Source organism: Streptomyces iakyrus, from assembly GCF_000717055.1.
GTDB classification, from domain to species: Bacteria; Actinomycetota; Actinomycetes; order Streptomycetales; family Streptomycetaceae; genus Streptomyces; species Streptomyces iakyrus.
This window is the reverse complement of record NZ_JNXI01000004.1, coordinates 1-461,373: the sequence shown is the minus strand read 5'-3', so window position 1 is coordinate 461,373 and position 461,373 is coordinate 1. Positions and strand designations below refer to the sequence as shown.

At 71.7% G+C, this 461,373-nt stretch carries 389 protein-coding genes, 4 tRNA genes, 14 pseudogenes and 1 riboswitch (1 of these 408 only partly in view); of the genes and pseudogenes, 165 read left to right on the top strand and 242 right to left on the bottom strand.

The features are described from left to right. Nucleotides 1-254: the end of a lipase maturation factor family protein gene (locus OO68_RS10175; protein ID WP_033307880.1), read on the top strand. It extends 1,168 nt beyond the left edge of the window; 254 of the gene's 1,422 nt are visible here — the last part of the coding sequence; its start codon lies off the left edge, out of view; the stop codon is at nt 252-254. Here the strand turns inward: OO68_RS10175 and OO68_RS10170 are convergent. Genes OO68_RS10170 through OO68_RS10135 form a run of 8 tightly spaced genes read right to left on the bottom strand, consistent with a single transcriptional unit; the run spans nt 242 to nt 8,082 of the window. Then, complete coding sequence (locus tag OO68_RS10170) at nt 242-1,075, bottom strand: amidohydrolase family protein (RefSeq protein WP_033307879.1); 834 nt, start codon at nt 1,073-1,075, stop codon at nt 242-244. The genes OO68_RS10175 and OO68_RS10170 overlap by 13 nt on opposite strands. Next, entirely contained in the window at nt 1,072-1,389 is a 318-nt protein-coding gene (locus OO68_RS10165) for an L-rhamnose mutarotase (protein WP_033307878.1), read from the bottom strand. The genes OO68_RS10170 and OO68_RS10165 overlap by 4 nt, the downstream gene beginning before the upstream one ends. Beyond that, a complete protein-coding gene (locus OO68_RS10160; protein ID WP_033307877.1) occupies nt 1,386-2,372 on the bottom strand; it encodes an aldo/keto reductase in 987 nt (328 codons plus the stop codon). Before OO68_RS10160 ends, OO68_RS10165 begins: the two co-directional genes overlap by 4 nt. After that, nucleotides 2,369-3,127 carry an SDR family NAD(P)-dependent oxidoreductase gene (locus OO68_RS10155; protein WP_033307876.1) on the bottom strand — a complete coding sequence of 253 codons (759 nt, stop codon included), beginning with the start codon at nt 3,125-3,127 and terminating at the stop codon, nt 2,369-2,371. The genes OO68_RS10160 and OO68_RS10155 overlap by 4 nt, the downstream gene beginning before the upstream one ends. Then, nucleotides 3,124-4,467: an L-fuconate dehydratase gene (locus OO68_RS10150; protein ID WP_033307875.1), complete on the bottom strand. Its 1,344-nt coding sequence runs from the start codon at nt 4,465-4,467 to the stop codon at nt 3,124-3,126. Before OO68_RS10150 ends, OO68_RS10155 begins: the two co-directional genes overlap by 4 nt. Before the next feature lie 36 nt (nt 4,468-4,503). Further along, nucleotides 4,504-5,529, bottom strand: coding sequence for an ABC transporter permease (locus OO68_RS10145; protein WP_033307874.1), 1,026 nt, complete (start codon nt 5,527-5,529; stop codon nt 4,504-4,506). Next, on the bottom strand, nt 5,522-7,012 hold the full coding sequence (locus OO68_RS10140; protein WP_033307873.1) for a sugar ABC transporter ATP-binding protein: 1,491 nt from the start codon (nt 7,010-7,012) through the stop codon (nt 5,522-5,524). Before OO68_RS10140 ends, OO68_RS10145 begins: the two co-directional genes overlap by 8 nt. Next, a complete protein-coding gene (locus OO68_RS10135) occupies nt 7,009-8,082 on the bottom strand; it encodes a sugar ABC transporter substrate-binding protein (protein WP_033307872.1) in 1,074 nt (357 codons plus the stop codon). Before OO68_RS10135 ends, OO68_RS10140 begins: the two co-directional genes overlap by 4 nt. A gap of 167 nt (nt 8,083-8,249) precedes the next feature. Between OO68_RS10135 and OO68_RS10130 the strand changes: the two genes are divergently transcribed. Then, a complete protein-coding gene (locus OO68_RS10130; protein WP_033307871.1) occupies nt 8,250-8,954 on the top strand; it encodes a FadR/GntR family transcriptional regulator in 705 nt (234 codons plus the stop codon). Nucleotides 8,955-8,982: 28 nt separating this feature from the next. Here the strand turns inward: OO68_RS10130 and OO68_RS10125 are convergent, their stop codons facing one another. After that, nucleotides 8,983-9,456, bottom strand: a complete 474-nt coding sequence (locus tag OO68_RS10125) for a carboxymuconolactone decarboxylase family protein (RefSeq protein WP_033307870.1) — start codon at nt 9,454-9,456, stop codon at nt 8,983-8,985. A gap of 186 nt (nt 9,457-9,642) precedes the next feature. Here OO68_RS10125 and OO68_RS46740 point away from each other — a divergent pair. The 4 genes and pseudogenes from OO68_RS46740 to OO68_RS10110 form a co-directional block, all read left to right on the top strand. Next, nucleotides 9,643-9,744, top strand: a pseudogene (locus tag OO68_RS46740) (LacI family transcriptional regulator); the annotation flags it as partial. A 54-nt stretch (nt 9,745-9,798) separates the two neighbouring features. Continuing rightward, entirely contained in the window at nt 9,799-10,824 is a 1,026-nt protein-coding gene (locus OO68_RS48445) for an alpha/beta hydrolase family protein (protein WP_033308023.1), read from the top strand. A 139-nt stretch (nt 10,825-10,963) separates the two neighbouring features. Continuing rightward, entirely contained in the window at nt 10,964-12,304 is a 1,341-nt protein-coding gene (locus tag OO68_RS10115) for an amidase (RefSeq protein WP_033307869.1), read from the top strand. A 208-nt stretch (nt 12,305-12,512) separates the two neighbouring features. Further along, nucleotides 12,513-12,926 carry a VOC family protein gene (locus OO68_RS10110; protein WP_051814569.1) on the top strand — a complete coding sequence of 138 codons (414 nt, stop codon included), beginning with the start codon at nt 12,513-12,515 and terminating at the stop codon, nt 12,924-12,926. A 20-nt stretch (nt 12,927-12,946) separates the two neighbouring features. Here OO68_RS10110 and OO68_RS10105 read toward each other — a convergent pair whose 3' ends face one another. The 8 genes from OO68_RS10105 to OO68_RS10075 all read right to left on the bottom strand — a co-directional run bounded on the left by OO68_RS10105 (nt 12,947) and on the right by OO68_RS10075 (nt 23,106). Next, a complete protein-coding gene (locus OO68_RS10105) occupies nt 12,947-13,429 on the bottom strand; it encodes a GNAT family N-acetyltransferase (RefSeq protein ID WP_033307867.1) in 483 nt (160 codons plus the stop codon). A 56-nt stretch (nt 13,430-13,485) separates the two neighbouring features. After that, nucleotides 13,486-13,659 (bottom strand): hypothetical protein, encoded by a 174-nt coding sequence (locus tag OO68_RS45350; protein ID WP_106974304.1) that lies wholly within the window; start codon nt 13,657-13,659, stop codon nt 13,486-13,488. A 400-nt stretch (nt 13,660-14,059) separates the two neighbouring features. Beyond that, nucleotides 14,060-15,562: an SDR family NAD(P)-dependent oxidoreductase gene (locus OO68_RS10100; protein WP_033307866.1), complete on the bottom strand. Its 1,503-nt coding sequence runs from the start codon at nt 15,560-15,562 to the stop codon at nt 14,060-14,062. A 104-nt stretch (nt 15,563-15,666) separates the two neighbouring features. Further along, nucleotides 15,667-17,010, bottom strand: coding sequence for a wax ester/triacylglycerol synthase family O-acyltransferase (locus OO68_RS10095; RefSeq protein ID WP_033307865.1), 1,344 nt, complete (start codon nt 17,008-17,010; stop codon nt 15,667-15,669). A gap of 144 nt (nt 17,011-17,154) precedes the next feature. After that, nucleotides 17,155-19,773 carry a glycoside hydrolase family 2 gene (locus tag OO68_RS10090; RefSeq protein ID WP_033307864.1) on the bottom strand — a complete coding sequence of 873 codons (2,619 nt, stop codon included), beginning with the start codon at nt 19,771-19,773 and terminating at the stop codon, nt 17,155-17,157. A gap of 114 nt (nt 19,774-19,887) precedes the next feature. After that, nucleotides 19,888-21,108, bottom strand: coding sequence for a glucose-1-phosphate adenylyltransferase (gene glgC, locus OO68_RS10085; protein WP_033307863.1), 1,221 nt, complete (start codon nt 21,106-21,108; stop codon nt 19,888-19,890). A gap of 51 nt (nt 21,109-21,159) precedes the next feature. Then, nucleotides 21,160-22,311 (bottom strand): glycogen synthase, encoded by a 1,152-nt coding sequence (gene glgA / locus OO68_RS10080; protein ID WP_033307862.1) that lies wholly within the window; start codon nt 22,309-22,311, stop codon nt 21,160-21,162. Between the two features lie 39 nt (nt 22,312-22,350). Next, nucleotides 22,351-23,106: a (2Fe-2S)-binding protein gene (locus tag OO68_RS10075; protein ID WP_063739306.1), complete on the bottom strand. Its 756-nt coding sequence runs from the start codon at nt 23,104-23,106 to the stop codon at nt 22,351-22,353. A 210-nt stretch (nt 23,107-23,316) separates the two neighbouring features. Here OO68_RS10075 and OO68_RS47540 point away from each other — a divergent pair. Further along, nucleotides 23,317-24,219 (top strand): annotated as a pseudogene (locus tag OO68_RS47540) (DMT family transporter); the annotation flags it as partial. Between the two features lie 916 nt (nt 24,220-25,135). On the opposite strand, the gene OO68_RS10065 reads toward OO68_RS47540, so the two are convergent. Continuing rightward, the gene (locus tag OO68_RS10065) at nt 25,136-26,359 is read right to left on the bottom strand and encodes a transglycosylase family protein (RefSeq protein ID WP_033307860.1); all 1,224 of its coding nucleotides are present in this window, start codon (nt 26,357-26,359) and stop codon (nt 25,136-25,138) included. A 350-nt stretch (nt 26,360-26,709) separates the two neighbouring features. Between OO68_RS10065 and gnd (OO68_RS10060) the strand changes: the two genes are divergently transcribed. Then, nucleotides 26,710-28,149 (top strand): NADP-dependent phosphogluconate dehydrogenase, encoded by a 1,440-nt coding sequence (gene gnd / locus OO68_RS10060; protein ID WP_033307859.1) that lies wholly within the window; start codon nt 26,710-26,712, stop codon nt 28,147-28,149. A 484-nt stretch (nt 28,150-28,633) separates the two neighbouring features. Here gnd (OO68_RS10060) and OO68_RS10055 read toward each other — a convergent pair whose 3' ends face one another. The 5 genes and pseudogenes from OO68_RS10055 to OO68_RS47530 form a co-directional block, all read right to left on the bottom strand. Continuing rightward, complete coding sequence (locus OO68_RS10055; RefSeq protein WP_033307858.1) at nt 28,634-28,978, bottom strand: GNAT family N-acetyltransferase; 345 nt, start codon at nt 28,976-28,978, stop codon at nt 28,634-28,636. Nucleotides 28,979-29,011: 33 nt separating this feature from the next. After that, nucleotides 29,012-29,431 (bottom strand): aspartate 1-decarboxylase, encoded by a 420-nt coding sequence (gene panD / locus OO68_RS10050; RefSeq protein ID WP_033307857.1) that lies wholly within the window; start codon nt 29,429-29,431, stop codon nt 29,012-29,014. A gap of 127 nt (nt 29,432-29,558) precedes the next feature. Then, nucleotides 29,559-30,128: pseudogene (locus tag OO68_RS43865) on the bottom strand (IS5 family transposase); the annotation flags it as partial. 201 nt (nt 30,129-30,329) lie between these two features. Next, nucleotides 30,330-31,457 (bottom strand): DUF3427 domain-containing protein, encoded by a 1,128-nt coding sequence (locus OO68_RS47535; protein WP_051814568.1) that lies wholly within the window; start codon nt 31,455-31,457, stop codon nt 30,330-30,332. Then, on the bottom strand, nt 31,394-32,482 hold the full coding sequence (locus OO68_RS47530) for a DEAD/DEAH box helicase (protein WP_051814567.1): 1,089 nt from the start codon (nt 32,480-32,482) through the stop codon (nt 31,394-31,396). The genes OO68_RS47535 and OO68_RS47530 overlap by 64 nt, the downstream gene beginning before the upstream one ends. Before the next feature lie 64 nt (nt 32,483-32,546). On the opposite strand from OO68_RS47530, the gene OO68_RS10040 reads away from it, so the two are divergent. Further along, a complete protein-coding gene (locus OO68_RS10040) occupies nt 32,547-32,861 on the top strand; it encodes a hypothetical protein (RefSeq protein ID WP_051814566.1) in 315 nt (104 codons plus the stop codon). Between the two features lie 194 nt (nt 32,862-33,055). Here OO68_RS10040 and OO68_RS10035 read toward each other — a convergent pair whose 3' ends face one another. The 16 genes from OO68_RS10035 to OO68_RS09955 form a co-directional block, all read right to left on the bottom strand. Continuing rightward, nucleotides 33,056-33,715: a nucleotidyl transferase AbiEii/AbiGii toxin family protein gene (locus OO68_RS10035; protein ID WP_033307856.1), complete on the bottom strand. Its 660-nt coding sequence runs from the start codon at nt 33,713-33,715 to the stop codon at nt 33,056-33,058. Further along, a complete protein-coding gene (locus OO68_RS10030; protein WP_033307855.1) occupies nt 33,712-34,074 on the bottom strand; it encodes a hypothetical protein in 363 nt (120 codons plus the stop codon). The genes OO68_RS10035 and OO68_RS10030 overlap by 4 nt, the downstream gene beginning before the upstream one ends. A gap of 1,052 nt (nt 34,075-35,126) precedes the next feature. After that, nucleotides 35,127-35,942 (bottom strand): dimethylargininase, encoded by an 816-nt coding sequence (gene ddaH, locus OO68_RS10020; RefSeq protein WP_033307853.1) that lies wholly within the window; start codon nt 35,940-35,942, stop codon nt 35,127-35,129. A 32-nt stretch (nt 35,943-35,974) separates the two neighbouring features. Then, a complete protein-coding gene (locus OO68_RS10015) occupies nt 35,975-37,237 on the bottom strand; it encodes an ATP-grasp domain-containing protein (RefSeq protein WP_033307852.1) in 1,263 nt (420 codons plus the stop codon). An 11-nt stretch (nt 37,238-37,248) separates the two neighbouring features. Then, the gene (locus OO68_RS10010; protein ID WP_051814565.1) at nt 37,249-38,538 is read right to left on the bottom strand and encodes an MFS transporter; all 1,290 of its coding nucleotides are present in this window, start codon (nt 38,536-38,538) and stop codon (nt 37,249-37,251) included. Next, a complete protein-coding gene (locus tag OO68_RS10005) occupies nt 38,535-39,848 on the bottom strand; it encodes an ATP-grasp domain-containing protein (protein WP_063739305.1) in 1,314 nt (437 codons plus the stop codon). Before OO68_RS10005 ends, OO68_RS10010 begins: the two co-directional genes overlap by 4 nt. Nucleotides 39,849-39,909: 61 nt before the next feature. Next, nucleotides 39,910-41,166, bottom strand: a complete 1,257-nt coding sequence (locus OO68_RS10000; protein WP_033307851.1) for an ATP-grasp domain-containing protein — start codon at nt 41,164-41,166, stop codon at nt 39,910-39,912. Nucleotides 41,167-41,180: 14 nt separating this feature from the next. Further along, complete coding sequence (locus OO68_RS09995) at nt 41,181-42,116, bottom strand: hypothetical protein (protein WP_033307850.1); 936 nt, start codon at nt 42,114-42,116, stop codon at nt 41,181-41,183. Between the two features lie 3 nt (nt 42,117-42,119). Continuing rightward, a complete protein-coding gene (locus tag OO68_RS09990) occupies nt 42,120-42,854 on the bottom strand; it encodes an SDR family oxidoreductase (RefSeq protein WP_033307849.1) in 735 nt (244 codons plus the stop codon). A gap of 29 nt (nt 42,855-42,883) precedes the next feature. Next, the gene (locus OO68_RS09985; protein ID WP_051814564.1) at nt 42,884-43,591 is read right to left on the bottom strand and encodes an SDR family oxidoreductase; all 708 of its coding nucleotides are present in this window, start codon (nt 43,589-43,591) and stop codon (nt 42,884-42,886) included. After that, nucleotides 43,588-44,334: an HAD family hydrolase gene (locus OO68_RS09980; RefSeq protein WP_033307848.1), complete on the bottom strand. Its 747-nt coding sequence runs from the start codon at nt 44,332-44,334 to the stop codon at nt 43,588-43,590. The genes OO68_RS09985 and OO68_RS09980 overlap by 4 nt, the downstream gene beginning before the upstream one ends. Continuing rightward, nucleotides 44,327-45,358: a hydroxymethylglutaryl-CoA lyase-like TIM-barrel protein gene (locus OO68_RS09975; protein ID WP_033307847.1), complete on the bottom strand. Its 1,032-nt coding sequence runs from the start codon at nt 45,356-45,358 to the stop codon at nt 44,327-44,329. The genes OO68_RS09980 and OO68_RS09975 overlap by 8 nt, the downstream gene beginning before the upstream one ends. Next, the gene (locus tag OO68_RS09970) at nt 45,355-45,741 is read right to left on the bottom strand and encodes an L-rhamnose mutarotase (protein ID WP_033307846.1); all 387 of its coding nucleotides are present in this window, start codon (nt 45,739-45,741) and stop codon (nt 45,355-45,357) included. The genes OO68_RS09975 and OO68_RS09970 overlap by 4 nt, the downstream gene beginning before the upstream one ends. Next, the gene (locus tag OO68_RS09965; RefSeq protein ID WP_033307845.1) at nt 45,738-46,673 is read right to left on the bottom strand and encodes a dihydrodipicolinate synthase family protein; all 936 of its coding nucleotides are present in this window, start codon (nt 46,671-46,673) and stop codon (nt 45,738-45,740) included. Before OO68_RS09965 ends, OO68_RS09970 begins: the two co-directional genes overlap by 4 nt. A gap of 32 nt (nt 46,674-46,705) precedes the next feature. After that, nucleotides 46,706-47,785, bottom strand: coding sequence for an NAD(P)/FAD-dependent oxidoreductase (locus OO68_RS09960; protein WP_033307844.1), 1,080 nt, complete (start codon nt 47,783-47,785; stop codon nt 46,706-46,708). Further along, entirely contained in the window at nt 47,778-49,136 is a 1,359-nt protein-coding gene (locus OO68_RS09955) for a lysine N(6)-hydroxylase/L-ornithine N(5)-oxygenase family protein (protein ID WP_033307843.1), read from the bottom strand. Before OO68_RS09955 ends, OO68_RS09960 begins: the two co-directional genes overlap by 8 nt. Nucleotides 49,137-50,041: 905 nt before the next feature. Between OO68_RS09955 and OO68_RS09950 the strand changes: the two genes are divergently transcribed. From OO68_RS09950 to OO68_RS09925, 6 genes are all read left to right on the top strand, one after another. Then, nucleotides 50,042-50,356: a cupin domain-containing protein gene (locus tag OO68_RS09950; protein WP_078625236.1), complete on the top strand. Its 315-nt coding sequence runs from the start codon at nt 50,042-50,044 to the stop codon at nt 50,354-50,356. After that, entirely contained in the window at nt 50,353-51,957 is a 1,605-nt protein-coding gene (locus OO68_RS09945) for a methionine--tRNA ligase (protein WP_033307842.1), read from the top strand. The genes OO68_RS09950 and OO68_RS09945 overlap by 4 nt, the downstream gene beginning before the upstream one ends. After that, nucleotides 51,950-53,917: an FAD-dependent oxidoreductase gene (locus tag OO68_RS09940; protein WP_033307841.1), complete on the top strand. Its 1,968-nt coding sequence runs from the start codon at nt 51,950-51,952 to the stop codon at nt 53,915-53,917. The genes OO68_RS09945 and OO68_RS09940 overlap by 8 nt, the downstream gene beginning before the upstream one ends. Then, on the top strand, nt 53,914-54,597 hold the full coding sequence (locus OO68_RS09935) for a pyridoxamine 5'-phosphate oxidase family protein (protein WP_245236939.1): 684 nt from the start codon (nt 53,914-53,916) through the stop codon (nt 54,595-54,597). The genes OO68_RS09940 and OO68_RS09935 overlap by 4 nt, the downstream gene beginning before the upstream one ends. Nucleotides 54,598-55,245: 648 nt before the next feature. Next, a complete protein-coding gene (locus OO68_RS09930) occupies nt 55,246-56,346 on the top strand; it encodes an MFS transporter (RefSeq protein WP_033307840.1) in 1,101 nt (366 codons plus the stop codon). Nucleotides 56,347-56,416: 70 nt separating this feature from the next. Then, complete coding sequence (locus tag OO68_RS09925; protein ID WP_033307839.1) at nt 56,417-57,616, top strand: threonine aldolase family protein; 1,200 nt, start codon at nt 56,417-56,419, stop codon at nt 57,614-57,616. A 65-nt stretch (nt 57,617-57,681) separates the two neighbouring features. Here OO68_RS09925 and OO68_RS09920 read toward each other — a convergent pair whose 3' ends face one another. The 6 genes from OO68_RS09920 to OO68_RS09895 are packed head-to-tail and all read right to left on the bottom strand — an operon-like array spanning nt 57,682 to nt 63,229. Further along, nucleotides 57,682-58,371: a hypothetical protein gene (locus OO68_RS09920; protein ID WP_033307838.1), complete on the bottom strand. Its 690-nt coding sequence runs from the start codon at nt 58,369-58,371 to the stop codon at nt 57,682-57,684. Next, a complete protein-coding gene (locus OO68_RS09915; RefSeq protein ID WP_033307837.1) occupies nt 58,368-58,793 on the bottom strand; it encodes a hypothetical protein in 426 nt (141 codons plus the stop codon). Before OO68_RS09915 ends, OO68_RS09920 begins: the two co-directional genes overlap by 4 nt. A gap of 5 nt (nt 58,794-58,798) precedes the next feature. After that, complete coding sequence (locus tag OO68_RS09910) at nt 58,799-61,177, bottom strand: glycoside hydrolase domain-containing protein (protein WP_033307836.1); 2,379 nt, start codon at nt 61,175-61,177, stop codon at nt 58,799-58,801. 24 nt (nt 61,178-61,201) lie between these two features. Continuing rightward, nucleotides 61,202-61,678, bottom strand: a complete 477-nt coding sequence (locus OO68_RS09905; protein ID WP_033307835.1) for a hypothetical protein — start codon at nt 61,676-61,678, stop codon at nt 61,202-61,204. Nucleotides 61,679-61,692: 14 nt separating this feature from the next. Further along, on the bottom strand, nt 61,693-62,700 hold the full coding sequence (locus OO68_RS09900; protein WP_033307834.1) for a hypothetical protein: 1,008 nt from the start codon (nt 62,698-62,700) through the stop codon (nt 61,693-61,695). A gap of 22 nt (nt 62,701-62,722) precedes the next feature. Further along, nucleotides 62,723-63,229, bottom strand: coding sequence for a hypothetical protein (locus OO68_RS09895; RefSeq protein ID WP_051814562.1), 507 nt, complete (start codon nt 63,227-63,229; stop codon nt 62,723-62,725). Nucleotides 63,230-63,398: 169 nt separating this feature from the next. Between OO68_RS09895 and argB the strand changes: the two genes are divergently transcribed. Then, a complete protein-coding gene (argB, locus tag OO68_RS09890; RefSeq protein ID WP_403551887.1) occupies nt 63,399-64,280 on the top strand; it encodes an acetylglutamate kinase in 882 nt (293 codons plus the stop codon). Here the strand turns inward: argB and OO68_RS09885 are convergent. From OO68_RS09885 to OO68_RS09875, 3 genes are read right to left on the bottom strand one after another with little or no spacing between them, the layout of a single operon-like run. Beyond that, on the bottom strand, nt 64,267-64,788 hold the full coding sequence (locus OO68_RS09885) for a GNAT family N-acetyltransferase (protein ID WP_033307833.1): 522 nt from the start codon (nt 64,786-64,788) through the stop codon (nt 64,267-64,269). The genes argB and OO68_RS09885 overlap by 14 nt on opposite strands. A 30-nt stretch (nt 64,789-64,818) precedes the next feature. Continuing rightward, a complete protein-coding gene (locus OO68_RS09880) occupies nt 64,819-66,393 on the bottom strand; it encodes an amidohydrolase (protein WP_033307832.1) in 1,575 nt (524 codons plus the stop codon). 8 nt (nt 66,394-66,401) lie between these two features. Then, nucleotides 66,402-66,614 (bottom strand): MbtH family protein, encoded by a 213-nt coding sequence (locus tag OO68_RS09875; RefSeq protein WP_033307831.1) that lies wholly within the window; start codon nt 66,612-66,614, stop codon nt 66,402-66,404. Between the two features lie 93 nt (nt 66,615-66,707). Between OO68_RS09875 and OO68_RS09870 the strand changes: the two genes are divergently transcribed. Continuing rightward, the gene (locus OO68_RS09870; protein WP_033307830.1) at nt 66,708-67,814 is read left to right on the top strand and encodes an alpha/beta hydrolase-fold protein; all 1,107 of its coding nucleotides are present in this window, start codon (nt 66,708-66,710) and stop codon (nt 67,812-67,814) included. Between the two features lie 425 nt (nt 67,815-68,239). On the opposite strand, the gene OO68_RS09865 is transcribed toward OO68_RS09870, so the two are convergent. The 8 genes from OO68_RS09865 to OO68_RS09830 all read right to left on the bottom strand — a co-directional run bounded on the left by OO68_RS09865 (nt 68,240) and on the right by OO68_RS09830 (nt 88,294). Beyond that, nucleotides 68,240-69,940, bottom strand: coding sequence for an ABC transporter ATP-binding protein (locus tag OO68_RS09865; RefSeq protein WP_033307829.1), 1,701 nt, complete (start codon nt 69,938-69,940; stop codon nt 68,240-68,242). Further along, entirely contained in the window at nt 69,930-80,861 is a 10,932-nt protein-coding gene (locus OO68_RS09860; RefSeq protein ID WP_033307828.1) for a non-ribosomal peptide synthetase, read from the bottom strand. Before OO68_RS09860 ends, OO68_RS09865 begins: the two co-directional genes overlap by 11 nt. Before the next feature lie 57 nt (nt 80,862-80,918). Further along, the gene (locus OO68_RS09855) at nt 80,919-82,706 is read right to left on the bottom strand and encodes an ABC transporter ATP-binding protein (RefSeq protein ID WP_033307827.1); all 1,788 of its coding nucleotides are present in this window, start codon (nt 82,704-82,706) and stop codon (nt 80,919-80,921) included. A gap of 4 nt (nt 82,707-82,710) precedes the next feature. Beyond that, nucleotides 82,711-83,769: an iron-siderophore ABC transporter substrate-binding protein gene (locus OO68_RS09850; RefSeq protein WP_033307826.1), complete on the bottom strand. Its 1,059-nt coding sequence runs from the start codon at nt 83,767-83,769 to the stop codon at nt 82,711-82,713. 89 nt (nt 83,770-83,858) lie between these two features. After that, entirely contained in the window at nt 83,859-84,716 is an 858-nt protein-coding gene (locus tag OO68_RS09845; RefSeq protein WP_033307825.1) for an ABC transporter ATP-binding protein, read from the bottom strand. A gap of 39 nt (nt 84,717-84,755) precedes the next feature. Next, on the bottom strand, nt 84,756-85,826 hold the full coding sequence (locus tag OO68_RS09840) for a FecCD family ABC transporter permease (RefSeq protein ID WP_033307824.1): 1,071 nt from the start codon (nt 85,824-85,826) through the stop codon (nt 84,756-84,758). Beyond that, entirely contained in the window at nt 85,823-86,884 is a 1,062-nt protein-coding gene (locus tag OO68_RS09835; RefSeq protein WP_051814559.1) for a FecCD family ABC transporter permease, read from the bottom strand. The genes OO68_RS09840 and OO68_RS09835 overlap by 4 nt, the downstream gene beginning before the upstream one ends. A 51-nt stretch (nt 86,885-86,935) precedes the next feature. Next, nucleotides 86,936-88,294, bottom strand: a complete 1,359-nt coding sequence (locus tag OO68_RS09830) for a lysine N(6)-hydroxylase/L-ornithine N(5)-oxygenase family protein (RefSeq protein WP_033307822.1) — start codon at nt 88,292-88,294, stop codon at nt 86,936-86,938. A 248-nt stretch (nt 88,295-88,542) separates the two neighbouring features. Here OO68_RS09830 and OO68_RS09825 point away from each other — a divergent pair, with 248 nt between their 5' ends. Next, complete coding sequence (locus tag OO68_RS09825) at nt 88,543-89,490, top strand: methionyl-tRNA formyltransferase (protein WP_033307821.1); 948 nt, start codon at nt 88,543-88,545, stop codon at nt 89,488-89,490. Between the two features lie 157 nt (nt 89,491-89,647). Continuing rightward, on the top strand, nt 89,648-90,127 hold the full coding sequence (locus OO68_RS09820) for a MarR family winged helix-turn-helix transcriptional regulator (RefSeq protein WP_033307820.1): 480 nt from the start codon (nt 89,648-89,650) through the stop codon (nt 90,125-90,127). Here OO68_RS09820 and OO68_RS09815 read toward each other — a convergent pair. The 4 genes from OO68_RS09815 to OO68_RS09800 all read right to left on the bottom strand — a co-directional run bounded on the left by OO68_RS09815 (nt 90,109) and on the right by OO68_RS09800 (nt 95,000). Then, nucleotides 90,109-90,810: a response regulator gene (locus tag OO68_RS09815; protein ID WP_033307819.1), complete on the bottom strand. Its 702-nt coding sequence runs from the start codon at nt 90,808-90,810 to the stop codon at nt 90,109-90,111. The genes OO68_RS09820 and OO68_RS09815 overlap by 19 nt on opposite strands. After that, entirely contained in the window at nt 90,807-92,435 is a 1,629-nt protein-coding gene (locus OO68_RS09810; RefSeq protein ID WP_033308013.1) for a sensor histidine kinase, read from the bottom strand. The genes OO68_RS09815 and OO68_RS09810 overlap by 4 nt, the downstream gene beginning before the upstream one ends. 98 nt (nt 92,436-92,533) lie before the next feature. Beyond that, entirely contained in the window at nt 92,534-93,028 is a 495-nt protein-coding gene (locus tag OO68_RS09805; RefSeq protein WP_033307818.1) for a hypothetical protein, read from the bottom strand. 76 nt (nt 93,029-93,104) lie between these two features. After that, the gene (locus tag OO68_RS09800) at nt 93,105-95,000 is read right to left on the bottom strand and encodes an ABC transporter ATP-binding protein (RefSeq protein WP_106974301.1); all 1,896 of its coding nucleotides are present in this window, start codon (nt 94,998-95,000) and stop codon (nt 93,105-93,107) included. Nucleotides 95,001-95,300: 300 nt separating this feature from the next. Between OO68_RS09800 and OO68_RS09795 the strand changes: the two genes are divergently transcribed. Together OO68_RS09795 and OO68_RS09790 are read left to right on the top strand one after the other, a co-directional pair. Next, on the top strand, nt 95,301-96,200 hold the full coding sequence (locus OO68_RS09795; protein ID WP_078625248.1) for a lysylphosphatidylglycerol synthase transmembrane domain-containing protein: 900 nt from the start codon (nt 95,301-95,303) through the stop codon (nt 96,198-96,200). A 300-nt stretch (nt 96,201-96,500) separates the two neighbouring features. Beyond that, complete coding sequence (locus tag OO68_RS09790; protein ID WP_033307815.1) at nt 96,501-97,598, top strand: mechanosensitive ion channel family protein; 1,098 nt, start codon at nt 96,501-96,503, stop codon at nt 97,596-97,598. A 12-nt stretch (nt 97,599-97,610) separates the two neighbouring features. On the opposite strand, the gene OO68_RS09785 is transcribed toward OO68_RS09790, so the two are convergent. Beyond that, nucleotides 97,611-99,155, bottom strand: coding sequence for a M1 family metallopeptidase (locus OO68_RS09785; protein ID WP_033307814.1), 1,545 nt, complete (start codon nt 99,153-99,155; stop codon nt 97,611-97,613). A gap of 187 nt (nt 99,156-99,342) precedes the next feature. Here OO68_RS09785 and OO68_RS09780 point away from each other — a divergent pair, with 187 nt between their 5' ends. Next, nucleotides 99,343-101,562, top strand: a complete 2,220-nt coding sequence (locus tag OO68_RS09780; RefSeq protein WP_033307813.1) for an NADP-dependent isocitrate dehydrogenase — start codon at nt 99,343-99,345, stop codon at nt 101,560-101,562. A gap of 162 nt (nt 101,563-101,724) precedes the next feature. On the opposite strand, the gene OO68_RS09775 is transcribed toward OO68_RS09780, so the two are convergent. Continuing rightward, nucleotides 101,725-103,380, bottom strand: coding sequence for an ABC transporter substrate-binding protein (locus OO68_RS09775; protein WP_033307812.1), 1,656 nt, complete (start codon nt 103,378-103,380; stop codon nt 101,725-101,727). Between the two features lie 5 nt (nt 103,381-103,385). Beyond that, complete coding sequence (locus OO68_RS09770) at nt 103,386-105,551, bottom strand: hypothetical protein (RefSeq protein WP_033308012.1); 2,166 nt, start codon at nt 105,549-105,551, stop codon at nt 103,386-103,388. A gap of 317 nt (nt 105,552-105,868) precedes the next feature. Between OO68_RS09770 and OO68_RS09765 the strand changes: the two genes are divergently transcribed. Beyond that, complete coding sequence (locus OO68_RS09765) at nt 105,869-106,657, top strand: N-formylglutamate amidohydrolase (protein ID WP_033307811.1); 789 nt, start codon at nt 105,869-105,871, stop codon at nt 106,655-106,657. 19 nt (nt 106,658-106,676) lie between these two features. On the opposite strand, the gene OO68_RS09760 is transcribed toward OO68_RS09765, so the two are convergent. From OO68_RS09760 to OO68_RS09750, 3 genes are all read right to left on the bottom strand, one after another. Beyond that, the gene (locus OO68_RS09760; RefSeq protein ID WP_245236938.1) at nt 106,677-107,207 is read right to left on the bottom strand and encodes a hypothetical protein; all 531 of its coding nucleotides are present in this window, start codon (nt 107,205-107,207) and stop codon (nt 106,677-106,679) included. After that, nucleotides 107,204-107,779 carry an RNA polymerase sigma factor gene (locus OO68_RS09755; protein ID WP_033307810.1) on the bottom strand — a complete coding sequence of 192 codons (576 nt, stop codon included), beginning with the start codon at nt 107,777-107,779 and terminating at the stop codon, nt 107,204-107,206. Before OO68_RS09755 ends, OO68_RS09760 begins: the two co-directional genes overlap by 4 nt. 62 nt (nt 107,780-107,841) lie before the next feature. Beyond that, complete coding sequence (locus tag OO68_RS09750) at nt 107,842-109,272, bottom strand: S8/S53 family peptidase (protein ID WP_033307809.1); 1,431 nt, start codon at nt 109,270-109,272, stop codon at nt 107,842-107,844. 169 nt (nt 109,273-109,441) lie between these two features. On the opposite strand from OO68_RS09750, the gene OO68_RS09745 reads away from it, so the two are divergent. Then, nucleotides 109,442-112,009, top strand: a complete 2,568-nt coding sequence (locus tag OO68_RS09745; protein WP_033307808.1) for a CHAT domain-containing protein — start codon at nt 109,442-109,444, stop codon at nt 112,007-112,009. A 44-nt stretch (nt 112,010-112,053) separates the two neighbouring features. On the opposite strand, the gene OO68_RS09740 is transcribed toward OO68_RS09745, so the two are convergent. After that, nucleotides 112,054-113,778 carry a LuxR family transcriptional regulator AbsR2 gene (locus tag OO68_RS09740; protein ID WP_033307807.1) on the bottom strand — a complete coding sequence of 575 codons (1,725 nt, stop codon included), beginning with the start codon at nt 113,776-113,778 and terminating at the stop codon, nt 112,054-112,056. 96 nt (nt 113,779-113,874) lie between these two features. Here OO68_RS09740 and absR1 point away from each other — a divergent pair, with 96 nt between their 5' ends. Continuing rightward, on the top strand, nt 113,875-114,957 hold the full coding sequence (gene absR1, locus OO68_RS09735; RefSeq protein WP_033307806.1) for a beta-glucuronidase AbsR1: 1,083 nt from the start codon (nt 113,875-113,877) through the stop codon (nt 114,955-114,957). Nucleotides 114,958-115,145: 188 nt separating this feature from the next. Here absR1 and OO68_RS48690 read toward each other — a convergent pair whose 3' ends face one another. After that, entirely contained in the window at nt 115,146-115,223 is a 78-nt protein-coding gene (locus OO68_RS48690) for a 50S ribosomal protein bL37 (protein ID WP_370443954.1), read from the bottom strand. 405 nt (nt 115,224-115,628) lie between these two features. On the opposite strand from OO68_RS48690, the gene OO68_RS09730 reads away from it, so the two are divergent. Continuing rightward, nucleotides 115,629-118,175 carry a glycoside hydrolase family 32 protein gene (locus OO68_RS09730; protein ID WP_051814558.1) on the top strand — a complete coding sequence of 849 codons (2,547 nt, stop codon included), beginning with the start codon at nt 115,629-115,631 and terminating at the stop codon, nt 118,173-118,175. A 148-nt stretch (nt 118,176-118,323) separates the two neighbouring features. Here OO68_RS09730 and OO68_RS09725 read toward each other — a convergent pair whose 3' ends face one another. The 3 genes from OO68_RS09725 to OO68_RS09715 all read right to left on the bottom strand — a co-directional run bounded on the left by OO68_RS09725 (nt 118,324) and on the right by OO68_RS09715 (nt 121,906). Next, nucleotides 118,324-120,495 (bottom strand): TerD family protein, encoded by a 2,172-nt coding sequence (locus tag OO68_RS09725; RefSeq protein ID WP_033307805.1) that lies wholly within the window; start codon nt 120,493-120,495, stop codon nt 118,324-118,326. Between the two features lie 100 nt (nt 120,496-120,595). Continuing rightward, nucleotides 120,596-120,898 (bottom strand): putative quinol monooxygenase, encoded by a 303-nt coding sequence (locus OO68_RS09720; RefSeq protein ID WP_033307804.1) that lies wholly within the window; start codon nt 120,896-120,898, stop codon nt 120,596-120,598. Nucleotides 120,899-120,925: 27 nt separating this feature from the next. Continuing rightward, nucleotides 120,926-121,906 carry a carbohydrate kinase family protein gene (locus OO68_RS09715; protein WP_033307803.1) on the bottom strand — a complete coding sequence of 327 codons (981 nt, stop codon included), beginning with the start codon at nt 121,904-121,906 and terminating at the stop codon, nt 120,926-120,928. Nucleotides 121,907-122,156: 250 nt separating this feature from the next. Between OO68_RS09715 and OO68_RS09710 the strand changes: the two genes are divergently transcribed. From OO68_RS09710 to OO68_RS09685, 6 genes are all read left to right on the top strand, one after another. Then, the gene (locus tag OO68_RS09710; RefSeq protein ID WP_033307802.1) at nt 122,157-123,173 is read left to right on the top strand and encodes a sugar ABC transporter substrate-binding protein; all 1,017 of its coding nucleotides are present in this window, start codon (nt 122,157-122,159) and stop codon (nt 123,171-123,173) included. 144 nt (nt 123,174-123,317) lie between these two features. Beyond that, nucleotides 123,318-124,331 (top strand): ABC transporter permease, encoded by a 1,014-nt coding sequence (locus OO68_RS09705; protein ID WP_033307801.1) that lies wholly within the window; start codon nt 123,318-123,320, stop codon nt 124,329-124,331. Continuing rightward, nucleotides 124,328-125,164: an ATP-binding cassette domain-containing protein gene (locus OO68_RS09700; RefSeq protein WP_033307800.1), complete on the top strand. Its 837-nt coding sequence runs from the start codon at nt 124,328-124,330 to the stop codon at nt 125,162-125,164. Before OO68_RS09705 ends, OO68_RS09700 begins: the two co-directional genes overlap by 4 nt. Nucleotides 125,165-125,241: 77 nt before the next feature. Then, the gene (locus tag OO68_RS09695) at nt 125,242-126,270 is read left to right on the top strand and encodes a LacI family DNA-binding transcriptional regulator (protein WP_033307799.1); all 1,029 of its coding nucleotides are present in this window, start codon (nt 125,242-125,244) and stop codon (nt 126,268-126,270) included. A 79-nt stretch (nt 126,271-126,349) separates the two neighbouring features. Beyond that, nucleotides 126,350-127,363, top strand: a complete 1,014-nt coding sequence (locus OO68_RS09690) for a LacI family DNA-binding transcriptional regulator (protein ID WP_245236937.1) — start codon at nt 126,350-126,352, stop codon at nt 127,361-127,363. A 180-nt stretch (nt 127,364-127,543) separates the two neighbouring features. Beyond that, nucleotides 127,544-128,878, top strand: a complete 1,335-nt coding sequence (locus OO68_RS09685; RefSeq protein ID WP_051814557.1) for a glycoside hydrolase family 68 protein — start codon at nt 127,544-127,546, stop codon at nt 128,876-128,878. Nucleotides 128,879-128,949: 71 nt separating this feature from the next. Here OO68_RS09685 and OO68_RS09680 read toward each other — a convergent pair. Both OO68_RS09680 and OO68_RS46225 read right to left on the bottom strand, forming a co-directional pair. Beyond that, nucleotides 128,950-129,023, bottom strand: a tRNA-Pro gene (locus OO68_RS09680). Between the two features lie 43 nt (nt 129,024-129,066). Further along, a complete protein-coding gene (locus tag OO68_RS46225) occupies nt 129,067-129,288 on the bottom strand; it encodes a hypothetical protein (RefSeq protein WP_157852698.1) in 222 nt (73 codons plus the stop codon). Nucleotides 129,289-129,552: 264 nt separating this feature from the next. Here OO68_RS46225 and OO68_RS09675 point away from each other — a divergent pair, with 264 nt between their 5' ends. Then, a complete protein-coding gene (locus OO68_RS09675; RefSeq protein WP_033307796.1) occupies nt 129,553-129,897 on the top strand; it encodes a cupin domain-containing protein in 345 nt (114 codons plus the stop codon). A gap of 13 nt (nt 129,898-129,910) precedes the next feature. Here OO68_RS09675 and OO68_RS09670 read toward each other — a convergent pair whose 3' ends face one another. Beyond that, the gene (locus OO68_RS09670; protein ID WP_033307795.1) at nt 129,911-130,948 is read right to left on the bottom strand and encodes a LacI family DNA-binding transcriptional regulator; all 1,038 of its coding nucleotides are present in this window, start codon (nt 130,946-130,948) and stop codon (nt 129,911-129,913) included. A gap of 111 nt (nt 130,949-131,059) precedes the next feature. Here OO68_RS09670 and OO68_RS09665 point away from each other — a divergent pair, with 111 nt between their 5' ends. Next, nucleotides 131,060-132,223 carry a Gfo/Idh/MocA family protein gene (locus tag OO68_RS09665; RefSeq protein ID WP_033307794.1) on the top strand — a complete coding sequence of 388 codons (1,164 nt, stop codon included), beginning with the start codon at nt 131,060-131,062 and terminating at the stop codon, nt 132,221-132,223. Between the two features lie 10 nt (nt 132,224-132,233). Here the strand turns inward: OO68_RS09665 and OO68_RS09660 are convergent, their stop codons facing one another. Both OO68_RS09660 and OO68_RS09655 read right to left on the bottom strand, forming a co-directional pair. After that, nucleotides 132,234-132,845, bottom strand: coding sequence for a TMEM175 family protein (locus tag OO68_RS09660; protein ID WP_209442562.1), 612 nt, complete (start codon nt 132,843-132,845; stop codon nt 132,234-132,236). A gap of 64 nt (nt 132,846-132,909) precedes the next feature. Further along, the gene (locus tag OO68_RS09655) at nt 132,910-133,941 is read right to left on the bottom strand and encodes a LacI family DNA-binding transcriptional regulator (RefSeq protein ID WP_033307793.1); all 1,032 of its coding nucleotides are present in this window, start codon (nt 133,939-133,941) and stop codon (nt 132,910-132,912) included. Between the two features lie 108 nt (nt 133,942-134,049). On the opposite strand from OO68_RS09655, the gene OO68_RS09650 reads away from it, so the two are divergent. The 4 genes from OO68_RS09650 (at nt 134,050) to OO68_RS09635 (ending at nt 138,112) form a co-directional block, all read left to right on the top strand. Then, a complete protein-coding gene (locus tag OO68_RS09650) occupies nt 134,050-135,207 on the top strand; it encodes a phytanoyl-CoA dioxygenase family protein (protein WP_033307792.1) in 1,158 nt (385 codons plus the stop codon). Nucleotides 135,208-135,215: 8 nt separating this feature from the next. Further along, complete coding sequence (locus OO68_RS09645) at nt 135,216-135,992, top strand: SDR family oxidoreductase (RefSeq protein WP_033307791.1); 777 nt, start codon at nt 135,216-135,218, stop codon at nt 135,990-135,992. Between the two features lie 102 nt (nt 135,993-136,094). After that, complete coding sequence (locus OO68_RS09640) at nt 136,095-137,099, top strand: Gfo/Idh/MocA family protein (protein WP_033307790.1); 1,005 nt, start codon at nt 136,095-136,097, stop codon at nt 137,097-137,099. Next, nucleotides 137,096-138,112, top strand: coding sequence for a Gfo/Idh/MocA family protein (locus OO68_RS09635; RefSeq protein ID WP_033307789.1), 1,017 nt, complete (start codon nt 137,096-137,098; stop codon nt 138,110-138,112). The genes OO68_RS09640 and OO68_RS09635 overlap by 4 nt, the downstream gene beginning before the upstream one ends. A 41-nt stretch (nt 138,113-138,153) precedes the next feature. On the opposite strand, the gene OO68_RS09630 is transcribed toward OO68_RS09635, so the two are convergent. The 5 genes from OO68_RS09630 to OO68_RS09610 are packed head-to-tail and all read right to left on the bottom strand — an operon-like array spanning nt 138,154 to nt 143,108. Then, on the bottom strand, nt 138,154-139,173 hold the full coding sequence (locus tag OO68_RS09630; protein WP_033307788.1) for a Gfo/Idh/MocA family protein: 1,020 nt from the start codon (nt 139,171-139,173) through the stop codon (nt 138,154-138,156). Between the two features lie 18 nt (nt 139,174-139,191). Then, on the bottom strand, nt 139,192-140,094 hold the full coding sequence (locus OO68_RS09625; protein ID WP_033307787.1) for a sugar phosphate isomerase/epimerase family protein: 903 nt from the start codon (nt 140,092-140,094) through the stop codon (nt 139,192-139,194). A 1-nt stretch (nt 140,095) separates the two neighbouring features. Continuing rightward, on the bottom strand, nt 140,096-141,007 hold the full coding sequence (locus OO68_RS09620; RefSeq protein ID WP_033307786.1) for an ATP-binding cassette domain-containing protein: 912 nt from the start codon (nt 141,005-141,007) through the stop codon (nt 140,096-140,098). A gap of 5 nt (nt 141,008-141,012) precedes the next feature. Beyond that, on the bottom strand, nt 141,013-142,089 hold the full coding sequence (locus tag OO68_RS09615) for an ABC transporter permease (protein ID WP_033307785.1): 1,077 nt from the start codon (nt 142,087-142,089) through the stop codon (nt 141,013-141,015). Next, nucleotides 142,089-143,108, bottom strand: coding sequence for a sugar ABC transporter substrate-binding protein (locus tag OO68_RS09610; protein WP_033307784.1), 1,020 nt, complete (start codon nt 143,106-143,108; stop codon nt 142,089-142,091). Before OO68_RS09610 ends, OO68_RS09615 begins: the two co-directional genes overlap by 1 nt. Nucleotides 143,109-143,430: 322 nt before the next feature. On the opposite strand from OO68_RS09610, the gene iolC reads away from it, so the two are divergent. From iolC to OO68_RS09580, 6 genes are read left to right on the top strand one after another with little or no spacing between them, the layout of a single operon-like run. After that, nucleotides 143,431-144,408: a 5-dehydro-2-deoxygluconokinase gene (gene iolC / locus OO68_RS09605; protein WP_033307783.1), complete on the top strand. Its 978-nt coding sequence runs from the start codon at nt 143,431-143,433 to the stop codon at nt 144,406-144,408. Nucleotides 144,409-144,421: 13 nt separating this feature from the next. Beyond that, nucleotides 144,422-145,300 carry a Cgl0159 family (beta/alpha)8-fold protein gene (locus OO68_RS09600; RefSeq protein WP_033307782.1) on the top strand — a complete coding sequence of 293 codons (879 nt, stop codon included), beginning with the start codon at nt 144,422-144,424 and terminating at the stop codon, nt 145,298-145,300. A 13-nt stretch (nt 145,301-145,313) separates the two neighbouring features. Continuing rightward, nucleotides 145,314-146,207 (top strand): 5-deoxy-glucuronate isomerase, encoded by an 894-nt coding sequence (iolB, locus tag OO68_RS09595; protein WP_033307781.1) that lies wholly within the window; start codon nt 145,314-145,316, stop codon nt 146,205-146,207. Continuing rightward, a complete protein-coding gene (gene iolD / locus OO68_RS09590) occupies nt 146,204-148,078 on the top strand; it encodes a 3D-(3,5/4)-trihydroxycyclohexane-1,2-dione acylhydrolase (decyclizing) (RefSeq protein WP_033307780.1) in 1,875 nt (624 codons plus the stop codon). The genes iolB and iolD overlap by 4 nt, the downstream gene beginning before the upstream one ends. A gap of 42 nt (nt 148,079-148,120) precedes the next feature. Next, complete coding sequence (locus OO68_RS09585) at nt 148,121-149,614, top strand: CoA-acylating methylmalonate-semialdehyde dehydrogenase (RefSeq protein WP_033307779.1); 1,494 nt, start codon at nt 148,121-148,123, stop codon at nt 149,612-149,614. Between the two features lie 22 nt (nt 149,615-149,636). Continuing rightward, nucleotides 149,637-150,422: a GntR family transcriptional regulator gene (locus OO68_RS09580; protein WP_033307778.1), complete on the top strand. Its 786-nt coding sequence runs from the start codon at nt 149,637-149,639 to the stop codon at nt 150,420-150,422. Between the two features lie 25 nt (nt 150,423-150,447). Here OO68_RS09580 and OO68_RS09575 read toward each other — a convergent pair whose 3' ends face one another. The 3 genes from OO68_RS09575 to OO68_RS09565 form a co-directional block, all read right to left on the bottom strand. Next, nucleotides 150,448-151,272, bottom strand: a complete 825-nt coding sequence (locus tag OO68_RS09575; protein WP_033307777.1) for a DUF427 domain-containing protein — start codon at nt 151,270-151,272, stop codon at nt 150,448-150,450. Between the two features lie 56 nt (nt 151,273-151,328). Next, nucleotides 151,329-152,312, bottom strand: a complete 984-nt coding sequence (locus tag OO68_RS09570) for an aldo/keto reductase (protein ID WP_033307776.1) — start codon at nt 152,310-152,312, stop codon at nt 151,329-151,331. A gap of 152 nt (nt 152,313-152,464) precedes the next feature. Further along, a tRNA-Pro gene (locus OO68_RS09565) sits at nt 152,465-152,538 on the bottom strand. 98 nt (nt 152,539-152,636) lie between these two features. Between OO68_RS09565 and OO68_RS09560 the strand changes: the two genes are divergently transcribed. Beyond that, nucleotides 152,637-153,176: a DUF309 domain-containing protein gene (locus tag OO68_RS09560; protein WP_033307775.1), complete on the top strand. Its 540-nt coding sequence runs from the start codon at nt 152,637-152,639 to the stop codon at nt 153,174-153,176. A gap of 94 nt (nt 153,177-153,270) precedes the next feature. After that, nucleotides 153,271-154,041, top strand: coding sequence for a precorrin-6A synthase (deacetylating) (cobF, locus tag OO68_RS09555; protein WP_033307774.1), 771 nt, complete (start codon nt 153,271-153,273; stop codon nt 154,039-154,041). A 71-nt stretch (nt 154,042-154,112) separates the two neighbouring features. Here the strand turns inward: cobF and OO68_RS09550 are convergent, their stop codons facing one another. After that, nucleotides 154,113-154,853 (bottom strand): cobalt-precorrin-6A reductase, encoded by a 741-nt coding sequence (locus OO68_RS09550; RefSeq protein ID WP_033307773.1) that lies wholly within the window; start codon nt 154,851-154,853, stop codon nt 154,113-154,115. Nucleotides 154,854-154,961: 108 nt separating this feature from the next. Here OO68_RS09550 and OO68_RS09545 point away from each other — a divergent pair, with 108 nt between their 5' ends. Next, nucleotides 154,962-155,762 carry an HAD-IIA family hydrolase gene (locus tag OO68_RS09545; RefSeq protein WP_033307772.1) on the top strand — a complete coding sequence of 267 codons (801 nt, stop codon included), beginning with the start codon at nt 154,962-154,964 and terminating at the stop codon, nt 155,760-155,762. Here OO68_RS09545 and OO68_RS09540 read toward each other — a convergent pair. Continuing rightward, nucleotides 155,748-156,521 (bottom strand): sulfite exporter TauE/SafE family protein, encoded by a 774-nt coding sequence (locus OO68_RS09540; protein ID WP_033307771.1) that lies wholly within the window; start codon nt 156,519-156,521, stop codon nt 155,748-155,750. The genes OO68_RS09545 and OO68_RS09540 overlap by 15 nt on opposite strands. 77 nt (nt 156,522-156,598) lie before the next feature. Further along, nucleotides 156,599-157,300 (bottom strand): annotated as a pseudogene (locus OO68_RS09535) (thiolase family protein); the annotation flags it as partial. 161 nt (nt 157,301-157,461) lie between these two features. Between OO68_RS09535 and OO68_RS09530 the strand changes: the two are divergent. The 4 genes from OO68_RS09530 to OO68_RS09515 are packed head-to-tail and all read left to right on the top strand — an operon-like array spanning nt 157,462 to nt 159,240. Continuing rightward, nucleotides 157,462-157,719 carry a WhiB family transcriptional regulator gene (locus OO68_RS09530; RefSeq protein WP_033308008.1) on the top strand — a complete coding sequence of 86 codons (258 nt, stop codon included), beginning with the start codon at nt 157,462-157,464 and terminating at the stop codon, nt 157,717-157,719. Then, nucleotides 157,716-158,192 carry a Dps family protein gene (locus OO68_RS09525; RefSeq protein ID WP_033307769.1) on the top strand — a complete coding sequence of 159 codons (477 nt, stop codon included), beginning with the start codon at nt 157,716-157,718 and terminating at the stop codon, nt 158,190-158,192. The genes OO68_RS09530 and OO68_RS09525 overlap by 4 nt, the downstream gene beginning before the upstream one ends. 52 nt (nt 158,193-158,244) lie before the next feature. Further along, entirely contained in the window at nt 158,245-158,589 is a 345-nt protein-coding gene (locus tag OO68_RS09520) for a DUF3140 domain-containing protein (protein ID WP_033307768.1), read from the top strand. 3 nt (nt 158,590-158,592) lie between these two features. Next, complete coding sequence (locus OO68_RS09515) at nt 158,593-159,240, top strand: HhH-GDP family DNA glycosylase (RefSeq protein ID WP_033307767.1); 648 nt, start codon at nt 158,593-158,595, stop codon at nt 159,238-159,240. A gap of 31 nt (nt 159,241-159,271) precedes the next feature. On the opposite strand, the gene OO68_RS09510 is transcribed toward OO68_RS09515, so the two are convergent. From OO68_RS09510 to OO68_RS42195, 8 genes and pseudogenes are all read right to left on the bottom strand, one after another. Continuing rightward, on the bottom strand, nt 159,272-159,961 hold the full coding sequence (locus tag OO68_RS09510; protein WP_033307766.1) for an SDR family oxidoreductase: 690 nt from the start codon (nt 159,959-159,961) through the stop codon (nt 159,272-159,274). Next, nucleotides 159,958-160,839 carry a cupin domain-containing protein gene (locus tag OO68_RS09505; protein WP_033307765.1) on the bottom strand — a complete coding sequence of 294 codons (882 nt, stop codon included), beginning with the start codon at nt 160,837-160,839 and terminating at the stop codon, nt 159,958-159,960. The genes OO68_RS09510 and OO68_RS09505 overlap by 4 nt, the downstream gene beginning before the upstream one ends. Next, nucleotides 160,836-162,197 carry an amidohydrolase family protein gene (locus tag OO68_RS09500; protein ID WP_033307764.1) on the bottom strand — a complete coding sequence of 454 codons (1,362 nt, stop codon included), beginning with the start codon at nt 162,195-162,197 and terminating at the stop codon, nt 160,836-160,838. The genes OO68_RS09505 and OO68_RS09500 overlap by 4 nt, the downstream gene beginning before the upstream one ends. A 40-nt stretch (nt 162,198-162,237) precedes the next feature. After that, a complete protein-coding gene (locus tag OO68_RS09495) occupies nt 162,238-163,218 on the bottom strand; it encodes an alpha-ketoacid dehydrogenase subunit beta (protein WP_033307763.1) in 981 nt (326 codons plus the stop codon). Beyond that, on the bottom strand, nt 163,206-164,183 hold the full coding sequence (locus OO68_RS09490; RefSeq protein ID WP_033307762.1) for a thiamine pyrophosphate-dependent dehydrogenase E1 component subunit alpha: 978 nt from the start codon (nt 164,181-164,183) through the stop codon (nt 163,206-163,208). Before OO68_RS09490 ends, OO68_RS09495 begins: the two co-directional genes overlap by 13 nt. Further along, nucleotides 164,183-165,508: a M24 family metallopeptidase gene (locus OO68_RS09485; protein ID WP_033308007.1), complete on the bottom strand. Its 1,326-nt coding sequence runs from the start codon at nt 165,506-165,508 to the stop codon at nt 164,183-164,185. The genes OO68_RS09490 and OO68_RS09485 overlap by 1 nt, the downstream gene beginning before the upstream one ends. A 52-nt stretch (nt 165,509-165,560) precedes the next feature. Beyond that, nucleotides 165,561-166,202 (bottom strand): helix-turn-helix domain-containing protein, encoded by a 642-nt coding sequence (locus tag OO68_RS09480; protein ID WP_033307761.1) that lies wholly within the window; start codon nt 166,200-166,202, stop codon nt 165,561-165,563. 42 nt (nt 166,203-166,244) lie between these two features. Beyond that, nucleotides 166,245-166,679: pseudogene (locus tag OO68_RS42195) on the bottom strand (ATP-binding protein); the annotation flags it as partial. Between the two features lie 69 nt (nt 166,680-166,748). Here OO68_RS42195 and OO68_RS48685 point away from each other — a divergent pair. From OO68_RS48685 to OO68_RS43025, 9 genes and pseudogenes are all read left to right on the top strand, one after another. Further along, entirely contained in the window at nt 166,749-166,892 is a 144-nt protein-coding gene (locus OO68_RS48685) for a hypothetical protein (RefSeq protein ID WP_403551288.1), read from the top strand. A 37-nt stretch (nt 166,893-166,929) separates the two neighbouring features. Continuing rightward, nucleotides 166,930-167,668, top strand: a pseudogene (locus OO68_RS42190) (response regulator). Between the two features lie 110 nt (nt 167,669-167,778). Further along, the gene (locus OO68_RS09465) at nt 167,779-168,594 is read left to right on the top strand and encodes a hypothetical protein (protein ID WP_033307760.1); all 816 of its coding nucleotides are present in this window, start codon (nt 167,779-167,781) and stop codon (nt 168,592-168,594) included. A gap of 148 nt (nt 168,595-168,742) precedes the next feature. Continuing rightward, entirely contained in the window at nt 168,743-169,555 is an 813-nt protein-coding gene (locus OO68_RS09460) for an SAM-dependent methyltransferase (protein WP_033307759.1), read from the top strand. Nucleotides 169,556-169,601: 46 nt separating this feature from the next. Further along, a complete protein-coding gene (locus OO68_RS09455; protein WP_033307758.1) occupies nt 169,602-171,005 on the top strand; it encodes a type I glutamate--ammonia ligase in 1,404 nt (467 codons plus the stop codon). 1 nt (nt 171,006) lies between these two features. Next, nucleotides 171,007-172,146, top strand: a complete 1,140-nt coding sequence (locus OO68_RS09450) for an amidohydrolase family protein (protein WP_033307757.1) — start codon at nt 171,007-171,009, stop codon at nt 172,144-172,146. An 85-nt stretch (nt 172,147-172,231) separates the two neighbouring features. Next, complete coding sequence (locus tag OO68_RS09445) at nt 172,232-172,759, top strand: NUDIX hydrolase family protein (RefSeq protein ID WP_033308005.1); 528 nt, start codon at nt 172,232-172,234, stop codon at nt 172,757-172,759. A gap of 48 nt (nt 172,760-172,807) precedes the next feature. Beyond that, nucleotides 172,808-174,139: a PP2C family protein-serine/threonine phosphatase gene (locus tag OO68_RS09440; RefSeq protein WP_051814555.1), complete on the top strand. Its 1,332-nt coding sequence runs from the start codon at nt 172,808-172,810 to the stop codon at nt 174,137-174,139. 105 nt (nt 174,140-174,244) lie between these two features. Next, the gene (locus OO68_RS43025) at nt 174,245-175,294 is read left to right on the top strand and encodes an MASE1 domain-containing protein (protein ID WP_245236936.1); all 1,050 of its coding nucleotides are present in this window, start codon (nt 174,245-174,247) and stop codon (nt 175,292-175,294) included. On the opposite strand, the gene OO68_RS09430 is transcribed toward OO68_RS43025, so the two are convergent. Further along, nucleotides 175,276-175,349 (bottom strand) — tRNA-Pro (locus tag OO68_RS09430). The genes OO68_RS43025 and OO68_RS09430 overlap by 19 nt on opposite strands. Nucleotides 175,350-175,485: 136 nt before the next feature. Here OO68_RS09430 and OO68_RS09425 point away from each other — a divergent pair. Continuing rightward, nucleotides 175,486-176,190 carry a thiamine pyrophosphate-binding protein gene (locus OO68_RS09425; protein ID WP_033307755.1) on the top strand — a complete coding sequence of 235 codons (705 nt, stop codon included), beginning with the start codon at nt 175,486-175,488 and terminating at the stop codon, nt 176,188-176,190. A 27-nt stretch (nt 176,191-176,217) separates the two neighbouring features. Further along, a complete protein-coding gene (locus OO68_RS09420) occupies nt 176,218-177,132 on the top strand; it encodes a transketolase family protein (RefSeq protein ID WP_033307754.1) in 915 nt (304 codons plus the stop codon). Nucleotides 177,133-177,145: 13 nt separating this feature from the next. Here the strand turns inward: OO68_RS09420 and OO68_RS09415 are convergent, their stop codons facing one another. From OO68_RS09415 to OO68_RS09360, 12 genes are all read right to left on the bottom strand, one after another. After that, the gene (locus tag OO68_RS09415; RefSeq protein ID WP_033307753.1) at nt 177,146-177,502 is read right to left on the bottom strand and encodes an MmcQ/YjbR family DNA-binding protein; all 357 of its coding nucleotides are present in this window, start codon (nt 177,500-177,502) and stop codon (nt 177,146-177,148) included. A 30-nt stretch (nt 177,503-177,532) separates the two neighbouring features. Further along, the gene (locus OO68_RS09410) at nt 177,533-178,060 is read right to left on the bottom strand and encodes a GNAT family N-acetyltransferase (RefSeq protein WP_033307752.1); all 528 of its coding nucleotides are present in this window, start codon (nt 178,058-178,060) and stop codon (nt 177,533-177,535) included. Beyond that, on the bottom strand, nt 178,057-178,629 hold the full coding sequence (locus tag OO68_RS09405) for a helix-turn-helix domain-containing protein (RefSeq protein ID WP_033307751.1): 573 nt from the start codon (nt 178,627-178,629) through the stop codon (nt 178,057-178,059). The genes OO68_RS09410 and OO68_RS09405 overlap by 4 nt, the downstream gene beginning before the upstream one ends. Nucleotides 178,630-178,675: 46 nt before the next feature. After that, nucleotides 178,676-179,578 carry a LysR family transcriptional regulator gene (locus tag OO68_RS09400; protein WP_033307750.1) on the bottom strand — a complete coding sequence of 301 codons (903 nt, stop codon included), beginning with the start codon at nt 179,576-179,578 and terminating at the stop codon, nt 178,676-178,678. Between the two features lie 36 nt (nt 179,579-179,614). Further along, complete coding sequence (locus OO68_RS09395; RefSeq protein ID WP_033307749.1) at nt 179,615-180,808, bottom strand: glycine C-acetyltransferase; 1,194 nt, start codon at nt 180,806-180,808, stop codon at nt 179,615-179,617. 36 nt (nt 180,809-180,844) lie between these two features. After that, nucleotides 180,845-181,873 carry an L-threonine 3-dehydrogenase gene (tdh, locus tag OO68_RS09390; RefSeq protein WP_033307748.1) on the bottom strand — a complete coding sequence of 343 codons (1,029 nt, stop codon included), beginning with the start codon at nt 181,871-181,873 and terminating at the stop codon, nt 180,845-180,847. 172 nt (nt 181,874-182,045) lie between these two features. Beyond that, a complete protein-coding gene (locus OO68_RS09385; RefSeq protein ID WP_033307747.1) occupies nt 182,046-182,618 on the bottom strand; it encodes a GAF domain-containing protein in 573 nt (190 codons plus the stop codon). 61 nt (nt 182,619-182,679) lie between these two features. Then, on the bottom strand, nt 182,680-183,309 hold the full coding sequence (locus OO68_RS09380; protein ID WP_033307746.1) for a GTP-binding protein: 630 nt from the start codon (nt 183,307-183,309) through the stop codon (nt 182,680-182,682). Beyond that, nucleotides 183,287-183,658 (bottom strand): DUF742 domain-containing protein, encoded by a 372-nt coding sequence (locus OO68_RS09375; protein WP_033307745.1) that lies wholly within the window; start codon nt 183,656-183,658, stop codon nt 183,287-183,289. The genes OO68_RS09380 and OO68_RS09375 overlap by 23 nt, the downstream gene beginning before the upstream one ends. Nucleotides 183,659-183,660: 2 nt before the next feature. Next, complete coding sequence (locus OO68_RS09370; protein WP_031135180.1) at nt 183,661-184,092, bottom strand: roadblock/LC7 domain-containing protein; 432 nt, start codon at nt 184,090-184,092, stop codon at nt 183,661-183,663. Between the two features lie 68 nt (nt 184,093-184,160). Beyond that, nucleotides 184,161-186,371: an ATP-binding protein gene (locus tag OO68_RS09365; RefSeq protein WP_033307744.1), complete on the bottom strand. Its 2,211-nt coding sequence runs from the start codon at nt 186,369-186,371 to the stop codon at nt 184,161-184,163. Nucleotides 186,372-187,026: 655 nt separating this feature from the next. Continuing rightward, on the bottom strand, nt 187,027-188,292 hold the full coding sequence (locus tag OO68_RS09360; protein WP_033307743.1) for an MBL fold metallo-hydrolase: 1,266 nt from the start codon (nt 188,290-188,292) through the stop codon (nt 187,027-187,029). A 127-nt stretch (nt 188,293-188,419) separates the two neighbouring features. On the opposite strand from OO68_RS09360, the gene OO68_RS09355 reads away from it, so the two are divergent. Together OO68_RS09355 and OO68_RS09350 are read left to right on the top strand one after the other, a co-directional pair. Further along, a complete protein-coding gene (locus OO68_RS09355; protein ID WP_033307742.1) occupies nt 188,420-189,598 on the top strand; it encodes a Glu/Leu/Phe/Val dehydrogenase dimerization domain-containing protein in 1,179 nt (392 codons plus the stop codon). A 96-nt stretch (nt 189,599-189,694) separates the two neighbouring features. After that, nucleotides 189,695-190,354, top strand: a complete 660-nt coding sequence (locus OO68_RS09350; RefSeq protein WP_078625234.1) for a TetR/AcrR family transcriptional regulator — start codon at nt 189,695-189,697, stop codon at nt 190,352-190,354. 453 nt (nt 190,355-190,807) lie between these two features. Here OO68_RS09350 and OO68_RS09345 read toward each other — a convergent pair whose 3' ends face one another. The 4 genes from OO68_RS09345 to OO68_RS09330 form a co-directional block, all read right to left on the bottom strand. Then, a complete protein-coding gene (locus tag OO68_RS09345; RefSeq protein WP_209442561.1) occupies nt 190,808-191,626 on the bottom strand; it encodes an SGNH/GDSL hydrolase family protein in 819 nt (272 codons plus the stop codon). A gap of 112 nt (nt 191,627-191,738) precedes the next feature. After that, nucleotides 191,739-192,455, bottom strand: a complete 717-nt coding sequence (locus OO68_RS09340) for a DUF6250 domain-containing protein (protein WP_033307741.1) — start codon at nt 192,453-192,455, stop codon at nt 191,739-191,741. A 194-nt stretch (nt 192,456-192,649) separates the two neighbouring features. Further along, a complete protein-coding gene (locus OO68_RS09335; protein WP_033307740.1) occupies nt 192,650-193,576 on the bottom strand; it encodes a LysM peptidoglycan-binding domain-containing M23 family metallopeptidase in 927 nt (308 codons plus the stop codon). A 4-nt stretch (nt 193,577-193,580) separates the two neighbouring features. Further along, nucleotides 193,581-193,735: riboswitch (cyclic di-AMP (ydaO/yuaA leader) on the bottom strand. Between the two features lie 316 nt (nt 193,736-194,051). Further along, nucleotides 194,052-196,127 (bottom strand): alpha-galactosidase, encoded by a 2,076-nt coding sequence (locus OO68_RS09330; protein ID WP_033308001.1) that lies wholly within the window; start codon nt 196,125-196,127, stop codon nt 194,052-194,054. Between the two features lie 179 nt (nt 196,128-196,306). On the opposite strand from OO68_RS09330, the gene OO68_RS09325 reads away from it, so the two are divergent. Further along, the gene (locus OO68_RS09325; RefSeq protein WP_033307739.1) at nt 196,307-197,104 is read left to right on the top strand and encodes a tyrosine-protein phosphatase; all 798 of its coding nucleotides are present in this window, start codon (nt 196,307-196,309) and stop codon (nt 197,102-197,104) included. Nucleotides 197,105-197,120: 16 nt separating this feature from the next. Here the strand turns inward: OO68_RS09325 and OO68_RS09320 are convergent, their stop codons facing one another. From OO68_RS09320 to OO68_RS09225, 20 genes and pseudogenes are all read right to left on the bottom strand, one after another. Then, the gene (locus tag OO68_RS09320; RefSeq protein WP_033307738.1) at nt 197,121-197,240 is read right to left on the bottom strand and encodes a DUF6126 family protein; all 120 of its coding nucleotides are present in this window, start codon (nt 197,238-197,240) and stop codon (nt 197,121-197,123) included. Beyond that, a complete protein-coding gene (locus tag OO68_RS09315) occupies nt 197,237-197,881 on the bottom strand; it encodes a helix-turn-helix domain-containing protein (RefSeq protein ID WP_033307737.1) in 645 nt (214 codons plus the stop codon). Before OO68_RS09315 ends, OO68_RS09320 begins: the two co-directional genes overlap by 4 nt. Before the next feature lie 154 nt (nt 197,882-198,035). Then, nucleotides 198,036-199,451, bottom strand: coding sequence for an aspartate aminotransferase family protein (locus OO68_RS09310; protein WP_033307736.1), 1,416 nt, complete (start codon nt 199,449-199,451; stop codon nt 198,036-198,038). Then, nucleotides 199,448-201,343, bottom strand: coding sequence for a 1-deoxy-D-xylulose-5-phosphate synthase (gene dxs / locus OO68_RS09305; RefSeq protein ID WP_033307735.1), 1,896 nt, complete (start codon nt 201,341-201,343; stop codon nt 199,448-199,450). The genes OO68_RS09310 and dxs overlap by 4 nt, the downstream gene beginning before the upstream one ends. A 28-nt stretch (nt 201,344-201,371) precedes the next feature. Further along, nucleotides 201,372-202,338 (bottom strand): annotated as a pseudogene (locus OO68_RS42185) (flavodoxin/ferredoxin-dependent (E)-4-hydroxy-3-methylbut-2-enyl-diphosphate synthase). Between the two features lie 4 nt (nt 202,339-202,342). Next, nucleotides 202,343-203,365: an adenosyl-hopene transferase HpnH gene (gene hpnH, locus OO68_RS09295; protein WP_033307734.1), complete on the bottom strand. Its 1,023-nt coding sequence runs from the start codon at nt 203,363-203,365 to the stop codon at nt 202,343-202,345. A gap of 5 nt (nt 203,366-203,370) precedes the next feature. Beyond that, nucleotides 203,371-204,012, bottom strand: a complete 642-nt coding sequence (locus OO68_RS09290; protein WP_033307733.1) for a phosphorylase family protein — start codon at nt 204,010-204,012, stop codon at nt 203,371-203,373. Further along, the gene (shc, locus tag OO68_RS09285; protein WP_033307732.1) at nt 204,012-206,006 is read right to left on the bottom strand and encodes a squalene--hopene cyclase; all 1,995 of its coding nucleotides are present in this window, start codon (nt 206,004-206,006) and stop codon (nt 204,012-204,014) included. The genes OO68_RS09290 and shc overlap by 1 nt, the downstream gene beginning before the upstream one ends. Before the next feature lie 122 nt (nt 206,007-206,128). Next, nucleotides 206,129-207,262, bottom strand: coding sequence for a polyprenyl synthetase family protein (locus OO68_RS09280; protein WP_106974297.1), 1,134 nt, complete (start codon nt 207,260-207,262; stop codon nt 206,129-206,131). Further along, nucleotides 207,262-208,674: a hydroxysqualene dehydroxylase HpnE gene (gene hpnE, locus OO68_RS09275; RefSeq protein WP_033307730.1), complete on the bottom strand. Its 1,413-nt coding sequence runs from the start codon at nt 208,672-208,674 to the stop codon at nt 207,262-207,264. The genes OO68_RS09280 and hpnE overlap by 1 nt, the downstream gene beginning before the upstream one ends. Next, entirely contained in the window at nt 208,671-208,862 is a 192-nt protein-coding gene (locus OO68_RS09270) for a DUF6380 family protein (RefSeq protein WP_033307729.1), read from the bottom strand. Before OO68_RS09270 ends, hpnE begins: the two co-directional genes overlap by 4 nt. Then, nucleotides 208,859-209,809, bottom strand: coding sequence for a presqualene diphosphate synthase HpnD (hpnD, locus tag OO68_RS09265; protein ID WP_033307728.1), 951 nt, complete (start codon nt 209,807-209,809; stop codon nt 208,859-208,861). The genes OO68_RS09270 and hpnD overlap by 4 nt, the downstream gene beginning before the upstream one ends. Beyond that, the gene (gene hpnC, locus OO68_RS09260; protein WP_033307727.1) at nt 209,806-210,708 is read right to left on the bottom strand and encodes a squalene synthase HpnC; all 903 of its coding nucleotides are present in this window, start codon (nt 210,706-210,708) and stop codon (nt 209,806-209,808) included. Before hpnC ends, hpnD begins: the two co-directional genes overlap by 4 nt. Before the next feature lie 359 nt (nt 210,709-211,067). Next, on the bottom strand, nt 211,068-211,847 hold the full coding sequence (locus tag OO68_RS09255; protein WP_033307726.1) for an ABC transporter ATP-binding protein: 780 nt from the start codon (nt 211,845-211,847) through the stop codon (nt 211,068-211,070). After that, on the bottom strand, nt 211,840-212,769 hold the full coding sequence (locus tag OO68_RS09250; RefSeq protein ID WP_033307725.1) for an ABC transporter permease: 930 nt from the start codon (nt 212,767-212,769) through the stop codon (nt 211,840-211,842). Before OO68_RS09250 ends, OO68_RS09255 begins: the two co-directional genes overlap by 8 nt. Before the next feature lie 106 nt (nt 212,770-212,875). Beyond that, the gene (locus OO68_RS09245) at nt 212,876-213,748 is read right to left on the bottom strand and encodes a glycosyltransferase family 2 protein (protein WP_033307724.1); all 873 of its coding nucleotides are present in this window, start codon (nt 213,746-213,748) and stop codon (nt 212,876-212,878) included. Nucleotides 213,749-213,753: 5 nt separating this feature from the next. After that, the gene (locus OO68_RS09240; protein WP_078625246.1) at nt 213,754-214,533 is read right to left on the bottom strand and encodes a CDP-alcohol phosphatidyltransferase family protein; all 780 of its coding nucleotides are present in this window, start codon (nt 214,531-214,533) and stop codon (nt 213,754-213,756) included. Next, on the bottom strand, nt 214,511-215,572 hold the full coding sequence (locus tag OO68_RS09235; RefSeq protein ID WP_033307722.1) for an iron-containing alcohol dehydrogenase family protein: 1,062 nt from the start codon (nt 215,570-215,572) through the stop codon (nt 214,511-214,513). Before OO68_RS09235 ends, OO68_RS09240 begins: the two co-directional genes overlap by 23 nt. After that, entirely contained in the window at nt 215,560-216,312 is a 753-nt protein-coding gene (locus OO68_RS09230) for a phosphocholine cytidylyltransferase family protein (RefSeq protein WP_033307721.1), read from the bottom strand. The genes OO68_RS09235 and OO68_RS09230 overlap by 13 nt, the downstream gene beginning before the upstream one ends. Then, on the bottom strand, nt 216,309-218,117 hold the full coding sequence (locus OO68_RS09225; protein WP_033307720.1) for a DUF5941 domain-containing protein: 1,809 nt from the start codon (nt 218,115-218,117) through the stop codon (nt 216,309-216,311). Before OO68_RS09225 ends, OO68_RS09230 begins: the two co-directional genes overlap by 4 nt. A gap of 277 nt (nt 218,118-218,394) precedes the next feature. Here OO68_RS09225 and galE point away from each other — a divergent pair, with 277 nt between their 5' ends. The 3 genes from galE to idi all read left to right on the top strand — a co-directional run bounded on the left by galE (nt 218,395) and on the right by idi (nt 221,339). Next, nucleotides 218,395-219,366 (top strand): UDP-glucose 4-epimerase GalE, encoded by a 972-nt coding sequence (galE, locus tag OO68_RS09220; protein ID WP_033307719.1) that lies wholly within the window; start codon nt 218,395-218,397, stop codon nt 219,364-219,366. 147 nt (nt 219,367-219,513) lie between these two features. Next, nucleotides 219,514-220,452 carry a cation diffusion facilitator family transporter gene (locus OO68_RS09215; RefSeq protein WP_033307718.1) on the top strand — a complete coding sequence of 313 codons (939 nt, stop codon included), beginning with the start codon at nt 219,514-219,516 and terminating at the stop codon, nt 220,450-220,452. A 293-nt stretch (nt 220,453-220,745) separates the two neighbouring features. Next, a complete protein-coding gene (gene idi, locus OO68_RS09210; RefSeq protein WP_033307717.1) occupies nt 220,746-221,339 on the top strand; it encodes an isopentenyl-diphosphate Delta-isomerase in 594 nt (197 codons plus the stop codon). Between the two features lie 24 nt (nt 221,340-221,363). Here the strand turns inward: idi and OO68_RS09205 are convergent, their stop codons facing one another. After that, the gene (locus OO68_RS09205; RefSeq protein WP_033307716.1) at nt 221,364-221,870 is read right to left on the bottom strand and encodes an ATP-binding protein; all 507 of its coding nucleotides are present in this window, start codon (nt 221,868-221,870) and stop codon (nt 221,364-221,366) included. Nucleotides 221,871-222,088: 218 nt separating this feature from the next. Here OO68_RS09205 and OO68_RS09200 point away from each other — a divergent pair, with 218 nt between their 5' ends. Further along, nucleotides 222,089-222,844 carry an enoyl-CoA hydratase/isomerase family protein gene (locus tag OO68_RS09200; RefSeq protein WP_033307715.1) on the top strand — a complete coding sequence of 252 codons (756 nt, stop codon included), beginning with the start codon at nt 222,089-222,091 and terminating at the stop codon, nt 222,842-222,844. Here OO68_RS09200 and OO68_RS09195 read toward each other — a convergent pair. Beyond that, a complete protein-coding gene (locus OO68_RS09195) occupies nt 222,831-223,466 on the bottom strand; it encodes a DJ-1/PfpI family protein (RefSeq protein WP_033307714.1) in 636 nt (211 codons plus the stop codon). The two genes, OO68_RS09200 and OO68_RS09195, sit on opposite strands and share 14 nt — an antisense overlap. A 31-nt stretch (nt 223,467-223,497) precedes the next feature. Further along, on the bottom strand, nt 223,498-224,457 hold the full coding sequence (locus tag OO68_RS09190) for a GlxA family transcriptional regulator (RefSeq protein ID WP_033307713.1): 960 nt from the start codon (nt 224,455-224,457) through the stop codon (nt 223,498-223,500). 114 nt (nt 224,458-224,571) lie between these two features. Here OO68_RS09190 and OO68_RS09185 point away from each other — a divergent pair, with 114 nt between their 5' ends. The 4 genes and pseudogenes from OO68_RS09185 to OO68_RS42180 all read left to right on the top strand — a co-directional run bounded on the left by OO68_RS09185 (nt 224,572) and on the right by OO68_RS42180 (nt 228,781). Beyond that, complete coding sequence (locus tag OO68_RS09185; RefSeq protein ID WP_033307712.1) at nt 224,572-225,447, top strand: SCO6745 family protein; 876 nt, start codon at nt 224,572-224,574, stop codon at nt 225,445-225,447. Nucleotides 225,448-225,513: 66 nt separating this feature from the next. After that, nucleotides 225,514-225,645, top strand: coding sequence for an LPFR motif small protein (locus OO68_RS48265; RefSeq protein ID WP_252100478.1), 132 nt, complete (start codon nt 225,514-225,516; stop codon nt 225,643-225,645). Between the two features lie 99 nt (nt 225,646-225,744). Next, nucleotides 225,745-228,126 (top strand): Tex family protein, encoded by a 2,382-nt coding sequence (locus OO68_RS09180; RefSeq protein ID WP_033307711.1) that lies wholly within the window; start codon nt 225,745-225,747, stop codon nt 228,124-228,126. A gap of 107 nt (nt 228,127-228,233) precedes the next feature. Continuing rightward, nucleotides 228,234-228,781, top strand: a pseudogene (locus OO68_RS42180) (putative glycolipid-binding domain-containing protein). On the opposite strand, the gene OO68_RS09170 reads toward OO68_RS42180, so the two are convergent. Then, the gene (locus OO68_RS09170) at nt 228,778-230,418 is read right to left on the bottom strand and encodes an ABC-F family ATP-binding cassette domain-containing protein (RefSeq protein ID WP_033307710.1); all 1,641 of its coding nucleotides are present in this window, start codon (nt 230,416-230,418) and stop codon (nt 228,778-228,780) included. The pseudogene OO68_RS42180 and the gene OO68_RS09170 overlap by 4 nt on opposite strands. Nucleotides 230,419-230,446: 28 nt before the next feature. Next, a complete protein-coding gene (locus OO68_RS09165) occupies nt 230,447-231,469 on the bottom strand; it encodes a hypothetical protein (protein WP_033307709.1) in 1,023 nt (340 codons plus the stop codon). A 66-nt stretch (nt 231,470-231,535) separates the two neighbouring features. Here OO68_RS09165 and OO68_RS09160 point away from each other — a divergent pair, with 66 nt between their 5' ends. Continuing rightward, a complete protein-coding gene (locus OO68_RS09160; RefSeq protein ID WP_033307708.1) occupies nt 231,536-232,486 on the top strand; it encodes an NAD(P)/FAD-dependent oxidoreductase in 951 nt (316 codons plus the stop codon). Between the two features lie 68 nt (nt 232,487-232,554). On the opposite strand, the gene OO68_RS09155 is transcribed toward OO68_RS09160, so the two are convergent. The 3 genes from OO68_RS09155 to OO68_RS09145 form a co-directional block, all read right to left on the bottom strand. Beyond that, nucleotides 232,555-234,279 (bottom strand): BCCT family transporter, encoded by a 1,725-nt coding sequence (locus OO68_RS09155; RefSeq protein WP_033307707.1) that lies wholly within the window; start codon nt 234,277-234,279, stop codon nt 232,555-232,557. Between the two features lie 85 nt (nt 234,280-234,364). Then, a complete protein-coding gene (locus OO68_RS09150; RefSeq protein WP_033307706.1) occupies nt 234,365-235,642 on the bottom strand; it encodes a M14 family metallopeptidase in 1,278 nt (425 codons plus the stop codon). Further along, on the bottom strand, nt 235,639-237,603 hold the full coding sequence (locus OO68_RS09145; RefSeq protein ID WP_033307705.1) for a Xaa-Pro dipeptidyl-peptidase: 1,965 nt from the start codon (nt 237,601-237,603) through the stop codon (nt 235,639-235,641). Before OO68_RS09145 ends, OO68_RS09150 begins: the two co-directional genes overlap by 4 nt. Before the next feature lie 233 nt (nt 237,604-237,836). On the opposite strand from OO68_RS09145, the gene OO68_RS09140 reads away from it, so the two are divergent. Then, nucleotides 237,837-239,351, top strand: a complete 1,515-nt coding sequence (locus OO68_RS09140; protein ID WP_033307704.1) for a M1 family metallopeptidase — start codon at nt 237,837-237,839, stop codon at nt 239,349-239,351. 198 nt (nt 239,352-239,549) lie between these two features. Next, a complete protein-coding gene (locus OO68_RS09135) occupies nt 239,550-240,434 on the top strand; it encodes an arginase family protein (RefSeq protein WP_033308000.1) in 885 nt (294 codons plus the stop codon). A gap of 22 nt (nt 240,435-240,456) precedes the next feature. Here the strand turns inward: OO68_RS09135 and OO68_RS09130 are convergent, their stop codons facing one another. Together OO68_RS09130 and OO68_RS09125 are read right to left on the bottom strand one after the other, a co-directional pair. After that, nucleotides 240,457-240,936, bottom strand: coding sequence for a macro domain-containing protein (locus OO68_RS09130; protein ID WP_033307703.1), 480 nt, complete (start codon nt 240,934-240,936; stop codon nt 240,457-240,459). Between the two features lie 42 nt (nt 240,937-240,978). Beyond that, a complete protein-coding gene (locus OO68_RS09125) occupies nt 240,979-242,445 on the bottom strand; it encodes an amino acid permease (RefSeq protein ID WP_033307702.1) in 1,467 nt (488 codons plus the stop codon). Nucleotides 242,446-242,663: 218 nt separating this feature from the next. Here OO68_RS09125 and OO68_RS09120 point away from each other — a divergent pair, with 218 nt between their 5' ends. Next, complete coding sequence (locus tag OO68_RS09120; protein WP_051814553.1) at nt 242,664-243,389, top strand: MerR family transcriptional regulator; 726 nt, start codon at nt 242,664-242,666, stop codon at nt 243,387-243,389. Here OO68_RS09120 and OO68_RS09115 read toward each other — a convergent pair. The 4 genes from OO68_RS09115 to OO68_RS09100 all read right to left on the bottom strand — a co-directional run bounded on the left by OO68_RS09115 (nt 243,375) and on the right by OO68_RS09100 (nt 248,458). After that, nucleotides 243,375-245,561: a 3-hydroxyacyl-CoA dehydrogenase NAD-binding domain-containing protein gene (locus OO68_RS09115; protein ID WP_033307700.1), complete on the bottom strand. Its 2,187-nt coding sequence runs from the start codon at nt 245,559-245,561 to the stop codon at nt 243,375-243,377. The genes OO68_RS09120 and OO68_RS09115 overlap by 15 nt on opposite strands. Before the next feature lie 34 nt (nt 245,562-245,595). Next, nucleotides 245,596-246,810, bottom strand: a complete 1,215-nt coding sequence (locus OO68_RS09110) for an acetyl-CoA C-acetyltransferase (RefSeq protein ID WP_033307699.1) — start codon at nt 246,808-246,810, stop codon at nt 245,596-245,598. Between the two features lie 11 nt (nt 246,811-246,821). Then, the gene (locus OO68_RS09105) at nt 246,822-247,967 is read right to left on the bottom strand and encodes a CaiB/BaiF CoA transferase family protein (protein ID WP_051814552.1); all 1,146 of its coding nucleotides are present in this window, start codon (nt 247,965-247,967) and stop codon (nt 246,822-246,824) included. Between the two features lie 110 nt (nt 247,968-248,077). Beyond that, entirely contained in the window at nt 248,078-248,458 is a 381-nt protein-coding gene (locus tag OO68_RS09100) for an MmcQ/YjbR family DNA-binding protein (protein WP_033307697.1), read from the bottom strand. A gap of 91 nt (nt 248,459-248,549) precedes the next feature. Here OO68_RS09100 and OO68_RS09095 point away from each other — a divergent pair, with 91 nt between their 5' ends. Continuing rightward, complete coding sequence (locus OO68_RS09095; protein WP_033307696.1) at nt 248,550-249,728, top strand: saccharopine dehydrogenase family protein; 1,179 nt, start codon at nt 248,550-248,552, stop codon at nt 249,726-249,728. Nucleotides 249,729-249,743: 15 nt separating this feature from the next. Here OO68_RS09095 and mmpA read toward each other — a convergent pair whose 3' ends face one another. After that, nucleotides 249,744-249,890, bottom strand: coding sequence for a morphogenic membrane protein MmpA (gene mmpA / locus OO68_RS46735; protein WP_167345880.1), 147 nt, complete (start codon nt 249,888-249,890; stop codon nt 249,744-249,746). 180 nt (nt 249,891-250,070) lie between these two features. Here mmpA and OO68_RS09085 point away from each other — a divergent pair, with 180 nt between their 5' ends. Continuing rightward, complete coding sequence (locus OO68_RS09085) at nt 250,071-250,265, top strand: hypothetical protein (protein ID WP_033307695.1); 195 nt, start codon at nt 250,071-250,073, stop codon at nt 250,263-250,265. Here the strand turns inward: OO68_RS09085 and OO68_RS09080 are convergent. Next, nucleotides 250,253-250,945, bottom strand: a complete 693-nt coding sequence (locus OO68_RS09080; protein WP_033307694.1) for an endonuclease V — start codon at nt 250,943-250,945, stop codon at nt 250,253-250,255. The two genes, OO68_RS09085 and OO68_RS09080, sit on opposite strands and share 13 nt — an antisense overlap. A gap of 62 nt (nt 250,946-251,007) precedes the next feature. Here OO68_RS09080 and OO68_RS09075 point away from each other — a divergent pair, with 62 nt between their 5' ends. Beyond that, nucleotides 251,008-251,301 (top strand): YciI family protein, encoded by a 294-nt coding sequence (locus OO68_RS09075; RefSeq protein ID WP_033307693.1) that lies wholly within the window; start codon nt 251,008-251,010, stop codon nt 251,299-251,301. A 10-nt stretch (nt 251,302-251,311) separates the two neighbouring features. Here OO68_RS09075 and OO68_RS09070 read toward each other — a convergent pair whose 3' ends face one another. Both OO68_RS09070 and OO68_RS09065 read right to left on the bottom strand, forming a co-directional pair. Further along, a complete protein-coding gene (locus tag OO68_RS09070; protein ID WP_033307692.1) occupies nt 251,312-251,635 on the bottom strand; it encodes a hypothetical protein in 324 nt (107 codons plus the stop codon). 70 nt (nt 251,636-251,705) lie between these two features. Then, nucleotides 251,706-252,782, bottom strand: coding sequence for a WD40/YVTN/BNR-like repeat-containing protein (locus OO68_RS09065; RefSeq protein ID WP_033307691.1), 1,077 nt, complete (start codon nt 252,780-252,782; stop codon nt 251,706-251,708). A 275-nt stretch (nt 252,783-253,057) separates the two neighbouring features. Here OO68_RS09065 and ssgD point away from each other — a divergent pair, with 275 nt between their 5' ends. Continuing rightward, entirely contained in the window at nt 253,058-253,474 is a 417-nt protein-coding gene (gene ssgD / locus OO68_RS09060) for a spore wall synthesis regulator SsgD (RefSeq protein ID WP_033307690.1), read from the top strand. 1 nt (nt 253,475) lies between these two features. Here the strand turns inward: ssgD and OO68_RS42175 are convergent. Continuing rightward, nucleotides 253,476-254,370: pseudogene (locus OO68_RS42175) on the bottom strand (isocitrate lyase/PEP mutase family protein). Between the two features lie 54 nt (nt 254,371-254,424). Continuing rightward, nucleotides 254,425-255,069: a GOLPH3/VPS74 family protein gene (locus tag OO68_RS09050; RefSeq protein ID WP_033307689.1), complete on the bottom strand. Its 645-nt coding sequence runs from the start codon at nt 255,067-255,069 to the stop codon at nt 254,425-254,427. Between the two features lie 303 nt (nt 255,070-255,372). Here OO68_RS09050 and OO68_RS09045 point away from each other — a divergent pair, with 303 nt between their 5' ends. The 5 genes from OO68_RS09045 (at nt 255,373) to OO68_RS09025 (ending at nt 264,392) form a co-directional block, all read left to right on the top strand. After that, nucleotides 255,373-256,998, top strand: coding sequence for an ABC-F family ATP-binding cassette domain-containing protein (locus OO68_RS09045; RefSeq protein WP_033307688.1), 1,626 nt, complete (start codon nt 255,373-255,375; stop codon nt 256,996-256,998). Nucleotides 256,999-257,008: 10 nt separating this feature from the next. Beyond that, a complete protein-coding gene (locus OO68_RS09040) occupies nt 257,009-259,288 on the top strand; it encodes an ATP-binding cassette domain-containing protein (protein WP_033307687.1) in 2,280 nt (759 codons plus the stop codon). 136 nt (nt 259,289-259,424) lie between these two features. Then, the gene (locus OO68_RS09035) at nt 259,425-261,803 is read left to right on the top strand and encodes an Orn/Lys/Arg family decarboxylase (RefSeq protein WP_033307998.1); all 2,379 of its coding nucleotides are present in this window, start codon (nt 259,425-259,427) and stop codon (nt 261,801-261,803) included. Nucleotides 261,804-262,445: 642 nt separating this feature from the next. Continuing rightward, nucleotides 262,446-263,222: a dimethylargininase gene (ddaH, locus tag OO68_RS09030; RefSeq protein ID WP_033307686.1), complete on the top strand. Its 777-nt coding sequence runs from the start codon at nt 262,446-262,448 to the stop codon at nt 263,220-263,222. Between the two features lie 192 nt (nt 263,223-263,414). Beyond that, on the top strand, nt 263,415-264,392 hold the full coding sequence (locus tag OO68_RS09025) for an acyl-ACP desaturase (protein WP_033307685.1): 978 nt from the start codon (nt 263,415-263,417) through the stop codon (nt 264,390-264,392). Nucleotides 264,393-264,502: 110 nt separating this feature from the next. Here the strand turns inward: OO68_RS09025 and OO68_RS09020 are convergent, their stop codons facing one another. Beyond that, complete coding sequence (locus OO68_RS09020; protein WP_051814551.1) at nt 264,503-264,748, bottom strand: WhiB family transcriptional regulator; 246 nt, start codon at nt 264,746-264,748, stop codon at nt 264,503-264,505. Nucleotides 264,749-264,973: 225 nt separating this feature from the next. On the opposite strand from OO68_RS09020, the gene OO68_RS09015 reads away from it, so the two are divergent. Next, entirely contained in the window at nt 264,974-265,759 is a 786-nt protein-coding gene (locus OO68_RS09015; RefSeq protein ID WP_033307683.1) for a VOC family protein, read from the top strand. A 6-nt stretch (nt 265,760-265,765) separates the two neighbouring features. On the opposite strand, the gene OO68_RS09010 is transcribed toward OO68_RS09015, so the two are convergent. Further along, the gene (locus tag OO68_RS09010) at nt 265,766-266,803 is read right to left on the bottom strand and encodes a LacI family DNA-binding transcriptional regulator (RefSeq protein ID WP_033307682.1); all 1,038 of its coding nucleotides are present in this window, start codon (nt 266,801-266,803) and stop codon (nt 265,766-265,768) included. Nucleotides 266,804-266,897: 94 nt separating this feature from the next. Continuing rightward, nucleotides 266,898-267,908, bottom strand: coding sequence for a multicopper oxidase domain-containing protein (locus OO68_RS09005; protein WP_033307681.1), 1,011 nt, complete (start codon nt 267,906-267,908; stop codon nt 266,898-266,900). Between the two features lie 189 nt (nt 267,909-268,097). On the opposite strand from OO68_RS09005, the gene OO68_RS09000 reads away from it, so the two are divergent. Then, nucleotides 268,098-270,578, top strand: a complete 2,481-nt coding sequence (locus OO68_RS09000; RefSeq protein ID WP_033307680.1) for a ThuA domain-containing protein — start codon at nt 268,098-268,100, stop codon at nt 270,576-270,578. 44 nt (nt 270,579-270,622) lie between these two features. Further along, nucleotides 270,623-272,767 (top strand): OmpL47-type beta-barrel domain-containing protein, encoded by a 2,145-nt coding sequence (locus OO68_RS08995; protein ID WP_033307997.1) that lies wholly within the window; start codon nt 270,623-270,625, stop codon nt 272,765-272,767. Here OO68_RS08995 and ligD read toward each other — a convergent pair. Next, nucleotides 272,754-273,788, bottom strand: coding sequence for a non-homologous end-joining DNA ligase (gene ligD / locus OO68_RS08990; RefSeq protein WP_033307679.1), 1,035 nt, complete (start codon nt 273,786-273,788; stop codon nt 272,754-272,756). The two genes, OO68_RS08995 and ligD, sit on opposite strands and share 14 nt — an antisense overlap. A 759-nt stretch (nt 273,789-274,547) precedes the next feature. Between ligD and OO68_RS08985 the strand changes: the two genes are divergently transcribed. Then, nucleotides 274,548-275,612, top strand: a complete 1,065-nt coding sequence (locus OO68_RS08985) for an ATP-dependent DNA ligase (RefSeq protein ID WP_033307678.1) — start codon at nt 274,548-274,550, stop codon at nt 275,610-275,612. A 7-nt stretch (nt 275,613-275,619) separates the two neighbouring features. Here OO68_RS08985 and OO68_RS08980 read toward each other — a convergent pair whose 3' ends face one another. Then, nucleotides 275,620-276,810: a zinc-dependent alcohol dehydrogenase gene (locus OO68_RS08980; RefSeq protein WP_033307677.1), complete on the bottom strand. Its 1,191-nt coding sequence runs from the start codon at nt 276,808-276,810 to the stop codon at nt 275,620-275,622. Nucleotides 276,811-277,014: 204 nt separating this feature from the next. Here OO68_RS08980 and OO68_RS08975 point away from each other — a divergent pair, with 204 nt between their 5' ends. Then, nucleotides 277,015-277,995, top strand: a complete 981-nt coding sequence (locus tag OO68_RS08975) for a DUF3048 domain-containing protein (RefSeq protein ID WP_033307996.1) — start codon at nt 277,015-277,017, stop codon at nt 277,993-277,995. A gap of 22 nt (nt 277,996-278,017) precedes the next feature. On the opposite strand, the gene OO68_RS08970 is transcribed toward OO68_RS08975, so the two are convergent. Further along, on the bottom strand, nt 278,018-278,482 hold the full coding sequence (locus OO68_RS08970; protein WP_033307995.1) for a MarR family winged helix-turn-helix transcriptional regulator: 465 nt from the start codon (nt 278,480-278,482) through the stop codon (nt 278,018-278,020). A gap of 206 nt (nt 278,483-278,688) precedes the next feature. Here OO68_RS08970 and OO68_RS08965 point away from each other — a divergent pair, with 206 nt between their 5' ends. The 7 genes from OO68_RS08965 (at nt 278,689) to pcaDC (ending at nt 285,164) form a co-directional block, all read left to right on the top strand. Further along, nucleotides 278,689-279,444: a CoA transferase subunit A gene (locus tag OO68_RS08965; protein ID WP_033307676.1), complete on the top strand. Its 756-nt coding sequence runs from the start codon at nt 278,689-278,691 to the stop codon at nt 279,442-279,444. Beyond that, complete coding sequence (locus OO68_RS08960) at nt 279,444-280,088, top strand: CoA transferase subunit B (RefSeq protein ID WP_033307675.1); 645 nt, start codon at nt 279,444-279,446, stop codon at nt 280,086-280,088. The genes OO68_RS08965 and OO68_RS08960 overlap by 1 nt, the downstream gene beginning before the upstream one ends. Continuing rightward, nucleotides 280,085-281,287, top strand: a complete 1,203-nt coding sequence (locus OO68_RS08955) for a thiolase family protein (protein WP_033307674.1) — start codon at nt 280,085-280,087, stop codon at nt 281,285-281,287. The genes OO68_RS08960 and OO68_RS08955 overlap by 4 nt, the downstream gene beginning before the upstream one ends. Nucleotides 281,288-281,374: 87 nt before the next feature. Next, a complete protein-coding gene (gene pcaH / locus OO68_RS08950; protein ID WP_033307673.1) occupies nt 281,375-282,148 on the top strand; it encodes a protocatechuate 3,4-dioxygenase subunit beta in 774 nt (257 codons plus the stop codon). 6 nt (nt 282,149-282,154) lie between these two features. After that, nucleotides 282,155-282,760 carry a protocatechuate 3,4-dioxygenase subunit alpha gene (pcaG, locus tag OO68_RS08945; protein ID WP_033307672.1) on the top strand — a complete coding sequence of 202 codons (606 nt, stop codon included), beginning with the start codon at nt 282,155-282,157 and terminating at the stop codon, nt 282,758-282,760. Further along, nucleotides 282,757-284,049 (top strand): 3-carboxy-cis,cis-muconate cycloisomerase, encoded by a 1,293-nt coding sequence (gene pcaB, locus OO68_RS08940; RefSeq protein WP_033307671.1) that lies wholly within the window; start codon nt 282,757-282,759, stop codon nt 284,047-284,049. Before pcaG ends, pcaB begins: the two co-directional genes overlap by 4 nt. Beyond that, on the top strand, nt 284,046-285,164 hold the full coding sequence (gene pcaDC, locus OO68_RS08935) for a bifunctional 3-oxoadipate enol-lactonase/4-carboxymuconolactone decarboxylase PcaDC (RefSeq protein WP_033307670.1): 1,119 nt from the start codon (nt 284,046-284,048) through the stop codon (nt 285,162-285,164). The genes pcaB and pcaDC overlap by 4 nt, the downstream gene beginning before the upstream one ends. A gap of 137 nt (nt 285,165-285,301) precedes the next feature. On the opposite strand, the gene OO68_RS08930 is transcribed toward pcaDC, so the two are convergent. After that, a complete protein-coding gene (locus OO68_RS08930) occupies nt 285,302-287,986 on the bottom strand; it encodes an ATP-binding protein (protein WP_033307669.1) in 2,685 nt (894 codons plus the stop codon). Nucleotides 287,987-288,317: 331 nt separating this feature from the next. On the opposite strand from OO68_RS08930, the pseudogene OO68_RS45330 reads away from it, so the two are divergent. Together OO68_RS45330 and OO68_RS45325 are read left to right on the top strand one after the other, a co-directional pair. After that, nucleotides 288,318-288,437, top strand: a pseudogene (locus OO68_RS45330) (DUF2510 domain-containing protein); the annotation flags it as partial. 564 nt (nt 288,438-289,001) lie between these two features. Continuing rightward, nucleotides 289,002-289,793, top strand: a complete 792-nt coding sequence (locus tag OO68_RS45325) for a hypothetical protein (protein ID WP_033307994.1) — start codon at nt 289,002-289,004, stop codon at nt 289,791-289,793. Between the two features lie 156 nt (nt 289,794-289,949). Here the strand turns inward: OO68_RS45325 and OO68_RS08920 are convergent, their stop codons facing one another. Continuing rightward, nucleotides 289,950-290,558, bottom strand: coding sequence for a TetR/AcrR family transcriptional regulator (locus OO68_RS08920; RefSeq protein WP_033307668.1), 609 nt, complete (start codon nt 290,556-290,558; stop codon nt 289,950-289,952). A 167-nt stretch (nt 290,559-290,725) separates the two neighbouring features. On the opposite strand from OO68_RS08920, the gene OO68_RS08915 reads away from it, so the two are divergent. Together OO68_RS08915 and OO68_RS08910 are read left to right on the top strand one after the other, a co-directional pair. Then, nucleotides 290,726-291,526: a phosphatase PAP2 family protein gene (locus OO68_RS08915; RefSeq protein ID WP_033307667.1), complete on the top strand. Its 801-nt coding sequence runs from the start codon at nt 290,726-290,728 to the stop codon at nt 291,524-291,526. Further along, complete coding sequence (locus OO68_RS08910; RefSeq protein ID WP_033307666.1) at nt 291,523-292,464, top strand: DMT family protein; 942 nt, start codon at nt 291,523-291,525, stop codon at nt 292,462-292,464. The genes OO68_RS08915 and OO68_RS08910 overlap by 4 nt, the downstream gene beginning before the upstream one ends. Here the strand turns inward: OO68_RS08910 and OO68_RS08905 are convergent. Further along, complete coding sequence (locus OO68_RS08905) at nt 292,454-294,505, bottom strand: phosphocholine-specific phospholipase C (RefSeq protein WP_033307665.1); 2,052 nt, start codon at nt 294,503-294,505, stop codon at nt 292,454-292,456. The two genes, OO68_RS08910 and OO68_RS08905, sit on opposite strands and share 11 nt — an antisense overlap. A gap of 169 nt (nt 294,506-294,674) precedes the next feature. On the opposite strand from OO68_RS08905, the gene OO68_RS08900 reads away from it, so the two are divergent. Continuing rightward, entirely contained in the window at nt 294,675-295,958 is a 1,284-nt protein-coding gene (locus tag OO68_RS08900) for an MFS transporter (protein WP_033307664.1), read from the top strand. Here the strand turns inward: OO68_RS08900 and OO68_RS08895 are convergent. After that, the gene (locus tag OO68_RS08895) at nt 295,937-297,115 is read right to left on the bottom strand and encodes a hypothetical protein (protein ID WP_245236933.1); all 1,179 of its coding nucleotides are present in this window, start codon (nt 297,113-297,115) and stop codon (nt 295,937-295,939) included. The genes OO68_RS08900 and OO68_RS08895 overlap by 22 nt on opposite strands. Then, nucleotides 297,112-297,363: pseudogene (locus tag OO68_RS47125) on the bottom strand (peptidoglycan-binding protein); the annotation flags it as partial. The pseudogene OO68_RS47125 and the gene OO68_RS08895, both read right to left, overlap by 4 nt. Before the next feature lie 339 nt (nt 297,364-297,702). Here OO68_RS47125 and OO68_RS08885 point away from each other — a divergent pair. The 7 genes from OO68_RS08885 to OO68_RS08855 all read left to right on the top strand — a co-directional run bounded on the left by OO68_RS08885 (nt 297,703) and on the right by OO68_RS08855 (nt 303,371). Next, on the top strand, nt 297,703-298,773 hold the full coding sequence (locus tag OO68_RS08885) for a Rieske 2Fe-2S domain-containing protein (RefSeq protein WP_209442560.1): 1,071 nt from the start codon (nt 297,703-297,705) through the stop codon (nt 298,771-298,773). Next, nucleotides 298,770-298,952 (top strand): hypothetical protein, encoded by a 183-nt coding sequence (locus OO68_RS08880; RefSeq protein WP_033307662.1) that lies wholly within the window; start codon nt 298,770-298,772, stop codon nt 298,950-298,952. Before OO68_RS08885 ends, OO68_RS08880 begins: the two co-directional genes overlap by 4 nt. Further along, nucleotides 298,949-299,884, top strand: coding sequence for a PDR/VanB family oxidoreductase (locus OO68_RS08875; RefSeq protein WP_033307661.1), 936 nt, complete (start codon nt 298,949-298,951; stop codon nt 299,882-299,884). Before OO68_RS08880 ends, OO68_RS08875 begins: the two co-directional genes overlap by 4 nt. Before the next feature lie 142 nt (nt 299,885-300,026). Continuing rightward, on the top strand, nt 300,027-300,995 hold the full coding sequence (locus OO68_RS08870; RefSeq protein WP_033307660.1) for an ABC transporter substrate-binding protein: 969 nt from the start codon (nt 300,027-300,029) through the stop codon (nt 300,993-300,995). After that, nucleotides 300,992-301,765: an ABC transporter permease gene (locus tag OO68_RS08865; RefSeq protein WP_033307659.1), complete on the top strand. Its 774-nt coding sequence runs from the start codon at nt 300,992-300,994 to the stop codon at nt 301,763-301,765. Before OO68_RS08870 ends, OO68_RS08865 begins: the two co-directional genes overlap by 4 nt. A gap of 32 nt (nt 301,766-301,797) precedes the next feature. Further along, the gene (locus tag OO68_RS08860) at nt 301,798-302,580 is read left to right on the top strand and encodes an ABC transporter permease (RefSeq protein WP_033307658.1); all 783 of its coding nucleotides are present in this window, start codon (nt 301,798-301,800) and stop codon (nt 302,578-302,580) included. Between the two features lie 20 nt (nt 302,581-302,600). Next, nucleotides 302,601-303,371 (top strand): ABC transporter ATP-binding protein, encoded by a 771-nt coding sequence (locus OO68_RS08855; RefSeq protein WP_033307657.1) that lies wholly within the window; start codon nt 302,601-302,603, stop codon nt 303,369-303,371. A 19-nt stretch (nt 303,372-303,390) separates the two neighbouring features. On the opposite strand, the gene OO68_RS08850 is transcribed toward OO68_RS08855, so the two are convergent. From OO68_RS08850 to OO68_RS08820, 7 genes are all read right to left on the bottom strand, one after another. Further along, complete coding sequence (locus OO68_RS08850; RefSeq protein WP_033307656.1) at nt 303,391-304,062, bottom strand: GntR family transcriptional regulator; 672 nt, start codon at nt 304,060-304,062, stop codon at nt 303,391-303,393. Between the two features lie 38 nt (nt 304,063-304,100). Beyond that, complete coding sequence (locus OO68_RS08845) at nt 304,101-305,102, bottom strand: proline racemase family protein (protein WP_033307655.1); 1,002 nt, start codon at nt 305,100-305,102, stop codon at nt 304,101-304,103. A 5-nt stretch (nt 305,103-305,107) separates the two neighbouring features. Beyond that, the gene (locus OO68_RS08840) at nt 305,108-305,998 is read right to left on the bottom strand and encodes a dihydrodipicolinate synthase family protein (protein WP_033307654.1); all 891 of its coding nucleotides are present in this window, start codon (nt 305,996-305,998) and stop codon (nt 305,108-305,110) included. Continuing rightward, nucleotides 305,995-307,359, bottom strand: a complete 1,365-nt coding sequence (locus OO68_RS08835; RefSeq protein WP_033307653.1) for an FAD/NAD(P)-dependent oxidoreductase — start codon at nt 307,357-307,359, stop codon at nt 305,995-305,997. The genes OO68_RS08840 and OO68_RS08835 overlap by 4 nt, the downstream gene beginning before the upstream one ends. Next, nucleotides 307,349-307,705: a (2Fe-2S)-binding protein gene (locus OO68_RS08830; protein ID WP_078625230.1), complete on the bottom strand. Its 357-nt coding sequence runs from the start codon at nt 307,703-307,705 to the stop codon at nt 307,349-307,351. The genes OO68_RS08835 and OO68_RS08830 overlap by 11 nt, the downstream gene beginning before the upstream one ends. After that, on the bottom strand, nt 307,702-308,865 hold the full coding sequence (locus OO68_RS08825; protein WP_033307652.1) for an NAD(P)/FAD-dependent oxidoreductase: 1,164 nt from the start codon (nt 308,863-308,865) through the stop codon (nt 307,702-307,704). The genes OO68_RS08830 and OO68_RS08825 overlap by 4 nt, the downstream gene beginning before the upstream one ends. A 71-nt stretch (nt 308,866-308,936) precedes the next feature. After that, a complete protein-coding gene (locus OO68_RS08820; protein ID WP_033307651.1) occupies nt 308,937-309,596 on the bottom strand; it encodes an MmyB family transcriptional regulator in 660 nt (219 codons plus the stop codon). A 238-nt stretch (nt 309,597-309,834) separates the two neighbouring features. Between OO68_RS08820 and OO68_RS08815 the strand changes: the two genes are divergently transcribed. The 3 genes from OO68_RS08815 (at nt 309,835) to OO68_RS08805 (ending at nt 311,439) form a co-directional block, all read left to right on the top strand. Next, the gene (locus tag OO68_RS08815) at nt 309,835-310,494 is read left to right on the top strand and encodes a helix-turn-helix domain-containing protein (protein WP_033307650.1); all 660 of its coding nucleotides are present in this window, start codon (nt 309,835-309,837) and stop codon (nt 310,492-310,494) included. A 32-nt stretch (nt 310,495-310,526) separates the two neighbouring features. After that, nucleotides 310,527-311,057: a hypothetical protein gene (locus OO68_RS08810; protein ID WP_033307649.1), complete on the top strand. Its 531-nt coding sequence runs from the start codon at nt 310,527-310,529 to the stop codon at nt 311,055-311,057. A 157-nt stretch (nt 311,058-311,214) separates the two neighbouring features. Beyond that, nucleotides 311,215-311,439 (top strand): hypothetical protein, encoded by a 225-nt coding sequence (locus OO68_RS08805; RefSeq protein ID WP_033307648.1) that lies wholly within the window; start codon nt 311,215-311,217, stop codon nt 311,437-311,439. A gap of 84 nt (nt 311,440-311,523) precedes the next feature. Here the strand turns inward: OO68_RS08805 and OO68_RS08800 are convergent, their stop codons facing one another. Both OO68_RS08800 and OO68_RS08795 read right to left on the bottom strand, forming a co-directional pair. Then, entirely contained in the window at nt 311,524-312,183 is a 660-nt protein-coding gene (locus OO68_RS08800; protein ID WP_033307647.1) for a 4'-phosphopantetheinyl transferase family protein, read from the bottom strand. Then, entirely contained in the window at nt 312,180-313,040 is an 861-nt protein-coding gene (locus OO68_RS08795; protein WP_033307646.1) for a metallophosphoesterase family protein, read from the bottom strand. The genes OO68_RS08800 and OO68_RS08795 overlap by 4 nt, the downstream gene beginning before the upstream one ends. 257 nt (nt 313,041-313,297) lie before the next feature. On the opposite strand from OO68_RS08795, the gene OO68_RS08790 reads away from it, so the two are divergent. Continuing rightward, on the top strand, nt 313,298-314,434 hold the full coding sequence (locus OO68_RS08790) for an ATP-grasp domain-containing protein (RefSeq protein ID WP_033307645.1): 1,137 nt from the start codon (nt 313,298-313,300) through the stop codon (nt 314,432-314,434). A gap of 168 nt (nt 314,435-314,602) precedes the next feature. Here the strand turns inward: OO68_RS08790 and OO68_RS08785 are convergent, their stop codons facing one another. From OO68_RS08785 to OO68_RS08765, 5 genes are all read right to left on the bottom strand, one after another. Beyond that, nucleotides 314,603-315,148: a cupin domain-containing protein gene (locus OO68_RS08785; RefSeq protein WP_033307644.1), complete on the bottom strand. Its 546-nt coding sequence runs from the start codon at nt 315,146-315,148 to the stop codon at nt 314,603-314,605. Nucleotides 315,149-315,227: 79 nt separating this feature from the next. Continuing rightward, nucleotides 315,228-316,478, bottom strand: a complete 1,251-nt coding sequence (locus OO68_RS08780) for an alpha-L-fucosidase (protein ID WP_033307643.1) — start codon at nt 316,476-316,478, stop codon at nt 315,228-315,230. Nucleotides 316,479-316,482: 4 nt separating this feature from the next. Continuing rightward, nucleotides 316,483-319,524 (bottom strand): alpha-mannosidase, encoded by a 3,042-nt coding sequence (locus OO68_RS08775; protein ID WP_033307642.1) that lies wholly within the window; start codon nt 319,522-319,524, stop codon nt 316,483-316,485. A 71-nt stretch (nt 319,525-319,595) separates the two neighbouring features. Continuing rightward, nucleotides 319,596-320,936, bottom strand: coding sequence for a 6-phospho-beta-glucosidase (locus OO68_RS08770; protein ID WP_033307641.1), 1,341 nt, complete (start codon nt 320,934-320,936; stop codon nt 319,596-319,598). A 190-nt stretch (nt 320,937-321,126) separates the two neighbouring features. Further along, a complete protein-coding gene (locus tag OO68_RS08765; protein ID WP_033307990.1) occupies nt 321,127-321,891 on the bottom strand; it encodes a DeoR/GlpR family DNA-binding transcription regulator in 765 nt (254 codons plus the stop codon). A 150-nt stretch (nt 321,892-322,041) separates the two neighbouring features. On the opposite strand from OO68_RS08765, the gene OO68_RS08760 reads away from it, so the two are divergent. The 9 genes from OO68_RS08760 to OO68_RS08720 all read left to right on the top strand — a co-directional run bounded on the left by OO68_RS08760 (nt 322,042) and on the right by OO68_RS08720 (nt 334,724). Next, a complete protein-coding gene (locus OO68_RS08760) occupies nt 322,042-323,094 on the top strand; it encodes a carbohydrate kinase family protein (RefSeq protein WP_033307640.1) in 1,053 nt (350 codons plus the stop codon). Between the two features lie 47 nt (nt 323,095-323,141). Then, the gene (locus OO68_RS08755; protein ID WP_033307639.1) at nt 323,142-324,419 is read left to right on the top strand and encodes an ABC transporter substrate-binding protein; all 1,278 of its coding nucleotides are present in this window, start codon (nt 323,142-323,144) and stop codon (nt 324,417-324,419) included. Between the two features lie 124 nt (nt 324,420-324,543). Beyond that, complete coding sequence (locus OO68_RS08750) at nt 324,544-325,428, top strand: carbohydrate ABC transporter permease (protein ID WP_033307989.1); 885 nt, start codon at nt 324,544-324,546, stop codon at nt 325,426-325,428. Further along, the gene (locus OO68_RS08745) at nt 325,425-326,273 is read left to right on the top strand and encodes a carbohydrate ABC transporter permease (protein WP_033307638.1); all 849 of its coding nucleotides are present in this window, start codon (nt 325,425-325,427) and stop codon (nt 326,271-326,273) included. The genes OO68_RS08750 and OO68_RS08745 overlap by 4 nt, the downstream gene beginning before the upstream one ends. 139 nt (nt 326,274-326,412) lie before the next feature. Further along, nucleotides 326,413-327,327 carry an alkaline phosphatase family protein gene (locus OO68_RS08740; RefSeq protein WP_033307637.1) on the top strand — a complete coding sequence of 305 codons (915 nt, stop codon included), beginning with the start codon at nt 326,413-326,415 and terminating at the stop codon, nt 327,325-327,327. After that, on the top strand, nt 327,324-330,257 hold the full coding sequence (locus OO68_RS08735; protein WP_033307636.1) for a glycoside hydrolase family 2 TIM barrel-domain containing protein: 2,934 nt from the start codon (nt 327,324-327,326) through the stop codon (nt 330,255-330,257). The genes OO68_RS08740 and OO68_RS08735 overlap by 4 nt, the downstream gene beginning before the upstream one ends. 53 nt (nt 330,258-330,310) lie before the next feature. After that, complete coding sequence (locus tag OO68_RS08730) at nt 330,311-332,143, top strand: LamG-like jellyroll fold domain-containing protein (RefSeq protein ID WP_033307635.1); 1,833 nt, start codon at nt 330,311-330,313, stop codon at nt 332,141-332,143. Nucleotides 332,144-332,163: 20 nt separating this feature from the next. Beyond that, on the top strand, nt 332,164-333,843 hold the full coding sequence (locus tag OO68_RS08725; RefSeq protein ID WP_033307634.1) for a PHP domain-containing protein: 1,680 nt from the start codon (nt 332,164-332,166) through the stop codon (nt 333,841-333,843). Between the two features lie 53 nt (nt 333,844-333,896). Continuing rightward, a complete protein-coding gene (locus OO68_RS08720) occupies nt 333,897-334,724 on the top strand; it encodes a PaaX family transcriptional regulator (RefSeq protein ID WP_033307988.1) in 828 nt (275 codons plus the stop codon). A 25-nt stretch (nt 334,725-334,749) separates the two neighbouring features. Here OO68_RS08720 and OO68_RS08715 read toward each other — a convergent pair whose 3' ends face one another. Genes OO68_RS08715 through OO68_RS08700 form a run of 4 tightly spaced genes read right to left on the bottom strand, consistent with a single transcriptional unit; the run spans nt 334,750 to nt 338,531 of the window. Further along, complete coding sequence (locus OO68_RS08715) at nt 334,750-335,205, bottom strand: MaoC family dehydratase (RefSeq protein ID WP_033307633.1); 456 nt, start codon at nt 335,203-335,205, stop codon at nt 334,750-334,752. Further along, the gene (locus OO68_RS08710) at nt 335,202-336,716 is read right to left on the bottom strand and encodes an acyl-CoA synthetase (RefSeq protein WP_033307632.1); all 1,515 of its coding nucleotides are present in this window, start codon (nt 336,714-336,716) and stop codon (nt 335,202-335,204) included. The genes OO68_RS08715 and OO68_RS08710 overlap by 4 nt, the downstream gene beginning before the upstream one ends. Nucleotides 336,717-336,726: 10 nt before the next feature. Then, nucleotides 336,727-337,602 carry an amidohydrolase family protein gene (locus OO68_RS08705; protein ID WP_033307987.1) on the bottom strand — a complete coding sequence of 292 codons (876 nt, stop codon included), beginning with the start codon at nt 337,600-337,602 and terminating at the stop codon, nt 336,727-336,729. Nucleotides 337,603-337,613: 11 nt separating this feature from the next. Continuing rightward, nucleotides 337,614-338,531: an SDR family NAD(P)-dependent oxidoreductase gene (locus OO68_RS08700; protein WP_033307631.1), complete on the bottom strand. Its 918-nt coding sequence runs from the start codon at nt 338,529-338,531 to the stop codon at nt 337,614-337,616. Between the two features lie 200 nt (nt 338,532-338,731). Between OO68_RS08700 and OO68_RS08695 the strand changes: the two genes are divergently transcribed. The 4 genes from OO68_RS08695 (at nt 338,732) to OO68_RS08680 (ending at nt 342,695) form a co-directional block, all read left to right on the top strand. After that, nucleotides 338,732-339,157 (top strand): MarR family winged helix-turn-helix transcriptional regulator, encoded by a 426-nt coding sequence (locus OO68_RS08695; protein WP_033307986.1) that lies wholly within the window; start codon nt 338,732-338,734, stop codon nt 339,155-339,157. An 81-nt stretch (nt 339,158-339,238) separates the two neighbouring features. Continuing rightward, nucleotides 339,239-340,585, top strand: a complete 1,347-nt coding sequence (locus OO68_RS08690; RefSeq protein WP_033307630.1) for an MFS transporter — start codon at nt 339,239-339,241, stop codon at nt 340,583-340,585. Continuing rightward, nucleotides 340,582-341,955: an alpha/beta hydrolase family protein gene (locus tag OO68_RS08685; RefSeq protein WP_033307629.1), complete on the top strand. Its 1,374-nt coding sequence runs from the start codon at nt 340,582-340,584 to the stop codon at nt 341,953-341,955. Before OO68_RS08690 ends, OO68_RS08685 begins: the two co-directional genes overlap by 4 nt. Next, on the top strand, nt 341,952-342,695 hold the full coding sequence (locus OO68_RS08680) for an IclR family transcriptional regulator (protein WP_033307628.1): 744 nt from the start codon (nt 341,952-341,954) through the stop codon (nt 342,693-342,695). The genes OO68_RS08685 and OO68_RS08680 overlap by 4 nt, the downstream gene beginning before the upstream one ends. A 4-nt stretch (nt 342,696-342,699) precedes the next feature. On the opposite strand, the gene OO68_RS08675 is transcribed toward OO68_RS08680, so the two are convergent. Genes OO68_RS08675 through OO68_RS08660 form a run of 4 tightly spaced genes read right to left on the bottom strand, consistent with a single transcriptional unit; the run spans nt 342,700 to nt 346,659 of the window. Then, complete coding sequence (locus OO68_RS08675) at nt 342,700-343,551, bottom strand: oxygenase MpaB family protein (protein ID WP_033307627.1); 852 nt, start codon at nt 343,549-343,551, stop codon at nt 342,700-342,702. 58 nt (nt 343,552-343,609) lie between these two features. Further along, a complete protein-coding gene (locus tag OO68_RS08670; RefSeq protein ID WP_033307626.1) occupies nt 343,610-344,491 on the bottom strand; it encodes an SDR family oxidoreductase in 882 nt (293 codons plus the stop codon). A 46-nt stretch (nt 344,492-344,537) separates the two neighbouring features. Further along, nucleotides 344,538-346,157 carry a phytoene desaturase family protein gene (locus OO68_RS08665; protein ID WP_033307625.1) on the bottom strand — a complete coding sequence of 540 codons (1,620 nt, stop codon included), beginning with the start codon at nt 346,155-346,157 and terminating at the stop codon, nt 344,538-344,540. Next, nucleotides 346,150-346,659 (bottom strand): SRPBCC family protein, encoded by a 510-nt coding sequence (locus OO68_RS08660; RefSeq protein WP_033307624.1) that lies wholly within the window; start codon nt 346,657-346,659, stop codon nt 346,150-346,152. Before OO68_RS08660 ends, OO68_RS08665 begins: the two co-directional genes overlap by 8 nt. Nucleotides 346,660-346,828: 169 nt before the next feature. On the opposite strand from OO68_RS08660, the gene OO68_RS45310 reads away from it, so the two are divergent. Beyond that, nucleotides 346,829-347,032, top strand: a complete 204-nt coding sequence (locus tag OO68_RS45310) for a hypothetical protein (RefSeq protein ID WP_033307623.1) — start codon at nt 346,829-346,831, stop codon at nt 347,030-347,032. Between the two features lie 192 nt (nt 347,033-347,224). Then, nucleotides 347,225-348,619 (top strand): glycoside hydrolase family 16 protein, encoded by a 1,395-nt coding sequence (locus tag OO68_RS08650; protein ID WP_033307622.1) that lies wholly within the window; start codon nt 347,225-347,227, stop codon nt 348,617-348,619. Between the two features lie 51 nt (nt 348,620-348,670). Here OO68_RS08650 and OO68_RS08645 read toward each other — a convergent pair whose 3' ends face one another. Then, nucleotides 348,671-349,558 (bottom strand): helix-turn-helix domain-containing protein, encoded by an 888-nt coding sequence (locus OO68_RS08645; RefSeq protein ID WP_033307985.1) that lies wholly within the window; start codon nt 349,556-349,558, stop codon nt 348,671-348,673. Between the two features lie 166 nt (nt 349,559-349,724). Here OO68_RS08645 and tkt point away from each other — a divergent pair, with 166 nt between their 5' ends. From tkt to OO68_RS08605, 8 genes and pseudogenes are all read left to right on the top strand, one after another. Beyond that, the gene (gene tkt, locus OO68_RS08640) at nt 349,725-351,800 is read left to right on the top strand and encodes a transketolase (RefSeq protein WP_033307621.1); all 2,076 of its coding nucleotides are present in this window, start codon (nt 349,725-349,727) and stop codon (nt 351,798-351,800) included. A gap of 19 nt (nt 351,801-351,819) precedes the next feature. Continuing rightward, nucleotides 351,820-352,965, top strand: a complete 1,146-nt coding sequence (gene tal / locus OO68_RS08635; RefSeq protein ID WP_033307620.1) for a transaldolase — start codon at nt 351,820-351,822, stop codon at nt 352,963-352,965. After that, entirely contained in the window at nt 352,962-354,548 is a 1,587-nt protein-coding gene (locus OO68_RS08630; RefSeq protein ID WP_106974293.1) for a glucose-6-phosphate dehydrogenase, read from the top strand. The genes tal and OO68_RS08630 overlap by 4 nt, the downstream gene beginning before the upstream one ends. Beyond that, nucleotides 354,545-355,480, top strand: a complete 936-nt coding sequence (gene opcA / locus OO68_RS08625; protein WP_033307619.1) for a glucose-6-phosphate dehydrogenase assembly protein OpcA — start codon at nt 354,545-354,547, stop codon at nt 355,478-355,480. Before OO68_RS08630 ends, opcA begins: the two co-directional genes overlap by 4 nt. Before the next feature lie 56 nt (nt 355,481-355,536). Continuing rightward, nucleotides 355,537-356,635: pseudogene (locus OO68_RS43845) on the top strand (glucose-6-phosphate isomerase); the annotation flags it as partial. 1 nt (nt 356,636) lies between these two features. Next, complete coding sequence (gnd, locus tag OO68_RS08615) at nt 356,637-357,521, top strand: phosphogluconate dehydrogenase (NAD(+)-dependent, decarboxylating) (protein WP_033307617.1); 885 nt, start codon at nt 356,637-356,639, stop codon at nt 357,519-357,521. A gap of 2 nt (nt 357,522-357,523) precedes the next feature. After that, nucleotides 357,524-358,111 carry a histidine phosphatase family protein gene (locus OO68_RS08610; RefSeq protein ID WP_033307616.1) on the top strand — a complete coding sequence of 196 codons (588 nt, stop codon included), beginning with the start codon at nt 357,524-357,526 and terminating at the stop codon, nt 358,109-358,111. Between the two features lie 190 nt (nt 358,112-358,301). Beyond that, entirely contained in the window at nt 358,302-359,768 is a 1,467-nt protein-coding gene (locus OO68_RS08605) for a hypothetical protein (protein ID WP_033307615.1), read from the top strand. Here the strand turns inward: OO68_RS08605 and OO68_RS08600 are convergent. Together OO68_RS08600 and OO68_RS08595 are read right to left on the bottom strand one after the other, a co-directional pair. Then, nucleotides 359,755-361,551, bottom strand: coding sequence for a bifunctional sugar phosphate isomerase/epimerase/4-hydroxyphenylpyruvate dioxygenase family protein (locus OO68_RS08600; protein WP_033307614.1), 1,797 nt, complete (start codon nt 361,549-361,551; stop codon nt 359,755-359,757). The genes OO68_RS08605 and OO68_RS08600 overlap by 14 nt on opposite strands. A 15-nt stretch (nt 361,552-361,566) precedes the next feature. Continuing rightward, entirely contained in the window at nt 361,567-362,442 is an 876-nt protein-coding gene (locus OO68_RS08595) for a shikimate dehydrogenase (protein WP_033307613.1), read from the bottom strand. Nucleotides 362,443-362,585: 143 nt separating this feature from the next. Here OO68_RS08595 and OO68_RS08590 point away from each other — a divergent pair, with 143 nt between their 5' ends. From OO68_RS08590 to OO68_RS08580, 3 genes are all read left to right on the top strand, one after another. Then, a complete protein-coding gene (locus tag OO68_RS08590; RefSeq protein ID WP_033307612.1) occupies nt 362,586-363,251 on the top strand; it encodes a TetR/AcrR family transcriptional regulator in 666 nt (221 codons plus the stop codon). A gap of 163 nt (nt 363,252-363,414) precedes the next feature. Further along, complete coding sequence (locus OO68_RS08585; RefSeq protein ID WP_033307611.1) at nt 363,415-364,779, top strand: MFS transporter; 1,365 nt, start codon at nt 363,415-363,417, stop codon at nt 364,777-364,779. 239 nt (nt 364,780-365,018) lie between these two features. Beyond that, a complete protein-coding gene (locus OO68_RS08580; protein WP_033307610.1) occupies nt 365,019-366,251 on the top strand; it encodes a serine hydrolase domain-containing protein in 1,233 nt (410 codons plus the stop codon). Nucleotides 366,252-366,254: 3 nt separating this feature from the next. On the opposite strand, the gene OO68_RS08575 is transcribed toward OO68_RS08580, so the two are convergent. From OO68_RS08575 to ribA, 3 genes are all read right to left on the bottom strand, one after another. Further along, nucleotides 366,255-367,412, bottom strand: coding sequence for a saccharopine dehydrogenase family protein (locus OO68_RS08575; protein ID WP_033307609.1), 1,158 nt, complete (start codon nt 367,410-367,412; stop codon nt 366,255-366,257). Beyond that, nucleotides 367,402-368,463, bottom strand: coding sequence for a saccharopine dehydrogenase (locus OO68_RS08570; RefSeq protein WP_033307608.1), 1,062 nt, complete (start codon nt 368,461-368,463; stop codon nt 367,402-367,404). The genes OO68_RS08575 and OO68_RS08570 overlap by 11 nt, the downstream gene beginning before the upstream one ends. Nucleotides 368,464-368,607: 144 nt before the next feature. After that, nucleotides 368,608-369,267: a GTP cyclohydrolase II gene (ribA, locus tag OO68_RS08565; RefSeq protein ID WP_033307607.1), complete on the bottom strand. Its 660-nt coding sequence runs from the start codon at nt 369,265-369,267 to the stop codon at nt 368,608-368,610. Between the two features lie 41 nt (nt 369,268-369,308). Here ribA and OO68_RS43840 point away from each other — a divergent pair, with 41 nt between their 5' ends. After that, on the top strand, nt 369,309-370,037 hold the full coding sequence (locus OO68_RS43840) for a creatininase family protein (protein WP_078625228.1): 729 nt from the start codon (nt 369,309-369,311) through the stop codon (nt 370,035-370,037). A 158-nt stretch (nt 370,038-370,195) separates the two neighbouring features. On the opposite strand, the pseudogene OO68_RS47510 reads toward OO68_RS43840, so the two are convergent. The 5 genes and pseudogenes from OO68_RS47510 to OO68_RS08540 all read right to left on the bottom strand — a co-directional run. Continuing rightward, a pseudogene (locus OO68_RS47510) lies at nt 370,196-371,275 on the bottom strand (lysylphosphatidylglycerol synthase transmembrane domain-containing protein); the annotation flags it as partial. Then, on the bottom strand, nt 371,272-372,234 hold the full coding sequence (locus OO68_RS08555; protein ID WP_403551872.1) for a class I SAM-dependent methyltransferase: 963 nt from the start codon (nt 372,232-372,234) through the stop codon (nt 371,272-371,274). The pseudogene OO68_RS47510 and the gene OO68_RS08555, both read right to left, overlap by 4 nt. Nucleotides 372,235-372,317: 83 nt before the next feature. Continuing rightward, nucleotides 372,318-373,490, bottom strand: a complete 1,173-nt coding sequence (locus tag OO68_RS08550) for a glycosyltransferase family 4 protein (protein WP_033307982.1) — start codon at nt 373,488-373,490, stop codon at nt 372,318-372,320. Between the two features lie 29 nt (nt 373,491-373,519). Beyond that, a complete protein-coding gene (locus OO68_RS08545; protein WP_033307605.1) occupies nt 373,520-373,918 on the bottom strand; it encodes a 6-pyruvoyl trahydropterin synthase family protein in 399 nt (132 codons plus the stop codon). A gap of 170 nt (nt 373,919-374,088) precedes the next feature. Next, nucleotides 374,089-375,069, bottom strand: coding sequence for a zinc-dependent alcohol dehydrogenase (locus OO68_RS08540; RefSeq protein WP_033307604.1), 981 nt, complete (start codon nt 375,067-375,069; stop codon nt 374,089-374,091). Between the two features lie 108 nt (nt 375,070-375,177). Here OO68_RS08540 and OO68_RS08535 point away from each other — a divergent pair, with 108 nt between their 5' ends. Next, entirely contained in the window at nt 375,178-375,936 is a 759-nt protein-coding gene (locus OO68_RS08535) for a CDP-alcohol phosphatidyltransferase family protein (protein WP_033307603.1), read from the top strand. A gap of 20 nt (nt 375,937-375,956) precedes the next feature. Here OO68_RS08535 and OO68_RS08530 read toward each other — a convergent pair whose 3' ends face one another. Then, nucleotides 375,957-376,337 carry a winged helix-turn-helix transcriptional regulator gene (locus OO68_RS08530; protein WP_033307602.1) on the bottom strand — a complete coding sequence of 127 codons (381 nt, stop codon included), beginning with the start codon at nt 376,335-376,337 and terminating at the stop codon, nt 375,957-375,959. Nucleotides 376,338-376,449: 112 nt separating this feature from the next. Here OO68_RS08530 and OO68_RS08525 point away from each other — a divergent pair, with 112 nt between their 5' ends. Further along, nucleotides 376,450-376,851, top strand: a complete 402-nt coding sequence (locus OO68_RS08525; RefSeq protein ID WP_033307601.1) for a RidA family protein — start codon at nt 376,450-376,452, stop codon at nt 376,849-376,851. Nucleotides 376,852-376,860: 9 nt separating this feature from the next. On the opposite strand, the gene OO68_RS08520 is transcribed toward OO68_RS08525, so the two are convergent. Further along, the gene (locus OO68_RS08520) at nt 376,861-378,375 is read right to left on the bottom strand and encodes an ABC transporter substrate-binding protein (protein ID WP_051814549.1); all 1,515 of its coding nucleotides are present in this window, start codon (nt 378,373-378,375) and stop codon (nt 376,861-376,863) included. Between the two features lie 160 nt (nt 378,376-378,535). On the opposite strand from OO68_RS08520, the gene OO68_RS08515 reads away from it, so the two are divergent. After that, the gene (locus OO68_RS08515) at nt 378,536-379,483 is read left to right on the top strand and encodes an ATP-binding protein (RefSeq protein ID WP_033307980.1); all 948 of its coding nucleotides are present in this window, start codon (nt 378,536-378,538) and stop codon (nt 379,481-379,483) included. A 36-nt stretch (nt 379,484-379,519) separates the two neighbouring features. On the opposite strand, the gene OO68_RS08510 is transcribed toward OO68_RS08515, so the two are convergent. Next, on the bottom strand, nt 379,520-380,062 hold the full coding sequence (locus OO68_RS08510) for a hypothetical protein (protein ID WP_033307600.1): 543 nt from the start codon (nt 380,060-380,062) through the stop codon (nt 379,520-379,522). 170 nt (nt 380,063-380,232) lie between these two features. On the opposite strand from OO68_RS08510, the gene OO68_RS08505 reads away from it, so the two are divergent. Beyond that, nucleotides 380,233-380,850 (top strand): HD domain-containing protein, encoded by a 618-nt coding sequence (locus tag OO68_RS08505; protein ID WP_033307599.1) that lies wholly within the window; start codon nt 380,233-380,235, stop codon nt 380,848-380,850. 104 nt (nt 380,851-380,954) lie between these two features. Here the strand turns inward: OO68_RS08505 and OO68_RS43835 are convergent. The 5 genes and pseudogenes from OO68_RS43835 to OO68_RS08485 all read right to left on the bottom strand — a co-directional run. Further along, a pseudogene (locus OO68_RS43835) lies at nt 380,955-381,777 on the bottom strand (alpha/beta fold hydrolase); the annotation flags it as partial. A 172-nt stretch (nt 381,778-381,949) separates the two neighbouring features. Next, nucleotides 381,950-383,308: a GH1 family beta-glucosidase gene (locus OO68_RS08500; RefSeq protein ID WP_033307979.1), complete on the bottom strand. Its 1,359-nt coding sequence runs from the start codon at nt 383,306-383,308 to the stop codon at nt 381,950-381,952. 29 nt (nt 383,309-383,337) lie between these two features. Next, entirely contained in the window at nt 383,338-384,177 is an 840-nt protein-coding gene (locus OO68_RS08495) for a carbohydrate ABC transporter permease (RefSeq protein ID WP_033307978.1), read from the bottom strand. Between the two features lie 11 nt (nt 384,178-384,188). Next, on the bottom strand, nt 384,189-385,175 hold the full coding sequence (locus OO68_RS08490) for a carbohydrate ABC transporter permease (RefSeq protein WP_033307598.1): 987 nt from the start codon (nt 385,173-385,175) through the stop codon (nt 384,189-384,191). Between the two features lie 5 nt (nt 385,176-385,180). Next, a complete protein-coding gene (locus OO68_RS08485) occupies nt 385,181-386,497 on the bottom strand; it encodes an ABC transporter substrate-binding protein (protein ID WP_033307597.1) in 1,317 nt (438 codons plus the stop codon). Between the two features lie 242 nt (nt 386,498-386,739). Here OO68_RS08485 and OO68_RS08480 point away from each other — a divergent pair, with 242 nt between their 5' ends. After that, nucleotides 386,740-388,551, top strand: a complete 1,812-nt coding sequence (locus OO68_RS08480) for a pectate lyase-like domain-containing protein (protein WP_033307596.1) — start codon at nt 386,740-386,742, stop codon at nt 388,549-388,551. Between the two features lie 223 nt (nt 388,552-388,774). Here OO68_RS08480 and fusA read toward each other — a convergent pair whose 3' ends face one another. Further along, on the bottom strand, nt 388,775-390,829 hold the full coding sequence (fusA, locus tag OO68_RS08475) for an elongation factor G (RefSeq protein WP_033307595.1): 2,055 nt from the start codon (nt 390,827-390,829) through the stop codon (nt 388,775-388,777). 359 nt (nt 390,830-391,188) lie between these two features. Next, entirely contained in the window at nt 391,189-391,551 is a 363-nt protein-coding gene (locus OO68_RS43020; RefSeq protein ID WP_051814548.1) for a hypothetical protein, read from the bottom strand. Here OO68_RS43020 and OO68_RS48440 point away from each other — a divergent pair. After that, nucleotides 391,475-392,131, top strand: a complete 657-nt coding sequence (locus OO68_RS48440; RefSeq protein ID WP_329503722.1) for a DUF6083 domain-containing protein — start codon at nt 391,475-391,477, stop codon at nt 392,129-392,131. The genes OO68_RS43020 and OO68_RS48440 overlap by 77 nt on opposite strands. Nucleotides 392,132-392,194: 63 nt before the next feature. Here OO68_RS48440 and OO68_RS08460 read toward each other — a convergent pair whose 3' ends face one another. The 8 genes from OO68_RS08460 to OO68_RS08425 form a co-directional block, all read right to left on the bottom strand. Next, the gene (locus OO68_RS08460) at nt 392,195-393,109 is read right to left on the bottom strand and encodes a YceI family protein (protein ID WP_033307593.1); all 915 of its coding nucleotides are present in this window, start codon (nt 393,107-393,109) and stop codon (nt 392,195-392,197) included. Nucleotides 393,110-393,246: 137 nt separating this feature from the next. After that, nucleotides 393,247-394,089 (bottom strand): NmrA family NAD(P)-binding protein, encoded by an 843-nt coding sequence (locus OO68_RS08455; protein WP_033307592.1) that lies wholly within the window; start codon nt 394,087-394,089, stop codon nt 393,247-393,249. An 87-nt stretch (nt 394,090-394,176) separates the two neighbouring features. Further along, nucleotides 394,177-395,457 carry a patatin-like phospholipase family protein gene (locus tag OO68_RS08450; protein WP_033307591.1) on the bottom strand — a complete coding sequence of 427 codons (1,281 nt, stop codon included), beginning with the start codon at nt 395,455-395,457 and terminating at the stop codon, nt 394,177-394,179. Further along, nucleotides 395,454-396,533: a ComEC/Rec2 family competence protein gene (locus OO68_RS08445; protein WP_033307590.1), complete on the bottom strand. Its 1,080-nt coding sequence runs from the start codon at nt 396,531-396,533 to the stop codon at nt 395,454-395,456. Before OO68_RS08445 ends, OO68_RS08450 begins: the two co-directional genes overlap by 4 nt. Before the next feature lie 28 nt (nt 396,534-396,561). Continuing rightward, on the bottom strand, nt 396,562-398,355 hold the full coding sequence (locus OO68_RS08440) for a S8 family serine peptidase (protein ID WP_033307589.1): 1,794 nt from the start codon (nt 398,353-398,355) through the stop codon (nt 396,562-396,564). A 144-nt stretch (nt 398,356-398,499) separates the two neighbouring features. Further along, the gene (locus OO68_RS08435) at nt 398,500-399,579 is read right to left on the bottom strand and encodes a maleylacetate reductase (protein ID WP_033307588.1); all 1,080 of its coding nucleotides are present in this window, start codon (nt 399,577-399,579) and stop codon (nt 398,500-398,502) included. Then, a complete protein-coding gene (locus OO68_RS08430; RefSeq protein ID WP_033307587.1) occupies nt 399,576-400,445 on the bottom strand; it encodes an intradiol ring-cleavage dioxygenase in 870 nt (289 codons plus the stop codon). Before OO68_RS08430 ends, OO68_RS08435 begins: the two co-directional genes overlap by 4 nt. A 45-nt stretch (nt 400,446-400,490) precedes the next feature. Next, nucleotides 400,491-402,263 carry an FAD-dependent oxidoreductase gene (locus tag OO68_RS08425; protein ID WP_033307586.1) on the bottom strand — a complete coding sequence of 591 codons (1,773 nt, stop codon included), beginning with the start codon at nt 402,261-402,263 and terminating at the stop codon, nt 400,491-400,493. Nucleotides 402,264-402,485: 222 nt separating this feature from the next. On the opposite strand from OO68_RS08425, the gene OO68_RS08420 reads away from it, so the two are divergent. Beyond that, on the top strand, nt 402,486-404,201 hold the full coding sequence (locus tag OO68_RS08420; protein ID WP_051814579.1) for a sigma-54-dependent Fis family transcriptional regulator: 1,716 nt from the start codon (nt 402,486-402,488) through the stop codon (nt 404,199-404,201). 68 nt (nt 404,202-404,269) lie between these two features. On the opposite strand, the gene OO68_RS08415 is transcribed toward OO68_RS08420, so the two are convergent. Further along, nucleotides 404,270-404,354: transfer RNA gene (locus OO68_RS08415), tRNA-Leu, on the bottom strand. 142 nt (nt 404,355-404,496) lie between these two features. On the opposite strand from OO68_RS08415, the gene OO68_RS08410 reads away from it, so the two are divergent. Next, nucleotides 404,497-405,828, top strand: a complete 1,332-nt coding sequence (locus tag OO68_RS08410; RefSeq protein WP_051814547.1) for a DUF2254 domain-containing protein — start codon at nt 404,497-404,499, stop codon at nt 405,826-405,828. 170 nt (nt 405,829-405,998) lie between these two features. On the opposite strand, the gene OO68_RS08405 is transcribed toward OO68_RS08410, so the two are convergent. From OO68_RS08405 to sucC, 3 genes are all read right to left on the bottom strand, one after another. Continuing rightward, nucleotides 405,999-407,540: an aldehyde dehydrogenase family protein gene (locus tag OO68_RS08405; protein WP_033307584.1), complete on the bottom strand. Its 1,542-nt coding sequence runs from the start codon at nt 407,538-407,540 to the stop codon at nt 405,999-406,001. Between the two features lie 326 nt (nt 407,541-407,866). Further along, nucleotides 407,867-408,781 carry a succinate--CoA ligase subunit alpha gene (gene sucD / locus OO68_RS08400; protein WP_033307583.1) on the bottom strand — a complete coding sequence of 305 codons (915 nt, stop codon included), beginning with the start codon at nt 408,779-408,781 and terminating at the stop codon, nt 407,867-407,869. A gap of 14 nt (nt 408,782-408,795) precedes the next feature. Further along, on the bottom strand, nt 408,796-409,926 hold the full coding sequence (gene sucC / locus OO68_RS08395; protein WP_033307582.1) for an ADP-forming succinate--CoA ligase subunit beta: 1,131 nt from the start codon (nt 409,924-409,926) through the stop codon (nt 408,796-408,798). Nucleotides 409,927-410,069: 143 nt separating this feature from the next. Between sucC and OO68_RS08390 the strand changes: the two genes are divergently transcribed. The 4 genes from OO68_RS08390 (at nt 410,070) to OO68_RS08375 (ending at nt 416,663) form a co-directional block, all read left to right on the top strand. Next, nucleotides 410,070-411,752, top strand: a complete 1,683-nt coding sequence (locus tag OO68_RS08390) for a thiamine pyrophosphate-binding protein (protein ID WP_033307581.1) — start codon at nt 410,070-410,072, stop codon at nt 411,750-411,752. A 9-nt stretch (nt 411,753-411,761) separates the two neighbouring features. Then, nucleotides 411,762-413,003, top strand: a complete 1,242-nt coding sequence (gene frc / locus OO68_RS08385; protein WP_033307580.1) for a formyl-CoA transferase — start codon at nt 411,762-411,764, stop codon at nt 413,001-413,003. Nucleotides 413,004-413,007: 4 nt separating this feature from the next. Beyond that, complete coding sequence (locus OO68_RS08380; protein ID WP_033307975.1) at nt 413,008-415,152, top strand: acetate--CoA ligase family protein; 2,145 nt, start codon at nt 413,008-413,010, stop codon at nt 415,150-415,152. A gap of 122 nt (nt 415,153-415,274) precedes the next feature. Beyond that, nucleotides 415,275-416,663 carry an OFA family MFS transporter gene (locus tag OO68_RS08375; RefSeq protein ID WP_033307579.1) on the top strand — a complete coding sequence of 463 codons (1,389 nt, stop codon included), beginning with the start codon at nt 415,275-415,277 and terminating at the stop codon, nt 416,661-416,663. A 218-nt stretch (nt 416,664-416,881) separates the two neighbouring features. Here the strand turns inward: OO68_RS08375 and OO68_RS08370 are convergent, their stop codons facing one another. The 19 genes from OO68_RS08370 to OO68_RS08280 all read right to left on the bottom strand — a co-directional run bounded on the left by OO68_RS08370 (nt 416,882) and on the right by OO68_RS08280 (nt 440,590). Continuing rightward, nucleotides 416,882-417,934: a sugar phosphate isomerase/epimerase family protein gene (locus OO68_RS08370; RefSeq protein WP_033307578.1), complete on the bottom strand. Its 1,053-nt coding sequence runs from the start codon at nt 417,932-417,934 to the stop codon at nt 416,882-416,884. Nucleotides 417,935-418,015: 81 nt separating this feature from the next. After that, nucleotides 418,016-419,449 carry an alkaline phosphatase family protein gene (locus tag OO68_RS08365; RefSeq protein ID WP_245236931.1) on the bottom strand — a complete coding sequence of 478 codons (1,434 nt, stop codon included), beginning with the start codon at nt 419,447-419,449 and terminating at the stop codon, nt 418,016-418,018. Further along, the gene (eboE, locus tag OO68_RS08360) at nt 419,446-420,615 is read right to left on the bottom strand and encodes a metabolite traffic protein EboE (protein ID WP_033307577.1); all 1,170 of its coding nucleotides are present in this window, start codon (nt 420,613-420,615) and stop codon (nt 419,446-419,448) included. The genes OO68_RS08365 and eboE overlap by 4 nt, the downstream gene beginning before the upstream one ends. Before the next feature lie 3 nt (nt 420,616-420,618). After that, nucleotides 420,619-421,530, bottom strand: a complete 912-nt coding sequence (locus tag OO68_RS08355) for a TatD family hydrolase (RefSeq protein WP_033307576.1) — start codon at nt 421,528-421,530, stop codon at nt 420,619-420,621. Then, nucleotides 421,530-422,288 carry an EboA domain-containing protein gene (locus tag OO68_RS08350; RefSeq protein ID WP_033307575.1) on the bottom strand — a complete coding sequence of 253 codons (759 nt, stop codon included), beginning with the start codon at nt 422,286-422,288 and terminating at the stop codon, nt 421,530-421,532. Before OO68_RS08350 ends, OO68_RS08355 begins: the two co-directional genes overlap by 1 nt. Further along, nucleotides 422,285-423,286, bottom strand: coding sequence for a sugar phosphate isomerase/epimerase family protein (locus OO68_RS08345; RefSeq protein WP_033307973.1), 1,002 nt, complete (start codon nt 423,284-423,286; stop codon nt 422,285-422,287). The genes OO68_RS08350 and OO68_RS08345 overlap by 4 nt, the downstream gene beginning before the upstream one ends. Before the next feature lie 141 nt (nt 423,287-423,427). Beyond that, nucleotides 423,428-424,618, bottom strand: a complete 1,191-nt coding sequence (locus OO68_RS08340; protein WP_245236930.1) for an SCO3242 family prenyltransferase — start codon at nt 424,616-424,618, stop codon at nt 423,428-423,430. Then, nucleotides 424,594-425,814, bottom strand: coding sequence for an inositol-3-phosphate synthase (locus OO68_RS08330; RefSeq protein ID WP_245236929.1), 1,221 nt, complete (start codon nt 425,812-425,814; stop codon nt 424,594-424,596). Before OO68_RS08330 ends, OO68_RS08340 begins: the two co-directional genes overlap by 25 nt. Before the next feature lie 80 nt (nt 425,815-425,894). Further along, nucleotides 425,895-429,617: a ThuA domain-containing protein gene (locus tag OO68_RS08325; protein ID WP_033307574.1), complete on the bottom strand. Its 3,723-nt coding sequence runs from the start codon at nt 429,615-429,617 to the stop codon at nt 425,895-425,897. 263 nt (nt 429,618-429,880) lie between these two features. Continuing rightward, a complete protein-coding gene (locus OO68_RS08320; RefSeq protein ID WP_033307573.1) occupies nt 429,881-430,879 on the bottom strand; it encodes a sugar phosphate isomerase/epimerase family protein in 999 nt (332 codons plus the stop codon). Between the two features lie 14 nt (nt 430,880-430,893). After that, nucleotides 430,894-432,105, bottom strand: coding sequence for a Gfo/Idh/MocA family protein (locus OO68_RS08315; RefSeq protein ID WP_033307969.1), 1,212 nt, complete (start codon nt 432,103-432,105; stop codon nt 430,894-430,896). 55 nt (nt 432,106-432,160) lie between these two features. Further along, nucleotides 432,161-433,216, bottom strand: a complete 1,056-nt coding sequence (locus OO68_RS08310) for a substrate-binding domain-containing protein (protein WP_033307572.1) — start codon at nt 433,214-433,216, stop codon at nt 432,161-432,163. Nucleotides 433,217-433,233: 17 nt separating this feature from the next. Further along, nucleotides 433,234-434,253 carry an ABC transporter permease gene (locus tag OO68_RS08305; RefSeq protein WP_033307571.1) on the bottom strand — a complete coding sequence of 340 codons (1,020 nt, stop codon included), beginning with the start codon at nt 434,251-434,253 and terminating at the stop codon, nt 433,234-433,236. Next, nucleotides 434,250-435,767, bottom strand: a complete 1,518-nt coding sequence (locus OO68_RS08300; protein ID WP_033307570.1) for a sugar ABC transporter ATP-binding protein — start codon at nt 435,765-435,767, stop codon at nt 434,250-434,252. The genes OO68_RS08305 and OO68_RS08300 overlap by 4 nt, the downstream gene beginning before the upstream one ends. Nucleotides 435,768-435,850: 83 nt before the next feature. Beyond that, entirely contained in the window at nt 435,851-437,032 is a 1,182-nt protein-coding gene (locus tag OO68_RS08295; RefSeq protein ID WP_033307569.1) for an ROK family transcriptional regulator, read from the bottom strand. A gap of 200 nt (nt 437,033-437,232) precedes the next feature. Then, on the bottom strand, nt 437,233-437,910 hold the full coding sequence (locus OO68_RS08290) for a GntR family transcriptional regulator (protein ID WP_033307568.1): 678 nt from the start codon (nt 437,908-437,910) through the stop codon (nt 437,233-437,235). Nucleotides 437,911-438,059: 149 nt separating this feature from the next. Then, nucleotides 438,060-438,998 carry a beta-ketoacyl-ACP synthase III gene (locus OO68_RS08285; protein ID WP_033307567.1) on the bottom strand — a complete coding sequence of 313 codons (939 nt, stop codon included), beginning with the start codon at nt 438,996-438,998 and terminating at the stop codon, nt 438,060-438,062. Nucleotides 438,999-439,146: 148 nt separating this feature from the next. Further along, nucleotides 439,147-439,287: an MFS transporter small subunit gene (locus tag OO68_RS46730; RefSeq protein ID WP_167345879.1), complete on the bottom strand. Its 141-nt coding sequence runs from the start codon at nt 439,285-439,287 to the stop codon at nt 439,147-439,149. Continuing rightward, entirely contained in the window at nt 439,256-440,590 is a 1,335-nt protein-coding gene (locus tag OO68_RS08280; protein ID WP_033307566.1) for an OFA family MFS transporter, read from the bottom strand. Before OO68_RS08280 ends, OO68_RS46730 begins: the two co-directional genes overlap by 32 nt. Before the next feature lie 246 nt (nt 440,591-440,836). On the opposite strand from OO68_RS08280, the gene OO68_RS08275 reads away from it, so the two are divergent. The 5 genes from OO68_RS08275 to fdhD are packed head-to-tail and all read left to right on the top strand — an operon-like array spanning nt 440,837 to nt 447,267. Further along, nucleotides 440,837-441,808 carry a 2-dehydropantoate 2-reductase gene (locus OO68_RS08275; RefSeq protein ID WP_033307565.1) on the top strand — a complete coding sequence of 324 codons (972 nt, stop codon included), beginning with the start codon at nt 440,837-440,839 and terminating at the stop codon, nt 441,806-441,808. After that, a complete protein-coding gene (locus OO68_RS08270; protein ID WP_033307564.1) occupies nt 441,805-443,724 on the top strand; it encodes a molybdopterin oxidoreductase family protein in 1,920 nt (639 codons plus the stop codon). The genes OO68_RS08275 and OO68_RS08270 overlap by 4 nt, the downstream gene beginning before the upstream one ends. A 6-nt stretch (nt 443,725-443,730) precedes the next feature. Further along, nucleotides 443,731-445,554 (top strand): NAD(P)H-dependent oxidoreductase subunit E, encoded by a 1,824-nt coding sequence (locus tag OO68_RS08265; RefSeq protein WP_033307563.1) that lies wholly within the window; start codon nt 443,731-443,733, stop codon nt 445,552-445,554. Beyond that, nucleotides 445,551-446,411, top strand: a complete 861-nt coding sequence (locus OO68_RS08260; protein ID WP_033307562.1) for a 2Fe-2S iron-sulfur cluster-binding protein — start codon at nt 445,551-445,553, stop codon at nt 446,409-446,411. The genes OO68_RS08265 and OO68_RS08260 overlap by 4 nt, the downstream gene beginning before the upstream one ends. Nucleotides 446,412-446,418: 7 nt before the next feature. Continuing rightward, entirely contained in the window at nt 446,419-447,267 is an 849-nt protein-coding gene (fdhD, locus tag OO68_RS08255) for a formate dehydrogenase accessory sulfurtransferase FdhD (RefSeq protein ID WP_033307561.1), read from the top strand. An 88-nt stretch (nt 447,268-447,355) separates the two neighbouring features. Here the strand turns inward: fdhD and OO68_RS08250 are convergent, their stop codons facing one another. Then, the gene (locus OO68_RS08250) at nt 447,356-447,793 is read right to left on the bottom strand and encodes a MarR family winged helix-turn-helix transcriptional regulator (RefSeq protein WP_033307560.1); all 438 of its coding nucleotides are present in this window, start codon (nt 447,791-447,793) and stop codon (nt 447,356-447,358) included. Between the two features lie 103 nt (nt 447,794-447,896). On the opposite strand from OO68_RS08250, the gene OO68_RS08245 reads away from it, so the two are divergent. The 3 genes from OO68_RS08245 (at nt 447,897) to OO68_RS08235 (ending at nt 452,073) form a co-directional block, all read left to right on the top strand. Next, nucleotides 447,897-448,814, top strand: coding sequence for a quinone oxidoreductase family protein (locus tag OO68_RS08245; protein ID WP_033307559.1), 918 nt, complete (start codon nt 447,897-447,899; stop codon nt 448,812-448,814). A 140-nt stretch (nt 448,815-448,954) separates the two neighbouring features. Further along, nucleotides 448,955-450,826 carry a sialidase family protein gene (locus OO68_RS08240; RefSeq protein WP_033307558.1) on the top strand — a complete coding sequence of 624 codons (1,872 nt, stop codon included), beginning with the start codon at nt 448,955-448,957 and terminating at the stop codon, nt 450,824-450,826. Nucleotides 450,827-450,837: 11 nt separating this feature from the next. Then, nucleotides 450,838-452,073: a DUF5005 domain-containing protein gene (locus OO68_RS08235; RefSeq protein ID WP_033307557.1), complete on the top strand. Its 1,236-nt coding sequence runs from the start codon at nt 450,838-450,840 to the stop codon at nt 452,071-452,073. On the opposite strand, the gene OO68_RS08230 is transcribed toward OO68_RS08235, so the two are convergent. Further along, nucleotides 452,009-453,019 (bottom strand): bile acid:sodium symporter family protein, encoded by a 1,011-nt coding sequence (locus OO68_RS08230; protein WP_033307556.1) that lies wholly within the window; start codon nt 453,017-453,019, stop codon nt 452,009-452,011. The two genes, OO68_RS08235 and OO68_RS08230, sit on opposite strands and share 65 nt — an antisense overlap. Before the next feature lie 160 nt (nt 453,020-453,179). Between OO68_RS08230 and OO68_RS08225 the strand changes: the two genes are divergently transcribed. The 3 genes from OO68_RS08225 (at nt 453,180) to OO68_RS08215 (ending at nt 457,134) form a co-directional block, all read left to right on the top strand. After that, nucleotides 453,180-454,058, top strand: a complete 879-nt coding sequence (locus tag OO68_RS08225; protein ID WP_033307555.1) for a LysR substrate-binding domain-containing protein — start codon at nt 453,180-453,182, stop codon at nt 454,056-454,058. Between the two features lie 300 nt (nt 454,059-454,358). After that, on the top strand, nt 454,359-456,185 hold the full coding sequence (locus OO68_RS08220) for an AMP-dependent synthetase/ligase (protein WP_033307554.1): 1,827 nt from the start codon (nt 454,359-454,361) through the stop codon (nt 456,183-456,185). Nucleotides 456,186-456,342: 157 nt separating this feature from the next. Beyond that, a complete protein-coding gene (locus OO68_RS08215; protein ID WP_051814578.1) occupies nt 456,343-457,134 on the top strand; it encodes an aldo/keto reductase in 792 nt (263 codons plus the stop codon). A gap of 71 nt (nt 457,135-457,205) precedes the next feature. Here the strand turns inward: OO68_RS08215 and OO68_RS08210 are convergent, their stop codons facing one another. The 3 genes from OO68_RS08210 to OO68_RS08200 all read right to left on the bottom strand — a co-directional run bounded on the left by OO68_RS08210 (nt 457,206) and on the right by OO68_RS08200 (nt 460,754). Further along, nucleotides 457,206-457,907 carry an SDR family oxidoreductase gene (locus OO68_RS08210; RefSeq protein WP_033307552.1) on the bottom strand — a complete coding sequence of 234 codons (702 nt, stop codon included), beginning with the start codon at nt 457,905-457,907 and terminating at the stop codon, nt 457,206-457,208. A gap of 83 nt (nt 457,908-457,990) precedes the next feature. Beyond that, nucleotides 457,991-458,887 carry a class I SAM-dependent methyltransferase gene (locus OO68_RS08205; RefSeq protein WP_033307551.1) on the bottom strand — a complete coding sequence of 299 codons (897 nt, stop codon included), beginning with the start codon at nt 458,885-458,887 and terminating at the stop codon, nt 457,991-457,993. A 145-nt stretch (nt 458,888-459,032) separates the two neighbouring features. Further along, nucleotides 459,033-460,754, bottom strand: coding sequence for a glycoside hydrolase family 6 protein (locus OO68_RS08200; protein WP_033307550.1), 1,722 nt, complete (start codon nt 460,752-460,754; stop codon nt 459,033-459,035). Nucleotides 460,755-461,155: 401 nt separating this feature from the next. On the opposite strand from OO68_RS08200, the gene OO68_RS43830 reads away from it, so the two are divergent. Next, nucleotides 461,156-461,373, top strand: a 218-nt coding sequence (locus tag OO68_RS43830; protein WP_157852697.1) for a hypothetical protein, incomplete at its 3' end; no start/stop codon positions are given.

Here is a 461,373-nt window from a genome sequence, read left to right as displayed (position 1 = left end):
CCCCCGCCTACGCCGACGCCTGGTTCGGCACGCTGGTGGAGCGGCTCCTGGAGAACGACCGGGACACCCTGAAACTCCTGCGCCGCTCGCCTTTCCCGAAGGACGAGCCCCCGCGGTACGTGCGCGCCCGCCTGTTCCGGTACCGCTACACGACGTGGCGCGAGCTGCGGGAGACGGGCGCGTGCTGGGAACGGACGTTCGTACGGGAGTACCTGCCGCCGACCCGTCTGGCCGGACCGGTTCACAGGTCGTAGAGGCGGGTGGCGGTGGTCTCGAATATCTGCGGGTGGTCGTGCGGGTCGGTCAGCCGGCGCGTGGCGTCGAGGATGTCCCCGTAGGCCGCCGCAAGGGTGGACACCGGCCAGTCCGAGCCGTACATCAGCCTGCCGGGCCCGAAGGCCTCCAGGGCCACGTCGGCGTAGGGGCGCAGGTCCTCGACGGTCCACGAGGCGACGTCGGCCTCGGTGACCAGGCCGGACAGCTTGGCGGCCGTGTTCGGCAGGGCTGCGAGGGCGCGCAGGCCGGACGCCCAGGGTTCGAGGGCGCCGGAGGCGATGGGCGGTTTGCCCAGGTGGTCGAGGACGAAGGTGAGGCCGGCCAGGTCGGCTGCGGCCCGGACGCAGGCCGGGAGCTGGCGGGGCAGGACGACGAGGTCGTAGACCAGTCCGGCGTCGGCCACGGCGGCCAGTCCGCGCCGGACGTCCGGGCGCAGTAGCCACGCCGGGTCGGACTCGCCCTGGACCTGGTGGCGGATGCCCTTGAGGTACCGCCCGCCCGGCAGTTCGCGCAGCCGGGCGAGTTCGTCGGCGACGTCGGGGCGGGTGAGGTCGGTCCAGCCGACGACCCCCGCGATCAGGTCGTGCTCGGCGGCCAGGGCCAGGAACTCGGGGGTCTCCTCGGGCACGGTGACGGTCTGGACGAGGACCGTGCGGCCCACTCCGGCGGCCCTCGCCTCGGATGCCAGGTCGTTCATGGTGAAGTCGCGCCGGAGCGGGGCGAGTTCGGGGCCGGTGATCCAGTCCTGGTCCCGTACGGACAGGTCCCACACGTGGTGGTGGGCGTCGACGACGGTCATGACGGCAGCTCCCAGACGACGGGCAGGCCGGCGTCCGCGCCGTCGCCGGAGTAGTCGTGCACGACGTCCAGCAGTTCGGCCATGCGGGCCTGCCAGGCGACGTTGACCGGCAGCTTCGCCAGTTCGGCGAGGAGCAGGGCGTAGTCCTCGCAGTCCAGGACGTGGAAGAGGTCCGTCCCGCTGCGCCAGATCGTCCAGGAGGTGGCGCCGGCGGCGCGGATGGCGTCGGTGAGCTCCTCCGGCACCTCGCGGTGGGCCGCCTCGTACTCCGCGACGCGGTCGGCGCGGACCCTGGTGTGCAGGGCGACCCTCATGACGGCTCCTCAAGGGGTACCGGGGCCTCGTCGGGCAGGAGGCCCTCGGCACGCAGCTGCTGCCAGAACCCTGCGGGCACGCGGGCTGCGAACTGGTGCGCGCAGTCGCGCACTTCGTGAGCGGAGCGGGCACCGACGAGGACGCTGGCGACGGCCGGGTGGGCCGCGCAGAAGGCCAGGGCGGCGGCACGCAGCGTGGTGCCGTGCCGGTCGGCGACGGACTTCAGACGCAGGGCGCGCTCGACCAGTGCCGAGGGGGCGACGGTGTAGTTGTACCTCGCCCCGGGCTCGGGGTTGGCCAGCAGGCCGGAGTTGAAGGCGCCGCCGATGACGACGGACGTGCCGCGTTCCTGGGCCGCGGGCAGCAGGCCGGTGAGGGCGCTCTGGTCGAGCAGGGTGTAGCGGCCGGCGCACAGCACCACGTCGACGTCGGTGTCGCGGACGAAGCGGGTGAGCATCCCCGCCTGGTTCATCCCGGCACCGATCGCACCCACCACGCCCTCGGAGCGGAGTCTTTCCAGCGCCGGATAGCCCTCACGGAAGGCCTGTTCGGCGTGCTCGTCGGGGTCGTGGAGGTAGACGACGTCGACCCGGTCGAGGCCGAGGCGTGCCAGGCTGGCCTCCAGGGTGCGGCGTACGCCGTCGGCGCTGAAATCCCACACGCGGCGGTGCGTCGCGGGCACGGCGAAGCCGCCCGCCAGGTCGTCGCCGGTGCCGTCCGAGGGCTCCAGGCGGCGGCCCACCTTCGTGGAGACCGTGTACCGGTCGCGGGGGCGCTCGCGCAGGGCGGCGCCCAGGCGGCGTTCGGACAGGCCGAGGCCGTAGTGCGGGGCGGTGTCGAAGTAGCGGATGCCGCGCTGCCAGGCGGCGTCCACGGCCTCGTGCGCCTGCTCCTCGCCGACCTCCGTGTACAGGTTGCCGATGGCGGCGGCGCCGAAGGACAGGGCGCTGACCTCGACGCGGCTGCGGCCGAGCCGGTTCACCGGGCCCCCGGGCGCAGCCGCAGGCCCTGCATGCCGCCGTCGACGGCGAGGGCGGTGCCGGTGGTGGCGCCGGACAGGGGGCTCGCCAGGTAGGCGATGGCGCCCGCGACCTCGGCCGCACAGACCAGCCGGCCGGTGGGCTGGCGGGCCTCCAGGGCGGCCCGTTCGGCGGCCGGGTCGGGCGCGGCGTCGAGGAGTCGGCCGACCCACGGGGTGTCGACGGTGCCCGGGTTGACGCAGTTGACGCGGATGCCCTCGCGGACGTGGTCGGCGGCCATGGCGAGGGTGAGGGAGTACACCGCGCCCTTGGTGGCGCTGTACAGGGCGCGCTGCGGCAGGCCCGCGGTGGCGGCGATGGAGCAGGTGTTGACGATCGCCGCGTGTCCGGAGGCGCGCAGGTGGGGCAGGCAGGCGCGGGTGGTGCGCACCATGCCGAGCACGTTGACGTCGTAGACGCGGTGCCACTCGTCGTCGGGGTTGTCCTCGACGGTCCCCCGGGCGCCGATGCCCGCGTTGTTCACCAGGACGTCGAGGGCGCCGCCGAGGCCGGCGACCGCGGCCGTGACGGCCTCGCGCACGGACGCGTCGTCGGTGACGTCCGCGCGGTGGGCGAGCAGCGGCTTGTCGACGGACGACGGGTCCAGGTCGAGGACGGCGACCTGGGCGCCGCGCTCGGCCAGGAGCTCGGCGGTCGCCCGGCCGATGCCGGAGGCGCCGCCCGTCACCAGGGCCTTCAGACCCTCGAAGTCGCTCATTGGGCCTGCTCCCTCTTCGTGTCGTCGAGGTCGGCGGCCCAGTACGCGCCGCCCGGGTAGGTGTACCGCGCCAGTGACTCGGGCCGCATGGCCGCCGAGAAGCCGGGCGCGGTGGGTGCCGTGTAGTGACCTTCGCGGAGCACCACCGGATCGAGGAAGTGGTCGTGCAGGTGGTCGACGTATTCGATGACGCGGTCCTCGGTGGTGCCGGTGAGGGCCACGTAGTCGAACATCGACAGGTGCTGGACGAGTTCGCACAGGCCGACACCGCCCGCGTGCGGGCAGACCGGCACGCCGGACTTGGCCGCGAGCAGCAGGACGGCGAGGTTCTCGGGGACGCCGCCGACGCGGGCCGCGTCGATCTGGACGACGTCGAGCGCGCCGGCCTGGAGGAGCTGTTTGAAGACGATCCGGTTCTGCACGTGTTCGCCCGTGGCGACCTTCACGGGGGCGACGGCCCGGCGGATCGCCGCGTGGCCGAGGACGTCGTCGGGACTGGTGGGCTCCTCGATCCAGTACGGGTCGAACTCGGCGAGGGCCTTGGTCCAGCGGATCGCCTCGTCGACGTCCCAGCGCTGATTGGCGTCGACGGCCATCCGGACGTCCGGCCCGATGACCGAACGGGCCACGCGGCAGCGGCGGATGTCGTCGTCGAGGTCGGCGCCGACCTTGAGTTTGATCTGCCGGAAGCCGTCGGCGACGGCCTGGGACGCGAGTCGGGTGAGCTTCTCGTCGTCGTAGCCGAGCCAGCCGGGCGAGGTGGTGTAGGCGGGGTAGCCGCGCTCCAGCAGGCGGGCCGTGCGCTCCTTCGCGCCCTGCCGGCCCCGGCGCAGGAGGGCCAGGGCCTCCTCGGGGGTGAGGGCGTCGGTGAGGTAGCGGAAGTCGACCTGGCGGACGATCCATTCGGGTTCGGCCTCGGCGAGCAGCCGCCACAGTGGCAGGCCGGCGCGCTTGGCGGCCAGGTCCCACACGGCGTTGACGACGGCGCCGATCGCCATGTGCATCACGCCCTTCTCGGGTCCGAGCCAGCGCAGCTGGCTGTCGCCGATCAGGTCGCGGTTGAGGGTGGAGGGGTCGGTGCACAGCTCGTCGAGGTCCCGGCCGACCAGGTGCCCGCGCAGTGCCTCGATCGCGGCGACCTGCACCTCGTTGCCCCGCCCGATGGTGAAGGCGAATCCGTGCCCCTCGTGCCCGTCGGGCGCGTCCGTGCGCAGGACGACGTAGGCCGCCGAGTAGTCGGGGTCCGGGTTCATCGCGTCGGAGCCGTCGAGTTCGCGTGAGGTGGGGAAGCGGATGTCGTGGGTGTCGACCGCGGTGATGCGGGCGAGCGTCGGGGACACGGAGGTCCTTTCGGTCGGGTGCTGGGGGCGGGGAGGTCAGTCCTGGGCTCGGCCGGTGGTGACCCGGGCGATCATGAGGGCGACCAGGATGATCCCGCCGTAGATGGCCTGGATCCAGAACGACGGCACCTGCGCGAGGGTGAGCAGGTTCTGTACGACACCCAGAAGGAGTACGCCGGTGAGAGCGCCGAACATGGTGCCCTTGCCGCCGTCGAGGGCGATGCCGCCGATCACCGCGGCCGCGAACACCGTGAAGATCATGTTCTGGCCCTGGTTGGCGCTGATCGCTCCGACGTAGCCGGTCTGCATGATGCCGCCGACCGCCGCGAGGACGCCCGCGACGACGAACACGCCGAGCATGACGCGCTCCACGCGGATGCCCGCCGCCCGGGCCGCGTCCGCGTTGCCGCCGATGGCGTACAGGGCGCGTCCGACCCGGTGGTACTTCAGGACGAGACCGGCGACCGCGAAGGCGACCGCGGCGAGCCACACCGACAGCGGCACGGTGAGGAAGGTGGTGGTGGCCAGCGCGTAGAAGCTGTCGGGCATGCCGAACAGTGTCTTGCCCTTGGTCGCCCCGACCAGCAGGCCGCGCAGCACGATCAGCATCGCCAGCGTCACGATGAACGCGTTGAGCTTGAACTTCACGACCAGGATGCCGTTGAAGGCGCCGACGGCCGCGCCCGCGACCAGGACCGCGAACAGGGCGAGGGCGGCGGGGAGTTCGGTGCCCCAGCCGGACTGGGCGGCCGGCAGCACGAGCAGCGCGCCGACGGCGGGCGCGATACCGACGACCGACTCCAGGGACAGATCGAACTTGCCGGTGATGAGGACGAGCGACTCGGCGAGCACGACCATGGCGAGGGCGGCGGAGGCGCCGAGGATCGAGATCAGGTTCCGTTCGGTGAGGAACGAGTCGTTGACGATCGTGCCGAGCACCATGAGCAGCAACAGGGCCGGTACGAGGGCCAGTTCGCGCGCCCTGCGCAACAGCACGGTCCGCGCCTGGCCGGTGCCGGTCACGAGCACCGGCTTCACCGGCGGGGCCTTGGTGTCAGCCATGGTCCACTCCTTCGATGGAGGCGATGAGCTCGTGGTCGCGCCAGCCCGCCGGGTGTTCGGCGACGACACGGCCGTGGAAGAGGACGAGGACCCGGTCGCAGCGCCTGAGGTCGTCGAGTTCGTCGGAGACGACAAGGACGGCGGTGCCGTCCTCGCGGGCGCCGTCGACGCGGACGAGCAGGGCCTCCTTGGACTTCACGTCGACGCCCGCGGTGGGGTTGACGAGGACCAGAAGCCGGGGGTCGGAGGCGAGGGCCCGGGCCATGACGACCTTCTGCGCGTTGCCGCCGGACAGGTCCGAGACGGGCTGCTCGGGGCCCTCGGCGTGGATGTCGAGCCGTTCGATCAGCCCGGCGGCGACACCTCGTTTGCGTTCGGTGCCGACGAACCCGAAGCGGCCGAGCCGGTCCAGGACGCTGAGGGTGGCGTTGTCGCCGATGGACATGCCGAAGACCAGGCCCTGTTCGTGCCGGTCGCGGGGCACGAAGCCGACCCCCGCTTCGAGGGTTCCCCGGACGTCGCCGAACGGGAGCGGCGCTCCGTCCAGCCGGGCCGTCCCGCCGGTGGGGGTGTGCAGCCCGGTGAACGTCTCGGCCAGCTCGATCTTGCCGCTGGCGCTGGACCCGGCGAGTCCGACGACCTCCCCGCGACGGACGGTGAGGTCGATGTCCTCGTAGGCCGCCGAACGCAGGCCGCGGACGTCGAGGAGCACGGGGCCCGCGGCGTCGACGGCCCGCTGCCGCTCGGCCGTCTCGGCGATCGTCTCCCCGGCCATGGCTTCCACCAGCGCCTGGCGCGGGAGATCGGCGACCGGCGCGGTGGTGATCCAGCGGGCGTCACGCAGGACGGTGACGGTCTGGCAGACCTCGTACACCTCCTGGAGGTGGTGGGAGATGAACAGGAAGGTGACGCCCGAGTCCTGGAGGGCTCGCATGCGGGTGAAGAGGCGTTCTATCTCGCGGTTGTCGAGCTGGGCGGTGGGTTCGTCCAGGACGATGAAGCGGGCGCCGAAGCTCAGCGCCCGGGCGATCTCCACCATCTGCCGGTCCTCGACCTTGAGGCCGGCCGTGCGGGCCCCGGGGTCGACGCGCACGTCCCAGGTGTCGAGGAGGGCGGCCGCCTCGGACTTCAGGCGGCGCCAGCTGATGAAACCCCGGTGCAGCGGCTGCCGGTTGATGAACAGGTTCTCGGCGACGGTCAGTTCGGGGACGACCGTCGGATGCTGGTAGACGCAGGCGACCTTGCGGCGCCAGGCGTCCCGGTCGGCGAGCGGGGGCGCGGGCTCGCCGTCGAAGCGGACGGTGCCCTCGTCGGGTGCCTGGAGGCCGGTGAGGATGCGGACGAGGGTCGACTTGCCCGCACCGTTGCGGCCGACCAGGGCGTGGGACTCGCCGGGCAGGACGGTGAGCCGGCCATCGGCGAGGGCGGTGGTGGGGCCGTAGCGCTTGACGACGCCCCGTGCTTCGGCAAGTGAGGTGCTCATTCGACCGTGTTGCCCCACAGCTTCGGGTCGTCGACGTTGTCCTTGGTGACCAGCGGGGCGGGCAGCTGGTCCTCCAGGATGCCGCTGGGCAGCTTGACGATGGTCGAGTCGTGGTCCGTCGGACCCGGCTTGAACTGCTTCCCCTGCATCGCCGCCTTGATGTAGTACATGCCGTACTTGGCGTAGGCGTCGGCCGGCTGGGAGACGGTCGCGTCGATCTCGCCCTTGCGGATCGCGTCGAACTCCTGCGGGATGCCGTCGTTGGAGACGATGGCGATGTGGCCCTGCTGCCCGGCCTTCTTCAGCATGCCCTTGGACTTGAGGGTCTGGAGCGTCGGGGCGAGGTAGACACCGCCCGCCTGCAGGTAGATGCCCTTGATGTCGGGGTTGGCGTTGAGGAGCGTGTCGAGTTTGGAGGCCGCCGTGTCGGACTCCCACTTTGCGGGGATCTCCAGGACCTTCAGCTTCGGGAACTTCTTCTTCACGCAGGCGCGGAACGCCTCGGAGCGGTCCCGGCCGTTGACCGAGGCGAGGTCGCCCATGATCTGCACGACCTTGCCGGAGGTGATGTGCTCGCCGAGGTACTGGCAGGCCTTCTCGCCGTACGCGACGTTGTTCGCCCGGACCACCATGGCGACCTTGCCCTTGTCGGGCGCCACGTCGACGGCGACCACCGGCACGCCCTTGCGTTCGGCCTGGTCGAGTCCGGCTTCGATGGCGGCGCTGTCCAGCGGGGCGACGACCAGTCCCTTGACGCCCTGGTTCAGCTGGTTGTTGATGTCGGTGATCTGTTGCGAGGGATCGCTGTTGGAGTTGACGGTCTTCATCGCGTCCACGCCCTCGGACTTCGCCATCTTCGGCACGTAGTCGTTGTACGACTGCCAGAACGGCGAAGTCAGCAGGGGCAGTACCACCCCGACCTTGCCGGTGCCGTCACCGCCTCCGGCCCCGGAGGCTCCGGTGTCCTTGGTGCTGCCGCACGCGGCGAGCACCAGGGACGCTCCGGCGGCCAGGGCCACCGCGCCGAGCATCCGGGACGTGTTCCGCTTCCGCACTGTGCTTCCGGGCATCTCAGGGGGCTCCCATCGACCGGTGGTCCAGCAGTTGCCCGCATACTTATCAGACCAATCCCGCGCCAGAACACCCTCCGGTGGCGACTTTCCGCGCTCCTGACCCATAGTGGTCTGACCACCCTGCTGGTTAGACTGCGCCGGAACGCTGTGATCGGAGGAGTGGCGTGGACGACGAGTCAGCCCCGCAGAAGGGCACCGTGACGCAGCGCGCCATCGAGCGGATCAAGGCGATGATCGGCGAGGGCCGGCTGGAGCCGGGCCAGCGGCTGCCGACCGAGCGCGATCTGGCCGCCCGGCTCGGCATCTCCCGCAGCTCGATGCGGGAGGCGATCCGCGCGCTCACGGTGATGGGCGTGCTGGAGGCCCGGCACGGCTCGGGCATCTACGTCACCCGGCTGGAGGCCGGCGACCTGCTGGAGACCTTCGGCGTCGTGGCGGACCTGTCCCGCGGCCCGCAGCTGGTCGAGCTGCTGGAGATCCGGCGGGTCCTGGAGTCGACGGCGACGGCGCTGGCCGCCGCGCGGATCACCGCGGACCAGCTGGCCGAGGTCGAGAAACATCTGACGGCGATGAACGCCACGGACGACCCGGAGGAGATCCTCGCCCACGACCTCGCGTTCCACCGGGAGATCGCGGCGGCCGCGGGCAACGAGACGATGGCCGCCATCCTGGAGGGCCTGTCGTCCCGGACGTTCCGCGCCCGCGTCTGGCGCGGCTACCAGGAGGAGGGCGCCTTCGCCCGCACCCGCCGCGAGCACGCGGCGATCCACCGCGCCCTGGCGGCCCGTGACCCGGAGGCGGCCCGCGCGGCGGCGGCCGCGCACGTCGGCGAGGTGGAGGAATGGCTGCGAGCGCAGCTCGGGCCCTAGGCGACGCCCAGGGCCCGGTGCTCACTGCTTAATTGAACTGGCCGGGCTGGTAGTCGCCCGCCGGCTGCTCCAGCATGACGTTCAGCCGGTTCGCGGTGTTCATGAACGCGATGAGGGTGACCAGCGCCATGAGCTGCTCCTCGTCGTAGTGCTTGGCGGCCCGCTCCCACACCTCGTCCGGGACCCCGCCGGCGCCGTCCGCGATCCGGGTGCCCTGCTCGGCCAGTTCCAGCGCGGCGCGCTCGGCGTCGGTGAAGACCGTGGCCTCCCGCCACGCCGCGACCAGGTGGAGCCGTACGGCGCTCTCGCCCGCGGCGGTGGCCTCCTTGGTGTGCATGTCGATGCAGACCGCGCATCCGTTGATCTGGCTCGTGCGGAGCGAGACCAGCTCCCGGGTGGCGGCCGGCAGCGGTGACTCCACGACCAGCCGCCCCAGGGAGTAGAACTGCTTGATGAGCTTGCTCGCGCTGGGGAGGGCGAAGACGTCCAGTCGTGCGCTCATGGTGAGCTCCTCTGCCGTTGTCGGTGCGTACACCCCTATGAGGCAGCGGCTCCCCGCGATGTGACACGGACGCATGTGACCTGCGTCTCGCGCTGCCGCCAGGGGCGCCGCAGCCGGAGCGTCACCAGCTCGAACGGGCGCAGCCGCAGGGCGATCCGGCCGTCCTGCGCCCGTGGTGCCGCCGCGTCGGCGCGGGAACTGACCGCCCTGCTGGACGGCGGCCCGGCCCGGACGGTCCGGGTGCCGGTGCCGCGGCTGACCGAGCGGGGCAGCACGGGGGCGGCACGAGCCGCACCAGGCTGGACCTACCCTCCCGCACGCGTCGGGGTCACACTGGACCGTATGCGGCTCCGGGGCACCGCCTGCGCGGCCGCCGGACTGCTGCTGGCCCTAGCGACGGGCTGCACCGGCGGTGCGGAGGACGGCGCGCCCGCGCCCTCCCCGGCGCCGGCCCGGACCACCAGCGAGAGCCCCCGCGCCACGCCCACCCCCACCCCGGCCGACCCCGTCTCCCTCCCGGCGTTGATGCAGCGCGAGCACACCGGCTCGGGACTGCGTCTGGGCGACGTGCTCGACCGGAACTCCGCCTACACCCGCTACGCCGTCACCTACGAGGCGAACGGCCTGACCATCTCCGGGATCATGAACATCCCCGAGGGCAAGGGCCCCTTCCCTGCGCTGGTGCTGGCGCACGGATACATCGACCCGGACGTCTACTTCAGCGGCCAGGGCATGCCCCGCGAGCAGGACCGGCTGGCCCGCGCCGGGCATGTCGTCCTGCACACCGACTACCGCAACCACGCCCGCTCCGACAAGGATCCGGACAACGACGTGAATCTGCGGCTCGGCTACACCGAGGACGTCATCGGCGCGGCCCTGGCCCTGCGGAACTCCGGGCGCCCCGAGATCGACGGCGACCGGATCGGCCTGTTCGGCCGGTCGATGGGCGGCGGCGTCGTGTACAACACCCTGGTCGTGGCGCCCGGCCTGTTCGACGCGGCAGTCGCCTACGCGCCGGTGAGCGCCCGGCCGCAGGAGAACATCGACCACTTCCAGCGGCCCGACGGCGACCCCCTCGTGGCCAAGATCGAGGAGAAGCACGGCACGCCCGATCAGGACCCGGCGTTCTGGCGCGGCGTCTCCCCGCTGACCTACGCCGACCGCGTCAGCGAACCCCTGCTGATCCAGCACGGCACCGCGGACGACACCTGCCCGCTCACCTGGTCGCGGGAGGCCGCCGCCGCGTTCGGGGAAGCCGGCAAGGACGTCGAACTCCGTACGGTCCCGGGCGAGGGCCACACGTTCGGGCCGCGGTGGGCGGCCGAGATGGACGTCACCGAGGCCTTTCTCGCGCGCCATCTGCGCTGAGGGGCCCCGTCAGGACCGGGATCCACAGCACTGATCCGGCATCGAACCGGCCGGGGGCCTCGACGCACGCTCCGGACCGGGTGCAGAGTTCTCTGCGTACTCGTCAGTAAGTCCGCGCATTCCCCTTCGAGGAGCCGCTGTGACCACCTGGGCCGGCCGCACCGCCGCCGAGATATCCGCCGCCGTCCGCGAGAAGCGGGTCACGCCCCGCGAGGTGGTCGCCGAGCACCTCGCCCGGATCGAGCGGCTCGACGCCCGTGTGGGTGCCTTCCGCGCGGTGCGCGCCGAGGCGGCCCTGGCCGAGGCCGACGAGGTGGCCGCCCGCGGCGACTTCGCCGAACTGCCGCTGGCCGGGGTGCCCGTGGCCGTCAAGGACAACCTCGCGGTGCGCGGCGAGTCCACCCGCGTCGGCTCGGCGGCGACACCGGACACCCCGGCGGCACAGGACCATGTGACGGTGGCCCGGTTGCGGGCGGCGGGCGCGGTGGTCGTGGGGCTGACGCACGTGCCCGAACTGTGCGTCTTCGGCACGACGGACGGCGTGCTGGGCATCGCCCGCAACCCCTGGGACCCGGCGCGTTCTGCGGGCGGTTCGTCGGGGGGCAGCGCGGCCGCCGTCGCCGCCGGGATGGTGCCGCTCGCCCTCGGCAACGACGGCATGGGCTCCCTGCGCATCCCGGCCGCCAACTGCGGCCTGGTCACCATCAAGCCGGGCCGGGGAGTGGTCCCGACGGGCTCGGGCAGCAACTGGTTCGGCATGGCCGAGCACGGCCCGCTCGCGACGACCGTCGAGGACGCCCGCCTGATGCTCTCGGTCCTCGCCGGTACCGCGCCCGCACCCCGTTCCGAGCCCGGCACGCTCCGGGTCGCGGTGTCGCTGCGCAGCCCGCTGGCCGGCGTCACCGTCAGCCGCCCGTACGCGGCGGCCGCCCGGGACGCGGCCGGGCTGTTGATGCGGGCGGGGTACCAGGTCCGGCGCGCCGACCCGCCCTACCCGGTGTCCCTCGCCACGACCTCGCTGATCCACTGGACGGCGGGCACGGCCGCGGACGCCCAGCCCCTCGACCCCCGCCTGCTGACCCGGCGCACCCGCGTCCACGCGAGAATCGGCCGCCCCTTCATCACCGCCGTGCGCTCCGGGGCGAGCCGCGACAAGCTCCGGGAACGCCTGGAGCCGTTCTTCACCGAGTACGACGTGCTGCTCACTCCGGCGCTGGCCCGCCGCTCCCCCAAGGCCGGACCCTGGCACGAGCGGAGCTGGCTGAGCAACCTGCTGGCCAACACGAACTACTCGCCCTTGACGCCCCCGTGGAACCTGACCGGCTGGCCCGCCATGGCCGTCCCCTGCGGAACTCTGCCCTCCGGCGCCCCCTGCGCCGTGCAGCTGGTGGGGCGGCCCGGCTCGGAGTCCCAACTCCTCGATCTGGCAGGCCGGCTGGAGGAACGTAATCCGTGGCAGCGCACGGCGCCGATGGACTAAGGTCGGCCGGGTGACTGCCGGGTCGGCCGTAGGCCATGCACGAGTGAGGCGCCCGGCCTCGGCGTGAGCGCGGCGGGGGTGACCCCGCCCGGACCCGTCCGAGAGCCGGAGAGGGCACGCGCCCCGCCTCTCGTCTCCGTGTCTTCATCCCTGGCGCCTCAGCGGCGCTTCACCACGGACCTCACACGACCCGGAGACGAATCCACTCATGTCCCTTGCCCAGCCTGCCGTGCCCGCCACCGTCGCCCGCCTCGACCACACCGCCGTCTATGCCTCGGACCGCCGGTTGTCCGCCGAGTTCCTGGCGGCCGTCCTCGGTCTGGAGGTCGGCGCCCCCTTCGGCCCCTTCCTGCCCGTGGACCTGGGCAACGGTGTGACCCTCGACTACTACGAGATGCGCGACGAGCCCATCCAGCCGCAGCACTACGCGTTCCTGGTACCCGAGGAGCAGTTCGACGCCATGATCGCCCGGCTGGATGCGCTCGGCGTCACCTACTACGCCGACCCCAGCCACACCATGCCGGGCCGGGTCAACGACCTCTTCGGGGGGCGCGGCGCCTACTTCGACGACCCGGACGGCCACAACATGGAGATCATGACCCGTCCGTACGCCCGGCCCTGACGGCCACGCCCGCCGTGCTTCTACAGCGCCCGGTACATGATGTGCAGGCCCACCGGGCCGTGCCGGGGGTGGTCGAAGGCGTCGGGGACCGTGCCCAGGATCGTGAAGCCGAGGGACGTCCACAGTTTCACGGCGGGGTTGGTCTCGACGACGGCGTTGAACACCATGCCCCGGTAGCCGGCGGCCCGGGCCTCGGTCAGGAGGTGGCCGGCCAGGGCGCGTCCGTGGCCCCGGCCGCCCCGGTCCGGGTCGACCATGAAGCCGGCGTTGGCGATGCGGGCGGCCGGGCCACCGTAGTTGGGGGTGAGATAGGCGGAGGCGACGACGGCTCCGCTGTCGTCCTCGACGACGTAGACGCGTTTCGCCGGGTTCATCCACAGGACCCGGGCCTCCTCCTCGGAGGTGCCCGGGTCCCATGCGTAGGTCTCGCCCGCGGCGACGATGCGGTGCCAGAACGGCCAGATACAAGGCCAGTCGTCAGCCGTTGCTTCCCTGATCAGCATGGGTGCGAGTCTGGCACGCCCATGCTCTCGGCGAACGCGGTGGGGGCTGCCCGCCGTCAGTCGACGCTGGGCAGGATGTGGGGCTCCGCGAGGTCTTCCTCGTAGCCCGCGAGGCGGATCGGGGCCGAACGGGCCCACACGTCGAGGCTGCCGAGCTCGTCGGCCCGTCGGCCGGCGCGCTCGCCGCGTTCCTTGGGGCGCTGTTCTCGATTCGTCTTCTCCGGTGTCACCGCGCACTCCTTATGTGTCGGTCACCCTCGGGACGTACGCGCCGGTCCTGCTGCGCCTGACGCCCGCTCGGGCCTGAGATGTCACATGCAGTTCGGACGCGGTGGCGCCGGTCGACTCACGGGAGAGCAGGCCGTGGTGAACCGGCTGGTCCCATGACGGACCGTGGGTGTGGGTAGGACCCCGTGCTGCTGTCCGTCCGGATCAGACTAACCAAATGAGCGGGGCCCCGCTCGATGGGGCTGAAAACAACCGGTAACGATCGCGCGTCAGGCAACGTTCAACTCCGGTTTACGTACCGTTTTGTACGCCGACGGGCGTTTTACAGATCACCCGAACGGCGTATGCCGACGACGGCGCTTTCCGGACGGTCCTTGACAGCCCGTCACGGGACAGGGGCGACTACCACTTGCCGGGCGCGTAGTCCTTCAGGAAGACGCCGTAGAGGTCCTCTCCCGCCTCACCCCGCACGATGGGGTCGTAGACGCGGGCCGCTCCGTCGACAAGGTCCAGCGGCGCGTGGAACCCGGCCTCGGCGAGCCGCAGCTTGTCGTAGTGCGGCCGCTCGTCCGTGATCCAGCCCGTGTCGACCGAGGTCATCAGGATGCCGTCGGTCTGGAACATCTCCTGGGCGCTGGTGCGCGTGACCATGTTCATCGCGGCCTTCGCGGCGTTGGTGTTCGGATGCCCGGCGCCCTTGTACCCACGTCCGAAGACGCCCTCCATCGCGGACACGTTCACGACGTAGGCGCGCCCGCTCTCCGCCTTCTTCGCCGCCTCGGCCATGGCCGGCCGCAGCTTGCTGATCAGGATGAACGGCGCCGTGTAATTGCACAGCTGGGTTTCCAGCAGCTCGACGGGCGAGATCTGCTCGATCGTCTGCACCCAGGTGTTGGAGTCGACCACGTCGGGCACCAGCCCGCCCGCGTCGATCGCCGTGCCGTCCAGGTGCCGTTCGACGCTGGCGTTGCCCGCGACCAGGGCGAGGTCGGCGACCTGCTGGGCGTCGAGCCCGCTCGTGCCCAGCGGCAGCGCGGCGATGCCGTCGACCGCACCGGAGTTGAAGGCGCCGATGACGTGATGGGCGGGGAGCTCCCCGGCGGGCAGCGGGGCGCTCTCGCCCTCGACCAGCGCGGCGTAGGCGGAGGGCAGGCGGCGCACGGTCTGCGTCGCGTTGTTCACGAGGATGTCGAGCGGGCCCGCCTCGGCGACCTGGTCGGCGAGGGCCACGGCCTGGGCCGGATCGCGCAGGTCGATGCCGACGACCTCCAGGCGGTGCATCCAGTCCGCGGAGTCGTCCATCGCCTTGAAGCGGCGGATGGCGTCCTTGGGGAAGCGGGTGGTGACCGTGGTGTGCGCGCCGTCGCGCAGCAGCCGCAGCGCGATGTACATGCCGATCTTGGCCCGGCCGCCGGTGAGCAGCGCGCGCTTGCCGGTGAGCTCGGCGCGGACGTCGCGCTTCTCGCGGTTCACCCGGGCGCAGTCCGGACAGAGCTGGTGGTAGAAGTAGTCGACTTCCACGTACCGGGTCTTGCAGGTGTAGCAGGAGCGGGGGCGCTGGAGTATCCCCGCGATCCTGCCCTCCTCGGTGTTCGACGACGGCAGCAGACCCTCGGTCTCGTCGTCGATGCGCTGGGCGGAGCCGGTCGCCGTGGCCTCCGTGACCGCCTTGTCGTGGGCGGTCTTGGCGGCCCGGCGCTCCTGGCGGCGGCGCTGCTTGACCGTGCGGTAGATCCCGGCCGTGGCCCGGCGGACGGCGATGGCGTCCGGGTGGTCGACGTCCAGCTTGTCGAGCTCCTCCAGCACACCGAGGCAGACGGCCAGGCGTTCCGGGTCGATGCCGGGTCCGTACGAGAGCCCGCTCGCCTCGTCCATCGCCTGCGGGCCGTCCTCTGTCACCGTCATCGCCGCTGTCGTTCCCTGCTCTGCCGTCGCGGCGCGCCGGTCGCGCCCGCTTTCGAAGGGGGAATTCTACGGAGCGCGGGGCCGCACCGCCAAAGTCGCCTTGATCACGACCGGCAGGCCTTGATCAGCGTCGCCACCTCCTTGGAGACGGCCGCGGCGAACAGGTCCAGGTCCGGGACCGCCTCGGCGTCGGCGACGAGCCCGTAGTGGACGCTCCCCCGGTATGTCGAGACCGCGACGGCCAGGGAGTGGCCGGGGGCCAGCGGGGCGAAGGGGAAGACGGCGGTGAGCGGGTGGCCGCCGAGCTTCAGGCCCAGGCTGGGCAGGGGCACGCTGATCACCAGGAGGTCGAACCAGATCCGGGCCGCCTGGCCGACCAGGGGGCCGCCGAGCCGGTGGGCGAGGGCGGGCACGTGGTCGGCGAGCAGGGCGACGGCACCCGCGCCCCGGTTGGGGCCGGCGTCCTTGTTGCGGTCCATGGCGTCCCGGACCGAGGCGAGGCGGGCCAACGGGTCGGGGTCGTCCACCGGAAGCCGTATCAGGTACCCGGAGAGCCGGTTGCCCTGCGGGTAAGCGGTCCGGGGGCGGCGCTTGGAGACGGGGATCAGGGCGCGGGGCGCGACGCCCTCGCTGCCGTCGCCGCGCTCGTCGAGCCAGCGGCGCAGGGCGCCGGCGACGACGGCGATGAGGACGTCGTTGACGGTGCCGCCGACGGTCTTGCGGATACGGTGCACGTCGTCGAGGTCGAGCACGACTCCGGCGGTGCGGCGGGTGCCGCTCGGCTCGCAGGTGAGCGCGGGGGTGGACCGCACGTCGAGGGAGGAGCGGGCGACGGCGGCGCCGATGTCCAGGGCGCGGCTCATGTCCGACAGGGCGCCGCGCATCAGCCCGGGCAGGTCGCGCACGTCCGGCAGGACGCCGCGCGGAGCCTCGGCCGGGCGGGGCCGGGGGGCGGGCATGTCCATCGGGTCCATGACGCCCGCGGCGAGGGTCAGCGCCCGCAGCCCGTCGGCGAGGGCGTGGTGGAACTTGAACAGCACGGCGAAGCAGACGCCGTCCTCGCCCGGCAGCACATGGGCCTCCCAGGGCGGGCGGTCGCGCTCCAGGGGGCGCCCCATGAGCCGGCCCGCGACCGCCTGGAAGTCGGCGGTCGGGGCGTGCAGCCGCACGTGGTTCAGGGGGTCGAAGTCCGGGTCCGCCTCCCGGGCCGCGCCGCCGAAGGCGAACGGCCGGCGCAGGGCGGCGGGCAGCGGCTGCCACACGTCGCGGATGCGCATCCGCAGCCCGGGGACTCCGGCGGCCCGGGCCGCCAGCAGGTCCGCGGCGTGGGCGCCCGCGGCGGGCGAGTGGGCCGAGAAGATTCCCAGCGCGCCGAGGTGCATCGGGTGTTCCGCGGACTCGAGGTTCCAGAACGCCAGGTCGAGAGGAGCGAGCAGGTCAGCAGTCAAGGGCTTGCCTCGCGTCGACGACGGGTGGGTCAGCAGTCAACCGCCCCCGCCCGATTACGGTCAAGTACGATCAGGCTACGTACAGTTAACATCCGATTAAGTCCCGCCCCGGTGAGAGGGGCGGGACTTATGGTGCATGTGCGGTCAGTCCAGCACAGGTCGCGCCGCCGGGCACCCGGTGGGAGTCACCCGGGAGGCGTCACGGATCAGCGCCTCGTGCGCGGCCTTCAGCCGGGCCGTGTCGGGTTTCAGCACCGCGCGGTCGTAGGTGAGGAAGCCGTTCAGCTCACCCTCGACGTCGGCGATCTGGGTGTACACGGCCCCGTTGCTCCCCTTGCAGACCAGCGCCCGGACCTCGTCCAGCTTCTCCAGGTAGTCCTCGGTGTAGGTCGCCGGGTCGACGTCGACGTACGACTGCTGCACCGACCAGGCGTGGCCGGGCACGGCCAGGCCCAGGCCGCCGTACTCGCCGCTGACCAGGGCGCGCTCGCCGTCCGGGCGGGGCGGCAGGGCGGGGCTGGGGTAGCCGTGCTCGTCCATGACGTCGCCGGTGCCGCCGTCGGCGCCCAGGTTCAGCCCGGACTGGCCGTTGACGAGGCGGGTGGGGTCCCAGGCCTTGGCCTGCGCGGCGATGCGACCCACGTCGTACTGGCCCCAGCCCTCGTTGAAGGTCACCCACATGACGACCGACGGGCTGCTGATGTGCTCGTCGATCATCTCCTTCAGCTCACGCTCGTACCGGGCGCGGGAGGCGGCGGACGGGTTCACCCCGGCCGTCATCGCGGGCATGTCCTGCCACACCAGCAGCCCGAGCCGGTCGGCCCAGTAGAACCAGCGGTCCGGCTCGACCTTGATGTGCTTGCGGACCGAGTTGAACCCCAGCCGCTTGTGCGCCTTCAGGTCGTACGCCAGAGCCTCGTCGGTGGGTGCCGTGTGGAGGCCGTCGGGCCAGAAGCCCTGGTCGAGGGTGGCCATCATGAAGACGGGCTCGCCGTTGAGGACCGTACGGGGCACGCCGCCGGTCTTCTCGACGGCGATGGAGCGCATGCCGAAGTAGCTGCCGACCCGGTCGGCGCCCACCTTGACCTTGAGGTCATAGAGGAACGGGTCGTCGGGCGACCAGAGGCGGGGGTCGTGGACGGTCAGGGTCAAGGGGGTCCCGGTGCGGCCGCTCGCCGTGGCCACCTTGCGCCGGCCCTCGTACACCGTCGCCGTGACCGGTACGCCGTCCCGGACGCCCCGCGCCTCCACGGTCAGCGTCTCGCCTGCCACGTCCGGGGTGAGTTTGAGGGAGTCGACGTGGTCGCGGGCCACCGGCTCCATCCAGACCGACTGCCAGATGCCGGAGGACGGGGTGTACCAGATGCCGCTGGGGTCCAGGCGCTGCTTGCCCAGCGGCGGGTTCTCGCCGGAGGCCGCGTCGGTCGGGTCGTACACGCCGACGATCAGCTCCTGGGCGCGGCCCGGCCCGATCGCGTCGGTGACGTCCGCGCTGAACTTGTCGTAGCCGCCCTCGTGGGTGACGACCTTCGTGCCGTTGACGTAGACCTCGGAGCGCCAGTCGACGGCGCCGAAGTTGAGCTTGAGCCGCTTGCCGGAGCCGATGTCCCAGTCGGCGGGGACGGTGAAGGTGCGGCGGTACCACATACGGTCCTCGTGCCGTTCGATGCCGGAGAGCTGGGACTCCACCGGGTACGGGACGAGGATGCGCTCCTTCAGCGTCCGGCCGACGGGCGGCTGTTCGCCCGGCTCGGCGGCCGCGAACTGCCAGCGGCCGTTGAGGCTCCGCCAGGCGTCCCGGGTCAGCTGGGGGCGGGGGTACTCGGGGTGGGCGTTGCCGGGGCCCACCTCGTCGGCCCAGCGGGTGCGCAGCTGGTGGGTCGAGCGGTTGGGGCCGCTGGTCCAGAACGCCGTGACAACGTTGCCGTCGGTGCCGGAGAGGCCGCCCTCGCCGTCGTAGCGGAGGTCGGCGGTGCCGCGGGCGGTGCCGGTCCTGTTGCCGACGACCGGCTCGTCGAGGGTGACGAGGAGGGAGGTGGGCTCGGACGGGTCGAGCCGGGCCGGGCCCAGCGGCCACGCCGCGCCGCCGATCACCGCGTCGAGGTGGTCGGTGAAGCCCGCCGGGGGCGCCGTGAGGGGCTGGGCGAAGTCGAGCTTCAGGGTGCGGCCGTCGGTCTGGACGGTGGCCGCGAGGGCCCCGTCGTAGTCGAAGCCGTCCGGAAGGCGGAACGCCGACTGCGGTACGGGCTCCTTGGCGGCGCCGGGCCGGGTCCAGCGCAGGTGGAGGTTGGACCCGCCGTAGTGCTCGAAGTACTCGACCTTGATGTCGTACGCCCGGCCGGCAGTGAGGTCGACGGGCTCGGCGGTCTGCTCGCGGTCCCAGTCGTCGACCCAGTGGTCGATGGCGAGCCGGCCGTCGATCCAGAGGCGGAAGCCGTTGTCGGCGCTGACCGAGAAGGCGTGCGGCCCGGTCCGGTCCGGGACGATCTTCCCGGTCCAGCGGACGCTGACGTCGTCGGACCGTCCGGTGGTGAAGTTCAGGCGCGGCTCCAGGGTGTCGAAGTCGAGGTCCTGGTCGAAGGCCGTCGCCTTGAGGGTGTGGAAGTCGAAGGCGCCCGGGGCTGAGTGGGTGTAGTACTCGCCCTTGAGGCCGTGGATCTCGGCCGGGTCGTCCGCGAGGGCGGGGACCGCGCTCAGGCCCGTGAGGGCGAGGAGCGCGGCGAGCAGTAACGCGAGGCGGTTTCTGAGGCGTCGGGGACGCACGGAACCTCCATGAAAACGTTGTCATGCACACGGTGAGGAGAGACGAAGGCATGACAACACGGATCCCGGACTTCGTCCAGAGGCAGGACAAAGTCCCCGGGACCGCCGCGCGGCTCAGGTGACCAACTGTCCCTTCCCCAGGGCGATCACGCCGCCCTTGGACACCGTGTAGAGCTCCGCATCCCGCTCGGGGTTGACGCCGATGGTCGCGCCCGGCGGCACTTCGACGTTCTTGTCGAGGACGGCGCCGCGCACCACCGCGCCCCGGCCGATGTGCACGTTGTCGTGCAGCACCGAACCCTGCACCACGGCCCCCGGGTCGACCACCACACCCGGCGACAGCACGGACCGCGTGACCTGTCCGCGCACCAGGCAGCCCGCGCTGATGATGGACTCGCTGGCGATGCCGCCCGCGTTGAACCGGGCCGGCGAGAGCTGGTACGAGTGGGTGTAGATCGGCCAGCTGCGATTGTACAGGTTGAACGCGGGGCGCTCGGCGATGAGGTCCATATGGGCCTCGTAGTAGGCGTCCAGTGTCCCGACGTCCCGCCAGTAGCCCTGGTCGCGGGTGGTCTCGCCGGGCACGTGGTTGGCGCTGAAGTCGTAGAGCGCGGCCTCGCCCCGGTCGGTGAGCTGGGGCAGGATCGACCCGCCCATGTCGTGCACGGAGGCCCCGTCCTCCGCGTCCCGCTTGAGCGCCTCGATGAGGGCCTTGGTGGTGAAGATGTAGTTGCCCATCGAGGCGAAGACGCAGTCGGGGTCGTCCGCAAGGCCGGGCGGGGCCGACGGCTTCTCCAGGAAGCGCTCCACCGTCTGCCCGTCCGAGCCGGGGGTGATCACCCCGAAGGCCGAGGACTCGGTGCGCGGCACCCGGATCCCGGCGACGGTCACGCCCGCACCGCTCTCGATGTGCTGGGCGAGCATCTGGCGGGGGTCCATGCGGTAGACGTGGTCGGCGCCGAATACGGCGACGTACTCGGGCTGCTCGTCGTAGACGAGGTTCAGCGACTGCAGGATCGCGTCGGCGCTGCCCAGATACCAGCGCGGGCCGAGGCGCTGCTGGGCGGGCACGGGCGTGACGTAGTTGCCCAGCAGGTTGGACATCCGCCAGGTGGTCGTGATGTGCCGGTCGAGCGAGTGCGACTTGTACTGCGTCAGGACGCAGATGCGCAGGACATCGGCGTTGACGAGGTTGGACAGGACGAAGTCGACCAGGCGGTACGTGCCGCCGAAGGTCACCGCCGGTTTGGCACGGTCCGCGGTCAGGGGCATCAGCCGCTTGCCCTCGCCGCCCGCCAGCACGATCCCCAGGACCGAAGGACCACCACCACGCATGGCCGCTCCCCTCACGCCGATTTCCCGATGCCTGCCCCTGAGCAGTACCCACTAAGCCTGTTTGACGATCTCCTCGTAGAGCCGGACCGTGCGCCGGGCCACCGCGTCCCAGCCGAACTCGCCGACCGCGCGCTCCCGCCCGGCCTCGCCCATCCTCCCGGCGGCCGCCGGGTCGGCCAGGACGGTGTCCATGGCCCGGGCGAGCCCGGCCTCGAAGCCGTCGCCGGTCGGGACGAGCAGCCCGGTCGTGCCGTCGTCCACCACCTCGGGAATGCCGCCGACCGCCGAGGCCACCACGGGGGTGCCGCAGGCCATCGCCTCCAGGTTCACGATGCCGAGCGGCTCGTACACCGACGGGCAGACGAAGAGGGCGGCGTGCGTGAGGAGCTGGATCACCTCCGGGCGCGGCAGCATCTTCGGGATCCAGAACACCCCGTCGCGGACCGCGCTCAGCTCCCCGAACAGCTCGCGGAACTCCTGGTCGATCTCCGGCGTGTCCGGTGCGCCCGCGCACAGCACGACCTGTGCGGCCGGGTCGATGTCCCGCACCGCGCGCAGCAGGTGGGGCACGCCCTTCTGCCGGGTGATCCGGCCGACGAACAGCACGTACGGGCGGGAGCGGTCCAGGCCGATCCGGTCCAGGGCGTCCGTGCCGTGGTCGGGCCGGTACAGGCTCGTGTCGATGCCGTTGTGCACGACGTGAACCCGCTCCGGGTCCAGCGCCGGGTAGCAGCCGAGGATGTCCTCGCGCATGGCTCCGGAGACGGCGATCACCGCGTCGGCGGCCTCAATCGCGGTGCGTTCCGCCCAGCTGGACAGCTCGTAGCCGCCGCCGAGCTGTTCGGCCTTCCAGGGGCGCAGGGGCTCCAGGGAGTGCGCGGTCATCACGTGCGGGACGCCGTACAGGAGCTTGGCGAGGTGGCCGCCGAGGTTGGCGTACCAGGTGTGGGAGTGGACGAGCTCGCGGCCTTCGAGGGCGGCGGCCATCGCGAGGTCGACGGAGAAGGTGCGCAGCGCGTCGTTGGCGCCGTCGAGTGCGGACCAGGGCCGGTGGCGCAGCACGCCGTCGGCGCGGCCCTCCCCCCAGCAGTGCACGTCCAGGTCGACGAGCGGTCTGAGCTCGCGGGCGAGGAACTCCACATGGACGCCCGCACCGCCGTACACATCCGGCGGGTACTCCCGGGTCAGCAGTCCGACGCGCACCCGCAACTCCCTGCTCTCAGCGGCCGTTCCCTTTCATGGTCACCCAGAAGGGGCGCGTGGGGAAGAGCGGGGCGGCCGCGGGAAGCAGCAGTCGCCGCACACGCCCCCGCCGGGCACCCGGTAGTACAGGCAGCAGCTGCGGCGCCGGAACGCGGTCCCGGTGAGGGTCCCGGCGCCGGTGAGCAGGGGGTGCGCGAGGAGTTCGGCGGTCAGGGACCGGGCCCGGGCGGCGACGTCCGTACGGCCGTGCCGCGCGGCCCAGCGGTCAAGTTCCCGGGCGGCACCGGCCAGGGCGGAGGCGGCGTTGCCGCGCAGCAGGCCCGGGGCGAGGCCGTGGTGGGCGCGCAGGGCCGCCGCCAGTGGGACGAGGTGGCCGTGCAGGACGACGTCCGCGAGGGACGGCGCGTCCCCCGGCAACTGCCGTACGTCCGTCAGCCACAGGTCGTCGGGGGCGCTGCCGTCGGCGTCCCAGTGCAGCAGCCGGGCGTGGAGGTCGGGGACGGAGCCGTAGAGCGCGGCGCAGCCGAGGGCGATCGACCAGAGCCGGGCCGCGAGTCCCTGGTGGGTCACGGACGCGGCGACGCGCAACTCCGGGGCACGCAGGGCGGTCGCGACCTTCCGCACGCGAAAAATCAGGGGATTTGCCGACACATCCGGTGACGTCTCGGCGTAGGCCTGTGCGAGAGTGGGAAGGGACCCGGCCGATGCTCGTTCCGTGCGCAGCACGAAGAAGCCGGCGAGCGGGCGGAGCGCGGCGAGGTCGGGGTCGAGGTCCACGAAGAGCAGTAGTACCAAGGCCCCTAAGGGACGCGACCCGGTGGCCCCCGGCCGGTCTCCCCCACCCTGGGGATGAGGGGGTTCCTCGCGTACTCCACCGGCAGTAGGACCCAATGAGTGCTCAGGGACGACGACGGGAAGACCTGGACACGGCAGGGTGTTGGTCATGAAAGCCCACCTTTCGCCGCGCCGGGCCGAGCGCCCCCGCCTGACGCAGAGGAGCAGCCGATGAGCGCCCTCGCGTTGTCCGTCCTGCTGTCCCTCGTCTCCGCGTTCGCCTACGCGGGCGGGGCGATCGTGCAGGAGCGGGTGGCGGAGTCGTCGCCGGGCGAGCAGTACGCGCCGCTGCGGCGGCCGGGCTGGTGGGCGGCGGTCGGGCTGAACGGCCTCGGTGGACTGCTGCACGTGGTGGCACTGGCCTACGGGCCGCTGAGCCTGGTCCAGCCGCTCGGCGCGCTGACCATCGTGGTGGCCCTGCCGATGGCGGCGTTGTTCGTCGGCCGCAAGGCCGGTGCCACGGCCTGGCGGGGCGCGATCATGGCGACGGTGGGTCTCGCCGGTCTGCTGTCCCTGGTCGCCGCGTCCGACGCGCGGTCGCTGAACGCGCCGGAGCGGGTGGCCGTCGCCGTCGTCACCGCGGGTGTGGTGGTGGCGCTGATGATCGCCGCGCGGGCCGCGCACCGGCACCCGGCGGTCCGCAGCATGCTGCTGGCGACCGCCTCCGGCATCGCGTTCGGCATGTCCTCGGTGTTCACCAAGACCGTCGCGGTCGACTGGACCGGCGGTGTGTCGGCGGCCGACGTGCCGTCCCTCGCCGTGATCGGCGTCCTGGCCACGGCCGGCATGCTGCTGTCGCAGGCCGCCTACCGGGGCGCCGGCCTCGCGGCCCCGCTGGCCACGCTGACGGTCGTGAACCCGGTGGTGGCGGCCGCGGTGGGCATCACGATGTTCGGAGAAACCTTCCGTTACGGCACGACGGGCACGGTGCTCGCGCTGGGCTGCGGTGTGGTCGCGGCGGGCGGCCTGATCCTGCTCACGACGGAGCGGCTCACGCACGAGCACCCGGACGCGGTTCCCGCCGGGTCTGCGCAGGCGCCGAGCGGGGCGGGCACGCGGGCCCTGCCGGCCGAAGGCCCGAGCCGGGCGCCGGAGCGGGTGGGCCTGGGCGGCCTGCCCGAGCAGGTGGGAGAACCGGCGAGCCCGGACGGTATCCCGGGCGGTGTCCCTGCCAGGGTCCCTGCCGGGACGCGGGCCGGGCTGGGCGTGGAGGACGTGCTGGTAAGGAAGCCGGTGGCGACGGCGGCGGTACTCGTGCCGGGGCCGGGCACACGGGCCGCGGTGATCGTGCCGAGGGCGGGCGATACGGCGGGCGTGCGGGTGCCGGAGCCTGTGGCAGCGGCTGCGGCAGCGGTGCCGGTGTCTGGGGCGGACGCATCGGCCGCGGTGTTCGTGCCACGGCCGGACGCGCCCGACGCGGTGATCGTGCCGAGGGCGCAGGAAACGGCCGCAGCCCGCGTACCGGGACCGGACGCCCCGGCCGCCGTGCGCGAACCGGAGCCGGTGGCAGCGGCGGCGGTGCCGGTATCCGGGGCGGACGCACCGGCCGGGGCGATCGTGCCGGGCCTGGACGCGACGGCCGCCGTGCGCGAACCGGAGCCGGTGGCAGCGGCGGCGGTGCCGGTATCCGGGGCGGACGCACCGGCCGGGGTACTCGTGCCCGGGCCGCAGGCGACCGCCGCCGTACTCGTGCCCGGCCCGCAAGCGGCGGCCGCAGTCCTCGTGCCGGACACACCGGCCGCCGCGCTCGCGCCACGGCCGGAGGAAGCGGCGGCGGGTGTGCTCGCGGCGGAGCCGGTGGCATCAGCCGTCGTCCCGGACACACCGGCCGCCGTGTTCGTGCAGGGGGCTGGCGGGGCGGACGCCTCGTACGAGGGCGGGGAGTCGTCGGTGGCGGCGGCCTCCGACGACGATCGCCCGTTCTCCTACGTGCCCTTCTACGGCATCCCGTACGTCCCGTTGCCCGTGATCGACCGGCACCGCATGCGTGTCAGATCCTGACGCCGCCGGCCCGGAGGTACGCCACCGGGTCCACGTCCGAGCCGAAGCCGGGCCCCGTCCGCACCTCGAAGTGCAGATGCGGGCCCGAGCTGTTGCCGGTGGAGCCGGAGCGGCCGATCCGCTGACCGGCGCTCACCGACTGCCCGTCCCGCACGGAGATCGCGGAGAGATGGGCGTACTGGCTGTAGCGGCCGTCGGCGTGCCGGACCACGATCTGGTAGCCGTACGAGCCGCCCCACCCCGCGCTGACCACGCTGCCCGACGCGACCGACTTGACCGTCGTGCCGGTGGGCACGGGGAAGTCGATGCCGGTGTGGTAACCCTTCGACCAGGCGGACCCGGCCTTGCGGTAGGGCGTCCCGAGGGAGGCGTTGACGGGGGCGACGAATCCCTGCCGGGTGGCCGTGGACCGGTCGGCACGCTCCCTGCTCTCGTCCTTGGAACGCTCCGCGGACCGCTCCTTGGGCCGCTCCTTGGCGCGGTCCTGGGCCGGCTTCTTCGTCGCGGGCTCGGCCGACGGCGCCGGCCTGTGCTCGGGCCGTGTCTTCGTGGCGCCCTCGCCGCGCAGCGCCAGGCGCTGGCCGGGCACGATCAGATCGGGGTCCGACCCTATGGCCGCGCGGTTGGCCGCGTACAGCCCCTGCCAGCCGCCCCGGACGTCCTGGTCGTCCGCGATGCGGGAGAGGGTGTCGCCGCGGACCACGGTGTACATTTCGGCGTTGCCCGCCCGGGACTGCGGCGTGGACTGCGGCCGTACGTCCTCGATGGAGGTCTTCTTCTTGGCGTCCTTCTGCTGCGTGCGCTCGGTGGCCGGCCGGATGTCGGGCTCGCCGCCGCCCCGGGTCAGTCCGGCCCGCTTGGAGCAGACCGGCCAGGCGCCCGGCCCCTGTCCGTCGAGGACCTTCTCCGCGACGGCGATCTGCTGGTCCTTGCTCGCGAGGTCAGCGCGGGCCGCGTAGGCCCGGCCGCCGTAGGCCTCCCAGGTGGACTGGGTGAACTGCAGTCCGCCGTAGAAGCCGTTGCCGGAGTTGATGCTCCAGTTGTTGGTGGACTCGCAGGCGGCGACCTTGTTCCAGGTGTCCACGTCCGCCGCCTGGGCGGCGCCGGTGCCCATGAACGGCAGTGCCATGCCCGCGCCGCCCGCCGTGACGGTGAGCGAGGCGCGGTTGATCCTGTTCGGCTGATACCGGCGGTGCCGGCCGCGTACGGCCATCGAAAGCCCCCCTAGACATGCGTCAGGAGGGGCAAAAGTAAGCGCTGCGAACCGGCCAGAACAAGACGGCTTTTCGCCGCCCGGGAGTCCAAATGGCCGGTATGAGGCCCCTGTTGCGCGACGCGCGCCACGGCGGTGCACCGTGCACGGCACACCGTGCGCCGGTGCGACGCGCGCGGGGCGCACCCGTCGGCTGAGTGCGACGGGGCTCTCGTCCGTATCAGCCTGCGCCACGCCGTGCGACCCGGGCGTGCGTTGGAAGTAGCGGCACGTCAGGATGGTCGACGGGGGATGCCCGCGGGCACCTCCCACCGGCAGCACCGATACCGAGGTCTTTAGGAGCGAACCGAATGAGCAGTACAGCGCAGATCGGCGTCACGGGTCTCGCGGTCATGGGCCGCAACCTCGCCCGCAACTTCGCCCGCAACGGCTACACGGTCGCGGTGCACAACCGGACGCCCGCGCGCATGCACGCCCTGGTGGAGGAGTTCGGCGGCGAGGGGGAGTTCGTCGCGTGCGAGAGCGCCAAGGACTTCGTGGCGGCGCTGGAGCGGCCGCGGCGGCTGGTCGTGATGGTGAAGGCCGGTGAGCCGACGGACGCGGTGATCCAGGAGTTCGCGCCGCTGCTGGAGCCCGGCGACATGATCATCGACGGCGGCAACGCGCACTTCGCCGACACCCGGCGCCGCGAGCGCGACCTGCGTGAGCAGGGCATCCACTTCGTCGGCATGGGCGTCTCCGGCGGTGAGGAGGGCGCGCTGAACGGCCCGAGCATCATGCCGGGTGGCCCGAAGGAGTCCTACGACTCGCTCGGCCCGATGCTGGAGAAGATCTCGGCGAAGGCGGCGGACGGCTCGCCGTGCGTCTCCCACGTCGGTCCGGACGGTGCCGGGCACTTCGTGAAGATGGTGCACAACGGCATCGAGTACGCGGACATGCAGCTCATCGGCGAGGCGTACCAGCTGCTGCGGGACGTCGCCGGCTACTCCCCCGCCGAGATCGCGGAGATCTTCCGCACCTGGAACCGGGGCCGTCTCGACTCGTACCTGATCGAGATCACGGCCGAGGTGCTGTCGCACGTCGACGCCGAGACGGGCAAGCCGTTCGTGGACGTGGTGGTGGACCAGGCCGAGCAGAAGGGCACCGGCCGCTGGACCGTGCAGATCGCGCTGGACCTGGGTGTGCCGGTGTCCGGTATCGCCGAGGCGGTGTTCGCGCGGTCGCTGTCGGGCCACGCGGCCCTGCGGGAGGCCTCGCGCGAGCTGGCGGGCCCGAAGGCAAAGCCGCTGAGCGAGGCGGAGGCCCGGAGGTTCGCCGACCGGGTGGAGCAGGCGCTGTACGCGTCGAAGATCGTGTCGTACACGCAGGGCTTCCACGAGATCGACGCCGCCCGCGGCGAGTACGGCTGGGACATCGACCTCGGTGCGGTTTCCGCGCTGTGGCGGGGCGGCTGCATCATCCGCGCGGCGTTCCTCGACCGGATCCGTGCCGCGTACGACGCCCGTCCCGACCTGCCGAGCCTGCTGTCGGACGCGACGTTCGCGCAGGAGATCGCGGACGCCCAGGACGACTGGCGCGAGGTGCTGGTCGCCGCGACCCGCCAGGGTGTGCCGACACCCGGTTTCGCCGCGGCCCTCGCCTACTACGACGCGCTGCGCGCGGAGCGGCTGCCGGCGGCGCTGACGCAGGGGCAGCGGGACTACTTCGGTGCGCACACCTACCGCCGGGTGGACCGCGACGGCTCGTTCCACACGCTGTGGGGCGGGGACCGGTCGGAGACCTCCGCGTAGGCGCTGCCGCTCAGGAAGGTGAGCGGGGCGGTGGACGGCACGAGGCGCCGTCCACCGCCCCGCTCGCATACGGGGGTCAGGACAGTGGCGGGCCGGGCTCCGGGTTCGGCACGGGCTCCGGCCCCGGGGGAATCGGGGACGGGTCGGGACCCGGCACGGGGTCGGGGCCCGGGGGCGCCGGCGGGGTGGGCGCGGGTGGCGGAGGGGTCGGCTCCGGGCCCGGCGGGGGCTGTGGGTTCGGCACCGGGTCGGGATGAGGGTCCGGGCGCTGGGGATCGGGGCCCGGTGTCGGCGCCGGCGGCACGGGGTCGGGGATCGGGTTCGTCATCAGGTCCTCCAGCCAGTAGGACGGCTCCGGCTCTGGACTACCCCCGCCTACCCGGCACCCGCCTCCGCAGTCACTCCCCAGCGGGACGGGAGGGGACCAGGTGGGGTAGCGGGTGCCGGGGGAAGGACGGAGCGGCCCTCGAAAGCGGCCGGGATCTCAGAAGCGGCCGGGATGCGCCCTCAGCCAGTCCTTCGCCGCCGCGAGGAGCGCCTCGTCGGCCGGCTGGGCCTCGTCCGGGTGGCGTTCGGCCCACTTGGTGACGTACGGGCAGAGCGAGGCGACGGCGCTGCGCTCGCGGCCGGCGAGGGCGTAGAGCTCGCGTGCGAGCGAGCCGGCGATGCCTTTGCCCTCGTGGGCCGGCTCGACGATCGTGTGGACGGGCACGAGCGCGCGCTCGGGGCTTTCGAGCACGAAGTACTCGATGCGGCCGACGACTTCACCGCCGGACACGGCCTCCAGCCGGCCCGCCGCCCGGTCGTCGCGGATCTCAGGGTCGCTCATGGACACGCTCCTCCTCGGTTCCGGCCGCCCGGGTCAGGCCTTGACGGCCTGCGGGCTGCGCTGCTGGTCCGAGCCGGGCACCGGCTCGGACGGGTCGGCGCCGAGGGCCACGATCCGGTTGTCGTGGTCCACGTGCACGACCCGGGGGGTGAGTGCCCGCGCCTCGGCGTCCGTCACCTGGGCGTAACTGATGATGATCACGAGGTCGCCGGGGTGGACGAGATGGGCCGCGGCCCCGTTGATCCCGATCACACCGGATCCGCGCTCGCCCTCGATGACGTACGTCTCCAGCCGGGCCCCGTTGGTGATGTCCACGATGTGCACGAGCTCGCCGGGCAGCAGATCGGCGGCGTCGAGCAGATCGGCGTCGATGGTCACGGATCCCACGTAGTGCAGGTCGGCCTGGGTGACGGTGGCTCGGTGGATCTTGGACTTGAACAGAGTACGCAGCACTTTGGACTCCTGAAGGACGGCTCCCTGCCTGCTCTGTGCAGGTCAAGGGCGGTCTCGACTGTACACCGGGATACGCCGGCCGAGGATTGTGAGGAACATCGCTCCGCTCGGGCAAGACGGCTTCACACCTGGGCTTTCGCGCCGGCGCCTGCTCGGGCGACCCTCCGGGAAAAGCCCGGCGACTCATGCTGACCGGATGCTGACTTACCTGGTGAGCCATCAAAGATGTGGGAGACCACTCTGCACACGGACGACGCGGGGTGCCGTGCGCGTCGGTGAGGACGTGGTGCTTCGAGCCCGGCCGTGCACGGTCAACCGGACTCGGGCCGCCTTTTGGGCTGCTTCGACCTCGCTTGGCCTGCACGTGCGAGGCGTCAACGGTGACGCGGGAGAAGTCCAGGCGGTCCGCCGCCCGCAGCCGCTCCAGCAGCACCCGCTGGAGTTCCTCCCACACCCCGGCCTCCTGCCACTCGGCCAGCCGCCGCCAGCAGGGAGGCCCGGAACCGAACCCCAACTCCTGCGGCAGGTACTCCCACTGGATCCCGGTGTAGAGGACGAACAGCACACCCTGCAGCGTCTTGCGGTCATCGATCCGCTTGCGCACCGGATACCGGAACCGCCGCTCATGCTTCGGCAGCAGCGGCTCGACGACCGCCCACAGCTCGTCACTGATCTCCCACGGCTTCCGCCGCGCCACGGACCACCCCCACAAGGACGGAATCACTTCCACTTCCACCCTGCCCCAGGAAGATCATTCCGAAAGGACCCCTTAGCCTCGTGTCGATCGCTAGACGGTTACCGCGGCGCTCCCGCGAGGATGTCGGCCAGAACGAAAATGCATTGGCCCGAGGTCATGGACACGGCCGAGGCACGCCGTCAAGGTCCTCATACTGGCGGTTCAGGAGATCCGCGCGTACGACCAGACGGCCGCCGGGAGCTCGCGCCGCAGCCTCCAGGTGACGGCCATGGGGCTGCTGCCGGTGTGGCTGGCGTACTCGGCCGGGCCGAGGAACGTCCAGGGCTGTGGGCTACCGATGTCGCTGGTCCTGTCCGGCCGGAGGAACAGCAGGACATCCGTGCCCATCTCGACGTGGTTCCGGTACCGCAACCCCGTGCGGGACGTCTCGGAGGTGTGGCTCGGGGATTCCCAGTGGAACAGGGTGGGGCTCAGCGCGTAGTCCTTCGCCCGCGTGATGAACAGCGCGTCGGTCCTCGTGGACTCGCACCACTTCACGCCTTGACGGAAATCGGTCGGCAACGGGCCGCGGATTTCCACCTCATTCAATGCCGAGAGGATCTCTTCCCGGGTGTAGGAGGCGTGGACGGTCAGAGGGACGTCGCGCCTGCCGCCCACGGCGCGCAGGGGAATCGGGACACGCGTGGTGCATTCCAGGTTGTACGCCAGGACTTGGCGAAGTTCTGCCCGGAACGCGTGTTGTCGGCGCAGGGCCGCGAAACCCTCGTCGTAGCTGGTGAAACCGTCACGCGTGATGCCGCCAAGCGGCCAGAGCTGGAAGAAGAGCATGCGGGCGTACACCCGGTCCCGCTCATCCAGATCGCCGTAGTGCGGGGCGTCGTCCTCCAGCATGCGTGTGTAGGCCTGGACCCGCTCTGGGTCGTCCACGTGGAGGAAGGCACGGACCCGCGCCAGGAGTGCCTCCTCTCCGTCCGGAGGATCGCCCGGCAGCAGATGGGTGCGGCGCAACAGCCCGGTCCACGAGACGCTTCTGCCCTGGTAGAGCTCGGTGATTTCCCGTCCGCTCCTGCGCAGGTACCGCCCGAGTAACGGCTCCTCGTACTCGCCGACTTCGCGGGCCCGCTCGATGAAACTGGCCCCCAACTGCGCCCTGATGTGGTCGGCGAGACGCATCTTGGCCCCGTCGTCGAGAACGATGCTGCAGCCGGTCGGCAAGTGAGGGAAGTGTTCGATCTGATCCAGCAGTTGTCGGCGTGTCAGGCTCGTCATGGCGCGGAACTGGTTGTCGAGGCGAAACTCCTTGCGGTGGTACCCGATGAAGTCGAGCACAGTGAGCACCGCCTTGTCGGCGGCGGGCGGAGGCCGACTGAGAGTTGCTGAAGGAACCCCACCGTGCTCGACTTCGGGCGCAGCAGGAGCAGTGTGTCGACCTCGGGGATCGGGTGTTGCTCGTCGAGCGGGTCGACGCAGAAGACAGCCTGCAGTTCGCCGGCCCGGAGCGAGGAGGCCACCGCCTGGCGCCTTGTGTGCGAAAGCCGCGAGGACAGGGCCACGGCGTCGAGGCCGGCACCGCGGAAGCACTGCGCCATGAATTCGGCATGTACTACGGAGACGCAGAAGCCGACGGCCCGCATGGCCCTCGGGTCGGCAATCGTGTCCCGGACGGCTCGGAGGACCAGCCGTGCCCGTGCCCAGTCGGCGGAGAGCAGGCTGGACAGCGCGGCACCGTCGTACTCGCCCCGTCTCCAGTCCAGCGAGCGATAGTCGGTGCCGTCGCCGAAACCGAAGTAGTGGAGAGGGGTGAGCTGATCGCTTTCCAGCGCATCCCGCAACCGCATCTCCGCGGCGATACGGCCGTCGAAGACCACGTCCTGAATATTTACGCCGTTCACGCGTTCGGGAGTCGCCGTCAGGCCGAGCAGTTCCAACGGCCTGAAGTGGTCCAGGATTCTCCGGTACGTCGGCGTGGCCGCCCCGCGGAACTCGTCGATGACGATCACGTCGAAGTGATCAGGCGCCAGTTCGCCCACGTGCCTCCCGAGTGACTGCACAGTGGCGAACACGTGGTTCCAGCCCGCGGGGACAGCCCCGCCGTACAGCGACTCTCCGAAGCCCGGGTGCAGGAGGACGTCTTCGTAGACCTGGCTCGCCTGGTCCAGCAGCTCGATGCGGTCCGCGACGAAGAGCAGCCGCAGGTCTCGCTGGTGCTTCTCGCGCAGACGCCGGTAGTCGAAGGCCGACATGACCGTCTTGCCGGTGCCGGGGACCGCGACGAGGAGGTTGCGGTGCCGGTCGTGGATCTCACGCTCGGCGTCCAGCCGGTCGAGCATCTCGCGCTGCGCGCTGCTGGGCACGTACCGGGCAGGAGTCGGCTCGGCTGGCTCGGCCGGCTCGAGGCCGAGGCTGGAGGGGGCTCACATGAAGTATGGAGATGCGGACTACACGGCTGCCTGGTACGCCATGGTGGCGATTCTGAAGGGGTGGGCCCGAGAGGGTCGGACCGACACCTACAGGGCGCTGAGCGAGGCCGTGGCACCGGAGCACCGGGGGCATTACCACAGCCGGATGATGTCGCTTCCGCTGGCAGACGTCTGCCGCAGAGACAGCACCGGTCCCGAGCCGATGCTGTCAGCACTGGTGGTCAATGGATCCAGCCGGAAGCCTTCCGACCAATTCTTCGAGCTGGCCGTTACCGAGTTCCACCGTCGGGACCCGGACTGGACCTGGGAGTGAGCGGGATGCAGTGTTTGACCGCTGCCGCAGCCCGGTTTCGCCGTGAGTCGACTGCGGGGTATCGCTCGGCTGCCCTTCACATCCGCCGTGCAAGGCAACCACCCACCGTGAACGGCTCCAGGTTGGAACCTGCTGGCTACAGCGCATCCTCTCGTTGCAACGGCGGTAGAGGAGACGGACGCGATGACCGCCTTTCAGGCGTTCTCGTCATGGATCCGCGCACCCAGATCCTCCGCCCACTCCAGCGCCCACGCCTTGAGTTCTTCGATCTGCCGGGAGGTGAGCCCGTACGCGATGTAGTCCTCATCCTCGTACCAGTCCGCGCCGATCAGCCGGTCCCTGAGGTCTTCGAGACTGAACTCGTCGTGGGCGCGACGGCGGCCCAGGGATTCGAGGTCGGCGGTGGAGCGGTGGCGGGAGGCAGCCTGGACGTCGATGAGGTCGCGGACGGTGCCGCGGTCGGCGAGAGCACGGACCTTGGTGCCGATCACGTCGTCGAGGGAAAGAACGGGGCCGTAGGGTGTCTGGGCAGGGGGAGCCCAGAACGCCTCCTTGAGGACGTCGACCTCGCACTCCTCGCCGGTGTCCGGATCGGTGACGAGGAACCGGCCGCTGAGCGGATCGGTCTGGACGTGCGTGGTCCGCCATCCGCGCGCGCTGAGGCCTGTTGTGAGTGAGGCGACGATCTCCTGCATCGGAGCTGGGTTCTCGGTGGCGACGTCGAGGTCACGGCTGAAGCGTTCGACCAGGCCGTGGGCCTGCACGGCGTATCCGCCGGTGAGGACCAGAGGGTAGGGGGAGCCGAGGTCGAGGATGTCGGCGAGGAGACGCTCGTGGAGTGGAGTGAGCTTCACGCGGCGGTCGTGTCGGCCGGAGCGGTGCGGAGCAGCTCGGGGAAGGCGTCCTCCCAGACCTCGCGGATGTAGGGGCTGATCAAGCGCCGCAGCACGGGCCACTGCTCGGTGAGCAGCCGGTGGTGCAGGAAGGCCAGCAGGTCCTCACTCAGTCCTTCCGCGAGGACAGTGCGGTAGAGCGTCATGCGGGATTTCGGACGGTCCAGGCTGTAGCTCGTCCGCCCGGACCAGACGATGTGGAGCGGCAGGTCCACGGTGCCCTCGACGGGCCCGGCCAGTTCCTGCAAGCGCTCGGGCAGTCGGCTGCGGTAGCGGTCCCGCAGCACCTCGGCGCGGGGGGCGGTGGTCGTCGTGTCCATGCATCCAGTATCGCTGCTTGGAGGCGGCGGCATGGCGGATACGGGGCTTCCCTGTCGTACGTAGGGGTCGGGCCCCGCCCGCCCTTCCCTCGGTCATCCCACCCCATGGCCGCTTAGCGCATTTGGCCTGAACCCTGCAGCCCCTAGTGGCGCGGCAACGGGCCGACCCGAGAACCAGCCCACTCGCGGGCGCGGGTGATCATCACACAGCAGGTCACGTGGAAGGCCGAAGCGGTGGAGTCGGCTGCGGCTTCGGTCGCGGTATGGGAAGTGACGAGGGTGCCGAAGCCGAGGCCCATGGCGCCGGCGCAGTGGACGAGAAGGACACCGGGGAGTGCGAGGTCAGGGCCCATGCCGCGGTCGACCTGTCGAGTACGCAGCGAACGTCCCAAGAGGGAGCCAGAGGCCTGTCGAGGTCACCCGTCATGGCAGCCACCTGGTCAGCAAGACGCTCCCGCGCCCGATGCTGACCCGAGCGGTGCCATCACACCTCTGACCTGCAGAAACACCCAAACGCTAGATCTTGGACTTGAACATGGTACGCAGCATCGGGATACTCCCAAAAGTAGGCTCCCTGCCTGCGTTTTTGCAGGTCAAGGGCTCTCCATACCCTACAACGAGTCGCATGTCCGGGCATCTGTCCCCAGGTTTTTCAGGACTCATGCTGACCCGCTTGCCGACTTCTCAGACGCTCCGCCGGCCGGCCGGGAGGGCTTCGCCCGCTCGCGCGGACCCCACCGTGGCGACGGCCCAAGCCTACGCAGCACCCCCCGGAGGACGTCCGTGATGACCGTCACGCAGACGGTCTGGACGGTAGTCAGGAGCGAAGGCGCTCGACCGTCGTCGACACAGCGCTGCTGGAGATCCCGGTGCCCCGATTTCGGCTGCATGGACTTCTGAGACCGTGTGACGGCCGCGGGCCATAGCGTGGCCGTGGCCCACCCGGATCACGGTCCGACACGTCACTCCCCCGTAGAGACGCCTGGCGACGGTCAGCAGGACAAGCGAGCCAGGCTGAGATCGCGATAGCAGGATGGAGTATCAGCCAGGTGTCAGGCACGCAGCTCCAGCGTGCAGCACTTCACGCTGCCGCCCGCCTTGAGGAGCTCTGTGAGGTCGACACCGATCGGGTTGAACCCGCGGGCCAGCAACTGCTTCTGCAGCCCCTGCGCGGCTTGGGGAAGCAGGACGTTGAGCCCGTCCGAGAAAGCATTGAGGCCGAAGAGAGCAGCGTCTTCGTGCGAGGCGAGGATGGCGTCGGGGAACATCTCCCGTAGCACCGCCTGGCTGCCGGGGCTGAATGCGGCAGGGTAGTACATGATCTCCGTATCGGAAAGTACCGCCAACGCGGTGTCGAGGTGGTAGTGACGCGGATTCACCAGTGTCAGGCCGGTTACCGGGAGACCGAAGAACTCCTGGGCCTCGGCGTGGGAACGCGGGTCCGTGCGGAAGCCTGTGCCCGCGAGGATGCGCCGGCCGACCGTGAGGTAGTCCCCCTCACCTTCGTTGACGTACTCCGGCCACAGCACTTCGCGGTAGCCCTGCTGGATGAACCACTGGAGGTAGGCGGGGCCTTCGGCGGTCCGCTGCACATGGCGGAAGCGCGCACCGAGGACCTTGCCGTCCACAACGGTGGCCCCGTTGGCGGCGAACACCATGTCGGGCACGCCCGGGAGCGGATCGATGACCTCCACGGTGTGTCCCAGTTCCTGGAACAGGCCGCGCAGTTGTTCCCACTGCAGGAGGGCGAGAGCGGTGTCGGTCGGCTTCTCCGGCTCCATCCACGGGTTGATGGAGTACCTGACGTCGAAGTGGCGGGGTGGGCACATCAGCAGCCTGCGAGGGGTGGCGGCACGGAGAGTGGGCATGTCCTTGTATTCCTTCCATCGGTGTGAATGCGTCAGAGGACCGGGCGCACACGGATGTCGATCAGTGCCGCGGCATCCCGCGCCCGCTCCCGTGCGCCGGCCCCTGTGCGGTCGGCGGCGACGACGCAGCCGACCCGGTCCCGGCCGGAGCGCGGTGCCCGGACGCGGGATCCGACATCGACCATGAGATCGACTGAGACGACTCCTGGACTGTCCACGGCCTTCGGCAGGCCGTCGACCTGAACGACCTCACCCGGCTGCGCGGAGAGGAACCAGCTCGCGGCACCATCCGCCGGGTGTTCCGGCAAAGCTGCGGACGGCGCTGCTCCGCGCATCACCGCCAGGTACTCGCGGGTGATGTCGACCTTCCAGGCCAGCTCGATCAGTTTGACGATGTTCCCGCCGGGCATGCGGCCGGCGCACTCGACCAGGTGTGGCTCTCCCTCCACCACGATCCACTCGCAGTGCACGAAGCCGGTCTGGAAGCACACCTGTTTGAGCACCAGTTCAGTCGCCGCGCACAGACGTGCTTGCATCGCGGCGGTGATGTTCGCAGGTACGGTGTGGCCCAGCTCCACCGGACGGTCCCCCGGAAAGAGCGACTTGGCGGTCACGTTGCGAAAGAGCGTATGTCCGTCACGCACGAGTGCCTCCACGCTGAACTCCGGTCCGTGGAGGTGACTTTCAGCGAGCATGCGGACGGGTGTGACACTCTGTGCGGTCATGGCCGCGTACTCGTTGACGACGCACTCGGCCCAGGCGTCGTCCACGTCGTCGGGCCTGCGGACGATCCTCGTGCCGATGGCCCCCTGTCGGTTGGCCGGTTTGAGGACCACAGGACCGCCGACCTCGGCCATCAGGGCACGTACGTCCCCTGGTTTCGACACTTCACGGGAGACGGGGTTGCGCACGTCGCTACCCGCCGTTGCCCGGCGCAGCAGCCACTTGTCACGCAGCCGGTCCGCGGCCTGTGGCCCGGCCCCAGGCAGATCGAACAGGTGGGCAAGTCGAGCGGCGAAGGGCACGGCGTACTCGATTCCGGGAATGACGGCTGCCGGTGGCCGGTTCCTGTACTCCCGGTGGAACCGGGAGGCGGCGTCCTCCTCCTCGTACTCCATCACCACCAGTTCGCAGGGCGCGTCGGCGGCGGACAGCGCGGCCCTCAGGTTCTTCTCACGCACGGCGGCCGGTGTGTCGACGAAAACGGTCGTGGCCTGCGGATGATGTGTCTCGGCTACGTTTCTCCAGCCCGCCGTGTATCCCACGATGATCACGGGGCGGTCGTCGAAGCTCACTGTGGAATCTCCTAGCGGGGCGGTGGCGCGGGGGCGGCATGCTGCTGCGGAGGTGGCTCGGGAGGCGCCGGCTCGGGTGGCGTACGGTCGTCCCGCGGGCGCATCGCGAATGCCGCAGCCGCCACCGACAGCAGTCCGAAAGCGCCCCAGACCAGCCACACCCCGTCGCCGAGCGCGTTCCAGCCGAGAGTTCCCAGCGCCGGGCCGAGGGCGGTTCCCATACCGAAGGCGGCCTGCGTGAGCCCGAGATAGCGGCTCTTGGTCTCCGGCCGAGCCAGCTTGGCGGGGTAGGTCCACATGGTGGGTCCGCCCACCATCGAACCCAGCACCCCCACGAGCGTCGCCGCGACGAGGAGTGGCACCGGTTCGGGAATGGCGTACATTGCACGCCCGACACCGAGCAGCAGGAGTCCGCCGCAGACCGCAAGCCAGGCGGGCCAGTGCTGGGTGAACCGGGTGACCAGCAGCTCCAGGGCGATGATGGCGCCCGCCGACAGGCTGATCAGCCAGGTGTAGGACGTGGCGGAGTAGCCGGCCTGCGTCATGGAGAGCGGCAGGACCACGAACGACTGGATGAAAATGGCGGCACTGAGGAACATCGCCCCGAGAAACAGCACGAAGCGGACGTCGCGGGCGATGCCCAGATAGCCGACGCGTGCGGTCGGGGAGGTTTCCGGCTCAGCCGCCGAGGCACGCCCCGGGGTGTCCTTCGGCACCGCGCCGAGCGCGATCAGTGCGTACACCAGGGAGGTCAGCGCGCTCACCCAGAAGAGCAGATTCCAGGAGAGCATGATCAACCAGGCCGCGCACAGTCGCCCCACCGTCGCCCCCAGGTTGAGCGCGATGCGGTTCATCGAGAAGACCATCACCTGGCGGGCCTCGGGGACGAGGTCTGTCAGCAGCGTCATGGAAGCCGGGCGGTACGCCTGGGTCATGGCACCCGAGAGGGCGACGGCGCCGACAAGCAGGGGGAAGGAACCCAGCAGCGGCACGATGCCGGTGAGCAGGGCCGCACAGATCATCGACAGGACGATCGTCCTGCGCGGTCCCAGACGCCGAACAAGCTCGGCGCCGAACATGACACCGGCGATGGTCCCGGCCCCGTAGGCGGTCAGCGCCACTCCGGCCTGGTCTGTGGAGAAGCCCCTCCAGACCATGTAGAGCACGAGGAACGGCTGGACGAAGCCGCCGACTTGGTTGACGAAGATGCCGAGGAGGAGAAAACGCACTGCTGGCGGGCTGTGCCGCAACGTCTTGACGGCACCCCACTTCTCGTCGGACTTGCCCTTGGACTCGGTCATCGCGCCGCTCCCGGGGAAACCGGCGCCCAGGCCAGTTCCGGCTCCGCATCCGTCGTGAGGGCGGGTGCCGGACGGTGTTCGAGACGGAGGGCGGCGCCGGCGAGCTTCAGCCTCTCCTGACAGGCCGCGACGGTGTCAGCGACGCATATGGCGTAGGCGTAGCGGGAAATGTAGCCGCGGGGCGGGAGCCTGAGGACGTCACCGGGCGTGACCAGGGATATCGCCTGGTGCAGTCCCGGCAGTGCGTCCCGGTCCGGCACCCGCACCGACTCCACCGTGCAGTCTTCCGGCGGGTAGGCGAAGTGGATGCCTGCGACCTGCCGGCTTTCGGCGACGGGCAGTTCCACCGGTCTGCCCAGCGCTGCGCGGGCGCCGCAGCGCCCTGGGTCGATGCCCGTCGCGAGGCTGCCGAGGAAGGGGATGAGCCCGCCGCCCAGCCGGGCGTTGACCTCGATCAGCCGGGGCCCGGAAGCAGTCAGCCGCACCTCGGTGTGGGTGATGGTGCCCGTGGCACCAAGCGCCAGGTGTGCGTCGGTGAGCAGCGTGAGCAGCTCACCGGAGGACAGGAGCGGGTCCCAGGGATCAACGAGATGCCCTGTCTCCTCGAAGTAGGGCTCCATCGCGACCCTCTTGCGGGCGAGGACAAGAGGCCGGTAGACCCCGTCTACCAGCAATCCGTCCACGCTGATCTCGGGACCGTCGGCATACTCCTCGACAAGGACGGACGCCTCGAAGGTCGGTACGCCTGGGTAGTTCGGGGCCGCGGCCTCCCGGTAGGCGTCGACCAGCCCGGCAGGCTTGGACACCAGGACCACGCCGAGGCTCCCCGCCAGGCCACGGGGCTTGAGGACCAAGGGGAAGCCGAACTCGTCCGCCGCGCGCGCGGCCTCGTCGTACGAGGAGACCGCCACTGACCGCGGCTGGCCGACGTCGGAGGAGGCCAGCAGCGTGCGGGTGCGGCTCTTGTCTCGGCAGTTGCGCACCGCCTCGGAGCCCATGCCCGGAAGCCCGAACTCCTCCACCAGGGCCGCGGCGGGCTCGACGAGCGCCTCGGAGAAGCAGAAGACGCCGTCGATGCGGCGGACCGCCGACAGTTCCCGGGCAGATGCGACCAGTGCCTCGGGATCAGAAGTGTCCACGCGGGTGAAGCCCGCCAGGTAGGGCGACTGCCACGTCGGTTCGTCGGTGTCGAAGAGCCACAGTGGGTGTTCTCGGGCGGCGCCGGCGAGCAAGTACTCGCGGTAGAGCCGTATGCCGCTGCCGACGACTACGAGCACGCCGCCGCTCGCCCGTTCGTGAAATGAGTCCATCGTCCGGATTCCGTGTTTCGTGGTTGTGCCGCGAGGGCCCGGGGGTTCAGGTGGTGCTCGATCAGGCGATGGTGTAGAAGCCCTCACCGTCGAGCTGACGGATGGTGCCACGGTCGCGGTGAACGACCGCTTCCACCTCGTGAGCGAGCTCGACGAGGAGCGGGATCTTGAAGTCGTCGACGGTCCGGTGGATTGGATCGCCAGGCGCCACGCCCACTTTGAGCTGGTGGAAGCTTTCCAGCGCCCGCACTTCCGCCAGCCGCGGATAGTCCACGAGCGTGCCGGACCGCGGGGAGATCAGGCCGACGGAGGCAACATGCCGCTCTATCCGGTAATCCTCGCCGCACCGGGCGAGGAATCTGTCAGGCGCGAGGTAGGCGTCGGCGGTCCATTCGAGTTGGCCCTCTCCGAGCGCGGTGCGCACCAGCACCGGGAGGCCGCCGCCGCACAACCGGGCACCGGTTTCGATCAAAGCCGGGCCGTCGGGCGTCATCTTCAGCTCTGTGTGCGCAGGCCCGTTCGCCACCCCCAGGGCGTCCAGCGCGGCGAAGGTGTAGGCAACCAGTGCGTCCTGCACGCGGCCGCGACGGGACAGCAGGTGGGCACTGTCGAGGAGGTCCCGCACACCGTTGGCCGAGATGTGCGTGGTCTGCCAGATGTCACACACATGGTGCTGCCCGTCCAGGCTGACGGTGTTGACGTAGTACTCGGCTCCGAAGAGGTACTCCTGCAAGAGCACCGCCTCGTTCCGCGATGCCACGGCGTTGCCCTTGCCGAGGACGCCGCGGAATGCCGATCTCACCTCCTGGGCGGTGTCACAGAACCGCACGCCGTCACTTCCGGAGCTGCGCACCGGCTTGACGACGATCCGCCCGCCCGTCTTGTCGAACCACTCGACGGCCTGGTCCTCGTCGGTGGCTACGAACTGCTCGGTGCCGCGCAGTCCGGCGGCCTTGACCGTCTCGATCATGCGGAACTTGTCGCGGCGGTCCCGGCTGAGCGCGGTGCCATTGGTCCGCAGGCCGAGGGCTTCGCCGAGGGCATCGGCGAGTTCCACCCCCACCTCTCCGCCGGGCAGGACTGCCAGAGGTCGATGCTCGTCGGCGAGGACACGGGCCGTAACAGCCAGGTCGCCGCGGTGGACGATGTTCACCGCGAAGTCATCCGGCACGAACTGGGGTGCCGAGACCGCGGGGATGCGCTCGGTGCTCTGGATGTGAACGGTCCGGTAGCCGCGCTCCCGAAGGAGCGGGGCGAGGCGGTTCGCCGATGAGTAGGCGTCGACGATGGCGACGGTCGGCTGGTCGGACGGTGACACGGTTGTTCCTTCTGCTAGTGGTCCGGGGCACGGGAGGGGACTGTTCCGTCGCTGAGCACGAAGACTCCCTCCCGGTTGCGTTGTTGATAGTGGTCGATGTCCGCGAGGAGGGTCGCCTCGTCCTCATGGCGCAACCACAGCGTCATGACCGGGTCCTCGTTCACCGAGGGCGTCAGCCGCACTCCAGGTTCCGGGATGCGTTCCGGTGCCACGTACGAGGGGCGGTCCAACAGATCACTCAGTCCGGTGATCTCGACGAGCCGGCCGTGCGTGCGAACGATGAAGGAGTAGTCGGACACGAAGCCGATGTCCCCCGCGTCCGCGAGCGCGACGGGCCGGCCTGTCGTCAGTGCCCCCGCCTGACCGGGTACGCCGAGCAGGGAGCACAGCTCTGGCAGCGGTGAACCTCCCGGGCGGGCAGCCCACTTGACGACCTTCAAGGTGTCCTTGCCGACCACGAGCTCGAAGTGGACCGGCCCGTCGTCCATACCGGCGGCCTTGACGAGGGGCTCCAGGCCGGTGGTGAGCCGGGTGAGGAGTGGGTTGGCCGGGGAGAGATTGATGACGCTGGTGAGCAGGGTGCGCGGCCCCTCCTCCAGGGTGAAGCAGCGCCAGCAGTCGGTGAGCACGAGGCGTCCATGGTGCACCACGCCATTGGCGAAGTGTGGGGTGCCTGGGACAAAGGGATGCGCGACGACGCGGTCACCGGCGCGATTCCACAGATGGGCTGTCGCCTCTTCCCCGAGTGGTGCTCCTGGCCGGTGGTACAGCGCGGAGCCGGTCTCGGCAGAGATGTCCGGGCGTACGACGACGGTGGAGGTGGCGGCTTTGAGGTGGTCGTCGAGCGCGGCAGGGCTTTCCACAACGGTGAGATCCAGCGCAAGAGCCGAGTCGGCGTCGGCGACCGTCGCGTTCTGCAGTGCCTTGCTGCGAGATGCGGTCGTGAGCACTGGTCAGACCTGCTCGAAATGGAACGACTTGATGAAACAGTCGCGGGGCTGGCCCACCGCGAAGAGCACGCATTCGGAGAGCGACTGGGAGGTCAGCATGTCGTCGGACGTGCGAGGTGCGCTGCCCCAGGCGTCCGAGAGTGGATCGGTGTTCCGGAAATCCGGCGGGTACAGGGAGATGACCCGTACCCCCTTGTCACGCAACCGCTTGGAGAGGATGTCGGAGAATCCCGCTTGCGCGTGCTTGGCGGCGTAGAAGGCATCGTGGGCGCTGGAGCGGTCGAAGCCCACAACTCCGCAGGTGGACACCATGGTGACGATGTCGGGGTGATCGGAGGCGAGGAGCAGCGGCAGGAAGTTCTTGGTGGTGAGCACCGTGCCGATGGCACCGGAGGCGATGGTGTCGACGACGTCGTCGTCCGAGGCGGAGAGGAGGTCGGTCCCCTCCAGCCAGCGGGCCGCGTTGTTGATCAGGATGTCGATCCGGTCGGTGACACCGGTGACCTTTGCGGCGAAGTCCCTGATGGAGGCGGGATCGGTGAGGTCGCAGGCGAAGGCGTGCACCGATGCGTGGCCCAGGGCACGGATCTCGTCCTGAACCTTCTGCGCACCGGCGAGCGTACGGGCGGAGAGGAAGACCTCCGCACCCTCTTGGGCGAAGCGAATGGCGAGGGTGCGGCCGAAGTCGCGGGAAGCGCCGGTGACAACGACGCGGTGGTCGGCGAAACGGTTGCTCACAATGGTGTCCAAAGGGCGTAAGAGGGTGGTCAGATCTGGCGGGCGGGGGCGGGGAAGGAACGGCCGCCGCCCGATGGCTCGTGGGGCAGGTCCTGCAGAAGGTGGTCGACCGCCGTGCGGGCCCACTCCTCAGGGCCGGGGTAGGTGTGGTGCTCCTCGGGGAGGCAGGTGGCCAGCATGTCGGTGTCCACCGCGCTGTCCGGGGCGATGGCGAACACCTTGACGTGAGGAGGAACCTCCTGCGCGACGGCGCCGACGTACCCCTCGACGGCGAATTTCGCGGCAGTGTAGGCGGCGAGGTGGTGGCGGGGATTGCGCCCCCAGCCGGAGGAGACGGCGACGAACGTCCCCCCGGACGTGAGCAGCAGCGGCAGGAACGCGTGAGTCATGGTGTGGACACCATCGACATTGACCCTCATCACCTCTGTGAACAGGGCCGGTTCGACCTCCCACGCGGGTCGCTGGGCGTGAACGGCGCCGGCATTGGCGATCACCAAACCCGGCGCGCCCAGCTCGGAGACCGTGCTCCGGGCCCACCGCCGCACGGAGCCGGCGTCGGTGACATCCACCGTTTCGACCAGGTGTCCGGGGCCGAGCAGGTCGCGTACGTGCGCAACCCGATCGGCCGAGCGGCCGCATCCCGAGACGGGATGGCCCAGTTCGGCGAAGCGGAGGGCCATGGCCCGGCCCATTCCCTTGGTCACACCGGATATGACGACGGGGTATCGGGAGCTCATGGAGTTGCCTCCTTCGGTCGGCTGTCGTGGGATGGGCCGGACAGCACCGCTGTATCGGGGGCCAGGTCCCACACTCGATATGAGCCGTGTGCCTCCGGCCCGGTGAGGACCTGGGCGAACGGGAAGAAGGCGTACCGCTCGACGAACAGGAATGCCGTGCCGGCTTGCGCTGCGGCGAGCAGGTCTTGCCGGGAGTCTCCGACGAGTACGGTCCGCCGCGCCGCGGCGGTGGCTTTCGTCTCCCGGAGGATCTCGCCGAGGCGCTGTGCCTTGGCCCTCTCCCCGCCCCGTACGGAGGTGAAGGCGGAGGCCAGCCCGGCCGTGGCGAGCACCTTCTCGGCCTCCGCCGTGAGCGTGCCGGTTGCCACGTGCAAGGGCGTCCCCCGCCCCTGCAGAGCCCGGACCAGCTCGGCGGCCCCCGCGCACAGAGGAGCCTGCCGATAGCGTTCTGCGATGAGTTCGGCGTAGTGCCCGGAGTAGCGGGCCAGAAACTCCTCGAATCCGGGCCCCTCGTCACTGCCGCCGAGCCGGTCACGGTGAAACGCCGCGAAATGTTCTCGCCTCGACCGGCCGAAGGTCCGGCGGAACTCGTGGAGGAAGTCCTCCACGAGTGCGTCACCGAAGTCCGCCAGCGCGGACCGCATGCAGGCGACCTTCACCTCGTTGGAGTCCACCAGCACTCCGTCGAGGTCGAAGACGACCGTGTCATGACCGGAGAGCCAGTCGAGGAGACCGTCAGTCATGGGCCAGTACGCGACGCAGCTTCTCAGCCGAGAAGGCGTTCGCCCCCTCAGCGGCGAGCGACCACAGTGCCCGCAGCCTGGTGTCCGGGCTGTGGTCCGGCACCGCTTCCAGGTTCTGGACGTAGCTGGGGTGCACGCCGTACATGCCGGCGATGGCGTAGAGCGGACTGGCTCCCCACCGATGCTTGTCCAGCAAGGCCAGGAAGTGGCGGGCGGCAGTCTCCAGGAACGGCCGCAACCGGTCGGCCGGCTGGCCGAGCGCGGCCAGCAGTTGCTCCGTCCGGGCGTTGCCCGCTCCACGGCCCATACCGAGGACGGTGGAGTCCAGCCAGAGGGCACCGGCCTCCGCGGCGGCCAGCGTGTTGTGCAACGCGAAGCCCTGGTTGTCATGGGCGTGGATACCCACGGGGTTGTCCTGGCCGGTACGGAAGCGGTCGACCAGGTCCTTCACCCGGGCCGCGTGCATGGAGCCGAGCGAGTCGGCGACGTAGACCGCTTGCAGAGAGCCCATGGCGGCCACATGCGCGATGGTCTCGTCGACGCCTTGGTCATCGGCGAGGTCGATCTGCATCAGGTTGAGACAGACGCCGAAACCGGCCGCTCGCAGCGCATCCACCAGGGGGGTGCACGCGGCCACCCTGGCGTAGTGCACGGCGACGCGCACCAGGTCTACGGGCAGCGGCGCGGCCGACAGCCGCTCGGCGAGCCGCGCTCCCGCATCGGCGGCCTCCTGACCATGGAGCAGCGGACCGGCGTCCACCATGACCGCGACCCGCACAGCGCGGTTCGCGGTCAGTGCGGCTCGCACAGGAGACGTCAATCCAGCGGGAAGCTTTCCGTAGGGACCCCGGTCGTTGTCGGTGAGCGTGGCGTAGCCGAGTTCGACGACGTCGATGCCGACGGCGGCGCATGCGGCGAGGTACTCCTCCACCAGAACCCCGTCGAAGTCCCAGTTGGTGTAGTAGCCGCCGTCCCGCAGGGTGCAGTCGAGTACGGTGACTGCGCTCCGGTCGCCTGTGCTCACGCCTCCTCCAGGTCGGGCAGCGTATTGGTGAAGTCCACGTGGTGGATGCGCCGCATGGGCGCCCAGTTGAGCTTCCCGTCGTTGCCCGGGTGGCGCACGAGCAGACCGCCGTCGGTGTGCATCATGTCGTCCCATTCCTGGACCTTGGGGTGGAGGTCGTTGGCGCGCAGGAAGTCCCGCACAGGCTCGAAGTGGTCCTCGGCCTCGACGTACATGAACAGCGTCAGCGGGTCGATGTAGAAGATCTGCAGCTTGCGCACTCCGATGGTCTCGAGGGCGCCCCCAGGCCCCACGATCTCAGGCCAGACCTCGCGGTGCAGGGCGATGTACTTCTCGGCAGCCGCCTCGTCCTTGAGCCGGATGGTGAAGGCGTGGTTTTTCATCGTGAGAGCTCCTTGGTGAGGTGGAGAAGGTTCTCGTACGTGTGCCGGACCTCTGTCCAGGTCTCCTCGTCGAGCACATGGCGGCTCGGGCCTCGGATGATCGTGTTCTTGACGATCCCGCGCTCCTTCAAGAAGCGTTTGGCTATGGAGAGGTAGTAGTCGGTGCTGTTCATCATGTGGCACATGAGGTAGGAGAGGGGGTGTCCGATGCGTTCGGCCTCGGCTCGACGGCCCTCCTCGAGCAAGCGCCACAGCACTACGACGATCTCGGCGATCTCGGTGGCGGGGATCGTGCCGACCAGGCCCCTGCGATGACAGTCGAGCAGCATCATCCCGCCGTCGCCCTCGAAGATCCGGGCCCGTCCACCGGTGGCGTCGCGCAGCTGGCTGACCCGAGGCGGGGTGGGTTGGGCCTCGGGCTTGAACAGCACCCGGTCCTCGCCGAACTCCTCGAGCAGCCGGGCCTGAGCGGCGACGGACAGCGGTACCTTGGCCAGGCTCTTGGCGTGGTGAACGATGACGGGAATGTCTACGGAGGTGATGATCCGCCGGTAGTAATCCACCATCTCCTCGTCGCCGAGTCCGACGGTGGCGGGATGCATCACGAGCAGTGCGTCGACACCAGCGCTCTGTGCATGGCGCGAGTACCCGATCGCGGCCTCGGCCGTCTCGGCGCCCGTGCTCATCACGGAGACGCCGCGGCCGGTGGCAGCCTTGGCACAGAGCTCTGCGACACGCAGCCGTTCGGCATGGGTCAGGCGCAGCACCTCGGAGACCTGTCCGACAACGAACCCGTCGCACCCGACGTCGAACATGTGCTCCGTCTGTGCGAGGAAGTCCTCTTCGTCGATGGTGCCTTGTTCCGTGTAGGGCATGAGGATCACGGGCAGGACGCCGGTGATGTCGCCTGTGTCGCTGGTTCGGTGGGTCATCGCATGTTCCTGTGATCGCGTGGGGATGGAGGTCACGGTGCCGCTCCGGTGACGAGGCGGGCCACTTCGGCGGCGGCCCAGGGGGCCATCTTGAAACCGCCTCCGCTGAACCCGGTGGCGAGCACAAGTGCCGGGTCGCCGGCCATGGGGCCGACCCGTGCCCGGGCGTCGGGGGCGTAGCACTCGGCGGCACGCAGGCCGCCGCAGCTTCGGCTGTTGTCGGCCCAGCGCAGCCGCTGTGCCGCCGCTGCCTTGATCCGGTGTGAATGCGCCGGGTCGAGGGGCTGGGGTGCGTCTCCGGCGCAGCGGCGGCCCGTGGGGTGACCCACGTAGACACCGGTGGACTCCGGGTGGGGTCGGCCGTTGAGGTCGTACACGTCATCCGTGTAAGCGGGATGTTCGGTCACCGGGGCCGCGGGGAGTCGCAGGTCCACCTGGATCGCCTGCGCCCACAGGTCGTGCGGCACGCCCCAGGAGGTGAGCAGCGCAGGCGTCCAGGCACCGGTGGCGAGGACGACGGTGCGAGCGCGGACCATGCCGCTGTCGGTGTCGACCCCCACGATCCTGCCGGCTTGCCGGCTCAGGCCGCGGACCGCGACGCCCTCGACGAGCCGGCCGCCCTTACGCTGTCCGGCCGTCAGGAAGCCTCGCGTGGTTTCCTCCGCGTCGATGTAGCCGGCTTGCGGCTCCCAGACAGCGCCACATGCCTGGCCCTTGACGATGTCACCGAACCGCCGGGCCAGCTCCGCACCTGACAGCCACTCGATGGGGTACCCGGTGGCAGCGATTCGGGCGCACTCCGTTTCCGCGTACTGCCCTCTGTCGAGAGCCGGCAAGTAGAGGAAGCCGCACGCCTGGAATGGCACATCGACGCCCGTGTGCTCGGCGAACGCGTGGAAGTACCTCCAGCCGACGAGTGCGCGGTCACGCAGCGCGGGATCGTCGTGGTGGACGCGGACGACGCCTCCGCATCGCGCGGTGGTGCCACCACCGCCCCGATGGGCGTCGACGGCGGTGACCTTGACGCCGCCGTCGGCCAGTGCGTGAAATACGGCCGCCCCGATGATGCCGGCGCCGACCACGACCACGTCGGCGGGGGGCAGCTCACTCATGGGTTCCGCTGAGGGCGGTCGGCACGGATGCCCGGGCTTCGCGGTCCTCCTGGATGGAGGTGAGGATCTCACCGGCCCGGACCGCGACCATGGACAGCAGGGATGAAGTGATGCCGTGCGTGTGCTCGGTTCCGCCCTGGAGGTAGATCCCGGCGCGGATTGCAGGGCTGGTGCGCAGTCGGTAGTCACGTGCGACGCTCAGCCGCCCGTTCGCGTCACGCAGGCAGTGCCGACCGACCTCGCCGAGCAGTGCGGTGAGGTCGGAGGGCTGGTATCCGGTGGCGAACACCACGGCGTCGGCCCGGAGTTCCGCGTGGGTCGCGGTCGGCAGGTCCTTGACGCGCACCGTGACCCCTGAGTCGTCCTCGTGCACGTCGGTGACCCGGGAGGCGCGCAGCACACGCAGCCGATGCTCGCCACGGACCTTCTCCCGGTACTCCCTGCGGTAGAGGTCCTCGATGAGGTCGAGGTCGGCAACGGAGTAGTTGGTGTTGCGGTGATAAGCCATGAGCTGGTCTCTGACCGGCTCGGGGGCGTCGAACCAGAGCCCGACCGCTTCCGGGTCGAAGACGCGGTTGGCGTACGGGCTGTCGTCCGCCGGGCTGTAGCCGAACCGAGAGAGCACCGCGCACACTTCGGCGGAGGGGTAGGTGCGATGCAGGTACTCGGTGACCTCCGCGGCGCTCTGGCCCGCCCCGACCACGACGAAGCGTTCGGGGACGTCGTGCTTGAGCTCGAGCAGGGCGGTCAGAAGTTCACCGCTGTGCCAGATTCTCTCGGAGGCGGTGACTCCGTCGGGCAGGACGGGCTGCAGGCCGCAGGCCACCACGATGTTCCGGGCTCGGTGGACCGTCTCCTCGCCGAGCCTGGGACACCGGGAGACCACCTCGAACAGGCCGGCCCCACCGTCCGTGCCGCCCTCCGCGACGGTGCGGACGGATACCACCTCGCTGTCGTAACGCACCATGTGGTCGACACCGTCGGCGGCCCACTCGAGGTAGTCGTGAAACTCTTCCCGTGTCGGGAAGAACGTCTTCTGGTTGATGAAGTCGACGAGCCGGCCCTTGTCATGCAGGTATGACACGAAGCCGAACCGGCTGACAGGGTTGCGCAACGTGGCCAGGTCCTTCAGGAACGAGACCTGCATCGTGGCACCGTCGATCAGCATGCCGCGGTGCCAGCCGAAGCTCGGCTTGCGCTCCAAGAAGACCCCGGTGACCGCCCGCTCGCGCTCCGACGTCTCGTTGTGCTCCTCCAGCGCGATGGCCAGCGCGAGATTCGACGGGCCGAAGCCGATGCCGACCACGTCATAGACAGGTTCGCGCTCCGCGAGTGGTTCTGTTTCGGACATTCTCATCCTCTGCAAAAAGTCGTGTCCGTAAGTGGAGAAGTAACTTCGCAGCCGATGCGGCCGGTTCTGTGCAACGGCCGGTGTGCAGCCCGACCGGAAGCCATGAGGCGGTCAACGACAGGGCATCGGATGCTGGGCGAAATTACGGATCAACTAGCGACGCTGCCGCGGTGAAGACAACCGCGCCGGAAAACAACATCGCAAGGCAATAGCGAACGCACTACATGTCCCCCCGTTGTGACGTGTGGCGTGGCCAATCATGCACAGGATTCGGGAAGTGGATCAAGACGGTATCAGGCCATGAGCGATCACGATGAGCCCATCAATATCCACCAAACCGGACGAAAATCGCGTCGAGATCGAGACAACGCAGGGTGTGTCGATGGTCACCCCACGTACCTGAAGGGCCTGCGTACCGGCACCACCACCCCGGGCGCTACCAGGGGTAAGTCCGGTTCGCGTGCCGGTGTCCGGGCGCTTGTGCAAGACCACCGGCGCGGGAGGGGTGAGATTCCGGCGAGCAAGGGCTCGCACCCCTGACCGGGGGGGCAGCCGGCCACCACTGGTTCGTCGCGGCGCAACTCAAACTTGCGGAACGCTGTCGGCGAAGGCGATTGACCGCGCAAACACATGTGTTAAATTGTCGCCGACTCGGTGCCTGGGGGCGGAGAATCTCCGGTGCCTGGCGTTGCCTTCCAGGGCACACCACGGGCCTTCCCAATGCATACGCGGCCGAGGACCCACTGCGGTGCAGTGCAGAGGGTGATTCATCTCATTTCTTGCTCCCGAAGTAAGCCCCCAACGCTGACACGTTCCGCGCTGCCGGGGCGTTTCTGCAACGGTTGAGAGGCACCTTGATCACCAAAATTCATATCTCCGCGACGAGCGCCTCCGACGAATTCGGCATGGCTTGTCAACGGCTGATTCCCTGGCAGCCCACCCAAGCCGACGGTGAGCCGCCCGTCGGCGCGATGGCCTGCTTCCTGGCCGCCGGCTCCAGCTCCGAGCCCGACTGCCACGACCAGGACGAGGTCATGGTGATCCTCTCTGGGTCCGGCACGCTTCAGCTCGCCGGTGAGACCGCTGACTTCACCACCGGTGACCTGCTGGTACTGCCCCGCAACAACGAGCATGTCGTCAGCAACCCCACCGACGCGCCGCTGTCGTGGCTCTCCGTGTACTGGCCCCTGCACGAGCCCGAGAGGGAGGCCACCGCATGACCACCCGCACCTGGATCACCGCCACACCACCGACTCCCAATGGCGACCTTCATGTCGGTCACCTGGCCGGCCCCTATGTCGCGGCTGACGTACTCGGCCGCTTCCTGCGCGCCGACAGCCACGACGTCCGCCTGACCACCGGGCTCGACGACCACCAGGGCTACGTCGAGGTGCGCGCTTTGAAGGGCGGTGACCGGAAGCCGGAAGAGACAGCCGATCGCTACGGTGAATCGATCGTACGGGTCTGGCGGGACGCGGCCGTCGAGTTCGACGATGTCCTGCGTCCGCGCGCCGATCCGGGATACACGCTGTTCGTCCAGGACTTCTTCCAGCGTCTGTACGACGAGGGGCACATCGTAGAGCGCACCCGTCCCTTGCCCTACTGCACGCCCTGTGCCCGTTGGCTGTACGAGGGGCACGTCACCGGCGGTTGCCCGCACTGCGGAGCTTCTTCCAGCGGCAACTCCTGCGAGCCGTGCGGTCGCCCCAACGACTGCAGTGACCTCACCGACCCGCACTGCGCCACCTGCCGTGAAAAGGCCGAGCTGCGCGACGTCACCCGGCTGTACTTCCCTCTGGCGCCCTTCGCCGACCAGCTGGCAGCCTTCTGGCAGCGTGTCGACATGCCGCCCCACCTGCGGGCGCTGTGTGAACGCATGCTGACGGACGGACTGCCCGAGATCGCCGTCAGCCACCCCGCCGGCTGGGGAATCCCGGTACCCGTCGCCGGCTTCACGGACCAGCGGGTCTTCGTCTGGTTCGAGATGGCTCCCGGCTACTTGAGGGAGTACGACCCTGCGGGAGAAACGCTGCCTCAGTCCGGTCCGGTGCAATTCTTCGGTTTCGACAACGGCTACTTCCACGCGGTGCTCTTCCCGGCCCTGTTCCTCGCCTACGACGCCCGAACCCCGCTGCCCCGCGCCTTCATCGTCAACGAGTTCTATCAGCTCGAGGGGTTGAAGTTCTCCACGAGCCGGAGGCATGCCGTCTGGGCGCACGAGGCACTCGCGCTGGTCGGCTCCGACGTACTGCGCCACCATGTGCTCGCCGACCGGCCGAACGGCCGCGAGACCAGCTTCAGCCTCCCGGCGTTGGAGCGCACCCGGAACCACCTCGCCTCCTTGTGGGACGACTGGCTGGCGCATTTGTTCACCGCTGTCGAGGAGGACTGTGCGGGCCGTGTTCCTCGAGAGGAGCCCACCGGCCAGTCCTGGGAGCGGCTCACCCAGCGACTCGGGAGAATCGCCGGCGAACTGCGTGAGGCATACAGTGTGAGCGGATTCGACCCTCGTCGGGCAGTGGCCCTCCTCGACGAGGCCGTCGCCTGCGCTTCCGATTTCGGCCACGTGCACGCCCACGAGCGTGACCGGCCCGCGGGCGACTCCTCCTACCGGGCCGCGCTGCGCGGCCAGTTGGGAGTCGCTGCGGCCCTCACGGCCTGGTCGGCGCCAGTGATGCCGCGGGGGGCGGCACGGCTCGCGGCCGCGGTGGGCTTCCCTGCCCACCGCCCCGTGGACGCCAGTGCCCTCTGCCTCCCCGAGCCCGGTGCTTCCATCACCGCGCCGACGGCCCCGGTCTTCACCGGTGCGCTCCATGGGTGAGCCGACACGCGTGGCCGTGGTCGGCCCGTTCAGCGGGCCCCGCGCTTCCTGGGGGCGACTGCTGACGGACGCCATGACGTCACGCCTCGATTCCGGAATCTCCTGGGAGCCACACGATGACCGGGGTGATGCCGGCACCGCGGCGAAGGTGGGCGACGCGATCGTGGCCGACGGTGGCTTCACCGCAGTCGTCGGACACTTCAACAGCATGGGCGCAGCACGGGTGGTGGACCGCTACCGTGCCGCCGGCCTACCGCTCCTGCTGCCGCTGGCCACCGCTCCAGGCCTGCTCACCGAGCCCGGGGCGCTGCGGTGGTGCGCCCACGACACCGGCCAAGTGGAGGCGCTGGTCCAAGCGGCCCGGCGTCTCGGTCACCGAGCACCTCACATCGCTGATGACGGCAGCACCTACGGACGCCGGCTCGCGGATCGATTCAGAGATCTGCTGCCCTGCTCCGGCCCCGGAGGCCCGCTGGACGCCGTGATCGTGTGCGGTACCCACGCCGGAGCCGCCGCCACGGCTCGCCGACTCCGGGCGGAGGGGTTCGGTGGCCGGTTCCTGTTCACCGACGACTGCGCCGTTCACGACTTCCCTGACCTGCTCGGCGCTGGCGCGGGCGAGGCCCACGTGGTACGGCTGCGGGGAGGTGCCCGCCGCCATGTGGAGGCGGCGTTCGACTGCCTCGTCGATGCCCTCACCGCGAACCCGGGCTCCAGGGGCGACGAACTGCTCACCGCCCTCAGGAAACACGCCGGGATCGGCTTCGACGCCCGGGGGGACGCGGTCGACGCCGGCGCCCCGTCCGCATGGGAGGTCGTGCCCTTGACGAAGATGTCCTCACACACCCCGCCCCCGGCGAGGGGGAGGGTTCCGGGCGCGGATGTGATCGTCGTCGGAGACGGCGTTGTCGGCTGCGCCATCGCCGCCGAACTCGCTGCGTCCGGCCGATCGGTAGCACTGGCCTCCCTCGGGCCGGACGCTCCCGCGGCCACCGCTCAGTCAGGGGGGCTGGTGCGCGCATACGAGCCTCAGCCAGTGCTCCGGTCCCTGGCCATCCGCAGCCACCAGCTCCTGTGGGGTGCCGACCCCGAACTGGCCGCCTCCTGCGGCTTCCGTCGCACCGGTTCGCTCGTGCTGCTGGGCCCGGACGATCTGCCCGAGGCCGAGCGCGGGCTCACGCAGCTACGGGCCGCAGGTATCGTGGCGGACCTGCTGCCCGCTGAGGAAGTCTCATCCCGCTGGCCGGACCTGGCCGTCGAGGACATCGTCGCGGCGCTGTGGGAACCGGACGGTGGCTACGCGAGTCCACAGGCCACGGCGGCGGCGTTCCGCACCAGGGCCCTACGGTCCGGAGCCACGTCACTGCCGTACGGTCCCGTACACGCACTGCTCCCCCATCGGCGCGGGGCCGGCGTCGTCATGGACGGAGCCACCCTCACCGCCGGCTGCGTGGTCGTCGCCGCGGGCACCGGAAGCGCGGCCCTGCTCGGCGACCGTCTGAGGTTTCGCCCCGGTACCTCGGCTCCCCGTACACGGCACATCCGATACGCCTTCTTCGACCGGGGTGACAGGGAGCTGCCGGCTGTGAACGACCTGACGACCGGGGTCTGGGGCAGGCCTCAAGTGGACGGTGAGGCGGCCGGTGGCCACCTCACAGGGCGACCGGTCGAGGAATGGGACGTAAGCCCCACCGGCGGCGACGCACTCGCCGAGGAGCAGATCGCCTACATCCGCGAAGGCGCCGCCCACCGCTGGCCGTGGCTTGCCCACGCACCTGTCATGGGAGGCCGATTCGGCACCGACCTCTATCACCCGGACGGCCCGTTCATCGGGCTTCTTCCAGGCGAGCCCCGGACTGTCGTCGCTGCTTGTTGGTCGGGATCCGGGTTCAAGACCGCACCCGGCGCCGCTGCCGAGGCAGCCGCGGCGGTAAACCATCTGCTGGAGGCACGCCGGTGAGTGCTGGCTCCGACCGTGAAACCAATGACGCCGAGCTGCTGGTCACCGAGCGTACGCGGCTCCGTCGTGGTAAGGACAAAGGCAGAACGGCAAGGGCCGAGCTCCATGCGATGCTCGCCGACGGGTTCGTGTGCCACCTCGGTGTCGTCGTCGACGGCACACCCATGGTGGTGCCCACCGTGTACGGCGCCACTGACGACACGGTGTACTTCCACGGTTCGGTAGCCAGCCGCAGCCTGGTGGCGGCGTCGGAAGATGTCGTGTGCCTCACCGTCACGCACGTCGACGGAATCGTCCTGGCCCGGTCCGCCTTCGAGCATTCGGTCAACTACCGCAGTGCCATGATCTACGGGGTCCCCCGGCTGGTCGTCGAGGATGACGGGAAGCTGCTGGGGCTGCGGGTGCTGACGGAGCAGGCGATGCGCGGGCAGTGGGACTACGTCCGCCGGCCCACCCGGAAGGAAATGGCCGCGACCACCCTGCTCGCACTGCCGCTCGACGAGGCGTCGGTCAAGGTGCGCACGGGGCCTCCGGACGACGGCGACGGCCCCGACGCCGATCTCGGTCTGTGGGCGGGAGTCGTCCCTCTGATCAACGTGCGCGGCACTCCCCAGCCGGACCCGGCGCTGCCACCGGATGTACCGCTTCCCCCGCATCTGCGGCGGCTCAATGCGCCGTGACCCGGTCAAGGCCCCCTCCGGACGGCCCCACTGGGGAGTGGGGCCGAAGGGTGAGACTCACTGGTCGTCCTCCTTGTGCTCGGCCGGGGCGGGCGTCCGGGCTGAAGGCTCCGTCGGTCCGTCGGCCGCACGTTCTTGTGATGCACGGCCGCGGTGGCACCGGCGAGCCCGGCAACCAGGTCGTACGGGTAGAGCACGGGGACCGCGGCCAGTGGGGGCGGCTCCGGGAGTCGAACAGGCACTGATGAGGCTCTCGTTCCGGAAAATGTACGGCTCAGACTCCCTCTCGCAGAATATTTTGCGGTGATCCATTGACCAGGGCCAAGACGCCCGGATAGAAACATCGCGACCAGGATCGCGATCGTCAGTCCGGTCCTCACAGCTCTGCCCGGGGGATTTCGCTTTGCCGCACACAGATGCACTTCGTCCTGCCCGCGTCCTCGTGGTCGAACCCGCCTCCTCCGGAGGCGCCACCCTGATCGGCGTCGCGGCCGAGATGGGGCTGCGGGTCGTCGTCGCCACCGCCGACTCCGGCGACCGCCGGCTGTCCGACGCCGTGCGCGCGGCGGCCGACTCGGTGCTGACGGTGGAGACCAACGACCAGGCCGCCCTCGAAGGGGCCGTGCTCGCACTGCCCCCGCCCAGCGCGTGGGCCTCGCCCTGTCGGTCGCCGGGCTCTGCGGTCTGCTCTGCACCGTGCCCATCGGCCGGCTCGCGGACCGGCTCGGCGCGGGCCGGGTGCTCACCGCCAACTTCCTGCTCGCTGCCGTCGGCTTCACCGCGTACTGCCTGGTGGACGGCTTCGCCGCGTTCCTCGCGGTCGCCTGTGCCATCGCGGTCCTGGAGACCTCGGCGGGCGCGCTCCAGGCATCGCTCACCGACGCGCTGGTGGGCGAGGCCGAGCGGGTCAGGGTGAGCGCGCAGATGCGCAGCCTGTTCAACCTGGGCTTCCTCGGTGGCGCCGCACTGGCCGGAGCCGCCATCGCGGCCGGCACCCCGACCGCCCTGTACGCCACGGTCCTCGCCAACGCGGCCCTCCAGCTGGTCTCCGTCGCCGTGCTGCTCGGGATGCGGCTGCCCGCGGGCGCCGGGCCCCTGGCCACCGCCGTCGAGGCGCCGGGCGGGGTGCTGCGCAGCGCCGCGCTGCGGGACGTGCGCTACGTGGCGGTCGCGCTGGTGTGCGGCGCCTTGGAGCTGTACCACCCGCTGCTGACGGTCGGTCTGCCGCTGTGGATCGTCACCGCCACCGACGCGCCGGCGCTGCTGGTGTCGGGACTGCTGATCCTGGACACCGTGCTGGTGCTGTTGTTCCAGGTCGCGGTCAGCAAGGGCGCGCGTACCCCGGCGGGAGCGGCACGTATGCTGCGCTGGGCCGGATGGGCGCTGGGGGCGTCCTGCCTGGTCTTCGCGGTGAGCGGGGGGCACGGCGCGCTCCTGGACAGCGTGGCCCTGCTGGGCGGCGCGCTGGTGCTCGTCCTCGGCGAGCTGTACCAGGCGTCGGCGAGCTGGGGCCTGTCCTTCGGGCTCGCCCCGGCGGGTCGGCAGGGCGAGTACCAGGCGGTGTTCTCCCTGGGGCGCGGGTTCCAGCAGTTCGCCGGGCCGTGGCTGATGACCTCCCTGGTCGTCGGCGCGGCGGGGACCGGCTGGCTGGTCCTCGCCGCGCTCTTCGCCCTGCTCGGGCTCGCCGCGCCGCCGTTGGTGCGCGGCCTGGAGAAGGCCCGTGCGCGGACGGAGCCGGCTGCGGCCTGAGCGGCCGGCCGGCACCCGTCCGGACCACAACTGTCACACCCGTTCCGACCGAAACAAGTAGGCGAGCACCATGACCGTACAGCGACGACACGACCCGGACGAGCGCGGCTTCGCCAGCGACAACTACGCGGGTGTGCACCCCGAGATCCTTGCGGCGATCGCCGTGGCCAACGGCGGCCATCAGGTCAGCTACGGCGCCGACGTCTACACCGAGCGCCTCCAGGACGTGGTGCGCGGCCACTTCGGCCCCACCGCGCACACGTACCCGGTCTTCAACGGCACCGGCGCGAACGTGGTCGCGCTCCAGACCATGCTCGACCGCTGGGACGCCGTGGTCTGCGCCGAGTCGGCCCACGTCAACGTCGACGAGGGCGGGGCGCCCGAGAAGGTCGCCGGGATCAAGCTCCTGACGGTGCCCGCATGGGACGGCAAGCTCACCCCTGACCTGATCGACCGTCAGGCATGGGGCTTCGAGGACGAGCACCGGGCCAGGCCGAGGGTCGTCTCGATCGCCCAGTCCACCGAGCTCGGCACCTGCTACACGCCGGACGAGATCCGTGCCATCTGCGACCACGCGCACGGCCTCGGCATGCTCGTCTACCTGGACGGCGCCCGGCTCGCGAACGCGGCCGCCACCCTCGGCGTGTCCCTGCGCGAGATGACCACCGACGCGGGCGTGGACGTCCTCTCGCTCGGCGGCACCAAGAACGGGCTGCTCTTCGGCGAGGCAGTGATCGTGCTCAACGAGGACGCGGTGCGCGGCATGGCCCACCTGCGCAAGACGAGCATGCAGCTGGGCTCCAAGATGCGTTTCATGTCGGTGCAGTTCGAGGCGCTGCTCGGCGGCGACCTGTGGCTGCGCTCGGCGGCCCGCTCCAACGCGATGACCCAGCGGCTGTACGAGGCGGTGCGCGACCTGCCGGGCCTGGAGATCGCCCGCCCGGTGCAGGCCAACCAGATCTTCGCCGTCCTGCCTCCGGCCGTCACCGAGCGTCTCCAGAAGCGCTTCCGCTTCTACACCTGGGACGAACAGGCGGGCGAGGTCCGCTGGATGACCTCCTTCGACACCACCGAGGGCGACGTGGACGCGTTCGCGACGGCGATCGCGGAGGAGCTGGCGGCGGAGCGAGGGCAGGGGGCGGCGGGCGCGCTGTCCGTGGCGGAGCGCGAGGAACTGGTGCAACTGCGCCGCAAGGTCCGCGAGATGGAGGAGACGATCGACCTGCTGGGGAAAGAGCCTGCCCTCTCCGCGAAGCGCAGGACGAAGTAGCCGGCGGCGAAGGCGAAGGTGGCCGGGGAAGGAATCGCCCCGGCCACCCGAGCCTGCGCCTGCGATCAGGCCGCCTGCTCGCTCGCCAGTTTCTTCGCCGCTGTGATGCGCTTGGGCTCCTGGATGTTCTGGGTCCCGGCCCCCTTGCCGGGAGTGATTCTCCACTGCCTGAGGGTCTGCGCGACCTGGGCGAGCTTCGCCGACCCCGGGGGGACGTCGACGAAGAAGGTCGACTCCTTGGCCGGCTCCATGTCGCCGCCCCATCTGATGACACCCTGCAACTCTGCGAGGATGTCCCGGATCGCCGTGACCTGGTAGGGGAAGAGATTTCCCTTCACGCCGAGTGGACAGTTCTCCGGGTACAGTGCCAGCGCTGTACCCGACAGATGGTTGGATTCGAAGTCCGCCTTCACGTGCAGAGCATCGCTGTAGCCGATGATCTGGCCGCGGTCCGCTTCGAGTTCGGTGACGTCGTAGTGGAAGCGTTGTGCCACATAGGACAGGACTGTGCCCACGTCTCCCTCGCGCAGGGTGACTTGGAGATTCGTTCCCGGAATGTCGCAGGTGGCGGTGCCCGAGGAGCCTTGGGCGAGGACATCCCAGCCGTTGGCCGATCTCGACTTGCGCCACGAGTTGTCGGCAGCTTGGGCGGTGAGGGGGGTGAGAAGGCCTTCCCCGGTGGTGAGCAGTGCCGCTCCGGCCACGACCCCGGTGAATTGTTTCAGCACGCTGCGGCGCGAGAACTTGGCGTTCATGAAGTAACTCCAGGAGATTGTCCGACACGCTTGCGCAGGAATACGGAGGTGCCGGCCGAGACGAGGCCGGAGCCCGCCAGCAGGCACACGACCACGGTGATCGACATCGAGACGTACTCCACGGTGGACCCGTCGGAGTACAGGCAGGAACTGCGAAGGGGCCAGTACTGCTGCTTGATGGCCGCCAGTTCGGCTCCGGCGTCGTTCCGGCTCTTGCACAGTTCGGGAAAGGGACCTCCCAGGCTGACCGAGAACCAGCCGTAGCAGTACAGCGCCACCGCCAGGGAGAAAAGGATCAGGGCGATGAGCGCGTAGACCTTCGCCACAGGCAGCGGCGGGTGGTTCAGCAGGATGAGGATCACTACGACGCCCACCACCGCGGTGACCGCGCTGACGACGAGCAACGCGCCCATCAGGACCATGTGTGCTACCTCTTTTCCGCCTTCTGCGCGGCAAGGAACTCCGCTCGGCGGGCCACTTGCTGATCGATGAGATTCTGCAGTGTCTCGGTGAAACCGGCGTAGAACTCGCTCATGACGGAGTCGGACTCGTTCCACGGCTCCTTACCCAGGGGGCAGTTCCGCTGGATGAGGAGCGCACGGGTGGAAGACAGCAGGGTGTCGTCGATCTGGTCCTCCAGGAATGCCTTCGCCGTCGTTCCGATGTTGCTCGTGACACCCCCGAACCGGTACAGCTTGAAGTCGCTGAACCGTGTCAGATGTCCTGTGCCGATGAGGATTCTCTTCAGTTCGTCGACGATGGTCGTCCCGCTGTTGTCCTTCAGGCGCTGAGCGACCAGGAAGCCGTCGATGTCCTCGATGAGGTCGCCCAGCGCGAACGTCGATGCCACATCGGGGCGGCACAGCGTCTTGCGACAGAAGTCCAGCGGTGACGCGTTGTCCGAGCGGCTCCACTCGCCGTAGAAGGTGAGCAGGTCTCCGCCCCAGCTCGCCAGTTCGGCGCGGTTGGCCTTCCCCACTCCGGCATTTCCCTTGAGGAAGTACCCACTGGCGCTCGCCACCAGGTGGTCCGGATTGATGACGACACCCATGGACGGGTCCGCGTAGGCGAGGTCTCTCGACCGGCCGATCCCCCGGCCGGAGGCGTAGGTGATGAACGCGTCGTCCACCTCTCCGAACAGCGCTCTCCAGCGGGAGTCGGTGTACTTGTCCCAGCGCATGAACTGCAAGGAGAGTTCGTCCGGATCGCCCTTGCCGTAGGAGACCGCGGCGTCGTAGACCTGCTGGACGTAGGCGATGAACTCTTCGGCCGCCGAGGTGCCCGTGTCGTTGACCGACTTCTGACCGAAGTCGGATCCGGGGCGGTGCGCCACCCGGTCCAGTCCGAAGGTGTCCGACCCGCTGGCGAAGTCGAACTCCTTGATCTGGTTGAACGTCCAGTTCTGCGGCAGGGGGAAGCCGAGGTTGCCGGAGAATCCGTAGGACATACCGGAGACGTACGCGTACGGTACATAGGCGCCCCCGGAAACGCTGGCGCACACGTTTCGTGAGCCGTAGACGCCGGCTATGTACTTGCTGCCATTGCTCTTGAGGGCGTCGTTCACACCGGAGAAGTAGTCGATGATCCGGTCCATGTCGGCCGCGGTGGCGTCGTAGTCGACCGCGAAGTAGATGACCGTGCTCCTGTTGAAGCCGTACCCCTCGGCCCGGCCGTGCGCAAGGCTGCCATGCAGGTAGCCGTTGCTGTACTTGAAGTCAGCGAGACTGCTCGCGTCGTACTGCCAGATGGGTATGACGCTCAGCCCGGCGGAGAAGATGGCCTCCAGCTCGCCCGGCTGGATCTCCTTGTTGAGGGTGCTTCCGGCCGGCTCGTCGAGGTAGCGGCCCACGGCGCGGTATCCCGCGTCGTAGAGGGCCGCCGCCCGCTCGGCGGTGATGGTGAAGCGGGTGTCGCAGGCGTTGACCGGGCGATCGGGGTTGCCGTAGGAGACCAGCAGCTGTGCCCAGGTGTCGAAGTCGGCCTTGCCGGTCTCGCTGATCGCGGAGAAGCTCTGGAACTTCTTGACCCAGTCCGTGAGGTCCGCGTCGAAGGTGTTGCCGAACGTGGCGATGTCACCACTGGTGTTGGAGGGGCCGTTCGCCACGCACGCGCCGGTGAAGAGCTGCACCCACGTGCCGCTGTCGCCCTGCGCGAGGGTGTGGGCCTTCAGGCCGGCGACGGTGCCGGGACCGAACACACCGGTGGCCTGGTCCTCGGGGATGCCCGACTCGTACTGGATCCCCTTCATCAGCGCCTGCTGGGCGTCCCGGGAGAAGAATCCGTCGCACGGGCCGATGAAGAACGTGGACTTCTCGAAGTAGCGGCCGTTGAGCCACTGCTGCATGAAGCGGATCTGTTCCAGTCCGCCGGACAGGAATATGTAGGCGTCCATGGTCAGCAGGGCCTTGAACACCTTGGGGCGTACGGTGCCGTCGAGGTAGACCGCCGAAAGACCCATGTGCTGCATCATCGTGTTGATGCCGGTCTGGGTCGCCTGGGACATCTGCCCGTCGATGGCGCCGGCGCTGTAGCCCTTGCAGTACATCGCGCACTGGATGATCTTGACGATGTTCTCGTTGGACTCGCCGACCTTGATGGAGCCCTTGGCCTGAAGCGTCGACAGCGTCGTCGGCCCGAACGCGTTGGACAGTGCGGTGATGCCGAGTTCGTGTTGCAGCGCGCGCGTCAGGGAGTACATGGTGTTCCAGCCGGTCTTGCCGTCTTCCGTGACAAGGTTGTAGCCGGAAACGTTCTTGTAGGTGGCGTTGACCCATTTCTGAGCTTGGAGCACCATTTCGTCAGCCATGGCGACAAGCAGCCCTTCGTTCTGTTACCGGTCGGTGATGGGGGTGAACTCGTCGACGAATATCTTCGGTTCCTGCGGAATCGGGCCCATGTCCCTGGAGCCGATCACCGCTTCGTCCCGGCCGGTTTTTCCCGGGGGGACGTCCTGAAGCCAGAAGCGGTTGTAGGCGGTCCAGCCCTTGCCGTCGGCGATGCTGATCTGGACCGAGTACGTCGTATTGCGCTCGTAGGTGTTGGCCACCTCGATCTCGGTACGCACACCGTCGCTTTCCGGCGTGGCGCGTACGCGCAGGTCTCCGTACTCCAGGACTCGGGTACGGCCCTCGGGGTGGACCGAGGCCACCGGCGACGGGCGCGCCTGCGGACTGCTCTGCTCCGCGCTCGGAGTCGCCGGCCGCTGCGACGGGATAGGGGCCGGGCCGGCGGCCGCGTCCGTACACCCCGCGGCCAGCAGGCCTGCCGCGATCAGGCACAGGGCCCGCACCAGGCGCGATGCGGGCACTGCCGAGCCGCTCCTCATCGCGCGGAGGCCGCCATCTGCTTGCGCGCCGCGGCGACCTCCGTGCCGTACTGCTGCTTGATGGCGGTCAACTGGCTCCGGTCGTCGGCGATCTGCCGGTTCTGGATCGCCGACTCCACTGCGAACCAGATCTTCACCAGGCCGGTCTGCTCCTTGCAGTCGATGTCGTCGACCGCGAGGGCGATGGACTCCTTCGTCGGCTCGCCGTCCGCCGTGACGCCCTGGTCCATCGCCTTGTAAGGATCGGCGAGTCCCGCGTGCCCCTTGCCGGCCATGCAGGAGGACCACGCGGCGGTGGCCTTGACGACCTTCTCGTCCTTCATCGACTCCGTCAGGCTGTCCCCGGCGAGCTGCGCGACGACGACCGGGTCGGCGTCCTTCACACCGAGCCGGTCCTTGGACCACCCGATGCAGCCGCCCGGCTTCAGCGCCTTCCCGTTGTAGTCCGCCCGGGCGGGCTTCACGCCCTGGGCGGGGGCGGCGACCGGCTGACCCCCCTTGGCCGCCGCGGGAGCCTCGGGCTTGGTGTGACCGGTCAGGACCTCGACCTCGACCCCGGACAGATCACGCATGGCCTGCTCGGTGTGCTCCCGCAACGCCGGGGGCAGCTCGTAGCCGTACTTCTCGGCCTCGGCCCGGTCGGAAATGCCGTAACGGCGTTCGATGTTGGCATCGTTGTCGCTGGGCGGCGGGTTGGCGCCGGCCTTCGGCAGCGTCAGGTCGATGCCGTAGTCCTTCATGCAGGACTGCTGGAGATCACTTGCGGCCTGCTCGATGGTGACCTGGTCCTCGTAGGAGGCCATGTACGCCTCCAGCGGCAGAGTCAAGTTCTTGGTCAGGCCGGAAGTGGGAACCTTCTCGGGCCAGTTCTCCTTGTTCACGATCGGTTTGTCGTCGGCCGCGTTCTGGGTGGTGGCCGGGGCGGCGCCGGAGGAGCAGGCACCGACCAGGAGAGCCGAGGCGGTCAGGGCGACCGCGGTGGCCGTCCGCTTGATGCGCTTCACGCGGGTTCCTTCTTATGCAGTCTTATGCGAAGTGGGAGGAAGCGTTGTTGTTCTTCAAGGCGGTGATCAGGTTCGTGATGTTGCAGTCCCCGTACGGACCGTTCTTCGCGAAGTACTGAGAGGTGCCGCCGTAGCCGGAGCTGAAGTACACGCGGTAGTTGTCGTCCGGGGCGCAGTTCTGCACGGACGCCGCATTGTTCTTCATGTACTGGCCGTTGCCGTTGCCGCCATTGCCGAAGACGTACCGGTAGGTCGTCAGTGACGATCCCTGGTACTGGCTCGTGCCCCAGTGGTCGGACACGTTGCCGTAGAACGTCGTGTACGCCGACTTGATGTAGCCGCCCTGGACGGCGATGTCCTTGGAGTTGTAGAACAGCCAAAGATCGCCGTAGGAGCAGGTGATCCACGGGACGTCACAGTTGTCCGTAACGGTGTACTCGGCCGCGTTCGCCGGGTGGGCGGTCACCGTCACGGCCGCGAAGGACATGACGAAGGCGGCCGACTTGGCCCTGAAGCGGGCACTCCTCATCACAGCTCCATCAGTAGGTCACGGATGTGAAGAGGATCTTGGCCTTCCGGGCACTGTCATGACCATGAACTTTGCGTGATCTAGACCCGATGTACATCTTCAAGTTAGGTTAGGCTAAGTTAATAAAACTCCCGGGGCGTCCGGACCGGAACGGAGTGACCGCGTGAGCGTGACAGCAACCCGAGAAGAAGGTCCGTTCGCCTGGGCGCTGCCCTGGCCCGAGGACCTGCGCGGCAGCGTGGTCGTCGTCAAGTTCGGCGGGAACGCCATGGTGGACCCGGGGCTTCAACTGACCTTCGCGCAGGACGTGGTGGAGCTGTGGCACGCGGGCCTGCGGCCGGTCGTCGTGCACGGCGGTGGGCCGCAGATCAGCGCGATGCTCGACCGGCTCGGACTGGAGACCCGGTTCGAGGCCGGGCTGCGGGTGACCACGCCCGAGACCATGGACGTGGTACGCATGGTGCTGACGGGGCGCGTCCAGCGGGAGCTGGTCGGGCACATCAACGCCCACGGCCCCTTCGCGGTGGGGCTGACAGGGGAGGACGCGCACACGATGACGGCCGTGCGGCTGCCGGCCCGCGTGGGCGGTGAGACCGTGGACATCGGTCTCGTCGGCGACGTCGTGGACGTCAACCCGGCCATGGTGCGCGCCCTGTTGGAGCAGGACCACATCCCCGTCGTCTCCCCCGTGGCCCGGGGCGCGGACGGGCAGGTCTACAACGTGAACGCCGATCTCGCGGCCGCGGCCCTCGCCGTCGCTCTCGACGCGGAGCGGCTGGTGATGCTCACCGATGTCGAGGGGCTGTACGCGGACTGGCCGCGCAGTACCGAGGTCATCGGGCGTCTGACGGCCCGTGCGCTGGACGGACTGCTGCCCGGGCTGGCGAGCGGGATGCTGCCGAAGATGGAGGGCTGTCTGCGGGCCGTCCGCGGCGGGGTGCGCAAGGCGCACGTGGTGGACGGGCGCGTGCCGCACGCGGTGCTGCGCAGCGTCCTCGCCGAGACCAGCCCGGGCACCACCGTGGTGCCCGACGCCGTCACCAGGTCCTGATCAGGACGCGTGCGTCGCGCCGCGGGTCCAGGGACTGCGCCCAGGTCCGCGGCGCACGGTGCGCGGTCGTGGGCGTGAAGCCGTGGCGGAGGAACAGTCCGGCGCTCCCGGTGGTCGCCGTGAACAGGGCGCCGAGCGACCGGGCGCGCGCCGTGACGAGCGCCGCGCGTAAGAGCCCGGCTCCCGCTCCGCTTCCCTGCCGGTGTGCCGCCACGCAGAAGTTGTAGACGACGCCCGCGAGTTCACCGTCCTCCCGCGTGTCCGTGGGGTAGGCGCGCAGGCCCACGCAGCCGTCGAGCGTGCCATCAGGGGCCTGAAGGACCAGGAAGTCGGCCGCGTGGGAGGCGTAGAGGGCGACGGGGCGTTCGCGCAGTGCGCCGGAGCGCACGAAGGGCCGGGACAGGGCGGCGAGGGCGGCGGCCTCGTCCGGGCGGGCGGTGCGCGGGGCGGGCATCGCTGCGTCAAGGGCGCGGGGCAGCGCGGCAGGGCGCGGCATGGCCGTGGTCAAGGGGTTCCTTCCTCGGTTCCGGACCGGGGATCAGTCGAGCGGACGGCTCGGGCGGCCGGCGACGTACGCCTCCACCACCTCGATGTCGCCGATGCGCGAGGTGTCGACGCTCCGGGGGTCGTCGCCGAGGACGACCAGGTCGGCGTGTTTGCCGGGGGTGAGGCTGCCCAGGCGGTCGTCCCAGTGGCAGGCTCGGGCGCCGGCGACGGTGTGGGCGTGCAGGGCCTCATCGACGGTGACGGCTTCGTCCTGGCCGATGAGCTGCCCGGAGGCCGAGGCGCGCTCGACCATGAACTGGACGGCGCGCAGGGGCGATCCGTCGGCCACCGGCCGGTCGGAGCTGCCCACGAGGGGAATGCCGTGGTCCAGGAAGGCCCGGCCCCGGTACATCCAGGGCGCCCGTTCCTCGCCCATGATCGAGGCGTAGTCGTCGCCGAAGTACCGCAGGAAGTTCGGCTGGACGACCGCGCCGACGCCGAGCCGCGCCATGCGCGGGAGCTGGTCGGGCCGGATCAGTCCGGCGTGCTCGATGCGGTGGCGTGCCCCGGGCCGGGGCCGGATCCGCTGGGCGCGCTCGATCGCGTCGAGGGCGATGTCCGCCGCGCGGTCGCCGATCGCGTGCACGGCGAGCTGCCAGCCGGCGAGATGGCCGTCCACGATGAGGCCGGTGAGCGCCTCCGGGTCGTCCTGCAACTGCCCGGCGTGGCCGAGCCCTTCGTACGGGCTGGTCAGCGCGGCCGTCCGGGCCATCATGCCACCGTCGGTGTATACCTTCAGCGCGCCGACGGAGAGCCGGTCGTCGCCGAACCCGGAGCGCAGGCCGAGGTCGAGGGCGCGCGGGATGCCGTCGCTGTCGTGCGCGGCGACCGGGTTCAGCCGGTCCGCCGACACCATGAGCTGGACGCGCAGCGGCAGCAGGCGCTGGTCCCGGGCGAGTTGGTAGGCGCCGAGTTCGACGGGGCTGTGTCCGAACAGGGTGCCGCCGATGCCCGCTTCGGCGCAGGCGGTGACGCCCTCGGTGAGGCAGGTGCGGGCCGCGCGGCCGATCGCCTCGGCCAGATCCGCCTGGGAGTGCGGCAGACGCAGGGCGCGGGCGGCGCCCATGGCCTGCTCGGCGAGGAAGCCGTTCTCGTGCGGGATGCCGGCGGGGAGCAGGTCCAGGACGGCGGTGTTGACCACGCAGCCGTGCCCGGAGTCGTGCAGCAGGTAGAGCTTGCGTCCGTCGCTGACCTTGTCGAGGTCGGCGGCGGTCAGATGGCGGCCCAGGGCGCGCTGGTCGTAGCCGGCGATGCTCACCCAGTCGCCGGGTGCGCGAGTGCGGGCGACGGCCTCGGCCACGACCGCGAGCACGTCGTCGACGCGGGTGAGGCCCGCGATGCTCGGGGTGTTCTGCTTGAACCCGGTCCAGGCGAGGTGGACATGGGCGTCGATGAACCCCGGCAGCACCGTGGCGCCCTGGAGGTCGACGACCTCCCGGGCGGGCAGGGCGGTCACGGCCTCGTCGAGGCCCACGATCCGGCCCTGCCAGATGCCCAGGTCATGAGCGACCGGATGGTCCGGATCCATGGTGAGGAAACGGGCGTTGGTCAGCCTGGTGCACAGCATCGGCGGTGTCAGGCGTCCTGGGAAGCGGCGAGGGACCGGGGGCGCAGGTCCGTCCAGTGGGTCTCGACGTAGTCCAGGCATGCCTCGCGGGTGTTCTCGGCGAAGGCGACCGTCCATCCCCCGGGCACCTCGGCGAAGGACGGCCAGAGGGAGTGCTGGCCCTCGTCGTTCACCAGGACCAGGAACCGGCCGTCGTTGTCGTCGAAGGGGTTGGTGCTCATGCGCTGTGCCTCCTCGGAAGGCCAAGATTAGGTTAGGCTCGCCTAATTGACGGAGCTTAGCCTTTGGTCCTTCCCTCTCACAAGGAGACGTTCATGCACGTGGCCGCGGCCGACAGGGAGGGCGCGTTCGCCGGGTTCGGGCTGCCGGGCGCGCCCGGCGGTGAGGTGTTCTGGGCCGCGGTGGGGGCGCCCTCATCGGTGCCGGCCGAGGGCGGCGGTTGGGTGACCCTGTTCCTGTGGCGCGGGTCGTCGCCGGTGACCGTCGAGTTCGAGAGCTGGTCGGAGCCGGTCGCCCTGAGCCGCTGGAAGGACACCGACTGCTGGTACGCCGAGGTGTGCATGCCCGAACGGCTGCGCGTGACCTACCGGTTCGTGGCGGGGGACGTATCCCATGCCGATCCCTTCAACCCGGCCGGGGCGGGCGGCGAACGCTCCATCGTCGCGACGCCGGACGCCCCGGAGCAGCCGCACTGGCCCGTCCTCGGGGCCGATGCGGTGCTGCCCGTGCCGCGTACGCGGATGCGCTGGGCGAGTGAGCGGCTGGGCGGGCGGCGTACGGTGCGGGTGCATCCCGCGGGGGGTGGCGGGCCGGTGGTGCTGCTGCTCGACGGGGACGACTGGCTGTATCTGCATCCGGCCGTGACCGCGTTCGACGCGGCCGTGGCGGCCGGGGACATGCCGCCGGTCACGCTGGTGTTCCTGCCTGCCAAGGACCGGGCGGCCGAGTTCACGTGCCGGCCGGAGTTGTGGGAGGCGGTGCGCGACGAACTGCTGCCGCTGGTGGCGGAGTCGGGCGTCACCGCCGACCTGGAGCGGCTGGTGGTCGCCGGGCAGAGTCTCGGGGGGCTCAGTGCGGTGTACGCGGCGCTGGAGTATCCCGAGTTGGTGTCGCGGGTGGCGTGTCAGTCGGGGTCGTTCTGGTGGACGCCGGATGCCCTGCGGGCGGCTGATCCGTTGGGGGGTCCGGTCGGGGGTGTGATCGCCGAGCGGCTGCGGGCGGGTGTTGATCTCTCCGGGCTCAGGATCGCCTTCGACGTCGGGGCCCACGAGGACCGGATGCTGCCTCACTGCGAGCTGACCGAGGGCTTGGTGGAGCGGGCCGGGGCGACCGTGCGGGTCTCCCGGTCCGCGTCGGGGCATGACCGGGCCGGGTGGCGTCATGCGCTGCTCAGGGATGTCGGCTGGGCCCTCGGGTCGTAGTCGGGTGCGGGTGTGTCGGGGCCGGTCGCGCAGTTCCCCGCGCCCCTGAGGGCATGCTCCCCGGCCCCTTGAGAAGTCACACGCGGCCACGGCGCTTCGCGCCCAGCGCCGTTGCCGGATGCGGGTGTGTCGGGGCCGGTCGCGCAGTTCCCCGCGCCCCTGAGGGCATGGCCCCCGGCCCCTTGAGAGTCACACGCGGCCACGGCGCTTCGCGCCCAGCGCCGTTGCCGGATGCGGGTGCGTGGGGGCCGGTCGCGCAGTTCCCCGCGCCCCTGAGGGCACGGTCCCCCGGCCCCTTGAGAGTCACACGCGGCCACGGCGCTTCGCGCCCAGCGCCGTTGCCGGGTGCGGGTGTGTCGGGGCCGGTCGCGCAGTTCCCCGCGCCCCTGAGGGCGCGACTCAGCCCCGCATGCCTGACAAGAAGGTCAGCGTGCCACCGCCGAGCAGTAGTCCTGGTCTCTTGCCAGCAGGTTGCGGTGAGTGTCCTCCGCGGCGATGACTCCGTCGTCCAGGACCAGGACCCGGTCCGCCGCGTCCAGGAATGCCGGGCTGCTCGTGATGACGATCGTCGTGCGGCCCCGGCGCAGTTCGGCGACATTGCGGGCGATGAGTTGTTCCGTCACCGCGTCCACCGCCGTCGTCGGGTCGTGCAGAACGAGGACGTCGGTGTCGGCGGCCAGGGCACGGGCCAGGGAGAGGCGTTGGCGCTGGCCGCCGGAGAGGTTGGCGCCGCGGTCGCGGACGCCGTAGTCGAGGCCCTCGCGGTGCAGGGCCACGACATCGGTCAGCATGGACGCCTCGACGGCGTCGGGGACCGTCCGGCTGGTGCCCGAGGGGTCGATGTTCGTGCGCAGGGTGCCCGCGAAGATCTCCCCGTCGTACGGGTTGACCAGCAGGTGCTCCCGGACCGCCTCCACCGAGAGGTCGGCCAGCTCCCGGCCGCCGATCCGCACCGTCCCCCCGTACGCGGCCGGCGGGACGCGCACGGCCAGGAGGGCGGCGAGGTCGGCCGCCGCGCGGGGCTGGTAGGGGGCGATGGCGACGAACTCCCCCGCCTTCACCCGGAACGTCAGGTCGGCCAGGGTGCCGTGGCGGACGCAGTCGACCTCCAGGTCGCCGCCCGGGGACGGGTGTCCGGAGCCCGGGGTCATGACCGGCGGGGCCGACAGCACCAGCGCCATCCGCTCGGCCGAGGCACGCGCGATCATCACGTACTTGGGCATCTCCGAGAACAGCTTGAGCGGCTCCATGATGAACTGCGCCAGCCCGACGGCCATGACCAGTTCCCCGATGGTGATCCGGCCCTCGAACGCCAGCCAGCCCGCCGTCAGGGTCACGGCGCCGGCGAGGACGGCGTTGAGGGCCAGCGCGGTCCCGGCGTAGGCGCCGTTCACCTTGGCCACGGTGATCGCCTGGTGCTTCGCCTCCGTGCTGACCTTCCGGTAGGACCGGAACGCCGCGTGGTTGCCGCCGAAGCCGTGCAGCGGACGCAGGCCGGTGATCAGGTCGGCGACCTTCGCGCCCGCCCGCGCCACCCGGGCCTGCTGCTCCTGGGTGCTGCTGCCGATCCGCTTCGACATCACGCTGAGGACCGACAGGATCGCGACGGTGCCCACGATCACCAGCAGTCCGAGCCGGATGTCGGCCAGGCCCAGCGCGACCGCCGCGACCAGCACCGCGACCAGCGAGCTGATCAGCAGCGGCACCACCTCGATGATGTCGGCGGTCTGGTCGGCGTCCTCGGTGGCGATGGTCAGCACCTCGCCGGACTTGAGGTCGACGTCCCGGGCCACGGGCTGCAGACCGCAGGCAGCGACCTTCACCCGCCAGCGGTGCGCCTCGGTCGTGTTGGCCTTCTGCAGGATCCGCATGCCGAACCGCCACGACAGCGACACCGTCGTGATGATCACGGCCAGCGCGCCGATCGACAGGGCGAGCGCCTGGAGGCTGCGGCCGTCCCGCATCGTGTGCTCGACGATCAGGCCGAGCGCGATGGGGAAGGCCGTTTCCCCGGCCTGGTAGAGACCCATGAGGAGGGTGCCCCAAGCCATGGCGCCGATGTTGCGGCGCAGGGCGGTGCGGAGGATGGCGGCCCCTTCACGGGGCCGCTGCGTGTCAGTTGTCATCGAGGTGGCGGGCAATCGCTTCCGGGGTTCGCAGGGTGAACAGATCGCGGATCGTGATCACGGGACCGTACTCGCGGCGGAGCAGCCCGACGAGCCGTACCGCCAGCATGGAGTGTCCTCCCAGGGAAACGAAGTCGCTCACCGCGCTCACCTCGTCGTCGTCCAGATCCAGTGCCTCGGCGAAGTACTCGCACACCACGGTCTCGGTCTCGGTCGCGGGCCCCCGCTCCCCCACCGTGGTCAGCGCGCCCAGCGGCCTGGGCTCGGGCAGCGCCTTGGTGTCAGCCTTCCCGTTCACCGTGAGCGGGATGCTGTCGACCTGGGCGTAGTGCGTGGGCCGCAGGAAGTCCGGCAGTCCGGCGCCCACCTCGGCTGCGACGGTCGCCAGGTCCGCCCCGTCCAGGACCAGGTAGGCGGCCAGCCGGTGGGCGCCGTCGACCTGCGGATCGGGCTGAGCGACCGCGGCGGCGAACCGAACCGCCGGGTGCGCGGCGAACACGGCCTCGACCTCGCCGAGTTCGACCCGGTGGCCGCGGATCTTGACCTGCTGGTCGGTGCGGCCCAGGTACATCAGGTTGCCGTCCGGACGGCGGACCACCAGGTCGCCGGTGCGGTACATGCGCTCGCCGGGCGCGCCGAACGGGCAGGCGACGAAGCGGTGCGCGCTCTGGGCGGGCTGCCCGAGGTAGCCGCGTGCGATGCCGATGCCCGACACGTACAGCTCACCGGGGACGCCGTCCGGCAGGGGCCGCAGCCAGGGGTCCAGGACGTACACGTCCGTGTTGTCGATGGCGACGCCCACCACCGGGTCCTCGCACTCGAAGGTGCCGACGCCGAGGGTGTTGATGGTGTACTCAGTGGGCCCGTACAGGTTGTAGCCGACCGTGCCCTCGGTGTCGGCGAGCCGCTGCCACAGGGTCGGCGTGACGGCCTCACCGCCGAGCAGCACCAGCGCCGGCCGCCGCTCCGGGCTGTCGAGCAGGCCCTCGGCCACCAGCTGCTGGGCGTAGGTCGGGGTCACGTTGACGACGTCGATCCCGTGCTCCAGGCAGTACTCGACCAGCCGGGGCGCGTCCCGGCGCAACTCCTCGTCGCAGATGTGCACTTCGTGGCCGTCGGCGAGCCACAGCAGCTCCTCCCACGACATGTCGAACGCGAACGACACGGTGTGCGCGATCCGGAAGATCCGGTGGCCGTGCTCGGCCAGCACCGGCTCGAAGATCCGGCGCTGATGGTTGATCAGCATGTTGGTGAGCCCGGCGTACTCGGTCACCACCCCCTTGGGCTTGCCGGTGGAACCGGAGGTGTAGATCGTGTACGCGGGGTGCCGCAGCCGGTCGGGGTCGTCCGGCGCGAACGTCAGATACGGCTCGGCCTCGGGAAGCGGCCGGTCGAGTTCGATCAGCTCGCCGGTCAGCCGGGGCGACACACCGCTCACGGTGAGGGTCACCTCCGGCCCGGCGTCCTCGACGATGGCGGCGATCCGCTCGTCCGGGTGGTCCAGCTCCAGCGGCACGTACGCCGCGCCGACCCGCAGGACGGCGAACAGGGCCACGATCCAGTCGAGGGAGCGCGGGATCGCCAGCCCGACGGTCGTCTCGGGGCCGATGCCGCGCGCGGCGAGCACACCCGCCACGGCCCGGCTGCGGTCCCGGAGTTCGGCGAACGTCATGGTCGAGCCGTGGGCGACGAGCGCCACCCGCTGCGGATCGCGGTCCGCCGCCTGGTCGAAGCGGTCGACGACGGTGTCGGTGCCGACGTCGGTGCGTTCGCCCGGCTCGGGCACCGGCCCCAGGCCCGGCAGGGCGCCGACCGGCCCGGTCGCCCGGGCCACGTCCTCCAGCACGCTCAGGTAGTCGTCCAGGAGACGGCGGGCGTTGCCCGTGTCGCCGTCGCGGTACTCCAGCTTGACCGTGAGCCGGTCGCCGGGGGTGACGACCCAGGTGAAGGGGTAGTGCGTGGAGTCGTCCGCCTTGACCGAGGTGATGCCGTGGCGGGCGTTCATCTCGGCGAACGCGTCCATGTCCAGGAAGTTCTGGAGCACGAAGAGGTTGTCGAACAGAGTGTCGTGTCCGCTGGCCCGCTGAATCTCGCCGAGCCCGAGGTGCTCGTGCTCCATCGCCTCGACCCTGGCCGCCTGGACGGCCGAAAGGTAGGCGCGGACCGTGTCGTCCGGGCGGGCCCGGGTCCACATCGGCACGGTGTTGAGCAGCACGCCGACGATGCCGTCCAGCCCCTCGCCGTCGCGGCCGGAGACGGTCACACCGAACACGGCGTCGCTACGGCCGGTGTGCGCGCCGAGCAGCAGGCCGAACGCGCCGGTCAGCACCGAGTTCAGGGTGACGCCGTGCGTCCGGGCCGCTTCCCGGACGAGCGCGGACTGCTCGGCGGACAGGGTGTGCACGAGGGCCTTCGGCAGATCGTCCGAGAACGACGGAGCCGGTCCGGCGAGCAGGGTGGGTCCGGGGAGACCGGCCAGGTGATCCGCCCAGAAGCGCTCCGACACCGCCGGGTCCTCGGCGGCGAGCGCGCGGGCGTGCTCCTCGAAGCTCGGGACCGCCGGTGCCGGATCGAGGGGCTCACCCGCCAGGACGGCACGGTAGGCGTCGAAGAGGTCCCGCAGCACGATCTCCCGGGACCAGCCGTCCCACAGGAGCAGGTGGTAGCTGAGCAGCAGGCCGTCCCGGTCGCCGGGCAGGTGCACGACGGTCAGCCGGATCAGCGGCGGCTCGCCCGGGTCGAAGCCCGTGTCGCGGTCCCGGGCGCGCAGGGCGTCGACCTCCGCGTCCGTCGCCAGGGCGATCGTGCGGACGTCGACCTCGCGGCCCGCCTTGAGGAGCTGCACCGGGTTTCCGCCGTCGTCGGTGCCGAAGCCGGCGCCGACGACCGGGTGCCGTGCGATCACATGGGCCATCGCCTCGGCCAGCGCATCGGTGTCCAGGCGCCGGTCGAAGGTGAACCAGTTCTGCGCGACGTAATGTCCGGCCGAACCCGCCATCTGGGCCTGGAAGAACAGGCCGCGCTGGAGGGGGGTGACCGGAGCGGTGCGCTCGGCCGTCGTCGCGGCGTCCGCGAGGTGCTTCAGCGCGCTGCGCCAGTGCTCGGTGATCTCGTCGGGAACGCCCTCGGCGAGGACGAACTCCGCGAGCAGGCTGCCGGTGGCCTCGTCGGTCCACGCGTTGACCTCGACGGCGTACGGGCTGCCCTGGTCGCCGCCGGAGAGGAGCAGCGCCTGGGACTCGCTGCCCCGGCCGAGGTAGTTGAACAGCACCTGCGGACGGGCGGTCAGCAGCGGGGCCGTCTGCGGGTTGAGGTACCTGAGCCGGCCGTAGGCTACGTGCCCGTCCTCGTCCGGCTGACGCTCCACGACCTCGCGCGCGGCCGCGACGGGGTCGGTGTGCGGGGTGAGCCGTACGGGTGCGATGGAGGTGAACCAGCCGACCGTCCGGGTGTAGTCGTGCTGTTCGAGGACCGGCACCCGGCCGTGGCGCTCCAGGTCGATCGCGAGGTCGGTGGGCGACGGCTGGATCCGGGTCAGCGCGGTGCGCAGGGCGCCGCACAGCAGCTCGGTGAGGCCGAGGCCGAGTGCTGCGGGCGCTGTGCGGGTGAGCTGCTCGCTCGACTCGGGGTCGAGGACGACGGTGGTCTCGCGCAGAGCCCCGGGGGCGGGCAGCAGTCCGGGCGCCTGGAGGGTCGTGATCCAGTGGCCGAGGTCGTGCGTGTTCTGGGCCGACCGGAGGGTCTGGGCTTCGGCGTACTCGGCGTACGAAGTGGTCGGCGGGGCGAGGGGCTCGCCGCGCAGGGCCGTGGCCAGGTCGTCGAGCAGGATCAGCCAGGAGACCGCGTCGACGGCGAGGTGGTGCACGGTGACGACGAGGGTCCTGCTCGACTCCAGCCACGCGAACGCGATCACTTCGCCCGACTCGGGGCCGAGGTGTCCGGCGGCCTCGTTCGCGACGGCTGTCGCGTCGGTGGTGTCCGGGCGTACGACGGTGATGTCGCGGGCGGGTTCGGTGCGGAGGGTCCACACGCCGTGCTCTGTGCGGAGCCTCAGCCGCAGGGCCGGGTGGGCGGCGACCACGGCGTTCGCGGCGCGTACGGCGTCGGCGTATCCCGTGCCTTCGGGGGCCTGGAGTGTCCTGGCCTGGGCGAAGCGGGTGAGGGAGCCGCCGAGTTCGCGTTGGCGGAGGATGATCGGGGTGGGGGGCAGCGGGCCGTCTTCCCGGCGGGTGGTCTCCGGGATGGACTGGGATGTGCTTGATCCCAGGTGTTCGGCCAGGGCGCGGGGCGTCTTGAGCAGGAAGACGTCCCGGGGGGCTACGGGCAGGCCCAGCGCCCGGGCCCTGTTCACGACCGTGATGGCGATGATGCTGTCGCCTCCGGCGCGGAAGAAGTCGGTGTCGGCGGTCACGTCTGCGCCGGGCAGCGTCTGAGTGAAGATCCCGACGAGCGTGGCCAGCGCAGAGTGTTTCTCCGCGGGTGCGTTGTGGCTTGTCGCGCCCCGCGGCGGAGCCGCAAGTCGATACAGCCCCGCGCCCTTAAGGGCACGCTCCACCAGCGCCTTTCGATCCAGTTTGCCGTTCACCGTCAGTGGTAGGGCATCGGTCGTCAGGACCCTGCCCGGGATCATGTGAACGGGCAGCTTCTGTGCCAACAGGCCCTCGAAATCACCCGGCACGGTGCCCACCACGTGCGCCACCAAGTGGTCGCCGGTGTCCGCCACCGTCACCGCCACGTCGGTCACGCCGTCCAGGTCCCTGATCGCGGTCTCCACCTCCACCAGCTCGATGCGGAAACCCTTGAGCTGGACCTGGTCGTCGGCGCGGCCGGTGAAGCGGAGTTCGCCGTCGAGGGTGCGGACCGCGAGGTCGCCCGTGTGGTACATGCGGGAGCCGTCGGCCGTGAACGGGTTCGCCACGAAGCGGCCCGCCGTGAGCCCGGGCCTGCCCAGGTAGCCGAGGGAGACCTGGTCGCCGGCGACGTAGATGGCGCCTTCCCGGCCCGGCGGCACCGGGCGGAGCCGGTCGTCGAGCAGGTAGGTGACCAGGCCGGGGATCGGACCGCCGATAGGGCTGATGTCGTCGCCGGAGCCGAAGTCGTCGTCGGTCAGCACCCGGTGGGTGACGTGGACGGTGGTCTCGGTGATGCCGTACATGTTGACCAGCTCGGGAGCGGCCGTGCCGTGCCGCTCGATCCAGCCGCGCAGCCGCCCGAGGTCCAGTGCCTCGCCGCCGAAGATGACCCGGCGCAGCGCGGGCAGCGGTTCGCCGGCGAGCCGGTCGGCCTCGATGAACTGGTAGAAGGCCGAGGGGGTCTGGTTGAGAACGGTCACGCCCCGCTCCCGGACCAGCCGGTGGAAGTCCACCGGGGAGCGCGTCAGTGCGTACTCGGGCACCAGCAGCTCACCGCCGTGCACCAGCGCGCCCCACAGCTCCCAGACGGCGAAGTCGAAGGAGAAGGAGTGGAACTGGACCCAGACGTCGTCCGGGCCGAAGTCCATGTCCGGCCGGGTGTTCGCGAGCAGGGACACCACGCTGGAGTGCGGGACGACGACGCCCTTGGGGCGGCCGGTCGACCCGGACGTGTAGATCACATAGGCGGGGGTGTGCCAGTCGGGCTCCGGAGCGGGCTCCGGGGCGGCGGCCGGGGGTTCTTCGCCCTGCACCAGGACGGGGGCGGGTACACCGGCCCGGGTCAGGAGTTCCGTGCAGCGGTCGCGCTGGTCCCGGTCCACGAGGACGACCTGCGGGGCGGCGTCGGCGAGGACGTACTCCAGCCGTTCGTCCGGGTAGGCCAGGTCCAGCGGGACGTACGCACCGCCCGCGCTGACGATCGCGACCAGGGCGACGACCTGCTCCAGGGAGCGCGGGAGGGCCACGGCGACCCGCTTGCCGGGGCCGACCCCGGCCGCGCGCAGGGCGGCGGCCAGGTCGTCCTTGCGGTCGGACAGTTCGCCGTAGGTCAGGGAACGGGTGACGCCGTCGAGGCCGCACTGGGTGACGGCGGTGGCCGCCGGGTCGCGGCGGGCGGCGGCGTCGAACAGTGCGCCCAGGGTGGCCGGGGTGACCGGTGCGGGACGCCGCTCGCTCGCGGGCGTCAGGTCGTCGACCGGGCTGTCCGGGTGGGTGAGCAGGCCGGTCAGGGTGCGGGTGAACGTGTGCAGGACCGTCCGGGCGGTCGTCTCGCCCAGCAGTTCGCCGTCGTAGATGAGGTTGAAGCGGGGGCGGCCGTCGAGCGCTCGCTCGACCACCAGGGTCAGCGGGTAGTGCGGGGCGCCCTCGTTGACGAGGTCCGTGATGGTCAGGGTGTCGCCGGGGCGCCGGAGTGAGGCCACGTCGGTGGCCACGTCGAACACCACGAGCGTGTCGAAGAGGGAGCCGGCGCCGGCCTGGCGGCCGATGCGCGCCAGGGAGACGTGCTGGTGCGGCAGGACGGCGCTCTGGTGGTCCCGCACCGCGGAGAGCAGGTCGCCCGCCGTGCTCTCGGAGGTCCAACGGGCTCTTACCGGGACGGTGTTGATGAACAGGCCCACCATGTCCCCGATGCCGGGCACGTCGGCGTCGCGGCCGGAGACCGTGGAGCCGAACACCACGTCCCGGCCCTGGAGGATGCCGCCGAGGGTGACGGCCCAGGCGCTGTGCACGGCGACGCTCAGCGGCACACCGGCCTCGCGGGCGGCCGTGTCGATGTCGCCCTCCGGCTCCAGGGCGGTGTCGGCGAACCGGTCGGAGGGGGTGTGCCCCTCGGCGGCCAGCGAGGGGCCGGGCAGTCCGGCGAGTTCCTCGCGCCAGACGCGGTCGCTCTCGTCGGCGTCGCGGCCGGCGAGCCAGTGGAGGTAGTCGGCGAAACCGCCGGCCGGGTAGACGGTGCCGGGGGCGTGGTACTCGGCGAGCAGCGCGCGGAGCATGGACGGCACCGACCAGCCGTCGGCGATGATGTGGTGCACGGTCTGCACCAGGACGCTGCGCGCGGGGCCGGTGCGGATGAGCGTGTACCGCATGAGGGGGCCGGTGGCCAGGTCGAAGCCGGTGCGGCGGTCCCGTTCGGCGAGGTCGCGTATCTCCGCGTCGGTGATCTCGGGGCGGTCCAGCGTGGTGAAGGGGGCCTCGACGCCGTTCTCCAGGACGGAGACCACGCGGCCGTCGGCCAGGGCCGTGAAGCGCGCGGCCAGGTTCGGGAACAGGGTGAGCAGCCGGGTGGCCGCCGCGGCGAGCCGGCCGGCGTCGACCTCGCCGTCCAGGGTGAGCAGTTGCTGCTCGACATAGGCGCCCGCGGAGTCGTCGTCGAAGACCGAGTGGAAGTAGAGGCCTTCCTGGAGCGGGGTCAGCGGCAGGACGTCCCGCAGCGACGGGCCGTCCAGGGCGTCGACGTCGGCCTGCGTGAGGGGGACCAGGGGGAAGTCGCTGGGCGAGTGGCCGCCCTGGTCGAGTGCGGCGAGTCCGGCCAGGGCCGTGCGGAAGTAGTCGCTCAGGGCCGTGATGTCGGCGTCGGTGAACAGGCCGTCGGGCCACGAGATGGTGGTGACCAGCTCGTACGCGCCGGAGGCGTCGGGTTCGGCGATCGCGTTGAACTCCAGGGCGCGCGGCAGGCGCATCCGGGGGTCGCGCTTCTCGCCCAGCTGGCCGGTGGTGCCGGCGAGCTGCCAGTCACCGGGGGCGCCGGCGGCGAAGCGGCCGAGGTAGTTGAAGAGCACCTGGGGTGCTGGGGCGTCGAACTCGGTGTGGGTGAGGTAGCGCAGGGCGCCGTAGGAGACGCCGTTGTCCGGTACCCGGGCGAGGTCCTCCTTGACCGCCTTGAGCGCGGCGGTCAGGTACTGGGGCGTGGTGAAGTCGGGCGCCGTGCCGGGGTCCACGGTCACCGGGAAGAGGGTGGTGAACCAGCCGACCGTGCGCGACAGTTCCGGTTCGAAGCCGGCCGGACCGGCGGCGAACTGGCCCTCGCGGCCGTGGCCTTCGAGTTCGATGTGGGCGAAGGTCTGGTCCTGGCCGAGGTCGCGGCGCCGTCGGGCGAGGGCGACGGTGAGCGCGGTGAGCAGCACGTCGTTGACGCCGGCGTGGAACTTCGCGGGGATCTCGTTCAGCAGCGCGGCCGTGATCTCGGGGCCGACCGAGACGGTCCGGAGGCATTCGTTCGCGACGGTGTCGGTCCCGGACAGGGCTCGGCGGGCCAGCGGCTGGTCCTCGCCGGGCAGGGGGCGCCGGTAGTAGGAGCTGTCGGCGTCGAACGCGGCGCGCTCCAGCAGCTGGGTCCAACGCCGGAACGACGTTCCCACCGGGGGGAGTTCGATGGACTCGCCCGAGCTGAACTGCCGCCAGGCGGTGGCCAGGTCCTCCATCAGGACGCGCCAGGAGATGCCGTCGACGACCACGTGGTGGGCGACGAGGACGAGTTGCCGGGCCGAAGGGCGCCAGACGGCCCGGAGCATCACGCCGTTCGCGGGGTCCAGGCCGGCGGTGGCCAGGGCGACGCACTCGTCCAGCGGCAGGTCGCTCTGCTGCGGGGTGGGCACGGCCCGGTCGGCGTCGGGGATGTCGAAGCTCCAGCGCTCGCCGCGCACCAGCCGGGCGCGGAGCATGTCGTGCCGGGCGACGAGGGCGGTGAGGAGGGCGTCGAGGGCGTCGGCGGTCAGGTCCGCCGGGGTGTTCAGGACGACCGACTGGACGAAGCCGTCGACGGCGTCCGTGGTCTGACCGAGCCACTGCACGATGGGCGAGCCCACGACGGTGCCGGTGGCGACGTCGGCGTGGTCGACGGTGGAGACGTCCTCGCGGCTCGCGACCGCTGCCAGCGCGCCCACGGTGCTGTGGGTGAAGATCTGCCGTGCCGTGACGTGCAGGCCGCGCTCGCGCAGTGCGCTCAGCAGGGAGATCGCCAGGATGCTGTCGCCGCCGAGCTGGAAGAAGTCCTGGTCGACCCCGACCTCTTCGAGGCGCAGCACCTCCGCGACCGCGGCGCACACCGCCCGTTCGTCGTCGGTGGCGGGGCGGACGAGGGAGCCCGTCTCGATCACCGGCTCGGGCAGGGCGTTGCGGTCGAGCTTGCCGTTGGCGGTGAGCGGGAACTCCTCCAGCACGACGATGTGGGCGGGCACCATGTACTCGACCATGTGTGCCGCTGCCCACGCCTTGACCTCGTCCGCCCGCAGGTCCTCCGCGCCGCCGGCGGCGGGTATGACGTAGCCGACGAGGTAGGTGCCGCCGGCCGCGTTCTTCTTCGCGACGACGCAGGTGTGCCGTACACGGGGGTGCTCGGCGAGGCCGACCTCGACGTCCTCGATCTCCAGCCGCATGCCGCGGATCTTGATCTGGTTGTCGGCGCGGCCGAGGAAGTCCAGCGATCCGTCGGGGGCGAAGCGGGCGAGGTCGCCGGTGCGGTAGAGGCGGGAGCCGTCGTTCGCGAAGGGGTTGGCGACGAAGCGGGAGGCGGTCAGGCCCGGTGCGCCCACGTAGCCGCGGCCCAGGAGGAAGCCGCCGACGTAGAGTTCGCCGCCGACGCCGACCGGAACGGGGCGCAGTTCGTCGTCGAGGACGTAGAGCTGGGTGTTGGGGTTGGCCTTGCCGATGGACGTCGACAGGCGCTCCGCGGCGCCCCGGTAGATGACGTGGGAGACGCCGATGGTCGTCTCGGCGGGGCCGTAGCCGTGGTACATGGGGACGTCGCCGAGCTTGGCGCGGAACCGCTCGTACAGCTCGGGGGTGAGCACTTCGCCGCCGCACCACACGTGCCGCAGGCTGTCCAGGCGGCCGGAGTCGCCGGCCATCTCCAGCAGCACGTCGAGCATGGACGACACCAGGTACGTGAAGGTGACGCGGTGTTCGGCGATGACGCTCAGCAGGTGGTGCGGGTCGCGTTCGCCGCCGGGCCGCAGGACGACGAGCCGGCCGCCGCAGACCAGCGGCAGGAAGATCTCGTTGATGGAGATGTCGAAGGACAGCGGGGCCTTGAACAGGGAGGCGTCGTCGTGGCCGAAGCCGAGGATCTCGTTCACCTGCCACAGCAGGCGCTCGCTGATCGCCTCGTGCCGGATCATCGCACCCTTGGGGCGGCCGGTGGAGCCGGAGGTGAAGATCACGTAGGCCAGTGCGTCGCCGGGGACGGTGACGCCGGGCCCCTCGGCCGGGTACGCGCCGTACCGCCAGTCGCCGAGGTCGACGGCCACGGCGTCCGGTTCGGCCGGGTCGTGCTCGCCCGAGGCGTTGAGCTGGAGGACGACCCGGGCGTCCTCGATGACGACGGCCCGGCGCGCGGCGGGCCACTGCGGGTCGAGCGGTACGAAGGCGCACCCGGCCTGGAGCACGGCGAGCAGCCCGATGACCATGTCGGCGGAGCGGGTCAGGGAGATGCCCACGACCTGTTCGGCGCCGAGTCCGCGGGCGAGCAGGTGGTGGGCCAACTGGCCGGACGACTCGGCCGCTTCACGGTAGGTCAGGGTGCGGTGCTCGTCGACGACGGCCACGGCGTCCGGCCGGGTACGGACCTGCTCGTGGAACATCTCCACGATGGTGGGCCGGACCCGGTCGGCCCGGTTGTCGTTCCACTCGGCCAGGGTGCGGAGCCTGGCCTCGACGCCGGAAGGGCCGATGGTGCCGAGCGGCCGGTCCGGGAAGTCGGCCAGGTCGTCCAGCGCGAGCTGTGCGTCCTCGGCGTCGACGCCGTCGGGGACGGTGATGCCGCGGCCGTCGGGGCTGATCTCCCAACCACCGGGCGCACGACCGCCGTTGTCGACCCAGCCGAGGACGTCGGCGAAGAGCGTGCCCGGGGTGAGGCCGATGCCCTCGGGGCTGCGGCCGGTCGCCCAGTACGCCAGGCCGATGGCGCAGGCCTCGGTGATGGTCCTGTCCGGGTAGTCGCCGGTCCGCCGGCGGACATCGGCCAGGCGCGTGGGCGAAAGCAGTGCGAGACGAGCGCGCGGTTCCATCATCGAAGACTCAGCGTCCCTTCCAGAATATGGAGTTAGGCTAACCTAAATTAGGGTTGCCTAACTACCCTCTCGCCAGGCCCGCCACAGTCGTGCGTACCGGCCGCCCAGAGCCACCAGTTCCTCGTGCGTCCCCTGTTCCACCACGCGTCCCGCGTCGAGCACGGCGATCCGGTCCGCGGCCATCGCCTGGGTCAGCCGGTGAGCCACGAACAGCGTGGTGCGTCCGGCGCACGCCGCCAGGACGGCCCGCTCCAGCTCGGCGGCGCCCTCGCTGCCGGCCTCCGCGGTCGACTCGTCGAGCACCACCACCGGCGCCCGGCCCAGCACCAGCCGCGCCAGGGCGATCTGGGCGACCTTGGTGACGTCCAGGCGCTCACCGCCCTCACCGACCGGGGTGTTCAGCCCGTAGGGCAGCGCGCCGACCCAGCCGTCCGCACCGACCGTGCGCAGGGCGTCCATCAGCTCGGCGTCGCTCGCCCCCGGCGCGGACAGCCGCAGGTCGTCGGCGAGCGGACCGGAGAACACGTGTGTCTCCTGCGTCAGGATGCTCACCAGGGCCCGCGCCCCGGCCTCGTCCAGGCCGGAGAGATCCGTCGTCCCGATGCGTACCGAGCCGGCCTCCGGGGTGCCGATGCCGGCGATCAGCGCGGCCAGGGTCGTCTTGCCCGCGCCCGTGGCGCCCACCAAGGCGAGCGATCCGCCCGCCGGGATCGTCAGGTCCACGTCCCGCAGCACCGGTTCCCCCGAGCCGGGGTAACGGAACGTCAGCCCCTCCACCGTCACCGGGTACGCCCCGGCTTCGGCCGCGGCGACCGACTCATCGCCGACCAGCCGCTCCTGGGCGGACTCCCCCAGCACCCCGACCAGGCGGGTCAGGCTCGCGCCCGACTTCTGCGCCTCGTCGAAGGTGAACATGATGGCGCCCAGCGGGGTGAACAGCCGGTGGAACAGCAGCGGCGCCGCCGACACCTCGCCCAGGCTGGCCGCGTCGGCCTCCAGCAGGGCGTACCCCACGACGAGGATCAGGACCAGGCCGATGAACTCGGCGCGGTTCTCCCGGCCGACGAACCGGCCGAAGAACCGGAACACCTCGATCCCTAGCTCGCGCACCCGCCACGACTCGGTGGTGACCTTCTCGCGGAAGGCGCCCTCCAGCCGGTAGGCGCGCACCGTGTCGATGCCGTTCAGGCCGCTGATGAACGCCTGGGCCCGGTCGGCCTGGGCCACGCGCTGCTTGCGGTAGAGCGGGGCGGACCGGGGCAGGTACCAGCGCAGGGCCAGCGCGTACGCGGGCAGCGCGCCGGCGCCGGCCAGCCCGAGCCGCCAGTCAAGGCCGAACATGCCGAGCGTGGCGATGACGACCAGGACGCCGGCCGAGAACACCGTGGGGACGGCCGTGCGGATGCCCTTGGAGATGACGGCCACGTCGTCACCGACGCGGGAGAGCACGTCTCCCCGGCCGACCTGTTCGATCCGTGTGCTCGGCATGCCGAGCACCGCCCGGACGGCCCCTTCCCGCAGCCGCGCGAGCAGATCCGCGCCCAGCCGTCCGATCAGGTAGGTGGAGACCGCGGTGGCCGCCGCGCCGAGCAGCGCGGCGGCACCGATCAGTACCCCGATCGTGACCAGGACCGAACGGTCATCGCCCCCGACCACCCCGTCGACCACCCGGCCGAGCAGGAGCACCGGGAGCACCTGGAGCGCCGCCCCCGCGACCGTGGTGAGCACGGTCGCGGCCGAGAGCCCGGGCATGGCGCGGCAGTGTCCAGCGACCCAGCGGGCGGCCTCGCGTCCGGTCGTCGTGCGCAGGGCCGCCGGGGCGACGCGCGTGTCGGTGGTGCTCACTTCCCTACTCGACCGACTTGACGAGCTCGTCGATCGCGTACGGCATGGACAGCAGGGTGCCCTGGGAGATGGCCGCGCCGACGGCCGGTCCCTCGCTGTCGAGCAGGTAGGACACGTTGCCCTTCTTCACGGCGTCGAGGTTGGCGAACAGCTTGAACTTCTTCAGGGCCTCGGTGTCGGCCTTGTCGTTGATGACGAAGATGTGGTCGACGTCGACGAGGTCGATGCGCTCGGGCGAGAGCTTGGTGTAGAAGCTGCCCCCGGCGACCTTGTCGATCCCGGTCTGGTACTTGTAGCCGATGCCCGAGACGAGCCGGCCGCGCACGTCGGTGGAGGTGAACGGCGCCACGGAGTTCTCGTACCAGGACAGCGCGACGGCGGTCTGCTTGCCGAGCTCCGGGTGTTCCTTCTTGGCCGTGTCCAGCTGGCCCTGGATGTCGTCGACCATCTTCTGGCCCTCGTCGGCCTTGCCGAGGGCCTTGGCGATGTGCAGGGCGTTGTCCTGCCAGGGGGCGCTGAAGGGCTCCTTCTCGCCCTTGGTGCGGGCCACCGTGGGAGCGATCTTGGAGAGCTTGTCGTAGCCGGCCTGGTCGATCTCGGAGTAGACGGCGACGATCAGGTCGGGCCGCAGGGCCGCGATCTTCTCGTAGTTGGGGCCGGAGTCGCCGTTCTTCATGACGACCTCGGGCTTGGTGTCACCCCACTTGTCCTTCACCCAGGGCCACTGGGTGTTGATGTCGGGGGACTTGCCCGGCGGGTTGGGGTACTGGTCGACCATGCCGACGGGCTTGATGCCGAAGGCCAGGATGGTCTGGTCGTCGGTGTAGCCGACGGAGACGACCCGCTGGGGTGCCTTCTCGACCTTCGTGGATCCGAACGCGTGCTCCACGGTGACCGGGAACGCACCGGCCGCCGCGGACTGGGTGCCCTCGTTCTTGCTGTCCGCCGTGTCCGCCGAGTCGGAGCCGCATCCCGCGAGGAGACCGACGCCGAGGGTGGCCGCGGACACGACCGCCGCCAGCCGCCGCCATGGCTTCCGGGACGTCGTTCGATGGAGGAGCATCCAAAACCCCTTGCTTTCGCGCTAGTTCGCTGCACCCTCGCCTAAAGGGCAGGCAAACCTTACCGTGATGGAGTGAGGTTAGCCTAGCCTTACCTCTGCTCCTTTATCGGGATGTGTCCCGGGCGCACGTGCGTACGCCCGATGGGCACGATCAGCGGCCGGTCGCCCACCGGGTCGTCGATCACCTGGGCACGCAACCCGAAGGCGTCGTCCAGCAGTTCGGCGGTGACGACGTCGTGCGGATGGCCCTGGGCGAGGATCGACCCCTCCCGCATCACGACGAGGTGGTCGCTGTAGCGCACGGCGAGGTTGAGGTCGTGGAGCACCATGACGACGGTGCAGCCCGACTCGTGCAGATCGTCGACCAGGTCCAGGACGTCGACCGCGTGGGCCAGGTCCAGATAGGTCGTCGGCTCGTCCAGGAGGAGCAGATCGGTGCCCTGAGCCAGCGTCATGGAAATCCACACGCGCTGCCGTTGCCCGCCGGAGAGCGAGTCGACCGGGCGGTCGGCCAGGTCGGCCACGCCGGTCATGGCGAGCGCGCGCTCCACGACCTCGGCGTCGTCCGAGGACCACTGCCGCAGCCAGCTCTGGTGCGGGTGCCGGCCCCGGGCGACCAGGTCGGCCACTGTCAGCCCCTCCGGCGCGACCGGCGCCTGCGGCAACAGGCCGAGCTTCTTCGCGACGTCCCGGGTCCGCAGTCTGCCGATGTCCTCGCCGTCCAGGACGACCGTCCCCCGGGTGGGCTTGAGCAGCCGTGACAGGGTCCGCAACAGGGTGGACTTCCCGCAGCCGTTGGGGCCGATGATCGTGGTGACGACCCCGGGCGGTATCGCCACGTCGAGGCCGTCGATGACGGTCCGGCCGCCGTAGCCGACCGTGACGTCTCGGGCTGCCAGACGCGAGGCGTCGCCGACCGCGGCCTCGGTGACGGACTGTGCGACCACGGGTCCCCCCTTGCTTAGGTTCACCTGACTCTTGTACATCTACCGGAGGTTGGCCCGCACCAGCAGGTAGACGAGGAAGGGCCCGCCGATCGCGGCGGTGACCACGCCGACCGGGAGCGAGACCGGCAGGACGGCCCGTGCGACCAGGTCCGAGCCGATCAGCAGCAGCGCCCCCACCAGGCCCGAGGCGAGCATCGGCGGTGTCGGGCAGCGCGCCAGCCGCATCGCCACCTGGGGGGCGACCAGCGCGACGAACGGGACCGGGCCCGCCGCGCTCACCGCCACACCGGCCAGCAGCACCGCGCACAGCAGCAGGACCGCCCGCACGGCCGCGTACCGCACCCCGAGCCCGGCGGCGACCTCGTCGCCGAAGTGCATCGGCTTGAACTGGAACGCCACGGCGGCCACGACGACCAGCAGCACGAGCGTGCCCCACAGGGCCACTTCGACCTCGCCCCACGAGCGGTCGTCGAGCGAGCCGACCAGCCAGGCCTGCGCCTGGGCCACGTCCCTGATGTCGGCCCTGACGAGCAGCCAGGTGGTGACGGCCTCCATCACGGCGCTCACCGAGATGCCGATGAGGATGAGCCGGAAGCCGTCGATCCCGCGCCGCCAGGCAAGGAAGTACACCAGCAGCCCCGTGCCCAGACCGCCGGCGAGCGCCGCCGCCGACAGGCCCACGGTCTCGGTCACGGCCGCGGCGGCCCCGCCCGACACCGTCACGAGGAACACCGCGACCGCGCTCGCGCCCGTGGTGATACCCAGAACGTCCGGGCTGGCCAGGGGGTTCCGGGCGATGGACTGGGTGATCGCCCCGGACACCCCGAGCGCGATCCCCACGACGAGCCCGGCCAGGGCGCGCGGCATCCGCAGGTCCATGATGACGAACTCGTCGACCTGTTCGCCCCGCCCCAGGAGCGTGCGGATCACCTGCGGCAGGCCGATGGGGAAGTCCCCGACGCCGATGGACACGCAGAAGACCAGGAAGGCGGCCGCCGCCAGCAGCAGCGAGACGCCCACCAGCCAGGGCCGCCAGAAGAACGACACCCGGCCCAGCCGCACGCCCGGCGGCAGCGACGGCTTCACTTCGGTCAGGTCGGTCACCTTCATGCGCTCCTGAACTTTCCGCGCCAGACGAGCACCGCGAAGAAGGGGGCGCCGAGGAGCGCCACGACGACCCCCGCGTCCAGCTCGCCCGGCCTGACCACCAGTCGGCCGATGATGTCGCAGACCAGCAGGACGACGGCGCCGAGGAGTCCGGCGCAGGGCACCAGCCAGCGGTAGTCCGGGCCGGTCAGGTGGCGGGCCACGTGGGCCACCATGAGGCCGAGGAAGGCGATGGGGCCGCACGCGGCCGTCGCCGCCCCCGCCAGCAGCGTGACGGCGGTGATGCCGACGGTCCGGCTCAGCGCGATGTTCACGCCGAGCCCCCGCGCCACGTCGTCACCGAGATTGAGCAGGTTGAGCGAGGGCAACGTGGTCAGCCCCAGCACCACGCCGACGGCGACGAACGCGGTCACCGGCCAGATGACGTCGAAGCCGACGCCGGCCACGGAGCCCGCGTTCCAGAACCGAAGGGCGTTCAGCGAGGCCTGGTTCGACAGCGCGACCGCCGTGGTCATCGCCATCAGGAAGACCGTGATCCCCTGCCCGGCCAGGGCCAGGGTCAGCGGGTTGCCGGCGCCCCGGCCGATGCTCGCGAGACCGAACACCACGACACCGGCGACCGCCGCACCGAGGAAGGCGAACCAGACGTACTGGAAGGGGTCGGAGAACCCGAAGACCGCGATCACCGACACCACCGCGAACGACGCGCCGGTGTTCACGCCGAGCAGGCCGGTGTCGGCGATCGGGTTGCGGGTGAACCCCTGGATGAGTGCCCCGCCGATCCCCAGGGCGATGCCCGCCACGATCGCGAGCACCGTACGGGGCACCCGGACGGTCTCCACGATGAGCCGGATCTCCGTGAGCCGCTGGTCGGACGTCGGGGCCCCGAAGAGCCCGTGCCAGACTTCGGCGGGACTCAGCGCCCGGGCGCCGACGGCGAGCGACAGCGCCGCGGCGACCACGAGGACCGCCAGCAGGATGCCCAGACCCGTGACCCGTCGCCGACGGGTCTTCGACAAGCCCCCGGGCGCGGGGCGCTCCATCACAGCAGTCGTGCCCATGTGGACGTACGTTATCCCTTGCGCCGGCGGTGAGTTGATCGAGCGCGGTGTTTACGGACGGGCCGTGCTGCCCGTTCCGTCGGCGAGCGTGCGGGCCTCGTCGGCGGCGGGAGCGGAGCCGCGTCCGAGGAGCGAGTCCAGGATCTCGCCCACCCTGATGGCCGTGTTGGACAGCAGGGACGAGGTGATGCCGTGCGTGTGTTCCGTGCCGCCCTGGAGGTAGATGCCGCAGCGCAGGGCGGGGTCGGTCGCGATGCGCCAGTCGCGCTCGACGCGCACGCGGCCCTCCTCGTCGCGGACGCAGCGGTCGGCGACCTCGCCGAGCAGACCGGTGGGGTCGGCGGGGCTGTAGCCGGTGGCGAACACGACGACGTCGGCGTCGAGTTCGGTGTCCTCGCCGGTGACGAGGGACTTCACCGTCGCCAGGGCGCTGGTGGGCGTCTCCTTGACGGCGGTGAGGCGGGAGACGTTGAGGAAGCGCAGGCGCTCGGTGCCGAGGACCTTCTCCTGGTACGACTGCCGGTAGAGGTCGTCGATCAGGTCGATGTCCACCACGGAGTAGTTGGTGTTGCCGTGGTAGTCCATCAGGCGGCGCTTGACGTCCTCGGGCGCCACGAAGTACTCGTCGACGGCCTGGGGGTCGAAGATCCGGTTGGCGAAGCTGCTGTCGTCGGCGGGGCTGTAGCCGTAGCGGGAGAAGACGGCGCAGACCTCGGCCCCGGGGAAGCGGCGGTGCAGGTAGGCGACGTTCTCGGCGGCGCTCTGGCCGGCCCCCACGACGACGAACCGGGAGGGCGAGGTGCCCTCCAACTCGTCGACTCGCGCCAGGAGTTCGGAGTTGTGCCAGACGCGTTCGCCGCGCTCCACGCCCTCGGGCATGAGGGGGCGCAGGCCGGTGCCGATGACGAGGTTGCGGGCCCGGTGGACCTCCAGACCGCCGCCCGAGCGGACGGTCACCTCCAGGTACTCCACGACGCCGTCCCGGGTCACGGGCGCGACCCCGACGACCTCGTGGCCGTAGGAGACCATGTCGTCGACCTGGGACGCGGCCCACTCGAAGTAGTCGTGGAACTCCACGCGCAGCGGGAACAGGTTCTTGTGGTTGATGAAGTCGATCAGCCGGCCCTTGCTCTGCAGGTAGCAGAGGAAGCTGTACTCGCTGGCCGGGTTCCGCAGCGTCACCAGGTCCTTGAGGAAGGAGACCTGCATGGTGGCGTCGTCGATGAGCATGCCGCGGTGCCAGCCGAAACGGGGCTGCTGCTCGAAGAAGTGAGCGGTGATCGCCTCCTGCCTGCCGACGCGGGTGTTGTGCTCGCGGAGCGCGATCGCCATGGCCACATTGGACGGCCCGAAGCCGATACCGATCAGGTCATGGACCGGTGATGCGTCATCAGGAAGAACCTGCGACATGTCACTCCCATCGTGCGGGGCAGCCGCGTGTCAGGTGCGGAGGGAACGAAAGATGGGCATGCAGACGATGCAGCACCCCAAGGGAACTTAGGTGAGCCTAAGCTAAACCCGCGAGGGTGTCGACAGGGCAAAACGGACAGCCGGACGCACAGGGCCTCTCAACTGCGGCGGAACACCCACCCGTTGCGGACTAAGGTAAGCCTTGCTTTACTTGCCTCGGCCAACACCTTGCTCTGAGGAGGAACCCCATGCGGGTCGTCATGTTCGGTTACCAGACCTGGGGGCACCGCACCCTGCAAGCCCTCCTGGAGTCCGAGCACGACGTGGTGCTGGTCGTGACCCACCCCAAGAGCGAGCACGCCTACGAGAAGATCTGGAGCGACTCCGTCGCGGACCTCGCCGAGGAGCACGGCGTCCCGGTGCTGATCCGCAACCGCCCGGACGACGACGAGCTGTTCGAGCGCCTCAAGGAGGCCGACCCGGACATCATCGTGGCCAACAACTGGCGTACGTGGATCCCCCCGCGCATCTTCGGCCTGCCCCGCCGGGGCACGCTGAACGTGCACGACTCGCTGCTGCCGAAGTACGCCGGGTTCTCCCCGCTGATCTGGGCGCTCATCAACGGCGAACCCGAAGTGGGCGTCACCGCGCACATGATGAACGACGAGCTCGACGCCGGCGACATCGTCCGGCAGGAGGCCGTGCCGGTCGGCCCGAAGGACACCGCGACGGACCTCTTCCACAAGACCGTCGACCTCATCGCCCCGGTCACCATCGGCGCACTGGACCTGATCGCCGCCGGGCAGACCGAGTTCACCCGGCAGGACCGCTCCCAGGCGTCCTTCTTCCACAAGCGCGCCGACGACGACAGCCGCATCGACTGGAGCTGGCCGGCCGAGGACCTGGAGCGCCTGGTGCGCGCCCAGTCCGAGCCGTACCCCAGCGCCTACACCTTCCACAAGGGCAAGCGGCTCGACGTCCTGGCCTCGTTCGTGTCCGAGGGCCGCTACGGCGGCACGCCCGGCCGCATCTTCTACCGCGAGGGCGACGGGGTGGTGATCGTCGCCGGCGCCGACGCCCGGACGGGCCGCAACCACGGCCTGGCCATCACGCGCGTCCGCACCGAGGACGGCCGGGAGCTGCCCGCCACCGAGTACTTCACCTCCATGGGCGGCTACCTCACCACCCGCCCCTGACGTGCCGGCCCCGGTACGGTCCCGGGGCCGGCCGGCATCGTCGCCGCGCGGCACAGGTCCGCGCGGCGACGGTCGCGTTCAACGCCCCTGCATCCTCCAAGTGCCCTGTGTCCGGACGACGTTCACAGGAAGGGCACAGCCGGGCTAACGTTCACGCATGACCCCGCCCAGCGTGCTGAACCTCAGCGCGTACCTGATGTACGCGACGGGAAAGGCCGCCCGCCGCACCCTGTCGGAGAAGCTCACCGCCCGAGGGCTGCGGTTGTGGCATCTGACCGTCCTGACCCTGGTCGCCGACCTCGGTCCGCAGCCCAAGGGCGTGCTGGCCGCCCGGCTGGACATGAACGCCAGTGACCTCGCGAAGATCGTGAAGGACCTGGCCGACGCGGGGCAGGTCACCTGCGTCCGCAGCCTCACCGACCGCCGCCGCGTCGATGTCCTCATCACCCCGGAGGGCAGACTCGCCCTCGACCATCTCAGCGCCGACATCGCCTCCGCGGACGACGACCTCCTGACGCCGCTGAGCGAGGCGGAACGGGAGCAACTCGCCGCCCTGCTGCGGCGCGTGCACGCCCACCACGAGGACATGGGCCCCGCGGCCGGCATCCGGCCGGCGGCTCAGGCCCGCCAGCCGTAGCGCCGTTCGGGCCGGCCGGCGACGCCGTAGCGCAGGGAAACCTCCGCGCTGCCCGTGCCGTGGAAGTACTCCAGATAGCGGCGGGCGCTGACCCGCGACACTCCGGTGAGGGCGGCGCACTCGCTCGCGGACAGCGTGCCGTCCGCAGCGCGCAGGGCCCGCTCGACGAGCCCGGCGGTCTCCGCGCTCATGCCCTTGGGCAAGGTGGGCGCCGGGGCGGGGGCGAAGGCACCGGCCAGGACCCGGTCCACGTCCGCCTGCCCGCGGACCACCGTCGTGAGCAGCCGGCCCCGCTGGGCCGCGTAGCGCTCCAGGCGCAGGCGCAGGTCCTCGAAGTCGAAGGGCTTGAGGAGGTAGTCGACCACACCGCGCCGGACCGCGCCGCGTACGGTGTCGGCCTCCGTCGCGGCGCTGATGACCATGACGTCGCAGTCGTGGCCGGCCGTGCGCAGCCGGGGGATGACGTCGAGTCCGAAGAGGTCGGGCAGGTACAGGTCGAGCAGGATGAGATCGGGGCGCAGTGCGTCGGCCGCCTCGATGGCCTGTCCGCCGGTGTGGGCCGTACCGACGACGCGGAACGGCTCGACGCGTTCGACGAAGGCGCGGTGGACCCTGGCCACCATGAAGTCGTCGTCGACCACGAGGACGTCGATCGCGTCCGCCTTGTCGCTTGCCGCGGTCATCGGGCCGCTCCTTCCGCCACCGTGCCGGTGAGGTGGCTGACCGTCATGCGTGCGGTGAACACGGCCCCCTCGGGGGTGTTGGACACCGAGACCTCTCCCCCGTGCCGTTCGCAGACCAGCTTGGTCAGGGCCAGTCCGATGCCGCGCTCGCCCTCCCGCGCGGCCTTGGTGGTGAAGCCGTGGGAGAAGACCTCGTGGGCCAGTTCGGGAGCCACGCCCGGCCCCGAGTCGCGGACCGCGATCTCCACGCTGGAGGCGTCCTGGCGCAGCGCCACCTCCACCCAGGCGTCGTCGCGGGCGGCGGCTGCGTCAACGGCGTTGTCCACCAGGTTGCCCACCACGGTCGCCACGTCGGCGGCGTCCTCCGGGGCGAGGCGCTCCAGGGCGGTGTCGTCCGAGATCCGCAGGCTGACCTTCCGTTCCGCCGCCAGGGACGCCTTCGCCATCAGCAGCGCGGCCACCGCGGTGTCCCGGACACGGCGGCTGAGGGTGACGTCCAGGGACTGGCGGTGGCGGCTCAACGCGCGAATGTAGCTGACCACTTCGTCCTGCTCGCCGATCTGGATCAGGCCGGAGATGGTGTGCAGCTGGTTGGCGAACTCGTGCGCCTGCGCGCGCAGCAGCTCCGAGGAACTGCGGAAGGAGCCGATCTCCCGCTCCAGCCGGGCCAGTTCGGTGCGGTCGCGCAGCGTGGTGACCGAGCCGAGGGACCGGCCGTCCTTGGTGACGGTCATCCGGTTCATCACCAGGACCCGGCCGTGGCGGACGACGACCTCGTCCCGCTCGCCGGCCGCGGTGCCGGACAGCACGTCGCGCAGCCGCCCGTCGATCCCGAGGCCTGTGAGGCTCTGGCCGACGCAGTCCTCGGGCAGGTCGAGCAGGCGGCGGCCCATGTCGTTGACGAGGGTGAGCCGGTGCTGCGGGTCCAGGGCGATCACGCCCTCGGCGATCCCGTACAGCATCGCCTCCCGGTGCTCGGCGAGCCCGGCGATCTCGCCCGGCTCCAGCCCGAGGGTCTGCCGTTTCACCCGTCGGGCCAGCAGCCAGGAGCCGGCCACGCCGAGTCCGCTGGCGATGCCCAGGTAGGCGAGCAGGTAGGAGGAGGCGCCGCTGAGCCGCTGCCACACCGTCGGATCGGCCTCGCCGATCATCACCGTGCCCAGGATCCGGCCCAGGTTCTCCTCGGTCGCTCCGAGGACGGGCACCTGGGCCGCCAGCTCGCGGTTGCCGTCCAGCGTCAGCTGCCCGGACCAGCCGCGCCCCCGGCCGGTGCCCGGGCCGAGCCGCATGCGCTCGCCGATGACCGTGGGGTTCGTGGAGCTGACGATCCGCCCGGCCCCGTCGGCCACCGTCACCGACGTCACTCCCGACTGCGCCTGCGTGGCCAGCACCAGCGGGGCGAGGGCCTCTCCCGGCGCGGGACGCACCAGCTGGCTGCGCACCAGGGGGTTGGCGGCCAGCTGCTCGGCGAGCGCGCTCACCCGGCGTCCCTCGACGCGGTTGAAGGTGGCCTGGGACTGGGCGAGGGAGACCGCGGCGACGGCCAGCAGCACCACCACGACGATGGCGAGCTGGAGCACCAGCATCTCGCCCGCGAGCGAGTGGCGACGGAAGGTGGCGACCACGACGAACTCAATCTCCGATGCCGCCACGCGGGGAGGGGCGGCTCATGTTCCGAGCCGCACCATCATGACGCCCACCAGCCGAAATCGAAAGGGAGCGGTCACGACCCGGTGGGCTTGGGCCCGATGCCCCGCAGCTCCCTGATCGTGCCGCCGAGCTTCGCGCGGAAGGACTCCAGCAGCGCCGGCTTGGCGCTGACCACCCAGCGCGTGCCGACGAGGTACTTCCCGCCGTAGACGCGCGCGCTCTCCAGCCAGGTCTCCTTGAGCTTCTCCTCGGGGAAGGTGGTGATGAGGTAGTCGGCCTTCTCGGTGCGGCACAGCCCCTGGCGCAGTTCGTCGGCGTCGATGCGGATCTTCGCCTTGCAGCCGGTCAGCCCGGCGATCACCTCCACCTTGGCCGGGGCGACGACCCCGGCGGCGGGAGCGGCCGTGACACTCGGCGTCGCCTTGCCGCCGCCGGCGTCCTTGTCGCCGCCGCAGGCTGTGACGAGGGGAAGCACGACCAGGACACCGGCCGCAGCGAGGGCGCCCGGCCGGGGGACGCGGGACGGGCTGCGGCGGGCGGGTCGTACGGGCGGTTGCTGCTGGGACACGTCGCCTCTCCGGGTGCGGGCTGTCGGCGGGAGTACTGCACAGGAGTACGCACAGGTCCGGGCGGGTGTTCACGCGCTAGGCGGCCTCCTCCACGGCGGGGCCCCGCGTCGCGCCGGACGGTCCGGCGAACTGGGTGCGGTACAGCTCCGCGTAGCGCTGTCCCGCCGCCAGGAGTTCCTCGTGCGTGCCGCGTTCCACGATCCGGCCGGCCTCGACGACGAGGATCTGGTCCGCCGCGCGGACGGTGGACAGGCGGTGGGCGATCACGACGGCCGTGCGGCCTTCGAGGGCTTCGGTGAGGGCTTCCTGGACGGCCGCCTCGGAGGTGTTGTCGAGGTGGGCGGTGGCCTCGTCGAGGATGACGACGCGCTGGCGGGCCAGCAGCAGCCGGGCGATGGTCATGCGCTGGCGCTCGCCGCCTGAGAGGCGGTAGCCGCGCTCGCCGACCACGGTGTCGAGGCCGTCGGGCAGGGACCGTACGAGGTCGTCGAGACGGGCCCGGCGCAGCGCGTCCCACAGCTCGTCCTCCGTGGCCTCGGGGCGGGCGAGCAGGAGGTTGGCGCGGACGGTGTCGTGGAAGAGGTGGCCGTCCTGGGTGACCATGCCGAGGGTCTGCCGCAGCGACCGCGCCGTGAGGTCGCGGACGTCGACGCCGCCGATGCGCACCGCCCCTTCGTCGGTGTCGTACAGGCGCGGCATCAGCTGGGCGATGGTCGACTTGCCCGCGCCGGAGGAGCCGACGAGTGCCACGGTCTGGCCGGGTTCGGCGCGGAAGGACAGGCCGTGCAGGACCTCGTCGCCGCCCCGCCCGTCCAGGGACGCGACCTCCTCCAGGGAGGCCAGGGAGACCTTGTCGGCGGCGGGGTAGCCGAAGCGGACCCGGTCGAACTCGACCGCCACGGGCCCGTCGGGCACCGGGCGCGCGTCCGGCTTCTCCTCGATGAGCGGCCTGAGGTCGAGCACCTCGAAGACCCGCTCGAAGCTGACCAGCGCGCTCATCACCTCGACGCGCGCTCCCGCGAGCGCCGTCAGCGGCGCGTAGAGCCGGGTCAGGAGCAGCGCGAGCGAGACGACCGCGCCCGGTTCCAGGGCGCCCCGCAGGGCGAACCAGCCGCCGAGGCCGTAGACGAGGGCCAGGGCGAGGGCCGAGACGAGGGTGAGTGCGGTGATGAAGGCCGCCTGGGCGGTCGCCGTGCGGATCCCGATGTCCGCGACGCGGCGGGCCCGCTCGGCGAACTCCTCCGATTCCTCCTCCGGCCGCCCGAAGAGCTTGACCAGCGTGGCCCCGGGGGCGGAGAACCGCTCGGTCATGCGGGTGCCCATCGCCGCGTTCAGCGTCGCCGCCTCGCGCTGCATCCGGGCCATCCGGCTGCCCATGCGCCGGGCGGGGATCACGAACACCGGCAGCAGCACCAGCGCCAGCAGGGTGATCTGCCAGGACAGCGTGAGCATCACCGCGAGCGTGAGCAGCAGCGTGACCAGGTTGCTGACCACTCCGGACAGGGTGTTGCTGAACGCGCGCTGGGCTCCGATGACGTCGTTGTTGAGCCGGGAGACCAGGGCGCCCGTATGAGTGCGTGTGAAGAACGCGACCGGCATGCGCTGCACATGGTCGAAGACGGCGGTCCGCAGATCGAGGATGAGATGCTCCCCGAGCCTCGCCGACAGCCTGCGGCCGAGGACGCCGAGCACCGCCTCGGCCACCGCGATCAGCGCGATGAGCAGGGCGAGACGTACGACGGTGCCCTCGTCTCCGTGCGAGACGATCGTGTCCACGACCGACCCGGCCAGTACGGGGGTCGCCACGGCCAGCAGGGCGGTGCCCACCCCGAGCAGGACGAAGAGGGCGATGCGGCGCCGGTGCGGGCGGGCGAACGCGCCGATGCGGCGCAGGGTCGTCAGGGCGAAGGGGCGGCGCTCCCGTTCGGCGTTCATGACGCTGTGCAGCTGTGTCCACGCTGTGGTCTCCATGCTCATGGCAGCGACCGTAGAACCTCAAGCAATCTTGAGGTCAAGGAGCTCGCGCTCGGCCCCCGACATCCCGCACAATCAGCCCGATCCCCCTCTTCCCCGTCCCTCCGCGCAAAGGCCCCGATGACGCTCCCCACGCAGCCGCTTCCCGCGCGCAATCCCCAGTCCCCGCTCCCGCAACCCGCAGTTGGCCCGCCCTGGTCAGGCTCTGGGGATGTGACAGCGGTACAACTCCCCGACCTCCGCCCGGAACGACTCCCCCGTCGCGTCCCGGTGCGCCGCCTGCGGCAGATCCTGTGTCTGCTCCCGCTCCTGCTGGTCACCGTCGTCGCCGTGCAGCACCGGTCGGTGCTGGCCGCGGGTTTCGCGCATCTGCGCACCGCCGAGTGGCCCTGGCTGCTGGCCGCGGCCGGAGCGACCTGTCTGACCTGGGTCGCCGCCTCCTGCACCCGGCAGGGCGCGGTGGTCGAACGGCTGCCCCGACGGCGGCTGCTGGCCACGCAGTTCGCGGCGGGAGCGGCCAACCACCTGCTGCCGACCGGTCTCGGCGCGAGCGCGGTCAACCTGCGGTTCATGACGGTGTGCGGGCTGCCCCTCGCCCGCTCCTCGGCCGCTCTCGGCCTGTACCTGCTGGCCGAGAGCATCGGCCGGGTGGCGCTGCTGGGTGCCCTGCTCATCGCGTTCCCCGACGCGCTGCGGCTCGGCACGCTGGTGCCGGAGACGGCGTTCGGCCCCCTGCTGGCCGGCGTCGCGGTGGTGCTCGTGATCGCCGCGGCCGTGCTCGCCCTCGTCCGCAGACTGCGCTCGGCCCTGGTGTCCTTCCTGCGGACGGCTCTCGGCGAGGCGCGTTCGGTGCACACCCGCCCGGCCCGGGCGCTGGCGCTGTGGGGCGGGTCGTTCGCGTTCCCGGCGCTGCAGGCGTCCGTGCTGGTGCTGACCGGGCGGGCGCTGGGACTGGACATCCCGCCCGCGCACATGGCGGTGGCCTATCTGGCGGCGACGGTCGCCGTCGCGCTGGTGCCCACGCCGGGCGGGATCGGCTCGGTGGAGGCGGCGCTGGTGGTGGCGCTGGTGGCGGCGGGCGGCCCGGCCGCGGTGGCCACGGCCGTGGTCCTGGCCTTCCGGGTCATCACCGTCTGGCTGCCGCTGGTGCCGGGTGCGCTGACGCTGGCGGCGCTGGTGCGGCTGAAGGTGATCTGACACGGGCGGCGTTTGTGCGGCTGAAGGTGATCTTGACAGGGGTGGCGCGCCGGCGCGGTCACGCGACAGGAGCGCGCGTGACCGCGCGTCATGTGCGCCGACTCACCCTCCCCCGACCCCCGTCCGCGGTTCGGAACCCCGTGCGGGATGCGGCAGGATGAACGATCGTGCCGACCGCGGGTCAGGGTGGTCGGACACCTTCGAGCATCCCGGAGAACGAGCAGGTGACGACGTGACGCGATTTCACATCCGGCCGTTGACGACGGCGTTGGCCGTGGTTGTCCGCCCCGGAGGTGACCGGTGAACCGGGACCTCACCGTGGACGATCTGCTGTTCGCCGGCATCCCCCTCGCCTCGGGCCTGCTGGCGGCCTTCGCGCTGCGGATCCTGCTGCGCTGGCTGGGCGGGCACGCCGACCGGACCCGCTGGAGCGGGGACGACGTGATCGTGCACGCGCTGCGGGCCGTGGTGCCCTGGGCGGCGGTCGTGGGCGGCGTGGCGGGCGCGGCGGCCGTGCTGCCGCTGACCAGGACCGTGCAGCACACCACCAACCAGGTGCTCACCGTGCTGCTCATCTTCGTGGCGACGGTGTCGGTGGCCCGGGTGGTGACCGGACTGGTGCGCACGGTCACCCAGTCCCGCTCCGGGGTCGCCGGATCGGCCACGATCTTCGTCAACATCACCCGGATCCTGGTCCTGGCGATCGGCTTCCTGGTGGTGCTCCAGACGCTGGGCATCTCCATAGCCCCGCTGCTCACCGCCCTGGGTGTCGGCGGTCTGGCGGTCGCGCTGGCCCTCCAGGACACCCTCGCCAACCTCTTCGCGGGCATCCACATCCTCGCCTCCAAGACCGTCCAGCCCGGTGACTACATCAAGCTCAGCAGCGGCGAGGAAGGCTACGTCGAGGACATCAACTGGCGGCAGACGACCATCCGCAACCTGTCCAACAACCTCATCGTGCTCCCCAACGGCCAGCTCGCGCAGGCGAACATGACCAACTTCATGCGCCCCGAGGAGCAGCTGACCATCCTGGTCCAGGTCGGGGTGGCCTACGACAGCGACCTGGAGCACGTGGAGCGGGTGACCAACGAGGTCATCGCCGAGACGATGACCGAGGTCGAGGGCGCGGTGCCGGACCACGAGCCGATCATCCGGTTCCACACCTTCGGCGACTCCCGGATCGGCTTCACCGTCATCCTGGGCGTCGGCGAGTTCAGCGACCAGTACCGGATCAAGCACGAGTTCATCAAGCGCCTGCACAAGCGCTACCGCGCGGAGGGCATCCGCATCCCCGCCCCGGCCCGGACGGTGGCGTTGCAGCAGGGTTCGGTCGGCATCCCGCAGCAGCGGACCGGCGAGATCGAACCGGGCGGGCTGAGCCCCGCCCGGTTCGACTGAGGCGCTCCACCCTTACAGCGTCGCGGAGTTCTCGTGGTGGCGGCTGTCCCTCCGGTCGCGCGGTGCCGAGAGGGACGCCTTCGCCGGCGTCACGGTCCAGTCCGGGTGGCCCGGCATCCGGGGCGTCTTCGTGCCGTACAGCCAGTCCCGCAGGAAGCCGGTCAGGTCCTGGCCGGAGACTTCCGAGGCGACGGCGATGTAGTCCTCCGTGGAGGCCGAGGAGTCCCGGTACCGCTCCAGGAACGTGCGCTCCAGGGCCGTGAACGCCGCCTCGCCGACCTGCTGCCGCAGCGCGTACAGCACGAGCACGCCGCCGAGGTAGCGCTGGCTGTCGAACAGGTTGGCCGCGTTGGGGGCGGCGACCGGCCCGGAGGTCTGGCGCCACTGGTCGCCGAGGGCGTAGGTGTCCTTCATCCGGGCTTCCATGGTGGTCATGCCCTTGGAGTCGGGCCAGCCCCGCTCGTAGCGGTACAGCAGGCCGTAGAAGTCGGCGTGGCCCTCGTTCAGCCACAGGTCGGCCCAGGTGGCGGGGCTGACGCTGTTGCCGAAGTAGGAGTGGACCAGCTCGTGCATCATGTGCGAGCCGATCTTGCTCTCCTCCTGGAGGAGGTAGTTCGGCTTGTAGATCGTGAGGGTCTGGGTCTCCAGACCCGTGAAGTCGAAGGCGTCCGGGGCGTCGTTGTTGCAGGGCAGCAGGCCGTACGTCTCGAAGGGGTACGCGCCGAGCCGCTGCTCGACCCAGGACACCAGCGCCGGGGTGAGGGCCAGGGCGGGCTCCAGGGCGGTGGCTCGGGCGACGGGGACGACGTCGCGCAGCGGCAGGCCGTGCGGGCCCTGCCGGTCCTTGATCACATAGTCGCCGACGGTGATCTGCACCACCTCGGTGGCGATCGGCGAGCGGGAGCGGTACGTGTACGCGGTCCGGTCGCCCGCCAGCTGCTCGGTGCGCTCCAGCAGGCCGCTCGCGACGCCCCGCAGTCCGGTGGGAACGGTGAGGCGGAAGGTGAAGTCGGCCTTGTCGGAGGGGTGGTCGTTGCAGGGGAAGACGGTGTGCGCCAGGTCCGGCTGGCAGCACACCGCGAACCCGTCCGGCGCGGCCACCCAGCCGCCGGCGGGCGGCGGGGTCCGGCGCGGGTCCGCGCCGTAGGCCACGCAGACGGTGACCCGGCACTTCGCCGCGAGCTTGCGTGCGGGGGTGATCCGCAGCTTCTCGGCCACCTGCTCGAAGCTGGCCGTGCGGCCGTCGACCCGGACGGAGCGGATGTCCAGGCCGCGCGCGTCCAGGGAGAAGCGGCTCAGTGCCTGGGTGGTGCGGATGGTCAGGGTGGCGGTGGCCTCGACGAGCTTGGTCGTGGCGTCGTACGCGAAGTCGAGGTGGTACGCCGAGACGCGGTACCCGTCATTGCCGAGGGCGGGGTAGACGGGGTCGCCGAGGGTCTCGGCGCCCGGGACGGCGCCGGTCCGGCCGGCCGCCTGGGCCGGGACCCCCGTGGTCAGTGCCGCCGCCGTGCCGAGAAGGGCAACCGCCGGGGCCGTCACTCTGGTGCGATATCTCATGGTCCGCTTTCGCTCGGACGGCCGGGTGGTCAGATCCGGCCGTGGCTTGGAGTGAGTGATCTCTCTCCCAGACACGGGAACGGGGCGATCGGTTGCACGAAACTGGTCGTGGACCCCTGTCGAGCCGAGGCCGGTCACGAGATATCTTGATGTCGAGCAATGTTGCAGACGTGGAGCGGAGCACCCGGTGACTGACTCGACCATCATCTATACGCACACTGACGAGGCCCCCGCCCTGGCGACGTATTCCTTCCTGCCGGTGGTCCGGGCGTACGCCTCGCAGGCCGGTGTCGCCGTGGAGACCCGCGACATCTCGCTGGCCGGGCGCATCATCGCCGTGTTCCCGGAGTACCTCACCGAGGACCAGCGCATCCCGGACGCCCTCGCGGAGCTCGGCGAGCTGGCCAAGACGCCCGCCGCCAACATCATCAAGCTGCCGAACATCTCGGCGTCCATCCCGCAGCTCAAGGCCGCCGTCGCCGAGCTGCAGGGCCAGGGCTACGCCCTGCCGGACTACCCGGACGACCCGAAGACCGACGAGGAGCGCGAGATCCGCGCCCGCTACGACAAGGTCAAGGGCTCCGCCGTGAACCCGGTCCTGCGTGAGGGCAACTCCGACCGGCGCGCCCCCGCCTCGGTCAAGAACTACGCCAAGTCCCACCCGCACCGCATGGGCGCCTGGACCGCCGAGTCCAAGACCAACGTGGCGACCATGGGGCAGAACGACTTCCGCTCCACCGAGAAGTCCGTCGTGATCGCCGAGGACGGCGCGCTGCGCATCGAGCTCGTCGGCGACGACGGCACCACCACGGTGCTGCGCGAGTCCGTACCCGTGCTGGCCGGTGAGGTCGTCGACGCCTCCGTGATGCGCGTCGCCGCGCTGCGGGAGTTCCTGACCGCGCAGGTCGCCAGGGCCAAGGCCGAGGGCGTGCTGTTCTCGGTGCACCTGAAGGCGACGATGATGAAGGTCTCCGACCCGATCGTCTTCGGCCACGTGGTGCGCGCCTTCTTCCCGAAGACGTTCGCGCAGTACGGCGACAAGCTCGCCGCGGCCGGCCTCACCCCGAACGACGGCCTGGGCGGCATCTGGAGGGGCCTGGACTCCCTGCCGGAGGGCGCCGAGATCAAGGCCTCCTTCGACGCCGAGCTCGCCGAGGGCCCGGAGCTGGCGATGGTCGACTCCGACAAGGGCATCACGAACCTGCACGTCCCCTCGGACGTCATCGTCGACGCCTCCATGCCGGCCATGATCCGCACCTCCGGCCACATGTGGGGCCCCGACGGCCAGGAGCACGACACCCTCGCGGTGCTGCCGGACTCCTCCTACGCGGGCGTCTACCAGGCCGTGATCGACGACTGCCGGGCGAACGGCGCCTACGACCCGTCCACCATGGGCTCGGTGCCGAACGTCGGTCTGATGGCGCAGAAGGCCGAGGAGTACGGCAGCCACGACAAGACCTTCGAGGTCCCCACCACGGGCACCGTCCGCCTGGTCGACGGCAACGGCACGGCGCTCATCGAGCAGGCCGTCTCGGCCGGTGACATCTTCCGCGCCTGCCAGACCAAGGACGCGCCGATCCGCGACTGGGTGAAGCTGGCCGTCACCCGCGCCCGCGCCACCGGCGACCCGGCCGTCTTCTGGCTGGACGAGACCCGCGCGCACGACGCCAACCTGATCGCCAAGGTCAACACCTACCTCGCCGAGCACGACACCGAGGGCCTGGACATCCGGATCCTCAACCCGGTCGAGGCGACGAAGCTGTCGGTGGAGCGCATTCGCCGCGGCGAGAACACGATCTCGGTCACCGGCAACGTCCTGCGTGACTACCTGACCGACCTGTTCCCGATCCTGGAGCTGGGCACCAGCGCCAAGATGCTGTCGGTCGTCCCGCTGATGGCGGGCGGCGGCCTGTTCGAGACCGGTGCGGGCGGCTCGGCGCCGAAGCACGTACAGCAGCTGGTCAAGGAGAACTACCTGCGGTGGGACTCCCTGGGTGAGTTCTTCGCCCTGGTGCCGTCCTTCGAGCAGCTCGCGAAGGTGGCGGGCAACGCCCGCGCCCAGGTCCTGGCCGACACCCTCGACCGCGCCACGGCGACCTTCCTCGAGGAGGACAAGTCCCCGACCCGGCGCGTCGGCGGCATCGACAACCGCGGCAGCCACTTCTACCTGTCCCTGTACTGGGCGCAGGAACTGGCCGGGCAGAGCGACGACGCGGACCTGGCGAAGGCCTTCGCCCCGCTCGCCGAGACGCTCGCCGCGAACGAGCAGAAGATCGTCGACGAGCTGAGCGCCGTGCAGGGCAAGCCGGTCGACATCGGCGGCTACTACCAGCCCGACCCGGCGAAGGCCGCGGAGGCCATGCGTCCGTCCGCCACGTGGAACGAGGCCCTGGCGTCCCTCAGCTGACGCCCCGGGCCCCCACGGCCCGCTGACTCCGCCCCGGCCGGCACAGCGCCCGGCCGGGGCGGAGCCGTGTGCGCCCCTCCCCCGTGGCCGCCTGCATCAGCGCGTAGAGCGCGGCGAGAGGCTCCACATCGGCACAGCGGTTGCTCTGAAGGTCCTCGGCCGTCAGGGTGTCCTGCTCGGAATCACGCAGTTTCTCGGCTGTTCCCGGCCGGTGGGCCAGCCGATGCCGACGAACTTCAGCGTGCCGCGGCCCTTCTGCCCTGGGTCCAGTTCGACCACGGCGACCGGCTTGTCGTACGGATTTCCGCCGCTGGTGAGGCAGATCAGACCGCTCGTTCCCTTGACACGGTGCCGGGACTGGAGCTTGGACCACTCCGTGCCGACGTCTCTCAGGCCGGGTACCTGCTCGGCGTCGTCGCCCTGTACCTCGTGCAGGGCGGTGCCGATGGTGAGCAGACCGTCATAGACGAGCATCGTCCGGGAGTCCTCGAGGTTCGGGACGGAGCCGAGACCGGTGCCCTCTTGGAGGGTGGCCTCGATCAGCTTGTTCAGGTTGTCCAGGGCCGCCTTGGGTTCGGTGAGGTACTGAGGGAGCTCGTCGGCGGTGGGCTCGCGGTCGTGGCTCGCGTCCCACTTCTTCCTCCATGCCTTCAACTCGGTGCTCCAGGCGGCCGGGTGCGCGGGGGCGGCGTACTGCACCGTCACCTTCGCTTCGCCGCCCGTGCCGCGCAGCTGCGCCCAGTCCTTCTCCGACATGCCCTGCCGCAGCGAGGCGGCGTCGGATCCGCTGATGATCGTGTAATGCCGGTCCCCGCAAGGCTGTTGGGCGAGTTTGAGCGCGAATATCCGCAAGTGCAGTGTGCGGCCCGCGAAGTAGACGGTGTCGGCCGGCGAGTCACAGATGTTGTTGGCGATCTGGGTGAACTGATTGCCGGTCGACCCCGCCTCGTAGATCCCCGGGGACTCGAAGGGCATCGCGGCGGGCCCGGCCGGGCCGGCCTCCTTGATGCCCCGGAACGCGTCCGCCAGCGACTCGTCGTAGGCGTCCTGGCGGGTGTCGAAGACCAAGACCGTTCGGGCGTCCTGCCGCCCGCGTGCACCGTTGAAGTCGGCCAGGGCTCTGGCCGCGCCGCTGTTGGTGGGGATGATCCGGGCCAGACCGGGGAATCGCTGTCCCGCCGCGCCGTCCGTGTCGTCCTCGTTCGCGATCCGGTCGCCGCTGATCCGGGAGGCGAGCACCGGGATCCCGTTCTTCGTCAGGCGTTCGACGGCCTTTTCCGTGGCGTCGAGGCTGAGGTTGAAGCCCGTGACGGCGCGCAGCCGGTCCTTCGACGAGCCGGCCATGCCGATCAGGGTGTCCACGACCTCGTCCTGCCGCCCGTAGTTCCGTCCTGGATTGGCCAGAACCAGCCGGATCCTGGGCAGTTCACCCTCACCCGCATTGGCCTGTCGCTGCCCCAGGTACGCGCCCTGGAGGTCGCTGCGCATCTGCCGGCGCAGTGTCGGCTGGTCCGACTGGAGCGGCAGCATCATCGCCACGGTGACATGGGGCTGCTGGGCGATCCGGTCGTTCTCCTTCTTGATGGCCTGGGCGACGGCCCGGATCTCGCGTGTGCCGAAGTCGTATCCCTCGCCGTTGACACCGATGCACTCGTCGTCGATCCGCTCGACGCCGTCGGCGCAGGTGTCGGGTTTCTGGGCGGCGGATCTGCCGTACACGACGGCGGCCACGAGCACCGTCAGGCCGAGCAGCACGTAGAGGATCTGCCGCCACCTGGGCAGCCCCGTCCATCTGGTTCTCGACAGCCGACCGGACATCCCCGTTACCTCCGTCGCCCGAGCTGATCGGTGCAGGAACAGCGAAGCAGCGGCCGCTGGTTCGCCGCCAGGCCGCTCCACTCGGTGGCCGTCGGGCCGAGATCTCCGGCGCCGTCGAACTCCATGATCGACAGACGCTCCAGCAGGCCTGCCAGCGTGCGGGCCATCTCGCTCCCGGTCGGCCTGGTCCGCTCCTCGCACAGCCACACCGCGTGCAGCAGCTGGTCGACGGTGCGGCGCAGCGCGGGTCCCTCCATCGGCACCAGACCCTGGGCGCGCACACGGCGGGCGTCCGCGCCGCCCGGACAAGGAGCCTGCGCGATCTCCAGCAGCTCCGCGCACCACTCCCGGGGGCGGCCGGGCAGCGTGGCGGCGAGGTGGCGGACCACGTCGTCCGCGCCGCCCGAGACCAGGTGGTGGTTCATCCGGTGCGCTGTGAGGGAACGGAACGCCTCGCCACTCGCCGCCCCGTCGTCCGCCGCGCGCAGGGCGTAGTGGTCGCGCAGCAGATGGTGGTCGGCGTGCCAGGCGGCGCCGTCGGGGCGCAGTCCGTAGAGCCGGTGCACGAGCAGCTGACGCAGCCCGAAGTCCCCGATGAAGTGCCGTTCACAGCCGGGCCACCCGGTTTCGGTGAGCAGTTTGGCGACCTGATGTGCTGTCAGGACGGAGACCCGGTGGGCCTGATGGTGGAGCAGCAGGACGTCTGCGCATTCCATGCCGTGGGCCACCGACAGATGGGTGATCAGATCGAGCCACTGGTCACGGTGCTCGTCCGGCAGCTCTGTCGGCAGTTGGTCCAGGATCAGCTCCTGCAGCAAAACGTCGGTCACCGGCCGTTCGGCGGCGCCGTCCGGGTGGCGCAGCGGGGCGTCGAGGAGGTCTCGGTCGTTGGCGTCCGTCGGCATCCGGAAGGTGGCGGCTGCTGCGGCCAGCCGGATCACCGTGTGCGGACGCCCGCCGCTCAGCCGGGCCACGGCGGCGACGACACGGCGGCGGTTCGCGCCGCTCTCCGGCTCCGTGCGCCGCTGTCTTCGCAGGGTCTCGTCACGGAGCTGGTCACCGGTGAGAAAGGGCATCCGCAGGAGGAGTACCCCGTCGGCCAAAGGCGCCTGGTCCGGCTGCGGGCCCGTGTTCCGGGACCATGTGGCCGGTATTCCGTCGGCGGGCCGGTACTCCGCCGGGTACCCCGCGTCCTCGGGCGACAGCCCTCCGTACAGGAAGGCGCCGCCGTCCTCCTGGCGTGCCGTGCCCACGATCACCACGCGGTCGCGCTGTCCGTCGCGCCGGTCGGAGAGCACGGCCCGCAGCAATCGCTCTCCCAGCGGAGAGTCGGCGTGGTCCAGGAGCAGTGCCGGGCGGCCGACGCGGCTCAGCCAGCCGACCGGGCCGTCGTACGCCGCCTCGATGTCCTCGCGCAGCGCCCGGAAGAGGAAGCGCTCCGCCACCTCCCGTGCCTCGCCGCCGGCCTTGAAGTCCGTGGCGAGATCGAGCAGCCCGTGCTCCGGCTGGTGGCCCGCGGTGGGATAGGCGCCGTAGATCCGCGTCAGTTCCCCCCTGCCCTTGGGCGCCGCGTTCGCGAAGAGCGCCTCCAGCAGGGCGCCGGCCACGGAGGCGCCGGGTGTGCCGAGCAACTGTCCGGCGAGGGTGTTCAGCAGATTGCGGATGACTCCGATGAGCACGTTCCGCCAGAACCCACCGGTTCCCAGTCCGCGCAGGCCCTGCTGCTGGGGCAGGTTCTCGTAGCGCTCGACTTCCCTCCTGACCGCTTCGGGGCTGCGATCCGCAGCGCCGGTCGCGATCATCGTGAGGCCTGCGAAGAACCGCGGAAAGACGAACGGGCCGCCCGTTCCCTGCCACGCGCGCAGCCGCCCGGCGACGTCGACCAAGGCCTCGGTGAGATCCGAGCGGGCGCCCGGTTCCGGCCCCGCGTCGTCCTCGTACGCCTGTGACGCGCAGTCCAGATAGATCACGGGCACTTTGGCGGCGAAGCGGTCGCGCACCAAGCGCAGCAGCCGCCCCTTGCCCATCCCCGGGCCGCCGGTGAGCAGCACAACGGGAAGGTCGGGGCCGTACAACAGCTTGCTGCCACCGCCCGAGGGCGACCGCCCGAGCAGGCGCGCGAAGAAACCTTCCTCTTCGAGAAGTCTCTCGAACCCCAGATCCTCACCCACGGATCCCCCCATGGAGACTCTCCCGCCCGGGAGCGGGTGATCGACGTTACGGAGGGAGATCAGTGGAACACGAAACGCTCGCTGGGACAACGTCCCCGCTGACAATGGACGTTGCTGCGTCTGCCGGCGGCCGGCCGTCCGGCCGATGAGCCGGACCATCGGGCGGCGCGGCAGGAGTTCACCGGCGAGGGCGAGCGGCCGACCCGGTTGGGCTCTACCCTGCCGGACACAGAACAACGGAGGACGCCGGGCATGACAGACACGAGGCAAGGGCACCTGCACGTCCTCCACCAACTGACCACTCCCCCGGAGCCCCCGTGACCGACGTCCCGCCCTCCTTCGAGCTGCTGCCCGGCGACCGGCAGTCGCCTGTGATCCTCCATGTGCCGCACTCCGCGCGGGAGATACCCGCCGCCGTGCGGGCGGGAATCGTCCTGGACGACGAGGAGCTGGCACGGGAGCTGGACCACATCACGGACGCACACACGACGGAGATCGCCGAGGCGGCGGCCGGGCCGGCCGGCGTCACACCGTGGCGGTTCGTCAATCGGCTGTCGCGGCTGGTCGTCGATCCGGAGCGGTTTCCGGACGAGCGGGAGGAGATGCTCGCCGTCGGGATGGGAGCGGTCTACACGCGCACCACGCACGGCCGGGTGCTGCGGCCCGACGACGTCGACGCCACGCCCCTCGTCGAGCAGTACTTCGAGCCGTACGCGCGGGCGATGACGCGGGCGGTGGCGGACCGGCTGGAGGCCACCGGGCGGGCCGTGATCATCGACGTGCACTCCTACCCGAGCCGGAGGCTGCCGTACGAACTGCACGGGGAGGGGCCGCGCCCACCGGTCTGCCTCGGCACCGACTCCTTCCACACGCCTCCCGCGCTGCTCGACGCGGCCCGGGAGGCGTTCGGGGAGACGGAACTCGACACGCCGTTCGGCGGGACCTACGTCCCGTTGGAGTTCTACGGGAAGCGGCCCGAGGTGAGCGCGCTCATGGTGGAGATCCGCCGGGACACCTATATGACCGAGCCGGGCGGTTCCGCCGGGCCCGGCCTGGAGCGACTGGCCGCCGCACTGGCCGGGCTGGTCGACGCCGTGTCCCGCTGACCGGGCCCGCAGCGGGTGTCTAGGCCCGCAGCCACTCCGTCACCACCACGTCCCCGCCGGTGCGCAACCGCAGGGCGAACGGGCCGGACAGCGGCACGTCGCCCGTGAAGCGGCCCAGGTCGTCGGCGGTGAGCGGAAAGCCGGGCCGCGGTCCGCCGAGGATCTCGATGCGGGCCGGCTGCGGCGGCAGCACCTGGCCCATCAGCCCCTGCGCGGTCACCTCGACGTCGACGGTCACCTCTCCCGCCCGGAAGGTCAGCATCCGGGGCGTGTCGGTGACGCCCCGGACCGGGAGGGCGTCGACCAGTGAGTCGAAGGTCAGCTCGGCCACGCGCGCGTCGAGGTCGTGCAGCGCGTAGGCGTCGACGGCGATCTGCTGGAGCTCCGGCGGCACCGGGTCGAGGACGGCGGCGGCCTGCCGCAGTTCCTCCTCCAGCATCCCGGCGTCGAACTCCTCGTCGCCGAAGTCCCCTTCGCCGGACAGGTCGTCCTCGTACAGGTCGTGGTCGTACAGTCCGTCGTCGTACCTGTCGCCGTTCATGTCACTCATATCGCCCCCCGTGCCTGAAGCCGGGCCCGCAGACGCCGCAGACAGCGCTGGCGCAACGGCCCGATGCTGCCCACCGCGATTCCGAGCGCGGCGGACACGTCCTGGTAGCTGGGCGGCGGCGTGGCCATCAGCACGCGCAGCAACTGCCTGCACCGCTCGCCCAGTTCCTCGAACTCCTGCCACAGCCGCCGGACGCGTTCGCTCTGCGCGGCGGCCTCCTCCGAGTCGAGCAGCGACTGTTCCGGTGTGCCGTCCTCGCTGACCCGGTCCAGCAGCCGCGGATCGTCCGTCAGGGTCAGCCGCTGGGAGTTCCTGATGACCTTGAGACACTCGTGGCGGGCGGTGCTGGCCAGCCACGCGCCGGCCTTGCCGGGCTCGCGGATCCGCCCGAGGTGCTGGGCGAAGCGGAACCAGGCCGTCTGGTAGACCTCGTGGGCGTCGGCGTCGGAGAGCCGGTGGGCCCGGACGACGGACCAGACCAGCGGGCTCAGCCCTTCCACGAGCGCCTTCCAGGCCGCCGCGTCACCGTCGGCGGCTGCCCGGACGAGCGCGCCGGCATCAGTACGGTCCACGGCAGCCCCACCCCTCGAATACGGCACGTCATCGTACGCCGTGGAGGGGACGGCCCCGGCCCTCACAGTCCGGGGCCGAGGCGCACGACCGGGACCGGGCGCCAGGTGGGCGGACGCAGCGCCGGGACCTGCGCACCGCGCACCTCCGTGAACTCCGCGTCGGCGGCCAGCAGTTGCCGCCGGGCCGCACGCGGGTCGGTCTCCTTGTGCGCCGTCATGTGGGCGGCCACCAGGCCGGCGGTCACGGGGGTGGCGAAGGAGGTGCCGCTCCACTGCGCGTACCCCTCGAACATCACCTGGTCCGGCTTGGCGGCGTCGCCCTCGTCGCTCAGCACGCCGCTGTGGCGGGGGTGCTGGCAGGTGCAGCCGTAGGAGAAGCCGTAGCGGCAGGCGTCGTACGTGGAGTGCTGGTACACGTACGGGACGGGTGTTTCGAAGCCGGTGAGGGCGCTGGTGAGGCGCTCTCCCGGGGCGTAGACCTTCACCCAGGGGCCGTGGTTGGTGAAGCAGGCGCCGGACTCGCCGTCGCTGCGCAGGGCGCCGACCGACAGCACGGAGTCCTCCCAGCCGGGCAGATCGGCGTAGGCGGCGGGCCAGAAGGGCGCGGCACTGGCGTTGTTGCCGGCGGCGGCGACCAGCAGGGTGCGCTGCTCGCGCAGTTCCCGCATGAAGTTCTCGACGCCGAGCAGGCCGTCGGTGCGGCCGTTGGAGGTGCCGGCGGAGAGGCTGAGCACGTCGGGCCAGCCGCCCGCGTCGACGGCCTCGAAGAGCTTCTCGCCGAACTCGGACTCCAGGACGGCACCCGCGTCGTTGAGGCTGCCGCGCACGGTGATGTCGGTGTTGGGCGCGACGGCGGCGACGAGCCCCGCGATGAACGTGCCGTGGCCGACGTACTGCTGGAGGACGCCCCGGTCGTCGCACTCCTGGACCTGGGCGTCGCCGCCGGTGTGGGCGAGCAGGCCGCAGGAGCGGTAGTCGTGCATGAGGCCGGTGTCGACGACGAGGACGCCGACGGCGGTGTCCGGGTCGTGGGGCGTGCCGGCGGCGGCCGGGTTGGGCGGCTCGCTGAGCGGGGCGGGGACGGGTTCGTCGCCGGGGCAGGCGTTGACCGCGATGTGCACGACGTGGTTGCGGGCGACCATCCGGTGCCCGGCGCGGGACTCGTGCTCCCGGACGGAGCGCAGGGCGTGGGCGACGGCGCGGTCGGTGTCCCGGCCGCCCTCCCCGGGGTCGCCGACGCGGATGCGGGTGATGCCGCTGCGGTTGGTCTGCGGGCCCGCGCGGCGGATCTGCTCCTGGTCGAGGTCGGGTGCGGCCGTGAAGTGGGCCCGTACGGTGTCCTCGACGATCCGGGCCTCCTCGCCGTCCCGGACGAGGACCACGCCCTTCTCGTACATGAACTCCGCCGAGTCGTCCGGGCCCATCGCCAGGGGGACGTCCGGCATCGAGCGCTGGATCTGGTCGAACTGCTCGTGGAATCGCTGAGGTGCCATGCGGGTCCTCCCGTGGGTGCGACGGCGTCGGCCGGTTCCGCTGAGCGGTCGTCAACATGAGCCGCGCCGCCATCTCTTGATACAGCTCGACACCTGTGTCGTGCGCTCCGGGACCACTACCATCCGAGGAGTGACAGCGGGAAGCGACTCGGTTACGGAACTGCTGCCGATGGTGTTCGCCGACCCGGGCGAGGCTCTCGCGAGGGCCCGGGCGCTGCTCGACGCCGACCCCGCCCCGCCGGCCGCCTCGGTGGCCCACCAGGTGATCGGCATCTGGCAGCGGGACTTCGGCGATCTGCGGCTCGCACTGCACCACCTTCGGCGGGCCCGGGAGTGCGCGGCGCGCGCCGACTCGGCCGACCGGGAGGCGGACGTGCTGGCCACGCTGGGCGTGGCGCTGGTGCATGCGGGCCGCACCCGGGAGGGCCTGGCGGCGTTCGAGCGGGGTGTGGCGCGCGGCGGCGGGCACACCAGGGCGCGGGTGCTGTACCGGCGGGCGTACGTGTGGTGGGTGCTCGGCCACCATCGCGAGGCGCTGGAGGACGTGCGCCGGGCGGTGCCGGTGCTGCGGCAGGCGGAGGACGTGATCTGGACGGCGCGGACGCTGACCCTGCGGGCCACCGTGCATCTGGCGCTGGGGGCGGTGGAGCGGGCGGAGGCGGACTTCACCGCGGCGGAGGCGCTGTGGGACACCACCGGCCAGGAACACGACAAGGCCGACGCGGTGGAGAGCCGGGGCCTGGCCGCGTTCCGGTCGGGGGACGTGCCGGTGGCGCTGCGGCTGCTGGACGAGGCGGAGGAGCGCTACGCCCGGCTCGGCACGCCGACGTTCATGCTGAACATCCGGCGCTGTGAGGTGCTGATGGCTGCCGGTCTCGCGCCGGAGGCGCTGGCCGAGGCGGACGCGGCGATCGGGAAGCTGGACGGGATCGGCGGGCAGTCCACCCGCAAGGCTGAGCTGCTGCTGGCCGCCGCACGGGCCGCGCGACTGGCCGGCGACGCGCATACGGCGATCGCCCGCGCGGCCCTCGCGGTACGGCTGTTCGCCGGGCAGCGGCGCACCTGGTGGGAGACGCACGCCCGGCTGGTGCTGATCGAGGCGCGGCACGCGGCCGGGCGCGGCTCGGGGCGGCTGGTCGCCGACGCCGCCGCGGTGGCGGGGAAGCTGGCCTCCTTCGGCGCTCCGGCCGCGCCGGAGGCGTCGCTGCTCGCGGGCCGGATCGCGCTGGACCTGGGCTGGACGGCGGACGCGGAGCGGCACTTGGCCGTGGCCGCGCGCAGCCGGCGCAGCGGTCCGCCGCTGGCGCGGTTGACGGGCTGGGCGGCGCAGGCGCTGCGGGCGCAGGCCGCCGGGTCGGCCCGGGGCGTGCTGGAGGCCTGCCGACGGGGCCTGGACGTGCTGGACGACCACCGGATGACGCTGGGCGCCTCGGAGCTGCGGGCGCGTGCCACCGAACAGGGCGCGGAACTGGCGGCGTTGGCGCAGCGGGCCAGTCTGGTCTCCGGCGGGCCGCGGCGGCTGCTGGTGTGGAGCGAGCGCTGGCGGGCCACGGCGCTGTCCACCCCGCCGACGCGGCCGCCCGCCGACCCGGAACTGCTCAGCGGCATGACCGCCTTCCGCGAGATCGCTTCGCGTGCGGAGGCCGCCCGGATGGAGGGCCGGCCGGTCCCGGCGCTGGAGCGCGAACAGCGGCGCCTGGAGCGGGAGATCCGCTCCCGGACCCTGCACATTCGGGGAGAGGCACTCGGGGACGGGGCCCGGTTCGACGTCGGCCGGCTGCTGGAGCACCTGGGCGGCGAGGTGCTGCTGGTGGAACTCGCCGTGCTCGGCGGCCGGGTGCAGGTGCTGCTGTGCGGGCGGGGGCGGGTGCGCCGGTTCGAGGCCGGGCTGCTCGCCGAGGCGGAGAGCGAGGCCGAACACGTCCAGGCGGGGCTGCGGCGGCTGGCCCACCCCGGGGCGGAGGCCCGGCTCCCGGTGGTGGAGGCGGCGGGGCGGCGGCTGGAGGAACTGCTCCTCGGACCGGCCGCCGCGCACCTGGGCGGCGGTCCGGTGGTGATCGTGCCGCCGGGGCGGCTGCACCGGGTGCCGTGGGCGCTGCTCCCGTCGCTGCGGGAGCGGGTGCTCAGCGTGTCGCCGTCGGCGGGCAGCTGGCTGCGGGCGCGGGAGACCGCGCCGGCGCCGGACGGCTGCCACGTACTGGTGCGCGGCCCGGGCCTGGCGACCGGCGGTGCCGAGGTGCCCGAGCTGGCCGGCCGGTACGGCTGCGCGACGGTCCTTGAAGGGGACGGGGCGCGGGTGCCGCGGGTGCTGGAGGAGCTGGACGGGGCCGCGCTGGCGCACATCGCCGCGCACGGCACGTTCCGTGCGGACAGTCCGCTGTTCTCGTCGCTGCGGATGGCCGACGGGCCGATCGTCGTGCACGACTTCGAGCGGCTGGACCGCAGCCCCTACCGGATCATCCTGTCCTGCTGCGACACCGCCCGCCTCGCCTCGGTCGGCGCCGACGAACTGCTGGGCCTGGTCACGGCGTTGCTGCCGCTGGGCACGGCCGGGGTGGTGGCGTGCAGCGCCCCCGTCAACGACGCCGCGGTGGTGCCGCTGATGCTGGCGCTGCACAAGGGCCTCGACGCCGGCCTGTCCCTGGCGGAGGCGCTGCGCGACGCCCGGGCCGCCCAGCCGGACGACGCCCTGCACCAGGCCACGGGGTGGGCGTTCTCGGCGTTCGGGGCGGCCTGACCCGTCCCCTGTCCGGGTCAGGCCGCCGGTCCTGGGCGCCCGGGCTAGGCCGGCTGGGCTTGCGGCGCGTGGGCCGTCCACGGCAGGGCGCCGCGGTCACTCGCGCCGAGCCGGGCGTAGGCGCTGTACAGGTGGTTGCCGACGGTGCGGACCGACAGGGTGAGGCGTTCGGCGATCTGCCGGTTGGTCAGGCCGGCCGCGGCGAGGGTGACGATCTGCCGCTGGCGGGCGGTGAGTTCGCCGAGGACCAGCCCGGCCAGCGCGGGGGTGCGGGCACCCTGGCAGCGCCGGGCCAGGGCGACCGCCCGGGTGCGGGAGTGCCGGGCGGCGCGCGGGTCCCGGTGGGCGCGTACGGCCTGGGCATGTGCTTCGGCGGCGAACAGCAGGAAGCCGCGCCTTTCCAGTTCCCCGGCCACCGCGTCCAGCTCCGGGCCGTCGGCGCGGGTGAGGGCGTCGGCATGCCGGGCGAAGACGCCGCCGAGGCGGTCGACGGCCTGGTCGGGGGCGCCGAGGCGGACGGCGTCGTAGGGGTCGGTGAAGGCCTCCGGGCCGAGGTCGCCCGGGCTGTCCACCGTCGCCGATGCGCGGTGGAGTTCCGCGCGGCAGGAGGCGTGCGCGGGCTCGCTCCGCAGCCCTTCCCGGGCCCAGGCGGCGGCCTCCCGCACCTCCCCGCGCAGCCGCGCATAGCGGGCGCGCACGGCGGCGTACCCGCCCGGCAGGGGGCCGCCCTCGGCGACCTGCCACTCCCCCACCGGTTTGGCCGTCGCCCGTACGTCGGCCCGGTCGATGCGGCGGGTCAGGTCCGCGCACTCGGCGTCGAGGGCGGCGGCGTACTCCTCCGGTGCCCGGGCCAGCCGGCGGGCCCGCAGCCGGCCCGCCGCGGCCCGGAGCACCGGCCCGTACAGGGGGTGGGCGAGTCGGACGGCCCCGTGGTCGTCGACCTCGATCAGGCCGTCCGACTCCAGCGCTTCGAGAGCCCCGAGGTCCAGGTCGTCCAGGTCCGGGGGCAGGGGCTCGGCGAAGGCGAGGCGGTCGAGGGTCTCCCGTTCGAGGGGGCGGCTCCGGCCGAGGACGGGGGCGGTGCGTTCTCGTACGGCCGTGGTCAGCGGGACCGGGCCCCGCCACGCGCGTTCGCCGGTGTCCGGGACCGGGGTCAGCTGCCCGCGCACCGCGCCCAGCAGGTCGCGCAGCAGCCGCAGGTCGCCCCGGCTCAGGCGGCGCAGCCGGTTGAGGGTGAGCGCGTCGAGAGGGCCGGCGCCGGCCGTGAGCAGCCGGCCGGTCTCCTCCTCCGCCAGGGGCTCCAGCGCGAGGCGCGGCAGGAGTTCGCCGGTCCACAGCCGGGAGACCGCGCCGGGCACGGGAGCGCCGGCGGTGGCGACGACCAGCAGCCGGGTGCGCCCGTGCACGGCGAGCTGATGGACCAGGGCGGCGGAGGCGTCGTCGAGAAGGTGCGCGTCGTCCACCAGCAGCGTGCGGACACCGGACAGCAGTTGGACCGCGCGGTGCAGGGTGACCGACTCGGGGAGCAGATGCGCGAACGCCGCGAAGGGGATGGCCCGGCTCTCGGGCGTGCCGGCCGCCCGGGCGCAATCGGTGCCGCGGATCGCCTCGGTGACGAGACGGGTCTTCCCGCAGCCGGCCGGGCCCGTCACCACGATGCCGCGCCGCACGCCGGTCAACGACCGGCGGGCCAGTTCCAGTTCGTCCTCCCGCCCGGCGAACGGCCAGGGCAGCTCCAGCGTCGTCGCGTCCCGCTCGTAAGTCGTCACACAGACATGAGCGCGGCTACTCACTCTTGATACAGGGCGACTTGAGTAGCCCCCGACTCAGGCGCCGGGGGCGGGCCGCGGGGCAGGCTATGGCCCATGACCGCACGCTACTGCTCGCTGGCTCAGGCGCCGGCGCCCGCCTTCGCACCGGGGCTGGCGGCCGAGCGGCTGAGCGCGCTCGCGAGCGGGCGGCGGATGTGGGTCAACGGCACCGTCTTGCACTACTGGTTCTTCGACGGCGACTCCGACGCGTCCGTCATCCCCGTGCCGGGGAGGGGGATGACGCGGCGGGTGTCGTGGGCCGGCGCCGAGGAGCAGCGGGAGGTGGTGCGCGCGGCCTTCCGGGAGTGGCAGGACCTCGGCATCGGGATCACCTTCGCCGAGGTCGGCGACCGCTCGGAGGCCGAACTGCGCAGCGGGTTCCAGGCCGGCGACGGCTCCTGGTCGAGGGTGGGCCGGGAGGCGCTCCCGGCCGGCGGGCGGGAACGCACCATGAACTTCGGCTGGGACCTGACCGCGCCCGGGGAGAGCTGGGCGGCCCTGCACCAGATCGGCCACGCGCTCGGCCTGCTGCACGAGCACCAGAGCCCGTTCGCGGGCATCCACTGGGACGACGAGGCTGTGTACGCCGAACTGGCGGGCCCGCCCCACCACTGGAGCCGCGAGCGGACGCACTACAACATCCTGCGCAAGCTCGGCCCGGACGAGGCCGACGGTGTCTGGGACCCGCAGTCGGTCATGGGGTTCCCCTTCCCGCCGGGGCTGATCCTGGAGCCGGAGCAGTACCGCGGGGGTCTGCATCCGCCCGGCACGCTGTCCGCCGCCGACAAGGAGTCCGTGCTGCGCTGGTATCCGCCGGCGCATCCGCAGGGATCGCCCGCGCTGGTGCCGTTCCGCTCGGCGCCGCTCGGCACCGGACCCGGCGAGCAGGCGGACTTCGTGATCGACCCGCCGGAGACCCGCAGCTACACGCTGGCCGTCTTCGGCGACTGCGACGCCGTCATGGTGCTCTTCGAGGAGCGGGACTGGGAGCCCCGCTACCTCGCCGGCCGGGACGACGGGGGAACTCCGCACAACGCCACGATCGGCGCCCGGCTCGTCAAGGGCCGCCGCTACGTCGTCCGCGTACGCCTGTACTCCGCCTGGGGTTCCGGCGGGACGGCGGTGATGTGCTGGTGACGGCACGGATCCGCCGCGCGGGCACCTGAGCCACAGTCCGGCACCGGGGGAGCGGTCGAGGACGTCGCCCATGGGGGCGGGTGACGTCCTCGACCACGCCATGTGCGAGGCCGTGAAGCCCCTGCGAACGCAAACGGGTGAGTGGCAGGTGCCACTCACCCGTTTGCGTCAGCGTGCCCGCACGACGCTCAGGACTGCGGACGACTGCCGTGGTTCGCGCCGTTCTTGCGGCGGGCCTTCTTCTTGCGACGTCGCTTCGAGGACATCGGACCTCCTCTTTCCCGGCTTTCGGTCACATGACTACAGAGCCACTTTCCAGCCGACGCGAACGCAAACACACGCGCTGCGGATGCACACGGGTGGCCTATGTCACGGTCGATGATGTGCGACGTGCGACCGGCGACGAGTCCGTTCGCCCTTGCCCGGTCGGCGGGGGTAGATCGACGCCCTGACTCCCACAGGGCGCGCCGGACCAATCACTTCCGGACCGTTGACGCGGCCACCTGACTGCGTCTCATAATCGGGCAGCCACTGTCATCGATGACACAAGTCAACGATGACACCCTCGGGTGACGACGGGGCAGCCTTCGTCGGGCCGGGGTGCACTTCTCGGTCGTCGCGCAGGGTTCCTCCCCACCGCCGCGTCGACGGCCGTGGGACAAGGAGCCGCTATGAGCCGTATACGCGTATCCCGGCAGGCCCGCATGCGGGTGGCGTCGGTGGTGACCGCCTTCGTCCTGTCGGCGGCCCCGCTCACCCCGCAGGGCGCCGCACAGACATACACCGAGACCTACAGGCCCCAGTTCCACTTCACCCCGCAGAAGAACTGGATGAACGACCCCAACGGTCTCGTGTACTACAAGGGCGAGTACCACCTCTTCTACCAGTACAACCCGAACGGCAACTCCTGGGGCGCCATGTCCTGGGGGCACGCAGTGAGCAAGGACCTCGTGCACTGGGAGGAGTTGCCGCTCGCTCTGTCGCACGACGACGAGGAGATGGTGTTCTCCGGCGGCGCGGTGGTCGACTGGAACAACACGACCGGGTTCGGCACGAAGGAGAACCCGCCCATGGTGGCGATCTACACCAGTGCCTACAAGAACGGCGGCAAGCAGGCCCAGTCGCTCGCCTACAGCACCGACCGGGGCCGCACCTGGACCAAGTACCAGGGCAATCCCGTCATCGACATCGGCTCCAAGGACTTCCGCGACCCCAAGGTCCAGTGGTACGCGCCGACCAAGAGCTGGCTGATGACCGTGTCCCTGTCCGTCGAGCACAAGGTGCGGTTCTACTCGTCCAAGAACCTCAAGGACTGGGACCTGCAGAGCGAGTTCGGGCCCGCCGGTGCGACGGGCGGTGTGTGGGAGTGCCCCGACCTGTTCCCCCTCGCGGTCGACGGGGACCCGAAGAAGATCAAGTGGGTCCTGGTGGTCAACCTCAACCCCGGTGGCATCGCGGGTGGTTCGGCCGCCCAGTACTTCGTCGGAGACTTCGACGGCAAGAAGTTCACCCCTGACGACAAGGGCACCTACACACCGCCCACGGGCGATGTCGTGCAGGACTTCGAGGGCGACGGTTTCGGGGACTGGACGGCGACCGGGACCGCGTTCGGCCAGAGACCGGCAACCGGTACGCTGGACGGTCAGCAAGCCGTCTCGGGCTTCGACGGCAAGGGCCTCGCCAACAGCTTCCACGGCGGTGACGGCACCACCGGCTCCCTCACCTCCCCCTCCTTCACCGTGACCAGCCCCTACCTGAACTTCAAGATCGGTGGCGGGCGGCATCCGCACAAGGCCGGCACCGTCCTGGACGGCACCGCGCCCGAGGGCACGGTCCTCGCCGACTTCGAGGGCGGCGGCTACGGCGACTGGACGGCGACCGGGGACGCCTTCGGCACGGCACCGGCCAACGGCACCCTCCCCGGCCAGCAACACGTCTCCGGATACCTGGGCAGCGGCCTGGTCAACACCTTCCGGAGCGGCGACTCCACCACCGGCACCCTCACCTCGCCCGAGTTCACCGTCGACAAGAAGCACATCAACTTCCTCATCGGCGGCGGCAACCACCCGGCAGAAGGGGCCGGCCCCACCGCCGTCGAACTCCTCGTGGACGGCCGGGTCGTGCGCAGCGCCACGGGCAAGGACTCCGAGGCGCTCGACTGGGCCTCGTGGGACGTCGGCGACCTGGCCGGCAAGAAGGCGCGGATCAGGATCGTCGACGACAACACCGGCGGCTGGGGCCATGTCAACGCCGACCACATCGTCGTGTCCGACACCCCGGTCCAGCGCGCCTCCCAGGAGACGTCCGTCAACCTGATCGTCGACGGCAAGGTCGTCCGCAGCGTGACCGGCACCGACAGTGAGGCCCTGGACTGGGCGTCCTTCGACATGCGTCCATACATCGGCAAGGAGGCGCAGATCAGGATCGTCGACATGAACACCGGCGGCTGGGGCCACGTACTGGCCGACCGGTTCACCACCGCGGACAAGCCCGCCGAGTCCGTTCTGCAGCGCGCCGACTGGGCCGACTACGGCAAGGACTACTACGCGGCCGTGTCCTGGGAGGACGCGCCGGGCGGCAAGCGCTACATGATCGGCTGGATGAACAACTGGGACTACGGCCAGTCCGTCCCGACCTCACCGTGGCGCGGCGTGCAGAGCGTCCCGAGGGAGATGGCCCTGCGTACCGTCGACGGCCGGATCCGGCTGACCAGCAAGCCGGTGGGCCCTCTGGAGTCCCTCCGGCGGAAGAACCCTGCCACGGCGTCCGGCGTCACCGTCGAGAGCACCTCGAAGTCCCTGACCGGCCTCGGGGCCAAGGGCAAGGCGCTCGACATCGAGGCGACCTTCTCCCTCAAGGACGCGGACCGCTTCGGCCTGAAGGTACGCACCGGTGCGGGCGGCGAGGAGACCGTCATCGGCTACGACACCGCCGCCCAGGAGCTGTACGTCGACCGCAGCCGATCCGGCGCGGGGGACTTCAGCAGCACCTTCCCCGGCGTGCAGACCGCGCCCTTGAAGGCCGAGAACGGCAAGGTCAGGCTGCGGATCCTCGTCGACTGGTCGTCCGTGGAGGTCTTCGGCGGCCGCGGCGAGGCCGTGATCACCGACCAGATCTTCCCCGATCCCTCCAGCACCGGCGTCGAGGTGTTCGCCGAGGGAGGCACCGCCACCCTCGACGACCTCCGTGCCTGGCAGCTGAAGTCCATCTGGCGGTGATGAGCTGTCGGCGTACGAAGACTGGGAGGCGCCGCCGCGGGCGCCTCCCAGCCGGAGTCGAGGGCGAGGAAAGCGAAGGAACTCGAGTCCATTGAAAGTGAATGAGAAGGAAGCCCCTTCATGGCCTCGCCGTCGGCAACGCTAGCACTCAGGCCGGGATCAGGTCGCGCAGATTTTCGAGGGTGATGATCCGGGAGTCCGGGTGCAGGCCTTCGGGACGTTCGAGACCGATGTACGTCACGGGCTCCCCCGGGACCGGCCCGCCGTCCCACAGGGCCACGGCCGTGGTGTCGTGGGACATCAGGTCGATCAGATACCTCATCGTCAGCTGCTCGCGCTCCACGAGGGCACGCACCACCTTGGACACCGACACCTGGTTCTCCTCGACCCGGTTCGCCTCCGAGATGCCCTTCAGATACAGGTGCAGCCACTTCGCACGCCACGTGCCGTCGTCCCCGCGCCGGAAGACCAGAGGCAGTGCCACCCGGCCCACCCCACGCAGCTCCGACTTCATCCGCACCGTGCGCGGCTCGAACGGACGGCCCTTCTGCTCACCGTCGCGCAGCATGAACCCGAAGAACGACTCCTCGGCCTCCTCGAAGCTCTCGCCCGCGTAGATGTTGACCTGCGGAACGATGTACGTGCTGCGCACCCGGTCCAGGGACAGATCGATGAACTCCGAGGCCCCGTCGGGTGCCTCGGTGACATCGCCCGAGTGCTTGCCCCCGCCGGCCTTGAGCGACGTGTAGGAGAGCCAGGAGTCGGTGCTGTAGTCACGGTGCAGGAGCAGGGCCGACAGGTCGTAGTCGGTGCGGACCTCCGTCTGCTTCCAGTGCACGAAGAAGCGCAGCCGTGCGCCCTCGACCCGTGAGACCGAACCCCGCGGCAGAACGCCGAACCCGGCCGCGGTCGCCCTGCCGCTGAGCGGGAGCGCCACGTCGAGGACCTCGGGATCGAGCAGCAGCCGGCCCGGCGCCGGGAGCCGGCGGCGCATCTCCGCGTCGAGGGCGGCGATCAGACGATCGCGGTCCGCGGCCGGTACCGGAGGCCTGCTGTCTGCGGTCACCCAGGCCCGACCCCGGCGATTGACGAAGATGCGGGGTTCGTCGGTCTCCCGCTCCCGGTTGTGGAAGTGCTCGCGGACCGAGAGGACGACCCGGCCGGAGACCTCGGGAGCGACCTCCACCGCGGCGGCCACCACCGCGTCCCGCTCCTCCTGGCCGGCGGCGATGCGCAGCAGGAGGTCCAGGGCGCGGAACAGCTTGCCGGGAGCGGACTTCAACAGTTGCACCGCACCGGTGACGTCGTACTCGTCGAGCAGCTTCTCGGCGCGGCTGTCGAAGGACCGTGCCTCCTTCTCTCCCCGGGCCACGGCGAACACGTCGGCGGCGTGCGGCCAGCGCGGGTACTCGTGCGGATGGAGACGCTCGCCGAGGCGCTTGAAGGGCTCCCGGTGCGCGTGCACGTCGGCGAGCTTCGCCGGGTTCGCCGCCACCACCGCGTCGAGGCCCGCGAGCAGCCCCCGGCGGACCGGCCGCGGCAGCGTCCGGAACCGCGTCGGCTCCTGGAGCGTGACGTCGCCGCCCGACAGGGCACAGGCCAGACGCAGCACATCGGTGACGGTGTCCAGCAGGAGGTCGGCGCCGACGCCGAGGCGGGCCTCGTTGACGACCGCCCGGTTCTCGCGGACGGGGATCGACTCCGGCTGGGGGCCGGGCGCGCACCGCTCGGCGAGGATCCTGAGGTCGCGCAGGTGGTCATCGCCCAGGGGCGTCCTGCTGCCCGCCAACGCCAGGTAGAGGTCCGTGATTTCGGCGTCCAGGTCCCGCCCGAGGTGCAGGACGGTCACCCGGTCACCCGCCGAGGCGATCAGCTCGTCCTGTGCCGCGAGCATCTCCTCGTAGGTGTGCTGGTAGCGGCCGTACGTGGGGAGGCTGAGCAGGTTCAGCACCCCGTGCGTCAGCTGCGCCAGTACGTTCTCGCGAGAGGTGCCGTCCGCGAGCGCCTTCGTCACGCAGCACATCCAGAACTCTTCGGTGTCCGGCACGTTCGCCGGGAAGTCGATGAAGTAGGAGTTGTGCCGGACGTGGCCGCCCACCATCTCGCTCACGGTGGCCAGTGTTCGCCGGGCGGTGTGCACGACCGCGGCCTCGGACAGCCCTGACAGCCGCTCCAGCAGCTCGGCGGAGAGCTTGAAGCCCACGGCGGTCAGCGCCACGTCGAACTGCCGGGCGGCGGCGGCTCCTTCACCCGCGGATCCCTTGGGGAAGGGCAGGCGATGAGTGTGCCGGATGACCAGCGATTCGAAACTGTGCGCCATTCGGGGATGATCGCAGAGGTGCGCGAGGCGATGCACCGGAGTTTTTCGCACGACGCCCGTGGCCCGGCGTCTCCGGCGAGCGGGCATCGGGCGGCGCCCCTCAGGGGCGCGGGGCCAGTGGGTCGAGGAACGTCAGTACGGAGGCGTCCTCCTCGATCAGCCGAGTGAGGGCGGCGTTGAACGGAGGGCCGTACGGGGCGTTCAGATGTGCCTGGAAGGCGTCCTCGTCCCGGTACACCTCGAAGATCCAGTAGGCGCGGGGATGGGCCGCCTTGGTGTAGACGTCGAAGGCCAGGTTGCCTTCCTCCTCGCGCACCTTCAGGGCGTACTCCTGGATGAGGCGGGTGACCTCGTCCTCCGCTCCCTCGCGGGCGGTGAACTCGGCGAGCAGGGTCTTCGTCATGGTCTTTTCCGTCCTTGTCCGTGGGGTTCAGGGGGTGGGGTCGAGGTGCCGGACCGTGGAAGCGTCCGGCGTGAGCTTCGGCAGCTGGTCCCGCCAGGGCGGGTTGGGGCCGGCGACCGAGCAGGTCAGGGCTGCCACCTGCACGGCGAACAGGCAGGCCGCCTCGACGTCGGCGAGGCTCAAGTCCGTCAGCCTGCCGCCGAGGAGTCCGTGGGTGCCGAGGTGGTGCAGCAGGCCCGCCGTGAAGGAGTCCCCCGCACCGACCGTGTCGACGACCGGTGTCGCCACCGCCGGCACCTGCACGCGCTCCCCGTCGAGTGAGGCCAGGGCTCCTTCGGCGCCGCGCGTGATCACCACGAGCCGTGCCCCCGCAGCGTGCCAGGCGTCGCACGCCTGCTCGGGCGGTGTTCCGGGCAGGAGGAGATCCAGGTCGTCCTCGCTCAGCCGCAGCACGTCCGCGAGGGAGCACCAGTGCGCCAGCCGGGCGCGGTAGACCTCGGGGCGCACCAGGAGGGGACGGACGTTGGGGTCGATGCTGATGGTGGCCCTCGGGGCGGCCGCTGCCAGGAAGTCCTCCACCACCGCCCCTCCCGGTTCCCTGACCAGGGCCAGCGAACCGGTGTGCACGCAGGCGGTGTCGGCCATGTCCACCCCGGACAGTTCCGCTCTCGTCCACTGCCAGTCGGCGGTGGTCTGGGCGTGGAAGGAGAACGCGGCCTGGCCCTGGGCATCCAGTTCGGCGACGGCGAGCGTGCTGGGTTCGGCGGCCTCCACGGCGTGCGAGAGGTCCACGCCGGAAGCCGCGAGGTGGGCCCGGAAGAGGCGGCCGAACACGTCGCCGGACAGCCGCGCGAGGAAGCGGGCAGGGGTGCCCAGGCGGGCCAGGGCCACGGCCGTGTTGGCCGGCCCGCCGCCCGGCAGGACGCGCAGGGCGAGTTCGTTCGGGGCGGGTGCGGGCTCGGTGAACGCGTCGGCGACGCATTCTCCGAGGACGGTGATCCGGCTCATGGGCTGCTCTTCTCTGGGACGCGCGGAGCGGAAACGGGCATGACCCGGGCACGCCGGTGAACGGCTTCGGGGCGGGCGACCACCGAGGGACGTTGCCGATTTGTGACGGGTGCAAGGCATTGACGTTGCCGGTGAGCGGAGTCCATCATCCTCGCCAAGCAGTGTCAACGATGACATCGGTCATCGTTGACATCGCGGGACGGCAGGCCTAGCTGCCGACCACCCGCCCGACATCCCGCAGGAGTCGTCCATGTCACGCACCTCTCGTCTGCCCTCCTCACTGCTCCGAGCCGCTGCCTGCACGGGCGTCGCGGCGCTCGCCCTGACCGCCTGTGGTTCCGGATCGGGATCGGGCAGCACGAGCACCGGCTCGGGCGAGGTCAAGGTCGGCCTGATCACCAAGACGGACACCAACCCGTTCTTCGTCAAGATGAAGGAGGGCGCGGAGAAGACCGCGAAGGCCGAAGGCGTCAAGCTCATGACCGCGGCCGGCAAGTTCGACGGCGACAACGCCGGGCAGGTCACCGCGATCGAGAACATGGTCGCCGCCGGCGTGAAGGGCATCCTGATCACCCCGAGCGACTCCAAGGCGATCGTGCCCGCGCTCGAGAAGGCCAAGGCCAAGGGCGTCCTGGTCATCGCCCTGGACACCCCGACCGAGCCGGAGAGCGCGGTCGACGCCCTCTTCGCCACCGACAACCTCAAGGCCGGCGAGCTGATCGGCGAGTACGCCAAGGCCGCGATGAAGGGCAAGACCGCGAAGATAGCCGCCCTCGACCTGGCGCCGGGTGTGTCCGTCGGCATCCAGCGGCACAACGGTTTCCTCAAGGGCTTCGGCGCCACCGACAAGGACGTCGCCTGTGCCCAGGACACCGGCGGCGACCAGTCCAAGGGCCAGACGGCGATGGAGAACTGCCTCCAGAAGGAACCCGGCATCAACGTCGTCTACACCATCAACGAGCCGGCCGCGCTGGGCGCGTACACAGCGCTCAAGGCCAAGGGCCGGGAGAAGGACGTCCTGATCGTCTCCGTCGACGGCGGCTGCACCGGCACCCGGGCCGTGAAGGACGGCAAGATCGCCGCGACCTCGCAGCAGTACCCGCTGAAGATGGCCGCCGAGGGCGTCAAGGCCGTCGTGACGTTCGCCAAGGACGGCAAGAAGGCGTCGGGTTACACGGACACCGGGGTCACCCTGATCACCGACAAGGCGCAGGACGGGGTCGATTCCAAGGACACCGCCTACGGCCTGGACAACTGCTGGGGCTGAGCCGCCGGCTCCCCGCTGACACCGTTCGACACCCCTGGGCGAGGCGGCCGGCCCCTCCTCCCCGACCGGGGACGGCCGCCTCCTCGTCCTCCTGCCGCCCCAAAGGGACGGACAAGGACTTCTGTCTTCCGACAAGGACCTCGCATGACTGCCACGTCCACGCCACCCTCCACGTCCACGCCGTACTCCGACCTCAAAGCACCGACCACGGCCCGCAGACTGCTCACCCAGCCGACCACCGGCCCGCTGATCGCCCTCCTCCTGGCCTGTGTCTTCTTCTCCGTCTCCACCGACCAGTTCCTCACCGGCGGGAACTTCTCACTGATCGTCCAGCAGGTCATGGTCGTCGGCACGCTGGCCATCGGCCAGACGCTCATCATCCTCACCGCGGGCATCGACCTGTCCTGCGGAGCGGTGATGGCGTTCGGCAGCATCGTGATCGCGAAGATGGCCGCCGAGGGTTCCCTGCCGCCGCTCGCCGCGATCGCGCTGGGCCTGGTCGTCTGCGCCGGCTTCGGCCTGCTCAACGGGGCACTGGTGCAGAAGGTCCCGCTGCCGCCGTTCATCGTCACCCTGGGCATGCTCAACGTGGCGTTCGCGCTGACGCACATCTACTCCGAGGAGCAGACGGTCAGCAACCTGCCCGGCCCGCTGACGGCCCTCGGGCAGACCTTCCCGCTGGGCAAGACCGACATCACCTACGGCTCGCTGGTCACGATCGCCCTGTTCCTCCTCCTCGCCTACGCGCTGAGCAGCACCGGCTGGGGCCGGCACGTCTACGCGCTGGGCAACAGCCCGGAAGCGGCACGGCTGAACGGCATCCGCACCTCCCGGCTGACCATCGGCGTCTACACCGTGGCCGGTCTCCTCTACGGCATCGCCGCCCTGCTGCTCATCTCCCGCACCGGCGTGGGCGATCCACAGGCCGGTCAGACCGACAACCTCGACAGCATCACCGCCGTGGTGCTCGGCGGCACCAGCCTCTTCGGCGGACGGGGCTCGGTCCTGGGCACGTTCATCGGCGTCCTCATCGTCGGCGTGTTCCGCAACGGGCTTCAGCTGATGGGTGTCGCCTCCATCTACCAGACCCTGATCACCGGTGTCCTGGTGATCCTCGCGGTGACCGTCGACCAGATCTCCCGGAGGAGGGCCCGATGACCACGACCACCGCTGAGACCCCCGTGCTTCAGGCTCGCGGCCTCGTCAAGCGCTACGGCCAGGTCACCGCCATCGACGGCGCCGACTTCGACCTGATGCCCGGCGAGGTCCTCGCCGTCATCGGCGACAACGGCGCCGGTAAGACCAGCCTCATCAAGGCCCTCACCGGCGCGGTGGTGCCGGACGAGGGGGAGATTCGCCTCAACGGCGAACCGATCCAGTTCTCCGGCCCGCAGAGCGCACGCGCTCACGGCATCGAGACGGTGTACCAGGACCTCGCCGTGGCGGCGTCCATGGACATCGCCTCGAACATGTTCCTCGGACGTGAGCTGCGCCGCCCCGGTGTCCTCGGCAGTGCCTTCCGCATGCTCGACAAGAAGCGCATGCGCCAGGAGGCCGCCGAGCACATGGCCGATCTGAAGATCGGCCTGCGCTCGCTGACCCAGTCGGTCGAGACCCTCTCCGGCGGACAGCGCCAAGCCGTGGCGGTCGCCCGCGCGGTCGCCTGGGCGCGCAGCGTCGTCGTCATGGACGAACCCACGGCCGCCCTCGGCGTCAAGGAGTCCGGCCAAGTCCTGGACTTGATCCGCCGCGTCCGCGACAAGGGCATGCCGGTCGTCCTGATCAGCCACAACATGCCGCACGTCTTCGAGATCGCCGACCGGATCCACGTCCACCGGCTGGGCCGGCGCGCCGCTGTGATCAAGCCGTCCGACTACTCCATGGCGGAGGTCGTGGCCATCATGACCGGCGCGCTCACCGTCGACGAGGCTGGAGATACTGTCGTAGCGGATTCCGAGGCCGCGAAGGCCGCCGGAGTACAGGCCACCTGACAGCGCAACCCCGCTCTCGCATGTTCCGGCCGAGGCCGCGGCCCGGAACAGGGAGCAACCAGGAGACGGTTTCCTCCATGGCAGCGAGCCGCAGACCCACCTTGGCCGATGTCGCCCGAGAAGTGGGTGTCAGCGCCAAGACGGTGTCCCGAGTCCTCAACGAGGACGGGCCCGTCTCGGCCCGGACGCGGGAGCACGTCCTCGCCGCGGTGGCCGAGTTGGGCTTCCAGCCGAACCTCATGGCCCGCAACATCCGCGTCGGTGGTCCCGACACGACCGTAGGGCTGGTCATCCCCGACCTGGCCAACCCCTTCTTCGGAGCCGTGGCCCGCGGTATCGAGGACACGGTCCGCGGCCGCGGCCTGACGCTGCTCATGGGATCGTCCGCGGACGATCCCGAGCGTGAACGCGCCCTGACGGCCCAGTTCCTCGCCCGGCGCGTCAGCATCCTGATCGTCGTGCCGTCCGTCGGCGCCGACCACTCCGACCTCAAGTCGCACCGTACGGCGGGACTGCCCGTCGTCTTCCTCGACCGGCCGGGGGTCGGCCTGTCGACGGACAGCGTCGTCAGCTCCAACCGTGCGGGCGCCCAGGAGGGCGTCGCACACCTCATCGCCCACGGCCACCGCCGCATCGGCTTCGTCGGCGACCTGCCGGTCAGGCTGTACACCCGCCGCGAACGCCTCGCCGGATACCGTGCCGCGCTACAGGGAGCCGACATCCCCTACGACCGCTCGCTGGTCGTCAGCGCGCACGATCAGCAGGGGGCGGAGGCGGTGACGGCGCAACTCCTCGAACGGCCCGATGCCCCCACGGCCCTGTTCGCCGGGAACAACATCATGGCGCTCGGCATCGTCGCCGAGCTCGCCCGCAGCAAGCGCAAACACGTGGCTGTCGTGGCCTTCGACGACGTTTCTCTCGCCGAAGCGCTGGAACCGGCCCTCACGGTCGTCGCCCAAGCGCCCGAGGAGATCGGCCGCAGCGCCGCGACCACCGCGCTGGCCCGCCTCGACGGCGACCGCTCCCGGGCCCGCACGATCACCGTGCCCACTCGGCTGATCGTCCGTGGATCGGGGGAGCAACGCATCACAGGCGGCGGTCGCTGACGGACCGAAGCGCCTCCCGCCGACAGCTGTGGATGTGCGTGTCAGCAGGCTGATCTGCGAGTTCGGGTACTGTACGGCCGTGGGAGAACGGGCGACCATCGGCGATGTCGCGGCCCGGGCCGGGGTGGGGGTCGGCACGGTTTCGCGCGTCCTCAACGACAGCCGGAATGTCAGCGAGGACACCCGCGAGCGGGTGCTGCGGGTGATCCGGGACCTGGACTACCGGCCCAACCGGCGCGCTCGCGCGCTGTCCACGGGACGCACCCAGAGCATCGCCGTCATCGCGCCCTTCGCCACCGAGCCGTCGGTCGTCGAGCGGCTGCGTGGCATCTCGCACGAGCTGCACGGCAGCGACCACGACCTCACCCTGCTGGACGTGGCAACACCGGATCAGCGTGATCAGCAGTACCGGGCGGTGGCGGCCGGTGACCGCTTCGACGGGCTGCTGGCGATCTCGCTCGCTCCCACCGACGACGACGTGAAGCAGCTGGCACGTGCCGGTCTGCCCACGGTGCTGCTGGACTGTGAGCACCCGGAGCTGCCCCGTGTGGTGATCGACGACGTGCGCGGCGGCATGCTGGCGACCCGTCATCTGCTGCAACTCGGCCATCGTCGTATCGCGTTCATGGGCGATGTCGCCGACGATCGTTTCCGTTTCAGCGCGAGCGCCCGTCGGCGCGAGGGCTGCGAGCTGGCGCTGCGCGCGTACGGCCTGGCGCTGGAGGAGCCGTACGTCCAGCTCGGACCCCACGGCCGCGCGGTGGCGCACCGCCTCACCGACGAGCTGCTGGCCCTTCCGGAGCCCCCCAGCGCGATCGTCACCGCGTCCGACACCCGGGCGCTGGGGGTCATCGAAGCGGCGAACTCGGCGGGCGTGAGGGTCCCTCAGGAACTGTCCGTGATCGGCTTCGACGACCTCGACGTGGCGGCCTACGTAGGGCTGACCACGGTACGCCAGCCCCTGCGCACCAGCGGCGGGATCGCAGCCCGCCTGCTGCTGGAACGCATCGACGGGCTCGCCGGCGACCCCGTCGAGAAGATGCTGGAACTGGAGCTCGTGCCTCGGCGTACGACGGCCGCAGCGGGAGCCTGACCCGCGGTACGCCGACGTTGGATCCGTTTCCGTGATCTTCCATGTCGTCATTCCGACCGCTGCTCATAAGTGAATGTTTACCTCACAAGTTCACTGCTTTTCAGTGGAATTGAGGTACCGTCAGCGGTGGAACCGGTTCCACACCTTCCATTCGTTCCCTCTTCCCCCCAAGGGTGACGTATGTACAGAGCAAGACGAGTGGTGCTCCGGCTGGCGACGGGTCTGGCAGCCCTCGCGACCCTGAGCGGCGTCATCACTCCCGCTTCCGCCTCCCCCCACGACCCGTCCCGGACCGGGACACGGCAGTACACCGCCGACGACGACCACACAGCCGTCTGGTCCCGCGCGGACGCCCTGAAACTCCGGCAGGACAGGACCAACACCGCCCCGCGCGTGTCACCCGACTTCCCGGTGATGACCGACAAGGTGTGGGTGTGGGACACCTGGCCGCTCACCAAGCTCAACACCCGGACCGCCACCTACAAGGGCTGGCACGTCATCTTCTCGCTGACGGCCCCGCGGTCGGTGCCGTTCGGCGACCGGCACTGGTACGCGAAGATCGGCTACTTCTACTCGCGTGACGCCAAGAGCTGGAAGTACGGCGGCGACCTGTTCCCGTCCGGCACCTCGTTCGGCTCACGTGAGTGGGCCGGCTCGACGGCGCTCATCGGCGACAAGGTGCAGTCCTTCTACACCGCCTCCGGGCGCGACAACGGCGGGGTCGACCCCAGCGACGCTCTGCAGCGTCTGGCGCAGGCGACCGGCAAGATCCACGCGGACAAGAACCGCGTGTGGTTCTCCGGCTTCCGGGATCACCGCATCATCGCCGAGGCCGACGGCAAGCTGTACCAGACCCTCGAACAGTCGCAGCAAGGCCCGATCATCTACGCCTTCCGCGACCCGTTCGTCTTCCGCGACCCGCGGGACCGCAAGGTCCACCTGTTGTTCGAGGGCAACACGGGCGGTACCGCGGGCTCGTACGAGTGCACCAAACGTGACCTGGGTGACCTCCCGGCCGGCCACGAGGTGCCGGAGGACTCGAAGTACTACACGGGCAACATAGGGCTGGCCACGGCCACCGGCGACAGCATGGAGAACTGGAAGCTCCAGCCCCCGCTGCTCTCGGCCAACTGCGTGAACCAGCAGACCGAACGGCCGCACCTGGTCATCCGCGGCGGCAAGTACTACCTGTTCACCATCAGCCACAAGTTCACGTTCGCGCCGGGGCTGAGCGGCTGGGACGGCCTCTACGGGTTCGTCGGCCCGGGGCTGCGCAGCGACTACCGCCCGCTCAACGGCAGCGCGCTGGTCCTGGGCAACCCCGAGGACGCCCCGACACAGCAGTACTCGCACTACGTGATGCCCAACGGGCTGGTGGAGAGCTTCATCGACACGGTCCCGACGGCTGACGGCGGGACCCGCTTCGGCGGCACCCTCGCACGCACGCTCGTGCTGTCCCTGAAGGACGACAGGACGAGGCTGGCCGGTCAGTTGGACTACGGCTTCATTCCGTAGACCGGCCCGACCATGAACAGGGCCGGTTTCGGATACCTCCGAAACCGGCCCTGACCTGCAACTGTCTCCAGTCGGGACGACAGGATTTGAACCTGCGACCCCTTGACCCCCAGTCAAGTGCGCTACCAAGCTGCGCCACGTCCCGTTGCGTACCGCGCGGACGAACCGCGTGATCACGCAGGTCAACCCTACCGCATGGGGAGCCGTCCCCCGGTCCGTGCCGACAGCCGGTCCGGGCGCCGGGTCCAGCCCGCGAGACCCACCGTCGAGACGGCGACGGCGAGGACGGCCCACCAGGGGAGGCCCGCCTTGGTCGCGTGACCGGCGCAGGCCGCCACGGCCAGGAGTGCCGTGACAACCCCTCCGGGCAGTCCGGCCCATCGGGCGGGTCGTCGCCCCGTCTCCTCCACGTCCTGCTCCCCCTTCACCCACGCAGTCGCCTGCCCGGGGACACCTCAACTCCCGGGCATATGCCGCAAACAATACGCCAATCGGCGGGAACTCCCGACCAGGGCATAGAGGTTGAGACGGACAAAGGAGGTGTGGGGGCGCCGTTCCGGTCCGGTCCGCCCCGCGGTCGCAGGGCCGGGGACGACGGAGTGTCCGCCCGGCCCGCCCCGCGCCCCACACTCTGTCCAGGCCGCTCCCCCGTTCACCGGGGCTAAGGTCGCCGCATGACGCACAGCTTCGTAGTCCACATCCCCGACGCCGAGCTCGAACCCGAGCCCCTCGCGCCCGAGCAGATCGTCTCCGGAACGCCCGAGGTCACCGGCAAGGTCGTCTGGGAGTCGGAGGACGGCCGTCAGGTCCGGGGCGTCTGGCAGATCACGCCCGGCGTGGTCACCGACACCGAGGCCGACGAGCTGTTCGTCGTGATCAGCGGCTCGGCGACGATCGAGGTGGAGGGCGGGCCGACCCTCACGGTCGGGCCCGGCGACCTGGCCGTCCTGCGTGAGGGCGACCGTACGACGTGGACGGTCCACGAGACGCTGCGCAAGGCGTACGCGATCAACCTCTGAGCGAGGTGAGCGGTCAGGGCGCCGGGGCCGTCGACCCCCGGATCTCCAGGGTCGGCGTGGCCAGTTGAACCCGGCCAGCTCCGCCGGGCCCCTCGAAGCGCTCCAGGAGGCAGCGGGCGGCGCGGCGGCCGACCTCGTGGCTCGTGTTGTCGACCGTCGTGAGCCACACGTGCCGCAGCCGGGCGATGCTCGTGTTGTCGTAGCCGACGACGGACAGGTCGCGCGGGACCCGCAGCCCCAGTTCCTCGGCCGCCGAGAGCACGCCGATGGCGGCCATGTCGTTGACGGCGAAGACGGCCGTGGGCCGTTCGGGGCCGCTGAGCAGCCGGACGGTCGTGCGGTAGCCGCCCTCCTCGGTCATGTCGCCCGGTTCGACCACCGCCCGCTCCGCCAGGCCGTGCCGGAGCATGGTCGCCTCGAAGCTGCCGCGCCGCAGCTCGCCCACCGCGCCGTAGCCCGCGATGTGCGCGATGCGGCGGTGCCCGAGGCCGATCAGGTGCTCGGCGGCCAGCCGGGCGCCCCGCTCGTCGTCGCCCGCCACCACGTCCACGCCCGGCGGGGCCGGTTCGCGGGAGCCGGCCAGTACGACCGGAATCCGCTCGGCCACCGCGCCGAGGGCGGCCGGGTCGGGCAGCGTGCCGACCACGACCAGGCCGTCGACGCGCAGGTCCAGCAGCGGGTCGGCGGGGTCCTGGCCGGTGCGGCGGTTGAGACGGGCGTCGGCCAGCAGCATGTGCAGGCCATTGGCGTGCAGCAGGGAGTTCAGGCCGTCGAGGAGGTCGACGAACCAGGGGTTGCGCAGGTCGTTGAGGAGGACGCCGACCATGGGGGTCCCCCCTGGTCGAGCGAAGTCGAGAGCTTGGGGGAGGGTGCGCTGCTCGCTGAGGCTGCGGGCGGCGGCGTTGGGCCGGTAGCCCAGCTCCTGGGCGGCCCGGAGCACGGCGTCCCGCTTCTCGGGGCGTACCTGGTCGGAGCCGCGCAGCACCAGGGAGACCAGCGACTTGGAGACACCGGCCCGCTCGGCCACGTCCCGGATCGTCGGCTGTCTCATGGGATGGACCGTTCCATGCGGCGCCACGGCTTGTCAAAGGGTTGACAGCGTCGGCGAACCCCGCCCAGGGTGGCCTGGACAGATTCTGGAACGGTCCAAAGAGGGGCTCTCATGGTGGACACGCTCGGCGTCGCCGTCGTCGGATTCGGCTGGATGGGGCGGGTGCACACCCAGGCGTACGCGCGTGTGCGGCACCACTACCCGCGGCTGCCCCTCGTCCCGGAGCTGGTGACGGTCGCCGAGGAGGTGCCGGGCCGTGCGGAGGAGGCCGCCGCGCAGTTCGGGTTCGCCTCCACGACCCGCGACTGGCGCGAGGTGGCCGCCGACCCGCGGGTCAAGGCGGTCAGCATCACCGCGCCGAACTTCCTGCACCGCGCAATCGGCGTCGCCATGGCCGAAGCGGGCAAGCACATCTGGATCGAGAAGCCGGTGGGTCTGACCGCCGAGGACGCCCGCGCGGTGGCGGACGCGGTGGCCGCGGCGGGAGTGCAGGGCACCGTCGGCTTCAACTACCGCAACGCGCCCGCCGTCGAGGCGGCCCGCGAGCTGATCGCCTCCGGGGAGATCGGCACCGTCACGCACGTCCGCGTACGGCTGTTCAGCGACTACGCGGCCCACCCCGAGGGGGCGCTGACCTGGCGGTACGAGCGGGAGCGGGGCGGCAGCGGGGTGCTGGGCGACCTGGCCTCGCACGGCGTGGACCTGGCCCGGTTCCTGCTCGGCGACATCACGTCCCTCGCGGCCGACACGGCGGTCTTCCTCCCGGAGCGGGCCCGCCCGGCCGGCGCCACGGCGGGCCACAGCCGCGCCGCCGGAGGCGAACTCGGCCCGGTGGAGAACGAGGACTACGTCAGCTGCCTGCTGCGGTTCGCCTCAGGGGCGCGCGGCGTCCTGGAGGCCTGCCGGGTCTCGGTCGGCGAGCAGAACAACTACGGCTTCGAGGTGCACGGCACCAAGGGGGCGGTGTTCTGGGACTTCCGCCGCATGAACGAGCTGGGCGTCAGCCGCGGCACGACGTACCAGGACCAGTCCGTGAGCACGGTCTACGTCGGCCCGGGCCACGGGGAGTTCGCCGCGTTCCAGCCGGGCGCTGCGAACGCGATGGGGTACGACGACCTGAAGGTCATCGAGGCGTACCGCTTCCTCACGTCGGTCGCCGAGGGCAGGCCGCACGGAGCGACGCTCACGGACGCCGTGCACAGCGCCGCCGCGCTGGACGCGATGGCGCGGTCCGCGCGGAGCGGGAGCTGGGCGGAGGTGGCCGGGCGGGCGTGAAGCGGTCCCGTCAACGCGGGCCCTGATACCGCCGGCCCAGGTAGACCTTCGCCGGGACGAGGACCAGCCACAGCCACATGATGGCCGGGCCGGTGACGAAGACCAGCGGAACGGTGACGAGGAAGACCACCACGATCGTGGCGCTGTCGAGGAGGTACAGCGGAGCCGTCGCCTCGGTGGGCGTGCCGTGGCGCAGCCAGGGGCGGCTGGCCAGGACGGCGGCCACCGCCAGGTGGCAGGCGCCGAGCGCGGCGACGGCCCCGGCGTAGACGGCGACCGTCACGGACTGGTCGCCGTACTCGGCGAGCAGCCGGGTCGGGAAGGGCACGAGGGCCGCGACGCCGAACCCGAGGACGGACAGGCTGATCACCTGTCCGTCGACCTCGCTCACCCCGCGGAAGATCCTGCGGTGGTCGCGCCAGTAGCTGCCGAGCACCGCGACGCTGAGCGCGTAGGCCCCGAGGTCGGGGAGCACCCGGCGCAGGGCTTCGCGGTACTGGTCGGGCTCCAGGTCCCGCGGCACGTAGAGATCCAGGACGAGCAGGGTGATGGCGATGGCGAACACGCCGTCGGCAAGCGCCAGCAACCGGTCCGGCCCGCCGTCCGGGCGTGATGTCCACATGGGTCCGACGGTAGGCGCGGCGCGGGTCCTGCTTCCGGATCCACGCCCGGCCGGGCCGTCCGGATCACACGGCCGCCTGCGGTGGCATGTTGTACGGCGTCACCACCTGGATCGCCGACGGCAGGGTCGGCCCCGCCGGCGGCAACGCGTCGTGGGCGCGCATGACGGTGTGGCAGGCCTCGCGGACGTCCTGGCGGAGGTCGTGGTGGAGCACGGCGGACAGGCGGTGCTCGCGCAGCAGCCGGGTGTTGTCGTGGTCGAGGTCGTGCGCGACGAACACCGCGCAGTCGCGGCCGAGGTCGTCGAAGGCGCGCAGCGTGGCGATGTTGCCGCCGCCGATGGAGTATACGGCGCGGATGTCCGGGTCGCGTTCCAGTGCGGCCCGGACGAGGTCGTACTGGGTGGCGTCCAGGCCCTGGCCCTCGGCGATCTCGACCAGCGTGCGCTCGGGGTGCCGGGCGCGCATCGCGCTGCGGAAGCCCATCTCGCGCTCTTCCTCGTTCCGGAAGAAGCCGCTGCTGAGGCTGGTGAGGATGTTGCCAGGGCGCTCCCCCAGCCACTGGCCCATCAGGTACGCGGCCGTAGCTCCCGCCGCCCGGTCGTCTATGCCGACGTAGGCGCGGCGGGCGCTGGCGGGCAGGTCGGTCACCAGCGTCACGACCGGGACACCGGCGGCTTCGAGCCGGCCGACCGCGGCGGTCACCTCGGGGACGTCCGGGGCCTTGAGGATCACGCCCTGCGAGCCGCGCCGGGCGACGCGGTCCAGGGTCCGCACCAGCTCCCCGGCCGGGCCGGTCTCGCGGAAGTGGAAGCGGGAGCGCAGCACCGCCGGACGCAGGGACGGCAGTTCCGCCTCCAGGGCGGCGCGGATGGCCGTGGTGAACCGCTCGGGCGCCTGCATCACGATGTCGACCATGAACGTCCGGCCGACGAGGCGGACCTGGGTGCGCTGCCGGTCGAGGTCGGCGATGGCCTGGCGGACCTCCCGGGCGGTGCTCTCGCGCACGCCTCCCCTGCCGTTCAGCACCCGGTCGACGGTCGCCTCGCTCAGGCCCGCCTGACGTGCGATCTCCCGGATCGGGAACGGGTGGCCCATGCGCCGGCTCCTTGAGGGGTTTTTGATGGCTCGCTGCTGGTTGTTCGAGGTGTTTGTACTGACAAGAATGACAGGGCTGCGTCGCTCCGTGACCCCGAAGGGACGACGATGTCCTTCACTTCCGTCCACCACCGCGCCTGGCTGTCCGAACAGGATTGCGATCTCGACGCGTTCCGCGCGCTGGTCGAGCAGGCCACCGACCCCGCCGATTATCCGCACGCCTCCGCCGTGGAGCGGAACGTGCTCGTCTACGACTGCGGCCTGCTCGAAGGTGACCGGGTGGTCCAGGCCGAGCTGGTGCGGGCGCTCGCCGACGGGCCCGGCATCGTGGTCTTCCGCGGCGCCTTTCCCGACTCGCGGGTCGTGGACCGGGCCACCGACGTGTTCGAGGCGCTGATCGCCGAGCAGCGCGCCTCGGGCGCGGCCGCCGGAGACCACTTCGCCAAGCCGGGCGCCAACGACCGGGTGTGGAACGCACTGGAGAAGGCGGCCCTCTACGACGCGGAGGCGTTCGCCGACTACTACGCGAACGAGATCCTGGCCCTGGTGGCCACCGCCTGGCTGGGGCCCGGCTACCAGGTCACCTCCCAGCTCAACGTGGTCAACCCGGGTGGGGCTGCCCAGACCGCGCACCGCGACTACCACCTGGGTTTCCTGCCGAACGACGTGGCCGCCGCCTATCCGGCGCACGTGCACCGCCTCTCCCCCGTGCTGACGCTCCAGGGCGCGGTCGCGCACTGCGACATGCCGGTGGAGTCCGGGCCGACGATGTACCTGCCGCACTCGCAGAAGTACGAGCCGGGCTACCTCGCCTGGCGGCGGCCGGAGTTCCGGGCGTACTTCGAGGCGCACCAGGTGCAGTTGCCGCTCGCGAAAGGCGACGCGGTGTTCTTCAACCCGGCCCTGTTCCACGCGGCCGGCACCAACCGCTCCGCGGACATCCGGCGCATGGCCAACCTGCTCCAGGTGTCGTCCGCGTTCGGCCGGGCGATGGAGACGGTGGACCGGGAGGCGGTGTGCAACGCGGTGTACCCGGTTCTGCTCAAGCGCAAGGCCGAGGGCACCGACCAGGCGTGGCTGGAGCACGTGATCGCGGCGAGCGCCGAGGGCTACCCCTTCCCCACCAACCTCGACAGCGACCCGCCGGTCGACGGGCTGGCGCCGCCCTCGCAGGCGGATCTGATGCGGCGGGCGCTGCGCGAGGAATGGACGCCGGAGGCGCTCCGGACGGAGCTGCGTGCCGGTGCCGAACGGCGAGAGAGCTGAGGAACCCGATGGGACTTCTCGACGACAAGGTCGTCCTGGTCAACGGCGGCAGCCAGGGGGTCGGCGCGGCCATCGCGCGGGCCGCGCTGCGCGAGGGGGCGGTCGTGGCCGTCACCGGACGGCGCCCCGGGCCGGGCGAGGCCCTGGTGGAGGAGCTGACCGCCGCGGGCGGCAAGGCCCTGTACGTGCGGGCCGACCTGTCCGACGCCGGGCAGGCCAAGGGCTCCGTAGCGCAGGTCGTACAGGCGTACGGCCGGGTCGACTGCCTCGTGAACTCGGCCGGACTGACCTCCCGCGGCACGCTGCTCGACACCACGCCCGAGCTGTTCGACCAGCACATCGGGATCAACCTCAAGGGCCCGTTCTTCGCGATGCAGGCGGTGGTGGCGGACATGGTGGGGCGTCAGGCGCCCGGCACGATCGTCAACATCATCACCTCGTCGGCGCACGGCGGGCAGCCGTTCCTCGCGCCGTACGTCGCCGCCAAGGCGGGTCTGATCGGCCTGACCCGCAACGCCGCGCACGCGCACCGGTGGGACCGGGTCCGGATCAACGGCCTGAACATCGGCTGGACGGCGACGGAGGGCGAGGACGCGACGCAGAAGGCGTTTCACGGGGCGGGGGACGGCTGGCGCGAGGAGGCTGCGGCGAAGCTGCCGATGGGCAAGCTTGGCCAGCCGGACGAGATCGCCGACTTTGTTGTGTTCCTGCTGTCGGACCGGTCCGGGGTGGTCACCGGGTCGATCATCGAATGGGATCAGAACGTTCTGGGCGGACTCGACTAGAAATCTGCCGCGCTTTGTCCGTCTGTCGCGTGCGGCGCCGTCGTGGCTGGTCGCGCAGTTCCCCGCGCCCCTGAGGGCGTGCACCACACCAAGGAGCAATTCATGCGTATCGGAATCCTCGGCCTCGGCCGCATCGGCGCCTTTCACGCCGAGACCCTCTCCGGACTCGACGCCGTCGACTCCCTCGTGGTGACCGACCCGTTCGCCGACGCCGCCAAGGCCGCCGCCGAGCGGTTCGGGGCCGACGTCGTGGACTCGCCGGAGGCCCTGCTGGCCGCCGGCGTGGACGGCATCGTCGTCGCGGCCGCGACGGACGCCCACCCGGCGCTGATCCTGGCCGGTGTCGAGGCCGGCGTCCCCGTCTTCTGCGAGAAGCCCGTCGCCCGGACCATGGCCGAGGGTGTCGAGGTGCTCAAGGCCGTCGCCGGCCGGGACGTGCCGATCCAGATCGGCTACAACCGCCGTTTCGACGCCGGCTTCGTCAACGCCCGCGCGGCCGTGCAGAGCGGTGAGCTCGGCAAGCTGCACACGGTCCGCTCGACCACGCTGGACCCGGCGCCCCCGCCGGCCGCGTACATCGCCGCTTCCGGCGGCATCTTCCGCGACTGCTCGGTGCACGACTTCGACATCATCCGCTGGGTGACCGGCCGTGAGGTGACCGAGGTGTACGCCGTCGGCGGCAACCGCGGCGCGGACTTCATCAAGGAGGCCGGTGACGCCGACACCACCGGCGCGATCCTCACCCTCGACGACGGCACCATCGCGGTGGTGTCCAACTCCCGCCACAACGCCCGCGGTTACGACGTCCGCATGGAGATCCACGGCTTCCAGGACTCCATCGCCGTCGGCCTGGAGGACAAGCTGCCGCTGCGCTCGGTCGAGCCCGGGGTGACCTTCCCGGCGGGCACGCCGCACGACTTCTTCATGGACCGCTTCACCGCCGCCTACCGCGCCGAACTGACCGCGTTCACCGAGGTCGTCGCCGGCACGCGCCCCTCCCCCTGCACGATCGAGGACGCGCTGGAGGCGGGCTGGATCGCCGACGCGTGCACCCTGTCCCTGCACGAGCACCGTCCGGTGACGATCGAGGAGGTACGGCAGGCATGAGCGAGACGGGCCGGGAACCCCTGCGCATAGGTGTGCTGGGAGCCGCGCGGATCACCGAACGCTCCCTGGTCGACCCGGCCCGGGCGACCGGCCACCGCGTCGTCGCGGTGGCCGCCCGTGACCGCGCCCGCGCCGAGGCGTTCGCCGCGGGGCACGGAGTGGAGCGGGTGGCGTCCTCGTACGCCGAGCTGATCGCCGATCCCGAGGTCGACGTCGTCTACAACCCGCTCGCCAACGGTCTGCACGGCCCGTGGAACCTGGCCGCCCTCGCCGCCGGCAAGCACGTGCTGTCGGAGAAGCCGTCGGCGAGCAACGCCGGGGAGGCGGCGGAGGTGCGGCGGGCCGCCGAGAAGGCCGGGACGGTCTTCATGGAGGCGTTCCACTACCTCTTCCACCCGGTCACCCGGCGCCTCCACGAACTGCTGGCCTCCGGCGAACTCGGCGAACTGCGGCACGTCGAGGCCATGGTCGCCATCGCCGCGCCGCCGGACACCGACCCGCGCTGGTCGCTGCCGCTGGCCGGCGGCGCGGCGATGGACCTCGGCTGCTACAGCCTGCACGCGCTGCGGATGCTCGCCCCCTGGGCGGGTGGCGCCCCGCGCCTGACCGCGGCCCGGGCCGGGGAGCGCGCGGGCGCGCCCGGCGTCGACGAGTGGCTGGACGCCGACCTGGAGTACCCCGGCGGCGCGACGGGCTCGGCCCGCTGTCACATGGCGTACGACGGCCTGGACATGAGCATCCGGCTCATCGGCACCCGGGGCGAGGCGACGGCCCCGAACTTCGTCCTGCCCCAGCTGGACGACCGGGTCGTGATCCGCACACCCGAGGGCGAGCGCACGGAGCACCTCGGCACGCGCTCGTCGTACACGTACCAGCTGGAGGCGTTCGCGGCCCGGGTGCGGGAAGGCACGCCGCTTCCGCTGGACGCGGACGACGCGGTGACGACGATGGAGCTCATCGACGCCTGCTACCGGAAGGCCGGGTTCGAGCCCCGGCCGCGCACCAGGATCTGAGGCACGCCGACAGGGCCCGGGAACGCGTCCCCGGGCCCTGTTCACGCGTACAGCGCGGGTTTCTCCGCGAGTTCGACCTCGACCCGGCCGCCGTCCTCCAGCGCCCGGACCCCCGCCTCGCACACCGCCGCAGCGGCATAGCCGTCCCACACGCTCGGGCCGGTCACCTCGCCCCGGCGGGTGGCGTCGACCCAGGCCTGGAGCTCCTGGTCGTAGGCCGTCTCGAAGCGTTCGGTCCAGTCCTGGGCGATGGTGCCGCCCCAGCGGCCGGCCATGTTGGTGACCAGGGCGTGGCCGTCGCCGATGCGGGCGGTGCCGCGTTCGCAGACGACCTCGGCCTGGACCTGGTAGCCGAAGCCGCAGTTGACGAAGATCTCGACATCGCTGAGGGCGCCGCCGTCGGTCTCGAAGACGACGAACTGGGGGTCTTGCAGGGCCTCCGGGGCGCTCGCCGAGGGGGTGGGGCGCAGCACCGTGACGGCGGTGATCTCGTGGCCCAGCAACCAGCGGGTCGCGTCGGCCTCGTGGGCGACGGAGTCGCTGATCAGCATGGAGCTGGTGAAGAAGGGCGGGCTGGCGACGTTGCGGTGCCGGTTGTGCAGCATGAGCGGGCGGCCCAGCTGACCCGTCGTCAGCAGGGCCTTCAGCTTGGCGTACTCGGGGTCGTAGCGGCGCATGAAGCCGACCTGGACCCGGCGGTGGCCGAGGCGCAGTTCGGCTTCGAGGACGCGCAGGGCGGAGGCCGCGTCGGGGGTGAGCGGCTTCTCGCACAGGACGGGCAGATCGTGCTCGAAGGCGGCGAGCAGGGTGGCTTCGTGGGCCGGGCCCGGGGAGGCGATCAGGACGGCGTCGACGTCGGCCGCCGCCATCGCGGCCGCCGGGTCGGTGTGGGCGGTGCAGCCGTCGACTCGGGCGGCGACGGCCTTCGCGCGCTCCGCGTCGACGTCCACGACGGCCGTCACCCGTGCTCCGCTGGTGACTTCGTGGATACGGCGCACGTGGTCGGCGCCCATCCTTCCGGTACCGATGACCGCGACTCCGAGGGGGGCGCGCTCCGTCATGGCCGTCCTTTCGGGTCGTCAGGCGCCGCAGGACCTCAGGAACTTGCGGGTGCGCACCGCGATCGGCAGCGGCTTGTCCGGCTCGCAGGGGTACATGTCCTGCTCGACGATGGCGAAGAGGTCCACGCCCAGCTTCTGCGCGGCCCTCAGGACGGGGCCCAGCTCCGGGACACCGGCGGGCGGTTCGCACATCACGCCGCGCGCGACGGCCGGGCCGAACGGGACCTCGTTCTTGACGACGTCCGCGAGGATCTCCGGGTCGACCTGCTTGAGGTGCAGGTAGCCGATGCGCTCGCCGTACGTCTCGATCAGCTTGACGCTGTCGCCGCCGCAGTAGGCGTAATGCCCGGTGTCCAGGCAGAGGTTGACGGCGCCGGAGTCGGTCGAGTCGAGGAACCGCTCGACGTGCTCCTCGGTGTCGATGTGGGTGTCGGCGTGCGGGTGGACGACGATGTCCAGGCCGTACGTGTCCTTCACCTCGCGGCCGAGGCGCTCCATGCCGGTGGTGAGGTTGCGCCACTGCTCGGTGGTGAGCTCCGGCTCCTCCAGGATCTCGGCGGTCTTGTCGTCCCGCCAGAACGACGGGATGACGACCAGGTGCTTGGCGTCCATGGCCTGGGTGAGGGCGGCCACGTTGCTGACCTGCTCCCAGGTGGAGTCCCACTCGGAGGGGCCGCGGTGCAGTCCGCAGAAGATGGTGCCGGCGGAGACCTTCAGGTTCCGCTTGGCCACCTCGTCGGTGAGCCGGGCGGGGTCGGTGGGCAGGTAGCCGTAGGGGCCGAGTTCGATCCAGGAGTAGCCGGCCTCGGCGACCTCGTCGAGGAAGCGTTCCCAGGGCACCTGCTGGGGGTCGTCGGAGAACCAGACGCCCCAGGAGTCGGGGGCGGAGCCGACCCGGATGCGGTCGAGCGCGTGGGCCATGTCAGGACTTTCCTTCCGAGGACGTGGCTACGGGAGCGGTGAGGTCCCCCTCTTCGGGGAGCTCTTCGACGTCTACGCCGCGGACTTGCGCCAACTCGTGCTTGAGGGAGGCGAGTTCGGCGCCGCCGGCCATGTGGTTGGTGAGCTCTTCGAGGGAGACGTCGCTGCGGGAGGCGGACAGTTCCATGGTGCCCAGGCGCAGGACGCTGAAGTGGTCGCCGACCATGTAGGCGTGGTGGGGGTTGTGGGTGATGAAGATGACGCCGAGGCCCTTCTCGCGGGCGGCGGCGATGTACTTCAGCACCACGCCGGACTGCTTGACGCCGAGGGCGGCGGTGGGCTCGTCCAGGATGAGCACGCGGGCACCGAAGTAGACGGCGCGGGCGATGGCGACGCACTGGCGCTGGCCGCCGGAGAGCGTGCCGATGGGCTGCTCCAGGTCGTCCAGGACGATGCCCATGTTGCGCAGTTCGTCGTCCGCGGTCTTCTTCATCTGCTCGATGTCGAGACGGCGCAGCGGCCAGGGGCCCTTGGTCAGCTCGGAGCCGAGGAAGAAGTTGCGCCACACCGGCATCAGCGGGACGACTGCGAGGTCCTGGTAGACCGTGGCGATGCCCTTGTCGAGGGCCTCGCGCGGGGTGGAGAAGCGCACCGGTTCGCCGTCGACGAGGAACTCGCCCTCGGTGTGCTGGTGCAGCCCGGAGATGATTTTGATGAGGGTGGACTTGCCGGCGCCGTTGTCACCCAGGACGCAGGTCACCTTGCCCGGGTGGACCTCCAGGCTCACGCCGTGCAGGGCCCGGATGTTGCCGTACGACTTGCCCGCGCCCCGGAGTTCGACGAGGGGGCGCTCGCCGGCGGGCGGGGTGTCCTTGAGGACGGCACCGTGGGTGCCGGTTTCTTCGCTGGTCATCGCGGTCACCTCCGGGTCGCCGTGCGCTGGACCCACAGATTGATGAGAACGGCGCCCAGGAGCATCACGCCGAGGAAGGCCTTGAACCAGTCCGGGTTCCAGCCGGCGTAGACGATGCCCTGCTGCACCATGCCGAACATGAAGGCGCCGAAGACCGGGCCGATCGCCGAGCCGTAGCCGCCGGTGAGCAGGCAGCCGCCGATGACGGCCGCGGCGATGTAGATGAGCTCCTGGCCCACGCCCTCGCCGGACTGCACGGTGTTGAAGGAGAACAGCTGGTGCATGCCGACGAACCAGGCGCCGAACCCGACCAGCATGAACAGGGAGATCTTCGTGAAGGTCACCGGCACACCCACGGCCCGCGCGGAGTGCTTGTTGCCGCCCACGGCGAAGATCCAGTTGCCGTACTTGGTGCGCAGCAGCACCCAGGTGGCGAGGGCGGCGAACACCAGCCAGTACACCACCGTGATCTTGACGTTCACCCCGCCGACCTCGAACGACGAGGCGAAGATCTTCTGCGCCTGGGCGAAGCCGTCCATGTCGCTGATGTCATCGGTGGCCACGTTGCCCGTGACCAGCTTGGTGATCGCCAGGTTCACGCCCTGGAGGATCAGGAACGTCCCCAGGGTGACCAGGAAGCTCGGCAGGCCGGTCTTGACCAGCAGCCAGCCGTTGAAGGCGCCGATCGCGAGCGAGACGAGCAGGGCGACGATCACGCCGACCCAGACGTTCAGGGTCAGCTGGTAGCTGAGCATCGACGCGGTCAGCGCCGAGGTGATCACGGCGACACCGGCGGACAGGTCGAACTCGCCGCCGATCATCAGCAGGGCCACGGGCAGCGCCATGATCCCGATGGTCGACGACTGGTACAGGATGTTCGCCATCGAGCTGCCGTCACGTACCGGCGGCGCGGCGATCAGGAAGAACACGAGCACGGCGACGGCGCCGAGGAACACCCCGACCTCGGGCCGGGCCAGCAGCCGCAGCGCCAGCGGGCGCCGCTGCGTCCTGCCGTCGGACTGCTTCTGGCCGGGGGCCGGCGGTGTTCCCACCGCCGGCGTGGCCTGCTGGGTCATGCTCATCACCGGGTGCCCTTCGCGGCGAACTCCCCGATCTTGTCGACGTTGGACTTGTCGACGAAGGCCGGGCCGGTCAGCACGGGCTGCTCGCCGCCGCCGCTGTAGTTGCCGTTGTTCTTGTAGAGCCACAGGCCGTCGACGGCCAGGTAGCCCTGGAGGTAGGGCTGCTGGTCGACGGCGAACTGGATGTCGCCGGCCTTGATGGACTTGATGAGGTCCTTGTTGAGGTCGAAGGTGGCGATCTTCGCCTTGCTGCCGGCGTCGGCGGCCGACTGCACGGCCGTCAGCGCGAAGGGGGCGCCGAGGGTGACGACGTAGTCGATGGAGGGGTCCTGCTTGAGCTTGGCGGTGATCGTCGACTTCACGGACGGCATGTCGGTGCCGTTGACGTTCTGCGGGTCGACCTTGCCCTCGAAGGTCTTGGCCACGCCGTCGCAGCGCTGGGTGAGGCCGACGTTGCCCTGCTCCTGCATGACACAGAGGACCTTCTTGGCGCCGACCTCGTTGAGCTTCTTGCCGAAGGCCTCGCCCGCGACGGACTCGTCCTGGCCGAAGAACTCCAGCAGGTTGAGCTTCTTCCAGTCGCTCAGGCCGGAGTTGAGGCCGACGACGGGTATGCCGGCGCTCTCGGCCTTGCCTATGACGCCCTTGAGGGCGTCGGGCTTGGCGAGGGTGACGGCGATGCCGTCGACCTTCTGGTCGATCGCGTTCTGGACGAGGTTCGCCTGGTTGCCCGCGTTCGGGTCGGCGGAGTAGACGAGCTTGATGTTGTCCTTGGCGGCCGCGGCCTCGGCACCCTTGCGGACGGTGTCCCAGAAGGTGTCGCCGGGCGCCTGGTGCGTGACCAGGGCGACGGTCATGCGCGGGGTGGTCGCCTTGCCCGCCGAGGCGTCCGCCGCGCCTTCCTCGGACTTCTTGCCTCCGGAACTGCTGGAGCAGCCGGCGAGGGTCAGGGCCGCTGCCGCGGCCACGGCGATGACGGGCGCGAACCTGCGGGAGCGGGGGTGAGAAGAGCGGTCCATCTTTCCTGGCACCTCACTGTGCTACTGCGGGGGAAAGGAAGGGATCACGAAGGGATCCGTGGTCCCGGAGCCTTACGGAGTCCGGATCATGATGCCGCAAACCGACTGTTGCGATGGCACGGGATACAAGTCGCTGCCACGCCCGCTGTCAATACTTTGTTAAGACATCATTTCACAAGCAGGTCCGAATGTAAGTACAAACTATTGACAGCACCGCCCTCCGCCGCCTACACCTGGGGGGCGGCAGGCCCCGTGGATCCACGCCCCCACCGTGGCAGGGCGCCCCCGGACCCGCATCCCCAGCTTCCCGAGGAGGTCGCGCATGGCCGAGCCAGCCCAGTATTTCGATGTGATCACGATGGGCCGCATCGGGGTCGACCTCTACCCCCTGCAGACCGGCGTCCCCTTGGAGAAAGTGGAGACGTTCGGGAAGTTCCTGGGAGGTTCCGCGGCCAATGTGGCGGTCGCGGCCGCACGCCTCGGACGCCGTACCGCGGTGATCACACGCACCGGCGACGACCCCTTCGGCACCTATCTGCACGAGGAGCTCAAGGGCTTCGGCGTCGACGACCGCTGGGTCACCCCGGTCGGCGCGTACCCGACGCCGGTCACCTTCTGCGAGATCTTCCCGCCGGACGACTTCCCGCTCTACTTCTACCGCCGCCCCAAGGCCCCGGACCTGGAGATCCACACCGACGAGCTGGACTTCTTCGCCATCCGCGGGGCCCGCATCTTCTGGATCACCGGCACCGGCCTGAGCGAGGAGCCCAGCCGGTCCGCCACACTCGCCGCCCTCAAGGCCCGCGACAAGTCGGGCGTCACCGTCTTCGACCTCGACTGGCGGCCCATGTTCTGGCGCGACCCCGAGGAAGCCCGCCCGTACTACCGCGAGGCCCTGCGGCACGCCACGGTCGCCGTCGGCAACCTGGACGAGTGCGAGATCGCCACCGGCGTGCGCGAGCCGCAGGCCTGCGCGGACGCGCTGCTGGAGGCGGGCGTGGAGCTGGCCGTCGTCAAGCAGGGCCCCAAGGGCGTCCTGGCCGTGCACCGCGACGGCACCCGGGCCGAGGTGCCGCCGGTGCCGGTCGAGGTGGTCAACGGCCTGGGCGCGGGTGACGCCTTCGGCGGTTCGCTCTGCCACGGTCTGCTCGCCGGCTGGGACCTGGAGCGGACCATGCGCCACGCCAACGCCGCCGGCGCCCTCGTCGCCTCGCGCCTCGCCTGCTCCTCCGCGATGCCCACCGAGTCGGAGGTCGCGGACCTCCTCGCCGGGGTGCCGTCGCCGAGCACGAGCCACTGAAACGGAGCCTTCCTTGAACATCGGCATCCCCGACCTCACCACGGTCCGGGCCCGCAATCCCGAGGCCGTCGCCGAGGCGGCGGCCCGGCGGACGCGGCGCCCGCTGCTCGGCGACAGCGGCCGCCTGATGATCGTGGCCGCCGACCACCCGGCGCGCGGCGCCCTCGGGGTCGGCGACCGGCGCCTGGCCATGGCCAACCGCGCCGACCTGCTGGAGCGGCTGTGCACCGCGCTGTCGCGGCCCGGCGTCGACGGGGTGCTCGCCACCGCCGACATCCTGGAAGACCTGCTCCTGCTCGGGGTGCTGGAGAACAAGGTCGTCATGGGCTCGATGAACCGCGGCGGACTCGCCGGCGCCGCCTTCGAGATGGACGACCGCTTCACCGGGCACCGCGCCGAGGACATCGCCCGGCTCCGCTTCGACGCGGGCAAGCTCCTGGTCCGCATCGACTACGACGACCCGGGCTCGCTGACCACCCTGGAGTCCACCGCCCGGGCCATCGACGCCATGGCGGATCGGCGCCTCCCCCTGTTCGTCGAGCCGTTCATCTCCCGGCGGGCCGACGGCAGGGTGCGCAACGACCTGTCCGCCGAGGCCGTCACCCGGTCCGTCGCCATAGCCTCCGGGCTCGGCGGCACCTCCGCCTACACCTGGCTGAAGCTGCCCGTCACCGACGACCCGGACGACATGGCCGAGGTGCTGGAGACCTCCACCCTGCCGGTCGTGCTGCTCGGCGGCGAGGTCGGCGAGGACCAGGAGGGCGCCTACGAACGCTGGCGCAAGGCCCTGCGGCTTCCCACCGTCCAGGGCATGGTCGTCGGACGGTCGCTGCTCTACCCGGCCGGGGGCAGCGTGGAAGAGGCCGTGGACACGGCCGTCGGTCTGCTGTGATCCGGAGGATGCAATGACGTACCACCTTCCCGCCGGCAAGGCCGTCGGCGGCCCCTACGCCGTCGACGTCACGCCCGAGAAGGCCGGCTGGGGCCATTCCAGCCTGCGGGCCCTGGAGCTGCCGCCGGGCGGCGCGCACTCCTTCGACACCGGTGACAGCGAGTGGATCGTCGTCCCGCTCAGCGGCGGCTGCACGGTCGCCGCCGGGGACGACTTCGGCCAGGAGACGTTCGAACTCCAGGGACGCGCCGACGTGTTCAGCGGCGTCAGCGACTTCGCGTACGTGCCGCGCGACGCCCGCGCGACCGTGACGTCCGCCGGCGGCGGCCGGTTCGCGCTGACCGGCGCCCGCTGCACCCGCCGCCTGCCCGCCCGCTACGGCCCGGCCTCCGAGGTGCCGGTGGAGCTGCGGGGCACCGGGAACTGCTCCCGGCAGGTCAACAACTTCGGCGCGGCCGGGGTCTTCGAGTGCGACAAGCTCATCGCGGTCGAGGTGATCACGCCGGGCGGCAACTGGTCGTCGTTCCCGCCGCACAAGCACGACGAGCACCGGCCGGGCGAGGAATCCGTGCTGGAGGAGATCTACTACTTCGAGTTCGCCGGCCACGACGGCGTCCCCGGCCTCGGCTACCAGCGCGTCTCCCCCTCCGGCCCGGGCCGGGACACCGACGTGCTGGCCGAGGTCCGCGACGGCGACGTCGTGCTCATCCCGGACGGCTGGCACGGGCCGTCGATGGCCACGCCCGGCCACCACATGTACTACCTCAACGTCATGGCGGGCCCGGAGGCCGAGCGCGCCTGGCTGATCTGCGACCACCCCGACCACGCCTGGGTCCGCGACACCTGGCCGGACCAGCCGGTCGACCCCCGCCTCCCCCTCTACACCGCCCCGGAGACCTCCGTATGAGCGCCCCCACCCGCCGACTGACGACCGCCCAGGCACTGGTGCGGTTCCTGTCCGCCCAGTACACCGAGCGGGACGGCGTGCGCCGCCGGCTGATCGCCGGGACCTGGGGCATCTTCGGCCATGGCAACGTCGCCGGGGTCGGTCAGGCGCTCCTGGAGGCTGGCGAGGAGGTCATGCCGTTCCACCAGGGCCGCAACGAGCAGTCCATGGTGCACGCGGCGGTCGGCTACGCCCGGCAGCTGAACCGCCTGTCCGCGCAGGCGGTGACGACCTCGATCGGCCCGGGCGCCACCAACCTGGTCACCGGCGCGGCCCTGGCGACGATCAACCGGCTTCCGGTGCTGCTCCTGCCCGGCGACTACTTCGCCTCGCACGCCCCCGACCCGCTGCTCCAGCAGCTGGAGCACCCGGTCGAGGCCGACGTGTCGGTCAACGACACCCTGCGCCCGGTGTCGCGGTACTTCGACCGGATCACCCGCCCCGAGGCGCTGATCCCTTCGGCGCTCCAGGCGATGCGGGTGCTGGCCGACCCGGCCGAGACCGGCGCCGTCACCCTCGCCCTGCCGCAGGACGTGCAGGCGGAGGCGTACGACTGGCCGGAGGAGTTCTTCGCCGAGCGCGTCTGGTACGTACGGCGCCCCGCACCGGACCCGGTGGAACTGACGGCTGCCGTCGAGGCGATCCGGTCGGCCGAGCGGCCGCTGATCGTGGCGGGCGGCGGCGTCCACCACAGCGAGGCCGAGGCGGCGCTGAAGGCGTTCGTGGAGGCCACCGGCATCCCGGTCGCCTCCACCCAGGCCGGCAAGGGCTCGCTGCGCCACGACCACCCCGCCGACCTCGGCGGCATCGGCCACACCGGCACCGCGGTCAGCGACGAACTGGCCCGCACCGCCGACCTGGTGATCGGCGTCGGCACCCGCTACACCGACTTCACGACCGCCTCCGGCACGCTCTTCCAGAACCCGGGCGTGCGGTTCCTCAACCTCAACATCACCGGCTTCGACGCGCACAAGCTGGCCGCGCGGACGCTGGTGTGCGACGCCCGGTCCGGTCTGGAGAAACTGGCCGAGGGGCTGGCCGGGCACCGCGTGTCCGAGGCCTACGAGGCCGGGTACCGCGCCGGCAAGGAGCGCTGGGAGGAGGTCGTCGAGGCCGCCTACCGGGCCGACGACGAGAACGCGGTGCCGACCCAGACACAGGTGCTCGGCGCGCTGGACGCGGCCGTCGGTGACGAGGACGTGGTGATCAACGCGGCCGGTTCGCTCCCCGGCGACCTGCACAAGCTGTGGCGCTCCCGCAGCCCGCGCCAGTACCACCTGGAGTACGGCTACTCCTGCATGGGCTACGAGATCCCGGCCGGCATCGGCGTCCAGCAGGCCGCCCCGGGCACGCCCGTCTGGGCGCTGGTCGGTGACGGCACCTACCTGATGATGCCGACGGAGATCGTCACCGCCGTCCAGGAGGGCCTGCCGGTCAACATCGTCCTGATCCAGAACCACGGCTACGCCTCCATCGGCGGTCTGTCGGAGGAGACCGGCGGCGAGCGGTTCGGCACCGCGTACCGCTTCCGGGCCGCCGACGGCACCTTCACCGGCGCCGCGCTCCCCGTCGACCTGGCCGCCAACGCCGCCAGCCTCGGTATGGACGTGCTGCGCGCCAAGACCATGCGCGAGCTGCGCGAGGCGCTCGCCGCGGCCCGCGCCTCGGACCGGCCGACCTGCGTGTACGTCGAGACCGACCCGGCGCCCACCGCTCCCCCGGCCGAGGCCTGGTGGGACGTGCCGGTGGCCGAGACCGCCTCCCGCGAGGCCGCCGTCGAAGCCCGCGAGCGCTACGACCGCCAGGTCGCGGACCGCCGCCGCCACCTCTGAACCTCCCCTGAACCCAGGCTCCACGAAAGGCCCTTGCGCACCATGAAGACCATCACCCACTGGATCGACGGCAAGCCCGTCGAGGGCACCTCCGGCCGGTTCGGCCCCGTCTACAACCCGGCGACCGGCGCCCAGGAGAAGCAGGTAGCGTTCGCGTCCGTCGACGAGGTCGACGCCGCGGTCGCCTCCGCCCGGGCCGCCTTCGAGAGCTGGGGCGAGTCCTCCCTGGCCAAGCGCACGGCGATCCTGTTCAAGTACCGCGAGCTGCTCGACGCCCACCGCGACGAGATCGCCGAGCTGATCACCGCCGAGCACGGCAAGGTTCACTCGGACGCGCTCGGCGAGGTCGCGCGCGGCATGGAGATCGTGGAGCTGGCGTGCGGGATCTCCGTCCAGCTCAAGGGCGAGCTGTCCACCCAGGTCTCCAGCCGGGTCGACGTCGCCTCGATCCGCCAGCCGCTGGGTGTCGTCGCGGGCATCACGCCGTTCAACTTCCCGGCGATGGTGCCGATGTGGATGTTCCCGCTGGCGATCGCCTGCGGCAACACCTTCGTGCTGAAGCCGTCCGAGAAGGACCCGTCGGCCTCCTTCCGGCTGGCCGAGCTGGCCACCGAGGCGGGCCTGCCGGAGGGCGTCCTGAACATCGTGCAGGGCGACAAGACGGCCGTGGACCGTCTCCTGGAGCACCCGGACATCGAGGCGGTGTCCTTCGTCGGCTCGACGCCGATCGCCAAGTACATCCAGCTGAAGGCCGTCGAGCACGGCAAGCGGGTGCAGGCGCTCGGCGGCGCGAAGAACCACATGCTGGTGCTGCCCGACGCCGATCTGGAACTCGCCGCCGACCAGGCGATCAACGCCGCGTACGGCTCGGCGGGCGAGCGCTGCATGGCCGTGTCGGTGGTCGTGGCCGTCGGTGACATCGGCGACGAGCTGGTCGGCAAGATCGCCGAGCGGGCGAAGAACCTGAGGATCGGCCCCGGGAACGACCCGGCCTCGGAGATGGGCCCGCTGATCACCCGCGAGCACCGCGACAAGGTGGCGTCCTACGTGGCGTCGGCGGCCGAGCAGGGCGCCGAGGTCGTGGTCGACGGCACGGGCTTCTCGGTGGAGGGCCACGAGAACGGCTTCTTCCTCGGCGTCTCCCTGCTGGACCGGGTGCCGCTGACGGCGGACGCGTACCGGGACGAGATCTTCGGCCCGGTGCTGGCGGTCGTCCGTGCGGAGACGTACGAGGAGGCCATCCGGCTGATCAACTCCTCGCGCTGGGGCAACGGCACGGCGATCTTCACCCGGGACGGCGGCGCGGCCCGCCGCTTCCAGCTGGAGGTCAAGGCCGGCATGGTCGGCGTGAACGTGCCGATCCCGGTCCCCGTCGGCTACCACTCCTTCGGCGGCTGGAAGGACTCCCTCTTCGGCGACCTGCACATCTACGGCAACGACGGCATCGCCTTCTACACGCAGGGCAAGGTCATCACCACCCGCTGGCCGGACCCCTCCGACGGCGGTATCAACCTCGGCTTCCCGAGCAACTCCTGACACCCGTAAGGGGGGTTCATCCATGGCGAAGACCGGTGACCGGGCCCGCACCACGGCCGCCCCTGCGCTCAGCTCACTGGACTTCGCCCTGGACCGGGGCAGTCCCGTGCCGCTCTACCACCAGCTCGCGCAGCAGCTGGAGGCGGCGATCGGGCACGGGGTCCTCGCCCCGGGGAACCTCCTGGGCAACGAGGTGGACCTGTCCGTGCGCCTCGGGCTGTCCCGCCCCACCGTCCGCCAGGCCATCCAGTCCCTCGTCGACAAGGGGCTGCTGGTCCGGCGGCGCGGGGTGGGCACGCAGGTGGTGCACAGCCAAGTCAGACGCCCACTGGAACTGAGCAGCCTCTACGACGACCTGGAGACGGCCGGGCAGGGGCCGACCACCGAGGTCGTGCGCAACGAGGTCGTCCCGGCCGCCTGCGACGTTGCCGCCGCCCTGGGGGTGCCGGAGGGCAGCGAGGTGACCGTCCTGGACCGGCTGCGCCGCACGCACGGCCGGCCGGTGGCGCTGCTGTGCAACTACCTGCCGGTGCCCCTGCTCGACCTCGACAGCGCCCGCCTGGAGTCGACCGGCCTGTACCGCATGATGCGCTCGGCGGGCATCACGCTGCACAGCGCCCGCCAGACGGTCGGCGCCCGCGCGGCCACCGCCCGGGAGGCGTCCCGCCTGGACGAGGAGGAGGGAGCGGCGCTGCTCACCATGCAGCGCACGGCGTACGACGACACGGGGCGCCCGGTCGAGTACGGAACGCACATCTACCGGGCCTCGCTCTACACGTTCGACTTCCAGTTGCTGGTGCGGCCGTAAGCGGTGGCCCCTCTCCTCGGCAGCTTCACGAGCGGCTCCGCCTCCGCAGCATCCGGCTGAACGGGGTGTCCGGGCGTTCCAGGCGCTCGCCGTCCAGCGTGATGTCGACGACCTCGTTGAAGAAGGCCACGCGCCCCTGGATCACCGCCACCGCGGGCAGCGGCTCGGGATAGGTCCACACGAGGTTGGGCGGCACATCGGCCCCGCCGCGCCAGGACCAGTACGAGGCGGTGCCCTTGTAGGGGCATCCGGTGTGGTGGTCGGTGGCGTCGAACAGGTCGAGGCGGACGTCCTCGCGGGGCAGGTAGTAGCGGGTGGGCAGCGAGGTCTCGAAGAGCAGGACGGGGTCGTGGCTGTCCGCGACGACCTGCCCGTCGATCTCCACCCGCACGTGCCGGCTGCTGGGCAGCGCGTCGACGCGCTTGTGCGGGTCACGGGGGTGGATGAAGATCTCCTCGTCCTCCTCGTACCAGTGGTCGAGGCCTGTGTCGGTGCGCAGGAACCACTCGAAGGCGATGTGGCCGGCCAGGTCGTCGGCGGGGAACGTCCAGGCCGCGTTCCGGCGCACCTCGCCGTCGGCGTCGAGGTCGTAGAAGATCCGGGAGCCGGTGTGGGCGCCCGTGGGCGGGTTCTCGGCCGGGCGGAGGAGGTCCGTGCGGACGTCCTCGCGGGGGAAGACGTACTGCGGGACGGGCAGTCGGGGCTCCCAGACGAGCACCGGGTGCCGGCTGTCGACGACCGTGACGTCGCCCTTGCGGCCGCGCACCCAGCGCTCGCTGGGTTCCCACAAGAGGCCTTCCGGGGTGGTCCTGATCGAGCCGGCGGCAGGGTGGGCCGGGTGGGTGGTCATGGCCGGTGCTCCTTCCGGAGGTCCGGTGTGCCGTTCCCCTCCACGGTCCCACGGTGTCAGTGCGCCGCGTCCAGCCGGGCGCGCTGCTCCGGGGTCAGCTCCAGGTCCACCGCTGCCAGGTTCTCCTCCAGCTGTGCGACGGAGGAGACCCCGGCCAGCGGCAGGACGGGCAGTTCACCGCCGATCTGCCAGGCGAGCACGACCTGGTTGAGGGTCGCGCCCGTCTCCCGGGCCACGTCGCGCAGTGCGGCCAGCCGGGCCGGGGTGCCGGGGTGGTCGAAGTCGGCGGGCAGGCGCTCCGGGCGGGTGTAGGCCCCCCTCAGCAGCGGGGAGTACGCCACCAGGGTCAGGCCGGGCTCGGCCCTCAGGTAACCGAGCAGGTCGGGGCCGGCGTGGCCGAGGCTGCCGTCCGGGAACAGGGCGTCTGGGACGTCGGAGCGGGGGCGCAGGTGGGTGTGCGCGTACTGGAGGACCTCGTAGCCGGGCAGTCCGGCCGCAGCGGCCAGGGCCCGGGCCCGCTCCACACGCCAGACGGCGTGGTTGCTCACGCCGAGCAGTCCGGCGGTGCCGTCGGCGACCAGGGCGGCGAAGGCCTCGACGGTCTCCTGGAGCGGGACGGTGTGGTCCTCTATGTGCGCGTACAACAGGTCCAGCTTCTCCAGGCCGAGCCGTTCCCGGCTGCGCTCGGCGGATTCGCGCACGACCTTGGCGGACAGGCCCTCGGGGTTGTCGGTGTACCCGGTGCCGGGGGCCAGGGGGCGGGCGCCGAGCTTGGTCGCGACGACGATCTCGTCGCCGATGCCGCGGCTGCGCCGCCAGCGGCCGAGGAGTTCCTCGCTCTGGCCGCCCTGGCCGCCGTCGGTCCAGAACGCGTAGTTGTCGGACGTGTCGATGAAGTTCCCGCCGGCTTCGACGTAACGGTCGAGCACGGCGAAGGACGTCGCTTCGTCCGTCACCGAGCCGAACAGCATCGCGCCGAGCGCGAGGACACTCACCTCGCGGCGGGTCGTGGGGTTCGTGCCGATCGTGCGGTACTTCATGGGCGTCTCCCTCCGGCGGGCCCCGGGTCCGGGGCACGCAGGGGAGTCTTCAGCTTGGAGTGCTCTTGAGGTCAAGGGCGTACGCACAGGCGCATCGTGTACGCACGACGAAAGGGTCCCGCAGGCATCGGCCTGCGGGACCCTTCACACCGTCGGGACGACAGGATTTGAACCTGCGACCCCTTGACCCCCAGTCAAGTGCGCTACCAAGCTGCGCCACGTCCCGGTGCGCGCCACCCGCGGTGAGCCGCGTGATCGCGCGAACAGCACTTTACCCCACACCCCTGGCCGCGCCGAAAGCGGGCCGGGCGGGACAATCGGCGTATGGGCAGCACAGGAGAGACCTCCCCGGACCGGCCGGGGGACGCACGGGACCGCGACAGCGAGGGGCGGGCGCGCAACGCCCGGCCCCGGGACGGCCTCGGGCGGCCCCTGCCGTACGGCGCGGACGGTGTGCCCCGGCAGCCCGAGGGCGTCGTCCGCACCCCGGAGGAGACCGTCGTGGAAGCGCAGCGGCTGCTGGACGAGGGCAAGCCGTTCCATGCGCACGAGGTGTTCGAGGACGCGTGGAAGTCGGGGCCCGGCGAGGAGCGCGAGCTGTGGCGGGGGCTCGCCCAGCTCGCCGTGGGGCTCACGCACACCGCCCGGGGGAATCTGACGGGCGGGGCCCGGCTGCTGCGGCGCGGTGCAGGGGCGGCCGAGGCGTGGGTGTCCGCGGCCGGGCAGGACCGGCCGCACGGGATCGACGTCGTGGGTGTGGCCGCGTGGGCGCGGGAGCTGGCCGGGGACGTGGAACGAACCGGCCGGCCGGTCGACGCTGGGGCGCGGGCGCCTCGGCTGCGGGGTCCGGCGGCCGGGCGCTGAGCTGCGGCGACGGACGCTCGTCTCGCCAACTCCCTGGGGGCGGGACGCCGACCTCGGTGTAACCGTCCGGATCCGGGTGCGGCAGACTCGGGCCGTGCGAAAGATTCATGTCATCGGTATCGGCGCGGGCGACCCCGACCAGCTCACCCTCCAGGCGGTCAGGGCGCTGCGAAGCACGGACGTGTTCTTCATCCTGGAGAAGGGCGAGGTGAAGGCGGATCTCACCGCGCTGCGCCGGGACATGCTCGACGCGCACGTACCCGAGGGGACGTACCGCGTCGTCGAGGCGCGCGACCCCGAGCGGGACCGGAGCGCCGGCGGCGCGGCCTACTCCCCCGCCGTCGGGGACTGGCGCAGCGCCCGCGCCGACATCTACGAGCGGCTGATCACCGAGGAACTCGGCGAGGAGCAGACCGGCGCGTTCCTGGTGTGGGGCGACCCGTCGCTGTACGACAGCACGCTGGGGATCCTGGAGGAGGTGCTGGAGCGGGGCGCCGTGGCGTTCGACTACGACGTCGTGCCCGGCATCAGCAGCGTCTCGGCGCTCGTCGCCCGGCACCGCACGGGCCTCAACCGGGTGGCCCGGCCGGTGCAGATCACCACCGGCCGGCGGCTGGCGGAGGGCTTCCCGGAGGGCGTGGACGACGTGGTGGTGATGCTGGACGCCCACCAGACGTTCCGGCAGTACGCGCAGGAGGACGTCGACATCTACTGGGGCGCCTACATCGGCACCCCGGACGAGATCCTCGCCTCCGGCCCGATCGCCGAGGCGGCCCCCCGCATCGAGCGGCTGCGGGCCGAGGCCCGGGACCGCAAGGGCTGGATCATGGACACGTACCTGCTGCGCCGCAACCCCCGCGACTGAGGGGACTGGCGGGCACATCACCGGGCGCTCAGTCCGGAGAAGTCCCTCACGGCCGGCTCGGTGTGAGCGTCCTACCCGAGGCCCAGCCGCTCCAGCACACCCTCCACATCGGGAACGGCCGTCACACCGTCGGGCAGCGGCGGCCGCCGTACGACCACGACCGGCAGTCCGAGGTCCCGGGCCGCGGTCAGTTTGGCCGCCGTCGCCGCTCCCCCGCTGTCCTTGGTGACGAGAACGTCGATGCGGTGCTCGCGGAGCAGGGCCGTCTCGCCGGGGACGGTGAACGGGCCGCGGGCGAGCAGCACATGGGTGTCGGGCGGCATCGGCGGCCCGGGGGGGTCCACCGACCGCACGACGAAGTGGAGCCGCGTCAGGTGGGCGAAGGAGGCCAGGCCGAGACGCCCGGTGGTGAGGAGCACCCGGCGGCCGAGTCCCGGAAGCAGGCCGGCTGCCGCGTCCAGTGAGGGGACCGGGTGCCAGTGGTCCCCGGGGCCGGGCCGCCACCCCGGGCGGCGGAGCACCACCGCGGGTACGCCGGTCTCGGCCGCGGCGCGGGCCGCGTTGGCCGTGATCGACTCGGCGAAGGGGTGGGTGGCGTCGACGAGCGCGTCCACGCCCTGCTCCCGCAGCCACCCGGCCAGTCCCCGGGCCCCGCCGAAGCCCCCGAGGCGTACGTCCCCGTCGAGCGCCCCGGGCCTCGCCGTACGCCCCGCGAGGGACGTCGTGACGCGCACACCGGGGCGCTCGGCCAGCGAGGCGGCCAGGGCACGTGCCTCGGCGGTGCCGCCGAGGACCAGGACGTGAGGAGACACGACGTCGAGCGTACGAGGTGTCCCACGGCGGGCATCACGACGGGGGCGGACCGGGCAGGTGCCCGCACTCGACCGGCGCGTCCGGCTCCCCCTGGCTATCGTCCTGGCATGGAGTCCGTGCGTGCCGTGCTCATCGACGTCGACGGGGTGCTCACCGTCTCGTGGCGGCCGTTGCCCGGGGCCGTCGAGGCGTTGCGGGAGGTCAGGGAAGCCGGGTTCGGCGTTCTGCTGGTCACCAATACCACCTCCCGCACCCGGGCGTCGATCGCCGGGACGCTGGCGGAGGCGGGGTTCCCGGTGTCCGCCGAGGACATCCTGACCGCGCCCGCCGCCACCGCCGCGTACCTCGCCGAGCACTGTCCCGGTGCCCGGTGCGCCCTGCTGAACAGCGGCGACATCGCAGAGGACCTCGACGGTGTCACGGTCGTCGAGGCGGGTGACACCACAACCGTGCCGGAGGTCGTCCTGGTCGGCGGGGCCGGTCCCGAGTTCGGGTACGCGGAGCTCGACCGGGCCTTCGGGCATCTGCAGCGCGGGGCCCGGCTGGTGGCGATGCACCGCAACCTGTACTGGCGTACGGATGAGGGGCTGCGGCTGGACTCCGGGGCGTTCCTGGCCGGGCTGGAGCGGGCCGCGCGGGTGGAGGCCGAGATCACCGGCAAGCCGTCGCGGGCGTTCTTCGCGGCGGCACTCGCCCGGCTGGGCGTCGGCGCGCAGGAGGCGGTGATGGTGGGGGACGACGTCGAGTCCGACGTGCTGGCGGCGCAGCGGGCCGGGGTGACCGGGGTGCTGGTGCGGACCGGGAAGTTCCAGCCGGAGACGCTGCGGGACGCCGACGGCACGCCCGACCACGTGATCGACTCCTTCGCGGACCTTCCGGCGCTGCTGCGGGGGTCAGCGCAGCAGTAGTTGCAGGCCGCCCACGACGGTCGCCGCGATGACGAGCTGCTCGAACAGCCGCTGGTTGATCCGGTGCACGGCCCACTTGCCGAACAGCGCGCCGGGCACCACGAACGCCACGAGCGCCAGGTCCAGGAGCAGCGAGCGGCCGTCGATGAGGCCGAGGCCCGCGCTGAAGGGCAGCTTGGAGACGTTGACGATGAGGAAGAAGAAGGCCGAGGTGCCGAGGAAGCCGAGCTTGCGGAAGCCCGCGGAGAGCAGGTACATCGACATCACGGGGCCGCCCGCGTTGGCGACCATGGTGGTGAAGCCGCCGAGGACGCCGTAGGAACGGGCCTTGATGCGGCCCGACCGGGTGGTGACGGAGTCCGGCTCCTCCTCCTGGTCGGCCGTACGCCGGCGCCACACCGTCACGGCCGCCATCAGCAGCAGGATGGCCCCGATCGAGGTCCGTACGATCGCGTCGTCCGCCCAGAGCAGGAACACCGTGCCGACGACGACGCCCGCGGCGACCGCCGGGAACAGCCGCCACAGTGTGGGCCAGTGTGCGTGCCGCCGGTAGGTGGCGACGGCCAGGAGGTCCCCGGCGATCAGGATGGGCAGCAGCACGCCGGTGGAGGCACGGGCGGGCAGCACGGCGGCGAAAATGGCGAGGCTGACCGTGTTGGCCCCGCTCACGGCGGTCTTCGAGAAGCCGACGAGCAGGGCCGCGAAGGCGAGGGCGGCGAACTCCCAGCCGGTGATGTGCCAGAGCGTCATGGTGTTCATGCGAACACTGATGCTATGTGCAACGAACAGGTGCCCGTAAGCGCTGTCTCGCCTGCTGGGCCGGGGGCCGGGCTTCGCTAGGGCCGTTCGACGAGGACCGCGCTCCCCTGCCCCACTCCGACGCACATCGTGGCGAGCCCGCGCCCCGCCCCCGTTCGCCGCATCCGGTGGAGCAGCGTCGTCAGGATGCGGGCGCCGGAGCAGCCGAGGGGGTGGCCCAGCGCGATGGCGCCGCCGCTGGGGTTGACCAGGTCGGGGTCGATGCCGAGCTGGTCCACGCAGGCCAGGTCCTGGGCGGCGAAGGCCTCGTTGAACTCGGCCTCCTCCAGGTCGCCGACGCTCCACCCGGCGCGGGTCAGCACCTTGCGGGTGGCGGGGACGGGGCCGATGCCCATGACGTCGGGGTGGACACCGGCCGAGCCGCCCGCGACATAGCGGCCCAGGGACTCCAGGCCCAGGTCGTTCAGGGCCTCCTCGCTGACGAGGAGCAGGCCGGCGGCGCCGTCGTTCATCGGCGAGGCGTTGCCCGCGGTGACCGTGCCGCCGTCCCGGAAGACCGGCTTCAGCCGGGCCAGCTTCCCGGCCGAGGTGTCCTCGCGGACGCACTCGTCGGTGTCGACGACCACACCGTCGGGGCGCTCCACGGGGAGGAGCTCGTCGTCGAAGTGGCCGTTCTTGCGGGCCAGGGCGGCGCGCTGGTGGCTGCGCAGGGCGAAGTCGTCCTGGCGTTCGCGCGAGATGCCGTAGCGCGCGGCGACCTCCTCGGCGGTCTCGCCCATCAACGCGCATTAATTAGCACTGCTAGTTTCGGACTATAGCCCCTCGGCCCGCCACCTGTGAAGATTCTGCGCCTCCCAGGCTTCCCGGCAGGTCACATCGCAGGCCGGACGACCCTCGTGCGACGCGTTTGCAGCAGTGCGCCCAGGGCACCCGCGCGGTCATGGAGTGGTTGCGGAGCGCCGCCTGCGTGGACGAGGACCCCGAGCTGTTCTTTCCCGTGGGCACCGCCGGTCCCGCCCTGCGCGACGTGAGCGCCGCCAAGCGGGTCTGCGCGCGCTGCCCGGTGAGCGACCCGTGTCTGAGTTTCGCGCTGAGCAGCGGTCAGGCCTCGGGCGTCTGGGGCGGCACCGCCGAGGAGGAGCGCGACGCACTGCTCCGGACGACCAGGAACGACGCGAGAAGGAGAAGTGCCCTATGACGGCTGTGAGGAGCACACTGCCCGACGACGCCCGCAAGGTCTCCTGCGAGGCACTCCAGGACACCCTGGTGGATCTGCTCGGGCTCTCGCTGGTCGGTAAGCAGGCGCACTGGAACGTCGTCGGCCCCCGGTTCCGGTCCATCCACCTCCAGCTCGACGAGGTGGTCACGGCGGCACGGGACTTCGCCGACACCGTCGCGGAGCGGTCCGCGGCGCTGGGCGTCCCGCCGGACGGACGGCCGGAGACCATCGCCAAGGCCTTCACGCTGCCCGCCCCGAAGGAGGGCTGGGTGCGCGACGCGGACGCCGTGCAGGTGATGGTGGATGCCCTGCAGGACGCGGTCGGCCGGCTGCGCGAGCGCATCGACGCGACCGAGAAGGCGGACCCCGTCACCCAGGACCTGCTGATCGGCATCACGGCGGAGCTGGAGAAGCAGCGCTGGATGTTCGACGCCGAGAATTTCCCCCGCTGACCCGCCGGGGACGGGCACAGGACATCCGACGTACGTACGGAAGGGGCAGGCGATGACCGACGCCCTCGAACTGGACGCGCTGTGGGAGGACTTCCACCGCGTGGTGAACATGACCTCGCAGGAACTCGCGGCCTGGCTGCGGGTCCGCGACGCCGACGAGGCATCCGAGCCGCTGCCGGACCAGGCCGGCTCGGCCACCGGGCAGCACGTCCTGGCGATCCTCCAGAAGCGCCGCACTGACCTGACCGAGGACGACCTGCGCGTGATGCGGAAGGTCGTGGACACGGTCACCGGCCAGGTGGACCTGGAGAACGAGCCCGAGCCGGAGGTGACGGCCGAGGACACCCGGCGCCGGCGCCGGCTGATGACGGTCGGGCACGACCCGCTGAAGGGGTAGGCCGTGGGCCGCCGGGAGCGCGTCGTACGGGAACTCGTCGGCGCGCACGGCCGCACGTACGCCGAGGAGGCGGGCATCGCGCTGAAGGACACACCGCAGCCGCTGTACCGGCTGCTGGTGCTCTCCCATCTGCTCAGTGCCCGTATCCGCGGCTCGATCGCGCTGGCCACCGCCCGTGCCCTGCACGAGGCGGGGCTGCGCGATCCGCGCCGCATGGCCCAGGCCACCTGGCAGCAGCGGGTCGACGCCCTGGGCCGGGGCGGTTACCGGCGCTACGACGAGCGCACGGCCACCCAGCTGGGCGACGCCGCAGGGCTGGTGAGCGAGCGGTGGGGCGGCGATCTGCGGCGGCTGCGCCGGGAGGCGGACGGCGAGGTCCCCGAACTGCGCCGCCTCCTGAGGGAGTTCCCCGGCATCGGGCCCGCGGGTGCCGACATCTTCCTGCGCGAGGCGCAGGGCGTCTGGCCGGAGGCGGCCCCCTACCTGGACACCAAGGCGCTTCAGGGCGCCAAGCGGCTGGGCCTGCCACAGGACCCCGAGCGCCTCACCGAACTGGCCGGGGACACCGACCCGGCCGTGCTCGCCGCCGCGCTGGTACGGGCGGCCCTGGACAAGGAGGTCGTGCGGGACACACTCGGCCGCGTCGGCTGAGCGGCTGCACCGCGCCCCGCGCCACCGTCCCTCACCCGAGCAACCAGCCACCGTCCACGCACAGTTCCACCGCGTTCACCGACCGGTTCCGCAGCAGGAAGTCCACCGCGTCCACCACGTCGGCCATCGCGGCAAGCCGTCCCGTGGGGGTCTCGGTGCGCAGCGTGGCGAGCACCTTCTCCGGTTTGGCCTGCCAGTACGGGCTGTCGCCCACGACCCCGGGGTGCACGGTGTTGACCCGGACCGGAGCGAGTTCGACGGCCAGCGAGTTCATCAGGCCCCGCACCCCGGCGTTGACCGTCGCCACCGTCGTCGCGCCCGGGTAGGGGCGTTCCTTGGCCTGGCCGCCGAACAGCACGATGGAGCTGTCGTCGTGCAGCCGGCTCCGCAGCGTGTGCACCACCTCCGTGTAGCCGACCAGCTTCAGGGTGACCAGGCGCAGGGCGGCGTCGATGTCGTACTCGGTCACCTTGTTGTCGTCCCGGGTGACGCCCGCGATCACCAGATGGTCGACGCGCCCCAGGCCGGCCAGGGCCGCCGCGATCTCCAGCGGCCGGACCAGGTCGAGGGCGAGCCCGCGGGCGCCGACCTCCTTCGCGACCGCTTCGGCCCGCGTGGTGTCGCGGCCGGTGAGGACGACGTCGTCTCCTTGCCCGGCCCGCGTCCGGGCGAACTCCAGCCCGATCCCGGACGTGCCGCCGACGACGAGCACACTGCTCATGACTTCTCCTCCAGTGCCGCGCGCAGATAGTCCCAGTCCCGCGTGAACCGGTACGAGTGCCGTGACGGCGGTTGCGGCGCCTGTGTCTCCAGCCAGCGCAGCGTCCCCTGCCCCGCGTTGACGAATCCGTGCACGCATCCGGCGCCCGCCCAGGCCAGATCGCCGGGCTCCAGCCGGTACCGCTCGCCGTCCAGGGTGGCCTCGGCCACGCCCTCCAGGATCAGATAGGTCTCCTCGAAGGGATGGTCGTGGGTTCCGATGACCCCGTCGGACGCGTACTGCACCATGAACATGGTCGAGGCGACCGCGCCCAGATCGCCGTCGATCATCATCTTCACCGTGATCCCGCTGTAGACCAGCAGGGCGGTCCGCATGCTCGCCGTGGCGGCCAGCAGGTCCTGGGACTGCTTGCCGGGATCCATCTGGGCGGGCTCGAAGTGGCCGAAGGAGCGGGTGCGCGGGTCGCGGACGTCGACCCGGGCCGGCTCGCGCGCTGGCAGGTCCGGCACGGCCTGGGTGTCGTGTCCGTAGCGGGCGCGCGGCACCGGGGCCAGCATGTCCGCCCAGCGGCCGCCGGTGCCCCCGGCCCCGCGCCAGGCGTGCGGAACGCCGGTGGGCAGCAGGCCGTGGTCGCCCGTCTCCAGGAGGTACGAACCGTCCGGCAGGTCGAGGATCACGGCCCCGTCGAGGACGAAGAAGGTCTCCTCGTAGGAGTGCACATGGGCGGGTATCCGGCCGCCCGGGAGCAGTTCGCACAGGCCGAAGCCGGTGTGGACGCTGCCGTCGTCCTCGCCGACCAGCGCCCGGCGCCGGTGACCGTGGCCGTCGTGGGGCGGCTCGGGCAGGCCGGCGGCGTGACGCACCAGGTGATTCGTCATGCCGGCGCCTTCGTCCCCTTGGCCTCCTTCGCGGCGAGGAGCCGGTCCCGGGATTCGCCGACGAGCCGCAGGGCACGGGCGGTGTCGCCGAGGAGCCGGCCGTCGCGCTTGTGGATCACGCCGTCGACGAGGACCGTGTCCACGTTGGAGACGTCGGCGCACAGCGTCACCGCGGCCGCCGCGTCGTGCACGGGGGCGACGTTCGGGGCGGTGGCGTCGATCCCCACGATGTCGGCGCGCTTGCCCGGGGTCAGGGAGCCGGTGCGGTCCTCCAGACCGGCGACGTGGGCGCCGTTCACGGTGGCGATCTCCAACATCTGACGCGCTGTCAGCATAGTGCTGGGCACCGGCATGTTGGCCTGCCAGCAGTCCGCGTTGACGCGGGCGCGCTCGGCGCCGAAGGCCGCGCGGATCTGGGTGAACATGTCGCCGGGGACGGTGGTGACGACGTCGATGCTGAGGGACGGCCGCAGACCGTGCTCGATGGCCTGCATCACGGGCGGCCAGCCGTGCCCCATCTGGAGCTCCACCTGCGGCGCGACCGACACCGTGCCGCCGCTGTCGGCGACCATCCGCCACTCCTCCTCGCTGAGGTAGCAGCTGTGGACGTAGGTGGTGTCCGGGCCGAGCAGCCCCAGCCCGTGGAGCTGCCTGACCATGCCGAAGCGGCCGGCGAGACGCCCCATGGCCACGTGCACGGTGATCGGGAGGCCGAGCTCGCGCGCCATGGCCCACTCGGCGGTGACGACCTCGTCGACGCAGAAGCCGGGTCCGCGGGTGGCGAGGCCCATGGTGAGCAGGCCGTCGTCGGAGGCGAAGTGCGTCGACCGGATCCGCCGTACGTCGTCCGCCGGGATCACGATCCTGCTCTCGAACCAGTACTCCGCGAGGGAGGTGTTGGCGCTGCCGTACGCGTACCGCGCCCGGATGCCGGACTCCTTCAGGCCCTGGACCGCCGCGTCGGGATGCTCGGGGGTGTTGTTGATGTGCGACCAGTCGACGAGGGTGGTGATGCCGGCGTTGAGGCACTCCAGCGCGCCCGCGAGGTTGCCCGCATACACGTCCTCGGGGGTGTACAGGGGGGCGAAGGTGTCGAGGATGTCGACGAAGTAGTCGTCGAGGGTGGCGTCGGGGGCGACGCCCCGGATGGGGGCCTCCCAGGTGTGGCGGTGGGTGTCGACGAAGCCGGGGATCACGATGTGGCCGGTCATGTCGAGGACCTCGGCGTCGGCACTGATCTCGGGCTCGACGGCCGCGATCCTGCCGTCCTCCACGAGGACGTCCCCCTGGGGCAGGTCCCCGATGTCCGGGTCCATCGAGATCACGTGACCGGAGCGCAGCAGTGTCCTGGTGGTCATCGCGCTTCCTCCCATGGGGTGTTCGGTGCGGGTGTGCGGCTCAGTACGCGGCGAGCCGGCGCACCTCGGTGACGACCTTGTCGACGGTGGGGATGACCTGCTCCTCCAGCGCGTCCGCGAACGGCAGCGGGACGCACTCCCCCGCCACCCGCCGCACGGGCGCGTCCAGCAGGGCGAATCCCTCGTCGGCGACGACCGAGACGACGGTGGCGCCCCAGCCGCCCTGGTACGGGTTCTCCTCGACGGTGACGAGCCGCGACGTCTTGCCCAGCGAGGCGAGGACGGTCGCGGCGTCCAGCGGGACCAGACAGCGCAGGTCGACCACTTCGGCCTCGACGCCCTCCCCGGCCAGGACGCCGGCGGCCTCCTGGGCCAGGGGGACCGTCGAGGCCAGCGCGACGAGCGTGACGTCGGTGCCCTCGCGGACGACCGCGGCCCGGCCGAGCTCGACGACGTGACCGGGCGGGGGCGGCGGGCCCTTGGTCGCGAGCAGCCCCTTGTGCTCGAAGAAGACCACCGGGTCCGCGCTGCGGATCGCCGCCGCCAGCATGCCGATGACGTCGGCCGGTGTCGCCGGTGCCGCGATCTTCAGCCCGGGGACGGTCAGGGCCCAGTTCTCGGTGGCCTGGGAGTGCTGGGCGCCGAAGCCGAGTCCGCCGCCGTTGGCGGTGCGCACGACGAGGGGCACGGTCACCTGGCCGCCGGTCATGTAGCGGACCTTGGGGATCTCGTTGGCGAGGTAGTCCCAGCAGCAGGCCAGGAAGTCGGAGAACATGATCTCCGCGACGGGCCGCATCCCGGTCATGGCGGCGCCCATCGCCGCGCCCACGATGGCCTGTTCGGAGATGGGCGTGTCCCACACCCGGCCGGGCCCGAACTCCTCCAGCAGGCCGGTGGTCGTCTTGAACACCCCGCCGGCCGCGGCGATGTCCTCCCCGAGGCACACCACCGACGCGTCCCGCCGCATCTCCCGGGCGATGCCCTCGGCGACCGCCTCCCGGTAGGTGATCACGTCCGCCATGCGGCACCCCCGTCCGCCCACACGTCGGTCAGTGCCTCGCGCGGATCGGGCGGCGGCGCGGCCTTCGCCGCCTCCACGGCCCGCTCCACGACGGCCCGGGCCCGCTCGTCGGCCCCGGCGAGAGTCTCCTCGTCCACGCCCAGCTCGGCCAGGCGCCCCCGCGCCAGGTCCAACGGGTCGTGCTTCAGCCAGCGTTCGACCTCCTCGGCCGGGCGGTAGGCCGCAGGGTCGGCGCGGCTGTGCCCGAAGTGCCGGTAGGTCTCGGCCTCCAGCACGGCGGGCCCGTCTCCGGCCCGGGCCCGCCGCGCGAGCCGCCCCACCGCCTCCTCGACCGCCACCACGTCGTTGCCGTCGACGACCTCGCCCGGGATGCCGTGGGCCGGAGCCCGATCGGCGGCGGGGCGGGGCACGGCGGTGACGTCGGCGATCGGCGTGTACTCCATGTACAGGTTGTTCTCGCACACGAACAGCACCGGCAGCTTCCACACGGCGGCCAGGTTGAGTGACTCGTGGAAGGCGCCGATGTTGGTCGCGCCGTCGCCGAAGAAGGCGACCGCGAGCTGTTCGGTTCCGCGCAGCCGGGCCGACCAGGCCGCGCCCACCGCCATCGGGAGATGGGAGCCGACGATGGCGTACGAGCCGAGCATGCCGGTGGCCGCCTTGGTCAGGTGCATGGAGCCGCCCTTGGCCTTGCACAGCCCCGTCGCCCGGCTCATCAGCTCGGCGAGGCACTCCTCCGGTGTGGCACCCCGGGCGAGGGCGTGGTGGTGGCCACGGTAGGTGGCGAACACGTAGTCGTCCGGGCGCAGGGCGGCGCTCGCCCCCACGGCGATCGCCTCCTGCCCGGCGGCCAGGTGCGTGGTGCCCTTCACCAGGCCCCGCAGGAACAGGTCGTGGGCGGCCTTCTCGGTCCGGCGGATGACGTTCATCCGCTCGTACCGGTCGAGGAGCGCGGTGGCGTCCATCAGCGGTCCCCCGTGTTGAGGTGGGACTGCGCCTCGCGCCGGGTGTTCAGCTCGCCGCCCACCGTCCAGTACTTGCGCCCGGCCACCAGCAGTTCCTCGGCGGGGAACTTGGTGATGACCTCGCAGCCGTCGGCGGTGACGACCAGTTCCTCCTCGATCCGGGCGGCGGACCAGCCGTCGGCGGCCGGCCAGTACGTCTCCAGGGCGAACACCATGCCCTCTTCGAGGACTTCGGGGTGGTCGAGGGAGACGAGGCGGCTGAAGACCGGCTTCTCCCAGATCGACAGGCCGACGCCGTGGCCGTACTGGAGGGCGAAGGCGGCGGTCTCGTCGGCGAAGCCGAACTCCTCGGCGCGGGGCCAGACCCGGACGATGTCGGCGGTGGTCGCACCGGGCCGGACGAGCGCGATTGCCTCGTCCATGTACTCCCGGCAGCGCACGTACGCGTCCCGCTGCGCCCGCGAGGCGCTGCCCACGGCGAACGTGCGGTAGTAACAGGTGCGGTAGCCGAGGTGGCTGTGCAGGATGTCGAAGAACGCCGGGTCGCCGGGGCGGATCAACCGGTCGCTGTATACGTGCGGGTGTGGTGAACAGCGCTCGCCCGAGATCGCGTTCACGCCCTCGACGTACTCGCTGCCGAGGTCGTAGAGGACCTTGCTGACCACGCCGACGCACTCGTTCTCGCGCACGCCCGGGCGCAGGTACCCGTAGAGCTCCTCGTACGCCGCGTCGACCATGGCGCAGGCCTGGGTGAGCAGGGCGATCTCGTCGCCGGTCTTGATGCGGCGGGCCTCCAGGAAGACCTGCTGCCCGTCGACGACGTCGATGCCCTCGGCGCGCAGCGCGGCGAGGACCGGCATCTCGGCGACGTCGACGCCGAGGGGTTCGCCGGCGAGCCCGTGTTCGCGCAGTTCGGCGGCGATCTTGGCGGCCACGTCCTCGGCGATCCCGGCGTCCGGGTGGAAGGCGCCGCGCAGGGTGGAGATGCCGGCTCGGGCGCCGGTGGGCGGGCCGCCCTTGCCGTCGCTGTAGTCGAGCCACGGGTTGTACAGCTGGTGGTGGCGGGCGGCGGAGCCGAAGTCCCAGACGACCGGTTCGCCGTCGCGCACCAGCAGGGCGAAGCGGATCAGCTTGTCCATCGCCCAGGTGCCGATGTGGGTGGCCGTCATGTAGCGGATGTTGGCGAAGTCGAAGCCGAGCACCGCGCCGAGGCCGGAGCGGTTCAGGGACTCGTGCAGCCGGGCCAGCCGCTGCCCGCGCAGCCGGTCCAGGTCGATGCGCTCTTCCCAGTCGACGGCGTTGGGGCCGTATGTGCGGATCGCCACGGCGACCACCCCCACTCCGGAGTGAACGCCCGTGCGCGATGGGTGTCAAGTGTCACTGAACATCGCCGGACACGAACCAGACGCCCACCGCCGGTACCTCTCCATCGTTGCGGTAGCGGTGGGGTGTCGTCGACTCGAAGCAGACGGAATCGCCCGGCCGCAGCGTGTACTCCTCGAATCCGAGGGTGAGGACCAGCTCGCCGGAGGTGAGATGGCCGTACTCCGTGCCCGGGTGCCGCATCAGCGCCCCGGAGCCGGAGGAGGAGCCGCCGGGCCGGTACGTCACCAGCAGGAAGTCGGTTTCCGCGCCCGGCACCCGCCCGAGCCGCTCCCACACGACCCCCGAGTCCAGTTCCAGCGTCTCGCGCCCGTCCGCGCCGACCAGGGGCCCGATCCGCCGCCCCGGATCGGCGGCGAGGGCGGCCAGGGCGTGCGGCACGGTGCCGGGTGACGGCCCGGGCGAGGACGCGGCGGCGTGCTCCCGGACGTCGAAGAGGGACTCGACGGAGATGCCCAGGGCCGTCGTGATCGCGTACAGCGTGCTGACCGAAGGCTGGCTCTTGCCGGTCTCGATCTGCGACACGAGACTCGGCGACACACCGACCTCCCGGGCGAGCGCGCGCAGGCTCGTACCGCGCTCCAGGCGCGCCTGCCGGATGCGTGCGCCGAGGGGCGGCACGACGGCGGGTGACACGGGCGGCTCCTCTGCTCGGATGATGGTGCAGGGTGTGCAGCCTCATTGAACAGCGAGTGGGGGTCCCGGCACCAGGAGTCGGGCCGTCCCAAGGGCCGCACCCGAGGGAGCCGCCCCTACGTCCCGGCCGGGAACACCGCCCGCACGCGGCCCAGCGTGCAACCCGCCTCCCAGCGCCGCCACCCGTTCCGTGAGGCCGACGATGCCGAAGCCCCCGCCGTGCGCGGCCTCCGGGAACTGGGTGCCGCCGTGGCCGTCGTCCGTCACGGTGACCTCCAGGCGGCCGGCGGGCCAGGTCAGGCGGACGGTGACCTCCGTGGCGTCGGCGGCGGGGCTCGTGAAGCCCTCGACCAGGTCGGTGATGCCGGCCGGATCACCGACGGGACGGCGGTCGGCGGCCTCGGGCCCGGTGTCGCGCAGGACGCCCACGGTGCGCCGCATGGACGCCGGCGCCTCGGTCGCGGCCCGCTCGATGCCGACATCGTCGCGGGCCGCACCGCGGGGAGGTACCACGCGCTGCCCTGGGTCGGGAAGGAGCTCACGGACGTGTCCTGCCCGACCGGTCTGAAGGCCGTGGCCGGGGCGATGATCACCTGCACCGGCAAGGGCGGCGACGGGCGGGACGCCGACATCCCCGTGCGCGTCGTCCGGGCCGACAGCCACTCCGTCACCTGGACGTTCCAGCGCTGACCCCGGCCTGCCCCTCTCCCTGAGGCATGATCGACCCATGACGGCCCCCGTCCCCCCGGGCCCCGCCGGCGCCGCCCCTCGCTCCGGCGGTCCCATCCGGGTGCTCATCGCGGACGACCAGGACATGGTCCGCACCGGATTCCGCTTCTTCCTCGACGCCCAGCCGGACATCACCGTGGTCGCCGAGGCCCGTGACGGCGAGGAGGCCCTCGCGCTGGCCGGCCGTGAGCGGCCGGCCGTGTGCCTGCTGGACATCCGGATGCCGAAGCTGGACGGCCTGGAGGCGACCCGGCTGCTCGCAGGACCCGGCGTCGCCGACCCCCCGCGGGTGGTCGTGGTCACCACCTTCGATCTCGACGAGTACGTGTACGGCGCCCTGCGCGGCGGCGCCTGCGGCTTCCTGCTGAAGGACTCCGGGCCCACCCTCCTCGCCGAGGCCGTCCGGGCGGCCGCCGCGGGCGACTCGCCGGTCTCCCCGTCGGTCACGGTCCGGCTGCTCCGGCACGTCACGGCCGCGGCACCCGCTGACGGCGCGCCCCGGCCGGCTCCCCGGCCCCCGGGGCCCGCTCCAGGAACCGCTCACCGAGCGGGAACTGGACGTCATGCGGCTGGTCGCCCTCGGCCGCACCAACGCCGAGATCGTGGCGGAACTGTACGTCTCCCTGTCCACGGTCAAGACGCACCTGGCCAGCGCCCGGCTCGAGCTGGCCGCCCGGAATCGCGTCGAGATCGCGGCCTGGGCCTGGCAGAACGGCCACGCCCGGCCTGGAATGTGAGCGCCGGGCACCCCCGGCGGGGCTCACCCGAACGGTCCGGCGCCGGTGGTGGGGGCCCGGCGCCGGTGGTGCGCTGAGGGTACGCGTCCCGTTCTCAGGAGGCACTCCCGATGACCCGTCGTCCGTCGCGGCTCGTCCGCGTTCTCTCCCCCGCCCTGGCGGCCGGCACGCTGCTGTGCACCGCCGCCTGCTCGGACGACGGCGGCACGGACGGCTCGCGCGTCCGGGGCATCACCGCGTCCCAGGTCGCGGGCCCGCGGCAGACCCCCTCTCCCACCGCCACCCTCTCCACGGACGGCGCCCGGACCGCGCTGATCACCGAGGCGGACATCGAGGACGACTGGACGCAGGTGAAGGACACGGAGGCCGACAACTGGCACGACAGCCTGCTCATCGGCACCGTCGACGTCTCCGACTTCCTCACCGCCAAGGCCCAGGCGTCCGACTGCCAGCGGCTCCTCGACTCGCTGTTCGACGACGATCTGCTGGGCAGGCCGTCGGGCGCCTCCGAACTGCGCGGCTTCCAGCAGGGCGACTCCCGCCTGCTGTACCAGGTCGCCTCCTACGACCGGACCGACCCGCAGGAGTCCCTGAACTGGCTGGGCACCCTGCCGGAGAAGTGCGACCAGTTCACCGTGACCGACGGCAGCGAGAAGCGCACCGTCCAGGTCATCGAGATCTCGCTGCCCAAGGTGGGGGACGCCCGTCAGGGGCTGCGCGTGACGGTGCAGGGCTCGGCCGGCGGCGACGACGCGACGCTCACCCTGGACGTCGCCGCCGTGCGCGTGGGGGACGACGCGATCACCGTCACGGCCGGCGGACTCGACGGGGACGAGAACGACTCCGTCCAGCAGGCCGTACAGCAGGGCACCCAGCGGCTCAAGGACGTCCTGGCCGGGAAGTCCCCCGCCCCGAGCCCCAACTGAGCCGTCCGGCACGGCGATCTGCTCCCTGCGAGCCGCCGGCGCCGACCGCCGTGCCCGCTGCGCCGAATCCCGGGACAGCGTGATCATCGGAGCGGCACAATGGCGGCGACGACCGGTTCCGGTCAGGCGTGCGAGGAGAGGACGAGTCGTGAGTGATGGCCACACCCCTTCGGGAGGGTCGGCGAGACTGAACACCGGTGTGGCGCACAACGCGCGCGTATGGAACTTCTGGATCGGCGGCAAGGACAACTACGAGGTCGACCAGCGGGTCGGCGAGCACGTCGCCGGCATGTTCCCGGTCATCCGGGACATCGCCCGGGCGGACCGGGACTTCCTCGGCCGGGCCGTGTCGTTCCTCGCCGGTGAGCGCGGCGTGCGGCAGTTCCTCGACATCGGCACGGGACTGCCGACCGCGGACAACACCCACGAGATCGCCCAGCGGCTCGCGCCCGACTCCCGCGTCGTCTACGTCGACAACGACCCGATCGTGCTGGTGCACGCCCGCACCCTGCTGACCGGCACACCCGACGGCGTCACCGCCTACATCGACGCCGATGTGCACGACCCGGACGCCATCGTCGAACGGGCCGGGCACACCCTCGACTTCACGCAGCCCGTCGCCGTGATGATGCTGGGCATCCTCAACTTCGTCCTCGACGTCGACAAGGCCCGGGCCATCGTGCGCCGGGTGATGGCCGCGGTGCCCTCCGGCAGCTTCCTCGTCCTCACCCACCCCACCTTCGACGACGAGCTCGGCGGCGCGGGCCAGATGCCGGCCATGAAGTTCTGGAACGAGAACGCCACTCCCCCGATCACCGCCCGCAGCGGCGCGGACATCGCCGCGTTCTTCGAGGGTCTGGAGGTGCTCGAACCGGGCATGGTGTCGTGCGGGCAGTGGCGTGCCGAGCCCGGATCGGCCGTGCTGGTGCCGCAGTACGGCGCGGTGGCCGTGAAGCCCTGACGGAGCCGCCTTCGCCGGAGAAACCCAGGAGAACCGCGGAGGACGTATGACCACCCTGGCCGATCCCGTGCCCGGCGGCCGTCCCGGCGATGTCGCGCGGGCCACCGCGCTGAGCGGCGAGCTCGCCGGCCGGGGCGTGCACGGTGTGGTGCTGGCCTATGTCGACACCGCGGGCATCGGACGGGTGAAGACCGTCCCGACGGCCCGGCTCGCCGCCGCGGCGGCGTGGGGTGTCGGCATGTCGCCGGTGTTCGACACGTTCCTGGCGGACGACTCCATCGTCACCACCGACGTCCTGGGCTCCCCCGACGGCGATCTGCGCCTCTTCCCGGACCTCGACCGGCTCGTCGTGCTGGCCGGGCAGCCCGGCTGGGCCTGGGCGCCGGTGGACCGTGTCACCCAGGACGGGCAGCGGCATCCCGGCTGCACCCGCACGTTCCTGCGCCGGACGGTCACGGAGGCGGCCGGGCGGCACGGCCTCACCTTCAGGGCCGCCATCGAGGTCGAGTGGACCGTGGCCCGGGGCGACGCCCCCGGCGACGCGTTCGTGCCCGCGACGACCGGCCCGGCGTACGGGGCGGCCCGGCAGGTCGAGCTCGGTGACTACACCGCCGACGTGCTGGCGGCGTGCGCGGCCCAGGGCATCGACGTCGAACAGGTCCATCCCGAGTACGCGGCCGGGCAGTTCGAGATCTCGGTGGGTGCGGTCGACCCGGTGGCGGCGGCCGACCGCAGCGTGCTCGTCCGGCAGACCGTGCGGGCGGTGGCCCAGCGGCACGGATTGCGGGTCTCGTTCGCCCCGGCCGTCGTGGGGCAGGGCGTCGGGAACGGGGGACACGTCCACCTGTCCGCCTGGCGTGACGGGGTCAACCTGCACGCCGGGGGCGAGGGCCGGTACGGCATGACGGCCGAGGCGGAATCGCTCACGGCCGGCATCCTCGCCCACCTGCCCGGTCTCACGGCCGTCACCGCCCCGAGTCCCGCCAGCTACCTGAGGCTCAGGCCCTCCCAGTGGGCCGGTGTGTTCACCGCCTGGGGCCGTGAGACCCGGGAGACGGCGCTGCGCGTCGTCACCGGCACCGCGGGCCTGCGCGAGCAGGCGGCCAACCTGGAGATCAAGCCCGTCGACCTGGCCGCCAACCCCTATCTCGCGATCGGCTCCCTGATCGCCGCCGGGCTGGACGGCCTGGCGTCGTCCGCAGCCCTGCCGGGCGAGACCACCGGCGATCCGGCCGGCCTGGGCGAGGAGGAGGCGGCCGCCCGGGGTGTGCGGCGGCTGCCGGTGTCGCTGGAGCGGGCCGTCGAGGAGTTCCGCGCGGACACCGTCCTGCGGGCGGCCCTCGGCCCGGTCCTGGCCGACGCGGTGATCGCCGTGCGGCGGGGAGAAGCGGCGTCCGTCGCCGGGCTGGACGACGACCGGGTGGCGGCGGCGTACCGCTGGAGGTACTGACGTGGGCGCGGTCCGCGAGGCGCTCGATTCCGTGCGGCTGGTCGACCACCACTGCCACGGCACCGTCACGGCCGATCTCGGCCGCGAGGCCTTCGAGTCCCTCATCACGGAGGGCGAGGCGTGGCCGGGCGTCTCGCCCTTCGACAGCCCCGTGGGCGTGGCCGTGCGCCGCCACTGCGCTCCCCTGCTCGGCCTGCCCCGGCACGCTCCCCCGGGGGAGTACCTCGCCCGCCGCTCGGATCTGGGCTGGCGCGAGGTGCAGCGCCGCTTCCTGCATGCCGCGGGCACGGACGTCTTCTGCGTCGACACCGGCCACGTCCCCGAGCGCCTCACGACGCCGGGTGACATCGCGGAGGCCGCGGGCGGGACGGCGTACGAGGTCGTCCGGCTGGAGGGCGTCGCGGAGGCGGTGCGGGGCGCCGGGGTCGAACCGGACGCGTACGCGCAGGCCTTCGGAGCGGCCGCGCTGGAGGCCGTGCGGTGGCCCGGCGTGGTGGCCGTGAAGTCGGTGGCGGCCTACCGCACCGGCTTCGGCCTGGACCCGGCCCGCCCCACGGACGCGGAGGTCACCGAGGCGGCCCGGCACTGGCTCGTACGGGGCGGGCGTCTCGACGACCCGGTCCTCGTGCGGCACCTGCTGTGGACGGCCGTCGATCTCGGCCTGCCGCTCCAGCTGCACACCGGGTTCGGCGACCACGACATCCGGCTGCACCGAGCCGACCCGGCCCTCCTCACGGACTGGCTGCACCGCACCGCCGGCACGATCCCCGTCCTGCTCCTGCACTGCTGGCCCTACCAGCGGCAGGCCGCCTACCTGGCGGCGGTCTTCGAGCAGGTGTACCTCGACGTCGGCCTCACCCTGCACTACGTCGGCCCCGCCCGGGCCGGTGCGGTCCTCGCGGAGGCCCTGGAGATCACACCGTTCCGCAAACTCCTGTACAGCTCCGACGCCTACGGTGTGCCCGAGTTCCACCACCTCGGGGCGCTCGCCTTCCGGCAGGGCCTGGCCGGCCTGCTCCAAGAGCGGGTGGACGCCGACGAACTGGCCCTGCCGGACGCCCTGCGGATCGCCCGCTGGACGGGGCGGGACAACGCCCTGCGGGTCTACCGGCTGCAGACCGACGGGCCGCAGGACGATTGAACAGGCGTGTGGCCGGTCACAGTTCTCCGAGAGCGGCTACCCAGGAAGTCCGAACGGCTGAAAGTATGATCAAGCAATGTCTGACATGACCGAAACCACGCCCGGCTGGCTGTCCTCCGACGAACTGGAGATGACACGCGCCCGCATGCCGATCCTGTACGTCGAGGCCGTCCCGGTCCGCGTCGACGACAGCGGCGAAGTCACCAGTGTCGGCCTGCTGCTGCGCATCGGGCCCGACGGTACGGTCAGCCGGACGCTGGTCTCCGGCCGCGTGCTGCACCACGAACGCGTCCGCGACGCCCTCCTGCGCCATCTGGAGAAGGACCTCGGCCCGGTCGCGCTGCCCCGGGTCCCGGCGTCGCTCCAGCCGTTCACGGTCGCGGAGTACTTCCCGACGCAGGGCATCACGCCGTACCACGACCCGCGCCAGCACGCGGTGTCCCTCGCCTACATCGTGCCGGTGACGGGTGACTGCCGGCCCCGGCAGGACGCCCTCGACCTGGTGTGGTTCAGCCCGCAGGAGGCCGTCTCGGAAGCGGTGCAGAGCGAGATGCCGGGCGGGCACGGGGTGCTGCTGAAGCAGGCGCTGGCGCATGCGGGTTGCGTGATCTGAGGCCTAAGCTCTATCACGTGACCGACCTCCGGCCGGGAGGCGTACGCGATGGCGGCAGAGCAGGACCCGTTCCCGGGGCAGGCCCACCTGCCCGAGCTGCACGTGCGCCTGCGCAGCGAGCTGGGCCGGATCGACGAGCAGCTGCGCGCCATGCTGGACGCGATGGACCGGATGCAGGGCCTGCTGGACGCCGTGGTGGCCATCAGCCGTGAGGTGGAGCTGCCCGCGGTACTGCACCGCATCGTGACCACCGCCATGGACCTGGTCGGCGCCCATTACGGTGCCCTCGGCGTGCTCAACGAGACCGGTGAGCACCTGGAACAGTTCATCACCGCCGGCCTCTCCGAGCGGGAGCGGGCCGACCTGGCGGATACCGGCCTGCCGACCGGCCGGGGTGTCCTCGGACATCTGATCAGCCACCCCGAGCCCCTGCGGATCAGCGACATCCCGGCCCATGCGGCGTCCGTCGGCTTCCCGTCCGGGCATCCGCACCTGCGGACCCTGCTCGGCGTCGCCATCAGCGTCCGCGGCGAGATCTACGGCGACCTGTACCTCTCCGAGCGCCGCGACGGGCAGCCCTTCGACGTCCATGACGAGAACGTCGTGATGGCCCTGGCCAGCGCAGCCGGCATCGCGATCGAGAACGTCCGTCTGTTCGAACAGGTGCGCGTCGGAGCCGAGCAGTTCCAGCGGCTCCTGCTGCCCACGCTGCCCGACCTGCGACCGTTCACCGCCGCGGCCGTCTACCGGCCGGCCGCGGAACCCAGCAAGCTCGGCGGTGACTGGTACGACGCCATTCCGCTGCCCGGCGATGTCGTGGCGGTCGTCATCGGCGACGTGGTCGGACACGACCTGCACGCCGCCGCCACCATGGCGTCCACCCGCAACATGCTGCGCGCACTGCTCTTCGACGGGGGCAGTTCGCCGGCGGCGGTCCTGACCCGGCTCGACCGCACACTTCAGGCGGTCACGCCCAACCCGGTCACGACCACCGCTCTGGCCCGGATCGAGCCGGAGGGGCACGGCTGGCGACTGCACTGGAGCACCGCGGGGCATGTCCCGCCCCTGCTGATCACCCCGGAGGGCCGGGTGGAGATCCTGACCGCCGAGCCCGGGCTGCCGCTCGGGGTCGACCCCGGAGAACCACGCCCCGACCACTCCCGCCTCCTGCTCCCCGGCACCACCCTGCTCTTCTTCACCGACGGCCTGATCGAGCATCCCTCCCACTCCATCGACGAGAGTCTGGGCCAGCTGGCCGAGCTCGCCGCGGTCCACAGCGCCCTGCCCCTGCGGGAATTCGTGTGCGCCCTGGCCGATCACCACCCCAGCGACGGTCACGACGACATGGCCATCCTCGCCCTGCGCACCCCGCCCGCCTGACGCCCGCACGCCCTTGAGGACCGATCATGCGGTTCAGCGGTGTTGTGGAGGTTCCAGGAGATCCGGCGGATGATGGTCGGGGAGATGTCGAAGCGGAGGTCCCCGATGGCTGTCGCGCGGCAGGCAGGGTCCCGGCGCGGCGGCTGGGCCGTCCTGGAGATGTGTGCCGTCGCAGCGCTGTACTACGGGTCTGCCGAGCTGGGACTGCTCCAGCAGCTGGTCCGTGAGCAGGTCACTCCGCTGTGGCCGCCGAGCGGCATCGCGGTGACGAGTCTGCTCCTGCTCGGGCCGCGGGTCTGGCCGGGGATCGCCCTCGGCGCGTTCCTGGCCAATATCGCCCTGGGGCCGTCCGTGTGGGCCGTCCTCGCGATCGCGGCGGGCAACACGCTCGCACCCCTCTGTTCGTACGCCCTGCTCCGCCGCGCGGGGTTCCGCAGCGACCTGAACCGGCTGTGGGACGCGCTGGCCCTGATCTTCTTCGGTGCCTTCACCGGAATGCTGGTCAGCGCCACGATCGGCAGCGGAACACTGGCCCTCACCGGAGTGCTGGATGCCGCCGACTTCGCGTCGGCCTGGGCGGTCTGGTGGACCGGCGACGCGATGGGCGTCCTGGCGGTCACACCCTTGCTGCTCGTGCTCCGCTCGGCCCGATGGCCTCGGGGCGTCTCGATGTCCCGGTGGGCAGAGGTGATCTTGCTGGCGGCGGCCACGGTCTGTGTCGGTTTCGTCGAGACCGGCAGCGCACCCCTGCTGTTCCTGGGCTTCCCGCTGCTGATCTGGGCCGGCTTCCGCTTCGGGCTCGCCGGGTCCGCGCCCTGCGCCCTCGCCGTGTCGACCTTCGCGATCGTCGCCGCCGCGCAGGGCTCCGGCCCGTTCGCCGGTCAGGACCTGTTCACCCAGATGCTCACCCTGCAAGCGTTCAACGGATCCGCATCGTTGACCGCGCTGCTGCTCGGAGTGGCCGTCGGTGAGCGCGCTCAGACCGAGCGGGAGATCACGCAGGCGTGCAGGCAGCTCGCCGAGATGGCGACCAGGATCGCCACCAGCGACAACCGGCCGGCGCTCCCCGCCCGCAGAGATGACCAAGAGGCCGTATCCGTGGAATCCGATACGGCCTCAGGCTCACTGCCCAACAGTCGGGACGACAGGATTTGAACCTGCGACCCCTTGACCCCCAGTCAAGTGCGCTACCAAGCTGCGCCACGTCCCGTTGCCCGTCTGACCTGGGGATTCCCCCCGGCCGAACGCGCAGGGAAACAATACCGCACTCGCACCGCTGATCGCGCATCCGTTTCCGGGGGACGCCGCTTGACCTCAAGTTGGGTTGAGGTTGCACGCTCGTCGTCATGACCGACGTGACACTGACGCACACGTACACCTATGCCGATCTGCCGGGGCTGATGGGCCTGATGACCGGCGACGAGAAGCACGGCCCGGCCGCGACGTCCACGCTGGACGTGCTGTGGGTCCTCTACGACCGCGTGCTGCGAGTGAGCCCGGAGAGCCGGGAGGACCCGGAGCGGGACCGGTTCCTGCTGTCGAAGGGGCACGGACCGATGGCGTACTACGCCGTGCTGGCCGCCAAGGGCTTCCTGCCGGTGGAGTGGCTGCCCGGCTTCGGCTCCTACGACTCCCCGCTCGGCCACCACCCCGACCGGACGCTCGTGCCGGGGGCCGAGATCGGCAGCGGGTCGCTGGGGCACGGGCTGCCCATCGCCGTGGGTACGGCGCTGGGGCTGCGCGCCCAGGGGCGCGACGAGCCGCGGGTGTGGGCGCTGACCGGGGACGCCGAGCTGGACGAGGGCAGCAACCACGAGGCGATCGCCTTCGCCGGGCCCGCCGGGCTCGACCGGCTGCACACCGTCGTCGTCGACAACGCCTCCGCCACCTATGCGCGGCCCGGCGGGATCGCCGCCCGTTTCGAGGCGGCGGGCTGGTCCGCGCTGACCGTCGACGGCCGTGACCACGACGCCCTGTACGCCGCCTTCACCGCGCCGCACCCGGGCCGCCCGCACGTGGTCGTGGCCCAGGTCGAGCCGAAGTCCATCTGAATCCGCACCGAAAGGAACCTCTCCCCCATGGACACCATGCGTGACCGTTTCGCCCCTGTCGTCTCCCGGCTCCTCGACGAGGATCCCCGGGTCGCCGTGGTCCTGGCCGCGATCGGCACGGACGGCTTCGCGGGGGCCGCCCGCCACCATCCCGGCCGGGTCGTCGACGTGGGCATCCGCGAGCAGCTCCTGATCGGGGCGGCGGCGGGGCTGGCGCTGACCGGGTTGCGGCCCGTCGTGCACACCTTCGCCAGTTTCCTCGTGGAGCGGCCCTTCGAGCAGGTCAAGCTGGACCTCGGGCACCAGGACGCGGGGGCGGTGCTGGTGAGTGCCGCCGCCTCCTTCGACTGGCCGGCCGGGGGGTACACGCACATGGCGCCGGGCGACGTGGCTCTGCTCGACACCCTGGACGGCTGGACCGTCCACGTGCCGGGGCACCCGGACGAGGCCGAGACGCTGCTGCGGCACGCGGTCGCCGCGGGCGACGACAAGGTGTACGTACGCCTGTCCGTACAGGCCAACGGACAGGCGCAGCCGGTCGACGGGGAGCATTTCCTCACGGTTCGTGAGGGGCGCTCCGGTGTCGTGGTCGCCGTCGGGCCGATGCTCGACGCCGTCCTCGCCGCCACCGAGGGGCTGGACGTCACCGTCATGTACGCGACCACCGTCCGCCCCTTCGACGGCGCCGCCTTGCGCCGGGCCACCGAGACGGCCGGGACGGACGTCGTCCTCGTCGAGCCCTACCTGGCGGGCACCTCGACGGCCGCCGCGAACGACGCGCTGGCGGATGTGCCGCACCGGATCCTCGGGCTGGGCGTGGGCCGTCGGGAGCTGCGGCGGTACGGGCAGGTGGCGGAGCACGTCGCCGCCCACGGCCTCGACGCCCGGTCGCTGCGGGAGCGCATCGGGGGCTTCCTCGGGGCGGCGGCCGCCCGGGTGTGAGACCGGGAGGACGTCACTCCGCCGGCAGGCCGAGCCGGGGGTGTGCCTCCAGGAGACGGACCGGGGCCGCCTGGCGCCAGGAGTCGGCGAGGATGTCGCGCAGTTCGGCCTCGTCCTCGATGGCGTCGAGCCGGGCCCGCACCCAGGCGAACTGGGACTCGTGGTCGGCGATCCAGAACTTCCCCGGCTCAGCGAGCACCAGTTCGTTCCGCTCCTCCTTGGGGCAGCGCACGGCGATGGAGGTCTCGTCCTCCGGCAGCGTGGCGAACATCTTCCCCGCGACCCGGAACGTGGGCATGCTCCAGGCGATCTTCTCCGTCGTGTCCGGCAGGGACAGGGCGATCCGTCGTACGTCTTCGGCATCCGGCATGGCAGGCACGGTAGCGGCTCCCACTGACAATCACCTGGTGAGAGGGGTTGCCGGTACGTGCTTGTAGTAGATCGTCGTCGGGCGCAGCACTCCGCCGGGGTCCGCCGCGTAGTCGGGGATCGCGCCGGCCGGGGTCCAGCCGGCGGACCGGTACAGCCGCTCGGCGGGGCTGCCGGTCTCGGTGTCCAGGTGCAGGAGGGTGATGCCGGCCGCCGCGGCCGCGTCCTCCGCCGTGGTCAGGAGCCCGCGGCCGAGGCCGCGCCCACGGGCGTCCGGGTGCACCATCAGCTTCACGAGCTCGGCGCGGTGCAGGCTGTTGGCCTTGTCCGGGAAGGCCAGACTGACCGTGCCGAGCACCCGGTCCCCGTCGAGCGCCGCCCAGACGGCGAGTCGGCCCGCCGCGACGTCTGCGGCCCGTTCCTGCCACCAGGCCAGGGCCTGCGCGCGGGCGAGCGGGGCGAGGAAGCCGACCGAGGCACCCCCGTTCACTGTGCCGACCAGCAGATCCGCCAAGTCCCCAGCACGTTCCAGCAGTTGAGCCGCGTCCAGTCGGATCACGGCCGCACCACCGCCAGCAGGTACCGGACGCCCTCGGGAGCGGCGCACCGGAACCGGGTCGGGCCCCACACCCGCATCCGCAGGCAGTCCCCGGTGCGGAGGTGGTGCTCGGTGTCCTGCTCGGTCACGTCGAGAGCCCCTTCCAGGATCCAGAGGTGCTGTTCGAGACCGGCCATGGGCGAACGGTCGTAGGCGATATCGGCGCCGGGGGCGAGGCGGGCCTCGACCAGTTCGCCGCGCAGGGCGGGGTGCGGGGGCGACACGGACCGCCGGACGAAGCCGGAGGTCCGGTCCTGCCAGAGGGGCTGCGCGGCGGAGCGGACCACGGCCTCCGGTTCGGCCTCGACCTCGCTGAGCAGCTGGGACATGGTGCGCCCGTAGACAGCGCACAGGCGGTTCAGGAGCGAGGCCGTGGGGCTGGTCTCCGCCCGCTCGGCCCGGGACAGGGTGGACCGGCTCACCCCGCTGCGGTCCGCCAGCTCTCCCAGGGACCAGCCGTGTTCGGCCCGCAGTCCGGCCAGGCGTGCGCCCAGCCGCACGTCGACGGCGTCCACCTCGTCGTGTCTCATATCCAGGACGCTATCCCAGATGTGAGACGGTCGTGTTACGGGCCGCTCACACCCGGGCGGCCGCGCCGAGCGCTTCCAGCACCGGCCGGATGAGGGGGTGCTCCTCGGCGCCCCTGCGGACGGCGGCGAAGACCCGTCGCGTCGGGGCCGTTCCGTCGACGGGGCGTACGACCACCCCGGTGAGGTCCATGCCGCGCAGCGCCGAGCGCGGCACCAGGGCGACGCCCGCGTCGGCCGAGGCAAGGGCGACGACCGCGCGGAAGTCGTCCGAGCAGTGCTCCATGCGGGGCTGGAAACCGGCGTTCTCGCAGGCCAGGATCACCACGTCGTGGCAGGGGTTGCCGGGGTACTGGCCGATCCACGGGTCCTTGGCCAGGTCGGCGAGCGGCACCTCAGGCGCGTCGGCCAGGCGGTGGGTGACCGGGACGACCGCGTCGAAGGGCTCGGCGTACAGCGGGACGTGGGTCAGGCGCGGGTCGTCCGCGGGCGGGGCCCCGCGGTACTCGACGGCGACGGCGACGTCGACCTGCCGGTCCAGCACCATGGGCAGGCTGGCGTCGCCCTCGGCGTCCTGGACGCGGATGCGGATCCCGGGCGCCGAGCGGGCGAGACCGGCCACGGCGGGCGCGACGACCAGGGCGATGCCGGTGGCGAAGGAAGCCACCGTGACGGTGCCGGCCGCTCCCGAGCTGTACGCGGCGAGCTCGGCCTCGGCCCGCTCCAGCTGGGCGAGGACGGCGTTGGTGTGGTTGAGCAGGATCTCGCCGGCGGGGGTGAGCCGTACGCCCTTGGCGCCGCGCTCGACGAGCCGGTGGCCGGTCTCCTGCTCCAGGGCGGCGAGCTGCTGGGAGACGGCCGACGGGGTGAGGTACAGCGCGGCGGCAGCCGCCGTCACCGTACGGTGGTCGGCCACCGCCCGGAGGATGTGGAGCCGCCGCGCTTCGATCATGCGATCGATTGTCTCAAATGCACCGGGTGCTGCCGGTCAGCCCTCCAGCTCCGCCCGTGCCGCCACGAAGGCGTCGACGGCGCGGTTGACGTCGTCCGTGGAGTGCGCGGCCGACAACTGGACGCGGATCCGGGCCTGGCCCTGCGGCACCACCGGGTAGGAGAAGCCGATGACGTAGACACCGCGCTCCAGCAGCAGCTCCGCCATGCGCCCGGCGACCGCCGCGTCACCGGTCATCACCGGGGCGATGGCGTGATCGCCGGGGAGGACGTCGAAGCCCTCCTCGGTCATGCGGCGGCGGAAGAGGGCCGTGTTCTCGGCGAGCCGGACGCGCAGGTCGTCCGCGGCCTCCAGCAGGTCGAGGACCTTCAGGGAGGCCGCCGCGATCACGGGAGCGAGGGTGTTGGAGAACAGGTACGGCCGGGAGCGCTGGCGCAGCAGGGCGACGATCTCGGCGCGGGCGGCGACGTAGCCGCCGGAGGCACCGCCGAGGGCCTTGCCCAGCGTGCCGGTGATGATGTCGACGCGGTCCATGACGCCGTGCAGTTCGGGCGTGCCGCGGCCGCCGGGACCGACGAAGCCGACCGCGTGGGAGTCGTCGACCATGACCATCGCGTCGTAGCGGTCGGCCAGGTCACAGATCTCGCGCAGCGGGGCGACGTAGCCGTCCATGGAGAAGACGCCGTCGGTGACGATGAGGCGGCGGCGCGCGTCGGAGGCCTCCTTGAGCCGGGCCTCCAGTTCGGCCAGGTCGCGGTTGGCGTAGCGCAGGCGGCGGGCCTTGGACAGGCGGATGCCGTCGATGATGGAGGCGTGGTTGAGGGCGTCGGAGATGACCGCGTCCTCCGGCCCGAGCAGGGTCTCGAACACGCCGCCGTTGGCGTCGAAACAGGAGGAGTAGAGGATCGTGTCCTCCTGCCCCAGGAAGGCGGACAGGCGCGCCTCCAGCTCCTTGTGCACCTCCTGCGTGCCGCAGATGAAACGGACGGAGGCCATGCCGTAGCCCCAGCGGTCCAGGGCCTCGTGGGCGGCGGCGACGACCTCGGGGTGGTCGGCGAGACCGAGGTAGTTGTTGGCACAGAAGTTGAGGACCTCGCCGGGGCGGCCGCCCGCGGTGACGTTGACGGTGGCGGACTGCGGGGTGCCGATCACGCGCTCGGGCTTGTGCAGGCCGGCGGCACGGATCTCGTCGAGGGTGGCGCGCAGGTCGTCGCGCACGGAGTCGAACATGGGGGAAGCTCCTAAGGTGCTCGCGGTGACGGGGAGTTACGCGGTCCAGTCGAGGATGACCTTGCCGCCGCGGCCGCTCGCCGCGTCCTCGAACGCCGCCTCGAAGTCGCGGTGGCCGTAGCGGCCGGTGATGACGGGCGCGAGGTCCAGGCCGGCTTCCAGCAGGACCGACATGGCGTACCAGGTCTCGAACATCTCGCGGCCGTAGATGCCCTTGACGGTGATCATCGAGGTGACGATGCGGGCCCAGTCGACGGGGAACTCCTCGGCGGGCAGACCGAGCATCGCGATCCGGCCGCCGTGGGTCATGTTGGCGATCATGTCGCGCATGGCCTCGGGGCGGCCGGACATCTCCAGACCGATGTCGAAGCCCTCGCGCAGTCCGAGGGTGCGCTGCCCGTCGGCGATGGTCGAGCCGGAGACGTCGAGCGCGAGGCTGACGCCGATCTTGCGGGCCAGTTCCAGCCGCTCCGCGCTGACGTCGGTGATCACGACGTTGCGGGCACCGGCGTGCTTGGCCACGGCTGCGGCCATCAGGCCGATGGGGCCGGCGCCGGTGATCAGGACGTCCTCGCCGACGAGCGGGAAGGACAGCGCGGTGTGCACGGCGTTGCCGAACGGGTCGAAGATCGCGGCCACGTCGAGGTCGACGGGCACCCGGTGCACCCAGACGTTGGCGGCGGGCAGGGCGACGTACTCGGCGAACGCCCCGTCCCGGCCCACGCCGAGCCCCACGGTGGCCCGGCACAGGTGCCGGCGCCCGGCCAGGCAGTTGCGGCACTTGCCGCACACCAGATGGCCCTCGCCGCTGACCCGGTCGCCGATGCCGATGTCGGTGACGTCGCGGCCGGTCTCGACGACCTCCCCGACGAACTCGTGCCCGAGCACGAGCGGGGTGCTGATCGCCTGCTGGGCCCAGCCGTCCCAGGCGCGGATGTGCAGGTCCGTGCCGCAGATTCCGGTGCGCAGCACCTTGATGAGGACGTCGCCGGGCCCGACGGTGGGCTCGGGGACGTCAGCGAGCCACAGCCCGGGTTCCGCCTTCTGCTTGACCAGCGCCTTCACCGCTACGGCTCCTGGGGGTGGGTCCCGGCTCCGGGCATGCCGTAACAGCCCCTGGGCCGGGAGAGGAGTGGGATCGCACTGCAATCTGCCGTACGGCGGCCGACCGGTCCATCGAGGATTTCTTAAGCGCCGCCTCAGCTTTCCTTCACGCCCTCGGGGTCCCGGCCGGGCTTCAGTAGGGCGGCAGGCCGTCCCGGCTCTCCAGTTCCACGACGAGCAGCGCGGCGTGCTCCTTGATCGCCGTCAGGCCGGGCTTCCCCCACGGGCGCGGCTCGACGTCCGCGACGCTGACCGTGCCCAGCACCAGGCCGGTGCCGTCGATGAGCGGCGCCCCCAGATAGGAGCGGATGCCGAACTCGTCGACCACCGGGTTGCCCGCGAACCGCGGATAGTCGCCGACGTCCTCCAGGACGAGGGCCTTGCGGCGGGCCACCACATGGGGGCAGAAGCCGTGGTCGCGGGGCAGGGCACGGCCGAGGCGCGGGCTGGCGCCGTCGCTGCGCACCACCGGCGCGACGGCCGGCACGAACAGGCCCGCGTAGAACTGCCCGTGCTCGTCGGGGAGGTTGACCATGGCGTACGGCGCCCCGGTGAGCTCGGCGAGGCGGTGCGCGAAGGCGTCGAGTGCGGGTTCGGGGCGCTCCCCCAGGCCCAGTCGGCGCAGACGGCGGGTGCGGGCGGGAGCCTCCGTGTCCTCGGGTGTGAGCAGCAGACGACCGGCCGGGCGCGGCGGGTCGTAGGTCATGGGCGAGCTCCTGGGCCGTGGGCTTGCGTCATATATGAACTCCGTGGCGGGTGTAAGGGGATCACATGTGGGCGCCGTACTCCGTCGCGGGGGCCGGGGTATGGGCGATGAGATGACGTACCAGGGTCAGCAGGGTCTGGACCCCGGAGCTGGAGATCCGCGCGTCGCAGCACACGACGGGGACGTCCGCGGACAGATCCAGCGCGCCGCGCACCTCCTCGGGGTCGTAGCGGTAGGCACCGTCGAACTCGTTGACGGCGACGATGAAGCCGAGGCCGCGCTGTTCGAAGAAGTCGACGGCGGCGAAACACTCCTGAAGCCGGCGGGTGTCGGCGAGGATGACCGCGCCGAGCGCGCCCTCGCACAACTCGTCCCACATGAACCAGAAGCGCTCCTGCCCGGGCGTGCCGAACAGGTACAGCACGTGCTCCGGGTCGAGGGTGATACGGCCGAAGTCCATGGCCACGGTCGTCTCGACCTTGTTCTCGATGCCGTCGAGGTTGTCGGTCGCGGCGCTGACGGTGGTGAGCAGCTCCTCCGTGCTGAGCGGCGCGATCTCGCTGACCGCGCCGACGAAGGTCGTCTTGCCCACGCCGAACCCGCCCGCCACCAGGATCTTCAGCGCGGTGGGGAACGGGTCGGCGCCGTGGCCCGGTCCGTCGGTGTAGTCAGAGCTGTCGTCGTAGTCCATCGAGCACTGCCTCCAGAAGGGCCCGGTCCGTCGGGTTGTGGTGGAACGCGGGGGGCTTGGTGGTCAGCGCCCCGCAGTCGACGAGGTCCGCCAGCAGCACCTTGGTGACGGCCACCGGCAGTTTGAGATGGGCGGCGACCTCCGCGACGGCGACGGGCACCCGGCACCGTTCGAGCGCCTGCACGTGTTCGGGGCCGAGATAGCCGAGGGGGGTCGCCCCGGTGGCCATCACCTGCGACACGAGGTCGAGCGCGACGGTCGGACGGGTGCGGCCGTTGCTGACCGTGAACGGCCGCACCAGCCGCCCGGCCGCGTCGTCGAGCCAGGGCCCGTCACCGGCCGCCGTCACGCTCAAGGCCTCATCGCCGGGGATTCGACGGACTGCCGGGGTGCGGTCACCAGGTAGGGGCGGACGCTCTTGACCAGCATGGCCATCTCGTAGCCCAGCACGGCCGCGTCGGCCTCGCGGCCGGCGAGCACGGCCAGGCAGGTGCCGGAGCCGGCGGTGGTGACGAACAGCAGGGTCGAGGCGAGCTCTACGACGACCTGCCGCACGTCGCCGCCGTCGCCGAACCGGACCCCGGCGCTGCGGCCGAGGGAGTACAGACCAGAGGCCAGGGCGGCCATGTGGTCGGCGCTGTCCGGGTCGAGGCCGTGCACGGATTTCACGAGGCCGTCGCAGGACAGCAGCACGGCGGCGCTCGTGTGCGGTACGCGCTGTACGAGACCGCTCATCAGCCAGTCGAGATCGGAAACATGGGCGGTCGGCGCATCGCTCGCCATGGTGGATCGACTCCTTGGGGTACGAAGGTCTGCGGGAGCGCTGGGGGTGGGGGTGGGAAGGGGGGTGGTCATCCGGCGGGTGCGCTCCCGTCCTGCCGGGTGGTGGTCGTGCGGTGGTCGGAACGGGACCCGGAGGACGGCCTGGTCGAGGGGGACAGCTCCGAGGGGAGCCCCTGCCGGTGGACCGGCCGGACGGGCATCGGATCCCGGTGTGCGGAGCCGGAGGAGGCCGGGTCCGCGGGGGCGGAGTCCATGTGTGCGGGGCCCAAGTGGGCGGAATCCATGTGGACGGGGTCCATGTGGACGGGGTCCATGGGTGCGGCGTCCGTGTCGGCGGAGTCCGTGCAGGCGGAGCCCAGAGGGGCGGCGGGCTCCATGGGTGCCGCCGCCGTGTCGCCCCACTCCGTGTTCCCTGCCTCCATGTTCTGCTGGGCCTCCGCGAGGCTGATGCCGCGTTGGAAGGCCGCCATCAGACCGGGGTCGTGTCCCACGAGGTGCTCGGGGTCCTGGCGTGGCGTCGGGCCGTCACGCAGCTGGGGCACGATGTGCTCCTGGGCGCGACGGCGGGGCAGTTGGGGCTTGCCCATGGTGCCGCGCACGGTGCCGTTGCGCGGGGTCGGCGGCTCGGTCACGTTCTCGGCGAGGATCCGCCGGCCGTCGGGACCGATACCGGGCCGTGCCTCGGCCGGGGTGGGGCGCTCCCGACGGGCCCCGCGCACGGGCAGGGGCGCGGGCCGGCCGCCCTGCGCGTTCCCGGCCGGGCCTGCTTCGGATTCCTGCTCGTGCCCTCGGGAGGCCGCGGGAGCGGAGAGCGGGGCCGAGGACCGAGCTCCGGACGCGGGCAGCGACACGGACGAGACCCCGAAGTCCGCGCCCCCCACCGGGGATTGCCCTCCGGACGGGCCCGGACCGGTGTTGCTGCCGGTGCCGCTCCCGGTCCCGTTCGGCCCGGGCAGCCCGGCCTGCCCGTCCGGCCGACGCGGCGCGGCTGGATGATCCGCACCGGCCGTCCCGGTCGCTCCGGCCGCCGGCTGCCCCGCTCCCCCGGGCGTCCCCGCCCCCGGCTCCGCTCCCAGCAGCGCCTGCGGCACGACGAGCACCGCCTGCACTCCGCCGTAGATGTTGGTCTGGAGGCGGACGGTGATGCCGTGCCGCCGGGCGAGCTGGGAGACGACGAACAGGCCGATGCGGCCGTCCGCGAGGAGCCGGGCGACGTTCACCTGGTCGGGGTCGGCGAGCAGCGCGTTCATTCGCGTCTGCTCCTCCAGCGGCATGCCCAGTCCGCGGTCCTCGACCTCGACGGCCAGCCCGGAGGTGACGAGGTTGGCGCGCAGCAGGACCTGGGTGTGCGGGGCGGAGAACACCGTGGCGTTCTCGACGAGTTCGGCCAGGAGGTGGATGACGTCGGCGACGGCGTGGCCGCGCAGCTGCCCGTCGATGGGCGGCACGAGTTTGACCCGCGAATACTGCTCGACCTCGGCGATGGCCGAGCGCAGCACCTCGGTCATGGAGACCGGGTTGCTCCACTGGCGGCGGGAGACGGCACCGCCGAGCACGGCGAGGTTCTCGGCGTGGCGGCGGATGCGGGTGGCGAGGTGGTCGACGTGGAAGAGCCCCTTGAGCAGGTCGGGGTCCTCCATCTCGTTCTCCAGCTCGTCGAGGATGGAGATCTCGCGGTGCACCAGCGACTGCAGGCGCCGGGCGAGGTTGACGAACACCTCCAGCTTCTGTTCGCTGCCGGCCTGGCTGGAGAGCTGGGAGGCCTGCACCACGGCGGTGACGGCGCCGTCGTGCGCGCGGGACAGGTCGGCGGAGAGGAGGTCGAAGTCGTCGGCGTCCTCCGCGGGGCCGCCGGGCCGGCTCTGCGGTGCGAGGGGGGGCGGCCCGTCACCGCGGCGCAGCGTCTCGACGAGGGTGCGCAGGTCGGCCTCGCGCCGGGCGGTGCTGCGGCGCAGCACCCCGATGCGGTCGTGGACGGACCGGGCGGCCCGGTTGGCGGCGACCGCGGCGACGGCGATGCCGACGAGGGTCACGAAGACGGCTCCGCCGAGCACGGCCCACAGGGTGAGGCCCGGCCGCGCTCCGGTGGACCGGACGGTGAAGAGGACGGCGGCGCAGCCGCTGAGGGCGACGGCGACCGGGGGCAGCACCGCGAGACGCAGCAGCTGGGGCCGTATGTGGGTCTCGGGCAGCGCGGTCGCGGTGCGGACGGCGGGCCGTCCGTGCCGCCCGCCCTCACGGCGGTCTGCGCGTGCGGCCGGGGCGCGGAGGTGAGACATCGGTGTCCTCGTACTGGTCCGTCGGGCCTGGGTGCCAGGGGGGCTCGCGGGGGTGCGTCCGGGTTCGCGTGGCCGCTTGCGCGCGCCTCGGGCCGTGCGCCCGGACTCCCCCCGCTTCCGCCCGGCCCCGGCGCCACCGGGGCCCGCGTGCCGGCCCGGGCCATGGACCCCGGCACCACGAGCTCCGCTCCCGGCAACACCCACGCCACCCACGACGGCGACGGTGTCTCCGGCCCGGGATCCCGCGTCGGTGACCTTGGCACCCGTGTCCGTGGCCTTGTCACCCGCATCGCCGGCCGCGCCCGGGCCGGCGTCGGTGGCGCGCGGGCAACGGGGATCCCCGTCGCGTCGACTCCCTCGTCCGCCCTGCGCCTGCACGTGCCGGCCCCCGCTCCCTTGATCCGTCCTGTTTCCCGACGGCCACTGACAGTAGTCGCCACCGCATCATGTGCGGTGGGCAGTTGACAAACTCATACGGTGAGCGTCCCGCTCTGGTATGAGGTCTCGTACGACAGACCGATAACTCAGTCGTACATCCGACGACGAACGAAGCAAGTTCGATCCGACCTGGTCAGAAGCGGTCACACACAGACGGCGAGGGCCGGGGAGCCTCTCGCTCCCCGGCCCTCGCCGCGGGTCTGGCGTGCGCCCCGGGTCAGCCCGCCGGGAGCGTCTCGGGGTCCTCGGTGCCCTTGCCGGCCCGACGGGTGTCGTCACTCACCGTGTCGGCCTGGGCCATGGCTGCCGCGTCCGACGCGGTCTTGATGCCGGCGCCGGTGAGGGCCTGCGAGGCCGCGCCGCCGCCTGCCGGGGCGAGCGCCACCCCACGCCACCACGGCTCGGACGGGACGTTCTCCGCCGTGGGCTCGAAGGGCTCGCCGGGGCGGGGCAGGGCGACGGCGGCGCCCACCGCGCGGGCCGCCTCCAGCGTCCCCTCGCCGGGGTCCGCCCACGGATGCGTCGCCAGATTGAAGGTGGCCCAGTGGATCGGGAGCATCGGGCCGTGCTCCGGGCCGCCCTGGAGGTCGAGATGGGCCCGCATACCCTGCTCGGGGGTCATATGGATGTCGGGCCAGAAATCGGAGTACGCGCCGATCTGGATCATCGTCGCGTCGAACGGCCCGTGCTCGGCGCCGATTTTCTTGAAGCCGTCGAAGTAGCCGGTGTCGCCGCTGTGGTAGATCCGGTGCTCGTCCCCGGCGACGACCCAGGAGGCCCACAGGGTGTGCTGGGTGTTGCGCAGCCCGCGGCCGCAGAAGTGCCGGGCCGGGGTGGCAGTGAGGCCGATCCCGTCGACCTTGGTGGTCTCGTGCCAGTCCAGCTCCCGCAGCCGGCCGGCGGAGACGCCCCAGCGCTCCAGGTGCGCGCCGACGCCCAAGGGCACGGCGAACAGGGTGTCGGTGCCCGCGAGCGCCTTGATGGTGGGCATGTCCAGATGGTCGTAGTGGTCGTGCGAGATGACCACGACGTCGACCGGGCCGAGCGCGGCCAGCGGCAGGGGCACGGGATGCAGCCGCTTGGGCCCGGCGAAGGAGAAGGGGGAGCAGCGCTCCCCCCACACCGGGTCGAACAGGACGCGCCGGCCGTCGATCTCCGCGAGGACGCTGGAGTGCCCCATCCAGGTCAGCCGCAGGCCGGTGGCCGGGGGCCGGGCGATGTCGGCGAGGGTGGTGGAGTGCACCGGGACGGTGCCCTTCGGGGTGCGGTGGGGCCGGGTGTCCTTGTCGAAGAAGACCTTCGCGAAGTCCAGGGTCGAGCCCGAGGGCCGGGTCCGCGCGGGGCCGCCGGGGTTCTGGAAGACCCCGTCCTTGAAATGGGGCGATCTGCGGATGCGCGCCATGCGCTCACCGCTCGGATCCGCGCCGAACGCCCCGGGCCGGAGCGCGCGGAGCCCGGAGCTCAGGGTACGGAAACCGGCCACGGTACCTCCAGGTGGAGTCGGTCAGGCTTTCCATTATGGTCGGCGCCTCCGACAACACCGGATCACAGGGGTCCCACGGGAGTGGATACTGACCGATGATTCAGTATCCCGGCGCGAAGGAGCCCGTATGGCCACCCCCCTGCTGTCCCTGACCTGGACCGATCACCTCACGGGACGGCAGGGCTTCCTGGTCGTCGACCGGCTGGTGCGCGGGGTCGCCAGCGGCGGTCTGCGGATGCGCGCCGGCTGCACCCTGGACGAGGTCACGGGTCTCGCCCGCGGCATGACCGTGAAGGAGGCCCTGCACTACGACCCCGCGAGCCGCTACGTCCCGCTCGGCGGCGCCAAGGGCGGCATCGACTGCGACCCCCGGGATCCCGGGGCGTACCCGCTGCTGGTGCGCTACCTGCGTGCGATGCGGCCGTACATAGAGAGCTGCTGGACGACGGGCGAGGACCTGGGGCTCACGCAGGACCTGGTGGACCGGGCCGCCGCCGAGGCGGGTCTGGTCTCCTCGATCCAGGCCGTGTATCCGCTGCTGGACGACGAGGCCGAGGCCCGGCGGCGCCTGCGGGACGCGTTCGCGGTCGAGGTCGACGGCATCGGCCTGGACGAGCTGGTCGGCGGCTGCGGTGTGGCCGAGGCGGCCCTGGCCGCACTGGACCGGGCCGGGGTGCCCTACACGGGGACGCGGGTCGCGCTCCAGGGTCTTGGCACCATGGGCGGGGCCACCGCCCGCTTCCTCACGCGCGCGGGGCTCAGGGTCGTGGCCGTGGCCGACCTCAAGGGCACGATCGCCAACGGGGCGGGCCTCGACGTCGAGTCGCTGCTCGCCGCCCGGGACGCCCACGGCACGGTGGACCGCTCCGCGCTGCGCCCCGGCGACCGCGAACTGCCCGGCGACGCCTGGCTGTCGGCCGACGCGGACGTCCTGGTGCCGGCGGCCGTGTCGTACGCGATCGACACCGCGAACCAGGAGCGGATCACCGCCCGCTGGGTGGTGGAGGCGGCCAACATGCCCGTACGGCCGGAGGCGGAGCCGCTGCTCGCCGCGCGCGGGGTGACCGTGCTGCCGGACGTCGTGGTCAACTCGGGGACGAACGCCTGGTGGTGGTGGACGCTGTTCGGGGACATCGGCGCCGACGCCGAGGAGGCGTTCGCGTACACCCGCCGCTCGATGCGGGCCCTGGTCGAACAGGTGCTGGACCGCGCGCAGGCCGACGGGTCGGCGGCGCGGGCCGCCGCCCACGCGATCGCGGCGGACCGGCTGCCGGTGATCGCCGAGCGGTTCGGCTGGTTCCGGTGAGGCACCCGCCCCTGGCGACGGCAGCCGTCGCCGGCCCGGCCGGACAGGCCGAAACGCCCCGTCGAGAGGCCGTGCGCGCGTGGGTAGGGTGACGGCGTGGCGAGAGTCCGGTTGAGTGTGGCCCAGCGGCGCGGGGATCTGCTGCGGGCCGCCATCGAGCAGATCGAGGCGAGGGGTGTGGCGGCGGTCAGGATCGCCGACGTGGCCTCGGCGCTGGGCGTGAGCAACGCACTGGTCCTCTATCACTTCTCGACGAAGGAGCAGCTGGTCGCCGCCGCGTTCCGGCACGCGGCGGAGGGCGACTTGGCGCATCTGCGCAAGCTGCTCGGCCGCCGTTCACCGGCGCTGCGCCGCCTGCGGTCGGCCGTGCGGTGGTACGCCCCGACCGGGCCGGCCAAGGGCTGGCGGCTGTGGATCGAGGGCTGGGCGGCGGCGCTGCGCGATCCCGCGCTGCGGGAGGTCGCCCAGGACCTCGACCGGCAGTGGAAGGCGGCCCTCGCCGAGGTCATCGCGGAGGGCGTGGCCGCCGGTGAGTTCCGCTGCCCGGACCCGGCCGGCACGGCCCTGCGGCTCACCGCCCTCCTCGACGGCCTCGCCGTCCAGCTGACGTCCTACGCCGGTGCGGTGCCGCGGGCGCGGGCGCAGGAGTGGGTGGAGGAGGCGCTGGTCCGCGAGCTGGGCCTGGCGGAGCAAGCGGCGGGTGACGCACAGGACGCGACCCCCGACCCCGACGGCGCGGCCGCCCAGGGGCTCTGACCCACGACTGCGTCGGCGGGCCGACCGAGAGGCTCTGACCCACCACTGCAACGCCTGCGGGCCTCGCCGAAACGGCAGCTGACGCCCTGGACGCACCCCCCGACCCCGACGGCGCGGCCGCCCAAGGGCTCTGACCCACGACGTCGTCGGCGGGCCGACCGAGAGGCTCTGACCCACCACGGCCCTAACCCCACCACTGCAACACCCGCAGGCCACGCCGAAACGTGCGGCTAACGCCCTGGACGCACCCCCCGACCGCGACCGCGCAACCACCGAGAGGCCCTAACCCCACCACTGCAACACCCGCAGGCCACGCCGAAACGGGCGGCTAACGCCCTGGACGCGCCCCCCAACCGCGACGGCGCAGCCACCGAGAGTCTCTGACCCACGACTGCGACGCCTGCGGGCCGCGCCGGCCGGAACCGGCGCGGCCCGCAGGCGCAGGAGCCGTTGTCACGCCACCGGCGCGATCCGCATCCTGATGTCGTCCGGCGACAGCGCCCCCTTGGCCGTCACATGGTCGCCCGACGACTCCCCGCGCAGCCGGCGCCCGATCCACGGCACCAGGAACTCACGCGCCCAGGCGACGTTGTCCAGCCGCACGTCGAGAGCTCCGCGCGGGGGCAGCGGAGGCCACTCCTGCTCGGGGTCGGCCGGCACGTCGAGGCCGAGCACCTGGCCCGCACGGAGCGCCACGCGCGTGTGCCCCTCGGGCGACAGGTGCAGCCGGTCGGCGTCCCAGGCCCTGCGGTCCCGCACGCTGCGCAGGGACCACAGGTCGAGCACCGGGCAGCCGTACCGGTCTGCGATGGCACGGACGTGCCCGTTGTACGTGGCGATCTTGCCGCGCAGGTGCTTGAGCACGGGCACGCCACGGGTGTCGAACCCGGTCGTCACCATGACCGTGCCGGACACGGCGGTGAGCCGGACCAGAGCCTGCTCGAAGCGTTCGGCCACCTCGTCCGGGTCGGTGCCCGGCCGGATGATGTCGTTGCCCCCGGCACAGAAGGAGACGAGGTCCGGGGCCATGTCGACGGCCCGCGGAACCTGGTCCGCCACGATCTGGTCGAGGAGTTTTCCGCGTACGGCGAGATTGGTGTACCGGAAGTCGCCCTCGGGCCTGCGGTCGGCGAGCAGGACGGCGAACCGGTCGGCCCAGCCGACGAACGCCCCGTCGGGGCCGGGGTCACCGACGCCCTCGGTGAAGCTGTCCCCCACCGCTACGTACGACCCGATCTCTGCTCTGCTGTCACTCTTCGAATCGTCTGCCACAGCAGCTCATGATTCACCTTCGAATGTGACCTACGCGACCGTAGGAAAGGGTTGACGGGCGGTGAGATAGCCCACTCCTAAAGTGTTTGCCAACTCCGGAATATCCCACTCGTCAGGGGTGTTCCGGAGTGAGCCGCCAGACCCGGAATCGGCTGATCCGGAAATGGCTCCAGACGGTCCGGAAAGCGAAGTGGCCGCTCGTGTAGGGCTGCGGGTCGGTGTGGTCGAAGACGAGCCGCCCGTTGTTCCACCACTGCACCGTCGAGCCGTCGGAGACGATCCGGACCCGGTTCGGCTCGTTGGGCACCAGCAGCGGCTCGGTGTAGTCGAAGATCAAGGGGCGGACGCCGGGTTCGCCGACGTAACGGCGCAGCCGGGTCGTGGTGTTGTAGTTGGCGCCGTATCCCGCGTAGTAGGTCGTGAGGTGGTCGTACTCGTCGAGGGCGCCGCCGCGCGGAGTCGCGAAGAGGTCGTCCGGGGAGCGTACGTCGGTCGCGTTCCAGAAGTTGTTGAGGTCCGAGACCCGGTCGTTGACCCCGCCCTCGGAGACGGCGGTCGCGGTGTATTCGAGCACGTACGGCCCTTCGAGCCGCTGCCTGAACCACACGGTCGCGCCGCCCGGTACGTCGATCTCCAGGATGCCGCGGGAGGCGCTGACGGTGCCGCCGTTCTGGAGCTCGGTGGCCCACCGGCCGAGGCCGTGGCAGAAGTCGTCGCGGGCGACGAGGCGGCGGTGACGGGGCGCGGCGTGCGCGGTGGCCGTGGGGGCGAGGGCCGCCAGGGCGGCTCCGGCGGCCAGGGCTCCGAACGCTCTGCGGGTGGTCGGCACGGGACACAGCTCCTCGGGATCCGCCGGGAAGGCTCTGGAAAGCGCTTGCACTCCGAACGGGATCACTCTGTCCCAACTGCCGCCGCCTGTCGATCCCTTGACGCGGCCGACGGCATGCGCACACACCGAAGGCCGGACCCGGGGATCGGGGTCCGGCCTTCGGCCGCGTGTCAGGCAGGTGGTCGTGTGGTGGGTCAGCCGACGGAGACGCCGTGCGAGCGCAGGAAGGCGACCGGGTCCACGTCCGAGCCGTAGTCCGGCGTGGTGCGGATCTCGAAGTGCAGGTGCGGTCCGGTCACGTTGCCGGTCGCGCCCGACAGGCCGACCTGCTGCCCGGCGGCCACGGTCTGGCCGGCCGAGACGGAGAGCTGCGACAGGTGGGCGTACTGGGCGTAGTGGCCGTCGTTCAGCTTGATGACGACCTGGTTGCCGTACGCGCCGCCCCAGCCGGCGGAGACGACGGTGCCGGCGCCGACGGCCTTGAGGGAGGTGCCGGTCGGGATGACGAAGTCGACACCGGTGTGGTAGCCGCTGGACCACATGCTGCCGGACATCCGGTACGGGGTGCCGACTGTGGCACCGGCCACCGGGAGGGTGTAGCCGCTCGCGTTGCTCTCGGCGGCGGGCTTGGCGGCGGCCGGCTTCGCGGCGGTCTCCGCCTTCGGCGCCGACTCGGCGGACGACTTCGCGGCCGAGGGCTTCGGGGCGGAGGCCTTCGGCGCGGACGGGACCGAGGCCTTCGGCGCGCTCGCGGTCTGCTTGCCGATCGACAGCTTCAGACCCGGGTGGATCAGCGACGGGTCCGAGCCGACGGCGTCGCGGTTGTCCGCGTAGAGCTTCTTCCAGCCGCCGGTGACATTCTGGTCGTCGGCGATCTTCGCGAGATAGTCGCCGGCCTTCACGGTGTACGTGCGGGGGCCATTGACCTTTTCGGCGGCCTTCTTCTCGGCCGCCGGAGCGGACTGGACGGCCTTTTCCGGAGCCGACTGCGGGGTGGCGGCGTGGGCGCCGGCGGCCCCCATGAGCGGCAGTGCGAGAGCGGCTCCACCGGTTCCGGCGACGGCGATGGAGCGGGTGAAACGCTGGGTCTTGGGACGGCGGTGTTTACCCTTCGCGGGCATGGCGAATTCCTCTCCGTCGCCTGCGAGGTGAGCTGTCGGGTGCGGGCTGGAGATGCCCGGCCGCGCCGGGGCGCGGCTTAACCCCAAGCCGTTCCGGGAACCGGAACAGGCGTCTTACCTGTGGGTCCCCCGCTCCTGCCGTACGTCGGGTCAGTGTGTGCGGGCTCCGGTCGGCGGCAGGATTAGGCGTCCGTCCGGATTGGTGTGGAACGTAAGCGACCAGGACGCAAACGGACAAGCTTGCGGTTGCCCGTGACGGTGTTTTTCTTGACGCGTCGCCACATCTGCGGTCACCGAGCGTGGATTTCGGATCTCCTGGTTTCCCCAACCGCCCTGAATAATGCAAGAATTACGTGAACATGGCGACAACACATCGTCACGAATATGACGATGGTCACGCACCCCGACCTCATCTCCTCTACGATCGGGGCACGTTATCCCTAAGCGGCTCAATCGCCTTATTCGGACAGAACGGCTACTTCCGCTTAAGGCGGACGACCGTCGCGTCCAGATCTCCCCGCAGACCGACCCGCAGTCCGTGATGAAGCAGCACGGCCCCCCGGTGAATTTCGCCTGTTTCGAGGCATTCGTACGATGCGGCCGGGTCGAGGGCGCACAACCGGAGGGCCGGTACGGGCTCGCCGTAGCGCTGTGCCTGGAGCCAGGCGAGGACGACGGTCTCGTCACCGAGGACGTACTGCACGGCGCTCAGTCCGCCCTGCGGGGGACGCAGCCGGTACTGGTCGCCGCGTTGCACCATGGGCCGGATCTCCTTGTAGAGCTCCACCCACTCCCGCGCCTCGGCGAGCTCCTCCCCCGTCCACCGCGTGAGGTCGCCGCCGACCCCCAGCACCCCGGCCATGGCGCTGACGAACCGGAACCGCAGGGAACTGGCCCGCTGGTTGAGCATGACGTTCGGGCTGTCGGTGACCCAGGCGGCCATGACCCGGGCCGGATGGATCTGACTGAAGCCGTGCTGGATGGCGAGCCGGTCGAGCGGGTCGGTGTTGTCGGAGGTCCACACCTGGTCCGTGCGGCTCAGCACACCGAGGTCGATCCGTCCGCCGCCGCCCGAGCAGGACTCGAAAGCCACGCCGGGGTGGGCGGCCCGCAGCCGGTCCAGCAGGGCGTACAGGCCGCGCACATGGTCGACCCACAGCCGCTGCGGGTAGGGGTCGTCCGGCCAGCCGGCGTCGGTGAAGCAGCGATTGAAGTCCCACTTGACGTAGTCGACGGGAGCGTCGGCGAGAAGTCCGTGGAGCTGCCCCCAGAGGTACTCCCGGACGTCGTCGCGGGCGAGATTGAGTACGAGCTGATTGCGGAACTCCGTCCGCTTTCGCCCCGGTTGATACTGCACCCAGTCGGGGTGGGCGCGGTACAGGTCGCTGTCCGCGTTCACCATCTCCGGCTCGACCCAGATCCCGAACTGCATGCCGAGGCCGTGCACGTGGTCGGCGAGCGGCTTCAGCCCGCCCGGGAAGCGGTCGGGGTTCGGGGTCCAGTCGCCGAGCCCGGCCCGGTCGCTGGTGCGCGCCCCGAACCAGCCGTCGTCGACCACGAACAGCTCGACGCCCATGGCGGCGGCCCGCTCGGCGAGCGCCCGCTGCTGCTCCTCGGAGATGTCGAACTCGGTGGCCTCCCAGGAGTTGAACAGCACCGGCCGGTCCCGGCCCGCGTCCGGGATCACGTGCGCCCGCTGGTAGGCGTGCCAGGCACGGCTCGCCCCGCCGAAACCGCCCTCGCTCCAGAGCCCGGCGAAGACCGGCGTCGTGTACGACTCCCCCGTGCCCAGCGTGAGCAGGCCCGACTCGTCGTAGCCGGCGCCGCCGGTGATCTGCACGCGCTCGTCCGGGAGCTGGGCCACGGCGATGCGCCAGGACCCGGACCAGCCCAGGGCGCAGCCGTAGACCTCGCCGCGCTCCTCGGTGGCGTCGGTGTCCAGGGCGACCCACGGCAGGTGCTGGTGCGAGGTGTGGCCGCGGCGGCTGCCGATGACCTTCTCGCCGTGGGTGAGGCCGGAGCGCGTCAGGCGTGACTCGGCCCCCCAGCGGCCGTGCAGCTGGGACAGCCGCCAGGCGTCGCGGTCGGGCAGGGTCCAGGTCGCGGAGTCGGCGCGCAGCAGTTCGGCGTCCGGCCCCCGGTTGTCCAGGGTCACCCAGCGCTCGACGACGTCCGTCGCGGAGGGCATCCGGTAGTGCAGCGTGACGGCCAGGTCGCCGTCGCGGAACCGGAGCCGCAGCTCGCCGTCCCCGGCGTCGTGCCCCTCGAACCGCCACTCGGTGCCGCGTCGCCCGGCCGTGCGTACGGACAGGGCGGGGCGGACGAAGCGGGGGCCGCCCTCGACCGGGTACTCCTCGCGCCCGTCGAGCGGGGACTCGAAGGGCCAGTAATCGGGCAGCGGCCGGACGGCGAGGGCCTCGGCGTCGGCGAGACCGATCCGGGGGCCCCAGTGCAGGTGCAGCAGCTCGTCCCGGTCGGTGACATGGACGGCGTAGCTGCTGGCCGGCCCGGAGAGCACCCACGTACGACCGTCTTCGGAGATCTCCAGCATCATGGCCTCACAGATTCGAACAAGCCCGACCAGGTGCGACCAGGCCGCAACATCATCGAGGGCCGCGGGGGCTCCGGGCAACGCCTGTGGACAACTCATTGCCCCAGGCAGGCATGTCGTATCGTCGAGTGACGCCCGGCGACGAGCCGCGTCGGCGGCGCCCAAGGGGAGGAGCCCTCGTGACACAGCAGGTCCCGTCGACCGAGCCCGAGCTGGCCGGAGTGCGCAACTTCCGTGACGTGGGCGGGCTTCCGACCGTGGACGGGCGGCGGGTGCGCCGGGGCGTGCTGTTCCGCAGCGGCCACCTCGCCCACGCGACCGGGGAGGACGCCGCCTTCCTGACGACGCTGGGCCTGCACACGATCTTCGACTTCCGCAACGCGGCCGACCAGAAGCTCGAAGGGCCGGACGTCGCGCTGCCGGGCGTGCGCAATGTGAACCTGCCGCTGAGCGACCCCGCCGACGGCGCCGAGTTCTGGAAGATGGTCCGCGACGGCGATCTGGAGCAGCTCCGCGCGATCCTCTCGGACGGCAAGGGCGCGGACCGGATGATCGCCTCGTACCGCATGATCATCAAGGACCGCACGGGTGAGCACTCCCAGGTACTGCACGCGCTGGCGCAGGACAGCGTCCCCGCGCTGATGCACTGCGCCGCGGGCAAGGACCGCGCGGGTCTGTCCGTCGCGGTGACGCTGCTCGCGGTGGGCGTCGAGCGCGAGGCGATCGTCGACGACTACCTGAAGTCGAACGCGAAGCACCGCCGCTACAAGGTGCACCGCAGCAGCCCCGCCGCCTCGGCCTACTCCCCCGAGGTCATGGAGCTGCTCAGCCCCCTCTTCGACGCGCGCGCCGAGTACCTGACGGCGGCCTTCGACACCATCGAGGAGACCTGGGGCGGCGTCGACACCTACCTGGAGAAGGGGCTGAAGCTGGCCCCGGAGACCCGGGAGACACTGCGCGAGCGGCTCCTCGACTGAGGCACGCGGGCGGGCGCTACTTCGCTCCGACCTCGAACAGCAGGTAGATGAACGCGGCGAAGAAGTGCCCGGCGATGAGGTAGACGAACAGCCTCACCCACAGGGCGCGGGGGAACTTCTCCTCCATGTCCCTCATGAGCGGTCTCCAGGGGTGGGGCCCAGGCACAGGGCGGCCGTGGGGCTCTGCAGCAGGGTGTGGACGAAGAGCAGCTCGACGCCGTCGTGGTCCTCGGCGGCGATCCGGTGCGGGGTGAGCGAGTCGAAGTGGGCGCTGTCGCCGGCCGCCAGCCGGTGCGTGGTGTCCCCGAGCCGCAGCCGCAGCCGGCCGCGCAGCACGTGGAGCCACTCCTCGCCGGGGTGGACGCGCACGATGTCGCCCTGGGAGCCGTGCGGGACGTGGACGCGCAGGGCCTGCATCCCCCGGCCGGGGGCGCCGGCCTGCCAGTAGGTCCAGCCGCCGGCTGCGGTGGGTTCCATGTCCGCCGCGCGGACGACGGAGTCCCGCTCGGCGACCGTCTCGCCGAGCAGCTCGGAAACCGTCGTACCGTAGACGCGCGCGAGCGCGAGCAGCATCGGCAGCGAGGGCTGGCGCTGGCCGGTCTCCAGCCGCGAGAGGTGGGCGGGCGACAGCCCGGCCGCGCGGGCCGCGACCTCCAGGGTCAGGGAGGCCTGGCGTCGCAGCGCCCGCAGCTGGGGCGCGACGGCGGGCAGGGCACCGGCCGCCGGTTCGGCCGGCAGGGCGGCCCCGGAGGGCCGCTCGGTCTCGGAGGAGCTCATGTCTCCATTCAGCCGGAGCGTTGCCTATGCGGCAAATTTCTTGCCCCACAGGCAAACGGCGCGCCACAGCGGTCAAGGCACGGGCTACCGGCCCACAGCGGTCAAGATGCCAGACCACCGGCCCACAGCGGTAAAGGCACCGGGGCACCGGCCCTCAGCGGTTGGCGACCGCCTGCTTGACGAGCGTCTTGCCGAAGTCCCACACCAGCCCGCCGTTGTGCGCGTCGTCCATCACGGCCGTGAAGGCGTCGACGAACCGGTCCACCTCCCGCTCGCCGATGATCAGCGGCGGGATCAGCTTGATCACCTCCATGTGGTCACCGGACACCTGGGTGAGGATCCGGTGCCGCTGGAGCAGCGGCACGACGACCATCTGCGCGAAGAGTCCCTTGCGGGCGGCCTGGAGCATGGCCCAGCGGCTGCGCAGCTTGAGCGACCTGGGCCGGCCGAACTCGATGCCGATCATCAGGCCCCGGCCGCGGACCTCGGCGAGCATCTCGTACCGGTCCGTGAGCGCGGCCAGCCGGGACCTGAGCTGCTCCCCGGTGGCCCGGACGTTCGCGACGATCTGCTCGTTCTCCATCACCGACAGCACCGCGAGGCCCGCCGCCATGGCCTGCGCGTTGGAGCCGAAGCTCGCCGAGTGGACCAGCACCCGGTCCATGGACGAGTAGACCTTCTTGAAGATCCATTCCTTGCCGATCGTGGCGCCCACCGGCACATAGCCGCCGGAGAGCGCCTTGGCCACGCACACCAGGTCCGGTTCCACGCCGTACTCGTGCTGGTAGGCGTAGAAGTCGCCGGTCCGGCCGAGGCCCGTCTGCACCTCGTCGGCGATGAGCAGGGCCTTGTGCCGGTGCAGCAGTTCCTGCGCGGCCCGCAGCCAGCCGGGCGGCCCCTCCAGCACCCCCTTGCCCTGGATCGGCTCGACGATCAGGGCGGCGACGTCCCCTTTCCGCAGCTCCCTCTCCAGCGCGTCGAGGTCGCCGAGCGGGACGGCCGTGTCGGGCAGCAGCGGGGCGAAGCCGTCACGGAAGCCGGACTCGCCGTTCACCGAGAGGGAGCCGGTGGTCAGGCCGTGGAAGGCGTGCGCGCAGTAGAGGACCCTGGGCCTGCCGGTGACGAACCGGGCGAACTTCAGGGCGCCCTCGACGGCCTCGGTGCCGCTGTTGCCGAAGAACACCCGGTCCAGGTGGGGGCTGTGCGCGAGCAGTTTCTCGGCCAGCAGGCCCGGCAGCGGCTGGCAGTCGAACCGGGTGAGGTCGGCGAGCCCGGCGTCCAGGACGTCGTGCAGCGCCTTGCGTACGACGGGGTGGTGGCGGCCCAGCCCCATCACCCCGAACCCGGCGAGCATGTCCAGGTAGTCGTTGCCCTCCGCGTCCCAGAAGTAGGCGCCCTCGGCGCGCTCGTAGACCTTGTCGAAGCCGATGGTGTGCAGCATGCGCGGGAGCTGGTGGTTGAGGTGGCGGGTGTGCAGCTCGTAGCGCTCGGCTCCGCGCTCGGCCAGCAGCTTGGCGAGGTCGAACTCCCCGGCCTGCGACGGCTCCGACGCGGACTCGGCGGTTGTCATTCCCGTGGCTCCTTGGACAGCTCTTCCTTGACGGCCAGGCTCGCGCCGATCCGTCCGGCGACCTCGACGGGTGTCAGGCCGATGTCGGCGAGCACCTCGCCGCGCTTGGCGTGCGCGAGGAACTGCTCGGGGATGCCGAACCGCCGTACCGGCACGTCGACGTCGGCGTCGCCCAGGGCCAGCGCCACGGCCGAACCGACCCCGGCCGCACGGCTGTTGTCCTCGACGACGGCGACCAGGCGGTGCTCGGCGGCGAGACCGGGCAGCGCCGGGTCGACGGGCTTGACCCAGCGCGGGTCGACGACGGTGCAGCCGATGCCGCGCGCTTCGAGCAGCTCGGCGGCCTGGAGGCAGACCGGCGCCATGACACCGACGGCGACCAGAAGCACCTCCGCGCGGTCGGCGCGGTGCAGCACGTCGAGTCCGCCCACCCGGTCGACCGCCGGGACCGACGGGCCGACGGATTCCTTGGGGAACCGCAGCAGCGTCGGCGCGTCGTCCACGGCGACCGCCTCCCGCAGCTGGGCGCGCAGCTGGTCGGCGTCCCGTGGCGCGGCGATCCTGAGCCCGGGCACGACCTGGAGGACGGACATGTCCCACATGCCGTTGTGGGAGGCCCCGTCGACGCCGGTCACCCCGGCCCGGTCCAGGACGAAGGTGACCCCGCAGCGGTGCAGGGCCACGTCCATGAGCAGTTGGTCGAAGGCGCGGTTGAGGAAGGTGGCGTAGACGGCGACGACCGGGTGCAGGCCGCCCGTCGCGAGGCCGGCCGCTGACACGGCCGCGTGCTGCTCGGCGATGCCGACGTCCCACACCCGGTCCGGGAACCGTTCGGCGAAGGCGCCCAGGCCCACGGGGTGCAGCATGGCTGCGGTTATCGCCACCACGTCCTGGCGCTCCTCCCCGATCCGGACGATCTCCTCGCCGAACACCGAGGTCCAGGAGGGGCCGCCCGACGGGGAGAGCGGCGCGCAGGTCAGCGGGTCCATGACGCCGACGGTGTGGAAGTGGTCCTCCTCGTGGGCGAGGGCGGGCTCGTAGCCACGGCCCTTCTCCGTGAGGCAGTGGACCAGCACCGGCCCGTGGAAGCGCTTCGCGCGCCGCAGCGCGGACTCCACGGCCCCGGTGTCGTGCCCGTCGATCGGGCCGAGGTACTTCAGCCCGAGGTCCTCGAAGAGGCCCTGGGGGGCGAACGCGTCCTTGAAGCCCTTCTTCGCGCCGTGCAGGGCCTCGTACAGGGTGTTGCCGACCAGGGGTGTGCCCTGGAGGACCTCCTTGCCCCAGGCGAGGACCCGCTCGTAGCTGTCGGTGGTGCGCAGGGTCGCGAGGTGGTTGGCGAGGCCGCCGATGGTGGGGGCGTAGGAGCGTTCGTTGTCGTTGACGACGATGATCAGCGGCCGGTCCTTGGCGGCCGCGATGTTGTTCAGGGCCTCCCAGGCCATGCCGCCGGTGAGCGCCCCGTCGCCGATGACCGCGACGACGTGGCCCCGCTCGCCCTGCACCTGGCGGGCCTTGGCGAGCCCGTCGGCCCAGCCGAGGGCCGTGGAGGCGTGGCTGTTCTCGATGACGTCGTGCTCGGACTCCTCGCGCGAGGGGTAGCCGGACAGGCCGCCCTTGCCGCGCAGCTTGGAGAAGTCCTGGCGGCCCGTCAGCAGTTTGTGGACGTAGCTCTGGTGGCCGGTGTCCCACAGGATGCGGTCGACCGGCGACTCGAAGACCCGGTGCAGGGCGATGGTCAGCTCCACCACGCCCAGGTTGGGTCCCAGATGGCCGCCGGTCCTGGCGACCGCGTGCACCAGGAACTCGCGGATCTCCTCGGACAGTTCCCCCAGTTCCGTCTCGGACAGCGCCTTCAGGTCGCGTGGTCCCCGGATGCTCTCCAGAATCGTCACGTCGGGCCCCCTTCGAATTCCGTGCTGCTCAGCTCACGGTGACGGCCGGCTCCCCCGACCCGACGCCGTCCTGCTCCATCTGCTCGGCGATCTTCATCGCCTCTTCGATCAGCGTCTCGACGATCTTGGACTCGGGGACGGTCTTGATGACCTCGCCCTTGACGAAGATCTGTCCCTTGCCGTTGCCGGAGGCCACTCCGAGATCGGCCTCCCGTGCCTCGCCGGGCCCGTTGACCACACACCCCATGACGGCGACCCGCAGCGGCACCTCCATGCCGTCGAGCCCGGCCGTGACCTCCTCGGCCAGCTTGTAGACGTCGACCTGGGCGCGCCCGCAGGACGGGCACGACACGATCTCCAGCCTGCGCTCCTTGAGCCCGAGGGACTGGAGGATCTGGATGCCGACCTTGACCTCCTCGGCGGGCGGCGCGGACAGCGACACCCGGATCGTGTCGCCGATGCCCCGCGACAGCAGCGCCCCGAACGCCACCGCCGACTTGATCGTGCCCTGGAAGGCCGGACCCGCCTCCGTGACACCCAGGTGCAGCGGGTAGTCGCACTGTTCGGCCAACTGGCCGTACGCCTCGATCATCACGACCGGGTCGTTGTGCTTGACAGAGATCTTGATGTCCCGGAAGCCGTGCTCCTCGAACAGGGAGGCCTCCCACAGGGATGGCCGCGAACACGTACTTCGGCTGGAAGTGGATGTCGGCGATGACCGGGATCTGCGACTTGCGGGCGATGGTCGCGAGGGCGTCGGCGTCGTCCTGCGTGGGGCAGGCGACCCGGACGATCTGGCAGCCGGACGCGGTGAGCTCCGCGATCTGCTGCAGGGTGGCGCCGACGTCCGACGTGCGGGTCGTCGTCATCGACTGCACCGACACCGGGGCCCCGCCCCCCACCGCCACCGGACCGACCTGGATCCGGCGCGACGCGCGCCGCTCGGCGATCGGCCGGAGCGGCACCTCGGGGACGCCCAGCTCAATGGCGGTCATGGCCTCACTCCCGGTTCCCGGAGACCGTCTCACGCAGGGCGCGCAGGGACTCCTTCAGCGATCCCATGGTGGCCAGGACGGCGGTGGGCTCGTAGCCGCAGTGCGCCATGCAGTTGGCGCAGCGCGGGTCCTTGCCGCGGCCGTACTTGTCCCAGTCGGTGTCCTCGACCAGCTCGCGGTACGTCGGCACGTACCCGTCGCTCATCAGGTAGCAGGGGCGCTGCCAGCCGAAGAGCGAGTAGTTCGGGATCGCCCACGCGGTGCACGGGAAGTCGACCTTGCCCTCCAGGAAGTCCAGGAAGAGCGGGGAGTGGTTGAGCCGCCAGCGCCGCCGGTTGCCGCCCGAGAAGGCCTTCTTGAACAGCTCGCGGGTCTGCTCCACACCGAGGAAGTGCTCTTGGTCGGGGGCCTTCTCGTAGGCGTAGGCGGGCGAGATCATCATCTCGTCGACCTTCAGGTCGTCGTTGAGGAAGTTCAGCACCTCGATGATGGTCTGCGGGGTGTCGGTGTTGAAGAAGGTCGAGTTGGTGGTGACCCGGAAGCCGCGCCGCTTGGCCTCCTTGATCGCCTCCACGGCCTCGTCGAACACGCCCTCCTTGGCGACCGACTCGTCGTGCCGCTCGCGCAGCCCGTCGATGTGCACCGCGAAGGCGAAGTAGGGCGACGGCGTGAACGTGTCCATCTTCTTGCGCAGCAGCATGGCGTTGGTGCAGAGGAATACGTACTTCCGCTTGGCCACCAGCTGACGCACGATCTCGTCGATCTGCGGGTGCATCAGCGGCTCGCCACCGGCGATGGACACCATCGGGGCACCGGACTCCATGACCGCCCCCACGGCCTGGGCGACGGGCATCCGCTGTTTCAGCACCCCGGCCGGATGCTGGATCTTGCCGCACCCCTCGCACTTGAGGTTGCAGGCGAACAGCGGCTCCAGCTCCACGATCAGCGGGAACTTGTCCCGTCGGCGCAGCTTCTGTTCAGCCAAGTATGTAGCGACCTTGATGGACTGTCGGAGCGGCATGGCCATCTGGCTCACCTCCTGGGGAGCAGCAAGGAACGGTGCCATTCGAAGAAAGCGGGAAGGACGGAACGAAGGACACGGAAAGCTGATATTCCACCGCGCATCGTGCCGATCCGGACGAGTTCATGTTCAGGAGCGTCCACGACCACCCGGACAGCCGCAACCGGGCGCTCGCCCTCACGCACGGCGCTCAGGAGCGTGACGGCGGACTCCATGTCGACCGCGATCGCGCCGGTCGCGCGCAGGGCGGTCCGTTCCGGGCCGCGCACGACGTGGTCGGAGCCGGTGAGCGGCCCGCTGTGCACCGTCCGGCCGGGCAGGGCGCGGGCCAGCTCCTTCACGAGCAGCCCGGTCCCGACGCAGGGCGTCGTGCCGCGTGCGTCACGGGTCTCCTCGGCGACGACCAGATCACCGGGGTGCATGCCCGGCGCGAGTCCCGCGCAGAAGCCGGTGGCGAGGACGGCGGCGTCGCGCAGGGCCGGGTCGGCCAGCACGCGGGTGACGGCCCGCTCGGCGGCGGCCGGCCCCATGCCCGTCCGCAGCACCGTGACCGGCCCGTCGGCCCCGCCCCGGCCGCCCGCGCGCAGGGCGAGCTGCTCGATGCCGAGCGCGCAGGCGATCAGCAGCGGGACCCCGGCGGGCTGCGTGCTCATCAGCTCCCCTTGTGCCGGTCGGCGAAGGGCTCCCCGTGGACGTACCGGCCGAGTGCCGTGAGCGGGAACACCTGCCGGTAGAGGTGGTAGTTGATCGAGAAGTCCCACGGGAAGCCCGTCCCCGTGAAGTACGGCTCGTCCCAGGAGCCGTCCTCCCGCTGGGTGGCGGCGAGCCACTCGACACCGCGTTCGACGGCCTTGGAGTCGCGCTCCCCCGCCGCGAGCAGGGCCATCAGGGCCCAGGCCGTCTGCGAGGCGGTCGAGGCACCCCGGCCGCTCCACTGCCGGGCGTCCTGGTAGGAGCGCAGGTCCTCGCCCCAGCCGCCGTCGTCGTTCTGGACCGACTCCAGCCAGGCGACGGCCCGGCGGATCGCCGGGTGCGCTGCGGGGAGACCGGCGGCGGTCAGGGCGGGGACGACGGAGCCGGTGCCGTAGACGTAGTTGACGCCCCAGCGCCCGAACCACGAGCCGTCCGGTTCCTGCTCGGTGAGCAGCCACTCGATGCCGCGCCGGGTGCGCGGGTCGTGGGCGAGGCCCTCGACGGCGAGCATCTCCACGACGTGCGCGGTGACGTCCGCGGAGGGCGGGTCGATGACCTCGCCGAAGTCGCAGAACGGCAGCCGGTTGGGGAAGGGGCTGGTGTTGTCGACGTCGAAGGCCGCCCACGCGCCGTTCTTCGACTGCATGCCGAGCGTCCAGCGCATGCCGCGGACGATGGCCCTGTCGAGGCGCTCCGGGTCGTGGTGGGCGATCCGGCGCAGCGCGAGGATCACCTCGGCGGTGTCGTCGATGTCGGGGTAGTTGTCGTTGTGGAACTCGAACGCCCAGCCTCCGGGCGGCAGTCCGGGCCGCTGCACGGACCAGTCGCCGGGCCGGACGATCTCCTCGCCCAGCATCCAGTCGGCCGCCTTCACCAACTGCGGGTGATCGGGGGGCAGTCCGGCGTCGACGAGGGCGATCGCGGCCAGGCAGGTGTCCCACACGGGTGACTGGCAGGCCTCGATCATCCGGGCCCCGTCCTCGCGCCATACGGCGAACCGGTCCAGGGACGCCAGCCCCTCGCGCATCACGGGGTGTTCGAGGTCGTAGCCGAGCAGGTGCAGGGCGATGATCGAGTACACGGCCGGGGGCTGGATGCCGCCCCAGCAGCCGTCGTTCTCCTGCCGCTCGATGATCCAGCGGGCGGCACTGTTCATGGCGGCTCTGCGCAGCCTGCGCGGGGCGGCCTTCCGCAGGGCGTGCAGGCCCTTGTCCATCCGCTGGAACGCCCCGTCCCAACTGAACGGCGGGGCCAGCGGTTTGGGCGGGTTGGGCCGGCCGGGGTCGGTGTGCAGCTCGTCGAGCGCGAAGGGCGCGGGGCGTACCGGCCGCTTCGCGGAGACGATCGTCAGCGGGACGATGGTCTGCCGCGCCCAGCAGCCGAAGTCGTAGATGTTGAGCGGCACCCACTTGGGGAAGAAGACGAGCTCCGGCGGGAGTTCGGGCAGGTCCTCCCACTTCCACCAGCCGAACAGGGCCAGCCAGATCCGGGTGAAGACCCGCGCGGCGGCGATGCCGCCCTGCGCTCGGATCCAGGCGGAGGCCTTCGCCATGTGCGGGGCGTCGGGCGCGTCACCGGCGAGGCGGAGGGCGACGTACGCCTCGATGGTGGCGGACAGTTCGCCTGGTCCGCCGTAGAAGGTGGCCCAGGTGCCGTCCTCGCGCTGTTCGCCGCGGATGAAAAGGGCGGCGGCCTGCGTGGTCTTCTCGTCGCGGATGCCGAGGAACTGACGGAGCAGCAGGTCCTCGGCGTCCATCGTGACGTTGGTCTCGAGGTCGCCCTTCCACCAGCCCTGGGCGTCCTGGAGGGAGAGCAGGAAGTCGGTGGCGCGCCGGGCGGCGCGGGCGGCGGCTTCCGGTACCCCGGCCGCCCCGGGGGTGTGCGTGTCGGTTTCGCTGGCCGCGGCGGCGCGGGGTGGCAGGGCCCCGGTGCTTCCGTCGGTCGTCGCTGTCATGGCTTCCCCTTCGTGCAGTCCTGCATGGCGTGCATCTGCTGTGGGTCCGCCGTCGGCCGGTGCTCCGTGATGACTCACGGCACCGGCCGGCGACTACGCGAGGGCTATTCGGCCGATAGTGATCATCTCTTTCGTACGACGACGAAGTCCGCGAGGGCCGTGAACTGTGCCCGCACCCGGTTGGGCATGTCGACGGCGTCGAGGGCCTCGATGGCGATGGTGTGCTGACGGCGTGCCTCGTCGGCGGTCCACGCGCGGCCGCCGGCCTCCTCGATCAGGGCGGCGCGGGCCGCGAACTCCTCCTCGGAGAAGTTCTCGAAGTCGTGCGCCTTGGCGTCGGCGGCGAGGATCTCACCGAGCCGCTCGGAAGCGGAGCCGCCCGCCGCGAGGGCGGCCACGACCGGCAGGGACTTCTTGCGCTGGCGCAGGTCGCTCCAGGTCTGCTTGCCGGTGGAGACCGGGTCGCCCCAGATGCCGAGGAGGTCGTCGACGGCCTGGAAGGCGAGGCCGAGGTGGTAGCCGTACTTCTCCAGGGTGTCGGCGGTGTGGTCGTCGGCGCCGCCGAGCACCGCGCCGATGGAGCTGGCGCAGGCGAGCAGGGCGCCGGTCTTGTTGCCCTCCATCTCCAGGCACTCCTCAACGCTGACGCGGTCGCGGTGCTCGTAGGAGATGTCCTGGGCCTGGCCGTCGATCAGGGCGCGGCTGGCCGTGGTCAGACGGCGGGTGGCGCGGCCGGCCTCGACGGTGCCCAGTTCGAGGAGGACCTCGTTGGCGAGGGCGAACAGGGCGTCGCCGACCAGGATGGCCTGGGCGGGGCCGTGCACCTTCCAGACCGTGTCGCGGTGGCGGCGCTGCTCGTCGCCGTCCATCAGGTCGTCGTGGAGGAGGGAGAAGTTGTGGACCAGTTCCACGGCGACGGCGCCGGGGATACCGGTCTCGGGGGCGGCGGACATGACCTCGGCGGACAGCACCGCGAGGGCGGGACGCACGGCCTTGCCGCCGTCGCCCTCGGCGGGCCTGCCCTGGGCGTCGATCCAGCCGAAGTGGTAGGCGGCAACAGTGTCCATGGGAGGCGCCAGGCGGTCGACGGCCGCCCGCAGTACCGGAGTGGCCAGGGTCCGGCCGCGCTCCAGCAGCGCGGTCACGTCCACCGCCTCGGCAGTCTTCGAGGCCGGGGGCACAGTGGGCACAGTCTCTCCTCTTGTTGCGGTACCGGGGGTGCGGGGGCCGCCTGCCGCACCGGCCTGAGCCGGCATCATGCCGCCTCCTCGAACTCGAAGAGGGCTTGCGGACGGGGCCGGCCCAGGGCGCCCAGCACGGCGTCCGCCGCGCTCACACCACTGCGGACCGCACTCTCCATGGTCGCGGGCCACCCGGTGGCGGTCCACGCTCCGGCCAGGTAGAGGCCGGATGCCTTGGTGCGGGCGCCGGGCCTGAGGCGCCCGACGCCGGGGGCGGGAGCGAACGTCGCGGTGCGCTCCCGGGTGACGAAGAAGTCCCTCACTTCGGCGCCGCGGGCCGGCGGCAGCAGCCGCTCCAGCTCGGGCAGGTACCGCTCGCGCAGCACCGCGACGGGCGTGTCGATCTCGTCCTGCGCCGCCGACTGGGACACCGCGAGGTACTGCCCCTCGCGCAGCCCGGACGCCTCGGTCCGGTCGAAGACCCACTGCACGGGGCTGCCGAGGGCGGTGAAGAACGGCCGGCCGAGGACCTTCCGGTCGTACACCACATGGAGGTTGAGGATGGGCGCGGTACCGATCTCCAGGAGCCGTTCGGGCGCGTCCAGGGCACCCGCCGGCAGCAGGTCGTGCGCCTCGCGCTGCGGCACGGCGAGGACGACGGCGTCGGCCCGGAGCGTCTCGCCGGGGACCTCGACGGTCCACTGCCCGTCCTCGTCCGGGGAGACGGAGGTGACGCGGGTGCGGAGTTCGGTGCGCACGCCCGCGGAGTCGAGCGCCTTGCGGGCCAGCCGGTCGTGCAGGTCGCCCAGCGGGACGCGCGCCCAGCCGATGTCGGCCGCGCCGGGGTCGGACAGCAGGCCCGTCTTGAAGACCATCGCGGCGAGCGCCAGGGAGGCGTCGCCCGCGACCGCGTTGAGGGTGGCGACCCCGACCAGGTCCCACAGGGCCTCGACGGCGCGCGCCGACTGGCCGTGCGCGGCCAGCCAGCTGCCGAAGTCCTGGGTGTCCAGCGCAGGGTCGGCGAGGTCGAGTCCCTGGAGCGCGAGCGCGGCCCGGCCCACCCTGGCCCGGTCGGCGAGCGACAGGTGCGGATAGGTGGCGAGGCTGCGCCCCAGGTGCAGCGGCACGGGCAGGGCGTCGCGCCGGAGTCTGCCCAGCCGGCGTCCCTCGGGCCGGGCGAGGTCCAGGACGAGGACGTCGAGCCGGTCCTGGAGCGGGGCGAGCGCCGCGCCCTCGATGCGGTCGAGGAACCAGCGGTAGGCGGTGCAGCAGCGCAGGTACACGTGCTGGCCGTTGTCGACGGTGAGATCGCCGCGCCGGAACGAGAAGGCCAGGCCGCCCAGTCTCGGCCTGCCCTCCAGCAGGGTGACGCGCATCCCGGCGTCGGCGAGCGCGAGCGCGGTGGTGACACCGGCGAGCCCGCCGCCGACCACGACGGCGTGCCGCGCCTGTGCCGCCGGTCCCGCGGACCGTGTGCCGTGGGTCATCGCGCACCCTCCCCCATGGCCGGAGCGTGCTGCTCGAACGGTGCCCGGCCGGCCGTCTCCGTCAGGGACGCGGCCGCGGGCCGGAGGGTTGCCCGCCGGTTGTCCCCGACGGCTCGGCCGAGGGGTGCGTCGCATCCGCGCCCGGCCGCCCGGGCCTCACCGCCGACGGCGGCCTGCGTGCCGTTCACACACGCCTCCTGACGGTCCGCCGGGTCACGTGCCGGGCGTCCAGGCCGGACAGGCCGCGCACGGCGACGTAGGCCTTCTCCCGGCCGGGCAGGGAGACCCGGCCGCGCAGCACGGCCTGCGGGTCGCGTTCGATGCGGTCGAGGAGGCGGCGGTAGATGCCGGCCATTGCGGCGACGCAGGCGCCGCTGCGCCGGTCGAGCATGGGGAGCAGCCGGTAGCCCTCGGCGAACAAGGCGCGGGCCCGTCGCACTTCGAAGTGCACGAGGCCCGCGAAGTCGGAGCCCTCCGGTGGCCGCGGCCCGCTGAAGCCGGCCGAGCAGCCGAACTTGGCGAGGTCGTCGGCGGGCAGATACGTGCGCCCGCCCTCGGCGTCCTCGCGGACGTCTCTGAGGATGTTGGTGAGCTGGAGCGCGAGCCCGAGCGTGTCGGCATACTCCGGCGCCCGGTCCACCCCGCGCGCCCCCGGTTCGGTGCCGAAGACGCCGAGGGAGAGCCGCCCGATCGCACCCGCCACGCAGCGGCAGTAGACCTTCAGGTCGTCCCAGGTCTCGTACGTCTCGCCGCGGACGTCCATCAGGACGCCGTCGATGAGTTCGTCCAGGCCGCCCAGCGGGATCGGGAAGGCCCCGGCGGCGTGCGCGAGGGCGACGGCGACCGGGTCGGTGTCGTCCTCGGCGACCTCGTCCTCGCGGATCCGGGTGAGCAGCTCCCGGGTCTTCTCCAGCCTGGCCACCTTGACGTCGTCGGCGAGCGCGCCGTCACCGATGTCGTCGACCCGCCGCGAGAACGCGTACAGCGCCGACATCGCCCGGCGCTGGGGCGTCGGCAGCAGCCGGATGCCGTAGGCGAAGTTACGGGCCTGGCGCCCGGTGACAGCCTCGCAGTAGCTGTAGGCGGCGAGTACCGGTGGGGACGCGTGTGGTTCCGACTCCACGGTCCGGATCACCCCTCTCCTCGCAGAGTCACGCCCACCTCACGCAGCAACCGGACCTTGCCGGGTCTGGGCGGGCCGGGAAGTACGTCGTATTCGGCGGCGGCGATCGCGTGCACGGCCGCTCTTCCCCCCGCCACGAACCCCGCGAGCAGCAGTTTCAGCCTGCCGTGGACGCTACCCACCAGGGGGGCGCCTTCATTCAGGAGATCCCGGGCCCTTTGCGCTTCGTACGCAATCAGCGCACGGACCGGCGCTCCGGCGGATTCCGTGGCGAGATCCGCCTCCTGGACGTGGAAGCGTTTCATGTCGGCCGCGGGCAGATAGACGCGGTCGCGGGCCAGGTCCTCGGCGACGTCCTGGAGGTGCTCGACGATCTGCAGGGCCGTGCAGATCATGTCGGAGCGGCGGATCCGCTCGGGTGTCGAGGTGCCGGTGACGGCGAGGACGAGACGGCCGACGGGGTTGGCGGACAGCTCGCAGTAGGCGAGCAGGTCGTCGTAGGTCTCGTAGCGGGCGACGAGCTGGTCCTGGCGGTTGGCGGCGATCAGACCGAGGAACGGCTCGGGGGTCAGCGAGCAGCGGCGCACGGTCGGCTGGAGGCGGCGCAGCAGGGGGTGGCGCGGGGTCGCGTCGAAGACCCGGCGCAGGTCGGCCTCGAAGGCGTCCAGCAGGACCAGCCGGTCCTCGGCCGCCTCGGGGGAGACGCCGAGCAGGCGGGCGTCGGCGCCGCCGGGGGCCAGGTCGCCGTCGCCGATGTCGTCGACCAGACGGGCGAAGCCGTAGACGGCCATGAGGTCGGTGCGCCAGGCCCGGGGCAGGAAGAAGGGGGCCACCGGGAAGTTCTCGCCGGCGGCCTTGTCGAGCGTGCCGCGCTCCGGATCGAGGGGGCGCGCCGTGCCGGTTCCCGTCACCGCCGGCTGCCCGGCGCGGGGACGGCACGTGCTGCGTGGAGCTGGGGAGTTTCCGAAGCCATCGCCGTCACATCTCCCGTTCTACACTGCCGACCCAATACGCACTATTTCGGACACGCCGCCCAGCCGTCCGCACGGTGGTCCGACGGGCGGTGTCGCGCATTATTGCCCTGATTGCCGTGTTTCGGGACCGGTACAGCTTACGTTGTACAACGCGACACGGTTCGTCAGGGTGTACCGCACATCACGAGAACACACCGATTGGCCCCAAGATTCCGAAGATGGGCCGGAGTTGACGTTTCCTTTGCAGACGCGGGGCCCCGCCGGAGCAGTTCCGTCGGGGCCCTGGCCGAAACGGGCTACTTGCCCGTGAACTTCTCGTACTCCTTGAGCACCTCGTCGGTGGGGCCGTCCATGCGCAGCTCGCCGCGCTCCAGCCACAGTATGCGGTTGCAGGTGTCGCGGATGGACTTGTTGTTGTGACTGACCAGAAACACCGTGCCCGCTTCCTTGCGCAGCTCCCGGATGCGGTCCTCGGAGCGCTTCTGGAACTTCCGGTCGCCGGTGGCCAGGGCCTCGTCGATCATCAGGACGTCGTGGTCCTTGGCCGCCGCGATGGAGAAGCGGAGCCGGGCCGCCATGCCCGATGAGTAGGTGCGCATGGGCAGGGTGATGAAGTCGCCCTTCTCGTTGATGCCGGAGAAGTCGACGATGTCCTGGTAGCGCTCCTTGATCTCCTCACGGGACATGCCCATGGCGAGCCCGCCCAATATGACGTTCCGCTCGCCGGTGAGGTCGTTCATCAGGGCCGCGTTGACACCGAGCAGCGAGGGCTGGCCGTCGGTGTAGACCTTGCCCTGCTCGGCGGGCAGCAGACCGGCGATGGCCCGCAGCAGGGTCGACTTGCCGGAGCCGTTGGAGCCGATCAGGCCGATGGCCTCGCCGCGGTACGCCACGAAGGAGACGCCGCGCACGGCGTGCACCTTGCGCACGCCCCGCTCCTCGCCCCGCTTGATGATGCGGCTGAGGGCGGCGGTGGCGCTGCCCTTGCCGGTCTTGGCGCCGTTGACGCGGTAGACGATGTGCAGGTCGTCCGCGATGACGGTGGGGATGCGCGCGTCCTGCTGCTGCTCAGCCACGGCCGTACCTCTCCTCCGCCTTCCAGAAGTACACGAAGCCGCCCAGGGCGAAGAGCACGGCCCAGGCGCCCGCGGCCGCCCACACGTGGTCGGGGAGGAACTTGCCGCTGTAGTCGTCGATGAGGGCGAAGCGCATCAGGTCCATGTAGATCGCGGCCGGGTTCCACTGCAGGACGTTTGCGATCCAGGCCGGCTTGTCCGCCAGGAAGATCGGGATGGAGAACATCACGCCGGAGGCGTACATCCAGGTCCGCATCACGAACGGCATCAGCTGCGCGAGGTCCGGGGTCTTGGCGCCCGCCCGGGCCATGATCAGCGCGAGGCCCGTGTTGAAGCAGAACTGAAGGACCAGCACCGGCACGATCAGCAGCCAGGACAGGTCCGGGTAGTGGCCGAAGCCGATCGTGACGGCGAACAGCACGATCATCGAGAACAGCAGCTGCTGGAGCTGCTGGAGCGCGAAGGAGACCGGCAGCGAGGCCCGCGGGAAGTGCAGGGCCCGGACCAGGCCGAGGTTGCCGGAGATCGCGCGTACGCCCGCCATGACGGAGCTCTGCGTGAAGGTGAACACGAACACGCCCGTGACCAGGAACGGGATGTACACCTCACGGGACATGCCCCGGTCGGCCTCCAGCAGCAGGCCGAAGATGAAGAAGTACACGGCCGCGTTCAGCAGCGGTGTGGCCACCTGCCACAGCTGGCCGAGCTTGGCCTGGCTGTACTGGGCGGTCAGCTTCGCGCGGGAGAAGGCGAGGATGAAGTGCCGCCGGTCCCACAGCTGACGGACGTACTCGATGAGGGACGGCCGGGCGCCGCTCACGGTCAGCCCGTGCCTGGCGGCGAGTTCTTTCGCCGTGAGGCCCTCGTCGGGCGCCGCGGGCGCGCTCACCGCGACCGTGGCGTCGTGCGTTGTCTCACTCACTAGTGGAAACTTTCGTCTTCGAGATGCTCGGCCTGTGCCGGGGTCTGGCATGAGCCGGGGCCAGGGTACGGCCCGGGGGCTCCCGGGTATCGCCGGTACGAGCTTGTCAGATGACGGGGGGCCGGCCCAGCCGGGTCAGCCGCCACACCGTACGCCACTTCATGGGCCGGCGGGGCCCGCACGAGGTGGTCCAGCCTTCGCGGAACCCGCCGAACCAGGCCCGCAGCGCGCTGCGGGAGGGACGGCGCAGCAGGGTGAGCAGCAGCCACACGCCGAGGTAGACCGGGACGAGCGGCGCGGGGAGGTTGCGGCGGGCCAGCCAGACGCGGTTGCGGGCGACCATGCGGTGGTAGACCGCGTGCCGCGAGGGAGCGGTCGTCGGGTGGTACAGCACCATGTCGGACCGGTAGTCGATCATCCAGCCCGCGTCGAGGGCCCGCCAGGCCAGGTCGGTTTCCTCGTGGGCGTAGAAGAACGCGTCCGGGAGGCCGCCGACGTCGGCGAACACCCGGGTGCGGACGGCGTTGGCGCCGCCGAGGAACGTGGTCACGCGCGAGGAGCGCATCGGGTCGGAGGCGCGCAGCCGGGGCACGTGCCGGCGCTGGGTGACGCCGGTCTCGGGGTCGGCTATGCGGAAACTCACGATGCCGAGCTTCGGGTCGGCCTCGAACGCCTTCCGGCACAGCTCGGCCGTGTCGTGGCCCGCGAGCAGTCCGTCGTCGTCCAGGAAGAGCAGGATGTCGACGTCCCGGCCGGCCGGGCCGAAGGCCTCGATGCCGACGTTGCGGCCGCCGGGGATGCCCAGGTTCTCGGGCAGTTCGATGGTGCGGACGCCCTCGGGGACGTCCGGCACGGGCGAGCCGTTGCCGACGACGACCACCTCGACCCGGTCGCCGTCCTGCTTGGCGACGGAGTCGAGCAGGGCGCGCAGCTCCTCGGGCCGGTTGCCCATGGTGATGATGACGGCGCCGACCTTCATGCCGCTCACTTCAGCCTGCTGGAGGCGAGGATGGACACCAGGTGCAGCAGGGTCTGGACCAGCGCGATGCCGGCCATGACCGCCACTCCGAGCCGCGAGAAGAAGAGGTCCCCTCGGGCCTGGTCGACGATCGCCAGCACGAGGATGACCAGGGACGCCTCGATGCCGAGGATGAGGCGGTGGAACTTCAGGGCGCCGGCGGCCTTGCGGGCCAGCGCCATGCCGGAGGAGCGCATCTCGGATGCGGCCTCCTTGACGGGGGGCTTGCCGGCCTGGTGCCGGGCGACGCCGACGAGGTCGGTCTCCGCCTTGATCAGGATGGCGCCGAGGGCGGCCAGGGTGCCGAGGAAGGCCCACAGCCAGTCGATGCGGCCGCTGCCCCACAGGTCGGCGGCGCGCAGGCCGAAGCCGGTGAGCACCGCGGCGTCGGTGAGGTAGGCGCCGACCCGGTCCAGGTAGACGCCGTTGAGGGAGTACTGCTTCTTCCAGCGCGCGATCTCGCCGTCGACGCAGTCCAGCAGCAGGTACATCTGGACGCACACCACGCCGAGGACGGCGCCCGCGATCCCCGGCACGAGCAGTGCCGGGGCCGCGAGCACACCGAATACGGTCATCAGGTAGGTGAGCTGGTTGGGCGTGACCCTGGTGTTGACCAGGTAACGGTCGACCCGCAGGGACACCTCGCGCATGTAGAGGCGTCCCATCCAGTGCTCACCGCTGCGCCGGTCCTTCACCCCCGCGGGGTGAACGACGGGGCGGAGTTCAGCTACCGATGGCCTTGACATAGTCGGCGTATGTGTCCTTGATCTGTTCGGTGTTCAGGTCGAGGTGTTCGAGGATGGTGTAGCGGCCGGGACGGGTCTCCGGGGCGAACTCGACGGCCTTGACGAACTCGTCCGTCGTGAAGCCGATCTCGTCGGGCAGCACGGGCAGGCCGTGCCGGCGCAGGACCTCGGCCATGTAGGCCGACTCGTCGTGCGCGCCGCGCAGCCACATCGCGAAGGCCGCGCCGAGACCGCACTGCTCGCCGTGGGAAGCGGCGCGCTTGGGGAACAGCAGGTCGAAGGCGTGGTTGATCTCGTGGCACGACCCCGAGGCCGGCCGCGAGTCGCCGGAGATCGACATCGCGATGCCGGTGAGGACGAGCGCCTCGGCGAGCACCTGGAGGAAGTCGTTGTCGCCGACCCCGCCCGGGTGCCGGAGCACCGCCTCGCCCGCCTGACGGGCCATGGCGGCGGCGAGCCCGTCGATCTTCTCGTCCTTGACGCGGTTGGCCAGTTCCCAGTCGGCGATCGCGTTGATGTTGGAGATCGCGTCACCGATGCCCGCGCGCACGTACCGCACCGGGGCCTCGCGGATGACGTCCAGGTCGATGACGACCGCGATGGGGTTCGGCACACCGTAGGAGCCGCGGCCCGCGTCGTTGTCGAGGGTGGCGACCGGCGAGCACAGGCCGTCGTGCGCGAGGTTCGTGGGCACGGCGACCAGGGGCAGGCCGACGCGTGCCGCGGCGAACTTGGCGCAGTCGATGATCTTGCCGCCGCCCAGGCCGACGACCGCGTCGAAGTGGCCGGCCTTTATGTCGCTCGCCAGCCGGACCGCGTCGTCGAGGGTGCCGCCGCCGACCTCGTACCAGGTGGCGCCGGGCATGCTCGGCGCGATGCGCTCGCGCAGCCTGGCGCCGGAGCCGCCGCTGACGGCGACGGCGAGGCGGCCGGAGTGCGAGATGCGCTCGTCGGCCAGGACGCACGCCAGGTCGTCGAGGGCACCCGGGCGGATGTCGACGACGAGCGGCGAGGGGATCAGCCGGGTCAGTACTGGCATGCGATCTCCCGTCCCCGGGCGAGATCGTCGTGGTTGTCGATCTCCACCCACTTGACGTCACCGATCGGCGCCACGTCGATGCGGAAGCCGCGGTTGACCAGCTCCTGGTAACCGTGCTCGTAGAACTGCTGCGGGTCGGTCTCCCACACGGCCTTGAGCGCGTCGGCCAGTTCGGGGGCGGCGTCGCCCTCGATCAGGGTGACGCCGATGTACTCGCCGGTGGCCTCGGCGGGGTCCATCAGCTTGGTGATCTTCGTCATGCCCTTCTCGGGGTCGACGACGACCTTCATCTCCTCTTCGGCCAGGTCCTTGACCGTGTCCAGGGCGAGGATGATCTTCTTGCCGTCGCCGCGGGCGGCGAGCAGCGTCTTCTCGACGGAGACCGGGTGGACGGTGTCGCCGTTGGCGAGGATCACCCCGTCCTTGAGGGCGTCACGCCCGCACCACAGGGAGTAGGCGTTGTTCCACTCCTCGGCCTTGTCGTTGTCGATGAGCGTGAGCTTGAGGCCGTACTTGGCCTCCAGCGCCTCCTTGCGCGCGTACACGGCTTCCTTGCGGTAGCCGACGATGACCGCGACCTCGGTGAGACCGATCTCGGCGAAGTTGCCAAGGGTCAGGTCGAGCACCGTGGGTTCGCCTTCTATGCCCGCGGGGCCCACCGGCACCAGCGCCTTGGGGAGGCTGTCGGTGTAGGGGCGCAGACGCCGTCCGGCGCCGGCCGCGAGCACGAGGCCGATCATGCGGTTTCTCCTTCATCGTGTACGGCGGGTGCGCCGCCCTTGTGGGCGCCGACCCAGAAGCGGATGCTCTCGACGAGCACCACCAGGGCCACGGCCACGGCCAGTGCCGTGAGCGCGGTCGTGAACTGCGAGGCGGTGAGCAGCGCGGCGAGGACGGTGACGAGCAGCGTCCGCCCTTCGTGCCCTCCGAGGGAGCGCACCAGCCAGGCGGGAGGCGCTCCGGCGTCGCCGCGGATGCGGTAGACCGTGTCGTAGTGATGGTAGGCGACCGCGGCGACCAGCCCGAAGGCCGCGGGAAGGGCTCCGTCCACGTCGGCCTTGACTGCCAGGACGAGGACGGTGCCGTACTCGGCGGCGCGGAAGATCGGGGGGACCAGCCAGTCGAGGGGGCCCTTGAGCGGCTGCATGAGTACGCATCCAGCGAACACCACGTAGAACGGGGCGGTGATGACCGCTCCCCCGGCTCCGTGGAGAACCGTGTTCACCAGCAGGAGCGCGGCACCGATCGCGGCAACGAGGACCGGCGTGTACGGGAGGATCTTGCCCCGGGGGCTGCGGAGCCTGGAGACCAGCTCCGCGACGGGACCGGAGTCCGTCAGGTCCGCCAGCGCCTTCGCTGCGCGGTCCGTGCGCTGTGCCTTCCGCGTCAGCGACCGCAGCACCCGCCCCGCCGTGGTGTACGTCGCGGCGAAGGCGCAGCCGATGAGCAGGACGTAGAAGGTGATCCGCGGGGTCGTCGCGGCCGTGAGCACGGCGATCATCGCCCAGCGCTCGCCGATGGGCAGGACGATCATCCGCCGCACCCAGACCGTCCAGCCGACGCTGTCGAGCTTGTCGGAGAGGGCGGCGGTGGGGCTGGTGTTGGCGGTCGCGTCGTGGTTGGCCTCGTTGAAGGAGAAGTCCACGACATGCCGGCAGGTCTGCAGGACCATGGCGCCGAGGGCGAGGGCCCACACGTCGTCGCCGCCCCGGGCCGCTCCGAGCGCGAGGCCGGCGTAGTAGGCGTACTCCTTGGCCCGGTCGAAGGTGGCGTCCAGCCAGGCGCCGAGCGTGGAGTACTGCAGGGAGTAGCGGGCGAGCTGGCCGTCGGTGCAGTCCAGCACGAAGGACGCGATCAGCAGGACGCCGGCCGCGACGAAGCCGCCGCGGGTGCCGGTGGCCGCGCAGGCCGCCGCTATGAGGGCGGTGAGCAGGGAGGCGGTCGTGACCTGGTTGGGGGTCAGGCCGCGGCGGGCGCACCAGCGGGCGATGTAGCGGGAGTAGGGACTGATGCAGTAGGTGGTGAAGAAGCCGTCGCGGGCCTTCACGGCCGACTTCAGGCGTACGGCCTCGTCGTCGACGTCCGTCACCGCCTGCCGGGCCTCGTTGCGGGCCTGCGGGTCGGCCGGGACGGCGGCGACGAGACTGCCCAGCTCGGGGCGGTGCACGGCGGTGCCGTCGGCGTCCAGGGCGGTGAGGATGCGGTCGGCGAGGCTGCTGCCGACCAGCGTGGTGCCGCCGCCCGCGGAGTTCTCGCGGGCCATGGCCCGGGTCAGGGCCTGGCGGCCGGCGGGCTGGGCGGTGACGGCGCCGGGGATCGCGGCGAGCGGGAAGCGGGGGTCGGTGAGGCCGAGGCGCAGCGCGTGCACGTGCCCCACGAAGCGGGCGTCGACCAGGGCGACCCGTTCGTCGCCCGGCACCTCGGCGAGGAGGGTCTCGGCCTCGGCGGCGTCGGTCGCGATCCGGAGGTCGAACCCGAGGGACCGCAGGTCGGCCTCGATCGACGATCCGGGGACCGGCTGGCCGGTGAGGATGGCGGTCGACAACCGAATTCACTCCCTGGGTACCGACGCGTCCACGCCGGTGATGTACATGGTGGGGGCGCCCTCTCCGGTGGGTCCCGGGCGGCATGTCGGCAGAGGCTATCGGATGCCGGGACGGCCACGTTCACCGCCCGTTCGGCGGCTGGATCGACGTGGTTCGCACAAGCCTGTGCCGCGATCATCATCGTGGATCCGGGGCCCGCCTCACAAACCGCGCGGCCTAAGCGGACATCGGGGACATTGCGGGGGCAGCCGCCGTAGCCGCATAGGGTGGGCGACCATGACGTGGCTGATCACCGGCGGTGCCGGCTATATCGGAGCACATGTGGCCAGGGCCATGGCCGAGGCCGGGGAGCGCGTCCTCGCGCTGGACGACCTCTCGGCCGGGGTGCCCGCACGGCTCCCCGCCGAGGTCCCGCTCGTGCGGGGCTCCTCGCTGGACGGGGAGCTGCTGAAGCGGGTCTTCGCCGAGCACGGTGTGACGGGTGTGGTGCATCTCGCGGCGCGCAAGCAGGTCGCCGAGTCGGTGGCCCAGCCGACGCGCTACTACCGGGAGAACGTCGGCGGCCTCGCGACCCTGCTGGACGCGGTGGCCGGGGCGGGAATCGAGCGGTTCGTGTTCTCGTCGTCGGCGGCGGTGTACGGCGATCCGGGTGTGGACCTCATCACGGAGGACACGCCCTGCGCACCGGTGAACCCCTACGGCGAGACCAAGCTCGCCGGGGAGTGGCTGGTGCGGGCGGCGGGGCGGGCGCACGGGATCTCCACCGTATGTCTGCGCTATTTCAACGTGGCGGGCGCCGCCGCGCCGGAACTGGCGGACACGGGCGTGTTCAACATCGTCCCGATGGTCTTCGACCGGCTGACCCGGGACGAGGCGCCCAGGATCTTCGGCGACGACTACCCGACCCCGGACGGCACGTGCATCCGTGACTACATCCACGTCGCCGACCTGGCCGAGGCCCACCTGGCGGCGGCCCGGCGGCTGGCCGCCGGCGGCGGCGCGGGTGACCTGACGGTCAACATCGGCCGGGGCGAGGGCGTCTCGGTCCGCGAACTCGTCACGGTCATCGGCGAGGTCACCGGCGACCGCCGGCCGCCGCTCGTCGAGGGCCGCCGCCCCGGCGACGCCCCCCGGGCGGTGGCCTCGGCCTCCCGGGCCGCCGAGGAGCTCGGCTGGACGGCCCGGCGCTCGGTACGCGAGATGACCGAGTCGGCCTGGCGGGGCTGGCTGCTGCACCACGGCTCCTGATCCGCTGAGGGTGCCCTGACCTGCACATCGTTTCCGCAGGTCAGGGCACATGACAACGGTGTTCAGTGCCGCGTTGCGCATACCCCCTCCCCGTAGTTCACTGGGCCCCCCGAGCACGATCAGGCGAACACAGGGAGCTGACTTCTCATGGGGGCTGGGCACGATCACGGGCACGCGCACGGCGCGGCGGCCGGCGGTACGGCGACCTCGGCGTACCGCGGCAGGCTGCGCATGGCGCTGGCGATCACGCTCGGCATCGTCGTGGTGCAGATCGTCGGCGGCGCCCTCGCCGACTCGCTCGCGCTCGTCGCGGACTCCGCGCACATGGCGACGGACGCCCTGGGCCTCGGCATGGCCCTGCTCGCGATCCACTTCGCGAACCGGCCGCCCAGCGACCGGGCCACCTTCGGCTACGCCCGCGCCGAGATCCTCGCCGCCCTGGCCAACTGCCTGCTACTGCTCGGGGCCGGCGGGTACGTCGTGTACGAGTCGGTCCAGCGCTTCATCACCCCCGCGGAGACCGAGGGCCGGCTGGCCCTGCTGTTCGGTGCGATCGGTCTGGTCGCGAACCTGGTGTCGCTGGCGCTGCTGATGCGCGGCCAGAAGGAGAGTCTGAACGTGCGCGGCGCGTTCCTGGAGGTCGCGGCCGACGCCCTCGGTTCGGTGACGGTGATCGTCTCGTCCGTGGTGATCATGCTCACGGGCTGGCAGGCGGCCGACCCGATCGCCTCGCTCGTCATCGCGCTGATGATCGCGCCCCGGACGTGGAAGCTGCTGCGCGAGACGCTCTCCGTGCTGCTGGAGACGGCCCCCAAGGGCGTCGACATGGCGGAGGTGCGCTCGCACATACTCGCCACGGACGGTGTGGAGGACGTCCACGACCTGCACGCCTGGACGATCACCTCGGGCATGCCGGTGCTGTCGGCGCACGTGGTCGTCAGCCCGGAGGCCCTGAACGCGATCGGCCACGAGAAGATGCTGCACGAGCTCCAGGGGTGCCTCGGTGACCACTTCGACGTGGAGCACTGCACCTTCCAGCTGGAGCCGAGCGGGCACGCCGAACACGAGGCACGGCTCTGCCACTGACCGCGGTGACGCACGAGGCATGTGAGGCAGGCGGGGCGCACTCCGCCGCGAGTGCGCCTGGGAACGCAACCTTCCGCCGTGCGCCCGCGTCCTGAGCCCCACAGCTCCGGCATGGACGATTTTCCGCCTGCGTGGCCGGGCACGATCTTCTACCGGGTCCCTTTCCCGGTCTCGGACCGGTGCCGGCCGCGGTCCGCGCCTTCGCGCGGGACATGCGGGCGTGCCGCGAAGTGCCGGGAGTGCCGGATTCGTACGGCAGACTTGGGGCGCGAAGACCGATGTGAAGGATGGGTATGCCGATCACACCTGCCACCGCGACGCACAGCCCGTCGAACGGCACCGCAGACGCGATTTTGCTGGAACTGGTCGACGAGGACGGCGTGACGATCGGCACCGCGGAGAAGCTCGCCGCCCACCAGCCGCCCGGCCGGCTGCACCGCGCGTTCTCGGTGTTCCTCTTCGACGAGTACGGCCGGCTGCTGCTCCAGCAGCGCGCGCTGGGCAAGTACCACTCCCCCGGTGTGTGGTCCAACACCTGCTGCGGCCACCCCTACCCCGGTGAGGCGCCCTTCGCGGCGGCTGCGCGGCGCACCTTCGAGGAGCTCGGCGCCTCCCCGTCCCTGCTGGCCGAGGCGGGCACGGTCCGCTACAACCACCCGGACCCGGAGTCCGGTCTGGTGGAGCAGGAGTACAACCACCTCTTCGTCGGCATGGTGCAGGCCGTGGTGCGGCCGGACGCCGAGGAGGTGGCGTCGACGGTGTTCGTGACCCCGCCGGAGCTGGCGGAACGGCACGCCAAGGACACCTTCTCGTCCTGGTTCATGACCGTCCTGGACGCGGCCCGGCCGGCGATCAGGGAGCTGACGGGCCCGTCGGCCGGCTGGTGACCCTGGCCCCCGCGGAACGGGGGCTCAGGCGAAGCGCGTGGGTTTGAGCGGCAGGGCGGCCCAGATCACCTTGCCGCCGCTCGCGGTGTACTCGACCTCGCACACGCCGCCCGCCTCCCGGGTGACCTCGCGCACCAGGAGCAGTCCGCGCCCCCCGGTCCGGCCGTGGTCGGTCTCCAGGGCCGTGGGCCGGTACGGGTGGTTGTCCTCCACGGACACCCGCAGCCACTCGGCGCCGACGGCCAGCTCGACGGCGATCGTCGGTGACAGCACCGCAGCGTGTTTCACGGCGTTGGTCACCAGCTCCGAGACGATCAGCAGCAGTCCCTGGGCCAGGTCGTCCGAGACCGGTACGCCCTGACGCAGCAGCAGGTCCCGCACGGCGTGCCTCGCCTGGGGGACCGAGGCCTCGACCGCCGGTGCGGTGAACCGCCAGACCCCTTCGTACGGCAGCGGATCCGCGGGCCCGGGACCGAGGGGCGCCGCGCCGCCCTCTGGGCGCGGACCGAACCCACGCCCGTCGTCGTCCATCGTCCGGTCGCCACCCTCGCGCTCGATTGTCGCCACACCCCGAGTGTTGGTAACGATGCGCCTCGGACCCCGGGACTGAACAGAAGTCAGCAACTATCGAGCACTTCTGACCGTTGGCGTATGACACGGTCAGTTGTGGGACTGGTCCTGTCCCTGTTGTGCCGTCTCGGCGAACTATTCGGGTTGTACGGGTTTGGCCTCCGGATAGCATCCGGCGCATGGAGCCGCAGCTGGAGCACCGCGTGACCGACTCGGTCGCGACGGTCGTCATACGCCATCCCGAGAAGCGCAACGCCATGACGGCCGCGATGTGGCGCTCCCTTCCCGTCCTGCTGGAGGAGCTCGCCGGGGATCCGGGCGTACGGGCGCTGGTGCTGACCGGCGAGGGCGGCACGTTCTGCGCCGGGGCCGACATCTCGACGCTGCGGGGCTCGCCGGAGGAGGCGCAGGGGCTGGCCGTGCGGGCCGAGGAGGCGCTGGCCGCGTTCCCGAAGCCGACACTGGCCGCGATCCGGGGTCACTGCGTGGGGGGCGGGTCGCAGCTGGCGGCGGCCTGTGATCTGCGGTTCGCCGAGGAGGGGGCGCTGTTCGGGGTGACGCCCGCGAAGCTCGGCATCGTCTACCCGGCCTCCTCGACCCGGCGGCTGGTGTCCCTGGTGGGGCCGGCCACCGCCAAGTACCTGCTGTTCTCCGGTGAGCTGATCGCGGCGGAGCGTGCGCTGCGCAGCGGGCTCGTCGACGAGGTGCTGCCCGAGGGTGAACTCGGCAAGCGGGTCGCCGAGTTCACCCGGGCCCTGGTGTCGCGTTCACAGCTCACACAGGCGGCGGCCAAGGAGTTCGCGGACGGGCGTACGGACCGGGACGCGCACTGGGCCGGGCAGGCGCGCGCGAGCGGCGACACCGCCGAGGGCGTCGCCGCGTTCCTGGAGCGCAGGCAGCCGCGGTTCGGCTGGAGTGTGCCTACGTCAGGGTGAGATCGAGGTGCGACCGGAGCAGTTCGACGATGTGCGCGGGGGCCTTCTCGGGCGATCCGGCGTCGTAGGGCGGCTGCGGGTCGTACTCGGTGGCGAGCTGGACGATCTGGGCGTGGTCGTCGCCGGCGATCCGGCCGAGGAGCATCAGGCCCATGTCGATGCCGGAGGAGACGCCTGCGGCGGTGACGTACTTGCCGTCGGTGACGACCCGCTCGCCCGTCGGCTCGGCGCCGTGGCGCTCCAGCTCCTCCAGGGCCAGCCAGTGGGACGTCGCCCGGCGGCCCTTGAGGAGTCCGGCGGCGGCGAGCAGCAGGGAGCCGGTGCACACGGACGTCGTCCAGGTGCTCGTCGCGTCGGCCGTGCGCAGCCAGGTGAGCAGGGGTCCGTCGGCCGCCAGCGGGAGGGGGCCCGGGCCGCCGGGGACCACGATGATGTCGGGGTGGGGTACGTCGGCCAGGGCCCGGTCGGCGGTGAGCGCGAGGTTTCCGGAGTCGTTCCGTACGGGGCCGGCCTGCTCGGCGACGAAGACGGTCTCCGCTCCGGGCACCCGGCCGAGGGTCTCGTAGGGTCCGACGGCGTCGAGGGCGGTGAAGCGGTCGTAGAGGACGATGGCGATCTGCATGGGGTCCCTTCGGTCGGCTGAGTCGATGCGTTCAGGCTGTGGTGGCGGGGCGGAAGCGGCGGCGGTACTCGGCCGGGGGCGTCCCCAGGGTCCTGACGAAGGCCCGGCGCATGGCCTCGGGCGTGCCGTAGCCGCTGGTGCGGGCGATCTCCTCGACGCCGTGGGCGGTGTCCTCCAGGAGGCGCCTGGCGTGTTCCAGGCGGACCCGGTCCACGTAACGGCCCGGGGTCATGCCGGTCTCGGCGCGGAAGGCGCGGGCGAAGTGGCGGGGCGAGAGGCGGGCGCGGGCGGCTAGGGTGTCGACGCAGAGGTCCGCGTCCGGGTGGTCGGTGATCCACCGCTGGACGTCCCGCAGGGGCTCGCGCTGTGCGGTCTGGGCGGCCAGCTGGGCGCTGAACTGGGCTTGGTTGCCGGGCCTGCGCAAGAAGACCACCAGGTGACGGGCGATGGTGAGGGCGGCGTCCCGGCCGAGGTCCTCCTCGACCAGGGCGAGCGCGAGGTCGATGCCGGCGGTGACACCGGCCGAGGTGGCGATGTGCCCGTCGCGCACGAAGACGGGGTCGGGGTCGATCTCGACGGCCGGGTGCTCACGGGCGAGCCGGTCGCAGTAGGCCCAGTGGGTCGTGGCGCGACGGCCGTCCAGCAGGCCCGCGGCGGCCAGCACGGCCGCGCCGGTGCACACGGAGACCAGGCGGCCGGCGCGCGGGCCCCGTTCGCGCACCCAGGTCACCAGACGCGGGTCGGGCCGCAGGCTGCCCGTTCCGCCGGGGACGAGGAGGATGTCCGGGTCCGCCGCGGTGGTCAGGGACTCGTCGGGGACGAGGGTCAGGCCGCTGGTGGTCCGCACGGGCGTCCCGTCCAGGGATGCCGTGCGGATCCGGTACGCGCCCGGGGAGAGCAGCTCCGCCCCCGCGAAGACCTCCACGGGCCCGGTGACATCGAGACTCTGCAGGCCGTCGAAGAGGACGGCGAGAACCGTGCGCTGGACCATGCCGTCGATTCTTCGCGGAAGCCGAGGATGGCGGCAAGGACGAGTACCCCACCTTTCCTGCCAGGAGGAGCCGGGCCACGGAGCACATACCAAGCGGTTGGTAACCTGCCGGGCATGACGACTGCCGCCCTGGAGCCGCGCGCCGGCCGACGCTGCCACAACATGCTCAACTCCCTGCACGCGACCCACTACTTCTCGCCCGACCTCGGGCGGGAGCTGGGCGCCGTCGGGGTCACCGACCCGCGTGCCGTGAACTTCGCCGTGCGGGCCGCCGCCCTCGGACCGGTCGGGCCCGGGGCCGTCACGGCGGCCTTCTACAACTACAAGTACGAACTCGTGGCCCGGCACGTGCCGGCGGTGTGGGAGACGGCCGCCCCCGCGCAGGTCCTGGCGGCCCGCGCGCGTGCGGTCGACGCGACGCTGCGCCGGCTGCTCGGCGGGGAGGCCCTGGCATCGGCGGAGATGGCCGAGGCCGCGCGGCTCGCGCTGCGCGCCGCCGAGGCCTGCTCGCGCGAGGCGCGCCCGCTGTACGCCGCCCACGCCGATCTGCCGGTCCCCGAGGAGCCGCACCTCGCCTACTGGCACGCGGCGACCCTGCTGCGCGAGCACCGGGGCGACGGGCACCTGGCCGCCCTGATGTCCGCGGGGCTGGACGGGCTGGAGGCGCTGGTGACCCACACCGCGACGGGCAAGGGCATGAACCCCAAGTGGGTGTGCGCCACCCGGGGCTGGAGCCGGGAGGAGTGGGACGCGGCGGCGGAACGGCTGTGCGGACGGGGGCTGCTGGCGGCGTCCGGCGACCTCACCGAGCAGGGCGTCGCACTGCGGCGGGACATCGAGCAGGAGACGGACCGTCTGGACCGCGCCCCGTACGAGCACCTCGGTCCGCAGGGCGTGGCCCGGCTGACCGAGCTGGGCGGGGTGTTCGCGCACGCGGCGCTCGTGGCCGGGGCGTTCCCCGCGGACCTGATCGGAAAGGGTGACGCATAGTGACGCACCGATGAGGTACCCGCTCTCCACCGGCCGGCGCGGCCGGGAGTGAGAAAGGGGATTTCCGTGTTCCGTGCTATCGCAGACGTGCTGCGCCAGATCGGCGGGGCCATCGCCACCGTCGTCACGCTGCCCTTCCGGGCTCTTGCCCGGCTCTTCGGTGGAGCCTCGTCCTCCACCCGCAGCCGCAGGGCCTGACCGGGATCCCGACCTGCCGGGTGTCGCCCTGATCCCCGGGTGTCCGTGTCACCTGCCACAATTGCCGCGCAACCTCAGCGGAGAAGGCGGTACGGGATCGTGACGACACCCGGGTCCATCGGGTCCATCAACGCAGTGACCATCGAAGGCAGGATCGCCGAGGAGCTCGGCGTACGGGAGCGGCAGGTCAGGGCCGCCGTGGAACTGCTCGACGGCGGTTCTACGGTGCCCTTCATCGCTCGCTACCGCAAGGAAGCGACCGAGATGCTCGACGGTGCGCAGCTGCGCACCGTCGAGGAGCGGCTGCGCTATCTGCGGGAGCTGGAGGAGCGGCGGACGGCCATCCTGGAATCGGTGCGCGAGCAGGGCAAGCTCACCGACGAGCTGGAGGCGAATATCCGGGGCGCCGAGACGAAGGCGCGCCTGGAGGACATCTACCTGCCGTACAAGCCCAAGCGGCGCACCAAGGCGCAGATCGCCCGGGAGGCCGGTCTCGAACCGCTGGCGGAGGGCCTGCTCGCCGACCCGGGTGTCGAGCCCCTCGCAGCGGCCGCCGCGTTCGTCGACGCGGACAAGGGCGTGGCTGATCCGCAGGCCGCCCTCGACGGCGCCCGGGCGATCCTCACCGAGCGGTTCTCGGAGGACGCCGACCTGATCGGTGAACTGCGCGAGCGCATGTGGGTGCGCGGGCGGCTGTCCGCCAAGGTGCGGGAGGGCAAGGAGGAGGCGGGCGCGAAGTTCGCAGACTACTTCGACTTCGCCGAGCCCTTCACCGAACTCCCTTCGCACCGCGTGCTCGCGATGCTGCGCGGGGAGAAGGAGGAGGTCCTCGACCTCGTCCTGGAACCCGAGGAGCAGACGGACGGCCCCTCCTCGTACGAGGGGATCGTCGCCCACAGGTTCGGGATCGCCGACCGGGGCCGCCCGGGCGACAAGTGGCTGAAGGACACGGTCCGCTGGGCGTGGCGCACCCGCATCCTCGTCCACCTCGGCATCGACATCAGGCTGCGGCTGCGCACGGCCGCCGAGGACGAGGCGGTGCGGGTCTTCGCCGCGAACCTGCGCGACCTGCTGCTCGCCGCCCCGGCGGGCACACGCGCGACCCTGGGCCTCGACCCCGGCTTCCGTACGGGTGTGAAGGTCGCCGTGGTCGACGCGACCGGCAAGGTCGTCGCCACGGACGTCATCCACCCGCACGTCCCGGCCAACCGCTGGGACGAGGCCATCGCCAAGCTGGCCCGGCTCGCGAAAGAGCACGCGGTCGAGCTGGTCGCCATCGGCAACGGCACGGCGTCGCGCGAGACCGACAAGCTCGCCGGCGAGCTGATCACCAAGCACCCGGAGCTGAAGCTCACGAAGGTGATGGTGTCCGAGGCCGGCGCTTCCGTGTACTCGGCCTCCGCCTTCGCCTCGCAGGAGCTGCCGGACATGGACGTGTCGCTGCGCGGTGCCGTGTCGATCGCCCGCCGTCTCCAGGACCCGCTGGCCGAGCTGGTGAAGATCGACCCGAAGTCGATCGGCGTCGGCCAGTACCAGCACGACCTGTCCGAGGTGAAGCTGTCGCGTTCGCTGGACGCGGTGGTGGAGGACTGTGTGAACGGCGTGGGCGTGGACGTCAACACGGCGTCGGCCCCGCTGCTCGCCCGGGTCTCCGGCATCACCTCCGGCCTCGCCGAGAACATCGTGGCGCACCGCGACCAGAACGGGCCCTTCAAGGCCCGCGGTGAGCTGAAGAAGGTCGCGCGGCTCGGCCCGAAGGCGTATGAGCAGTGCGCGGGCTTCCTGCGGATCCGCGGCGGCGACGACCCGCTGGACGCGTCGAGCGTGCACCCCGAGGCGTACCCGGTGGTCCGGCGCATGGTGAAGACCACCGGGCAGGAGGTCGCCTCGCTCGTGGGCAACACCGGGGTGCTGCGCTCGCTGAGGCCGCAGGACTTCGTGGACGAGACGTTCGGTCTGCCGACGGTCACCGACATCCTGAAGGAGCTGGAGAAGCCCGGCCGCGACCCGCGCCCGGCCTTCAAGACGGCCGTCTTCAAGGAGGGCGTGGAGAAGATCTCGGACCTGTCGTCCGGGATGATCCTGGAGGGCGTCGTGACGAACGTCGCCGCGTTCGGGGCGTTCGTCGACGTCGGTGTCCACCAGGACGGTCTGGTGCATGTCTCCGCCATGTCGAAGACGTTCGTCAAGGACCCGCGGGACGTGGTGAAGCCCGGGGACATCGTGAAGGTGAAGGTGCTCGACGTCGACATCCCGCGCAAGCGGATCTCGCTGACGCTGCGCCTCGAGGACGAGGCGGACCAGCAGGGCGGCTCCGGTGAGCGCCGGCAGCGGGGTGGGCGGCCACCGCAGCAGCGGCAGGGTGGGCGTGGTGGCCGTGGCGGTGGTGGCGGTTCGCGTCAAGCGCCGCCGCCTGCCAACAGCGCGATGGCCGACGCGCTGCGCCGGGCGGGGTTGGACCCTAAGGGCGGTAAGCGCTGACTGGTCCGTCGGGGAGGCCGTGGGGAGCTGCGGGGTCGTCGTGGCTGCGCAGTTCCCCGCGCCCCTGAAGGCGGAGCTTCGCTCGCCTTCGGGCCTACAGTGAGGGTATGCCTGCCATCACCTGGGAAGTGTCCGCAAGCCAGGGGTTCGAGACCGTCTGGACCGAGCTCGACGGCGGTGTGTTGCGGGCGCGGGGGCGGGCTGTGGGGACTGATCCCGAGCCGTACTGGGTCATGTACGAACTCGACACGGCCGACGGGTTCGTGACCCGTCGGCTGCGGGTGACCACCGAGTCCGCGGACAGCGTTCGTACGCTCGATCTGCTCCACGACGGACGGGGCCGGTGGACCGGGGACGGCGAGCCTCTGCCGGACGTCGACGGAGCGCTCGACTGCGATCTCGGGCTGTGCCCGCTCACCAACACCATGCCGGTGCTGCGGTACGGGCTCCACCGGACGCCCGGCGAGCGGGAGTCCTGATGGCCTGGGTGTCGGTGCCGGACCTGGTGGTGCGGCCGTCGCGGCAGACGTACACGCATCTGGGCCCCGGGCGGGTCCGGTACTCCTCCGACGGCTTCCGCAGCGACCTGGAGTTCGACGAGGAGGGGTACGTCGTCGACTATCCGCAGCTGGCCACACGTCTGACGGCCCGTTAGCGCTCGGTCACCTTGCCGTCCGCCACCTCCAGGCGGCGGGTGACGTGTACGGCGTCCAGCATGCGGCGGTCGTGGGTGACCAGCAGGAGGGTGCCCTCGTAGGTGTCGAGGGCGGACTCCAGCTGCTCGATGGCGGGCAGGTCCAGATGGTTGGTCGGCTCGTCGAGGACCAGGAGGTTGACGCCCCGGCCCTGGAGCAGCGCCAGGGCGGCCCGGGTGCGCTCGCCCGGGGAGAGGCTCGCCGCGGGGCGCAGGACGTGGTCCGACTTGAGACCGAACTTGGCCAGGAGGGTGCGGATCTCGGCCGGTTCGGTGTCCGGGACGGCCGTGCGGAAGGCGTCGAGCAGGGACTCCTCGCCGTGGAAGAGCTTGCGGGCCTGGTCGACCTCGCCGAGGAGGACGCCCGAGCCGAGCGCGGCGTGCCCGGCGTCCAGCGGGACGCGGCCGAGGAGGGCGGCGAGCAGCGTGGACTTGCCGGCGCCGTTCGCGCCCGTCACCGCCACCCGGTCCGCCCAGTCGATCTGCAGGGAGACGGGGCCCAGGACGAAGCCGCCGCGGCGCACCTCGGCGTCCCGCAGGGTCGCGACGACGGCACCCGAACGCGGGGCCGACGCGATCTCCATGCGCAGCTCCCACTCCTTGCGGGGCTCCTCGACGACCTCCAGGCGCTCGATCATGCGCTGGGTCTGGCGGGCTTTGGCGGCCTGCTTCTCGCTGGCCTCGCTGCGGAACTTGCGGCCGATCTTGTCGTTGTCGTTGCCCGCCTTGCGGCGGGCGTTCTTCACGCCCTTGTCCATCCAGGAGCGCTGCAAGTGCGCGCGGTCCTGGAGGGCGCTCTTTTTGTCGGCGTACTCCTCGAACTCGTCGCGGGCGTGCCGGCGGGCGACCTCCCGCTCCTCCAGGTAGGCCTCGTAGCCGCCGCCGAAGAGGTTGATCTGCCGCTGGGCGAGGTCGAGTTCGAGGACCTTGGTGACGGTGCGGGTGAGGAACTCGCGGTCGTGGCTGACGACGACGGTCCCGGCGCGCAGGCCGCTCACGAAGCGCTCCAGGCGGTCCAGACCGTCCAGGTCGAGGTCGTTGGTCGGCTCGTCGAGGAGGAAGACGTCGTAGCGGGACAGCAGCAGGGAGGCGAGTCCGACGCGGGCAGCCTGGCCGCCGGACAGGGACGTCATCGGCTGGTCCAGGCCGACCGCGAGGCCGAGGCTGTCGGCGACCTCCTCCGCACGTTCGTCGAGGTCGGCGCCGCCGAGGCCGAGCCAGCGCTCCAGACTGGTGGCGTAGGCGTCGTCGGCGCCGGGCTCCCCGTCGACCAGCGCCTGGGTCGCCTCGTCCATGGTGCGCTGGGCGTCGGCCACGCCGGTGCGGCGGGCCAGGAACGCCCGTACGGTCTCGCCGGGCCGGCGGTCCGGCTCCTGCGGGAGGTGGCCGACGGTGGCGGCCGGCGGGGACAGGCGCAGTTCGCCCTGCTCGGGCGCGGTGAGCCCGGCGAGCATCCTGAGCAGGGTGGACTTGCCCGCGCCGTTGGCTCCGACCAGCCCGATCACGTCGCCGGGCGCGACGACCAGGTCGAGTCCGGTGAACAGGGAGCGGTCGCCGTGGCCGGCGGCGAGGTTCTTGGCGACGAGGGTGGCAGTCATCAGAGGGCCGATCCTAACGGCCGGGCGTTCAGTGGTTCACGGCCGCCACCAGGACGCTCCCGGCGGTGCGGGCCACGAGGAACGACCGGCCCCGGACCGCTTTCGCGTCGAGGGCGACGCGGTGGCGGCCCGCTTCGAGGACGCCGTCGAAGATGTCGTGGGTGTGGGTGCGGGAGAGCCGGTCGAGGCGGTAGGCGGTGAGTGTGACGCGGCAGGCGGAGGTGACCTCGACCTCCGCGCCGCCGTCGGTCGCGGTGAGGCCGGTGAGCCGGCGCCGGTCGGCCGGGCTGCGGTCCAGCGCGTGTTCGATCTGGGCGACGAGGAGCGGGACGATCGGGGCGAGGCCGTCGACGTGGGCGACCGGAACCCCGGCGCGCTCGAAGGCGCGGCGGACGGCGGCACGTTCCTGCTCGCCGGCCGCGTGGCCGAAGGCGACGGCGCCGTAGCCGCGGAGTTCGTCCGGGGGCACGCCGTCGGCGTCGTGGGCGATGTCGGCGCCGACACCGATGGTCCGTAAGGCCGCGGCGAGTTTGGCGAGGACGGCGACACGGGCGCCGATCAGCAGCACCCGGCGCCGGGGATCGGGCGCCGAGCCGTTCAGCAGGGTGCCCAGCGCGGTGCGGTACTCGGCGCCGCGGAACCGGAACGGGCCGATGCCGTGGTAGCCGTTGCGCTCCAGGTCGGCGTGTTCACCGGTCTGCCAGGCGAAGTCCCGCCAGATGAAGTCCTCGCCGTCGCCCTGGATGACCGCGGTGACCGCTCCGCAGGCCAGGTCCTCGCACTCTGGACAGCCGTAGACGACGTAACGGCCGCCGGGCAGCGGGGCCTCGCTCTCCAGGAGCAGGCTGCGGACCTGCGCGGTGAAGATCGCGGGAGGGACGTCGGAGGCGAGCGGGGAGACCGCGTCGAGGTCGGAGAGCTGGAACAGCAGCGGGCGTCCGTCGACGATGAAGTCCACGAAGTCCCGGTGGACCTGGTAACCGCCGTCGTTGAGGACTCCCCCGGCCCGCATCGCGGGAGCCAGGCCGAAGGTCGCATACTCGGCACACATACTGTGAGTATCCCCACACTGCGCGTGATGTGAGCACGGCATGACACATTCCGCTACGGTCCGGGCATGGCGAGCGATGCGAGTGGCGAGATCGTGGTGGTCGGCGGCGGGGTGGTCGGGCTGACGACGGCCCTGGCTCTCACCGGGCGCGGGCGGCGGGTGCGGGTGTGGACGCGGGACGCCGTCGAGGCGACCACCTCAGCCGTTGCGGGTGCGCTGTGGTGGCCGTACCGGATCGAGCCGGTCGCGGCGGCGCGGAGGTGGGCGCTGCGGTCGCTGGAGGTGTACGAGGAGCTGGCCGCACGGGGCGAGCCGGCCGGCGTACGCATGGTCGAAGGGGTACAGGGCGAGACCAGCCTCGACGAGGCGGACGCGTGGCTGGCGGGCCGGGTGCCTGGGCTGCGGGCGGCCACGGCCGGCGAATACGCGGGTACGGGGCTGTGGGTGCGGCTGCCGCTCATCGACATGCCGGTCCATCTGCGGTGGCTGCGGGAGCGGTTCGTCGCGGCGGGGGGTGTGGTCGAGACGCACGCGGTGTCCGGGTTCGCGGAGGTGGACGCGGACGTCGTGGTCAACTGCACGGGGCTCGCCGCGCGGGAGCTCGTGCCGGACCCCTCCGTGCGGCCGGTGCGCGGGCAGTTGGTGGTCGTGGAGAACCCCGGAATCGACACCTGGCTGGTCTCCACCGACGCGGCCGGCGAGCACGCGTACCTGTTCCCGCAGCCGGGCGGGCTCGTCCTCGGCGGCACCTCCGAGGAGGACGCGTGGTCGCTGGACCCCGACCCCGCGACGGCCGAGGCGATCGTCCGCCGCTGTGCTGCGCTCAGGCCGGAGATCGCCGGGGCCCGTGTGCTGGAGCACCGGGTCGGTCTGCGGCCCACCCGCCCGGCGGTCCGGCTGGAGCGGGACACCCTGCCGGACGGGCGGCTCCTGGTGCACAACTACGGGCACGGCGGTGGGGGCGTCACGGTGGCCTGGGGGTGCGCGGAGGAGGCCGCGCGGCTGGTGGCCGGCTGAGCGCGACCCACGGGAACGGCGAGGGCGGCCCGGGTCGTGGGACCCGGACCGCCCGCTGCCGCTCGGGATCAGTGCTTGCCGATCGGGTCACCCTCCACGTCCGGGCCGCGGCCCGGGCCGACGCGGAACTCGAACTCGCCGTCGTACTTCTTGTGTCCTTCCATGACGGCCATCTCGACGGCCTCGGAGCCCATCTGCTCACGCACGATCACCGGGTCGCGGCGCAGGTCGCGCATCAGGGCGACGCACATGAAGATCATCACGATGACGAACGGTGCCGCCGCGAGGATCGTGAGGTTCTGCAGACCGGTCAGGGCGTCGCCCTGACCGCTGCCGACGAGCAGCATGATCGCTGCCACCGCGCCGGTGACCACGCCCCAGAACACCACCACGAAGCGGCCGGGTTCGAGGGCGCCCTTCTGCGACAGGGTGCCCATGACGATTGAGGCCGCGTCGGCGCCCGAGACGAAGAAGATACCGACGAGGATCATCACGAGCAGGCTCGTGACGGTGGCGATGGGGAACTGCTGGAGCACGCCGAAGAGCTGGCCCTCCGGAGTGGCCTCCTTGGCGAGCCGCCCCTCCTCCTGCATCTTCATCGCCGAGCCGCCGAAGATCGCGAACCAGATCAGGCTGACCGTGCTGGGCACGAGGATGACACCGCCGACGAACTGGCGGATCGTGCGGCCCCGGCTGATGCGGGCGATGAACATGCCGACGAACGGCGTCCAGGAGATCCACCACGCCCAGTAGAAGACCGTCCAGCTGCCCAGCCAGTCGGCGACGCCCTCGCCACCGCTCGCCTCGGTCCGGCCGGCCAGCTGGGGCAGGTCGCCGAGGTAGGCGAAGACGGAGGTGGGCAGCAGGTCCAGGACGATGATGGTCGGGCCCGCCACGAAGACGAACAGGGCGAGCACCAGCGCCAGCACCATGTTGGTGTTGGACAGCCACTGAATGCCCTTCTCCACACCGGAGATCGCGGACGCGACGAAGGCCAGGGTCAGCACCGCGATGATCGTGACGAGCAGCCCGGTACTCACCTTGTCCATCCACTTCAGCTCCTGCACACCGGAGCCGATCTGGAGCGCGCCGAGTCCCAGGGAGGCGGCGGAGCCGAAGACGGTCGCGATGATCGCGAGGACGTCGATGGCCCGGCCGATGCCGCCGTTGGCGTTCTTCTTGCCGATCAGCGGGGTGAAGACGGCACTGATGGTCTGCCTGCGGCGCCTGCGGAAGGTGCTGTAGGCGATGGCGAGGCCCACCACGGCGTAGATCGCCCAGGGATGGAGCGTCCAGTGGAACAGGGTGGTGGCCATGGCCGTCTCCATGCGATCGCCGGAGTCGGCCGGGTCGCTGCCCGGCGGGGGCGTGCCGTAGTGCGACAGCGGCTCGCTCACGCCGTAGAACATCAGGCCGATGCCCATGCCAGCGCTGAACATCATCGCGACCCAGGACACCGTGCGGAACTCAGGTTCCTCACCCTCCGCGCCGAGGTGGATCCGGCCGTAACGGCTGATCGCGAGCCAGAGGGCGAAGACCACGAAGCCGGAGGCGGCGAGCATGAACGCCCAGCCGCCGTTGTGCATCAGGCCGCTGAGCATGCTGGTGGAAACGTCTTCGAGCGAGTCGGTCGCCGCGGCGCCCCAGACCACGAAGGCGAGGGTGAGCACCGCCGTGACGCCGAAGACGATGCGGTCGGTCTGCGGCCGGTCCTGACCGGGCAGGCCCGCTTCCGACCCCGGCAGCGCGACTCCGTCCGGGGAGCCCTTGTCGCTTGGTCGTTCTTGCGTCACAGGCGGCACCTTTCATCTGGGAAAGCAGGGAGGACCCCAGGTCCTCCGTAACGCTGCTACCACGTGTGGCGTAATTTCACCCCTCTCAACATGTGGTTTCGGATGAACCTCCGGTCAGGTGGTACTCGGCCCGGTCGTCGAGCAGCAGCGGCACGAGCGCCCGCAGGGGCTGGCGCAGGGGGACGAGCACGCCTGCGCGGTCCTTGCGCACGCGCACGCCGTGCAGGGCGAGCTCGTCGCCGACCTCGGCGTACTGGGCGGCGGTGAGCCGGTAGCCGCAGGGTGGGTTTTGGAGGATTTGCCCTGGTTCGGGCGGGTCGTTGTCGGCGCCGCCGACGTAGACCGGACCTGTGTCGGCGTACCCGGCGAGCCGGGCGCCGGTCGTCGCCGCCTCGATCCGGCCACGGCGCTGGTCGGTGTATCCGAACAGACCCTTGAGGGCGTCAAGCTGGGAGGTGACCCGGCGCCGGTTGTTCAGGGCCTCGTCCCCCTTCTCCGCCTCGGTGAGCGGGTCCACGCGGCTTTCGATGAGCAAGCCGACAGAGTGCTTCACACCGGACATGTTGCGCAGAATGCGCTCCTGCCCGTCGCCGGCGACCTGTCTGACCGGCTCACCGGTCTCCGGGTCGGTCCAGATGCCGTAGGTGCCGGTCGAGTGGCCGGCCCGCCGGGCGGCGGGCCGGACGTACGCCTCGGACAGGGTCCTGGCCTCGTCGTGGACCGCCCCGTGGGTGTTGAGGTTGCGCGGCCACAGATCGAAGAGGTCCTTGTCGTAGTACGGCGGGGTGGCGCCGTACTCGTGCAGGTCGTAGACGACGTCGGGGCGCTGGTCGCGGATGAGGGCGGCCAGGGCGCGGCCCTCGGCGGTCTTCAGGGCGAGGTGGTCGCGGTTGATGTCGACGCCGTCGCCGTTGCCGCGGGTGTTCGCGGCCCTGCCGTCCGGGTTGGCGGTGGGCACGACCAGGACCGTGGTGCGGTCGAGGAAGCGCCGGGTGCGGCTGTCCCGGGCGTACGCGAGGTCGCGGACGGTGGTAAGGCAGGCCTCGCGGCCGGAGGGTTCGTCGCCGTGCTGGCTGCACACGAGCAGCACCTTGCTGGGACTCGGCCGGGTGCCGATGCGCACCACCTGGAGCGGACGGTCCTGCTTCGTCGTGCCGAAGCGGGTCAGGGAGACGCGGCCACTGGAGCGGTCGACCGCCTTGAGGAAGTCCTGCTCCTCGGGCTGGGACGTCCAGCGCGCGCCATTCGACTGTTCGAAGCCGGTGCTCGGCGGGGAGTCGGTCGCCGCCTGAGCCGGAGGTACGGCGACCAGGGAGGCCGTGAGGGCGGCGGTGGTCAGGGCGAGGGCGCCGAAGCGGGTCACCGGTTTCCCCCCGGGACGCGCTGCGTGGTGCGCGGCTCCCGTACGCCGTCCAGCAGCGTGGCGTCGGGGGTGGCGAGCGCGGTCCCCGCGGTGGCGCGTGCGAAGGCGGTGGTTCCGCCGACGAACGGGACGCGCGCCGAAGTGCGGGACAGGTCCAGCGTGAGCTGCGGCCGGTCGGCGGGAGGGTCGATGAGGTCCTTGTCCGTGCCCGCGACGATCAGCGCCAGGCGGTGGCCCTTTGGGACGACGTGGTCGGTGGCCGCAAGGTCGAGGGTGATCGTGTACCGCTTGCCCGGGGTGAGCGGGGAGCCCTTGTGGTCGGAGGCGTGGTTGCCGAGGTCGGCCCAGCCGCGGCTGACGACGGTGTAGTCGACGTCGGCGGTCTTCGCCTTCGTCTCCTTGAAGCAGGGGCTGTCGCCGGTGGTGCCCGCGCCCCAGCAGGTGCGGTCGGTGAGGGTGGTGATGCCTTCCCCGGGGTCGGCGTAGTCGCGGATGGTGGCGGGGCCGATGTCCACGAGGACGGCGGAGAGGTGGGCCGTCGGGGTGGAGGGCGTCGCGGTGACGGTGACCTCGGAGGAACCGGACAGGCGCAGGTCACGGGTGAGCGGTCCGGTGACGAAGCCGGCCTTCTCCGGTGTCGGCCGGTCGATCCGGGCGGCCCAGTCGGTCTCGCTCAGCTTCGGGTCGTCGGTGAAACTCTCGGTGCCGTGGCCGCGCCGCAGGCCGAGGGTGCCGACGCCGGCCTGGGCACCGAGGCCGGGGCGCAGGGCGGCGGCCCGGGTGCCGCTCGGCGGCCAGATGCGGGAGGTTTCCCACCGGTCGGGCGCGCGTTCGATGTCGGCCATGGGCTCGCGGTCGATGCCGTTGTCGATGCCCAAGAGTTCGTGGTCGAACCAGCGGTGCAGCGTCTTGACCCAGGCGCCGCGCCGGAAGTCGAAGGGGTCGACGTGCCCGGTCTGGGACAGCCAGATCTTGCGCTCGACGCCGTTCTTCGCGAGGGCATCCCACCACGGACCGACGTGCTTCATGCGGACGTTGAGGTCCTGCATGCCGTGGACGAGGAAGACGCTGGCCTTGACCCCCCGCGCGGCCTTCACGTAGTCGCGCTCGGTCCACAGCGGGGTCCGGTCGCCGGTGCGCGGGGCGCCGTCGGTGAGCTTTTGCTGGACGGCTGCGCACTTGGCGCGGGCGTCGGGGCTGTTCACGTAGTCCGACAGCCACGCGGGGCCGGAGTCGTAGAGGGGGGCGCCCTGCTGGAAGTAGTAGTCGTACCAGGAGGAGATGGCGCTGATGGGGACGATGGTCTTCAGGCCCTTGACGCCGGTGGCGGCCACGCCGTTGGCGATGGTGCCGTCCCAGCTCTTGCCGATCATGCCGGTGCGGCCGTTGGTCCAGCCGGCCTGGGCGCGGGTGGCGCCCGTGCGGCTCGTGTAGGCCTTGGCGCGGCCGTTCAGCCAGTCGACGACGGCCTTGGCGGACTGGACGTCGGAGCGGCCGCCGACGTCGACGCAGCCGTCGGAGCGATTGGTTCCGGCCAGGTCGACGCCGACGAAGGCGTAGCCGCGCGGGACGAAGTAGTTGTCGTAGTACAGCGGCATCTGTGCGACACGGCCCTGCGCGTCGTACGTCTTCTTCTGGCTCTCGTTGCCGCGCCCGCAGCAGGAGTAGTACGGGCTGGCGTCCATGATGACGGGGATCCTGCGGCCCTGCCGGGCGGCTTCGCGGGGGCGGACGATGTCGACGGCGACCCGGTCGGTCCTTCCGTCGCGGTCTCCGTCGAGCCCGGTGTCCACCCAGACGGCCTCGCGGATGGCGTTCTCGTAGGAGTAGACGGGTTCGCTGCCGCTCGGGGCGGCCGGTGCGGCCTGTACGGCCGCCGGGGTGATCAGCGTGGCCAAGAGGGCGGCCGTGGCCGCCGTCGCGAGCGGTCTCCAGGTCGTGAAGCGCGTGCGTTTCGGCATGCGCCGGACGGTACATCGGTGAACTGCCGTGCAGAAGAGGGCAGCTGACGGACCGGCGTGTCCCGGGGGGCCTTCGGGGCGGGTGTCCCATGTCGGCCGAATGGCGATCGTGTGACAGCAGGGGCCATGGACATGATCAAGGCACAGGGAGTCAATAGGCTCCGGACAGACACCGGACAGACACCGGACAAGAACCCGGACAGACCTCGGCACCCTACGACTTGGAGCCTTGCGTGCACCGCAGAATCATCGCGCCGGGAGCCCTGGCAGCGACCGTTCTCCTGCTGGCGATCCCGGCATCGGCCGCGCCCCACTCCCCCGGCGCGCCGGGCATCGGCGACTCCTACTACCCGGACTACGGCAACGGCGGCTACGACGTCTCCCACTACGACCTCCGGCTGAAGTACCAGCCGGCCACGGACGAACTGGAGGGCACGGCGACCCTCGTGGCCCGCGCCACGCAAAACCTGTCGAGCTTCAACCTGGACTTCCTGCTGGACGTCGGCGAGGTGCGCGTCAACGGAGCGAAGGCCTCGTTCCGGACCTCGGGCGAGCAGGAGCTGGAGATCACGCCGAAGACCCCGCTGGCCGAGGGCGCGCCCGTCACGGTCGTCGTGCGCTACCGCGGAGTGCCGTCGTCGAAGCGGGCGCACGGCTTCACGAGCTGGCACCGCACCCCGGACGGAGGTGTCGCGGCGAACGAGCCCGAAGCTGCCGCCTGGTGGTTCCCGAGCAACGACCATCCGCTCGACAAGGCGACCTACGACGTGTCCGTGCTGGTCCCGGACGGCACCCAGGCCATCTCCAACGGCACGCTGCAGTCGACGAGTTCGCGGCTCGGCTGGACCCGCTGGAACTGGCGGTCCGACAAGCCGCAGGCCACGTACCTCGCCACGCTCGCGGTCGGGAAGTTCGACATCACGACCGGCACGACCGAGGGCGGCATACCGGTCCTCAACGCGTACAGCAAGGATCTCGGCGCCCACGCAGGAGCGGCGCGGGCGAGCCTCGAACGGACCGGGGAGATCGCGGACTGGCTCGCCGGGTACTTCGGGCCGTACCCGTACAACGCGCTCGGCGGGTACGTGCCGAACACGAACACCGGCTACGCCCTGGAGACCCAGACCCGGCCCTTCTACAGCCCGCGGCAGTTCGCGAACGGGTCCAACGTGTCCGTCGTCGTCCATGAGCTGGCCCACCAGTGGTACGGCGACGAGGTGTCCCTCAAGCGGTGGAAGGACATCTGGATCAACGAGGGCTTCGCCCGGTACGCGCAGTGGCTGTGGTCCGAACACGAGGGTGAGGGCACGGCGCAGGAACTCGCCGACTACGTGTACGCCTCCCATCCGGCCGACGACCCGTTCTGGACGGTGAAGCCCGGGGATCCCGGCCCGGAGAACCAGTTCGACATCGCGGTCTACGACCGTGGCGCGCTGGCCGTCCAGGCCCTGCGCAACACGATCGGCGACGAGGCGTTCTTCACGATCCTCAAGGGCTGGCCGGCGAAGTACGCACACGGCAACGCGTCGGTGGCGGACTTCCAGCGGTACGCGGAGGAGGTGTCGGGCAAGCCGTTGGCCGCGCTGTTCGACGCGTGGCTGTTCCAGCCGTCGAAGCCGGGGGTGCCGGCGGCCCGGGCCGCGGCGGTGGCCAAGAGGGCGAAGGACGTGCCCCAGCCCAGGTCATGGAAGCGGATCGCTGCGACGAACGGGGTGCACGCTCACGGGGAGCACGAGCGGAGTCACTGACGACCAGAGCCCGCAGGGGGCTTCGAACGCGTCCGGCGGACCGGTGGCCCCGGACTGTCGGGCGTGGCGGCGGCACATGGGCGTGCGGGTGCTCGATCGCGCGCTCGGGCGCGCCTCCCGCCGGTCCTCGAACTACGGTGGGTCCGTGTGCCGGGCGCTTCGTCCGGCGGCGTTGTCGGGCCGACCTGGGAGCCGGACGTGCGGAACGTGGCGATCGTCGAGGCACCGTCCGTGCTCGGGCTGCGCCCCACTGGTGTCGAGGAGTTGCCCGCGGCGCTCCTGGGGGCCGGGCTGGCCGAGGGGCTCGGGGCGGTGCGCGCGGGCCGGGTCGAGCCGCCGCCGTACGAGCCGGAGCGGGACCCGGACACGGGGCTCCTCAACCCGGGCGGCATCGCCGCGTACTCCGGCGCGCTGGCCGACGCGGTGGGCGGCGTCCTCGACCGGGGCCGGTTCCCCGTCGTGCTCGGCGGGGACTGCAGCGTGTTGCTCGGCGTCCTGCTCGCCCTGCGCCGCCGCGACCGGCACGGTCTGCTCTTTCTGGACGGGCACAGCGACTTCTACCAGCCGTCGGCGGAGCCGGCCGGTGAGGTGGCCTCCATGGAGCTCGCCCTGGCCACCGGGCGCGGCCCGCGCGTGCTGGCCGACCTGGAGGGCCGGGGCCCGCTCGTGCGGGACGAGGACGTCGTCGCCCTGGGGTTCCGGGACGCGGAGGAGTCCGCGTCGTACGGGATGCAGCCGCTGCCGTCCGCACTGCACGCGATGGGGCTGGACACCGTGCGCGCCCTGGGGGCGGCCGAGGCGGCCCGGCGCGCGGTCGGGCTGCTGACCGGCGGCGGCGCGGACGCCGGGTACTGGGTCCATCTCGACGTCGACGTCCTGGACGACGCGGTCATGCCCGCCGTCGACTACCGGCAGCCGGACGGGCTGACCTGGCAGGCACTGGAGACCGTCCTGCGCACGGCCCTGATGGGCGGCGCCGTCGGCCTCACCGTCGCGATCTTCAACCCCCGCCTGGATCCCGACGGCACCGTCGCGCAGCGCCTCGCCGAGTGTCTGGTGCGGGCCTTCGACAGCCAGGGTTGAGCCGGCGGCCCGTACCGCGGCCTCACTCGCCATGGTCGTAGACCGTCACTCTGATCCCCCGTCGGACCAGCCGCTCCTCGACCAGCGGCTCGACCCGGGACCACTTGCCGCCTGCCAGGCCGCAACCGATGTGGGGCATGTGCACGGAGGCACCCAGCTCAGCGGCCTTCCCGGCCAGGGTCTCCAGCGCCAGGTCGATCGCCTCGTAGCGGACGGGGACGCCCTTGCTGCCGGTCCTGGTGCCGCGCTGGCCGATCATGCTGGCGATCCACACGTGCCGTTCGACCTGGGCGAACTGCACCGCGCCCAGGGCGAAGTCGTTGGCCGCACGATCCCGGTGCCAGGCCCGGTACGCCGCCTCCGGCTCGGGCCAGCGGCGCGATACCGCCAGGACGAAGCCCTTGCCCCAGCCCCCGATGTCGTTGCAGACATGCGCGATGACCTTGACGCCCTTCACCGACGGAACGGTGGCGTCACCCCGGACATACGTGATCCCCGACATGACGCCACCGTAGGCCCGGCCACTGCCAACGGCTCCGGCCTGCTACCTCGTCAGCTGCGACAGCTCCTGGTCCGCAGCCCGGGACACCCGGCGGCGAACGCCGAACCAGCCCGCGACCAGCATGGCCGCGATCAGCGGGATGAGCAGGAGGGTCTTGCGGCCGACCTCGGGGTCGTTCCACATCATGCCGAGGCAGGCCAGCAGGAAGACGATCGTGGTGATCTCCGTGACCGGGCTGAAGGGAAGGCGGAAGGACGGCCGGGTGAACTGGCCGGCCTTGGCGCGGCGGACGAAGACCAGGTGGCAGACCATGATGATGACCCAGGTGCTGATGATGCCGAGGGAAGCGACGTTCAGCACGATCTCGAAGGCCTGGGCCGGCACGAGGAAGTTCAGGCCGACGCCGAGCACGCACACCGCGCAGGTCAGCAGGATGCCGCCGTAGGGGACCTGGCTGCGGTTCATGCGCGCGGTGAACTTCGGGGCGGAGCCCGCCATCGCCATGGAGCGCAGGATGCGGCCCGTGGAGTACAGGCCGGAGTTGAGGGAGGACATCGCGGCCGTGAGGACCACCAGGTTCATCACGTCGCCCGCGGCCGGGACGCCGATCTTCGACAGCACCGTGACGAAGGGGCTCTGGTCGGCCGAGTACACCGAACCCGGCAGCAGCAGGGCCAGCAGGACGACCGAGCCGACGTAGAAGAGACCCACCCGCCACATGATCGAGTTCACCGCGCGCGGGACGACCTTCTCCGGCTCGGCGGTCTCGCCCGCGGCGACGCCGACCAGCTCCAGCGCGGCGTACGCGAAGATCACGCCCTGCATGACGAGGACGACCGGCATCATGCCGTGCGGGAAGACGCCGCCGTTGTCGGTGATGACGCTCAGGCCCGGGGTCTGCCCGCCCACCTCGTGCTGCGTGGCGAGCAGGAAGATGCCGATGAACATGAAGCCGACGAGCGTGGCGACCTTGATGATGGCGAACCAGAACTCCATCTCGCCGAAGATCTTCACCGAGATCAGGTTCACCGCCAGGACGACCGCGAGGGCGACCAGCGCGAGCACCCACTGCGGGATGTCGGTGAAGAGGCTCCAGTAGTGCGTGTAGAGCGCGATCGCGGTGATGTCGGCGATGCCGGTGGTCGACCAGTTGAGGAAGTACATCCAGCCGGCGACGTACGCGCCCTTCTCACCGAGGAACTCGCGCGCGTACGACACGAAGGAACCCGAGGACGGGCGGTAGAGCACCAGCTCACCGAGGGCCCGGACCACGAAGAAGGCGAAGACGCCGCAGACCAGGTAGGCGATCGCCAGCGCGGGGCCGGCGTTGTGGAGGCGGCCGCCCGCGCCCAGGAAGAGCCCGGTGCCGATCGCGCCTCCGATGGCGATCATGTTGACGTGGCGGGCCTTGAGGTCCTTGCTGTAGCCGGCGTCGCCCGCATCCGCGGGCACCTGCGCCGCGTCACGGGGGGATGCGGCTGCTGCCGTGTTCACGGCGTCCTTGCTCACGGTGGATCCACTCTCTGGTGCGCCCGAGCGGGTCGCGCTCGGCTTCCGGACGTACGTAAGGTCCGTGCCCTCGGTAAAGGCACAGACCAAGGGGCCACCTTCCCTCACGCCCCTCGGCTCACGCGATGGCATACGTCACAGAGCGCTACTCCTCACACGACCCTCACTTGAGCCGCCGGAGGTTTCACAGCACTGGTGAGACAGCGATACTGCTGCACATGACGACGACCGACACCGAGGAGCCGACCCTCACGATCGACGAGCTGGCCGCCCGGGCCGGTGTCACGGTGCGCACGGTCCGCTTCTACGGCACGAAGGGGCTGCTGCCCCCGCCGGTGCTCGGTCCGCGGCGCGTGGGCCACTACGGGCGCGAGCATCTGGCCCGGCTGGCGCTGATCGAGGAGTTGCAGCAGCAGGGCATGACGCTGGCCGGCATCGAGCGCTACCTGCGGCAGCTGCCGCCGGACCTGAGCGCGCACGACCTCGCCATCCACCGGGCCGTGGTGGCCTCCTGGGCACCGGAGAGCGTCGAGACGGTCACCCGGGCGGAGCTGGAGCGGCGGGCCGGAGGGCCGCTGGGCGACGAGGACGTCGAGCGGCTCGTCGCGATGGGCGTGGTCCGGCCCGCGGACGGCGGGTACGAGGCCGACCTCGGTCTGCTGCGGCTGGGCGCCGGGCTGCTGGACGTGCCGCTCTCGCAGGAGGCGATCTTCGCGGCGCGCAAGGTGCTCGTCGAGCACGCGCGCGCCGCGGCCCGGGAGCTGTCCCAGCTCTTCCGCGGTGAGGTGGCGGAGCGTGACGCCCGGGACGTGCGGTCCCTGTCGGCGCACATGCACCCGCTGGTGGTGCAGGCGCTCCTCACCGCGTTCCAGCGGTCGCTGAAGGAAGAGCTGGACGAGTGGCTCACCGGGCCGTCGGGCTCCGGCGGGTCAGCCGCGGGCTGAGTCGCCGAACCGCTCCCCCTTCTCCGCCTTCTCCACCAGCAGCGCGGGCGGGGCGAAGCGCTCCCCGTACTGCTCGGCGAGTTCCCGCGCGCGTGCCACGAAGCCGGGCAGGCCACCCTCGTAGCCGTTGATGTACTGGAGCACGCCGCCGGTCCAGCCCGGGAAGCCGATGCCGAAGATGGATCCGATGTTGGCGTCGGCGACGGAGGTCAGCACGCCCTCCTCCAGCAGCCGGACGGTGTCCAGCGCCTCGGAGAACAGCATGCGCTCCTGCATGTCCCGGAACGGGATCCGGTAGCCGGGCTTGGTGTAGTGCTCGCGCAGTCCGGGCCAGAGGCCGGTGCGCTTGCCGTCGTCGCCGTAGTCGTAGAAGCCGGCGCCGCCGCTGCGGCCGGTGCGGCCGAACTCGTCGACCATGCGGTCGATGACGGCCTCGGCGGGGTGGGCCGTCCAGGTGCCGCCCGCCTCCTCGACCGCGCGCCGGGACTCGGCCCGGATCTTGCGGGGCAGGGTGAGCGTCAGTTCGTCCATCAGGGACAGCACCTTGGCCGGGTAGCCGGCCTGGGCGGCGGCCTGCTCGACCGAGGCGGGCTCGATGCCCTCGCCGACCATGGCGACGCCCTCGTTGATGAAGTGGCCGATGACGCGGGAGGTGAAGAACCCGCGCGAGTCGTTGACGACGATCGGCGTCTTGTTGATCTGCCGGACCAGGTCGAAGGCGCGGGCCAGCGCCTCCTCGCCCGTGCGCTCGCCCTTGATGATCTCGACGAGCGGCATCTTGTCGACGGGCGAGAAGAAGTGCAGGCCGATGAAGTCGCCCTGGCGCTCGACGCCTTCGGCGAGGGCGGTGATGGGCAGGGTGGAGGTGTTGGAGCACAGCAGCGCGTCGGGCTCCACGACGTGCTGGATCTCCTGGAACACCTTGTGCTTGAGGGAGGTGTCCTCGAAGACGGCCTCGATGACGGCGTCGCAGCCGGCCAGGTCCTGGACCTCGGCGGTGGCGGTGATGCGGGCGAGCAGCGCGTCGGCCTTGTCCTGGGTCGTACGGCCCTTGGCCACGGCCTTGGCGCACAGCTTCTCGGAGTAACCCTTGCCCTTGAGGGCCGCCTCCAGGGAGACGTCCTTGAGGACGACGTCGATACCGGCGCGGGCGCAGGAGTAGGCGATGCCGGCGCCCATCATGCCGGCGCCGAGGACGGCGACCTTGCGGACCTGGCGCCGCTCGATCCCCTTGGGGCGGTTCGCGCCGGAGTTGACGGCCTGGAGGTCGAAGAAGAACGCCTGGATCATGTTCTTCGACGTCTGTCCGGCCGCGAGGTCCACGAAGTAGCGGGCCTCGATGACCTGCGCCGTCTCGAAGTCGACCTGGGAGCCCTCGACGGCGGCGGCGAGGATGTTGCGCGGGGCCGGGTAGGGGGCGCCGCCCGTCTGCTTGCGCAGGGTGGCCGGGAAGGCGGGCAGGTTCGCGGCGAACTTGGGGTTGGCCGGTGTGCCGCCCGGGATCCGGTAGCCCGGCTTGTCCCAGGGCTGCTGGGACTCGGGGTTGGCGTCGATGAAGGCGCGGGCCTTGGCGAGCATGTCATCGGGGCTGTCGGCCACCTCGTCGACGAGGCCGTTCTCCTGCGCGCGGCGGGGGTTGTACTGGGTGCCCTGGAGGAGCACCTTCAGCAGCGCGTCGGCGATGCCGAGCATCCGGACCGTGCGGACGACGCCGCCTCCTCCGGGCAGCAGGCCGAGGGTGACCTCGGGGCAGCCGATCTTGGAGCCGGGCGCGTCGAGGGCGACACGGTGGTGGCAGGCCAGGGCGATCTCGTAACCGCCGCCGAGCGCGGCGCCGTTGAGCGCGGCGACGACCGGCTTGCCGAGGGTCTCGATGCGGCGCAGGTTCCGCTTGATCGCCATACCGCCGTCGAACAGCTCCTGGGCCGTCTCGGGGGTGACGCGGATGAGGTCGCGCAGGTCGCCGCCGGCGAAGAAGGTCTTCTTCGCGGAGGTGATGATGACGCCCCGGATGGAGTCCTTCTCGGCCTCCAGGCGGTCGGTGACGACGGCGAGGGAGTCGCGGAACGCCTGGTTCATGGTGTTCGCGGACTGGTTCGGGTCGTCGATGACCAGGGTGACGAGGCCGGTGCGGTCCTGTTCCCAGCGGATGGTGGTGGATTCAGTGCTCATGTGGAGGTGCTCCGTGTGATCCGTCGGGAGGGGGTCAGATGCGCTCGACGATGGTGGCGACGCCCATGCCGCCGCCGACGCACAGCGTGGCGAGGCCGTAGCGCTTGTCCTGGCGCTCCAGTTCGTCGACGAGGGTGCCGAGGATCATCGCGCCGGTGGCGCCGAGGGGGTGACCGAGGGCGATCGCGCCGCCGTTGACGTTGACCTTGTCCAGGGACAGGCCCATGTCCCGCGCGTAGCGCAGCACGACCGCCGCGAACGCCTCGTTGATCTCGACGAGGTCGATGTCGTCGATGGTCAGTCCGGCCTTGGCGAGGGCCTTGCGGGTGGCCGGGGCCGGGCCGGTGAGCATGATGGTGGGCTCGGAGCCGGAGACGGCGGCGGAGACGATCCGGGCGCGGGGGGTGAGGCCGTAGCGCTCGCCGACCTCCTTGGAGCCGATCGCGACGAGCGAGGCGCCGTCGACGATGCCGGAGGAGTTGCCCGCGTGGTGCACGTGGTCGATCTTCTCCACCCAGTGGTACTGCTGGAGCGCCACCGCGTCGAAGCCGCCGAGCTCGCCGATGTCCGCGAAGGACGGCTTCAGCTTGGCGAGGGAGTCGGCGGTGGTGCCGGGGCGGGGGAACTCGTCGTGGTCGAGGACGACCAGACCGCTGCGGTCCTTCACCGGGACGACGGACCTGTCGAAGCGGCCGTCCTTCATGGCGGTGGCGGCGCGCTCCTGGGAGAGGGCCGCGTACTCGTCGACGTCGCGCCGGGAGAACCCCTCGATGGTGGCGATCAGGTCGGCGCCGATGCCCTGGGGCACGAAGTTGACCTGGAGGTTGGTCATCGGGTCGTTGAACCAGGCGCCGCCGTCGGAGGCCATCGGCACGCGGGACATCGATTCGACGCCGCCCGCGAGGACGAGGTCCTCCCAGCCGGAACGCACCTTGGCGGCGGCCAGGTTGACGGCCTCCAGGCCCGAGGCACAGAAGCGGTTCTCCTGCACGCCGGCGACGGTGTCGGGCAGGCCGGCGGCGATGGCGGCGATCCGGGCGATGTCAGAGCCCTGGTCGCCGACCGGGCCGACCACGCCGAGGACGATGTCGTCGACGGCGGCCGGGTCCAGGTCCGGGAAGCGGGCGCGGATCTCGTGGATGAGTCCGACGACCAGGTCGATGGGCTTGGTGCCGTGCAGGGCGCCGTTCGCCTTGCCGCGGCCGCGCGGGGTGCGGATCGCGTCGTACACATACGCTTCGGTGCTCACGAGGAGGCCTTTCACTGAGGGTTGCGGAGCGCGGGGAGCAGCCCGGGGACGTCCCAGTCCCGGGCGACGTCCGTGGTGTCGGCGCCCGGCCGGGCCGGGCCGGTGCGGACGGAGGTCGGGGTCGCGGAGAAGCGGGGGGCCGGGGCGGGCTGGGTGATGCCGCCGTGGTCGGTGAAGGTGCCGCGGGCGGCGAGGTGCGGGTGGTGCGGGGCCTCCCGCAGCGACAGCACGGGCGCGACGCAGGCGTCGGTGCCGTCGAAGACGGCCGTCCACTCGTCCCGGGTGCGGCTCTTGAAGCGGGCGGCGACTTCCTCGCGCAGTTCACCCCACCGGGCGACGTCCTTGCGCGCGGCGGCCCGGTCCTCGACGCCGAGGAGGGTGAGGAACTCCGCGTAGAACTGCGGCTCCAGGGCACCGACGGCCATGTACCGGCCGTCCGCCGTCTCGTACGTGCCGTAGTACGGGCACCCGCCGTCCAGGAGGTTGGCGCCGCGGCGGTCCTGCCAGCCGCCGGCGGCGAGCATGCCGTGGATCATCGTCGAGAGGTGGGCGGTGCCGTCGACGATGGCGGCGTCCACGACCTGGCCGGTTCCGGTCGCGCGGGCGTGGTGGAGGGCGGCGAGGACGCCGACGACGAGGTAGAGGGAGCCGCCCGCGTAGTCGCCGAGCAGGTTGGCCGGGACCGCCGGCGGCTCGTCAGGGCGGCCGATCATGCCGAGGGTGCCGGTGGGGGCGATGTACGCGATGTCGTGCCCGGCGCGCTGGGCGAGCGGGCCGTCCTGGCCCCAGCCGGTCATCCTGCCGTAGACGAGACGGGGGTTGCGGGCGTGGCAGGGCGCGGGGCCCACGCCGAGGCGCTCGGCGACGCCGGGGCGGTAGCCCTCGACGAGGATGTCGCCGCGGGCCGCGAGGTCGAGCACCTGCTCCGGGCCGTCGGGGGCCTTCAGGTCGACGACCACCGAGCGCTTGTTGCGGTTGGTGACGTCGCAGGCCGGGTTGATCGCGAGTCCGGGGCCGCCGGGGCGGTCCACGCGGACGACATCGGCGCCGAGGTCGGCCAGGAGCATGGCGGCGAACGGGCCGGGTCCGATGCCGGCCAGCTCGACGACGCGCACGCCGGAGAGCGGGCCGTGTCCTGGCGTCCTTGCCGTGGTCATCCAGCCCCCAGTGCTGTGACACATCTGATGTAACACCAGCGATGCTAAGAACGTGTTCCACTCGGCACAAGCCCTGAACGAGCAAGCGCTTAGCAATCTGCCGGACGAGGTCAGTGCCCGTCCAGCACGACTATCAGCCGCTTCGGGGCGATCACCCGGTAGCTCTCCTCCACCCAGTCGCAGAGCACCTCGGCGGCCGGGGCGCCCTGCTGCTCCAGGGGGACGTACACCCAGCCCGCCTTGCCCAGGCCGTATCCGGCGGGCTCGGCGCCGGGGCAGGCCAGCGCGTGCGCGTGCGCCGTCTCGTCCGTGAGCTTCACCGTCACCCCCAGGGGGTAACTGCCGTCCTGGACGCCGAGGAAGACGAACACCTTCCTGTTGACCTTCGCGACGGACTCGCCCCAGGGGAACTCCTCGACGGCATCCGGCAGCCCCAGTGCGAACGCGCGCACTTTCTCCCACTTCTTCAGGGCATTCCTGGGCACGGCCATCGTGGTCCTCCGGGCTCGTCGTCGGGCTCCGCACCCCTCACGCTAGCCTCGGCCACCGACAGCGGCACGGGCTGAACGACCGAGGGGTGTCATGAGCAGGCAAAGCAGGACGGACCGTCCGTACGACATCGCGCTCTTCGGAGCGACCAGTTTCGCCGGGGTGCTAACCGCGGAGTACCTGGCCGCCCACGCGCCGGAGGGGCTGCGCTGGGCGATCGCGGGCCGCAATGCCGGGAAGCTGGAGCGGCTGCGGGAGCGGCTGCCCGCCGGCACCGACGTGGGGGTGCTGCACGCGGACGTCTCCGACCCGGCCTCGCTGCGCGACCTCGTGGAGCACGCGCGCGTGGTGGCCACGACCGTCGGCCCGTACGTGACCTACGGCGAGGAACTCGTCGCCGCCTGCGCGGACGCCGGCACCGACTACCTGGACCTGTGCGGCGAGCCGGAGTTCGTGGACCTGATGTACGTCCGGCACGACGCCCGCGCCCGGGAGACCGGGGCGCGGCTGGTGCACGCCGCCGGGTTCGACTCGGTCCCGCACGACCTGGGCGTGTACTTCACCGTGCAGCAGCTGCCGGAGGACGTGCCGCTGAGCGTCGAGGGCTTCGTGACCGCCGACGCGGCGTTCTCGGGCGGGACCTTCGCCTCCGCGCTGGGCCAGTTCGCGCGGCAGCGGGAGATGGCGGCCGCGGCCCGGGACCGGCGGCGGCACGAACCACGGCTGGTGGGCCGGCGGACGGCGGCCCCGCTGGGCGGTCCCCGGTTCGCCAAGGAGGTCGGCGCCTGGGCGCTGCCGATGCCGACCATCGACCCGCAGATCGTGCGGCGCTCGGCGTCGGCCCTCGACCGGTACGGGCCCGACTTCCGCTACCGGCAGTACGCGGCCGTCCGGCACCTGCCGGTCGCCGTGGGCGGCGCCGCGGCGGTCGGCGCGCTGGTCGCGGCGGCCCAGGTGCCGCCCGCGCGGCGCTGGTTGTCGGACCGGCTCAAGCCCGGGGACGGACCGAGCCCCGAGAAGCGGGCGAAGAGCTGGTTCTCCGTGCGCTTCGTGGGCGAGGGCGGCGGCAAGCGGGTGTACACGGAGGTCTCGGGCGGCGACCCCGGCTACGACGAGACGGCCAAGATGTTCGCCGAGTCCGCGCTGTGCCTGGCCTTCGACGACCTGCCGAAGACGGCGGGCCAGGTCACCACGGCGGTGGCGATGGGCAACGCGCTGATCGACCGGCTGCGCGCGGCGGGCATCCGCTTCCGCGTCGCGTCGGCCCGCTGAGGGCCCGCCGGGGGCCTACAGCGGCCACTCGGCGATGGTGTAGATCATCCCGGCGATCCAGCCGAGCCCGGCCAGCACGGCGAGGATCAGCCCGAGGGTGACGGCCCGCTCGACGGTCTGGGTCGGGCCGGCAACTGGCTTGGGGGCACGGTGCGTCGTCATGCGCCCCAGCCTGCCGACGGGAGTGGCGGGCGGGCATCCGTACAGGTACTCAGAGCCGGTACTCAGATCGCGCCGCCCCGCCCAGCCCCGGCCGACTCCCCGACTTGAGGCTTTGCGCACTCCGGCCTCGGCAGAAGCTCCAGAAGTGCCAACAAGGACTTCAATGAAACCATTGAAGGCATGAGGTTCCTTCTCGAAGTCACCATGGACGACGCGGCGTTGGCGAAGGATCCGGCCGGCGAGCTGGGCCGGATCCTGAGGTACTGGGGCGGCAGTCTCCGGCACTACGAACTCCGCCCCGGGGACGGGGCGGCCATCCACGACTCGGAATACCGGGAGGTGGGCCGCTGGCACGTGGCCGATCAGACGGAGTAGGCCTCCCGCAGCGCCTTCCGGCACAGCGCGTCCGCCCTGCGCGTGGTCTCCGGGAGGCGGTAGGCGGGTGTCAGCGCCAGGGTGTGGGCGCAGGCGTTCGGCAGGCTCACGCGGTGGCCGACCGAGACGAAGACCGGCTTGACGCCGTCCCGGGTGCGCAGGGCCCGGCCGACCTCCTCGGAGCCGGCGAGGAGCGCGGAGGTGCTGCCGCGCGGGGTGTCCGGATCGTCGTAGGTGAAGGTGAACGGGTTCTTGGCGACGCCGATCGTGGGCAGGCCGGTCAGGACGCCGAGGTGGCTGGCGAGGCCGAAGCGGCGCGGGTGGGCGAGGCCGTAGCCGTCGCAGACGACCAGGCCGGGCGGGCAGGGCAGGGCGTCGAGGGCGGCGAGGACCGTGGGGATCTCGCGGAAGGCGAGCAGCCCGGGCACGTAGGGGAAGGAGACCCGGCCCACGGCCGTGGCCTCGGCGACGACTTCGAGACTCGACGCGTCCAGCACGACCGCCGCCGCGGCGACGATGTCCCGTTCGTCGTCGTAGGCGACGTCGACCCCGGTCACCCGGCCCGAGCCGGGCGGCGGTCCCGGTTCGCCGAGGATCACGCGGGCGCGCAGTTCGTCCTGGACGGCACGTGCCCGGTCCTCGGTCGTGGGCCAGTCTTCGGGGATGCTTACGGTCGTCATGGTGGCCCGAGCCTACGGGCTTCCCGGCGGCGGGCCGGATGCCCGGGGGTAGGCTCCCGATCATGTTCGTGCTGGAGCTGACGTACACCGCCCCGCTGGAAGCCGTCGACGCCGTGCTGGAGGAGCACGTGGTCTGGCTCGACGAGCAGTACCGGCAGGGGGTCTTCCTCGCATCCGGGCGCAAGAACCCCCGCGACGGCGGAGTGATCATCGCCGTCGCGGGGGATCGCGAGCGGATCGAGGAGATCACCGCGGAGGACCCGTTCGTCACCGCAGGCGTGTGCGCGTACCGCGTCACCCAGTTCACCGCGACGAAGACGGCGCCCGCGCTGGAGGCCTACCGGGAGACCCTCTGAGGCATCCGCCTCACTTGCCCAGTGCGCGCTGCAGCTGGCTCTTGTTCATGCTGGAACGGCCCTCGACGCCCTTGCGCTTGGCCTCCTGGTACAGCTGGTCGTAGGTGGGGCCCTGGGAGCCCTGCCCCGACCGCTGGCCACCGCGCTTGCCGGACGACATGTCCTTCGTGGAGGTGCGGCTGGCCGTCTTCGACTCGCCGGAGCGGGCGCGTTCCTTGTTCACCGTCCGCGCGGCGATCTCCTTGGCGCGGCCGGTGCTCTCGCCCCGGTCCTCCGCACTTTCCTTGATGTGTTCGTACTGGCGCTCCCGCTTGGAGCTCGAACCGCGTGGCATTCTCGCTCACTTCCTTTCACGATCAGTGAACGAGTACCCACCCTGCCAACGATCAGGGCACCTCGCATGCTCAGTGCTCCAGGCGGGCAACCCGGCCCTTCTCGCCGGCGGCCCAGCACCCGTGGTCCCGGGTGCAGTCGACGGTGTCGTAGGAGCCGGTGTCGACGGTCCGCCAGGTGCGGCCGGCGTCCGTGGTGAGGTCGGTGCCGGTGGGGCCGACGGCGAGGGCGGCGGTGCGGCTGTGCGGGAGCCAGGCGACGCCGGAGCGGTAGGCGGGCGGAGGCGTGGCCGCCGGACGCCAGGTGCGGCCGCCGTCGGAGGTGCGCGCGGCGGCGTTCGGTGATGGCTGGTCGGGGCGGAAGTCGCCGCCGACGGCGAGGCCGTGGGCGCGGTCACGGAAGGCGAGCGCGAAGACGCCGCGGGCCGGGTCGCCCGCCGGGAGGGGCGTGTCGGTGGCCGTCCAGGTGCGTCCCCGGTCGGCGGAGTGCAGCACCCGCGCGTGTGCGGCTCCGCCGGTCGCGAGCCAGACGTCCTTCGGCCCGGACGTCACCAGGCACTGGCCGCTCGCCGCGAAACCGGCCTCGCCCTCCTGCGCGGCCGGCATTCCCCCGTCCGGCAGCACCTTCCAGGTACGGCCGCCGTCGCCGGTCGACAGGATGCGGAACCTGCCGTCCACCGGGTCGCTCATCGCGAGGCCGTGGCGGTGGTCGAAGAAGGCGAGGCAGTCGTAGAAGGCCTTGGGGTCGGTGTTGCGGAAGGACTCCGTCCAGGTCACTCCGCCGTCGTCGGTGCGGTAGACCCGGGACGCCTCGCCCTCGCCGATGGCCAGGACCACGGCCCGGCGCGCGTCGAACGCCTCGACGTCCCGGAACTGCAAGTCCCCCGCGCCGGGCGGTGAGACGTTCCGCCAGGTCGCTCCGGCGTCGGTGGTCCGCAGGACGGTGCCGCCGGTCCCGGCGACCCAGGCGGTGGTCCGGCTGACCGCGGCGAGGCCCCGGAACCGTGTCTCCGGGGCGCCGGTGTCCTTGAGTTCCCAGTGCGGCGCCCGGCGCTCCGGTTCGTGCGCCTGTGCCGGTACGGCGGTCAGGGCCGCCAGTGCCGCCCCGCAGGCCGCCATCGCGGCCGCCCTGCTGCGGATTCGTCTCATCCGTCGCGTGCTCCCCATGCGCCTCATGGCGGGGGAAGCTAGCCCACGGCCCGGGTGCCGTCCAGATGGCCTCACCGGCCCTCCGGGTGGGGCGGCGGGTGCCACAAGTGCCCTTCAAAGCACACGAGGAGAGCCACGTCACTCTGGTGCATGAACGCGGTGACAGAGGTCACTCGCCTTTCGTGTGCACGGATTGGCTGATTCCGTCGTCTCTTCCAGTGCCCGGCCTCATCCGCCCGGAAGTGTCCGTCCAGCCGTCACAAGGGAGCAAGGCGTTGTCCATCGTCATCGAGCAGCCCGTGGAGGCCCGCCTCGTCGCCGCCGCGCCGCGTATGCCGAGCATTCCCGCGACGCTGCACTACGACCGGCGTGATCCTTTCGCCGTCCGCATGACCTTCCCCGCCCCGGCCACGCTGGAGGGCGTCGAGGTCTGCTGGACCTTCTCCCGCGAGCTGCTCGCCGCGGGCCAGAAGAGCGCCGAGGGACACGGCGACGTGCGCGTGCGGCCCTACGGCTACGACCGCACGGTGCTGGAGTTCCACGCCCCCGAGGGCACGGCCGTGGTCCACGTCCGCTCCAGCGAGATCCGCCGGTTCCTGGAGGCCACGAGCGACCTCGTGCCCGTCGGTCTCGAGCACCTCCAGCTGGATCTGGACCATGGTCTCGCCGAGCTGATGCGGGACGCGTGCTGAGTTAACGAGGCTGTTCGAGAAGGGCGTTGACCTCACCGTGGGCGAGCGCTTCGGTCAGCGACCCGTAGGTCCCCGGTCCAGCAGCTCCCGGGCGGCCCGGCGGACCAGGGCGTGGGCGGCCTGGGCGATTCCCGAGCCGACGCTGACGCGGGCGACGCCCAGGGCGGCCAGTTCGGTGACCGGGGGTGCGCCGGGGCCGGCCATGACGTGCAGCGGTCCGTCGACGCCGTTCACGAGTTCCTTCACCGTTCCCGGGTCGACGGCCCCGGGGACGAAGATTCCGTCGGCGCCCGCGGCGCGGAAGGCGTCGGCCCGCTCCAGGGTGAGGTCCTCCCCCACTGCCCGAAAGGCGTGGGAGATGCCCCCATTCCGGCGCCGCTCAGGAAAGTGTCGATACGGGCGTTGACGAACAGCGGCACACCCGCCGCGTCGGCCGCCTCACGCGCTGCGGCGATCCGCTCCGCCTGCTCGGCGACGTCCCGCAGCGGGCCACCGCTAGCGGCTCCGTACAGCGCGTCCTCGACGTTGACGCCCACCGCTCCCGCGGCGATGACCGCCCGGACCGTGCCGGCGACGCCCTCGGCGTCCTCGGCGTAGCCGCTGCCGATGTCCGCGCTCACGGGAACGGGCACGGCACCGGCGATCCCGGCGACGGCGGCGATCGCCGTCTCGCGGTCCGCCCGCTCACCGTCCGGCGCGCCCAGACGAGCCCGGCGCTGGTCGTCGCCACGGCGGCGGCACCTGCGTCCTCGACGAGCCGCGCGCTCACGGCGTCCCAGGCGTTGGGCAGGACCAGCGGGCCCGGGGAGGTGGAGGTCACGGAAGGCGGCGGCACGGTCGCTCTGGTTCTTCGTGCGGGCAACTGAACCAGCGGGACGGGGTGGCGGGTCCGGCAGGAATCCGACAGCGCGGTCGGCCGACCGGGTCAGGCCTGGTCGGCCTGGCGGATGTCAGGGCGAGGCCGCCACCGCTGCCCCGGCCGTCACCGCCGTGCTCAGCTCGCGCAGGATCCCGCGCAGCCCGGGCGTCGCCGCCGTGGCTTGTTCGGCCAGCTCCTCGGCGCGCCGGCCGGGCGCGCTGTCGCCGAAGACGCCGGCCGCGGCGGCGAGGACGGCGAGCGCGGCGTCCCGCTCGGAGATCCCGGCGACCGGCAGCGGCCCGTGCAGGACCTGCCGGGTCTCCTCCCGCAGCACCTCCACGGCGGCCCTGCGCTCCAGCGCGTACTCCACGGACGGGAAAACGCCGAGGACCCGTCTCTTCTCCGCCCGCAGATACCCCTCGGCCACCAGTTGCTCCCGTACGGCGTCGAGGGTCACCCGCGCCCGCAGCGTCACCCAGGTCCGCCAGGGGTGGGGGCGCGACTCACGGACGAGTTCGAGCAGCCCGTCGAGGACCGCGTCCCCCGTGCCCGTGTCCAGGTCGGCCGGTGTGACGATGCCGTCGTCGTCGGTGAGCAAGCCGCGACGGGCCAGCTCGACGAGGGCGCCGGCCCGGACCGGTCCGGGCCGGTGGGTGGTGCTGCCGGCCGCCGGCCGCGCGGTGTCCCAGGCCAGCAGGCAGAGCCGGGCCGGCAGCGTGAGCGGGCCGTTGGGCACAGGGCCTCCTCGGGGCGGGAGATCGGGTTCGACGTTAATTCGTTGACAGTCTCAGAGCGCCCTCGTACGGTTTGAAGCGTCCCTGTTGCCGCCGATTGGAGAAGGACGTTGCTCGTCTGAGGTCCTGAGACACCGCGTCACACCCGACGGGTGTGCGCTGCGTGCGACCTCGGCGTTCGAGCCGTCCTCCGGTGCGGGGCATTTTTCATGTCCGTGGTGTGCCATGGAGCCTCCCCCCTGGTCGCAGGTGTCTCGACACGCGTTTGCCCCCGACCGCTTCGAGCAACCGCGAGTGAGGCTCCCATGTCTGCTTCCATCACCGTGACATCCCTCTCCTTCACCTGGCCCGACGGCAGCCCCGTCTTCGAGGGTCTCGACGTCGCGTTCGGCCCCGGCCGGACCGGCCTGGTCGGCGTCAACGGGTCCGGGAAATCCACCCTGTTGAGGCTGGTCGACGGTGACCTCGCACCGGCCGACGGCACCGTCCGTGTGGCCGGCGAGGTCGGCTACCTCCCGCAGAACGTCACGCTCGACACCGCCCTGCGCGTGGACGAGGCCCTCGGCATCGCCGAACAGCGCGCCGCCCTGCACGCCATCGAGGCCGGCGACGTCTCGATGAGGCACTTCGAGACCGTCGGCGACGACTGGGACGTCGAGGAACGCGCCCTCGCCGCCCTCGGTGAACTCGGGCTCGGACACATCGGGCTGGACCGTACCGTCGGTGAGGTGTCGGGCGGCGAGTCGGTGCTGCTGCGCCTGGCCGCCCTGCTGCTGCGCCGTCCCGACGTGCTGCTGCTGGACGAGCCGACCAACAACCTCGACCTGTACGCCCGCAAGCGGCTGTACGCGGCCGTCCAGTCCTGGCCGGGCGTGATGGTCGTCGTCAGCCACGACCGTGAACTGCTCGACCTCGTCGACCAGATCGCCGATCTTCGCTCCGGTGAGATCACGTGGTACGGCGGCAACTACTCCGTCTACGAGGAGGCCCTGGAGATCGAACAGGAGGCGGCCGAGCGCATGGTGCGCGTCGCCGAGGCCGACTTCCGCAAGCAGAAACGCGAACTGACCGACGCCCAGGTCAAACTGGCCCGCCGCAAGCGGTACGGGCAGAAGATGTGGGACCAGAAGCGCGAACCGAAGATCGTCATGGGGGCGCGCAAGCGCGCGGCGCAGGAGTCCGCGGGCAAGCACCGCATCATGCACGAGGAGAAGCTCGCCGAGGCCAGGGAACGGCTCGACGAGGCGGTGGAGGCGGTCCGGGACGACGACGAGATCCGCGTCGACCTGCCGTACACGGCCGTGCCGCCGGGGCGTACCGTCCTCACGCTGCAGGATCTCGGGCTCCGCTACGGCGCCCGGGTGAAGGGCGGCCTGGAACTGCGCGGCCCCGAGCGGGTCGCGCTGATCGGGCGCAACGGCGCGGGCAAGACCACGCTGCTGCGCACGATCGCCGGGGAGCTCGCCCCGGAGGCGGGCGAGGTGCGGGCGCACGTCCCGCTGCGGTTCCTGCCGCAGCGGCTCGACGTCCTCGACGGCGAGCGGACCGTCGCCGAGAACGTGGCCCGATACGCGCCGGGCGCCACCAACAACCGGGTCCGGGCGCGGCTGGCGCGCTTCCTGTTCCGGGGCGCCCGCGCCGACCAGAAGGCGGCGACGCTGTCCGGCGGCGAACGCTTCCGGGCGGCGCTGGCCGCGCTGATGCTGGCGGAGCCGGCGCCCCAGCTGCTCATGCTGGACGAGCCGACCAACAACCTCGACATGGCGAGCGTCCGGCAGCTCACCACGGCCCTGGAGTCGTACGAGGGGGCGCTGGTCGTGGCCAGTCACGACCTGCCGTTCCTGGAGTCGGTCGGCATCACGCGATGGCTGTTGCTGGAGGAGGGAGAACTGCGGGAAATCACGCCAGAGGCTGTCTGGTTTTCCGCCTAGCGTCGGCGGCATGACCGACTTCGCACACGATGCCATCACCCTGACCGGAGCACGCGAGAACAACCTCAAGGACGTCACCCTGCGCATCCCGAAAGGCCGGCTGACCGTGTTCACCGGCGTTTCGGGGTCGGGGAAGTCGTCCGTCGTCTTCGACACGATCGCGGTGGAGTCGCAGCGCCAGCTGAACGAGACGTATCCGTGGTTCGTCCGCAACCGGCTGCCCAAGTTCGAGCGGCCGCACGCGGACGGCCTGGAGGACCTCACCCCGGCGATCGTCGTCGACCAGCGGCAGGTCGGCGGCCACTCCCGGTCCACCGTCGGCACCATGACCGACGTCTACTCGGTGATCCGGGTGCTGTTCTCCCGGCACGGCACCCCGAGCGCCGGACCGGCGACGGCGTACTCGTTCAACGACCCGTCGGGCATGTGCCCCGGGTGCGACGGCCTCGGCCGGGCGGTACGGCCCGACTGGGACCGCATCCTGGACCCGGACCGCTCCCTCGCCGAGGGGGCGGTCCGCTTCCCGCCGTTCGCCGCCGGGACCTGGCAGGGGCAGACGTACACCAACAGCGCCGACCTCGACCCGGACAAGCCGGTGGGACGGTTCACGGCCGCCGAGCGGGAGTTCCTGATGCGCGGGCGGCCCGGCAGCAAGGTCAGCGTCAGCGGCACGGGCGGCACCTGGATCACGGAGTACGAGGGGCTGGCCGTCCGCTTCGAACGGCTGTACCTGAAGCGGGACCTGTCGGCCATGAGCCAGAAGACCCGGGACCTGGTGAGCGCGTTCCTGGTGGAGGGCACCTGCCCGGACTGCCGCGGAGCGCGTCTGAACGCGGCGGCCCTGGCGACCCGGATCAACGGCCGGTCGATCGCCGACTGCACGCGTATGCAGGTCACCGACCTGATCGCCGTGCTGAAGGAGATCGACGACGCGGTGGCGGGGCCGATCGCCTCGGCCGCCGTGGCCGCGCTGGAGCGCATCGAGGCGATCGGCCTCGGCTACCTCAGTCTCGACCGGGAGACGGCCACGCTGAGCGGTGGGGAGGGGCAGCGGCTGAAGACGGTGCGGCACCTCGGCTCCAGCCTGACCGGCACGACGTACATTTTCGACGAGCCGAGCGTCGGCCTGCACCCGCGTGACGTGGGCCGTCTCGGCGACCTGCTGCTGCGGCTGCGCGACAAGGGGAACACGGTGCTGGTCGTCGAGCACGACCCGGACGTGATCGCGCTGGCCGACCACGTCGTCGACATGGGCCCGGGCGCCGGGGCCGGGGGCGGCACGGTGGTGTTCGAGGGGACGCCGGAGGAGCTGGCCGTGTCCGGCACGCTCACCGGGCGCTGCCTGCGCACCCGCACGGCGGTCAAGGACGAGGTGCGGGAGCCCGTCGGTGAGCTGTGGGTCAAGGGCGCGGACCGGCACAACCTGCGGGACGTGACCGTGCGGTTCCCGGCCGGGGTGCTCACGGCGGTGACCGGCGTCGCGGGGTCGGGGAAGAGCACCCTGGTCCGGGAGTTCACCGCGGCGCACGAGGAGGCCGTGGTCGTCGACCAGTCGTCGATCGGCATCTCGGGCCGCTCCACCCCGGCGACGTACCTGGGGATCATGGACACGGTCCGGAAGATCTTCGCCCGGGAGACGGGGGCCGGGGCGGGCCTGTTCAGCTTCAACTCCGGCGGGGCCTGCGGCACCTGCGAGGGCCGGGGCGTCATCCACACCGACCTGGCCTTCATGGACCCCGTGACGACGACCTGCCACGACTGCGAGGGGCGGCGCTTCAAGGACGAGGTGCTGCGGCTGACCGTGCGGGGCAAGTCCGTCGCGGACGTCCTGGGGATGACGGCCGAGCAGGCTCTCGGCTTCTTCGACGACGCGGGCGTACGGCGCCGGCTGCGCGCCCTGGCGGACGTCGGACTGACGTACCTCACCCTCGGCCAGCCCCTCTCCACGCTCTCCGGCGGCGAGCGGCAGCGCATCAAGCTGGCCACGCGACTGCACCGGACGGGCGCGGTCTACGTGCTCGACGAACCGACGACCGGCCTGCACATGGCGGACGTGGAGGGCCTCGTCACCCTGCTGGACCGGCTGGTCGACGGGGGCAACACGGTCGTCGTCGTCGAGCACAACCTCGACGTGATCGCCCGCGCCGACTGGGTGATCGACCTCGGCCCGGACGGCGGCCGGGCCGGTGGCGAGATCGTCTTCGAGGGGACGCCCCGGCAGCTTCTGGACGCGCGGGGATCCTTCACCGGGGAGCATCTGCGGCGGGCGGTGCGGCAGCGTCGCCCGTGAGCCGGGAGCGCTGCGGCGTCAAGGCGCGGCCCGGCCGTTGGGCCGATGGGGTGGTTTGGCCCCCGCCGGACGATCACGCGTGCGGGGCTCGCGAACACTGGACGGGGTGGCGCGGGCCACCGGTGAGGGGGACGGCATGGCCGACGGCACGGTTCTGGTGGCGGTGGCGGAGCATCCGGAGGACGGGGGCGCCACCGCCGGGCAGGTGACGCGCATCGCCGAGGGGATCCGGGCGCGCGGCTTACAGGTGCGCCGGGTGGTGAGCGTCGCCGATGCCGAGGCGGTGCTCAGGACCGAGGCCGGGCTGGCCGCAGCGGTGGTCGCCTGGGACCTTCCGCCGGGGGCCGGAGACGGACCGGGCGGTGCGGCGGTGCTGCGCCGGATCGGGCGCCGGTTCCAGGGCCTGCCGGTCTTCCTGGTCATGGCGGACGAAGGGCTGCGCGATCTGCCGCTGTGGGTGTCGCAGGCGGTGGTGGGCTATGTGTGGCCGTTGGAGGACACGCCCGCGTTCATCGCCGGGCGGATCACCACGGCCGCGCGCGCCTACCAGGACGCCCTGCTCCCGCCGTTCTTCAAGGCGCTGCGGCGCTTCGACGACGCGCACGAGTACTCGTGGCACACGCCCGCGCACTCCGGGGGCGTCGCCTTCCTCAAGTCTCCCGTGGGCCGGGCGTTCCACGAGTACTTCGGGGAGCGGCTGCTGCGCAGCGACCTGTCGATCTCGGTGGAGGAACTCGGCTCGCTGTTCGAGCACACCGGGCCGATCGGCGAGGCGGAGCGCAACGCCGCGCGGGTCTTCGGCTCCGACCACACGTACTTCGTCCTGCACGGCGACTCCACGTGCAACCGCCTGGTCGGCCACTTCAGCGTGACCCGGGACGAGATCGCCCTGGTGGACCGCAACTGCCACAAATCCATCCTGCACGGCCTGGTCGTCTCCGGCGCGCGACCGGTGTACCTGGTCCCCACCCGCAACGGCTACGGTCTCGCAGGCCCTCTGCCGCCGGCCGAGATCGCGGCGGATTCGCTGGCGGCGCGGATCGCGGCGAGCCCGCTGACGGCGGACGCCGTGTCGTCCCGCGCCCAGTACGCGGTGTTCACCAACTCCACGTACGACGGGCTGTGTTACGACGCGGTGGCGGCGGCCCGGGCGTTCGCCGCCGGGACGCCCCGGCTGCACTTCGACGAGGCGTGGTTCGCGTACGCCCGCTTCCATCCGCTCTACGCCGGGCGCTACGGCATGTCGGTGGACGAGGAGGCCTTCCCCGGCCCCGACCGGCCGACGGTCTTCGCGACCCAGTCGACCCACAAGCTGCTGGCGGCGCTGTCGCAGGGCGCCATGGTGCACGTCAGGCCCGCGCCGCGGGCACCGGTGGAGCACGACCGGTTCAACGAGGCGCTGATGATGCACGGCACGACCTCACCGCTGTACCCGATGATCGCGTCACTGGACGTGGCCACGGCGATGATGGACGGCCCGCAGGGGCAGTGGCTGATCGACGAGGCGGTGACCGAGGCGGTCCGGTTCCGCCAGGAGATGGTGCGGATCGGGCGGCGGATCGCGGCGGCGGGCGACCGGCCGCCGTGGTTCTTCGGGGTGTGGCAGCCGGACGAGGTGACGGACCCCGCGAGCGGGGCACGACTGCCCTTCGACGAGGCCCCGGCGGATCTGCTGCGGACCGAGCCGTCCTGCTGGCACCTGGCCCCCGGAGCGGACTGGCACGGCTTCCCCGGGCTGACCGACGGCTACTGCATGCTCGACCCGGTCAAGGTCACCCTGACCTGCCCGGGGCTCGACGCCACCGGGGCGATGTCCGGGCAGGGCATCCCCGCCCGGGTCCTCACCGCCTATCTGACGACCCGCGGCATCGTCGTGGAGAAGACCGACAGCTACACCACGCTGGTGCTGTTCTCCATGGGCATCACGAAGGGCAAGTGGGGCACGCTGCTTGACGCCCTCATGGACTTCAAGGACCTCTACGACGGTGACGCCCCGCTCGACCGTGTGCTGCCCGCGCTGGTCGCGGAGCACCCGCGGCGCTATGCCGGGCTGACGCTGCGGGGCCTGTGCCAGGAGATGCACGACCATCTGCGCGAGGCCCGCCTGGTCGAACTCCTCGACACCGCCTTCCAGCAGCTGCCCGAGCCCGTCGCCCCGCCACAGCTGTGCTACCAGCGCCTGATCCGCGGCGGCACGGAACGGATCCGTCTGACGGACGCGCCCGGCCGGGTAGCCGCGGCGATGGTCACGGTGACGCCGCCCGGCATCCCGGTCCTCATGCCGGGCGAGAACACCGGGGACGCTGACGGCCCTCTCCTGCGCTACCTCGGCGCCCTGGAGTCTTTCGACCGCCGCTTCCCAGGCTTCGGCAGCGAGACCCACGGGGTCACGCGCGACCCCGACACGGGCGACTACCTGATCGAGTGCCTGCGCCCGGACGAGCAGCAGGGAGCCGCCGGTGGGGTGACGCCGGCGCAGCGGCGGGGTTGGGAGGGTGCGGGATCGGTGGGGTGAGTTGAGGGGGGACGCGCGGGGGGTGTGGCGGGCGCGCGGGGCCGGTTCGGCCGGGCGGCCGGGCAGACGGACAGAGGGGCGGCCAGGCAGACGGGCGGCCAGGCCGTGAGCCACCGCGCCGGGCCACTCCGGAGCCGGGGCGGGTGGACGGCTTGCCCCGGCGCTTCCCACGCGCGGCTCCCGCGCCGGGGACTGCCGGGTCCGGACGGCAGCGCCCGGTCCGCCACCGGCCGCGGGGGCGCCGCGCCGGTGCGGTGGCCGACCGGCGCCTTTCGCCTGTCGGCGAAGGCACCCGACCTACGCTTGGCCGCGCCCCGGAGTGGACACTCCCCCTGCCACACCCGTGCCGAGCGGTGTCCCCGCGGGAGTGCGCCCCGGCACGGTGTCGGCCGGGGCCCCGGCCGACGGTCGGGCAGAGACCCGGCGTCAGCCCCTGCCCCTGCCCCTGCCCCTGCCCGACGGCTCCAGAGACCTGTGTCGGCTCCGGGCCCTGGCCGTCCGTCTCCCCCCGGCCCCGCCCCAGGGCTGTCGTCACCTCCGTTCGCCCTGCATGATGGCGGCCGACGCCCGATGGGTTCCGGTTGATCCCGGAGGCCCCGTCGGTGCGGTCCAGACACGTCCATCCGATACGGAGTCACGCTCGTGCCCAGCAAGAAGGCCCTCGTCCGCCGCCCCAGCCCGCGCCTCGCCGAGGGGCTGGTGACCCACATCGAACGGGAGAAGGTCGACGTCGGCCTCGCCGTCGAGCAGTGGGAGGCGTACGTGGAGGCCCTGCGCACCAACGGCTGGGAGACCATCGAGGTGGACCCGGCGGACGACTGCCCGGACTCGGTGTTCGTCGAGGACACGGTCGTGATGTACCGGAACGTCGCGCTGATCACCCGCCCGGGCGCCGACTCCCGGCGGGCGGAGACCGCCGGGGTCGAGGAGGCCGTGGCCGGTCTGGGCTGCTCGGTGAACTGGATCTGGGACCCGGGCACGCTGGAGGGCGGCGACGTCCTGAAGATCGGCGACACCGTCTACGTGGGCCGGGGCGGCCGCACCAACGCCGCCGGCGTCCAGCAGTTGCGTGCCGCGTTCGAGCCGCTCGGCGCGCGGGTCGTCTCCGCGCCGGTGAGCAAGGTGCTGCACCTGAAGTCGGCGGTCACGGCGCTGCCGGACGGTACGGTCATCGGGCACATCCCCAAAATGGACACGCCCTCGCTGTTCGCGCGCTTCCTGCCCGTCCCCGAGGAAGCGGGGTCCCACGTCGTCCTGCTCGGAGGGGACAAGCTGCTGATGGCCGCGAGCGCGCCGAAGACGGCCGAGCTGTTCGCCGACCTCGGGTACGAACCGGTCGTCGTGGACATCAGCGAGTTCGAGAAGCTCGAAGGATGTGTGACGTGCCTCTCGGTGCGGCTGCGGGAGCTGTACGTCTGACCGGACTGGCGCGTTCCCCCTCCGGTCCCTCGACCTGCGGCGTCCGGGCAAGTCGACACGCGTACGAGCGACCCCGCTGATCAGCGGCCCTTACAGCCCTCTTAACCTACGGCCTCGTAACCTACGGAAACGTAGCCTACGATGCCGTAGGTTCATCGCACACCGCTCATACGTTTGTCCCCTGGAGAGTCCATGACGATCACCACTCCCCACCTCGGCAGCCCGGCCGGCGCCTGGACCGACGCTCAGCTGCTGTACGCCCTGGAGGAAGTGGTCGAGAAGGAACTCAACCGGCATCTGAAGGTCGCCAAGGACTGGATGCCGCACGAGTACGTGCCGTGGAGCGACGGGCGCAATTTCCCCGGCGTCTTCGAGGACGGCGAGGCCTGGGGCAAGGAGCAGTCCAAGGTCACCGAGATCGGCCGCATCGCGCTCGTCGTCAACCTTCTCACCGAGGACAACCTGCCCAGCTACCACCACGAGATCGCCTCGCTGTTCGGCCGCGACGGCGCCTGGGGCACCTGGGTGCACCGCTGGACCGCCGAGGAGGGGCGACACGGCATCGTGATGCGCGACTACCTGCTCACCTCGCGCGCGGTGGACCCGGACAAGCTGGAAGAGTTCCGGATGTCGCACATGAGCGAGGGCTTCGAGTCGGACAACCGGCACTCGATGCTGCACTCGGTCGCCTACGTGGCCTTCCAGGAGCTCGCGACCCGCGTCTCGCACCGCAACACCGGCCACCAGTCCGGGGACCCGGTCTGCGACCGCATGCTGGCCCGCATCGCCACCGACGAGAACCTGCACATGGTCTTCTACCGGAACCTGCTGAAGGCGGCCTTCGAGCTGGCGCCCGACCTGACCATGATGGCGGTGCGCGACGTCATCGTGAACTTCCGGATGCCCGGTCACGGCATGCCCGGCTTCGAGCGGGCCGCGGCGCAGATGGCGATCGGCGAGATCTACAACATGCGCATCCACCACGACGACGTGCTCCAGCCGGTGCTGCGCTTCCTGAAGATCATGGAGGTCGACGGCCTGGGCCCCGAGGGCCGCAAGGCGCAGGAGGAGCTCGGTCTGTTCATGGGCGGTCTGGACTCCGAGGCGTCGAAGTTCGACGAGAAGCTGGCCGCCCGCAAGGCCCGCATGGCGGCCCGGGCCGGCGCCTGACACCGCCCCGCACCCACTCCACGAGGCCCCGGCCGCCACGAGCGGCCGGGACTTGGTGCGTACCGGCACCGGTCGGGAGAGGAACCGGGAGGCCCCGCCCCCCGTGGCCGCTACCGCGACACCCGCCGCAGCTCCAGCCGCTCCTTCTCCGAGAGACCGCCCCAGACGCCGAAGCGCTCGTCGTGGTCCAGCGCGTACGCGAGGCAGGCCGCGCGGATCGGGCACATACCGCAGATCCGCTTCGCCTCCCGCACCGAGCTGCCCGGTTCGGGGAAGAAGAAGTCCGCCCCCGTCTGCGCGCACAACGCCTCTTGCTGCCATTCGAGTTCGGGCGAGGTGATCGTGTCGATGTGCATGACCGGAAGCGTTGCGGGCGGTGAAAAACGTTCGATCAACGCGGGATCAACACCGCGTTCCCAGGCCCCCGGCCGCTTCGATGGTGGCCTTCCGGACCGGCCGGCGCACGGCGGCGCGCGGAAACACCGCTCAACCCGCCGCGGTCGCTTTCCGGCGGCGGATGTCACGCGGCGGTGCAAGACTCGGCAGTGCGGACGACGGGCCCCTGTGCGAGGAGGGCGACGATGCTCACCACCCGTTATGTCACCGGCGCTCCGAACTGGATCGACCTCGGCACCCCCGACATCGACGGCGCCGCCGCCTTCTACGGCGGGCTGTTCGACTGGCGGTTCCAGCCGGGCGGCCCGGAGGTCGGAGGGTACGGGCTGTTCCAGCTCGGCGGCAGGACGGCCGCCGGGGGCATGCAGACCACCGCCGAGCAGGGCCCGCCGTCCTGGACGGTGTACTTCCAGGCGCCGGACGCGGACGCCACGGCGCGTGCGGCCGAGCAGGCGCGCGGCTCGGTGGCGGTGCAGCCGATGGACGTCCAGGACCTGGGCCGGATGGCGATCCTCGCCGACCAGGCGGGAGTGACCTTCGGCCTGTGGCAGCCGGGCCGCAACGAGGGCCTCGAGGTGGTCCAGGAGCCCGGTTCGCTGTGCTGGGTCGAGCTGTACACGGCGGACGTCCCGGCCGCGGCCGCCTTCTACCACTCCGTACTGGGTCTGGAGACCTTCGGGGCCGACTTCGCCGGCGGTACGTACACCACGTTCAGCCCCGCCGGGCAGGGCGAGGACGCCATGTTCGGCGGCGTCGTCCCGCTGGCCGACGACCCGGCCGAGGAGGAGGCATACTGGCTGCCGTACTTCGAGGTCGCCGACCCGGACGACATCGTCGCCAGGGCCGGGCAACTGGGCGGCACGGTCCGCCTCCCCGCCACGGACCTCCCGTCCGTCGGCCGCCTGGCGAAACTCGCCGACCCGTACGGCGCCCGCTTCGCGGTGATCCGCAGCGCCCCGCGGGAGAGCTGAGACCGGCTACGCCGACCCCCGCCGTACCAGTGTCGTCGGCAGCACCACGCTGGAGGGCGTCGCTCCGACGCCCTCGCGGGGGGCTTCCCGGTCGAGGCCGCGCAGCAGGAGGCGGGCCATCAGGCGGCCCATCTCCTCTATGTCCTGACGGACCGTCGTGAGCGGCGGGTCGGTCTGTTCGGCGACGGGACGCATGTCATCGAACCCGATCACGGCCACGTCGTCGGGGACCCGGCGGCCCGACTCACGCAGGACGCGCAGTGCCCCCGAGGCCATGAGGTCGTTCGCGGCGAACACCGCGTCCACGTCCGGGCAGCGCTCCAGCAGCTCGCGCATCGCCCGCTCGCCCCCGGCCGGGGTGAAGTCGGCCTCGGCGATCAGCCGCGGGTCGGCGTCCACCATGACGTCCCGGTAGCCGTCGAGGCGGTCCGCGGCGGAGGTCTGGTCGAGGGCGCCGGTGATGTGCGCGATGCGGGTGCGGCCGAGGCCGGCCAGGTGGCGGACGGCGTCGCGGGCGCCACCGCGGTTGTCGCTGTCGACGTAGACCACCTCGCGCCGGTCGCCGCTCCAGCCGGGCCGGCCGCCGAAGACGGTCGGGACACCGGCCCGCTGGATCAGCTCCGGCAGCGGGTCGTCGAGGTGCAGGGAGAAGACGAGGGCGCCGTCGACATGCCCGCCGGCGAGGTAGCGGGCGACCCGGGCGTGGTCGTCCCGGCCCTCCGTGAGGAGCAGCACGAGCTGGTTGTCGTGGGCGGTGAGCTCCTTGCTGATGCCGCGCAGCTGGAGCGCGAAGAACGGGTCGGCGAAGACCCGGGTCTCCGGTTCGGCGACGACGACCGCGACCGCGTCGTGCCGCCGCGTCACCAGGGAGCGGGCGGCCTGGTTGGGTACGTACCCGAGCTCGTCCACGGCCTTGCGGACCCGCTCCACCAGGATGTCCCGCACCCCGTCGCCACCGTTGACCACGCGGGACACGGTGGCCCGCGAGACACCGGCCCGGGCGGCCACGGCCTCCAGGGTGGGACGCGGGGCTGTGTCGGTCACTTCGGGGCTCCTCACCTGCGGCTGCGGTTCAGGATAGCCCCGGGGTCCCGGCCTGGTGAGAGCGCTCTCGCGTGCCGTGCGGAACGGTGGCCCGTCAGTGCTCGTGGCCGCCGCCCGCGGGTTCCTCCCCGTGCTCGTGGCCGCCGCCCGCCGGCGCATCGCCGTGCTCGTGCGGTTCGTACCCCGGAATGGTCCCGTCCGGCTTCTTCACGAGGAAGAGGCCCACCATCCCCATGTCGGAGTGGCTCTGCACGTGGCAGTGGTACATCCAGGCGCCCGCGCCGACGCCCTCCCCCGCGATCACCTGGAAGCCGAACGAGTCGGCCGGGCCCGTGATCTTGTTGTCGATGACCTGGCTGGGGTCCTCGGGGCCGGTCAGCATGCCCGTGCGGTTGTCCGCCCAGCGATGACCGTGCATGTGGAACGTGTGGTAGAACTCGCCGTGCGTGATCACGACGAACTCCACGCGATCCCCCACCGTGGCCTCGAAGTCGGGCCCCGAGTGCGGCGGCCTGTTGTTGATCCGCATGTCGTTGAAGACGACGGTGTGCGTCCGGTCGGGCAGGACGTCGCCCTTGCGGCGGACGATGACCGGGCCGAACAGCCCCTTCTGCAGCCCCACCGTGCCGTGCTCGGTGCCGACCACGTGGTCGTGGTAGTGCCAGTAGCCCGCGCTGCCCGCCCGCCAGGTGCCGTCCTTGCGGCGGCCGGGGGCGTGCGTGCGCCAGGTGTAGGTGCGGGTGCCGCCCGGTTCGACATGACTGCGGTTCATCTTCGTGCCGTCGCTGGTGATGTCGTAGTCCAGGCCGTGGACGTGCAGGCTCACCGCCACGTCCATGGTGTTCTCGAACTCGACGTGCAGGGTGTCGCCCTCGTTGAGTTCGATCAGGGGGCCCGGGACGGACGCCTTGCCCTTCTCCAGGCCGTAGCCCATCTGCCCGTCGGCCAGCTTCTCGGCGTACAGCTTGATGCGCTTCACCTCGCCTCCGGCGGGCGCCGTCTTCGCCGGTCCGGCGGCGCCGACGGCCTCCGGCGCCACGGACAACGATGTCGCGACGGCCGCGCCGCCCAGCAGGACCCGCCGGTTGAAGCTGCGCCTGTCCATGCGGAACTCCCCACCCTGGTAAGGCATTTACGGAGGCGTACCTGTGATGAACCTGTGCGACGGTACCGGCCGCGCTGCCGTTTATCCACACTCAAGACAAAGTTGATGCCATCCCGGTCATAGGTATTGGCGTGACGTGCAAAGGGGTTTAGCTTCCTTGGCGGTGCTGCTGCGACCGAGGAGGTGCCCATGCACTTACGAGGGTTGAGCAAGTCAAGACGCGTCTGGGCGGCGTCCGTCGCCGCCGGGGTCGTGACCGCCGGGCTGCTGTCCGGCCCGGCCGCGAACGCGCGCCCTTATCCCGAACCCCCGTTGACAACGATGTCGATCAAGTCGCCGCCGGGCGGCGCGAACGTACGGGTGCTGATCTTCCACGGTTCCGCGGCGGCCGGGGAGGAGTCGCCGGTGGTGAACGCCGGGATCGAGGCCATCGAGGACATCGGCCTCACGGGCCCGGAGAACCGCCGCTTCAAGGTGCAGGCCACCGGTGACGCCTCGGTGTTCACCGACGAGACGAGGCTCGGCCGTTTCAACGCGGTCGTGTTCCTGACCGGCGGGGGCGATGTCCTCGACGCGGAGCAGGAGGCGGGCCTGGAGGCCTACATGGAGGCCGGCGGCGGATTCGTCGGCATCCACGACGCGGCGCGCGCGGAGCCGTACTCGGACTGGTTCACCGGTCTGGTGGGTGCCCGCCCGGCCGCGTCGAGCCCGACGGCCGTGCAGCGCGCGACCGTGGAGGTCGGCGACCGCACCCACCCCGCCACCAAGGACCTGCCGGTGCAGTGGAAGCGCCCGGACCGGTGGCTGAACTGGGTGAAGAACCCGTCCGGGGACGTGCACACGGTGGCCCGGGTCCGTGAGTCGACGTACCAGCCCGGCACCGGCTCCAACGGCTGGGACCATCCGGTCAGCTGGTGCCGTGACTATGACGGCGGCCGTTCCTTCTACACGGGCATGGGCGGGACGGTGTCGTCGTACGACGAGACCGACTTCCGCGACCATCTGCGCGGCGCGCTGCTGTGGACGACCCGGCTGGAGCAGGCCGACTGCAAGGCCACCATCAACTCCAACTACGCGGCGGAGCGGCTGACCAAGCCCAACCAGCCCGGGCAGAACGACCAGATCGGCGAGCCGCACGGCATGGTCACCGCGCCCGACGGCCGGGTGTTCTACATCGGCCGGGGTGGCGCCGACTCCTCGCAGCCCGTGATCACGGACTGGAACAACCCCGACATCGGCAAGGGCAGGGGCGAGATCCACGTCTACGACCCGAAGACCAAGCAGGTCACCCTGGCCGGGGCGCTCACCGTCTTCGGCAACAAGGGCGGCGGCGACGAACTGGTCAAGGTCGAGGAGGGGCTGCTCGGCATCGAGCTGGACCCGGGATTCGCGCAGAACGGCTGGGTGTACCTGCACTACACGCCGCACGAGCGGATCGACCGCGAGAGGCGGATGGCGGAGCGGCGGGTCTCCCGGTTCACGCTCGACCGGGCCACGAACAAGCTGGACCTCGCCAGTGAGAAGGTGCTGCTGAAGTGGCCGGTGCAGATCCACAGCTGCTGCCACGCGGGCGGCGGGATGGCCTGGGACTCCAAGGGCAACCTGTACATCGCCACCGGTGACAACAACTCCAGCGGCTTCAGCGCCGGTTATTCGGGCAACAACCCGGAGCCGAACTACAAGGGCGTCTCGTTCGCGGACGCGCGCCGCACCGCGGGCAACACCAACAACCTCAACGGCAAGATCCTGCGCATCCATCCGGAGCCGGACGGGACGTACACACTCCCCGCGGGCAACCTCTTCACCGGGAAGGAGACCGCCGAGGGCGGTGGCAAGACGCGCGGCGAGATCTACGTGATGGGCGTGCGCAACCCGGCGCGCATCTCCGTCGACAAGTCGACCGACGTGCTCTACGCGGGCTGGGTCGGGCCGGACGCGAGCGCGCCCTCGACGACCTGGGGTCCGGCCAAGTACGACACGTTCGCCGCCATCACCGAGGCGGGCAACCGCGGCTGGCCGTACTGCATGGGCAACAAGCAGCCCTACCGGGACCGCAATCTGCCGGACCCGTCCAAGCCGCTGGGCTGGTACGACTGCGACCACCCGAAGAACGAGTCGCCGAACAACGACGGCCTGGTCAACCTGCCGCCGGTGACCGGCAACAACATCTGGTACTCGCCGTCGGGCGGTGCGCCGGACTACCCGAGGGACGCGAACGGTGTCCCGTCGTACAAGCCGGCGGAGGCCACGTACCGGCTGCCCTGGCTCAAGGGCGGCGGGCAGGCCGCGATGAACGGGCCGGTCTACCGGTACGGCACGGCCGCGGCCGACAGCGCCGTGAAGTGGCCGGCGTACTGGGACGGCAAGTGGTTCGTCGGTGACTTCTACGACGCCGACCAGCCGCGCCACGCGGTGCTCATGGACCCGAAGACGCAGGGCGACGGCGGTCTGCCGGTGCACGCGGAGTCGCTGAAGAAGATCGTGCCGGTCGGCAACGACGGCATCAAGAACCTCATGGACTGGACGTTCGGTCCGGACGGCGCGCTGTACGTCCTCGACTACGGGCGCGGCTTCTTCACCTCGGACTCCAAGTCGGCCCTGTGGCGGGTCACCTACAAGGGCGGCGGGCCCACCCCGGCCGCCGGTCAGCTGGCGAGGGGGAGCGAGTGATCCGGCACCGAAGAGTCTGGGCCGCCCTGCTGGCCGCCCTGCTGATGCTGCTCGGCGTGCAGGCACTGCCCGCCGCCGGACAGCCCGGGAAGGAGGCCGCCGACCAGGTGCTCACCTGGACGGCCGGCAACGACATCGACAAGTACCTCTCCGCGCCGAAGACCGCGGTCGCCGGCACGGCCACGATCGTCTTCGAGAACAGCACGGCCACCGGCAACACCACGGGCATGCCGCACACGCTGACGTTCGTGACCAGCGACCCCGAGTTCAACGGCGACGTCCAGCTCAACATCCTGGCCAACCCGAACGACGCCCAGGGCGGCAAGCACACCGCCCAGGTCACGCTCACGCCCGGCCGGTACTTCTACCACTGCACGATCCCCGGCCACGGCCAGATGCAGGGCATCCTGACGGTGACCGAGGGCACCGGCGAGGACACCACGGCGCCCGAGGCGTCCGCGCACGTCAGCGGCACGCAGAACACACAGGGCCAGTACGTCGGTTCGGCGAGCGTGGCGCTGCACGCCACCGACGAGGGAGGCTCCGGCGTCGACCGCATCGAGTACGCGATCGGCGAGGCGGGCGCCTGGCAGCCGTACACCGCGCCGGTCGTCGTCGACCAGGTCGGCAGCCATCAGGTCCGCTACCGGGCGTTCGACAAGGCGGGGAACGTCTCCGCCGAGAAGAGCGCCGCGTTCACGGTCGTCGCTCCCCAGTCGGACGACACCACCGCGCCGGAGACCTCGGCGACGGTGAGCGGTGAACGCAACGCCGACGGGGCGTACATCGACATGGCGACGGTCACCGTCTCGGCCTCCGACACGGGTTCCGGGGTCAACACCATCGAGTACGCGGTCGGTTCGGGTGCCTGGCAGCCGTACACCGCCCCCGTGATGGTGCACCAGGTGGGCGAGCACACCGTCCGCTACCGCGCCACCGACAAGGCGGGCAACGTGGCGGCGGAGAAGAGCGTGCGGTTCACGGTGGCCGCGGCGCCGCCGCAGGACACAACACCCCCGGTGACGGGTGTGACCGTGGAGGGCACGAAGAACTCCGCCGGGGCGTACGTCAACAGCGCCCGGGTGACCGTCACGGCGACCGACGCCCACGGCTCGGGCGTCGAGAGGATCGAGTACTCGCTGGACGGCGGCCCGTACCTCGCCTACTCGGCGCCGCTGGTCGTCGACCGGGCGGGTGCGCACACCGTGGCCTACCGGGCGACGGACAAGGCCGGGAACACCGCGGCGGCCCGCACGGTGACCTTCACGGTCGTCTCCGGGCAGGTCCCGGCACCCGACTGCCCCGAGTACGACGAGCGGCTGACAGTGATCGTCGGGACGGTCGACTCCGGGGTGCGCAACCGGGTGACCGACAACCGGTGCCGGATCGGCGAGCTGATCGAGGACGAGAAGGAATGGACGTCCCAGGCGCTGTTCCTCAAGCACGTGACGTCCGTTCTCGACGAGCTGCTGAAGGAAGGGGTCATCGACCAGCGGGAGTCCAGGGCGATCCGCAAGGCGGCGCGCGAGTCGGGCATCGGCAGGCCGGGGCAGACCGAGGGCTACCGGGCGCTGTTCGACGGGACGGCGGACTCCCTCGCCAAGTGGCAGCACGTGGGCGGCGGTTCGTTCGGGCTGAACCCGGACGGGACGATCACCTCCAGCACCACGACGCCCGGCATGGGCATGCTGTGGTTCCCGCAGCGCAAGTACGGCGACTTCTCGCTGAAGCTCCAGTGGCGTGACGACGCACCCGGCACCGGCAACGCCAACTCGGGTGTCTTCGTGCGCTTCCCGTGGCTCCACGACCATCCCGAGGAGTCCCGCCCGGAGTGGGTCGCCATCAAGTACGGGCACGAGGTGCAGGTGCTCGACCGGCCCGACGGCGACATGTACAAGACGGGGTCGGTCTACGGCTTCGACCGTGTCGGTCTCGCCGGCGCGGGCGTGACGCAGAAGGGCACCTGGAACGACTACGAGATCCGGGTGGAAGGCCAGCACTACTCGGTGTTCCGCAACGGTGTGCTGATCAACGAGTTCGACAACACCGGAGGCCAGGAGTTCAGCCCGCCCCGCGCGGACGACCCGGGCACGGACGGGCGGCGGTTCGCCTCCGGCTACATCGGGCTCCAGGTGCACGGCACGACGGATGTGGTCTCGTACCGGGACATCCGGATCAAGGAGCTGTAGGAGGAGGCTCCTTCTCCTTGCGGGCCCTGCTCGGCTGTACCCGCCTGGGCTCCCCCGGCATCTTCGGATACTCGGGCGGGTACGGCAGGTCGCCAAGACCGTGGTCGTGCTCGTCGCGGCGGGCGAGGTCGAGCAGGGCCTCCAGGGAGTAGCGCTTGTCGTCCATGTCCGCGTGCACGTCGCCGAGTTCGGCGAAGCGCGCGGGCATGGTCGCGAGGTCGAAGTCCCGGGGGTGCGCGATGCCGACCTCGTCCCAGCGCAGGGGCGCGGAGACGGGGGCGTGCGGGCGGGGGCGTACGGAGTAGGCGGAGGCGATCGTGCGGTCGCGGGCCGTCTGGTTGTAGTCGATGAAGATGCGCTCGCCGCGCTCCTCCTTCCACCACTTGATGGTCACGCGCTCGGGCATCCGCCGTTCCATCTCCCGGCCGACGGCGATGGCGGCGCGCCGGACCTGGGTGAAGGTCCAGCGCGGTTCGATGGGCACGAAGACGTGCAGGCCCCGTCCTCCCGAGGTCTTGGGGAAGCCGCGCAGGCCGCCGAACTCGTCGAGCACCGCCCGCAGTTCGTGGGCGGCGCGAGCGGCGTCGTCGTAGTCGGTGCCGGGCTGCGGGTCGAGGTCGATGCGGAGTTCGTCGGGGTGGTCGACGTCGTCGCGGCGCACCGGCCAGGGGTGGAAGGTGAGGGTGCCGAACTGGGCGGCCCACACCACGGCACCGGCCTCGGTGGGGCACATCTCATCGGCGCTGCGGCCGCTGGGGAAGGTGATGTGCGCGGTGGGGATCCAGCCGGGCATGTTCTTCGGCGCCCGCTTCTGGAAGAAGTTCTCGCCGTTCACGCCTTCGGGGTAGCGCTCCAGGGTGGTCGGCCGGTCGCGCAGGGCGCGCAGGATGCCGGGGCCGACGGCGATGTAGTAGCGCGCCAGGTCCAGCTTGGTGAAACCGCGCTCGGGGAAGAACATCTTGTCCGGGCTGGACAGACGTACGGTCCGGCCGTCCACCTCCAGCTCCACCGCGTCACCCATGCCGCCACGCTAGGCGTTGCCCGCATACCTCGCATGTCGGGCACCTGATTGCCCGTACAGATCATCCAGGGCTGCAGCGGCCCGGCGAAGAGCCTCGGCGTCCGGAGCGAGTCAGCGGCGTGCCCGATGTCGTGTCGGCCGCCTGGGCGGGGCACACTCGCACGCCCGCTCCCGCAGAGCGCTCGTGTTCTGCGGTGGGCAGGCTGGGCGCGGACGCTGCAGATGCGTACCTCCCCCGGATAGACGCCGGTGCTCACCCCCGGCTCAGCGAGGGCGTGTTGGCGAGCTCGGGGAGAGCCTCGGCCGCATGGGCGGACAGGGCCGGCGGAGAGGGAGTGGGCATTCGCTACCGTGCGCCGGGCAAGTCCTTCCGGCGACGTGGGGTAGCGGCTTGGCGGCGAGCGTGCTCCACGCCTACTCAAGAGACATGCATGGATTCGCCGTCTTCATCGTCGTCGTCGCCGTCGTTTGGTCGATCTGGGAATACTCCCGGCCCCTTGCTCCCAACGCGTGCCGTGCGTGCCGAGGCAGGGGGCGCACGCCGGATTGGAATCGCAATCACATGAAGGACAAGATGGAGTGCACTTGGGTGAAGTGTCATGGCTGTCGAGGTTCGGGGACGGTGTGAGAGGACGAGGCGAGGGCGCACTGGTTCTGCCCTACCTGCACCCAGTCGGCGCCGAATCCGCAGGTGACATGGCTCTTCGCGGACGCAGCGCATAACAGGCGGACGCCATGGACGACTCGTAGAGTCGATGCATGGATCTGCCGGTGATGCCCCCTGTCCTGCCGATGCTCGCCAAGTCCGTGGCGGCGATCCCCGCGGGTATGCAGTACGAGGCGAAGTGGGACGGGTTCCGGGCGATCGTGTTCCGCGACGGGGACGAGGTCGAGCTGGGCAGCCGCACCGGGAAGCCTCTGACCAGGTACTTTCCCGAGCTGGTGACGGCTGTGCGGGAGCGGTTGCCCGAGCGGTGCGTGGTGGACGGGGAGATCGTGATCGCGCGGGAGGGGCATCTGGACTTCGACGCGCTGACGGAGCGGATCCACCCGGCGGACTCGCGGGTGCGGACGCTGGCCGAGCGGACACCCGCTTCGCTCGTCGTCTTCGACCTGCTGGCGCTCGGTGACGAGTCGCTGATGGACGTCCCGCTGACCGAGCGGCGGGAGCGGCTGACCGGGGCGCTGGCCGGGGTGCGGGCGCCCGTGCACCTGGCGCCGGCCACCGCCGACATCGAGGTGGCGCGGCGGTGGTTCGAGGAGTACGAGGGTGCCGGCCTCGACGGTGTCGTCGCCAAGCCGCTGACCGTGCGCTACCGGCCGGACGAGCGCGCGATGTTCAAGATCAAGCACGAGCGGACGGCGGACGTCGTGGTCGCCGGGTACCGCCTGCACAAGAGCGGCCCGGTGGTGGGTTCGCTCCTGCTGGGTCTGTACGACGACCGGGGCGCCCTCCAGCATGTGGGTGTATCCGCCGCCTTCACGATGAAGCGGCGTGCCGAGCTGGTGGAGGAGCTGGAACCGCTGCGCCTGGACGACGTGACGGGGCATCCGTGGGCGGCCTGGTCCGAGGAGGCCGCCCACGAGACGGCCCGGCTGCCGGGGGCGCCGAGCCGCTGGTCGGGCCGCAAGGACCTGTCGTGGGTGCCGCTGCGGCCGGACCGGGTGGCCGAGGTGGCGTACGACCACATGGAGAACGGGCAGCGCTTCCGGCACACCGCCCGTTTCCGCCGCTGGCGCCCGGACCGGGCCCCCGAGAGCTGCACGTACGCGCAGCTTCAGGAGCCGGTCCGCTACGACCTGGCGGAGATCCTCGGCGGCTAGCAGCGCCTCACGGCTGCATCAGGACCTTGACCGCGCCGTCCTGCTTGCGCTGGAACATCTCGTACGCGTGCGGGGCCTCCGACAACGGGACCCGGTGGGTGGCGAAGTCGTCCACGCCGAGGGGGTCCACGTCGGTCAGGTACGGGATGATCTCGTCGCTCCAGCGGCGGACGTTGGCCTGGCCCATCCGCATCTGGATCTGCTTGTCGAACAGGGTGAGCAGCGGCAGCGGGTCCGCCATGCCGCCGTAGACACCGGACAGCGAGATGGTGCCGCCGCGGCGCACCAGGTCGATGGCGGTGTAGAGCGCGGCGAGGCGGTCGATGCTGAAGCGCTCGGCGATCGGGCCGCCGATCTTGCGGGGCAGGATCGCGGCGGCGTTCTGCACCATGCGCGCGGCTGCACTGCCGTGGGCCTCGGTACCGACGGCGTCGATCACGGCGTCGGGGCCGCGGCCGTCGGTCTGGTCGCGGATCGCTTCGACGAGTTCCTTCTCGTCGTCGAAGGACCTCAGGTCGAAGGTCTCCACGCCCCGTGCCTTCGCCCGGCGCAGCCGCTCCGGGACGAGGTCGACGCCGAACACCCGGCCCGCGCCCTGGACCTGGGCGACGCGGCAGGCCATGTCGCCTATGGGGCCGAGGCCGAGCACGGCGACGCTGCCGCCCTGCGGGACGCCGGCGTAGGCGACCGCCTGCCAGGCGGTGGGCAGGACATCGGAGAGGTAGACGAACCGGTCGTCGGGCGGACCCTCGGGGACCTTGATCGGGCCGAACTGCGCCTGCGGTACGCGCAGGTACTCGGCCTGGGCGCCCGGCACAGCGCCGTACAGGCGGGTGTAGCCGAACAGGGCGGCGCCCATGCCCTCGCCTTGCACCTGGGTGGTCTCGCACTGCGTGGGCAGGCCGGTCAGACACATCCAGCAGTTGCCGCAGGCGATCTGGAACGGCACCACGACCCGGTCCCCCACCTGGAGGTCCGGGACACCGGCGCCGACCTCCTCGACGATGCCCATGGGTTCATGGCCGAGGATGTCGCCCGGGGTCATGAACGGGGTGAGGACTTCGTACAGGTGCAGATCAGACCCGCACAACCCGGTGGAGGTGATGCGGATGACCGCGTCCGTCGGCTCCTGGATCGTCGGATCGGGCACGTTCTCCACCCGCACGTCCCGCTTGCCCTGCCAGGTCACTGCCCTCATCGCCTCGCGCTCCCTCCGTCAGCGTGCGCGTCGGTCGTACGGCGGGTCCCGGGTACCCGGAGGTCCCGCGCTGAACCTTGAGCCGATCGACGGACGCCACCGAGACACTTCCCTGCCATGAACGATCAACTATGGCCATTGATGTTCCGATAAGCGCACAATCAAGGCAGATCGATGACATAAGGCGCGGTGGCGACGGTGGGCATGGGACGAGGGACGCGCGGACGGCGCGCCGCGACGGCGGTGGCGCTGCTGGCCGCCACGGTGACGGCCGCCCTGACGGCGGGCTGCACGAGCGGGGGCGGACCGCGCGACGACGGGCGGGGCGCACCGGAGGAGTCGAAACAGGGGACGTCCCCCTCGGCGACCGGCCCGTCCGCCCTCGCCGTCAAGATCGACAACGCCGCCGCGGCCCGTCCGCACACGGGCGTGGACGCCGCTGACGTGGTCTACGCCGAGCAGGTCGAGGGCGGGCTGAGCCGGCTGATGGCGGTGTACGCGACCCGGCTGCCGGAGACGGTCGGGCCGGTGCGCAGCGCACGCGAGTCGGATCTGGAGCTGCTGCGCCAGTTCGACCGCCCCACGCTCGCCTTCTCCGGCGCGCAGACGAAGCTCCTGCCCCTGATCGACAAGGCGCCGCTGCGGGCAAAGACGCCCGGCAACGCCGCCGACGCCTTCTTCCGCGGCCCCGGCAAGAGCGCCCCGCACAATCTCTACCTGCGGCCCGGGCGGATCGTGCCCGAGACACCCGGCCAGGCCGCCCTGACCACCGGTTTCCGCTACGGCCCGGCGCCCGAGGGCGGCACGGCGACGGATTCCCGGACGGTGCGCTACCCGGCGGCCCGTTTCACCTTCACCTGGTCGGACTCCCGCGACCGGTGGCTGGTCGGCATGGACGGCACGCCCGCGACGGCGGCCGACGGTAAGCGGATGACGGCCGCGACGGTCGTCGTGCAGTACGTGAAGGTGCGCGAGTCCGCCTTCCGGGACTTCCTCGGCAGCAACACGCCGTACACCGAGACGGTCGGCGCGGGCAAGGCGACGGTGCTGCGCGACGGGCGCGCCTGGGACGTGGACTGGAAGCGGGAGAAGGCCACGGACGGCACCTCGTTCACCACCGGCGACGGCGCTCCGGTGAACTTCGCGCAGGGCCAGGTGTGGGTGGTGTACTCCACGACGCCCTGACGGCCCGCCCGGGCCGCGTCCGTCAGCGGGGCGCCGCCAGGGGCTCCCCGGGATGGCGGAGCCCCTCGGCCGCGTCCGCGACCCGCCGGATGAGATCGAAGAACACCGTCCGCTCGTCGGCCGTCAGCGGGGCGAGGAACACCTGGTTCATCCGGGCGGTGCGCACGGTCAGCCTGCGGTGCGTGCGCTCCCCCTCGTCCGTGAGGTGCAGCAGGGAGCGGCGGCCGTCCTGGGGGTCGCGGACCTTGTCGAGCAGGCCGCGCCGGCTGAGCCGGCTGATCACCTCGGCGATGGTGGACCGGTCGAGCCCCACTCGCTCTCCCACCGTGCGCTGGTCCAGGCCGGGCTCGGCGACGAGGGTGTTGAGGACCGCGAACTGCGGCGAGGTGATCTCCTCGGAGACCATCGCGTTCCACAGCAGGTAGTGCGCCTGCTGGAGCCGCCGGGCCAGGTGCCCGGGGTGGGTGGTGAGGTCCGCGGCCGCCATGTGCACCCCTCGGTCGTTTTCGTCGGTGCACTGAACAATACTCATGGCTCGGGACGCTGTCTGCGGCGTGCACAAAGGATCACAGACCTGTCTGCCGAGGTCTTGACGCCTCTCGGTCCCGATGGCAGCGTGAGGGTCAGCTCGCAGAAATACTCAGTGCCCTGATTAATTCAGTCGGGTCGTTCGGAAGAGATGGGGCTCCTCGGATGGACAAGGTGGTCGCCACAGCCCTGGAGGCGGTGGCCGACGTGCCGGACGGCGCGTCGCTCGCGGTGGGTGGATTCGGGCTGAGCGGTGTGCCGAACGTGCTGATCGGAGCGTTGTACGAGCGCGGCGTGGCCGGGCTGTCGGTGGTCTCCAACAACTGCGGGGCGATGGAGTCGGGCCTCGCGGTGCTGCTGGCCGCCGGCCGGATCGCCCGGGTCACGGGGTCCTACATCGGCGCCAACAAGGAGTTCGCCCGGCAGTACCTGGCCGGGGAGCTGGAGGTCGAGCTGATCCCGCAGGGCACCCTGGCCGAGCGGCTGCGGGCCGGCGGCGCCGGGATCCCCGCCTTCTACACCCCGGCCGGCGTCGGCACCCAGGTCGCCGACGGCGGGCTGCCCTGGCGCTACGACGGTGAGGGCGGCGTCGCGCTCGCCTCGCCGCCGAAGGAGGTCAGGGAGTTCGACGGCACGGAGTACGTGCTGGAACGGGGCATCCGCACGGACTTCGCCCTGGTGCGGGCCTGGAAGGGCGACCGGCACGGCAACCTCGTCTTCAACAAGTCCTCCCGGAACTTCAACCCGCTGGCCGCGATGGCCGGGCGGGTCACCGTCGCCGAGGTGGAAGAGCTGGTGGAGCCCGGCGGGATCGACCCGGACGCGGTGCACCTGCCGGGCATCTTCGTGCAGCGGGTGCTCGCGCTCACCCCTGAGCAGGCGGCGGACAAGAAGATCGAGCAGCGGACGGTGAGGTCCTGATGGCCTGGACGCGCGAGGAGATGGCCGCACGGGCGGCGCGGGAGCTGCGGGACGGCCAGTACGTCAATCTCGGCATCGGATTGCCGACCCTGATCCCGAACCACCTCCCCGAGGGCGTCGAGGTCGTCCTGGAGTCGGAGAACGGCATCCTGGGCACCGGCCCCTACCCCACCGAGGACGCCGTCGACCCGGATCTGATCAACGCCGGCAAGGAGACGGTGACGGTCCTGCCGGGCGCGTCCTTCTTCGACTCGGCGCTGTCGTTCTCGATGATCCGGGGCGGGCACATCGACGTCGCCGTGCTCGGTGCCATGCAGGTGTCCGAGCGGGGCGACCTGGCCAACTGGGCCGTCCCCGGCAAGCTGATCACCGGCATCGGCGGGGCGATGGACCTGGTGCACGGCGCCCGCACGGTCATCGTGGTGATGACGCACACCACCAAGGACGGCTCCCCCAAGATCCTCACCGAGTGCGCCCTGCCGCTGACCGGCAAGGGGTGCGTGAACCGGATCATCACCGACCTGGGCGTCCTCGACGTCACCGACGGCGGGCTCGTCCTGGTCGAGACCGCGCCCGGCGTGACCGCCGAGGAGATCGTCACCCGGACCGACGCCGAACTGACCGTGCCGGAGGGCCTGAAGTGAAGGACGTCTACATCGTCGACGCGGTCCGCACGCCGATCGGCCGCTACAACGGGAGCCTCGCGAGCATGCGTCCGGACGACCTGGCCGCGCACGCCGTCCGCGAACTGCTCGCCCGCACACCGGAGCTGGACCGGGCCCGGGTCGAGGACGTGTACTTCGGCAACGCCAACGGGGCCGGCGAGGAGAACCGCAACGTCGGCCGGATGGCAGCGCTGCTCGCCGGTCTGCCCACGTCCGTGCCGGGCGTGACCGTCAACCGGCTCTGCGCGTCCGGCCTGGAGGCCGTGATCCAGGCGGCCCGGGCCATCGCGCTCGGTGACGCGTCCATCGCGCTCGCCGGCGGTGTCGAGTCCATGACCCGGGCGCCGTACGTGCTGCCCAAGAGCGACAGGGCCTTCCCGGCCGGGCACACCGAGCTGTACTCGACGACGCTCGGCTGGCGGATGGTCAACCCGCGCATGGAGCCGCAGTGGACCATCCCACTGGGCGAGTCGGCCGAACTCATCGCGGACAAGCACAAGATCGGCCGGGAGCAGCAGGACGAGTTCGCCCTGCGCAGCCACGAGAAGGCGGCACGGGCGCAGGCCGAGGGCCTGTTCGACGCCGAGCTGGCGCCCGTGGCTATCCCGCAGCGCAAGGGCGAGCCGGCGGTCTTCGCCGCCGACGAGTGCATCCGGCCGGACGCCTCGCTGGCGGCGATGGCCCAGCTGAAACCGTCGTTCCGCACGGAGGGCGGCACGGTGACGGCGGGCAACGCCTCGCCGCTGAACGACGGCGCGGCGGCGCTGCTGCTCGTCGACGAGGAGGGGCTGAGGGCGACGGGCCGCGAGCCGCTCGCCCGGGTCCGTGCGACGGGTGTCGCCGCGACCGACCCGCACTACTTCGGGCTGGCGCCCGTGGCGGCGGTCGAGCGGGCGCTGGCCAGGGCGGGCAGGGGGTTCGACGACCTGTCCGTGCTGGAGCTGAACGAGGCGTTCGCCGCGCAGGTCCTCGGATGTGTGGCCGAGTGGCCCGAGTTCGACCCGTCGGTTCTCAATCCGCAGGGCGGAGCGATCGCGCTGGGGCATCCGCTGGGGGCGTCCGGGGCGCGTCTGGCCGGGACGGTGGCCCATCAGCTGGCTCGGCTGGGCCGTGGCGTCGGTGTCGCCACGCTGTGCATCGGCGTGGGTCAAGGGCTTGCGCTTGTTCTGGAACGTTAGGCGTTCGGCTGCGGGCCGTCCGTGGCCGGTCGCGCAGTTCCCCGCGCCCCTAACGGGGCACGATCCTCAAGTACCTCAGGGACCCCCATGACTCTCACGCAGCACGACATCGACCAGGAGATCGCGGCCCAGCACGCCGCGTACGAGAAGCGCCTCGCCGACGGCGGGCCCGTCGAGCACCAGCCGCGGCGCGACTACGCGCCGTACCGGTCCTCGGTGCTCCGGCACCCCAAGCAGCCGCCGGTCACGATCGATGTCAGCAAGGACCCCGAGCTGGTGGAGCTGTTCTCCCCCGCCTTCGGGGAGCGGGACATCACCGACATCGACAACGACCTCACCCGGCAGCACGCCGGGGAGCCCATCGGTGAGCGCATCACCGTCTCGGGGCGGCTCCTGGACCGCGACGGCCGACCGGTGCGCGGTCAGCTCGTGGAGATCTGGCAGGCCAACTCGGCGGGCCGCTACGCCCACCAGCGCGAGCAGCACGACGCGCCGCTGGACCCCAACTTCACCGGTGTGGGGCGCACGCTGACCGACGACGACGGCCGGTACCGCTTCACCACCGTCCAGCCCGGCCCGTACCCGTGGCGCCAGCACGTCAACGCCTGGCGGCCGGCGCACATCCACTTCTCGCTGTTCGGCACGGCGTTCACCCAGCGGCTCGTGACGCAGATGTACTTCCCGAGCGACCCGCTGTTCCCCTACGACCCGATCATCCAGTCCGTGACGGACGACGCGGCCCGGCAGCGGCTGGTCGCGACGTACGACCACAGTCTGTCGGTGCCGGAGTTCTCGATGGGCTACCACTGGGACATCGTGCTGGACGGCCCGCAGGCCACCTGGATCGAAGAAGGGCGCTGACCAGGCATGACGAGGATCGACACCAGCCGGCCGGGCAGCGTGCTGCCCACCCCCTCGCACACCGTCGGCCCGTTCTACGGTCACGCCCTGCCGTTCCGCGGCGGCGAGGACATCGCGCCCCTCGGGCACCCGGACACCGTCACCGTGCACGGCTACGTCACCGACGGCGAGGGCGGCCCGCTGCCGGACGCCCTGATCGAGCTGTGGGGCCCTGACCCCGACGGCAACCTGCCGACGGCCGACGGCTCGATGCGGCGCGACCCGGCCTCGGGCGGCTTCCTCGGGCGCAACGGCGTGGAGTTCACGGGCTGGGGGCGGATCCAGACCGACGCGAACGGCCACTGGTACGCGCGGACGCTGCGGCCCGGCGCCCGCGGGCGGAACGCCCCGTACCTCAGCGTGTGCGTGTTCGCGCGGGGGCTGCTCGTGCACCTGTACACCCGGATCTACCTGCCAGGCGACGCGGCGGTGCTCGCCTCCGATCCGCTGCTGTCCGGTCTTGAGGACGCCCGCCGCGACACGCTGATCGCCGCGGAGGAGGGGGACGGCACGTACCGTTTCGACATCCGCCTTCAGGGCGAAGGCGAGACGGTCTTCCTGGAGTTCAAGTGACATCTCCCCCCGGCGACACCGGTCTGCTCGCCCCCGGATGGGCCGGTTCGGCGGCCGCGGCGGCCACCGGCGACCACGCGTATCTGCGGGCGCTGCTGGACGCGGAGGCCGCGCTGACCCGCGCGCAGGCCGCCCTGGGGCTCGCCCCGGCCGAGGCGGCGACGGCGGTGACCGAGGCGGCCGGCGGCGTCTTCGACGCCGTATCCCTCGCCGGTCGGGCCCGGGCCGGCGGCAACCCCGTCATCCCGCTGGTCGCGGATCTGACGAAGGCCGTGGGCGACCCGTACGGCCCCTACGTCCACCGGGGCGCGACCAGCCAGGACATCCTGGACACGGCGACGATGCTGGTCGCCGCACGGGCCCTCGGCCCGGTCCTCGCCGACCTCGGCCGTACCGAAGGGGCCCTCGCCCGGCTGGCCGCCGAGCACCGCGACACCGCGATGCCGGGGCGGACCCTCACCCAGCACGCCGTACCGACCACGTTCGGGCTGAAGGCGGCCGGGTGGCGGTCACTGGTGCTCGACGCTCGGGACCGGGTGAAGGCCGTCCGGGATTGGCTGCCCGTCCAACTCGGCGGTGCAGCGGGGACGCTGGCGGCCTTCGGGGCGTACGGCGCGAGCGATCCGGCCGGGGTGCCGGAGGCGTACGCCCGGGAACTCGGACTGCGGGCGCCCGATCTGCCCTGGCACACCCTGCGGACGCCGATCGGCGATCTCGCCGGCTGCCTGGCCTTCACCGCCGGTGCGCTCGGCAAGGTCGCCGTGGACGTGCTGACCCTGTCGCGCACCGAGATCGCCGAGGTCCTGGAGGGCAGCGGCGGGAGTTCGTCCGCCATGCCGCACAAGTCCAATCCCGTACGGTCCACCCTGATCGCCGCCGCCGCGCGGCGGGCACCGCAGCTCGCGGCCACGCTGTACGGGGCCATGGCCGCCGAGGACGAGCGTCCGGCCGGGGCCTGGCACGCCGAGTGGGAGCCGCTGCGGGACCTCCTGCGGCTGGTCGGCGGGGCCGCCCGGGACGCCGCCGAACTGGCCGAGGGACTGCGGGTCGGGCCCGAGGCCATGCGCGAACACCTGGACCTCACCCACGGGCTGATCGTCTCCGAGCGGCTGTCCGCCGAACTGGCCCCGGTGCTGGGCCGGGCCCGAGCCAAGGAACTCCTCACGCGGCTGGCCGCGGAGGGGCGCCCGCTCGCCGAGGCCCCGGAACTGGCGGACGCCGACCTCGACCCGACCCACTACACGGGCTCCGCCGGGGCCCTCACCGACCGTGCCCTGGAGCGACGTTGACCCTCCTGAACCACCGTGCCGAAGGCCCCTCCTCCGCTCCCCCGCTGCTGCTCGGCCCCTCGCTCGGCACGTCGTACGCCCTGTGGGACGCGGTGGCACCCGAGCTGTCGATCAGCCATCGGGTGGTCCGCTGGGACCTGCCGGGGCACGGCGGTTCGGCGGCCGGCCTCGTCAGGGCGGGCGCGACGGTCGGCGATCTGGCCGGGCTGGTGCTGGCGCTCGCCGACTCGCTCGGCATCGAGCGGTTCGCGTACGCGGGCGTGTCGCTGGGCGGGGCCGTGGGGCTGCATCTCGCGGTGCACCATCCCCAGCGGCTGTCGTCCGTGGCCGTGATCTGCTCCTCGGCGCACTTCAACGGATCCAGGCCGTGGGAGGAGCGGGCCGCGCTGGTGCGGCGGGAGGGCCTCGCCGGGCTGGCGGACAACGCCGACGCACGCTGGTTCGCCGGTGACTTCACCGTGCCGCGCCTGGTCCGGGACCACCGGGAGGCCGACCCGGAGGCGTACGCCGCCTGCTGTGACGCGCTCGCCGCCTTCGACCTGCGGGACCGGCTCACGGAGATCGCCGTGCCCGCCCTGCTGATCGCGGGCCGCGAGGATCCCGCGACACCGCCCGCGCATCTGCGGGAGATCGCCGACGCCGTGCCGGGCGCGACGCTCGTGGAGCTGCCGGGCGCCTCGCACCTGGCCCCCGCGCAGTGCCCGGAGGCGGTGCTGACCGCCCTGCGCGCCCACTTCGGCCAGGGCGCCGCCCGGGGCATGGCGGTCCGGCGCGAGGTGCTCGGCGACGCCCACGTCGACCGGGCGCAGGACCGGCAGACACCGTTCACGGCCCGCTTCCAGGACTTCATCTCGCGCTACGCCTGGGGCGAGATCTGGACCGACCCGACCCTCTCGCGCCGTGAGCGCAGCATGATCACCCTCACCGCCCTGGTCGCCCACGGCGACTACGACGAACTGGCCCTGCACGTCCGCGCGGCCCGCCGCAACGGCCTCACGCCGGAGGAGATCGGCGCGGTGCTGCTCCAGACGGCGGTGTACTGCGGGGTGCCGGCGGCGAACTCGGCGTTCGCGACGGCCCAGCGGGTGCTGGCGGAGGAGGACGGCACCCCTTAGGCCGTGTCCGGCAGGGTGATTCCGCCGGTCGTAGGACTTCGACGGCACCCGTCCCGCACGGCCACACGAGGCGGCGTACGACGCCGAGGTGCGCCGACGCCTCGCGACGGTGACCGACCAGCTGCTCCGCGCCTGATCTACTCCGGGCCGACACCGGCCTTCAGGGCGGCGCGCGCCCGGTCGGCCAGTCCGTCGGCCCCGCAGGAGACCGCCAGGTCCAGGCCGCGGTGCAGGTCGGCCGCCGAGCGGGCGGCGATGGCGAACTCGATGCGGGCCGCCGCGTGTTCGTACTGGCAGGGCGAGGCCTCCAGGTACGTGACCGCCTGGGCGTAGAGCCGGACGGCTCGCTGGCCGGTCTCCAGGTCGGCGGCGCAGCGCAGGGCTTCCCCTATCGCCGTGTCCGTGCCGAAGCGCTCCGCCTGGCGGCGGACGTCGACCGCGAGCCGGGCGGCGCGGGCCGGGTCCTCGGTGCTGAGGGCGCGGGCGAGGTCGGCCGCCCAGGGGACGAGCACCGGGTTGTGATGGCCACGGGCCGCCGCGGCCTTCTCCGCGGCCTCCAGTTCGTTGATGCCCTCCTTGGTGCGGCCGACGGCCAGCAGTAGCCGGCCGCGCACCGAGCGGGGATCGGGCAGGACGATGGTGGAGGGGTAGGGCGGGGCGAAGCCGTGCTGTTCGGCGACCTCCCAGGCCTGCTCAAGGTGGCCGCGGGCGAGCAGGGTGTCGACGAGGCTGCACGTCGCGGACCAGTAGAGGGGCAGGCCGCGGCCGACGCGCTCGGCGAGGCGCAGCGACTCGCGCAGGGACGCCTCCGCCTCCTTCAGACGGCCCCGCCTGCGGTGGCCGATCCCGACGTAGGCGTGGGCCAGGGCGAGGTGGCCGCCGCTCCAGCCGGCCGTCTCGTAGGCGCGCAGCGCTTCGTTGTAGAGGGTCTCGGCGCGGTCGAGGCGGTCGGTGAAGCCGTAGGCGTTGGCCAGCATCAGCAGCAGTTCGATGCCCCACTCGGTGTCGGTCCAGCCCAGTCCGGGGGCGAGGCGGCCGTTGACGAGGGCGCGGTCGCACAGCTCGGCGACCTCCTCGGCGTTCTCGCCGTGCATCAGGGCGTCGAAGCCGCGCAGGATGAGCAGGGCCCGTTCCGAGTTGTCCCGGCCGGTGCAGGGGCGGGCGAGGTCGGCGAGCCGCTGGGACCGGCCGGGTGAGGCGGCCTCGCCGGCGTGCAGCCCCTCCCACATGAACTGCGCGGCCTGGAGCCGCATCTTGTCGGGGCCGGGCTGGAGCCGGGCGGCCTCCGCCTCGACCGTGCGGACGGCCTCCTCCAGCTGGTCGTTGTGGAGCAGCGCCTGGGAGAGGCGGAAGACGGCGTCGACCCGCTGGCCGCCGTGCAGGCCGGGCATGCCGAGCGCGGTCCGCAGATGGCCGATGGTGCGGGCGGGCGCGGTGAGGAAGGTGGCCTCGGCCAGTTCGTACAGCACCTGCGGGTGCGATGCGGGCCGGGGCGGTTCCTTCAGGGCGCGCTCCAGGCAGCGGCGGGCCGCGTCCGGGGCGCCGACGGCGAGGTGTTCGCGGGCGGCCTCGCGCAGTTGTCCGACGAGTTCCTCGTCGTCGTCCGGGTGGACCTCCAGGAGGTGGCGGGCGGCGGCCGCGGCGCCGTGTCCCTCGTCGGTGACAATCCGGGCGGCTATGCCGTGCATGGCGGTGCGCAGGGCGTCGGGGATGGAGTTGTAGACGGCGGACGCGATCAGCGGGTGGACGAACTCCAGGTCGCCGTCGGCGCTGCGGCCGGTCGCGGGGTCGGGCGCCGTGAGGATGCGGGCGGTGCGCAGCAGGTCGGCGCAGCGGCGGGCGTCGTCCGGGCGCAGGGTGGCGAGCTTGGCGACCAGGTCGGTGGAGATGCCGGTGCCGAGGATGGCGGCGGCCCAGGCGAACCGGGTGGCGTCGATGCCGAGTTCTTCCAGGCGGGCGACGAGGCCTCCGCCGCGGGCCGAGCGGTTCAGCTCGCGCAGTTCGCCGGCCCGGGCCTCGACCGGTTCGAGTTCGCTGTCCTGCACCCTGGCGAGGAGTTCGACGGTCTCGTAGGGGTTGCCGGCGGTGACGGCCCAGACCTCGCGGCAGAACGCGGCGTCGGCGTGTTCTCCCAGGGAGGCGCGGGTGAGCCCGGCCGTGGCGTCCGGCGTCAGGGCGCTCAGCGTCGTCACGGGGCCGTCCGCTGCGGCGGCGACGGTGTCGAGGTGGCGGGCGCTCGCGCCGGAGACCTCCTCGGGGCGGCGCGTGACGACGACCAGGACGGACATCTCGTCGATGCGCTCGGCGAGCCCCGCGAGCCAGTGCAGGGTCTCCTGGTCCGCCCAGTGGGCGTCGTCGAGCAGCAGCACCAGCGGCCAGTCCCGGCGGGCGAGCCTGCGCACGGCCGCGACCAGGCCGTCGCACACGCCCTGCGGGTCGGCCTGCCGGTCGCCGGGTTCCGCGATGCCGAGGGCGGGGCCGGCGATGTCGTACCAGTCGCCGAGGTACTCGCGGGCCTCCTCCGGCAGCATCGACACCAGGGCCGGTTGCAGCAGTTGCCGTACCACATTGAAGGGGACCGACCTGAGGGTCTCGCCGCCGCGCGCCGACCAGACCGTGCAGCCGCGGGCCTCGGCGATGCGGCGGGTTTCGGCCAACAGGGCGGTCTTGCCGAGGCCGGCCTCGGCGCGGAAGACCAGCAGTCCGCCGGGCGAGGAACGGTCCGTGCACAGGGTCTCGACCGCCCGCGTCACGGCGGCGATCTCCTCGTCGCGCTCCCACAGGGAAGCCGAGGCGGCGGCCGTGGGCCGTACCTCCGTCATCCCGCTACCTCCCCAAGTCGCCCGAACGACGTACAGACGTCGAGCGTAGCCGTCCGATTGCCCGAGTGGAGGGTGGTCGGGGCACGTCTTGCCGTGACGGGTGACACCGGGTGCGGCCGGGCGACGCGCCCGGCCCGTCACCAGCCGTATTTCGGTCAACACCGGGCAAAATCACGGGAGGTGACGTGCATTCAGCCATAGCGGGACGAGCGTCCGCGGTTGCTTGGCCGATCGCCGCCGTGCCGTGTCGCGGCCCCGGCCGGCTACCCCTGGAACAACCGGTTCCGGGTCCTCTCATGCCTCTTTCACCGACGCCTCATACGGTGGGGGCATGACGCAGGAGACTCCTCCCGGGTGGTACCCCGACCCCGGACAGATAAGTGACGGGCCCGCCACCGAGCGCTGGTGGGACGGCAGGACCTGGACGGACCGCGTCCGCCCGGTACAGCCGCCCGCGGCCTGGGGTCCCCCGACCGGGCCGGCGGGCCGTCCGGCTGCCGCCGAGACCCCGGGCGGGGCCGGCACGCCGGGAACCGGTGCGCCGGGCGAGACCGCGAGCCCCGGAGCCGGGCAGCCCATCGGAGGCGAAACGCAGGAAGCCGGGCAGCCGACCGGGAGTGATGGGCAGGGAGCCGGGAATCCGGCCGGGCCCGCGGCGCCGGCGACCGGACAGCCGACCGGCACCGCTGGCCCGGAGGCCGCCGGGCAGCCCGACGGCGTCCAGGGCCGGGGGGCCACCGGGCAGCCCGACGGCGTTCAGGGCTCGGAAGCCGCCGGGCATCCAGGTGCCGACGGGCAACCCGGAAGCGGCGCGTACTCAGGTACCGCCGGGGAACCGGGAGCCGGCGGGCAGCCCGGGAGCGGCGGCGCGTACCCGGGAAGCGGCGCGTACCCGGGAACCGGCGCGCATGCAGGAAGCGGCGCGTATCCAGGGAACGGCGCCTACCCAGGTGCTGCCGGGTATCCCGCCTACCCCGCCTACCAAACCGCGCCTCCGGGCGGCCGCGGGCGGCGGCTGCGCATCGGCGCGGCCGTCGCGGCGGCCGTGGTCGTGCTCACCAGCATCGGCGTGGGCGTGTACGCCCTGACGGACGACGGCGGGGGCGGCTCACCCACGTCGCAGGGGCAGCCCGGCGGGCCGGGTGCGCCCGGGGGCCAGGGCGGGCCGTTCGGCGGACCGGGCGGGTCCGGGGGCTCCGGCGGCGACGGCGGGTCCGGAGGTGACGGCGAGTCCGGCGGGCAGAGCCCGGGGCCCGAGCAGTCCGAGCCGCCGAAGATCAGGAGCGGGTCGGTGACCGACGCGGTGAGCGGGATCAGCCTGCCGATACCGAAGGGCTGGTACGGCCAGCAGGCCCGGGCCGGCGCGCAGGTGACGTCCGACGACTCCTACAAGTGCCCCGGCGACACCTCCTCGACCTGCACCAAGGGCGGCGCCTACTCCGCACCGGCCCTGGCCCTCGGCACCAAGGGCGCCACCGCCGAGGAGATCGCCAAGGCGGACATCGGGAAGAACGCCGAGGAATCCTACGGCGGCAAGTCCTACGGCGGGATCACCTCGCACGACGTCCTGGAGTCCAAGGCCGTGACGGTGGCCGGGCAGAAGGGCTACCTGGTCCGCTGGAAGGCCGTCACGAGCAAGGGCGCCGATGGAATCGTGGAGTCGCTCGCATTCCCCTCCCCCGCGAACGCGAAGCTGATGGTCGTCATCCGGTTCGGCGTCGACGCGGGCCAGCAGGAGAGCGTGCTCGACGACATCACCCGGGGCATCAAGGCGGCGACGGGCAGCGGCAACGGTCAGGACGTCTGACCGGGAGCGGACACCCGCACACCGGTCGGCCGGGTGGGGCGCCCCTGCCGCTCACAGGGGAACCCCACCCGGCCGGGGGGTGCGCGCCGCCCCCGTCCCCACGGGTCGGCGCGGTCGGGTCACCGTCCGGTCATCCGGCGGACGGCGGCCCGGGTCTCAGGTAAGGCCCAGTGCCGGCAGCACGGCGGCCTCCACGAACCGGACCAGGTAGTCCGGGTCGGCCCACTCGCCCTCCAGGACGGGCCGCACCCGCAGGACACCGAGCAGCTGTGCCGGGATGTACTCCAGCGCCGGATGGTCGGCGGGCACCTCGCCGCGTTCGACCCCGCGCCGGATGATCTCCTTCAGCGCGGCGATCTCCGGCTCGACCAGCGCCTCGCGCAGCGCACGCTGCAACTCCGGGTCCTGGCCCGCGGCATGGGCGAGCGCCTGGAGCAGCTTGGTGTCCCGGCCGGACAGCTCCCCCGCCGCCCGGGCCGCCTCGCGCAGGTCCTCGGCGAGCGAGCCGGTGTCGATGCAGCGCGTGCGCCGGTGGGAGCGCAGCGCCGCCGCCACCAGCTGGGGCTTGGTCTTCCACTGTCGGTAGAGCGTGGACTTGCTGCACCGGGTGCTCGCGGCGACGCCTTCCATGGTGACGGAGTCGTAGCCGCACTCCCCCAGCTGTTCCAGCACGGCGTCGTAGAACTCCTGCTCACGCTCGGGCGTGATCTTGGAGCGGCGCGTGGCACCGACCGGCTCGGGCCGGTCCGCAGCCTGCGACGTCATGGGCGGTGCTCCTGGCTTTCGTCGGGCGGCCGGAAAATTCCCGGCCGGCGATGTGTCGTACGTCTATCGATACGGCAGTGTACCGGTACGCGGCCGTATCGGTACACTGCCGTATCGGTACGCTCTCGTACCGATAACAGCGCCACCGTCACCGAAGGGGCCGGGGGATGAATGCCCGCACCGAGCCTGCGCAGGCGGGGTCCGACGCGATAGCGCGACCGCCGCTCGTCCGGGAGCTCCTGCTCGTCGCAGGGCTCTTCCTCGTCTACAAGTTCGGCCGGCTGGCCACGGGCCACACCGGCGAGGCCTTCCACAACGCGCACCGCCTGTGGGACTTCGAGCGAGCGGTCCATCTGCCGGGCGAGGGGACGGTGCAGTCCCTGCTGCTGCACGGCGACGGCCTGGCGCACCTCGCGAACACGTACTACGCGACCGTACACTTCCCGGCCACCGCCGCCTTCCTGGTCTGGCTCTACCTGCGCCGCCCGGTGCACTACGTGTGGGCCCGCCGGGTCCTGGCCGCGGTGACCGCCGCCGCCCTGGTGCTGCACCTGCTGTTCCCGCTCGCCCCGCCGCGCCTGCTGGCCGCGACCGGCCTGGTCGACACGGCGCGGGTGTACGGGCCGTCGGTGTACGGCGACCCGGCGACCGACTCCCTGTCGAACCAGTTCGCGGCGATGCCGTCGCTGCACTTCGGCTGGGCGCTGATGGTGGCGGTCGGCCTGATCGTCGCGACCCGCTCGCGGTGGCGCTGGCTGTGGCCGGCGCATCCGCTGCTGACGTTGCTGGTGATCGTCGGCACCGCCAACCACTACTGGCTCGACGCGATCGTGGCGGCGGCCCTGCTCGGCCTCGCGCTCGCGGTGATCCACCTGCCTGACCGCACGGCGACCACGGCCGGCCGTGCGCAGGGCGGCCTCGTACCGGCCCAGAGGGACGAGCGGGCACTCGTGGGAGCGGGCCGGTGAACGCCGTGGTGGTCGCCGTCGCCCTGTCGCTCGTCTCCGCCGTCGCCTACGCGGCCGCCGCGGTCGCCCAGGAGCGGCTCGCGTCCCGCTCCCCCGGTGCGGGCACGCTGCGGCTGCTCGGCAGCGGCGCCTGGTGGTGGTCGGTCGGTCTGAACGCGTCGGCCGCGCTGCTGCACGTCGTCGCCCTCCGGTACGGTCCGCTGACCGTCGTCCAGCCGCTCGGCGCGCTCACCCTCGTCGCGGCGGTGCCCATGGGGGCGCGGATGGCAGGACGGCACGTGAGCGCGGTCGAGTGGAAGGGCACCGCGCTGACCCTGCTGGGCCTGGGCGCGATCCTGGTCACGGCGTCCGGTCCGGCGCCGGACGATGTGCTGAGCGTTCCCGAGGCGCTCGCGGTGGCGGGCGCCACCGCGGCGTTCATCGGGGTGCTGTCCCGGCCGGGCACCCGCCCCGGACTGCGGCACGCGACCGCGTCGGGGCTGGCCTCCGGTGTCGCCTCGGCCCTCACCCAGACGGCGACGGTGGCCGCGACGGACCGGACCGGCCCGGTGCTGAGCGTCCAGGTGGTGGGCGTGGCACTGCTCGTGGCGGCCTTCGCGGCCGGCGGGCTGCTGCTCTCCCAGACGGCGTACCGGGGTGGGCTGGGCGGCCCGCTCGCGATGGTGACGCTGGCCAACCCGCTGGCCGCCGCGGTGATCGGCCTGTCGCTGCTGGGCGAACGCCTCCAGGGCGGCCCGGTCGGCGTTCTGCTCGCGCTCGCCGGGGCGGGCCTGGCGTCCTGGGGCGTGGTACTGCTCAGCCGGGCGGCACCCGCGGCGGCCGACGACGACCATCCGGTGGCCGCGGTCCTGGCTCTGGAGCCCGGCTCGGCCACGGCCGAACCGGCGCTGGTGCCCCGGCCGCACGATCCGGGGCACCTCACTCCCGCTACGCGGTGATGATCGCCGGGTCGCTCACCCCCGGCCGCCCGTTCTCGACGTGCCCGGCGAACCGCCGCAGGAACGCCTTGTCGCCCTCGGCGGTGACGGTCAGGTCGTACCAGCGGCGGCTGCCGGCGAGGTCGACGGTCCGGCACACCCGGGCGCCCGGGCGGACGGTGACGGTCGAGGGCCGGCCGCCATAGGCACTCGCGAGCTTCAGGCGGGCCGTGCCGGAGCCCTGGTTGGTGAAGGTCAGCTCGATGTCGTCGCCGGTGTGGCGCGCGGTGACCTCGCAGCCGGCCGCCTTGTTCGAGCCCTTGAAGACCCGCACGAAGCCGTTCGGGCCGTGCACGGTCAGGTCGTAGGCGCCCCTGGAGTAGGCCGAGTTCCAGGTGTCGGAGAGCGTCTTGCCGGCCTCGGTGGTGTACATCCAGGGACCGTCGGCGCGGTTGCCGGAGGTGATGTGGAAGGCGCCGCCCGCCTTCGCCCCGGAGGCGAAGGTGAGGGTGAGCCTGCCGGCCGCGGCGTCGACCGAGGCGTCCACGTGCGGGGCGTACTTCAGGGGCCGGGAGCGGCGCAGGCCGCGCTCCTGGCGGGGCATGCGCGGGTCCGCGGGCGGAGTCGGCCGGTAGTCGGGGTGGCGCTCGCGGTCCTGCGGCTCGTACTCGTCGGTGCCGGGCAGCGGCGCGGGTCGCGCGTCCTTGCGGGAGAAGTCGAACGCCGAGGTCAGGTCACCGCAGACGGCCCGGCGCCACGGCGAGATGTTGGTCTCGCGCACGCCGAATCGGCGCTCCATGAACCGCAGGATCGAGGTGTGGTCGAGGGTCTCGGAGCAGACGTAGCCGCCCTTGCTCCACGGCGAGACGACCAGCATCGGCACCCGGGGGCCGAGGCCGTAGGGGCCCGCCGTCTTGCCGGCGCCGCCCGGGAAGAGGTCGAGGGAGACGTCGACGGTGGACCGGCCCCGGGAGGCGTCCTTCGGCGGCAGCGGTGGCACCACGTGGTCGAAGAAGCCGTCGTTCTCGTCGTAGGTGATGAACAGGGCGGTCTTCGACCAGACCTCCGGGTTGGAGGTGAGGGCGTCCAGGACCTGGGCGATGTACCAGGCGCCGTAGTTCGAGGGCCAGTTGGAGTGCTCGGAGAAGGCCTCGGGGGCGGCGATCCAGGAGATCTGGGGCAGCTTGCCGGCCTTGACGTCGGCGCGCAGCCGGTCGAAGTAGCCGTCGCCGGCCTTGGCGTCGGTGCCGGTGCGGGCCTTGTCGTACCAGGGGTCGCCGGGCTGGGCGTTCCGGTACTTGTCGAAGTACAGCAGGGAGTTGTCGCCGTAGTTGCCGCGGTAGGCGTCCTGGATCCAGCCCCAGGAGCCCTTCGCGTCGAGGCCGTCGCCGATGTCCTGGTAGACCTTCCAGGAGATGCCGGCCTGCTCCAGGCGCTCCGGGTAGGTCGTCCAGCCGTAGCCGAGCTCGGCGTTGTCCAGGACCGGGCCGCCGCCGCTGCCGTCGTTGCCGGTGTACCCGGACCACATGTAGTAGCGGTTGGGGTCGGTGGAGCCGATGAACGAGCAGTGGTAGGCGTCGCAGACGGTGAAGGAGTCGGCGAGGGCGTAGTGGAACGGGATGTCCTCGCGGGTCAGGTAGGCCATGGTCGTCGTGCCCTTGGCGGGCACCCACCGGTCGTACTTGCCGCCGTTGTAGGCCTGGTGGCCGTCGGGCCAGGAGTGCGGCAGGCCCTCCAGGAACTGCATGCCGAGGTCGTCGGCGTCCGGGTGGAACGGCAGGATCTCCTTGCCGTCCTTCTCCTGGTGCCAGACCGGCTTGCCGTTGTCGAGGGTGACCGGGCGGGGGTCGCCGAAGCCGCGGACGCCTCTCAGGGTGCCGAAGTAGTGGTCGAAGGATCGGTTCTCCTGCATCAGGACGACGATGTGCTCGACGTCCTCGATCGACCCCGTGCGGTGGTTCGCCGGAAGCGCGGCCGCGCGCTGGATGCTGGCGGACAGCGCGCTGAAGGCCGTGGTGGCGCCCGCGAGTTGGAGGAAGCGGCGCCGGTTGACTTCGGACATGAAGGACAGACCTCTCATCCTGCTGTGCTGGATGGCCGGAACGTGACGGAATCTGCGCGGAAGGAGTGTTTCAGGGACACCAAACGACAAGGAAGGGGCCGGTGACACTCGTGTGAAAGTCGCCGGTACGCCAGGTGTTCCGGGGCGCTCCCAGGGGAGGGTGAGGGGCGTGACAGAGACGCAGACGGCTTCCCCGCCGACGCAACGGCCCGTTCGCCAGCTCCTCGCCGCCTCGGTGGGCAACGCGGTGGAGTGGTACGACTGGTACGCCTACACGTTTCTGGCCACCTACATCGCCGACCAGGTCTTCCCGAGGAGCGCGGACAACTCGCTGGTGCCGCTGCTGTCCACGTTCGCGGTGTTCGCGGTCGGCTTCTTCATGCGGCCGGTGGGCGGGCTGCTGATGGGCGCGGTCGCGGACCGGCACGGACGGCGGGCCGCCCTCACGGTCACCATCCTGCTGATGGGCGGCAGCAGCCTGCTCGTCGGGCTCACTCCGACGTACGCCACGGTGGGCGTGCTCGCGCCGGTGATCCTGGTCCTCGCGCGGCTGCTGCAAGGTCTGTCCGTGGGCGGCGAGTTCGCGGCCTCGACGACGTTCCTGGTGGAATCGGCGGGGCCCGGCCGGCGCGGGGTGTTCTCCAGCTTCCAGTACGTGTCGACGACGGTGGGGCAGCTGGTCGCCTCCGGCATCGCGGCCCTGCTGGTGCGCACGCTGGACGACGGGCAGATGAACGGCTGGGGCTGGCGGGTGCCGTTCGTGCTCGGGGCGGTGCTGAGCCTGGTCGGCTTCTGGATCCGGCAGGGCGCGCAGGAGACCCGCAGCGCCGAGCAGCAGCGGGCGCCGCGCCCGGGCCTGTTCGAGGCGCTGCGCCGGCATCCGCGCGAGTCACTCCTCATCGGCGGCATCACGGCGGGCGGCACGATCGCGTACTACACGTGGACGTCGTACCTGCCGACGTACGCCGAACTCAACGCCGGCATCGAGAAGTCGGACGCGCTGCTCGCGGGCACGATCTCCCTGGGCTTCTTCGCCCTGCTGCAACCGCTCGGCGGCCTGCTCTCGGACCGCTACGGCCGCCGCCCCCTGCTGCTCTTCTTCGGCCTCGGCTTCGCGCTGCTGGCCGTGCCGCTGCTGCACACCCTGCGGGACTCGTTCGCCGTGCTGCTGCTCGTACAGTGCGCGGGCATGGTGCTGCTGACCGGGTTCACCTCGATCAGCGCGGCCGTGAACGCGGAGATCTTCCCGCCCCGGGTCCGCGCGGCGGGCATCGGCTTCCCCTACTCCCTGACGGTGGCCCTGTTCGGCGGCACGGCCCCGTACGTGGGCACGTTGTTCAAGGAGCAGGGCCACGCGGGGCTGTTCCCCTGGTACGTCGCGGTGATCTGCCTGGTGTCGTCCGTGGTGTACCTGCGGTTGCCGGAGACGGCTCACGCGCCGCTGCGGCGGTGAGGTGGCCCGCCACCGGGGACCGGTTCGCCGTCTCCGTCGGGCCCGTGCGGCTCGTCGTGCGGACCCGCGCCGTTGGGCGACCCGGGGGCGGACGCCGGCGGTCCCTCCCTGACAGCGACCCGCTCGGGGTTGATCACGGCGTCGGTGGTCCGGCCCACCTCCGACAGCGTCATCTGGGCCCGGTCGTCGACGAGACGCGTCACCAGGTGCTGTGCGGCGCCGAAGGCCGCGGCCCAGGCGAGGACCTGCGCCCTGCTGTCGAGGTCGCTCAGTCCGGGGACGAAGGCGCCCCGGATCAGCAGCAGCCCGAGGAAGGCGGACAGGGCACCGGTGGGCAGCTTCAGCACGGCCGACGCCAGGGGCAGCATGTAGGGGGAGTCGGTGCCCCGGATGCGGCGCAGCGACGCGATGACGGTGAGGGCGGCACCGGCGAGTCCGGCGATCGCCACGGTGAGGATGTCCGTCGCTCCGGCCAGCCTGCTCGGGTCCGTGTCGGCCGGCTGGTTGTGGTATTCGGCGGTGGGGCACACGACGGTGACCGTGCTCCCGGAGCTGCCCTGCGGTGAGAAGCACAAGCTCAGCGAACCGGGCGAGAACCATCCGTAGAGGGCCAGGTTCACCACCCCGATCACTACGAGGACCGTCGCGGCCCAGAGGATGTTGCGCAGGCTGCGGACCCGGGCCAGTTCGTCGTCCAGGCTGCAATAGGCGGCGTCGAGCGCCCGGCTCATGAGGTCCCGGTCGCTCGCGCTGACGTCGCCGGAGATGATGGGGCGCAGTCGCAGGGCGAGCCGGACCCGCCGCGGGTCGTCCGCGTCCAGATGGTCCTTGACCAGCGCCATGACCTCACTGACGCGGCCCGAGGCTTCTTCGTCGGAAACCAGTTGAATCAACAACACCTCGGCGTTGCGGATATTCGAGCAAACGCCCTCACGGGCTGCCGATCCCGACCACAGTTTCCGCCATCCGAAATCTTCGTCCACGGCCGCGCGGGCCTTTTCCAGATGGCCTCGCATTCCCTCGATGAGCGCCGTCCGGTCGCCCGGCGCCAGTCTGCCGCTCTCGTGTTCCAGCTCGGCTTCGAGATAGGCGATACGAGCCCTGGCCCGTGCGCGCCAGGCGGTCCGCGGCGGCCCGCCCGACGCGATGGCGCTCACTCGAAGACGGCGGGTACGTGAAGCCTCTCCCAGGACTTCCGGCCCGGCGTGCCGTCCGCGTCGCGGCCTGTGAATCCGAGTTTGCGCTGCCACATCGCGTACGACTTCCGGTCGGCCTCACTCCACTGCGAGTCGGGCCCGGCGGCGTACGCCGAGCACTCCTCCTCGATGAGCCGGAACCCCATGGCCTCGATGACCGGACTCGTCACCGACGACTGGAAGAAGTCGGCGCCCGGGAACGGCTCGAACTCCCCGTGCGCATGTGGTGCCCTCACGCGGATTCGCTGACCGGGGTGGATGATGTCCGGATTCTCGATCTGGGGATTCCACTCGAGAATCTGGCCCAGCGTCACACCGTGCCTGGACGCGATCTTGACGAGATTGTCACCGTGCTTGACCACATAGAACTCAGCTGTATTTCCCATATGTCCAGAATATGTGAATTCTCCGCCAGGAAGAAGTCCGGGATTCTGTTGCGCTTTCACTTTTTGATACGGCAACGGCTTCCGCCTGACGGAAGGCCCGTTGCGACGCCTGGAGAGCCGCCCCGACGATGACGGCACGACCACAGACGGGAGCCAGCGCCCATGCCTCACATGACCGCCTTCGCCAGGAACCAGTGGTACGTCGCCGCCTACAGTCATGAGGTCGGGCGGGAGTTGCTCGGCCGGACGATCCTCGGTGAGACGCTCGTGCTCTACCGGACGGAGGAGGACGGCACCCCGGTCGTCCTGCACGACCGGTGCGTGCACCGCCGTTACCCGCTGTCCCAGGCTCCGACGCGCCTGGACGGGGACCGGATCGTGTGCGGCTACCACGGCTTCACGTACGACACGAGCGGCACGTGCGTGTACGTGCCGGGGCAGAAACGGGTGCCGCGCACCGCCCGGGTCGCCTCCTACCCGGTCGTCGAACAGGACTCGCTGATCTGGGTGTGGATCGGCGACCCGGCGCTCGCCGACCCGCAGACCATCCCCCGGGCCCGGCACCTGGACTCCCCCGGCTGGGTCACCGTGCGCGGCATGGAGCCCATCGACTGCGACTACGGCCTGCTCGTCGACAACCTCCTGGACCTGTCCCACGAGACGTATCTGCACGGCGGTTACATCGGCACCCCCGAGGTCGCCGAGACGCCGATCACCACCGAGGTCGACGAGGGCGCCGGGATCGTCCGGGTGAGCCGGCACATGGACGATGCCGCGTGCCCGCCCTTCTACGCCAAGTCCACCGGCATCGAGGGCCGCATCACCCGCTGGCAGGACATCGAGTACCACGCGCCGTGCCTGTACCTGCTGCACAGCCGTATCGCCCCGGTCGGAGTGCTGCCCGAGGCGGACGGCAGCGATCCGAACGGCTTCCACACCGAGATCACGTACGCGATCACGCCGTCGGGCGACGGCAAGGTGTACGACTTCTGGGCCGTCTCGCGCGACTGGGCCACGGACGACGCCGAGGTCACCGAGTTCCTGCGCGGGAACAACCACACCGTCGTCATGCAGGACGTCACCGCGCTCAACCTGCTGCAGGAGACGCTCGGCACCGAGCGGACCGGCTACCAGGAGCTGAGCATCAACATCGACACCGGCGGCCTGGCCGCCCGCCGCATTCTCGCCCGGCTGGTCGAGCAGGGCGACAAGCCCGTGGAGAAGGTCCTGTGACGGCTCCGACCGGCGAGATCTACCGCATCGACTGGGTGCCCGGCACCGACGTCCTGCACGGCACGTGCCACTGCGGCCGTGAGCACACCGCGCAGGACCCGGTCGAGATGTGGGAGTGGATGCTCGCCCACCCTCAGGGGCACGTGAGCGACGACGAACCGCGAGGGGCCGGCTCATGACCGTGTTCGAAGCCGAACTGATCGTCCAGCGACGGGAGTTCGCCGCCGAGGGAGTGCTCGCCCTGACCTTGCGCCATCCGCTGGGCGAGCCGCTCCCGGCCTGGGAGCCCGGCGCTCACGTCGACGTGCTGCTCGGGCCCGGCCTGGAACGGCAGTACTCGCTGTGCGGCGACCCGGCGGACCGGTCGGCCTGGCGGATCGCGGTGCTGCGCGAGCCCGCCGGTCGGGGCGGCTCCGCCCATGTGCACGAGCAGCTCGGCGAGGACGCCAAGGTGCGGGTGCGCGGGCCCCGGAACAACTTCCGCCTGGAACCCGCCCCCCGCTACCGCTTCGTCGCCGGCGGCATCGGCATCACACCGCTTCTGCCGATGCTGGCGGCGGCGGAGGCGGCGGGCGCCGAATGGACGCTGCTGTACGGCGGGCGCACCCGCGGGTCCATGGCGTTCGCCGAGGAACTCGACCGCTACGGGGACCGCGTGACCTTCGCACCGGAGGACGAGACGGGCCTGCTGGACCTGCCCTCGGTGCTGGACGACGTGCCCGCGGGCACGCTCGTCTACTGCTGCGGCCCCGGGCCGCTGCTGGACGCCGTCGAGGCCCGCTGCCCGTCCGGGGTCCTGCGCGTCGAACGGTTCCAGCCGAAGGAACAGGAGACCGGCGGCAACACCGCGTTCGAGGTGGAACTGGCGCGCAGCGGCCAGACGCTCACCGTCGCGCCGGACGTGTCCGTGCTCGACGCCGTGCGCGACGCCGGGGTGGAGGTGCTGTACTCCTGCACCGAGGGCACCTGCGGCACGTGCGAGACCGACGTCCTGGACGGCGAGCCGGACCACCGCGACTCGGTACTGACCGACGACGAGCGTGCTGCGGGCGAGACGATGCTCATCTGTGTGTCCCGCTGCCGCGGCGGGCGGCTCGTGCTGGACCTCTGACCCGAAGGTGCCGGTTTCAACAAGCCTTCACGGCACGTGCATTGACCCTGGCTCCCGGCGGGCCCTAGGTTCCCGCTGAGCACTTCCGTACTGCCTGCGCACAGCCTGTCGGAGCACCTCAGCCGGTCCCACAGGGGGAGCCATGCGTCGCCTGCTCGTCGGTCTCACGGCCGGGTCCGTCCTGGCCGCCCTCACCGCCTGCGGCTCGTCCGACCCCGGCGGGAAGGACACGGCCGGCCCGTCCGGCGGAACCACCACCGTCAAGGTCGGCGTCGTTCCCGTGCTGGACGTCGCGCCCGTCTACCTGGGCGAGAAGCAGGGCTTCTACGCCGACCGCGGGCTCGAACTGGAGCTGGTACCGGCCCAGGGCGGGGCCGCGATCGTGCCCGGAGTCATCTCCGGCCAGTTCCAGTTCGGCTTCAGCAACACCACGTCGCTGCTGGTCGCCCGGTCCAAGAACGTGCCCGTCAAGGCCGTGGCGAACGGCGCCGCGTCGACGGGCGAGGACGGTGCCGACTTCGCCGCCATCACCGTGGGGAAGGGCTCACCCCTCACCTCCGCCAAGCAGCTCGAAGGCAAGAAGGCGGCGGTCAACACCCTCAACAACGTCTGCGACACCTCGATCAGGGAGTCCGTCCGCAAGGACGGCGGCGACCCGTCGAAGGTGGAGTTCGTCGAGATGCCCTTCGACCGGATGCCGGCCGCGCTGGACGGCGGGCAGGTCGACGCGGCCTGCACCCCGGAGCCCGCCCTGGCCACCGTGAAGGCCGCGGGCGGCAAGGAGATCGCCTCGAACTTCCACGACGTGTCGCCCGACCTCACCGTCGCCATGTACTTCACCTCACAGCAGTTCGCCGGCAAGAACCCGGACCTGGTGAAGAAGTTCCGGGAGGCGACCGCCGAGTCGCTGAAGTACGCCGACAGCCACCCGGAGGAGGTCCGGCAGATCCTCACCACCTACACGAAGATCCCCGCCACCCTGCTGGAGAAGCTGACCCTGCCGCGCTATCCGGCCGAGCCGGACCGCGCGTCGATCGAGCGGCTGGCGGAACTCGGCGAGCGGGACGGCCTGTTCGAGAAGGCGCCGAATCTGGACGAGCTGCTGCCGTGAGGGGCTCCGACGCGGCCCTCGGCGCGGCCGGGTGCGCGGTGTTCGTCCTGCTCGGCGAGGCGGTGCCGCGGCTCGGCCTGGTCGACGAGGACCACTTCCCGCCGGCCTGCCGCATCGCCGGCGCGCTCGGCCGTGAACTCTCCGACACCGCCTTCTGGTCGGCGCTCGGCGACACCCTCACCGGCTGGGCGCTGGGCCTGGCGATCGCGGTGAGCGCGGGTGTCGTCGCGGGCGTGGTGATCTCCGTGGTGCCGTATCTGCGCGAGGTGACGGCCTCGACGATCGAGTTCCTGCGGCCCATCCCGTCGGTCGCGCTGATCCCGCTGGCGGTGCTGCTGTACGGCACGGAACTGCGCTCGGTCCTGCTCCTGGTCGGGTACGCCGCGTTCTGGCAGGTGTTGATCCAGGTCCTGTACGGCGTGCGGGACGTCGACCCGGTCGCGGAGGAGACGGCCCGCTCGTACGGCCTGGGCGGGTGGGCCCGGGTCCGGCACGTGCTGTGGCCGACGGCGCTGCCGTACGTCATGACCGGGGTGCGGCTGGCCGCCGCCGTGGCGCTCATCCTCGCCGTCACCGCCGAACTGGTCATCGGCGCCCCGGGTCTGGGGGCCCGGATCGCGGTGGCGCAGACCTCGCAGGCGGTGCCGGAGATGTACGCGCTGATCGTGGTGACCGGGGTGCTCGGGCTGCTGATCAACGTGGGGACGAGGGCGGTGGAGCGGCGAGCGCTGGCCTGGCACCAGTCGGTGCGCGGGGAGGTGGCGGTGTGATGGGGGTCCCCCCTGCCCGAAGGACGTCGGGAATGTGGGGGAAGGCTCTGCTGCGGCTGGTGTTCGCGCTCGCCCTGCCCGCGGTGCTGGTGGCCCTCTGGTGGGCGGCGTCGGCCGGCAGCACGAACGTCTACTGGCCACCGCTGCGGACCGTCTTCGGCGTCTTCCCGGACGTCTGGACGGGCGAGCGGCTGCGCGGGGACGTGCTGCCGAGCGTGCTGCGGCTCGCGGCGGGCTACACCGCGGCGGCCGTCGCGGGGGTGGCGCTCGGCACCGTCATCGGCTCCTGGCGGCGGGTGCGGGCGCTGTGCGAGCCGGTGCTGGAGTTCCTGCGGGCGGTGCCGCCGCCGGTCCTGGTGCCGGTCATCATGCTGTTCGCCGGGATCGGCGACACGATGAAGATCGCCGTGATCGCGAGCGGCTGTGTCTGGCCGGTGCTGCTCAACACGGTCGAGGGCGTCCGCGCGGTCGACCCGGTCCTCGCCGAGACGGCCCGCTCGTACGGCATCACGGGCGTGGCCCGGCTGCGGGACGTGGTGCTGCGCTCGGCGAGCCCGCAGATCTTCGCGGGCCTGCGCCAGGCGCTGTCGATCGGGATCATCCTCATGGTGATCAGCGAGATGTTCGCGGCCGGCAACGGCCTGGGCTTCACCATCGTGCAGTTCCAGCGCGGCTTCGCCATCCCCGACATGTGGACCGGGATCCTGCTCCTCGGTCTGCTCGGCTTCCTCCTCTCGGTCCTCTTCGGGCTGGCCGAGCGGCGGGTGCTCGGCTGGTACCACGGCCTGCGCGCATCCGGCCGGCGGTCCCCGTGAACTCCGCGAAAGGGCGGTCCATGCTCGACGTACAGGGCCTGCACAAGGTCTACGAGGGTTCCGGGCGGCGGACCGAGGCGGTGCGCGATCTGACCTTCAGCGTGGCGGCGGGGGAACTGGTCTGTCTCGTCGGGCCGTCGGGCTGCGGCAAGACGACCCTGCTCAAGTGCGTCGGCGGTCTGCTCGCCCCCACGGCCGGTGAGGTGCGGCTCGCGGGCCGCCCGGTGGACGGGCCGCCGCCCGGCATGGCGTTCGTGTTCCAGGAGTACGGCCGCAGCCTGTTCCCGTGGATGCGGGTGGGGCAGAACGTCGAACTGCCTTTGAAGCAGAAGAGGCTGAGCAGACAGCGGCGGCGCGCGCTGGTCGCGGACGCGCTGGAGTCGGTGGGGCTCGCGGACGCCGCCGGGGCGTACCCGTGGCAGCTGTCGGGCGGCATGCAGCAGCGGGTGGCCATCGCGCGGGCGCTGGCGTACGAGCCCGAGGTGCTGCTCATGGACGAGCCGTTCGCGGCGGTGGACGCCCAGACCCGGGCCGAACTGGAGGACCTCGTCCGGCGGTTGTGGCGGGAGCGCGGGATCACGATCCTGTTCGTCACCCATGACATCGACGAGGCCGTGTACCTCGGCGAGCGGGTGCTCGTGCTGTCGGCCTCCCCCACCGTCGTCCGGGAGCAGCTGAAAGTCGACCTGCCGGACCAGCGGGACCAGCTGCACACGCGCGTGAACCCGCGCTTCGCCGAGCTGCGGACCCGGGTGTACGAGCAGGTACAGGCGGCCAAACGCGGCCGTTGACCCGGCGGTGTCCGGCGGTTCAGGGTGCCGCCCACAGGCCCCGCACATGCCCCAGGTGCCTGGTCATGACGGCCCGTACGGCCTCCTCGTCGCGAGCCAGCAGCGCGTCCAGGAGCTCCAGGTGCTCCTCGGCCGACGCCTCCAGCCGCCCCTGTTCGGCCAGGGCCGTCAGACCGTAGAGCCGGGAGCGGCCTCTGAGGTCGCGTACGACGTCGACGAGGTGGCCGTTGCCGGCGAGGGCCAGCAGGCCGAGGTGGAAGCGCAGGTCGGCCTCGACGTAGGCGATGAGGTCACCGGCCACGGCGGAGGTGACGATCTCGCGGGCGACCGGGCGGAGCGCCTCCAGGGCCACCGGGTCGGCCGTGCGGGCCAGCTCCGCCGTGGTGGGGATCTCGATCAGCGCCCGGATGTGGGTGTACTCGTCGAGCTGGCGCTCGGAGACGGCGGTGACCCGGAAGCCCTTGTTGGGCACGGTGTCGACCAGTCCCTCCTTGGCCAGGTCGAGCATGGCCTCGCGCACGGGCGTGGCGGAGACGCCGAAGCGGGCGGCGAGGCCGGGGGCCGAGTAGACCTCGCCGGGCCGCAGTTCGCCGGCGATCAGGGCGGCGCGCAGCGCGTCCGCGACCCGCTCCCGGTGGCTGGGCTTCCTGCTGCCGAGCACGGGCAGGGCGGGGGTGTGCTGCGCGGCCATGACGGTCGGGGTTCCTCTCTCGTGTCTTGCGGGGGTGTCTACAGGACGAAGCCCGCCGGGAACGGGTCCTCGGGGTCCAGCAGGTACTGGGCGGTGCCGGTGATCCAGGCGCGGCCGGTGAAGCTGGGCAGCACGGCCGGGCGGCCGGCGACCTCGGTCGTGCCGAGCAGTCTGCCGGTGAAGCGGGTTCCGATGAAGGACTCGTTCACGAACTCGGTGTGCAGCGGGAGTTCGCCGCGCGCGTGCAGTTGTGCCATGCGGGCGCTGGTGCCGGTGCCGCAGGGCGAGCGGTCGAACCAGCCGGGGTGGATGGCCATGGCGTGCCGGGAGTGGCGGGCGGTGGAGCCGGGGGCGGCCAGGTAGACGTGGTGGAGGCCGTGGATGGAGGGGTCCTCCGGGTGGACGGGCGGGTCCTCGGCGTTGACGGCGGCCATGAGGGACAGGCCGGCCGCGAGGATCTCGTCCTTGCGGGACCGGTCGAAGGGCAGGCCGAACCGCTCCAGCGGCAGGATGGCGTAGAAGTTGCCGCCGAAGGCCAGGTCGTACGTCACCGTCCGGCCGTCGGCGAGGGTGGCCTCGCGGTCGAGGCCGACAGCGAAGGAGGGCACGTTCCGCAGGGTGACCGACGAGGCGGCCCCGTCCTCGACGGCCACCTCGGCGACGACCGGGCCAGCCGGGGTGTCGAGCCGGATGGTCGTGACGGGCTTGACGACCTCGACCATGCCGGTCTCGACGAGGACGGTCGCCACGCCGATGGTGCCGTGCCCGCACATGGGCAGATAGCCGGACACCTCGATGTAGAGGACGCCCCAGTCGCAGTCGGGCCGGGCCGGGGGCTGGAGGATCGCGCCGCTCATGGCGGAGTGGCCGCGCGGCTCGTTCATCAGCAACTGCTTGATGTCGTCGCGGTGTTCGCGGAACCACAGCCGCCGTTCGTTCATGGTGGCGCCCGGGACGGTGCCGATGCCGCCGGTGATCACGCGGGTCGGCATGCCCTCGGTGTGCGAGTCGACGGCGTGCAGGGCGAGTCTGCTGCGCATGGTCCTCAGCCCAGTCCGGCCGCGAGGGCCTTCTCCGTGGCGGCGCGGACCGCCGCCTCCTGCCCGGGCAGCAGCGCGGCGCGGGGCGGGCGGCAGGGCCCGCCGTGGCGGCCGGCGATGTCCATGGACAGCTTGATGGCCTGGACGAACTCCACCTGGGAGTCCCAGCGCAGCAGCGGGTGCAGTTGCCGGTACAGGGGCAGCGCCGTGCCGAGGTCGCCGCCGGCGGCGGCCCGGTACAGCTCCACGCAGGCGCGGGGCAGCGCGTTCGGGTAGCCCGCCACCCAGCCCTTGGCGCCGGCGACGGCCAGCTCCAGCAGGACGTCGTCCGCGCCGATCAGGAGGTCCAGTTCGGGGGCGAGTTCGGCGATCCGGTAAGCGCGGCGGACATCGCCCGAGAACTCCTTCACGCCGCGGATGTACCCCTCGCCGTGCAGCCGGGCGAGCAGCTCGGGCACGAGGTCGACCTTGGTGTCGATGGGGTTGTTGTACGCGACGACCGGCAGGCCCGACCGGGCGACCTCGGCGTAGTGGGCGAGGACGGAGCGCTCGTCGGCGCGGTACGCGTTCGGCGGCAGCAGCATCACCGCGCGGCAGCCGGCCTCGCCGGCCTGCTCGGCCCAGCGCCGGGCCTCGGCGGACCCGTACGCGGCGACGCCGGGCATCACGCGCTCCCCGCCGATGGCCGCGACGGCCGTCTCGACGACCCGGGCCCGCTCCTTGGGGGTGAGCACCTGGTACTCGCCGAGGGAGCCGTTGGGCACGACGCCGTCGCAGCCGTTCCCGACGAGCCAGGCGCAGTGCTCGGCGTACCGGTCGTAGTCGACGCAGAGGTCGTCGTTCAGTGGGAGCGCGGTGGCGACGAGGACGCCGCGCCAGGGGTGGTGGCCGGTCATGAGAGTCCCTCCTGGGGATGGTGCCGGGCGAGGACGCCGAGCGGTACGGGACGGGCGAACGGGCGCTTGGCCGGGGTGGGTGCGCAGCCGGCGAGACCGGCGACGGCGGTGGAGCACATCCGGCCCTGGCACCAGCCCATCCCGGCCCGGGTGAGCAGCTTCACGGTGCGTTCGTCGCCCGCCCCGAGGTCCAGGGCCTCGCGCACGGACCCGGCGGTGACTTCCTCGCAGCGGCAGACGACGGTGTCGTCGGTGAGTTGCTCGGACCAGTACGCGGGCAGGGCGTAGGCGGAGTCGAGGGCGGCCGCGGATCGCCGGAGCGCCGTACGGGCCTTGAGGGCGGCGGGGGCCGGGCCGCGGGCGGTGCCGTGCAGGTGGGCGGTGGCGGAGCAGCCGGCGATGTGCCCTTCGGCGAGGGAGAGGGCGGCGCCGCCGATGCCGGTGGCCTCACCGGCCGCCCATACGCCGGGCACGTCCGTGCGCTGTTCGGTGTCGACGTCCACGGCGAGTCCGTCGAGGCGGCAGCCGAGACTCTCGGCGAGGTCGGTGTGCGGGAGCATGCCGTGCCCGGCGGCGAGGGTGTCGCAGGGCAGGTGCCGTTCGGTGCCGGGCCGGACGTGTCCGTCGGCGTCGAGGGCGGCGACGGTGACGCCGGTCAGCCGGTCCTCTCCGTGGGCGCGGACGACGGTGTGCCGGGTGAGGACCGGGACGCGGTGGCGCAGCAGCCCTGCGGCGTGTCCGACGCCCTCGGCGAGCTTGCCCGCCAGGGCGGGGGCCTGCCGGGCGAGGCGCAAGGGGGCGGTGGACTCGACGAGTGCGGCGACCTCGACGCCTGCTGCCGCCAGCCCGGTCGCCACGGGCAGCAGCAGCGGCCCGGTCCCGGCCACCACGGCTCGGCGCCCCGGCACGACGAGCCCTCCCTTGAGCATGGCCTGGGCTCCCCCGGCCGAGACGACGCCCGGAAGCGTCCAGCCGGGGAAGGGCAGCACCTGCTCGTAGCCACCGGTGGCCAGGAGCACGGCGCGGGCGTGCACCTCGACGGGCTCCTCCTGCTCCGGTCCGAGCAGGGCGTGCACGGTGAAGCCGTCCGGCGTGCGCTCCACGCACCACACGTGGTGGTCCGTCAGGACGCGTACGGCACTGGCGGCGAGCCCGTCCCGCAGCCGCTCCCAGGTCCGCCACCCGTGGTGCAGCGCCTCGGGCCTCGCGGCGCCGAGTCCCGCGCCGGGCTGCCGGTAGAACTGCCCGCCGGGTTGCGTCGCGGCGTCGAGGAGCGTGACCCGTACACCGCGCGCGGAGGCCGCCAGGGCGGCGGCGAGGCCCGCCGGTCCGGCGCCGATCACGGCGAGGTCAGTCCGCATGGCGCGCCTCCTCGGTCGACCCGTCGCCGGTGCCGTCCGGGGTGCGGGTCCGCCCGTGCCCCGTGCCCTCCTGCGTGCCGATCTCGTCACCGGGCCGCGCCGGCACCAGGCAGGCCCGTTGGTTGGGGCGGCCGTTGAGGATCACCAGGCAGTCGAAGCAGACGCCGATCCCGCAGAACACCCCGCGCGGACGCCCCCCGCGCCGGGTGTCACGCCACGAGGTCACCCCTGCCGCCCACAGCACGGCGGCGACCGTCTGCCCGGGCAGGGCGTCGACCGGCCGCCCGTCGAACGTGACCGTGAACGCGGGGCCGGGCCTGGCCCCGGCCAGCTCCAGTGGGTTCACACGGCCTCCTCGGTGAAGCGGGTGAAGCGGTCGGGCCGGAACGGGCCGAGGTCCAGATCGGGCGTATGTCCGGTCAGCGCCTGGGCGATCAGCCGGCCGGTGCCGGTGGCGAGACCGATGCCGGCGCCCTCGTGCCCGCAGGCGTGGAAGAGCCCGGGCACCCGCGGGTCGGGGCCGATCGCGGGCAGGTGGTCCGGCAGATACGGCCGGAAGCCGGCGTACGTCCGCATCGCCCTCACTCCGGCGAGGAACGGGAAGAGCCCGGTCGCCCCGGCCGCCAGCGCGCGCACCGCCGGGAGCGACAGCGACCGGTCGAAGCCGACCCGTTCGCGGCTGGCGCCGATGAGGACCGGCCCGGCCGGGGTGCCCTCCACCACCGGGGAGGTCTGCAGCGCCGCGGAGTCGCTCGCGACGTCGGCCACGTAGTCGGCGGCGTACACCTTGTGCCGGATGCGCGGCGGCAGCGGTTCGGTGACCAGGACGAAACCCCTGCGGGGCAGCACCGGCAGGGACACTCCGGCGCGGGCCGCGACCTCACCGCCCCAGGTGCCGGCCGCGTTGACGACCGCCGGGGCGTAGAGGTCGCCCCGGCCGGTCCGCACGCCGCGCACCGCACCGTCAGGGCCGCGCAGGACCTCGGTCACCTCCCGGCCGGTGAGCACCCCCGCCTTCGAGGCGCGCAGCAGGTGCGCCGCCGCGAGGGCGGGCATCACCTGGGCGTCCTGCGGGTAGTGCATGCCGCCCGCGAGGCCGGGGGTCAGGTAGGGCTCCAGGTCGGTGAGCCGGTCGGGCGGCACCGGGGCCGCCTCGACCCCGGCCGCGCGCTGCTCGGCGGCGAGCTTCTCCAGCCCGGCCAGGGCCCGGTCCGTGCCCGCGACGACGACACCGCCCTTGGCCTCGTACTCGACGGCCTCGCCCAGCCCCTCGCGGGCCAGTGCAGCCCACAGCCGGGCGGACAGCAGGGCCAGTTCGAGCTCCGGCCCGGGTTCCTTGTCGGAGACGAGGAGGTTCCCCTCCCCCGCTCCGGTCGTACCGCCGGCCACCGGTCCCCGGTCCACCACGACGGTGTCCAGTCCCGCGCGGGCCGTGTACAGGGCGGTGGCGGCGCCGACGACACCGGCTCCCACCACCACGACATCGCAGGTCAGCGACTCGCTCACGCCAGTACTATGTCACACACCACAGGGCCTGGGAATGGTGCGGCACGGGCCGTCCGACCGCACGGAAGCGGTCAGTCGGCCACGGGGACGACCCTCAGATGGGAGGCGGTGCGGCGCGTGCGGCGCTCCCTGGTCACGGAGCGGCGCGTCTCGCGCAGGACGAACGTGACCCGGGCGCAGCCCAGTTCTTCCAGCGTCCTGGAGGTCTCGACGACGATCCGGCACTCGGTGGAGCCCCGGCGCGGATCGGGGTGGAGCAGCGGCCGTACGGCGCCGTCCTGCTCGACGGCGTCCTCGCCGACCGCGCGGATCCAGTGCGGCAGGCCGTGCCGGTAGGCGGCCTCCATGATCGGATCCTGGGCGATGTCGCGGCGAATGGCCTGGAGGCCGTGGTCCGGACCGTGGCTCTCCACGGTCCGTGCGAAGTGCGCGAGCATCGGCAGGCACCAGCTCGCCTCGTGGTCGCCGAGCACCGCGGGGGCATCGGGGTGGAACAGCACGAAGCGGAGGAAGTTGTCGCCCGGCATGGCCGTCGGGTGCGGGCCGGCCTCACGGAAAAGTGACCGGAAGGCGCTGTTGGTCAGCACCACGTCCCAGCACTGGTCGACGACGAGCGAGGGGAAGGAGACGCCTTCCAGGAGCCCGGCGTAGTCCTCCAGGTAGGCCTGGGCCTCCGGAGTCTCGGGGACGGGCCGCGGTGCCGGCCGCCGCCCTCCTGCCTGATATGCCATCGGGAGGTCACCCCTCTTGCCTGTGCGGCCTTGACGCGGCGCCCCGATCCTGCTGCCCCGGGCTGAGGCGTGTCAACTATCGTGGCATTTCATGCCTGTTGACGGCTGAAATTGGCCACAGTTGTGGCGAGACCTGGATGTGAGTTCGAAGCACCGGCTACGCTCCGGGAAGTTAACGCCGGGGTAGGTCACGGCATCCACTTGTGAGAAGCCTGTGAGATACGTAGGAGATCTGTCGGTGACGGGTGGCTTCGTCGAGGGTCCGGGCGCCACGCCGACGGTCGTGCTATCAGCCGTCGTCTCCCGTGTCGGCGCGCTCGCCGACCGGCTCGGCGTGCCGCACGCCGAGGTCTTCGACATCGGCCGGCTGTCCGTCGCCTCCGGGGTCCCGGTCTCCGTCGTCAAGGCCCTGCTCACGGGCCGGCCTGCGGGCGAGCCCGATGTTCAGGCCCGGTTCCTGCAACGCCTGGACCTGCTGCGGCGGACCCGGCTCAAGCCCAACGGCCGCAAGTACACCCAGCAGGAGATCGCCGACGGCGCGGGCATGTCCCGCCAGCAGGCCGGCGCCCTCATCAACGGCGACCGGCGGCCGACCATGGAGCACTGCGACGCCCTCCAGCGGTTCTTCCGGGTGCACGCCGGCTTCCTGACGGCCGAGGACCCCGAGGCGCTGGTGAGCGCCCTCCAGCACACCGAGCAGGAGCTGCTGCAGAAGCTCGCCGACCGCGAGCGGGAGGCGGCCGCGGCGGCGGACGACCCGCTGGAGCGGCTGCTGCAGGACCACGGCGTGCGCGGCATCGCCTGGCGCGCCGCGCAACTGCCCACCGACCAGCACCGCGACAAGGTCGCGGAGTGGCTGGACATGCTCCTGGAGAGCGTCAAGCGGCCGGAGTCGTGACCGTGGGGAGAACTGTGGGCATCGGTAAGGAAATGCGCCGTCTGTGCGGCGAGCTGGTCGCGGAGCTGACCCTCCCCGCTCCGGCTCGGCCCGAGGAGCTGTACGCCGCCCTGTGCGACGGCATGAGCAGACGCCGCGGCCGCCCCGTCCGCTTCCGAACGGCCGCGTTCCCGCCCGGGACCGCCAGCGGGCTCTGGCTGGACATGGCCGAGCAGGACCTCGTCGTGATCGAGGAACGCACCGCCCCCGATCACCAGTTGGTGATTCTGGGCCACGAGCTGTGGCACATGAAGGCCGGGCACTGCTCCCACCACGTCGAGGGCGCCGCCGTCGCGGCCCGGCTGCTCGACGACGGTGCCGACCTCCAGGCGACCGTGCTGAAGGTCGCCGCGCGCACCCGCTTCGACCTCGACGACGAGAAGGAGGCCGAGAGCTTCGGCCTCCTTCTCGCCAGCAAGTGCCGGGCCTGGCTCGCCGGTTCATCGTCGCGCGGGCCGGTGCAGCGGGATCATCTGGCGGGCCGGATCGAGGCGTCGCTGGGGTATCGGGGACCGCAGGGCTGACGGGATGCGGTGCGCCTGCGCCGAGCGGGCGAACCGGAGGGCTGCTGGGCCGGATTGTCAGTGGTGGGCGGCAAGCTGGAGGGGCGCCACCGTTGTGCGGGGCGTGCGCGCCGCGAGGGCGCGGGACCGACGACGCCGACACGGGGAGAGCCGACCGATGCCCACCGCCGTTCTGACCGACCGCGAACGCACCGCTGTCCAGGCCTATCTGCGGCTGCTGCACACCGTCCGGGCCGCCTTCGACGTGGAGGGCGGCCCGCCGCTGGTCCCGCCCACGGTCCTCGCCGAGGCGGAACAGGCCCTGGAGCGCGCGGGCCTGACCGGCAACGAGGAGGCGTTCTTCCGCCTCCTGCACGACTGGTGCCCGGAGCCGGGCCCCTGACCTGCGCCGGCGGAAGCGGGGTCCGTCGTCCGGCGGATGCACCGGGCGACGGGCTCGAAGCCGGGCCCGCGCTCCGGCGCGGGCTCAGGCGTGGGGTACTGCTATCGCCGTTGCGATCAGGCCCCGTCCTGTCGTCCAGCGGCCGTCGAAGTGGTCGACGCGGCGGGTGCCCACCCGTGGGCCGGGGACGAGCAACGTCGCACGGAAGGTGCCGTCGGCGGTGAGTTCGATGTCGGCCTCCATGAAGTCCAGCCACTTCCCGGTGAGGGGGAACCACGCCTTGTAGACGGACTCCTTCGCGCTGAACAGCAGCCGGTCCCAGTGGATGTCGGGGCGTTCCGCCGCGAGCCTGCGCAGTCGGTCCGCCTCGGCCGGCAGGGAGACGGACGGCAGGACGCCCTCGGGCAGCGGACCATGGGCCTCGGCGTCGATGCCGAGGGACGCGAGGTCGGTGGCGCGGACCAGGGCGGCGGCGCAGTAACCGTCGCAGTGGGTCATGCTGCCGGCCAGCCCGGCCGGCCAGCGGGGGGCGCCGCGTTCCCCGGGCAGGATCGGCTGCGGTGGCAGGCCGAGCTTGTCCATGGCCCGGCGGGCGCAGGAGCGCACGGCGGCGAACTCCCTGCGCCGTTTGGCGACCGCCCGGGCCACGAGCGCCGCCTCCTCGGGGTACAGCGGGGTGACCACGTCCTCGTGGCCGTACGCCTCCACGGTGACCACGGCGTCCGGCAGCAGTTCCTCGATCACCGCTCCTCGCCCTCCCCCGGCAGGATGCGCCGCAGCCGTCCCGGCGGCTGGGCCCGCTTGCTCCACTCGCGTGGATAGCCCACCGACACCTCCTCGAAGCGCACGCCCTCGTGCCAGGTGGTGCGGGGGATGTGCAGATGGCCGTAGACCATCGTGTGTACGCGGAACCTGCGGTGCCAGTCGGCTGTCAGGTCCGTGCCGCACCACATGGCGAACTCGGGGTGCCACAGGACGTCCATCGGATGGCGGTGCAGCGGGTAGTGGTTGACCGGGATCACCGGCAGGCCGCCCGGCAGTCCGGCGAGCCGGCGTTCGGTCTCGGCGACCCGGGCCCGGCACCAGGCCTCCCGGCTCGGGTAGGGGTCGGGGTGCAGCAGGTACTCGTCGGTGCACACGATCCCGGTGCCCTGCGCGTACTCCAGGCCCTGCTCCTTGGTCGTGCAGCCGGCCGGCAGGAACGAGTAGTCGTACAGCAGGAACAGCGGCGCGACGGCGACCGGCCCACCGGGGCCCTCCCAGACCGGGTAGGGGTCCTCGGGTGTCGTCACGCCGAGTTCGCGGCACACCTCGACCAGGTACTCGTACCGGGCGACACCGCGCAGGGTGACGGCGTCGCTCGGATGGGTCCACAGCTCGTGGTTGCCGGGCACCCAGACGACCTTGCGGAAGCGGGCCGCGAGCGCCTTCATGGTCCAGCGGATGTCCGCGACGGTCTCCGCGACGTCCCCGGCGACGAGCAGCCAGTCGTCGTCCGTGCCGGGCCGCATCTCCTCCACCAGGGCGCGGTTCTCCGGGTATCCGATGTGCAGATCGCTGATGGCCAGCAGTTGTGCGGCGCCACCGGCCGTCGACGTCACTTCTCGCCCCCTCCGCGCACCCGGTCGTCACCAAGAGATCACATCCGCGCGACGGGGAGCAAGAGCGGCCCGGGGCCGTGGCGCCGGAGAATTCCTTCACACGCGCGTTGCACGACGAGGCCCGCCGAAGCCGTATGATCTGGCCCAACACCACCGCTACGAACTTCCCTTTCACAGGGGCGGTTTGGTGTCCCTCCCTTTTCTTGCCCGGGCACGGGCTGCTCAGCCCTGCCCGCGAACCGTGAAAGGCGGCCTGCATGGTCTCTCGCGTACGCGTCTGGCTCAACCGCACGTACGCGGAGAACGTGTTCTTCATGGATCAGCTGCGGAGAAATCCCAGCGACCGGGCCGTCGAGATCCACGCCACTCACGGCGACCCCGACTCCCCGGTGCTGGCCGCCGCCGACACCGCCGAGCTGGAGCCCGAGAACCTCTCCCCCGCCGGGTACGTCGAGTTCGCGCTCGACCAGTGCGCGCGGCGCGGCATCGACGTGTTCGTGCCCCGGCTGCACCAGTCGGCGATCGTGGCGCACCGCGCCGAGTTCGAGGCGGCCGGCACCGCGGTGCTGGCGCCGCCGCCCGAAGCCGTGGCCGTCTTCCACGACAAGGTGATCGCCTACGAGGCGGTCCAGGCGATCGGCGTGCCGGTCCCGCCGTGGTACCGGGTCCGCTCGGAGGACGAACTCGTCGCCGCTGTGGAGGAGTTGGAGGCCGTTGGGCACAAGGCGTGCTTCAAGCCGGCGTCCGGGGCCGGCGGAGTGGGCTTCCGGGTGATCACGCGTACGCCCTTTTCGCTGATGCAGCTGAGCGGGTTCCCGAGCCCGTACGTGCCGCTGGAGCTGGTGCTGGAGGCGCTGCGGCAGGCGGAGGAGCCGGTCGACTGGCTGGTGATGCCGCGCCTGGAGCAGCCCGAGGTGTCGGTGGACTGCCTGACCGGCCCGGACAACCGGGTCCGGCTGGCAGTGGGCCGCACCAAGAACGGCCGCCGCCGGGGCTTCACCCTGCACGAGCAGTGGCTGGACCCGGCCCGGCGGATCGCGGAGGGCTTCGGTCTGCACTACCTGTCGAACATCCAGTTCCGGATGTTCGGAGACCGGCCGGTCCTCATGGACGTCAACACCCGCCCGGCCGGCGGGTTGCACCAGCTGTCGCTGTGCGGGGTCAACGCCCCGTGGGCGGCCGTGCAGCTGGCGCTCGGCGAGGACCCGGGCGAGGTGGTGCCGCCGTTCCTGGGCCAGGACTACACGGTGGTGTCGGGACCGCGTCCGCTGCGGCCGGTGTCGCTGCCGCAGCAGCGGCCGGAGGCGACGGATCCGCTGCCCGCGGTGCCCGCGCCCACCGCGGCCGAACCGGTCGGCTCCGTGGGAACGGCGGCCCAGACGCTGCCCCTCTAGGGCCCTTCTGATGGATCTCCGTGGAGGAAGGAGCGGTGTTCGGTGCGTGCTCTCGGCGTGCCGGGCGGAAGCCCTCGTAGCGGAGCTACTAGGGCTTTTGTCCGGTGCGGCGAGAGTGCGTGCCGGGCGTCGCGACGCCGCGGAGATCCATCAGAAGGGCCCAGAGCCTCAGGCCCTGGCCGCGAGCGCCTCGCGCCAGACGGGGCTGTCGACGTAGTGGTTGTCGAAGCGTTCGGAGGAGTCCTTGATCTCCTGCGGGTCGGCCTCGCCGCGCATCACCCGGCCCAGTAGCCGCAGGTAGTCGAAGCGCCCCGCGCCCGGGGTGAAGACGAACAGCACGTCGGCCGTCGCACCGGGCGCGGCGGCGAAGGCGTGCGGGGTGTGCGGCGGTACGAGGAGGAAGTCGCCGGCTCGCAGCACGGTGATCTCCTCGCCCACCAGCACCTGGAGCGCGCCGTCGATCACATAAAACATTTCGGACGCCTTGGTGTGCAGGTGGGCGGGCGCGCCGACCGCGCCCTCCGCGAACGTCGACCGGTAGCCGGTGAGCCGCCCGCCGGTGTTCCCGGAGTCGGCGAGCAGGGTCATCACGCTGCTGGGGTCGCGCGTCGTCTCGGCCTCGGCGGCGCGGGTGAGGACCGGTGCGAAGCCGGTGCTGTCGCCCGTTCCGGTCTCTGCCGTCGTCCTGGCCTCTGCGTTCTGTGTCGTCGTCATGACATCGACTCTAGGCAGCCGGGCGACCCACGCCAGGGGGCATTCCGATGCCGGAATCGTGGGTCAATTCGCCGGCGCGTCAGAAGCGGCCCCCGCCCCGGTACAGCTCCAGTTCTCCGTCCAGTTCGACGGCGAGCACCGTGGCGTGCGGGTCGAGGTCGGCTGCGGGCGGTGGGGCGATCCAGAGGATGCCCGGTGTCTCGTGGAGGCCGCCGGTGATCTGGTGGGGCAGTTCGGTGCCGCTGCCCAGGACCGAGACCCGGCGGACCTTGTTCAGCAGGCCGCGGACGTTGATCTCGGCGCGCGGAGCGTCGAAGAGGGTCAGGTAGAGGGTGCGGCGGTCCTCGGAGAGGGTGCTCGGGCCGTAATGGTGCCCGGGCGGGAGTCCTCGGACGGTGCCGTACACCGCTTCGGCGTGCCGGGCGATCCAGTCGCCGAGCCCTTCCAGCCGCTGCGCCTGCTCATCCGTGATCGTGCCGTCCTCCCGCGGGCCGACGCTGAGGAGCAGGTTGCCTCCGCCGCCGATGGTCTCGGTGAAGTAGCGGATGAGCTGGTCGACGGACTTGTGGTGGTGGTCGTGGTGCTGGTGGCCCCAGGAGTCGTTGATCGTGAGGCACAGCTCCCAGGGGCCCTCCGGCGGGATGACGGGAGCGCCCTGCTCGGGGGTGGCGTAGTCGCCCTCGCTCAGCATGCGGGCGTTGAAGACGACGTCCGGTACCTCGGAGCGGATGAGGGCGGCCAGTTCGGGGATGCGCCACTGTTCCTCGCTGCGGTCCCACTCGCCGTCGAACCACATCAGGTCGGGCCGGTAGCGGGTGGTGAGTTCGCGGATCTGGCCGTCGCGGTAGGCGAGGAACCTCTCCCAGGCGGCCAGGTCCTCGAACTCGGCGGGGACCTCGGAGTAGCGGTTGTCCTCCAGCTCCGGCGGGCGGCCGGGCTTGCGGGTGGAGGCGTAGTCGGGGTGGTTCCAGTCGGAGTGGGAGTAGTAGAGGCCGACCTTGAGTCCCTGCTCGCGCAGGGCCTCGGCGTAGCCGGCGATCAGATCACGGCCCACGTTCAGGTCGCCGTACGCGGTGTCCCACAGGGCGACCCCGTCGTGGTGGCGGCTGGTCAGGACGGCGTACCGGGCGCCGGCCCGCGCGAAGAGCCTCGCCCAGTCGCGCGGGTCGTAGCGGGCAGCCGTGAACCGGTCGAGCTGGGACATGTACCGCTCGTGCGGGACGATGTCGTCGTAGAACGACCAGGACTCCTGGACGCCGTCGACGGCGTAGATGCCCCAGTGCACGAAGATGCCGAGCTTGGCGTCCTCGAACCACGGCTGCATGGCCATGAGGTCAGCCCCTCCGCAGGCGCAGGGTGAGGATCTGGAAGGGCCGCAGCGTCAGGGCGACGGCGCCGTCGGTGATCTCCGCGTCCTCCAGCGGGCGTTCCAGCAGGTCGGTGATGTGGGCGCCGGCCAGCGGGAATCCGGTGCGCAGGGTGCCCGTGGCGCGGCCGCCGCGGGACTCGTAGAGCCGTACGACGACGTCGCCGGAGGCGTCGTCGGCGAGCTTGACCGCTTCCACGGTCACGCCCTCGCCCTCCGCGGAGACGACCGGTTCGGGGGCGCCCGCCGCGCCGGCCACCCGCAGCGGCAGGTTCAGGGAGTAGCCCTCGGCGACGGCGTCCTCGATGGTCGCGCCGGGCAGCAGCGCGTAGGTGAAGCGGTGGCGGCCCTGGTCGGCCTCGGGGTCCGGGATGCGCGGGGCGCGGACCAGGCTGAGGCGGACGGTGGTGGTGGTGCCGCCGTCCTCGCGGACCGTGCGGGAGACGTCGTGGCCGTACGTCGAGTCGTTGATGACCGCGACGCCGTAGCCGGGTTCGCCGAGGTGCACCCAGCGGTGGCCGGAGACCTCGAAGCGGGCCGCCTCCCAGCTGGTGTTGGTGTGCGTGGGGCGCTGGATGTGGCCGAACTGGATCTCGGCGGAGGAGTGCGGGGCGCGGATGTCGACCGGGAAGGCCGCCTTGAGGATCTTCTCGGTCTCGTGCCAGTCGATGTCCGTCTCGATGTCGATCCGGGGGCTGCCGGCGCGGACGGTGATCGTCTGGGTGATCGTGGAGCCCTTGCCGAAGGCCCGCTCGACGCGGACGGCGCCGATCAGCGGGTCCTGCTCGACGACCGTGACGGACGTGGCGTCCAGGAGGTCCGTGTAGCGGTTCTTGTAGTGCTTGTCGATGTCCCAGGCGTCCCAGTAATTGGGCAGGTCGGTGTGCAGACGGAGCAGGTTGCCGGGCTCGGCGAGGACCTCGCGGCCGGCGCGCAGGTCGCGGACGGACGACAGGGTGCCGTCCTCGGCGACCTCCACGCGGACCAGTCCGTTGTCGAGGACCAGGCCGTCCACCGTCACCGGCTTCGGGGGCGCCGCGTCGGTGAGGGGCGCGGAGCCGCTCGCGGGCACCTCCACGAACACCGGTGTGCCGTCGGCGGTGCGGACCACTTCGGCGCGGTCGTAGGGGCTGGTGTTGAAGGCGCGGGGTTCCCCGGCGCCCAGTGCGGCCACCGCCTCGGCGGTCAGCGCGTGCAGTTCCCGCGCGACACGGGCGTACTCGGCCTCGGCCTCGCGGTGCACCCAGGCGATGGAGGAGCCGGGCAGGATGTCGTGGAACTGGTGCAGCAGCACCGTCTTCCACAGCCGGTCCAGCTTCTCGTGCGGGTAGCTGTAGCCCGGCGCGTGCAGCGCGGCCGTGGTCGCCCAGAGCTCGGCCTCGCGCAGGAGGTGCTCGGAGCGGCGGTTGCCCTGCTTGGTACGGGCCTGGGAGGTGTAGGTGGCGCGGTGCAGCTCCAGGTAGAGCTCGCCGACCCACACGGGCGCGTCCGGGTACTCCTCGCGGGCCTTGGCGAAGAACTCGTCGGGGTGTTCGACGACGACCTTGGCGGAGCCCTCCAGGTCGGCCAGCCGGCGGGCCCGTTCCATGATCTCGCGGGTGGGGCCACCGCCGCCGTCGCCCCAGCCGAACGGGGCCAGGGAGCGGGAGGCGCCGCCCTTCTCCTGGTAGTTGCGGACGGCGCGGGACATCTCCTCGCCGCTGAAGCGGGCGTTGTAGGTGTCGACCGGCGGGAAGTGGGTGAAGATGCGGGTCCCGTCGATGCCCTCCCACCAGAAGGTGTGGTGGGGGAACCGGTTGGTCTGGTTCCAGGAGATCTTCTGGGTGAGGAACCACTCGTTCCCGGCGAGCTTGGCGATCTGCGGGTAGGCCGCGTTGTAGCCGAAGGAGTCGGGCAGCCACACGCCCTTGGTCTCGATGCCGAAGTGGTCCATGAAGAACCGCTTGCCGTGGATGAACTGGCGGGCGACGGCCTCGCCGCCGGGCAGGTTGCCGTCGGACTCGACCCACATGCCGCCGACCGGCGCCCACTGGCCGTTCTTTACCGACTCCTGGATGCGGGCCCAGACCTTGGGGTAGTTGTCGCGCACCCACTCGTACTGCTGGGCCTGGGAGCAGGCGAAGATGAAGTCGTCGTACTCGTCGGCGAGCGAGGTGACGTTGGAGAAGGTGCGGGACGTCTTGCGCTTTGTCTCGCGGATCGGCCAGAGCCAGGCGGAGTCGATGTGGGCGTGGCCGACGCCGGAGATCGTGTGCGCGCTGGCGTGCGCGGGCTTGGACAGCACCGGCTTGAGGGCCTCCCGGACCGCGGCGGCCGAGCCGGAGACGTCGTCCAGGTCGAGCAGGTCCATGGCCCGGTCGAGGGCGTGGGCGATCTCGTGCCGGCGCGGATCGTGCTCGCCGAGCTCCAGCATCAGCTCGCGCAGCACCTGCACGTCGAGGTCGAGGTGCCAGACCTCCTCGTCGAGGATCGCGAGGTCGGCGGCGCGGAAGGTGTAGAGGGGCTTGTCGCCCGCGGTGAGCTTGTCGCCGAGCGGGGTGGTCTTCGAGAAGTTGTCCGCGAGGATGTCCGGGTTGGAGGCGGCCTCGACGAGGTAGTCGACGCTCTCGCCGCCCTGCGCGGGGTTGGCGATCGCCACGTAGTGGTTGAGCGGGTTGACGGCCTTCAGCGGGGTGCCGTCCGTGAGGTGGACGAGGGCCTCGGCCTGGTTGCCGGGCCAGTCGCCGGTGAAGCCGAGGTCGATGACGGCCTCGACGCGCTTGCCGGCCCACTCGGCGGGCACCTGTCCGCGCATGCGGAACCAGGTGGTGCCCCAGGGCGGGCCCCACGGGGTGCCCATCGCGAACGGCTCGTAGGAGGCGGCGGCCGCCTCCTCGAACGAAACCGGCTCCCCCGGGGCCTGCCAGGCCTCCACCTCGAAGGGGACGGTGGCCGCGTAGACCGCGGTCTTGATGCGCTGGTCGTGAAGGCGCTGCACGCGCTCCTCGATGCGGCGGCTTTCGTCGTGCATGGGATGTCTCCAGGAAGCGGGAAGAGCGAGCAGGCGGGAAGCGGTGGGGGAAAGCGCTTACCGATCGGCGTTCACCTAAGGTACGCCAACCCGGGGTGGACGTCGGTGTAGCCCTCGACCAGCCTGCGGGCCACGTTGACGGAGTCGACCAAGGGGTGCAGGGCGAAGGCCTTCACGGCCGTCGCGCGGGAGCCCGATGCGGCGGCGGCCAGCACCTCGCGCTCGACCGCCTTGACCGCGCAGACCAGGCCGGTGGCGTGGTCGGGCAGCGGGTCGACGGTGACGGGGTGGGCGCCGTTGGCGTCGACGAGGCAGGGGACCTCGATGACGGCCTCCGTGTCGAGGACCGACAGCGTGCGCCGGTTGCGGACGTTGAGGATCAGGGTGGTGCGCTCGTCCCGGGCGATCGCCCGCATCAGGGCGAGCGCGACCTTCTCGTAGCCGCCGGACAGGTCGTCCTCGTCGCGTTCGCCGGCGCCCGCGGTCTCGCGGTTCTCGGCCATGTACGTGGCCTCGCGCTCGGCGCGGGTGCGGTCCCAGACGGTGAGGGCGGGGGCATGCGGGTTCTTCATCTCGGCGTAGAAGCGGGCCTGCTGGTCGTGCAGGAAGGCGCCGCGGGTCTTCTCGGCCTGCTGGTAGGCCCGGACGGCCTCGCGGTTGAAGTAGTAGTAGTGCAGGTATTCGTTGGGGATCGCGCCGAGGGAGCGCAGCCAGTCGGTGCCGAAGAGCTTGCCCTCCTCGAAGGAGCCGAGGAGGTCGGGGTCGGCGAGCAGCCGCGGCAGTTCGTCACGGCCCGCGACGCGCAGGCCGCGCACCCAGCCGAGGTGGTTGAGGCCGACGTAGTCGATCCACGCCTCCGCCGGGTTCTTGACGCCGAGCACCCGGGCGATACGGCGGCCGAGGCCGACCGGGGAGTCGCAGATGCCGATGACGCGGTCGCCGAGGTGGCGGGACATGGCCTCGGTGACCAGTCCGGCCGGGTTGGTGAAGTTGATGACCCAGGCGTCGGGGGCGTGCCGGGCCACCCGCTTGGCGATGTCGACGGCGACCGGGACCGTGCGCAGGCCGTAGGCGATGCCGCCCGCGCCCACCGTCTCCTGGCCCAGCACGCCCTCGGCCAGGGCCACGCGCTCGTCGTTCGCGCGCCCCTCCAGGCCGCCGACGCGGATCGCGGAGAACACGAAGTCGGCTCCGCGCAGGGCCTCGTCGAGGTCGGTGGTGGCGCTCACCTCGGGCGCGTCGGCCACTCCGGCCGCCTGCTCGGCGAGGACACGTGTCACCGCCGACAGACGCCCGGCGTCCAGGTCATGCAGGACGACATGGGTCACCCGGCCCTCGGCGTGGTCCTGGAGGAGCGCTCCGTACACCAGCGGCACGCGGAATCCGCCGCCGCCCAGAATCGTCAGCTTCACCGGGTTCCTCCGATACGGCGGGCCGTGTGCGGCACGGGGCGAGAACCGAACACGCGCCACCTCCTTGAACGTGCTTCGGGGCCCCGTGCCGGTGCCGGCCCGGCCGGGGTCGAGGGCGGGGGACCTTGCTGTGCACCGGACGGCGGGGCGGCCTGAGCCGACGGGCTTCCCGCCGCGGCCGGGGGAGGGTTCACGCTTGCCCCTTTCCCGCCACGACCACCTCGACGCCCGCCTCCTGGAAGGAGGCCCGCGTCGCGGCGTCGACCGGCTCGTTCGTCACGACCGCGTCCAGTTCCTCGGGACCGCAGACCTTCGCCATCCCGTGCCCCGGGAACTTCGCCGCGTCGGCGAGCAGCACCACCTTCTCGCCGGCCTTGATCATGGCGCGCTTGACCGGCACCTCCACCACCGTCGTGTCCATGACCTGACCGCCGGGCCGCACCCCGCTGGTGCCGAGGAAGAGCCAGTCGGCGTGCAGCTGACGCAGGTTGTCCTCGGTGAGGAAGCCGACCAGGGAGCGGTACTCGCGGCGGACCATCCCGCCGAGCAGGACCAGCTCGATGCCCTCGTCGTCGGCGAGTTCCTCGTAGACCACCAGGTTGCTGGTGATGACGGTGAGGCGGCGGCCGTGCAGCTGCCGGGCCAGGCGGTAGGCCGTCGTCCCGATGTCCAGCAGAACCGACTGGCCGTCCCTGATCATCGCGGCGGCCCGTTCGGCTATGGCGTCCTTCTCGTTGACGCGGACTTCGGCGACCTCGGCGAAGGGCTGGTCGCCCTCCTCCACGACGGCGCCGCCGTGCACGCGCGTGAGCAGTCCGTCTTCTTCCAGTTTGACCAGGTCACGCCTGATCGTGGCGGGACTCACTCCCAGTTGCTCCGAGAGGTCGGTCACGGCCGCGGGCCCGCCGGCGCGCAAGGCCCGCAGGATGAGTTGGTGTCGTCGTTCTGCCAGCACGGCGTGCACATTACTCGTCATCTCCAATCATCGCCATGCTTATTTCTGCTCGGGTATTGACCAATCTCGCTGAAGCAGCGCACGATTCCGGTCACCGAAATGAAGAGTTTTGACGATCTCCGTTGAAGCCGTGAGCGAGAGGACACATCCGTGGACGGTGACCGGCCCGATGTGCTGCTGACCGGGCTGCTCTTCTACGACCTCGTCCTTACGGGGCTCGGCAAGCCGCCGACGCCGGGCGAGGAGATCTGGACCCGGGGCATGGGCTGCGGCCCGGGCGGCATCGCGAACCTCGCGGTGGCCGCCTCCCGCTTCGGCCTCAGCACCTCCCTGGCCACAGTGTTCGGCGACGACTTCTACGGCGCGTACTGCCGGGACGTCCTGTGCGGCCAGGAAGGCGTCGACCTCTCGCTCTCCCGCACGGCGGAGGGCTGGCCGACCCCGGTCACCGTCTCCGTCGCCTACGGCCAGGACCGGGCCCTGCTCACCCATGGCCAGGAGCCGCCGTACTCGCAGGACGTGCTGATGGGCGACCCGCCCGAGGCGCGTACCGCCCTGGTGCACCTGGAGGCCGAGCCGCGCGAGTGGCTCGCCAAGGCCGCCGCGAACGGCACACAGGTCTACGCCGACGTCGGCTGGGACCCCACCCAGGAGTGGCCGACGGCCCTCCTGGAGCAGCTGGCCCTGTGCCACGCCTTCCTCCCGAACGAGACGGAGGCCATGGCCTACACCCGCACGGACAGCGCGGTCGCCGCGCTCGGCACGCTGTCCGAGCTGGTGCCGGTCGCCGTGGTCACCCGGGGCGGGGACGGCGCCGTGGCCGTCGACCAGATCACCGGCGAATACGCGGACGTGCCCGCCCTCGGCGTCGACGTGCTGGACGCGACGGGTGCCGGGGACGTCTTCGGCGCCGCGTTCGTCACCGCCTCGCTCGGCGGCTGGCCACTGGCGCAGCGGCTGCGGTTCGCGGTGCTCGCGGCCGGGCTGTCCGTCACCCGCCACGGCGGGGCCCTCGCGGCCCCCGGCTGGTACGGCGTCGACCGCTGGTGGCGCTCCCTGACCGATCCCGAAGTGAAGCGCGGGTACGGCTTCCTGGCCGACCGGCTCCCGGTGAATCCCGGGCCGGCTCTCGCGTACGCGCCCGTCACCCCGCCGGCCCCTCACACGTCCGTCGGCCCACGCGCCTCCGAACGGCGGCACTGACCCTCGAAACCCCTCGGCACGTCGAACAGCAACAGCAGGAGAGACCCGTGGACCTTTCCCGTAGACGCTTCCTCCAGGCCGCCGCGTTCACCGCGGCCGCCTCCGGGCTGACCGTGGCCTGCGGCAACGGCTCAGACTCGGCAGGCAGCAAGAACGGCAAGAACCTCACCCTGTGGTACTGGGGAGGCGCGCTCAGCGACAAGGTGGTCGCCGAGGCGAAGACGCACTTCAGCAAGGACGTGAAGCTGACCGCCGCCTCCATCGGCGGCGACTTCAAGCAGAAGCTGACGACCACCCTCGCGGCCGGCACCTCCGTGCCCGACATCACCGGCATCAAGGGCGAGGACATGGCGTCCTTCCTGCCCAACGGCAATCGCTTCCTCGACCTGAACGACCTGGGCTTCAAGGAGATCTCGTCGAAGTACCTGGACTGGAAGACCAAGCTCGCCCGGACCGAGGACGGCCAGCAGATCGGCTTCCCGATCGACATCGGCCCCACCGCGCTCTTCTACCGCGCGGACCAGTTCGACAGGGCCGGGCTGCCCACCGACCCCGACAAGGTCGCCGCCGAGGCCGGGACGTGGGAGGACTACTTCGCCCTCGGCGTCGAGCTGCGGAAGAAGCTGCCCGGCACCTACCTGATCAACAACATCAGTTCGGTGTTCAACATGGCGGTCGGGCAGGGCACCGAGCGGTTCATCGACAGGGACAACCGCTTCATCGGCGACCAGGACCACATCCGCGAGGCGTGGACCACGGCGGTGCGCCCCTACACCCTCGGCATAGACGCCAAGATCAACGACAACAGCTGGAACGCCGCCATCGGCAAGAGCCTGACCACCGAACTCGGTGCGGCCTGGCACGCGCTGGACATCGAGCAGGCCGCTCCGAACACCAAGGGCAAGTGGCGGGTCTGCGCGATGCCCGGCGGACCGGCCAACCAGGGCGGCTCCTACCTGGCCCTGCCCAAGCAGTGCCGGAACCCCGAAGAGGCGTTCAAGATCATCAGCTGGATCCTCAGCCCCGAGAACGACGCGCGCGGCTTCGCCGACGCCGCGATCTTCCCCGCCGCGCCGGCGGCGTACGCCATGCCGGCCATGACCGGCGGGGACCCCTTCTTCGGCGGGCAGAAGGTCATCGAAGTGTTCGGCCCGGCCGCCAAGGCCACCCCGGCCAGCTACGAGGCTCCCGCCGACGCCGCCGTCATGGCGCCGTACATGACCGGGCTGACCAGCATCGAGGCCAAGGGCAAGAAGCCCGACGACGCCTGGAACGACGCGGTGAGCCAGGCCAGGCAGATCGCTCGGCGACAGGGGGTGAAGTGAGGTGACGTCACCTCCGGTCACCGGTCCCGCCGCGGCGCCCCGGCACCGCGGCGGGCCGGGCCCGGCCCGCTTCCGTCCGCGGCGCACGCCGCCGGCGGGCACCGTGCGGCCGAGCCGTCGCGGGGTGGTGTCCCACTGGCGGCAGTACCTCGCGATCTCGCCCTTCTTCCTGATCTTCGGCGTCTTCTCGCTCTTCCCGGTCTGCTACTCGCTGTACCTCGCCTTCCAGCGCTGGGACGGCATGGGCACCGTGCAGTTCGTGGGACTGGACCAGTTCCGGTTCCTGTGGGACGACCCGGTCTTCTGGCTGTCGATCCGCAACACCCTGGCGATCTGGGTGCTGTCCACCGTCCCCACCCTGTTCGGCGCCCTGGTGCTGGCGACGCTGCTGCATTCGGTGCGCCGCTTCAAGGGCTTCTACCGCATCGCCCTCTACATACCGAACGTCACCTCGATCGTCGCCGTGTCGATCTTCTTCGGGGCGGTGTTCAGCAACAACTTCGGTCTGGTCAACGCGATCCTGGGCACGGTCGGCATCTCGCCCGTGCCGTGGCTGAGCAACCCGTGGCTGATCAAACTGGTCATCGCGCTGCTGATGACCTGGATGTGGACCGGCTACAACATGATCATCTATCTGGCCGGCCTCCAGGCCATCCCCACCCAGATCTACGAGGCGGCCAGGCTGGACGGCGCCGGCCCGATCCGCACGTTCTTCCAGATCACCATGCCGATCATGCGGCCCATCATCCTGTTCACGGTGATCATCTCGACCATCAACGGCCTGCAGAGCTTCAGCGAGCCCCAGGTCCTGTTCGGCAGCAACGCCGCCAACCCGAACCTCGGCGGCCCCGGCCAGGCGGGCCTGACCACGCTGCTGTACTTCTACCAGTCGGCCTTCGTCAACAACGACTACGGCTACGGCGCGGCCATCGTGTGGGCCTTCTTCGTACTGATCATGGTGCTGGTCGTCGTCAACTGGCGCGTCGTCCAGCGCGGGAGGAAATCATGACCGCAGTGGTCCCGAGGCGGTCACGGCGTCCCAGGGGCCTGACCGCGCACATCGTCCTCGTCCTGGCCGTCCTGATCTCGGTCTTCCCGTTCGCGTGGACGATCGTCATGGCGACGAACACCACCGAGGACATCTACAAGAGCCCGCCGAAACTGACCTTCGGCTCCCACCTGCTGGAGAACATCCGGCACGTGCTCGACACCATCGACTTCTTCGGGTCGATGCTGAACACGGTCGTCGTCGCGTCCGTCACCACCGTCCTGGTGCTGTTCATCGACTCCCTGGCGGCGTTCGTCTTCGCCAAGTTCGACTTCCCCGGGCGCAAGGTGCTGTTCGCGACGCTGGTCGGCTTCATGATGCTGCCGCTCCAGCTGGCCGTCCTCCCCCAGTTCATCCTCATGTCGGACATCGGCTGGGTCGGCACGCTCAAGGCGCTGATCCTGCCCGCCCTCGCCAACGCCTTCGGCATCTTCTGGCTGCGCCAGTACATAGAGAACGGCGTGCCGGACGAACTCCTCGACGCCGCGCGCATCGACGGCGCCGGCTTCTTCCGCCAGTACTGGAACATCGTACTCCCGATGATCAGGCCGGCCCTGTCCTTCCTCGCCATCTACGCCTTCGTCAACGCCTGGAACGACTACATCTGGCCGCTCGTCGTGCTCAACGACCCCGCCCACCTCACGCTCCAGGTGGCGCTGGCCCAGCTCCACGTCGGCCACACCACCGACTACAGCATGGTCATGGCCGGCGTGCTCATGGCGTCCGTGCCGCTGGTCGTGGTCTTCACGATCTTCGCCCGCGGGTTCATCGCGGGCGCCACGGAGGGTGCGGTGCAGGGGAGTTGAGGGGTGGCGCCCTCAAGGGGCGCGGGGCCGCATCGATGTGCGGCTCCGCCGCGTGGGCGCGGCCGGCCACCGCAGGCGTGCAGCCAAGAACCGGCGGCCGGTCCCGAGCTCGTAGTGGTCACAGAAGAAGGGCACGCCAGTGACGGACATCAACACCGAGGCCCGCCGCCCCAAGGTCCTCGTCGTCGGCATGGACGGCCTGCGCTACGACCGCCTGACCCGCTCCCCCTCCACCGCACCCGTGCTGCACCACCTGATGGCCACCGGTGCCCACGGCACGAGCCTGCTGCCCTACGGCCGGGCCGGCGACGACCCCTCGGCCGGCACGGCCTACACCGACTCCGGACCCGGCTGGTCGAGCATCCTCACCGGGGTGTGGCCCGACCGCCACGGCGTCACCGGCAACGATTTCAAAGGGGCCGACTACGCCCGCTACCCCGACTTCCTGACCCGCGCCTGCACCGCCCGGCCCGGTCTGCGCACGGCGGCCGCCGTCTCCTGGCCGGCCCTGGTGCGCCGCGGCACACTCGGCCGGGCCATCGGCCGCCGTGTGCGCCCCAACGGTGAACGCAGGGGGTACGGAACCGCGGACCGCCGCGTCGCCCGCACCGTCCTGCGCTGGCTCACCGAGGGCGACCCGGACGCCCTGTTCGTGTACTTCGGCGCCACCGACGAGGCCGGTCACGCCACGGGCCCCCTCTCCCCCGCCTACGACCGGGCCCTGCTCGACCAGGACGCCCACCTCGGGCGGCTGCTGGAGGCGATCGACGCCCGGCGCGCACACCCGGGGCGCGCCGAGGAGCGCTGGACCGTGCTGGTCACCACCGACCACGGGCACCTCGACGCCGGTGGCCACGGCGGAGACTCACGTGCCGAACGGGAGGTCTTCGTCATCCTCGCCGAGCCCGGCGGCCCCGCGGGCATCCGGCTCGACTCGCCCCGCCTCATCGACATCGCCCCCACGGTCCTGGACCGCCTGGGCATCCCCCTCGACCCCGCCTGGGACCTGCAGGGCCGTGTCCTGCCCGGGCACACAACTTCGGAATGGTCATGACCGACGCACCCCTCGACCCCCTGATCGCCCTCCGCCCCTGGCAGGCACCCGAGGTGACCTCCTGGGGCCGGCTGCCGATGAACGCCGTCGACCGGCGCTCGGGAGCCGTCCCGCTCGACGGTGACTGGCGCTTCCAGCTGCTGCCCGCGCCGGACGCGCCGCCCGGGGAGGTCTGGTCGTCGTCGTACGTACCCGGCGTGTGGACCCTGCAGGGCACGGACGATCTTCCGCAGTACCTGAACATCCGCATGCCGTTCGCCGAGTTCCCTCCGGACGTGCCCGCCGCCAACCCGACCGGGGTCTACGAGCGGGCGGTGGACGTGCCCGCCGAGTGGGCCGGGCGGCGGATCGTGCTCCAGGTCGGGGCCGCCGAGAGCATGCTGCTCGTGCACGTGGACGGGCGGGCCGTCGGGATCTCCAAGGACGCGCACCTGGCGGCCGAGTTCGACCTGACCGACCTGGTGCGCCCAGGAGAACGGTCCACCGTGCGGCTGACCGTGGTGAAGTGGTCGGACGCCTCGCACATCGAGGACCAGGACCAGTGGTGGCACGGCGGGATCACCCGCTCGGTGCTGCTGTACGCCACCGACCCGCTGCATCTCGCGGACGTGACCGTGCGGGCCCGGCGCGACGGCGACCTGCTGGTGGAGTGCCGGGTGCGGAACGCGGGCGGGGCGCTGCCCGGGGGCTGGTACGTCAGCGGGGAGCTGGACGGGCAGTTGCTCACCCAGGACGCGGAGTTCGACCGGGCCAACGCCGAGGACGAGCGCGTCTCCGGCTTCCTGGGGGAGGCCCGGCTGCGCGCCGCTGTGCCTCAGGTGCGCACCTGGAACGCCGAGACGCCCGAGCTGTACGGTCTGACCGTCCGCCTGCACCGCGCCGACGGCACCGTCGCCGACACCTCACGGCATCGCGTCGGCTTCCGGGACGTCGAGATCGTCGGCCGGGACCTGCTGGTCAACGGCGAGCGGGTGTTCATCCGGGGCGTGAACCGGCACGACTTCCATCCGCTGACGGGGCGCACGGTGTCGTACGACGACATGCGCGCGGACCTCGTCCTGCTGAAGCGGTTCGGGTTCAACGCGATCCGCACCGCGCACTACCCGAACGACCCGGCCTTGTACGACCTGGCCGACGAGCTCGGGTTCTACGTCGTCGACGAGGCGGACATCGAGTCCCACGACCACGCGCACGAGATCGCCGACGACCCGCGCTATCTGGGCGCCTTCGTGGACCGGGTCGCGCGGATGGTGCTGCGGGACAAGAACCACCCGTCCGTCATCATCTGGTCGCTGGGCAACGAGTCCGACTACGGCGCGAACCACGACGCGGCGGCGGGCTGGGTGCGCCGGCACGACCCGACCCGGCCGGTGCAGTACGAGGGCGCGGCCAAGCGCGGCTGGGCGGATCCGGACCTGGCCTCCGACATCGCCTGCCCCATGTACGCGCCGCTGGAGGAGTGCCTGGCGCACGCCCTGTCCGGTACCCAGACCAAGCCGATCGTCCAGTGCGAGTACTCGCACGCCATGGGCAACAGCAACGGCACGCTGGCGGACCATTGGGCGGCCATCGAGGCCACCCCGGGTCTTCAGGGCGGGTTCATCTGGGAGTTCTGGGACCACGGCATCCTCCAGCGTGTGAACGACGGCAGACCCGCCGGGCGTGGGGGCGCCGGGCTCTATGACAACGGTGTCGCCGCGCCCGGGCATCGCTGGGCCTACGGCGGCGACTTCGGGGAGACGGACCACGACGGCGCCTTCATCGCCGACGGTGTCGTCTTCCCCGACCGGACTCCCAAGCCCGTGATGTTCGAGCACCGGGAGATCGCCGCGCCGGTGCGCATCGACTGCTTCCGGCACGAGGGCGTCGTGCTGGGCAACCACCAGCACTTCCGGGGCCTGGACTGGCTGTCCGGCGAGTGGGAGCTGTCCCTCGCCGACGGCACCACCCTGACGGCGCCCGCCGAGCTGCCCGGTCTCCGGCCGGGTGAGACGGCCGCGGTGCCGCTGCCGTTCGAGCTGCCCGCGGAGGGCGGCGAGGCGTGGCTGACGCTGCGGGTCACGACGGCCCGGGACGAGCCGTGGGCGCCGCGCGGCACGGTCGTGTGCCTGCCGCAGGTGCGGCTGCGGGCGGCACTCCCGCCGCCGCACACCCGGGTCCCGGACGGTGTGGTCGAGGTCGACGACGAGGGGCTGCTCGTCCATCCGCTGCTGACGGCCGCGCCCGTGCTGTCGCTGTGGCGGGCACCGACCGACAACGACGAACTGGGCGGCATGGCGGCCCGCTGGCGGGACTGGGGGCTGGAGGCGCCCACCCGCAAGGTCGTCTCCGTGCGGCGTGCCCCGGGCCGGGTGACCGTGGTGTCCGACCACGTCTGCGCGGGCGGGACCGTCCGGCACGAGCAGGTGCTGACGGCCATGGACGGCGGGCTGACCGTGGACGAGAGCGCCGTACTGCCGGAGGCGCTGCACGACGTGGCCCGGGTCGGGACCGTGTTCGAGACGGTCCCCGGGCTGAACCTGCTGGAGTGGTTCGGTCAGGGCCCCTGGGAGTCGTATCCGGACCGGGCCGCCGGGGCGCCCGTCGGCCACCACTCCCTCCCGGTGGACGAGCTGTTCACGCCCTATCTGCGGCCCCAGGAGAGCGGCGGGCGGCACGGCGTACGGCGGTTCACGCTGTCCGCGCCGGACGCCGCCGGGCTCGCGGTGCGGCTGGACCGGCCCCGGCAGGTCTCCGTGACCCGGCACCGCGCGGCCGGTCTCGCCGCCGTCGCTCACCACGACGAACTGGTGCCGCGGGCCGGGTGCGTGGTGCACATCGACGCGGCGCACCGCGGGCTCGGCACGGCGTCGTGCGGGCCCGACACCTTCGCTTCCTACCTCGTCGCGACAGGCGTCCATCGCTGGAGCTGGTCGCTGAGCGTTCTCTGAGTTCACCCGCCCCCTCTCTCGATCTCCCGTCTCAGTCACCTCATGGAGCACCCGTGTGCACTTCGCATGACCACGACCCGGGCGAGGCGCCCCAGGCCGGTGCCGGAAGACGCAGTTTCCTGCGCGCCACCGCGCTGCTCGGCGTGACCGCCGCCGTGACCGCGCCGCCGGCCGTCACCGCCGAGGCAGCGGCCTCGACGTGGCGCCCCGATCCCGACAGCCGCCGCTTCACGCTGGCGGTGATGCCGGACACCCAGTACCTCTTCGACGGCCCGAGCATCGACAAGGCGCCGGTCGAGGCCTCACTGCGCTATCTGCTGGAGCACGGCCGTAAGGAGAACATCGTCTTCCTGTCCCACCTCGGTGACCTCACGCAGAATGGCGTGAAGGAGGAGTTCGCGGCGATCGGTGAGGCGTTCGGGCTGCTGGACCGGCGGGGCGTCGGCTACAGCGTCCTGGCCGGCAACCACGACGTGAAGTCCTCCACGACCGACCAGCGCGGCGCGACACCGTACCTGGACGCCTTCGGGCCCAAGCGGTTCGCGGGGCGGCGGACGTTCGGCGGGGCCTCCCCGGACGGGTACAACACCTTCCACCGGTTCACCGCGGGCGGCCGCGCGTGGCTGGTGCTGGCGCTGGACTGGCGGCTGTCACCGCAGGGCTACGCGTGGGCGAAGGACGTCCTGGCGAAGCACCCGAGGACGCCGGTGATCCTCACGACGCACGAACTGGTCGTGGCGGACGACACCTTGTCGGACTACGGGCAGCAGCTGTGGGACCGGCTGATCGAGGACCACGACCAGATCTTCCTGGCGCTCGGCGGGCACTACTGGCCCGCAGGCCGCGCGACGCGCAAGAACGCGGCCGGGCACGACGTCCATCTGCACCTGACGAACTACCAGAACCGCTACTTCGGCGGCGCCGCCATGATCCGTCTGTACCGGTTCGACCTGGACCGCGGCGTCATCGACGTGGAGACGCTCTCGCCGTGGATCCTGGGCCGGGCCGCGAAGGGGCTCAACGAGCTGGAGCGGCAGGAGATGGAACTGAGCGGCGACGCCGACCGGTTCTCCGTCGAGATCGACTTCGGGGAGCGCTTCGCCGGATTCGCGCCCGTGCCCGCCCGGCCATCCCGGCCCGCCTCGAAGCTGCTCGTCCCGGGCACGGTGGCGTACTGGCGCTTTGACAAGCCCGTCGACGGCGCGGCCGGGACGGTCCGTGACCTGTCCGGCCGGGGCAACGACCTCTCCCTCGTCCCGGTCGGCGGTGGCGCGCTGGGCTGGTCGGCCGACCACCACCCCGACCAGCCGGGCCACGGCAGCCTGGAGTTCCAGGGCTTCAAGTCCCCGCTGAAGGGCGCGTACCTGAAGACGGTAGACGGCGCCCCGCTCAACTCGACGACGTTCGAGGACGGTTACACCATCGAGGCGTTCTACCGGCTCCCCGCCGACTGGGACCCGGACCACAACGCCTGGTCGGGTCTGGTCTCCCGCACGGGCACGGGCGGTGCCGCCGGGAAGACCGCCGACGACCCGGACGAGCCGCTGGCCACGCTGTCGCTGTCCAACGACCGGGAACCACAATGGGCGATGCGCCCGCTCAACCAGCAGGGCATCGCCACCAACTGGGGCCAGGAGACGCCGCTGGAGACCTGGTGGCACCTCGCGGTCGTCAACGACGGCAAGCACACCACGCTGTACGTCGAGGGCTGCCCGGTGCTCCGCAACCCCAAGGCCCCTGCGGTCGGCATCACCTCCGTGGGGCTGCCGTGGCTGCTGGGCGGCTACGAGTACGGCGGGAAGATCGACCAGATCTTCCACGGCCGGCTCGGCGACGTCCGGATCGTCTCCCGGGCGCTGCCCGTCACCTCCTTCATGAATCACTGAGATACGAAGGGCCCCCGATCATGACCGAGCAGCAACTGCCCGCCTGGGCCGACCCGTCCGTCTCCCCCGCCACCCTCGATCCGCAGGGCGTGTCCCGCCGCGGGCTGCTGCGCCGCGCGGGCCTGTTCGGCGCCGCGTTCGCCCTGAGTTCGGCGGCGACCGCCCGGACCCCCGCCCTGGCCGCCGGTGACGGACGGCCGGGCGGGGAGGACCCGCACCTCGCCTACCTCGTCGGCGACCACCACGTCCACTCCGTCTACAGCCACGACGCCAAGTACACGTTCTCCCAGCTGGCCGCGGCGGGCGCGAAGTACGGCCTGGACTGGATGGTGTTCACCGAGCACTCCAACTTCGGGCACGCCGACTTCGGGGCCGCGCTGGAACACGGGGAAATCCTCCGGGCCCGTGCCGAGAACCCGCGTCAGCTGATCTTCCAGGGTCTGGAGTGGTACATCCCGGCGGCCGAGCACTGCACGGTGTTCACCGCGCCGGGCCCGCACGAGGTCGACGTGCTGACCCGCTTCGAGCGCGCCTACGACGGCAAGCTCCTCGCGTACGACAAGGGCGGCCCCGCCGACGCGGACACCGCCCGCAACGAGGCGCATGCGGTGAAGGCCATCAAGTGGCTGGCCCGGCAGCGGCGTTCGGGCTATGTCGATGACGTGCTGGTGCTGGCCAACCACCCGATGCGCCTGGGCATCGACTCCCCGCACGAGCTGCGCAACTGGCGGGACGCGGCGCCCGAGATCATGATTGGCATGGAGGGCGCGCCCGGCGCCCAGGGCGCGGCCATCCCCGGCTGGCGCGGGGCGAACTCGATCCGCGGCGAGTACGAGAACAAGCCGTCCGCGCAGTCCTGGCCCGGCTACCCCGCGGACGCCTACCTCACCTACGGCGGTTTCGACTGGGCGACCGCAACCGTCGGCGGACTGTGGGACTCGATGCTGGCCGAGGGCCGGCTGTTCTCGGTCACCAGCAACTCCGACGCCCACCGGATCGTCTTCGACACCTGGAAGAACGGCGACTGGCAGCCCGGCCAGACCTTCGACAGCACCGGCAGGCTGCCGGACCCGGTGAACACGGATACGCCGCAGCCGGGCAGCGACTTCTGGCCCGGCCAGTTCAGCCGCACCCACGTGGGCGTAACACGCTACGGCTACCGCGCGGTCATGGCGGGGATACGCGCGGGCCGGGTGTGGCTGGACCACGGGCATCTGCTCGACGGGCTGGAGGTACGCCTGACCCGGGAGCGCGACCGGGGGCGGGGCGTGACGCTCGGCGGCCGGCTGCGGGTGCGCAAGGGGGAGAAGCTCACCCTGAACGTCAGGGTGACGACCGCCTCCCGGCCCAACCCCCAAGGCGTCGTGCCCGAGTTGGCGCATGTGGACGTCATCCGCGGCGCGGTGCGCGGCCCGGTCGCCGACCGCGACACCTGGAAGGCCCCGGACACGCGGGTGGTCCGGACGCAGGACGTCTCCGGCCGCACGGGCACCTACACCCTGCGCATCCCGCTGACCGCCGGCGAGGAGTCCTTCTACGTCCGGCTGCGCGGCAGTGACGGCAAGCGGAACGGCACCGGATACCTCGGCGCCTCGGTCGATCCGCACGGGCCGGTCCCGCACGCCCCCGGGGACGGCGACCCGTGGGCGGACACGTGGTTCTACTCGAACCCCGTCTTCGTCGACGTCGAGGGGGCCTGATCCCCGGGTACCAGCAGGTCACGGACTGATCGGGCGGAGGTACGGTGGGCCGCGTGACCGGTGAAGAGTCGCTGCGGCCCCAGTCCCTCATGCTGACGTTCCTGGGCGATCAGGTGCTCGGCCGTGACGTGTGCGTGTACTCCGGCAGCGTCATCGACGTGTTCGCCCGCGCCGGGATCGGCGAGCAGGCCACCCGCTCCACACTGACCCGCATGGTGGGCCGTGACCTGCTGCGCCGGCAGCGCGAGGGCCGCCGCATGTACTTCGGGCTCACCGAGCGCTCGGAGGCGGTGCTGCGCGACGGCGCGCAGCGGATCTGGCGGGCGGGTGCCGTCAACCGGCGGTGGGACGGCACCTGGACGCTGCTCGGCTTCTCCCTGCCGGAGTCCTGGCAGCGCCAGCGCCACGACCTGCGGTCCCGGCTGACCTGGAGCGGCTTCGGCCCGCTCTTCAACGGCCTGTGGATCGCCCCGGGCGAGGCCGACGTGTCGGCCCTGGTGGCCGAGCTCGGCCTGTCCGCTCACGTCAAGGTCTTCCGGGCACACGCCGACACCGGCATGGACATCGGCCGGATGATCGAGGAGACCTGGGAATTGTCCGAACTGGCCGACCGATACAGGGGGTTCGCGGGGCGCTGGCAGCACTGGGAGGACGACCTGCCGGACGCCGACGACGCCCTCGTGCTGCGCCTGCGCCTCCAGACGGAGTGGCTGCAGATCGTCCGCCGCGACCCACGGCTGCCGGTCGAGCACCTGCCCGCCGACTGGCCGGCCGAACCGGCCGAGAAGACGTTCCGGACCGTGCACGAACGCCTCTCTCCCCTCGCCGGGGAGGCCTCGGAACGCCTTCTGGACCTGGTGCCGGCCCGCCAGTCCGGATGATCTGCGCCTGGTGGACCGGGCAGGCTCAGGCGTAGAACCGCGACAGGCTCTGCAGCACCGCGGCCGGCTTCGTGGCGCCCTCGATCTCGATGGCGCCCTCGACGGTGATCTGTACGCCGCCCGGCACCTCCTCGACCTCGGCGAGTTTCGCCGTCAGGCGGATGCGGGAGCCGACCTTCACGGGGGACGGGAAACGCACCTTGTTGAGGCCGTAGTTGACCTTCGTCGTCACGCCCTGGACGTCCAGGAGCTCGGTGAAGAGAGGGATGAAGAGGGAGAGGGTGAGGTAGCCGTGCGCGATGGGGGCGCCGAAGGGGCCGTCCTTGGCCCGCTCGGGGTCCACGTGGATCCACTGGTGGTCGCCCGTGGCGTCGGCGAAGGTGTCGATGCGCTCCTGCGTCACCTCGATCCACTCGCTGGTGCCGAGGTCGCTGCCGGCGATCTTCTTCAGTTCGTCGAGGCCGTTGACGGTCAGGCTCATGCGGATCCTTCCTGGGTGCCGTAGCGCGTACGGACACGGGACTTGAGGAGTTTTCCGGAGGCGGTGCGCGGGAGTTCGTCCGCGAGGACCACCGACTTCGGGATCTTGTACTTGGCGAGGCGGCCGGCGAGTGACGCGAGCACCTCGTCGGGGTCGAGGCCGGCGCCCTCGCGGGGCACGACGACCGCGCGCGGCACCTCGCCCCACTTGTCGTCCGGCACCCCGATCACCGCGCACTCGACGATGTCCGGGTGGGCGAGGAGCTGGTCCTCGATCTCGGCGGGGTAGATGTTCTCGCCGCCGGAGATGATCATGTCCTTGATGCGGTCGACGATGTGGACGTAGCCGTCCTCGTCGGTCCGGGCGGCGTCGCCGCTGCGGAACCAGCCGTCCGCGAAGGACGCGGCCGTCTCCTCGGGCAGCCCCCAGTAACCGGGCATGACGTGCGGGCCGCGCACCACGACCTCGCCGACCTCCCCGACGCCGACCGGGGTCAGGTCCGGCCGGACCACGCGGACGTCGCTGAAGAAGTGCGGCACCCCCGCCGAGCCGGCCTTGCTGACGGCGTGCTCGGCGTCCAGGAAGAGCGTGCCGGGGGCGGCCTCGGTCATGCCGTAGCCCTGGAGGAAGGTCAGGCCCCGCTCCTGGTACCACGCGATCAGCGGCGTCGGGACCGGGGAGCCGCCGCAGGTCAGGATCCGCAGCGACGACAGGTCGGCCTCCGGCCAGCGCGGATGCCTCGCCACCTGGTCGAACATCGCTGGCACGCCGAACATGAAGGTGATGCGGTGCCGTTCGATCAGGTCGAAGGTGGCGTCCGGGTCGAAGGCTCCGACCAGGACGCAGGCGCCGCCCTTCAGCAGGACCGGGAGGGTCAGCATGTTCAGGCCGGCCGTGTGGAAGAGCGGCGCGGACACCAGGGCGCGTTCGTCGGCGATCAGGTCGGTGTCGACGAGGACGTTGATGGCGTTCCAGGTGAGGTTGCCGTGGGTGAGCATGGCGCCCTTGGGGCGGCCGGTCGTGCCCGAGGTGTACATGATGATGCAGGTGTCGTCGGGGCCGACCGGTTCGTCGATCGGCTCCGCGGACGCCTCGGCGACGGCCGCCTCGTACTCACCGCCGACCTCCAGGTAGACGCGGACGTCCGTGCTGCCGGGCAGGCCCGCTACCAGACCGGCGTAGGAGGGGCCGTAGACGAGGGCACGGGCGCCGGAGTCGGCGAGCTGGTAGGCGATCTCGGGTCCGGCGAGGCGGATGTTGAGGGGGACGAAGACCGCGCCGAGCGTGCCGGCCGCGAACAGGGTCTCCAGGTAGGAGGGGTGGTTCGGGCCGAGGTAGGCGATGCGGTCGCCGCGGCGCACGCCCCGGGCGCGCAGGGCGTGGGCCAGGCGGGTGGTGCGGGTGTGGAGCGTGCCGTAGTCGGTGGCGTCCTCGCCGTGGATCAGGGCGGTGCGGTGCGGGGTCTTGCGGGCCCGGCGTGCGGGCCATGACCCCAGTCCCTCGTTGCGCATGTCACGCCCCTTACGGTTTCGTCAGCCCGAGCAGGCGGGCGGCGTTCTCCTTGAGGATCTTCGGCCGGACCTCGTCCTTGATGGTCAGCTTGCCGAAGTCGGCGAGCCAGCGGTCGGGGGTGAGGACGGGGAAGTCGGAGCCGAAGAGGACCTTGTCCTTGAGCAGGGTGTTCGCGTACTGCACGAGCTGCGGCGGGAAGTACTTCGGCGACCAGCCGGACAGGTCGATGTGCACGCCCGGCTTGTGCGTGGCGACGGCCAGGGCCTCGTCCTGCCAGGGGAAGGACGGGTGGGCCAGGATGATCTTCAGGTGGGGGAAGTCGGCCGCCACGTCGTCCACGTGGAGCGGGTTGGAGTACTTCAGCCGAATCCCGCCCCCGCCGGGGACGCCGGCGCCGATGCCCGTCTGGCCGGTGTGGAAGAGGGCGATCGTGCCGGTCTCCTCGATCACCTCGTACAGGTCGTACGCCACCGAGCGGTCGTTGGGGAAGAAGCCCTGGATGCTGGGGTGGAACTTGAAACCCTTGACCCCGTACTCCTCGACCAGCCGCCTCGCCTGCCGGACGCCCGCCTTGCCACGGAAGGGGTCGATGGAGGCGAAGGGGATCAGTACGTCGGCATTGGCGGCCGCGGCTTCCGCGACCTCCTCGTTCGGGACGGGCGCCGTGCCGGTCGCGGACTCGGCGTCGACCGTGAAGATCACGGCGGCCATGTTCCGCTCGCGGTAGTAGGCCGCCGTCTCCTCCAGGGTCGGCTTCCGCTTGCCCTCGACCTTGAAGTAGGCGGAGGAGGCGTCGTGCAGGTCGTCGTCGAGGGAGGAGTGGCCCTTTGAGGACACCTCGGCGTGGGTGTGGACGTCGATCGCGACCAGGTCGTCGACGTTCATCGAGGGGTCCATCACGCCTCCGGGAACTTCGGCGCCGGGATGCCGACCGACTGGAGCTCGGCACCGACCGAGGTGGGCCAGGCGTCGGCCAGTGTGCCCGGGGTCCAGCCGCCGTCGGCGTAGGCCGCCCTGATCTCCTGCGGATGCGACCAGAGTGCCACCTTGTCGCCGCCGATGCCGATGGCCTGGCCGGTGACGCCCCGTGCGGCCTCGGAGGCGAGGAACGGGACCAGGGCGGCGCAGTCCTCGGGGGTGCCGAAGCCCTCGCCCTTGCGCAGGAAGTCCGGCAGCGGCTCGCCGCCGCGCATGGCCTCGACGTACGGGGCGAAGGCCGGGATCGTCTCGGTCATCGCGGTGGCGGCGACCGGCACGATGGCGTTGACCGTGATGCCCGCGCGGCCCAGCTCCATCGACCAGGTGCGGGCCATCGCCGCGATGCCGGCCTTGGCGGCGGCGTAGTTCGTCTGGCCGAAGTTGCCGCGCTGGCCGGCCGGGGAGCCGACCAGGATCAGCGAGCCGCCCTCGCCCTGCTCGCGCATCCGGACGGCGGCGGCGCGGGCGCAGGTGAAGGTGCCCTTGAGGTGGGTGGTGATCACCGCGTCGAAGTCCTCGTCGGTCATCTTCCACAGGACCTTGTCGCGCAGGATGCCCGCGTTGGTGACGAGGACGTCCAGCCGGCCGAACTCCTCGACCGCGCGGTTCACCAGCCGCTCGGCGGCCTCGGTGGTGCCGACCGGGACGACCTCGGCGACGGCCTTGCCGCCCGCTTCCGCGATGGACTTCACGGCCGCCTCGGCCACGGCCTCGTCGACGTCGTTGACGACCACGGACGCGCCGTGGGCGGCCAGGGCGTGGGCATAGGCGAGGCCGAGGCCCCGGCCGCTGCCGGTGACGACGGCGGCCTTGCCGGTGAGATCGATGCTGGGCACGGGCGGGTCCCTTCACGAGCTGATGCGGGTGGTGCGGCTTCGAGATCGAAGCTAAGAGCAATAATTGTTGACGTCAATAGTTGTTGGAGACCTGCCGGTGCGGGATGCTGGAGTCAACGGCACGCAGCACCGAGCACAGGGAGCCCGCCATCACACGCCGACACGTCACCGCGAAGCCCATCGACGCCCACGAGCCGTGGATGCGCGGACTGCACGCCGACACGGGCTACCTCCTGTACCGGCTGGGCCTGCGCTCGGGGCAGCTCTTCAACGCGTGCCTCCAGGAGTCGGGCCTGCGCCTGCGCCACTACGCCGTGCTGCGCTACCTCGCCACCACCGACGGCGCCCTGCAACGCGAGCTGAGCACGCGGCTCGGCTACGACCCGAGCGCGATCGTCGGCCTGGTCGACGACCTGGAGAAGCTGGGCTTCGCCGAGCGCCGCCCCTCCCCCGACGACCGCCGCAGCCGGATCGTGGTGCTGACCGAGAGCGGCAGCGATTTCCTGCGCGACACCGACGAGGCCGGCCTGCGGGTGACCGGCGAACTGCTGGGTCCGCTGGACCCGGCCGAGCGGGAGGCCCTGCACGCGCTGCTGCTGCGCATCGCCGAGGACGGCCTGAACTGATGTTGTGCAAATGATTGACGGCTGCACGATGGATGCATAACTTCACGGACCAACCCGCGCCCCGTCCCCAGGGAGCCCACCGTGCAGCCATCCCCGTCCTCCCCTCAACCCTCCCCCGATTCACGGCAGTTGCGACGCGTCGCCGTCTCCGGCCTGCTCGGCACCACCGTCGAGTTCTACGACTTCCTCGTCTACGGCACGGTCGCCGCGCTCGTCTTCGGCGAACTGTTCTTCCCGCGGGCCGACCCGGCGGTCGGCACCATCGCGGCGTTCGGCACCTTCGCCGCGGGCTACCTCGCCCGGCCCCTCGGCGGCATCGTCTTCGGGCACTTCGGCGACCGGCTCGGCCGCAAGTCGATGATGCTGCTGACCATGGTCCTGATGGGGTCCGGCAGCTTCCTCATCGGCCTGCTGCCGACGTACGACACCATCGGCGTCTGGGCCCCGGTTCTGCTGGTCGCGCTGCGCGTGGTGCAGGGCATCGCGATCGGCGGCGAGTGGGGCGGCGCGATGCTGATGGTCGTCGAGCACGCCGAACACGCGCGGGGTTCCCGGCGCGGACTGTGGTCCAGCTTCACCCAGCTCGGCGCCCCGCTCGGTTCCGTGCTGTCGGCCGGTGTGGTCACCCTCGTCGCCACCCTGCCGGACGAGCAGTTCCGCTCCTGGGGCTGGCGGGTGCCGTTCCTGCTGAGCATCGTGCTGCTGGGCGTCGGCCTGTTCGTGCGGCTGAAGGTCGCTGAGAGCCCGCTGTTCGCGCAGGTCAAGCGGGACCCGGTGGCCCGTCCGCCGATCGTGGAGGTGCTGCGCCGCCCGAAGCCGGTGCTGCTGGCCGCCTGCGTCGGCATCGGCGCGTTCACCGCACAGTCCCTGCTGACGAGCTTCATGATCTCCTACGCCGTCGACGAGGGGTACACCCGCCCGCAGGTGCTGACCGCGGTCACCGTCGCCTCCTGTGTGGCCCTCATCGTGCTGCCCGCCGCGTCCGCGCTGTCGGACCGGGTCGGCCGCCGGCCCGTCGTGCTCGCCGGTGCCGTCGCCTCGGCGGCGCTCGCCTTCCCGGTACTGGCGTTGGTCGACTCGGGCTCCCCCGGTCTGCTGATCCTCGCCCTGGCGCTCGGCCACGGCGTCGCCCAGTCCACGATGTACGGGCCTCTGGGCGCGCTGCTCACCGAGATGTTCGGCACCCGCGTCCGCTACACCGGCGCCTCCCTCGGCTACCAGGGCGCGACCCTGATCGGCGCCGGGTTCTCCCCGCTGATCGCCGGCAGTCTCCTGGCATCCTTCGGCGGCGGCAGCACCCCGGTGTCGCTGCTGCTGTGCGCCGGCGCGGCCGTCACGGCGGTCACCGTGTGGCGGCTGCGCGAGACGCACACGGACGCGCTGGACTCCCCCGCCGCCGCCCCCGCCCTGGAAGGAACCCCGCGTTGAGGATCCGCCTCGCCTTACTGACGACCGCCTGCCTGGCCCTGGCGGCGACCGCTCTGCCCGCGCAGGCCGCCACGGCGGACACCCACCTGGAGGGCCGGCTCCCGTCCGGCGCCGCGTACGTGATGGACGTCCCCGCGTCCTGGAACGGCACGGTCCTGCTCTACAGCCACGGCTACACCCCGGCCGGGGCCCCCAACCCGGCACAGAACACGCCCGGTCCGGCCGCCCGCGACACGCTGCTGGCCGGTGGATACGCCCTGATCGGCTCCTCGTACGCGACGAACGGCTGGGCGGTCACGGAGGCGGTGCCCGACCAGCTCGCCACGCTGGACCTGTTCACGGAGAAGTTCGGGGCGGCCCGGCGGACCCTGGCGTGGGGCACCTCCTACGGCGGCTTCGTCACCAGCATGCTCGCCGAGCGGCACGCCGGCCGGTTCGACGGATCGCTGTCGATGTGCGGACTGGTGCAGGGCGGCGTCGCCAACTGGAACAGCACCCTGGACCCGGTGTTCGCGCTGCGCACGCTGCTCGCCCCGGATTCCGGTGTGCGGCTCGCGGGGTTCGCGGACCAGGCCGAGGCGGTCGCCGCCGGCAAGGCGCTCACGTCGAAGGTGGACGCGGCCCAGCGGACCCCCGGAGGCCGGGCCCGGATCGCCCTGGCCGCCGCCCTGCACGGCATCCCCGGCTACAACGACCCTTCGCAGACCCGGCCGGGCCCCACCGACCACGAGACGGCCCAGGCCAACCAGTACACGGCCGTCCGGGGCCTGCTCCAACTGCCCGCGTTCGGCTGGCGGCAGGAGGCAGAGAGCCGGGCGGGCGGCAACCCGTCCTGGAACACGGGCGTCGACTACCGCTCGATGCTCGTACGCTCCCCGCTGTACAAAGAGGTGACGGAGCTCTACAAGGAGGCGGGACTGTCCTTGCGCACCGACCTCTCGGCCCTGGACCGGGCGCCCCGCATCACCGCCGACCCGTCGGCGGTGCGGTGGATGCGCGGCACCAGTGTGCTCTCCGGCCGCCTGGCCGACCCGCAGCTGAACATCCACACGACCGGTGACGCCCTGATCCCGGTGCCGTCGGAGAGCGCCTACCGGCGGGCCGCCACGGCGGCGGGCTCCGCCGGGCTCCTGCGCCAGGCCTACGTCGACCGGCCAGGCCACTGCACCTTCACGCCGGGCGAGACCCTCGCCGCCCTGCACACCCTGGAGCACCGCCTGGACACCGGCCGCTGGGACGCCTCGCCGGGTGCACTCAACTCCCGCGCGAGGGCTGCGGACCCGACGGCGGAGCCCCGTTACCTCCCGTACCGCCCGGCCCCCTACCCCCGCCCCTACGATCTCGCGCACCCGGGAGACGCCCGGCCATGACCGCCCCCACCGCGCCCGACCGGCTGCTGTCCGTGCTCGCGGCCTTCGACCACGAGCATCCGGCGCTGTGCCTGACGGACATCAGCCGGCGGGCCGGGCTGAGCCTGACCACCGCGCACCGGCTGGTGGGCGCGCTCACCGCATGGGGCGCCCTGGAGCGGGACGAGTCCGGCGTCTACCACGTCGGACTGCGGCTGTGGGAGCTCGCAGCGCTGGCCCCGCGCGGCCTCGCCCTGCGGCAGATCGCGCTGCCGTACCTGGAGGACCTGTACGAGGCGACGCACGAGAACGTGCAGCTGGCTGTGCGGGACGGCCGGGACGTCGTCTACATCGAGTGGCTGTCGGGGCGGTCGGCGGTCGGCGTGCACATCCGCGTCGGCGCCCGCTGGCCGCTGCACGCCACCGGGGTCGGGCTCGCCCTGCTGGCCCACGGCGACCCGGTGTTCCGGAAGGAGTACTGCGAGGGCGAACTCGCGTCCTTCACCCCGTACACCATCACCGAGCCGGAGCGGCTGCGGCGGGTGCTCGCCGAGGTACGCAGGTCGGGGGTGGCGGTGAGCGACCGTCAGGTGACGGAGGACGCCCTGTCGGTGGCCGCGCCGGTGCGCGGGGCGGACGGCATCGTGACCGCCGCCCTGTCGATCGTGGTGCCCCACGCGGACGCCCAGGTGCCGGTCCTGGGCCCGGCGGTGCGGATGGCGGCGCGCGGGATCTCGCGGGCGCTGGGGTGGCAGCCCTGAGCGCTCAGGCCTCCCGGGCCGGGGCCATGGCCCAGCGGATGGTCCGGGTCAGAGCCCGTCCGGTGGGGCGTACGGCGAGGTCCTCGACGACCGGCACCCGGGGCAGCCACAGCATGCCGCGCGCCCAGGGCGGGAGCAGGGTGACGGCGTTCGCGACCAGCCCGCCGTAGAAGGGCCGGACGGCCAGCGGCAGCGGGGGCTGGAACAGCAGGAAGCGGGCGGCTGCCCGGGCCTGAGGCGTGGCCCGCAGTTCGGGCCGGTAGGCGCTCAGACGCTCGGCCAGTTCGCCGCGGTCGCGGGGCGGGTCGGCCACTCCCAGGGCCTCGGCGACGCGCGCGGTGTCGGCGACGTAGGCGTCGTAGCCGGCGCCGTCCAGGGGCCTGGCGCCGTAGCGTTCGTGGGCGCGCAGGAAGCTGTCCGTCTCGGCGGCGTGCACCCAGCCGAGCAGATGCGGGTCGGCCGCGTGGTACGGCACGCCCTCGGCCGTCGTGCCGCGGATCCGTGCGTGGATGCCGCGCACGTGGTCGACGGCCTGCTGGGCGTCCGGGGCGGTGCCGTACGTCGTCACCGCCAGGAAGGTGCTGGTGCGCTGCAACCGGCCCCACGGGTCGCCGCGGAAGCCGGAGTGCCCGGCGACGGCCGCCATCGCGAGCGGGTGCAGCGACTGCAGCAACAGGGCGGTCAGCCCGCCGATGAACATCGAGGCGTCGCCGTGCACCGCGCGGATCGGCCGGTCCGGTCCGAACCAGCGCGGGCCGGGGGTGTGGTGGATCCGGGCACGGGTCGCGGGTCCGCCGGGGCCCGCGACCCGGCGGAACAGGGCCTGGCCCAGCTGTTCACGGACTGCGGTCAGCACGGTCGGCCTCCCTTCCCCTGCTGACCAGTGTCCGGCATGCCGTGCCGATCCGGAGTCGTCAGGGACCCGGCCCGGCCGCCGCGCGGTCGGCCAGGCCGCCGGCGCCGAGCGGCCCGGTGTAGCGGACCGGGCCCGAGGCCTCCAGGCGGGGCAGTGCGCGGCGCGCCACGCGCAGGACCACGGGGGGCATGGCCGGGCGTATCGGCTGGGCCAGCCGCAGCCACGCCGGTGCGTACACGGCCGTACGGCGGCGCTCCATGCCCCTGGCCAGGCGGGCGGCGACCGTGTCCACCGGATACACGCGGCGGACCGGAGGGGGCATGTGCCTGCGCAGCTCCCGCAGGACGGCGTACCGGTCGGCGTCGCGGATCATGTCGGTGTCCGTCCAGTTGAGGTAGGCGATGCCCACCGCGACCCCGCGGTGGGCGACCTCCGCCCGCAGGGAGTGCGCGAAGGCCTCGACCCCCGCCTTGGAGGCGCAGTAGGCGCTCATGAGCGGGGCGGCGCCGATCGAGGCCAGGGAGGCGACCTGGAGGAAGTAGCCGGCCGTGCCGATCAGGTCCGGCAGGAACGCCCGGGCCGTCTGGGCGCTGCCGGTGAGGTTGACGTCGATCACCCGGCGCCAGGCGGCCGGGTCCGAGGCGAGGAGCGCGCCGCCCTCGGCGATGCCGGCGTTCGCCACCACGGCCGAGGGACGGCCGAGCCGGGACCGCACGGTGGTCGCCGCCGCCTCCAGCGCGGAGAGGTCGGTGACGTCCGCTTCCAGGGCGAGGGCCGGGCCGGGCAGCGAGGCGGCCACCGCGTCCAGAACGGGCTTCTCGTGGCCGACGAGCGCCACCCGGGCCCCGCACCGGGCGGCCTCGCGGGCCAGTGCCGCGCCCACGCCGCGGGCGGCTCCGGTGATGACGACGGTGCGCTCGGCGAGCGGGCTGCTGTTCATGGGCTGTACTTCCTTCCGGAGCCGGACCCGTACCGGCGGGACCGGGTCAGCGCCTGGCTCCGGTGCGGTCGCGGTGGGCGAGGAGCCGCTGGGCGCGGGCCAGACCGGGGGGCCGGTTGCGGCGCAGGGCGGCCCGGGCGGCGTTGGCCCCGGGCGCGCCGTGCACCCCGCCCCCGGGGTGGGCGCCGGAGGAGGCGAGGTACAGGCCCGGCACCGGGGTCTCCGGGCGGCCGGTGCCGGGCAGGGGCCGGAAGACGAGCTGCTGGTGCATCGCGGTGGTGCCCCCGTTGATGGCGCCGCCCGCGAGGTTGCCGTCGAGCGCCTCCAGGGTCGGGGGCGCCAGGATGCGCCGTCCTCGGACGAGGGAGCGGAAACCGGGCGCGAAGCGCTCCACCTGGCGTTCGACGCGGTCGGCCATGAGCTCCTGGTCCTTGGTGTCCCAGCGGCCGGTGATGCCCTCGTCGGCGGCGTCGGCGCGGATCTCGTGCGGGACGTGCGTGTACGCCCAGGCCGATTCGGTGCCCTGCGGGGAGCGGGTGGCGTCGGAGGTGGTCATCTGGCCGAAGATCAGGAACGGCCGGTCCGGGACCTGCCGCATGGCGATCTGCGCGGCGAAGCGGGTGAGTTCGTCCATGCCGTCGGACAGGTGCACGGTCCCGGCGCGGGACGCCGGCTCGGCCTGCCAGGGCACCGGGCCGTCGAGCGCCCAGTCGACCTTGAACGTGGCGAAGTCCCACTGGAAGCGGCGCAGGTCGTCCAGGAGCTGCGCGGGCAGGTGCTCGGGGTCGAGCAGCCCGCCGTAGAGGGCCGGCACTGACACGTCCGCCAGCACGGCACGGCGGGCCGGCACCGCGTCCCCGCCGGCCGTGCGCACACCGACGGCCCGCCCGCCGCGCACGACGACGTGCTCGACGCGCTGCCCGCAGCGCACCCGCCCGCCCAGGCTCTCCAGCCGCCGGACCAGGGCGGAGGTCAGCGCGCCGGAGCCGCCGACCGGGACCGGGAAGCCGTAGGTCTGGCCCAGCATGGTCATCAGCCAGCCGAAGCCGCCGCTGCCCGCCGACTCGGGGGCGAGGTCCGCGTGCAGGGCGTTGCCGGCCAGCAACAGGCGGCCGCCCTCGCCGCGGAACTCCTCCTCCCCCAGGCGCCGCACCGGCAGCACCAGGGAGCGGGCCATGCGCAGTCCGCCCGCCGCCCGCAGCCGCAGCGCCAGCTTCGCCGTGGCGCGCACGGGCGGGAACGGGGTGAACAGGGCCTCCAGGAGGCCGGGGCGCAGGTTCTGCCACACGTCGTGCAGCCGCCGCCAGGCCGCTCCGTCGCCCGGCTCGAAGGTGTCGAGGGACGCGGCGGTGGTGCCGATGTTCCGGTCCAGGACGGCGCAGCTGCCGTCGGTGAGGGGGTGGGCCAGCACGCTGGGGGCGTGGCTCCAGCGCAGTCCGTGCTCCTCAGGGTGGAGCGCGGCCAGGACGGGCGAGGCGGCCGCGAGGGGGTAGAAGGAGCTGAAGAGGTCGTTGACGAAGGCGGGGTCGACGCCCCGGTCGTGGCGTACGGCGCCGCCCGGTTCGGACTGCTCCTCCAGCACCTCGACGCTCCAGCCGGCGTCCGCGAGGACATTGGCGGCGACCAGTCCGTTGGGACCCGCGCCGATCACCACGGCGTCAGGCACGGTCGGCTCCGTCCGCCTCGGATCCCACGGTCACCTGGCCCAGGGGGCGGCGGCCGCTGCCCGGAGTCTGTGCCTCGGTCTCGCAGAGCTTGGCCAGGCGGGCCAGCATCGTGCGGTGGCGCAGCTGGATCAGTGCCTCGAAGCCGGCGTTGTGCAGTCGGCCGCCCGCGCCTCGCAGGGGATGTTCGTCCACGATCACCAGGCAGTGCTCGCCCCAGGGCCGCAGCTCGATGTCGATGCGTGCCGAGCCCAGCACACCGGCCTGGGCCTCCAGCTCCAGCCGGCTGCCCTCCTCGCAGTGGCGGACGACCGTCTCGTTGTCGAGCCGCACCGGGCCGAGCCGGACCTCGTAGTGGATCGCCGCGCCGGTGCGCGGCCACTGTCCCCGCACGGGGTGGGACTCGGAGGTCCCGACCACCCACTCCGCGTAGCGGTGACCGTCGGCGAGGACGTCCCACACGGTGCCCGGGCCGACTCGAATCAGGTGATGGCGTTTGGCCACGGATGCCTCCTGCTGCCTCGACCGGTAATCCGTCGTGCACCCCGAGTGCCCCTCGACCCCGTCTTCAACAGCGCGGAGCGGCGAAGGCCCGGCCGGACAACCGTCGCGGCCCGCCGTGCGTCGGACTCTGCGGGGTGCCGCGCGGCACATGCGACGAGGGGAGCCGGCGATGACACGGTCGGGCGGGGCGCGGTGGTGGGTGCTGCGGTTGCTGGTGCTGCTGGTTTTCGCGGGGGCAGCCGGGCTCGTCTTCGCCTGGGCCGAACCTCCGGAGTGGACCATGGGTGTGGCTCTTTTCCTCTGGCTGATGCTCGACGACGTGCTGCGTCACTGGGCGAAGAAGCGCGAGGCGGGCCCCGGCGGAACTGGCTGAGAGCGCTCTCACGCAGGCCTGCCTCTCCCGCTGCCACCCACAACTCCCCCGCAGCTCACCGGGCGTTCAAGCTGTGCACACACCACGCCCGCCGCAGTTTTCCTGGCTTTACCTCTTGACGCCCCGGACGGCGTGCAGCACATTGACGACACTTTGAGAGCGCTCTCACCCCCTTCCCCGAGAGGCCCCCACATGAGCGGAACCTCAAGCACTCCCCGCGGACCCCGCCCCTTCCGGCGGGCGTTCGTCGCCGTCGTCAGCACCCTCGGCCTCGCGGCGGCCGCCTCCGCGGTCGCCACCCCGTCCGCGAACGCCTCCGCGCCGCCGCCCCCGTCGGGCTGGACGCAGGTGTTCGTGGACGACTTCAACGGCGCCGCCGGCACCGGCGTCAACACCGCCGACTGGCAGTACGCGACGGGCAAGGGCTATCCCGGCGGTCCCGCCAACTGGGGCACCGGCGAGATCGAGACGATGACCAACAGCACGGCCAACGTCTCGCTCGACGGCAACGGCAACCTCCGGATCACGCCCCGGCGGGACGCCGCCGGCAACTGGACCTCCGGCCGGATCGAGACCAACCGCACCGACTTCCAGCCCCCGGCCGGCGGCAAGCTCCGCGTCGAGTCGCGCATCCAGGTGCCGAACGTCACCGGGGCGGCCGCCAAGGGCTACTGGCCGGCGTTCTGGATGCTGGGCGCGCCGTACCGCGGCGACTACTGGAACTGGCCGGCGGTCGGCGAGCTGGACATCATGGAGAACACCCAGGGCATGAACACGGTGTTCGCGACGATGCACTGCGGTACGTCCCCGGGCGGCCCCTGCAACGAGACCAGCGGCATCGGCGGCTCGACGACCTGTCAGGGCACCTCCTGTCAGGCCGGCTTCCACACGTACCGGATGGAGTGGGACCGCTCGACGAACGTCGAGGAGATCCGCTTCTACCTCGACGGCGTCAACTTCCACACCGTGCGCGCCAACCAGGTCGACGCGACGACCTGGAAGAACGCGACCGACCACGGCTTCTTCATCATCCTGAACGTCGCGATGGGCGGCGGCTTCCCCGACGCGTTCGGCGGCGGCCCGGACGCCGGGACGCAGCCGGGCCACGCGATGGTCGTCGACTACGTCCAGGTGCTGTCGTCCGGCGGTGGCACCACGACACCGCCGACCGGGAACCGCGACGCCTACTCCGCCATCCAGGCCGAGTCCTACGACGGCCAGTCCGGCGTGATCACCGAGACGACGGCCGACACCGGCGGCGGGCAGAACGTCGGCGCGCTCGCAAGCGGCGACTGGCTGCACTTCAAGGGCGTGAACTTCGGCTCCACGGCGGCCCGGCAGTTCAGCGCCCGGGTCGCGAGCGGCGCGGCGGGCGGCGTCAGCGGGCTGGTCGAGGTCCGGCTGGACAGCCGCGGCAACGCGCCCGTCGGGAGCTTCGCGGTGGGCAGCACCGGGGGCTGGCAGTCATGGCGGACCGTCCCGGCGAACATCAGTGGCGTGACCGGCACGCACGACGTCTATCTGACCTTCACCAGCGGGCAGCCGGCGGACTTCGTGAACGTCAACTGGTTCACCTTCGGGCACTGAGAACACCCGAAGAGGGGCTCCACGCGTGCGTGGAGCCCCTCTTCTGCACCCTCAGCGCAGCTCCGCCCGGAAGGCCGCCGGGGTCTGATCCGTGTGCTGGTGGAAGAACTTGGAGAAGTTGGCGGCGTCGGGGAAGCCGACTGCCGCGCCGACCCGGCCGATCGGCAGTTCCGTGTGGGCGAGGAGCCGCTTGGCCTCCAGGACGACCCGCTTGTCGATGAAGGCCTTGGGGGTCTCGCCGGTCGCGGCGCGCACCGCGCGGACCAGGGTGCGGCGGGAGTAGCCGAGCGCGTCGGCGTAGGCGCTGACGCTGTGGTTGGTGGCGAAGTCCCGTTCGACGGCGTCCCGGAAGAGGGTGAAGGTGGAGTCGGTCCGCCGGTGCAGGGCCGGGGCCGAACGCGCCGCGAGATGGGCGAGCCGCAGCAGGAACGCCGTCAGCGTATGGCGCAGGACGGCGGTGTGCAGGCTCAGCGGCAGGGTGTCCGCGTCCTCGTACTCGCGCCGCAGCTGTGCGAGCGCGGCCCGAAGACCGGCCAGTTGGGCCGCGTCGGGGCGCAGCAGCGGCGGCAGGTCGTAGCGGTAGAGGCCGGTGGCCTCCACGGTCGAGCGGGGCAGGAAGCCGGGCTGCATGGTCAGCGCGGTTCCGCGGTACTCGCCGGTGCGCGAGAAGCGGTGGACCTGCCCCGGGCGGATCCACAGCAGGTCCCCGGCGGTGGCCTCGTGTTCGGTGAAGTCGACCATGTGCCGGACCGGGCCCGCGCCGAACAGCATCACGACATGGAAGTCGATGCGGTGCACGCGCTCCAGGGGGGCGTCGGCGTGCCAGGTACGGCCGGCTCCCATCGGGCCGACCTGCATGCCCACGCCGCCGACGCTGAGTTCGACCGGGAAGGGGAAGGTATCGATCCCGTCGCCGCCTTGAATGTTTCTGTCCGCCATGTTCGCCATGTCCGCCTCGTACCGCCCCGTTCGCGCGCCCTGCTGCCGGTGGGTGTCCCACTTTCACCACAGGCTGGCACATGCCGACCTACCGCCTCAAAAGTCAGACTTTTAGTTTTGAACGCGTCAGACCAGCCACGCCGCTCCGATCGAGGACTTCTTGAAGATGAGCACGCAGACAGCGGACAATTTCGAATGGACCGAACTCGACCGGCGTGCCGTCGACACCGCACGCCTTCTCGCGGCCGATGCCGTGCAGCGGGTGGGCAACGGACACCCCGGCACCGCGATGAGCCTGGCACCGGCCGCCTACACGATCTTTCAGAAGGTGATGCGGCACGATCCCGCCGATCCCGAGTGGACCGGCCGTGACCGCTTCGTCCTGTCCCCCGGCCACACCTCGCTGACCCTCTACACGCAGCTCTACCTCGCGGGCTACGAGCTGGACCTGGACGACCTGAAGGCGTTCCGCACGCACGGCTCCAAGACGCCGGGCCACCCCGAGTACGGGCACACCGCTGGGGTGGAGACCACCACGGGCCCGCTCGGCCAGGGCGTCGCGAACGCCGTCGGCATGGCGATGGCCGCCCGTTACGAGCGCGGCCTGTTCGACCCGGAGGCCCCCGAGGGCGACTCCCCCTTCGACCACACGATCTGGGCGATCGTCTCCGACGGCGACCTCCAGGAGGGCGTCTCCGCGGAGGCCTCCTCGCTCGCCGGCCACCAGAGGCTCGGCAACCTGGTCTTCCTCTACGACGACAACCACATCTCCATCGAGGGCGACACCGCGACCGCGTTCTCCGAGGACGTGCTGAAGCGCTACGAGGCCTACGGCTGGCACGTGCAGCGGATCGAGCCGCAGGAGGACGGCGACGTCGACGTACGCGCGCTGTACGCGGCCCTGAGGGCGGCTCAGGCGGAGACCGGGCGCCCCTCGATCATCGCGATGCGCACGATCATCGCCTGGCCGGCGCCGAACGCGCGGAACACCGAGGCCTCGCACGGCTCGGCACTCGGCGAGGACGAGGTCGCCGCCACCAAGCGCCTCCTCGGCTTCGACCCGGAGCAGTCCTTCGCGGTCGCCGACGAGGTGCTGGCGCACACCCGCCGGGCCCTGGACCGGGGCGCCGAGGCGCACACCGCCTGGGACAAGCGGATCGCCGCCTGGCGGGGTGACAACCCGGAGCGGGCCGCCACGTTCGACCGTGTCAGCAAGGGTGAGCTGCCGGAGGGCTGGCAGGACGCTCTGCCGGTGTTCGAGCCCGGCAAGGCGGTCGCCACCCGCGCCGCCTCCGGCAAGGTCCTCCAGGCGCTCGGCCCGGTCGTGCCCGAGCTGTGGGGCGGTTCCGCCGACCTGGCCGGCTCGAACAACACCACCATCGACAAGACCCGTTCGTTCCTCCCCGATGGCAACCCGCTGCCGGAGGCCGACCCGTACGGCCGCACCGTCCACTTCGGCATCCGCGAGTTCTCCATGGCCGCGGAGATGAACGGCATCGCGCTGCACGGCAACACCCGGATCTACGGCGGCACCTTCCTGGTCTTCTCCGACTACATGCGCAACGCGGTGCGCATGTCCGCCCTGATGCAGCTGCCGGTGACGTACGTGTGGACGCACGACTCCATCGGCCTCGGCGAGGACGGCCCCACCCACCAGCCGGTGGAGCACCTGGCCACGCTGCGGGCCATCCCCGGCCTGAACGTCGTGCGCCCGGCCGACGCCAACGAGACCGCGGTCGTCTGGGCCGAGATCCTCGAGCGCCACAGCACCGCCCCGGCCCCGCACGGCCTCGCGCTCACTCGCCAGGGCGTGCCGACCTACGAGCCGGACCCGGACGCGGCGCGCGGCGGTTACGTGAGGTTCGAGGCGGAGGGCGGCGTTCCGCAAGTGATCCTGATCGCGACCGGTTCCGAGGTCCACGTCGCCGCCGGAGCGCGCGAGCTCCTCCAGGGCGCCGGTGTGCCCACCCGCGTGGTGTCGATGCCGTCCGTGGAGTGGTTCGAGGAGCAGCCGCGCTCGTACCGCGACAGCGTGCTGCCGCCGTCGGTGAGGGCCCGGGTCGCCGTCGAGGCCGGGATCGGCCTGACCTGGCACCGGTTCGTCGGGGACGCCGGACGCATCGTCTCCCTGGAGCACTTCGGCGCCTCCGCCGACGCGAAGACCCTGTTCGCCGAGTACGGCTTCACCCCCGAGAACGTCGTCGCCGCAGCGCGGGAATCCCTCGCCGCCGCCCGCGGCTGATCCGACCGCCCGAAAGAAGATGATCACTGTGACCGAAGCGACCGCTACCGCGGGAGCACTCCAGCGCCTGTCCGACGAGGGCGTGTCGATCTGGCTCGACGACCTGTCGCGCCGGCGGATCGAGTCCGGCGGCCTGGCCGGGCTCGTCGCCACGCGGAACGTCGTCGGCGTCACCACCAACCCGTCCATCTTCCAGGCCGCCATCGGCTCCGGTGTGGGCTACGAGGAGCAGCTCGCCGACCTGGCGGTGCGCGGTGTGACCGTCGACGAGGCCGTCCGGATGATGACGACCGCCGACGTCCGGGCCGCCGCCGACGTGCTGCGGCCGGTGTACGAGGCGAGTGGCGGCCGGGACGGCCGGGTCTCCATCGAGGTCGACCCGCGCCTCGCCCACGACACGGCGGCGACCGTCGCCGAGGCCCGGCAGCTGGCCTGGCTGGTGGACCGCCCCAACGTGATGATCAAGATCCCGGCGACGAAGGCGGGCCTGCCGGCGATCACGGAAGTGATCGGAGCGGGTATCAGTGTCAATGTGACGCTGATCTTCTCCCTGGAGCGCTACCGCGAGGTGATGGACGCCTACCTCGCCGGCCTGGAGAAGGCGCGGACGGCCGGGCTCGGCCTGTCGGCGATCCACTCGGTCGCGTCGTTCTTCGTCTCCCGCGTGGACTCCGAGATCGACAAGCGGCTGACGCTGCTGGGCACGGACGAGGCCCTCGCCCTGAAGGGCCGGGCGGCCCTGGCCAACGCCCGGCTCGCCTACGAGGCGTACGAACAGGTCTTCGAGGGGGAGCGCTGGCAGGCCCTGGAAGGCGCCGGAGCCAACCGGCAGCGCCCCCTTTGGGCCTCCACCGGTGTGAAGGACCCGGCCTACAAGGACACCCTGTACGTGGACGAGCTGGTCGCCCCCGGCACGGTCAACACCATGCCGGAGGCAACGCTGAACGCCGTCGCCGACCACGGCGACGTCCGGGGCGACACCGTCACCGGCGGCTACGACCGGGCCCGCGCGGACCTGGCGGCCGTCGAACGGCTCGGCATTGCATACGACGAGGTGGTGCGGCAACTGGAGGACGAGGGCGTGGCCAAGTTCGAGGTGGCCTGGCAGGACCTGCTGGACGCGGTCACCAAGTCCTTGAACAGCAAGGGAGTTGACGCGGAATGAGCGAGGGCATCGAGGGCATCCCCCAGACGGCCGAACAGGAGACCAAGGGGACCAAGGAGGACAAGGAGGCCCGGGCCGCGCAGGAGGCGGCCGGGGTCGAGCAGACCGGGGTGAGCGGCACGGCGGAGGCCGCCCCGTCCGTGGACCGCGCCGACACCGACACCGACACCGACTTCGTCAACCCGCTGCGCGACCCGCAGGACCGCCGGCTGCCCAGGATCGCGGGCCCCTCCGGGCTGGTCATCTTCGGCGTCACCGGCGACCTGTCCCGCAAGAAGCTCATGCCGGCCGTGTACGACCTGGCCAACCGCGGCCTGCTGCCGCCGGGCTTCTCGCTGGTGGGCTTCGCCCGCCGGGACTGGGAGGACCAGGACTTCGCGCAGGTCGTGCACGACGCGGTGCGTGAGCACGCCCGGACCCCGTTCCGCGAGGAGGTCTGGCAGCAGCTCGCCGAGGGCATGCGGTTCATCCCCGGCGACTTCGACGACGACACGGCGTTCAAGCAGCTGCGCTCCGCCGTGGAGGAGCTGGACGCCTCCCGGGGCACCAGCGGCAACTACGCCTTCTACCTGTCGGTGCCGCCGAAGTTCTTCCCGAAGGTCGTCCAGCAGCTGAAGAAGCACAAGCTGGCGAGCGCCCCCGAGGGTTCCTGGCGCCGCGCGGTCATCGAGAAGCCGTTCGGGCACGACCTGCGGTCGGCCGAGGAGCTCAACCGCATCGTGATCTGGAACCGGTCCTTCGTGGACCACGTGCAGATCACCATGGCCGAGGACATCGGCATCGGCGGCCGGGCCGGGTACTACGACGGCATCGGCGCCGCCCGTGACGTCATCCAGAACCACCTGCTCCAGCTGATGGCGCTCACCGCGATGGAGGAGCCGGCCGCCTTCGACGCCGCCTCGCTTCTCACCGAGAAGCTGAAGGTCCTCAAGGCCGTGCGGCTGCCGCAGGACCTGGGCCAGGGCACCGTGCGCGGCCAGTACGCGGCGGCCTGGCAGGGCGGCACGAAGGTGCGCGGCTATCTGGAGGAGGACGGCATCGACCAGTCGTCCACCACCGACACGTACGCCGCGGTCCGGCTCCAGGTGGACAACCGCCGCTGGGCCGGCGTCCCGTTCTACCTGCGCACCGGCAAGCGGCTGGGCCGCCGGGTGACGGAGATCGCGGTGGTCTTCCAGCGGGCCCCGCACTCCCCCTTCGACTCCACAGCGACCGAGGAGCTGGGCTCCAACGCGATCGTCATCCGCGTCCAGCCGGACGAGGGCATGACGGTCCGCTTCGGCTCGAAGGTGCCGGGCACCTCAATGGAGATCCGGGACGTGACGATGGACTTCGCCTACGGCGAGTCGTTCACCGAGTCGAGCCCCGAGGCGTACGAACGGCTGATCCTCGACGTCCTCCTGGGCGACGCCAACCTGTTCCCCCGTCACCAGGAAGTGGAAGAGTCCTGGAAGATCCTCGACCCGATCGAGCAGTACTGGGCCATGCACGGCCGGCCCGCGCAGTACGCCTCGGGCAGCTGGGGACCCGAGGAAGCCGACGAGATGCTCGCACGAGACGGACGGAGCTGGCGCAGGCCATGAAGATCGACCTGACCGACACCACGGCAAGCAAGATCAACAAGGCGCTGGTGCAGGGCCGCCGCGCCATCGGCACGCCCGCCGTGGGCATGGTCCTGACGATGGTGATCGTCACGGACGAGGAGAACGCCTACGACGCGATCAAGGCGGCCGAGGAGGCCTCGCACGAGCACCCCTCGCGCACCCTGGTCGTCATCAAGCGGCACGCCCGCACCCCGCGCGACCGCCAGTCCTCCCGGCTGGACGCCGAGGTCCGGGTGGGCGCTGACGCCGGCACCGGCGAGACGGTGATCCTGCGGACCTACGGCGAGGTGTCCGACCACGCCGACTCGGTCGTGCTGCCGCTGCTGCTGCCGGACGCGCCGGTGGTGGTGTGGTGGCCGGTGGACGCCCCCGAGGTGCCCTCCAAGGACCCGCTCGGGGCGCTGGCCCAGCGGCGGATCACCGACCTGTACGCCGTCGAGAACCCCCTGGAGACGCTCCAGACCCGGGTCCGCTCCTACGCGCCCGGTGACACCGACCTCGCCTGGACCCGGCTGACGCCCTGGCGTTCGATGCTGGCGGCGGCGCTGGACCAGGCCCGGGCGCGGATCGTCTCGGCGGCGGTGGAGGCCGAGGCCGAGAACCCGGCCGCCGAGCTGCTGGCCCGCTGGCTGGAAGCGCGGCTGCACGTCCGGGTGGACCGCGTGGTCACCGCCGGGCCGGTGGTGACGGCCGTGCGCCTGGGCACGGAGAACGGGGAGATCGTCATCGACCGCCCCGAAGGGCCGCTGGCCACGCTGACCCTGCCGGGCCAGCCGTCGCGCACCCTCGCGCTCAAGGTCCGTGCCACCTCCGAACTCATCGCCGAGGAGCTGAGGCGCCTCGACGCCGACGAGATGTACGCCATCGCCCTGAACGGCGCGGCGACCGAGGAGACCCCTGCCCATGTCTGACTCCCCCTCCGGTACCCCCCGGCTCACCCGGCGGCCCGAGTGGACCGCCCTGGAGGACCACCGCAAGGACGCCCCGCAGCCCGGTCTGCGCGAGCTGTTCGCGGCGGACCCCGGGCGGGGTGCACGCCGTGCTCGACAAGATGGCCGCCTTCGCGGACCGGGTGCGCTCCGGCGAGTGGACCGGCCACACCGGCAAGCGGATCCGCAACGTCGTCAACATCGGCATCGGCGGCTCCGACCTCGGCCCGGCGATGGCCTACGAGGCGCTGCGGCCGTTCACCGACCGGGAGCTGACGTTCCGGTTCGTGTCGAACGTGGACGGCTCCGACCTCCACGAGGCGGTGCGCGACCTGGACCCGGCGGAGACGCTGTTCATCGTGGCGTCCAAGACCTTCACCACGATCGAGACGGTCACCAACGCCACGTCCGCGCGCTCTTGGCTGCTGGAGGGGCTGGGGGGCGACGAAAAGGCGGTGGCGAAGCACTTCGTCGCCCTGTCGACCAACGCGGAGAAGGTCGCCGGGTTCGGCATCGACGTCGACAACATGTTCGAGTTCTGGGACTGGGTCGGCGGCCGCTACTCGTACGACTCCGCGATCGGCCTGTCCCTGATGATCGCGATCGGCCTCCACGACGCCCAGTCGCACGCGGTGCTGCCCTACAGCCACTACCTGTCCAAGTTCACCGCCTACCTCCAGCAGCTCGACATGGAGTCCAACGGCAAGTCGGTTGACCGCGACGGGAACCCGGTGGACTGGCAGACCGGGCCGGTGGTGTGGGGCACGCCGGGCACCAACGGGCAGCACGCCTATTACCAGCTCATCCACCAGGGCACCAAGCTCATCCCGGCCGACCTGATCGGCTTCGCCCGGCCGGTCGCCGAGCTGAGCGACGAACTGAAGGCCCAGCACGACCTGCTGATGGCCAACCTTTTCGCGCAGGGGCAGGCGCTGGCCTTCGGCAAGACCGCCGAGGAGGTGCGGGCCGAGGGCGTGGTGGAACATCGACTCCTTCGACCAGTGGGGCGTCGAGCTCGGCAAGGTCCTCGCCAAGCGCGTCGAGCCCGCCCTGACCGAGGGCGCCGACGTCCCCGGTCTCGACCCGTCCACGGCCGCGCTGGTGGCCGCCTACCGCAATCTTCGGGAAGTGAACTGACATGCAGATCGGTCTTGTGGGTCTCGGCAAGATGGGCGGCAACATGCGCGAGCGCCTGCGCAACGCCGGCCACACCGTCATCGGCTACGACACCAACCCGGACAAGTCCGACGTCGCCAGTCTGGCCGACCTCGTCAACCAACTGGAGGCGCCGCGCACGGTCTGGGTCATGGTCCCGGCCGGTGACCCCACCCAGCACGTCATCGACCGTCTGGCGGACCTCCTCAAGCCCTACGACACGGTGGTCGACGGCGGCAACTCCCGCTGGACGGACGACGAGAAGCACGCCGAGGAGCTGAGCAAGCGCGGCATCGGCTTCGTCGACGCGGGCGTCTCCGGCGGCGTGTGGGGCCTGAAGAACGGCTACGCCCTGATGGTCGGCGGCGAGAAGGAGTACGTCGACCGGCTCCGGCCGATCTTCGAGGCGCTCAAGCCGGAAGGCCCGTACGGCTTCGTCCACGCGGGCAAGGTGGGCGCCGGGCACTTCGCGAAGATGGTCCACAACGGCATCGAGTACGCCATGATGCAGGCCTACGCCGAGGGCTGGGAGCTGCTGGAGGCCGTGGACTCGGTCGACAACGTCCGCGAGGTGTTCCGCTCCTGGCAGGACGGCACCGTCATCCGCTCCTGGCTGCTGGACCTCGCGGTCAACGCCCTCGACGAGGACGAGCACCTGGAGGGCCTGCGCGGTTACGCCCAGGACTCCGGCGAGGGGCGCTGGACCGTGGAGGCGGCGATCGACAACTCCGTGCCGCTGCCCGCGATCACCGCTTCCCTGTTCTCCCGGTTCGCCTCCCGGCAGGACGACTCTCCGCAGATGAAGATGATCGCGGCGCTGCGCAACCAGTTCGGCGGCCACGCCGTCGAGTCCGCGAAGAAGGCGTAGGCGTGGGCGATCTGCTGCTGGTCCGCCACGGCGAGACGGAGTGGAGCCGGAGCGGACAGCACACCAGCTTCACCGACCTGCCCCTCACCCCGCACGGTGAGGAGCAGGCCGCCTCCCTCGCCCCGCTCCTGGCGGGCCGTGCCTTCGCACTGGTCCTGACCAGCCCGCTCGCCCGCGCGGTGCGCACCGCCGAACTCGCGGGCCTGACCGGGACCGTGCGGGACGCGGACCTGCACGAGTGGTACTACGGCGCCTACGAGGGCGTCACCACCGAGGAGATACACCGCACCCGGCCCGACTGGGACCTGTGGACCGACGGGGGGCCGCCCGGCCCCGACGGCCGGCCCGGCGAGTCCCCCGAGGAGGTCGGCGAACGCGCCGACCGGGTGCTGGCCCGGGCGGAGAAGTCGCTGCCCGAGGGCGATGTGATGCTGGTGGCGCACGGGCACTTCCTCCGCGTCCTGACGGCCCGCCGGCTGGGTCTGCCCCCGGCGCGGGGGCAGTTGTTCCGGCTGGAGACCGGCACGGTCAGCCGGCTGTCGACCGAGCACGGCCGACCCGTGATCGCGGAGTGGAACTCCAGGGCGTAACGAGCCCCGGCCGGAGGTGAGAGCCTGCTTCTGAACCCCCGTCGTCCGCGCGGAGCGCGGGCGCAGCGGCGTTCGGTGCGTGCCCTCGGCGTGCGGCGAGGGTGCGTGCCGGGCGTCGGGGCGCAGGCGGGGGTTCATAAGCGGGCTCTGTGTTGACAGCCTCCGGCCGGGCGCGTCAGAGTCCCCGCTGATGGAGATCACCGACATGACGCCCGCCGAGGAGCGGGTGTGGCGCGCCTTTCCGCGCGGGGAGAACGTGGACCTCCGGGACCAGGGCGACGAGGATCCGACGCGGGGCGCGGAATGGGGTCCCGAACGGACCGTGCGGGCGTCCGTGGTGCGGGCCCTGCTGCTGAGCTCCCCGCAGGAGGACGGGGAGACGGCCGCCCTCCGGCTGGCGGGCGCGCGGATCACCGGGGTGCTGAACCTCCAGTACAGCGACATCGACCACGCCGTCCGGCTCAGCGACTGCTTCTTCGAGGACGTGCCCGTCCTGTACGCGGCCCGGCTGCGCCAGCTGAACCTGCGCCGGTCCGTACTGCCCGGCCTGGAGGCCGCCACCCTGCGCGTCGACGGCGTCCTGCGCCTGTCGGACTGCCTCATCGACGGGCCCGTCAAGCTCGGTGGCGCGCAGCTCTCCGGTGCCCTGTTCCTGGACGGTGCCGACATCGGCCAAGCGCCCCCGGGCCAGCCGGTGCTCCAGCTCAACCATGTGACGATCGGGGACGGTCTGTCCGCGCCGGGCCTGCGGACACGCGGCGAGGTGCGGCTGACGGGCGCCTCGGTGGCCGGGACGATCGACTTCAACGAGACGCGGCTGGAGGCCGGCGCCGGAGAGATCGCCCTCGACGCGGAGACGCTCACGGCGGAGGGCGACGTCCTCCTGCGCAGCGCGTCGGTGCTCGGCTGGATCGGCCTGCGCGGCGCCCGCGTCACGGGAAGGCTCAACCTGTCGCACGCCCGCCTGGTGAACCCCGGGGGCCCGGCGCTGCGCGCCGGCAGCTGTGTCATCGGGGAACTCTGGCTGCGCGAGAGTCCCCCGCTGGAGGGCACGCTCAACCTGCGCCGCGCCCAGGTGGACGTGCTGTGGCTGGAGCCGGAGGTGATCCCGCCAAGGGTCCTGCTCGACGGCCTCGTCTACACCTCGCTCACTCCGCACGTGCCCGCCCGGCGCCGCCTGACGATGCTGGAGCGCGACGGCGACGGCTATGTCCCGCACGCCTACGAGCAGTTGACCGCCGCCTACCGGCGGATCGGCGACGACCATGCCGCCCGGCGCGTCCAGCTCGCCAAGCAGCGCCGCCACCGCGGCACCCTGCCCTGGTACGGCCGGCTGTGGGGCTATGTGCAGGACGCCACCGTCGGTTACGGCTTCCGCCCGCTGCGGGCGGCGGGCTGGCTGCTGTCGCTGCTCGTGATCGGCTCCCTCACGTTCGCGCTGCACCATCCCCGGCCGCTGAAGGCGGACGAGGCCCCGCAGTTCAACCCCGTGTTCTACACACTCGACCTGCTCCTGCCCGTGATCTCCTTCGGGCAGGAGGGCGCCTTCGCGCCCGCCGGCCGGTACCAGTGGTTCTCCTACGCCCTGGTCGTCACGGGCTGGACGCTGGCCACCACCGTCGTCACCGGCATCACCCGGACCGTCAGCCGCCAGTGAGCGCCCGCACCGCGTGCTGCGCGGCCAGCCGTACCGGGGCGTTGACGGCGCCGTAGCCCCGGTAGCCGCCGTCGCGCTGGACCAGTTCGAAGAAGACCCGTCCGACGGTGCGGGTGTAGCAGTGGCGGAAGACGCCGTGGGCGTCGCGGTCGTAGAGGATGCCGAGGTCGCGGTACGTCTCCAGCTCGCCGTCGGCGAATGCGAAGCGGGCGGCGAGGCCGTCGTAGTAGTTCGACGGGACCGGCAGCGGACTGCCGCCCGCCTCCCGGAAGCGGCGGGCCGCGGCGACCACGTCGTCGGTGGCCAGGGCGATGTGCTGGGCGTGGACGGTGTCGTCCGTGGGCGCGGCGCCGACGGTGAGGGCGATCCGGACACTGCCGTCGGCGTTGGTGACGGCGCGGCTGCGCAGCAGGCCATAGGGGTCGGCGACGTCCACGCTCCCCTGGGCGTGCAGGCCGAGCACCCCGCGGTGGAAGAGGGCCGCCTCGTCGAAGTGGTGCCAGGGCTGGGTGAGGGCGAGGTGGTCGATGCCCCGGATGCCCGCCTGCCCCGGCGGCCGGCCCGTGTCCTCGAAGTCGGCCCGCCAGCCGGGCCGTTGCGGGCGGTCGCCGGCGCAGAAGAACAGCTCCGTGCCGTCGGGAGCGGCGACGGCGTCCAGCGGGGCGTCCCCGGGGGCCCGGCGGCGCGGCAGGACGGGCGCGAGCAGCGCCTCGGCGCGCCGGGCCGCCGCGGCCGGGTCCGGTGACTCCAGGCCGATCGCGGCGAGCCGGGCGCCGTCCCGGCGGACGGCCGGCCCGGTGTTGACCAGGATCCGGGCGTCGCCCTGCTCCCAGAGGCCGACGGGCTTGCCGCGATGGCGTGCGGTGCGGGTGAAGCCCAGGGCGCCGAGCAGCGCGGCCAGGGGTTCGGCATCGGGCGTGACCAGTTCGGCGAAGGCGACACCGGTGGGGACGACGGGACCGGGCAGGGGAGCCTTGCCCACCTCCTCCTGGAGCAGCAGCAGGGAGCGCCGGGCGTCGACGGCGGTCGCTCCGGCCTCGGACTGCCGGAAGACGTCGTTGAAGACCTCCAGGGACAGCGGGCCGTCGTAGCCGGTGGCCAGCACGTGCCGCACCAGGCCCGCGACGTCGAAGCCGCCCTGGCCGGGGAAGCAGCGGTAGTGGCGGCTCCACTGGAGCACGTCCATGGCGAGCAGCGGGGCGTCGGCGAGCTGGAGGAAGAAGATCTTCTCGCCGGGGATGTCCTCGATGCCCTGCGTGCCGGTGCCGCGGGAGAGGATGTGGAAGCTGTCCAGGCAGGTGCCGAGCGCCGGGTGCCCGGCCGCCTCGACGATGCGCCAGGCGTGGTCGTAGGTGCTGACGTGCCGGCCCCAGGCGAGGGCCTCGTAGGCCACCCGGACACCGGCTTCCCGGGCCGCGTCGGCGAGCCGGCTCAGCTGTTCGGCGGCGAGGGCGTCGTCGTCCACCGCCTGCGGGGAGACGCTGGAGCAGACGAGGACCGTGTCGGCGCCGAGCCGGCGCATCAGCTCGAACTTGTGCCGGGCCCGCCGCAGGTTCCGGGCGAACTCGGCCTCGGGCACGGCCTCGATGTCCCGCATCGGCTGGTAGAGGTCGATCCGCAGGCCGAGGTCGGCGCAGCGGGCGCGGACGTCCTCGGGGGTGAGGGGGCTGGCCAGCAGGTCGTTCTCGAAGATCTCCACCCCGTCGAAACCGGCCCGGGCGGCGGCGTCGAGTTTCTCGGTGAGGGAGCCGCTGAGGGAGACGGTGGCGATGGACGTGCGCAACGGCGGTACCTCTTTCTAGTTCGAAGCCCCGACGGTTCCGGCCAGTTCGGTCAGGTCCGCCAGCATCCGCGCGGCGTCGGGTTCTTGGCCGGTGAACAGGCGGAACGCGTCGGCGGCCTGGAAGGCGGCCATGCCTCCGCCGTCGAGGGTGGCGCAGCCCAGAGCCCGGGCGGTGCGCAGCAGCTCGGTCTCCAGCGGCCGGTAGACCACCTCGGCGACCCAGAGTCCGGGGTGGAGCAGCTCGGCGGGCAGGGGCAGACCGGGGTGGGCCGCCATGCCGGTGGGCGTGGCGTGGACGATGCCGTCGGCCTGCGCGAGCAGCTCGGTCCGCCGTTCCGGGGGCGCGGCGGCGGCGCGTCCTTCCCCGAAGGCGCGGTTGAGGGAACCGGCCAGGGCGGCGGCCCGCTCGGGCAGGGCGTCGACGACCGTGACGCGTTCGGCGCCGAGGGTGAGCGTGGCGTGGGCGACGGCCGCGCCCGCACCGCCGGCGCCCAGCTGCACGACCCGTTCCAGTGGCGCGTCGGGCAGCCCGCGGGCGAAGGAGGCGGCGAAGCCGGTGACGTCCGTGTTGTGGCCGACCGCGCGGCCGTCCTCGAAGACGACGGTGTTGACCGCGCCCAGCGCCTCGGCCTGCGGGGTGAGCGCGTCCAGGTGCTCGATGACGAGCTGTTTGCAGGGGTGGGTGATGTTGAGCCCGTCGAAGCCCAGGTCGCGGGCGGCCCGCAGCAGATCGCCCACGGCCTCGGGCGGCACACCGAGGGTGTCGATGTCGATCGGCCGGTACACCAGGCGCAGGCCCTGCCGGCCGGCCTCCCGCTCGTGCAGGGCCGGACTGAGCGACGGGCCGATGCCGGAACCGATCAGACCGACGAGATACGACCTGTGGGGCACGCGCGCCTCCTGAGGGGCTCACTAATGTACGAACCAGTACGTTAGCTATATCAGTCGGGGACGAGCCCGGGAAGACCCCCGCGGCCGGGCGGGCCCCTGCTTCTAGAATCACCGGCACCGGCCCCTCCGCCCTAAGGAACCTGATGACCAGCGTCGAAGAACCGGCACGGCCTGGCGAGCGCATCCGTGACGCGGCCCGCACCCGGGCCGAGATCCTCGACGTCGCCACACAGGAGTTCGCGCGGGCCGGCTACGACGGGGCCCGGGTGGACGAGATCGCCGCCCGCACCCGCACCACCAAGCGGATGATCTACTACTACTTCGGCGGCAAGGAACAGCTGTTCACGGCTGTGCTGGAGCGCGCGTACGGGGTGATCCGGGAGGCCGAGCAGCAGCTCGACGTCGACCACCTGGACCCGGTGGCGGCCATCCGGCGCCTGGCGGAGCTGACCTTCGACCACCACGAGCAGCACCCCGACTTCATCCGCCTGGTCAGCATCGAGAACATCCACGAGGCGCACCACATCGCGGCCTCCGAGAAGCTCGGGAAGATCGGCTCCCCCGCCCTGGACGTGATCCGCCGGATCCTGGCCTCGGGCCAGGAGTCGGGCCTGTTCACGGCGGACGTCGACGCCGTCGACCTGCACGCGATGATCTCCTCGTTCTGCTTCTTCCGGGTCTCCAACCGGCACACCTTCGGCGCGCTGTTCGGCCGCGACCTGCTCGACCGGGCACAGCGCGCGCACTACCGCGCCATGCTGGGCGACATGGTGATCGCGTATCTGACGGCGGAGCGGACGGCGGACTGAACCCCCGGAGCGCGACCCCTTGACACCGGCGGCACTCCGGCGCAGCATCACTGGCCACCCCCAGTTAACTACCCAGTGGGTTAATTAGCCGCGATCCGGCACGTCCCCCTCTGCTCTCCGTTCATCCCACTCCGCCCTGGGCGGAGCCCGCCAAGGAGCCGCCGTGTCCGTCCCCGCCATGCCCTCAGGGTCCGCCGCCCCGCCCGGTCAGCCCAGGAAAGCCGCGACCGCCGCCTGGATCGGCAGTGCCCTGGAGTACTACGACTTCTTCATCTACGGCAGCGCCGCCGCGCTGATCTTCCCCGAGGTGTTCTTCGACGAGTCCGACCCGGCCACGGCGACCCTGCTGTCGCTGGCCACGTTCGGTGTCGCGTACGCCGCCCGGCCCGTCGGCGCGCTGGTGCTCGGGCACTTCGGGGACAAGCTCGGCCGCAAGAAGATCATGGTCTTCACGCTGATGCTGATGGGCCTGTCGACGTTCCTCATCGGCTGTCTGCCGACCCGGGAGCAGGTCGGCGGCCTCGCCCCGGTCCTGCTGGTGCTGTGCCGGGTGCTCCAGGGCATCTCGGCGGCCGGTGAGCAGGCCAGCGCCAACTCCATGACGCTGGAACACGCCCCACCGGGCCGGCGCGGCTTCTTCACCAGCTTCACCCTCAGCGGCACCCAGGGCGGCCAGCTGCTGGCCACGCTGGTCTTCATCCCGGTCGCCGCGATGCCCGAGGAACAGTTGCTGTCGTGGGGCTGGCGGCTGCCGTTCTGGCTGAGCGTCGCGGTCGCCGTGGTCGGCTGGGTCATCCGCCGCAAGCTGGACGAGACGCCGGCCTTCGCCCGGCAGGCCGCGGCGGACGGCGTGGCCAGGATGCCGCTCGTGGTCCTGCTGCGCGAGCACTGGGCGGACGTGCTGCGGGTGATCGCGGGCGCGCTGGTCGCCTCGGTCAGCACGATCTTCACGGTGTGGGCACTGGCGTACGCCACGAGCGACGCGGTCGGCATGTCGCGTACGGCCATGCTGTGGGTGGGGGCCCTGGCCAACGTCGTCGCGCTCGCCGCGATCCCGCTGTGGGCGACGCTGTCCGACCGGATCGGGCGCCGCCCGGTGTTCCTGATCGGCGCGGCCGGCAGCGCGGTGACGATGTTCCTGTACCTGTGGGCGGTCTCCACGGGCTCCTACCCTCTGACGTTCCTGACGGGCATCGTCTGCTTCGGTGTGGTCTACAGCGCCGCGAACGGTGTGTGGCCCGCCTTCTACGGCGAGATGTTCGCGACCCGGGTGCGGCTGTCCGGCGTGGCCGTCGGCACGCAGATCGGTTTCGCGGCGGCCGGGTTCGCGGTGACGTTCGCGGCGCGGATCGCGGGGCCGGGCGGCGACGACTGGTCGGCGGTGGCGCTGTTCACGGCGGCGTTGTGCGTGCCGCCGGTGATCGCGGCGGTGTCGGCGCGGGAGACGCACCGGGTTCCGACGGAGTCGCTGGGGGAACGGGCCGGGCTCGGGGGCAAGGCCTCGCGGCCGGAGAAGGTGACGGCCTGACGCCGGCGTTTGCTCCGGCTGCTTCCGAGGCCCGGTCGTGAATGGTCCTCGGGTGCGGGTGCGTGGGGGCTGGTCGCGCAGTTCCCCGCGCCCCTGAAGGGCGTTGCCCCGCTGCCCCTCAGGGTCCCTCACCCGTTCTTGCGCGATCACGAACCGTTCCTGCACGACGACGGGGGTCTGAGGCGGCCCGGGCGGGGTATGCCGGATCTCATCTCGACCAGCGCGACGGGAGAAGAGCCATGGCACAGCTGCGACAAGAGATCGATCCGGGTGAGGCCGGGCTGGATCCGCAGGTGCTGGGCCGCCTGGACCGGCACTTCGCCCGGCTGGTCGACGACGGGCGCCTGCCGGGCTTCCTCGTCTCCGTCGCCCGGGCCGGGCGCGTCGCGCATCTCACCACGCACGGCCTGCGCGACATCGCGGCCGGGCTCCCGGTCGAGCCCGACACGCTGTGGCGGGTGTACTCCATGACGAAGCCGGTCACGGCGGTCGCCGCGCTGCTGCTGGTGGAGGAGGGCCGGCTCTCGCTGGACGACCCGGTCGCCGACCACCTGCCCGCCTTCGCCGACCCGCGGGTCCACGTCGGCGGTTCCGGGGCGGAGGTCGAGACCCGCCCCGCCGAGGGCCCGATACTCGTCCGGCATCTGATGACCCACACCGCGGGCCTGACCTTCGGCTTCTACCACACGCACCCCGTCGACGCCCTGTACCGCGCGGCGGGCCTGGAGTCGTCGGTGCCGCCGGGCGCGGACCTCGCCGAGACCATCGAGGTGTACGCGAGCCTGCCGCTGCAGTTCGAGCCGGGGACCGAGTGGAACTACTCGGTGGCGAGCAACGTCCTGGGCCGGATCATCGAGGTCGTCTCGGGGCAGCCGCTCGACGCCTTCTGCGCCGAGCGGATCTTCGCACCGCTCGACATGGCGGACGCGGGCTTCCACATCACGCCGGCCCAGGCGCCCCGGCTGTCCGAGATGTACGGGGAGAAGGAGGGCGGCGGCATCGAACCGGCCCCAGGGCTCCCGCTGCACGGCCGGCCGCGGTTCCTGTCCGGCAGCGGCGGCATGGTGTGCTCGGCCCACGACTACCACCGCTTCATGGAAATGCTGCGCCGCCGCGGCGAACTCGACGGCGTGCGGCTGCTCGCCCCGGGGACCGTGGAGCTCATGACCCGCAACCACCTGCCCGGCGGCGCCGACCTGCGGGCCTTCGGCAGCCGCCCGGCCCACGACGAGCCCGGCAACGAGGGGCTCGGCTTCGGCATCAACTGCTCCGTGGTGATCGACCCGTCCCGCACCCAGGTGCCGTCCGGGCTCGGCGCGTTCGGCTGGAGCGGCGTGGCCACGACGACGTTCTGGGTGGACCCGGGCCGCGACCTGACGGTGCAGTTCATGACGCAGGTGCGGCCCAGGACCTCCCACTCGGTCTTCAAGGACCTGAAGCGGCTCGTCCACGAGGCCCTGTCGGACCGTTGACCGCTACTGGTCGACGCGCAGGGTGAACTCCACGCCGTCCCGGGCGAGTTCCCGCAGCCACTGTCCGGAGCGGGCGGCCGTCTCGGCCGCGCGGTTCAGGCCCGGCGGCAGGGAGCCGTCCAGAACGTGCCGGACACCCAGCGCGAGGGTCCGGGAGACACAGCGGGCCATCGCGCTCTCCTCGGCGTCGCCCACCAGGTCGAGGAGGTAACCGCCCTGCCACGACCGCCCCGACGCGGGGCGCACGTCCAGCGAGACTGCGAGGACGACCCGGTCGTGGTCGTCGTCCGTGGTGGGGTAGGCGGCGGCCAGCTCCCTCGCGAGGGCGGCGATGCGCCCGTCATCGCCCGCCTTGAGCTCCTCGAAGACACCGTCCCAGGCCTTCAGCCAGCCCTCCAGACGCAGGGTGCCGCGCACGAAGGTGCGCGGTGTCCAGGCGTCCGGCAGCCCGTACTGCGCGACGAAGGGCACGCTGTCGCGGTTGGGGTAGACCTCGAAGGTCTCCCCGTCGACGACATGGCGCCGGGTGGCCTCCCAGGGCCGCTCGGCGACTGTCTGCTCACCGCCCTCGATGTAGCGGGCCGGGGAGCGCAGGGCGCCCAGGACACCCGCGGGTGCCCAGCTGAAGCGGTACGTGAAGTCGTTCGGGACGGCGGGGACTCCGCCGCAGTACGACGTGAGGGTGTACGAGGCGGGCGTCTCGTCGCCGATCGCCGCACGGGCCCGGGCGACCAGGTCATGGGCGAACAGGTGGTCGATGCCCGGGTCGAGCCCGGCCTCGGTGAGGACGACGAGCCCGGCCCGCTCAGCGGCCGGCACCTGTTCCAGCACCGCGTCCGACACATAGCTGGAGCACGCGAAGTGCGCCCCCTGACGTACGCACTCGGCGAGCAGCGGGGCGTGCTCCGGCGCGGGCAGCATCGACACGACGACATCGCCCGGCGCGAGTTCGGAGGCGAGCGCGGGCAGCGTGTACGCGCGGGGCTCGGCCCGGCCGGTGAGACCCAGTCTGCCGAGGGCCTCCGCTGCGCGGGCCTCGGTGCGGTGCCAGAGCCGGACGCGCTCGGCGGTGTCGCACAGGGCGGCGAGGCCGCTGCCCGTGGACAGTCCGGCTCCGATCCAGTGGACGGTGCCGCTCACCGCCGCCGGTTCAGTGGTCATGGGGCGCCCCCTTGTCGAGGCCGAGTGCACGGGACGCGTCACGGAACCGGTCCAGGCAGCGCCCCCAGGCTCCAAAGACGCCGAAGTCGAGCAGGTGGGGCAGCAGGGCGGCCGAGAAGTCGGTGCTGGACTCCAGCGGCAGCAGGGAGGGGAGGTTGTCGATGGCGATGAGGTCGAGCGGGGGTGCGTCGCGCAGCCGCCGTACGGGCTCGTCCCAGGTGGTGGTCTCGTCGTACACCGGGAGGACGTTGAGCGGGGAACCGACGTCGCAGGTCACGTCGCACAGGGTGCGCAGGCGGCGGCCGGGGGTGTCGAGGTCCTGCTCGCGGAGGAAGGGCGGGACGGGTGTGGTGGCGAGGACCGCGTTCACCATCACGTCGTGCCGCAGCAGCGCGGGGCGGTCGAGGTCGCGGGTCTCGGCGAGGTCCCAGCAGGTCGGGTCGGCCCCTGCGGTGGCGAAGGCGGCGCGGGCGCCGCGGCCGCTGCGGCCCAGGGCGCCGATGACGAGGCCGGTGAACCCGGCGTCGTCAGCGGCGGGTTGCAGCGTCGCGTCCAGGTCCTCCTTGGTGGTCGGCGTCAGCGGTGCCCGCAGCCGGCCCCGGTGCCGGAGCACGGCCAGGGCGGCGCCGAGATAGCCGGCCCAGAAGCCGAAGGCGGCGAGGCGCCGCCCGGTGTCGTCCACCAGGTACTCCAGGTCGAACAGCGCCCCGCCCCCGGCGGCGAACCGGCCCAGCAGCTCCGCCGCTCCCGGCTGGCCCTTGTAGGCGTGGCCGAAGAAGATGTGCCGGTGCGTCAGCCCGGCCGGTTCCCCGGGCAGTTCCTTCAGGCCGAGCACGACGGCGTCCCGGGGCGCCGTCACCCAGGAGCCGGCGGGGGCGACACGGCAGCCGGCCGCCTCGTACTCCTCGATCGGGAAGACCCGCTGCGGGGACTCCTCGACGGTCAGTTCCACTCCGTGCCCGACGAGCCGCCGGGCGTCGTCGGGCACGATCGGAGTGCGTCGCTCGGTCGTTCGGGCCTCGTGGCGCAGCCACAGATGGAGCTCGGTCATACCAGGTGGGCCTCCGGCGTGAGGCGTCGGCCGCTGAGGGCCGACGCTTCTGGGGCGGACGTCCACGAAGCGTACGCGGCCCGGCTGCGGGTCGCGCACGGATTCGCCCAGGTCACGTCGGGGAGCCCGGACCGGCCGGGGTGGTCAGGAGGAGCTGACCACCGCGTCCAGGTGCGGCAGGTGATGGTCGAGGCGCTCCCGCTTGGTGCGCAGGTAGGTGATGTTGTTCTCGCACGGCGGGATCAGCAGCGGGACCTGCTCGGCGACCTCGATGCCGTGGTCCACCAACGCCTCGCGCTTGCGCGGGTTGTTGGACATCAGGCGCACCGACCGCACGCCGAGGTCCTCCAGGATCCGGGCGGCGACACCGTAGTCACGGGCGTCGACCGGCAGGCCCAGGGCAAGGTTGGCCTCGACGGTGTCGAGCCCCTCCGCCTGCAGGGCCATCGCGCGCAGCTTGGCGAGCAGGCCTATGCCGCGGCCTTCATGCCCTCTGAGGTAGACCACGACGCCCGCGCCCTCGGCGACGACCGCGCGCAGGGCGGCGTCGAGCTGGTCGCCGCACTCGCAGTGCTGGGAGCCGAAAGCGTCGCCCGTCAGGCACTCCGAGTGCAGCCGGATGAGGACGTCGTCCGTGCCGATCTCGCCGTAGACCAGCGCGACCTGTTCGTCGCCGCGGTCGTGGTCCATGTAGCCGATCGCCTGGAATTTCCCGTACACGGTGGGCAAGGGGGCATTCACGACGCGTTCCACGCCGGTCCGCTGGGGTGCCTTCTTGCCGAGTACGCCAATGTTGTCTGTCATGATTCTCGAGTTCCTAAGCAGAGACGAAAGGCCGTGACGTTATGAGTGATCTGGTGCCGGCGGACACCACGGAAGACGTACGGACGCGGGGCGCCGGTGTCTCACGGCAGGTCGCGGTGCTTCCCGTGGGGAGCTTCGAACAGCACGGTCCGTACCTCCCGCTGGCGACCGACACGCTCGTCGCCTGTGCCGTCGCGCGGGAGATAGCCGGCGCGTACCCGGTGCACCTCCTTCCTCCGGTGACGATCTCGTGCTCGCACGAGCACGCGGCCTGGCCGGGGACCGTCAGCATCTCGTCGGTGACCCTTCATGCGGTGGTGCGGGACATTGCGGCGTCGCTGCGCCGGTCCGGGGTCGACGCCCTGGTGGTGGTCAACGGGCACGGCGGCAACTACGTGCTGGGCAACGTGGTTCAGGAGTCCTCCGCGCGGGGCGAGCGGATGGCGCTCTTCCCGGCCGCGGAGGACTGGGAGGCGGCGCGCGAGCGGGCGGGTGTGGTCACCTCGCTGCTCACCGACATGCACGCGGGGGAAATCGAGACCTCCGTCCTTCTGCACGCTCATCCCGAAATGCTCCGTCCCGGTTATGAGACTTCCGATTTCGTCGCTGACGACCGGCGTCATCTGCTCACCCTCGGCATGTCCGGCTATACCGATTCCGGTGTCATCGGTCGTCCTTCGCTGGGTTCGGCGGAAAAAGGGAAGGAACTCCTGGCGAGCCTGGCGGATTCCTTCGGGGCGTATTTCTCGATGCTGACCTCCGACGCGTAGTCACCCTGCGGCGCGGGAGCGGGTCCCGGGGCCTGTGCGGTGGCCCGGGACCCGGCCCGCAGGCCCGCGTACCAGCGCGCGACGAGCACGATCAGGCCGGGCAGGCTGGCCACGAGGCTGAGCACCCCGTAGACGACCGCGACGGCCAGTCCCCGGCCCGCGCCGAGCCCCGCGGCGCCGAACGCCCAGGCGGTGACGCCCTCCCTGGGCCCCCAGCCGCCGACGTTCAGCGGCAGGCCCATCGCCAGCAGGGCGAGGACCGCGAGGGGCAGCAGGACGGCCACGGAGGCGGCGGTCCCGGCGACGCGGGCGGCGAGTACGAACATCGCGACGTAACCTGCCAGCACCACCACGGAGGAGACAACCACTCCGGGCCCGTTCCGGCGCGACAGCAGCCCTTCACGGGCCTCGGCGAGGACCGCCCGCAGCCTGCGGCCGCGGGGGGAGGGCGCCGGGCGGTTCATGCGCAGGGCGAGGACGACGGCGAGCGCGCCCAGGGCGGCCAGGGCCGCGAGCGGGGCGATGTGCCGGGCCTCGTCCAGCACCGGGGACGGCATGACCAGCAGGACGACGGCGCCGACCGCGAACAACGCGATCTGCCCGGCGGTCCGTTCGAGGACGACGGCCTTCACGCCCCGCCGCAGATCCCCCTCGCTCTGCCCGTGCCGCACGGCCCGGTGCACATCGCCGAGGACGCCGCCGGGCAGGGCCGCGTTCAGGAACAGCGCGCGGTAGTAGTCGGCGACGGCCGGCCCGAACGGCAGCCGGATCCTGAGCCCCCGGGCGACGATGGCCCACCGCCACGCGCTGCACACGGTGGTGACGAGCCCGATGCCGAGCGCCAGCAGCAGGGACACCCCGTCGATCCGCCGCAGCCCGTCCAGGAAGACGCCGGTGCCGAGCCGCCAGAACAGCACCGCCAGGATGACGATTCCGGCGATGGTGCCGAGATGCGTACGCACCGCGGGAGTGGCGAGCCGGGCGAGGGCGGTACGGATGGCTCCGCGCGGAGTGGGGCCGGGGTTGTCCGGGCCGGCAGGGGGCTGCGGGGAGGCGGCCGGGCCGGCCGGGGTCGAGGCGGCGGGGGCGCTGCTGTCGCCCACGGCCGCGCGCGGCACGGCCGTGGCGGTCCGGGCCGTGCCCGCCGCACCGGACACCGGCACCACACAGGTGCCGCTCACGGGACGGCTCTCGGCGGGCGTGGTGCGCGGGCGCGTTCCCGTCGCCTGGGGGGTCATGACGCTCCGCCCACCGGGCGGGACAGGGCCAGGAGGTCGACGTGGTGGACGGTGACGTGCAACTCGCCCGCGGCCAGGGCCGCCAGCCGCTTGGTCAGGTAGACGTCGGCTTCGGCCCGCAGCTCGGGGCGCTCCTCGACGGCGGCGCCGACCCAGCCGCGCAGCCACTGCTCGGTGAGCGCGGCCTGCTCGGGGCCGAGCCGCCAGGGGCTCGGGTGCAGCCGTACGGTCGCGCCATGCTCGGAGAACGCCTCGGCCGCCGCCGTGACCGCGTCGGGGCCGAGCAGGCCGTCGCGGCGCTGGTGGTCGTTGAAGGCCTGGGCGAGCTCCGCGTCCAGCGGGTGCGACGGGGTCAGTTCCACCCGGCCGGCGACGGACAGCGTCAGCAGGGCGGGGCAGCCGGCTCCGGCGCACGCGGCGGCGAAGGTGTCGATCTCCGCGCGGGTGAGGACGTCCAGCAGGGCCGACGCCGTGACCAGGGACGCGCCGTGCAAGGCGTCCGGGGTGAGACGGGCGATGTCACCGCGCCGCGTCTCCACGGAGACCCGGCTGCCGTCGGCGGCCGAGCGCGGGGAGGCGACGGCGGCGAAGTGCAGCAGGTAGGGGTCGCGGTCGTGCAGGATCCAGTGCTGGGCGCCGTCCAGGCGGGGCGCGAGCCAGCGGCCCATGGAGCCGGTACCGCAGCCCAGGTCGTGGATGACGATGCCCGACCTGCCCGGCAGGTTGGCGAGCCGGATCCGCAGCGGGTCGAGCAGGTCGTGCGCCCGCGCGGCGGCGTCGGCCGGCTCCCGCAGCTCCAGCCACTCGGGCGCGTAGCGGGGCGGGTCGTCCGGGCCCGCTTCGCGCAGTTTGACCGTCGGGCGCGAGCCGGGCTTGCCGCTGGGCCCGGCACCGGGGATGACGCCCCCGGGGGTCTGCCCCGGACCGAATTCGACGCTGGAGCCCAGGCCCGGCGTCATGCCGCCCGTCACTCCCGTGACCTCCCTCGGTCCGGGCTGGGCCGCAATCGCCCCGCTCTGCTGGGTCGTCGTCGCCGGGTTCGTCATGCTGACCTCCGGGGTTCGGTCGGGAGCCGGCGCAGCACCGCCGCCAGGCTCTGTGCGGTCGTCGCCCAGCCGTCGAGCGCGGCGCGGCGGCTGCGGGCGGCGGCCTTCAGGCGGCGTCGTACGTCCGCCTCGCCGAACCAGCCGCGCAGTTCGGCGGCGATGGCGGCGGGGTTCTCCGGCGGGACGAGGATGCCGGGGACACCGCCGTCGGGCGCGCGGCCGACCGCCTCCGGCAGTCCGCCGACGTCGGTGGCCATCACCGGGATGCCGCGTGCCAGGGCCTCGGTCACGGCCATGCCGTAGGTCTCGGCGTAGGAGGTGAGGACCATCAGGTCGGCGGTGGCGTAGCTGGCGTCGAGCGCGGGGCCCGACTTCGGCCCGGCCAGCTCCAGCCGGTCCTCCAGGCCGTGCTCGGCGATGAGGGACCGCAGGTGGGCGACGTACTCCGGGTCCTGGGTGAGCGCGCCGACGCACACGCAGCTCCACGGCAGTTCGCGGACGGCGGCCAGCGCCTCGACCAGCCGGTGCTGGCCCTTGCGCGGGGTCACGGCGGCCACGCACAGCAGGCGCGACACACCGTCGGTGCCGGGCGCGAGCGGCGCGATGTCGGCGCCGGGTGCCGCGACGTGGACCCGCTCGGGCGGCAGGCCGTGGTGGGAGACCAGGCGGCGGACGGCCCAGTCGCTGGTGCCGATCACCGCCGGCACCGCCCGCAGCACCGTCCGCTCCTTGGCGTCCAGTTCGGCCGCGACCGCCGCGTCCAGTCCCGTCTCGTCGCCGAGCGGGAGGTGGACGAGGACGGCCATGCTCAGCCGTTCCGCCTCGGGCACCACGATCTCCGGCACGCCGCAGGCCACCAGCCCGTCGAGCAGAACGGCCGCCCCGTCGGGCAACCCGCTCAGGGTGCGGGCGAGTTCCGTGCGGGCGTCGGCCCCCGGCCGGGGCCAGTCACCGGCCACGGCGTGCTTGGTCACCTGCCAGCCGAAGCCGGGCAGGTCCAGGCAGACCCGCCGGTCGTAGGCGTTGCCGCCGCTGGGCGCCGCCGGGTCGTCGACGCCGCCCGGCAGCACGAAGTGCACGGTGCGCAGGGACATGGGGATGATCTCGGCGTTCTTCAGGGAAGCGTGCTGCACGGGAACATAATTCAGCCGCGCCGGCGCCGGACCCATGTGCTCGGGCCGCTCGATGGACGTGTCGGTCACAACGCACGCTCGTAACTCGCCCAGGCGATGTGCGACTCGTGCAGCGTGACGCTGAGGCCCGCGATGCCCTTGGCACCCTCGCCCAGCGCCCCCTTGTGGATGCGCTCGGCGAGCCGGTCGGCGATGACCTTGGCGAGGAACTCCGTGGAGGTGTTGACTCCCGCGAAGTCCGGCTCGTTGTCGAGGTTGCGGTAGTTCAGCTCGCTGACGACCGCGCCGAGTTCCTGGGTGGCCAGCCCGATGTCGACGACGATGTTGTCGTCGTCCAGCTGCTCGCGCCGGAACGTGGCGTCCACGAGGAACGTGGCCCCGTGCAGGCGCTGGGCCGGTCCGAAGACGTCGCCACGGAAGCTGTGGGCGATCATGATGTGATCGCGGACGGTGATGCTGAACAACGGACGACCCTCCAGGTGCGGCGCGTCTGTTCCCCGCTCTGGTGCCGGGGATGCCGAGTAGTACGGCTCGTTGCCTTCCCCTGTTCAGCCGTCCGTACGTCTTTTCTCAGGTCAGGCGCTCTTGTCGTGGCGAAACTCGTACCGGATGGAACGAATCGTCAGCCGATGCGTCAATCGCTCTCGTCGTAACGGACGCGGTGGCACAGCGCGGGGACCTCGCCGGAGACCAGCCTGGGCAGCACGTCAGGCAGGTCCTGGAAGGGGGACTCGCCGGTGACGAGCGCGTCGAGCGCGGGGTCGGCGAGCAGGTCCAGGGCGACCGCGAGCCGGTCGGCGTAGGTGCGGTTGGGGCGGGCCGGGGAGACGGTGCCGACCTGGCTGCTGCGGATGACGAGCCGCCGGGAGTGGAAGGCCTCACCGAGCGGGAGGCTGACCTGCCGGTCGCCGTACCAGCTGAGTTCGAGGACGGTCCCCTCGGCGGTGAGGAGTTCCAGGGACCTGGCGAGGCCCGCTTCCGTGGCACTGGCGTGCACGACGAGGTCGCGGTCCCCGTCGGCGTCCTCGGGGGTGGCGAAGCCGACTCCGAGCGCCTCGGCGGTCTTCGCGCGGGACGGGTCGGCGTCGACCAGCTGGACGCGGACGCCGGGGAACCGGGCGAGGAGGGCGGCCACCGAGCAGCCGACCATGCCGCCGCCGACCACGGCGATCCGGTCGCCGACCAGGGGCGCGGCGTCCCACAGGGCGTTGACGGCGGTCTCCACGGTCCCGGCGAGCACGGCCCGTTCGGCGGGCACGGTGTCCGGGACGGGGGTGACCGCGGTGGCCGGTACGACGTAGCGCGTCTGGTGCGGGTAGAGGCAGAAGACGGTGCGGCCGGCGAGTTCCCGGGGTCCTTCCTCCACCACGCCGACGTTGAGGTAGCCGTACTTGACCGGGCCCGGGAAGTCGCCTTCCTGGAACGGCGCGCGCATGGCGGTGTGCTGGCTGGCGGGCACGCCGCCGCGGAAGACGAGCGTCTCGGTGCCGCGGCTCACGCCGGAGAACAGCGTGCGGACCAGCACCTCGCCCTCGCCGGGCGCCGGCAGGGTGACGTCCCGGATGGCGCCTCGCCCAGGCGAGTCGATCCAGAACGACCGTGCGGTGTGCTTCATCGAAGTCCTCCTGAACGATCGGGAAGCTGCTTGCGTACCGAGGGGTGCACAGGCCGCGCACAAGGTAGCGGCGTTGATCGACTCTGTCACACGGCCGGAGGGTGTTCGGTGGCCCTGAACAACACGTACGACGCGAGGCTCCAGCAGGAGACCGCCCTGGGGGCGGGAGTGCAGGTGCTGCTGCTGGCCCTGATCGGCACGGCGATCGGGATGGGTCCGGCGGGCTGGCTGACCGGCCTCGCGTTCGCGATCGCCACCTGGGCGGTGCTCTCGCGGGCCCTGCACCGCTCGCGGCTGCGCTCGTTCGGCGCGGCCAACCGCGTCACCCTCGGCCGGGCCACCCTCGTCGGCGGGGTCACGGCCCTGGTCGCCGACTCCTTCCAGAGCTCACCGCCCGTGTCGCTGCTCGTCGGTCTGACGGCGGTGGCGCTGATCCTCGACGGCGTCGACGGCAAGGTCGCCCGCCGTACCGGCACGTCGTCGCCGCTGGGCGCGCGCTTCGACATGGAGGTCGACGCGTTCCTGATCCTGGTGCTGAGCGTGTACGTGTCGATGCAACTGGGCCCGTGGGTACTGCTGATCGGCGGCATGCGGTACGTCTTCGTCGCCGCCGCGCGGGTGTGGCCCTGGCTGACCGCCGCGCTCCCGCCGAGCACCGCCCGCAAGACGGTCGCCGCCCTCCAGGGCGTGCTCCTGCTGGTCGCGGGCGCCGGTCTGCTGCCGTACGCGGGCAACTTCGGCGTGGCCGCCCTGGCCCTGGGCCTGCTGGTCTGGTCGTTCGGGCGTGATGTGCTGTGGCTGTACCGGACCTCGCGCGTCGAGGAGCCGGTGGCGCCCCGCCAGGTGCGGGAACTGGTCGCCGGCTGACGACAGGGTCAGCGGGGCGGTCAGTCGTCGAACCGCCCGCGCGCCGCCTCGATGTGACCGAGGTAGCGGTGGGTCCAGCCGCAGATCGCGTCGACCGTGGCGCGCAGGGCCCGGCCGGGCTCGGTCAGGGTGTACTCGACCCTGGGCGGCACGGTGGGATACACCGTCCGGTCGACCAGGCCGTTGCGCTCCAGCATCCGCAGGTTCTGGGTCAGCATCTTGTGGCTGACGCCCTCGACCTCGTCGCGCAACTCGCTGAAGCGCAGAGTGCCTTCCCCGAGGGCCTCGATGATCAGAAGCGCCCATTTGTTGGCCACGTCGGAGAAGATCTCCCGCGCCAGGGAGTCCGCCCGCCGCAGGTCCGCGTTCTCGGGCAGGTCCCTCAACTGCTTGGTCACCATCTGGTTCCCCCGTTACCGAAAAGTGCGTTCTTCCAGGCCGGCGGTCACTCTCCTACGGTTTCCCAGTAACCGCAAGAGAGCGCGAACGGGCGCTCGACGGAAGGACACGACTGTGACCACCACCGACGTCTACGACCACGGCATCCCGGCCGAGGGCCACTTCGGCTACGCCCAGGCGATCAGGTCCGGCGATCTGATTCATGTCTCCGGGCAGCTCGCGTTCGACGAGGCGGGCGGCTTCCGCCCCGAGGACGACCTCACCGCCCAGCTGGAGCGGACCTACACCAACCTCGACAGGGTCCTGGCCCACTACGGCGTGACCCGCAACCAGATCGTCTCCCAGACGCTGTACGCGGTGGACCTGGTGCGGAACGCCGAGGTCGTGGCGAAGGCCAACCGGGCGTACTTCGGCGCCCACCGCCCGGTCAGCACGGCCCTGGGCGTCACCGAACTGACGTTTCCCGGCCAGCTCGTCGAGATCGGCTGTGTGATCGACACACGGCTGCCCGCCTGAACGGGCCGGTCAGCGACGCGTCCCGGTGCCGACCAGGGTCCGCTCGTACGGGTCGAGCAGCACGCCCCGCACCCTGGTCGAGACGCCGGCGACGATCCGCTGGTGGGCCAGCGGCACGACCGCGTCCGTGCCGAGGATCGCCGCCTCGGCGGCCATGGCGGCGTCCTGCCGCTCTCCGGTGCCGTCGGTCCGGACGGCCTCGGCGACGGCCCGGTCGGTCTTCTTGTCGCACAGCCGGGCCAGGTTGTAGCCGCCGTCGCAGGTGTAGTCGCTGCCGAGGACTCCGACGGGGTCGCCGGTGTCCAGGAGGCTGTTGCGGGCGCCGATGAACGCGTCGAACTTCCCGGCGAGCGCGTCGCCCTCCAGCCGTGAGTACTCACGCACTTCCAGCTTTACCGTGAACCCGGCCTCCCGCAGCTGCTGTTGCACGACCTGGGCGACCTCGGGAAGCTCGGGCCGGTTGTCGTAGGTGGCGAGGGTGATCGTCGTACCGTCGGGCCGGGCGGGCTCGGCGCGGCCCGACGGCTTCACCCGCTTGCTCTCGGCCCAGGTGACGGCGGGTCCGAAGAGACCGGTGCCCGGGTCGGCGTACCCCTCGAAGACGCCCTTGACGAGGGCTGAGGGCTCGATCGCCGTGCGGGCGGCGGCGCGCAGCTCCGGGTCCTCGAAGGGCCCGGTCTCCGTGTTGAGCTGCAGGCTGGTGGTCCGGGTGGTGCCGGCTTCCTTGAGGGTGGCCTCGTCGAGGGTCGCGGCCTGGGCGACGGGGATCGCCTCGGCGATGTCGACGTCACCGGTGCGGACGGCGTTGGCGCGGGCGGTGCCGTCCTTGACGAAGCGCACGTCGATGCCGGTGGCGTGGGCGAGACCGTCCCAGTAGTCGTCGTAGCGGTCGAGTGTGGCGGAGCCGCCGCCGTCGACGTCGGTGATCTCGAAGGGGCCGGTGGCGGTGCCGACCGGGGTGGGGCTGCCCTTCTTCCGGTAGGCCTTCGGGGAGAGGATCGCCAGGCTCGGACCGGCCAGGCGCATGGGCAGGACGGGGTCGGGCTCCCGGGTCGTGATGCGGACGCCGCGCTCGCCGTCGGCCTGCGCGCCGAGGGTGACGCCGGCGAGGGCCGCGGGGGCGGGCTCGGCCTGGGTGGCGTGGGTGAGCGCGGCGGCCACGGCGGCCGGCGTGACGTCCGTGCCGTCCTGGAACGTGGCCTCGCGCAGGGTGAACCGCCACGTGCGGTCGCCTTCCCTGTGCCAGGACCGGGCGAGCGCGGGGGCCGCGGCGCCGTTGGCATCCAGGGCGGTGAGTCCCTCGGTGACGCCGAGGCGGCTGAGCAGGGTGGCGTCGGCTCCGTACGGCGAGAGGTTCTCGGCGGGCGGGAAGGCGAGGGCGACGCGCAGCCGCGAGCCCGACGGCCCGCCCTCCGGGGACGACTCGCCGCCGGGGGACACGAAGCAGCCGGCCAGACACGGCGTGAGGGCGAGGGCGGTGAGGAACCGGAGGCGGCTCTTGATGCTGTGAAGACGCACTTGCACAGCATACGCACCAAGCGGAACACGCCGGTCAACCGGGTGATCCACGCCCGGGACGCTTCATCTCCCGTACGGAGCAGGGAATTTGACACAAGTACGGATCACTCCTTAAACCTGTCCACATGGCACACATGACATCCATTTTCAAAAAGCTGGGGTGGTCGTGAGGATCGCGTTCGTCGGCAAGGGCGGGAGCGGCAAGACCACGCTGTCCGCGCTCTTCTCCCGCCACCTGGCGCGCTCCGGCGCACCGGTCCTCGCCATCGACGGCGACATCAACCAGCACCTGGCCGAGGCGCTCGGCGGCGCGGAGGAGTCCGCCCCTCCCCTGGGCGCGCACCTGGCCGAGATCAAGACGCTCCTGCGGGGCGACAATCCCCGCATCCCCTCACCCGAGGCGATGATCAAGACGACCCCGCCGGGTCGCGGGTCCCGTCTCCTGCGCCCGCTCGGCGACGACGAACTGCACACGCGGCACGTCGGCCGGGCGGGCGGCGTCCCTCTCATGGTGACGGGCGAGTTCGACGAGTCCGACCTGGGCGTGGCCTGCTACCACTCAAAGCTGGGTGCGGTGGAGCTGTACCTCGGCCACCTGCTCGACGGTCCCGGCGAGTACGTCGTGGTCGACATGACGGCGGGCGCGGACGCCTTCGCGTCGGGCCTGTTCACCCGCTTCGACATGACGTTCCTGGTGGCGGAACCCACCCGCAAGGGCGTCTCGGTGTACCGCCAGTACCGCGACCACGCCGAACAGTTCGGCATCCGCATCGCCGTCGTCGGCAACAAGGTGACCGGCGAGGACGACCTGCTCTTCCTCAAGGAGCACGTGGGCGACGACCTTCTGACCCACCTGGTGCACTCCCCCGGGGTCCGCGCGGCGGAACAGGGCCGAGCCGACGCCCTCACCTCGCTGGAACCGCACAACCTCCACGCCCTGCGGATCCTGCGGCAGACCGTGGACGCCCACCCGCGCGACTGGGACCGCCTCCATCGCCACGCGGTCCAGTTCCACCTGCGCAACGTCCACGCCTGGGCGGACGCGCGTACGGGCGGGGACCTGGCGGCGCAGGTGGACCCGGACTACGCGCCGGGATCTGCCGCACTGCTCTGAGGCACACCCAGCCACTGCCGACCCGTCTTCCGCCGGCTACTCGATCCCCGTGGCATCGAGTAGCCGGACCACCTCCTTGCGCCCGTACCCGAGCCGTCGGGCCCGGTCGGCGGCCATCAGCACGAGGTGCGCGACGATGTGCGCCGCGTACCCGTCCTTGGTGTCCGCGTCATACCACTCCTCGGGCTTGTCGACCCCGAGGCTGTTCATCACCAGACCGTGTTCTGTGCGGACCTCCGCGACGGTTCCGGCGACCGCGTCCAGGAGCGTCTTCCCCGGCCGCCGGCACGCCAGGGCCAGGCACCCCCGGTCGGCCGGCACGCACCCCTCCGGCGGACGCGCCCGCAGCCCCGCGTACCTCTCGTCCTCGAACCCGCAGGCCCGGAACTCGTCGTGCACCAAGGAGAAGCGATGGAACCCGGGCGGAACCGGGGGCGGTGGAGGCGTGTACTCCCAGCCGGCGTCCTCGTACAACTGCCGCTTCACCTCCTCCTCTTCGGCATGGGTCACGGTGAAGCCGTTGGCCTCGTTGCGCCCGGTCGTCGTGCCGTCGGGGTTGCGGTGGAAATGCAGACCCATGGTGTGCTCCCGTCACTGTGCTGAGTAGTGGACGGCAAGTGCCGTCACCTGCTCGAACGGCCCGCGGGCCGGGCAGGTGCCCGCTCCCCCGAGCACCATCCGATCGCGTGAAAAGGGCCGCAGCGGGAACTTCCCGGCCCCGCCGGGCGAGCGGTTGTTACGCTCCCCCGATGAGGATTCCGGGCCCCGCAGAGATCCAGGCGCTGCACGAGAAGTACGCGCCCACCACCGAGGCGTTCACCCTCGTCCACACGCACTGCGAAATCGTCTGGTCAATCGCCGAGCAGCTCCTCGCCGCGCCCCACCTCGCCCGCCTCGACGCCGAACTGGTCCGCGCCGGCTGTCTCCTCCACGACATCGGCGTCTACCGCCTCTACGGGGACGACGGACGGCTGGACCACCGGAACTACATCCGGCACGGCCTGCTCGGCCACGAGATCCTCGAAGCGGAGGGCTTCCCCGACACCCTCCGCCGCTTCTGCTCCCACCACACCGGAGTGGGACTCACGCGGCAGGACATCGTGAGCCAGGGCCTGCCCCTCCCGCCCGCCGACTACCTGGCGGTGACGGAGGAGGAGAGGCTGGTGATGTACGCGGACAAGTTCCACACCAAGTCCCGGCCGTCTGCGTACCTCTCCCCCGCCGAATACGCCGCCCACGTCCGCCGCTTCGGCGCGGACAAGGTGACCGCGTTCGAGGCCCTGCGCGCGGAGTTCGGGGACCCGGACCTCACCCGGCCGGTGCCCTGCGGGGGCGGCGTCCAGCGGGTGGCCGGGGTGGGCGACTGACAGCGCCGGCCGGGAGCGACGCGCACACCCGCCGGATTCCGGAGGGCCGGGACGCCGCCCGACGGTTCAGGGACCGTCGGCACCGCCGGTCTCGTCCAGGAACCCGCCACCGCGCTCACGAACCGCTCCGGCCCGTCCCTCCAGGGAACCTGCCCGGCCCCGCTCTGCGCGACCGGTTCGGCCCTGGGGAAGAGGTCCGCGTACTCCTTCATCGCGCGGGGCGGCGCGGCCACGTCGTACTCGCCGGTGAGCACGAGGACCGGTGAGGGAAACGCGGCGAGGGCGGCCCGCGTGACGTCGGGGTCGAACGCGCCGTCGGCGGCGTACAGGGCCGCGGCCTCGTCGTTGCGCAGGCGTTGCTCCGCCGCGCGGAAGGCGCGCGCCCCGTCGTCCCAGCGGCCGAACCAGAAGGGGGCCGCGGCGTCCCAGTCACCGGCTGTCGCACGGCCGCCCGTGATCGCCTCCAGTGACGCGTACGCCGGGGCGAACCAGGGTTCGTCCCGGCGCAGGCGTGCCGTTTCCAGCCGGTCCTCGGCGGTGATACGGAGGCCGACGGCGAAGACGCTGGGGTGACGAGCGCGAGGCGTCGCACGCGCTCCGGATGGCGGGCCCTGTACAGCGCGGCCAGGTTCGCGCCGGCGCAATGCGCGAGCAGGTCCATCCGCTCCAGCCCCGACTCCGCACGCAGCGCCTCGACATCGCCGACCTGCCGGTCACACCGGTAGGACGCCGTGTCCTCGGGCACCGCCGACCCGCCGGTGCCCCTCAGGGCCAGCCGCACCACGGTGCGGCGAGCCGTCAGACCGCCGAGGTCCCCGAGGTAGACCGAGTCCTGCATGGGCCACCGGGAAGACAGACCAGCGGTGGGCCGTCCCCCGTCACGTGGTAGGCGAGGGAGGTGCCGTCGGGGGCGGTGAAGGCGGGCATGGGCGGGAGACTGGCAGGTGGCGATCGCGGGGGCCACGGGATTTCTGCCCGGGCGTCAGCCCTTCTGCTCCCACCGGCGATCCGGTCCTCGCTCGACTGGCTCCAGCTGCAGCAGTCATGGGCCGGGGTGAGTGCGGACTCCCGCATTCACGCCCACCCCGGCGTCCGTGGGTCAGGCGGCCCTGCGCGCCCGACTCCGATGGGCCCGGACGACCTCGGCGTACCGGTGCCCCGTTCCCTTGATCGTGCGCCGCTGCGTGGCGTAGTCGACGTGCACGAGGCCGAACCGCTTCTCGTAACCGTACGCCCACTCGAAGTTGTCCAGCAGCGACCAGGCGAAGTAGCCGGCCAGCGGGGCGCCCCTGCGGGCGGCGGAGGCGCAGGCGGCGAGGTGCCGCAGGAGGTAGTCCTGCCGCTCGGGGTCGTCGACCGTGCCGTCGGGGCGGACGACGTCGGGGTAGGCCGATCCGTTCTCCGTGACGTAGAGCCGGCGGGCTCCGTACGCGTCGGTGAGCCGCATCAGCAGGGTCTCGATGCCGCTCGCGTCGATCTCCCAGTCCATGCCGGTGCGCGGGACGCCGCCGCGGCGTACGGCACGGGCGTACGGTGCCGGGCCTTCGGGGTCGTCGGCGACGGTCTGCGGGAAGTAGTAGTTCAGGCCCAGCCAGTCCAGCGGGGCGGCGATGGCCGCCGAGTCGCCGGGGCGTTCGGGGAGTTCGACGCCGTAGAGCTCGCGCATGTCCGCGGGGAAGCCCATGCCGTGCACCGGGTCGAGCCACCAGCGGTTGGTGTGGCCGTCCATACGGCGGGCGGCCGCGAGGTCCTCGGGGCGGTCGGTCGCGGGATGGATGGTGGAGAGGTTGTTGACGATGCCGACCTGCGCCCCCGGAGCCGCCGCGCGGACGGCCCGGGCCGCCAGGCCGTGGCCCAGCAGCAGGTGGTAAGAGGCGCGGACGGCGGCCGTGAGGTCCGTCAGACCGGGGGCCATCGTGCCCTCGAGGTGGCCGATCCACGCCGAGCACAGGGGCTCGTTGAGCGTGGCCCAGTGGGAGACGCGGTCACCCAGGCGCGCCGCGACGACCGAGGCGTACTCCGCGAACGCCGAGGCGGTGTCGCGCTCCGGCCAGCCGCCCCGGTCCTGGAGCGCCTGCGGCAGGTCCCAGTGGTAGAGGGTGACCGACGGGGTGATGCCCGCCTCCAGCAGGCCGTCGATCAGCTCGTCGTAGAAGGCCAGGCCCCTGGCGTTGACGGGGCCGTCGCCGCCCGGGACGACGCGCGGCCAGGCGATGGACAGGCGGTAGGCGTTCACCCCCAGCCGGCGCATCAGCGCGATGTCCTCGCGCCAGCGGTGGTAGTGGTCGCAGGCGACATCGCCGTGGTCACCGCCGGCTGTCTTCCCGGGGGTGTGCGAGAACGTGTCCCAGATCGACGGCGAGCGGCCGTCCTCCGCCACGGCTCCCTCGATCTGGTACGCCGAGGTGGCCGTGCCCCACAGGAAGTCGTGCGGGAGGGCGGCGAGGTCGATGGTCACGGGAGTCCCTTCGAGAACGGGCGAGTCGGTCACTTGACGGCTCCCGCCGTCAGGCCGGCCACCAGATAGCGCTGGAGCAGCAGGAAGCCCGCGACCACGGGCACGCTGACGACCAGCGAGGCGGCCATGATCTGGTTCCAGTACACGTCGTTGAGGGTCGAGTAGCCCTGGAGTCCGACGGCGAGGGTGCGGGTGGTGTCGTTGGTCATCACCGAGGCGAACAGCACCTCGCCCCAGGCGGTCATGAAGGCGTAGACGGCGACCGCGATGATGCCGGGGACGGCCGCCGGGACGACGACCCGGAACAGCGCGCCCAGCGGGCCGCAGCCGTCGACCAGGGCCGCCTCGTCCAGGTCGCGCGGCACCGAGTCGAAGTAGCCGATCAGCATCCAGATGGAGAACGGCAGGGAGAAGGTGAGATAGGTGAGGATCAGGCCGCCGCGCGAGCCGAAGAGGGCGATTCCCGTCGCGTTGCCGATGTTGACGTAGATCAGGAACAGGGGCAGCAGGAAGAGGATGCCCGGGAACATCTGCGTGGACAGGACGGTGACCGTGAAGACGCGCTTGCCCGGGAAGTCGTAGCGGCTGACGGCATAGGCGGAGAAGACGGCGATCACCACGGAACAGACCGTCGCCGCGCCCGCCACCACCAGGGAGTTGACGAAGTAGCGGGCCAGCGGGACCGTCGACCAGATGTCGATGTACGGGCGGATCGTCAGCTCGCTCGGCAGCCAGCGGAACACGCCGGTCACGTCCGCCAGGGGCTTCAGCGAGCTGGAGACCATGACGTAGACCGGGACCAGCACGAAGCCCGTCAGCAGCGTCAGGAAGATCCGCCGGGACCACAGGAACGAGCGGGGCGGGGCCATGGGGGACGTGGTCATGAGGCGCTCCTCCGTCCGCGCGAGGTGAGCACGAGGTACCCGCCCGTGACCAGCAGGAACAGCAGCAGGAGGACGGACATCGCGGAGCCGGTGCCGAAGTTCCAGGTGACGAACGACGCCTGGTAGATGTGCACCGAGATGAGGTCGGCGGCCTCCGGAGCGGTCCTGCCGAACAGGACGAACGGCGTGTTGAAGTCGTTGAAGGTCCAGAGGAACAGGACGAGGACGAGGACCTGGTTGACCGGGCGCAGGGACGGCAGGGTGATCCGGCGGATCTGCTGCCAGACCCCGGCGCCGTCCAGGGCGGCCGCCTCGTACAACTCGCGCGGGATGTTCTGCAGGCCGGCCATGACGATGAGGAAGGCGAACGGCCAGCCCTTCCACACCGACACCGTCAGCAGCGCGATGAAGCTGTTGTCGCCGATGAGCCAGAAGGACGGCTTGTCGGTGAGGCCCAGCTGGTCGTGCAGGACGTGGTTCACCAGGCCGTTGTCGTGCTGGAACATGAAGACCCAGGTGATGACGGCCGCGTAGACGGGCAGCGCGTACGGCACCAGGAACAGCGCCCTGAGCAGGCCGCGGCCCCGGAAGGTGTCCTGCATGAAGACCGCGGCGGCCGTGCCGATCAGCCAGCACAGCCCCACCGACAGCAGGGTGAAGGCAACCGTGACGAGGAACGAGTGGAGCAGTGCCTCGCCGACCGGGGCGTCGAAGTCCACCGACACCTTGTAGTTGTCGAGGGCGGACCAGGGGGCGGCGCCCCAGTCGCGGATGTAGAACTGCGTGAGCTCCTTGAAGCTCATGACGATGCCGATCACCATCGGCACCAGGTGGACGAGGAGTTCGAGGAGCAGGGCGGGCAGGAGCAGCAGGTAGGGCAGGCCCACGCGGTGGATCCGCCCGGTGCGGCGGCGGGGGCCGTGTGCCGCGCCGGGCGGGCTCTTGCGGACCGCCGGCCTCTCGGCCTGGGCAGTGGTGGTCATGTCGTTCAGGCCGCCGGCATCTGCTGCTGGGCCTTCTCCAGGGCCGCCTTCACCGATGCCGTGGTGACCGGGCGTCCGGCGGCCGCGTCGGCGAACAGGCCCTTGATGGCCGTGCCGACCGCCGTCTCGAACTGGGACTCGTCGGCGACCTGGGGCAGCGCGACGGCGCTCTTGGCGAGGGTGTCCTTCAGGACGGCGTTGGCCGGGGTGGCGAAAGCGGCGTCCGCCTGGGCGGACTTGACGGGCGGGATGGTGCTGTAGGCGTTGTTGAGAATTTTCTGTTCGGCGTCGCTCGTCATGAACTTCACGAACTTCGTGGCGCCGTCGGTGTTGTCGGTGTTCTTGAAGACGGCCAGGTTGATGCCCGCGACCATCGAGTTGACCTGCTTGCCGGTCCCAGGGGTGCCGGACTGCACGGGCACGGGGGCGATGCCGTAGGCGTCCTCGCTCATGCCCTGCGACGCGAGGTTGGCGGACGCGGACTGCCAGAGCAGCATCGCCGTCTTGCCCTTGGCGAAGTCGCTGACGGACTGGTTCTGCGCGTACTCGGCGTTGCCGGGCGCGATGACCTTGTCCTTCGCCATCAGGTCGACGTACTGCTTGACCGCGGCGACCGTCCCGTCGCTCGTGAAGTCGGCCTTGCCGTCGGCGGTGAAGAAGTCGGCGCCGTGCTGCTTGGCGAAGACGAACGCGTGGTGGATGTTCTCCGACGGGTTCGAACCCTCCATGCCCAGGGCCCACTTGCCGTCCTTGGACAGCTTCCTGCCGTCGGCGACGAGCTCGTCCCAGGTGGCCGGGGGCTTGGAGATGCCCGCGTCGGCGAGCATCTTCTTGTTGTAGTAGAGCGCGTACGACATCGAGTACAGCGGCACCGCCGCCGGGTCCTTGCCCTCGGCGCCCGTGGAGCCGAGCGCCGAGTCGACGAACCGGTCCCGGCCGCCTATCTTGCCGAAGTTCCCGGTGTCCCAGGGCAGCAGCGCGCCCGTGGCCTGGAGCGAGGCACTCCAGGTGTTGCCGATGTTCAGCACGTCCGGGCCCTGGCCGGAGGTGGTGGCGGTGAGGATCCGGTTCAGCAGGTCCGACCAGGGGACGACCTCCAGCTTCACCTTGATGCCGGTCTGCTTCTCGAACTTGTCGAGTTCGGGCTGGAGGACCTTCTTGTCGACCTCGATGCCGGCGCCCTGGTTGGACGCCCAGTAGGTGAGCGTCTTCGGCGAATCGTTCGATCCGCCGCCGGTGGCGGAGCCGCCGCCGCAGGCCGTGGCCGCGAGGGCGAGTGACAGTGTGACGGCGCCTGCCGCCGCGGCTCGGATGCTGCGCATGGCTGCTCCTGGCCCTTCCGGGAGTACGGGAGTGCGGCTCCCCTCATCACGAAGGAGCCGTCACGGCTTAATTTAGGACGTGAGTTAATCCCCGGAAGGCAGGGCCGTCAAGGGTTTGGACACACTCTTGGAACTCTCGCCGGACCCCTTGACGCATCTGTTCCACGGATGAAGCATTCAGCGGCGAGAGAGCGCTCCCCGCACCCCACACCGTTCACTTCCTGAACCAGGAGAGCCGCCCCATGCCCACTGACTCCCCGTCATCACCCCTGCCCGCGCCCGGTCGCCGGGCCGTCCTCGGCGCCGCCGCGGCCGCCTCCGCGCTCGCCGCCCTGCCCGGCACCGCCTCGGCCGCCCCGGCCACCCCGGCCCGTCGTGAGCAGCCCGTGCGCAAGGGGCCGCGCGCCCTGCCCGGCGGTGGCGACCTCGGCCCGAACGTGCTGGTCTTCGACCCGTCCACGCCGAACATCCAGGGCAGACTGGACGAGATCTTCCGGCGGCAGGAGTCCGCCCAGTTCGGCACCGGCCGCTACCAGCTGCTGTTCAAGCCGGGCACCTACCACGGCCTCAACGCGCAGATCGGCTTCTACACCTCGGTCTCCGGCCTCGGCCTCTCCCCCGACGACACCACCATCCACGGCGACATCACCGTCGACGCCGGCTGGTTCGACGGCAACGCCACGCAGAACTTCTGGCGCTCCGCGGAGAACCTCGCGGTCGTCCCCGTCAGCGGAACCAACCGCTGGGCGGTCTCGCAGGCGGCCCCCTTCCGCCGGATGCACATCCGCGGGAACCTGAACCTCGCCCCGACCGGCTACGGCTGGTCCAGCGGCGGCTACATCGCCGACAGCCGCATCGACGGCCAGGTGCAGCCCTACTCGCAGCAGCAGTGGTACACCCGGGACAGCGCGATCGGCGGCTGGCTCAACGGCGTGTGGAACATGGTGTTCTCCGGCGTCGAGGGAGCCCCCGCGCAGGGCTTCCCCAACCCGCCGTACACCACCCTGGCCACGACGCCGGTCTCCCGCGAGAAGCCGTTCCTGTACCTCAGCGGCAGCGAGTACCGGGTCTTCCTGCCCGGGAAGCGGACCGACGCCCGGGGCGTCACCTGGGGCAACGGCACCCCGAGAGGCACCTCGCTGCCGCTGTCGCGCTTCTACGTCGCCCGGCCCGGTGTCACGGCGGCGACGCTCAACCAGGCCCTCGCCCAAGGGCTCCACCTGCTGCTGACACCGGGGATCTACCACCTCGACCAGCCGGTGCGGGTCGAACGGGCCGGCACCGTGGTCCTCGGCCTCGGCTACGCCACGCTCATCCCCGACAACGGCGTCACCGCGCTGAAGACCTCCGACGTCGACGGCGTACGGCTGGCCGGGTTCCTCGTCGACGCCGGACCGGTCAACTCCGCCACCCTGCTGGAGATCGGCCCGCGCGGGGCCTCCCGGGACCACTCCGCCGACCCGACCACCGTCCAGGACGTGTTCATCCGGATCGGCGGGGCGGGCCCGGGCAAGGCCACCACCAGCATGGTCGTCAACAGCCGGCACACCATCGTCGACCACACGTGGGTCTGGCGCGCCGACCACGGCGACGGTGTCGGCTGGGAGACCAACCGCGCGGACTACAGCGTCGTCGTCAACGGCCACGACGTGCTGGCGACCGGCCTGTTCGTGGAGCACTTCAACAAGTACGACGTGCAGTGGTTCGGCGAACGCGGCCGCACGGTCTTCTTCCAGAACGAGAAGGCGTACGACGCCCCGAACCAGGCCGCGATCCAGAACGGTGCGGTCAAGGGCTATGCGGCCTACCGGGTCGGGGACGCGGTGACCAGCCACGAGGGCTGGGGCCTGGGCAGCTACTGCTACTACAACGTCGACCCGACCATCGTGCAGCACCACGGCTTCGCGGCGCCGAACCGGCCCGGGGTGCGCTTCCACGACCTGCTGGTGGTCTCGCTCGGCGGCAACGGGCAGTACGAGCGCGTCATCAACGACACGGGGGCGCCGACGTCGGGGACGTCCACGGTGCCGTCGACGGTGGTGTCGTACCCGTAGCCCGTAGGACGGGGTGGGCCCTTCCTTCAGGTCGGGCGGAGAAGGGCGGCCTGCCGGGGCTGTCGGGGCACGGGCGCGGCGACCGGCGGAGACGCGCCCCCGGCGGAGACGCGCGGCGGGCGGCCCGGAGGGGGCAACGACCGGCCCGGGAGACACCGGCCCCTCCCTGCCTCCGGACGGGGAAGGGAGGGGCCGGGTTCAGGGAGGGACCGGGTTCCGTGCGCTACCGCGCCGGTGTCCCCACCGGTGCCGGCGCCGGTGCCGGCGCGTAACCGGTGGGCCGGGCCGTGAAGGTGCCGCGGCCCTGGGTGCGGCTGCGCAACCGGGTCGCATAGCCGAACAGTTCGGCCAGCGGCACGGTGGCGGTGACGACCGCCACGCCCGCGCGGGGGACCGAGCCGGTCACTTTCCCGCGCCGGGCGGCGAGATCGCCGAGCACTCCGCCGACCGCGTCCTCGGGCACGGTGACCGTGACCTCGACGACCGGCTCCAGCAGGACCATCACGCAGGCGCGCAGGGCCTCCCGGAGACCGAGCCGGCCGGCCGTGCGGAACGCCGTGTCCGAGGAGTCCTTCACATGGGTCGACCCATCGGTCAGGGTGACCCGCAGCCCGGTCACCGGGTGCCCGCCGAGCGGGCCCTCAGTGAGGGCGTCCCGGCAGCCGGCCTCGACCGCCCGCACGAACTCCTGCGGCACCCGTCCGCCGACGACGGCCGAACGGAACTCGAAACCTCCCTCCTCGCACGGCTCCACGTCAAGGACGACATGGGCGAACTGCCCCGCCCCGCCGTCCTGCGTGACGTGCCGGAACACCAGCCCGGACACACCCCGGCCGACGGTCTCGCGGTGACTGACCCGGGGGCGGCCGACGTTGATCTCCAGCCCCAGTTCGCGCCGGAGCTTCTCCACCGCCACCTCCAGGTGCAGTTCACCCATGCCGGACAGCACCGTCTGCCCGGTCTCCGGGTCGGACCGCACGACCAGCGAGGGATCCTCCTCGGTCAGCCGCGCCAGCCCCGACGCGAGCCGGCCGGTGTCACCGGCCCGGCGGGACTCGACGGCGACGGACACCACCGGCTCGGGCACACCGGGCGGTTCCAGGGCGAGCGGCGCGTCCGCCGCGCACAGGGTCGAGCCCGCGCGGGCGGACTTCAGCCCGACCACGGCGACGATGTCCCCGGCGACGGCTCGCTCCAGCGGGGCGTGCCGGTCGGCCTGCACCCGCAGGATCCGTCCGATCCGCTCGCTGCGCCCAGCGCTCGCGTCCCACAGCGTGTCTCCCTTCTCGATCGTGCCGGAGTAGATCCGCAGGTAGGTCAGCCGACCCGTCGGGGTGGCGTGCACCTTGAACGCGAGGGCGGCCGCGGGTGCCGCGGGGTCGGCGGGCCGCTCCTGCTCCTCGTCGTCGTGCGTGCCGCGGACCGGCGGCACGTCAAGCGGCGACGGCAGGTAGGCCACGACCGCGTCGAGCAGCGGCTCGACACCGCGGTTGCGGTACGCGGAGCCGCACAGCACGACCACGCCGTCACCGTCCCGGGTCACCTCGCGCAGCGCCGAGGAGAGGGTCCCCTCCGAGAGCGTGCCCGTGGCGCAGAACTCCTCCAGCGCGCCCGGGTGCAGCTCCGCCACCGCCTCCTCCAGCGACCGGCGGCGCTCATGGGCCGCACCCCGCAGGCCGGCCGGCACCGGCACGTCCTCGGCGCTGCCGTCGTCGGCCCACAGCAGTGCGCGCATGCGCACCAGGTCGACGACACCGGTGAAGGTGTCCTCCGCGCCGATCGGCAACTGCACGACCAGGGGCGCCGGGTGCAGCCGCTCCCGGATCGACGCCACGGCCGCGTCGAGGTCGGCGCCGGCGCGGTCCATCTTGTTGACGAACGCGATCCTCGGCACGCCGTGCCGGTCGGCCTGCCGCCACACCGACTCGCTCTGCGGTTCCACCCCGGCCACCGCGTCGAACACGGCCACCGCACCGTCGAGCACCCGCAGCGCACGCTCCACCTCGTCGGCGAAGTCCACGTGCCCGGGGGTGTCGATGAGGTTGAGCCGGTGACCGTCCCAGGCGCAGCTCACCGCCGCGGCGAAGATGGTGATGCCCCGGTCGCGCTCCTGCGGGTCGAAGTCGGTGACGGTAGTGCCGTCGTGGACCTCGCCGCGCTTGTGCGTGGTTCCGGTGGCGAACAGGATCCGTTCGGTGACGGTGGTCTTGCCGGCGTCGACATGGGCGAGGATGCCGAGGTTGCGGACGACGGCGAGCGGGTTGAGCTTGGTGCGCACGGCCCGGGGCCTTTCGGTGCGATCAGAACAGGGGCAGCGCGATTCCGGGCTGAAGGAGCCGAGTGAACCCGAACGCGACATCGTGTCACGACTGTTCGGGGGTCAGGCGTTCGTCCCGGTCAGCCGGTGCCGCCGCGCAGCGGGCACCGGGGCGACGAAGACACGAGGATCACCTCGTGCTGCGGCAGGGAGACGGCGACAGCGGTGTGGTCACGCATGGCCGTCCTCCTTCATTCGTCACGATGGTGCCCGGCGCTCGGTAGTGGGCGGCACCGGGTATGGGCGTGAGTGTAGGGAGGGCGGCGGGAAGGGGGCCAGGGGTTTTTGACGCCGACCGGATCCCACCCGGATCCCACTGGTCAGAAGCTCCAGCTGTAGAGACCACCACCCGTGCGTACCGCCGACGCCGCGAGCCGGGCGACTCCCTGGAGGACCGCCAGAAGATCATCGTCGGTCATGTCGTCGCCGTCGGCAGATCTGAGCCTCGTGGTCCAGCGCCCCGCCAGTTCCTCCAGCTCGGCGGAGCCGGCGTCGGCCAACGCCCGGGTCAAGCGCTGCGGCAGAGCGAACACCTCGACGCCATCGTTCAACGGCGCGGTGACCCACTCCGGCCACGACCACCCGAGGAGCTGCTCAATCGGCGGGATGCCGGGCGAGGGGTCCGCAAAGTACATGTCCCACTCGGCGATGGCACTGTCCGGTTCGATGAAACGGCAGGTCACGGATTCCAGGGCCCGGCCAGGCCCCCGCAGGCGCGTCGCAGCCGCACTCCGTCGTCTCTCGGCCGATGGCGGCCTGGCGGTAGTTGCCGGTTGCGCCTGCCGAGACCCGCAACGCCCCACCGGCCCCCACGCACCTCACGGGTCTGGTCCGGTTCGTGCTCTACTCGCCGGGCCGGTGTCTGCGGACGCTGGCCATATGGGGGTCGTTGAAGAGGGGCTGCGCCGATTACAGGTCGGCCCGTATGCGTGTCCGCGCTGCGGGCTGCCGCAGGACCGAGTGCCGACACTGGATCAGGATTGGGTTCTGCTGGAGCCGGGCCTTGAGGTGCCGGCGCATCTCGTGCCCGCCGAGCACCGGTGGATCACTCTGTCGGACGGCCGGGTCACGGTGTACGGGGTGTGCCCACCGGACGGATCGCAGCGCTGCCGGATCGAGCACCGGCTGGCGTGCTCGCATCAGCCGTTGCCGGATCTGTGGCCGTGGCTGACGGCCCTGCGCGCCGAGAATGCCCGGGCGGCACAACGGCGAACCGACCCGGAACCGCCCCGCCCGCCCCAGGAGTTGCCGGACGCCGGGTAGGGGGCTCGCCCGCACGAGGGGCCGAGGGCTGGCCCGGACCCTTATATGGCCCGGGCCGGGCCACTACTCCGGCGGGGTAGGCGTGTCGTGGGTGCGGTACATCGCCTGGACGTCGAGTTCCAGTTGGACGGTCGGGCCGACCACGGCGATGCCGCGGGCCAGCATGGAACGCCAGTTGAGGGTGTAGTCCTCGCGGTGCAGTTCCGCCGTCGCCAGGGCCGCGCAGCGCAACTCCTGGCCGTAGCCGCCGTTCACGGTACCGAGGTACGTCGTGTCCAGGGCCACCGAGCGGCTGACGCCGTGCATCGTGAGGGAGCCCTGCAGCGTCCACTTACTGCCGCCCCGGTAGGCGAAGCGCGCGCTCGTGAAGTCGATGTGCGGGAAGCGCTCGACGTCGAGGAAGTCGGCGGACCGCAGGTGGTTGTCGCGCGTGCTGTTGCCCGTGGTGATGCTGGAGGCGTCGATGCGGACGTGCACGCGGGAGTCGGTCATGTCCGGGGCTATCCGGATGCCGCCCTCGAAGCGCTCGAAGCGGCCGTGCACATGGGCCATGCCGACGTGCTTGGCGATGAACCGGATCGCCGTGTGCGGCGGGTCGAAGAGCCAGGTTCCGGGCGTCGGCAGCTGGAGCGCCTCGGCGGGCTGCAGCCAGACGCGTTCGGTGGCCGCCGGGGTGCCCGGGCCCGTCTCGATCGTCTCGCGGTGCGGCCGCAGCCCCTGCGCCGAGATGAGCAGGCTGTACCGGCCGGGCGGCAGTGCCGCGAGGAAGTAGCCGTACGGGTCGGTCGTGCCGCGGGCGGCAACGCGGTGGGTGTCCAGGGCGGTGACGGTGACGTCCGCCGCGGCCAGCGGCGAACCCATCGGGTCGACGACCTCGCGGGCGACGGCACCCGCGCCGGCGGGAAGGGGGAGGGCGAGGCCCGCCGCTGCGGCGGGGGTGCTCTTGAGCCACCGGCGCCGGAGCAGTGCGAGGGCCATGGTGGTCACCTTTCTTCGGGTGTGCGGCCGGCCGGTGGCGTTTCAGCGCACGCCGACGGCCGCACCTTGGTGCGGTCACACCCCCTTGTCGATCTTGACGGACCCGGCTCCGGTGCGGGTGTCTCAATACGAGACAGTCAGGACTGCCCCCGGAAGGCGTCCGCGTGTTCGGCGGCCCACTGGGCGAAGGTGCGCGCGGGGCGGCCGGTGACCTTCTCGACGGCGCCGGAGACCGTACGGCCCACCTCCGGCGTGTTCCCGTACGCCTCCAGCAGGAAGCCGATGACGTCCTCGGGGAGGCCCTCCGCCCGCCACTGCGCGAGGGCCTGCTGCTGCGTCAGCTCGATCAGGGCGATCTCCCGGCCGACGGCCGTGGCGATCGTCTTCACCTTGTCGCCCACGGTCAGCACCTCGGGGCCGGTGATCACGTACTCCTGGCCGCCGTGCCCCTCCTGCGTGAGCGCGACCGCGGCGACGGCGCCGATGTCGCCCTCGTGGACCATGGCACTCAGCCGGTCGACGAACGGCTCCCGCACCTCGCCCGCCGCCACGATCCCCTCGCGCCATTGCAGGGCGTTGGCCATGAACTCGACCGGCATGAGCACCGTCCAGTCCACGCCGTCGTCGGCGCGCACCGCGTCCTCCAGCGGGGTGGGGCCTCCGCCGTGCAGGACGGTGACGCGGCGGACCCCGGCGGAGCGGGCGAGCTCCAGGAGCCGGGGGCCGGTCTCCAGCGGGTTGAACGCGGCCCCGCCGAAGGTGATCAGATGGAGGCCGGTGACACCCTCCAGGGCCCTGTCCAGGCCCCCCGGCGCGGTGAGATCGCCCTCGACGACCTCGACACCGGCCGGGAAGGAGGCCTGCGCGGCGTCCCGCGTCAGAGCACGCACCTCGTGACCCCGGTCGAGCAGCTCGGCGACGACCTGACGGCCCACGGTTCCGGTGGCGCCGGTGACAAGAATTCTCTGCGTCTGAGTCATGCCGCGACCCTAGGAAGGCTTGCGGTCACCTTCTGTCCGCAAGATGCGGGCCGGTCAGAGCCGCACCTGCCGTCGTCGACCGGTGTGTCATCGGTGCGGCGGGCGCAGCGATGACAGGTCGTCGGGAAGCAGCTCCGGGTGATACGCCGCCAGGGCCGCGCCGCCGAGCCACCAGCCTCGATGGACGAGGGCACGGCAGAGAGCGGGGTCGAGGCGGTCGAACACGGTGGGGACGAGAGCGAGGTGGCGGTCGTCGTGCGCCGGATGTTCGGGGAAGGCCGCGCGCCAGCGGCGCAGCGCGTCCGGGCCGTCCGCCGGGAAGTCGGTGGAGAGCTGGACGAGAATCCCGCGGCGGGCACCGCGGGGCGTCTCACCGTCCGGACCGACGGCCCGCGCGCGCTCGAAGCGTTCGACGACGGCACGGGTCCGCAGCGTGGTGCTCTGGCGGTACAGCAGCGAGTTCGCCCGGGCCAGGTCCCGTACCACCGGGACGCGCCCGTACACGCCGGGGCGCAGCAGACCTCCGGCATTGAGAACGCACAGGAAGGTGTGCCGGTAGCGGTCCGAGTCGATGGCCTCCAGGCCGGTGTTGTCGTACGTACCGCCGTCGAGCAGGGTGGGCGGGTGCGTGGCGCACGGGAAAGGGGCCTGGTCGAGGACGACCGGCGGGAACGCGCCGGGCACCGCGGCGGAGGCCGACACGGCCCGGCTCAGCCGCAGCCGCGTGCCGGCGGTGGGGGCCAGACCGATGGTGTAGTCGCCGTACACGTCGCGTTCGAAGGTGAAGCGCGCACCGGTGGTCAGGTTGGCCGCGTTGACGATCCAGCGCACCTCCGGGTCCAGGTGCTCCAGTTCGGTCTCCCGCAGGAACCACTCGTCCAGACGCCTGGCCAGGAGATCGGTACGGGTCGAGGGGCCGAGGGTCCGCCACAGACCGCCGACGAGGGCGCGCTTGAGGGAGCGGGAGGAGACGCGGTCGACGACCGGCTCGACCACCAGTTCGTCGACGGCGCGCGCCGTGAAGTTCTCCCGCCGCAGCGCGGGCCAGGCGGTGGCGAGGAAGCCGTTGGCGACCGAACCGCCGGACACGGACGAGGAGTACCGCAGCCGGGAAAGCTGCCCGGTGTCGGCCAGCAGCCGCACGAAGCCCAGGGCGGCGAGGGTGGCACGGAACCCCCCACCGGACAGGGCGAGCGCGACCGGATGCGCGGTGGCGGGCGGTTCCGCGGGGCGGAGTGCGTCACCGCAGGGACGGGCCGTGAGGCCGGTGCCCACGACGGGTGAGTCGACGACCCACCGCGGTCCGGCGGCCGGCACGGCGCCGGACGGGGGCGCGGACGGTGCGGGCGCCTGCCGGGAGGTGGTCATGGCGGATCTCCGATCGTGATAAGGAGCGCCTGCTCGGCGGGCGCCCGGACATCGACGTCGAAGGCGCGGCCCTCGCGCAGCCGCGTCAGTTCCTCCTCGGCGAACGGGATGTGGTTGGTCAGGTGGACGACGTACGCGTCGTCCGGTGCCCGGGACTCGACGAGCCAGCGCAGTGTGTCCTCGCTGGGGTGGTGGTGGCGGACGCCGTCGGCGGATATGACGTAGTGGTCGGCCCGCACCTGTTCGAAGAAGTCCGCTTCGACGTTGCGGTCACTGCCGTGGTGGGGCAGTTTCAGCAGGTCCACGTGGAGGGGTTCCGAGTCGTCGAGCACGCCCAGTGCGCGCAGCCCGGACAGCACGCGGTCACCGCGGGCGTCACCGGTGAGCAGGGCAGTGCGGCCCGCGTGGCGCAGCAGCAGGACGATGCTGGAGAGGTTCGGCACGGACCCGTCGACGTAGCCCGCGGTGATGACGTCGGGTTCGCCTCGCTGCTTCGCCTTGCGCCATCGCTCCTCCAGTTCCTCCAGCGCTTCGTCGTCCGGCGCGACGACGGTGACGTCCAGGTCGTCGAGGACGGCCTCGGCGCCCTCGGTGAGCGGGCCGCCGAACGGGGCGTTGCCGTCCAGGCGCAGTGCGGTGGCCGCGTCGCGGATGTCGCGGCCCTGCCGGTAGCTCGCCCCGGCCGCCGCGTCGGTGGCGGCCCGTTCGAGCAGTGGCCGGACGGAGGCGCTCAGCCCAGGGGCACGCCGGTCGACGAGTTCCTCCACGGAGTTGAACCACAGGGTGTCCACCGCGTACGGCGGGGCGTCCCCGTCCTGCTGGGCCTGCTTCATGTCGCGGAAGATCCGGACGAGTCCGTCGGCGTGGTCGTCGTCGACGTGGGAGAGGCACACGACGTCGAGGTGGGGCGGGTCGCCGCCGTCTCGTCCGCCGAGTTGCAGCAGGCGCCCCCGGAGCGTGGCCCGGTAGACGCCGCCGGGGCCGCCGTCGACGAGCATGACCCGGTCCTGGGGCGCGCCCCAGTGGACGAGGAAGCAGTCGCCGTGGTGGGCGTCGAGGAATTCGAAGGTGAACATGCCGGCTCCTGGCTGGTGGACCGATCCGTCAGACGGACTGAATGGCGCGGAGCACGTCGACGAGTCCATGGCCCTGGAAGTGGCGTTCGCGAGCCAGGTCCGTCGCCGTGGCGCAGAGGATCTCCTTCACGCGTTCCGGGCGGCCGAGAAGTTCCCGGTTGCGGGCCAGCAGCATGGCCGCGGCGCCGCTGACATGGGCCGCCGCCTGGCTGGTGCCGTGCATGGCTGCGATGCCCTCGCCGGGGATGGGTCCGTCGATGTCCTCCCCCGGCGCCACGAGGTCGGGCTTGAGCCGCCCGTCGCCGGTGGGCCCCCGGCTGGAGAAGTAGCTGACGCCGTGGCGGTGCGGGTTGCTGCGGTGGGTGGAGCCGACGGTGATGACGGACTCCGCGTTCCCGGGGTCGGAGATGCTGATGTCCCGGTAGTCGGCACCCACGGTCCGCGCGGTGCCGGCGAATCCCGAGTTGCCGGCCGCAGTGACGACCACGACACCCGACCGCGTCAGCCGGTCGCACTCGACGCACACGGGGGTCCATCCGGTGGAGTGGCCGGCGACGTCGTGCGGGACCGACAAACTGATGTTGACCCCGGCGACGATGAGCCGCCCGGCCTGCTCATTGATGTGACGAATCGCCTGCAACGCCGTGACGATGGAGAACTCGTCGCCATCGCCGTCGTCGTCGAGGACCCGGAAGTCGTACAGCCGGATGCGGGGGCAGATCCCGCGGAACTCCAGCTCCGGCCACCAGCCGCCGATGATGCCGGCGATGTGGGTGCCGTGATGGTCGGCGGGCGGTGGCCGCGCGGGCTGTTGCGGGGACGGGGTGGTCTCCACGGACGGCAGGGCTGCCACCCAGTTGACGAGACCGCCCACGAGCACGTCGGCGGGGAGTTTGTCCCGCACGCCGGTGAAGTCGAAGGAGCGGGCGATACGCGTCCGGAGCGGCTGCGGTGTCGGGCCTGTGGTGTCCCAGTCGTGGAAGGCGGGGTGGCGCGCGTCGATGCCGCTGTCGACCACGGCCCAGCCGATGGAGGAGGTGTCGACCGAGAAGACCTGCTCCGCCGCGTCGGCTTTGATCGTCCGGCGGGACCGTACGACCGCTCCGGTCGCCGGCCGGTTGGTCGTCACGGAGACGACCGGGTACTTCTGCCTCCGGTCGGCCACCCGCTCGGCGGGTAGGTGCGGCCGGCGCACGGCGCCGGGGTCCACGACGACGGCGTCCAGCATGTCGACGAGCACAACGGTCACGGCCCGTTCCCGCGCCTCACCCTGGTTCAGGTCCGGCCTCGCGGTCCGCACGACCCGGTGCAGCAGTCTCAGCAGCCAGGTGACGTGACGGCCGCGTTCCTGCCGGCGCTCCATGCTGTCGTGGATCTCGCTGGTGGCGGGGGTCCTGACGTGTCCGGCGAGGGCTGCTTCGAGGCCTCCGGTCCCGCCGTCCCGGGCGAGTTCGTGGGCGACCCGCACGGCACCGGCCAGACTGGTCAGGGGCAGGACGTCGCTGACGAGTTCCTTCAGGGTCAGCTGCGCCGCCACGAAACCGCCCGCGGCGATCGGACGGCACTTCTCCATCAGCCCGCGGCTCTGGAAGCGCTCCAGCACCTGCTCGACGCCGTACTCCTCGCGGATCGCGAGGATCAGGTCCTTCCGCCCCCGCTCTCCCGCCGGGGCCCCGGACCCGGGGCTGCCGGCGTTCCCGCGCGTGGTCGGCGGCTGGGCGAACGCAAGCCACACGTCGAAGTGGACGGGGCAGTAGGTGGCCCACAGGACGGGTACGGGACCGTCCCCGTAGAACACCGCTGACAGGTCGGCTCGGTCCATGGGGACTCCCGGTGCGCGTGCGTGCGGCCCTGCGCAGGACGGTGGGAGACGGCGACAGCGGCCGGAGGGCCTGCTTTCATCCTCCGCCCGGGTCACGGGCGCGGCAACCGCACCGCGGCGCGTGCCTGCCGGGGCTGGTGGCGTCTATGCCGTAGAAGGTGGACCGCCCTCGTACGCGGCGAGCAGCACACCCCGTGCCCCCTCCGCCGTCACCTCCCGCGGGTTGGCGTACGGCTCGCCCGCGGCCCGGGCCGCCGCCGGGGTCACGTCGGCCTTCGCGAGGCCCAGTTCGGCGAGGGAGCGTGGGGCGCCGAGGCGGCCTGCCAGGTCCCACAGGGCGCGGGGCACGTCGCCGATGCCGCCCAGGGCGCGGCTCAGTACGGTCAACGCCTGCGGGGCGGCGGGGGCGTTGTGGGCGAGGGCGTGGGGCAGGACGACGGTGTGGGTCTCGGCGTGGGGCAGGCCGTAGGTGCCGCCGAGGACGTGGCACAGCTTGTGGTGCAGCCCCATCGTGGTCGTGCCGAGGCACGCGCCGCACAGCCACGCCGCGTACAGGGCCCGGCCGCGCGCGTCGAGGTCCCCCGGGTCTGCGGCCAGCCGCGGCAGCGCCTCGGTCATCGCCCGGACGCCCTCCTCCGCCATGACCGTGACCAGAGGGGAGACGTCCGGGGCGTACAGCGCCTCGACGGCGTGCGCGAGTGCGTTGATCCCGCTGGTGACGGTCAGGGGGAGGGGCAGGGAGAGGGTGAGGCGGGGGTCGTAGACGACGCTGCGGGGCTGGACGACCGGGTCACGGCCGGTGCGTTTGGCTCCGTGCTCGGTCAGGCCCCACACCGGGGTCATCTCGGAGCCCGAGTAGGTCGACGGCACGGCGATCAGCGGCAGTCCGGTGCGCAGGGCGATCGCCTTGCCGAGCCCGATGGCGGAGCCGCCGCCGACCGCGACGCAGCCGTCCGCACCGGCGGCGCGTACGGCCGCGACGGCCCGGTCGGCGTCCTCCACGGGAACATGCATGCGGGCCTCGGCGTGCACACCCACGCAGCGATCGCCGAGGGCGTCCGCCACCGCCCGTGCCACCGGCTCGCCCCGGCTGCCGCACACCACGAGCAGCCGCCTCAGGCCCAGGCGTGCCGCCTCGTCCGGGGTCGCCGTGACGGCCGCGCCGGGCCGGAAGACGACTCGCACGGGCCGGGTCTCGTACGTGAACTGCTCCTGGAACGTCATGCGGTGCGCTCCAGGACGAGGTCGAAGCGGGCGTGCCGGAAGGGGTTCGTCACGCCGAACTCCCGGGCCAGCGACGGGTCGTCCGTCTCCGTGAAGTCCTGGACCAGGCTCTGCTTGACGGCGAACACCGCGTCGGAGTCGAGGTAATCGCCACCGGCCACGAAGATGTGCGTGGTGACGGGCGTGTGGCCCTCGGCCTCGGCGATGAAGTGGATGTGCGCGGGGCGGTAGGGGTGCCGCCCGGTCGCGCGCAGCAACTCGCCGACCGGGCCGTCGGTCGGGATCGGATACGCCGCCGGGACGCAGGTGCGGAACCAGAAGCGGCCCTCGGCGTCGGCGGTGAACAGCCCGCGTCCGTTGCCCGCGGGCTGGACGCCGGGCTGCTGGACGTCGTAGTAGCCCTTGTCGTCGGCCTGCCAGACGTCGACGACGGCGCCGGGCAGTGGCGTGCCGTCGGCGGACCGCACCCGGCCGCTGACCACGCACCTCTCGCCGCCGCCCACCAGGTCGATGTCGTCGCCGAGTGCGCGGACCGGCGAATCGGTCAGGTGGAAGGGGCCCAGCACGGTCGACTCGGTCGCCCCCGCCGCACGATCGCCGTTCAGGGTCTCCACCAGCATGGACAGGCCCAGGACGTCCGACAGCAGGATGAACTCCTGCCGGGTGTCGGTGCAGGCCTGGCCGGTCGCCGTCAGGAAGGCGATCGCCCGCTGCCACTCCTCCTGGGTGAGCCGGGTCTCGCGTGCGAAGTCGTGCAGGTGGCGGACGAGGCCGGTGAGCAGCTCGCCCAGCCTCGGGTCCGCGGTCCCGCGCAGGGCGGCGAGGGCCTGCTCGGTGACGCCGGCCCCGGTCGCGTCGGTGGTCATCCCGGCTCCTCGTCGTCGACGTCCGCTTCCTCCATGATGGCGCGTTCAGGCATGCCCGAGGATGCGCCGCAGCGCGTCCGTGAGCAGTCTCCCGGCGTCCTCCGTGAGCGGTTTCCCGGCGTCCGGACCGGCGCCGGCGTGCCGGAAGGCGACGAATCCGTCCGGGCGTACGAGGAGGGCGCCCGCGTCCGGGATCTCCCGCAGCCGTGCCCAGTCTCCGTACGGGTCCTCGTACGGCTGCCCGGGGCCGATGACCACCGTGGCGATCTCCACCTCCTGCGTCTTAGCCGCCCGCACCCAGGCCTCTCCCCCGATGCCGGTCAGCAGGGTGAAACGGCCCCCGCCGATGGTGTCGAGGGTGGAGAGCGTGCGGGTGCCGGAGGTGATCCAGGCGTGCGGCAGCCGGGCGCCGGGCCGGGAGGACGGCTGGTGGTACAGCTCGGGGTCGCGGGCGAAGCCGGGGTCGGGCGTGCCGTCCGGGACGATCGCGGCAGAACCGTCGGCCGGGTAGCGCTGGTTGAGGTCGACGCCGTGCGCGTTGAACTCATAGACCTTGAAGGCGATCGCCTCGCGCAGCTTCGCCCGCTGCTTCTCGGCGGCCTCGGTGGCGTCCTTGCGGGCGGCGATGTTGGCCCAGAGCTGCTCAGGGGTCTGCGGGGAGAGGCCGTCGAGGGCCTCGAAGACCGGGGCGGTCTCCCGGATGGACCGGTTGGCGCGGGTGACGATCTGCCGGCCGACCGGGGCGCGCTCGGCGGTGTAGCTGTCGAGCAGCCTCGGGTGGGCGGTGCCGTCGAGGACCAGCTTGAGCTTCCAGGCGAGGTTGTAGGCGTCCTGGATGGAGGTGTTGGAGCCGAGACCGTTGGACGGCGGATGCCGGTGCACGGCGTCGCCGGCGCAGAAGACGCGGCCGTTCGCGTACGACTGCGCGTACATCTCGTTGACGGTCCACGCCGAGGACGACCTGACGGTCACGGGGATGTCGTCGTCACCGACGAGCTGCCGGACGACCGACTCGGCGTACTCGGTGGTCAGGTCGGGCGCCCCGGCGCTCACGTCGTAACCCCAGACGATCAGCCACTCGTTCCACGGGCGCACGCAGCGCACCAGCCCCGCGCCGATGCCGCCGACCGTCGCGCCCGGGGCGAGGACCCAGTAGAGGGTGGACGGGCGGTGGGCGGTGTACTTGCTCAGGTCCGCCTCGAAGACGATGTTGATGCTGCCGGCCACGCCCATCTGACCGCCCATCGGCAGCCCGGCGTCCGCGGCGACCTTCGACCGTCCGCCGTCGGCGCCGATCAGGTACTTGGCGCGGATCTCGTACGTGTCCCCGCGCAGCCGGTCGTGGACGGTCGCCGTGACACCGTCGGCGTCCTGGGTGTGGGAGAGGTACTCGTTCTGGAAGCGGAGCCGGGTGCCGCGGGCGACGGCTGCGTTGACGAGGACCGGTTCCATGAGGTGCTGCGGCATGTCGCACATGCGGGTGGGGCTGGCGAGCTCGTGCTCGGCCTGCACCAGCGGGTCGTTGCCCCAGGAGCGCACCCGGCCCAGCTCCTCGCCCGCCAGGCTGGTGCAGAAGGTCGTGTTGCCCATCAGGTGCTGCGGAGTGGCCTGGGCGACGACCTCCTGCTCCACACCGAGGTCGCGCAGCACCTCCATGGTGCGCTGATTGGTGATGTGCGCACGGGGGGTGTCGGCGAGGCTCGCGTAGCGGGTCACCACGATGTTGGGGACGCCGTAGGTGCTCAGGGCGAGCGCGGCCGAGGCACCGGCCGGGCCGCTGCCCACGATCAGGACGTCGGTCTCGACGACGGTGGACACGGGCGCTCCTGCGGAGGGTTCGGGCGGCGGGGAGTCGGATGCCCGTGATCATGGCGTGCTCCGGGCGGCCGCGGGTGTCTCATTACGAGACACCCGGTGCGGCGGGCCGTCTCTCCCCAGACCGCCGGCGGACGGGCCATGCCGTGACGGGACACCGGTGAGGCGGACCGGACCCCAGCGGTTGTTGCTCGTTCAACCGAACCCGTTACGGTGGTCCGTGCCGTGACCACCACAGACCCCTCCCCCGCAGCCGCCGCCCTGCCCTCGCTGAGCTCCGCCCGCGAGCGGTTCCTGTCGGGACGCCCGCTGCCCCCGGACGTGCCGGAGGAAGTCCTCGCGGCGTGGCGGCGGGCACGGTTCTTCGGTGTACCGCACGACTTGGCGGGGCCGGTGGCCTGTCCGCCGCTCCCCGGGGAGTCGGTCCTGCTCGGTGCCGCCCGGCCGGTGCTCGACCGGATCGCCCCCGCAATGGGCGTGGACGGGTCGCTGCTCGTCCTGACCGACGAACGACTGCGCGTGCTGTGGACGACGGGGAGCGTGCCCGGGTTCAGCGGGTGCGCCGTGCTGTCGGAGCAGGAGGTCGGCAACAACAGCGCGGCCCTCGCCCTGCGCGTCCGGAGCCGGGCCGAGGTGCACGGACCTGAGCACTTCCTCGACCGGTGGCAGGACGTGTCCGCGGTCAGCGTCCCGGTGCTCGGCCCGGAGGGCGGTCAGGTGCTGGGCACGCTGACGGTCGCGTCCCGGCTGTCCGCCACGGGCCGGCCGCATCCGCAGGCGGCGCTCGCCGAGGCGACCGCCGCCGCGGTCGAGACCGAGCTGCGGGCGCGGGCCGGGCGGGGCGAGCGGGTGCTGCTGGACGCCTACATGCGGGCGGCACAGGGGCAGCACCGGGCCGTGGTGGCCCTCGACGGCCGCAACCGGCTGGTCGGCGACGCGGCCCAGCGGCTGCTGACGCCCGAGGTGCTCGCGGTGCTGGAGCGTACGGCGGCCGGCGCCCGGGACACGGACGTCACGGGCTTCGCGGAGCTGCCGGAGGGGGCCGGGTGCACCGCACATGTCACGCCGGTCCGCCTGGACGGCAGGACGATCGGGATCGTGGCCGTCCTGGACCCCCTCGACGATCCGGCGCCCCAGCCCCCGGTCTCGTCCCCGCCGGTCGCACTGACCGGCTCCTCGGTCCCCTGGCGGCACGCCGTGGGCCATGCCGTCGAACTGGCCCGGTCCCGGGAGGCCCTGCTGCTCACCGGTGAGCGCGGCACGGGCAAGTCCGCGCTGGCGCGGGAGCTGTTCGGCCCGGACCCCGTCCAGGCCGCCGACGCGGCGCGGGACCCCGGCCTCGGCCAGGCTCTGCCCGCCTGGCAGCCCGGCCGCCCGCTCCTGCTCCGTCACGCCGAGCGCCTGGCGCAGCCCGGCGTGGCGGCGCTCAACTCCCTGCTCGACCAGCACCCGGACACCCGGCTGGTGGTCACCTACACACCCGGCGCACCGGTCGGCCCCTGCCTGGAGCGCCTGCTGGACAAACTGTCCGCCCGCTCGGTGACCCTGCCGCCGCTTCGCGAACGCACCGAGGACATACGGGAACTCCTGCCGGCCCTCGCGCCCCGCACCGTGCCCGGGCAGCCGCCGCTGACCTGGACCCTGGACGCCCTGCGTGCGCTCCAGCTGTACCCCTGGCCCGGGAACGTCACCGAGCTGGCCCATGTCGTACGGGCCCTGGCGGAGCGGCGGCGGGCGACCGGGCCGGTGCGCCGGGCGGAGCTGCCGGACGCCGTCCGCGAAGGGCCGGCCGCGCGCCCGCTCAGCCCGATGGAGCACGCAGAGCGCGCCGCGATCCTGGAGGCCCTGAGCCGCCACGGCGGCAACAAGGCACGCGCGGCGGCCGCGCTGGGGATCGGCCGGGCGACGCTGTACCGCAAGCTGCGGGAGTACCGGCGCTGAGGCCCAGGGGGGTGACGCACAACAGCTCGGGCGGGTCGAGAAGATCTCGACCCGCCCGAGCTGGTCTGTGTCCGAGGGGGGACTTGAACCCCCACGCCCGATAAAGGGCACTAGCACCTCAAGCTAGCGCGTCTGCCATTCCGCCACCCGGACCAGGTGCCTGCCGCCTTGCCAGGGGTGTTCCCCGCGGCGACACAGACAACAATACCAAGGTTTCGGAGTGCCTTTCACCTGCGTTTCCGTCCGCCTGGCGGGGGTCCCGGACCTCGCGCTCCGATACCTCTAGGGTCGGACCATGAGTGACTGGCTGGTTACGCAGGGCGCCTCGGCGGGGCGTCGCCCACGTGCGCTGTCACCGCTCAGGGAGCATCTGCGGGACACGTTCTGGTTCGCCCCGACCGCGGCGATGGTGTGCGTGTTCGTGGTCTGGGTGGGGGCCGAGTCGCTCGACGCGGCGATCGTCGACGCGCTCCACGAGGACCGGGACTACGAGACGCTCGACGCGCTGCTGCGGTTCGCGGAGGACGCGAAGGCCGTGGTGAGCGCGGTGGGCTCGGCGATGATGACCTTCATCGGTGTGGTCTTCAGCATCTCGCTGGTGGCCGTGCAGATGGCCAGCGGGCAGTTCACCCCGCGCGTGGTGCGGCTCTTCGTGCGGAGCCGGATCACCAAGGCGACCTTCGCGGTGTTCCTGGCGACCTTCGTGCTGACCCTGCTGGTCATGACCAGCTTCGACAGTGTCGAGGACCCCCGGGCCGTCACGTCGGTGCCCTTGGTGCAGGCGGTGCTCACCCTCTGCATGGTCGGACTGAGCCTGCTGCTCTTCGTGTTGTACGTGAACTCCACGCTGCGGCTGATGCGGATCAGCCATGTGATCGCGCGGATCGCCTCGGAGTCGTTCCGGGTGACCGCCTCGATGCCCGCGCCGGCGGCCGGGCAGGAGACCCCCGGCCTGGGCGCCGTGACCGCTTCGGTGCCGCACGAGGGCCGGGCGGGCGTGCTGCGGGACGTGCACGTCGCGCGGCTGGTGCGGGTGGCGCGCAAGCACGGGGTCGTGCTGCGGCTGATCCCGCGGATCGGGGACTTCGTGGTACCGGGCATGCCCGTGCTGGCGGTCCACGGCGGGCCGGTCCCGCCGCGCCGGAAGCTGCGCTACGCGGTCTCGGTCGGAGTGGAGCGGACCTACCACCAGGACCTCGGTTTCGGGCTGCGGCAGTTGTCCGACATCGCGTTGCGCGCCCTGTCGCCCGCGATCAACGATCCGACCACCGCCGTGCAGGCGCTGGACCGTGTCGTCCAGTTCCTGGCAGCGCTGAGCCGACGGCCGCTGGACGCCGCCCTGCACCGGGACCGGGCCGGTGCGGTGCGGCTGGTGCAGCCGGTGCCGGACTGGACCGAACTGGTGGATCTCGGGTTCGCCGAGGTACGGGGATGCGCCGTCGGCAGCCCGCAGATCTCCCGGCGCATGCTGGCCGGTCTCGACGACCTGCTCCTGCTCGCGCCGCCGGAACGCCGCGAGCCGCTGCTGCGCCATCGCGAACTGCTCCGGCAGGCCGTCGACCTGGCGGCGCCGACCGCGGCGGACCGGGATTTCGCCCTGCGCCCGGACCGGCAGGGCATCGGCTGAGCGACGTCTCCTCGCCGCGCCGCGCCACGCGCCCCGGGACCGGCACGCAGAGGTCCGCCGGCGCCGAGCAGGCCTCCGGTCCGCCAGGGCGGGTCGCTCGTCACAGCGTCCGACGCCGGCTCCCCCAGGCGAACCCCGCGGGGAACCGGCGTCGGACGCGCCCCCCTGCGTCAGGGCAGCAGCTGGTACTCCGGGAAGTTCCCCGGCAGCCGCTCCCCCTCAGGTCCCCTCGTCACGGCACGCACCAGCAGGTCACCACCGACGAACGCGCCGCGCCAGGAAGCTCCGAGCCCGCCGAACAGTTCGTCGCGGTCACCCCGGGAGCGGGGCGTGCCGTGGCCCACCTTGAACGCGCGGATGTGCGGGGCGAGCCGGTCGTACGTCGCCCGGTCGTCCGTGGACAGCGTGGCGACCAGCGCGCCGTTGGAGGCGTTCATCGCGGCCAGCAGCTCCGCCTCCGTGTCGACCAGGACGATCGTGTCGACCGGGCCGAACGGCTCCGCGTGGTGCAGCGGAGAGGACGAGGGCGGGTTGAGGAGCGTGACCGGCTGGACGTAGGCGGAGGTGTCCTGACCGGGCAGGAAGCGGGCGCCGTCGGGCGTGGCGCGGTGCAGCGGTACGGCGCCGCGCTCGATCGCCTCGGCGACCTGGTCCTGCAGCTCCTTCGCCTTGGCCGCGTTGATCACTGGCCCGAAGTCCAGCTCCGGGTAGGGGTCGTCCGGGTGCTCCACGGCGAGCGGATGCCCGACCCTGAGCGTACGCACCGCCGGGAGGTACGCCGCCAGGAACGCGTCGAACAGGTGCCGCTGGACGACGAAGCGCGGGTACGCCGTGCAGCGCTGCTTGCCATAGTCGAAGAGCTTGGGGATCACCGCGGTGAGCGTGTCCCAGTCCGAGTGGTTCCAGATGCCCCAGGTGTTGAGTCCTTCCTGTTCGAGTACGTGTCGTTTGCCGAGGTCGGCGACGGCCGTGGCCACGGCGGCACCGGTGTCACGGCCGCCGACGAAGGAGACGCAGCCGATCTCGGGCGCCCGCACCAGCGCCTGCGACAGCTCGCCTCCGCTGCCGCTGACGAGGGTCACGGGGATTCCCTCGCGGGCGGCGAGGGCACAAGCCAGGGTCAGACAGGCGACACCGCCGTCGGTCGGGGTCTTGGCGATGACCGCGTTGCCTGCCAGTGCCTGGACCAGCACTGCGTGAACGAGCACGCTCATCGGGTAGTTCCAGCTGGCGATGTTCGACACCGGGCCGTCGAGCGGGGCGCGCCCGTCGAGCATCGGCTCGATGCCGTCGACGTACCAGCGGACCCCGTCGATGGCCCGGTCGACGTCCGCCTCGGCGAGCCGCCAGGGCTTACCGATCTCCCGGACGAGCAGCAGCGCGAGCAGACCGCGGTGTTCGGCGAGGGCGTCGAGGGTGGCCGCGACCCGGGCCCGGCGCTCCTCCAGGGGGACGTGCCGCCATGCGCGGTGCTGGTCGAGGGCGGCGCAGACGGCCCGGTGGGCGGTGGTCCCGTCCAGGCGGGGCGGGCCGGCGATCGGGCTGCCGTCGACGGGACTGACGGCGGGCAGGACCCGGCCGTCCTCCTGCCAGGCGCCGTTCCAGAGGTTGAGGACCCGGTCGTCGCGGAAGGCCTCGGGGGCGACGGCGAGACAGCGCCGCCACGCGTCGGGCCAGGACGTGCCGGTCTTGAGGGTGAGGGTGGGTGCCAAGGGTTGCTCCGCTCTCGGTGCACAGTCGGGGCGGTGGGATTCGTCGGCGGGGGGTGATGGCCGGCCGGGCAATCGGCCGGGGTGTCGGCGTAGTTGGCCCGGCAGACCGGCCGGGACCCGGAGTGGGTTGCCCGGCAGCCGACCGGGAGCCGGAATAGATGGCCCAGCAGCCGGCCGGGAGCCGGAGTGGGATGCCGGGCAGCCGACCGGAAGCCGGCGCGGGTGGCTCAGCAGCCGACCGGAAGCCGGGTGGATGGCCCAGCAGCCGACCGGGAGTCGGCGCGGGTGGCCCGGCAGCCGGCCGGGGAATCGGCGCGGGTGGCCCGCTAGCGCCCTTCGAGCCGCGCGAGCACCAGCTTCGCCGTCTCGGTCGGTGTGCTGCCCACGCTCACCCCGACCGCCTCCAGGGCCTCCTTCTTCGCGGCCGCCGTACCGGAGGAGCCGGACACGATCGCGCCCGCGTGCCCCATGGTCTTGCCCTCGGGTGCGGTGAAACCGGCGATGTACCCGACGACCGGCTTGGTGACGTGCTCTCGGATGTACGCCGCCGCCCGTTCCTCCGCATCGCCGCCGATCTCGCCGATGAGGACGATCAGTTCGGTGTCGGGGTCGTCCTGGAAGGCGGCGAGGCAGTCGATGTGCGTGGTGCCGACGACGGGGTCGCCGCCGATGCCGACGCAGGTGGAGAAGCCGATGTCGCGCAGCTCGTACATGAGCTGGTACGTCAGCGTGCCCGACTTGGAGACCAGTCCGATCCGGCCCGGCTTGGTGATGTCGGCCGGGATGATGCCCGCGTTGGACTGGCCGGGTGTGATGAGGCCCGGGCAGTTGGGGCCGACGATGCGGGTGCCCTTGGCCTCGGCGTAGGCGGTGAAGGCGACGGAGTCGTGGACGGGGATGCCCTCGGTGATGACGACGGCGAGGCCGATACCGGCGTCGGCGGCCTCGACCACGGCCGCCTTGGCGAAGGCGGGCGGCACGAAGACCACGGTGACGTCCGCTCCCGTCGCACGCATGCCGTCGGCGACCGAGCCGAAGACGGGTACGGCCCTGGGGGCACCTCCCAGGCCCTTAAGGCACTGGGGGACGTCGAAGTCGACGGTGCGGCCCGCCTTGCGCGGGTTCACACCGCCGACGACGTTCGTGCCGGCGGTGAGCATCCGCCGCGTGTGCTTCATGCCCTCGCCGCCGGTCATGCCCTGGACGAGGACCGTGCTCTCCTTGGTGAGGTAGATGGCCATGGCGTTCCCTCTCCTCAGGCCGTGGTGGCGAGTTCGGCGGCACGGGCGGCGGCGCCGTCCATGGTGGTGACCTGCTGGACCAGCGGATGCGCGTGCTCGTCGAGAACGGCCCGGCCCCGCGCCGCGTTGTTGCCGTCCAGGCGGACGACGAGCGGCTTGGTCAGCCGGACGGTTTCCAGGGCCTGCACGATGCCGTCGGCGACCGCGTCGCAGGCGGTGATCCCGCCGAAGACGTTGACGAAGACGGATTTCACGGCCGGGTCCGAGAGAATGACCGACAGCCCGTCCGCCATCACCTGGGCGCCGGCTCCGCCGCCGATGTCGAGGAAGTTGGCCGGCCGCGCGCCGCACCCGGCGACCACGTCGAGGGTCGACATGACGAGTCCTGCGCCGTTGCCGATGATGCCGACCTCGCCGTCCAGCTTGACGTAGTTGAGGCCCTTCGCGGCGGCGGCCGCCTCCAGCGGGTCGTCGTGCCCGGTGTCGTCCGCGCCCCAGCGGGCCTGCCGGAAGCGGGCGTTGTCGTCGAGGGCGACCTTGCCGTCGAGCGCGAGGATCCGGCCCTCCTTCGTGCGGACGAGCGGGTTGACCTCGACGAGGAGGGCGTCCTCGCGGACCAGGACCTGCCACAGGCGTACGAGGACATCGACGGCCTGGGGCGGCAGCCCGGCCGCGTCGGCGATCTCGGCGGCCCTGGCCGAGGTCACGCCCTCGGCCGGGTCGACGGGGATGCGGGCGACCGCCTCCGGCCGCGTGGCGGCGACCTCCTCGATCTCCATGCCGCCCTCGGCCGAGGCGATCGCGAGGAAGCGGCCCGCCGCGCGGTCGAGTACGTAGGACACGTAGAACTCGTTCTCGATGTCCACGGGTTGGGCCAGCATGGCTCTGCCGACCGTGTGGCCCTTGATGTCCATGCCGAGGATCTGGCGTGCGGTCAGCTCCGCGGCGGCCGGGTCGGCGGCGAGTCTCACGCCACCGGCCTTGCCGCGCCCACCGGTCTTCACCTGGGCTTTCACCACGACTCGGCCACCGAGCCGGCGTGCGATCTCGCGGGCTTCCTTGGGCGAGTCGGTCACCTCGGCCCGCGGCACCGAGATGCCGTGTTCTTCGAAGAGTTCCCTTGCCTGGTGTTCGTACAGGTCCATTTCCGGCTCCTGACTGAAAGTGCCGCACGCCCCCTGGACACCACCCACCGGATGCGGGATAACAAGCTTCATACAGTATTCGTCGACTGTATGCAATGTACTGCGAGCCGCTCCAACCCCCTACGAAGGGACAGGACTTCGCCATGCCCGACGACACCCAGGACTTGATTTCCGGTGGTCATCTCGTAGCCAAGGCGCTGAAGGCCGAGGGAGTCGACCGCATCTACACGCTGTGCGGCGGCCACATCATCGACATCTACGACGGCTGCGTCGACGAGGGCATCGAGGTCGTCGACGTACGCCACGAGCAGGTCGCCGCCCACGCCGCCGACGGTTACGCCCGCATCACCGGCAAGCCCGGCTGTGCGGTGGTCACCGCCGGCCCCGGGACGACCGACGCCGTCACCGGTGTCGCCAACGCCTTCCGCGCGGAGTCCCCGATGCTGCTGATCGGCGGTCAGGGGGCGCTCACCCAGCACAAGATGGGGTCCCTCCAGGACCTGCCGCACGTCGACATGATGAACCCGATCACCAAGTTCGCGGCGACCGTGCCCGACACGGCCCGCGCCGCAGACATGGTGTCCATGGCGTTCCGCGAGTGCTATCACGGCGCGCCCGGCCCCTCCTTCCTGGAGATCCCGCGCGACGTCCTGGACGCCAAGGTCCCGGCCGCCAAGGCGCGCGTGCCGCAGGGCGGCGCCTACCGCGCCTCGACCCGCTCGGCCGGCGACCCCGAGGCGATCGAGAAGCTGGCCGACCTGCTGGTGCACGCCGAGAAGCCGGCCATCCTGCTCGGCAGCCAGGTGTGGACGACCCGCGGCACCGAGTCGGCCATCGAGCTCGTGCGGGCCCTCAACATCCCCGCCTACATGAACGGCGCGGGACGCGGCACCCTCCCGCCCGGCGACCCGCACCACTTCCAGCTCTCCCGCCGGTACGCCTTCTCAGGCGCCGACGTCATCGTCATCGTCGGGACGCCCTTCGACTTCCGCATGGGCTACGGCAAGCGGCTGTCGCCGGACGCGACCGTCGTGCAGATCGACCTCGACTACCGCACGGTCGGCAAGAACCGCGACATCGACCTCGGCATCGTGGGCGACGCCGGTCTGGTGCTGAAGTCCGTGACCGAGGCGGCCTCGGGGCGCATCAACGGCGGTGCGTCCAAGCGCAAGGAGTGGCTGGACGAGCTGCGGGCCGCCGAGCAGACCGCCCTGGAGAAGCGGCTGCCGAACCTGAAGTCCGACGCCTCACCCATCCACCCCTACCGCCTGGTCAGCGAGATCAACGACTTCCTCACCGAGGACTCGGTCTACATCGGTGACGGCGGCGACATCGTCACCTTCTCCGGGCAGGTCGTGCAGCCCAAGTCGCCCGGGCACTGGATGGACCCGGGGCCCCTCGGAACGCTCGGCGTCGGCGTCCCCTTCGTGCTCGCGGCCAAGCAGGCGCGGCCCGACAAGGAGGTCGTCGCGCTCTTCGGCGACGGCGCGTTCTCCCTGACCGGCTGGGACTTCGAGACGCTCGTCCGCTACGACCTCCCGTTCGTCGGCATCGTCGGCAACAACTCCTCCATGAACCAGATCCGGTACGGCCAGGCCGCCAAGTACGGCAAGGACCGCGACCGGGTCGGCAACACCCTCGGCGACGTCCACTACGACAAGTTCGCCCAGATGCTGGGCGGTTACGGCGAGGAGGTCCGCGACCCCGCCGACATCGGCCCGGCGCTGCAACGCGCCCGCGAGTCCGGCAAGCCGTCGCTGATCAACGTCTGGGTCGACCCCGACGCGTACGCCCCCGGAACCATGAACCAGACCATGTACAAGTGAGGTGCCCCGATGCCCCCTACGTCCACCAAGGCCCTCGAAGGCATCCGCGTCCTGGACATGACCCACGTCCAGTCCGGGCCGTCGGCGACCCAGTTGCTCGCCTGGCTCGGCGCGGACGTCGTCAAGCTGGAGGCGCCGACCGGCGACATCACGCGCAAGCAGCTGCGTGACCTGCCGGACGTCGACTCCCTCTACTTCACGATGCTCAACTGCAACAAGCGGAGCATCACCCTCAACACCAAGACCGAGCGCGGCAAGGAGATCCTCACCGAGCTGATCCGGCGCTCCGACGTCATGGTCGAGAACTTCGGCCCGGGAGCGGTGGACCGGATGGGCTTCACCTGGGACCGCATCCAGGAGATCAATCCACGGATCGTCTATGCCTCCATCAAGGGGTTCGGCGAGGGCCCGTACACCAACTTCAAGGCGTACGAGGTCGTCGCGCAGGCCATGGGCGGGTCGATGTCGACCACCGGTTTCGAGGACGGGCCACCGCTGGCGACGGGAGCCCAGATCGGGGACTCGGGGACGGGTGTGCACGCCGTGGCGGGCATCCTCGCCGCGCTCTACCAACGGGAGCGCACCGGGCGCGGGCAGCGGGTCAACGTGGCCATGCAGCACGCCGTACTCAACCTGTGCCGGGTGAAGCTGCGGGACCAGCAGCGTCTGGCACACGGGCCGCTCGCTGAATATCCCAACGACGACTTCGGCGACGAGGTTCCCAGGTCCGGAAACGCGTCCGGCGGCGGCCAGCCCGGCTGGGCCGTCAAGTGCGCGCCGGGCGGCCCGAACGACTACGTGTACGTCATCGTGCAGCCCGTCGGCTGGCAGCCGATCAGCGAGCTCATCGGCCGGCCCGAGCTGGCCGACGACCCCGAGTGGGCGACGCCCGAGGCGCGGCTGCCCAAGCTCGGCAAGATGTTCCAGCTGATCGAGGAGTGGTCCTCGACGCTGCCCAAGTGGGAGGTGCTGGAGCGGCTCAACGCGCGCAACATCCCGTGCGGGCCGATCCTCTCCACCCGGGAGATCATCGAGGACCGTTCGCTCGCCGCCAACGACATGGTCGTCACCGTCCCCCACCCCGAGCGCGGCGAGTTCGTGACCGTCGGCAGCCCGCTCAAGCTGTCCGACTCCCCCGTCGAGGTGACCAGCTCCCCGCTGCTAGGCGAGCACAACGAAGAGGTCTACGTCGGCGAACTCGGCCTCGGCGACGAGGAAGTGCGCCTGCTCAAGTCGAACGGAGTGATCTGACGTGATGGCGGAAGACCGGGTCCTGCGGGTGCGGTCCCTCCTGGAGTCCGTGCGGGCCGAGGGACGGACCGCGCTGACCGCGCCCGAGGGCAAGGTGATCGCCGACGCGTACGGGATCGCCGTGCCGGGCGAGGAACTGGCGACGGACGTCGACGAGGCCGTGGCGTTCGCGGCGCGCTTCGGCGGGCCCGTCGTGATGAAGATCGTCTCGCCGGACATCCTGCACAAGACCGACGCCGGCGGAGTGATCGTCGGGGTCGAGGGCGCGACCGACGTACGGGCCGCCTTCCACACCATCGTCGACAACGCACGCGCCTACGACGCCGATGCCCGCATCTCGGGTGTGCAGGTGCAGGAGCTGCTGCCGAAGGGGCAGGAGGTCATCGTCGGCGCGGTCACGGACCCGACGTTCGGGAAGGTGGTCGCCTTCGGGCTCGGCGGGGTGCTCGTGGAGGTCCTGAAGGACGTCACGTTCCGGCTCGCGCCGGTAAACGCCGACGAGGCGCTGTCGATGCTGGACTCGATCCGGTCGGCAGAGATCCTGCGCGGGGTGCGCGGCCAGGCGGGCGTGGACCGGTGGGCCGTCGCCGAGCAGATCCGCCGGGTGTCCCAACTCGTCGCGGACTTCCCCGAGATCGCCGAGGTGGACCTCAACCCGGTGATCGCGACCGCGGAGGGGGCCGTCGCGGCCGACATCCGGGTGATCCTCGCCGAGTCGCAGCCCACGCCGCGCCGGACGTACTCGCGCGAGGAGATCCTCACCTCGATGCGCCGGCTGATGCAGCCGGGTTCGGTCGCAGTGATCGGCGCCTCCAACGAGCAGGGCAAAATCGGCAATTCGGTGATGCGCAACCTCATCGACGGAGGGTTCGCCGGGGAGATCCATCCGGTGAACCCCAAGGCCGATGACATTCTGGGCCGCAAGGCGTACAAGAGTGTCACGGACGTTCCCGGTGAGGTGGATGTGGCGGTCTTCGCGATCCCCGCCAAGTTCGTGGCCTCGGCCCTGGAGGAGGTGGGGCGCAAGAAGATCCCGAACGCCGTGCTGATCCCCTCCGGGTTCGCGGAGACCGGCGAGCACGAACTCCAGGCGGAGATCGTGGCGATCGCCGAGCGGCACGGCGTACGGCTGCTGGGGCCGAACATCTACGGCTACTACTCGACCTGGCAGGACCTGTGCGCCACGTTCTGCACGCCGTACGACGTCAAGGGCGGGGTGGCGCTGACCTCGCAGTCGGGCGGCATCGGGATGGCCATCCTGGGCTTCGCGCGGACCACCAGGACGGGTGTGTCGGCGATCGTCGGGCTCGGCAACAAGTCGGACCTGGACGAGGACGACCTGCTGACCTGGTTCGGCGAGGACCCGCACACCGACTGCATCGCGATGCACCTGGAGGACCTCAAGGACGGCCGCGCCTTCGTGGAGGCCGCCCGGGCGACCGTGCCGAAGAAGCCGGTGGTCGTGCTGAAGGCCGGGCGGACCGCGGCGGGCGCCAAGGCGGCCGGTTCGCACACCGGCGCCCTCGCCGGTGACGACGCCGTGTACGACGACATCCTGCGGCAGGCCGGCGTGATCCGCGCGCCGGGGCTGAACGACATGCTGGAGTACGCGCGCGCGTTGCCGGTGCTTCCCGCGCCCAAGGGCGGCAACGTCGTGATCATCACGGGTGCCGGCGGCAGCGGTGTGCTGCTGTCCGACGCGGTGACGGACAACGGACTGTCGCTGATGGAGATCCCGCCGGACCTGGACGAGGCGTTCCGGACGTTCATCCCGCCCTTCGGGGCCGCGGGCAACCCGGTGGACATCACCGGGGGCGAGCCGCCGTCGACGTACGAGGCGACGATCCGGCTGGGTCTGGAGGATCCGCGCATCCACGCGCTGGTCCTCGGCTACTGGCACACCATCGTCACTCCTCCCATGGTCTTCGCAGAGCTCACCGCGCGCGTGGTGGCCGAGTTCCGGGAGCGGGGGATCGAGAAGCCCGTGGTGGCGTCGCTCGCGGGGGACGTGGAGGTCGAGGAGGCGTGCCAGTACCTCTTCGAGCACGGGGTCGTGGCGTACCCGTACACGACCGAGAAGCCGGTGGCCGTGCTCGGCGCGAAGTACCGCTGGGCACGGGAGGCGGGACTGCTGGGGGGCGGTACATGAGGTGAGTGACCGGGGGGCCGGCCGACGGTGCGCGTCGGCCGGCCCCGGGAGCCGCACGCGCACGAAAGGCATGGGACAGGGGGCGCTGGCCAGATCTTTCGACGCAAGGGGTGCGACACGACATGACAACGACCGACCTGCCCACCACGGTTCCCTACCGGGAGGTCACCGACGCGAACGGTCGCGTCTACCGCCTCGGTGAGACCGACATCGACATCATGGGGCGCAAACGCAAGTGGATGGTGATCCTGCCCTGGATCGGCATGATGGGCATCTCCTCCGCCGAGTACGCGTTCGCGTCCGCCGAGGACACCCTGCACACGGCGCACAGCTGGAACAGCATGCACATCTTCTGGATGATGACCGTCTGGGTCTTCTTCCAGGCCGCGGTGGCCTTCCCCGCGGGCAAGCTGCGGGAAAGCGGGAAACTGCCGGCCCGCTGGGCCATGATGCTCGGCGCCACCGGCACGCTGCTGGGCTACCTGTCCCTCGCCTTCGCGCCGCACGTGGTGTTCGCCTACATCGGGTTCAGCATGTTCAGCGGCATGGGCGCGGGCATGGTGTACGCCACCTGCGTCAACATGGTCGGCAAGTGGTACCCCGAGCGCAAGGGCGGCAAGACCGGCTTCGTCAACGGCGGTTTCGCCTACGGCTCGGTGCCCTTCGTCTTCCTCTTCAACGGCTACATGGACCTGACCAACTTCCGCTGGGTGCTGGTCTCGGTGGGTGTGTTCCTGGCCGCGATGGTCGCGTGCTCCGGCTACTTCTTCAAGGACCCGCCGAAGAACTGGTGGCCCTCCACGATCGACCCGCTGAACCCGCCGGACGACCCGCGCGCGGCCCGCTCGCTGCGGATGAACCCGCCGGCGGTGCGCCAGTACTCCCCCAAGGAGGCGTGGAAGACCGGCCGGGTCGCCCTGATGTGGTTCTGTCTGGCGTGCACGTCCGGCGTGAACATCTTCGGCATCGCCTTCCAGGTGGAGATCGGTGAGGAGGCCGGGTTCGCGGGCGGGATCGTCGCCACGGCCATGTCCCTGAAGGCCATCGTCAACGGCACCGGCCGCGGTGTCATCGGCTGGCTCTCCGACCTGTACGGCCGCAAGCGGTGCCTGCTCGTCGTCTGCGTGATCCTGGGCCTGTCCCAGTACGGCATCCTCTGGTCGGCGAACGCCGAGAACCTTCCGCTGTTCCTCGTCTTCTCCTCGATCTCCGGCTTCGGCGGCGGCGCCATCTTCCCGATGTTCGCCGCACTCACCGCCGACTACTTCGGTGAGAACAACAACGCGTCCAACTACGGCATGGTCTACAGCGCCAAGCTCGTCTCCGGCCTGGGCGCCGGCATGGGTGCCGTGGTCGTCGGCGCTTGGGGGCACTCCGGTGCCTTCATCCTGGCCGGCTCCATCTCCCTGTTCGCCGGTTGCGTGGCACTGTTCCTGACCCCGCCGGGACGCGACAAGGAAACGCGCCGCATCTCCCCCAACCCGCAACCGCTCGGCGAGGACACCACCTGACATGACGCCGGATCCGGCCGCGGCACCCAGCCCCTCGGCACCGTCCGCCGCCTGACACCGTCCCCAGCGCCGAACGACCGACAGCCACCCACGCGTCCGCCGCCCCGGCGGGACGGGCGGGGACGTCCCGGGCCGGGCGCGACCCGGAGGCTGACCGTCCCCCACGTGAGGAGGCCCTTCCCCGGCCGGGGAAGGGCCTCCTCACGTTTGTTGGGCCGTCAGCACTTCTCCCTCAGGGAGTGCAGGTGCGCGCTGGAGCGGCGCGCGAAGGTGAAGGACTCGGCCGGGTTGTCGTGCTCGGCCTGCCAGTGGTGGGCCATGCGGTGGCCGCGCAGCCGGGTCACGGCGGATATGAACCGCTGGTAGTCGATGTCGCCGTCGCCGACGTCGGTCATGCGGTAGCCGTACGGGTTCGACGGGTCGCTCTCGCCGTCCTTCACGTGGAAGAGCGGGTAGCGGTCGGGCTGTCGCAGGACGTAGTTGAGCGGCTCGAAGGGCGCGGGCGTGCCGTCGGGGCGCTTGGAGAAGCGGAACTGGCCGACGTACGCCCAGTAGATGTCCATCTCCAGGTACACGAGGTCGGGGTCGGTCTCTTTGAGCAGGATGTCGTAGAGACGGACCTTGGGGTTGTCGGTGGCGAAGGAGAACTCCTCGGAGTGGTTGTGCTGGTAGAACTTCATGCCCCGGGCCTTCGCCGCCGCGCCGTACGTGTTGAAGTCCTCGGCGGCGCGCTTCCAGGCGTCGACGGTCGAGCCGTAGCGGAACGGGCCCGCGGCCGTGCCGATGTGCCGCAGGCCGAGGGCCTGGGCGTCGTCGAGGACCTTGGTGAGGTTCTGGGCGAACGTGTAGGCGCCCGGGTCGGAGGAGTAGTAGCCGACGTGGCTGCCGATCGGGTTCAGGCCGTGGTTGCGGGCCAGCCGCTTGAGCTGGGCGAGGGTGATGGGGCCCGCCGAGCCCTGCGTGTAGCCGGCGAACTCGACCTCGTCGTAGCCGTATCGCTCCAGTTCGGCGAAGACCGGGCCGAAGCCGAGGGTGGAGACCTTGTCGCGCAGGCTGTACAGCTGGATGCCGAGGCGGCCGGGCGGCAGGACGGGGCGGCCCCGGCCCTTGGCGCCGGGCGCGGTGCCGGTGGATGCCGTGGCGGGGGCGGCGGTGGCCGGGGCCGCGGCGCCGAGCAGGGCGGCGGCGGTGGCACCGGCGGCGACGCCGAGCATGCCTCGTCTGCTGAGGCGGTGGGTGAGTTCGGGGTCGGGCTGGGAGAAGCGGCTCATGCGTGGAACTCCTCGTGATCGCGGGGCGTTGTCAGTGGTGAGTGCTTCACTTGTGACCAGTCGGTACTGAGGGCTGTGGCCTCAGGCGAGACCGGCGAGTCGGAGCAGCAGTGACTTCACATCGGTGGCCGCGACGCGGTCGCCGACGGCACGGGGGGTGGAGCAGATGAGGAGCGGACCGTCGTCGTCGCTCGCCGGAAGGCGGCCGTGGCTGCCGCGAATAGGTGAGGGGTCCAGGGGCACGACCGCCATGCGGTAGCGCATGCCGAGCTTCTTGCGCGCCAGTGCGGTGGCCGCCTTGACCTTGACGTACGGGTCTAGGGGATCCATGAAGAGTTCGACCGGGTCGTAGCCGGGTTTGCGGTGGATCTCGACGAGTTGCGCGAAGTCGGGCGCGCGGTCGTCGTCGAGCCAGTAGTAGTACGTGAACCAGGCGTCGGGTTCCGCCACGGCGACGAGTTCGCCCGCGCGCGGATGGTCGAGATGATGGCTCTTCTTGCCCTCGTCATCGAGGAGTTCAGCGATGCCGGGCAGGCCGTCGAGGGCGGCCCTGGTGGCGTCGAGGTCCTCGGGGCGTCGCACGTAGACATGGGCGATCTGGTGGTCGGCGACCGCGAAGGCGCGGGACGCCATCGGGTCGAGGTACTCCATCCCGTCCTGTGTGTGCACCTCCAGCAGGTCGGCGCGGCGCAGGGCGCGATTGATGTCGACGTGCCGGTTCACAGGGGTGATGCCGTACTCGGACAGTGCGACGACGGTACGGCCTTCTGCGCGGGCGTCGTCCAGCAGCGGGGCCAGGGCGGCGTCGAGGTCGGCGGCCGCCTTCAGGGAGCGCGGGTCGTCGGGGCCGAAGCGCTGCAGGTCGTAGTCGAGATGAGGGAGGTAGCAGAGCGTCAGGTCGGGGTGCCGGGTGCGGACGATGTGGCGGGTCGCGTCGATGATCCACCGGCTGGAGACGAGGTCGGCGCCGGGGCCCCAGAAGTGGAACAGGGGGAACGTGCCGCATTCCGCGGTGAGTTCGTCGTGCAGTGCGGCCGGCCGGGTGTAGCAGTCGGGTTCCTTGCGTCCGTCGGCGTAGTAGACCGGGCGTGGGGTGACGGTGATGTCGGTGTCCGCGCCCATGGCGTACCACCAGCAGATGTTCGCGACGGTGTAGCCGGGGTGGGCGCGGCGGGCGGCGTCCCAGAGCTTGTCGCCGGCCACGAGCCCGTTGTGCTGGCGCCACAGCAGGACTTCGCCGAGTTCCCGGAAGTACCAGCCGTTGCCGACGATGCCGTGCTCCGAGGGCATGGTGCCGGTGAGGAACGTGGACTGGGCGGTGCAGGTGACGGCGGGCAGGACGGTGCCGAGCGGGGCGCGGGAGCCTGACTGGCCGAGCGCCTTGAGGTGGGGCATGTGGTCGAGGAGACGGGGGGTGAGGCCGACGACGTCGAGGACGAGGAGCGGGGTGGGGCGGCCCGTGGTGGTCGGGAGCCTGACGCCCAGGCCCGGGTGGTCATGGGGACCGGTGCTCATGGCAGCTCCTTCAGGCCGAGGTCGGTCAGCAGGTCGCGGGCGAGGGTGAGTTCGGCTGCGATGCCCTCGGCGAGCTGGGTGCGGCTCCTGGGGCGCGACTCGGGCGGGAGGGCCTGCCAGGTGTAGGTCTCGACCTCCAGGTGGCGGGTGAGCGGGGCCGGGCCGCCGACGAGCCGGGTCAGTGCGGACTTCAGAACCGGGAGGGTGGAGGTGAGGGGCGCGGCGGGGGCCGCGTGCAGCGGGACGTGGAAGTGGGCGCGCCAGGGTGAGGCGTCCGGCAGGGCGTGCCCGGCGAGGGCCTCGTCGAGGTCGTCCGTGGCGCGCAGGCCGGCCGCTGTGGCGGTGCGGGTCTGGTGCAGGAAGCGGGGTTCGGCGAAGGCGGCGAGAGCCTCACGGACGCCGGGGAGATGGGGGTGTTCGGCGTGCAGGGCGGCGGAGAGCTGGGATTTGACGACGGGGACGCGCGCCTCGGTGAGGGCGTCGAAGGCGGCGTGCGGATCTTCGAAGGAGGTGGCGAGATGGCAGGTGTCGACGCAGATGCCGATGCGGTCGTGGCCGATCGCGGCGAGCGGGGCGATGGCGTCGCGGGTGGTCTCGACGACGCAGCCGGGCTCCGGTTCCAGGCCGACGCGGATGGAGCGGCCGGTCAGCTCCTCTATGGCGTCGAGGCGTTCGGCGAGGGTGCGCAGCGCGGTGCGGGCGGTGTCCGCGTGTTCGTCGTCGAACGCGGTGCGCCAGGCGAGGGGCAGGGTGGAGATGGTCCCGTCGGTGACGTCGTCGGGAAGGAGCCCGGCGAGGACGCGGGCCAGGGCGGTGGTGTGGTCGAGGCGTTCGGGGTCGGCCCAGTCCGGCTTGTAGACGCGGTACTTGACCTCCTCGGCGCCGAAGCCCTCATAGGGAAAGCCGTTGAGGGTGACGACTTCGAGACCGCGCCGGTCCAGCTCGGTGCGCAGCCCACGCAGTGTGGAGGGGTCGGTGACGAGGGCGTGGGCGGCGTTCTTGGCCAGCCACAGTCCGATGCCGAGCCGGTCGCGGCCCAGGCGGCGACGGACGGGTTCGCAGTGGTCACGGAGCTGGGCGAGGACGCCGTCGAGGGTCTCGGCAGGATGGACGTTGGTGCAGTAGGCGAGGTGGACGGTGGATCCGTCGGGGTGGCGGAAGCGCATGGTTCACGCCTCCGCGGGGGTCACGCGTGCCGGCGTGCCGGAGCCGGTGAGCGGCTCGTGCGGCTCCCGCGGGACCCCGCGCAGGATGGAGTTGCCCTCGTGGGTGGTCTCCGTCCCGGTGACGTCCAGGTTGAGGCGGCCGCTGAGTCCGTAGAAGGCGACGGGGTTGCGCCACAGCACCTGGTCGACGTCGTCCTCGTCGAAGCCCTCGGCGAGCATCAGGTCGCCGACCTTGCGGGTCTTGAGGGGGTCGCTCTTGCCCCAGTCGGCGGCGGAGTTCACCAGGACCTGTTCGGTCCCGTGGGAGCGCAGGATCGCGATCATGCGTTCCTCGTCCATCTTGGTGTCGGGATAGACGGAGAAGCCCAGCCAGCAGCCGCTGTCCCTGGCCTCCTTGACGGTCGTCTCGTTGAGGTGGTCGACGAGGACGCGGTCCGCGGGCAGGGCGGACTCCCGGACGACGTCGAGGGTGCGGCGCAGCCCGGCGAGCTTGTCGCGGTGGGGGGTGTGCACGAGGGCGGGCAGTCCGTGGTCGGCCGCGAGTTGCAGTTGCGCCGCGAGGGCGGTGTCCTCCGCGGGGGTCATCGAGTCATAGCCGATCTCCCCGACGGCCACGACGTTGTCCTTCACGAGATAGCGGGGCAGCTCGTCGAGGACGGGCGTGCAGCGCGGGTCGTTCGCCTCCTTGGGATTGAGGGCGATCGTGCAGTGGTGGGCGATGCCGTACTGCGCTGCACGGAAGGGCTCCCAGCCGAGGAGGGAGTCGAAGTAGTCACGGAAGGAGGCAGGCGAGGTCCGGGGCTGGCCCAGCCAGAAGGACGGCTCGACGACGGCACGCACACCGGCGGCGTACATGGCCTCGTAGTCGTCGGTGGTCCGGGACGTCATGTGGATGTGGGGGTCGAAGATGCGCATCAGGACTCCTTGCCGTGGGGGTGGTCCGTGCCAGGAGCAGCCGGGGTGACGGACTCGGTCAGGTCCAGGACGCGGTACAGGTCCTCGGGGACGGAGCGGCCGGCGGCGGTGCGTTCGGCGGCGTAGTCGGCCAGCATGCGGGCGAGTTCGCCGTCGCCGGCGGCACGCCGGGGCAGGTCCGCCACGTGGTCCACGGGGACGCCGGTGAACAGGCACTTCAGCACGGCATGACGCCAGGCGTGGGCCGTCAGGTGCCGGGCGGCGTAGGGGCCGACGGCGGCGCTGAGGAGCCGGGTGTCGTTGGTGCGCAGGGCGTCCTCGATCAGCGGGAGGGCGCCCGGGCCGGACACGAGGTGGGGCAGGGCGTGCAGCACGGCTCTGCGCTCGTCGGCGGTGCCCTGGAAGTACACCCGGGTCAGCGCGTCGGTGCCGGCGCGGGCCGCGTCGAGGATCAGGACCCGTGCGGCGTCGGCGTGTGCGGGGCCGCAGCGCCGGCCGGCTTCGGCGAGCCGCAGCTCCCATACGGAGATGGGCCCGTGGAGGCCGGGGTGGGCGGCCGCCTCGTCGAGGGCGTGGTCGAGCCAGGTGCGGGCTGGTGGGTCCAGGTGGGTGGTGAGGTGGTCGCGGAGGTCTGTGAGGGAGGGAGGGGGAGAGGTGGAGGCGGTGGCAGGGGTGGATTCGCCGGTGTGGGTTCTGGCGCCCTGGGCGTCCTGGGCGCTCTCGGTTCTCGCCGTGGGAGTGGTGCGGGGGTGGCTCATCTGCTGCTCCCTTCAGGGGCGGTGGAGGGAGCGCCGTGGGGTGGCGCGGTCTGCTGGAGGGCCTCGGCGGGGCCGGGCTGCGCGGTGGCCGCGGTCCGCTCGGCCTGACGGAGGAACGGCAGGGAGTGCGCGGCGAAGTGAGGGCCGGCGTGCGAGTGGCGGGGCAGTTCGACGACGGCCAGGCCCTGGTAGCCGGTGGCGGCGAGGGCCGCGAGGACCGGCGGGAAGTCGATCTCCCCCTCGCCGAACGGGAGGTGTTCGTGGACGCCGCGGCGCATGTCCTCGATCTGGACGTGTCGCAGCCAGGGGGCGGCGGCCCGCACGCAGTCGGCGGGAGAGAAGGGTTCGAGGCACTGACAGTGGCCGATGTCCAGGGTGAGGCCGAGGAGTTCGGGGTCGCCGAGGGCACGGCGGAGGTGGTGGAAGTCGGCCAGGGTGGCGAGGAGGTGGCCCGGCTCGGGTTCGACGGCGAGCGGGACGCCCGCGCGGGCGGCGGCGTCCAGGACGGGAGCGAGGGACTCGGCGAGGCGCTTCCACGCGGTCTCGGTGTCGGTTCCCGCCGGCACGGTTCCGCTGAAGCAGTGAACCGCGTGCGCGCCGAGGTCGGCGGCGACCCGGACGGCCCGGGCGAGCAGGTCGGTGCGGCGGGCCCGGTCGTCGGGGTCCGGGTCCAGCAGGGACGGGCCGTGCTTGCGGCGAGGGTCGAGCACATAGCGGGCACCCGTCTCGACGGTGACGCCCAGCCCGAGCGAGTCCAGCCGCTGTGCGACCCGGCGGGTGCGGGTGGCGAGGTCGGGAGCGAGCGGGTCGAGGTGCATGTGGTCGAGGGTCAGTCCGACGCCGTCGTAGCCAAGGTCGGCGAGGAGCGCGAGGGCGTCGTCGAGCCGGAGATCGGCGAGACCGTTGGTGCCGTAGCCGAAGCGGAGGGAAGGGAGGGTGCCGCCCGGCGGGGCGGTGGTGGTGGCAGGAGCGGCGTTGGGCGAGGCGGCGGCCCGCACGGAGGGGGTGTCAGACACGGCAGTATCCCAGTTGTCGTCCGGCCGTGGAGGCAGGGCCCTGAGTGGGGGTGGGGGGAGAGACAGCCCGAGTCGCGTGTGAGGCGCCGGCCTCGCTGCTCTCCGAGATCCGGGCTTCGGGGCTCATGTGACGCTCACCTTCTTCGCGAACCTCGCTCCGAGTGGGGCCAGGGCCGCGATGAGGAGGGCGGTGGCCGTGCTCCGGGAGCGGGCGACCAGGGTGGCCTGGAGGGGGATGGTCGCGCGGATGCCGGCGCCGACAGCGCGTTGGGTGAGCGGGGGTGAGGGATTCAGGGCGGCGTGGAAGTAGGGGCGGGCGGTCGTCGCCGCGTAGGCGGCTCCGAGGGCGGTGGTGAGCAGCGCCGCGGACTCCTGCCCTGGGTTCCGGGGCGGCCTTCGGGGACCCTTCAGCGCAGAGGCGGTCCCAGTGTCCTTGGCCGGCGCACCGTGGCCTCTTGTCGGCGGGGCGGAGCGACGCGTCACTTGTCGGGTCAGCAGGGCCGTCGTCGCGAGGGCCGCCAGGGGGGTCAGCGGTGAGCCGCCCTGGGCCTCCTGGCGGGAGACCGTGGTGACGGCCAGGGTGTGGGTGCCGAGGAGGGCCGCGGAGGGCAGGGCGGGGCGGGCACGGCCCGTCGTGGCCGCGGCTCCCAGGAGCAGGTCGAGGCCGCGGGCCGCGCCCATGGCCACGGGTCCGGCGGGCGTGTGCTTCAGCCCGAGGTCGTACACCCAGACGGTCGCCGCCAGAGGCACGGCTACGGCCAGGGCCGGGCGGCCCGCGCGCGCGGCCAGGGCCAGTCCGGCACCGGTGAGGGCGCAGGCCGCAGTGAGCGCCGCGGCGGGCCGGACGCGGCCGGAGGGCAGGGGGCGGTGCGGACGTTCGACGGCGTCGATGTCGCGGTCCGCCCAGTCGTTGAGGGCCATGCCGGCTTCGTAGAGGCAGAGGGAGGAACCGATGGCGAGCAGGGTGCGGGAGCCGGGTGCCGAACCGGTGGCGGCCACGCCGGCCAGGGCGTCCCCGGGGACGCTGAACAAGGCGGGCAGACGCAGGAGTTCGGCCCAGGCCCGGCTACGCCGCGAGCGGCGGCCTGCGCATGCGCAGGGGGCCGTGCCATCAGCGGCACCACTGACAACGCCGCCGTCGGAGCCGCTGGCAACGCCGCCGTCGGCGCCACTGCCAACACCAGCGTCGGCACCACTGGCACCGCCTCCAGGATTGCCACTGGCGCTGCCTCCGGAGGCAGCGCCCCCGGGCGCCCCGTCGCGGCACCCGCAAGGACTCCGGCGCAGTGTCACAGCGCTTCCCCCGTCTCCCACTCCCCTGTCTCCCGCCCCCCCGTCTCCCTCTCCTCGGCGTCCGTCACCGACCGCGCCCCACGGCCCTCTCCATCCGCCCGCCCGAGGCTCTGCCCGAAGCGGAGCAGTTCCTCGTACTGCTCGGACAAGCCCGCGGGTCCCTCCCCCACCGGGTCCTTGAAATAGAAGCCGAGCGCGCCGAGCGGACCGGACAGCCCTGCCTCGTGGGCGCGGGCGGTCAGGCGGGCCAGGTCGAGTACCAGGGGTGCCGCGAGGGCCGAGTCGCAGCCCTGCCAGGTGGTCTGGAGGATCATGCGGGTGCCGAGGAAGCCGTCGAAGGCGATGTGGTCCCAGGCGGTCTTCCAGTCGCCGAGGGCGGGGACATCGTCGATGTGAACCTCGCCCTCGGGGACGGTACCGAGGGTGTCGGCGAGGACGCGTTCCTTGCCCGCGTTCTTCGCCGCGGCGGCGGCCGGGTCGGCGAGAGCCGCGCCGTCTCCGCCGCCGAGCAGGTTCGTGCCGGACCAGGCCCGGACCCTCAGCGCCCGCTGCGCGAACATCGGGCCCAGCACGGCTCGCAGCAGCGTCTGCCCGGTCTTGCCGTCCCGGCCGGCGTACGGCAGGCCGCTGTGCTCGGCCGCGCGGGCGGCGACGGGGTGGTGCATGCCCTCGGAGGGGGTGAAGTTGACGTAGGGGCAGCCGGCGCGCAGGGCCGCGAGGGCGTAGAGGGTGCTGGCCGGGAGCGGGGCGCCGGGCCCTTGGGAGGCGGGTTCGGTGGAGGCGACGTTCACGACCACGGCCCGTTCCAGTGCGTGGCGGTGCATGAAGTCGCGTAGGTCGCCGGCGAAGGCCGTGATCAGTTCGGCCTCGCTCCTGGTGTCCCCCGGTGTGGGGCCGCCGGGTCGGATCTCCCGGTCGGCGATGGCCAGTTCGGCCGAGACGGCGGTGGCGACGCCCGGGGGGAGGACGCCGCCGGCGGTGAGGGTCTCGGCACGTTTGGGCAGGGGGCAGTCGAGGGTGTCGTGACCGCCGAAGACGAGGTCGGACAGCGCGGGCAGGCCGCTGTCGGTGAACGCTGGTGTCTCGGTGACCATGCCGGTGGGCGGGTGCAGGCCCGCGGTGACGGCGGCGCACCCCGTGACGACGGTGGTGGCGACGGAACCTCTGGCTCCGATCAGCCACACCCCCACACGCGGTCGGGAGAGGGACGCGGACATGGGCAGCCTCCTGATCGTGCGCGAGCCCCGGGGGGACGGAGACGGCGGGCGGGGGTCCGGCGTCCCCCGCCCGCCGCCGTTCACTGGCCCTGGACGGGCAGTTCCTTGAGCTGGATGTTGCGGAAGGAGACATGGTCGGCGGCGCCGTGGTTCTGCAGGCCGATGTAGCCGTCGGTCAGGCTCCGCTGGGGGTCCTTGTTGGTGAAGTCGTTGATCTTGACTCCGTTGAGGAACACCTGGAGGCGTTCGCCCTGGACCTTGATCTCGTAGGAGTTCCACTGGCCGGGCGGCCGCAGGACCTGGTCACGGGCCTTGGTGTTGGCCGACTTGAAGGAGTAGACGGAGCCCGTGGTGCGGTCGGCGGCGTCGGTGGCGTCGATCTGGATCTCGTAGCCCTTGTTCACCGCGGACCAGGGGTCGTCGGAGGCGGGGAAGCCCACGAAGATCCCGGAGTTGTCGTCGCCCCGCATCTTCCAGTCAAGCTTGAGGGAGTACGACTTCAGCTCCTTGGCCTGGTACCAGAGCAGACCCATGCCGCCCTCGGACTCCATGACGCCGTCCTTGACGGTGAACTTGCCGGGTCCGGCCTGCTTCCAGCCGTCCAGGGTCTGGCCGTTGAAGATCGTCCGGTAGTCCTTGCCCGGCTTGCAGTCCGCCTTCACCTGGCCGGTGGCGTACTGGAGGCCGCCGAGCAGGTGGGCCCGGAAGGCCTCTTCGGCGTAGGACTCCTTGGTGTGGCCGCCGCCGGTGTAGAAGGAGCGGCCGCCGCCGTAGCTCTGGCACCAGGCGATCGGGTGGTCGCCCTTCATGGTGCCGCCCTGGTAGGTGGTCTCGTCGAGGGTGGCGAGGACCTTGGCCTTGTCCCGCGGGTTGGTGCGGTAGTTGTACCACTCGTCGGTGCGCTCCCAGGCGTCGTCGAGGTGCCCGGTGGACGGGTGGTCGTGGTCCTCGACGCGGACGGTGGCCTTCTGGATGGCCGGGTGCGAGTCGAAGTAGGCGCCGACGAGGCCGCCGTAGAACTCCCAGTCGTACTCGGTGTCGGCCGCCGCGTGGATGCCCATGTACCCGCCGCCGCCCGCCACGTAGTTCTCGAACGCCTTCTGCTGTTCGGCGTTGAGGACGTCACCCGTGGTGGACAGGAAGGCGACCGCGTCGTACTTGGCGAGGTTGGCCGTGGTGAACTGCCTGGCCTCCTCGGTGGCGTCGACCGTGATGCCGGCCGGGCCGCCCAGTTCCTTCAGCGCGGCGATGCCGGCCGGGATGGAGTCGTGCCGGAAGCCGGCGGTCTTGGAGAAGACGAGGACCTTCTTGCCGCCCTTGAACGGCTGCTTGGAGAACTCGAAGTCGTCCACGTCGAACAGCGCGCCCTCGCCGCCCTTGAAGACGAGGTAGATGTCCGTGGTCTTCTTCGGCAGCGACCGCAGGGGCACGTCGACGTTCTGGAACGTCTCCCAGCCGCCGGTCGGCGGGATGTAGGCCGAGCCGTGCAGCGGTCCGTCGGGCGAGCCGGTGCGCAGCTCGACGAAGCCGCCCGCGCCGCCCGAGGAGGCGCGCACGGTCATCTTCTTCTGCCCGTCGAACCGGTAGGGGGTGAAGGAGATCCAGTCGCCGTCGTTGATGTCGCCGACGGTCTTGCCGCCGTTGGCGCCGGTCTTGGTGATCACCGACACGCCCGACTGGGTGCTGAAGTGCTCGCCCTGGCGGTGCAGCGGCTGGAGGACGGTGCGGGCCGTGCCGGTCAGCTCCTCCTGGCCGTTGGCCCCGCCGTCGGTGTAGCCGGCGCCGACGACGCCGTAGATGTTGGCGTTGGGGTCGTGGCCGCCGTCTCCGGGGGGCGGTGTCAGGGTGCCCTCGCAGCCCATCTCACTGGTCAGTTCGTGGGCGTGGGAGTCGTGGCCGAGGCTGTAGGTGACCTTGACCTTGGAGCAGTCGACGGCCTCCTCGGGGTCGGTGACGGTCACCTTGAACGGGACGGGCTTGCCGAATTCGGCCAGGGCGCCGTTGCCGGGGATGTCGATCCTGACCTTGGGCTCGGTGTTGCCGACCACGATCCGGATGCTGGCGTTGCCGGTGTTTCCCTCGGGGTCCTTGGCCGTGAAGGTCGCGCTGTAGGTGCCGACCTTCTTGTAGCGGTGGGCGGGGTTGAGACCCTCGCCCTTGGTGCCGTCGCCGAAGTCCCAGCTGTAGGTGAGGTCCGTGGAGTCGGCGTCCTTGGCGGAGGCGGTGAACTTGACTTTCAGGCCGGCCGCGCCGGACGTCTTGTCGGCGTTCACCTCGGCGATCGGCGAGAAGCCGTCCTCGGCGTTCTCGATCCGGTACAGGGCGGAGTTCTCGTCGCCCTGGAACCAGGAGACGCCGTAGTCGAGGACGTAGAGCGCGCCGTCGGGGCCGAACTCCATGTCCATGATCTGGGTGCCGGTCCACGGGAAGTCGTTGATCTTCGCGACGGAGCCGTCCCCGTCCTGCTCGATGCGCTTGATCCAGCGGCGGCCGAACTCGCCGGCGAAGAAGTCACCGTCGTAGGCCTCGGGGAACTTCACGCTGGAGTTCAGCTCGGGGTCGTAGCGGTAGACCGGGCCGGCCATCGGGGACTCGGAGCCGCTGCCGAACTCGGGCAGGGACCCGCCGTCGTACGGGATCCAGGCGGCCTGCGCGGGCGGCAGGTCGGTCAGGCCCGTGTTGTACGGCGAGGTGTTCTTGGGGGCTGCGCAGTCGAACGGCTCGCCGGACTCCTTGGTGGCGAAGTCGTAGTCGACGTAGGCGTCGTTGTCGCCGGTGCAGAAGGGCCAGCCGAAGTTGGCGGGCTCGGTCACCTTGGCGAACTCGACCTGGCCTCCGGGGCCGCGCTTGGGGTCGGCGGCGCCGGCGTCCGGGCCGTAGTCGCCGACGTAGACGGTGCCGGTCTTGTCGTCGACGCTCATCCGGAAGGGGTTCCGGAAGCCCATCGCATAGATCTCGGGCCGGGTCTTCTCGGTGCCCGGGGCGAAGAGGTTGCCCTCCGGGACGGTGTAGGAGCCGTCCTCGGCGACCTTGATGCGGAGGATCTTGCCGCGCAGGTCGTTGGTGTTGCCGGAGCTGCGGCGGGCGTCGAAGGCCGGGTTGCGGTTCGGCCGGTCGTCGATCGGCGTGTAGCCGTCGGAGGCGAAGGGGTTGGTGTCGTCGCCGGTCGACAGGTAGAGGTTGCCGTCCGCGTCGAAGTCGATGTCGCCGCCGACATGGCAGCAGATGCCCCGGGAGGCCGCGACGTCCAGGACCTTCTTCTCGCTGGACATGTTCAGCGTGCCGTTGGCGTTGAGCACGAAGCGGGAGAGGCGGTTGACGCCGTCGAACTTCTTGAAGTCCTCGGCGGTGCCGGTCTCCGGGGCGTCGCCCGCGGGGGTGTCGAGCGGCGGGGCGTAGTAGAGGTAGATCGCCCGGTTGTTCTTGAAGTCCGGGTCGATGCCGACGCCTTGGAGGCCTTCCTCGTCGTGGCTGTAGACGTCGAGCTTGCCGGCGACCTTGGTGACGCCGCCCTGGTCGGTGAGGCGCAGGGTGCCGTCGCGTGAGGTGTGCAGCACGCTGCGGTCCGGGAGCACGGCGAGCGACATCGGCTCGCCCGTCTCGGGCTCGCCCTTGGCGAGCGGCACCTGCTGGAACTGGCCCTCGGCGGCTGCCGGTTCGTCGTGCTCCGGGTGGCCGGGGTGGGCGCCGGCGACGGTGGCCGGAGTGCCCACGGCGAGGAGCAGGCCGGTGAACAGGGCGACGGCGGTGCGAAGTCCGGGCCGCCTGGGGGTGGCGGTGCTTCTGGGTCTGGTTCTGTGCACGAAGTCCCTCCGGGAACGGGGTGGGCCGTACGGGGTGGGTGCGAAGACGTGCGGTGCGGGCGCCGGGGTGCGCCGTCACCCCGGAGGTGCATGTGTCCTGAACACATCAAGGACGGTAACCGTGTCCGTCCGGGGCGAACACCCCTTGGGACGGACTCGGTCGTACTTTCTCCCAGCACGGGACAAAGCAGGATCCGTGCAGGTCGGAGAGGGGACCGGCGGTACTGCCGGTCCCCGTCCCCGACCTGCGCCGGGAGCGTGGTTCAGCTGTTGAACGCGGCGTCGAAGGACGCGCTGGGCGGCTCGAAGTCGAAGGCCTTGAGGCGGGTCAGCGCCTCGGGCGCCCCCTGGAGGCGGTCCATTCCGGCGTCCTCCCACTCGACGGAGACCGGGCCCTGGTAGTCGATGGAGCGCAGCATCCGGAAGACGTCCTCCCACGGCACGTCACCGTGCCCGGCGGAGACGAAGTCCCAGCCGCGCCGCGGGTCGCCCCAGGGCAGGTGGGAGCCGAGCCGGCCGTTGCGTCCGTCCAGGCGCTTGCGGGCCTCCTTGCAGTCGACGTGGTAGATCCGGTCGCGGAAGTCCCAGAGGAAGCCGACGGGGTCGAGGTCCTGCCACACGAAGTGGGAGGGGTCGAAGTTGAGACCGAAGGCGGGTCGCCGCCCGACGGCGTCGAGAGCGCGCTGCGTGGTCCAGTAGTCGTAGGCGATCTCGCTCGGGTGGACCTCGTGCGCGAACCGCACGCCCTCGGCGTCGAAGACGTCCAGGATCGGGTTCCAGCGGTCGGCGAAGTCCTGGTAGCCCCGGTCGATCATCGCTTCGGGGGCGGGCGGGAACATGGCGACGAGGTGCCAGATGGCGGAGCCGGTGAACCCGATGACGGTGTTCACGCCGAAGGCGGCCGCGGCCCGGGCGGTGTCCTTCATGCGTTCGGCGGCCCGCTGCCTGACCCCTTCGGGGTCCCCGTCGCCCCACACCACGTCGGGCACGATGGCCTGGTGGCGTTCGTCGATGATCGCGTCGCAGACGGCCTGGCCGACCAGATGGTTGGAGATCGCCCAGCACTTCAGGCCGTACTTGTCGAGCAGGGCCCGGCGGCCGTCGAGGTACCCCGGGTCGGACAGCGCCTTGTCGACTTCGAAGTGGTCTCCCCAGCAGGCGAGTTCGAGACCGTCGTAGCCGAAGTCGCGGGCCAGGCGGCAGACCTCCTCCAGGGGCAGGTCCGCCCACTGGCCGGTGAAGAGTGTGAAAGTGCGCGGCATCGAAACGTGCCTCCTCAGACCGCGATCGGCGTGTAGACGGAGTTCTTCTCGGCACTCTCCTCCACCGCCGCGAGCACGCGCTGCACCTGTAGCCCGTCGGCGAAGGAGGGTTCGGGGCGGCGGCCCTCGGCGATGGCGTGGACGAGGTCGCGTGCCTGGTGGACGAAGGTGTGCTCGTAGCCGAGGCCGTGGCCCGGCGGCCACCAGGCGTCCAGGTAGGGGTGGTCGGGTTCGGTGACGAGGATGCGGCGGAAGCCGGCCTCGGCGCCGGGCTCGGTGCCGTCGTGGAAGGACAGCTCGTTGAGCCGCTCCAGATCGAAGGCGAGCGAGCCGCGCTCGCCGTTGAGTTCGATGCGCAGGGCGTTCTTGCGGCCGGTGGCGTAGCGGGTGGCCTCGAAGGAGGCGAGGGCGCCGGAGGGGAAGCGGGCCGTGAACAGGGCGGCGTCGTCGACGGTGACCTGGCCGGTGCCGGCGGACGTGACGGCGGACAGTCCGCTCGTGGCGCCGGTGGGCAGGGGCCGTTCCCGTACGAAGGTCTCCGTCAGCGCGGAGACGCCCGCCAGCGGCTCCCCCACCAGGTACTGCGCGAGGTCGACGATGTGCGCGCCCAGGTCGCCGAGCGAGCCCGAGCCGGCCTGCTCCCTGCGCAGCCGCCAGGTCAGCGGGAACTGCGGGTCGACCAGCCAGTCCTGGAGGTACGTCACGCGCACGTGCCGCAGCCTGCCCAGGCGGCCCTCGGCGACCATGCGGCGCGCCTGGACGGTGGCGGGCACCCGGCGGTAGTTGAAGCCGACCATGGCCACCTGGCCGCGTGCGTGGGCCTCCTCGGCCGCCAGGACCATCGAGGTGGCTTCCTCGACGGTGTTGGCGAGGGGCTTCTCGCACAGCACGTGCTTGCCCGCGGCCAGGGCGGCCAGGGCGATCTCGGCGTGGCTGTCGCCGGGGGTGCAGATGTCGACGAGGTCGACGTCGTCGCGCTCGACGAGGGCCCGCCAGTCGGTCTCGGTGGAGGCCCAGCCGTGCCGGTCGGCCGCCGCGCGGACGGCGGCGGCGTCCCGGCCGCAGATCACGGCCTGCACGGGGTTCAGCGGCAGGTCGAAGACACGGCCCGCGGTGCGCCAGCCCTGGGAGTGGGCGGCGCCCATGAAGGCGTAGCCCACCATCCCCACGCGCAGGGGTGGTTTGCCTGCCTCGGTCCCCTCTGGCTGCTCCTGCGGCTGTCCCATACGGGTGTCCTCCTCGTCCTGGTCGGGGTGGCGCACGTGGGGGGTGCGGGGCGGCTCACTTGAAGCCGGTGGACATGTACTGGTCGACGTTGGTCTTGTCGACGACGGCCGAGTAGAGCGTGAGCGACGACGGGATCTCGAACTCGGCGAGGCCTCCGATGCCCTTGCTCTGGCCGAGGGCACGGGCGAGGTCGATAGCGGAGGCGGCCATGGTGGGCGGGTACAGCACGGTCGCCTTGAGCACGCCGTCGTCCTGCTTGATGGCCTGGAACGCGGAGAGCGCACCGGCGCCGCCGACCATCAGGAAGTCGTCGCGCCCGGCCTGCTCGATGGCGCGCAGCGCGCCCACGCCCTGGTCGTCGTCGTGGTTCCACAGTGCGTCGAACTTCGACTGCGCCTGAAGCAGTTGGGCCATCTTGGCCTGCCCGGACTCGACGGTGAACTCGGCGGCCTGGCGGGCGACCTTCTTGATGTTGGGGTAGTTCTTCAGGGCGTCGTCGAAGCCCTGGGTGCGCTGCTTGGTGAGCTCCAGGTTGTCCAGGCCTGCCAGTTCGATGACGCGGGCGCCGGACTTGCCCTTGAGCTTCTCGCCGATGTAGTGCCCGGCGTTCAGGCCCATGCCGTAGTTGTCGCCGCCGATCCAGCAGCGGTAGGCCTGCGGGGTGTTGAAGATCCGGTCGAGGTTGACGACCGGGATACCGGCGCGCATCGCCTTCAGGCCGACCTGGGTGAGGGCCTTGCCGTCGGCGGGGAGCACGACCAGGACGTCGACCTTCTTGTTGATGAGGGTCTCGATCTGGCCGATCTGCTGGGCGGTGTCGTTGGAGCCCTCGGTGATCTCCAGGGTGACGTCGGAGTACTTCTCGGCCCGGCTCTTGGCGTTGTCGTTGATGGCGTTGAGCCAGCCGTGGTCCGCCTGGGGTCCGGCGAAGCCGATGGTGACCTGCTTGCCGGGCTTGTCGTCGGCGGCCGGCTGGTTGTTGCCCGCCGGCTCGTCCTTCGAGTCGGACGGCTCGTTGCTGGTGCACGCCGTGAGGACGGCACCGGCGGAGACGGCGGCGGCTCCGAAGAGCAGCCCTCTGCGGCTCGCGAAAGGCATGTGCTCTGGCATGGCGGTGAACCCTTTCCTCAGGTCGTGCTCGCGGTACGGCGCTGGACCAGCACGGCGGCGACGATGATCGCGCCCTTGGCGATCTGCTGGACGTCGCTCTGCAGGTTGTTCAGGGCGAAGATGTTGGTGATCGTGGTGAAGATCAGGACGCCGAGGACCGAGCCGACGATGGTGCCCCGGCCTCCGGTGAGCAGGGTGCCGCCGATGATCGCGGCTGCGATGGCGTCGAGTTCGTAGAGGTTGCCGTTGGTGTTCTGGCCGGAGCCGGCCAGAACGATCAGCAGGAAGGCCGCGATGCCGCAGCACAGCCCGGACAGCAGGTAGAGGTAGAGCCGCTGGCGGCGGACGTCGATGCCGGCGAGCCGGGCGGCCTCCGGATTGCCGCCGACGGCGACGGTGCGCCGGCCGAAGGTGGTGCGGTTGAGCACCAGCCAGCCGATGACCGTGACGACGGCGAACACCATGACCAGGGGCGGGATGCCGAGGACGTAGGCGTCGCGCTCGCCGAGGTCCAGGACCGAGGGCACGGTGACGATCTGCGTCTTGCCGTCGGTGATCTGCAGGGCGAGGCCGCGGGCCGAGGCCAGCATGGCGAGGGTGGCGATGAACGGCACCATCGCGCCGTAGGCGATGAGCACCCCGTTGACCAGGCCGCAGCCGACGCCGACGATCACCGCCGTGAAGAGGATGCCGGCGAAGCCGTACTCCTGGGTGGCGACGGTCGTGGCCCACACGGAGGCGAGCGCGACGATCGCGCCGACCGACAGGTCGATGCCGCCGGAGACGATGACGAAGGTCATGCCGACGGTGACGACACCGATCACGGACGCCTGGGTGAGGACGAGTTGCAGGTTGCGGGTGTCGAGGAACTCGTCGGGCTTGGTGACGCCGCCGATGAGGATCAGCACGGCGAGTACGCCGAGCAGGGACAGCGTGCGGACGTCGGCGCGGAACAGCAGGCCACGCCAGGCGGGGGGCCGGGCCTCGGGCACCTTGTCGGTGCTGCTGTCCAGCGGCGGGGAGACGGGCTGCGTCATGACGCCGGGCTTCCTTCCATGACCAGGTCGAGTACGCGGTGTTCGTCGAGCTCGCGCGCGGGTGCCGTGTGGACGACCCGGCCCTCGCGCAGCACCAGTACGCGGTCGGCGAGGCCGAGCACCTCGGGCACCTCGCTGGAGACCAGCAGCACGGCGAGGCCCTCGTCGGCGAGCCGGCGGATGACCGCGTAGAGCTCGGCGCGGGCGCCGACATCGACGCCGCGGGTGGGTTCGTCGAGCAGCAGCACCTTGCAGCCGCGGAGCAGCCAGCGGGCGAGGACCGCCTTCTGCTGGTTGCCGCCGGACAGCGTGCGCACGGGCACGGACGGGTTGTCGGGCCGCAGCGACAACTCGCGGGTCGCGGCCCGGGCGGCGCCGAGTTCGGCGCCCCGGTCGATCCAGCCGGCGCGCGCGAAGCGGGACATGGAGGAGACCGACACGTTGCGGGTGACCGACTCCAGCATCAGCAGGCCCTGCGCCTTGCGTTCCTCGGGGGCGAGCCCGAGTCCGGCCCGGACGGCGGCCCGTACGCTGCCGGACTTCAGGGCCCTGCCCTCGACCAGTACCTGACCGGTCGTCGGTTTGCGGGCACCGTAGACGGTCTCCAGGATCTCGGAGCGGCCCGAGCCGACGAGTCCGGCGAGGCCGACGATCTCGCCGGGCCGCACCTCCAGGTCGAAGGGCTCGAACTCCCCTTGCCGGGCCAGCCCTTGAACCTTCAGGACCGGTTCGCCGGACGGCGGGGAGACGGGCCGGTCGGGGAAGACGTACTCGACGTTGCGGCCGGTCATCAGGGCGACGACCTCGCGGGTCGGGGTGGACTTGGCCGGGAGTCCGTTCGCGACGGCCCGCCCGTCCTTCAGCACCGTCACCCGGTCGCCGATGCGGCGGATCTCCTCCAGGCGGTGCGAGATGTAGACGACGGCCACTCCCGCGGCGGTGAGGTCGCCGACGATGCGGAAGAGGTTGTCGACCTCGTCCGGGTCGAGGGCGGCGGACGGCTCGTCCATCACGATGAGCCGTACGTCGTGGGAGAGCGCCCGGGCCATGGACACGATCTGCTGCTGGGCCGCGGACAGCTGCCCGACCAGCCGCGCCGGGTCGATCTCCGGGTGCCCAAGTCGTTTGAGCAGAGCGGCTGTTGACGTTCTGGCCGTCCTGCCGCGGACCACGAACCCGGCGGTGGTCGGCTCATGGCCCAGGTGCACGTTCTCGGCGACGGACAGGTGCTCCACCAGGTCGAGTTCCTGGTAGATGGTGGCGATGCCGAGGCGCATGGCGGCGATCGGCGAACGGAGCGTCACCTCCTCGCCGCGCCAGCGGATGGTCCCCGTGTCGGGCTGGTGGGCGCCGGCCAGCACCTTGATGAGGGTGGACTTGCCGGCCCCGTTCTGGCCGAGCAGGCAGTGCACCTCACCGGCCTGGACGTCGAGAGCGACGCCGTCGAGGGCCCGGACTCCGGGGAACGACTTGGTGATGCCGGACATGCTGAGCAGCGGTGGTTCTGGTGCCATGAGGTCCCCTTGGCGGGCGTGCGGGCCGGTTTCAGGGCAGGGCGAAGCAGAGCGGTGCTGGTACGCGGTACTGAACTCAGTGACTACGCGGGTGAGAAAAGGTGGTCGCTGATGAGCCGGGCACCGCCGATGACTCCGGCGGTGGGGCCCAGCTCGCCCAGGACGATGGGCAGGTTGCCGGTCGCGAGCGGGAGCGACTGGCGGTAGACCTGGGTACGGATCGCGGCGAGCAGGGTGTGGCCGAGTCCGGTCACCCCGCCGCCGATCACCACCAGGCCCGGGTTGAAGAAGCTGACCAGGCCGGCGATGACCTGGCCGGTACGGTTGCCGCCCTCGCGGATCAGGTCGAGGGCCGTGGCGTCACCGGCGGAGGCCGCGGCGGCGACATCGGCGGCGGTGAGGCCGCCGTTCGTCTCCAGTCGCGAGGCCAGTTCGGCCGAGCGCCCCTGCTGGGCGGCTTCCACGGCGTCGCGGGCCAGGGCCGCCCCGCTGAAGTGGGCTTCCAGGCAGCCCCGGTTGCCGCAGGCGCAGGGGCGCCCGTCGGGGACGGCCTGGATGTGCCCGATGTCGCCGGCGCTGCCCGTCGTACCGCGGTAGACCTCACCGCCGACGACGATGCCGCAGCCGATGCCGGTGCCGATCTTGACGCAGAGGAAGTCGGCGACGGTGCGGGCGACGCCCGCGTGCTGCTCCCCCATCGCCATGAGATTCACGTCGTTGTCGACCATGACCGGGCAGCCGAGTTCCTGGCTGAGCGCCTCCCGCACGGGGAAGCCGTCCCAGCCGGGCATGATCGGCGGTGCCACCGGAATGCCCTCGGGGAAGCGGACCGGGCCCGGAACGCCGATGCCGGCGCCGTCGAACCCTTCCGCGAGCCCGGAGGCCCTCAGCTTCGCGGCCAAGGCCAAAACCTGCTCGAAGACCGCGACGGGGCCTTCGCGCACGTCCATGGGCTGGTTGAGGTGCCCGAGGGTCTCCAGTTCGGCGTTGGTGACGGCGACGTCGACCGAGGTCGCGCCGATGTCGACGCCGAGGAATCGCAGCTCGGGGTTGAGCCGGATGTTGTGGGAACGGCGGCCACCGCGCGAGGCGGCGAGTCCGTCGGCCACGACCAGTCCCGTCTCCAGGAGCCGGTCCACCTCGACGGCCAGCTTGGACCGCGAGAGGTCGACCTGGTCGCCCAGCTGGGCACGGGAGTTGGGGCCGCCGTCGCGCAACAGCGTGAGCAGCCGGGCCTGGTGGGCGTTCGCGGGTCGTGCGGTCATACGTCTCACGAGCCCCTCCCCGCCTCGATCGGCCTGTGCGCGCCGGTTTTCCGCCACCTCGGTGGCGTGCTTTCGGAGGGAACGTAGCAGCGGCTGCCGGAGGTGGGAAGAAGTCGCGCAGGAATTGCCCTCCACTTTTTCCACTCACAGGACAAAGCAGCGGTGACGGGTGCCCACGCCAGGGGGCGGCTGTGGGGTCGCTAGGTGCGCGAACGCGCGTGGTACGACCGGCGCGTGTGCTCCGTGTGGTCGCGCATCAGCTGGGTGGCGCGCTGTTCGTCCCGGTCGGCGACCGCGGCGATCAGCTCCCGGTGCTCGATCCAGGACTGGTGGCCGCGCTGCCGGGCCACCGGTGTGTAGTACCAGCGCACACGCCGGTCGACCTGGGCGGCGAGTTCGGCGAGGACGGCGTTGCCGGCGAGCTCCATGATCTTGGCATGGAACCGGGCGTTCATGGCGACGGCCCCGTCCACGTCGTCGGCCTCGACGGCCTTCTCGCCCTCCGCGCACAGCGCTTCCAGGGCGGCGATGCCCGCGCTGTTCGCGTTGGCTGCCGCGAGCCGGGCCGCCTCGGCCTCCAGGAGCGTGCGGACCGTGAGGAGCTGGTCGGCCTCCTCCTCCGTCGGCTCGTGCACGAACGCGCCCTGGGCGGGTCGCAGATCGACCCACCCCTCGGTGTTGAGCCGCTGCAGCGCCTCCCGCACGGGCTGCCGGGAGACACCGAGATGCCCGGCCAGTTCGCTCTCGACGAGGTGCTGGCCGGGCTGCAGCGCACGAGTGGTGATGAGTTCGAGCAGTGCCTCGTAGACACGGTCACGCAGCGGACCCGGGCGTTCCAGCTTGGGTACCGCCCCCTGGGGCAGGCCTGTCGACAGCATCGCGGTCCCCCTCCTCGGCCACGGCCGTGCACAGCGCGGCGCGAGCCGGTATCGCCGCAGAGTCAGTATCGATTGTCTTTCGTCTACAGTCTACGGCGCACAAGAGCCAGCGTTCCGGGGAGTTGACCGCGTCACACCGCGCCCGCGGCTCAGGGGCAGCGCACGACCTGCCCCGCGTACGACAGGTTCCCGCCGAAGCCGAACAGCAGCACCGGGTCGCCCGTGGCGACGGCCCCCTGCTCGATGAGCTTCGAGAAGGCCAGCGGGATGCTCGCGGCCGAGGTGTTGCCGGACTCGGTGACGTCGCGCGCGACGACGGCGTTGACGGCGCCGATCTTCTCCGCGAGGGGCTCGATGATGCGCAGGTTCGCCTGGTGCAGTACGACTCCGGCGAGGTCGGCCGGCTCCAGACCGGCCCGCTCGCAGGCCCGGCGTGCGATGGGCGGCAGCTGCGTGGTGGCCCAGCGGTAGACGCTCTGGCCCTCCTGGGCGAAGCGCGGCGGGGTGCCCTCGATGCGCACCGCGTTGCCCATCTCGGGCACCGAGCCCCACAGCACCGGCCCGATGCCCGGCTCGTCCGCGGCCTCCACCACCGCTGCGCCCGCTCCGTCACCGACGAGCACACACGTGGTGCGGTCGCTCCAGTCGGCCACCTCGGACATCTTGTCGGCCCCGATGACCAGCACTCGGCTCGCGCCCCCCGCGCGGACGGCGTGGTCGGCGGTGGCCAGGGCGTGGGTGAAGCCGGCGCACACGACGTTGAGGTCCATGGTGGCTGCCTGCGGGATGCCCAGGCGGGCCGCGACCCGGGCGGCCGTGTTGGGCGAGCGGTCGATGGCGGTGGAGGTGGCGACCAGCACCAGGTCGATGTCGGCAGGGCTCAGACCGGCGGCGGCCAGGGCCTTGGCGGCGGCGTGAGCGGCCAGTTCGTCGACCGGCTCGTCGGGGCCCGCGATGTGACGCGTGCGGATGCCCACCCGGCTCCTGATCCACTCGTCACTGGTGTCCACCAGGCCCGCCAGGTCCTCGTTGGTGAGCACCTTGGCGGGCTGGTAGTGGCCGACGGCGGCGATGCGCGAGCCGTTCATCTGGGTGGATCCCCCTCGTTGCCTTGGGTAGCGGATCCACCAGTCTGATCAGTGACTCACGGGTACGACGGCAGCCAAGGCGACAGGAAACGGGCGCCTTGGTTGTAGCTTCTGTCAGCACCTCGGACGCCCGGGCACCTGTCAACCCCTACCCGGTGAACAGCTGCGTCGCCTTCCGCACCAGTTCGTACAGCCCGTAGGCGAGCGGCACGCCCACCCACACCCAGGCGAAGGCGATCAGCCACCGCCGGTCCGGGCTAGGCGGACTCTGACTGCTGTCGTTCAACATGGGCGGCCTCCTTCGGGGCGGGGACGTGGTGGCGGGGGGCGACGGGCCGGACCAGTTCGTTGGCGACGAAGCCGACGACGAGCAGCCCGATCATGATGACGAAGGACAATCCGTACAGAGAGGCGCCGTGCCGGCCCGCCTCCTCCTGCCGGTCGGCGATCCAGTTCACGATCAGCGGGCCGAGCACCCCGGCCGTGGACCAGGCGGTGAGCAGCCGCCCGTGGATGGCCCCGACCTGGTACGTGCCGAACAAATCCTTCAGATAGGCCGGAATCGTGGCGAAGCCACCGCCGTAGAAGGAGAGGATGACCAGCGCGCACAGGACGAACAGGGGCTTGGAGGAGTCGCCGAAGAGGGCGATGAGGGCGTACATGAGCGCGCCGACGCCCAGGTAGACACGGTAGATGTTCTTGCGGCCGATGAGGTCGGACGTCGAGGACCAGCCGATGCGGCCCGCCATGTTCGCCGCGGACAGCAGCGCGACGAAGCCGGCGGCCGCGGTCACCGAGACCGGTGTGGAGGTGTCCGCGAAGAAGTCCGTGATCATCGGCGCGGCCTTCTCCAGGATGCCGATGCCGGCGGTGACGTTCATGCAGAGCACGATCCACAGCAGCCAGAACTGCGGGGTGCGCAGGGCCTGGTTCGCCGACACCTGCGGGCCGGTGGGGGCTTGTCGCGCAGTTCCCCGCGCCCCTGGGGCGTCACGCGGTACCCGGACCAGCAGCACGCCCAGCAACATGAAGACCGCGTACGACAGCCCATGCACCAGGAACGCCAGCGCGATGCCGGAGCTGCCGGACCCGAAGGACTCCAGCATCTGCGCGCTCCACGGCGAGGCGATGAGCGCGCCGCCGCCGAAGCCCATGATGGCGATGCCGGTGGCCATGCCGGGCCGGTCCGGGAACCACTTGATCAGAGTGGAGACGGGCGAGATGTAGCCGATGCCGAGGCCGATGCCGCCGACGAAGCCGTAGCCGAGCACGATCAGCCAGTACTGCTCCAGGGACGCGCCCAGCGCGGAGAGCAGGAAGCCGGAGGAGAAGCAGACCAGGGCGACGGTCATCGCCCAGCGCGGGCCCTTGCGCTCCACGAGCGTGCCGCCGAACGCGGCGGACAGGCCCAGCATGACGATGCCCAGCTGGAAGGGCAGCGCGCTCTGGGTGCCGCTGAGCCCGAGCGCGGACTCCAGGGGCGGTTTGAACACGCTCCAGGCGTAGGCCTGGCCGATGGAGAGATGGACGGAGAGAGCGGCGGGCGGAACGAGCCAGCGGCTCCAGCCCGGGGGCGCGACTGGGGGACTCATGAACCCCGGACGGTAGGGATCCGCATGCGAGTTGAGAAGACGCCGCGTCGACCGTATGCGGTGAGCGGTATCCAGCATGCGCCGAACGGTCGGCGCACGGACCCTTGCCGCCCCAACCTCCATACTGTAGACAATATTTCGTCGACACAAGCCGTCCGCGAGCCATACGCGAGCCATACGCGACCCGTAGGGCGGCCGGACGGCAGCCACCTCCGCGGTATCCCTCAAACCGAACGGAGTGTTCCCGTGAAAGTCGCAGTTCTCGGCGCCGGTGCCATCGGCGCCTACGTCGGCGCCGCGCTCCACCGCGCGGGTGCCGAGGTGCATCTCATCGCCCGTGGACCGCATCTGGCGGCCATGAGGCAGCACGGAGTCCGGGTGCGCAGCCCACGCGGCGACTTCACCGCGCATCCCCACGCCACCGACGACCCGGCCGAGGTCGGCCCGGTCGACCACGTCTTCCTCGGGCTGAAGGCGAACGCGTACGCGGCGTGCGGGCCGCTGATCGCACCACTGCTGCACGAGACGACGTCGGTCGTCGCGGCCCAGAACGGCATCCCCTGGTGGTACTTCCACCGGCATGGCGGCCCGTACGACGGCCACCGTGTCGAGAGTGTCGACCCGGACGGCGCGGTCAGTGCGGTGCTCGCGCCCGAACGGGCCGTCGGCTGTGTCGTCTACGCGGCGACCGAACTCGAAGGGCCGGGCCTCGTGCGCCACTTGGAGGGCACGCGGTTCTCCATCGGTGAGCCCGACCGCAGCCGCTCCGCCCGCTGTCTCGCCTTCAGCGAGGCCATGCAGGCGGGCGGCCTGAAGTGCCCGGTCGAAACGGACCTGCGCAGCGACATCTGGGTCAAGCTGCTCGGCAACATCTCGTTCAACCCGATCAGCGCGCTGGCCCGCGCGACCATGCGGCAGATGTGCCTGCACGGCGGCACCCGCAGGGTCATCGAGATCATGATGACCGAGACGCTGGCGGTCGCCGAGGCCCTCGGCTGCGAGGTCGGTGTCTCCATCGAGCGCCGGCTCGCCGGTGCCGAGCGGGTCGGCGACCACCGCACCTCCACGCTCCAGGACCTGGAGCGCGGCAAGCCGCTCGAACTCGACGTGCTGCTCGCGGCGGTCGTCGAGCTGGCGGAGATCACCGGCGTGGAGGTGCCCACCCTGCGCACCGTGCACGCCATCTCGGACCTGCTCGCGCTGAGGAGCGCCGCATGAGGAAACGGCAACCGAAGACCTACACCCGTCTGACGCACCCGCTCGTCCGGGACTCCCGCGACGAGCCGTTCCGGCAGGCCACCTGGGAGGAGGCCCTGGACCGGGCAGCCCTGGGCCTCGGGCGCAACCGTGACGCCTTCGGCATGTTCAGCTGCGCCCGCGCCACCAACGAGATGAACTACGTGGCGCAGAAGTTCGCCCGGGTCGTGATGGGCACCAACAACGTCGACTCCTGCAACCGCACCTGCCACGCCCCGAGCGTGGCGGGCCTGTCGGCGGCGTTCGGGTCGGGCGGCGGGACGTCGTCGTACGAGGAGATCGAGCACACCGACGTCATCGTGATGTGGGGCTCCAACTCCCGGTTCGCGCACCCGATCTTCTTCCAGCACGTGCTGAAGGGGATCAGGAACGGCGCCCGGATGTACGCGGTCGATCCGCGCCGCACCTCGACCGCGGAGTGGGCGGAGAGCTGGATGGGGCTCAACGTCGGCACGGACATCCCGATGGCCCACGCGATCGGCCGCGAGATCATCCACGCGGGGCTCGCCAACGAGGCGTTCATCCAGCGGGCCACCACCGGCTTCGAGGAGTACAAGGCCCTGGTCGAGCCGTGGACGCTGTCGCTCGCCGAGAAGGTGACGGGCGTGCCGGCGGCGGCGATCCGCGAGCTGGCGCACGCCTACGCCCGTGCCGAACGGGCCCAGTTGTGCTGGACCCTGGGCATCACCGAGCACCACAACGGCACCGACAACGTCCGCGCCCTGATCAACCTGTCGCTGCTCACCGGGCACGTCGGCCGCTACGGCTCCGGTCTGCAGCCCCTGCGCGGGCAGAACAACGTGCAGGGCGGCGGCGACATGGGCGCGATCCCCAACCGGCTGCCCGGCTTCCAGGACATCCTCGACCCGGACGTGCGGCGCAAGTTCGAGTCGGCCTGGGACACGGTGATCCAGCCGCACTACGGCCTGAACCTCACGGAGATGTTCGAGGCCATGGAGGACGGCAGCCTCAAGGCCGTCTACTGCATCGGCGAGAACCCGGCCCAGTCCGAGGCCGACAGCGAGCAGGCCGTGCGGCGGCTGATGGCCCTGGACTTCCTGGTCGTGCAGGACATCTTCCTGACGAAGACCGCAGAGCTGGCGGACGTCGTCCTGCCGGCGACCGCCGGCTGGGCGGAGACCGACGGCACGACCACCAACAGCGAGCGGCGGGTCCAGCGTGTCCGCAAGGCCGTCACCCCGCCGGGCGAGGCCCGCGAGGACATCGACATCATCTGCGACCTGGCCGCCCGCCTCGGCCACGACTGGAAGTACGCCGACGCCGAGACCGTGTGGAACGAGCTGCGGGCCGTCTCGCCCGACCACTACGGCATGACGTACGAGCGTCTGGAGGAGCACCAGGGCATCCAGTGGCCCTGCCCGAGCACGGACGCGATCGAACCCACGTATCTGCACGGCCGGCTGTGGGAGACCGACCCCTCCCGGCGCGGCCCGCTCGCGCCCTTCGGTCTCGTGCAGCACGACCCGCCCGTGGACCTCACCGACGACCGGTACCCCATCCGGCTCACCACCGGGCGGCGGCTCGACTCGTACAACACCGGCGTGCAGAGCGGCGGTTACGCCTCACCGCTCAGGCGCGGCGAGTTCATCGAGCTGAGCCCGGAGGACGCCGAGCGCTACGGGGTCGTGGTCGGCGAGCAGGTCCAGGTGACCTCGCGGCGCGGGTCGGTGACCGCACCCGTGTGGGTGGACACCGCGCTGCGGCCCGGGCTCGCCTTCATGACCATGCACTTCCCCGACGAGGTGGACACCAACGCCCTGACGATCGAAGCGAACTGCCCGATCGCCGGGACGGCGGAGTTCAAGGCGTCGGCGATCCGGATCGAGAAGCTGCCCATCGCGACCATCGTGGGGTGACGCACTGTGGACCTGCACTTCGGTGACAGCAAACCGACGGACGAGGAACGGGCGGCCGTCGACGCCCTGCTCGGGCCTCCCGAGTCCTCCTGGGAGGGCGCCGACCGTTCCGACGCCGATCTGAGGTGGGCGCGTGGCGGACGGGAGGCCCGGGACCGCCGCGACCTGCTGTTGCCGGGGCTGCACGCCGTCAACGACCGGATCGGCTGGATCAGCGAGGGCGCCCTGGACTACCTGTGCCGGCGGCTGACCGTGCCACCGGCGGAGGCCTACGGGGTCGCCACCTTCTACGCCATGTTTTCGGTCAAGCCGCGTCCGGCGACCGTGCTGCACGTGTGTACGGACCTGGCGTGCGCGGCGGCCGGGGCGCCGGAGCTGTGCGCCGGGATCGAGGCTCGGCTGGGCCTCGGCAGCGGGGTGAGCGTCGAGCGCGGTCCCTGCCTGGGACTGTGCGAACGGGCCCCGGCCGCGCTGGCGATCAAGGCCGGTGATCCCGTCCGTACGGCGGTCTCGGCGCCGGCGACCGTCGAGGAGGCCGTGCTCGCCGCGTCCTCGCCCGGTTCCGCGCCCGAGGAGGCGCCCGCCGCGCTGGCGGTGCCCCAGGCGGGGCAGGACGGTCTGATGCTGCTGCACCGCGTCGGCGCGGTCGACCCGTCGTCCCTCGACGACTACCGCGCCCACGGCGGCTACACCGCCCTGCGCCGGGCCTTCGAGCTGGGTCCCGCCGGGGTGATCCGCGAGGTCACCGACTCTGGCCTGGTCGGGCGCGGCGGTGCCGCCTTCCCCACCGGCCGCAAGTGGCAGGCCACGGCGTCCCAGCCCGACCGTCCGCACTACCTCGTCTGCAACGCCGACGAGTCGGAGCCGGGCACCTTCAAGGACCGGGTGCTCATGGAGGGCGACCCGTATGCGCTCGTCGAGGCGATGACGATCGCGGGGTACGCGACCGGCGCCCACCAGGGCTACCTCTACCTGCGCGGCGAGTACCCGCGCGCCCTGCACCTGCTGGAGCACGCGATCGCGCAGGCCCGTGCCCGCGGGCTGCTCGGCGACGACGTGCTCGGGCAGGGGTACGCCTTCGACATCGAGATCCGGCGCGGCGCCGGCGCCTACATCTGCGGTGAGGAGACGGCCCTGTTCAACTCCATCGAGGGTTATCGGGGCGAGCCACGCTCCAAGCCGCCGTTCCCGGTGGAGAAGGGCCTGTTCGGCAAGCCGACGGTCGAGAACAACGTCGAGACGCTGGTGAACGTCCTGCCGATCCTGACCATGGGTGCCCCGGCGTACGCGGCGATCGGCACCGGCCGCTCCACCGGGCCGAAGCTGTTCTGCGTGTCCGGGAGCGTGGAGCGGCCCGGTGTCTACGAGGTGCCGTTCGGCGCGACGCTCGGGGACGTGCTCACCCTGGCCGGGGTGCGCGAGGGGCTGCGGGCGGTGCTGCTCGGCGGGGCGGCCGGCGGTTTCGTACGCGCCGACGAGCTGGACATCCCGCTCACGTTCGAGGGCACGCGCGAAGCCGGCACGACCCTGGGCTCCGGAGTCGTCATGGCCTTCGACGACAGCGTGCCCCTGCCCCGGCTGCTGCTGCGCATCGCGGAGTTCTTCCGGGACGAGTCATGCGGGCAGTGCGTGCCCTGCCGGGTCGGGACGGTACGCCAGGAGGAGGCGCTGCACCGGATCGTGGAGCGCACGGGCGCGGATGCCGCCGGTGACATCGCGCTGCTGCGGGAGGTCGGCCGCGCGATGCGGGACGCCTCGATCTGCGGTCTCGGGCAGACCGCGTGGAACGCCGTCGAATCCGCCATCGACCGTCTGGGGGCGTACGCATGACCGTCACACCGCTGGGGATCCCGCGCCGCATGCTGGAGTTCACCCTCGACGGCGAGGAGGCCCGGGTCCCCGAGGGCTCGACCATCCTGGATGCCTGCCGCGCGGCCGGGAAGGACGTCCCGACCCTGTGCGAGGGCGACACCCTGCGCCCGAAGAACGCCTGCCGGGTCTGCGTCGTCGAGGTCGAGGGGGCCAGGACGCTCGTCCCGGCCTGCTCGCGCAAGGCGGAGCCGGGCATGGAGGTCCGCACGGACACCGAGCGCGCCCGGCACAGCCGCAAGATCGTCCTGGAACTGCTCGCATCCTCGGTCGACCTGTCGACCACACCGAAGGTCACCGGTTGGCTCAAGGAGTACGAGGCGAAACCGGACCGCTTCGGCCCGGACGCGGCCCGGCTGAACGAGGAGCCGAAGGTCGACAACGACCTGTACGTGCGCGACTACGACAAGTGCATCCTCTGCTACAAGTGCGTCGACGCCTGCGGCGACCAGTGGCAGAACTCCTTCGCGATCTCGGTCGCGGGGCGCGGCTTCGACGCCCGGATCGCGGTGGAGCACGACGCGCCGCTCACCGACTCGGCGTGCGTGTACTGCGGCAACTGCATCGAGGTGTGCCCGACGGGCGCGCTGTCGTTCAAGTCCGAGTTCGACATGCGGGCGGCGGGTACGTGGGACGAGTCCGCCCAGACGGAGACGACCACGGTGTGCGCGTACTGCGGAGTGGGCTGCAACCTGACGCTGCACGTGCAGGACAATGAGATCGTGAAAGTCACCTCGCCGCACGACAACCCGGTGACCCACGGCAACCTCTGCATCAAGGGCCGCTTCGGCTACCAGCACGTACAGAACCGGGACTGATCAGGACATGGGACGAGTCACGGAACGACGCAAGGTTCTCCGCATCCGCGGCGGGGCGGTCTCCAGCCGCCCGGACACGCTCGTCGCCGAGGAGCCGCTGGAGATCCGGCTCAACGGCAAGCCGCTGGCGATCACCATGCGCACCCCGGGCGACGACTTCGCCCTGGCGGCGGGTTTCCTGGTGAGCGAGGGGGTGCTCGGCGGGCAGCAGGATCTCCGGAACATCGTCTACTGCGCCGGAGCCACCGCCGACGGGTCCAACACCTACAACGTGGTCGACGTGCAGACGGCCCCCGACGTGGTGGTCCCGGACATCACGCTGGAGCGCAACGTCTACACGACGTCGTCCTGCGGGCTGTGCGGTAAGGCGTCGCTGGACGCGGTGCGCACCACGGCCCGCTTCCCCATCGCCGACACTCCCCCGGTCCGGATCTCCCCCGAGCTGCTCGCGAGCCTGCCCGACCGGCTGCGGGCGGCCCAGCGGGTCTTCGACCGGACGGGGGGCCTGCATGCCGCGGCTCTCTTCACGGAGGAGGGCGAGCTGCTGGACGTCCGGGAGGACGTGGGCCGGCACAACGCGGTCGACAAGCTGGTGGGCCGTGCCCTGCAGAACGGGGAGCTGCCGCTGTCCCGGGCGATCCTGCTCGTCTCGGGCAGGGCCTCCTTCGAGCTGGCGCAGAAGGCCGTGATGGCCGGCATGCCGGTCCTGGCGGCCGTGTCGGCGCCGTCCTCGCTGGCGGTGGACCTGGCGGCCGAGACGGGTCTGACGCTGGTGGGCTTCCTGCGGGGCAGCTCCATGAACGTGTACGCGGGTGAGGACCGGATCGCTCTGCGGGCCGCGGCCGCCCAGGGCTGAACAGGTTCCCTCCGCGACACGGCGGCGGGGCCCCGACCGGCGGGGAGCGCCCCCTGCGCCGCAGGGGCCCCGTCTCGGCCTCACGGCCTCAGTCGGCCGTGCCTGATATGCGCAGCAGCATCCCGGTGAACTGCTCCCGCTCGGCCGCCGACAGCGGTGCGAGCAGTTCGTCGTTGGCCGCGCGGGCCGCCGCTTCGCAGCGCTTCAGCAGCCGGGCTCCCCGCGCGGTGAGGGACACCGCGTTCTTGCGGCGGTCCCGTGGGTCCGGCTCGCGGACCACCAGGCCCGCCGACTGGAGGTCGTTGAGGACGCCGACCAGGTCTTTCGGGTCCAGCCGGACCCCGCGGCCGAGGTCGGCCTGGGCGACGGGCCCGAGGTCGCGGACGGCGGACAGCACCACGTGGTGCCACATCCGCATGTCCTCCTCGGCCAGGGCGTCGGCCACCAGCGCCCTCCCGCGGGCGGCGGCACGGCCGAGCAGCCAGCTGGGCAGGGAGCGGATCGCGGGGAGGGGGGCTTCCGACATGGCCGCAGCCTAACCACAGAATCGTTGGTTCTTCCTATGATCCTCCTATACCGTTGGGTTTCCCAATGAATCCGTCGGGACGACCAACGACCCCGGAGGTGCGATGCGCCGCGTCCGCTACGAATCCCGAGGCGGCCCCCTGTTCATGGAGGAGGCACCACTCCCCGCACCGGGCCCCGGGGAGCTGCTCGTGCACGCGGAGGCGATCGGCGTCACGCTCCCGGTCGTCCGCAAGGTCGGCGAGGCGGACGAGCCCGGGCCCCTCGGAGGCGAGATCGCCGGGCACGTCACGGCCGTCGGCGAGGGCGTCACCCGCTTCGGCACCGGCGACCGGGTGACGGGCCTGTGCCTCGGCCACGGCTACGCGGACTTCGCCCTGCTGCACGAAGCCATGGCCTCCCCGATTCCGGCGGACGCCGGCGCCGTCGACGCGGTCGCCCTGGTCCGCAGCGGCCTGGTCGCCCTCGGCGCCCTGGAGGCGGCCCGGCCCGAGCCGGGGGAGGCAGCCCTGGTCACCGCGGCCGCGAGCGGCGTCGGCCACCTGGCCGTGCAGCTGGCCAGGACGCGCGGCGCCGGCCGGGTCGTGGGAGCCGTCTCCGACCCGGCCAAGGCCGACTTCGTCCGGGGGCTCGGCGCCGACCACGTCATCGCGTACGGCGACAACGGCTGGGGCACACCGGTCGACTACGTCCTGGACGCGGTCGGCGGCGAGCTGCTCACCCCGGCCCTGCACGCGCTCGTCCCCGAAGGGCGGCTGGTGGCGTACAGCTCGGGCGGCGGCACCATCCAGGCGTACGACCTGCTCGTGGACGCCAAGTCGGTGATCGGGTTCCAGATGGCCCGTATCGCCCGCGGGAAGCCGGAGTTGTACGAGCAGTGGCGTGAGGAGCTGTGGCGGCTGTTCGCGGCGGGGGAGCTCAGGCCGGTCGTGCACGGGGAGTTCGCGCTGGAGGACGCGGCGAAGGCGCACGGGGAGATCGAGGGCCGGTCCAACCTGGGCAAGGTCGTCCTGATCCCCTGACGCACGCTTCTTGTGGGGGGTCTGTGAACCCAAGTACCGTCTGTGGCCCACACATTGGACATGGGATGTCCGGATGACCGGATGTCTGTTTCCATGCCCGGGTGGTCCAGCCGACAGACGCATGAAGGGCAGGTCGCACCATGCCGTCAAGTCTTCGCGCACGTCTGAGATCCACCCTGACCGCCGCCGTCGCCGCCGGGGCGCTGCTCGCTCCCACCGCTCCGGCGCTCGGCCGACCCGGTTCCGCAGTACCGGAGTTCGACCAGCAGGTGCTCTTCAAGGCGTCCCAGGACCCGGGCTACGCCTGCTTCCGGATCCCGGCGATCGTGCGCACCACCAGGGGCACGCTGCTCGCCTTCGCCGAAGGCCGCGTCCTCAACTGCGGTGACGCCGCCGACATCGACATCGTCGTCAAGCGCTCCACCGACGGCGGCCGCACCTGGGGGCCGCTCCAGGTGGTCACCGAGGGCGCGGGCGACACGCACGGCAACCCGGCGCCCGTCGTGGACCGCAGGACGGGACGGATCCTGCTGGCCGAGACGTTCAACACCGGCCGTACGGACGCCGGCAACTGCTCCGTCCCCTGCGACCGCACCCCGCATCTGCAGTACAGCGACGACGACGGCCGGACCTGGTCGCAGCCGCGCGATCTGAGCGACGAGATCCTGCCCGGGCACTGGAACTCCTGGTACGCGACCGGCCCCGTGCACGGCGTCCAGCTGACCCGCGGCAAGCACGCCGGGCGGCTGGTGTTCGGCGTCAACACCGAGACGTGGAACGGCAGCCGGGTCTCCGCCAATCACGCCGCGCTCGTCGTCAGCGACGACGGCGGCGACTCCTGGCGGGTCGGCGCCACGGACACCTGGCCCATAGCGCAGGACGGCATGTTCCGGCAGAAGCCGTCCGAGGTGACGCTCACCGAGCGCTCCGACGGCGCCCTGCTCGTCAGCGGCCGCGAGCAGGACGGCACCGACCTGGGCCACCGCTCCCAGACCTTCAGCCTCGACGGCGGCGACAGCTTCGCCACCCCCTTCCGCGACCTTCCGGACCTGTACACCCCGCAGGTCCAGGGCGCGACCCTGCGCCTCGGCGGCCGGATGCTGCTGTCCGCCCCGGCCGACCCCGACCGCCGCCGGACGATGATGGTCCGCTCCTCCTACGACGGCGGACGCACCTGGGAGAGCGTGGACCGTGGCACGGTCGTCACCACGGACTGGTCCGGCTACTCCGACATGGCGGCCCTGGGCGGCGGGGCGGTGGGCCTGCTGTACGAGGGCGGCGCGGTCGACGCACGCGACGAGATCCGCTTCGCCCGCTTCAGCGAGGACTGGCTGAAGCCGCGCCGGGGCGCCGACCCGACCACACGCGACGCGGCGGCGGGCGCCAGGCCCGCGGCCGTGCTCGGCGGTGCCGGGCGCACGGCCGGTGTCCGCGGCGGTGCGCTGTCGTTCGACGGCACCGACGACGCCGTGCGGCTGCCCTACCGGTCCCGGCTCCCGCTCGGGGAAGGGGACTTCACGGCCTCGCTGCACTTCCGCTACACGGCCACGACCGGCGAGCAGCCCTTCCTGTGGATGGGCGGCATCGGCACCACCCAGCCGCAGATCTGGCTGCGCGGGGAACCGGCGAGCAACCGTATCCGGGGGCTGATCACCACCCGGTCGGGCGCGATGACCGTCAGGTCCGCCTCGGTGTCGACCGACGGCGCCCACAACGACGGCCGCTGGCACCATCTGGCCCTGCGCCGCGGCGGCGGGCAATTGACGCTCTTCCTCGACGGCGAGGCGATCCGCACGGCGGACGTGCCGGGCTCGGTCAGCCGCAACTCCCCGTTCGGCGTGCACATCGGCCAGCGCATGGACAGCCGGGCGTTCCTCACCGGGGCGATCGACGACGTCCGGGTGTGGGACCGGGCACTGAGCGATGCGGAGCTGACCGCCGGCGCCTCGGGAGCGGCCTCGCGGGGCACGGTGCTGTGGCTGCCCATGGACCAGGTGAGCGGCAGCAACTAACGTCACACGGCGTGCCCGACGACTCAGGAGCATTACGAGCACGACAGCGCACGGGAACCGGGATCGGCTTGCTGCTGGTCCTGGTTCTCTGCGCCGCACTGCTGATCGCCCTGCCCGGCGACGACGGTCCGGACGACGACGCCTGCCGGGCGCTGACGGTCGGCTCCTGGAAGGCGGACGACGGCCTCACCGCCGAGTTCGCCCGCTACGGCGACGACGCGGGCCGCACGGACGACTGGACCGGCGGCGACGGCACCCACTCGGTGCGGCTGCCGGACGGCCGGGTGCTGTGGCTGTTCTCGGACACCTACCTCGGCCGGGTGTACGGGCCGCCCAACCCGCACGGCGAGTCCTACGCCTGGCGGGACGCCGGCACACCGCTGGTGCGCAACTCCGCCGTGCTGATGCGCGACGGCCGCCTCGAATCCACCCTGCCCGCCCCGCTGTTCGCCGACCCGGCGCCGAACCAGTGGCGCTGGCCGGTCGCCGCCCGCGTCGAACCCCGCTCCCCCGGATCCCCGGAGCAGGTCGTCCGGGTGCTGCTGTGGGTGCGCACGGCGGGACAGTCGCCCTGGATCTACGGCGTGCCCACCGCGACCGAGGTCGCCACCCTGTCGCTGCCCGGGCTGCGCCTGGAGTCGATCACCGAGGTGCTCGACCAGCGGCCGGTCGCCGACCCGTCCCGGCGGGTGCTCTTCGGCACCACGCTGGTCGAGGAGGGCGGCTGGACCTATGTGTTCGGCGGCGACGACGGCCGGCCCGCCGCCCGCCCCGTCTCGCACGCGTACGCAGCCCGGGTCCCAAAGGGCGCGCTCGCGGACCCGGCGGCGTGGCAGTACTGGAGCGGCTCGGCGTGGGTGCCCCGCGCCCGGCCCCGGCCGGTGCTCGGGGACGGGCGGCGCAAGGGCGTGGGCAGCGCCTTCTCTGTCGTCCGGGACGGCGGCACGTACGTGCTGTTCACGATGGCGGCCGGCCCCAAGGGGCTGACCACCGTGGCGTCCTACTGGGCCTGCTCCCCCGCCGGGCCGTGGCACGGTCCGGCGAAGGAGTTCACCCCGCCGCTGCCGCAGGGGCAGGTGGCCGCCTACAACCCGCAGGCGCATCCGGTGCTGAGCGGTGAGGGCCGGCTCGTCCTGAGCTATGACGTCAACTGGCTGGAGATGACGGGCGCCGCCGCGCAGCTCAGCCGGAACGTGTCCCTGTACCGACCGCGGTTCGTGTCGCTGCGGCTGACTGCGGCGCGCTGACCTCCGCCGCTTCCCGCGCGCGCCGCTTGGCGATCACCGCGCACACGATCAGCTGCATCTGGTGGAAGAGCATCAGCGGCAGTACGGCGAGCGCGGCCTGCGCGCCGAACAGGACGCTCGCCATGGGCAGTCCGGCGGCCAGGGACTTCTTCGAGCCGGCGAACTGGATCGCGATCCGGTCCTCCCGGCCGAAGCGCAGCGCCTTGCCGCCGTACCAGGTGAGCAGCAGCATCACGGAGAGGACGACCGCCTCGACGACGACCAGGCCGCCCAGCCGCGCGGGGCTGACCTGGTGCCAGATGCCCTGGACCACGCCCACGCTGAACGCGGTGTACACGACGAGCAGGATCGAGCCGCGGTCCACCAGCCCGAGGACCTTCTTGTGGCGGGTGACGAAGCCGCCGATCCAGCGCCGCAGCAGCTGTCCGGCGAGGAAGGGGACCAGCAGTTGCAGCACGATCTTCAGCAGCGAGCCGGCGGAGAACCCGCCCCCGCTGCCGCCGAGCAGCGAGGCGGCCAGCAGCGGGGTGGCGACGATGCCGACGAGGGAGGAGAACGAGCCCGCGCAGATGGCGGCAGGCACGTTGCCGCGGGCCATCGAGGTGAAGGCGATCGACGACTGGACGGTCGACGGGACCAGTGTCAGGAAGAGCAGGCCCTGGTAGAGCGGGTGCGTCAGGATCACCGGCACGAGCCCGCGGGCCGCGAGCCCGAGCAGCGGGAAGACGAGGAAGGTGCAGGCCAGGACGGTGACGTGGAGCCGCCAGTGGCGCAGCCCGTCGAGCGCCTCACGGGTGGACAGCCGGGCGCCGTACAGGAAGAAGAGCAGGGCCACCGCCGCCGTGGAGGCACCGGAGGCGACGTCCGCGGCCGGCCCGCGCGCCGGGAGCAGTGCGGCGAGGCCCACCGTCCCGAGGAGAAGCAGGATGTAGGGGTCGATCGGCATCCGGCTCGGCCAGCGCAGGCGTTTCACGGTGCTCCACTTGCTTGGTACTTCGGTGGGTCCGGGGCCGGAGCGGCCCCCCTCCATCGTGCTCCCCCACCCGGCGATCGGGAATCCCGTATACGGCTCTCACTGTCATCACGTTCCGCGATAACCTGGCGCCATGTACGACCCTTCCCAGTTGCGCACGTTCCTGTCGGTGGCGCAGACGCTGAGCTTCACGCAGGCCGCGCGGCGCCTCGGGCTGCGGCAGTCGACGGTCAGCCAGCACGTGCGGCGGCTGGAGGACGCCGCCGGGCGGACGCTGTTCACCCGGGACACGCACTCGGTGGAGCTGACCGAGGACGGCGAGGCCATGCTCGGCTTCGCGCGCCGGATCCTGGAGGTGCACGAGCAGGCGGCGGCGTTCTTCGCGGGCACCCGGCTGCGCGGCCGACTGCGTTTCGGCGCCTCGGAGGACTTCGTGCTGACCCGGCTGCCGGAGATCCTGGAGGGCTTCCGGCACGAGCACCCGGAGGTCGACCTGGAGCTGACGGTCGAGCTGTCGGGCACGCTGCACGAGCAGCTCGCCGCCGGGAAGCTGGACCTCGTCCTGGCCAAGCGGCGGCCCGAGGACCCCAGGGGCGAGCTGGTCCGGCACGACCGGCTGGTGTGGATCGGCGCGGAACGCCTCCGGCTCGACCCGGACCGCCCGGTGCCGCTCATCGTCTACCCGCCGCCGGGCATCACCCGCGCGCTCGCCCTGGAGGCGCTGGAGCGGCAGGGCCGGCAGTGGCGGGTGGTGTGCACCAGCGGCAGCCTCAACGGCCTCGTCGCGGCGGCCCGGGCGGGCCTCGGCGTGATGGCGCACTCCCGCGGCCTGATCCCGCCGGGTCTTGTCCGGGTCCCGGACCGGGCGGGGCTGCCGGAGCTGGGCCAGGTCGACTTCGTGCTCGTCCACGGCCGCCGCCGGCCCTCCGCCCAGGGCGCGGCGGACGCCCTGACGGCGGCGATCCTGGCAGGCGGGGATCGGCTGCACCGCACCGAGCGCAAAGGGCTGTGACGAACCGGAGTGACACAATCCGTCACTGTTCCGCTGACGGAAGAGAGCCCGTTCCACGGCCCGTCGCGCCGCGACCGCACTCGTACAGATTCGGTGGAGATTACGGCACCGAAACTTACTCAACCGTCAGGATTGTGTCCGACCCTTCCCCATGTGAGCGCTTTTTCCCACGCTGACCAGCGCGGACCGGAGCGATGCCCGTCTTCGCACCCCCTCCCGCCCCCTGGCCGGGTGGGGTAGCTTTCACGGCGCTGTGCGGGACGTCACTCGACAGGAGCGCTGAGGAGCGGGGAGCGGGGTTTGCGCGAGTTCACCATCCCTCCGTTGGCGTTGGCACCTCCGGTGGGCGGTCTGGCCGACGTGGTCTTCGAACATGCCCAGGAGGACCCGCTGCACATCGCGCTGGGCCGCAAGGACGACTCCGGCCAGTGGCGGGACGTCACCAGTGCCGAGTTCCGCGACGAGGTGCTCGCGCTGGCCAAGGGCCTGCTGGCGAGCGGCATCCGGTTCGGCGACCGGGTCGCGATCATGTCCCGCACGCGCTACGAGTGGACGCTGTTCGACTACGCGCTGTGGACGATCGGCGCCCAGGTCGTGCCGGTCTACCCGACGTCCTCGGCCGAGCAGTGCTTCTGGATGCTGTACGACGCCGAGGTGACGGCCGCGGTCGTGGAGCACGAGGACCACGCGATGACGATCGCCACCGTCATCGACCGGCTGCCCCAGCTGCGCCGGCTGTGGCAGCTCGACTCCGGCGCCGTGCACGAGCTGTACGACGCGGGCGCGCACCTCGACGACGAGATGGTGCACCGCCACCGGCAGGCCGTCACCCCCGACTCGGTCGCCACGATCATCTACACCTCGGGCACCACCGGCCGCCCCAAGGGCTGTGTCATCACGCACGGCAACTTCATGTACGAGGCGGACACCGTCATCGAGCGCTGGGAGCCGGTGTTCCACTCCCGGCGCGGCGACGAGGCGGCGACCCTGCTGTTCCTGCCGCTCGCGCACGTCTTCGGGCGGATGGTCCAGGTCGCGGGGATCCGCGGCAAGGTGAAGTTCGGGCATCAGCCGCAGCTGAACGCGGCGGCCCTGCTGCCCGACCTGGCCGCGTTCAAGCCGACGTTCTTCCTGGCCGTGCCGTACATCTTCGAGAAGGTGTTCAACGCGGCCCGCCGCAAGGCCGAGAAGGAGGGCCGCTCCGGCCCCTTCGAGAAGGCCGTCGAGGTAGCCATCAAGTACGCCGACGCCATGGAAGCCAAGGCCTGGGGCACCGGCCCCGGCCCGTCGGCGGGGCTGCGCATGCAGCACCAGCTGTTCGACAAGCTGGTCTACGGCAAGATCCGCGCCGCGATGGGCGGCCGCATCAAGCACGCCATGTCCGGCGGCTCGGCGATGGACCGCCGGCTCGGACTGTTCTTCGCCGGCGCGGGCGTGCACATCTACGAGGGTTACGGCCTGACGGAGTCCACGGCCGCCGCGACCGCCAATCCGCCCGGGCGCACCCGCTTCGGCACGGTCGGGCAGCCCATCCCGGGCATGACCGTGCACATCGCGGACGACGGTGAGATCTGGCTGCGCGGCGAGAACGTGTTCCAGGGCTACCTCAACAACCAGAAGGCCACCGACGCCACCCTGCACGACGGCTGGCTCGCCACCGGCGACCTCGGCGCGCTGGACGAGGACGGCTTCCTCACCATCACCGGCCGCAAGAAGGAGATCCTGGTCACGTCCGGCGGCAAGAGCGTTTCGCCCGGGGTGCTGGAGGAACGCGTCCGGGACCATCCGCTGGTCAACCAGTGCATCGTCGTGGGCAACGACCGCCCCTACATCGCCGCCCTGGTCACCCTCGACCAGGAGGCCGTGGAGCACTGGCTGGCCATGCGGGCCAAGCCGCAGATGTCCCCGGCGGAACTGGTGCGCGACGCGGACCTGGAGACGGAGGTGCGCCGCGCGGTGGTCGCCGCCAACACCCTCGTCTCGCAGGCCGAGTCGATCCGCACCTTCCGCATACTGGCCCAGCCGTTCACGGAGGAGCACGGGTTGCTGACCCCGTCCCTGAAGCTGAAGCGGAAGGCGATCGAGAAGGCGTACGAGAACGAGGTCGAAGCGCTCTACCGGGCGTGACACGCGCCTCGCGGGGCAGGTGTGGCTTCGGAATTCTCCCGTCAGGAATGCATCACCGCGCGTGATCGTTGACGATGGGAGTACACCTGACCACTTACCGAAGGATCGAGAGCTCGTGAGCAAGGTCCCCCCGATCATCCTGAACAACGGCGTCGAGATGCCCCAGCTGGGCTTCGGCGTCTGGCAGGTGCCGGACGACGAGGCCGAGACGGCCGTCGCGACGGCGCTGGAGGCCGGGTACCGCAGCATCGACACAGCGGCGATCTACGGCAACGAGGAGGGCACCGGCAAGGCCATCGCCGGCTCCGGCGTCCCCCGCGAGGAGCTCTTCGTCACCACGAAGCTCTGGAACGCCGACCAGGGGTACGACTCCACGCTGCGCGCCTTCGACACGTCGCTGGAGAAGCTCGGCCTGGACTACGTCGACCTGTACCTGATCCACTGGCCGACGCCGGAGCGGGGTCTGTACGTCGACACCTACAAGGCGTTCGAGAAGCTGCACGCCGACGGCCGGATCCGGGCCATCGGCGTCTCCAACTTCCTTCCCGAGCACCTTGAGAAGCTGATCGGTGAGACGTCGGTGGTCCCGGCGGTGAACCAGATCGAGTTGCACCCGCACCTGCAGCAGGGCGCCTCCCGCGAGTACCACGCGGAGCAGGGCATCGCCACGGAGGCCTGGTCGCCGCTCGGCCAGGGCAAGGGCCTGCTGGAGGTCCCGGCGATCGTGGCCATCGCCCGCAAGCACGACCGCACCCCGGCCCAGGTGGTGCTGCGCTGGCACCTCCAGCTGGGCAACGTGGTGATCCCGAAGTCCGTGACCCCGTCGCGGATCAAGGAGAACATCGACGTGTTCGACTTCAGCCTCGACGACGAGGACCTCGCGGCGATCAGCGCGCTGAACGAGGACCGCCGCATCGGTCCGGACCCGGCCGAGTTCAACGGCGCCTGAGCCGCACCGGTGACGCCCCGGCCCGGAGCCCCCAGCGGGACCCGGACCGGGGCGCCGTCGCTTCCGCATGCTCAGACCGGCTGCCCCACCGGCCGTACGACCACCGTGTTGACGTCGACCCCCTCCGGCTGCCGCATCGCCCAGACGATCGAGTCGGCGATCTGGCCGGCGGTGAGGAGGTGGCCGGGCGGGAGGCTGCCGTAGGAGTCCCAGAAGGGGGTTTCCGTCCGGCCGGGCGCGACCAGGGTGACGCCCACGCCCCACTCGGTGACCTGCCGCCGGGTGTTCTCGGCGAGTCCCGTCACGGCCCACTTCGTCGCGCCGTAGATGTTGCCCGGCCCGTGCACGAACCCGGCGACGCTGCCGACCAGGACGATCCGGCCGCGCGTCTCCTTCAGCGCGTCGATGGACGCCCTGATCAGCAGGGCCGGGCCGAGGACGTTGGTCAGCACCATGTCGGTCCAGCCGGCCGGGTCGCCCTCCGCGACCGTGTCGTGGGTGGCGAAACCGGCGTTGGCGACGACCGTGTCGAGCCGCCCGAAGGTCTTCACGGTGGTGTCGACCGCGGCCCGGACGTCCTCGTACACGGCGGTGTCACCGGCGAGCGTCAGCAGCCCGTCGGGCCGCCCCAGTTCCTCGGCGAAGGCCCGCAGCCGCTCCTCCCCCCGCCCGGTGACGGCCACCCGGTACCCGGCGTCCAGCAGTTGCCGGGCGACAGCGGCGCCGATACCGCTGCCCCCGCCGGTGATGAGCGCGACCTGAGAGTCGGACATGGATTCCCCCTGTGATCTGGGCCGGTGTGCGATGCCGGGGAGTCCATCACTTGGAGCACTCTCGAAGTCAAGGGCTGCCTCCGCTAGGCAGGCCGGACCGCCGTGTGGACCGTGTGGGCCTCCAGGACGAACATGTCCGGGCGGTGGTGCAGGCTCGCCTCGTCGTCCGGGTCGAGCAGGCGGTCCACAGTCGCCAGGTCCTCGGCGTCGAGGCCTTCGGCGAGCTTGTCGCGCATGTGCGCCAGGGACGCCACGACATAGGCACGCGCCCGGTCGGAGGCGGGCGCCGGGAGGTCGAGCAGGAAGCTGTGCGTCCTCGTGTGCTTCAGGCCCGCGGCGGCGAGCAGGGCGGGCCAGTTCTCGGTCTCGGCCACGTGCCCGGGCAGATCGGTGCGCATCCGGGTGAACCAGTCCGCCTCCACCGCGTCGATCCGCGCCTGGAGACCGGGCCGGCCGATGCCGAAGTCACGGGGGAGGAACCGCAGCGGCAGACCGCCCTCCATGAGGGCCAGCGTGCCGCCGGGTGCCAGCCGCTGCGCGAACGCGGCGAGCGCCGCCCGCTGGTCGCCGAGGTGGTGCAGGCTGCGGCTCGCCCACAGCAGATCGGCCGGGTAGTCCAGCTCGCCCAGTGCGTCGGGGAGTTCACCCGTGATCGTGCCGAAGCGGTCGGCGACCCCCTGCCGCTCGGCGCGCGCCCGGGCCCGCTCCAGCAGCCCGTCGGAACCGTCCACCGCCACGATCCGCGCGCCCGGGAACGTCTCCGCGAACAGGCAGGACACGACCCCCGGCCCGCTGCCCGCGTCGACGATCAGACCCGGCTCGGTCACCTCCTGCGCCAGCCAGCCCAGGGCCCGCTCGTACAGGGACGCGAACAGCTCCGCCGAGGCCTCCAGCGTCGGGCCCATCTCGGCCCAGTCGATGTCCGTGTGGCCGTGGTGGGAACCGTGGCCCCGCTCGTGGTCGTGGTGGTGGTGCGCCATGGTGGTCAGCCTCTCGCTCGGATGCGGTCAGCGTGCGACGGCGCACCGTGCGAAGGCCACTGCTGTTGCCGGTCCCGCAAAATCCGCCGGGGCAGGGCCCCGGCGGATCAGCGGTTCAGCGGTTCAGCGGTTCAGCATGGGCGGATCAGGACAGCGGAGGGTACGCGTTCTGCATCAGCTGCCGGAACTGGGCGGAGAACCAGTGCCCGGAAATCGGCGCGTCCGGCAGGGCACCGGACATGTTGTTGTTGTTCCGCGGGTTGCCCTCATAGGTGGGGTCGCACATGCGATCGAAGCCCTTGCCCTCGTCGTTCGGGATGGCCTTGCTCGACCCGTCGGACTCACCCGGCGGCTTCATCCACACGTAGGCGTCGATCCCGGTCGCCGGGGCCGCCTGCGGGCGCTCGCCGAGGCCGGCTCCGGACTGGTTGCACCAGTTGCCGGCATTGAAGCGGCGGTCGTACCGCCCGCCGTCGACGTACGTGTCGACGCTCGTCGTCGCACCCGGTCCGGTGGGCCGTGCGGCGCCGCCCCAGCCGTTGCGGGAGGTGTCGATGAGCATGCCGATGTTCGAGTTGAAGCCCGCCGAGACCAGCTGGTTGCGGAAGGCCTGGGCGTAGGACAGCTCATCGAGGTAGCGGTTCCAGTCGACCCATTTCGACTCGCGGACGGACTTGCCGGCCACGGTGTCGTTGATGGTGAAGTTGTTCTCCTTCAAAGCGCTGTAGTTCGCCGTGTTGGTGATGAAGCCGTGGACGTCGTTCACCGTGGCGCCCTCGGCGGTCGCCGCCTCCTTCATGATGGTGGCGGTAGGGCCGAAGTTGTCGTCCCAGCCGATCCAGCCGTGGTGTCCGGCATCGACGTAGTTGTAGACGTTCGGCACGTCGCCGAGCTTGTTGAGCGCGTAGCCGACGCCCTTGACGTAGTTGCCGTTGGCCTTCATCACGTCGCACTGCGGGACGGCCGTCGGGCGGCTGCCGGTGTTGGTGACGAGGTTCGGCAGCGAGTCGATCTCGACCGTCGTGACGATCCGCAGCGAGGCGTACTTCGGGTCGGCGAGGATCGCCTTGATCGGGTCGATGTACTCCGTCTTGTAGCGGCCGATCTCGTCGGCCTTCAGCTCACCGTTGGAGGCGAGGGCGGAGCAGTCCCGGCCGGGCAGGTTGTAGATGACGAACTGGACGACGAGTTCGCCGGAGCCCTTCTGGCGCAGCGCCTCGTCGAGGTGGGCGCGCAGGCCCATCTTTCCGCCCGCGCCGTTGATGGCCGCGATCCGGTCCAGCCAGACTCCCGTCGGCTGGTTGGCGACGCGGCTGCCGCCCGGCTCGGCGGCGGCGTTCGCGGACCACTCCGGATTCACGTACACCTTGGCGCCGCTGTAGGGGTTGTCGACCCGGTTGGACGGGCCGCCCGGGTCCGGCGGATCGGTGGGGCCGCCGGGACCGCCGTCGTCGACGTTGCAGGTCACGCCGTCGAGAGTGAACGTGGCCGGGACGGCGTTGCTGCCGCTGTAGCTGCCCTGGAAGCCGAAGCTGACCGAACCGCCGGTCGCGAGCTGGGCGTTGTAGGTCTCGTTGGCCGCGGTGACGGCGGCACCGCTCTGGCTCAGCTTGGCGTTCCAGCCGCTGGTGACCTTCTGGTTGCCGGCGTACGACCACTTCAGCGACCACGACGACTTGGCGGCGCTGTTGTTCGTGATGGTGACGGCGGCGGTGAAGCCGGTGCTCCACTGGTTCTGGATCTTGTAGTCGACGGTGCAGGGGACGGCGGCGACGCCGGCAGCGCCCGGGTCGACGGCGAAGGCGGTTCCGGTCGCTCCGGCGACCAGGGCCATGGCGGCCAGTAACGCTGTTCTCGTACGGCTCATGAGTGCGGGTTTCCCTTTCGGTGGTGGGGGTGTCAGCCGTTCAGGGCGCGCTCCGACAAGGACATGAGGAACCCGGCACCGGCACTCGCGCAGCCGGGGACGACCGCTTGGGCGGCGGCTAAAAGTACTGAACGCGAGAGGTGTCGCATGAGCGACTCCTTGCAGGTCGGGTGCGTCGTGACGGACGCGTCGACTGATGGAACCGCTCCCACTGGTGTCAAGGAAGGTAGCGCCAAGTGTCGGCAAAGAACAGGGGAGTCACTGACTTTCGCTCAACTCCCCGCGTCGAATGTTTTCGACTCTTCGAGGACCTTGACCGGTACCTGACGGGTCCGCACTATGGGAGCGCTCCCACTGGTTCAAGCCTTGACTTCTCCGAGCCGCAAGGAGGAACCAGCACCATGCATCCCCCACCCCGGAGACGCGGAGCCGTGCGGCGGCTGTGGACCGCAGCCCTCGCAGCTCTCGCGCTTCCGTTGACGATGCTCTCCTCAGGGTCGACTCCCGCCCAGGCGGCGGGACTTCAGTGCAGTGTCGACTACAAGACGAACGACTGGGGTTCCGGTTTCACGGTGGACCTGACCCTCACCAACCGCGGCACGGACGTCATCGACGGCTG

Coding starts and splice junctions, on each gene's coding strand:
- OO68_RS08250 (WP_033307560.1), bottom strand. CDS start 447,793: ATGTCGGAAGCCCCCCTCCCCGCGATCCGCTCCCTGCCCAGCTGGCTG.
- OO68_RS08575 (WP_033307609.1), bottom strand. CDS start 367,412: ATGACCACTGAACCGGCGGCGGTGAGCGGCACCGTCCACTGGATCGGA.
- OO68_RS09710 (WP_033307802.1), top strand. CDS start 122,157: ATGTCACGCACCTCTCGTCTGCCCTCCTCACTGCTCCGAGCCGCTGCC.
- OO68_RS09445 (WP_033308005.1), top strand. CDS start 172,232: ATGACCGAAACCACGCCCGGCTGGCTGTCCTCCGACGAACTGGAGATG.
- OO68_RS09840 (WP_033307824.1), bottom strand. CDS start 85,826: ATGAAGGTGACCGACCTGACCGAAGTGAAGCCGTCGCTGCCGCCGGGC.
- OO68_RS09645 (WP_033307791.1), top strand. CDS start 135,216: ATGGGACTTCTCGACGACAAGGTCGTCCTGGTCAACGGCGGCAGCCAG.
- OO68_RS09365 (WP_033307744.1), bottom strand. CDS start 186,371: ATGTCTCACCTCCGCGCCCCGGCCGCACGCGCAGACCGCCGTGAGGGC.
- OO68_RS09745 (WP_033307808.1), top strand. CDS start 109,442: ATGGTGTTCGCCGACCCGGGCGAGGCTCTCGCGAGGGCCCGGGCGCTG.
- OO68_RS09015 (WP_033307683.1), top strand. CDS start 264,974: ATGCTCACCACCCGTTATGTCACCGGCGCTCCGAACTGGATCGACCTC.
- OO68_RS09860 (WP_033307828.1), bottom strand. CDS start 80,861: ATGATGGAACCGCGCGCTCGTCTCGCACTGCTTTCGCCCACGCGCCTG.
- tal (WP_033307620.1), top strand. CDS start 351,820: ATGATCACTGTGACCGAAGCGACCGCTACCGCGGGAGCACTCCAGCGC.
- idi (WP_033307717.1), top strand. CDS start 220,746: ATGCCGATCACACCTGCCACCGCGACGCACAGCCCGTCGAACGGCACC.
- OO68_RS08510 (WP_033307600.1), bottom strand. CDS start 380,062: ATGGGTCTGCATTTCCACCGCAACCCCGACGGCACGACGACCGGGCGC.
- OO68_RS08995 (WP_033307997.1), top strand. CDS start 270,623: ATGCTGCTCGGCGTGCAGGCACTGCCCGCCGCCGGACAGCCCGGGAAG.
- OO68_RS08670 (WP_033307626.1), bottom strand. CDS start 344,491: ATGAACAGCAGCCCGCTCGCCGAGCGCACCGTCGTCATCACCGGAGCC.
- tkt (WP_033307621.1), top strand. CDS start 349,725: ATGAGCACGCAGACAGCGGACAATTTCGAATGGACCGAACTCGACCGG.
- OO68_RS09525 (WP_033307769.1), top strand. CDS start 157,716: ATGACGGCTGTGAGGAGCACACTGCCCGACGACGCCCGCAAGGTCTCC.
- OO68_RS09115 (WP_033307700.1), bottom strand. CDS start 245,561: ATGAGCACTGAATCCACCACCATCCGCTGGGAACAGGACCGCACCGGC.
- OO68_RS09205 (WP_033307716.1), bottom strand. CDS start 221,870: ATGGACGACGACGGGCGTGGGTTCGGTCCGCGCCCAGAGGGCGGCGCG.
- OO68_RS09160 (WP_033307708.1), top strand. CDS start 231,536: ATGGCGAGCGATGCGAGTGGCGAGATCGTGGTGGTCGGCGGCGGGGTG.
- OO68_RS09095 (WP_033307696.1), top strand. CDS start 248,550: ATGAGCAGGCAAAGCAGGACGGACCGTCCGTACGACATCGCGCTCTTC.
- OO68_RS08240 (WP_033307558.1), top strand. CDS start 448,955: ATGCCGTCAAGTCTTCGCGCACGTCTGAGATCCACCCTGACCGCCGCC.
- OO68_RS09405 (WP_033307751.1), bottom strand. CDS start 178,629: ATGAGACACGACGAGGTGGACGCCGTCGACGTGCGGCTGGGCGCACGC.
- OO68_RS09920 (WP_033307838.1), bottom strand. CDS start 58,371: ATGAACGCCAAGTTCTCGCGCCGCAGCGTGCTGAAACAATTCACCGGG.
- OO68_RS08855 (WP_033307657.1), top strand. CDS start 302,601: ATGCTCGACGTACAGGGCCTGCACAAGGTCTACGAGGGTTCCGGGCGG.
- OO68_RS09385 (WP_033307747.1), bottom strand. CDS start 182,618: ATGACCTACGACCCGCCGCGCCCGGCCGGTCGTCTGCTGCTCACACCC.
- OO68_RS09100 (WP_033307697.1), bottom strand. CDS start 248,458: ATGGCCGTGCCCAGGAATGCCCTGAAGAAGTGGGAGAAAGTGCGCGCG.
- OO68_RS09240 (WP_078625246.1), bottom strand. CDS start 214,533: ATGTCAAGGCCATCGGTAGCTGAACTCCGCCCCGTCGTTCACCCCGCG.
- OO68_RS08445 (WP_033307590.1), bottom strand. CDS start 396,533: ATGTTCACCTTCGAATTCCTCGACGCCCACCACGGCGACTGCTTCCTC.
- iolC (WP_033307783.1), top strand. CDS start 143,431: ATGGCCGAGCCAGCCCAGTATTTCGATGTGATCACGATGGGCCGCATC.
- OO68_RS08305 (WP_033307571.1), bottom strand. CDS start 434,253: ATGACGCAGCCCGTCTCCCCGCCGCTGGACAGCAGCACCGACAAGGTG.
- OO68_RS08905 (WP_033307665.1), bottom strand. CDS start 294,505: ATGTCCGAAGTCAACCGGCGCCGCTTCCTCCAACTCGCGGGCGCCACC.
- OO68_RS09465 (WP_033307760.1), top strand. CDS start 167,779: ATGACCCGTCGTCCGTCGCGGCTCGTCCGCGTTCTCTCCCCCGCCCTG.
- OO68_RS08850 (WP_033307656.1), bottom strand. CDS start 304,062: ATGGCCGCGCAGCACACCCCCGCCCTGCCCGTGCTCGGCAGCAGGAAG.
- OO68_RS08840 (WP_033307654.1), bottom strand. CDS start 305,998: ATGACCGGCCACCACCCCTGGCGCGGCGTCCTCGTCGCCACCGCGCTC.
- OO68_RS09925 (WP_033307839.1), top strand. CDS start 56,417: ATGACCGTACAGCGACGACACGACCCGGACGAGCGCGGCTTCGCCAGC.
- OO68_RS08375 (WP_033307579.1), top strand. CDS start 415,275: ATGACAACGACCGACCTGCCCACCACGGTTCCCTACCGGGAGGTCACC.
- OO68_RS08280 (WP_033307566.1), bottom strand. CDS start 440,590: ATGAGTCCCCCAGTCGCGCCCCCGGGCTGGAGCCGCTGGCTCGTTCCG.
- OO68_RS08680 (WP_033307628.1), top strand. CDS start 341,952: ATGACCGCCCCCACCGCGCCCGACCGGCTGCTGTCCGTGCTCGCGGCC.
- OO68_RS09395 (WP_033307749.1), bottom strand. CDS start 180,808: ATGTTCGACTCCGTGCGCGACGACCTGCGCGCCACCCTCGACGAGATC.
- iolB (WP_033307781.1), top strand. CDS start 145,314: ATGACGTACCACCTTCCCGCCGGCAAGGCCGTCGGCGGCCCCTACGCC.
- OO68_RS09625 (WP_033307787.1), bottom strand. CDS start 140,094: ATGGCCCACGCGCTCGACCGCATCCGGGTCGGCTCCGCCCCCGACTCC.
- OO68_RS09130 (WP_033307703.1), bottom strand. CDS start 240,936: ATGTCGGGGATCACGTATGTCCGGGGTGACGCCACCGTTCCGTCGGTG.
- OO68_RS45310 (WP_033307623.1), top strand. CDS start 346,829: ATGACACGGTCGGGCGGGGCGCGGTGGTGGGTGCTGCGGTTGCTGGTG.
- OO68_RS08920 (WP_033307668.1), bottom strand. CDS start 290,558: ATGACGTCGCAGGCTGCGGACCGGCCCGAGCCGGTCGGTGCCACGCGC.
- OO68_RS09020 (WP_051814551.1), bottom strand. CDS start 264,748: ATGCACATCGACACGATCACCTCGCCCGAACTCGAATGGCAGCAAGAG.
- OO68_RS08810 (WP_033307649.1), top strand. CDS start 310,527: ATGCGCCGTCTGTGCGGCGAGCTGGTCGCGGAGCTGACCCTCCCCGCT.
- OO68_RS09370 (WP_031135180.1), bottom strand. CDS start 184,092: ATGGCGAGCGATGCGCCGACCGCCCATGTTTCCGATCTCGACTGGCTG.
- OO68_RS08725 (WP_033307634.1), top strand. CDS start 332,164: ATGACCGAGCAGCAACTGCCCGCCTGGGCCGACCCGTCCGTCTCCCCC.
- OO68_RS09655 (WP_033307793.1), bottom strand. CDS start 133,941: ATGGGCCACCCGTTCCCGATCCGGGAGATCGCACGTCAGGCGGGCCTG.
- OO68_RS10065 (WP_033307860.1), bottom strand. CDS start 26,359: ATGGCCGTACGCGGCCGGCACCGCCGGTATCAGCCGAACAGGATCAAC.
- sucC (WP_033307582.1), bottom strand. CDS start 409,926: ATGGACCTGTACGAACACCAGGCAAGGGAACTCTTCGAAGAACACGGC.
- OO68_RS09895 (WP_051814562.1), bottom strand. CDS start 63,229: ATGAGGAGTGCCCGCTTCAGGGCCAAGTCGGCCGCCTTCGTCATGTCC.
- OO68_RS09495 (WP_033307763.1), bottom strand. CDS start 163,218: ATGGCGGACGTGATCACCTACCGGGAGGCGGTCGCCGAGGGCATCGCC.
- OO68_RS09000 (WP_033307680.1), top strand. CDS start 268,098: ATGCACTTACGAGGGTTGAGCAAGTCAAGACGCGTCTGGGCGGCGTCC.
- OO68_RS09720 (WP_033307804.1), bottom strand. CDS start 120,898: ATGACGAAGACCCTGCTCGCCGAGTTCACCGCCCGCGAGGGAGCGGAG.
- OO68_RS09025 (WP_033307685.1), top strand. CDS start 263,415: ATGACGATCACCACTCCCCACCTCGGCAGCCCGGCCGGCGCCTGGACC.
- OO68_RS09785 (WP_033307814.1), bottom strand. CDS start 99,155: ATGAGATATCGCACCAGAGTGACGGCCCCGGCGGTTGCCCTTCTCGGC.
- hpnH (WP_033307734.1), bottom strand. CDS start 203,365: ATGGCCATGCCGCTCCGACAGTCCATCAAGGTCGCTACATACTTGGCT.
- OO68_RS08970 (WP_033307995.1), bottom strand. CDS start 278,482: ATGGCGGCCGCGGACCTCACCACCCACCCCGGGCACCTGGCCCGGCGG.
- OO68_RS10145 (WP_033307874.1), bottom strand. CDS start 5,529: ATGGCTGACACCAAGGCCCCGCCGGTGAAGCCGGTGCTCGTGACCGGC.
- OO68_RS08370 (WP_033307578.1), bottom strand. CDS start 417,934: ATGAGCCGCTTCTCCCAGCCCGACCCCGAACTCACCCACCGCCTCAGC.
- OO68_RS08790 (WP_033307645.1), top strand. CDS start 313,298: ATGGTCTCTCGCGTACGCGTCTGGCTCAACCGCACGTACGCGGAGAAC.
- OO68_RS08285 (WP_033307567.1), bottom strand. CDS start 438,998: ATGAACGGCTCGCGCATCGCCGCCGTCGGCCACTACCAGCCCGCCAAG.
- OO68_RS08270 (WP_033307564.1), top strand. CDS start 441,805: ATGAGGAAACGGCAACCGAAGACCTACACCCGTCTGACGCACCCGCTC.
- OO68_RS09940 (WP_033307841.1), top strand. CDS start 51,950: ATGGGTGAGCCGACACGCGTGGCCGTGGTCGGCCCGTTCAGCGGGCCC.
- OO68_RS08975 (WP_033307996.1), top strand. CDS start 277,015: ATGGGACGAGGGACGCGCGGACGGCGCGCCGCGACGGCGGTGGCGCTG.
- OO68_RS09875 (WP_033307831.1), bottom strand. CDS start 66,614: ATGAGCACCAACCCCTTCGACGACAACGACGGCCGGTTCCTGGTCCTG.
- OO68_RS08410 (WP_051814547.1), top strand. CDS start 404,497: ATGAGTGACTGGCTGGTTACGCAGGGCGCCTCGGCGGGGCGTCGCCCA.
- ligD (WP_033307679.1), bottom strand. CDS start 273,788: ATGGGTGACGCGGTGGAGCTGGAGGTGGACGGCCGGACCGTACGTCTG.
- OO68_RS08210 (WP_033307552.1), bottom strand. CDS start 457,907: ATGTCCGACTCTCAGGTCGCGCTCATCACCGGCGGGGGCAGCGGTATC.
- pcaG (WP_033307672.1), top strand. CDS start 282,155: ATGACGAGGATCGACACCAGCCGGCCGGGCAGCGTGCTGCCCACCCCC.
- OO68_RS09575 (WP_033307777.1), bottom strand. CDS start 151,272: ATGACCACCCACCCGGCCCACCCTGCCGCCGGCTCGATCAGGACCACC.
- shc (WP_033307732.1), bottom strand. CDS start 206,006: ATGACAGCGACGACCGACGGAAGCACCGGGGCCCTGCCACCCCGCGCC.
- OO68_RS09660 (WP_209442562.1), bottom strand. CDS start 132,845: ATGTGGACATCACGCCCGGACGGCGGGCCGGACCGGTTGCTGGCGCTT.
- OO68_RS08710 (WP_033307632.1), bottom strand. CDS start 336,716: ATGCGCAACGAGGGACTGGGGTCATGGCCCGCACGCCGGGCCCGCAAG.
- OO68_RS09035 (WP_033307998.1), top strand. CDS start 259,425: ATGGCCGACGGCACGGTTCTGGTGGCGGTGGCGGAGCATCCGGAGGAC.
- OO68_RS09145 (WP_033307705.1), bottom strand. CDS start 237,603: ATGCCGAAACGCACGCGCTTCACGACCTGGAGACCGCTCGCGACGGCG.
- OO68_RS08965 (WP_033307676.1), top strand. CDS start 278,689: ATGGACAAGGTGGTCGCCACAGCCCTGGAGGCGGTGGCCGACGTGCCG.
- OO68_RS09400 (WP_033307750.1), bottom strand. CDS start 179,578: ATGATCGAAGCGCGGCGGCTCCACATCCTCCGGGCGGTGGCCGACCAC.
- OO68_RS09085 (WP_033307695.1), top strand. CDS start 250,071: ATGAGGTTCCTTCTCGAAGTCACCATGGACGACGCGGCGTTGGCGAAG.
- OO68_RS10125 (WP_033307870.1), bottom strand. CDS start 9,456: ATGAGCGCACGACTGGACGTCTTCGCCCTCCCCAGCGCGAGCAAGCTC.
- OO68_RS08645 (WP_033307985.1), bottom strand. CDS start 349,558: ATGGCGGACAGAAACATTCAAGGCGGCGACGGGATCGATACCTTCCCC.
- OO68_RS08330 (WP_245236929.1), bottom strand. CDS start 425,814: ATGTCCGCGTCCCTCTCCCGACCGCGTGTGGGGGTGTGGCTGATCGGA.
- OO68_RS09315 (WP_033307737.1), bottom strand. CDS start 197,881: ATGAGCTCCTCCGAGACCGAGCGGCCCTCCGGGGCCGCCCTGCCGGCC.
- OO68_RS08450 (WP_033307591.1), bottom strand. CDS start 395,457: ATGACCACCTCCCGGCAGGCGCCCGCACCGTCCGCGCCCCCGTCCGGC.
- OO68_RS08310 (WP_033307572.1), bottom strand. CDS start 433,216: ATGCCAGAGCACATGCCTTTCGCGAGCCGCAGAGGGCTGCTCTTCGGA.
- OO68_RS09965 (WP_033307845.1), bottom strand. CDS start 46,673: ATGACCCACCGAACCAGCGACACAGGCGACATCACCGGCGTCCTGCCC.
- OO68_RS48690 (WP_370443954.1), bottom strand. CDS start 115,223: ATGTCCTCGAAGCGACGTCGCAAGAAGAAGGCCCGCCGCAAGAACGGC.
- OO68_RS10005 (WP_063739305.1), bottom strand. CDS start 39,848: ATGGACTCATTTCACGAACGGGCGAGCGGCGGCGTGCTCGTAGTCGTC.
- OO68_RS46730 (WP_167345879.1), bottom strand. CDS start 439,287: ATGTTGAACGACAGCAGTCAGAGTCCGCCTAGCCCGGACCGGCGGTGG.
- OO68_RS09455 (WP_033307758.1), top strand. CDS start 169,602: ATGACCACCCTGGCCGATCCCGTGCCCGGCGGCCGTCCCGGCGATGTC.
- OO68_RS08780 (WP_033307643.1), bottom strand. CDS start 316,478: ATGGCCATGCAGCCGTGGTTCGAGGACGCCAAGCTCGGCATCTTCGTG.
- OO68_RS08845 (WP_033307655.1), bottom strand. CDS start 305,102: ATGCGCAGCAGACTCGCCCTGCACGCCGTCGACTCGCACACCGAGGGC.
- OO68_RS10055 (WP_033307858.1), bottom strand. CDS start 28,978: ATGAGCGACCCTGAGATCCGCGACGACCGGGCGGCGGGCCGGCTGGAG.
- gnd (WP_033307859.1), top strand. CDS start 26,710: ATGAGCAGTACAGCGCAGATCGGCGTCACGGGTCTCGCGGTCATGGGC.
- OO68_RS09420 (WP_033307754.1), top strand. CDS start 176,218: ATGGACACCATGCGTGACCGTTTCGCCCCTGTCGTCTCCCGGCTCCTC.
- OO68_RS09970 (WP_033307846.1), bottom strand. CDS start 45,741: ATGAAAAACCACGCCTTCACCATCCGGCTCAAGGACGAGGCGGCTGCC.
- OO68_RS09425 (WP_033307755.1), top strand. CDS start 175,486: ATGACCGACGTGACACTGACGCACACGTACACCTATGCCGATCTGCCG.
- frc (WP_033307580.1), top strand. CDS start 411,762: ATGCCCCCTACGTCCACCAAGGCCCTCGAAGGCATCCGCGTCCTGGAC.
- OO68_RS09850 (WP_033307826.1), bottom strand. CDS start 83,769: ATGCTCCTCCATCGAACGACGTCCCGGAAGCCATGGCGGCGGCTGGCG.
- OO68_RS08355 (WP_033307576.1), bottom strand. CDS start 421,530: ATGCGCATCTTCGACCCCCACATCCACATGACGTCCCGGACCACCGAC.
- OO68_RS43840 (WP_078625228.1), top strand. CDS start 369,309: ATGAGTGATCTGGTGCCGGCGGACACCACGGAAGACGTACGGACGCGG.
- OO68_RS08435 (WP_033307588.1), bottom strand. CDS start 399,579: ATGACGTTCCAGGAGCAGTTCACGTACGAGACCCGGCCCGTGCGAGTC.
- OO68_RS08490 (WP_033307598.1), bottom strand. CDS start 385,175: ATGACCACCACTGCCCAGGCCGAGAGGCCGGCGGTCCGCAAGAGCCCG.
- OO68_RS09730 (WP_051814558.1), top strand. CDS start 115,629: ATGAGCCGTATACGCGTATCCCGGCAGGCCCGCATGCGGGTGGCGTCG.
- OO68_RS08230 (WP_033307556.1), bottom strand. CDS start 453,019: ATGCCGATCGACCCCTACATCCTGCTTCTCCTCGGGACGGTGGGCCTC.
- OO68_RS09505 (WP_033307765.1), bottom strand. CDS start 160,839: ATGACGAATCACCTGGTGCGTCACGCCGCCGGCCTGCCCGAGCCGCCC.
- pcaH (WP_033307673.1), top strand. CDS start 281,375: ATGACTCTCACGCAGCACGACATCGACCAGGAGATCGCGGCCCAGCAC.
- OO68_RS48440 (WP_329503722.1), top strand. CDS start 391,475: ATGCCGGGCGAGGGGTCCGCAAAGTACATGTCCCACTCGGCGATGGCA.
- OO68_RS09330 (WP_033308001.1), bottom strand. CDS start 196,127: ATGCTGGAGATCTCCGAAGACGGTCGTACGTGGGTGCTCTCCGGGCCG.
- OO68_RS09945 (WP_033307842.1), top strand. CDS start 50,353: ATGACCACCCGCACCTGGATCACCGCCACACCACCGACTCCCAATGGC.
- OO68_RS09950 (WP_078625236.1), top strand. CDS start 50,042: ATGGCTTGTCAACGGCTGATTCCCTGGCAGCCCACCCAAGCCGACGGT.
- OO68_RS08460 (WP_033307593.1), bottom strand. CDS start 393,109: ATGGCCCTCGCACTGCTCCGGCGCCGGTGGCTCAAGAGCACCCCCGCC.
- OO68_RS08495 (WP_033307978.1), bottom strand. CDS start 384,177: ATGGCCCCGCCCCGCTCGTTCCTGTGGTCCCGGCGGATCTTCCTGACG.
- OO68_RS09530 (WP_033308008.1), top strand. CDS start 157,462: ATGGAGTGGTTGCGGAGCGCCGCCTGCGTGGACGAGGACCCCGAGCTG.
- mmpA (WP_167345880.1), bottom strand. CDS start 249,890: ATGACGACGCACCGTGCCCCCAAGCCAGTTGCCGGCCCGACCCAGACC.
- OO68_RS08980 (WP_033307677.1), bottom strand. CDS start 276,810: ATGAGGGCAGTGACCTGGCAGGGCAAGCGGGACGTGCGGGTGGAGAAC.
- OO68_RS09700 (WP_033307800.1), top strand. CDS start 124,328: ATGACCACGACCACCGCTGAGACCCCCGTGCTTCAGGCTCGCGGCCTC.
- sucD (WP_033307583.1), bottom strand. CDS start 408,781: ATGGCCATCTACCTCACCAAGGAGAGCACGGTCCTCGTCCAGGGCATG.
- OO68_RS09080 (WP_033307694.1), bottom strand. CDS start 250,945: ATGACGACCGTAAGCATCCCCGAAGACTGGCCCACGACCGAGGACCGG.
- OO68_RS08870 (WP_033307660.1), top strand. CDS start 300,027: ATGCGTCGCCTGCTCGTCGGTCTCACGGCCGGGTCCGTCCTGGCCGCC.
- OO68_RS10155 (WP_033307876.1), bottom strand. CDS start 3,127: ATGAGCGACTTCGAGGGTCTGAAGGCCCTGGTGACGGGCGGCGCCTCC.
- OO68_RS09235 (WP_033307722.1), bottom strand. CDS start 215,572: ATGCCAGTACTGACCCGGCTGATCCCCTCGCCGCTCGTCGTCGACATC.
- OO68_RS08315 (WP_033307969.1), bottom strand. CDS start 432,105: ATGGGACAGCCGCAGGAGCAGCCAGAGGGGACCGAGGCAGGCAAACCA.
- OO68_RS09800 (WP_106974301.1), bottom strand. CDS start 95,000: ATGGAGACCACAGCGTGGACACAGCTGCACAGCGTCATGAACGCCGAA.
- OO68_RS08455 (WP_033307592.1), bottom strand. CDS start 394,089: ATGACTCAGACGCAGAGAATTCTTGTCACCGGCGCCACCGGAACCGTG.
- OO68_RS09185 (WP_033307712.1), top strand. CDS start 224,572: ATGACGACTGCCGCCCTGGAGCCGCGCGCCGGCCGACGCTGCCACAAC.
- OO68_RS09910 (WP_033307836.1), bottom strand. CDS start 61,177: ATGGCTGACGAAATGGTGCTCCAAGCTCAGAAATGGGTCAACGCCACC.
- OO68_RS09635 (WP_033307789.1), top strand. CDS start 137,096: ATGAGCGAGACGGGCCGGGAACCCCTGCGCATAGGTGTGCTGGGAGCC.
- OO68_RS08745 (WP_033307638.1), top strand. CDS start 325,425: ATGACCGCAGTGGTCCCGAGGCGGTCACGGCGTCCCAGGGGCCTGACC.
- OO68_RS09775 (WP_033307812.1), bottom strand. CDS start 103,380: ATGTCCGGTCGGCTGTCGAGAACCAGATGGACGGGGCTGCCCAGGTGG.
- OO68_RS09540 (WP_033307771.1), bottom strand. CDS start 156,521: ATGAACACCATGACGCTCTGGCACATCACCGGCTGGGAGTTCGCCGCC.
- OO68_RS09760 (WP_245236938.1), bottom strand. CDS start 107,207: ATGAGTGACATGAACGGCGACAGGTACGACGACGGACTGTACGACCAC.
- OO68_RS09560 (WP_033307775.1), top strand. CDS start 152,637: ATGGGCAGCACAGGAGAGACCTCCCCGGACCGGCCGGGGGACGCACGG.
- OO68_RS08480 (WP_033307596.1), top strand. CDS start 386,740: ATGCCCACTGACTCCCCGTCATCACCCCTGCCCGCGCCCGGTCGCCGG.
- OO68_RS09075 (WP_033307693.1), top strand. CDS start 251,008: ATGTTCGTGCTGGAGCTGACGTACACCGCCCCGCTGGAAGCCGTCGAC.
- gnd (WP_033307617.1), top strand. CDS start 356,637: ATGCAGATCGGTCTTGTGGGTCTCGGCAAGATGGGCGGCAACATGCGC.
- OO68_RS08885 (WP_209442560.1), top strand. CDS start 297,703: ATGCCTCACATGACCGCCTTCGCCAGGAACCAGTGGTACGTCGCCGCC.
- OO68_RS09040 (WP_033307687.1), top strand. CDS start 257,009: ATGACCGACTTCGCACACGATGCCATCACCCTGACCGGAGCACGCGAG.
- OO68_RS09835 (WP_051814559.1), bottom strand. CDS start 86,884: ATGGGCACGACTGCTGTGATGGAGCGCCCCGCGCCCGGGGGCTTGTCG.
- OO68_RS08695 (WP_033307986.1), top strand. CDS start 338,732: ATGCGCGGACTGCACGCCGACACGGGCTACCTCCTGTACCGGCTGGGC.
- OO68_RS08785 (WP_033307644.1), bottom strand. CDS start 315,148: ATGACGACGACACAGAACGCAGAGGCCAGGACGACGGCAGAGACCGGA.
- OO68_RS09065 (WP_033307691.1), bottom strand. CDS start 252,782: ATGAGACGAATCCGCAGCAGGGCGGCCGCGATGGCGGCCTGCGGGGCG.
- OO68_RS09045 (WP_033307688.1), top strand. CDS start 255,373: ATGTCTGCTTCCATCACCGTGACATCCCTCTCCTTCACCTGGCCCGAC.
- OO68_RS09980 (WP_033307848.1), bottom strand. CDS start 44,334: ATGACTGACGGTCTCCTCGACTGGCTCTCCGGTCATGACACGGTCGTC.
- OO68_RS08915 (WP_033307667.1), top strand. CDS start 290,726: ATGAATGCCCGCACCGAGCCTGCGCAGGCGGGGTCCGACGCGATAGCG.
- OO68_RS09830 (WP_033307822.1), bottom strand. CDS start 88,294: ATGTCGCAGGTTCTTCCTGATGACGCATCACCGGTCCATGACCTGATC.
- OO68_RS08960 (WP_033307675.1), top strand. CDS start 279,444: ATGGCCTGGACGCGCGAGGAGATGGCCGCACGGGCGGCGCGGGAGCTG.
- OO68_RS09510 (WP_033307766.1), bottom strand. CDS start 159,961: ATGAGCAGTGTGCTCGTCGTCGGCGGCACGTCCGGGATCGGGCTGGAG.
- OO68_RS09615 (WP_033307785.1), bottom strand. CDS start 142,089: ATGAGCATGACCCAGCAGGCCACGCCGGCGGTGGGAACACCGCCGGCC.
- OO68_RS10105 (WP_033307867.1), bottom strand. CDS start 13,429: ATGCTGATCAGGGAAGCAACGGCTGACGACTGGCCTTGTATCTGGCCG.
- OO68_RS08380 (WP_033307975.1), top strand. CDS start 413,008: ATGGCGGAAGACCGGGTCCTGCGGGTGCGGTCCCTCCTGGAGTCCGTG.
- OO68_RS09815 (WP_033307819.1), bottom strand. CDS start 90,810: ATGACCGCGGCAAGCGACAAGGCGGACGCGATCGACGTCCTCGTGGTC.
- OO68_RS09105 (WP_051814552.1), bottom strand. CDS start 247,967: ATGACCACGGCAAGGACGCCAGGACACGGCCCGCTCTCCGGCGTGCGC.
- glgC (WP_033307863.1), bottom strand. CDS start 21,108: ATGCGTGGTGGTGGTCCTTCGGTCCTGGGGATCGTGCTGGCGGGCGGC.
- OO68_RS09380 (WP_033307746.1), bottom strand. CDS start 183,309: ATGGACTACGACGACAGCTCTGACTACACCGACGGACCGGGCCACGGC.
- OO68_RS09685 (WP_051814557.1), top strand. CDS start 127,544: ATGTACAGAGCAAGACGAGTGGTGCTCCGGCTGGCGACGGGTCTGGCA.
- OO68_RS08820 (WP_033307651.1), bottom strand. CDS start 309,596: ATGGCATATCAGGCAGGAGGGCGGCGGCCGGCACCGCGGCCCGTCCCC.
- OO68_RS10040 (WP_051814566.1), top strand. CDS start 32,547: ATGAAGTATGGAGATGCGGACTACACGGCTGCCTGGTACGCCATGGTG.
- OO68_RS09230 (WP_033307721.1), bottom strand. CDS start 216,312: ATGATCGGCCTCGTGCTCGCGGCCGGCGCCGGACGGCGTCTGCGCCCC.
- OO68_RS09865 (WP_033307829.1), bottom strand. CDS start 69,940: ATGACAACTGACACGCAGCGGCCCCGTGAAGGGGCCGCCATCCTCCGC.
- OO68_RS43025 (WP_245236936.1), top strand. CDS start 174,245: ATGGCTGTCGCGCGGCAGGCAGGGTCCCGGCGCGGCGGCTGGGCCGTC.
- OO68_RS09355 (WP_033307742.1), top strand. CDS start 188,420: ATGGCCACCCCCCTGCTGTCCCTGACCTGGACCGATCACCTCACGGGA.
- OO68_RS08985 (WP_033307678.1), top strand. CDS start 274,548: ATGGATCTGCCGGTGATGCCCCCTGTCCTGCCGATGCTCGCCAAGTCC.
- OO68_RS09200 (WP_033307715.1), top strand. CDS start 222,089: ATGGAGCCGCAGCTGGAGCACCGCGTGACCGACTCGGTCGCGACGGTC.
- OO68_RS09280 (WP_106974297.1), bottom strand. CDS start 207,262: ATGCCGGCTCAGGCCGGTGCGGCAGGCGGCCCCCGCACCCCCGGTACC.
- OO68_RS10135 (WP_033307872.1), bottom strand. CDS start 8,082: ATGCCCGGAAGCACAGTGCGGAAGCGGAACACGTCCCGGATGCTCGGC.
- fdhD (WP_033307561.1), top strand. CDS start 446,419: ATGGGACGAGTCACGGAACGACGCAAGGTTCTCCGCATCCGCGGCGGG.
- OO68_RS10030 (WP_033307855.1), bottom strand. CDS start 34,074: ATGGACACGACGACCACCGCCCCCCGCGCCGAGGTGCTGCGGGACCGC.
- OO68_RS09630 (WP_033307788.1), bottom strand. CDS start 139,173: ATGACGGAGCGCGCCCCCCTCGGAGTCGCGGTCATCGGTACCGGAAGG.
- OO68_RS08215 (WP_051814578.1), top strand. CDS start 456,343: ATGCCCCAGCTGGGCTTCGGCGTCTGGCAGGTGCCGGACGACGAGGCC.
- OO68_RS08550 (WP_033307982.1), bottom strand. CDS start 373,490: ATGGGTCCGGCGCCGGCGCGGCTGAATTATGTTCCCGTGCAGCACGCT.
- OO68_RS08570 (WP_033307608.1), bottom strand. CDS start 368,463: ATGACCGAGCTCCATCTGTGGCTGCGCCACGAGGCCCGAACGACCGAG.
- OO68_RS09245 (WP_033307724.1), bottom strand. CDS start 213,748: ATGAAGGTCGGCGCCGTCATCATCACCATGGGCAACCGGCCCGAGGAG.
- OO68_RS08300 (WP_033307570.1), bottom strand. CDS start 435,767: ATGGCACCAGAACCACCGCTGCTCAGCATGTCCGGCATCACCAAGTCG.
- OO68_RS09985 (WP_051814564.1), bottom strand. CDS start 43,591: ATGAGCTCCCGATACCCCGTCGTCATATCCGGTGTGACCAAGGGAATG.
- OO68_RS09195 (WP_033307714.1), bottom strand. CDS start 223,466: ATGCAGATCGCCATCGTCCTCTACGACCGCTTCACCGCCCTCGACGCC.
- OO68_RS09005 (WP_033307681.1), bottom strand. CDS start 267,908: ATGGACAGGCGCAGCTTCAACCGGCGGGTCCTGCTGGGCGGCGCGGCC.
- OO68_RS08440 (WP_033307589.1), bottom strand. CDS start 398,355: ATGGACCGAGCCGACCTGTCAGCGGTGTTCTACGGGGACGGTCCCGTA.
- OO68_RS09915 (WP_033307837.1), bottom strand. CDS start 58,793: ATGGTCCTGATGGGCGCGTTGCTCGTCGTCAGCGCGGTCACCGCGGTG.
- OO68_RS08605 (WP_033307615.1), top strand. CDS start 358,302: ATGGAGATCACCGACATGACGCCCGCCGAGGAGCGGGTGTGGCGCGCC.
- OO68_RS08350 (WP_033307575.1), bottom strand. CDS start 422,288: ATGAGCCACCCCCGCACCACTCCCACGGCGAGAACCGAGAGCGCCCAG.
- ddaH (WP_033307853.1), bottom strand. CDS start 35,942: ATGCCCACTCTCCGTGCCGCCACCCCTCGCAGGCTGCTGATGTGCCCA.
- eboE (WP_033307577.1), bottom strand. CDS start 420,615: ATGCGCTTCCGCCACCCCGACGGATCCACCGTCCACCTCGCCTACTGC.
- OO68_RS08505 (WP_033307599.1), top strand. CDS start 380,233: ATGAGGATTCCGGGCCCCGCAGAGATCCAGGCGCTGCACGAGAAGTAC.
- OO68_RS08735 (WP_033307636.1), top strand. CDS start 327,324: ATGACCGACGCACCCCTCGACCCCCTGATCGCCCTCCGCCCCTGGCAG.
- OO68_RS09825 (WP_033307821.1), top strand. CDS start 88,543: ATGCGGGTCGTCATGTTCGGTTACCAGACCTGGGGGCACCGCACCCTG.
- OO68_RS08715 (WP_033307633.1), bottom strand. CDS start 335,205: ATGAGCCTGACCGTCAACGGCCTCGACGAACTGAAGAAGATCGCCGGC.
- OO68_RS10170 (WP_033307879.1), bottom strand. CDS start 1,075: ATGACCGTCGTCGACGCCCACCACCACGTGTGGGACCTGTCCGTACGG.
- OO68_RS09610 (WP_033307784.1), bottom strand. CDS start 143,108: ATGGACCGCTCTTCTCACCCCCGCTCCCGCAGGTTCGCGCCCGTCATC.
- OO68_RS09545 (WP_033307772.1), top strand. CDS start 154,962: ATGGAGTCCGTGCGTGCCGTGCTCATCGACGTCGACGGGGTGCTCACC.
- OO68_RS08590 (WP_033307612.1), top strand. CDS start 362,586: ATGACCAGCGTCGAAGAACCGGCACGGCCTGGCGAGCGCATCCGTGAC.
- OO68_RS09500 (WP_033307764.1), bottom strand. CDS start 162,197: ATGACCACCAGGACACTGCTGCGCTCCGGTCACGTGATCTCGATGGAC.
- galE (WP_033307719.1), top strand. CDS start 218,395: ATGACGTGGCTGATCACCGGCGGTGCCGGCTATATCGGAGCACATGTG.
- OO68_RS08705 (WP_033307987.1), bottom strand. CDS start 337,602: ATGAACGTCGACGACCTGGTCGCGATCGACGTCCACACCCACGCCGAG.
- OO68_RS09725 (WP_033307805.1), bottom strand. CDS start 120,495: ATGGCGCACAGTTTCGAATCGCTGGTCATCCGGCACACTCATCGCCTG.
- OO68_RS09290 (WP_033307733.1), bottom strand. CDS start 204,012: ATGAGCACGCAGCCCGCCGGGGTCCCGCTGCTGATCGCCTGCGCGCTC.
- OO68_RS09715 (WP_033307803.1), bottom strand. CDS start 121,906: ATGAGCCGGATCACCGTCCTCGGAGAATGCGTCGCCGACGCGTTCACC.
- OO68_RS09490 (WP_033307762.1), bottom strand. CDS start 164,183: ATGGACGCCACCGCGCTCCTCGACCGGTACGAGCGGATGAACGTCATC.
- OO68_RS08930 (WP_033307669.1), bottom strand. CDS start 287,986: ATGACGGAGGTACGGCCCACGGCCGCCGCCTCGGCTTCCCTGTGGGAG.
- OO68_RS09440 (WP_051814555.1), top strand. CDS start 172,808: ATGGCGGCAGAGCAGGACCCGTTCCCGGGGCAGGCCCACCTGCCCGAG.
- OO68_RS09190 (WP_033307713.1), bottom strand. CDS start 224,457: ATGGTCCAGCGCACGGTTCTCGCCGTCCTCTTCGACGGCCTGCAGAGT.
- OO68_RS08555 (WP_403551872.1), bottom strand. CDS start 372,234: ATGACGCCGGGCCTGGGCTCCAGCGTCGAATTCGGTCCGGGGCAGACC.
- OO68_RS09695 (WP_033307799.1), top strand. CDS start 125,242: ATGGCAGCGAGCCGCAGACCCACCTTGGCCGATGTCGCCCGAGAAGTG.
- OO68_RS08835 (WP_033307653.1), bottom strand. CDS start 307,359: ATGCGGACTGACCTCGCCGTGATCGGCGCCGGACCGGCGGGCCTCGCC.
- OO68_RS09335 (WP_033307740.1), bottom strand. CDS start 193,576: ATGCCCGCGAAGGGTAAACACCGCCGTCCCAAGACCCAGCGTTTCACC.
- OO68_RS08860 (WP_033307658.1), top strand. CDS start 301,798: ATGTGGGGGAAGGCTCTGCTGCGGCTGGTGTTCGCGCTCGCCCTGCCC.
- OO68_RS08225 (WP_033307555.1), top strand. CDS start 453,180: ATGTACGACCCTTCCCAGTTGCGCACGTTCCTGTCGGTGGCGCAGACG.
- OO68_RS08295 (WP_033307569.1), bottom strand. CDS start 437,032: ATGACCGCACGACCCGCGAACGCCCACCAGGCCCGGCTGCTCACGCTG.
- OO68_RS08580 (WP_033307610.1), top strand. CDS start 365,019: ATGGCACAGCTGCGACAAGAGATCGATCCGGGTGAGGCCGGGCTGGAT.
- OO68_RS10100 (WP_033307866.1), bottom strand. CDS start 15,562: ATGACGGTGACAGAGGACGGCCCGCAGGCGATGGACGAGGCGAGCGGG.
- opcA (WP_033307619.1), top strand. CDS start 354,545: ATGAAGATCGACCTGACCGACACCACGGCAAGCAAGATCAACAAGGCG.
- OO68_RS10165 (WP_033307878.1), bottom strand. CDS start 1,389: ATGAGGGTCGCCCTGCACACCAGGGTCCGCGCCGACCGCGTCGCGGAG.
- absR1 (WP_033307806.1), top strand. CDS start 113,875: ATGACCGCACGCTACTGCTCGCTGGCTCAGGCGCCGGCGCCCGCCTTC.
- OO68_RS08320 (WP_033307573.1), bottom strand. CDS start 430,879: ATGCCGCGCACTTTCACACTCTTCACCGGCCAGTGGGCGGACCTGCCC.
- OO68_RS10010 (WP_051814565.1), bottom strand. CDS start 38,538: ATGACCGAGTCCAAGGGCAAGTCCGACGAGAAGTGGGGTGCCGTCAAG.
- OO68_RS09215 (WP_033307718.1), top strand. CDS start 219,514: ATGGGGGCTGGGCACGATCACGGGCACGCGCACGGCGCGGCGGCCGGC.
- OO68_RS09750 (WP_033307809.1), bottom strand. CDS start 109,272: ATGGCACCTCAGCGATTCCACGAGCAGTTCGACCAGATCCAGCGCTCG.
- OO68_RS08260 (WP_033307562.1), top strand. CDS start 445,551: ATGACCGTCACACCGCTGGGGATCCCGCGCCGCATGCTGGAGTTCACC.
- OO68_RS09570 (WP_033307776.1), bottom strand. CDS start 152,312: ATGAAGTACCGCACGATCGGCACGAACCCCACGACCCGCCGCGAGGTG.
- OO68_RS08365 (WP_245236931.1), bottom strand. CDS start 419,449: ATGAGCACCGGTCCCCATGACCACCCGGGCCTGGGCGTCAGGCTCCCG.
- hpnE (WP_033307730.1), bottom strand. CDS start 208,674: ATGACCCACGGCACACGGTCCGCGGGACCGGCGGCACAGGCGCGGCAC.
- OO68_RS08875 (WP_033307661.1), top strand. CDS start 298,949: ATGACCGTGTTCGAAGCCGAACTGATCGTCCAGCGACGGGAGTTCGCC.
- OO68_RS09665 (WP_033307794.1), top strand. CDS start 131,060: ATGGTGGACACGCTCGGCGTCGCCGTCGTCGGATTCGGCTGGATGGGG.
- OO68_RS09705 (WP_033307801.1), top strand. CDS start 123,318: ATGACTGCCACGTCCACGCCACCCTCCACGTCCACGCCGTACTCCGAC.
- iolD (WP_033307780.1), top strand. CDS start 146,204: ATGAGCGCCCCCACCCGCCGACTGACGACCGCCCAGGCACTGGTGCGG.
- OO68_RS08390 (WP_033307581.1), top strand. CDS start 410,070: ATGCCCGACGACACCCAGGACTTGATTTCCGGTGGTCATCTCGTAGCC.
- OO68_RS09310 (WP_033307736.1), bottom strand. CDS start 199,451: ATGACAACCGCCGAGTCCGCGTCGGAGCCGTCGCAGGCCGGGGAGTTC.
- OO68_RS09675 (WP_033307796.1), top strand. CDS start 129,553: ATGACGCACAGCTTCGTAGTCCACATCCCCGACGCCGAGCTCGAACCC.
- OO68_RS08290 (WP_033307568.1), bottom strand. CDS start 437,910: ATGCTGTCGACAGGCCTGCCCCAGGGGGCGGTACCCAAGCTGGAACGC.
- OO68_RS08805 (WP_033307648.1), top strand. CDS start 311,215: ATGCCCACCGCCGTTCTGACCGACCGCGAACGCACCGCTGTCCAGGCC.
- OO68_RS09520 (WP_033307768.1), top strand. CDS start 158,245: ATGACCGACGCCCTCGAACTGGACGCGCTGTGGGAGGACTTCCACCGC.
- OO68_RS09070 (WP_033307692.1), bottom strand. CDS start 251,635: ATGCCACGCGGTTCGAGCTCCAAGCGGGAGCGCCAGTACGAACACATC.
- OO68_RS09960 (WP_033307844.1), bottom strand. CDS start 47,785: ATGAGTGAGCTGCCCCCCGCCGACGTGGTCGTGGTCGGCGCCGGCATC.
- OO68_RS08775 (WP_033307642.1), bottom strand. CDS start 319,524: ATGCACGACGAAAGCCGCCGCATCGAGGAGCGCGTGCAGCGCCTTCAC.
- OO68_RS09320 (WP_033307738.1), bottom strand. CDS start 197,240: ATGAGGGACATGGAGGAGAAGTTCCCCCGCGCCCTGTGGGTGAGGCTG.
- OO68_RS10110 (WP_051814569.1), top strand. CDS start 12,513: ATGTCCCTTGCCCAGCCTGCCGTGCCCGCCACCGTCGCCCGCCTCGAC.
- OO68_RS48445 (WP_033308023.1), top strand. CDS start 9,799: ATGCGGCTCCGGGGCACCGCCTGCGCGGCCGCCGGACTGCTGCTGGCC.
- OO68_RS09620 (WP_033307786.1), bottom strand. CDS start 141,007: ATGACCAGCGAAGAAACCGGCACCCACGGTGCCGTCCTCAAGGACACC.
- OO68_RS08205 (WP_033307551.1), bottom strand. CDS start 458,887: ATGGCGCACCACCACCACGACCACGAGCGGGGCCACGGTTCCCACCAC.
- OO68_RS09670 (WP_033307795.1), bottom strand. CDS start 130,948: ATGAGACAGCCGACGATCCGGGACGTGGCCGAGCGGGCCGGTGTCTCC.
- OO68_RS09415 (WP_033307753.1), bottom strand. CDS start 177,502: ATGCCGGATGCCGAAGACGTACGACGGATCGCCCTGTCCCTGCCGGAC.
- OO68_RS09585 (WP_033307779.1), top strand. CDS start 148,121: ATGAAGACCATCACCCACTGGATCGACGGCAAGCCCGTCGAGGGCACC.
- OO68_RS08245 (WP_033307559.1), top strand. CDS start 447,897: ATGCGCCGCGTCCGCTACGAATCCCGAGGCGGCCCCCTGTTCATGGAG.
- OO68_RS09580 (WP_033307778.1), top strand. CDS start 149,637: ATGGCGAAGACCGGTGACCGGGCCCGCACCACGGCCGCCCCTGCGCTC.
- OO68_RS08530 (WP_033307602.1), bottom strand. CDS start 376,337: ATGGTGACCAAGCAGTTGAGGGACCTGCCCGAGAACGCGGACCTGCGG.
- OO68_RS09870 (WP_033307830.1), top strand. CDS start 66,708: ATGCACGTGGCCGCGGCCGACAGGGAGGGCGCGTTCGCCGGGTTCGGG.
- OO68_RS09165 (WP_033307709.1), bottom strand. CDS start 231,469: ATGTGTGCCGAGTATGCGACCTTCGGCCTGGCTCCCGCGATGCGGGCC.
- OO68_RS08200 (WP_033307550.1), bottom strand. CDS start 460,754: ATGAGCCGTACGAGAACAGCGTTACTGGCCGCCATGGCCCTGGTCGCC.
- OO68_RS09955 (WP_033307843.1), bottom strand. CDS start 49,136: ATGTCCGAAACAGAACCACTCGCGGAGCGCGAACCTGTCTATGACGTG.
- OO68_RS08650 (WP_033307622.1), top strand. CDS start 347,225: ATGAGCGGAACCTCAAGCACTCCCCGCGGACCCCGCCCCTTCCGGCGG.
- OO68_RS08630 (WP_106974293.1), top strand. CDS start 352,962: ATGAGCGAGGGCATCGAGGGCATCCCCCAGACGGCCGAACAGGAGACC.
- OO68_RS09640 (WP_033307790.1), top strand. CDS start 136,095: ATGCGTATCGGAATCCTCGGCCTCGGCCGCATCGGCGCCTTTCACGCC.
- OO68_RS08485 (WP_033307597.1), bottom strand. CDS start 386,497: ATGCGCAGCATCCGAGCCGCGGCGGCAGGCGCCGTCACACTGTCACTC.
- OO68_RS09170 (WP_033307710.1), bottom strand. CDS start 230,418: ATGACTGCCACCCTCGTCGCCAAGAACCTCGCCGCCGGCCACGGCGAC.
- OO68_RS10140 (WP_033307873.1), bottom strand. CDS start 7,012: ATGAGCACCTCACTTGCCGAAGCACGGGGCGTCGTCAAGCGCTACGGC.
- OO68_RS08540 (WP_033307604.1), bottom strand. CDS start 375,069: ATGAAGCACACCGCACGGTCGTTCTGGATCGACTCGCCTGGGCGAGGC.
- OO68_RS08430 (WP_033307587.1), bottom strand. CDS start 400,445: ATGACCACCGACGCGACCGGGGCCGGCGTCACCGAGCAGGCCCTCGCC.
- OO68_RS09120 (WP_051814553.1), top strand. CDS start 242,664: ATGACGACGACCGACACCGAGGAGCCGACCCTCACGATCGACGAGCTG.
- ribA (WP_033307607.1), bottom strand. CDS start 369,267: ATGACAGACAACATTGGCGTACTCGGCAAGAAGGCACCCCAGCGGACC.
- OO68_RS09650 (WP_033307792.1), top strand. CDS start 134,050: ATGTCCTTCACTTCCGTCCACCACCGCGCCTGGCTGTCCGAACAGGAT.
- OO68_RS09880 (WP_033307832.1), bottom strand. CDS start 66,393: ATGCTGTGCACCAGGCTGACCAACGCCCGTTTCCTCACCATGGATCCG.
- OO68_RS09820 (WP_033307820.1), top strand. CDS start 89,648: ATGACCCCGCCCAGCGTGCTGAACCTCAGCGCGTACCTGATGTACGCG.